General features: G+C 68.5%; 361 protein-coding genes, 5 tRNA genes, 1 other RNA gene, 2 pseudogenes and 1 riboswitch (1 of these 370 only partly in view). Of the genes and pseudogenes, 130 read left to right on the forward strand and 239 right to left on the reverse strand.

The annotated features are described in order from the left end of the window. The 18 genes from lgt to nadA all read right to left on the reverse strand — a co-directional run. A protein-coding gene (gene lgt, locus ACWDTI_RS05610) for a prolipoprotein diacylglyceryl transferase (RefSeq protein WP_449737406.1) crosses the window boundary here: on the reverse strand, positions 1-1521 show its 5' portion. Its footprint begins 207 nt before the window's first position; 1521 of the gene's 1728 nt are visible here — the first part of the coding sequence; it begins with the start codon at positions 1519-1521; its stop codon lies beyond the left edge, outside the window. 28 nt (positions 1522-1549) lie between these two features. After that, complete coding sequence (gene trpA / locus ACWDTI_RS05615) at positions 1550-2380, reverse strand: tryptophan synthase subunit alpha (protein ID WP_449737060.1); 831 nt, start codon at positions 2378-2380, stop codon at positions 1550-1552. Further along, positions 2377-3630, reverse strand: coding sequence for a tryptophan synthase subunit beta (gene trpB, locus ACWDTI_RS05620; protein WP_449737407.1), 1254 nt, complete (start codon positions 3628-3630; stop codon positions 2377-2379). Before trpB ends, trpA begins: the two co-directional genes overlap by 4 nt. 91 nt (positions 3631-3721) lie before the next feature. Continuing rightward, a complete protein-coding gene (gene trpC, locus ACWDTI_RS05625) occupies positions 3722-4540 on the reverse strand; it encodes an indole-3-glycerol phosphate synthase TrpC (protein ID WP_449737061.1) in 819 nt (272 codons plus the stop codon). 82 nt (positions 4541-4622) lie between these two features. Continuing rightward, complete coding sequence (locus ACWDTI_RS05630) at positions 4623-5405, reverse strand: TIGR02234 family membrane protein (RefSeq protein ID WP_449737062.1); 783 nt, start codon at positions 5403-5405, stop codon at positions 4623-4625. Next, positions 5402-6937 carry an anthranilate synthase component I gene (locus ACWDTI_RS05635; RefSeq protein ID WP_449737063.1) on the reverse strand — a complete coding sequence of 512 codons (1536 nt, stop codon included), beginning with the start codon at positions 6935-6937 and terminating at the stop codon, positions 5402-5404. The genes ACWDTI_RS05630 and ACWDTI_RS05635 overlap by 4 nt, the downstream gene beginning before the upstream one ends. Further along, complete coding sequence (locus ACWDTI_RS05640; RefSeq protein ID WP_005196179.1) at positions 6934-7113, reverse strand: tautomerase family protein; 180 nt, start codon at positions 7111-7113, stop codon at positions 6934-6936. The genes ACWDTI_RS05635 and ACWDTI_RS05640 overlap by 4 nt, the downstream gene beginning before the upstream one ends. Before the next feature lie 55 nt (positions 7114-7168). Continuing rightward, complete coding sequence (hisI, locus tag ACWDTI_RS05645; RefSeq protein WP_449737064.1) at positions 7169-7522, reverse strand: phosphoribosyl-AMP cyclohydrolase; 354 nt, start codon at positions 7520-7522, stop codon at positions 7169-7171. A gap of 2 nt (positions 7523-7524) precedes the next feature. Then, positions 7525-8325: an imidazole glycerol phosphate synthase subunit HisF gene (hisF, locus tag ACWDTI_RS05650; RefSeq protein WP_449737065.1), complete on the reverse strand. Its 801-nt coding sequence runs from the start codon at positions 8323-8325 to the stop codon at positions 7525-7527. Continuing rightward, complete coding sequence (locus ACWDTI_RS05655) at positions 8322-9170, reverse strand: inositol monophosphatase family protein (protein ID WP_449737066.1); 849 nt, start codon at positions 9168-9170, stop codon at positions 8322-8324. The genes hisF and ACWDTI_RS05655 overlap by 4 nt, the downstream gene beginning before the upstream one ends. Positions 9171-9181: 11 nt before the next feature. Continuing rightward, entirely contained in the window at positions 9182-9925 is a 744-nt protein-coding gene (priA, locus tag ACWDTI_RS05660; protein WP_449737067.1) for a bifunctional 1-(5-phosphoribosyl)-5-((5-phosphoribosylamino)methylideneamino)imidazole-4-carboxamide isomerase/phosphoribosylanthranilate isomerase PriA, read from the reverse strand. Then, on the reverse strand, positions 9918-10214 hold the full coding sequence (locus tag ACWDTI_RS05665) for a hypothetical protein (protein WP_449737068.1): 297 nt from the start codon (positions 10212-10214) through the stop codon (positions 9918-9920). The genes priA and ACWDTI_RS05665 overlap by 8 nt, the downstream gene beginning before the upstream one ends. Then, positions 10211-10849 (reverse strand): imidazole glycerol phosphate synthase subunit HisH, encoded by a 639-nt coding sequence (gene hisH / locus ACWDTI_RS05670; RefSeq protein ID WP_449737069.1) that lies wholly within the window; start codon positions 10847-10849, stop codon positions 10211-10213. Before hisH ends, ACWDTI_RS05665 begins: the two co-directional genes overlap by 4 nt. Positions 10850-10985: 136 nt before the next feature. Next, positions 10986-11612 (reverse strand): imidazoleglycerol-phosphate dehydratase HisB, encoded by a 627-nt coding sequence (hisB, locus tag ACWDTI_RS05675; RefSeq protein WP_449737070.1) that lies wholly within the window; start codon positions 11610-11612, stop codon positions 10986-10988. A 4-nt stretch (positions 11613-11616) separates the two neighbouring features. Next, positions 11617-12753 (reverse strand): histidinol-phosphate transaminase, encoded by a 1137-nt coding sequence (locus ACWDTI_RS05680; RefSeq protein WP_449737071.1) that lies wholly within the window; start codon positions 12751-12753, stop codon positions 11617-11619. Next, entirely contained in the window at positions 12750-14078 is a 1329-nt protein-coding gene (gene hisD / locus ACWDTI_RS05685; protein ID WP_449737072.1) for a histidinol dehydrogenase, read from the reverse strand. The genes ACWDTI_RS05680 and hisD overlap by 4 nt, the downstream gene beginning before the upstream one ends. Before the next feature lie 195 nt (positions 14079-14273). After that, complete coding sequence (gene nadC, locus ACWDTI_RS05690) at positions 14274-15176, reverse strand: carboxylating nicotinate-nucleotide diphosphorylase (RefSeq protein ID WP_449737408.1); 903 nt, start codon at positions 15174-15176, stop codon at positions 14274-14276. Between the two features lie 4 nt (positions 15177-15180). Then, the gene (gene nadA / locus ACWDTI_RS05695) at positions 15181-16239 is read right to left on the reverse strand and encodes a quinolinate synthase NadA (protein ID WP_449737073.1); all 1059 of its coding nucleotides are present in this window, start codon (positions 16237-16239) and stop codon (positions 15181-15183) included. 235 nt (positions 16240-16474) lie between these two features. Between nadA and ACWDTI_RS05700 the strand changes: the two genes are divergently transcribed. From ACWDTI_RS05700 to ACWDTI_RS05715, 4 genes are all read left to right on the forward strand, one after another. After that, positions 16475-17017, forward strand: coding sequence for a LuxR C-terminal-related transcriptional regulator (locus tag ACWDTI_RS05700; RefSeq protein WP_449737074.1), 543 nt, complete (start codon positions 16475-16477; stop codon positions 17015-17017). Between the two features lie 34 nt (positions 17018-17051). After that, the gene (locus ACWDTI_RS05705; RefSeq protein ID WP_449737075.1) at positions 17052-18446 is read left to right on the forward strand and encodes a pyridoxal phosphate-dependent decarboxylase family protein; all 1395 of its coding nucleotides are present in this window, start codon (positions 17052-17054) and stop codon (positions 18444-18446) included. A gap of 83 nt (positions 18447-18529) precedes the next feature. Then, entirely contained in the window at positions 18530-20191 is a 1662-nt protein-coding gene (locus tag ACWDTI_RS05710) for a DUF222 domain-containing protein (protein ID WP_449737076.1), read from the forward strand. A gap of 29 nt (positions 20192-20220) precedes the next feature. Continuing rightward, positions 20221-20946, forward strand: coding sequence for an NUDIX hydrolase (locus ACWDTI_RS05715; RefSeq protein WP_449737077.1), 726 nt, complete (start codon positions 20221-20223; stop codon positions 20944-20946). Between the two features lie 19 nt (positions 20947-20965). Here the strand turns inward: ACWDTI_RS05715 and map are convergent, their stop codons facing one another. Genes map through ACWDTI_RS05750 form a run of 7 tightly spaced genes read right to left on the reverse strand, consistent with a single transcriptional unit; the run spans position 20966 to position 26798 of the window. After that, positions 20966-21730, reverse strand: a complete 765-nt coding sequence (gene map, locus ACWDTI_RS05720) for a type I methionyl aminopeptidase (protein WP_449737078.1) — start codon at positions 21728-21730, stop codon at positions 20966-20968. A 13-nt stretch (positions 21731-21743) separates the two neighbouring features. Further along, positions 21744-22313: a DUF2567 domain-containing protein gene (locus tag ACWDTI_RS05725; RefSeq protein WP_449737079.1), complete on the reverse strand. Its 570-nt coding sequence runs from the start codon at positions 22311-22313 to the stop codon at positions 21744-21746. After that, a complete protein-coding gene (bsaP, locus tag ACWDTI_RS05730; protein WP_449737080.1) occupies positions 22310-22564 on the reverse strand; it encodes a biotin synthase auxiliary protein BsaP in 255 nt (84 codons plus the stop codon). The genes ACWDTI_RS05725 and bsaP overlap by 4 nt, the downstream gene beginning before the upstream one ends. Before the next feature lie 25 nt (positions 22565-22589). Then, on the reverse strand, positions 22590-23603 hold the full coding sequence (bioB, locus tag ACWDTI_RS05735; RefSeq protein ID WP_449737081.1) for a biotin synthase BioB: 1014 nt from the start codon (positions 23601-23603) through the stop codon (positions 22590-22592). Further along, positions 23600-24331: a dethiobiotin synthase gene (gene bioD / locus ACWDTI_RS05740; protein WP_449737082.1), complete on the reverse strand. Its 732-nt coding sequence runs from the start codon at positions 24329-24331 to the stop codon at positions 23600-23602. The genes bioB and bioD overlap by 4 nt, the downstream gene beginning before the upstream one ends. Beyond that, complete coding sequence (locus ACWDTI_RS05745; RefSeq protein WP_449737083.1) at positions 24328-25500, reverse strand: 8-amino-7-oxononanoate synthase; 1173 nt, start codon at positions 25498-25500, stop codon at positions 24328-24330. Before ACWDTI_RS05745 ends, bioD begins: the two co-directional genes overlap by 4 nt. Next, a complete protein-coding gene (locus tag ACWDTI_RS05750) occupies positions 25497-26798 on the reverse strand; it encodes an adenosylmethionine--8-amino-7-oxononanoate transaminase (protein ID WP_449737084.1) in 1302 nt (433 codons plus the stop codon). The genes ACWDTI_RS05745 and ACWDTI_RS05750 overlap by 4 nt, the downstream gene beginning before the upstream one ends. Before the next feature lie 122 nt (positions 26799-26920). Between ACWDTI_RS05750 and ACWDTI_RS05755 the strand changes: the two genes are divergently transcribed. From ACWDTI_RS05755 to treY, 4 genes are all read left to right on the forward strand, one after another. Next, positions 26921-27499 (forward strand): TetR/AcrR family transcriptional regulator, encoded by a 579-nt coding sequence (locus ACWDTI_RS05755; RefSeq protein WP_449737085.1) that lies wholly within the window; start codon positions 26921-26923, stop codon positions 27497-27499. Positions 27500-27636: 137 nt separating this feature from the next. After that, entirely contained in the window at positions 27637-29835 is a 2199-nt protein-coding gene (locus tag ACWDTI_RS05760; protein ID WP_449737086.1) for an acyltransferase family protein, read from the forward strand. Positions 29836-30030: 195 nt separating this feature from the next. Next, positions 30031-32517: a glycogen debranching protein GlgX gene (gene glgX / locus ACWDTI_RS05765; RefSeq protein WP_449737409.1), complete on the forward strand. Its 2487-nt coding sequence runs from the start codon at positions 30031-30033 to the stop codon at positions 32515-32517. A gap of 16 nt (positions 32518-32533) precedes the next feature. Beyond that, a complete protein-coding gene (gene treY, locus ACWDTI_RS05770) occupies positions 32534-34846 on the forward strand; it encodes a malto-oligosyltrehalose synthase (RefSeq protein WP_449737087.1) in 2313 nt (770 codons plus the stop codon). 55 nt (positions 34847-34901) lie between these two features. Here the strand turns inward: treY and ACWDTI_RS05775 are convergent, their stop codons facing one another. From ACWDTI_RS05775 to ACWDTI_RS05815, 9 genes are read right to left on the reverse strand one after another with little or no spacing between them, the layout of a single operon-like run. Next, positions 34902-35795 (reverse strand): hypothetical protein, encoded by an 894-nt coding sequence (locus ACWDTI_RS05775; protein ID WP_449737088.1) that lies wholly within the window; start codon positions 35793-35795, stop codon positions 34902-34904. A gap of 39 nt (positions 35796-35834) precedes the next feature. Further along, positions 35835-37007, reverse strand: a complete 1173-nt coding sequence (locus tag ACWDTI_RS05780) for an MlaD family protein (protein WP_449737089.1) — start codon at positions 37005-37007, stop codon at positions 35835-35837. Further along, positions 37004-38107: an MlaD family protein gene (locus ACWDTI_RS05785; protein ID WP_449737090.1), complete on the reverse strand. Its 1104-nt coding sequence runs from the start codon at positions 38105-38107 to the stop codon at positions 37004-37006. The genes ACWDTI_RS05780 and ACWDTI_RS05785 overlap by 4 nt, the downstream gene beginning before the upstream one ends. Continuing rightward, entirely contained in the window at positions 38104-39228 is a 1125-nt protein-coding gene (locus ACWDTI_RS05790) for an MlaD family protein (RefSeq protein ID WP_449737091.1), read from the reverse strand. Before ACWDTI_RS05790 ends, ACWDTI_RS05785 begins: the two co-directional genes overlap by 4 nt. Then, entirely contained in the window at positions 39222-40211 is a 990-nt protein-coding gene (locus ACWDTI_RS05795) for an MCE family protein (protein ID WP_449737092.1), read from the reverse strand. Before ACWDTI_RS05795 ends, ACWDTI_RS05790 begins: the two co-directional genes overlap by 7 nt. Next, complete coding sequence (locus ACWDTI_RS05800; protein ID WP_449737093.1) at positions 40208-41242, reverse strand: MCE family protein; 1035 nt, start codon at positions 41240-41242, stop codon at positions 40208-40210. The genes ACWDTI_RS05795 and ACWDTI_RS05800 overlap by 4 nt, the downstream gene beginning before the upstream one ends. Next, on the reverse strand, positions 41239-42549 hold the full coding sequence (locus ACWDTI_RS05805) for an MlaD family protein (protein ID WP_449737094.1): 1311 nt from the start codon (positions 42547-42549) through the stop codon (positions 41239-41241). Before ACWDTI_RS05805 ends, ACWDTI_RS05800 begins: the two co-directional genes overlap by 4 nt. Positions 42550-42559: 10 nt before the next feature. Further along, positions 42560-43426: an MlaE family ABC transporter permease gene (locus ACWDTI_RS05810; protein WP_449737095.1), complete on the reverse strand. Its 867-nt coding sequence runs from the start codon at positions 43424-43426 to the stop codon at positions 42560-42562. A 1-nt stretch (position 43427) separates the two neighbouring features. Beyond that, positions 43428-44279 carry an MlaE family ABC transporter permease gene (locus ACWDTI_RS05815; RefSeq protein ID WP_449737096.1) on the reverse strand — a complete coding sequence of 284 codons (852 nt, stop codon included), beginning with the start codon at positions 44277-44279 and terminating at the stop codon, positions 43428-43430. Between the two features lie 215 nt (positions 44280-44494). Here ACWDTI_RS05815 and treZ point away from each other — a divergent pair, with 215 nt between their 5' ends. Then, positions 44495-46360: a malto-oligosyltrehalose trehalohydrolase gene (gene treZ, locus ACWDTI_RS05820; protein ID WP_449737097.1), complete on the forward strand. Its 1866-nt coding sequence runs from the start codon at positions 44495-44497 to the stop codon at positions 46358-46360. Between the two features lie 116 nt (positions 46361-46476). Here treZ and ilvA read toward each other — a convergent pair whose 3' ends face one another. Further along, a complete protein-coding gene (ilvA, locus tag ACWDTI_RS05825) occupies positions 46477-47862 on the reverse strand; it encodes a threonine ammonia-lyase IlvA (protein ID WP_449737098.1) in 1386 nt (461 codons plus the stop codon). A gap of 143 nt (positions 47863-48005) precedes the next feature. On the opposite strand from ilvA, the gene ACWDTI_RS05830 reads away from it, so the two are divergent. Further along, positions 48006-49007 carry an SMP-30/gluconolactonase/LRE family protein gene (locus ACWDTI_RS05830; RefSeq protein WP_449737099.1) on the forward strand — a complete coding sequence of 334 codons (1002 nt, stop codon included), beginning with the start codon at positions 48006-48008 and terminating at the stop codon, positions 49005-49007. Here the strand turns inward: ACWDTI_RS05830 and ACWDTI_RS05835 are convergent. The 5 genes from ACWDTI_RS05835 to lspA all read right to left on the reverse strand — a co-directional run bounded on the left by ACWDTI_RS05835 (position 49004) and on the right by lspA (position 56145). After that, positions 49004-49273, reverse strand: coding sequence for a hypothetical protein (locus ACWDTI_RS05835; RefSeq protein WP_449737100.1), 270 nt, complete (start codon positions 49271-49273; stop codon positions 49004-49006). The two genes, ACWDTI_RS05830 and ACWDTI_RS05835, sit on opposite strands and share 4 nt — an antisense overlap. Before the next feature lie 387 nt (positions 49274-49660). Next, positions 49661-53212 carry a DNA polymerase III subunit alpha gene (dnaE, locus tag ACWDTI_RS05840; RefSeq protein WP_449737101.1) on the reverse strand — a complete coding sequence of 1184 codons (3552 nt, stop codon included), beginning with the start codon at positions 53210-53212 and terminating at the stop codon, positions 49661-49663. A 189-nt stretch (positions 53213-53401) separates the two neighbouring features. Further along, complete coding sequence (locus ACWDTI_RS05845; RefSeq protein ID WP_449737102.1) at positions 53402-54622, reverse strand: protein kinase domain-containing protein; 1221 nt, start codon at positions 54620-54622, stop codon at positions 53402-53404. 19 nt (positions 54623-54641) lie between these two features. Continuing rightward, the gene (locus ACWDTI_RS05850; RefSeq protein ID WP_449737103.1) at positions 54642-55568 is read right to left on the reverse strand and encodes an RluA family pseudouridine synthase; all 927 of its coding nucleotides are present in this window, start codon (positions 55566-55568) and stop codon (positions 54642-54644) included. Then, positions 55561-56145 (reverse strand): signal peptidase II, encoded by a 585-nt coding sequence (gene lspA, locus ACWDTI_RS05855; RefSeq protein ID WP_449737104.1) that lies wholly within the window; start codon positions 56143-56145, stop codon positions 55561-55563. The genes ACWDTI_RS05850 and lspA overlap by 8 nt, the downstream gene beginning before the upstream one ends. A 54-nt stretch (positions 56146-56199) precedes the next feature. Here lspA and ACWDTI_RS05860 point away from each other — a divergent pair, with 54 nt between their 5' ends. Further along, a complete protein-coding gene (locus tag ACWDTI_RS05860) occupies positions 56200-57126 on the forward strand; it encodes a hypothetical protein (RefSeq protein WP_449737105.1) in 927 nt (308 codons plus the stop codon). Between the two features lie 14 nt (positions 57127-57140). Here ACWDTI_RS05860 and ACWDTI_RS05865 read toward each other — a convergent pair whose 3' ends face one another. Further along, the gene (locus ACWDTI_RS05865; protein ID WP_449737106.1) at positions 57141-57683 is read right to left on the reverse strand and encodes a hypothetical protein; all 543 of its coding nucleotides are present in this window, start codon (positions 57681-57683) and stop codon (positions 57141-57143) included. A gap of 214 nt (positions 57684-57897) precedes the next feature. On the opposite strand from ACWDTI_RS05865, the gene ACWDTI_RS05870 reads away from it, so the two are divergent. Next, a complete protein-coding gene (locus ACWDTI_RS05870; protein WP_449737107.1) occupies positions 57898-58833 on the forward strand; it encodes an asparaginase in 936 nt (311 codons plus the stop codon). A gap of 8 nt (positions 58834-58841) precedes the next feature. Here the strand turns inward: ACWDTI_RS05870 and ACWDTI_RS05875 are convergent, their stop codons facing one another. Together ACWDTI_RS05875 and ACWDTI_RS05880 are read right to left on the reverse strand one after the other, a co-directional pair. Then, positions 58842-60224: a DNA polymerase IV gene (locus tag ACWDTI_RS05875; protein ID WP_449737410.1), complete on the reverse strand. Its 1383-nt coding sequence runs from the start codon at positions 60222-60224 to the stop codon at positions 58842-58844. A 105-nt stretch (positions 60225-60329) separates the two neighbouring features. Further along, a complete protein-coding gene (locus ACWDTI_RS05880; protein WP_449737108.1) occupies positions 60330-60782 on the reverse strand; it encodes a nitroreductase/quinone reductase family protein in 453 nt (150 codons plus the stop codon). Between the two features lie 123 nt (positions 60783-60905). Between ACWDTI_RS05880 and ACWDTI_RS05885 the strand changes: the two genes are divergently transcribed. Next, positions 60906-61601, forward strand: coding sequence for a TetR/AcrR family transcriptional regulator (locus ACWDTI_RS05885; RefSeq protein ID WP_449737109.1), 696 nt, complete (start codon positions 60906-60908; stop codon positions 61599-61601). Positions 61602-61604: 3 nt separating this feature from the next. On the opposite strand, the gene ACWDTI_RS05890 is transcribed toward ACWDTI_RS05885, so the two are convergent. The 4 genes from ACWDTI_RS05890 to ACWDTI_RS05905 are packed head-to-tail and all read right to left on the reverse strand — an operon-like array spanning position 61605 to position 66866. Then, positions 61605-62285 carry an esterase/lipase family protein gene (locus tag ACWDTI_RS05890; RefSeq protein WP_449737110.1) on the reverse strand — a complete coding sequence of 227 codons (681 nt, stop codon included), beginning with the start codon at positions 62283-62285 and terminating at the stop codon, positions 61605-61607. Next, positions 62282-63868 (reverse strand): wax ester/triacylglycerol synthase family O-acyltransferase, encoded by a 1587-nt coding sequence (locus ACWDTI_RS05895; protein WP_449737111.1) that lies wholly within the window; start codon positions 63866-63868, stop codon positions 62282-62284. The genes ACWDTI_RS05890 and ACWDTI_RS05895 overlap by 4 nt, the downstream gene beginning before the upstream one ends. 42 nt (positions 63869-63910) lie before the next feature. Then, positions 63911-65434 (reverse strand): acyl-CoA synthetase, encoded by a 1524-nt coding sequence (locus tag ACWDTI_RS05900; protein ID WP_449737112.1) that lies wholly within the window; start codon positions 65432-65434, stop codon positions 63911-63913. 46 nt (positions 65435-65480) lie between these two features. Then, positions 65481-66866, reverse strand: a complete 1386-nt coding sequence (locus ACWDTI_RS05905; RefSeq protein WP_449737113.1) for an MFS transporter — start codon at positions 66864-66866, stop codon at positions 65481-65483. Between the two features lie 232 nt (positions 66867-67098). On the opposite strand from ACWDTI_RS05905, the gene ACWDTI_RS05910 reads away from it, so the two are divergent. Further along, a complete protein-coding gene (locus tag ACWDTI_RS05910; RefSeq protein ID WP_449737114.1) occupies positions 67099-67689 on the forward strand; it encodes a MarR family winged helix-turn-helix transcriptional regulator in 591 nt (196 codons plus the stop codon). 122 nt (positions 67690-67811) lie between these two features. Further along, on the forward strand, positions 67812-67967 hold the full coding sequence (locus ACWDTI_RS05915; protein ID WP_449737411.1) for a DUF6131 family protein: 156 nt from the start codon (positions 67812-67814) through the stop codon (positions 67965-67967). Positions 67968-67997: 30 nt separating this feature from the next. Here ACWDTI_RS05915 and ACWDTI_RS05920 read toward each other — a convergent pair whose 3' ends face one another. The 27 genes from ACWDTI_RS05920 to ACWDTI_RS06050 form a co-directional block, all read right to left on the reverse strand. Continuing rightward, entirely contained in the window at positions 67998-68909 is a 912-nt protein-coding gene (locus tag ACWDTI_RS05920; protein WP_449737115.1) for an RNA polymerase sigma-70 factor, read from the reverse strand. Next, positions 68906-70081 (reverse strand): NAD(P)/FAD-dependent oxidoreductase, encoded by a 1176-nt coding sequence (locus ACWDTI_RS05925; RefSeq protein ID WP_449737116.1) that lies wholly within the window; start codon positions 70079-70081, stop codon positions 68906-68908. Before ACWDTI_RS05925 ends, ACWDTI_RS05920 begins: the two co-directional genes overlap by 4 nt. 94 nt (positions 70082-70175) lie before the next feature. Further along, on the reverse strand, positions 70176-73442 hold the full coding sequence (ileS, locus tag ACWDTI_RS05930; RefSeq protein ID WP_449737117.1) for an isoleucine--tRNA ligase: 3267 nt from the start codon (positions 73440-73442) through the stop codon (positions 70176-70178). Between the two features lie 326 nt (positions 73443-73768). Further along, positions 73769-74410 (reverse strand): hypothetical protein, encoded by a 642-nt coding sequence (locus ACWDTI_RS05935; RefSeq protein ID WP_449737118.1) that lies wholly within the window; start codon positions 74408-74410, stop codon positions 73769-73771. A gap of 24 nt (positions 74411-74434) precedes the next feature. After that, on the reverse strand, positions 74435-75265 hold the full coding sequence (wag31, locus tag ACWDTI_RS05940) for a DivIVA-like cell division protein Wag31 (RefSeq protein WP_449737119.1): 831 nt from the start codon (positions 75263-75265) through the stop codon (positions 74435-74437). Between the two features lie 272 nt (positions 75266-75537). After that, entirely contained in the window at positions 75538-75858 is a 321-nt protein-coding gene (locus ACWDTI_RS05945; RefSeq protein WP_449737120.1) for a YggT family protein, read from the reverse strand. A 45-nt stretch (positions 75859-75903) separates the two neighbouring features. Further along, positions 75904-76602, reverse strand: a complete 699-nt coding sequence (locus tag ACWDTI_RS05950; protein WP_449737121.1) for a cell division protein SepF — start codon at positions 76600-76602, stop codon at positions 75904-75906. 96 nt (positions 76603-76698) lie between these two features. After that, on the reverse strand, positions 76699-77442 hold the full coding sequence (locus ACWDTI_RS05955; RefSeq protein ID WP_449737122.1) for a YggS family pyridoxal phosphate-dependent enzyme: 744 nt from the start codon (positions 77440-77442) through the stop codon (positions 76699-76701). Then, entirely contained in the window at positions 77435-78157 is a 723-nt protein-coding gene (pgeF, locus tag ACWDTI_RS05960; RefSeq protein ID WP_449737123.1) for a peptidoglycan editing factor PgeF, read from the reverse strand. The genes ACWDTI_RS05955 and pgeF overlap by 8 nt, the downstream gene beginning before the upstream one ends. Before the next feature lie 8 nt (positions 78158-78165). Beyond that, the gene (ftsZ, locus tag ACWDTI_RS05965) at positions 78166-79341 is read right to left on the reverse strand and encodes a cell division protein FtsZ (protein WP_449737124.1); all 1176 of its coding nucleotides are present in this window, start codon (positions 79339-79341) and stop codon (positions 78166-78168) included. Between the two features lie 183 nt (positions 79342-79524). Then, positions 79525-80229: a cell division protein FtsQ/DivIB gene (locus tag ACWDTI_RS05970; RefSeq protein ID WP_449737125.1), complete on the reverse strand. Its 705-nt coding sequence runs from the start codon at positions 80227-80229 to the stop codon at positions 79525-79527. Continuing rightward, positions 80226-81815: a UDP-N-acetylmuramate--L-alanine ligase gene (gene murC, locus ACWDTI_RS05975; RefSeq protein ID WP_449737126.1), complete on the reverse strand. Its 1590-nt coding sequence runs from the start codon at positions 81813-81815 to the stop codon at positions 80226-80228. The genes ACWDTI_RS05970 and murC overlap by 4 nt, the downstream gene beginning before the upstream one ends. 37 nt (positions 81816-81852) lie before the next feature. Next, on the reverse strand, positions 81853-83082 hold the full coding sequence (gene murG, locus ACWDTI_RS05980; protein ID WP_449737127.1) for an undecaprenyldiphospho-muramoylpentapeptide beta-N-acetylglucosaminyltransferase: 1230 nt from the start codon (positions 83080-83082) through the stop codon (positions 81853-81855). A gap of 48 nt (positions 83083-83130) precedes the next feature. Next, on the reverse strand, positions 83131-84750 hold the full coding sequence (gene ftsW, locus ACWDTI_RS05985; RefSeq protein WP_449737128.1) for a putative lipid II flippase FtsW: 1620 nt from the start codon (positions 84748-84750) through the stop codon (positions 83131-83133). Next, a complete protein-coding gene (gene murD / locus ACWDTI_RS05990) occupies positions 84747-86312 on the reverse strand; it encodes a UDP-N-acetylmuramoyl-L-alanine--D-glutamate ligase (protein WP_449737129.1) in 1566 nt (521 codons plus the stop codon). Before murD ends, ftsW begins: the two co-directional genes overlap by 4 nt. Positions 86313-86322: 10 nt before the next feature. Then, positions 86323-87417, reverse strand: a complete 1095-nt coding sequence (gene mraY / locus ACWDTI_RS05995) for a phospho-N-acetylmuramoyl-pentapeptide-transferase (protein WP_449737130.1) — start codon at positions 87415-87417, stop codon at positions 86323-86325. Between the two features lie 67 nt (positions 87418-87484). Next, positions 87485-87949, reverse strand: coding sequence for a UDP-N-acetylmuramoyl-tripeptide--D-alanyl-D-alanine ligase (locus ACWDTI_RS06000; RefSeq protein ID WP_449737131.1), 465 nt, complete (start codon positions 87947-87949; stop codon positions 87485-87487). Then, positions 87946-89574 (reverse strand): UDP-N-acetylmuramoyl-L-alanyl-D-glutamate--2,6-diaminopimelate ligase, encoded by a 1629-nt coding sequence (locus ACWDTI_RS06005; RefSeq protein ID WP_449737132.1) that lies wholly within the window; start codon positions 89572-89574, stop codon positions 87946-87948. Before ACWDTI_RS06005 ends, ACWDTI_RS06000 begins: the two co-directional genes overlap by 4 nt. A gap of 106 nt (positions 89575-89680) precedes the next feature. Next, positions 89681-91600 (reverse strand): peptidoglycan D,D-transpeptidase FtsI family protein, encoded by a 1920-nt coding sequence (locus ACWDTI_RS06010; RefSeq protein ID WP_449737133.1) that lies wholly within the window; start codon positions 91598-91600, stop codon positions 89681-89683. 21 nt (positions 91601-91621) lie between these two features. Beyond that, positions 91622-92464: a hypothetical protein gene (locus ACWDTI_RS06015; RefSeq protein ID WP_449737134.1), complete on the reverse strand. Its 843-nt coding sequence runs from the start codon at positions 92462-92464 to the stop codon at positions 91622-91624. Further along, a complete protein-coding gene (rsmH, locus tag ACWDTI_RS06020; protein WP_449737412.1) occupies positions 92461-93402 on the reverse strand; it encodes a 16S rRNA (cytosine(1402)-N(4))-methyltransferase RsmH in 942 nt (313 codons plus the stop codon). Before rsmH ends, ACWDTI_RS06015 begins: the two co-directional genes overlap by 4 nt. Positions 93403-93616: 214 nt before the next feature. Further along, positions 93617-94057 carry a division/cell wall cluster transcriptional repressor MraZ gene (gene mraZ, locus ACWDTI_RS06025; RefSeq protein ID WP_449737135.1) on the reverse strand — a complete coding sequence of 147 codons (441 nt, stop codon included), beginning with the start codon at positions 94055-94057 and terminating at the stop codon, positions 93617-93619. A 406-nt stretch (positions 94058-94463) separates the two neighbouring features. Then, positions 94464-94868 carry a DUF3040 domain-containing protein gene (locus tag ACWDTI_RS06030; RefSeq protein ID WP_449737136.1) on the reverse strand — a complete coding sequence of 135 codons (405 nt, stop codon included), beginning with the start codon at positions 94866-94868 and terminating at the stop codon, positions 94464-94466. 197 nt (positions 94869-95065) lie between these two features. After that, the gene (locus ACWDTI_RS06035) at positions 95066-95539 is read right to left on the reverse strand and encodes an SAV_6107 family HEPN domain-containing protein (protein WP_449737137.1); all 474 of its coding nucleotides are present in this window, start codon (positions 95537-95539) and stop codon (positions 95066-95068) included. Between the two features lie 123 nt (positions 95540-95662). Next, positions 95663-97222: an HD domain-containing phosphohydrolase gene (locus tag ACWDTI_RS06040; protein ID WP_449737138.1), complete on the reverse strand. Its 1560-nt coding sequence runs from the start codon at positions 97220-97222 to the stop codon at positions 95663-95665. 70 nt (positions 97223-97292) lie between these two features. Next, positions 97293-97652 carry a DsrE family protein gene (locus ACWDTI_RS06045; protein WP_449737139.1) on the reverse strand — a complete coding sequence of 120 codons (360 nt, stop codon included), beginning with the start codon at positions 97650-97652 and terminating at the stop codon, positions 97293-97295. Then, a complete protein-coding gene (locus ACWDTI_RS06050) occupies positions 97649-97927 on the reverse strand; it encodes a DUF4242 domain-containing protein (RefSeq protein ID WP_449737140.1) in 279 nt (92 codons plus the stop codon). Before ACWDTI_RS06050 ends, ACWDTI_RS06045 begins: the two co-directional genes overlap by 4 nt. Positions 97928-98230: 303 nt before the next feature. Here ACWDTI_RS06050 and ACWDTI_RS06055 point away from each other — a divergent pair, with 303 nt between their 5' ends. From ACWDTI_RS06055 to ACWDTI_RS06065, 3 genes are read left to right on the forward strand one after another with little or no spacing between them, the layout of a single operon-like run. Next, a complete protein-coding gene (locus ACWDTI_RS06055) occupies positions 98231-98887 on the forward strand; it encodes a GNAT family N-acetyltransferase (protein WP_449737141.1) in 657 nt (218 codons plus the stop codon). Positions 98888-98894: 7 nt separating this feature from the next. After that, positions 98895-100490 carry a phytoene desaturase family protein gene (locus ACWDTI_RS06060; RefSeq protein ID WP_449737142.1) on the forward strand — a complete coding sequence of 532 codons (1596 nt, stop codon included), beginning with the start codon at positions 98895-98897 and terminating at the stop codon, positions 100488-100490. Positions 100491-100530: 40 nt separating this feature from the next. After that, positions 100531-101457 carry an LppM family (lipo)protein gene (locus tag ACWDTI_RS06065; protein ID WP_449737143.1) on the forward strand — a complete coding sequence of 309 codons (927 nt, stop codon included), beginning with the start codon at positions 100531-100533 and terminating at the stop codon, positions 101455-101457. Between the two features lie 35 nt (positions 101458-101492). Here the strand turns inward: ACWDTI_RS06065 and metF are convergent, their stop codons facing one another. Continuing rightward, a complete protein-coding gene (metF, locus tag ACWDTI_RS06070) occupies positions 101493-102452 on the reverse strand; it encodes a methylenetetrahydrofolate reductase [NAD(P)H] (protein ID WP_449737144.1) in 960 nt (319 codons plus the stop codon). A 75-nt stretch (positions 102453-102527) separates the two neighbouring features. Here metF and ACWDTI_RS06075 point away from each other — a divergent pair, with 75 nt between their 5' ends. After that, complete coding sequence (locus ACWDTI_RS06075) at positions 102528-103673, forward strand: polyprenyl synthetase family protein (RefSeq protein WP_449737145.1); 1146 nt, start codon at positions 102528-102530, stop codon at positions 103671-103673. Further along, positions 103670-105199 carry a polyprenol phosphomannose-dependent alpha 1,6 mannosyltransferase MptB gene (gene mptB, locus ACWDTI_RS06080; protein WP_449737146.1) on the forward strand — a complete coding sequence of 510 codons (1530 nt, stop codon included), beginning with the start codon at positions 103670-103672 and terminating at the stop codon, positions 105197-105199. The genes ACWDTI_RS06075 and mptB overlap by 4 nt, the downstream gene beginning before the upstream one ends. A 34-nt stretch (positions 105200-105233) precedes the next feature. Here mptB and ACWDTI_RS06085 read toward each other — a convergent pair whose 3' ends face one another. Next, positions 105234-105599 carry an Rv2175c family DNA-binding protein gene (locus ACWDTI_RS06085; protein ID WP_449737147.1) on the reverse strand — a complete coding sequence of 122 codons (366 nt, stop codon included), beginning with the start codon at positions 105597-105599 and terminating at the stop codon, positions 105234-105236. A gap of 62 nt (positions 105600-105661) precedes the next feature. Between ACWDTI_RS06085 and ACWDTI_RS06090 the strand changes: the two genes are divergently transcribed. Next, positions 105662-106861: a protein kinase domain-containing protein gene (locus ACWDTI_RS06090; protein ID WP_449737148.1), complete on the forward strand. Its 1200-nt coding sequence runs from the start codon at positions 105662-105664 to the stop codon at positions 106859-106861. An 81-nt stretch (positions 106862-106942) separates the two neighbouring features. On the opposite strand, the gene ACWDTI_RS06095 is transcribed toward ACWDTI_RS06090, so the two are convergent. Both ACWDTI_RS06095 and ACWDTI_RS06100 read right to left on the reverse strand, forming a co-directional pair. Beyond that, positions 106943-108343: a class II 3-deoxy-7-phosphoheptulonate synthase gene (locus ACWDTI_RS06095; protein ID WP_449737413.1), complete on the reverse strand. Its 1401-nt coding sequence runs from the start codon at positions 108341-108343 to the stop codon at positions 106943-106945. 32 nt (positions 108344-108375) lie between these two features. Further along, the gene (locus ACWDTI_RS06100) at positions 108376-108879 is read right to left on the reverse strand and encodes a polyadenylate-specific 3'-exoribonuclease AS (protein ID WP_449737149.1); all 504 of its coding nucleotides are present in this window, start codon (positions 108877-108879) and stop codon (positions 108376-108378) included. A gap of 45 nt (positions 108880-108924) precedes the next feature. On the opposite strand from ACWDTI_RS06100, the gene ACWDTI_RS06105 reads away from it, so the two are divergent. Next, the gene (locus ACWDTI_RS06105; RefSeq protein ID WP_449737150.1) at positions 108925-110286 is read left to right on the forward strand and encodes a glycosyltransferase 87 family protein; all 1362 of its coding nucleotides are present in this window, start codon (positions 108925-108927) and stop codon (positions 110284-110286) included. Here ACWDTI_RS06105 and ACWDTI_RS06110 read toward each other — a convergent pair. The 6 genes from ACWDTI_RS06110 to ACWDTI_RS06135 all read right to left on the reverse strand — a co-directional run bounded on the left by ACWDTI_RS06110 (position 110217) and on the right by ACWDTI_RS06135 (position 114559). Continuing rightward, positions 110217-110930 (reverse strand): lysophospholipid acyltransferase family protein, encoded by a 714-nt coding sequence (locus ACWDTI_RS06110; RefSeq protein ID WP_449737151.1) that lies wholly within the window; start codon positions 110928-110930, stop codon positions 110217-110219. The genes ACWDTI_RS06105 and ACWDTI_RS06110 overlap by 70 nt on opposite strands. Positions 110931-111013: 83 nt before the next feature. Next, entirely contained in the window at positions 111014-111985 is a 972-nt protein-coding gene (locus ACWDTI_RS06115) for an ROK family protein (RefSeq protein WP_449737152.1), read from the reverse strand. 11 nt (positions 111986-111996) lie between these two features. Continuing rightward, positions 111997-112332: a hypothetical protein gene (locus ACWDTI_RS06120; protein WP_449737153.1), complete on the reverse strand. Its 336-nt coding sequence runs from the start codon at positions 112330-112332 to the stop codon at positions 111997-111999. 81 nt (positions 112333-112413) lie between these two features. Next, positions 112414-113640 carry an ArsA-related P-loop ATPase gene (locus ACWDTI_RS06125; RefSeq protein WP_449737414.1) on the reverse strand — a complete coding sequence of 409 codons (1227 nt, stop codon included), beginning with the start codon at positions 113638-113640 and terminating at the stop codon, positions 112414-112416. 20 nt (positions 113641-113660) lie between these two features. Continuing rightward, positions 113661-114098 (reverse strand): SRPBCC family protein, encoded by a 438-nt coding sequence (locus ACWDTI_RS06130; protein WP_449737154.1) that lies wholly within the window; start codon positions 114096-114098, stop codon positions 113661-113663. Then, on the reverse strand, positions 114098-114559 hold the full coding sequence (locus tag ACWDTI_RS06135) for a hypothetical protein (RefSeq protein ID WP_449737155.1): 462 nt from the start codon (positions 114557-114559) through the stop codon (positions 114098-114100). The genes ACWDTI_RS06130 and ACWDTI_RS06135 overlap by 1 nt, the downstream gene beginning before the upstream one ends. A 102-nt stretch (positions 114560-114661) precedes the next feature. On the opposite strand from ACWDTI_RS06135, the gene ACWDTI_RS06140 reads away from it, so the two are divergent. Continuing rightward, positions 114662-116461, forward strand: coding sequence for an AMP-dependent synthetase/ligase (locus ACWDTI_RS06140; RefSeq protein ID WP_449737156.1), 1800 nt, complete (start codon positions 114662-114664; stop codon positions 116459-116461). Between the two features lie 19 nt (positions 116462-116480). Here the strand turns inward: ACWDTI_RS06140 and ACWDTI_RS06145 are convergent, their stop codons facing one another. The 5 genes from ACWDTI_RS06145 to ACWDTI_RS06165 form a co-directional block, all read right to left on the reverse strand. Further along, on the reverse strand, positions 116481-117599 hold the full coding sequence (locus ACWDTI_RS06145) for a glycosyltransferase family 4 protein (protein WP_449737157.1): 1119 nt from the start codon (positions 117597-117599) through the stop codon (positions 116481-116483). Continuing rightward, positions 117599-119020, reverse strand: a complete 1422-nt coding sequence (locus ACWDTI_RS06150) for a hypothetical protein (protein WP_449737158.1) — start codon at positions 119018-119020, stop codon at positions 117599-117601. The genes ACWDTI_RS06145 and ACWDTI_RS06150 overlap by 1 nt, the downstream gene beginning before the upstream one ends. 1 nt (position 119021) lies before the next feature. Beyond that, positions 119022-120026, reverse strand: a complete 1005-nt coding sequence (locus tag ACWDTI_RS06155) for a C40 family peptidase (RefSeq protein ID WP_449737415.1) — start codon at positions 120024-120026, stop codon at positions 119022-119024. 180 nt (positions 120027-120206) lie between these two features. Continuing rightward, positions 120207-120914 (reverse strand): C40 family peptidase, encoded by a 708-nt coding sequence (locus ACWDTI_RS06160; RefSeq protein WP_449737159.1) that lies wholly within the window; start codon positions 120912-120914, stop codon positions 120207-120209. A gap of 14 nt (positions 120915-120928) precedes the next feature. Further along, positions 120929-121109, reverse strand: a riboswitch (cyclic di-AMP (ydaO/yuaA leader). A gap of 109 nt (positions 121110-121218) precedes the next feature. Beyond that, entirely contained in the window at positions 121219-121449 is a 231-nt protein-coding gene (locus ACWDTI_RS06165) for a hypothetical protein (RefSeq protein WP_449737160.1), read from the reverse strand. 252 nt (positions 121450-121701) lie between these two features. Here ACWDTI_RS06165 and ACWDTI_RS06170 point away from each other — a divergent pair, with 252 nt between their 5' ends. Both ACWDTI_RS06170 and ACWDTI_RS06175 read left to right on the forward strand, forming a co-directional pair. Beyond that, positions 121702-123453 (forward strand): DEDD exonuclease domain-containing protein, encoded by a 1752-nt coding sequence (locus ACWDTI_RS06170; RefSeq protein WP_449737161.1) that lies wholly within the window; start codon positions 121702-121704, stop codon positions 123451-123453. A 93-nt stretch (positions 123454-123546) separates the two neighbouring features. After that, positions 123547-123822 carry an Lrp/AsnC family transcriptional regulator gene (locus ACWDTI_RS06175; RefSeq protein ID WP_449737162.1) on the forward strand — a complete coding sequence of 92 codons (276 nt, stop codon included), beginning with the start codon at positions 123547-123549 and terminating at the stop codon, positions 123820-123822. A 46-nt stretch (positions 123823-123868) separates the two neighbouring features. Here ACWDTI_RS06175 and trpD read toward each other — a convergent pair whose 3' ends face one another. Further along, on the reverse strand, positions 123869-124951 hold the full coding sequence (gene trpD, locus ACWDTI_RS06180) for an anthranilate phosphoribosyltransferase (RefSeq protein ID WP_449737163.1): 1083 nt from the start codon (positions 124949-124951) through the stop codon (positions 123869-123871). Positions 124952-124989: 38 nt separating this feature from the next. Beyond that, a complete protein-coding gene (locus tag ACWDTI_RS06185; protein ID WP_449737164.1) occupies positions 124990-125505 on the reverse strand; it encodes a hypothetical protein in 516 nt (171 codons plus the stop codon). Positions 125506-125643: 138 nt separating this feature from the next. On the opposite strand from ACWDTI_RS06185, the gene ctaE reads away from it, so the two are divergent. From ctaE to ACWDTI_RS06210, 5 genes are all read left to right on the forward strand, one after another. After that, positions 125644-126255 carry an aa3-type cytochrome oxidase subunit III gene (gene ctaE / locus ACWDTI_RS06190; protein WP_449737165.1) on the forward strand — a complete coding sequence of 204 codons (612 nt, stop codon included), beginning with the start codon at positions 125644-125646 and terminating at the stop codon, positions 126253-126255. Between the two features lie 64 nt (positions 126256-126319). Further along, entirely contained in the window at positions 126320-127225 is a 906-nt protein-coding gene (gene qcrC / locus ACWDTI_RS06195) for a cytochrome bc1 complex diheme cytochrome c subunit (RefSeq protein WP_449737166.1), read from the forward strand. Next, entirely contained in the window at positions 127222-128382 is a 1161-nt protein-coding gene (gene qcrA, locus ACWDTI_RS06200; protein WP_449737167.1) for a cytochrome bc1 complex Rieske iron-sulfur subunit, read from the forward strand. Before qcrC ends, qcrA begins: the two co-directional genes overlap by 4 nt. Further along, entirely contained in the window at positions 128379-129998 is a 1620-nt protein-coding gene (gene qcrB, locus ACWDTI_RS06205; RefSeq protein ID WP_449737168.1) for a cytochrome bc1 complex cytochrome b subunit, read from the forward strand. Before qcrA ends, qcrB begins: the two co-directional genes overlap by 4 nt. A 99-nt stretch (positions 129999-130097) precedes the next feature. Further along, a complete protein-coding gene (locus ACWDTI_RS06210) occupies positions 130098-131639 on the forward strand; it encodes a bifunctional phosphatase PAP2/diacylglycerol kinase family protein (RefSeq protein WP_449737169.1) in 1542 nt (513 codons plus the stop codon). A gap of 70 nt (positions 131640-131709) precedes the next feature. Here the strand turns inward: ACWDTI_RS06210 and ACWDTI_RS06215 are convergent, their stop codons facing one another. Further along, a complete protein-coding gene (locus ACWDTI_RS06215; protein ID WP_449737170.1) occupies positions 131710-132126 on the reverse strand; it encodes a cytochrome c oxidase subunit 4 in 417 nt (138 codons plus the stop codon). After that, entirely contained in the window at positions 132123-133205 is a 1083-nt protein-coding gene (ctaC, locus tag ACWDTI_RS06220) for an aa3-type cytochrome oxidase subunit II (protein WP_449737416.1), read from the reverse strand. Before ctaC ends, ACWDTI_RS06215 begins: the two co-directional genes overlap by 4 nt. Positions 133206-133580: 375 nt before the next feature. Here ctaC and asnB point away from each other — a divergent pair, with 375 nt between their 5' ends. Further along, positions 133581-135506, forward strand: a complete 1926-nt coding sequence (asnB, locus tag ACWDTI_RS06225) for an asparagine synthase (glutamine-hydrolyzing) (protein ID WP_449737171.1) — start codon at positions 133581-133583, stop codon at positions 135504-135506. Between the two features lie 49 nt (positions 135507-135555). Here the strand turns inward: asnB and ACWDTI_RS06230 are convergent, their stop codons facing one another. The 4 genes from ACWDTI_RS06230 to ACWDTI_RS06245 all read right to left on the reverse strand — a co-directional run bounded on the left by ACWDTI_RS06230 (position 135556) and on the right by ACWDTI_RS06245 (position 139096). Further along, complete coding sequence (locus tag ACWDTI_RS06230; protein ID WP_449737172.1) at positions 135556-136527, reverse strand: carbohydrate kinase family protein; 972 nt, start codon at positions 136525-136527, stop codon at positions 135556-135558. 135 nt (positions 136528-136662) lie between these two features. Next, the gene (locus tag ACWDTI_RS06235) at positions 136663-137022 is read right to left on the reverse strand and encodes a HesB/IscA family protein (protein WP_449737173.1); all 360 of its coding nucleotides are present in this window, start codon (positions 137020-137022) and stop codon (positions 136663-136665) included. Between the two features lie 9 nt (positions 137023-137031). After that, the gene (rarD, locus tag ACWDTI_RS06240; protein WP_449737174.1) at positions 137032-138015 is read right to left on the reverse strand and encodes an EamA family transporter RarD; all 984 of its coding nucleotides are present in this window, start codon (positions 138013-138015) and stop codon (positions 137032-137034) included. 25 nt (positions 138016-138040) lie between these two features. Further along, entirely contained in the window at positions 138041-139096 is a 1056-nt protein-coding gene (locus ACWDTI_RS06245; protein ID WP_449737175.1) for a glycerate kinase family protein, read from the reverse strand. Between the two features lie 60 nt (positions 139097-139156). Here ACWDTI_RS06245 and ACWDTI_RS06250 point away from each other — a divergent pair, with 60 nt between their 5' ends. From ACWDTI_RS06250 to ACWDTI_RS06260, 3 genes are read left to right on the forward strand one after another with little or no spacing between them, the layout of a single operon-like run. After that, entirely contained in the window at positions 139157-139849 is a 693-nt protein-coding gene (locus ACWDTI_RS06250; RefSeq protein ID WP_449737176.1) for a DUF3043 domain-containing protein, read from the forward strand. Between the two features lie 5 nt (positions 139850-139854). After that, complete coding sequence (gene cobT / locus ACWDTI_RS06255; protein WP_449737177.1) at positions 139855-141765, forward strand: nicotinate-nucleotide--dimethylbenzimidazole phosphoribosyltransferase; 1911 nt, start codon at positions 139855-139857, stop codon at positions 141763-141765. Positions 141766-141777: 12 nt separating this feature from the next. Then, positions 141778-142557 (forward strand): adenosylcobinamide-GDP ribazoletransferase, encoded by a 780-nt coding sequence (locus ACWDTI_RS06260; RefSeq protein WP_449737178.1) that lies wholly within the window; start codon positions 141778-141780, stop codon positions 142555-142557. Between the two features lie 84 nt (positions 142558-142641). On the opposite strand, the gene ACWDTI_RS06265 is transcribed toward ACWDTI_RS06260, so the two are convergent. Then, complete coding sequence (locus ACWDTI_RS06265) at positions 142642-143748, reverse strand: branched-chain amino acid aminotransferase (RefSeq protein ID WP_449737179.1); 1107 nt, start codon at positions 143746-143748, stop codon at positions 142642-142644. A 52-nt stretch (positions 143749-143800) separates the two neighbouring features. Then, on the reverse strand, positions 143801-144910 hold the full coding sequence (gene gcvT, locus ACWDTI_RS06270) for a glycine cleavage system aminomethyltransferase GcvT (protein WP_449737180.1): 1110 nt from the start codon (positions 144908-144910) through the stop codon (positions 143801-143803). Between the two features lie 43 nt (positions 144911-144953). Between gcvT and ACWDTI_RS06275 the strand changes: the two genes are divergently transcribed. The 5 genes from ACWDTI_RS06275 to lipA all read left to right on the forward strand — a co-directional run bounded on the left by ACWDTI_RS06275 (position 144954) and on the right by lipA (position 151143). Then, positions 144954-146501: a leucyl aminopeptidase gene (locus ACWDTI_RS06275; protein WP_449737181.1), complete on the forward strand. Its 1548-nt coding sequence runs from the start codon at positions 144954-144956 to the stop codon at positions 146499-146501. Positions 146502-146767: 266 nt separating this feature from the next. Further along, positions 146768-148519, forward strand: a complete 1752-nt coding sequence (sucB, locus tag ACWDTI_RS06280; RefSeq protein WP_449737182.1) for a 2-oxoglutarate dehydrogenase, E2 component, dihydrolipoamide succinyltransferase — start codon at positions 146768-146770, stop codon at positions 148517-148519. A 5-nt stretch (positions 148520-148524) separates the two neighbouring features. After that, positions 148525-149409 (forward strand): TIGR01777 family oxidoreductase, encoded by an 885-nt coding sequence (locus ACWDTI_RS06285; protein ID WP_449737183.1) that lies wholly within the window; start codon positions 148525-148527, stop codon positions 149407-149409. Next, a complete protein-coding gene (gene lipB, locus ACWDTI_RS06290) occupies positions 149402-150106 on the forward strand; it encodes a lipoyl(octanoyl) transferase LipB (RefSeq protein ID WP_449737184.1) in 705 nt (234 codons plus the stop codon). The genes ACWDTI_RS06285 and lipB overlap by 8 nt, the downstream gene beginning before the upstream one ends. Next, a complete protein-coding gene (gene lipA, locus ACWDTI_RS06295) occupies positions 150103-151143 on the forward strand; it encodes a lipoyl synthase (protein ID WP_449737185.1) in 1041 nt (346 codons plus the stop codon). Before lipB ends, lipA begins: the two co-directional genes overlap by 4 nt. 25 nt (positions 151144-151168) lie before the next feature. Here the strand turns inward: lipA and ACWDTI_RS06300 are convergent, their stop codons facing one another. After that, a complete protein-coding gene (locus ACWDTI_RS06300; RefSeq protein WP_449737186.1) occupies positions 151169-151765 on the reverse strand; it encodes a universal stress protein in 597 nt (198 codons plus the stop codon). A 170-nt stretch (positions 151766-151935) separates the two neighbouring features. On the opposite strand from ACWDTI_RS06300, the gene ACWDTI_RS06305 reads away from it, so the two are divergent. The 3 genes from ACWDTI_RS06305 to ACWDTI_RS06315 are packed head-to-tail and all read left to right on the forward strand — an operon-like array spanning position 151936 to position 154593. Beyond that, positions 151936-153099, forward strand: a complete 1164-nt coding sequence (locus ACWDTI_RS06305; RefSeq protein ID WP_449737187.1) for a sensor histidine kinase — start codon at positions 151936-151938, stop codon at positions 153097-153099. A gap of 10 nt (positions 153100-153109) precedes the next feature. Continuing rightward, positions 153110-153805, forward strand: coding sequence for a response regulator transcription factor (locus ACWDTI_RS06310; RefSeq protein WP_449737188.1), 696 nt, complete (start codon positions 153110-153112; stop codon positions 153803-153805). A 38-nt stretch (positions 153806-153843) separates the two neighbouring features. After that, complete coding sequence (locus tag ACWDTI_RS06315) at positions 153844-154593, forward strand: DUF4191 domain-containing protein (RefSeq protein ID WP_449737189.1); 750 nt, start codon at positions 153844-153846, stop codon at positions 154591-154593. Between the two features lie 44 nt (positions 154594-154637). Here ACWDTI_RS06315 and ACWDTI_RS06320 read toward each other — a convergent pair whose 3' ends face one another. Genes ACWDTI_RS06320 through ACWDTI_RS06340 form a run of 5 tightly spaced genes read right to left on the reverse strand, consistent with a single transcriptional unit; the run spans position 154638 to position 159650 of the window. After that, positions 154638-155384, reverse strand: coding sequence for a FadR/GntR family transcriptional regulator (locus ACWDTI_RS06320; protein ID WP_449737190.1), 747 nt, complete (start codon positions 155382-155384; stop codon positions 154638-154640). Between the two features lie 4 nt (positions 155385-155388). Then, positions 155389-156174 (reverse strand): 3-oxoacyl-ACP reductase, encoded by a 786-nt coding sequence (locus ACWDTI_RS06325; protein ID WP_449737191.1) that lies wholly within the window; start codon positions 156172-156174, stop codon positions 155389-155391. Further along, on the reverse strand, positions 156171-157544 hold the full coding sequence (locus ACWDTI_RS06330; protein WP_449737192.1) for an aldehyde dehydrogenase family protein: 1374 nt from the start codon (positions 157542-157544) through the stop codon (positions 156171-156173). Before ACWDTI_RS06330 ends, ACWDTI_RS06325 begins: the two co-directional genes overlap by 4 nt. Next, complete coding sequence (locus ACWDTI_RS06335) at positions 157541-158314, reverse strand: gamma-glutamyl-gamma-aminobutyrate hydrolase family protein (protein ID WP_449737193.1); 774 nt, start codon at positions 158312-158314, stop codon at positions 157541-157543. Before ACWDTI_RS06335 ends, ACWDTI_RS06330 begins: the two co-directional genes overlap by 4 nt. Next, a complete protein-coding gene (locus tag ACWDTI_RS06340; protein WP_449737194.1) occupies positions 158301-159650 on the reverse strand; it encodes a glutamine synthetase family protein in 1350 nt (449 codons plus the stop codon). The genes ACWDTI_RS06335 and ACWDTI_RS06340 overlap by 14 nt, the downstream gene beginning before the upstream one ends. A gap of 113 nt (positions 159651-159763) precedes the next feature. On the opposite strand from ACWDTI_RS06340, the gene ACWDTI_RS06345 reads away from it, so the two are divergent. Further along, positions 159764-161305, forward strand: a complete 1542-nt coding sequence (locus tag ACWDTI_RS06345; RefSeq protein ID WP_449737195.1) for an amino acid permease — start codon at positions 159764-159766, stop codon at positions 161303-161305. 10 nt (positions 161306-161315) lie between these two features. Here the strand turns inward: ACWDTI_RS06345 and ACWDTI_RS06350 are convergent, their stop codons facing one another. Then, positions 161316-161813: an RDD family protein gene (locus tag ACWDTI_RS06350; RefSeq protein WP_449737417.1), complete on the reverse strand. Its 498-nt coding sequence runs from the start codon at positions 161811-161813 to the stop codon at positions 161316-161318. A 288-nt stretch (positions 161814-162101) separates the two neighbouring features. Between ACWDTI_RS06350 and glnA (ACWDTI_RS06355) the strand changes: the two genes are divergently transcribed. From glnA (ACWDTI_RS06355) to ACWDTI_RS06365, 3 genes and pseudogenes are all read left to right on the forward strand, one after another. After that, positions 162102-163535: a type I glutamate--ammonia ligase gene (gene glnA, locus ACWDTI_RS06355; RefSeq protein WP_449737196.1), complete on the forward strand. Its 1434-nt coding sequence runs from the start codon at positions 162102-162104 to the stop codon at positions 163533-163535. A 160-nt stretch (positions 163536-163695) separates the two neighbouring features. Then, positions 163696-163881, forward strand: coding sequence for a hypothetical protein (locus tag ACWDTI_RS06360; RefSeq protein ID WP_449737197.1), 186 nt, complete (start codon positions 163696-163698; stop codon positions 163879-163881). A gap of 60 nt (positions 163882-163941) precedes the next feature. After that, positions 163942-164154, forward strand: a pseudogene (locus ACWDTI_RS06365) (hypothetical protein); the annotation flags it as partial. Here ACWDTI_RS06365 and ACWDTI_RS06370 read toward each other — a convergent pair. Then, positions 164050-165714: an MFS transporter gene (locus ACWDTI_RS06370; protein WP_449737198.1), complete on the reverse strand. Its 1665-nt coding sequence runs from the start codon at positions 165712-165714 to the stop codon at positions 164050-164052. The pseudogene ACWDTI_RS06365 and the gene ACWDTI_RS06370 overlap by 105 nt on opposite strands. Positions 165715-165811: 97 nt before the next feature. Between ACWDTI_RS06370 and ACWDTI_RS06375 the strand changes: the two genes are divergently transcribed. After that, the gene (locus ACWDTI_RS06375) at positions 165812-166594 is read left to right on the forward strand and encodes a TetR/AcrR family transcriptional regulator (RefSeq protein WP_449737199.1); all 783 of its coding nucleotides are present in this window, start codon (positions 165812-165814) and stop codon (positions 166592-166594) included. A 45-nt stretch (positions 166595-166639) separates the two neighbouring features. Next, on the forward strand, positions 166640-167050 hold the full coding sequence (locus ACWDTI_RS06380; protein WP_449737200.1) for a hypothetical protein: 411 nt from the start codon (positions 166640-166642) through the stop codon (positions 167048-167050). Positions 167051-167114: 64 nt separating this feature from the next. On the opposite strand, the gene ACWDTI_RS06385 is transcribed toward ACWDTI_RS06380, so the two are convergent. The 4 genes from ACWDTI_RS06385 to ACWDTI_RS06400 form a co-directional block, all read right to left on the reverse strand. Then, positions 167115-167753, reverse strand: coding sequence for a biliverdin-producing heme oxygenase (locus ACWDTI_RS06385; RefSeq protein WP_449737201.1), 639 nt, complete (start codon positions 167751-167753; stop codon positions 167115-167117). 7 nt (positions 167754-167760) lie between these two features. Further along, positions 167761-170775, reverse strand: a complete 3015-nt coding sequence (locus ACWDTI_RS06390) for a bifunctional [glutamine synthetase] adenylyltransferase/[glutamine synthetase]-adenylyl-L-tyrosine phosphorylase (RefSeq protein ID WP_449737202.1) — start codon at positions 170773-170775, stop codon at positions 167761-167763. 30 nt (positions 170776-170805) lie between these two features. Then, on the reverse strand, positions 170806-172146 hold the full coding sequence (gene glnA, locus ACWDTI_RS06395; RefSeq protein ID WP_449737203.1) for a type I glutamate--ammonia ligase: 1341 nt from the start codon (positions 172144-172146) through the stop codon (positions 170806-170808). An 85-nt stretch (positions 172147-172231) separates the two neighbouring features. Further along, positions 172232-173761 (reverse strand): alpha/beta hydrolase, encoded by a 1530-nt coding sequence (locus tag ACWDTI_RS06400; RefSeq protein ID WP_449737204.1) that lies wholly within the window; start codon positions 173759-173761, stop codon positions 172232-172234. A 159-nt stretch (positions 173762-173920) separates the two neighbouring features. On the opposite strand from ACWDTI_RS06400, the gene panB reads away from it, so the two are divergent. From panB to ACWDTI_RS06415, 3 genes are all read left to right on the forward strand, one after another. Beyond that, positions 173921-174772 carry a 3-methyl-2-oxobutanoate hydroxymethyltransferase gene (gene panB / locus ACWDTI_RS06405; RefSeq protein WP_449737205.1) on the forward strand — a complete coding sequence of 284 codons (852 nt, stop codon included), beginning with the start codon at positions 173921-173923 and terminating at the stop codon, positions 174770-174772. 72 nt (positions 174773-174844) lie between these two features. Further along, complete coding sequence (pip, locus tag ACWDTI_RS06410) at positions 174845-175807, forward strand: prolyl aminopeptidase (RefSeq protein WP_449737206.1); 963 nt, start codon at positions 174845-174847, stop codon at positions 175805-175807. 34 nt (positions 175808-175841) lie between these two features. Next, positions 175842-177338 carry a CYTH and CHAD domain-containing protein gene (locus ACWDTI_RS06415; RefSeq protein WP_449737207.1) on the forward strand — a complete coding sequence of 499 codons (1497 nt, stop codon included), beginning with the start codon at positions 175842-175844 and terminating at the stop codon, positions 177336-177338. 17 nt (positions 177339-177355) lie between these two features. On the opposite strand, the gene ACWDTI_RS06420 is transcribed toward ACWDTI_RS06415, so the two are convergent. From ACWDTI_RS06420 to cobC, 6 genes are all read right to left on the reverse strand, one after another. Continuing rightward, entirely contained in the window at positions 177356-178831 is a 1476-nt protein-coding gene (locus ACWDTI_RS06420; RefSeq protein ID WP_449737208.1) for an RNB domain-containing ribonuclease, read from the reverse strand. A gap of 37 nt (positions 178832-178868) precedes the next feature. Continuing rightward, positions 178869-179304, reverse strand: an RNA gene (gene rnpB / locus ACWDTI_RS06425) — RNase P RNA component class A. Between the two features lie 9 nt (positions 179305-179313). Then, positions 179314-179967, reverse strand: coding sequence for a histidine phosphatase family protein (locus ACWDTI_RS06430; RefSeq protein ID WP_449737209.1), 654 nt, complete (start codon positions 179965-179967; stop codon positions 179314-179316). A gap of 3 nt (positions 179968-179970) precedes the next feature. Then, positions 179971-180708, reverse strand: a complete 738-nt coding sequence (locus ACWDTI_RS06435) for a zinc ribbon domain-containing protein (protein ID WP_449737210.1) — start codon at positions 180706-180708, stop codon at positions 179971-179973. 49 nt (positions 180709-180757) lie between these two features. Further along, positions 180758-181876 (reverse strand): Nif3-like dinuclear metal center hexameric protein, encoded by a 1119-nt coding sequence (locus tag ACWDTI_RS06440; RefSeq protein WP_449737211.1) that lies wholly within the window; start codon positions 181874-181876, stop codon positions 180758-180760. Next, complete coding sequence (gene cobC, locus ACWDTI_RS06445) at positions 181873-182928, reverse strand: Rv2231c family pyridoxal phosphate-dependent protein CobC (protein ID WP_449737212.1); 1056 nt, start codon at positions 182926-182928, stop codon at positions 181873-181875. Before cobC ends, ACWDTI_RS06440 begins: the two co-directional genes overlap by 4 nt. 30 nt (positions 182929-182958) lie before the next feature. On the opposite strand from cobC, the gene ACWDTI_RS06450 reads away from it, so the two are divergent. After that, entirely contained in the window at positions 182959-183675 is a 717-nt protein-coding gene (locus tag ACWDTI_RS06450) for an HAD hydrolase-like protein (RefSeq protein ID WP_449737213.1), read from the forward strand. Continuing rightward, a complete protein-coding gene (locus tag ACWDTI_RS06455) occupies positions 183668-184147 on the forward strand; it encodes a low molecular weight protein-tyrosine-phosphatase (RefSeq protein ID WP_449737214.1) in 480 nt (159 codons plus the stop codon). The genes ACWDTI_RS06450 and ACWDTI_RS06455 overlap by 8 nt, the downstream gene beginning before the upstream one ends. A gap of 3 nt (positions 184148-184150) precedes the next feature. Here the strand turns inward: ACWDTI_RS06455 and ACWDTI_RS06460 are convergent, their stop codons facing one another. Continuing rightward, complete coding sequence (locus ACWDTI_RS06460) at positions 184151-185152, reverse strand: zinc-binding metallopeptidase family protein (protein ID WP_449737215.1); 1002 nt, start codon at positions 185150-185152, stop codon at positions 184151-184153. Between the two features lie 59 nt (positions 185153-185211). Between ACWDTI_RS06460 and ACWDTI_RS06465 the strand changes: the two genes are divergently transcribed. Further along, complete coding sequence (locus tag ACWDTI_RS06465; RefSeq protein ID WP_449737216.1) at positions 185212-186153, forward strand: SURF1 family cytochrome oxidase biogenesis protein; 942 nt, start codon at positions 185212-185214, stop codon at positions 186151-186153. Here ACWDTI_RS06465 and ACWDTI_RS06470 read toward each other — a convergent pair. After that, positions 186131-187156: a cobalamin biosynthesis protein gene (locus tag ACWDTI_RS06470; RefSeq protein WP_449737217.1), complete on the reverse strand. Its 1026-nt coding sequence runs from the start codon at positions 187154-187156 to the stop codon at positions 186131-186133. The genes ACWDTI_RS06465 and ACWDTI_RS06470 overlap by 23 nt on opposite strands. A 25-nt stretch (positions 187157-187181) precedes the next feature. Between ACWDTI_RS06470 and ACWDTI_RS06475 the strand changes: the two genes are divergently transcribed. Beyond that, positions 187182-187985, forward strand: a complete 804-nt coding sequence (locus ACWDTI_RS06475; RefSeq protein ID WP_449737218.1) for a spermidine synthase — start codon at positions 187182-187184, stop codon at positions 187983-187985. A 78-nt stretch (positions 187986-188063) separates the two neighbouring features. On the opposite strand, the gene ACWDTI_RS06480 is transcribed toward ACWDTI_RS06475, so the two are convergent. The 3 genes from ACWDTI_RS06480 to ACWDTI_RS06490 form a co-directional block, all read right to left on the reverse strand. Beyond that, complete coding sequence (locus ACWDTI_RS06480; protein ID WP_449737219.1) at positions 188064-189647, reverse strand: DUF222 domain-containing protein; 1584 nt, start codon at positions 189645-189647, stop codon at positions 188064-188066. A 207-nt stretch (positions 189648-189854) separates the two neighbouring features. Further along, positions 189855-190679 (reverse strand): maleylpyruvate isomerase family mycothiol-dependent enzyme, encoded by an 825-nt coding sequence (locus ACWDTI_RS06485; protein WP_449737220.1) that lies wholly within the window; start codon positions 190677-190679, stop codon positions 189855-189857. Continuing rightward, positions 190676-192025, reverse strand: coding sequence for a family 1 glycosylhydrolase (locus tag ACWDTI_RS06490; protein WP_449737221.1), 1350 nt, complete (start codon positions 192023-192025; stop codon positions 190676-190678). Before ACWDTI_RS06490 ends, ACWDTI_RS06485 begins: the two co-directional genes overlap by 4 nt. Before the next feature lie 222 nt (positions 192026-192247). Here ACWDTI_RS06490 and ACWDTI_RS06495 point away from each other — a divergent pair, with 222 nt between their 5' ends. The 6 genes from ACWDTI_RS06495 to ACWDTI_RS06520 all read left to right on the forward strand — a co-directional run bounded on the left by ACWDTI_RS06495 (position 192248) and on the right by ACWDTI_RS06520 (position 197616). Continuing rightward, complete coding sequence (locus ACWDTI_RS06495) at positions 192248-193258, forward strand: alpha/beta hydrolase family esterase (RefSeq protein ID WP_449737222.1); 1011 nt, start codon at positions 192248-192250, stop codon at positions 193256-193258. Further along, a complete protein-coding gene (locus ACWDTI_RS06500; RefSeq protein WP_449737223.1) occupies positions 193259-194773 on the forward strand; it encodes a serine/threonine-protein kinase in 1515 nt (504 codons plus the stop codon). An 85-nt stretch (positions 194774-194858) separates the two neighbouring features. After that, positions 194859-195674 carry an aldo/keto reductase gene (locus ACWDTI_RS06505; protein WP_449737224.1) on the forward strand — a complete coding sequence of 272 codons (816 nt, stop codon included), beginning with the start codon at positions 194859-194861 and terminating at the stop codon, positions 195672-195674. A gap of 47 nt (positions 195675-195721) precedes the next feature. After that, the gene (locus ACWDTI_RS06510; RefSeq protein WP_449737225.1) at positions 195722-196699 is read left to right on the forward strand and encodes a helix-turn-helix transcriptional regulator; all 978 of its coding nucleotides are present in this window, start codon (positions 195722-195724) and stop codon (positions 196697-196699) included. Continuing rightward, entirely contained in the window at positions 196699-197505 is an 807-nt protein-coding gene (locus tag ACWDTI_RS06515; protein WP_449737418.1) for a putative protein N(5)-glutamine methyltransferase, read from the forward strand. The genes ACWDTI_RS06510 and ACWDTI_RS06515 overlap by 1 nt, the downstream gene beginning before the upstream one ends. 39 nt (positions 197506-197544) lie before the next feature. After that, positions 197545-197616: transfer RNA gene (locus ACWDTI_RS06520), tRNA-Val, on the forward strand. A gap of 37 nt (positions 197617-197653) precedes the next feature. Here ACWDTI_RS06520 and ACWDTI_RS06525 read toward each other — a convergent pair. After that, positions 197654-198394 carry a winged helix-turn-helix transcriptional regulator gene (locus tag ACWDTI_RS06525; RefSeq protein ID WP_449737226.1) on the reverse strand — a complete coding sequence of 247 codons (741 nt, stop codon included), beginning with the start codon at positions 198392-198394 and terminating at the stop codon, positions 197654-197656. A 100-nt stretch (positions 198395-198494) separates the two neighbouring features. On the opposite strand from ACWDTI_RS06525, the gene ACWDTI_RS06530 reads away from it, so the two are divergent. Next, entirely contained in the window at positions 198495-199277 is a 783-nt protein-coding gene (locus tag ACWDTI_RS06530) for an alpha/beta fold hydrolase (RefSeq protein WP_449737227.1), read from the forward strand. Positions 199278-199293: 16 nt separating this feature from the next. On the opposite strand, the gene ACWDTI_RS06535 is transcribed toward ACWDTI_RS06530, so the two are convergent. The 3 genes from ACWDTI_RS06535 to ACWDTI_RS06545 all read right to left on the reverse strand — a co-directional run bounded on the left by ACWDTI_RS06535 (position 199294) and on the right by ACWDTI_RS06545 (position 200903). Continuing rightward, positions 199294-199758, reverse strand: coding sequence for a redoxin domain-containing protein (locus ACWDTI_RS06535; RefSeq protein WP_449737228.1), 465 nt, complete (start codon positions 199756-199758; stop codon positions 199294-199296). Then, positions 199755-200186, reverse strand: a complete 432-nt coding sequence (locus ACWDTI_RS06540) for a DUF3052 domain-containing protein (protein ID WP_449737229.1) — start codon at positions 200184-200186, stop codon at positions 199755-199757. The genes ACWDTI_RS06535 and ACWDTI_RS06540 overlap by 4 nt, the downstream gene beginning before the upstream one ends. Positions 200187-200306: 120 nt before the next feature. Further along, positions 200307-200903, reverse strand: a complete 597-nt coding sequence (locus ACWDTI_RS06545) for a hypothetical protein (protein WP_449737230.1) — start codon at positions 200901-200903, stop codon at positions 200307-200309. Positions 200904-201125: 222 nt separating this feature from the next. Here ACWDTI_RS06545 and aceE point away from each other — a divergent pair, with 222 nt between their 5' ends. The 6 genes from aceE (at position 201126) to ACWDTI_RS06575 (ending at position 209620) form a co-directional block, all read left to right on the forward strand. Then, entirely contained in the window at positions 201126-203933 is a 2808-nt protein-coding gene (gene aceE, locus ACWDTI_RS06550; RefSeq protein ID WP_449737231.1) for a pyruvate dehydrogenase (acetyl-transferring), homodimeric type, read from the forward strand. A gap of 120 nt (positions 203934-204053) precedes the next feature. Further along, on the forward strand, positions 204054-205325 hold the full coding sequence (locus ACWDTI_RS06555) for a PucR family transcriptional regulator (protein WP_449737232.1): 1272 nt from the start codon (positions 204054-204056) through the stop codon (positions 205323-205325). 195 nt (positions 205326-205520) lie between these two features. Continuing rightward, positions 205521-206429, forward strand: a complete 909-nt coding sequence (locus tag ACWDTI_RS06560) for an ACP S-malonyltransferase (RefSeq protein ID WP_449737419.1) — start codon at positions 205521-205523, stop codon at positions 206427-206429. A gap of 133 nt (positions 206430-206562) precedes the next feature. After that, entirely contained in the window at positions 206563-206865 is a 303-nt protein-coding gene (gene acpM / locus ACWDTI_RS06565; protein WP_449737233.1) for a meromycolate extension acyl carrier protein AcpM, read from the forward strand. Then, positions 206865-208136 carry a KasA/KasB family beta-ketoacyl-ACP synthase gene (locus ACWDTI_RS06570; protein ID WP_449737234.1) on the forward strand — a complete coding sequence of 424 codons (1272 nt, stop codon included), beginning with the start codon at positions 206865-206867 and terminating at the stop codon, positions 208134-208136. Before acpM ends, ACWDTI_RS06570 begins: the two co-directional genes overlap by 1 nt. Positions 208137-208168: 32 nt before the next feature. Continuing rightward, positions 208169-209620, forward strand: coding sequence for an acyl-CoA carboxylase subunit beta (locus ACWDTI_RS06575; RefSeq protein ID WP_449737235.1), 1452 nt, complete (start codon positions 208169-208171; stop codon positions 209618-209620). A gap of 399 nt (positions 209621-210019) precedes the next feature. On the opposite strand, the gene ACWDTI_RS06580 is transcribed toward ACWDTI_RS06575, so the two are convergent. From ACWDTI_RS06580 to ACWDTI_RS06600, 5 genes are all read right to left on the reverse strand, one after another. After that, positions 210020-210538 (reverse strand): DUF3145 domain-containing protein, encoded by a 519-nt coding sequence (locus tag ACWDTI_RS06580; protein WP_449737236.1) that lies wholly within the window; start codon positions 210536-210538, stop codon positions 210020-210022. Between the two features lie 125 nt (positions 210539-210663). Continuing rightward, entirely contained in the window at positions 210664-211479 is an 816-nt protein-coding gene (locus ACWDTI_RS06585) for a serine hydrolase domain-containing protein (RefSeq protein ID WP_449737237.1), read from the reverse strand. Positions 211480-211515: 36 nt separating this feature from the next. Then, a complete protein-coding gene (locus tag ACWDTI_RS06590) occupies positions 211516-212646 on the reverse strand; it encodes an NDMA-dependent alcohol dehydrogenase (protein ID WP_449737238.1) in 1131 nt (376 codons plus the stop codon). A gap of 132 nt (positions 212647-212778) precedes the next feature. Next, positions 212779-214383, reverse strand: a complete 1605-nt coding sequence (fadD5, locus tag ACWDTI_RS06595) for a fatty-acid--CoA ligase FadD5 (RefSeq protein WP_449737239.1) — start codon at positions 214381-214383, stop codon at positions 212779-212781. Positions 214384-214423: 40 nt separating this feature from the next. Next, positions 214424-215233, reverse strand: a complete 810-nt coding sequence (locus ACWDTI_RS06600) for an enoyl-CoA hydratase-related protein (RefSeq protein WP_449737240.1) — start codon at positions 215231-215233, stop codon at positions 214424-214426. A 194-nt stretch (positions 215234-215427) separates the two neighbouring features. On the opposite strand from ACWDTI_RS06600, the gene ACWDTI_RS06605 reads away from it, so the two are divergent. Continuing rightward, complete coding sequence (locus ACWDTI_RS06605) at positions 215428-216657, forward strand: TetR/AcrR family transcriptional regulator (protein ID WP_449737241.1); 1230 nt, start codon at positions 215428-215430, stop codon at positions 216655-216657. Here ACWDTI_RS06605 and ACWDTI_RS06610 read toward each other — a convergent pair. Beyond that, the gene (locus tag ACWDTI_RS06610; protein ID WP_449737242.1) at positions 216631-217329 is read right to left on the reverse strand and encodes a hypothetical protein; all 699 of its coding nucleotides are present in this window, start codon (positions 217327-217329) and stop codon (positions 216631-216633) included. The genes ACWDTI_RS06605 and ACWDTI_RS06610 overlap by 27 nt on opposite strands. A gap of 63 nt (positions 217330-217392) precedes the next feature. On the opposite strand from ACWDTI_RS06610, the gene ACWDTI_RS06615 reads away from it, so the two are divergent. Next, the gene (locus ACWDTI_RS06615) at positions 217393-218106 is read left to right on the forward strand and encodes a GntR family transcriptional regulator (RefSeq protein ID WP_449737243.1); all 714 of its coding nucleotides are present in this window, start codon (positions 217393-217395) and stop codon (positions 218104-218106) included. Between the two features lie 118 nt (positions 218107-218224). Here ACWDTI_RS06615 and ACWDTI_RS06620 read toward each other — a convergent pair whose 3' ends face one another. After that, a complete protein-coding gene (locus ACWDTI_RS06620; protein ID WP_449737244.1) occupies positions 218225-218521 on the reverse strand; it encodes a hypothetical protein in 297 nt (98 codons plus the stop codon). Between ACWDTI_RS06620 and ACWDTI_RS06625 the strand changes: the two genes are divergently transcribed. Next, a complete protein-coding gene (locus tag ACWDTI_RS06625; RefSeq protein ID WP_449737245.1) occupies positions 218511-218684 on the forward strand; it encodes a hypothetical protein in 174 nt (57 codons plus the stop codon). The two genes, ACWDTI_RS06620 and ACWDTI_RS06625, sit on opposite strands and share 11 nt — an antisense overlap. Positions 218685-218847: 163 nt before the next feature. Here ACWDTI_RS06625 and ACWDTI_RS06630 read toward each other — a convergent pair. From ACWDTI_RS06630 to ACWDTI_RS06650, 5 genes are all read right to left on the reverse strand, one after another. Next, a tRNA-Asn gene (locus ACWDTI_RS06630) sits at positions 218848-218923 on the reverse strand. Between the two features lie 71 nt (positions 218924-218994). Beyond that, positions 218995-220587, reverse strand: a complete 1593-nt coding sequence (locus ACWDTI_RS06635; protein WP_449737246.1) for a regulator — start codon at positions 220585-220587, stop codon at positions 218995-218997. Between the two features lie 35 nt (positions 220588-220622). After that, entirely contained in the window at positions 220623-221327 is a 705-nt protein-coding gene (locus tag ACWDTI_RS06640) for a cysteine hydrolase family protein (RefSeq protein ID WP_449737247.1), read from the reverse strand. After that, positions 221324-222751 (reverse strand): allophanate hydrolase, encoded by a 1428-nt coding sequence (locus ACWDTI_RS06645; protein ID WP_449737248.1) that lies wholly within the window; start codon positions 222749-222751, stop codon positions 221324-221326. The genes ACWDTI_RS06640 and ACWDTI_RS06645 overlap by 4 nt, the downstream gene beginning before the upstream one ends. A gap of 115 nt (positions 222752-222866) precedes the next feature. Beyond that, a complete protein-coding gene (locus tag ACWDTI_RS06650; RefSeq protein ID WP_449737249.1) occupies positions 222867-223550 on the reverse strand; it encodes a GntR family transcriptional regulator in 684 nt (227 codons plus the stop codon). A gap of 129 nt (positions 223551-223679) precedes the next feature. Here ACWDTI_RS06650 and ACWDTI_RS06655 point away from each other — a divergent pair. From ACWDTI_RS06655 to ppsA, 3 genes are all read left to right on the forward strand, one after another. Then, positions 223680-223756, forward strand: a tRNA-Ile gene (locus ACWDTI_RS06655). Positions 223757-223916: 160 nt separating this feature from the next. Beyond that, positions 223917-224084: a hypothetical protein gene (locus ACWDTI_RS06660; RefSeq protein WP_449737250.1), complete on the forward strand. Its 168-nt coding sequence runs from the start codon at positions 223917-223919 to the stop codon at positions 224082-224084. A gap of 158 nt (positions 224085-224242) precedes the next feature. Continuing rightward, a complete protein-coding gene (ppsA, locus tag ACWDTI_RS06665) occupies positions 224243-226510 on the forward strand; it encodes a phosphoenolpyruvate synthase (protein WP_449737251.1) in 2268 nt (755 codons plus the stop codon). 21 nt (positions 226511-226531) lie between these two features. On the opposite strand, the gene dnaG is transcribed toward ppsA, so the two are convergent. The 9 genes from dnaG to ACWDTI_RS06710 all read right to left on the reverse strand — a co-directional run bounded on the left by dnaG (position 226532) and on the right by ACWDTI_RS06710 (position 238651). Next, positions 226532-228442: a DNA primase gene (gene dnaG / locus ACWDTI_RS06670; protein ID WP_449737252.1), complete on the reverse strand. Its 1911-nt coding sequence runs from the start codon at positions 228440-228442 to the stop codon at positions 226532-226534. 40 nt (positions 228443-228482) lie between these two features. Beyond that, positions 228483-229778: a deoxyguanosinetriphosphate triphosphohydrolase gene (locus tag ACWDTI_RS06675; protein ID WP_449737253.1), complete on the reverse strand. Its 1296-nt coding sequence runs from the start codon at positions 229776-229778 to the stop codon at positions 228483-228485. After that, positions 229771-230247 carry a cold-shock protein gene (locus ACWDTI_RS06680; RefSeq protein ID WP_449737254.1) on the reverse strand — a complete coding sequence of 159 codons (477 nt, stop codon included), beginning with the start codon at positions 230245-230247 and terminating at the stop codon, positions 229771-229773. Before ACWDTI_RS06680 ends, ACWDTI_RS06675 begins: the two co-directional genes overlap by 8 nt. A 198-nt stretch (positions 230248-230445) precedes the next feature. Continuing rightward, positions 230446-231834, reverse strand: a complete 1389-nt coding sequence (locus tag ACWDTI_RS06685) for a glycine--tRNA ligase (RefSeq protein WP_449737255.1) — start codon at positions 231832-231834, stop codon at positions 230446-230448. Between the two features lie 87 nt (positions 231835-231921). After that, positions 231922-233406, reverse strand: coding sequence for an aldehyde dehydrogenase family protein (locus ACWDTI_RS06690; RefSeq protein ID WP_449737256.1), 1485 nt, complete (start codon positions 233404-233406; stop codon positions 231922-231924). A 13-nt stretch (positions 233407-233419) separates the two neighbouring features. After that, on the reverse strand, positions 233420-234442 hold the full coding sequence (locus ACWDTI_RS06695; RefSeq protein WP_449737257.1) for an alcohol dehydrogenase catalytic domain-containing protein: 1023 nt from the start codon (positions 234440-234442) through the stop codon (positions 233420-233422). Next, a complete protein-coding gene (locus ACWDTI_RS06700; RefSeq protein WP_449737258.1) occupies positions 234439-236385 on the reverse strand; it encodes a hydantoinase B/oxoprolinase family protein in 1947 nt (648 codons plus the stop codon). The genes ACWDTI_RS06695 and ACWDTI_RS06700 overlap by 4 nt, the downstream gene beginning before the upstream one ends. Then, on the reverse strand, positions 236382-238427 hold the full coding sequence (locus ACWDTI_RS06705; RefSeq protein ID WP_449737259.1) for a hydantoinase/oxoprolinase family protein: 2046 nt from the start codon (positions 238425-238427) through the stop codon (positions 236382-236384). Before ACWDTI_RS06705 ends, ACWDTI_RS06700 begins: the two co-directional genes overlap by 4 nt. A 20-nt stretch (positions 238428-238447) precedes the next feature. Further along, positions 238448-238651: a hypothetical protein gene (locus ACWDTI_RS06710; RefSeq protein WP_449737260.1), complete on the reverse strand. Its 204-nt coding sequence runs from the start codon at positions 238649-238651 to the stop codon at positions 238448-238450. A 165-nt stretch (positions 238652-238816) separates the two neighbouring features. Between ACWDTI_RS06710 and ACWDTI_RS06715 the strand changes: the two genes are divergently transcribed. Genes ACWDTI_RS06715 through ACWDTI_RS06730 form a run of 4 tightly spaced genes read left to right on the forward strand, consistent with a single transcriptional unit; the run spans position 238817 to position 242023 of the window. Further along, positions 238817-239815 (forward strand): AraC-like ligand-binding domain-containing protein, encoded by a 999-nt coding sequence (locus ACWDTI_RS06715; protein ID WP_449737261.1) that lies wholly within the window; start codon positions 238817-238819, stop codon positions 239813-239815. Further along, positions 239812-241266, forward strand: coding sequence for a M28 family peptidase (locus ACWDTI_RS06720; protein WP_449737262.1), 1455 nt, complete (start codon positions 239812-239814; stop codon positions 241264-241266). Before ACWDTI_RS06715 ends, ACWDTI_RS06720 begins: the two co-directional genes overlap by 4 nt. Beyond that, a complete protein-coding gene (locus tag ACWDTI_RS06725; RefSeq protein WP_449737263.1) occupies positions 241263-241604 on the forward strand; it encodes an ArsR/SmtB family transcription factor in 342 nt (113 codons plus the stop codon). Before ACWDTI_RS06720 ends, ACWDTI_RS06725 begins: the two co-directional genes overlap by 4 nt. Continuing rightward, entirely contained in the window at positions 241601-242023 is a 423-nt protein-coding gene (locus ACWDTI_RS06730; RefSeq protein WP_449737264.1) for a Fur family transcriptional regulator, read from the forward strand. The genes ACWDTI_RS06725 and ACWDTI_RS06730 overlap by 4 nt, the downstream gene beginning before the upstream one ends. Here ACWDTI_RS06730 and ACWDTI_RS06735 read toward each other — a convergent pair. The 5 genes from ACWDTI_RS06735 to ACWDTI_RS06755 all read right to left on the reverse strand — a co-directional run bounded on the left by ACWDTI_RS06735 (position 242006) and on the right by ACWDTI_RS06755 (position 245553). Continuing rightward, on the reverse strand, positions 242006-242419 hold the full coding sequence (locus ACWDTI_RS06735; protein WP_449737265.1) for a hypothetical protein: 414 nt from the start codon (positions 242417-242419) through the stop codon (positions 242006-242008). The genes ACWDTI_RS06730 and ACWDTI_RS06735 overlap by 18 nt on opposite strands. Then, complete coding sequence (locus ACWDTI_RS06740) at positions 242416-243228, reverse strand: isoprenyl transferase (RefSeq protein WP_449737266.1); 813 nt, start codon at positions 243226-243228, stop codon at positions 242416-242418. The genes ACWDTI_RS06735 and ACWDTI_RS06740 overlap by 4 nt, the downstream gene beginning before the upstream one ends. Before the next feature lie 13 nt (positions 243229-243241). Continuing rightward, the gene (gene recO, locus ACWDTI_RS06745) at positions 243242-244000 is read right to left on the reverse strand and encodes a DNA repair protein RecO (protein ID WP_449737267.1); all 759 of its coding nucleotides are present in this window, start codon (positions 243998-244000) and stop codon (positions 243242-243244) included. 94 nt (positions 244001-244094) lie between these two features. After that, the gene (locus ACWDTI_RS06750; protein ID WP_449737268.1) at positions 244095-244766 is read right to left on the reverse strand and encodes a hypothetical protein; all 672 of its coding nucleotides are present in this window, start codon (positions 244764-244766) and stop codon (positions 244095-244097) included. Positions 244767-244806: 40 nt separating this feature from the next. After that, positions 244807-245553 carry an SDR family NAD(P)-dependent oxidoreductase gene (locus tag ACWDTI_RS06755; RefSeq protein ID WP_449737269.1) on the reverse strand — a complete coding sequence of 249 codons (747 nt, stop codon included), beginning with the start codon at positions 245551-245553 and terminating at the stop codon, positions 244807-244809. Positions 245554-245764: 211 nt separating this feature from the next. Between ACWDTI_RS06755 and ACWDTI_RS06760 the strand changes: the two genes are divergently transcribed. Further along, entirely contained in the window at positions 245765-246703 is a 939-nt protein-coding gene (locus ACWDTI_RS06760; RefSeq protein ID WP_449737270.1) for a LysR family transcriptional regulator, read from the forward strand. Here ACWDTI_RS06760 and ACWDTI_RS06765 read toward each other — a convergent pair. The 10 genes from ACWDTI_RS06765 to hrcA all read right to left on the reverse strand — a co-directional run bounded on the left by ACWDTI_RS06765 (position 246652) and on the right by hrcA (position 256986). Next, the gene (locus tag ACWDTI_RS06765; protein ID WP_449737271.1) at positions 246652-248058 is read right to left on the reverse strand and encodes a DUF3533 domain-containing protein; all 1407 of its coding nucleotides are present in this window, start codon (positions 248056-248058) and stop codon (positions 246652-246654) included. The two genes, ACWDTI_RS06760 and ACWDTI_RS06765, sit on opposite strands and share 52 nt — an antisense overlap. Next, positions 248058-248960 carry a GTPase Era gene (gene era / locus ACWDTI_RS06770; protein WP_449737272.1) on the reverse strand — a complete coding sequence of 301 codons (903 nt, stop codon included), beginning with the start codon at positions 248958-248960 and terminating at the stop codon, positions 248058-248060. The genes ACWDTI_RS06765 and era overlap by 1 nt, the downstream gene beginning before the upstream one ends. Further along, positions 248957-249301, reverse strand: a complete 345-nt coding sequence (locus ACWDTI_RS06775) for a cytidine deaminase (protein WP_449737273.1) — start codon at positions 249299-249301, stop codon at positions 248957-248959. Before ACWDTI_RS06775 ends, era begins: the two co-directional genes overlap by 4 nt. Next, entirely contained in the window at positions 249298-250671 is a 1374-nt protein-coding gene (locus tag ACWDTI_RS06780; RefSeq protein WP_449737274.1) for a hemolysin family protein, read from the reverse strand. Before ACWDTI_RS06780 ends, ACWDTI_RS06775 begins: the two co-directional genes overlap by 4 nt. Beyond that, positions 250668-251237: an rRNA maturation RNase YbeY gene (ybeY, locus tag ACWDTI_RS06785; protein ID WP_449737275.1), complete on the reverse strand. Its 570-nt coding sequence runs from the start codon at positions 251235-251237 to the stop codon at positions 250668-250670. The genes ACWDTI_RS06780 and ybeY overlap by 4 nt, the downstream gene beginning before the upstream one ends. Continuing rightward, positions 251234-253075, reverse strand: coding sequence for a PhoH family protein (locus ACWDTI_RS06790; RefSeq protein WP_449737276.1), 1842 nt, complete (start codon positions 253073-253075; stop codon positions 251234-251236). The genes ybeY and ACWDTI_RS06790 overlap by 4 nt, the downstream gene beginning before the upstream one ends. Before the next feature lie 74 nt (positions 253076-253149). Next, positions 253150-253938, reverse strand: coding sequence for an alpha/beta hydrolase family protein (locus tag ACWDTI_RS06795; RefSeq protein WP_449737277.1), 789 nt, complete (start codon positions 253936-253938; stop codon positions 253150-253152). Between the two features lie 4 nt (positions 253939-253942). Then, the gene (locus tag ACWDTI_RS06800) at positions 253943-254692 is read right to left on the reverse strand and encodes a 16S rRNA (uracil(1498)-N(3))-methyltransferase (RefSeq protein WP_449737278.1); all 750 of its coding nucleotides are present in this window, start codon (positions 254690-254692) and stop codon (positions 253943-253945) included. 15 nt (positions 254693-254707) lie between these two features. Further along, complete coding sequence (gene dnaJ / locus ACWDTI_RS06805) at positions 254708-255868, reverse strand: molecular chaperone DnaJ (protein ID WP_449737279.1); 1161 nt, start codon at positions 255866-255868, stop codon at positions 254708-254710. 83 nt (positions 255869-255951) lie between these two features. Next, positions 255952-256986, reverse strand: a complete 1035-nt coding sequence (gene hrcA, locus ACWDTI_RS06810; RefSeq protein WP_449737280.1) for a heat-inducible transcriptional repressor HrcA — start codon at positions 256984-256986, stop codon at positions 255952-255954. Between the two features lie 106 nt (positions 256987-257092). Here hrcA and ACWDTI_RS06815 point away from each other — a divergent pair, with 106 nt between their 5' ends. Next, a complete protein-coding gene (locus ACWDTI_RS06815) occupies positions 257093-257560 on the forward strand; it encodes a type II toxin-antitoxin system VapB family antitoxin (protein WP_449737281.1) in 468 nt (155 codons plus the stop codon). A 26-nt stretch (positions 257561-257586) separates the two neighbouring features. Here ACWDTI_RS06815 and ACWDTI_RS06820 read toward each other — a convergent pair whose 3' ends face one another. Both ACWDTI_RS06820 and hemW read right to left on the reverse strand, forming a co-directional pair. Beyond that, a complete protein-coding gene (locus ACWDTI_RS06820) occupies positions 257587-258363 on the reverse strand; it encodes an SDR family oxidoreductase (protein WP_449737282.1) in 777 nt (258 codons plus the stop codon). 203 nt (positions 258364-258566) lie between these two features. Further along, complete coding sequence (gene hemW / locus ACWDTI_RS06825; protein ID WP_449737283.1) at positions 258567-259781, reverse strand: radical SAM family heme chaperone HemW; 1215 nt, start codon at positions 259779-259781, stop codon at positions 258567-258569. 369 nt (positions 259782-260150) lie between these two features. On the opposite strand from hemW, the gene ACWDTI_RS06830 reads away from it, so the two are divergent. The 8 genes from ACWDTI_RS06830 (at position 260151) to ACWDTI_RS06865 (ending at position 270661) form a co-directional block, all read left to right on the forward strand. Beyond that, on the forward strand, positions 260151-261902 hold the full coding sequence (locus tag ACWDTI_RS06830) for a nitrite/sulfite reductase (protein WP_449737284.1): 1752 nt from the start codon (positions 260151-260153) through the stop codon (positions 261900-261902). Further along, positions 261899-262657: a phosphoadenylyl-sulfate reductase gene (locus ACWDTI_RS06835; RefSeq protein ID WP_449737285.1), complete on the forward strand. Its 759-nt coding sequence runs from the start codon at positions 261899-261901 to the stop codon at positions 262655-262657. Before ACWDTI_RS06830 ends, ACWDTI_RS06835 begins: the two co-directional genes overlap by 4 nt. After that, complete coding sequence (cysD, locus tag ACWDTI_RS06840) at positions 262636-263586, forward strand: sulfate adenylyltransferase subunit CysD (RefSeq protein ID WP_449737286.1); 951 nt, start codon at positions 262636-262638, stop codon at positions 263584-263586. Before ACWDTI_RS06835 ends, cysD begins: the two co-directional genes overlap by 22 nt. Then, positions 263586-264881 carry a sulfate adenylyltransferase subunit 1 gene (locus ACWDTI_RS06845; protein ID WP_449737287.1) on the forward strand — a complete coding sequence of 432 codons (1296 nt, stop codon included), beginning with the start codon at positions 263586-263588 and terminating at the stop codon, positions 264879-264881. The genes cysD and ACWDTI_RS06845 overlap by 1 nt, the downstream gene beginning before the upstream one ends. Further along, the gene (locus ACWDTI_RS06850) at positions 264878-265600 is read left to right on the forward strand and encodes a sirohydrochlorin chelatase (RefSeq protein WP_449737288.1); all 723 of its coding nucleotides are present in this window, start codon (positions 264878-264880) and stop codon (positions 265598-265600) included. Before ACWDTI_RS06845 ends, ACWDTI_RS06850 begins: the two co-directional genes overlap by 4 nt. A gap of 1861 nt (positions 265601-267461) precedes the next feature. Next, positions 267462-267878 carry a hypothetical protein gene (locus ACWDTI_RS06855; protein WP_449737289.1) on the forward strand — a complete coding sequence of 139 codons (417 nt, stop codon included), beginning with the start codon at positions 267462-267464 and terminating at the stop codon, positions 267876-267878. Between the two features lie 100 nt (positions 267879-267978). Beyond that, positions 267979-268488 (forward strand): class F sortase, encoded by a 510-nt coding sequence (locus ACWDTI_RS06860; RefSeq protein WP_449737290.1) that lies wholly within the window; start codon positions 267979-267981, stop codon positions 268486-268488. A gap of 550 nt (positions 268489-269038) precedes the next feature. After that, positions 269039-270661: a DUF222 domain-containing protein gene (locus ACWDTI_RS06865; RefSeq protein ID WP_449737291.1), complete on the forward strand. Its 1623-nt coding sequence runs from the start codon at positions 269039-269041 to the stop codon at positions 270659-270661. Between the two features lie 261 nt (positions 270662-270922). On the opposite strand, the gene ACWDTI_RS06870 is transcribed toward ACWDTI_RS06865, so the two are convergent. The 5 genes from ACWDTI_RS06870 to ACWDTI_RS06890 form a co-directional block, all read right to left on the reverse strand. Next, a complete protein-coding gene (locus ACWDTI_RS06870; protein ID WP_449737292.1) occupies positions 270923-271918 on the reverse strand; it encodes a sulfate/molybdate ABC transporter ATP-binding protein in 996 nt (331 codons plus the stop codon). 1 nt (position 271919) lies between these two features. After that, positions 271920-272849 carry a sulfate ABC transporter permease subunit CysW gene (gene cysW, locus ACWDTI_RS06875; RefSeq protein WP_449737293.1) on the reverse strand — a complete coding sequence of 310 codons (930 nt, stop codon included), beginning with the start codon at positions 272847-272849 and terminating at the stop codon, positions 271920-271922. Then, complete coding sequence (gene cysT, locus ACWDTI_RS06880) at positions 272846-273697, reverse strand: sulfate ABC transporter permease subunit CysT (protein ID WP_449737294.1); 852 nt, start codon at positions 273695-273697, stop codon at positions 272846-272848. The genes cysW and cysT overlap by 4 nt, the downstream gene beginning before the upstream one ends. Next, positions 273694-274749 (reverse strand): sulfate ABC transporter substrate-binding protein, encoded by a 1056-nt coding sequence (locus ACWDTI_RS06885; protein WP_449737420.1) that lies wholly within the window; start codon positions 274747-274749, stop codon positions 273694-273696. The genes cysT and ACWDTI_RS06885 overlap by 4 nt, the downstream gene beginning before the upstream one ends. A gap of 277 nt (positions 274750-275026) precedes the next feature. Beyond that, complete coding sequence (locus tag ACWDTI_RS06890) at positions 275027-275227, reverse strand: hypothetical protein (protein WP_449737295.1); 201 nt, start codon at positions 275225-275227, stop codon at positions 275027-275029. A 132-nt stretch (positions 275228-275359) separates the two neighbouring features. Between ACWDTI_RS06890 and ACWDTI_RS06895 the strand changes: the two genes are divergently transcribed. Next, positions 275360-277348, forward strand: a complete 1989-nt coding sequence (locus ACWDTI_RS06895; protein WP_449737296.1) for a glycoside hydrolase family 15 protein — start codon at positions 275360-275362, stop codon at positions 277346-277348. A gap of 22 nt (positions 277349-277370) precedes the next feature. Here the strand turns inward: ACWDTI_RS06895 and ACWDTI_RS06900 are convergent, their stop codons facing one another. From ACWDTI_RS06900 to lepA, 3 genes are read right to left on the reverse strand one after another with little or no spacing between them, the layout of a single operon-like run. Continuing rightward, positions 277371-278279, reverse strand: coding sequence for a cation diffusion facilitator family transporter (locus ACWDTI_RS06900; RefSeq protein ID WP_449737297.1), 909 nt, complete (start codon positions 278277-278279; stop codon positions 277371-277373). Between the two features lie 7 nt (positions 278280-278286). Beyond that, the gene (locus ACWDTI_RS06905) at positions 278287-280326 is read right to left on the reverse strand and encodes a M3 family metallopeptidase (RefSeq protein ID WP_449737298.1); all 2040 of its coding nucleotides are present in this window, start codon (positions 280324-280326) and stop codon (positions 278287-278289) included. Between the two features lies 1 nt (position 280327). Then, on the reverse strand, positions 280328-282214 hold the full coding sequence (gene lepA, locus ACWDTI_RS06910; RefSeq protein ID WP_449737421.1) for a translation elongation factor 4: 1887 nt from the start codon (positions 282212-282214) through the stop codon (positions 280328-280330). Between the two features lie 70 nt (positions 282215-282284). Here lepA and ACWDTI_RS06915 point away from each other — a divergent pair, with 70 nt between their 5' ends. Beyond that, positions 282285-282935: an alpha/beta hydrolase family protein gene (locus ACWDTI_RS06915; protein WP_449737299.1), complete on the forward strand. Its 651-nt coding sequence runs from the start codon at positions 282285-282287 to the stop codon at positions 282933-282935. Next, complete coding sequence (locus ACWDTI_RS06920) at positions 282932-283357, forward strand: type II toxin-antitoxin system PemK/MazF family toxin (RefSeq protein WP_449737300.1); 426 nt, start codon at positions 282932-282934, stop codon at positions 283355-283357. Before ACWDTI_RS06915 ends, ACWDTI_RS06920 begins: the two co-directional genes overlap by 4 nt. A 310-nt stretch (positions 283358-283667) precedes the next feature. Here ACWDTI_RS06920 and ACWDTI_RS06925 read toward each other — a convergent pair whose 3' ends face one another. Genes ACWDTI_RS06925 through ACWDTI_RS06940 form a run of 4 tightly spaced genes read right to left on the reverse strand, consistent with a single transcriptional unit; the run spans position 283668 to position 288505 of the window. After that, a complete protein-coding gene (locus tag ACWDTI_RS06925) occupies positions 283668-284516 on the reverse strand; it encodes a transglutaminase family protein (RefSeq protein ID WP_449737301.1) in 849 nt (282 codons plus the stop codon). Beyond that, entirely contained in the window at positions 284513-285496 is a 984-nt protein-coding gene (locus ACWDTI_RS06930; protein ID WP_449737302.1) for an alpha-E domain-containing protein, read from the reverse strand. The genes ACWDTI_RS06925 and ACWDTI_RS06930 overlap by 4 nt, the downstream gene beginning before the upstream one ends. Then, positions 285493-287316 (reverse strand): circularly permuted type 2 ATP-grasp protein, encoded by a 1824-nt coding sequence (locus ACWDTI_RS06935; RefSeq protein WP_449737303.1) that lies wholly within the window; start codon positions 287314-287316, stop codon positions 285493-285495. Before ACWDTI_RS06935 ends, ACWDTI_RS06930 begins: the two co-directional genes overlap by 4 nt. A 55-nt stretch (positions 287317-287371) precedes the next feature. Then, positions 287372-288505, reverse strand: coding sequence for a sulfotransferase family protein (locus ACWDTI_RS06940; RefSeq protein ID WP_449737304.1), 1134 nt, complete (start codon positions 288503-288505; stop codon positions 287372-287374). A 184-nt stretch (positions 288506-288689) separates the two neighbouring features. Between ACWDTI_RS06940 and rpsT the strand changes: the two genes are divergently transcribed. Continuing rightward, positions 288690-288950, forward strand: a complete 261-nt coding sequence (rpsT, locus tag ACWDTI_RS06945) for a 30S ribosomal protein S20 (RefSeq protein WP_449737305.1) — start codon at positions 288690-288692, stop codon at positions 288948-288950. Between the two features lie 84 nt (positions 288951-289034). Here rpsT and holA read toward each other — a convergent pair whose 3' ends face one another. The 13 genes from holA to ACWDTI_RS07010 form a co-directional block, all read right to left on the reverse strand. Beyond that, positions 289035-290009, reverse strand: a complete 975-nt coding sequence (holA, locus tag ACWDTI_RS06950) for a DNA polymerase III subunit delta (protein WP_449737306.1) — start codon at positions 290007-290009, stop codon at positions 289035-289037. Beyond that, positions 289963-291498, reverse strand: a complete 1536-nt coding sequence (locus tag ACWDTI_RS06955) for a ComEC/Rec2 family competence protein (protein WP_449737307.1) — start codon at positions 291496-291498, stop codon at positions 289963-289965. Before ACWDTI_RS06955 ends, holA begins: the two co-directional genes overlap by 47 nt. Then, positions 291495-292505, reverse strand: a complete 1011-nt coding sequence (locus tag ACWDTI_RS06960) for a helix-hairpin-helix domain-containing protein (RefSeq protein ID WP_449737308.1) — start codon at positions 292503-292505, stop codon at positions 291495-291497. Before ACWDTI_RS06960 ends, ACWDTI_RS06955 begins: the two co-directional genes overlap by 4 nt. A gap of 119 nt (positions 292506-292624) precedes the next feature. Continuing rightward, entirely contained in the window at positions 292625-293476 is an 852-nt protein-coding gene (locus tag ACWDTI_RS06965; protein WP_449737309.1) for a DegV family protein, read from the reverse strand. Between the two features lie 4 nt (positions 293477-293480). After that, complete coding sequence (gene octT, locus ACWDTI_RS06970) at positions 293481-294203, reverse strand: diglucosylglycerate octanoyltransferase (RefSeq protein WP_449737310.1); 723 nt, start codon at positions 294201-294203, stop codon at positions 293481-293483. A gap of 10 nt (positions 294204-294213) precedes the next feature. Next, positions 294214-294927, reverse strand: coding sequence for a histidine phosphatase family protein (locus ACWDTI_RS06975; protein ID WP_449737311.1), 714 nt, complete (start codon positions 294925-294927; stop codon positions 294214-294216). Continuing rightward, on the reverse strand, positions 294924-295286 hold the full coding sequence (gene rsfS / locus ACWDTI_RS06980; protein WP_449737312.1) for a ribosome silencing factor: 363 nt from the start codon (positions 295284-295286) through the stop codon (positions 294924-294926). The genes ACWDTI_RS06975 and rsfS overlap by 4 nt, the downstream gene beginning before the upstream one ends. A 23-nt stretch (positions 295287-295309) precedes the next feature. Then, positions 295310-296029, reverse strand: a complete 720-nt coding sequence (nadD, locus tag ACWDTI_RS06985; protein ID WP_449737313.1) for a nicotinate-nucleotide adenylyltransferase — start codon at positions 296027-296029, stop codon at positions 295310-295312. Positions 296030-296059: 30 nt separating this feature from the next. Further along, the gene (locus ACWDTI_RS06990; RefSeq protein ID WP_449737314.1) at positions 296060-297505 is read right to left on the reverse strand and encodes a vWA domain-containing protein; all 1446 of its coding nucleotides are present in this window, start codon (positions 297503-297505) and stop codon (positions 296060-296062) included. Between the two features lies 1 nt (position 297506). Beyond that, positions 297507-298430 (reverse strand): AAA family ATPase, encoded by a 924-nt coding sequence (locus ACWDTI_RS06995; RefSeq protein ID WP_449737315.1) that lies wholly within the window; start codon positions 298428-298430, stop codon positions 297507-297509. After that, complete coding sequence (locus tag ACWDTI_RS07000; protein WP_449737316.1) at positions 298430-299719, reverse strand: glutamate-5-semialdehyde dehydrogenase; 1290 nt, start codon at positions 299717-299719, stop codon at positions 298430-298432. The genes ACWDTI_RS06995 and ACWDTI_RS07000 overlap by 1 nt, the downstream gene beginning before the upstream one ends. Positions 299720-299836: 117 nt before the next feature. Further along, positions 299837-300901 carry a heme-binding protein gene (locus ACWDTI_RS07005; protein ID WP_449737317.1) on the reverse strand — a complete coding sequence of 355 codons (1065 nt, stop codon included), beginning with the start codon at positions 300899-300901 and terminating at the stop codon, positions 299837-299839. A 145-nt stretch (positions 300902-301046) separates the two neighbouring features. Next, on the reverse strand, positions 301047-301787 hold the full coding sequence (locus ACWDTI_RS07010) for an HNH endonuclease family protein (protein ID WP_449737318.1): 741 nt from the start codon (positions 301785-301787) through the stop codon (positions 301047-301049). A gap of 116 nt (positions 301788-301903) precedes the next feature. Here ACWDTI_RS07010 and ACWDTI_RS07015 point away from each other — a divergent pair, with 116 nt between their 5' ends. Further along, positions 301904-302302: a VOC family protein gene (locus ACWDTI_RS07015; protein WP_449737319.1), complete on the forward strand. Its 399-nt coding sequence runs from the start codon at positions 301904-301906 to the stop codon at positions 302300-302302. Positions 302303-302314: 12 nt separating this feature from the next. On the opposite strand, the gene recG is transcribed toward ACWDTI_RS07015, so the two are convergent. Beyond that, positions 302315-304555 carry an ATP-dependent DNA helicase RecG gene (gene recG / locus ACWDTI_RS07020; protein WP_449737320.1) on the reverse strand — a complete coding sequence of 747 codons (2241 nt, stop codon included), beginning with the start codon at positions 304553-304555 and terminating at the stop codon, positions 302315-302317. Next, positions 304555-306186: a DAK2 domain-containing protein gene (locus tag ACWDTI_RS07025; protein WP_449737422.1), complete on the reverse strand. Its 1632-nt coding sequence runs from the start codon at positions 306184-306186 to the stop codon at positions 304555-304557. Before ACWDTI_RS07025 ends, recG begins: the two co-directional genes overlap by 1 nt. Positions 306187-306437: 251 nt before the next feature. On the opposite strand from ACWDTI_RS07025, the gene rpmB reads away from it, so the two are divergent. The 3 genes from rpmB to ACWDTI_RS07040 all read left to right on the forward strand — a co-directional run bounded on the left by rpmB (position 306438) and on the right by ACWDTI_RS07040 (position 308596). Further along, positions 306438-306629 (forward strand): 50S ribosomal protein L28, encoded by a 192-nt coding sequence (rpmB, locus tag ACWDTI_RS07030; protein ID WP_408946550.1) that lies wholly within the window; start codon positions 306438-306440, stop codon positions 306627-306629. Positions 306630-306733: 104 nt separating this feature from the next. Beyond that, positions 306734-307549 (forward strand): enoyl-CoA hydratase/isomerase family protein, encoded by an 816-nt coding sequence (locus ACWDTI_RS07035; RefSeq protein ID WP_449737321.1) that lies wholly within the window; start codon positions 306734-306736, stop codon positions 307547-307549. Between the two features lie 123 nt (positions 307550-307672). Further along, positions 307673-308596: a type IV toxin-antitoxin system AbiEi family antitoxin domain-containing protein gene (locus ACWDTI_RS07040; RefSeq protein WP_449737322.1), complete on the forward strand. Its 924-nt coding sequence runs from the start codon at positions 307673-307675 to the stop codon at positions 308594-308596. A gap of 77 nt (positions 308597-308673) precedes the next feature. On the opposite strand, the gene ACWDTI_RS07045 is transcribed toward ACWDTI_RS07040, so the two are convergent. Continuing rightward, on the reverse strand, positions 308674-309357 hold the full coding sequence (locus ACWDTI_RS07045; protein ID WP_449737323.1) for a uracil-DNA glycosylase: 684 nt from the start codon (positions 309355-309357) through the stop codon (positions 308674-308676). Between the two features lie 124 nt (positions 309358-309481). Then, positions 309482-310510, reverse strand: a complete 1029-nt coding sequence (gene thiL, locus ACWDTI_RS07050) for a thiamine-phosphate kinase (protein ID WP_449737324.1) — start codon at positions 310508-310510, stop codon at positions 309482-309484. A gap of 142 nt (positions 310511-310652) precedes the next feature. Here thiL and ACWDTI_RS07055 point away from each other — a divergent pair, with 142 nt between their 5' ends. Both ACWDTI_RS07055 and ACWDTI_RS07060 read left to right on the forward strand, forming a co-directional pair. After that, positions 310653-310898: an Lrp/AsnC ligand binding domain-containing protein gene (locus ACWDTI_RS07055; RefSeq protein ID WP_449737325.1), complete on the forward strand. Its 246-nt coding sequence runs from the start codon at positions 310653-310655 to the stop codon at positions 310896-310898. Between the two features lie 13 nt (positions 310899-310911). Beyond that, the gene (locus ACWDTI_RS07060) at positions 310912-311532 is read left to right on the forward strand and encodes a DUF3515 domain-containing protein (RefSeq protein WP_449737326.1); all 621 of its coding nucleotides are present in this window, start codon (positions 310912-310914) and stop codon (positions 311530-311532) included. 16 nt (positions 311533-311548) lie between these two features. Here the strand turns inward: ACWDTI_RS07060 and ACWDTI_RS07065 are convergent, their stop codons facing one another. Further along, positions 311549-312550, reverse strand: a complete 1002-nt coding sequence (locus ACWDTI_RS07065; protein WP_449737327.1) for an NAD(P)H-dependent glycerol-3-phosphate dehydrogenase — start codon at positions 312548-312550, stop codon at positions 311549-311551. Between the two features lie 135 nt (positions 312551-312685). Between ACWDTI_RS07065 and cofC the strand changes: the two genes are divergently transcribed. From cofC to ACWDTI_RS07080, 3 genes are all read left to right on the forward strand, one after another. Next, on the forward strand, positions 312686-313435 hold the full coding sequence (gene cofC / locus ACWDTI_RS07070) for a 2-phospho-L-lactate guanylyltransferase (RefSeq protein ID WP_449737328.1): 750 nt from the start codon (positions 312686-312688) through the stop codon (positions 313433-313435). A gap of 77 nt (positions 313436-313512) precedes the next feature. Beyond that, entirely contained in the window at positions 313513-315687 is a 2175-nt protein-coding gene (locus ACWDTI_RS07075; protein ID WP_449737329.1) for an RNA degradosome polyphosphate kinase, read from the forward strand. Then, positions 315687-316610 (forward strand): NUDIX hydrolase, encoded by a 924-nt coding sequence (locus ACWDTI_RS07080; protein WP_449737330.1) that lies wholly within the window; start codon positions 315687-315689, stop codon positions 316608-316610. Before ACWDTI_RS07075 ends, ACWDTI_RS07080 begins: the two co-directional genes overlap by 1 nt. A gap of 78 nt (positions 316611-316688) precedes the next feature. On the opposite strand, the gene ACWDTI_RS07085 is transcribed toward ACWDTI_RS07080, so the two are convergent. From ACWDTI_RS07085 to leuC, 3 genes are all read right to left on the reverse strand, one after another. After that, positions 316689-317246, reverse strand: a complete 558-nt coding sequence (locus tag ACWDTI_RS07085) for an HU family DNA-binding protein (protein ID WP_449737331.1) — start codon at positions 317244-317246, stop codon at positions 316689-316691. Between the two features lie 175 nt (positions 317247-317421). Beyond that, on the reverse strand, positions 317422-318015 hold the full coding sequence (gene leuD / locus ACWDTI_RS07090; RefSeq protein ID WP_449737332.1) for a 3-isopropylmalate dehydratase small subunit: 594 nt from the start codon (positions 318013-318015) through the stop codon (positions 317422-317424). 44 nt (positions 318016-318059) lie between these two features. Then, positions 318060-319496 (reverse strand): 3-isopropylmalate dehydratase large subunit, encoded by a 1437-nt coding sequence (gene leuC, locus ACWDTI_RS07095; RefSeq protein ID WP_449737333.1) that lies wholly within the window; start codon positions 319494-319496, stop codon positions 318060-318062. Positions 319497-319589: 93 nt separating this feature from the next. Here leuC and ACWDTI_RS07100 point away from each other — a divergent pair, with 93 nt between their 5' ends. Both ACWDTI_RS07100 and ACWDTI_RS07105 read left to right on the forward strand, forming a co-directional pair. Beyond that, complete coding sequence (locus ACWDTI_RS07100; protein WP_449737334.1) at positions 319590-320324, forward strand: IclR family transcriptional regulator; 735 nt, start codon at positions 319590-319592, stop codon at positions 320322-320324. A 23-nt stretch (positions 320325-320347) separates the two neighbouring features. Continuing rightward, positions 320348-320845, forward strand: coding sequence for a PPOX class F420-dependent oxidoreductase (locus ACWDTI_RS07105; RefSeq protein ID WP_449737335.1), 498 nt, complete (start codon positions 320348-320350; stop codon positions 320843-320845). Positions 320846-320901: 56 nt separating this feature from the next. Here the strand turns inward: ACWDTI_RS07105 and ACWDTI_RS07110 are convergent. From ACWDTI_RS07110 to ACWDTI_RS07130, 5 genes are all read right to left on the reverse strand, one after another. Next, positions 320902-320974: transfer RNA gene (locus tag ACWDTI_RS07110), tRNA-Glu, on the reverse strand. A 68-nt stretch (positions 320975-321042) separates the two neighbouring features. Then, positions 321043-321114 (reverse strand) — tRNA-Gln (locus ACWDTI_RS07115). A 99-nt stretch (positions 321115-321213) separates the two neighbouring features. After that, positions 321214-322689 carry a glutamate--tRNA ligase gene (gltX, locus tag ACWDTI_RS07120; protein ID WP_449737336.1) on the reverse strand — a complete coding sequence of 492 codons (1476 nt, stop codon included), beginning with the start codon at positions 322687-322689 and terminating at the stop codon, positions 321214-321216. 47 nt (positions 322690-322736) lie between these two features. Continuing rightward, positions 322737-323558, reverse strand: coding sequence for an alpha/beta fold hydrolase (locus tag ACWDTI_RS07125; protein WP_449737337.1), 822 nt, complete (start codon positions 323556-323558; stop codon positions 322737-322739). Then, the gene (locus ACWDTI_RS07130; protein WP_449737338.1) at positions 323555-324361 is read right to left on the reverse strand and encodes a fumarylacetoacetate hydrolase family protein; all 807 of its coding nucleotides are present in this window, start codon (positions 324359-324361) and stop codon (positions 323555-323557) included. The genes ACWDTI_RS07125 and ACWDTI_RS07130 overlap by 4 nt, the downstream gene beginning before the upstream one ends. 115 nt (positions 324362-324476) lie before the next feature. Here ACWDTI_RS07130 and ACWDTI_RS07135 point away from each other — a divergent pair, with 115 nt between their 5' ends. Next, complete coding sequence (locus tag ACWDTI_RS07135; RefSeq protein ID WP_449737339.1) at positions 324477-325706, forward strand: MFS transporter; 1230 nt, start codon at positions 324477-324479, stop codon at positions 325704-325706. Here ACWDTI_RS07135 and ACWDTI_RS07140 read toward each other — a convergent pair. The 3 genes from ACWDTI_RS07140 to serA all read right to left on the reverse strand — a co-directional run bounded on the left by ACWDTI_RS07140 (position 325654) and on the right by serA (position 328988). After that, a complete protein-coding gene (locus ACWDTI_RS07140) occupies positions 325654-326286 on the reverse strand; it encodes a hypothetical protein (RefSeq protein WP_449737340.1) in 633 nt (210 codons plus the stop codon). The two genes, ACWDTI_RS07135 and ACWDTI_RS07140, sit on opposite strands and share 53 nt — an antisense overlap. Positions 326287-326385: 99 nt before the next feature. Further along, positions 326386-327396 (reverse strand): 3-isopropylmalate dehydrogenase, encoded by a 1011-nt coding sequence (locus ACWDTI_RS07145; protein ID WP_449737341.1) that lies wholly within the window; start codon positions 327394-327396, stop codon positions 326386-326388. Continuing rightward, the gene (gene serA, locus ACWDTI_RS07150; RefSeq protein WP_449737342.1) at positions 327393-328988 is read right to left on the reverse strand and encodes a phosphoglycerate dehydrogenase; all 1596 of its coding nucleotides are present in this window, start codon (positions 328986-328988) and stop codon (positions 327393-327395) included. The genes ACWDTI_RS07145 and serA overlap by 4 nt, the downstream gene beginning before the upstream one ends. A 307-nt stretch (positions 328989-329295) precedes the next feature. Here serA and ACWDTI_RS07155 point away from each other — a divergent pair, with 307 nt between their 5' ends. Then, the gene (locus ACWDTI_RS07155) at positions 329296-329961 is read left to right on the forward strand and encodes a serine protease (RefSeq protein ID WP_449737343.1); all 666 of its coding nucleotides are present in this window, start codon (positions 329296-329298) and stop codon (positions 329959-329961) included. Positions 329962-330032: 71 nt separating this feature from the next. Here the strand turns inward: ACWDTI_RS07155 and ilvC are convergent, their stop codons facing one another. Genes ilvC through ACWDTI_RS07170 form a run of 3 tightly spaced genes read right to left on the reverse strand, consistent with a single transcriptional unit; the run spans position 330033 to position 333548 of the window. Further along, positions 330033-331046: a ketol-acid reductoisomerase gene (ilvC, locus tag ACWDTI_RS07160; RefSeq protein ID WP_449737344.1), complete on the reverse strand. Its 1014-nt coding sequence runs from the start codon at positions 331044-331046 to the stop codon at positions 330033-330035. A gap of 43 nt (positions 331047-331089) precedes the next feature. Beyond that, positions 331090-331590: an acetolactate synthase small subunit gene (gene ilvN, locus ACWDTI_RS07165; RefSeq protein ID WP_449737345.1), complete on the reverse strand. Its 501-nt coding sequence runs from the start codon at positions 331588-331590 to the stop codon at positions 331090-331092. After that, positions 331587-333548 carry an acetolactate synthase large subunit gene (locus tag ACWDTI_RS07170; RefSeq protein ID WP_449737346.1) on the reverse strand — a complete coding sequence of 654 codons (1962 nt, stop codon included), beginning with the start codon at positions 333546-333548 and terminating at the stop codon, positions 331587-331589. Before ACWDTI_RS07170 ends, ilvN begins: the two co-directional genes overlap by 4 nt. Positions 333549-333838: 290 nt before the next feature. Between ACWDTI_RS07170 and ACWDTI_RS07175 the strand changes: the two genes are divergently transcribed. Both ACWDTI_RS07175 and ilvD read left to right on the forward strand, forming a co-directional pair. Next, positions 333839-334279: a PH domain-containing protein gene (locus tag ACWDTI_RS07175; RefSeq protein WP_449737347.1), complete on the forward strand. Its 441-nt coding sequence runs from the start codon at positions 333839-333841 to the stop codon at positions 334277-334279. A gap of 104 nt (positions 334280-334383) precedes the next feature. Continuing rightward, positions 334384-336228, forward strand: a complete 1845-nt coding sequence (gene ilvD, locus ACWDTI_RS07180; RefSeq protein ID WP_449737348.1) for a dihydroxy-acid dehydratase — start codon at positions 334384-334386, stop codon at positions 336226-336228. 122 nt (positions 336229-336350) lie between these two features. On the opposite strand, the gene ACWDTI_RS07185 is transcribed toward ilvD, so the two are convergent. Then, positions 336351-337652: a DoxX family protein gene (locus ACWDTI_RS07185; protein WP_449737349.1), complete on the reverse strand. Its 1302-nt coding sequence runs from the start codon at positions 337650-337652 to the stop codon at positions 336351-336353. 82 nt (positions 337653-337734) lie between these two features. Here ACWDTI_RS07185 and ACWDTI_RS07190 point away from each other — a divergent pair, with 82 nt between their 5' ends. Next, complete coding sequence (locus ACWDTI_RS07190) at positions 337735-338886, forward strand: PQQ-dependent sugar dehydrogenase (RefSeq protein WP_449737350.1); 1152 nt, start codon at positions 337735-337737, stop codon at positions 338884-338886. A 271-nt stretch (positions 338887-339157) separates the two neighbouring features. Here the strand turns inward: ACWDTI_RS07190 and gatB are convergent, their stop codons facing one another. Next, positions 339158-340663: an Asp-tRNA(Asn)/Glu-tRNA(Gln) amidotransferase subunit GatB gene (gene gatB, locus ACWDTI_RS07195; RefSeq protein WP_449737351.1), complete on the reverse strand. Its 1506-nt coding sequence runs from the start codon at positions 340661-340663 to the stop codon at positions 339158-339160. Positions 340664-340775: 112 nt separating this feature from the next. Here gatB and ACWDTI_RS07200 point away from each other — a divergent pair, with 112 nt between their 5' ends. Further along, positions 340776-341033 carry a PspC domain-containing protein gene (locus tag ACWDTI_RS07200; RefSeq protein ID WP_449737352.1) on the forward strand — a complete coding sequence of 86 codons (258 nt, stop codon included), beginning with the start codon at positions 340776-340778 and terminating at the stop codon, positions 341031-341033. Positions 341034-341050: 17 nt separating this feature from the next. Here ACWDTI_RS07200 and ACWDTI_RS07205 read toward each other — a convergent pair whose 3' ends face one another. The 3 genes from ACWDTI_RS07205 to ACWDTI_RS07215 form a co-directional block, all read right to left on the reverse strand. Further along, a complete protein-coding gene (locus ACWDTI_RS07205) occupies positions 341051-342085 on the reverse strand; it encodes a 6-phosphofructokinase (protein WP_449737353.1) in 1035 nt (344 codons plus the stop codon). Between the two features lie 109 nt (positions 342086-342194). Further along, complete coding sequence (locus ACWDTI_RS07210) at positions 342195-342857, reverse strand: response regulator (protein WP_449737354.1); 663 nt, start codon at positions 342855-342857, stop codon at positions 342195-342197. 10 nt (positions 342858-342867) lie between these two features. Beyond that, entirely contained in the window at positions 342868-344133 is a 1266-nt protein-coding gene (locus tag ACWDTI_RS07215; protein ID WP_449737355.1) for a sensor histidine kinase, read from the reverse strand. Between the two features lie 179 nt (positions 344134-344312). Here ACWDTI_RS07215 and ACWDTI_RS07220 point away from each other — a divergent pair, with 179 nt between their 5' ends. Continuing rightward, positions 344313-344945: a hypothetical protein gene (locus tag ACWDTI_RS07220; protein WP_449737356.1), complete on the forward strand. Its 633-nt coding sequence runs from the start codon at positions 344313-344315 to the stop codon at positions 344943-344945. Then, positions 344942-346165 carry an alpha/beta-hydrolase family protein gene (locus ACWDTI_RS07225; protein ID WP_449737357.1) on the forward strand — a complete coding sequence of 408 codons (1224 nt, stop codon included), beginning with the start codon at positions 344942-344944 and terminating at the stop codon, positions 346163-346165. Before ACWDTI_RS07220 ends, ACWDTI_RS07225 begins: the two co-directional genes overlap by 4 nt. Here the strand turns inward: ACWDTI_RS07225 and gatA are convergent. Then, the gene (gatA, locus tag ACWDTI_RS07230; RefSeq protein WP_449737358.1) at positions 346135-347625 is read right to left on the reverse strand and encodes an Asp-tRNA(Asn)/Glu-tRNA(Gln) amidotransferase subunit GatA; all 1491 of its coding nucleotides are present in this window, start codon (positions 347623-347625) and stop codon (positions 346135-346137) included. The genes ACWDTI_RS07225 and gatA overlap by 31 nt on opposite strands. After that, positions 347622-347936: an Asp-tRNA(Asn)/Glu-tRNA(Gln) amidotransferase subunit GatC gene (gene gatC / locus ACWDTI_RS07235; RefSeq protein WP_449737359.1), complete on the reverse strand. Its 315-nt coding sequence runs from the start codon at positions 347934-347936 to the stop codon at positions 347622-347624. Before gatC ends, gatA begins: the two co-directional genes overlap by 4 nt. Before the next feature lie 109 nt (positions 347937-348045). Between gatC and ACWDTI_RS07240 the strand changes: the two genes are divergently transcribed. Next, positions 348046-348378, forward strand: coding sequence for a YbjQ family protein (locus tag ACWDTI_RS07240; RefSeq protein ID WP_449737360.1), 333 nt, complete (start codon positions 348046-348048; stop codon positions 348376-348378). Between the two features lie 4 nt (positions 348379-348382). Here ACWDTI_RS07240 and ACWDTI_RS07245 read toward each other — a convergent pair whose 3' ends face one another. Beyond that, a complete protein-coding gene (locus ACWDTI_RS07245) occupies positions 348383-348964 on the reverse strand; it encodes an antibiotic biosynthesis monooxygenase (RefSeq protein ID WP_449737361.1) in 582 nt (193 codons plus the stop codon). A gap of 109 nt (positions 348965-349073) precedes the next feature. On the opposite strand from ACWDTI_RS07245, the gene ACWDTI_RS07250 reads away from it, so the two are divergent. Beyond that, positions 349074-349742 carry an amino acid-binding protein gene (locus ACWDTI_RS07250; protein ID WP_449737423.1) on the forward strand — a complete coding sequence of 223 codons (669 nt, stop codon included), beginning with the start codon at positions 349074-349076 and terminating at the stop codon, positions 349740-349742. Between the two features lie 381 nt (positions 349743-350123). Here ACWDTI_RS07250 and ligA read toward each other — a convergent pair whose 3' ends face one another. Further along, the gene (gene ligA, locus ACWDTI_RS07255; RefSeq protein ID WP_449737362.1) at positions 350124-352214 is read right to left on the reverse strand and encodes an NAD-dependent DNA ligase LigA; all 2091 of its coding nucleotides are present in this window, start codon (positions 352212-352214) and stop codon (positions 350124-350126) included. A 92-nt stretch (positions 352215-352306) separates the two neighbouring features. On the opposite strand from ligA, the gene ACWDTI_RS07260 reads away from it, so the two are divergent. Both ACWDTI_RS07260 and ACWDTI_RS07265 read left to right on the forward strand, forming a co-directional pair. Next, on the forward strand, positions 352307-352558 hold the full coding sequence (locus ACWDTI_RS07260) for a hypothetical protein (RefSeq protein ID WP_449737363.1): 252 nt from the start codon (positions 352307-352309) through the stop codon (positions 352556-352558). A gap of 2 nt (positions 352559-352560) precedes the next feature. Continuing rightward, the gene (locus ACWDTI_RS07265) at positions 352561-352950 is read left to right on the forward strand and encodes an MmcQ/YjbR family DNA-binding protein (RefSeq protein ID WP_449737364.1); all 390 of its coding nucleotides are present in this window, start codon (positions 352561-352563) and stop codon (positions 352948-352950) included. Between the two features lie 98 nt (positions 352951-353048). On the opposite strand, the gene ACWDTI_RS07270 is transcribed toward ACWDTI_RS07265, so the two are convergent. The 8 genes from ACWDTI_RS07270 to ACWDTI_RS07305 all read right to left on the reverse strand — a co-directional run bounded on the left by ACWDTI_RS07270 (position 353049) and on the right by ACWDTI_RS07305 (position 360838). Continuing rightward, positions 353049-354056: a vitamin-B12 independent methionine synthase gene (locus ACWDTI_RS07270; RefSeq protein ID WP_449737365.1), complete on the reverse strand. Its 1008-nt coding sequence runs from the start codon at positions 354054-354056 to the stop codon at positions 353049-353051. After that, positions 354053-355201: a tRNA 2-thiouridine(34) synthase MnmA gene (gene mnmA / locus ACWDTI_RS07275; protein WP_449737366.1), complete on the reverse strand. Its 1149-nt coding sequence runs from the start codon at positions 355199-355201 to the stop codon at positions 354053-354055. Before mnmA ends, ACWDTI_RS07270 begins: the two co-directional genes overlap by 4 nt. A 3-nt stretch (positions 355202-355204) precedes the next feature. Next, entirely contained in the window at positions 355205-356407 is a 1203-nt protein-coding gene (locus ACWDTI_RS07280; protein WP_449737424.1) for a cysteine desulfurase family protein, read from the reverse strand. Between the two features lie 65 nt (positions 356408-356472). Beyond that, entirely contained in the window at positions 356473-356952 is a 480-nt protein-coding gene (locus ACWDTI_RS07285) for a DUF4334 domain-containing protein (protein ID WP_449737367.1), read from the reverse strand. A 224-nt stretch (positions 356953-357176) separates the two neighbouring features. Continuing rightward, positions 357177-358055, reverse strand: coding sequence for a lysophospholipid acyltransferase family protein (locus ACWDTI_RS07290; protein ID WP_449737368.1), 879 nt, complete (start codon positions 358053-358055; stop codon positions 357177-357179). Position 358056: 1 nt separating this feature from the next. After that, entirely contained in the window at positions 358057-358860 is an 804-nt protein-coding gene (locus ACWDTI_RS07295) for a GNAT family N-acetyltransferase (RefSeq protein ID WP_449737369.1), read from the reverse strand. 178 nt (positions 358861-359038) lie between these two features. Beyond that, on the reverse strand, positions 359039-359995 hold the full coding sequence (locus tag ACWDTI_RS07300) for an electron transfer flavoprotein subunit alpha/FixB family protein (protein ID WP_449737370.1): 957 nt from the start codon (positions 359993-359995) through the stop codon (positions 359039-359041). A 57-nt stretch (positions 359996-360052) separates the two neighbouring features. Then, on the reverse strand, positions 360053-360838 hold the full coding sequence (locus tag ACWDTI_RS07305; protein ID WP_449737371.1) for an electron transfer flavoprotein subunit beta/FixA family protein: 786 nt from the start codon (positions 360836-360838) through the stop codon (positions 360053-360055). A gap of 416 nt (positions 360839-361254) precedes the next feature. Here ACWDTI_RS07305 and ACWDTI_RS07310 point away from each other — a divergent pair, with 416 nt between their 5' ends. The 3 genes from ACWDTI_RS07310 to ACWDTI_RS07320 are packed head-to-tail and all read left to right on the forward strand — an operon-like array spanning position 361255 to position 364872. Continuing rightward, positions 361255-362022 (forward strand): class I SAM-dependent methyltransferase, encoded by a 768-nt coding sequence (locus tag ACWDTI_RS07310; RefSeq protein ID WP_449737372.1) that lies wholly within the window; start codon positions 361255-361257, stop codon positions 362020-362022. A gap of 17 nt (positions 362023-362039) precedes the next feature. Continuing rightward, on the forward strand, positions 362040-363572 hold the full coding sequence (locus tag ACWDTI_RS07315) for a 1,4-alpha-glucan branching protein domain-containing protein (RefSeq protein ID WP_449737373.1): 1533 nt from the start codon (positions 362040-362042) through the stop codon (positions 363570-363572). Between the two features lie 22 nt (positions 363573-363594). Beyond that, on the forward strand, positions 363595-364872 hold the full coding sequence (locus ACWDTI_RS07320) for a glycosyltransferase family 4 protein (RefSeq protein WP_449737374.1): 1278 nt from the start codon (positions 363595-363597) through the stop codon (positions 364870-364872). Between the two features lie 83 nt (positions 364873-364955). Here ACWDTI_RS07320 and ACWDTI_RS07325 read toward each other — a convergent pair whose 3' ends face one another. After that, entirely contained in the window at positions 364956-365708 is a 753-nt protein-coding gene (locus ACWDTI_RS07325) for an acyltransferase (protein ID WP_449737375.1), read from the reverse strand. 100 nt (positions 365709-365808) lie between these two features. Between ACWDTI_RS07325 and ACWDTI_RS07330 the strand changes: the two genes are divergently transcribed. Continuing rightward, on the forward strand, positions 365809-367140 hold the full coding sequence (locus ACWDTI_RS07330; RefSeq protein ID WP_449737376.1) for an outer membrane protein assembly factor BamB family protein: 1332 nt from the start codon (positions 365809-365811) through the stop codon (positions 367138-367140). An 18-nt stretch (positions 367141-367158) separates the two neighbouring features. Here ACWDTI_RS07330 and ACWDTI_RS07335 read toward each other — a convergent pair whose 3' ends face one another. Further along, positions 367159-368076, reverse strand: coding sequence for an EamA family transporter (locus tag ACWDTI_RS07335; protein ID WP_449737377.1), 918 nt, complete (start codon positions 368074-368076; stop codon positions 367159-367161). Positions 368077-368159: 83 nt separating this feature from the next. Here ACWDTI_RS07335 and ACWDTI_RS07340 point away from each other — a divergent pair, with 83 nt between their 5' ends. Then, a complete protein-coding gene (locus ACWDTI_RS07340; RefSeq protein WP_449737378.1) occupies positions 368160-369068 on the forward strand; it encodes a LysR family transcriptional regulator in 909 nt (302 codons plus the stop codon). Positions 369069-369171: 103 nt separating this feature from the next. Here ACWDTI_RS07340 and ACWDTI_RS07345 read toward each other — a convergent pair whose 3' ends face one another. After that, positions 369172-370173, reverse strand: coding sequence for a GlxA family transcriptional regulator (locus tag ACWDTI_RS07345; protein WP_449737379.1), 1002 nt, complete (start codon positions 370171-370173; stop codon positions 369172-369174). A 54-nt stretch (positions 370174-370227) separates the two neighbouring features. Between ACWDTI_RS07345 and ACWDTI_RS07350 the strand changes: the two genes are divergently transcribed. Then, positions 370228-371553, forward strand: coding sequence for an MFS transporter (locus ACWDTI_RS07350; protein ID WP_449737380.1), 1326 nt, complete (start codon positions 370228-370230; stop codon positions 371551-371553). On the opposite strand, the gene ACWDTI_RS07355 is transcribed toward ACWDTI_RS07350, so the two are convergent. The 3 genes from ACWDTI_RS07355 to ACWDTI_RS07365 are packed head-to-tail and all read right to left on the reverse strand — an operon-like array spanning position 371473 to position 374515. Next, on the reverse strand, positions 371473-372684 hold the full coding sequence (locus ACWDTI_RS07355; protein ID WP_449737381.1) for a THUMP-like domain-containing protein: 1212 nt from the start codon (positions 372682-372684) through the stop codon (positions 371473-371475). The two genes, ACWDTI_RS07350 and ACWDTI_RS07355, sit on opposite strands and share 81 nt — an antisense overlap. Before the next feature lie 28 nt (positions 372685-372712). Continuing rightward, complete coding sequence (locus tag ACWDTI_RS07360) at positions 372713-373678, reverse strand: methyltransferase domain-containing protein (protein WP_449737382.1); 966 nt, start codon at positions 373676-373678, stop codon at positions 372713-372715. Between the two features lie 48 nt (positions 373679-373726). After that, complete coding sequence (locus ACWDTI_RS07365; RefSeq protein WP_449737383.1) at positions 373727-374515, reverse strand: enoyl-CoA hydratase/isomerase family protein; 789 nt, start codon at positions 374513-374515, stop codon at positions 373727-373729. Positions 374516-374572: 57 nt separating this feature from the next. On the opposite strand from ACWDTI_RS07365, the gene ligD reads away from it, so the two are divergent. After that, positions 374573-375556 (forward strand): non-homologous end-joining DNA ligase, encoded by a 984-nt coding sequence (ligD, locus tag ACWDTI_RS07370; RefSeq protein WP_449737384.1) that lies wholly within the window; start codon positions 374573-374575, stop codon positions 375554-375556. Here ligD and ACWDTI_RS07375 read toward each other — a convergent pair. Continuing rightward, positions 375537-375974 (reverse strand): MarR family winged helix-turn-helix transcriptional regulator, encoded by a 438-nt coding sequence (locus ACWDTI_RS07375; RefSeq protein ID WP_449737385.1) that lies wholly within the window; start codon positions 375972-375974, stop codon positions 375537-375539. The genes ligD and ACWDTI_RS07375 overlap by 20 nt on opposite strands. A 79-nt stretch (positions 375975-376053) precedes the next feature. Between ACWDTI_RS07375 and ACWDTI_RS07380 the strand changes: the two genes are divergently transcribed. Further along, positions 376054-376686, forward strand: coding sequence for a maleylpyruvate isomerase family mycothiol-dependent enzyme (locus ACWDTI_RS07380; protein ID WP_449737386.1), 633 nt, complete (start codon positions 376054-376056; stop codon positions 376684-376686). Here the strand turns inward: ACWDTI_RS07380 and ACWDTI_RS07385 are convergent. After that, the gene (locus ACWDTI_RS07385) at positions 376676-377500 is read right to left on the reverse strand and encodes an NUDIX hydrolase (protein WP_449737387.1); all 825 of its coding nucleotides are present in this window, start codon (positions 377498-377500) and stop codon (positions 376676-376678) included. The two genes, ACWDTI_RS07380 and ACWDTI_RS07385, sit on opposite strands and share 11 nt — an antisense overlap. 42 nt (positions 377501-377542) lie before the next feature. After that, complete coding sequence (locus ACWDTI_RS07390) at positions 377543-378409, reverse strand: ABC transporter ATP-binding protein (RefSeq protein WP_449737388.1); 867 nt, start codon at positions 378407-378409, stop codon at positions 377543-377545. A 100-nt stretch (positions 378410-378509) separates the two neighbouring features. Between ACWDTI_RS07390 and ACWDTI_RS07395 the strand changes: the two genes are divergently transcribed. After that, on the forward strand, positions 378510-379505 hold the full coding sequence (locus ACWDTI_RS07395) for an LLM class flavin-dependent oxidoreductase (RefSeq protein ID WP_449737389.1): 996 nt from the start codon (positions 378510-378512) through the stop codon (positions 379503-379505). 20 nt (positions 379506-379525) lie between these two features. Here ACWDTI_RS07395 and ACWDTI_RS07400 read toward each other — a convergent pair whose 3' ends face one another. From ACWDTI_RS07400 to ctaD, 5 genes are all read right to left on the reverse strand, one after another. Then, positions 379526-380011: a cupin domain-containing protein gene (locus ACWDTI_RS07400; RefSeq protein ID WP_449737390.1), complete on the reverse strand. Its 486-nt coding sequence runs from the start codon at positions 380009-380011 to the stop codon at positions 379526-379528. A gap of 3 nt (positions 380012-380014) precedes the next feature. After that, positions 380015-380776, reverse strand: a complete 762-nt coding sequence (locus ACWDTI_RS07405; protein WP_449737391.1) for a peptidyl-tRNA hydrolase — start codon at positions 380774-380776, stop codon at positions 380015-380017. A 7-nt stretch (positions 380777-380783) separates the two neighbouring features. Continuing rightward, the gene (locus ACWDTI_RS07410; protein WP_449737392.1) at positions 380784-381167 is read right to left on the reverse strand and encodes a VOC family protein; all 384 of its coding nucleotides are present in this window, start codon (positions 381165-381167) and stop codon (positions 380784-380786) included. An 82-nt stretch (positions 381168-381249) separates the two neighbouring features. Continuing rightward, positions 381250-382479, reverse strand: coding sequence for a phosphoserine phosphatase SerB (gene serB / locus ACWDTI_RS07415; protein WP_449737393.1), 1230 nt, complete (start codon positions 382477-382479; stop codon positions 381250-381252). A gap of 18 nt (positions 382480-382497) precedes the next feature. Further along, positions 382498-384279 (reverse strand): aa3-type cytochrome oxidase subunit I, encoded by a 1782-nt coding sequence (ctaD, locus tag ACWDTI_RS07420; protein ID WP_449737394.1) that lies wholly within the window; start codon positions 384277-384279, stop codon positions 382498-382500. Between the two features lie 349 nt (positions 384280-384628). On the opposite strand from ctaD, the gene ACWDTI_RS07425 reads away from it, so the two are divergent. From ACWDTI_RS07425 to ACWDTI_RS07450, 6 genes and pseudogenes are all read left to right on the forward strand, one after another. Then, positions 384629-385597, forward strand: a complete 969-nt coding sequence (locus ACWDTI_RS07425) for an ABC transporter substrate-binding protein (protein WP_449737425.1) — start codon at positions 384629-384631, stop codon at positions 385595-385597. Positions 385598-385765: 168 nt separating this feature from the next. Then, entirely contained in the window at positions 385766-386254 is a 489-nt protein-coding gene (locus tag ACWDTI_RS07430) for a beta-class carbonic anhydrase (protein WP_449737395.1), read from the forward strand. 36 nt (positions 386255-386290) lie between these two features. Further along, entirely contained in the window at positions 386291-386683 is a 393-nt protein-coding gene (locus tag ACWDTI_RS07435) for a PPOX class F420-dependent oxidoreductase (protein ID WP_449737396.1), read from the forward strand. After that, on the forward strand, positions 386670-389528 hold the full coding sequence (locus ACWDTI_RS07440; protein WP_449737397.1) for a DEAD/DEAH box helicase: 2859 nt from the start codon (positions 386670-386672) through the stop codon (positions 389526-389528). The genes ACWDTI_RS07435 and ACWDTI_RS07440 overlap by 14 nt, the downstream gene beginning before the upstream one ends. Beyond that, positions 389525-390301: an SWIM zinc finger family protein gene (locus ACWDTI_RS07445; RefSeq protein WP_449737398.1), complete on the forward strand. Its 777-nt coding sequence runs from the start codon at positions 389525-389527 to the stop codon at positions 390299-390301. The genes ACWDTI_RS07440 and ACWDTI_RS07445 overlap by 4 nt, the downstream gene beginning before the upstream one ends. Positions 390302-390456: 155 nt before the next feature. Beyond that, a pseudogene (locus tag ACWDTI_RS07450) lies at positions 390457-390764 on the forward strand (hypothetical protein); the annotation flags it as partial.

A 390764-nucleotide genomic window follows, 5' to 3' on the forward strand; every position in this document is an offset into this window, starting at 1 on the left:
GGCGAGGCCTTCGGAGACCTCATCGGGATCGTCTGCGGTGGTGTCGGGGGTGCCGGTGTCGGCGACCTCGGTGTCGGCAACCTCGGTGTCGGCAACCTCGGTGTCGGCAACCTCAGTGTCGGCAACCTCAGTGTCGGCAACCTCAGTGTCGGCAACCTCAGTGTCGGCAACCTCAGTGTCGGCAACCTCAGCGTCAGCGACCTCAGCGTCAGCGACCTCAGCGTCAGCGACCTCAGCGTCAGCGACCTCAGCGTCAGCGACCTCAGCGTCAGCGACCTCAGCGTCGGCGACCTCAGCGTCGGCGACCTCAGCGTCGGCGGCCGCAGTCTCCCCGACCTCGGTCTCCCCGACCCCGTCCCCGGCCGCTACCGTGGCGGCTTCGACATGGTGGCCCTGCAGATCGACGAGTTCGCTCTCGTCGTCGGCCTCCTCGTCGTGAACCTCGTCGCCGTAGTCTCCGTCGTCGTACTCGTCGTCGGGCTCGGCGTCGTCGTTGAGGTAGAAACCCTCGACGTCCTCGTCGCCGTATTCCTCGTCGTATTCCTCGTCACCGTAGGGATCGACGTAGCCGACGACGCCCGCCTCGGCGAGTTCCTCGGCCCTGGCCGGGTGGTACATCGTGAGGCCTTGTTCACGCCCCTTGGGTGCGACGACGAAGTACACCGCGGCGCAGGCGAACACGATGATCGCGGTGAACACGTTGATCCGGACGCCGAAGATGTGGGTTGCCGGATCCGAACGCATGAGCTCGACACCGAACCGCCCGACGCAGTAGCCCGCGACATACAGCGCGAACAGCCGCCCGTGACCGATGCGGAAGTAGCGGTCGACGACGACCAGCAGTACGACGACGAACAGGTTCCACAGCAGTTCGTAGAGGAACGTCGGGTGCACGATGGTCACGACGTGCCCGTTGGAGACCCCGGCGATCAGCCCGGGGTCGGCGTTCCCGGCGGCGTCGACACGCTCGTAGATCTTGAGTCCCCACGGAAGGTCCGTCGGACGCCCGTACAGCTCCTGGTTGAAGTAGTTGCCGAGGCGCCCGATGGCCTGGGCCAGCAGGATCGGTGGTGCGAGGGCATCACCGAACGGCGGCAGCTTGATGCCGTGCCGGCGGCAGCCGATCCATGCGCCGAGCGCACCGAGCAGTACCGCACCCCAGATTCCGAGACCACCGTCCCAGATCTTGACGGCGTCGATCGGGGTCTTGGGGCCGTCGCCGAAGTAGGTGCGCCAGTCGGTGGCGAGGTGATACAGCCGGCCGCCGATCAGACCGAACGGGACCGCCCAGATGGCGACGTCGAGAACCTCGCCGTCCTGACCGCCACGCGCCTTCCACCGGCGGTTGCCCCACCAGACGGCGACGATGATGCCGACGATGATGCACAGCGCATACGCCCGCAGAGGGAGCGGCCCGATGTACCAGACACCCTGCGGAGGGCTGGGGATGTAGGCCAGGATCGTCGAGCTCAGCGAGGTCGATCCATCGAGCGTTGTCGGCCCGGCAAGCGATGTCGGCAGCGTCACCGTGCCACCCTAGCCGACGGGGTCACGGCCGCCGGTCGGCCGCCCGCACGCCCTCGGCGAGTTCACCGACCAGTGCCGCCAACTCGTCGGTACCGGCCTTCGCGGCACTCACCAGCGCGGATCCGACGATGACGCCGTCGGCGTAGGCCGCGATCTCCGCCGCCTGCGCGCCGCTGCGCACCCCGAGGCCGACGCCGATCGGGATGTCGGAGTGGGCGCGCACCCTGGCACACAGCTCGGGTGCGGCGTTCGACACGGCGTCCCGGGCGCCGGTGACACCCATCGTCGACGCCGCGTAGATGAAGCCGCGGGAGGCGTCGACGGTCATGGCGAGTCGCTCATTGGTCGACGACGGCGCGACCAGGTAGATGCGGTCGAGGCCGTACTCGTCGGAGGCCGCATGCCACTGCGCGCCCTCCTCGGGAATGAGGTTTGGGGTGATGATCCCGGCGCCGCCGGCGTTCGCAAGGTCGCGCGCGAAGTTCTCGACACCGTAGGCCAGCACGTTGTTCCAGTAGGCCATCACGACGGCCTGACCGCCGGCGGCGGTGATCGCCTCGACGGCGACGAACGTGTCGCGCACCCGGAAACCCGCGGCGAGGGCGGTGTCGGCGGCCTCCTGGATGGTGGGTCCGTCCATCACCGGGTCGGAGTAGGGCACGCCGACCTCGATGATGTCGCAACCGGCGTCGACCATGGTGCGGAAGTGTTCCACCGACCCGTCGACGGTCGGATAGCCGGCGGGCAGATAGCCGATGAGTGCGCTGCGGCCCTCCGCGCGGCAGGCGGCGAAGGTGGGACCGAGCTTCGACGGTGCGGTGTGGGCGATCGTCGTCGTGGTCGCCTCGCTCATGCCTTCTCCCCTGCGTCGTCCTGCGACCGCGGTTTCTCGAACAGGCCGAACCACTTGGCGGCGGTGTCGACGTCCTTGTCGCCACGGCCCGACAGGTTGACGATGATGACGGCCCCGGCGCCCAACTCCTGGCCGAGTTTCATCGCACCGGCGACGGCGTGCGCCGACTCGATCGCCGGGATGATGCCCTCGCGGCGGCTCAGCAGCGCGAGCGCGTCCATCGCCTCGGTGTCGGTGATCGGCCGATACTGCGCGCGCCCGGTGTCCTTGAGGTAGGCGTGCTCGGGCCCGACGCCGGGATAGTCGAGTCCGGCGGAGATGGAATGCGACTCGATGGTCTGTCCGTCGGAGTCCTGCAGCAGATACGAGTAGGCACCTTGGAACGCGCCGGGTGTGCCGCCGGTGAAAGTGGCTGCGTGACGGCCCGTTTCGACGCCGTCACCGGCCGCCTCGTAGCCGACGAGCTTGACACCGTCGTCGTCGATGAACGGGTGGAAGATGCCGATGGCGTTGGAGCCGCCGCCGACGCACGCGGTGACCGCGTCGGGCAGCCGGCCGATCCGGTCGAGGATCTGCGCACGGGTCTCGAGTCCGACGACGCGCTGGAAGTCGCGCACCATGGCCGGGAAGGGATGCGGGCCGGCGGCGGTGCCGAAGCAGTAATAGGTGTTGTGCGCGTTGGTGACCCAGTCGCGCATCGCCTCGTTGATGGCGTCCTTGAGGGTCGCCGACCCGTTGTCGACGGCGATCACCTCCGCACCCAGCAGTCGCATGCGTGCGACGTTGAGGGCCTGGCGGTCGGTGTCGACGCGGCCCATGTAGATCACGCATTCCTGACCGAGCAGCGCGCATGCGGTGGCGGTGGCGACACCGTGTTGTCCCGCACCGGTTTCTGCGATCACCCGGGTCTTGCCCATGCGCTGGGCCAGCAACGCCTGACCGAGCACGTTGTTGATCTTGTGCGACCCGGTGTGGTTGAGGTCCTCGCGCTTGAGGAAAAGCCGTGCGCCACCGGCATATTCACTCATCCGAGTGGCCTCGTAGAGCGGTGAGGGCCGACCGGTGTATTCGCGTTGCAGCCGGTCGAGTTCGGCCAGATAGTCGTCGTCGCGCCGGAGTTTGAGGTAGGTGGCGGTCACCTCGTCGATGACCGCCATCAGCGCCTCGGGCACATGCCGGCCGCCGTAGACCCCGAAGTGGCCTCCCTCGTCGGGTTCGATCGAGGTGCGGGTGGTGAGGCCGACACTCATCGGCGGAATGACGGTGTCGGGACGATCGGTGTTCGCGGTCACGGCCTTCTCATCAGTCATCGGCGGTTGCGCGCACGGCCCAGAAGTGCCGTCAGCGAACCGGTTTCGGGCAGGAGGGGTGGGTACCCGCGGTCACCAGCTCGGACACGGCCGCACGCGGGTCACCGCTGGTGACCAGGCCCTCCCCGACCAGCACGGCATCGGCCCCGGCACCCGCGTACGCGAGCAGATCCGCCGTACCGCGGACGCCGGACTCGGCGATCCGGATCACCTTGGTGGGCAGTCCGGGAGCGATGCGGGAGAAGCAGCTGCGGTCGACCTCGAGGGTCTTCAGGTTCCTCGCGTTCACGCCCACCACCGACGCGCCGGCCTCGAGTGCGCGGTCGGCCTCTTCCTCGGTGTGCACCTCGACGAGCGCGGTCATGCCGAGGCTCTCGGTGCGGTCGAGGAGGGAGGCGAGGACGTTCTGTTCGAGTGCCGCGACGATCAGCAGGATGACGTCGGCACCGTGTGCCCGCGCCTCGTGGATCTGATACGGACCGACGATGAAGTCCTTGCGCAGCACCGGAATGCTGACGGCGGCGCGCACCGCGTCGAGGTCGGCCAGCGAGCCGCGGAAGCGTCGCTGCTCGGTGAGGACACTGATGATGCGTGCGCCACCGGCCTCATACGCGCTCGCCAGATAGGCGGGGTCGGGGATGTTGGCGAGGTCGCCCTTGGAGGGGCTCGCACGCTTCACTTCGGCGATGACGCCGATGCCCGGCAGGCGCAGGGCAGCCATCGCGTCCTTGGGCTCGGGGGCCTTCGCGGACGCCGCCTTGACCGCCGCGTAGTCGACCACGGCTTCGCGCGCGGCGACGTCGGCCTTCACTCCTTCGATGATGGAATCGAGGACAGTCGGCGTACTCACGACCCGTGAGCCCCCTTTCCAGTGTTACGTGTGTTCCCAGGGTAGACCGGCGTGTGAACCGGCCCGACGCCGGGTTGGCCGCTCAACGATCGTCGTCGCCGGGTTCGGTCGGGTCGATCCCGGTGTCGAGCGCATCCCACATCATGCGTTCGTTGGCCGGTGTCCCGGTGTTACCGTTGCCGGCCTTTTCGGCCTCCGCGGCGTCGGTCCCGCCGGCCGCTTCGGCGCGCTTGCGCTGCTCGTGCTCGGCGAAGATCTGCCGTTCGAGTTCGTCGCGCCGGGCGGCCGGGGTCGTGTACTTCGACGACATGCCCGCCCCGCCGGCGACCCGCATCAGGAGCACTGCGGCCGTGACGGCACACACCGATCCGACGAGCACCACGAGCGCCGCCCACGGGTTGGTGGTGATCAGCAGAACCTGGAAGCGTCCCGGCAGGTCGGCCGCGCGCGCCGCGTAGTCCGAGTTCGCGCCGCTGGTCAGCAACGAGATCGCGGGCACCGCCGCCAACACGCCGCCTACCGCGACGAGCACCGCGACGATGCGTAAACCCCAGCCCCGCAACGAGAACGCCGCGAGGATGGCCGCCAGCAGGACCAGCGCCAGCGGTGTCAGCCAGGGACTCCAATCCGAACCGTGGACCGTGAAGTCGCGGGGCGGCGCGAGGCCGTCGGCGGCCAGGACGGTGCACCACACCAGCCGCGATGCCGACCAGAACGCGAGCGCCGCGACGGCGAGCAGCACCGCGGCGAGGACCTTGCGACGCCGCAGGAACGACTTGGTGGCGGTTTCGGGATCGACGGCGGACAGTCGCGACCCCGACGGGGTCGGTTCGGCGGGTTGTGGGCTCGGTTCGGGCTCGGTCACGCGGACCCGCCCGCTTCCGGGACCTCGGCACCCACCCGGCGCATGGTGCCGGCCGCGGCGACCGCGTTCAGTACCGCGCTCGCCTTGTTGCGGGCCTCGTTGTACTCGTATTCGGGTTCGCTGTCGGCGACGACCCCGCCACCGGCCTGGACGTATGCCTTGCCGTCTTTCATGAGGGTGGTGCGGATGGCGATCGCGGTGTCGGCGTCGCCGGCGAAATCGAGGTAGCCGACGATGCCGCCGTACGTGCCGCGCCGGGTGAGTTCGTGCTCGTCGATGAGTTCCATCGCCCGCACCTTGGGGGCGCCGGTCAGGGTGCCGGCCGGGAAGCACGCGGTCACCGCGTCCAGCGCGTGCCGGTCGTCGCGCAGCGTGCCGGACACCGTCGAGACCAGGTGCATGACATGGCTGTAGCGCTCGACGTGCCGATAGTCGCTCACCTTGACCGTGCCCGGTTTGCAGACGCGGCCCAGATCGTTGCGGCCGAGGTCGACGAGCATCAGGTGTTCGGCGTTTTCCTTCTCGTCCTCCACCAGGTCCTTGCCGAGCAGGAGGTCCTCCTCCTCGGTCTTGCCACGCCAGCGGGTGCCCGCGATCGGGTGGGTGGTGGCGATCCGATCGGTGACGGTGACCAGCGCCTCCGGACTCGAGCCGACGATCGTGAAGCCATCCCCGCCAGCTGCTCCCGGCATACGCAGCAGGTACATGTACGGACTCGGATTCGACGCCCGCAGAACCCGGTAGACGTCGATCGGGTCGGCGTCGGTGACCATCTCGAACCGTTGCGACGGCACCACCTGGAAGGCCTCGCCGGCCTCGATGTCGGCGACCAGGGCGGTGACGATCTCGCCGTACTCGGCGAGTGTGCGCTGCGCGCCGAACTCGGGGGCGGGGTGATCGAAGGTCGACACCGTCGACGTCGCCGGCGCGGCCAGCGCCGCGGTCATCCGGTCCAGGCGGGCGACGGCGTCGGCGTAGGCCTGCTCGGCCCGCTCCGACGATCCGTCCCAGTTGACCGCGTTGGCGATCAGCGTGATCGTGCCCTCGTGGTGATCGACGGCGGCCAGATCGGTGGCCAGCAGCATCATCATGTCCGGCAGTCCGAGGTCGTCGACGGTGGTGTCGGGGAGACGTTCCAGGCGCCGCACCATGTCGTAGGCGAAGAAGCCGACGAAGCCGCCGGTGAGCGGCGGCATGTCCGGGAAGGGGTCGGTCGCGAGCAGGCGCAGTGACTCGGCGAGCGCGTCCAGGGGATCACCGCCCTGCGGTGCACCGTTGGGGACCTCGCCCCACCAGCGGGCCTCACCGTCGACGACGGTCAGCGCCGATGGCGAATTGGCACCGATGAACGACCACCGCGACCACGACCGGCCGTTCTCCGCCGACTCGAGCAGGAAGGTGCCCTCCCGGTCACCCGCGAGCTTGCGATACGCCGAGAGCGGGGTCTCGGAGTCGGCCAGCACCTTTCGGGTCACCGGCACCACGCGGTGGTCGGCGGCGAGGTCGAGGAACTCGGCCAGTGTCGTCGTCATCCGAGGGGCTCGCCGCCGACGCCCCACTGGGTCCGCGGCACCTCGGTGATGGTGACCCACACCGAGTCCGGATTCTTGCCGGTGGCCTTGGCATAGGCCTCGGTGACCGCGGCGATGGTCTCCCGCTTGACGCGGTCGGAGAGACCGGGAGTCTGGGAGATCTGGATCAGTGGCATCGACCTGGCCCGCCTTTCTGGTGTGATGCGTTCATTCTCCCCCATCGCGCTGCGTTCATCCTCCCCCTCCGGCCAGGGGCAGCGACGGCGTGTCGAAACAGCTGTGGTTGCCGGTGTGGCAGGCCGCGCCGACCTGGTCGACGACGAGCAGCACCGTGTCGCCGTCGCAGTCGAGGCGGACGTCGTGCACGTACTGGGTGTGGCCGCTGGTGTCGCCCTTCACCCAGTACTCCTGCCGCGACCGCGACCAGTAGGTGGCACGCCGGGTGTCCAGGGTGCGTTCAAGCGCGGTGTCGTCCATCCACGCGACCATCAGCACGGTTCCGGTGCCGCGTTCCTGTGCGACCGCGGTGAACAGGCCGTCGTCGTTGCGTTTGAGTCGCGCCGCGATGTCGGGATCGAGCGCCATCGTCAGATCCTCGCTTCGGTGTCGCGTTCGGTGCGCACGATGATCCCGTCGGCGGCCATCGCCGCCTTGACGTCGGGGATGGTCAGTTCACCGAAGTGGAAGACGGTCGCGGCGAGCACCGCGTCGGCGCCGGCGGCCACCGCGGGTGCGAAGTCCTCGATCTTCCCCGCGCCGCCGCTGGCGATCACCGGCACGTGCACCTCCGCACGGACCGCGGCCAGCATCCGCAGATCGAATCCCTGCTTGGTGCCGTCGGCGTCCATCGAGTTCAGCAGGATCTCCCCGACACCGAGATCCTGCCCGCGCCTTGCCCATTCGACGGCGTCGATGCCGGTTCCCCGGCGTCCGCCGTGGGTGGTGACCTCCCAGCCGGACGGCGTCGGCGCCGAGCCCTCGGGCACGGTCCGGGCGTCGACGGACAGCACGATGCACTGCGAGCCGAACCGGCGACTCATCTCGTCGAGGACCTCGGGCCTCGCGATGGCCGCGGTGTTGACGCTGACCTTGTCGGCACCGGCGCGCAGCATGGTGTCGACGTCGTCGACGGTGCGGATGCCGCCGCCGACGGTGAGTGGGATGAAGATCTGGTCGGCGGTGCGCTTGACCACGTCGATCATCGTCGACCGGCCGGAGCTCGACGCGGTGACGTCGAGGAAGGTCAGCTCGTCGGCCCCCTCGGCGTCGTAGCGGGCGGCGAGTTCCACGGGATCGCCGGCGTCGCGCAGGTTCTGGAAGTTGACGCCCTTGACCACCCGTCCGTCGTCCACATCCAGGCAGGGGATGACGCGTACCGCGACCGTCATGGGTTTCCTCCCGATTCTTCTGGGCGCGTGGCGAACTCGCCGGCCGACGACTCCGCGATGATCGCCATCAGCTCGTCGTGCAGGCCCGGTGCGGCGGCGACCACCGAGGTCGACGATGTCGTCCACGGGGTGCCGCCGAGGTCGGTGACCACTCCCCCGGCCGCTCGCACGAGCGCGGCGCCGCCGGCGTTGTCCCACGCATGGCGGCCGAAGATCACTGCGCCACCGAAGATTCCGGAGGCGGTGTAGGCGAGGTCGACGCCGGTGCTGCCGGTCATGCGCATCCGTGCCACCTTCGCGCTGAGCGCCCGGATGACGTCGGCCCGGACACTGCCCGGGTACCGGCCGCCGTGTGACGCGTTGAAGGGACCGTAGGCGACGACCGAGGTCGCGAGACGTCTGGTGCGGAGATTGTCGACCGGGTTGCCGTCGACGAGCAGCGGGCCGTCCACGTGGGCGGCGTACCGGCGGTTCTGCAGCGGCAGCCAGGTCAGGCCGAGTGTCGGTGCGCCGTCGACGAGCAGGCCGAGGAGGATGCCGGTGAGCGGCATCCCGGTCGAGTAGTTGTAGGTGCCGTCGATCGGGTCGAGTACCCAGACAACTCCCTGGCCCACCGGCGGGCCGCCGAACTCTTCGCCGTGCACCGGGATCTGGGTGCGCTCGGCGAGTTCGGCGGCGATGCGCCGCTCGAGGTCGAGGTCGACCTGGGTGGCGAAGTCGGTGGCGCTCTTGACCACGGCGCTGGGTGCGCCGACGCCGGCGATGAACTCGTCGACGCTCGCGTCGAGGACCTCACCCGCGGTGTGCAGCAACCGGGGGAAGTCCAGCGTCGAGGTGATCGTCATCGGGTCCCTGATCAGTTGCCCGACACCGCGGCGAGGGCTTGCGGCAGCGTGAATCGTCCGGCGTAGAGCGCCTTTCCGACGATCGCGCCCTCCACGCCACGGTCGGTGAGTCCCGAGATGGCGACGAGGTCGTCGAGGGCCGACACCCCGCCGGAGGCGACGATCGGTGCCGAGGTGGCGGCGGCGACCTCGGCCAGCAACTCGAGGTTCGGGCCTGCCAGGGTGCCGTCCTTGGAGACGTCGGTGACGACGTAGCGGGCGCAGCCGTCGCGGTCGAGGCGTTCGAGCACCTCCCACAGGTCGCCGCCGTCGGTCACCCAGCCACGTCCGCGCAGCCGGTAGGACTCGCCCTCGCGGATGACGTCGAGGCCGACGGCGATCTTGTCGCCGTGGCGGTCGATGGCGCGGGCACACCACTCCGGGTTCTCCAGCGCCGCGGTGCCGAGGTTGACGCGGGTGCAGCCGGTGCCGAGCGCGGCGTCGAGCGAATCGTCGTCGCGGATCCCGCCGGACAGTTCGACTTTCACGTCGAGTTCGCCGACGACCGCGGCGAGGAGTTCCCGGTTGTTGCCGCGACCGAAGGCGGCGTCGAGGTCGACGAGGTGAATCCACTCCGCGCCGTCGGTCTGCCAGGCGAGCGCCGCCTCACGCGGTGAGCCGTACGAGGTTTCGCTGCCCGCGGCACCTTGCACGAGGCGCACGGCCTGCCCGTCGGCGACGTCGACGGCGGGAAGGAGTTCAAGGGTGTTACCCATCGGTGGGAGTGTTCCTGTCTGTCGTGGTGGGTTCGGCGCCGGCTTGTTCGGCGAGGATCTCCTGTTCGGCGGCGGCGATCATCCGTCGGGAGACGGCGCCGATGACCCCGATCATCACGAGCACCGCGATGAGTGCGGCGACGAGACCGGCGATCGGGCTCCAGCGCGCGCACAGCAGGATGATGGGCACCGATACGAGCAGGACGAGCGTGCCCGCGCCGAGGGAGAACGTGACGAGTCTGGCGAAGGAGAATCGGGGTGCCGACATCCGGCCCTTGTCGATGCTCATGACAGCGCCTCCACCCAGTTGCGCAGCAGGTGGGCGCCGGCGTCGCCGGACTTCTCCGGATGGAACTGCGTCGCCGAGAGCGCCCCGTTCTCCACGGCCGCCAGGAACTTGCCGCCGTGTTCGGCCCAGGTGAGGGCCGGGGCCCGCAGCGCGGTGCCCTCGTGGTCCATGTCCCAGCTCTGCGCGGCGTAGGAGTGCACGAAGTAGAAGCGCGTGTCGGCGTCGAGTCCGCGGAAGAGCACCGAATTCGCTGCCGCCTCAACGGTATTCCAGCCCATGTGGGGCAGCACCCGGGCCGGCAGTTGGGTGACCGATCCAGGCCACTCGCCACAGCCGTCGGCCTGGACCCCGAACTCGACGCCGCGCTCGAACAGGATCTGCATGCCGACGCAGATGCCGAGCACGGGTCGTCCACCGGCCAGTCGCTTGCCGATGATCCGTTCGCCCTTGACCGCCCGCAGTCCTTCCATGCAGGCGGCGAATGCACCGACTCCGGGGACGACGAGGCCGTCGCAATTGACGGCGAGGTCGGGGTCGTGGGTGACGGTCACCTCGGCGCCGGCCCGTTCGAGTGCCCGCTGCGCGGACCGCAGGTTGCCGGAGCCGTAGTCGAGGACGGTGACTGCCGGTTTCATCGCGCGCATCCATTCAAGCCACGCGAGGTGGTCTCGATACGCTCGCTCGTTCCTCGCGGGCTACTCGACCAGCGAAGGGAGCCCGACCGACGAACGGAGCTCGACCGACGAACGGAGCTCGACCGACGAAGCGGAGTCACAGCGCGCCCTTGGTGGACGGCACGCCACTGACCCGTGGGTCGTCCTCGGTCGCGGCGCGCAGGGCACGGGCGACCGCCTTGAACTCGGCCTCGGTGATGTGGTGCTGGTCCCGCCCGTAGAGCACGCGCACGTGCAGCGCGATGCGCGCGTTCATGGCGAGCGCCTCGAAGACATGCCGGTTGATGACCGTGGAGTACGGGACACCGGGGTAGCCGCCGATGACCGCGGTGAGCAGGTGCTCGGGTTCACCGGTGTGGACGCAGTACGGCCGGCCGGACACGTCGACGGCGGCGTGCGCGAGGGTCTCGTCCATCGGGATGAAGCAGTCGCCGAACCGGCGGATGCCCTTCTTGTCCCCGAGCGCCTGGCCGAGGGCCTGACCGAGGACGATGGCGGTGTCCTCGATGGTGTGGTGTCCCTCGACCTCGACGTCACCTTTGGCGTGCACGGTCAGGTCGAAGCTGCCGTGCTGGCCGAAGGCGGTGAGCATGTGATCGAAGAACGCGATGCCGGTCGAGATGTCGGTGACGCCGGTGCCGTCGAGGTTGAGTTCGACGGTGATCGACGATTCGCGGGTGGTCCGCTCCACGCGGGCGATGCGCGGCTGACGTGCGGTGGTCACGTGGTCACTTCTCCAGATCTGTGGTGGCGAGCTGTCGGCTCACGTCGAGGAAGGCGTCGTTCTCGGCGGCCAGGCCGATGGTGACCCGCAGGTGGCCGGCGATGCCGACGTCGCGGATCAGCACACCGTGGTCGAGGTAGCGCTGCCAGGACGCCGGGGCGTTGGTGAAGTTGCCGAACAGCAGGAAGTTGGCGTCGGAGTCGACGACGTGGAAGCCCAGCGCGGTCAGTTCGGCGGCCACGCGCGTGCGTTCGGCGATGATCTTGGCGACGCCGGCGAGGGTGTCGTCGCTGTGCCGCAGCGCGGCGCGTGCGGCGGCCTGGGTGAGCACCGAGAGGTGATACGGCAGACGCACCAGCAGCAGCGCCTCGATGATCGCGGGTGCGGCCGCCAGGTAACCGAGCCGCCCGCCGGCGAAGGCGAAGGCCTTGCTCATGGTGCGGCTCACGACGACCTTCGCCGGGTATGCGTCGATCAGTTCGGTCGCGCTCTGGCGTGCGGAGAACTCGGCGTAGGCCTCGTCGACGATCACGATGCCCGGTGCCGCCTCGATGATGCGGCGCAGGTCGTCGAGCTCGATCGATCCGCCGGTGGGATTGTTCGGCGACGTGATGAACACGACGTCGGGCCGGCGATTGGTGACCTCGGCGATGACGTAGTCGATGTCGAGGGAGAAGTCCGAGGCCCGCGGCGCCTGCAGCCAGGTGGTGTCGGTGCCGTCGGAGATGATCGGGTGCATCGAGTACGACGGCACGAAGCCGATCGCCGAGCGGCCGGGTCCGCCGAAGGCCTGCAGCAGTTGCTGGAGGATCTCGTTGGACCCGTTGGCGGCCCATACGTTGTCCACGCTCAGTGCGACTCCGGTGTCGCGCGAGAGGTATTGGGCGAGATCGGTGCGCAGGGCGACGGCGTCGCGGTCCGGGTAGCGGTGCAACGTGGCTGCGGCGGCGCGGACCGAGTCGGCGACGTCGTCGATCAGCGCGGTCGACGGAGGGTGGGGGTTCTCGTTGGTGTTGAGGACCACCGGAACCTCGAGTTGCGGTGCGCCGTAGGCACTCTTGCCGCGCAGGTTGTCGCGCAGGGGTAGCTCGTCGATGGTCGTCCGTGCGCCGGGGACCGCCACCTTGTCGGGTGCGCTCACCGCTGCCCGCCTCCGACGAAGCGCTGCTTGATCGCGTCGCCGTGGCCGGGCAGGTCCTCGGCGTCGGCGAGCGTGACGACCTTGTCGGCGACCTCACGCAACGCGGCCTCGTCGTAGTCGATGAGGTGGACGCCCTTGAGGAAGGTCTGCACCGAGAGGCCCGACGCGAAGCGGGCCGAACCCGACGTCGGGAGCACGTGGTTGGAGCCGGCGCAGTAATCACCAAGGGACACAGGCGCGTACGGGCCCACGAAGATCGCGCCGGCGTTGTGCACCCGATCGGCGACCGCGGCGGCATCGCGGGTCTGGATCTCGAGGTGCTCGGCGGCGTAGGCGTCGACCACGGCGAGGCCCGCTTCGAGATCGTCGACGAGGACGATGCCGGACTGTTTGCCACTCAGCGCGGTGGTGACCCGTTCGCGGTGCTTGGTGGCGGCGACCTGGACGTCGAGCGCGATGTCGACGGCGTCGGCGAGTTCGGCGCTGTCGGTGACGAGGACCGACGCGGCGAGGACGTCGTGTTCGGCCTGGCTGATGAGGTCGGAGGCGAGGATGCCGGGGTCGGCGGAGTCGTCGGCGAGGATCGCGATCTCCGTGGGTCCGGCCTCGGAGTCGATGCCGACCACGCTGCGGCAGAGTCGCTTGGCGGCGGTGACGTAGATGTTGCCGGGGCCGGTGACGAGGTCGACGGGGTCGAGGACGCCGTTGTCGGTATCCACACCGCCGTAGGCGAGCAGCGCGACACCCTGCGCGCCACCGACCGCCCACACCTCGTCGACACCGAGCAGTGAGCAGGCGGCGAGGATGGTCGGATGCGGCCAGCCGCCGAAGTCCTTCTGCGGCGGGGACGCGACGACGAGCGATCCGACGCCGGCCTCCTGGGCCGGCACGACGTTCATGATGACGCTCGACGGGTACACGGCGTTGCCGCCCGGCACGTAGAGGCCGACGCGGCGGACCGGGATCCACTTCTCGCTGACGACACCGCCGTCGACGACCTGGGTGCGGCTGGTCTCGCGGCGCTGGTCGGCGTGGACCTTGCGGGCGCGGGTGATGGATTCTCTGAGTGCCTCGGCCACGGCCGGGTCGAGTTTCGCGGCGGCGTCGGCGATCACCTGGGCGGGGACACGGACGCTCGTCGGCTGCACGCCGTCGAACTTCTCGCCGTACTCCAGGGCGGCCTCGGCTCCCCGATGCGCGACGTGGTCGACCAGCGGTGCGACCGTGTCGAGCACGGCGTTGACGTCGGTGCCACCACGGGGCAGCGCACGACGCAACTCGGAGAGCGTCGGAGTGCTACCACGCAGGTCGGTTCGGGCGAGCATGAGTGTCTCCTGGTCGGGGCTGGGTGTCCCATTCAGGATAGGTGGCGGCGCCAGTGGGTTTCGAATCCGGCTCGGGTGAGTGGTGTGCAGCGCGATTCTTCCCCCGAATTTGCGAAGACTCCCCGAAAGTATTCGGAGAGTCTTCACAAACCGGGCGGAGGAACCGCGAGCGTACGCACTCGGCTCGTCGTCTCCTTACGGCGCGGGGATATCCAACCCGAGATCGAGCACCGTCACGCTGTGCGTGAGCGCGCCGACGGCCAAGTAGTCGACGCCGGTGCGCGCGTAGTCGTGCGCCTGCTCCAGGCTCAGTCCTCCCGAGGACTCCAGCTTGGTGCCGGGGGAGCGGGAATTGCGGCGCTGCACCGCGATCTGGGTCTCCCACGGCTCGAAGTTGTCGAGCAGCACGAGTTGCGGCTCGAGCGCGAGCACTTCGTCGAGCTGGGCGAGCGAGTCGACCTCCACCTCGACGGGCAGGTCCGGGGCGGCCTGACGCACGGCTTCCAGCGCGGCGCTGACCGACCCGGCCGCGGCGACATGGTTGTCCTTGATCAGCGCGGCGTCGCCGAGACCCATCCGATGGTTGACCCCGCCACCGGCGCGCACCGCGTACTTCTGCAGATAACGCATGCCGGGCAACGTCTTTCGCGAGTCGCGGATCTTCGCGCCGGTGCCGTCGACGGCATCGACCCAGCGGGCGGTCGCGGTGGCGATCCCGGACAGGTGGCACAAGAGATTCAGGGCGGTGCGCTCGGCGGTGAGCAGCTTGGCGGTGGGTGCGTGGACGGCGAGCACCACGTCGCCGGGCGCGACGCGGGTGCCGTCGTCGATCACCGTGGCGACCTCGTAGGCACCGCGCCCGATCACCTCGTCGAACACCGCCAGCGCCACCGGCACACCGGCGATGACGCCGTGGGCACGGCTGACGATCGCGGCGTCGACGGTGGCGTCGGCGGGCACGGTGGCCGCGGTGGTGACGTCGGGGCCGTAGCGCAGGTCCTCGTCGAGGGCAGTGCGGATCAGCGCCCGGACCTCATCGGTGACGACGAGGTCCAACTGCCCGCCGGCGGTCGACTGGCCGACGAACCCAGCCGTCACCCCGTCACTCACCAGAACCCGGGTTGCCGATGGCGATCATCCGCTCGACGCTCTTGCGGGCGCGCTCGGCGACGTCGTCGGCGACGAACACCTCGTCGCGACCCTCGCGCAGCGACCGCAGCAGCGCGGCCGGGGTGATCATCTTCATGTAGGGGCACGACGCGCGGTCGTTGACGGCCTGGAAGTCCACGCCGGGCGCGGCCTTGCGCAGCTGGTGCAGCATGCCGATCTCGGTGGCGACGAGCACCTGCTTGGCTCCGGTCGTGCGGGCGGCGTCGAGCATGCCGCCGGTGGAGAGGATCTTGACGCGGTCGTCGGGCACCGCGCCCTCTCCCGCGAGATACAGCGCCGACGTGGCGCACCCGCACTCGGGGTGGATGAACAGGTCGGCGTCCGGGTGGGCCTGCGCCTGGGCGGTGAGCTCGTCACCGTTGATGCCGGCGTGCACGTGGCACTCGCCGGCCCAGATGTGGATGTTGTCGCGGCCGGTCTCGCGCTTCACATGGGCGCCGAGGAACTGGTCCGGGAGGAACAGCACCTCGCGGTCGGGATCGATGGAGGCGACCACCTCGACGGCGTTCGACGACGTGCAGCAGATGTCGGTGAGGCCCTTGACCTCGGCGGTCGTGTTCACGTAGGAGACGACGACGGCGTCGGGGAACTCGGCCTTCCACTCCCGCAGTTCGTCGGCGGTGATGGAGTCGGCCAGCGAGCAGCCGGCGCGGGCATCCGGGATCAGCACCCGCTTCTGCGGGCTGAGGATCTTGGCGGTCTCGGCCATGAAGTGCACGCCGCAGAAGATGATCTCGTCGGCGTCGACCTCGGCCGCGATCCGCGACAGGGCCAGCGAGTCACCGACATGGTCGGCGACGTCCTGGATGGCCGGAAGTTGATAGTTGTGCGCGAGCAGGGTCGCGTTGCGGGCGCGCGCGAGTCGGCGCACCTCGTCGGCCCATTCCTGGGTGGGTTCCACACCGGTGTAGCCGCCGGGGCCGTCGGTCCAGACCGCGTCGACGAGACCCGGGGCGGCGCTGACGGCCGGACGATCGCTGGTGATGCTCATCTGCCACTCCTGTACGCATGTTGCTCGCGGCGCGGGGCTGTGCCGGCGAGGCAGGTTTTCGACTCATGATCGAAAACGCTGTCCATCGTAACACCGCTCACACTTGCGTCATTCCCACGACCGATTCGAGTAGTCGACTACGCGTTCGCTCGGCCGCCCGGATTCCTAGCGTCAGAGGTGTCCCGATCGACCAGCGCCCCGCCGCGGGCCACCGACGCAGATTTGAGAGCCGACCATGACCGTCTCCCCGTCCGACATGCAGTTTCCGTCCGCCGCGTCCGCCCACGCGGTTCCCGCCACTTATCGGGCCGCGATGCCCGCAGACCACGCGCAGGCGTCGGCGGCGACCGCGCGACGCGATGCCGCACTGGCTCAGCTGGCGCGCCGGCGTATGCCTCTGCCCCCGACCGATGCGACCCCGACGGTCATCCACCTGGTGCAGCCGAACGAGAACCACTGGCCGGCACCGCATCGTCGCGTCACTTCGCCGGCCCCTCTCGCCGCGGTCACCCCGATCGGGCCCGCAGCCGGGTCTCCGGCCGCGCCCCTCATTCGCCCGGATCTCACCCAGCGCGAGATCGAGGTGCTGCGGACGTGGCTGCTCCTCGACTCGAAGGTCCTGGTGACTCAGGAGCTCCACATCGCGATGGGCACGGTGAACACGCACCTGACCCGGATCCGCGCGAAGTACACCGCGGTCGGACGCCGGGCGAGGACCAAGGCGTCGCTGGCCGCGCGCGCCCTTCAGGACGGATTCCTGTCGATCGACGAACTGTGAGCACCGACGGCCGAACACGTCCGACAATGAGGATGTGACACGCCCCGACGACGATGTGGATGCCGAGCTCGATCTGCTTGCCGACGCCGACCGGCGGGCACGCGAGTGGACTGCCGGCATCGGGGGTCCCGCACGGGCGGTGTTCCCGTCCGCCGATGCGCTGGCAGTACTGCGCGGCGTCGACGAGCCGCTGATCGCCGACGGACATCCGCCCGCGGACACGCTCGCGATGCTCGACGAGGTGATCGGTTCGGGCGTCGTCGCGTCGAACGACCCGCGCTACTTCGGGTTCGTCGTCGGATCGACGCTGCCGGTCGCAGCGGCCGCCGAACGCCTGGTGCTGGCGTGGGATCAGTGCGCGCCGGCGTTCGACAACTCACCGGCCGCCCATGTCGTCGAGAAGCAGGCGGGCCGCTGGGCTCTGCAGGTGCTCGATCTCCCCCGGTCGTCCGCCGTCGGATTCACCACCAGCTCGGGGAGCGGCGCGGTGGTCGCCCTGACCGCGGCGCGGCGCGAACTGCTCGCCCGGCAGGGCTGGGATGTGGACCTGCGCGGGTTGGTCGGTGCGCCGCGGGTACGGGTGGTGATGTCGGAGCTGGCGCACGTCGCGATCGTGCGGGCCGTGCGGATTCTCGGGTTCGGCCTCGACACCGTCGAGCTGGTGCCGGTCGACGAGTACGGTCGCGTGCGCGCGGAATCGGTTCCGCTCCTGGATGACCGCACGATCCTCATCCTGCAGGCCGGCGAGGTGAACACCGGGGAGTTCGACCCGTTTGCCGACATCCTCCCCGCCGCACGGAGAGCCGGCGCCTGGGTTCATGTCGACGGCGCATTCGGCCTGTGGGCTCGCGCCTCCCGCACACATCGACATCTCACCGACGGGGTCGAGGCAGCCGACAGCTGGACCACCGATGGGCACAAGTGGCTCAACACCCCGTACGACGCTGCCATGCTGATCGTGCGTGACGGACAGGCACTTTCGTCGACGATGAACTCGGATACGGCATACCTGTCCGGTGATGCCGACGCCCAGAAGAATCTGACCCTCGAGCTGTCGCGCCGCCCCCGGGGTATCAGTGTGTGGGCGGCGTTGCGGACGCTGGGGCCCTCCGGCGTGGAGGACCTCGTGGACCGGTGTGTGGCGCTCGCCGGGTACGCGGCGGAAGGGTTACGGGACAACGGGTTCACCGTGCTCAATCGTGTCGTTCTGAATCAGGTGCTGGTGCGGGCGTCCACTCCCGAGCAGACCGTCGCCGTCCGGAAGCGCGCTCTCGAGAGCGGGCAGACCTGGTTCGGGCCGTCGATGTGGGACGGTGAGCCGGCATTTCGGATCTCGGTGTCGTCGTGGCGGACTCGGGCCGAGCACATCGACGCGTTGGTGGAGTTGTTGAAGCATGCCCGCGACGACGCGAAGTGGACCGATGCCTGAGGCACGCGGACTTCGGCCCACCGGTCGCGAAGTCGGAGCAGTAGGCGCCCGATCCTGTCGGTGGTCGAAGGTATGTTCGATTCATGCCAGAGAGATCCAGCACACTCCTCGACCAACTCCGCGACGACGAGAAACACACCGCCGTCGAATTGGTCGAGATCATCCACCACTGCGTGGCGGTGTCGGCGTCAGCGGACTATCGAATGCTGCAGGCCGCCAGTCTGATTCACGACGAGCGCGAGGAGGACTATGTCGCGGCGATCGCGGCCGATGCCGGCACCGCTGAGTCCGATCCGGCGCCCCTTCGCGAAACCGCGCTGCGCGGCCGGGCCTGTGACGATCCCCGCGGCAGGTACGGACCCAACGGCCTCGAAGCGGCGATCGCGGAAATCGGTGCGGCGCTGACCGTTCCGCCGGCCCGGGCCCGCGAACTGGTGATCTCCGGCGGGGTCATGCGCAACCAGCTGCCACAGGTCGGCGGAATGCTGGCGCGTGGCCGGATCGACCTGGCACGGTTCCTGATGATCGTGAAGCGGACGGAGCTCGTCGATCCGGAACAGATGCCACTGCTCGACCTGCTCCTCGCGGATGAGATCGAGGAGCGTGAGCCGATGTCGATGCAGCGGTTCAAGACGATGGTCGACAAGGCCATCGCCGGGGTGGACTCAGACGCCACGCGCAAGCGGCGCGAGATCGTCGACAAGGACCGCGCGATCACCATTCGCTCCGATCGGCACACTCCCGGGCAGTCCAGGATGTCGGCGACCCTGCCGGCCGAGCAGGCAGCGGCGGTCAACGCACGACTCGACGCGATGGCCGTCGACGTGCACCCCGGTGACGGGCGAACCAAAGAGCAACGCCGTCTGGACGCGATGGTCGCACTGGCCGAGGGGCGGCAGGCGCTCAGTTGTGGGTGCGCGGAGTGCCGTCGAGTGGACGAGGACAACGCCCACGAGGACCACACAGACGAGGACCATGCAAACGGGGACCACGCTGACGAGGTGGAGGTGCCGCGCGAGACGACCAGCGCTGACGGCGAGGCCGAGCCAACCGCCGATGCTCCCGCTGCCGAGCCTGTCGACGCCGACCCGGCCCCGGCCCCCGCCCCGGCGACCGAGTCACGCCCACGCCCGACGTTCCACATCGTGGTCAACCTCTCGACCCTGCTCGGCCTCGACGACGATCCCGCCTACCTCGACGGGCAGGGCGTCATCGACGCCGACACCGCACGCACCCTGATGGCCGAGGCCCGACGCTCCTACGTCCACACCGATCACGCCGGCTCCGCCCGCTCAGCGGTGAACCACACCCCCAGCCGAAAGCTCGCCGAGTTGATCCGCTGTGGCGAGCTGTGCTGCAGCTTCCCCGGATGCACCAGCCCGGCGTGGCGCGCCGACCTCGATCACACCGTGCCGCACGGCAAACGGGGTGGGCGAACCACGAGACGAAACATCAAGCCGCTGTGTAGATTTCATCACCGTATCAAGACCTTCGCCACCGGGTGGCGGGACTACCAGGACGAACTCGGCACGGTGTTCTTCCAATCCCCGACCGGCCACATGTACCTCGGCAACGCCTACACCGGCCGCGACCTGTTCACCAGCCTGCGACCACCACCCGCAGACCCCGACAGCCTCTCCCGAGCCCGCATCGACGACATCCGAGCACGCCGGGCCGCAACGGCGAAGCGAGCGGACCAGCGCCGCGAAGCGGAATGGAACGCGCAGAACCCGCCACCGTTCTGATACTGCCGACCACCCATAGAATCAACGCCATGTCCACGCCCCCGCCTGCCGGCTCCGATGCATCGGCACCCGACGGGGCGCGCTCCGACGTGCGCGTCGAAGTCCTGACCGCGGTCTTCCAGGTCCGCGAGCCCGAAGCCGACGCCACGCCCGCGCTCTGCGTGCTCCTGGACGGCGGCGACGACCGGTGGCGGCTGCCCGGTGGCGCCGTCGCACCCGACGAGACCCTCGAGGCGAGCGGCCGGCGGCTGTTGGCCGACAAGCTCGACGTCGACAAGCTGGCACACCTCGAACAGCTGTCGGTGTTCTCCGCGCCCGATCGGGTGCCCGACATCCGGACCATCGCGTCGACCTATCTCGGCCTGGTGCGCAGCGACGCGACCCAAGCGTTGCCCGACACTGCGGCGTGGCATCCGGTCGATGCCCTGCCGCAGCTCGCGTTCGACCACGGCGACATCGTCGCCAAGGCGCGTCGCCGGCTCGCGGCGAAACTCTCGTACACCAACATCGCGTTCGCGTTGGCGCCCGCCCGCTTCCCGATGTCGGCGCTGTCGGAAATCTATTGCGCCGCTTTGGGATACCCGGTGGATACGACCAATCTCCTGCGCATTCTGAGCCGTCGCGCGGTGGTCGTGGCGACCGGTACCGTCGGCAAGACCGGCAAGTCCGGTGGCCGTCCTCCCGCCTTGTACGCGTTCGCCGAGTCCGAGCTCCGGGTCACCGACGAGTTCGCGACGCTGCGGCCGCCGATGTGATCGGGCAGGGTGCCGCCGTTCACGGCAGCGTGAGTACCTCGGCCGCATCGTCGGTGATGGCGATCGTGTGTTCGCTGTGCGCGGTGCGTGAACCGTCGGCCGACCGGATCGTCCAGCCGTCGGGGTCGTAGACGATGCGGGCGGTGTGCATCGCCAGCCACGGTTCGAGGGCGAGGGTGAGGCCGGGCCGCAACCGCATGCCGTGACCGGCGCGCCCCGAGTTCGGCACATGCGGATCCTCGTGCATCGTGCGGCCGAGTCCGTGACCGCCGAAGTCGGTGTTGACGCGGTAGCCATCGGACACACAGACCGCGCCGATGGCCGCGGAGATGTCGCCGAGACGGTTGCCGGGCCGGGCGGCGTCGATCCCCGCCGCCAGCGCTCGCCGCGTCGTCTCCACCAGCAGCTGGTCCTCGAATCGCGGGGTGCCGGCGATCACCGTGCGCGCCGAGTCGGCCACCCAGCCGTCGATCGACACGGCGATGTCCATACTCAGCACGTCACCGTCGGCCAGCACGTGGTCGTGCGGAAGTCCATGCAGGACAGCATCGTTGACCGACAGACAGATGACGTTACGGAACGGACCCCGGCCAAACGACGGCGCGTAGTCCCAGTAACACGACTGCGCGCCGCGCGCCTCGATCAGTTCTCGCGCCCGCAGTTCCAGGTCGAGCAGATTCACTCCCGGCCGCGCACGTTCGGTCAGGTCGTCGAGGAGTTCGGCGATGAATCGCCCGGTGACCCGCATCTTGGCGACCTCGTCACGCGACTTCAGTTCGATCATGCCCGCGCCCCGCTCAGGCCGCCGGCAACAATGCCGGGTCCGGTGTCGCGGACAGGTCACCCACCCCGAGGTCGGCGTGCCGGGAAGACAGCGCACAGGTCAGGTAGACCAGCGACAACACCAGCGGAGCGCAGATGAACAACACGATCTCGCTGCCGAATCCGCTGACCGATCCATCGAGCCACAGATCCGGCACCAGCCGGAAACCGCTGCCGACGGGCATCGAGTGCGGATCACCGAAGCGCCACTGCGCCACCTGCGTCCCGACGAGCATGGCGAGGATCGACCCGACGAAGGCCGCGACCGCGATCGCGAGAAAACCCCACGGCCCGCGCCATTCCCGGCCCCGGACCCATCCGACGAGGGCCGCGAGGACCCCGAACGCGAACATGATGACCGCGAACACGGCGACGCCGGCGAACTCCTCGGGGAACTGCGCGGCGGGGATGATCGCCTCGTCGACCCCCACCACCCGGCCGCTCATCGCGGGCGTGACGAACGCCCAGATCACGCCGGAGATGATGCCGAGCAGCAACACCGCCACCACGACCTCGGCGAGACGACCTGTGGTCGGAGCCCTCACCGCTCGCCCAGCTCGGTCGAGTCGACCGTGCCGTGTCGGGAGCAGCGGGCGCTCCAGCCGTCGGGACGCACCTGAACCACCATCCGGCGCCCGCACTGGCCGCAGAACCGGGGCGGTTCGAGACCCATCCGTGCGGCGGTCGGGACCGCGTCGGCGGCCTGCAACTCGAGTTCGACCCCGGTGTACACGCCGTAGCGACACGGCTGGGTCAGCGGGCCGGGGATCTCGGTCCCGCGATCTGACGTGGTCATCGACACCATCACCATCGCAGCGTAACTAGATGCTGTCGTTGAGTGCCTTGATGGGCATCGACAGATCCGCGAGCAGGTCGAGATCGTCCTCCGCCGGACGCCCGAGCGTGGTCAGGTAGTTGCCGACGATGACGGCGTTGATGCCGCCGAGGATGCCCTGCTTGGCGCCGAGGTCGCCGAGGGTGATCTCGCGTCCGCCGGCGAACCGCAGGATGGTGCGCGGCAGGGCGAGCCGGAACGCGGCGACGGACTTCAGCGCCTCCGACGCCGGCAGCACGTCGAGGTCGCCGAACGGGGTGCCCGGGCGGGGGTTGAGGAAGTTCAGCGGCACCTCGTCGGGCTCGAGCGTGGCCAGCTCGGCAGCGAATTCGGCTCGCTGCTCGAGGGTTTCGCCCATGCCGAGGATGCCGCCACAGCAGACCTCCATGCCCGCCTCGCGCACCATGCGCAGGGTGTCCCAGCGCTCCTCCCAGGTGTGGGTGGTCACGACGTTCGGGAAGTGGCTGCGCGCCGTCTCCAGGTTGTGGTTGTAGCGATGCACGCCCATGTCGCGGAGCGCATCGACCTGCTCCTGGGTCAGCATGCCGAGGCTGCAGGCGATCTGGATGTCGACCTCGTTGCGGATGGCCTCGATGCCGGCGGCGACCTGGCTCAGCAGCCGCTTGTCGGGACCGCGGACGGCCGCGACGATGCAGAACTCGGTGGCGCCGGTCTTGGCGGTCTGCTTGGCGGCTTCCACCAGCGACGGGATGTCGATCCACGCGCTGCGCACCGGGGAGGCGAAAAGGCCGGACTGCGAACAGAAGTGGCAGTCCTCCGGGCACCCGCCGGTCTTCAGCGAGATGATGCCCTCGACCTCGACCTCCGGACCGCACCAGCGCATGCGGACGTCGTGTGCCACCTGCAGGAGTTCGGTGAGACGGTCGTCGGGCAGGCGGAGCACCTCGAGGACCTGCTCGCGGTCGAGTGGTTCACCGCGTTCGAGCACCTGGGTGCGGGCGATGTCGAGGATGTCGGTGGTGACGGGGGCCTGGGTCACGAGGGCGCTCCTTCTGTGGGCTGACTGGTGGTGGGTGAAACGAGGGTTTCTCTGAGCCAGGTGGGGTCGAACCACCCGGGCGCGGCGCGGCGGAAGTCGGCGGGGTCGAGCGCGCCCGCACCGGCGGGGACGACGCCGACGATCGGGACGCCGGTGACCCGCGGCAGGTCGGTGCGGTTGCAGGTCATCGCGAGATCCGGTTCCTCCGGCCAGGATCCGATGATCAGCCCGGCCGGGTGCAGACCCCGCGCCCGGATGGCGTCGACGGTCAGTTCCGCGTGGTTGAGCGCTCCGAGGCCGGCGGGCACCACCACGACGACATCCGAGCCGACCTTCGAGGCCACGTCGAGCAGGGTGAGGTCATCGGCGAGACGGACCAGCACTCCCCCGGCGCCCTCGACCAGCACGACGTCGTGCGTGGCGGCCAGGCCGAGCACCGTGTCCACCGCGACACTGAGGTCCAGTTGCGCCATACCGGCGCGCCGGGCGGCGGTGTCGGGCGCGAGAGGTTCGGGGTAGCGCACGCATTCGGCAGTGGTCACCGGGCCGGCCAGTGCGTCGACCACGGCGAGATCGCCCGGTTCGCCGGGGCCGACTCCCGTCTGTGCCTGTTTGCACACGGCCACCGAGAGTTCCGCATCCGCGGCCGCGGCCACGAGGGCGGCGGTGACGATCGTCTTGCCGACATCGGTGGACGTGCCGGTGACGGACAACACGCGGGCGCTCATCGCAACCCGACCTGGGACAGCGCGTCGCCGACCACACCGGCCACGTGATCGAGGGTCCCGGTGTCCAGGTCGGCGCGCACCGTCAGTCGCAGCCGCGACGTACCGGCCGGCACCGACGGCGGCCGGAAGCACCCGACGAGGACACCGCGGTCCCGGCACGCGGCCGCGGCGGCCACGGCGGGTTGCGGCTCGCCGACCACGAGGGAGATCACCGCGGCCGCCGGGTCAGCCGCCCCGCACGCCGCGGCGAGATGAGATGCATTGGTGCGCAGTCGATCCGGCATCGACGGGTCGTCGCGCAGCAGGCCCAGCGCGGCCCGCGCGGCGCCGACGGCGGCCGGGTTGAGTCCGGTGTCGAAGATGAAGGTGCGCGCACGGTCGATCAGATGCGAGCGCAGGAGGTCCGAACCCAGCACGACACCGCCTTGCGCGCCGAGCGATTTGGACATGACCGTGGTCACCGCGAGATCCGGCGCACCGGACAGGCCGAGTTCGGCGACCAGTCCGCGCCCGCCTGGTCCGCGCACACCCAGCGCGTGCGCCTCGTCGACGAGCATCGCCGCACCGTGCTCGGTTGCCGCCGCATACAGCTCCGCGATCGGGGCGGGTTCACCGTCGATGCTGTAGACCGAGTCGGTGACGACGAGCGCCCGATCTTCGGTGCGCTCGGCGAGCGCCGCCCGCACGGCCGCATGGTCACCACGCTCGACGACCACCACCCGCGCCCGCGACAATCGGCAACCGTCGATCAGCGAGGCATGCGTGCCGGTGTCGCTGACGATCAGGTCGCCGCGTCCGACGAGTGCGGTGATCGCGCCGACGTTGGCGAGATATCCGGACGAGAACGCCAGTGCCGCCGGGAAACCCAGGAACTCGGCGATCTCGTTCTCGAAGTCGATGTGCAGCGCCGTGGTCCCCACCACCAGGCGCGACGCCGTCGACCCGGCACCCCAGGCGTCGAGGGCGGCGTGCGCCCCGGCGATCACCGCGGGATGGGTCGAGAGTCCGAGGTAGTCGTTGGACGCCAGGTTGATCATCGTCGAATCCGATTGCCGGACAACCGGGTCTCGATGGAGTCCGGCCTCGGCGCGCAGCACGGCGTCGTCGGCGAGCCAGGACAGCGCCTCGTCGACGCCCACGTCGGATGCGTCGGGGTGAACAAGGGTCATGGGGTGACTCCCGCCATCAGGTCGGCGGACAGGCAGGCGTCGACCGCCGCCCGCACACCACCGACAATTGTCGCGATGTCGTCGTCGGTACACACCAGCGGCGGCATCACATAGATGAGGTCCCGGAACGGGCGCAGCCACACACCGGCGGCGACCGCGGCCTCGGTGGCAACGGCCACGTCGACCGGGCGGTCGAGTTGCACCACGCCGATCGCGCCGCGGACCCGCACGTCGGCCACCCCCGGCAGATCGGCCATGTCGGACAGGCCCGAACGCAACTGCTGCTCGATGGCCGGCACCCGCTCGCGCCACGGCGATGCCAGGAGGAGTTCGGTGGAGGCGACGGCGACCGCGCACGCGAGCGGATTGGCCATGAACGTCGGACCGTGCGCCAGTCCCCCGGCCTCGCCGCGGCTGATCACCTGGGCGATCTCATCGGTGCACAGGGTCGCGGCGAGCGTCAGGTAGCCGCCGGTCAGCGCCTTGCCGATACACATGATGTCCGGGGAGACGCCGACGTGGTCGGCCGCGAACAGCTCGCCGGTGCGGCCGAAGCCGGTGGCGATCTCGTCGAAGATCAGCAGCACGCCGTCGTCGTCGCAGATGCGGCGCAGCTCGGTGAGGTACCGCGGGTCGTGGAATGCCATCCCGCCCGCACCCTGGACGACGGGTTCGACGATGACCGCGGCAAGACGATCCCGGTGCTCGCGAACCTCCGCCTCCACCGTCGCCACGTAGTCGTCGCGGAATTCGGCCGGCGGAGCGGGCACGAACACCTGCTCGGTGAGCACGTCGGTCCACATCGAGTGCATGCCGCCGTCGGGATCGCACACGCTCATCGGCGTGAAGGTGTCGCCGTGATAGCCACCGCGCCAGGTCAGCAGGCGGGTCCGCTCCGGCTCGCCGCGACTGCGCCAGTACTGCAGCGCCATCTTCACCGCGACCTCCACCGACACCGACCCGGAGTCGCAGAAGAACACGGTGCGCAACGGCTCCGGGGTGATCTCGACGAGCAGTTCCGCCAGCCGGGCGGCCGGTTCGTGGGTCAGCCCGCCGAACATCACGTGCGACATGGCGCCCGCCTGCTCGGTGAGCGCGGCGTCGAGCACCGGGTGCCGATAGCCGTGGATGGCGGCCCACCAGGAACTCATGCCGTCGACCACCCGACGTCCGTCGGCGAGTTCGAGGCGCACCCCCTGCGCGCCGCGCACCACGAGCGGGCTCATGGTGGCGGGAAACGCGCCGTACGGATGCCAGATGTGCTCGGCATCGATCCGGCGGATGGTGTCCTCGTCCACGATGGGGCTGTCCTTCGAGAGTCGGGAGCGGGTGTCACGTCCTGAACACTGTACAGGCCAATCCTGGACGGTGTACAGGACCGTGACGTGTGCCACTCGGGGTGGCTGTCTACCCTGACCTCGTGAGCAACAGCCGAGCCGACGTGCTGGCCGCGGCCCGCGACATCCTCACCGAGCACAGCCTCGCGGATCTGTCGATGCGGCGCCTGGCCGCCGATCTCGGCGTGCGCCCGAATGCCCTGTACTGGCATTTCCCGAACAAACAGACCCTGCTGGCCGCACTGTCGGACGACATCCTCGGCGAGATCACGGCCGCACCCGAATCCCTGCGCTGGGACGCACAACTGGCCTTCCTGGCCACCGGCATGCGCGCGGCGTTGCTCGGCGTGCCCGACAGCGCGGAGGTCGTGTCGTCGAGCTGGGCCAGCGGGCTGTCGGCGAAGACCATCGCCGACGACCTGGCGGCCACCGCCCGGCGTGGTGGCCTGTCCGACCGGGACGCGCGCGCGGTCGCCACCGCGATCTGTCAGCTCGTCGTCGGCCTCACCATCGAGGAGCAGACACGGGCGCAGATGGAACGGCTGTCGGTCACCGGTCCGTCGGATCGGGATTTCACCGGAGAGTTCACCGACGGGCTCTCGGTCATCCTCGACGGGGCCCGTATGCGGGCACTCGCGAGCGCGGAAAGTAAAGAAAAGTAAAGGTCAGGGGCGGTGTGTCGCCCCCGCCGGAATCGTCGTTTCACAGGTTCGGCCTGTAGATTGCTTCCCGAACGACGACGTCCCAGGACGAGTTCCGCAGACCGAATCTCCGCAGACAGGAAGACACCACCGAACCCGTGGCAGCACCCACCACCCAGACCGCACCCGCCGCGTCGTCGGCCTCGTCGAGCACCGTCCCGGCGTACCGCACCGACCTCGACGGACTGCGGGGCATCGCGATCACGCTGGTCGCCTGCTTCCACATCTGGTTCGGCCGGGTCTCGGGTGGCGTCGACGTCTTCCTCGCGCTGTCCGGCTACTTCTTCATCGGTTCGCTGCTGCGGCACGCGACGCACAGTCAGACGCCGCACGTGCTGTTCGGTGACGCCGTCAACCCGTGGCCGCGGCTGAAGCGATTGCTGCGCCGACTCCTGCCGGCCCTGTTCACGGTGCTGCTCGCGGTTGCGGTGCTGACCGTGATCGTGATGCCGCAGACCCGCTGGGCGAACATCGGCAAGGACCTGCAGGCGAGCGCCCTCTACTACCAGAACTGGCATCTGGCCTTCAATTCCCAGGACTACCTGGCGGCGAGTTCGGCGAACTCGCCGCTGCAGCACATCTGGTCGATGTCGGTGCAGGGCCAGTTCTTCCTGGGTCTGCTGCTGCTCGCGATGTTCGGCACGGGCCTCATCAAACTCCTCGCCCGCTTCGTCCCGGCCGTCGCCGAACCACGCACGGTGCGGGTGCTCGTCGCGACGGTGGTGCTGGGCCTGGCCGCGATGTCGTTCTATTGGGCGCACATGCGGATGGCGGTCAACCAGGAGTTCAACTACTACGACACCTTCTCGCGGCTGTGGGAGCCGCTGGCCGGTGGTCTGCTCGCCATCTGGATGCCGCGCTGGCGCGTACCCCACTGGATTCGCAACAGCCTCGCCGTGATCGCACTCGGCCTGATCATCACCTGCGGGTGGTGGATCAACGGTGTGGAGTCATACCCGGGGCCCAAGGCACTCGTCCCGGTCGGGTCCACCCTGATCATCATCTGGGCGGGTGCCACCGCGCTGCAACATCGGCCCCGGCACGGCACCAACGAATCCCAGGGGCTGCCCGCGGTCAACCGAATGCTCGCGTCGACGGCACCGGTGTGGCTCGGCACGATCGCCTACTCGCTCTACCTGTGGCACTGGCCGCTGCTGATCTTCTACCTGACGTGGCGCGACAAGAACCATGCCTCGATCCTCGAAGGGTGCGGGCTGATCGCGCTGTCGCTGGCGCTGGCGTGGCTGACGAAGCGCTACATCGAGGACCCGCTGCGCGGCGGCCGGGCGACGCTGCCGCACGGCACGCGCGACGGACGCGCGCGCTGGCTCGGCTATGCGTCCGTGGTGACGTCGATCCTCGTGGTCGGGACACTGATCACGGGTGTCGGCATCAAGATGTGGGACCGCCACGTCAGCAACATCGTGGTCGACACCAAGAACCTCGACCCGCGGCTCTACCCCGGCGCACGCGCACTGCTCAACGGCTACCCGGTCCCCGCTCTCGACCCGCAGCCGTCCCCCCTCGAGGTGGTCAAGGACTTCCCGGAGACCTCCACCGACGGCTATATGAGCAGCTTCGAGGACCCCGAGATCCACGTCGGCGTCTACGGCGACAAGAACGCCACCAAGACGATCGCGTTGATCGGCGGGTCGCACGCCGAGTTCTGGGTCACCGCCCTCAACATCCTCGGCCTGCGCAACCACTTCAAGGTGACCACCTATCTCAAGATGGGTTGTCCGATGTCCACCGAGCTGGTGCCCAAGCAGCAGGGCGTGCCCTACCCGCAATGCCACGACTGGGTGATGCGCGTGATGCAGAAGGTCATCGCCGACAAGCCGGACGCGGTGTTCACCAACTCCACCCGGCCTCGCGACTACGAGCCCGGCGACTGGATGCCACCGACCTACTCGCCGATCTTCGACGAGTTCCTGGAGGCCGGCATCCCCGTCCTCGGCATGCGCGACACCCCGTGGCCGCACAACCGGCAGGGCCTGATCGACACCCCGGCGTGTCTGGCCGACGGCGGGTCCGCCGACGACTGCGGATCGCCGCGCGCCCTGGTGCTCTCCCCGACCGACCCGACCGCCGATTACGCCAAGGGCAAGCCCGACTTCCATCCGCTGGACATGTCGGCCGGTATCTGCACCGAGACCGTGTGCCCGGGCATCGTCGGCAACATCATCGTCTACAAGGACCTGCACCACCTCAGCGCCACCTATGTACGCAGTCTGACCGACGAATTAGGACGACAGCTGGCACTGGCACTGCCGTGGACCGGGCCACCGGCCGGGTGAGCGTGCCCACGTCGTCACAGAAGGCCTCTTCGAGATGTACCCGGCCTGGTTCGCGGCTACTGTCGTGACATGGATTCGACGAACGCCGAGATGACCGAGTCACCGGCTGCCGATTCCGGAACCAAACCCGGAACCAAACCCGCCGCCAAGCGGGCGGTGGCCCCCGTCGATCCGGCGCCGATCGAGCTCACATCGATGCCCGAGCCCTCGCCGTTCATCGTGTGGCCGGGCACGCCGTTCCCGCTGGGCGCAACGTATGACGGTGTGGGGACCAACTTTTCGTTGTTCTCCGAGGTCGCCACCGCAGTCGATCTCTGCCTGATCGACGGCGCGGGAACCGAGCGCCGGATTCGGCTCGACGAGGTCGACGGCTACTGCTGGCATTGCTATCTGCCCAACGTGGGTCCGGGCCAGTTCTACGGCTTCCGGGTGCACGGCCCGTTCGACCCGTCGCGCGGCCTGCGCTGCGACCCCAGCAAGCTGCTGCTCGACCCGTACGGCAAGGCGTTCCACGGGGATTTCGACGGCGATGCGTCGTTGTTCTCGTATCCGCTGGCCACGCCCGACGACGACGGCGACGAGTCCGAGGCACCCGAAGAGACCGTGGCGGTGGAGGAGGCCGCGGCGCAGGAGGAGACCGCGGCAGCGGAGACCGCCGAGGCGGCCGAGGCCGCCGGCACCGAAGTGGTGGACACACCGGCCAAGCGGCAGTCGCCGAGAACCAGCACGACCAAGCCCGCCTCGGCCGAGCCGAAGGTCGGACTGACGACGACGGCCACCCCGCCGGCCGACGCCCTGCCCACCGATGCCACCGCTTCGGACGCGATGGACCCCGCCGTCGACTCGGTGGCCACCCCGGCCGCCCCCGAGGCCAAGACACACATCGAGCCCGGCACCGAGCTGCGACGGGTCAACGTCCCCAACGACGGTATGCCACAACTGGATTCGCTCGGCCACACGATGCTGTCGGTGGTCATCAATCCCTACTTCGACTGGCAGAACGATCGCTCCCCGAATCGCCCCTACCACCAGACGGTCATCTACGAAGCCCACGTCAAGGGCATGACGAAGACGCATCCCGATGTGCCAGAACACCTTCGGGGCACCTATGCCGGATTGTGCCACCCGGTCATCATCGAGCATCTGAAGTCGTTGGGCGTCACCGCGATCGAACTGATGCCGGTCCATCAGTTCATGCAGGATTTCGTGCTGCGCGACAAAGGCCTGCGAAACTACTGGGGCTACAACACATTCGGCTTCCTCGCCCCCCACCTCGAGTATGCGTCCAAGCCGGATCAGCCGGCCAGCGCGGTCACCGAGTTCAAGGCGATGGTGCGGGCATTCCACCGCGAGGGCATCGAGGTCATCCTCGACGTGGTGTACAACCACACCGCGGAAGGCAACCATCTCGGTCCCACAGTGTGTTTCCGCGGCATAGACAACGCCGCCTACTATCGGCTGGTCGACGGCAACCCCGAGATGTACATGGACTACACGGGAACCGGCAACAGCCTCAACGGGCGCCACCCGCACACACTGCAGCTGATCATGGATTCGCTGCGCTACTGGGTCCTCGAGATGCATGTCGACGGCTTCCGCTTCGACCTCGCCTCGACACTGGCCCGCGAACTGCACGACGTGGACCGCCTGTCCGCGTTCTTCGATCTGGTGCAACAGGATCCGGTCGTGAGCCAGGTCAAGCTCATCGCCGAACCATGGGACGTCGGCGAGGGCGGCTACCAGGTCGGCAACTTCCCGCCGCTGTGGACCGAGTGGAACGGCAAGTACCGCGACACGGTCCGCGACTACTGGCGCGGTGAGCCGTCGACCCTCGGCGAGTTCGCATCTCGGCTGACCGGGTCGTCGGATCTGTACGAGGCGACCGGGCGCCGACCCCTCGCCAGCATCAACTTCGTGATCGCCCATGACGGCTTCACGTTGCGGGACCTGGTGTCCTACAACGAGAAACACAACATGGCCAACGGCGAGGACAATCGGGACGGCGAAAGTCACAACCGGTCCTGGAACTGCGGCGTGGAAGGCCCGACGGACGATCCGGAGGTCCTGGAACTCCGTGCCCGCCAACAGCGCAACGTCCTCGCGACACTGTTCCTGTCGCAGGGCACGCCGATGCTGGCGCACGGCGACGAGATGGGCCGCACCCAGCAGGGCAACAACAACGTCTACTGCCAGGACTCCGAACTCGCGTGGATGGACTGGTCGCTGGCGCGCAAGAACGCGGACCTGATGGAGTTCACCCGCAAGGTGATCGCCCTGCGCACCCGCCATCCGGTGTTCCGGCGCCGACGGTTCTTCGCCGGCAAGCCGATTCGGTGGGGCGACCAGGCGCTCGACATCGTGTGGCTGACCCCGTCCGGCGAGGAGATGACGGCCGCCGACTGGGACAGCGGCTTCGGCAAGAGCCTCGCGGTGTTCCTCAACGGCGACGGCATCGGCGAGAAGGACGAGCGCGGCGAAAAGGTCGTCGACGCAAGCTTCTACATCTGCTTCAACGCCTGGCACGAAGGTCTCGACTTCACCCTGCCGACCGTCGTCGCCTGGTCCTGGGTGGGCGTGCTCGACACCTCTCACCCGACCGGTGAGACCGCGGTCACCGCATCGCGTGGGGAATCGGTGACGGTGGGTCCGCGGTCGATGCTGGTGTTGCGCAAGACCGGATGATCGGGGATCCACTGTCGTGACCGGGCGCCCAGAACTCTTGGCCACCTACCGAATTCAACTCACCGAGGATTTCGGATTCGCCGACGCCGAGCGCATTCTGCCGGAACTCGCCGACCTCGGCATCAGTCACCTGTATCTCTCCCCGATCGGCGCCGCCGTCGCCGGTTCCACCCACGGCTACGACTGGGTGCCGCCGCCACGGGTCTCCGACGTGCTCGGCGGACTCGACGGACTGCGGTCGCTGCGGCGGGCCGCCACCCGGCTCGGCCTGGGCCTGATCATCGACATCGTGCCCAACCACACCGGTGTCGCCGACGCACGACAGAACCCGTGGTTCGCCGACCTCCTGCGCTATGGCAGCGGCTCGGAATACGCGACGTGGTTCGACGTCGACTTCGCCACCGACAACGGTGCCGACGGCAAGATCGCCCTGCCCGTGCTCGCCGAGGACGGCGACCTGTCCCCGCTGGTCGTCGAGGACGGGCACCTGCGCTACTACGATCACGTGTTCCCCACGGCGCCGGGATCGTCGTCGAACGGCACGCCGGTCGAGGTGCACGCGCGTCAGCATTACCGGCTCGTCCCGTGGAACAGCGGGCTGATCGGATATCGGCGGTTCTTCACCGTCAACGAACTCGCCGGGCTGCGGCAGGAGGACGACGACGTCTACCACGCCACCCACGAATGGTTACGAGACCTCATGGCGGAGAACCTGATCGACGGTGTCCGCGTCGATCACCCGGACGGCCTGGCCGACCCGATGACCTACCTGCGGCGCCTGCGCACCGATCTCGGTGAAGACCGGCTGCTCTTCATCGAGAAGATCGTCGCGCCCGACGAAGATCTCGATCCGTCGCTGCCGGTGCAGGGCACCACCGGGTACGAGCAGCTCCGCATCATCGACGCGGTGTTCGCGGCGCCGTCGGGCGTGATCGAGCTCGGAGAGACCTACGAGCGGATCACCGGGAAGGACGGCGACGCCGACTGGCTGCACGGGGCCGAACGCGAGCGCAAACTCACCACCCTGCGCGAGTCGTTCCCGACCGAGCACCGACGGCTGATCCGGGCGATCACCCACTCGGATCCGTCGGCCGACGAGGGTCGACTCGCGACGGCCACCGCGGAACTGATCGCCGATCTCGGCGTCTACCGCGCAGATTACCCGTCGCTGCGAAACCGGTTGGTGGACAAGGCACTCGAGATCGCCGACCGCAAGCCTCGACTCACCCCGGCGTTGTCGCTGATCGTGCGTGCCACCGCGACCCCCGGCGCCGCGTCGTCGCGGCTGGCCCAGACCTGCGGTGCGGTCACCGCCAAGAGCGTCGAGGACAGCCTCTTCTACCGGACCGCCCGCCTGGTCAGCGCGCAGGAGGTGGGCGGCGACCCGGCCAACCCCTCGATCTCACGGCGCGTCTTCCACGAGGCCAACATCCGGCGGGCACGCGACTGGCCGCGCGCGATGACCGCGGCCTCGACCCACGACACCAAACGCGGCGAGGACGTCCGCACCCGAATCCTGTTGCTGACCCAGGTCCCCGAACGATGGTCGATGCTGGTTCGGCGCATCTGGTCGAGCTGCCCGCCGCCCGACGACGAGACCGGATACTTCCTGTTGCAGAACATCTTCGGTGCGTGGCCGGTCGACGGCAACGTCGACGACGTCTTCCGCCGACGCATCAAGGACTATGCCCGCAAAGCGGCGCGGGAGTCGGGACTGCGCACCACCTGGACCGCCGTCGACGAGGAGTTCGAGGACGCGCTCGACGCCTGGCTCGACGCGATCACCGACGGCGCGGCGGCGGACGCGCTCGGCGGACTGGTCGCCGAGGTGGGCGATTCGTGGCATGCAGAGGTGTTGGCGCACAAGGCGATAGGACTCCTCGGCCCCGGGTTCGCGGATATCTACCAGGGCACGCAGTGGTGGGACGACTCGCTGGTCGACCCCGACAACCGGCGGCCCGTCGACTACGCACAGCCCGCCGACCATCCCAAGCGGACGCTGATCCGTGCCGCCCTCGCCGCCCGGGCCACACACGCCGCGGCGTTCGGGGCGGGCGGTACCTACGTGCCGTTACCGGTCGACGGCCAATCCGCCGATCATGTCATCGCCTTCAGCCGGGGCACCGCCGACGAGGGCGCGAAAGTGATTGTCGTGACGGCACGTTTCACCCACAGCCTGAGTGCGGCCGGCCAGGCTCACACCACGGTGCGTCTTCCCGACCCGGGGCCATGGCGTGACGTGCAGACCGGAGCGGTGCACGACGGAACGCCGACGATGGCGGCGCTGCGCGCCCAGGGGCCGGTGGCCATCCTGACCAGAGCCGACTGAGGCGGCGAGCGCCGACCGGGGCAGCAAGCGCCGGCCGAAGCCGGATGCGAGCCGGTCAGCCCCCGGGGGCGGGCGACGGTGCCGGCGCGGGCGTCTGCTGCTGTTGTTGCTGCGCTTGCTGTTTCGCGTCACTGGCCGACTGACCGACATCGGCCTGCGCGCCGTCCACCGAGGACACGAGCCACTTGCCGTCGACCTTGCGCAGGTCGAGCCAGAGCAGCGTCATCTGCTGTCCGCCGCTCGGCGAGAGTTTGCTGCTCCCGGTCACGCTCACCAGCACGTTGGTGCGCGCACTGTCGGTGTCGAAGTGCTCCACGCCCACCGACTTCACCGTCGGTGTGGCCTTCACGTCGAGATCCTGCAAGGCCTTGGTGCTGTCGGTCTGTTCCTTGGCGAGACGATCGTGGAACTCGCCGGTGGTCAGTGGCCCGAGCACCTCCTTCATGTCGCCGACCTGGTCGGTGTTGAAGGAGGACACCATCTTCAGCGCGAAGTTCGCCGACGCGGCCTTGCTGTCGTCGAACGCCGCGAGCTTCTCCCGCTGCTGGTGGTAGCCCCAGCCGAGGAGGCACACGCCCACGACGGCGGCGACCGCGATCAACGCCACCAGGACGCGCACGAGCCCGCGGGAGGTGACCGTCACCGAGAGCTGGCGGCCGGCCGGCTTGGCGGATGCGGGTGCGGATGCGACCGGTCCGGCCGAGGTCTCGTCACCGGCGGCGTCAGCGGTGTCGCCGTCACCCGTGTCGCTCGCCGTCGCGGCCGAGCGGCTCGCGGTGCGAGCGGACTTCGTCCGCGGCCGGGTCACCTTCTCGGTCGCTGCCGGTTCGGTGGTCGCGTCGCCGGTGTTCGCGTCGCCGGTGTTCGCGTCGCCGGTGGCCGGGCTGTCCACGGTGTCCGCGGTGTCCGGGATGTCCACGGTGTCGTTCGTCTTGTCCTGCTCGGTCATGCCAACTCTCACGTCAGTTCTCTCCGTCGGATCACGAGCTCACTTGTCCAACGGGACGGTGCGCGCATTCGGGTCGTAGCCGGGCGGCGGCCCGGCGGTGTCGTCACCGGGCGGGCGCGGCGCATTCGCCGACCCACGCACCTGCTGGTGCGGATCCTCGGTGACACAGTACAGATTCGTGGGTATCGACAGCTCCAGGATCTTCGTCGGCCGCGTCGGCGTGACCGGATAGTTGCAGCTGGGGCGGGGGTAGACCGAGCCGAACGCCCACCACGCCCCGTCGTGGAACATGGCCAGGCTCTTCACGCTCGCGTCTCGCATCGACGGCAACAGCACGGCGAGGGCGGGTGCCCGCAACGAACCCTGCTGGGCGATGTCGACGAGCTGTTTCAACACGTCGGTGAGCGGGTCGGTCATCTGGTTCAGCGAACCGGTCAGGCTGGTGAACTCGGCCGGTCCCCGACCGAGCAACGTCCGCAGCTCCTTGTCCGACGCGACCGCCTGATTGATGATGGTGCTGCCCGCGGACACGGCGGTCTGCAGGTCCGGCTGGATGTTCGCGGTCGTCTTGAGGATCGTGCCCGAATCCGAGATCAGCTTCGTGGTCTGCGGCAGAACCCGATAGAGGTCGGCGAAGATGGTGCCACCCGAGATGAACAGCGCCCGCAGATCGTTCTGCGGTGTGTCGGTGTTGATCGCTATGTTGAGGCTGTCGATCGACGACCGCAACTTCACCGGATCGATCTGGTCGATGACGTTCAGCGACGCCTCGAGCATGCTCGGGAACGGAGCGGTGACCTTGGTCTGGTTGATCTGGATCTCGTCACCGTCGGTGAAATACGGACCGTCGGCGGTGGTCGGCTCGAAGTCGACGTACTGCTCGCCGGCCCCGGACAACCCGAGCGCCGCGACGAGAGCGTTGCGGTTGATCTTCACGTTCTCGTCGATCTGCACGGTCACGTCCACCGAGGTGGGCTGCACCTGAATGGTGTCGACCTCACCGACCCGGGCGCCCCGCAACGTGACCCCGCTGGTGTCCTGCAGACCGCCGGACACCGGGAAGTGGATCTTCAGGCTGTAGGTCCCGGTGAACGGCGTCCAGCGCAGCGCGCCGAACGAGAGGTAGGCCAGCCCGACGAGCATCACCAGGACGAGACCGATGTTGCCGAGCACGACCGAGTGCTTGTGCAGCCAACTCCCGATGCGACTCATCCGCAGCACCCCTTTGTTCCGGTGAGCCGGGCCAACAGCCGGGTCAGCGTCTGCTGCAACGCCTTCGAGCCTTCGTCGATGTCCTGCAGCTCGGGCGCCCGGGTGCCGGAATCGAAGCCGACTCCCGGGTTGAGGTAGTAGACCTTGGCGGACAGCGCGGCGGCGCTGCCCGACGTCGCCTTGACCCACTTCGGGGTCAGCATCGCGAGGTTGTCCGACAACGGTCCGAAGGTCCCCGCGGCCTGACGCAACGCGCTCAGGAGGGTCGCGAGATGCTGGACGAGCGCAACGAGGTTGTCCTGGTCGGAGTTGAGGAAATCGTTCGTCGCCGCGGTGACCGTGTGCGCCTTGTCGAGCGTGGTGAGCACCGACGAGATCTGCGAGTTGACGGCGTTGACCGCCGGCGCCAGCTTGTTGATCGACGCCATGATCTGCGCGCGACCGGCCGCCAGCTGTGCGGTGAGGATCTGCGTGCTGCGCATCGACTCGTCGACCTCGGCCGAGTTCTGATTGAACTTGGTGATCGCCGTCGTCAGCTGCTCGATCGAGCCGGACAACTCGTCCGGGTTGGCCGACACGGCGCGACTGAGCTCGGTGAGGATCACCTGCAGCGAACTCAGCGAACCGCTGTCGACCACCCCGGCGGTGCTGACGAGGATGTCCTCGACCGTGGCCGCCGCCGACGTGGGACCGGTGAGAGTGTCACCGTCGGACATGTAGCCGGTGGGTTGCCCCGGCGGCGGCAGCAACGCGACGAACACGTCGCCGAGCGGAGTGGCCTGACGCAGTTCCGCTCCGGTCCCGATCGGCAGTTTCACCTCGGTGGTCACCTGCATGGTGACCACCGCGGTGTAGTTCTCGGCGACGATCTCGCGGACCTGCCCAACGTCGGTGCCGTTGAGTTTGACCTTCGCGCGGGTCGGCAGGTTCAGGGCGTTGTCGAACTCGGCGGTGACGTGGATCGATTCGCCGAGTCCGCCCGGCGCCGGCAACGGGATCTGTTCGACGGTGACGCCCGGTATCAGGCCGCAGCCCGACACGGCCAGCACGGCGGTGATCATGACCGCCAGCAGAGTGCGGCGCGGGCTCCGGCGGGTCATTTGGTCAGCTCCAACAGTCCGGAGAAGACACCCAGATCGGGTCCGAAGTCCTTCAACTGCCCGGTTCGGCAGCCGTCTTTCTGCAGGTTGATCGCCTGACAGAAGGCCGACAGCGCCTCGGTGTCGATCAGCGACTTGTCCAGCAGCACCTGGGCGCGCCACGCACCCTGCTCGGCCGACACCGAATTGGCCAGGTTCTGGAACAGCAGCGGTCCCAGGTCGATCGTCTCGACCACCTGACGCGAGTAGTCGGACAGGTTGGCGGCCAGCGCGGCCAGCCGTCCCGTCGACGCACTGATCGTGCCCGCGTTGTTCTTGAGGAACGCCGTGGTGTTCAGCAACGCGATGTTGAGGTCGGTCAGCACCGATTGCAGACCGGGGGCCTGCACAGCCAGCATCTGCGCGACGTCGGTGATCGACCGGGAGAACGCGGTCATCTTCGGATAGTTCGCCACCAGCGTCGACGTCAGCCCCTGCACCGTCTTGATGATCTCGACGAGCGCATCACTGTTGCCCGACGCCACCGACGCCGCCTGCCCCAGCTGATCGATCGCCAGGCGCATCCGCTCCCCGTTGCCCGACGTGATGCCCGAGGTGATGTCGATCATGTCGGCGATCGGCCCCTCCCCCGGCTGGTCACCCTTGAGCGCGTTGACGAGCCGGTCGATGGAGTCGAAGAGGTCGCCGATCGCGACAGGGCTCTTGGCGTCCTTGATGACCGAGCCGTCGGTCAGTTTCTCGCCGCCCGAGTAGGTGGGCGAGAGTTCGATGTGCCGGGTGGTGACGATCGAGGTGTTGACGATCGCCGCGGTGGCGCTCGCCGGGACCGGGACGTCCTTGTCGATGGTGAAGGTGACCTTGACCCGGCTGCCCTCCTGCTGGACCGAGGTCACCTGACCGACCGGCATGCCGAGCACGGCCACGTCATTGCTCTTGTAGAGCCCGGCGACGTTGTCGAAGTAGGCGGTGACCTCGATGGACCGGCCCAGGGCGTGGGTCCAGCCGGCGGGCACGAGCGCGCAGCCCGACAGGCCTGCGACGACGAACAGCGCGATCGCCACCAGCGTGATCGGGCGGCGCCAGCGGACGCCGGGCCGGCTCGATACCCGTGCGGTCAGCATCCGTCCACCACCCTGGCCAGGCAGAGCCAGTTGTCGGGGAAGATGCCCCACGGCAGATAACCGTTCGCATACGGCCCGTCGCCGATGACGTTGTTGGTCAACCGGGCGGTCACCGGCAGAACCTCCAGCAGCTTGCGCAGATTCTCGCGGTTCTTCTCGAGACCCTGCGTCATGGTGTTCAGGTTGGCCATGATCGGCGCGAACTGATCACCGTTCTCGCGGGCCACGGCCCGGGCCTGTTCGGTGAGTTCGGCGATCCCGTCGAGCATGCGGGTCACCAGGGCCTCGCGGGTGGCGATCTTCTGCGCCAACTGCTGCCCCTGGCCGACGATGATCGACAGTTGTGTCTGGCTGTCGTTCACGATCGCGGTGACCGACTTCGTGTCGGCCACAAGTTGATTGATCTGATCGCGGCGGTTGGTGATGATGCGTGACATCGCGGTGAGCGAGTCCAGCGTCGGCTTGGTCACCGCGGGCGCCCCGGCCAACTGCTGGTTGAGCGTGCGGATGCTGTTGGCGAAGTCCTCGTCGTTGACGCCGGCGATGATCGGCGTGCCCGCCTCGATCGTCTTCTGCAGGTCATAGGGCACGTTCGTCTGCGCGATCTCCCCGTCCGGGGCCGGCGACGACGAATCCCCCAGCGACACATCCACATATCGCTGGCCGAGCAGAGTGGACATCTTGATCTCCGCGGACCCGTTCGCCGTGACGTCGACGTCCTCGTCGACCTTCATGGTGACCCTGACGTGATCGCCGTCGAGTTCGGTCTTGCTGACCTCCCCCTTGTCGATCCCGGCCACGCGCACCTTGTCACCGGGACGGATGCCACCGGCCTGCGCGAAGTTGGCGTGGAGTGTCTTCTGGCCGAGATGGGCCTCGGCGATCGCGGTGATGCCGAGGATCAGCAGCACGATCACCACGGACCCGATGACCCCGTACCAGAATCGTTGATTGTCGTCGAAGTGCCTGCGCCAGCGCCTCATTGGCACACCACCGAATGTTTGGTCCCGCCGATCTTGTTGATGATGCCGGGCGGGAAGAGCACGTCACCGATCGCGATGTCGAGGTCGCAGGCGTAGATGTTCAGGTAGGCCCCCTGACCCAGGACCATCGGGAAATGCCCGAGGAACACCGGCAGATTCGTCGCGAGCGTGTCGAGTTTGGCGCCGTTGGTGATCAGCGTGTTGGTGGCGACCCGCGCATCGGTGGCCGCCGAGGCGAGGTCACCGCGGGTCTGTGCCAGCACATCACCCAATCCGCTTGCGGTGCGACCGATGTCACTGACCGCCTGGCCGAACGCCGCCGAGTTCTCGTTGAGATTCCGGATCAGGGTGCCGATGCTGTCGACGACGGTGCTCACCTGGGTGCCCTGCATCGCCAGGTCACGCATCACGCTGCTGAGGTTGTCGATGATCGCGCCGATCACCTGGTCGCGGTCGGACATGTCGTTGGCGAGCTGGCCGACCTGCTGCACGGTGTAACTCAGCGAGACCGAATTGCCCTGGAACGCCTGGATCAGGCCTTCGGACAGCGCGTTGACCTGTTCGGGCTGCAGGGTCTCGAACACCGGCTGGAAGCCGGCGAGCAGCTTGGTGACGTCGAACGAGTCCTCCGACGGCTCCGTCAGGGTCGACCCACCCGGCAGGGGTGTGCTCGGCGCGCCCTTGACGAGGCTCAGCGCCAGATACCGCTGACCGATCAGGTTCTGATAACGGATGGCGGCCTTGGTGTTGCTGAACACCTGCTGGCCGTCCTGGACGTCGAAGGTCACCTTCGCCCGGCCGCCGTCGAGCGCGATGTCGCCGACACGTCCGACACGGACCCCGGCCATGCGGACGTCGTCGCCGGACGACAGCCCGGAGGCATCGTGGAAATAGGTGGTGAACGAATGCGTGTTCCCCGGCAGCGAACGGTCGAGCGTCGACCAGATCACGTAGGTCAGCATCATTGCGACCACCGCAAAGATCGAGAACCCGATCAGCGGCTTGCGGATACTCGCCTGCCCGCGACTCATCGCCCTCCTCCCCGGACCTCGGACGACGCGACGAGCGGCCCGAGCATGAGTGTGTCGGCGGCGGTGGGTGCGCGGTGCAGCGCCGCCCCGAGGGTCTGGTTGTCCGACGACGTGGTCACCGCACCGGCGGTCGGGAACTTCAGACCGCGGCGCATGCCGTCGGACGGATAGATCATCAGCGGACCCGACATCGTCGGCCCGGTCCCGGTGCCGGGCCCCACACAGCCCGGCCCCCGTAGCTGGCCGTAGGGACCACCGTCGTACACCGGGCAGTTCTGCCGCGTGTAGCGCAGGAACGCCCCGAAGCTGACACCGATGTTGAGTTGCGGGTGACCGTTGACGCCGGTGAACACGGTGAGCACCTTCGCGGCGAGCGCGTTGAGCGCCGACAGCGCCTGCGGGAGGGCCTCGGGTTCGAGCACCGCGGCACCCAGCATCCGGTTGAGATCGCGGACCAGGCGCTTGCCGGCATCCCCGTTGGAGGCGAACAGCGTCTGCGTCTGGTCCAGCAGACCCTGCCCGGCCGACAGCAGCGCAGTCAGGTCCTGCTGCTTCTCGGCGATGGTCATCGCCGGGATCACGCTGCGGCCCAGCGCGTCGAGCAGTTGCGGGGTGGACTGGGACAGTCCCTGGACCGCATTGTTGAAGTTATCGAAACCGCCCGGTGCTCCCGGCGGGAACTGCTCGTTGATGGTCCGCCAGTAGCTGTTGAGGACCGGTACGAACGTGCCGAACACGGTGCCACCACCCTTGAGCGCGTCGGCGAGCGTGCCGAGTACCGCGGCCAGATCCTCCGGCGGTACCGCCGTCAGTAGTTCGTGGAGTTCGTTCTGCGCGTCCTGCAGCCGGATGGTCGGCAGCGTCTGGTCGGCCGGGATGGTCGCGCCGGAGTCCAGGTGCTCCTGGGCGGGCTGCTCGGGCCGGACGAGTTCGACGGAGTTCACGCCGAACAGGTTCGACGGCACCGTGCGCGCGGTGACGTTGGCCGGGATGCCGGTGGCCTGGTCGGGCGAGACATCGATGTGGACGTCTTTGAGCCGTTGGTTGTCGGTGCCCATCTGATCGGACAGGTCGATGGACTTCACCGTCCCTACGATCAGCCCGTTGTACCGGACGTCGGCATTGTTGATCAGCCCGTCGCCGACGTCGTTGAGTTGCGCGGTCACCGGGACCGTCTTGGTGAACACACCCTGATATCGGAGGAACAGCACCACGAACAGGATCGCCAGCGCGATCAGGAAGGCCAGCCCGCGCAGCACGTACTGCAGCATCGAGGGGTTTCGGCCGTCGGTCTCGATCAATGGCATGTCGTCACCCCTAACCCGAGATCTTGATGCCGGGAGCGGTGCCCCAGAACACCAGCGTCATGATCAGGTTGGCGAACACGATGACGATGATCGCCATGCGGATGGCGTGTCCGGCGGCCACGCCGACACCCTCCGGGCCGCCCGAGGCGAAGAACCCGTAGTAGCACTGGATGAACGTCGTCAACAGGACGAACACGATCACCTTGATGAACGAGAAGACCATGTCCGACGACACCAGGAACTGGTTGAAGTAGTACAGGTACGTGCCGGCACCCTGACCGCTCTGCAGCACGAACATCACCTGGCAGGCGAGATAGTTGGCGGCGAGCGAGACGGCATACAGCGGAACGATCGCCAGCACGGCGGCCGACATCCGGGTGGTGACGAGGTACGGCAGCGGATGGATCGCGATGGATTCGAGGGCGTCGATCTCCTCACTGATCCGCATCGACCCGAGCTGGGCGGTGAAGCGGCAGCCGGACTGGGCGGTGAACGCGGTGGCCGCCAGCAGGGGCGCCAGCTCGCGGGTCGTCGCGAATGCCGAGACGCCGCCGGTCACCGGCGCCATCCCGAGCAGGTTCAGCGCCGTGTAGCTCTCGATGCCGACGGTCGCACCGCCCATGACGCCGAGGATGACCATGACGCCGACGGTGCCGCCGCCGACCACCAGCGCGCCGTTACCCCACGCGACGTCGGAGAGCAGGCGCCACACCTCTTTGCGGTAATGGGTGAACGCGATCGGCACCGCACCGATGGACCGCACCAGGAAGGTGATGAGATGGCCCATCCCCATGAGCAGGGCGCGCGGTCCGCGGTAGAGCCCCTTGGCCGCCTCGACCGGCCGCAGGAGGGGCGGTACGTACCGTGATGCCGCCATGTCAGACCACCTTCGCCGGGACGAGGATCGCGAACAGCTGGGTCAGCACCACGTTCACGGTGAACAGCAGCAACACGGAGTTGACCACCGCGGCGTTCACCGAGTTGGCGACGCCGGCCGGACCGCCCTTCGTGGTCAGTCCGCGGTCGCAGGCGACGACGGCGACGATCGCGCCGAAGATGACGGCCTTGGCGATCGCGAACGCGAGGTCCGACGTCGACGCGAACGACGCGAACGTGCCGGTGTAGCTGCCCGGTGTACCGCCCTGGAAGTAGACGTTGAAGACGTATCCGGTGATGAACCCGACGAAGCAGACGAAGCCGCAGAGCAGGAAGCTGACCACCATGGTGGCGAGCAGTCGGGGCGAGATGAGCCGCTGGATGGGATTGACACCCATCACCTTCATCGCGTCGATCTCGTCGCGGATGGTCCGCGACCCGAGGTCGGCGGCGATGGCCGAACCCACGGCACCCGCCAGGAGCAGCGAGGTCACCAGCGGTGCACCCTGTCGGATCACGCCGAGGCCGGTGGCCGCACCGGAGAACGAGGTCGCGCCGATCTGTCCGGCGATGTTGGACACCTGGATCGAGACGAGCACACCGATCGGGATGGCGACGAGAAGCGTCGGAAACACCGAGGTACTCGCCATGAACGCGCATTGGCGGACGAACTCGCCGAACGGAAAGCGCCGTTTGACGATGTCGACGACGAGGACCTTGAACACCTCGACGAACATGCCCATCTGCCGTCCGAACGTGTCGAACGACGCCATGATGTGCTCACGGAACCACGCGCGTGCCCACTCCAAGGCACCACGCCCTCCCCCCTCGGAGGTAACCGCGTCAGTACTCAATCCCCTACCCTCGCGTCTCCACCGCCATAATCCCCGGGTAGTTCATATCACATATATGTGACCTGAACGACCACCCCTTTACGGCGATTAACCGTCGATCCATCTCCCCGGGCCGACCAGGCCTGGTAATGTCCCTCCCTTTCGACCGGAATTGTGCCGTGCATCACACTACCGGCGATCTGCAATTCCCCCCGGGACGACATACCTTGTGGTGGATGACAGATCAGTCACGGGTTCGGACCACCATAACTGGGACGAGTGACCAAGGTGGCCGGAACCCCATCAGTGGGGTCCGTGTGTCGCCGTTCACCGCGCCGGTGACGCTCACCGACGTCCGTCTCTGGGCGCCCCGCGCCACCGCCGTCACCCTGCACGCCGGGTCCCCGGACAGCGGCGACACCACGATCCCGATGTCGGCCGATCCCGCCGCACCCGGGTGGTGGCAGGTCCCGGCGGGCACGGTCGACGGGCTCGCCGGCGATGTGCGGTACGCGTTCGCGGTCGACGGTCAGGATCCGGTGCCCGACCCGCGGGCCACCCGGCTGCCCGACGGCGTGCACCGTCCGTCCGCGCTGTTCCGGGTCGACGAGGCCGGCTGGACCGACGGCGACTGGCCGGGTATCGACGTCCGCGGTGCGCTGCTCTACGAACTGCACATCGGCACGTTCACGCCCCAGGGCACGTTCGACGCCGCGATCGGCCGCCTCGACCATCTCGTCGATCTCGGCGTCGAGGTCGTCGAGGTCATGCCGATCAACGCGTTCAACGGCGAACACGGCTGGGGCTACGACGGGGTCGGCTGGTACGCGGTGCACGAGCCCTACGGTGGACCGGACGGCTTCGCGCGGTTCGTCGACGCGTGCCACCGCCGAGGCCTGGGCGTCGTGCTCGACGTCGTCTACAACCACCTCGGTCCGTCGGGCAACTACCTCGACCGGTTCGGCCCCTATCTCACCGAGGGCACCAACAGCTGGGGGTCGTCGCTGAACCTGTCGGAGGCCGATTCCGACGAGGTGCGCGCGTACATCATCGGCAATGCCCTGCGCTGGATGGACGAGTTCCATGTCGACGGTCTGCGGCTCGACGCCGTGCACGCCCTGATCGACGACCGCGCGGTCCATCTGCTGGAAGAACTGCAGGTGGCCACCGACGCACTGGCTCACGAAGTGGGGCGGCCACTGTCGCTGATCGCGGAGAGCGATCTCAACAACCCACGGCTGATCATGTCGCGGCATCTCGGCGGCTTCGGGCTGGCCGCCCAGTGGGACGACGACATCCATCACGCCATCCACACGGCGGTGTCCGGCGAACGCCAGGGCTACTACGCCGACTTCGGCAGTCTCGAGTCACTGGCAAAGGTGATGCGCGGCGGCTACTTCCACGACGGCACCTACTCGTCCTTCCGCCGGCAGCATCACGGCCGGCCGATTCCGACCGACGTCGTGCCGGCGACCGCCCTGATGGCCTACACCTGCGACCACGACCAGGTCGGCAACCGCGCCATCGGCGACCGTCCGAGCTTCTACCTCGACGGCGGGCAGCTGGCGATCAAGGCGGCACTCGTCCTGCTCTCACCGTTCACCCCGATGCTGTTCATGGGCGAGGAATGGTCGGCCGCAACACCTTTCGCGTTCTTCACCTCCCACCCCGAACCGGAACTCGGCGAGGCGGTACGCACCGGGCGACGCAGCGAGTTCGCCGAGCACGGCTGGGACGCCGCGGAGGTGCCCGACCCCCAGGACCCGGCGACGTTTCTGGCCTCCAAGCTCGACTGGACCGAACTCGACGCTCCGGGGCATCGCCAGATGCTGGAGTTCTACCGGGCCCTGATCTCGTTGCGCGCGAGCGAGGAAGCGTTCCGACGCACCGAGTTCGACTCGGGCACATACGAGTTCGACGAAGATGCCGGCTGGTTCACCATGCAGCGCGGCGACTGGGTGGTGGTGTGTGTACCGAGCCCCGACCAGACGGTGGTGCCGGTGTCGATCGAACCGGAATTGTCCTGGGCGGCCGTGGTTCTCGACGAGGATGGCGTGCGGAGTCCGGGTCACAACGTGATCGTCGCGCGGCGCCGGGAGTGATCAGCGGGGAGACTGTTCGCAGCAACTCCCCCCGCAGTAACGGATCCCCCCCCCGCTGGTCGAGTAAGCCCGGCGACGAAGGAGCCGAGCGCATCGAGACCGCCGGCGCGCCGAGCTCAGGTCAGGTAGTCGTACGCGGGCGTCCCCGGCTCCAACCGTTCGCAGTGCAGCCGCGAGTGCGCCATCCGATCCATCAGTCCGGCAAGGCCTTCCGGAGAACCGAGCTCGACGCCGACGAGCGCCGCCCCGGTCTCCCGGTTGTTGCGCTTGACGTACTCGAACAGCGTGATGTCGTCGTCGGGGCCGAGGACCTCGTCGAGGAAGCGGCGCAGCGCGCCCGGCTCCTGGGGAAAGTCCACCAGGAAGTAGTGCTTGAGACCGCGATGCACCAGCGAGCGTTCGATGATCTCGCCGTAGCGGGAGACGTCGTTGTTGCCGCCCGACACCAGACAGACGACGACGCAGTCCTCCGGCACGTCGAGTGCCAGCAGCCCGGTGACCGCGAGGGCACCGGCGGGCTCGGCGATGATGCCCTCGTTCTGATAGAGCTCCAGCATCGACGAGCAGATCGCGCCCTCGTCGACGTGGGTGATGTGTGCGGTGCCGGGTTTCGGGACGTACCGCGCACCGCTCGGCGTCACCGGGACCACCGGGTTCGCCACCACGGCGCCCAGGATCGGGTGGTCGGTGATCGTCGCGTCGAGTTCGGCCAGCACGCCGTGACCGAGTGAGCCGATGCGCTTGACCGCGGCGCCGTCGACGAACGGATCGATGGTCTCCAGGGTGATCGGTCCGCCCGCCGCCAGCGCGGCGGTCAACGACACCGCGCCGGTGGGTTCGACGCCGACGATGGCGACGTCGTCGCTGCGACCGCGCAGGTAGGTGGCGATGCCGGCGAGGCATCCCCCGCCACCGACCGGGGTCACCACCACGTCCGGTACGCGGCCGAGCTGGTCGACGATCTCGTATGCGATGGTGCCCTGACCGGCGGCCGTGCGCGGATCGTCGAAGGCATGGATCCAGGTCGCGCCGGTCCGCATGACATCGGCTTGCGCCGCCGCGGCAGCCGCGTCGTAGGTCTCGCCCACCGCGATCAGTTCAACGAAATCGCCTCCGTGCCAACGGATTCGGTCACGCTTCTGCTTCGGGGTGGTGGTCGGGACGTAGATCCGGCCGTGCGTGGCCATCGCCCGGCAGGCGTAGGCGACACCCTGCGCATGGTTTCCGGCGCTGGCCGCGACGACGCCGCGGCCCAACTCGTCGGCCGACAGCTGCGCCATCACGTTGTAGGCACCGCGAATCTTGTACGAGCGCACCGTCTGCAGGTCCTCGCGCTTGAGATAGACCTGCGCACCGACAGCGGCCGAGAGGCGCGGCGCCGGCTCGAGCGGGGTGCGGGCCACCGCGTCGGCAATGCGCGGGACCGAAGCCTCGATGGCGTCGACGGTCAATGCGTTGCCGTGCTGGTGCACCGGTGCCTGCTGCGTACTCACGACGTCCATGGTCTCACTGTCCGGTTCGCGCGGTCGACTCGGCACCGGCGCCCGGCGTAGGCTCGGCAGCAGGTCAGGGAACTCCAGCCGTCCGCCTCGGGTTCAAGAGGCGCGACCCTCGCCGGACGGCTGCCGACGCTTGGGAGGCCGTCATGTTCCGACGCACCATCTCCGCTCGCAATCCGAATCCTCGTCGATCCGTTTCCCGGCGCCGCCGCGCCGGCGCGCTGGCGGCGACCACCGTCGCCGCGGCCGGACTCCTCACCGCACTGACCTCCGGCCCGGCCGGGGCCGCGCCGCTGTGCCCCGGCGGTGGGCAACCGGCACGACTCGTGGGCTCGGTACCGGGCGCCGCGCTCGAAGGGCTGACCGTCGACGCGCGCGGGCGGCTGTACACCACCGACTTGTTCAGTGGCCGGGTCTTCCGGCTGGCCGCGCCGGGGGCGCCCGCGGTCCCGATCGCGACGGTGCCGGGCGCCGGCGGCGGACTCGCGTGGGCCCGCGACTCAGCGCTGCTCGTCGGCTACGGTTTCGCCCCGACGGTCGTCGTCGGGGATGTGGCACGGCAGTACTCGATCGGCCGGCTCGATGTGAACAGTCTCGCCTTCCGGCCGTGGGTGAGTGGGCTGTCGGCGTCGAACGGTTTGGATACCGCGGCGAACGGAATCGTCTACGCCACCAACGATTTCGCCACGAACATCGGCCGGGTGTACCCGAACGGCGTCGTGCAGGCCGACTGGGGTGCGGTGCCGAGCGCCAACGGCGCGGTCCTCGGAAGAGGCGATCGATGGTTGTACGTGTCGCGCACCTTCACCAATCCGGGTGTGAGTCGCGTGCTGACCTCGAACCCCCGGATCGTGCAGAGTCTGCTGAACCTCGGCGGGAACATCACCGCGACACCCGACGGCCTGACCCTCGACAAGCAGGAACGTCCGGTCGTGCCGTTCAACGCTGCCGGACAGATCGTGCGGATCACCTCACCGGGCAACTACTGCGTCCTCGCATCGGGACTGCCGCAGTCCAGCGTGCTAAGTTACGGGCGCGGGACCGCAGGCTTCTCGGCGGGCCACCTGTACCGGGCGGGATTCGACGGCCGGATCTACGAGATCCCGGGCGGATTCGACGCCGGGTCGACGGCCGCGATTCCGGGCTAGTGACGGGCGGAGGTGCGACGGGCGGCGAAGAAGGCGCGCTCGCCCCACCAAGTGACGACCATGGTGATCGCCGACGCCCACATGGCGACCTGACCGGACTCGGTGACCAGCAGCACGAGGACGGCCATCACGACGGCGGCGGCCAGCGCGTGGGCCTTGTGGACCGGCCACTGCGTGCCCGCCACGTTCACCGTCGGGATGTCGGCCGCCGAGGACCCGCGCGCAGTGTTCGACTCGATCAGGGCGGGCACGATGGCTGCGGTCACTGTCGACTCCTGGGCTGAGACGGTGGTGCCCGGCAGACGTTTCGTCTGCCGTGATCCTCAGTGTAGCGCGAACTGAACGAAAATGTTCGGGTCACCGAAAACTATCGTTCGTGTGTGAGGATCTTCACCTCCGGGGGTCTCGATACGCCGACTCGCTTCGCTCGCGCGGCTACTCGACCAGCGAAGCAGGTCAGCCGGTGAGGCAGGTGAGACCGAGCAGCGCCTTCAGGTCAGCCGGTCAGGCAGTGGGCCCGAGCAGTGCCTTCAGGTCAGCCGGTCAGGCAGTGGGCCCGAGCAGTGCCTTCAGGTCAGCCGGTCAGGCAGTGGGCCCGAGCAGTGCCTTCAGGTCAACCGGTCAGGCAGGTAAGACCGAGCAGCGCCTTCAGGTCAGCCGGTCAGGCAGGTGGGCCCGAGCAGTGCCTTCAGGTCACCCATCAGCGCCGAACTCGGCGTGACGCGCAACGATTCGGTGAGCCGCAGTTGGGTCTGCCGCTGCTCACTCACCAGCGTGACGTGGACGTCCGCGGTGCCCGGATGGCGGGTCAGCACCTGTTTGAGCGCCTGCACCCGATCGGGCGTACACGACCGCGCGGTCAGGGTCAGCGCCACCGGTTTGGCGGTGCCGACCGCGGCGAGATCGGGTACCGCGAGATCGTTGGCGGAGATCATGGTGCTGTCGTCGCGGGCATTGACCCGTGCTTTGACCAGCACGATGTTGTCGGCGACGATGTCGAGCCCGTACACCTGGTAGGCCCGCGGGAAGAAGTAGACCTCCACCCCACCGACCATGTCCTCGAGGGTGACCACCGCGTACGGTTCACCCTTCTTGTTCACCCGACGATTGACCGACGAGATGATGCCGCCGATGGTGATCTGGGCGCCATCGGGCACCGTGCCCTCGAGCAGCTGGGTGATCGACGTGTCGGTCTGCGCCGAGATCGCATGGGCGACGCCCGCCAGCGGATGGTCGGAGACGTAGAGCCCCAACATCTCTCGTTCGAGTGCGAGTTTGTGTTTGGAGTCCCACTCCTCATCGGGCACCTTGACCGCGAACACCTCGGCCATGCTGTCGTCTGCCCCACCGGCATCGCCGAACAGGTCGAACTGGCCGATCGCCTCGGCCTTCTTGGTGCCGATGACCGATTCGACGGCGTCACCGTGTACCAGGAACAGCCCCTTGCGCGGATGACTCAACGAGTCGAACGCCCCGGCCTTGATCAGCGATTCGGTGACCTTCTTGTTGCAGGCGGTCACGTCGATCTTGCCGAGATAGTCGGAGAAGCTGGTGTACTTCCCCTTCTCGTCGCGGGCCGCGAGAATCGACGACACGACGCCGGTGCCGACGTTGCGGATCGCGGCCAGACCGAAGCGGATGTCGGCGCCGACGGCGGCGAAGTTGCGCTGCGATTCGTTGACGTCCGGCGGGAGCACCGTGATGCCGAGCTTGCGGCAGTCGGCGAGGTAGATCGCGGCCTTGTCCTTGTCGTCGCCGACCGAGGTGAGCAGGCCGGCCATGTACTCGGCCGGATAGTTCGCCTTGAGGTAGGCGGTCCAGAACGAGACGAGTCCGTAGCCGGCGGCATGCGACTTGTTGAACGCGTAGCCGGCGAACGGCAGCACGGTGTCCCACAGCGCGGTGATCGCCGCCTGCGAGAACCCGTTGGTGCGCATGCCCTCGGCGAAACCGTCGTAGGCCTCGTCGAGGATCTCCTTCTTCTTCTTGCCCATCGCGCGTCGGAGCAGGTCGGCCTGTCCGAGCGAATAGCCCGCCACCTTCTGCGCGATCTGCATGATCTGCTCTTGGTAGACGATCAGGCCATAGGTCTCGGCGAGGATTTCCTTGAGCGGTTCCTCGAGTTCGGGATGGATCGGCTTGATCTGCTGCAAGCCGTTCTTGCGCTTGGCGTAGTCGGTGTGCGCGTTGACGCCCATCGGACCCGGCCGGTAGAGCGCGAGCACCGCGACGATGTCCTCGAAACCGGTGGGCTGCATCAGCTTCAACAGATCGCGCATGGCTCCGCCGTCGAGCTGGAACACACCGAGCGTGTCGCCGCGGGCGAGCAGCTCGTAGGTCTTGGTGTCCTCGAGCGGCAAGGTGTCGAGGTCGATGTCGACGCCGCGGTTGGCCTTGATGTTCTCGAGCGCGTCACCGATGACGGTGAGGTTGCGCAGCCCGAGGAAGTCCATCTTGAGCAGGCCGATGGCCTCGCACGACGGGTAGTCCCAGCCGGTGATGATCGCGCCGTCCTGGGCACGTTTCCACACCGGGATCGCGTCGGTCAGCGGCTCCGACGACATGATCACCGCGCAGGCGTGCACACCCGCGTTGCGGATCAGCCCCTCGAGTCCGAGGGCGGTGTCGTAGATCTTCTTGACGTCCGGGTCGGTCTCGATGAGCGTGCGGACCTCGGAGGCCTCGGCGTAGCGCTCGTGCTCGGTGTCGGTGATGCCCCAGACCGGGATGTCCTTGGCCATGATCGGCGGCGGCAGCGCCTTGGTGATGCGGTCGGCGATGGCGAAACCGGGCTGGCCGAACTGGACGCGCGCGGAGTCCTTGATGGCGGCCTTGGTCTTGATGGTGCCGAAGGTGATGACCTGGGCGACCTTCTCGCTGCCCCACCGCTCGGTGGCGTAGCGGACCATCTCGCCGCGCCGGCGGTCGTCGAAGTCGATGTCGATATCGGGCATCGACACGCGCTCGGGATTGAGGAATCGCTCGAAGAGCAGTCCGTGCGGGATCGGGTCGATGTTGGTGATGCCCAACGCCCACGCGACCAGCGAACCGGCGGCCGACCCGCGACCGGGGCCGACGCGGATGCCGACCTCGAGGGCGTGCCGGATCAGGTCGCCGACCACGAGGAAGTAGGCCGGGAAGCCCATCTGGATGATGACGTCGAGTTCGTAGTTGGCGCGGTTGGCGTAGTCGTCGGGCACCGGGCCGTCCGGGAAGCGCCGCGTGAGCCCCGCGGCGACCTCCTTGCGCAGCCACGTCTGCTGCGACTCGCCCTCGGGGACGGGGAAGACCGGCATCCGGTCGCGGTGCGCGAACACATCGGCGTAGGACTCGACCCGTTCCCCGATCTCCAGGGTGTTGTCGCAGGCCCCGGGCACCACCGAATCCCATTGCGCGCGCATCTCTTGCGCCGACTTGAGGTAGTAGCCGTCGCCGTCGAACTTGAAGCGGGTGGGATCGGACAGCGTCTTGCCGGTCTGCACGCACAGCAGGGCCTCGTGGCTGGCGGCGTGATCCTTGGTGACGTAATGGCAATCGTTGGTGACGATCGGTTTGATGCCGAGCGTGCGGCCGATGTCGAGCAGGCCGTCGCGCACCCGGCGTTCGATCTCCAGGCCGTGCTCCATGAGCTCGAGGTAGAAGTTCTCGGGGCCGAAGATCTCCTGCCACTTGGCGGCGGCCTCGAGCGCCTCGCGCTCATGGCCGAGGCGCAGTCGGGTCTGCACCTCGCCGGACGGACATCCGGTGGTCGCGATGATGCCTTCCGCGTATTCGGCGATGAGGTCGGCGTCCATCCGGGCCCACTTGCCGAGCTGTCCCTCGATCGAGGCGAGCGACGAGAGCTTGAAGAGATTGCGCAGGCCGGTCGCGTTGGCGGCGACCATCGTCATGTGGGTGTAGGCGCCGCTGCCCGAGACGTCGTCGTCCTTCTGGTCGCGGGTACCCCACTGCACGCGTTTGGTGTCGAACCGCGAGGCCGGCGCGATGTAGGCCTCGATGCCGATGATCGGCTTGATGTCGTGTTTGACCGCCGCGTTGTAGAACTCGCTGGCGCCGAACATGTTTCCGTGGTCGGTCATGCCGATCGCGGTCATCTCGAGGCGTTTGGCCTCGGCGAACAGCGGCGACACCTTCGCGGCACCGTCGAGCATCGAGTACTCGGTGTGGTTGTGCAGGTGAACGAACGAGTTCGAAGACGAGGACATCGGCAGGCTCTGGTCACTTTCGGTATCGGCGGTGGACCCGGGTGGACCAACTGTATGTCGGCGCACCGACAGGCTCTGGCACCCACACGCCGCGTGTGACAGATGAGGCGTACGCACCCGGCGTGTCCCGGGGGGTGTCCCGCGTGTCGTCGTCCGTCGGCCGTCGGCGACCCGCGTCGACCCGCGGACTCAGCTCAGGTTGGACACGATCAGCACCAGGATGATGACGGCGACGACGACGAGCGCCATCAGCGCGGCGATCGGTCCGGCATAGGACGTGCCGCCCTCGGACGGCTGGGGTCGGTTCGTCTGGGGTCGGTTCGGCTGGGGTCGGTTCGGCTGCGATCGGTTCGTCTGCGGTCCGGACCCGTGCGGACCGGTCGTCTGAGAACCGGACCCGGGGCCCGGGGCGGGGCCGCGATGCGTTGCGGGCAGGGGTCGGGCCATGGGGTGGTGGACGGGTTGCGCCGGGTGACGCGCTCCCCCGGCCGGCACGACGTGCGGCCCCGACCGCCCGCCCGGCACGCCACCACCCGGCGAGCCGGTGCGGACGGCCATGGTGAGGGCGTCGGCGAACTCCCGACAGGAGCCGAACCGGTCGGCCGGCGACTTGGCCATGGCCTTGTCGATGACGGCGTCGACGGCCGGCGACAGCCCGGCCACCAGGGTGGAAACCCGCGGCGGTGGCTGGGTCAGGTGGGCGCGGATGATCGCCGACGCCGATCGCCCGCCGAACGGCACCTGTCCGGTCAGCAGGTGAAAGGCCGTCGCGGCCAGGGAGTACTGGTCGGTGCGACCGTCGAGCGCCGCACCGTCGAGCTGTTCGGGCGACGCGTAGTTCAGGGTCGCGAGGACGGTTCCGGCGATCGTCAGGTTGTCGACCTCGTCGGCGGGTTTGGCGACGCCGAAGTCGGTGAGCAGCACCCGTTGCTCGTCGAAGGTCGCGTCGTCGTCGATCCGGGACAGCAGGATGTTGGCCGGTTTGATGTCCCGGTGCAGCAGGCCTCGACGGTTGGCGTGGTCGACGCCTTTGGCTGTCTCGGAGATGATCCGCGCGACCCGTGAGGGGTCCATGCCGCGGCCCGTCGCGGCGATCTCGGCCGCACAGTCGCTACCGGGCACGTACTGCATCGCGATCCAGAGCAGTCCGTCGGCATCGTCGGCGGATTCGGCCCGGCCGCGGTTGTAGATGTGGACGATGTTCGGGTGGTCGAGGGTGGCCGCCACCTCGGCCTCGCGGAGGAACCGGCGACGGAACTGTTCGTCGCCGGAGGACGACGATGTCAGCACCTTGAGTGCGTCCGCGCGCGGGAGTTCCGGATGCCGGGCCAGATACACCTCGCCCATGCCCCCGGTGCCCAGCAGTCGCTCGATGCGGTACCCGGCGACGAACGAACCCGGTTTGAGCACTGTGCACCTCCCTTACGCGTCAGACGTCGCGCAAAATGTCCAGGGCGCGTTGCAGATCGGCGGGATAGTCGCTGGTGAAGGTGACCTGCCGGCCGTCGGCGGGGTGGGCGAAGGACAGCGATCGGGCGTGCAGCCATTGCCGGTCGAGGTGCAGGCGATCGGCGAGGACCGGGTCCGCCCCATAGGTGAGATCGCCGCAGCACGGGTGGTGCAGGGCGGCGAAGTGCACGCGGATCTGGTGGGTGCGGCCGGTTTCCAGGTGGATGTCGAGCAGCGATGCGGACGCGAACATCTCGAGGGTGTCGTAGTGGGTGACGCTCGGTTTGCCCTTGGCGGTCACCGCGAAGCGCCAGTCGCTGCCGGGATGCCGGCCGATGGGCGCGTCGATGGTGCCGGACGGCGGGTCGAGATGCCCCTGCACCAGCGCGTGGTACACCTTGTCGACCTCGCGATCGCGGAATGCCCGTTTGAGCAGGGAGTAGGCGTTCTCCGAGACCGCGACCACCATGACGCCGGAGGTGCCGACGTCCAGTCGCGAGACGATGCCCTGGCGCTCGGATGCGCCGGAGGTGGAGATGCGGTAGCCGGCGGCGGCGAGCGCGCCCACCACGGTCGGACCCGTCCAGCCCTGCGACGGATGTGCGGCCACGCCGATCGGCTTGTCGACGACGATGATGTCGGAGTCGTGATAGATGATCTCGAGTCCCTCGACCGGGGTCGGCTCCACCGTCAGCGGTTCGTCGGGTTCGGGCAGTGTCACGTCGAGCCAGGCGCCCGCGGTCAGTTTGTGCGACTTGCCCACCGCGACACCGTCGACGGTGACGTCGCCGTCCTCGGCGAGCGCGGCGGCCACCGTGCGGGACAGGCCGAGGATGCGGGCGACACCGGCGTCGAGCCGCATGCCGGCGACACCGTCGGGCACCGGCATGGCCCGCGACTCACGCATCCGTGTCCTCCGCCCCGGCCGGCGTCTCGGTGTCCGCGGCACCGGACCGCCGTGCGGCCCACCCGGTTCGCGAGCCGTCGTACTCGAAGCCCAGCAGCGACAGGGTGACCAGCAGCACCGCACCGCACACCACCGCCGAGTCGGCGACGTTGAACACCGGCCACCAGCCGACGGAGACGAAGTCGACGACGTGGCCACGCAGCGGTCCGGGGGCGCGGAAGAGTCGATCGATCAGGTTGCCGCAGGCGCCACCGAGGACCAGTCCGAGCCCGACGATCCACCACATGGACTTCAGCCGGCTGCTGTAGCGGAAGATGCCGATCACCACGATCAGTGCGATCACGGTCAGCACCCACGTGTAGCCGGATGCCATGGAGAACGCCGCGCCGCTGTTGCGGATCAGCCGCAGGGTGACCGCATCGCCGATGATGTGTACGGGCTCGGCGGGGTCGAGGTAGGCGACAGCGAGCGTCTTGGTCAACACGTCGAGGCCGACGACGCAGGCCGCGATGATCGGCAGCACCCAGACGACTCGCCGGCCGCGCGGGGGCGCCTCGGTCGCCCTATGGCCGGTCATGACTCCATCATCCACCCCATCATCATCCATGAGCGCTGCAATACGCTGGCTGCCGTGTACCCCCGCGCACTGTCCCTCGCCGCGGCGACGGCCCTGCTGATCGGTCTCGCCGGGTGCGGTTCGGAGACCACCGACACCGGTTCGGCGTCCTCGTCGGCCGTGCCCACCGGCTGCACCGACGACACGACCTCGGGTGTCGAAGGGGAGAATCTGCTGCCCATCCCGCCCGCGAAGGTCACCGTGCTCGACGCCGGTCAGGGTGCGCGACGGGTGGCCGCCGCCGCGCCGAACCGGACGTCGCCGCAGTCGGTCACCCTCGTCACCACGTCGTCGGTGGCGTCGTCGACCCAGCGGGACACCCAGACCGTCGAGATGCCGATGCGCGCGCTGTTCTCCTGTACCGACTCCACCGACCTGGAGATGACGCTCGGCGCCGTCACCTCACCCGACCCGGTCCTCGCCGAACAACTCCGGCCGGAGGCCGGATCGCGTGCCGGCCTGGCCATCGGGCCCGGCGCGATGCCCATCTCGCTGCGGCTGCAGCCCGCCGAGCAGGCGGGCCCGGAGGCCCGATCGGCGGTCGAACAGTCGCTGGTCCAGGCGTTGCAGTTGTCGGTGCCGCTGCCGACCGAGCCGATCGCACCCGGTGCACGGTGGCGGGTGGAACGGACGCTCAACGCGGCCGCCACCGTCACCCAGCACATCGACGCGACCCTGCGGTCGTGGACCGGTGACCGGCTGATCATCGACGTCACCGTCGACCAGACTCCCGTGAACTCGGTGTTCGCCATCCCGGGATCGGCCGACCGGCTCACCATCAGCCGCTACTCGGACACGGGCACCGGCCAGGTCACCGCCGATCTGGGGCGGGGACTGCCGGTCGCCGGGACGATCACCATGTCGGGGGCCCGAGAACTCGTCGGCGCCGACCCGGCGCGGCCATTGCTACAGCAGACCGGGTTGTCGGTGCAGTGGCGCTGACCGGGGGCGTTCGGTCAGCCGGCAGCCTTCGTCGTCGTTGAGGTCGACGCGCACATCGGGGTGGTCACGTTGTTCGCGGTGATCAGCGGGCAGACGGTGTCCTTGGCCAGCTTCCAGCGTCCGGCGCTGTAGACGATGCCGGCGTCGAGCTTGGTCGGCGGGTTGTCACCGATCTTGACCTGGACCTTGACCGTGGCCTTGTTGGGGCCGGCCGGGATGACGGGCGGGTAGATCTGGTAGGTGACGTCAGGATTGTCCTTCTTCGCCTGTACCAGCTTGTCGAAGACGTCGGGATCGGCCTCGGAACCCTCGACCAGCTCGGTCTTCTGCGAGTTCGGAACGTTGGCGTCCAGCGCCTGGTTCAGCATCTGGTTGAGTGTCGCCACCGATGGCCGCGTGTTGGGATCGGTCACATCGCCGGACGCCCCGGACGCCGCCGACGTGGTCGCGGACACCGTCGGCACCGACGGCACGTCGCTGTCGTCACTTCCGCAGGCCGCCACCGATGTAATCGACGCCGCGATCAGCGCGGCGGTCACGATCTTCGGAAACTTCACCGATCTCCCTCACTGTTGTTCATCCGGCGACCGACAGCGTCGGTCGCCCGGGCTTGTCGCCGGCCGATCCCACGGGGTCTGTCCCCACCTGGTCGCCAGAGCTCACACCACTATGCCAAATGCATCCGACGGTCCCAACACAGCGCGCCGGGGTCGTCGGATGCCGGTGTCGCAACGGTTGACGCCTGCAGCGGGTTCCCCAACGCTGGACGGCATGGCGCCCACCCGCATCGTCCTGATCACCACCGGCGGCACCGTCGCGTCCCGCTCGTCCGCCGACGGCGCGGTGCCCGTCCTGTCCGCCGACGACCTGCTGCCCAGCTCGGCGGCGGAGACCGAGATCCGCACGGTCGACCTGATGTCGGTGGACAGCTCGGCGCTGACACCGGCCCAGCAATTCGACATCGTGACGGCGATCACCGACGCCCTCACCGATCCGCGGATCGACGGCGTGGTGGTCACCCACGGCACCGACACGATGGAGGAGACGTCGTACCTGGCCGACCTCGCGATCACCGGCGACCGGCCGGTCGTGTTCACCGGCGCACAGTATCCGTCGGACTCACCGCGGTCGGACGGGCCCGACAACATCGCCGCCGCGGTGCGGGCCGTCACCGACCCGGCGAACCGCGGCCGGGGTGTGCTGGTGGCGCTCGGCGGACGGATCCGGTCGGCGCGGGGCGTCTTCAAGGTGTCCACGACCGACCTCGTCGCCTTCGACGCGGTGCACGACGCCCTGCCGCGCCGCTCGGTGCCCGGCAGGTTCGGCCCCGGGCACCCCGCCCGCGTCGACCTGATCAGCCTGTATCCGGGGGTGTCACCGGGGATCATCGCGGCCGCCGTCGATCAGCGCGCCGCGGGCATCGTGCTGGCCGGCACCGGATCGGGCAACACCCACCCCGACATCGCCGCCGAGGTGCTCGCCGCGACCCGCGCCGGCGTCATCGTGGTGGCCACCACCCGCGTGCCCTACGGCGAGGTGATCCCCACCTACGGGGGCGGCGGCGGAGCCGTCGACCTCGAACGCGCCGGGGCGATCGTCTCCCGGTGGTTGCGCGGGCCGCAGGCCCGGATCGCGGTGATCGCGCTGCTCTCCGCCGGGGCCGACGTCGCGCAGATCCGGGCGTTCTTCGCCGCCACCGGCCCCTGAGCGCCGGTTCAGAGCGGGTCCGGTCGCGGCCAGGCGAGGCTGTCTATGGGGTCGGCGCGCCGCAGATCCGGATCGTCGACGTCGAACGTGACGGCACGGCCCGGTCCGGTGGCGCGGGTCTCGAACCGCACCGTCACCACTCCGTGTCCACTCCCCTGCACCCAGCCGTGTCCGTGGTCCGGATGGGCGACGTCGGTACCCGTCGGCCAGACGGGGGTGTCGTCGCCGGCCGTCGGCGGTTCCGCCGTCGGCTCGAGGTGGTCGTCGGCCGCTCCGGCGGCGACGAAGGCCGCCTCGACGTCGTCGGGCTGCGCTTCGTCGGCAGGCGGACCGAGCGCGTCGTCGAGCTCACCGAAGAGTGAGAACTGTTGCACCGCAGTCAAACCCGAGTATCCGACGCCGACGAGCCGGATCGGCCCGATGCTGCGCGGATCGAGTGCGAGGCGTTGTGCGGCGGCGGTCAGCGTGGACAGTTCGGTGGTGGCGGCCGGCAGCGTGAACGATCGGGTCAGCACCGACATGTCGGATCGTCTGAGCTTGAGGACGACGGTGCGCGCACCGCGGCCGTCACCGAGCAGGCGGCGGTGTGCACCGTCGGCGGCCGCGTCGATCGCGGGCCGCAGTTCGGCGAGGTCGACGAGGTCGCGCGGGAAGGTCGATTCGGCGCTGATCTGTTTGGCCGAGGCGCGCTCCGCGACGGGCCGGTCGTCGATCCCCTTCGCCAGGCGGTGCAGCGCCGGGCCGAGGGTGACACCGAGCACCGAGGCGACCTCGACATCGGACATGGCGGCGAAGTCGCCGATGGTGTCGATGCCGAGACGGGCGAGCTTGTCACCGGACACCGGGCCGATGCCCCACAGTTTGCGGACCGGCAGGCCGTGCAGGAACGACAACTCGTGACTCGGCGGAATCGCCATCACCCCATCGGGTTTCGCGAGTCCGGAGGCGATCTTGGCGATCTGCTTGCCGCTGCCCAGCCCGACCGACGCGGCGATCCCCACGGTACTGCGGATCTGCGCGCGCAGCCGTTCGGCGAAGGCGGTGACCTCGTCGACGGTGGCGCCGGCCAGCTCCGCCGGTTCACCGAAGGCCTCGTCGAAGGACAGCATCTCGATGACCGGGACGGCGTCCCGGACCAGCGCGAAGATGCGTGCGCTGACGGTGCGGTAGACGGTCCCGCGGGGCGGCAGCACCACGACCCCGGGTCCGACCAGGCGTCGGGCCTGATGCATCGGCATCGCCGAACGGGCACCGTACACACGTGCGGCGTAGCTGGCGCCCGCGACCACCCCGCGCCCGCCGGCGCCGCCGACGAGGACCGGGCGCCCGGCCAGGGTGGGCCTCGTCAACTGTTCGACGGAGGCGAAGAAGGCGTCCATGTCGAGGTGCATGACCCATCGGCCGCTGCGTTCGTCGCCCGACCACGGCGTGCCGTCGCGGGGATTCCCGGCCGGGGTTCCGAGATCGGATGACACATCTGGGAGCCTACTGTCGATTCACGACACCACTTCGAACACCGGCAGCGAGGCGGCGTGCGCGGCCAGTGCCGCGTCGTCGGCGTCGGTGGCCAGGCCCTCGGGCAGGAAGCGCCCGACCTCCCATCCCCACTTCTTCAGGTAGGTCCGCAGGATCGGAACCCGCTGGTCTGCAGGAACTTCCACCAATCGCACCGAGCGGTTGCGACGGCCGCGCCGCAGTTCACCGCGCCCGGCGACGCGCGCGTTGCGCACCCACTGCGTGTTCCCACGGGGCGCGACGAGGTATTCGCGGCCGTCGAGGGTCAGCGGATTGACCGGGGTCCGCTGGGGGCTGCCGGACGTCCGGCCGACGACGGTGAGGGTCTGTGCGCCGGCGAGGTTGACCCCGTGATCGGCGAGCCAGCGGACGGCGGAGTTGAAGAAGCGGTCGGAGCGATTGGTGGCCGGGCGGTGATGCGTGGCGGCGGTCATGGCGGGCCTTTCGGAGCGGTTCGATGTCGGGAGCTTTCGAGAGCGCTGCTCTCGTTATTGAGTGTGCGCCCTCGATCCGAATAAATCAAGAGCACTGCTCTCGATTTGTGTCAGGATGGGCTCATGACACCGAAGGGCACACGGGCGGAGAACCGCGCCGCGATGGAATCCGAGATCCGGCGACTCGGGCGGCAGCACCTGAGCACGCATGGGGCGGCCGGGTTGTCGCTGCGGGCCATCGCCCGGGATCTGGGCGTCGTGTCGTCGGCGGTCTACCGCTATGTGCCGAGCCGCGACGATCTGCTCACCGCGCTGCTCGTCGAGGGCTATACGGACCTGGCCGACGCGGTCGACGCCGCGGTGGCGAAAGCCCCGGCCACAGACCACCGCGCGCGACTGCTGGCCGCGGCCGAGGCGATGCGGGCGTGGGCCGTGGCCGATCCCGCACGGTGGGCGCTGCTCTACGGCAGTCCGGTGCCCGGCTACTCCGCGCCACCGGAGGTGACGGTGGCACCGGGCACCCGGGTCGTCGGCACGCTGATCGGCGAGCTGACCGCCGCACACGGCGCGGGGACGCTGCAGACCGTGTCGAAAGCCTTGCCGGCCACCGTGATCGGTGATCTCGACACGATCCGGACGGAGTTCGGGAGCGACCTGCCCGACGGTATGATGCTGGCGGGAACCACGATGTGGGCCACCATGATCGGCGCCACCAGCCTCGAGGTGTTCGGTCAGTACGGCCCGGACACCTTCACCGATCCGGCCGCCCTCTATCACGCGCAGATCGACGCGATGTTGGGCCTGGTGTTCGCGGACTGAGTCTCAGACGAGCGAGTGCCGCCAGGTGAACGGCCGCCGGTCCTCGACGGGCTGCGCGAGCCGGTCGGCGACCACCCACCAGGCCGCCGCATTGGACGCCATGCCCAGGTGCGACGACAGGATCTCGACGCTGTCGGCCCCCGACCCGGCCGGCGGCAGACAGTCGGTGGGCGGGAAGATGTGGTCGAACCGGGACCAGACCGCGGTCGCCGGCACCGGCAACGTCTCTCGCGCCTGCTGGTGGTCGTCGGAGTACCAGCGGGAAGTCAGCGGAGTGCCGAGGGTGATCACCTGTCGCACGAGGTCCGGCCGGTCGAACGCCACCTCGCGCACCGCGCACCCGCCGACGCTCCACGCGACCACGCTGACCGGGCCTCGATGTTCGGCGGCCAGTTCGTCCAGCCGCGAGATGAGCCGTGGCCGAACCCAATTCGGTCCGCCCTTCATCGCCCACCGCTGCGGGCCGTAGACCGGATAGCCGAGTGCGCGCAGGTAGGTCCGCAGGGCCAGTGCCCACGTCGGGCCGCCGCCGAGGCCGGGCACGACCAGCACCGGGTGCCGTGGTCCGCGGCGCGGCAACGTCACCAGCGCCGGCAGACTCGCGGTGACCAGCCCGATCTCGGCCATCGCGCGTGGCGGCTCGACGAGCCCCCACGTCGCGCGGCGCAGCCAGCGGTCACTCACCGCGCCACCGAAACCTTCTCGGCAGCAGATGCTTTCGTACCCTCGGTGCTCGGTGTCGGCGTGAGTTCGACGACGGCGCCGGCCTCCTGCGCATCGACGGCGGCTTCGAGTTCTTCCAGCGCGTCGTTCATGTAGCCCACCAGCGGCCACAGGTCCCCGACGAGTTCCGGTGCGCCGATGAAGCCGAAGCAGATCTTGTCGACGTAGCTCTGCAGGGTGATGTTCAGTCCGCCACCGATCGACAGGAACGACGCGGGCCAGTAGCCGAGCACCTTGACGCCGTTCATCGTCGCGGGCTTCGAGGGCCCCCGCACGTTGGACACGACGATGTTCCAGGGTGCGCGGGAGTACTTCTCCGGCAAGCGGATCCACAGCTTCGTCATCCAGGAGAACAAGTCCTTGGGCAGGAAGTTGCTGGCCTCGCGGATCAGGTGGGTGGGCAGGCCGTCGAACGAGTTCTTCGCCTTGGTCAGATCCGTGGTCACCACCCGGACCCGTTCGATCGGGTCTTCGATCTGGGTCGGGAAGTCGCTGAACATCATGTGCACGTGATTGGCCCAGGGCACCTCGATGTTCTCGTGCCGCAACGACACCGGCACGCAGACGCACAACGGCTCGTCCGGTGTCCCACCGTGCTCCTCCAGGTAGCGGCGGACGGCACCGGCGCAGAGGGCGACGACGGTGTTGTTGAGCGTGGCGTCCATCCGCTTGCCGACCTTCTTGACGCGGGCCAACTCCATCTCGGAGAACACGAAGTGCCGGGAACTCGAAGCGCGGGAATTGAATTCGGTGCGCGGCGGGAACCAGGTCTGCAGGTACGGCTGGATCTCATCGGCGCCGCGACGACGCCGGAAGAAGTTGACCGCCCCGGCGCCGACGCGTCCGGGCGCTCCCGGCAGCACCTTGGTGACCAGGCCGGGCACGGTGGTCAGGCCGTCCTCCGGGTAACGCTGGACCACCCACTTGCCGAACCGGTAGGTCAGCCGGGTCATGGTCAGCGGCCGCTTGAGGGTGCCGGCCACCGCACGCACCGCCATCTCGGCGTCCCCGAAGAACGGTTCGGGCAGCGGGGCCTTGCCGGTGGTGTCGGCCTCCATGGGTTCGGTCGGCTCGTCGGAGAACAGGTCCCAGATACGTGGCATCGTGGAGCCGTCGACCATGCCGTGGTGGATCCGCAGCAGCATCGCGATGCTGCCGTCGGCCAGGCCCTTGATGATCCACAGATCCCAGAGCGGACGGTCGTCGCGCAGCGGGTATCCCATGATGCGCGAGACCTCCTCGGCCAAGGCCTGCTCGTCGCCGGGTGCGGGGAGTTCGATGGTCCGCAGGTGATCATCGAGGTCGATGCGGCCGGGGTCGGCGAGGTAGCCGTAGTCCAGACCGAGCGGCACGTTGCGGACCACCTTGGTCATCGGCGGGATGAACGGCAGACGTTCGGCGAGGCGCTTACGCATGAACGCTTCGTCGGGGCCCGTTTGGCCGTCGGCGAGGGGTTCGAAGCGGACCAGGCCGCCGAGGACGGCGTTGGTGGTCTGGCTGTCGAGGGAGAAGAACATCTGGTCGAGACCGGTGAGTTGTTGCATCGTATTTCCTTGTTGCTGATCAGGGTTGAGGAGGATCTGGGATTACTTGGTGAGGATCGATTCGATGAGCCGGAACTTCTGCACCTTCCCGGCTCCGTTACGGGGCAGTTCGTCGGACAGGATCAGGCGGGTGGGCAGCTTGTAGCGGGCCAGCGACTCGGCGCAGTGGTCGCGCAGTTGCTCGAGGGTGAGGTCGGTGTCGGGGCGCAGGACGACGACCGCGGTGACCGCCTCGCCCCATTTCTCGTCGGGCACCCCGATAACGGCGACATCGGCGACCGCCGGATGGGTGAAGACGGCGTTCTCCACCTCGGCCGGGGACACGTTCTCGCCGCCGGTGATGACCATGTCCTTGACGCGGTCGACGATGACGTAGAAGCCCTCGGCGTCGCGGACCCCGACGTCGCCGGTGTGGAACCAGCCGTCGACGTCGTGCGCTGCGGCGGTGGCGTCGGGACGGTTCCAGTAGCCCGGCGAGATGTTGGGGCCGCGCAGGCAGACCTCTCCGCGCACACCGGATTCGGTGATCACGGTGCCGTCGTCGGTGCGCAGTTGCGCCTCGACGAACAGAGCCGGCCGGCCAGCCGAACCGATGCGGGACAGCGCGTGTTCGGCGGTGAGGAAGATCCCCGACGGGGCGGTCTCGGTGAGTCCGTAACCCTGCAGCACGCCGATGCCGCGGTCGGCGAAGCGGTGCAGCAGTGCCTCGGGCACGGGCGCCCCGCCGCAGATGACGACGCGCAGCGACGAGAGGTCACGCACCGCGAAATCCCCTCGCTCGCAGAGCGAGTTGAGCATTGCGGGCACCACGAACATCGTGCTGATGGCCGAGCGTTCGATCTCGTCGAGCACCGCCGCCGGGTCGAACGATCGGTGGATGCGCACCTCCCCGCCCTTGAGCAGGGTGGTGAAGACGGTGACGTTGAGGCCGGCGATGTGGAACATCGGCGCGACGACGAGCGTCACGTCGTCTTCCCGGACGTCGTAGAGATGTTCGAGATTGATGTTGTTCCAGAACAGGTTTCCGTTGGTGAGGATGACGCCCTTGGGGTGCCCGGTGGTGCCGGAGGTGTACATCAGGATGGCCGGGTCGTCCTCCTCGGCGATGCGTGCCGGGGCCGGATCGGCCCGCAGCAACTCGCCCATCGGCGTCCAACCGGTGGCGGCGGTGGCCGCGACGCCGACCCGGACGGCCGGAGTGGCGGGTACGTCGTCGAGGACCTGTTGGTGCGCGACGTCGGCGACGATCGCCGCGGGCTCGGAGTCGGCGAGGATGAAGTCGATCTCCGGTGCGGCGAGCCGGAAGTTGAGCGGCAGGAAGATGGCGCCCAGCCTGTTGGCGGCGAGGAAGGTCTCGATCAACGCCGGTTGATTGACGCCGAGAAAGGCCACCCTGTCCCCCGCCCCGACGCCGGCCGCGGCGAGGCCACCGGCCAGATGCTCGACGCGGTCGAGCAGCGCGGCGTAGGTGAGCGTGACACCTTCGAAGGTGAGGGCATGGCGGTGCGGTGACCGGACGGCACGCGCGGCGAACCAGGCGTTGACACTGACGTCGGGGCGGGACATGGTGGGCTCCTTGTCTTTTCGATCAGTTTGTTTTGCGGCAGGGACGTCAGGCGGACTCGACGCGGGGCTTGGCGGTGTCGGCGTCGAGTTCCAGACCGACCCGACTCTCGAGTTCCATGGCGTCGAGGGAGTTGTCACCGCGATAGGTGCGATGCAGGGCGATCACGGCGACGCCGGCGACGGCGAGCACGACCGCGTAGACGATGTAGACATCGGGCGGGGTCAGGCCGTGGGAGAGCATGAACGCGGCGATGTTCGGTGCCAGGAAGGCGATCACGCGGCCGAAGCCCATCATCAGACCGACCGCCGAGGCACGGATGGCCGTCGGGTAGACCGGCGGGCTGATCGCGTAGTAGGCGGCCACGCCGCCGTTGGCGGCGAGGCCGACGAGCACGGCGAGCACCAGGACCAGTCCGGTGTGATGGAAGCTGGTGCCGAACAGGAAGAACGCGGCGGTGCCGATGAACATCACCAGGGCGGTGACGATGCGCGGATGCAGTCGCAGGGAGAACACGGCGAACAGCAGCGCGCCGGCCACGCCACCCGCCGCCACCAGGGCCTGCGCGGTGATGCCGATGGTGTCATCACCGGTGGATGCGGCGACCAGCTTGGCGGTGAAGCTGTTGGCGAAGTAGAACGCGGCGATCAGCAGGGCGTACGAGATGAACAGCAGCAGCGTGCGCTTGAGCATGACACCGCGCCACATGTCCTTGCCGATGGACGGCTTGATGATGTGCGAGGTGGGTTCGGGCAGTTCATGTCCGCTCCCGAGGCCGAGCCGGGCACCGATGCGGTTGTAGGTCGCGGTGGCGTTGCGGGGCCGCTTCTCGACGAGGTAGCTCACCGATTCGGGCAGGGTGAAGTAGGCGACGACGGCGAGCAGCGCGGTGACTGTCGCGGAGAACAGGAACGGTCCGTGCCAGCCGAAGTGGTGGATCAGCCAGATCGAGAGGAATCCGCCCATGGCCGCGCCGAGCGGGAAGCCGATGCCGTAGATGCCCATCACGGTGCCGCGCTTGGCATCCGACGCGTATTCGGAGACCAGCACGTTGATGCTCGGCACGATGCCGCCGAGGAACATGCCGGCCAGGAACCGGAACAGCAGGAAGAGGGTGAAGGTCGGCGCGAGTCCGGAGGCCACCATGCCGACCACGATCAGCACCAGTGACACCAGGATGTGTCGCCGGCGGCCGAAGCGGTCGCCCATCGGGCCGAAGAGCACCGCGCCGATGCCCATGCCGAGGGTGCCGATGGAGGCGACCAATCCCGCCTGCGACAGGGAGAGTCCCCACTCCTTGGTGAGCGCGGGGAGGGTGAACGAGGTGACGAGGATCTCGTAACCGTCGATGACGGTCAGCATGATGCAGATCCCCACCACCGACCATTGGAACCTCGTCATGGGGTTCTGGCGGATGGCGTCCCGGAGTTCCATGAGTTTGCCCTGCTTTCTTGTTCGTCGCACCGACGTGCGGACTTCAGATCCGTGATGTCACCGCTTCCTTCGAGCGGCTATGAGTTGCAACACTAGATTGTCCAATCTTTGACAGTCAATAATTTGACAAGTTCTGTGGAGCAGGTCACCATGGATGAGTGCAGATGACGCATCGGCGGATCTTCGTCTGGGAGAATCCCCGTCGAGAGGAACCCGGAGAAGGAGGAACGCCATGACGCAGGACTCGACGGCCGACGGGCCCCGATCGGGACGCGCCACCTTCACCGACGAGATACGTCGTCGTACCAAGGCCCGCTTTCCGGACCAGGGCTACGAGGCGACCACCGCCGGCATCGCACTGACCCGCGCCGCGCAGGCCCACGCGGTGGTCTCGGAGAAGTACATCCACGGACGCGACCGCCGGACGTGGCTCTCGTTCCGGGTGCTCTACGTGATCTGGCTGTTCGCACCGATCAGTGCCCGTGACCTGGTCAACCTCCTGCAGGTGAGCCGGCAGACCATCTCCAACACCCTGAAGTCGCTGGAGTCCGACGGACTGATCAGTCGCACGGCGAGCACCTACGACGCACGCCTGATCACCCTGGAGCTGACCGAAGCCGGGTCACGGAGTCTGGAGGGCTCGCTGATGCGGCAGTTCCAGCTCGACGAACGCGGGTTCGGCGTGCTCAGCGAACAGGAACGCGGCCAGCTCGTCGACATGCTCGATCGCGTCCGGGCGGAGATGGCGCGGATCTACAACGACGGCTTCGAACCGGGCGACGGCGCAGCGTCCGCCGACACCAGCGATCGCGACAGCGCGTAGCCGCGCAGCCGTCGTCCTCCGATCCACCCGCGCCGACGTCGGTGAGGCGCATACTGGGTGGAGTGCTTGCAGCAGCGTCGAGCGCCGTCTTTTTCGATCAACGACGTCTCGAGAGGCATTCCGTGATCATCCTCGGCATCATTCTGCTGGTTCTCGGCTTCATCTTCAGCATTCCGATCCTCTGGACGCTGGGCATCATCGTGCTGGTCATCGGTGCGATCCTGGCGATTCTGGGCGCATCCGGGCGGGCCATCGGCGGCCGACAGCACTATTACTGACGACCCAGCCGCGGTTTCAGCAGCCACCGTTTACGGCGTGGTGCGGAGTCGCGCGATCGATCGTTGTCGCTCGAGACCGCCGAGCTTGTCCGGGTTGCGAGTGGCGTAGATGTGCCGGATGACGCCGTCCACGACGTGCAGGACGAACACGCCCTGGAGCTGTCCGTCGAAGTGAATGATCATGCCCGGCAGGCTGTTGACGATGGCCGGCTCGACGTGCAGGTCGTCTGTTCGCGTGCCCAGTCGCGAGAATCCGGCCATCAGCTTCGCGACGAGTTCGGCACCGTGGATCGGGCGGCGCACGGCGCTGGCCTTGCCGTCGCTGTCGGCGATGAACACGACGTCCGGTGCCAGTAATGCCATGAGCTGCTCGAGATCACCCGAAGCCGCCGCAGCCAGGAAGGCCGTGGTGACCTCGGCCGTGCGTGCCTCGTCGACCGGTTCGAAACGCTGCCGCCTCGCGTGCACATGATTCCGGGCCCGGCTGGCCGTCTGACGGACTGCGGCACTTGATTTCCCGACGATGTCGGCGATCTCGTCATGGCTGAACCCGAACACCTCGCGCAGCACGAAAACGGCGCGTTCGTCCGGCGTGAGACTCTCCAGTACGACAAGCATTGCGGTGGAGACCGATTCGGCCAGCAGCACATCGTCGGCGGCGTCGCGTTCGTCGAGCAGGATGGGTTCGGGCAGCCACGGACCGACGTACTGCTCGCGGCGTCGTGACGCGGCCCGCAGGCTGTTGAGTGCTTGGCGGGTCACCACTTTCGCGAGATACGACTTGGTGTCGCCGACGCCGCCGAGATCCACGTCGGCCCACCGGAGATAGCTCTCCTGAAGCACGTCGTCGGCGTCGGTCGCCGAGCCGAGGATCTCGTAGGCGATGGTGAACAGGAGTGGCCGCAACTCCGTGAAACGCCGGGCGTGATCGTCGCCGGTCATCGGGTCGCCTCGACGGCGGCCCGATCGATCGCGCGCTCGTGTCCGCGGAACGACGGCGTCACACCGGGCCGGCGCGCCTCCATCCGCAATCCCCAGATCACGCTGCGGCACACCAGTTCCTTAATCATGGCGCCGGTACGACCGGTGATGACCGTGCGGGCCGGCTCGTCGTCGCGATGGGTCAGCTGGACCGTCGCACCGTGCCGCCCCAGCGAGGTGCACTGGCCGAGGAAGGCGACACTGACCGGGCGCGGTTCGATGCCGTTCATCGCGGCCAGCACGGTGTCGGCGGCGTGGGGCCCGAGTTGGTTGGCCGCCTGGCAGCTCATCCGGAACGGCGTGCCCGACGGCGCGACCGCATCGCCGGCGCCGACGATGCGCGAATCGTCGACGCTGGTGAGCGTCTCGTCGGTGACGAGCCGGCCGAGCGGATCCGTGGTCAGGCCACTGTCCGCGGCGAGGTCGGGAACGCCGAACCCGGCGGCGACGATCGTCGTCGCGCTCGGCAGAGCACGGGAGGTGCCGTCGGTTCCCATGAGGGTGACACTATCGGGTCCGATCGCCGTGACGCGCCGATGTTCGACGACCTCGACGCCGAGTTGTTCGAGCCGTTCGCGCGCGGCGCGGCGGGCGCGGGCGCCGAAGGACGCCGCGAGGGTGCCGGAGCAGACGAGCCGTACCGCACGGCCGGTCTCGGCGAGTTCGGCAGCGGTCTCCATGCCGGTGAGCCCACCGCCGATCACCATGGTTTCCGCGTCGTCGGGGATCCGCGCGAGGTGCTGCCGAAGTCGTTGTGCGGCTTCCCATTCGCCGAAGACGAAGCCGTGTTCGGCGGCGCCGGGGATCGGTACGCGCGCGGTCGCCGTGGAGCCGACGGCGTAGACGAGGTGGTCGTAGCGGAGCCGGTCGCCGGACGCCATCTCCACCCGGCCCGCCGTGGTGTCGATCAGCGTCGCGGTGTCGACCACCAGACGGACATCGTCGGCGAGGACGTCGCGGTAGTCGTGATCGGCCTGTCCGGTGCCGGCGGCCCACTGGTGCAACCGAATCCGATGCACGAACTGCGGACGCGGGTTGACCAGGGTCACCGTCGCATCGGCCGCCGAGAGCCGGTTGGCGGCCATCGTTCCGGCGTACCCGCCGCCCAGCACGACGATCTGTGGCGTGTTCATGGTTGCTCCTTTCGAAGGGGACAACCATCAGACACCGGGCGGGCGGGAAGTGTGACAGCCGCGGTTTCGACAAGCTCTACCAGCGACGATCAGCTCAACCAGCGGCCGCGGCCTTGGTGATGTCGGCGCTCACGCCGTCACCGAGCGCGATCGCACCCGCCGCCGTCCCGGTCTCGACCTCGAAGCGCACCGCGAGGACTTCCCCGGCGATCATCTCGGCGTGGCGGGTGGCCCAGTCGAGTCGTTCGTCGGGCACCACGAAGCGCACCTCGATGCGGTCGGAGACGTCGAGGCCGAGATTGCGTCGCGCGTCCTGCAGTTCGCGGACGCGGTCCTTGGCCCAGCCCTCGGCTTCCAGTTCGGGGGTGACGTGTGTGTCGAGCACCACGAGGCCACCGCCGCCGGGCAGTTCGGCTGTCGACTCGGGCTGTACCGCAACCAGTTTGCGCGTGTACTCGCCGTCGTGCAGTTCGATGCCGTCGGCGACGACGACCTCATTGCCGTCGGCGCCGGTCTGCACCGCCCAATTGCCGGCCTTGACCGCCTTGATCGCCTTCTGCACGTCCTTGCCGAGCCGCGGGCCGGCCGCGCGGGCGTTGACCGCGATCTCGTACCGGCCGTAGGTGTCGGCGTCGGTGGCCAGGGTCACCGACTTGACGTTCATCTCGTCGGCGATCAGATCCGTATACGGCGCAAGACGTTCCGCATCGGGCGAGGCAACGGTCAACTCCTGCAACGGCAGTCGCACGCGCAGCTTGTTGGCCTTGCGGACACTCGACGCCACCGAACACACCTGCTGCACCGAGTCCATCGCGGCCACGAGGTCGTCGTCGGCGGGCAGTTCGTCCGCGCTCGGCCAGTCGGTCAGGTGCACCGACCGCTCCCCCGTCAGCCCGCGCCAGATGGCCTCGGTGGCCAGCGGGAGCAGCGGTGCGGCCAGCCGGCTCGCGACCTCGAGCACCGTGTACAGCGTGTCGAAGGCATCCGGGTCGGTGTCCTGGCCGGCCCAGAACCTCGAACGTGACCGGCGCACATACCAATTCGTCAACGACTCGACGAACTCGCGGAACGCATCACATGCGCCGGCGATGTCGTAGACGTCGAGCGCCTCGGTCATCACCGCACGCGTGGCGGCCAGCTTGGCCAGGATGTAGCGGTCGAGCACGTGCGTCGAGTCGGTCCGCCACGTCGCCGGGCGCTCCGCGTAGAGCTGCAGGAAGCTGTAGGCGTTCCACAGCGGCAGCAACGCCTGACGCACGCCTTCGCGGATGCCGCGTTCGGTCACCACCAGGTTGCCGCCCCGCAACACCGGCGACGCCATCAGGAACCAGCGCATCGCGTCCGAGCCGTCACGGTCGAAGACCTCGTTGACGTCCGGGTAGTTGCGCTTGGACTTCGACATCTTCTGCCCGTCGTCGCCGAGCACGATGCCGTGCGCGATGACACTCTTGAAGGCCGGACGATCGAACAGTGCGGTGGCAAGGACGTGCAGGTTGTAGAACCAGCCGCGGGTCTGCCCGTTGTACTCGACGATGAAATCGCCCGGATTGTGCGGCAACACACCGTCTCCACCGTCGAACCAGTCGGCGTTCTCGAACGGATAGTGCACCTGCGCATACGGCATCGACCCGGATTCGAACCAGCAGTCGAGCACCTCGGGCACCCGCCGCATGACCGAATTCCCGGTCGGGTCATCAGGGTTCGGCCGGGTCAGCTCGTCGATGTAAGGCCGGTGCAGATTGTCCGGCCGCACCCCGAAGTCGCGCTCGAGCTCGTCGAGCGAGCCGTACACGTCGACACGCGGATACTCCGGGTCGTCGGAGATCCACACCGGGATCGGCGCGCCCCAGAAGCGATTTCGGCTGATGTTCCAGTCGCGCGCTCCCTCGAGCCACTTGCCGAACTGTCCGTCGCGGATGTGTTCGGGGGCCCAGGTGATCTGCTTGTTGAGCTCGAGCATCCGTTCCTTGATCGGGTCCACCGCGACGAACCATGACGGAACGGCCATGTAGATCAACGGCTTTCCGGACCGCCACGAGTGCGGGTAGGAGTGCTCGATGGTCTCGTGCCGCAGGATGCGCCCGGTACGATTCGACCCGCTCGCGGCGTCGGATGCCTTGAGGTCCTTGATGATCACCGGGTTGGCGTCGAAGACGTTGAGTCCCTCGTACGGCGGGACCTGGGCGGTGAACCGGCCACCCGGATCAAGCGGCTGCACCACCTCGATGCCGTTGGCCGTCGCGAGGTCCATGTCCTCCTCACCGAAAGCCGGTGCCAGGTGGACGATTCCGGTGCCGTCCTCGGTGGTGACGTAGTCGCCGAGCAGCACACGATGGGCGTTGGGGTGACCGGCGAAGAAGTCGAACGGCGGTGTGTAGGACAGGCCGGCCAGGTCCGCACCTCGGTAGGTGTCGAGCACCTCGGTCTCGCCGAGTTCCTTCGCGTAGCCCCCGACCAGGGCGGCGGCGAGCAGATACTCCTGCCCGTCGGCGGCTTTCACGTGCACGTACTCGACGTCGGGATGCACCGCGATCGCGAGGTTCGACGGCAGCGTCCACGGTGTGGTGGTCCAGATCAGCGCGTTGACGCCGTTCAGTTCGGTGTGCGGGCCGTCGGTGACGACCAGCGGCATCGTGACCGTGACCGCGGGGTCCTGCCGCATGCGGTAGGCGTCGTCGAGCTTGGATTCCTGGTTGGACAGTGGTGTCTGCTCGTACCAGCTGTAGGGCAGCACGCGGTAGCCCTGATAGATCAGGCCCTTGTCGTGCAGCCGTTTGAACGCCCACATCACCGACTCCATGAAGTCGAGGTCGAGCGTCTTGTAGTCGTTGTCGAAGTCCACCCAGCGGGCCTGCCGGGTGACGTAGTCGCGCCACTCGCCGGTGTAGCGCAGGACCGAGTCGCGGCAGTAGTCGTTGAACTTGGCCAGGCCCATCGTCTCGATCTCGGCCTTGTCGGTGATCCCGAGCTGGCGTTCGGCCTCGAGTTCTGCGGGCAGGCCGTGGGTGTCCCACCCGAACCGGCGGTCGACCTTCTTGCCGCGCATGGTCTGGTACCGCGGTACCACATCTTTCACGTAGCCCGTGAGCAGGTGACCGTAGTGCGGCAGGCCGTTGGCGAAGGGCGGGCCGTCGTAGAAGACGAACTCCTCGGCCTGTGCCCGGTTCTCGATGGAGGCGGCGAAGGTGTCGTCGCCGTCCCAGTAGGACAGCACATTCAGCTCGACGTCGGGGAACGACGGTGCCCCGCTCCCGGATCCGTTCGTCAGGTCGACGATCGGGTACACCCGCGCGTCCGCACCGACCTGGGTGTCATCCCGGTCGCCGGTTGTCTCGTCATTGGTGTCGACCGTGTCGGTCATCGTGTCCGTCTCCTCGTGCCCTGACATGTCTGTGCCGGCACGGGGACGCTCACCGTGTGGTCTCGACGACCACCTCGATCCGCGCGGTACCACCCCGCTTGCGCCGGTGACCGGCGCCTCTCGTCGGTTCGCGGCCGTGACCGCGCACCCACGGCTGTGACGGGCCGCTCCCGCCCGGTTCTACTGAGGGCATCGGTGCTCGCGCACACCGCCCCGTTCTTCCGGGTGCTCCCCGGTGATGGCCGGATCAACGCAGCATCGAGTGTAGCCGCGCACGGGTGATCGGGACCAATCGATTTCTCCGGCGACCCGGGATCGGGCCGCACTCAGTCGACGGGCGGACGCCAGTTCGGGTCGAGCGGATCGAACCTCTGGGTCGACGAACGGTCGTCGGATGCCTCGCCCGGAGAGCTGTCGCCGTGGCTGGTCTGGTCGGTGGCGTCGGGCTCCGCTGATTCCGCATGCTCCGGCGGGGTGCCCTCGGGGGCCTCGACGTCGGCACCGACCGATCGCAGATAGTCGTCGAGGGTGCCGTCCGCGGCGCGGAACTCTCCGGTCGTCGTCGCCGGCGTCAGGGGGGTGTCGTCGGCGCCGGCATCGGGAACGTCGGCGTCCGCGGTCTGCACCGGCTCGGACGGAGCGTCGGCGGCCTCGGGTTCGGGCGCCTCGTGCCGACCGTGGCGGGCTCCCAGCGCTGCCGCGGCGCCCGCGGCACCCGTCGTCGCGGTCTGCCCGGGGGCCGACGCGTCGCCGGTCGCCGGGTTCGACGACGAACCCGTGCCGACGAAGTCGGCGAGTGTGCGCTCCTTACGGCGCCGACCGCCGCGGAGAATGTCGGCGATCAGGAACGCCAGACCGATCAGGCACACCACGATGCAGGCGATGGCCAGCCAGAGGGTGCCGGTGATCAGGCCGAGCACCAGGAGCACGAACCCGACGAGTGTTGCCGCCAGGGCGAGCGTCAGCACGAGTAGTCCTCGCTGTTCGCCCGACTAGCTGGGCGAGTAGCTGGTGTAACCGCCGTTGCCGGGGTCCGACGAGAACGACTCCGCACGACCGTTCTCGACCGGGGCCGCACTGCCACGCTGCTGCAACTCCTCGAGCTGGGACTCCAGGTAAGTCTTCAGGCGGGTCCGGTACTCGCGTTCGAAGGTCTTGAGCTGTTCGATGCGGCCCTCGAGCACGGTCCGCTGCTGGTTGATGGTGCCCATGATCTCGCTGTGCTTGCGCTCGGCGTCGCTCTGCAGTGCGTCGGCCCGCTCCTGGGCCTGCCGCACCTGGGCCTCCGACCGGGTCTGGGAATCGGCGAGGATCGCCTCGGACCGCTGTCGCGAATCGGTGAGCAGGGCATCCGACTTGGACTGCGCTTCCGACACCATCGCGTCCGCACGGGTCCGGGCGTCCGAGACGAGCGACTCGGCTTCCTGGCGCGAGGTCTCGATCAACCGGTCGGCGGTGTCCTGGGCCAGTGCCAACACTCGTGCCGCGCGGGTGCTGGCGGCATCCTCGTCGACGGGTCCGAGGGCGGCTGCCGCCGCGGGCGCGGCGGCGGGTGCCTCGGCGACCGGCGCGGTGGCGAAGACCTGCGTGCGCTCATCGGCGTCTGACGTGTCCTCGGCGGACGAACCCGACTTCGCCTCGCCCAGCTCGCCCTCGAGTTCGGAGACCCGCTGCTTGAGATCATCGTTCTCTTCGATGAGCCGGGCCAGTTCGGCCTCCACGAAATCGAGGAACTGGTCGACCTCGTCCTCGTTGTAGCCGCGTTTACCGATAGGCGGTTTGCTGAACGCGACGTTGTGCACATCAGCTGGTGTCAGCCGCATGTCGGTTCCCCTCATGTAGTCGATCGAGCTCGATGATGTTCGGTTGGCGTCGATTGCAGTCCGCACAGTACAGGCTGCAAGCTGTCACTGTTTATTCATACCAGCCCAACTGGTAACTGGCGTCAAATCCTGTCACATGAGAACCGTTCGACACGCCGTGCCGTTGCGGTCCTGAGATGTAACAGTCACCCGATCATGACACTTCACCTTATCGGTCCGCGCATGGGGTTCGGTGATGTCGGTTCGGTGATGTCGGACGACGGACGCCGTTGTCAGGCGAGCCCGACGAACGCCGCGGCCGAGCTTCGGCTCAGTGAACTGGTGATCTGCATCGCGATCAGCACGACGATCATCACGATCATCAAGGAGAGATCGAGGCGCACGGGACCCAACGGAATCGGGGGCAGTATGCGCCGCAGCGCGCGGATCGGTGGGTCGGTGGCGGTGAACACGACCTCGATGATCACCACGGCCACGCCGGTGGGACGCCATTCACGGGCGAAGCTGCGCACCAGCTCGACGACGAGCCGGGCGAGCAACAGCAGCCAGTAGATGAACAGCAGGTAATAGAGAACCTGGAACACGATTGTCACGTGTCAAGAGTGCCTGAGACGTGCGACAGTCCGCGAACCGCCGGGTCAGCTGTGGTTGTAGAAGCCGGTCTCGGCGATCTTGCGGCGATCCTCGGGCGAGACGTCGACATCGGCCGGGGACAGCAGGAACACCTTGGTGGCCACCTTGTCGAAAGAACCACGCAGCGCGAAAGCCAGCCCGGCGGCGAAGTCGACGAGACGCTTGGCGTCGTCGTTGCTCATGTCGACGAGGTCCATGATGACCGGGTTGCCGTCCCGGAATCGTTCACCGATCGTGCGGGCCTCGCCGTAGTCGGAGGGTCGCAGCGTGGTGATCTTGTGCAGCGGACTGTCGGCGAACACGGTTTCCAGCTCCCTCTGGTCGGCGGCCGGCACCGCGCGCACCACGCCGGTCGGCCGCATCGCGGCACCGCGCTGCAGCGGCTCGAGGCGCTGCACCGGACGTCCCGGCTCGCCCGTGTGCCGACCACCGGCGTAGGCGTATTCCGGCATCGGCTCGTAGCCGACGGCCTCGTAGGGGTGCGCGGGGTAGGTGGCGGGCGCCTCGAACTCGCCGGGGTAGCGGCGATCGTCGACGTAGGCGTAGTCGGCGTCGCGCGGCCCTTCCCGGTAGGAGCCCTCGCCGTAGTAGTCGTCCCGGTAGCCACGAGCACCACGGGCGCCCGGCTCCTCGAGGTAGTCGTCTTCGTACTCACTCGGAGGCACCATGCCGAAATATGCCTTGAACTTCTGCATCGTGGTCATAGCTGGCCTCTCTGTCGTCCAACGCTGCCGGGGAGCAAACAGTGGTGGTGCTTGTGGTTATTCGTGTTTTCGTTGGTTCTGATGTGACCAATGTGATTACTGAGAGATTAACGGTCGGGGGCCCATGATCGCGGTACCGACACGCACGCATGTCGAACCGTGTGCGACAGCGAATTCCAGGTCGTCGGACATGCCGGCCGACAACTCCCGCGCTCCCGGGTGGTCCGTGAGGAATCGCTCCCGCACCTGCGCGGTGCGCACCATCCACCGCTCGGCGGACCCGTCGAGCGGCGCGATGACCATCAGGCCACGCAGGTGGAGTCCCGGCGACTGCGCCACGTGCTCGGCCAGCGCGCCCAGGTCCGTCTCCTCGACCCCTCCGCGTGTCGGGTCACCGTCGAGACTGACCTGCAGGAGCACTCCGACGTCGTCGGTGCGGGCACCGTCGTCGCGGGCGGCCACGGCCCCGCGCGACAACGCGTCGACCACCTTGTCGCGATCCACCGAGTGCACGGTACGTGCCCATGTCGCAACGGTTTTCGCCTTCTTGGACTGCACCGAGCCGATCATGTCGAAGACCGCGCCGGACTCGGCGACGATGCCGTCGGCGGCGAGTTCCGCGATCTTGCGACTCGCCTCGGGTTCGCGGGATTCACCGAACGCCCGCTCCCCCAGCCCGATCAGCCGCGCGACGTCGGCCGCCGGGAAGAACTTGGTGACGACGAGGAGTTCGACCTCGCCCGGGGTCCGCCCGGCTGCGGCCACGGCGTCGTCGAGACGATGACGTACCGCCGAAAGTGCTTGCGCGAGTTCGCGAGTCCGCGCGTCTAGATCAGCCATCACCATCCCCGGCGGAATCGATCCAGATCAGCGATGCCAGCCGGCCGGTCGGTGCGCCGCGGCGATGACTGAACAGGTCGGGGTCGTCGACGGTGCAGCGCGGGTCGACGGCGACCGCCGCCACCCCGGCGGCGAGCAACTGCCGCTCTAGGCCCTTACGCAGATCGAGACCCGTTGTGCCCTTGGCCGTCACGCACGCGCTGCCGGGCAGATGCTCCTCGACGTCGCGCTGCATGTGCGGCGGCACCTCGTAGTTCGCCCCGCTCGCGGCCGGCCCGAGCAGCGCCCCGATCCGCTCCGGGCGCGCCCCGAGCTCGATCATCGCGCGCAGGGTGGCGGGGACGATGCCGATCCGGGCGCCGACGCGGCCCGCGTGCACGCCCGCGACGATCCCGGCCTCGTCGTCGCTGAGCAGGACGGGGACGCAGTCGGCGGACAGCACCGCGAGCGCGAGGTCCCCCACCGTGGTGACCAGCGCATCGGTGGCCGGTACGGGCTCGGTGACGGGTTCGGTGACGACGGTGACGTTGCGGCTGTGGATCTGTTCCATCCACACGACCCGCCCGGGCGGCAGGCCGATCTGCTCGGCGAGCCGGGCACGGTTGTCGGCGACGGCCTTCGGATCATCGCCGACGTGGTCGCCGAGGTTGAACGAGTCGTACGGGGGCCGCGAGACGCCGCCGGATCGACTGGTGACGACACGGCGGACCCGCATGGCCGGGCTCAGCGCTTCATGAACGACGGCACGTCGACGTCGTCGTCGTCGAGGGTGACGTTGTTGCGGCGCGGCGCCTCCTGCTGGCGGTCGGCGAACGGATCGCCGGCACCCTCGGGCATCTTGCCGAACAACGGATCGTTCTTGGGTGCGGCCGCGGGTGCGGCACCGGCCTGTCCGGCGCTCACCGACGCCGACTTCTGCGCCACGGTGGGCACCTCGACGCGCTTGCGCGGTGCGCCGCCGTCGAATCCGGCGGCGATGACGGTCACGCGGACCTCGTCGCCGAGGTTGTCGTCGATCACGGTGCCGAAGATGATGTTGGCGTCCTCGTGGGCCGCCTCCTGCACCTGGGTCGCCGCGTTGTGGATCTCGAACAGACCGAGGTCGCTGCCACCGGCGATCGAGATCAGCACGCCCCGTGCGCCTTCCATCGACGCCTCGAGCAGGGGCGAGTTGATGGCGGACTCCGCGGCCTTCTTCGCGCGGTCCTCCCCGCGCGACGAACCGATGCCCATCAACGCCGAGCCGGCGTCACTCATCACACCCTTGACGTCGGCGAAGTCGACGTTGATCAGGCCCGGGGTGGTGATCAGGTCGGTGATGCCCTGGACACCGTTGAGGAGCACCTCGTCGGCGCTGCGGAACGCGTCCATGAGGCTGACCTGGGCGTCGCCGAGCTGCAGCAGCCGGTCGTTGGGGATGACGATCAGCGTGTCGCAGGACTCGCGCAACGCGGTGATGCCCTGCTCGGCCTGGTTGCCGCGGCGCTTGCCCTCGAAGGAGAACGGGCGGGTCACGACACCCACCGTCAGCGCGCCGAGCTTACGGGCGATGGATGCGACGACCGGAGCACCGCCGGTGCCGGTGCCGCCGCCCTCGCCCGCGGTGACGAAGACCATGTCCGCGCCCTTGAGGAGTTCCTCGATCTCGTCGCGGGCGTCCTCGGCGGCACGACGGCCGACCTCGGGGTCGGCGCCGGCACCGAGGCCGCGGGTCGAGTCGCGGCCGACGTCGAGTTTGACGTCGGCGTCGGACATCAGCAGCGCCTGCGCGTCGGTGTTGATCGCAATGAACTCAACACCTTTCAGACCCTGCTCGATCATCCGGTTGACGGCGTTGACGCCGCCGCCGCCGATGCCGACGACCTTGATCACGGCCAGGTAGTTGTGCGGTGGCGTCATGTCCCCGCCTTCCTCGTTTCGATGGAAAACCCTAAACCTAAACCATAGATTTAGAGTTATGTCAAGTAGATGGATGCTGGGGAGAACGCTAGGCATCGACTGCCCGCCGTGCCAGCAACTGCGCGGCGTGTCGCGAAGTTTGGCGGCGACTTTCTGCCGCGCCGGGCGAATTCCGCGCGCCGACTACCGATATGCAGGGAATTCGGGGCTCGACACGTTGTACATGCTGGCGTCGCGGGACAGCAGCGCGTTCAGAGTGCGGGCTTTTTCGGCCCCGCGGGCGCTGTCGCCCCACACAACTGTCTTGTTGCCCTTGAGGGTGAACTCGATGTCGACCGGCGATGAGGCCGTCACCTTCACGAGTTGCCGCGTGATCTCCGGCGGCAGTTCGGCCACCGCCCTGACGGTCGCCGTGGTGGTCGGATCCCCGGGCCCGGGATTGGGCGTGGAGAACTCGGGCAGCGCCGCCATCTCCTTGGGCAGGTGTCCGGCGTCGAACGTCAGGTAGGCGACCCCGGTGCGATCGAGGATGTGCACCTTGGCGCCGTCGGTGATCTTCACGACCGGGGTGCGCTCGACGACCGTGATGGTCAGCGCCGACGGATAGCTGCGCTGCACGCGAACCGATTCGACCGACGGGATGGCCGCCACCCGCTGCGCGACCGCCCGGGTGTCGACCTGCAACAGCGGCGTGCCCGTCGGCACCGCGGCGGCGGCGACGACGTCGTCGCGCGACATCGCGCGGGTCGCGTTGACGTCGGTGGACCGCACCGACATCAGCGGACTGAGGTAGGCGACGAGAACGAGACCGACGACGACGGCGATCACGGCGAGGGTGCCGAGCAGCAGTTTGCGGCCGCTGCGGCGGCGTGCGGCGCGGGCGTTCACGACGGACGCCCCGACGCGTCCGAGGTCTCGGGCGCCGACCGCCGCGCCAATGCGGCGAGGATCTCGGGCCCCTGCATGGTGATGTCACCGGCCCCGAGGGTGAGCACGAGATCTCCGGGTCGCGCGAGGCCGGCCACCGTCGCGGCCAGCGCGGACAGGTCGGGCTGGAAGGTCACCGGAACGGTCACCCGGTCGGCGATGGTCGCCCCGCTGACACCCGGGACCGGTTGCTCACGCGCCCCGTACACGTCGGCGAGCACCACCTGGTCGGCGAGGTCGAGGGCCGCGGCGAACTCGTCGGCGAAATCCTGGGTGCGCGAATACAGGTGGGGCTGGAACACCGCCACCACCCGACCGGGACCGGACGTCGGCGACCCGGGCACGACGCTCTCCGGGGCGGTGCTCTCGGGGCTCGCGCTCTCGGGGACCGCACTCTCGACGGCCAGGCGCGCGGCGGTGAGCACGGCCCGCACCTCGGTCGGGTGATGCGCGTAGTCGTCGTAGACGTCCACGCCGTCGGCGTGGCCCCGGAACTCGAACCGGCGGTGCACACCGCCGAACGCCGCGACCCCGGCGAGGACTCCTGGCAGCGGGCCACCCGCCCGGACGCAGGCGATGGCTGCCCCGATCGCGTTGAGCGCCATGTGCTTTCCCGGCAGGGTGAGCGTCAGAGGGTATTCGGCCGCCGGATCGGAGATCGGCGCGGCGAACCGCACCCGCGCGGTTCCGCCGGCACCGCGCGCCGCCCACGACACCAGGGTGGCGACGTGGTTGACGTCCGGCGCGAGATGCGCGAAACGGCCTTCGCCGTATCCGAGGACCTCGATCCCGCGCTCGGCCAGCCGCGGCCGACACCGCCCGGCCAGGGCGGCCGAGCCCTCGTCGTCGAGACAGACGATCAGTGAGCCGCCGGCCGCGATCCGGTCGGCGAAGTCGTCGAACACCGCGACGTAAGCCTCGCGGGTGCCGAAGAAGTCGAGGTGGTCGACCTCGACGTTGGTGACGACGACGACATCGGGGGTGTACTCGAGCAGCGAACCGTCGCTCTCGTCGGCCTCGGCGACGAAGACCTCGCCGCTGCCGTGATGCGCGTTGGTACCCGACTCGTTGAGTTCGCCGCCGACGGCGAACGACGGGTCCATGCCGCAGTGCTGCAGCGCGACCACGGCGATGGAGGTGGTCGAGGTCTTGCCGTGGGTGCCGGCCACCAGCACGGTGCGGTAGCCGGTCATGAGGTCGGCCAGCACGTGCGGCCGGAGCAGGATCGGGATGCCGCGGGAACGTGCGGCGACGAGTTCCGGGTTGGTCTTGGGGATCGCGGCGTGCGTGGTGACCACCACCGACGGCCCGCCGGGAATCTGGTCGAGCGCCGACGGGTCGTGACCGACCTGGATCCGGGCCCCCCGGGTGCGCAGGGCGAGGATGCCGCGACTGTTCTTGGCGTCGGACCCCGACACCTGACCGCCACGAGCGAGCAGGATGCGGGCCAGTCCACTCATGCCCGCACCGCCGATGCCCACCATGTGGACCCGGCGAAGCTGTTCGGGCAGCTCGCCGATGTGCCGCGCGTTCGATCCGCCGTTCATCGCCTCACCTCCCGATCTCTGCGTGCGGTGTCAATTGTCACTGCTGCGCCTGTGATCGTGGTGAACGAAACGCTGCGCGAAGCCGACGACGATAGGTTCCCGCCCGGTGTTGTGCCGCGAGATCGAGGGCCAGACGGGCGACGGTGGCCGCCGCGTCCCGGTGGCCAGAGCCGATGGCGGCCGTCGACATCGCGGCGAGCCGGTCGCGGTCGCCGAGCAGTGCGGGGATCTCGCGCCCCACCCATTCCGGCGTGAGATCGGCGTCGTCGACGAGGATCCCGCCGCCGGCCTCGACGACCGGCAGCGCGTTGAGCCGCTGCTCGCCGTTGCCGTGCGGCAGCGGGACGTACACCGCCGGCAGACCCGTGGCCGAGATCTCCGCGACGGTCATCGCACCCGCCCGGCACACCACCAGGTCGGCGGCGGCGTAGGCCAGATCCATGCGTTTGAGATAGCCGACACCGCGATAGGGCGGCGCCCCGGCAGGCGACACCGGGTCGATGCTGTTCTTCGGTCCATACGCGTGCAAGACGCCGATCCCGGCCGCGCCGAGGGCACCGGCCGCGCCCGCGACGGCCTCGTTGAGGCGTTGGGCGCCTTGGGATCCGCCGAACACGAGCAGTGTCGGCGCATCCTCGTCGAGTCCGAAATAGTGGCGGGCCTGGGCTCGCAGCGCCGTGCGGTCGAGCTCGGCGATCACGCCGCGGACGGGGATCCCGACGACGTCCGCGTCGAGTCCGGACCCGGGTACGGCCGCCATGACCCGGTCGGCGAACCGGGCGCCGACCTTGTTGGCGATGCCGGCGCTCGCGTTGGCCTCGTGGATCACGATCGGCACGCGCTTGCGGCCACGCAGGTGGGTTTGCGCCGCGAGGTAGGCGGGTACCGCGACGTAGCCACCGAACCCGATCACCACGTCGGCGCCGACCGCGGAGAGCACCGACCGCGCGGAAGAGACCGCGCCGGCCAGCCGCGCCGGGGTCTTGAGCAGATCCAGGCTCAGCTTCCGGGGCAGCGGTACCGGCGGGATCAGCTCGAGGGAGTAGCCGCGCTCGGGAACCAGGGTCATCTCGAGGCCCCGGGTGGTGCCCAGTGCGGTCACCCGGGCCTCGGGGTCGAGCAGGGTCACCGCGTCCGCCACGGCCAGCGCGGGTTCGATGTGTCCGGCGGTCCCGCCTCCGGCGACCACCACCGACAACGGTCGGTCCGATCCGGACCGACCTCGCTCGTCACTCACCGCTGCCCTACTCCGTTTCCCGATTCGCATCGCCCGACTCGACCGGGCGCGCATCCGTGCACCCGAATCGATCGGCGGTCACCGCCTGGTCCACTCCGGACGCTGCGGGGGCCGCCAGCCGGTCGCCGGGCGCGCGACGCCGCCCGATGGCCGGGCGGCCGATCCGGAGTACCCCGTACGGTAGTCGACCCGGACCGGTGCGGGGCGCGCCGCCCGGCCCGCCGCCGCCGATCGGGACGACGATCGCGATTCCGGGCCCGGTCGGGCCGCCCGCGATGGTGGCACGGGTGGGGTGCCCGAGCGTCCGAACCGGAACCATCGGGGCCGCGCGGCTGCCCGATCGGGTTGCCGCTTGTCGAGGCGGTCCCGCACCGCATCGGCACGTGGCGGCCGATACGGCACCGGAGCCGGTATCCGCAGGAGCCGGCCGATACGACCGCGGTCGCCGCCGGCCAGGGCGGCCACCGCCTCGGGCTCGTGCCGTGCGGCGTTGGCCAGCAGGCCGAGCATGGCGAGGACGGTCAGCGTCGAGGTGCCACCGGCGGACAGCAACGGCAGCTGGATACCGGTGACGGGCAGCAGCCCGATGACGTAGCCGATGTTGATGAAGGCCTGGGCGGTGATCAGCACGGTGATGGTGGCGGTCATCAGCCGCAGGAACGGATCGGTCGAGCGGACCGCGATCCGGAACCCGATGAAGGCGAGGAAGGCGAACAACAGCACCACCAGCAGACCACCGACGAGCCCGAGTTCCTCGCCGATGATGGCGAAGATGAAGTCGTTGTGCGCATTCGGCAGGTAATTCCATTTGGCCCGGGACTGACCCAGGCCGACGCCGAACACGCCGCCGTTGGCCAGCGCGTAGGTGGCCTGCCGGGCCTGATAGCCGGCGCCCTGCGGGTCGTCGATGTTGCCGAGGAAGCTCATCACGCGCTGCGACCGGTAGCCCTCGGCCAGCGACAGGACGACCGCGATCGCGGCGCCGCCGATCGCGAACCCCAGGAACACCTTCACCGGCAGACCCGCGAACCACAGCAGCGCGCCGACGATGATCGCGATGGTGATCGTCGTCGACAGGTTCGGTTCCAGGATGATGAGCACGCAGATCAGCAGCGCGACCGGCAGCAGCGGGATCAGCAGTTCCTTGAGCGATGCGTGTTCGCGGCGCCGCGACGCCAGCAGGTGGGCACCCCAGACGCAGAGCGCGACCTTGACCAGCTCCGACGGCTGTACCGACAGACCGCCGATGACGAACCAGCGCCGCGCGCCCTGACTCAGGGTGCCGATGCCGGGGATGAGCACCAGCGCCAGCAGGACGGTGGTGATCACCATCAACGGCGCCGCCACCCGCCGGATCACCCGCACCGGGACGCGCAGGGTCACGTAGAAGACGAACAGGCCGAGCAGCGCGAAGATCACCTGGGTGGCGAACAGTCCGTACGCCGAGCCGTCCTTGCTGTAGCCCTCCACCGACGAGGCGGAGAGCACCATGATCAGACCGAACACGGTGAGCAGCACCGCGATGGTCAACACCAGGTGATACGACGCGAGCGGCCGGGCCAGCAGGCTGCGGACCGCCTCCGCGACGGCCGACGGCCACGCACCGAGCGCGCGCCTGTCTCCCGAATCATTTTGGGCAGCAGAATGTTTCGTCGACGACGCTCGGGTTCGGCGACGTTCGGTGACGTTCGCGCTCATCGCGGTGACCGGGTGTCGACCGCTCCGGGCAGGGCACGGGCGGCCGCGGCGAACGCGTCGCCGCGGCGGCCGTAGCCCGCGAACATGTCCAGCGACGCCGCCGCGGGCGCCAGCAGCACGGCGTCCGGACGGTCGGTCGCGGTGCGGGCGAGGTGTGCGGCGATCGCGACCGCCCGATTCATCACGGCCACCGCCGCGTCGTCGGAACTCCCCGTCGGTTCGCCGGACGCATCCGCCGGCTCGACGGGTGGATCCGGGATCGTGCTCGCGCCCTCAACAGTCACGCGCCCATCGTCCCCTGTGAATACTGTGACGCTTGGGACTTCTGGGGCGTGTCGCGCGATCGCGTCGACGATCTGCTGCCGGTCGGCGCCGATCGCGACGACTCCGGCGAGCCGATCACCGATCGCCCCGAACAATCCGTCCACCTCGGCACCCTTGAGCAGCCCACCGGCGATCAGGACCACGCGGCGGTGACCGAGGATCGCGGCCTGGGCGGCATGCGGGTTGGTGGCCTTGGAGTCGTCGACGTAGGCGACGCCGTCCGCCTCCGCGACGACGTCTCCCCGGTGGGCGCCCGGCGAGAAGGCCCGCAACGCGGTGGCCGTGTCGTCGGGCGAGATCCCGATCGCCAGCGCGAGGGCGGATGCGGCCAGGGCGTCGGCGAGGCCGGACGGTCCGGGCGGGCTGATCGCGTCGGCCTCGACGATGACGCGCGGTGCGTCGTCGGGTCCGAACGCGCGGTCGGCGAGCTGGCCGTTTACGACGCCGAGCTGACCGGCGGCGGGTGTGCCGAGGGTGAAACCGACCCGCCGGCCGGTCACCGGCAGGTGGGCGGCGACCGGGTCGTCGAGCCCCACCACACCGATCGGGCCGCTCAGCGCCCGGGTCTTGGCCTGCGCGTATGCGTCGAACGAGCCGTGCCAGTCCAGATGATCCTCGGCGACGTTGAGCACCACGCCGGCGTCGGGTACGACCGACGGCGCCCAGTGCAGCTGGAACGACGACAGTTCCGCACAGAGCACCTCGACGCGGGGCTCGGACCGCATGGCGTCGAGGACGGGCAGGCCGATGTTGCCGCAGGCGGCCCCGGCGCGGCCGGCCGTCGCGACGATGTCGGCCAGCATCGACGTGGTGGTGGTCTTGCCATTGGTGCCGGTGACCACCAGCCAGGTGCGGGGCGCGCCGAGCAGACCTGCCGCGTCGACCCGCCACGCGAGTTCGACCTCGCCCCAGACCGGCAGACCCGCGCCGGCCGCCATCACCATCAGCGGGTGACCGGGCGAGAATCCGGGCGAGGTGATGACCAGGTCGGTGCCCGCGAGCCAGGCGTCGTCGTCGAGCAGCGAGGACATGGCCACCAGGGTGGCGCCGAGGCCGGCGAGGTCGTCGTCGCCCCCATTGCCCCCGTCGCCTCCGTCGGGTCCGAAGCGGGTGTCGGCGACGGTGACCCGGGCGCCGATGTCGACGAGGTACCGGGCCGCCGAGCGGCCGGCGGTACCGGCACCGGCGATCACGATCGACGCCTCGGCCAGGCGGGCTGCGTCGACCTCGGGCGGCATGGTGGCGTCCTCAGGCACTGACGGCCAGGAACTCGCTGTAGAACAGGGACAGGCCGAGCGCGCAGGCGATCGCGGTGAGCAGCCAGAACCGGATGATCACCGTCGTCTCGGCCCACCCGCCCAGTTCGAAGTGGTGATGGAAGGGCGCCATCCGGAACACACGGCGCCCGGTGGTGCGGAAGAAGGCGATCTGGATGACCACGGAGATGATCTCGGCGACGAACAGGGCACCGAGGACAACGGCGAGCAGTTCGGTGCGGGTGCAGATGGAGATGCCGGCGAGCATGCCGCCGAGCGCCAGCGACCCGGTGTCACCCATGAAGATCTTGGCCGGCGCGGCGTTCCACCACAGGAAACCCAGGCAGGCGCCGCCGCCGGCGACCGCGATGAGCGCGATGTCCAGCGGGTCGCGCACCACGTAGCAGCCGGGGGTGATGTCCGCGGTCGCCTTGGGGCCGCCGGTACACGCGTTGCGGTACTGCCAGAAGGTGACCAGAACGTAGGAGCCCAGGACCATCGCCATCGACCCGGCGGCCAGGCCGTCGAGTCCGTCGGTGAAGTTGACGGCGTTCGACCAGGCCGCGACGATCAGCCAGCAGAAGATGACGAACACCGCGGGCCACATCGAGATGGCGTCGATGTCGCGCACGTACGACAGGTGTGCGCTGGCCGGGGTGTAGCCGGCGTCGTTGCGGAACTGCAGCACCAGCACGCCGAACAGGATCGCGGCGACGAACTGCCCGACCGATTTGGCGGTCTTGTTCAGCCCCAGGTTGCGGTGCTTGCGGATCTTGATCATGTCGTCGAGGAAGCCGACGGCACCGAGCGCGGTGGCCAGACCGAGGATCAGCAGACCCGACGCGGTGACCCCGGTACCGCCGATGAAGACGCCGACGATGTGTGTGCCGACGTAGCCGGCCCACAACGCGGCCAGGATCGCCACCCCGCCCATCGACGGCGTGCCGCGTTTGGTCTGGTGACTCTCCGGCCCCTCGACGCGGATCTCCTGACCGAAGCCCTGCCGGGAGAACAGCCGGATGAGGATCGGGGTCAGCAGGATCGACACCGCGAGCGCGATGCCGCCCGCGATCAGGATCTGGGTCACCGGCTCAGACCCCTCGTGCTCATCCGCGTGCTCATCCTTGTCCTCGTCATCCCCACTCGTCTCGTCGTCACCGGTCGCCGCCCCACACATCGGCCAGTGCGGCCAGCGCCGGATCACTCCCCGCGATCAGCACCACGTCGGTCGCCGCCGGAGACCAGTCGGGCGTCGACGTCAGCAGCTCGCGCGCGTCGGCGACGGTCGCGACCATGCGCACCTCGTCTCCCCAGGAGCCTTCCATAACGGCGCCCTGATGCAATGCACGCACCGCACGCGAGTCGCCCACACACAGCGTCTTGTCGACGGCCAGGCGCACCGCCTGCCGACCGAGCCGATCGTGTTCGACGACTCGCTCGTTCTCCGGCGGATCCCCCTCGACGACCAGCTCCCCCAGGATCGCCCACGTGCGCACCACAGCGTCCGGGGCCTGCGCACGGACGGCCGAACCCCGCTCGGCCAGGGTGCGCAACAGGGCGCGGACCTCGTCGACACCGGCCGGCGCGGACACGGCGATCAGGTCGGCCACCGGGCTCATCCGGAGGCCTTCGGGCTGCTCGACGCGCCGATCAGTTCGTCGAGGATCTCCCCGGCGACCACCCGATCGTCGAACGGATGTTTCACGCCGTCGATCTCCTGTCCGGTCTCGTGCCCCTTGCCCGCGATCAGGACCACGTCTGTCGGCTGCGCCCAGGTGATCGCCGCCCGGATGGCGTCGGCGCGATCGCCGATCTCGCGCAGGTCGACCGTGGTGTCGTCGGCGCCGCGGGCCCCGGCGAGCAGTTCGGCCCGGATCGCGGCGGGTTCCTCGCTGCGCGGGTTGTCGTCGGTGATGATCGCGAGGTCGGCGCCGCGGGCCGCGATCTCACCCATGATGGGTCGTTTGCCGGTGTCCCGGTCGCCGCCGGCCCCCACCACCACCGCGAGACGCCCCCGGGTCTGGTCGCGCAGGGTCGCGATCACCGCGTCGAGGGCGGCCGGCTTGTGGGCGTAGTCGACGACGACGAGGAAGTCCTGTCCACGGTCGATGCGTTCGAGCCTGCCGGGGACCGCGACGTGTGCGATCGCCTCGGCGGCGGTGGTCGTCGGTACCCCGGCCGCGGTCGCGATCGCGACGGCGAGCGCGGCGTTGGCCACGTTGTAGCGGCCCGGGAGCGGGACGGTCAGGTCGACGGTACCGCCGGCCGGGGTGGTGCAGGTCGCGTGCTGGACGCCGCCGGCGTCCACCGTCGACGGCCCGGCGTGCCAGTGCGCCGGCACCGGCCCGGTGGACACGGTGACCGGATGCGACTTCGGGTCGGCCCGGGCCACGTCGACCATGCGTCGCCCCCATTCGCCGTCGACGCAGATCACCGGGCGCACCGCGTGCGTCGACGACGCCGGCGCGAACAGCCGGGCCTTCGCGTCGAAGTAGGCGCGCATCGTGTGGTGGAAGTCCAGATGGTCCTGCGAGAGGTTGGTGAACGCGCCGATCGCGAAGTGTGCGCCGTCCACGCGTCCGAGCGCGAGCGCGTGACTCGACACCTCCATCACGACGGCGTCCACCCCGCGTTCGAGCATCGCGGCGAGCATCGCCTGCAGCGTCGGCGCCTCAGGGGTGGTCAGGGTGCTGGGCTGGGCGACTCCGTCGATGCGGGTCTGCACGGTGCCGATCAGACCGACTGAATGCCCGGCGGCCATCAGCGCCGCCTCGACCATGTACGACGTGGTGGTCTTCCCCGACGTCCCGGTGATGCCGATCAGCTTGAGACGTTGCGACGGATAGCCGTAGATCCGGGCGCTGACCGGCCCGAGCACCGCCCGCGGGTCGGGATGCACGAGCACCGCGCACGACACGTCGGGGCCGAGGACACCCGCGAGTTCGGCGCGGCCCTGCGCGTCGGTGAGGATCGCGGTGGCGCCCGCGGCGACCGCCTCGTCGGCGAATCGGGCGCCGTGGGTCCGGCCGCCCGGCAGCGCCGCGAACAGGTCGCCCGGTGCCACCTCTTGCGCACGCAACGTCACCCCGGTGACCTCGGTGCCGGCATCGACGGACCCGACGAGATCCATCCGCGCCCCGGTGGCCGCCGACAACACCGACACGGTGGTGGGGGCGACCTCGGCCGGCCGGAGTGGGCCCGCCTTCGGTCCGGCCTTTGCCCGATTGCGGCGAGTGGACGCCATCGTTGTCTCTCCCGCCTGTCTGAACATCCGCATCCGGCCGCCGCACGGGCGGCCGGAGAACGCACTCACGATACCGTCAGTGCGATCGGGAGCCGGGGACGTGTCGTCAGTGCGCCTCGAGGATCAGGCGCGGCGCCGGTCGCGCGGACAGCGGCACCCGGTCCCGCTGCAGCATCCAGGAGGCGATCGTGCCGAACATCGGCGATGCCGACTGGCCGCCGCTGCCGTCCGAGCTGCGCTTCGGATTGTCGAGCATGATGCCGATGACGTACCGCGGATTGTCCGCCGGCGCGATGCCGGCGAAGGTGATGTTGTAACTGTCGTTGGAGTAGCAGCCGCAGTTCGGATTGACTTGCTGGGCGGTGCCGGTCTTGCCCGACGTCTGGTAGCCGGCCACCGCGCCCTTGTAACCGGTGCCCTGCTGATATCCCATCGGATCGGACTGCATGATCGCCCGGAACATGTTGCGCACGATCACCGCGGTCTGCGGGCGGACCACCCGCACACCCTGCGGACGTGGGTCGGCCTCGGGCTGGCCTCCGTCGCGTTGTTCGGACAGGAGGATGCGCGGCGGGATCCGCAGACCGTCGTTCGCGATGGCCTGGTACATGCCGGTCATCTGCAGCAGGGTCATCGAAAGTCCCTGCCCGATGGGCAGGTTCGCGAACGAGCCGCCCGACCACTGACTCAGGGCGGGGACCTCGCCGGCGGATTCGGCCGGCAGCCCGACACCCGTGCGCTGCCCCAGGCCGAACCGATTGACCATGTCGGCGAACCGCTTCTCCCCGACCTTCTGGGCGAGCATCAGCGTGCCCACGTTCGACGACTTCCCGAAGATCCCGGTGGTGGTGTACGGCTCCATGCCGTGCGACCACGCGTCGTTCACGGTGACGCCGGCCATGTGGATGTTGCCGGGGACGCGATGAACCTCGGTCGGGGTGGTGACGCCGTATTCGATGGCCGCCGACGCGGTGATGATCTTGTTCACCGACCCCGGCTCGAACGGTGAGGTGACCGCACGGTTGCCGAGGTCCGCTTTCTTCTGCTCGCTCAACGGTTCCGACGCGTTGAAGGTGTTGTCGTTGGCCATCGCGAGCACCTCGCCGGTGTGCGCGTCGAGCACCACCGCCGACGCGTTACGGGCGCCGGAGGCCGCCTTGGCGGCCGACACCTGGCTCTGCACGAACCACTGGACGTCGGAGTCGATCGTCAGCCGCACCGCCGCACCGTTGATGGCCGGATGCACGTTCCGGGTACTGCCCGGGATGGTCGCGCCGTCCGAACCACGGTCGTAGGTCTTGGAACCGTTGGTGCCGGCCAGTGTCGAGTCCAGTGACGCCTCGAGGCCGATGAGGCCGTTGCCGTCGTAGTTGACGTCGCCGATCATGTTGGCGCCCAGCGATCCGCCGGGATAGAGCCGGATGCTCTGCGGATCGGCGCCGACCTCCGGATAGTCCGAGATGATCTTGTTCGCGGTCTCCGGGCTGACCGATCGGGCCAGATAGACGAAGGTGTCGTCACTGCGGAGTTTCGTCAGCAGGTCCTGTTCGCTGATCGAGCCGCCGAGCGCCGAGGACACCCCCTTGGCGATCTCGCCGAGTCGCTTGTCGACGTCGGGCAGCGTCGCGTCCTTGCGATGCGCGTCCTCGATGGATTTGCGAACGGCCTTGGGCAGGAAGGTCAATGCCCGCGCCTCGTCGGTGTAGGCGAGCGGGCGTCCGTTGCGGTCGAGGATGGCTCCCCGCTTGGCCGTGAGGACCTGCGTGTACTCCCGCTGCTGGGCGGCCTCGGCGGAGATCGACGACGCCTCGATGGTGTGCACGATGATCATCCGGACGGCGACGGCCACCACGGCGAGGATCACGATGACGCCCGCCACGCGACTGCGGCCCAGAAAGCCCTGCGGACCCCGCGGCCCGCCCGTCCCGCCGGTTCGCGACGACGAGGAACCCCCTGCAGGAGTGCGACCATCTCGGCCGCGCCCGGACGGACCCGCGTCGAGGCGCTGGAAGACGGCACGTGTCATGGTTGCCAATTGTCCACGGGATTACCGGGATTGCGTCGGAGGTGCGCCCGGCGCGTTGGGGGTTGTCGGCAAGACGTTCGGGGCCGGCGCGGTCACGCCCGGCGCCGGGGCGGCGGCCTCGGGTCCCACATTCGGCGCGGGGCTGGTGGTCGTCGGTCCCGCATTCGGTGCGGGCGCGGTGCTCGGTGCCGGACTTGTCGAATTCGGTTGCGCGGTGCCCGAATCCGTCGAGCCTCCGGGCAGACCCTCGGAGTCGTCGACCTTCTTGGGATCGATGGTCGAGACCGGGTCCGGGCCGATCGGCGGGTTGATCGTCCGCATGCCCTTGCCCTGCGCGGGCTGCGGATCGCCGACCAGTCGCGGCTTCCCGTCGGCACCGACGATCATCCGTGGCGGATTCGACGCCGGGATCATACCCAACTTCGTTGCCTTGTCGGACAATTCGGGCGCGGAATCCCCGGATTCGTAGTCCCGCTTGAGGGAATCGCGTTTGTCGACCAGCGCCTGGTTCTGCTGACGTTCCACACCGAGCCGGTAGGAATCCTGCGCGGCCTTGGTCGACAGCCACAGACTGGTGCCCAGACCGACCACGAGCAGGGCGATCACCGGGATCACGAACGGGACCCGGGCAACCCGGTCACGCAGCGAGACCGCAGATTTCGGCGACGACGGGACCACCCGTCCGGCCGGCCGCGCATCGCCGTCCTTTTCGATCCGCTTGCGGCGCCGGTCGATCGCCCGTTGCGCGGACTTCGACCGGCCGGCCCGCTCCCCCGCGACGCCGACGCGTCCGCGCCGCGGTCGCTCACCGTCGAGGTCCGTGCCCTCCCGCTCGGAGACGTCGAGGTCGTCCAGTACGGTCATGATCGATCCTTTTCGTCGACGCGTTCGATCACTCGTACCCGTACCGGGGCCGAGCGCGGGTTGGCTTCGAGTTCACGCTCGTCCGGGCGTGCCGCGCCCCGGGTGACCAACCGGAAGTCCGGCGCCGAGCCGGGCAGCTCCACGGGAAGTCCGGCCGGCGACGTCGAGGTGACACGAGAGGCGAACTCGCGCTTGACGATTCGGTCCTCCAACGATTGATAGCTCATCACCGCCACGCGACCGCCGACCCGTGTGGCGGCCAGCGCGGCCGGGATGGCGCGGCGCAGTGCGTCGAGTTCGTGGTTGACCTCGATCCGCAGGGCCTGGAACGTCCGCTTCGCCGGATGCCCGCCCGTGCGCCGGGTCGCGGCCGGGATGGTCGAGTACAGCAGTTCGACGAGTCGTCCACTGGTGGTGAAGGGTTCGCGCTCACGCTCGCGGATGACCGCCGACGCGATCTTCCCGGCGAATCGCTCCTCGCCGTACTCGGACAGGATGCGGGCCAGCTCGCCGTGCGGGTAGGTGTTCAGAACGTCTGCGGCGGTGAGGGTGTCGTCGTTGTTCATGCGCATGTCCAGCGGCGCGTCGACGGCGTAGGCGAATCCGCGGTCCGGCTGATCGAGTTGCATCGAGGAGACGCCCAGGTCGAACAGCGCGGCGTCGATCCGGTCGATGCCGGCATCGGCGAGCACGTCGCCGATCTCGTCGAATCGCGCCTGGTGGAAGGTAATCCGGTCGCCGTAGGCGGCGAGCCGGTCGGCGGCGATGGCCAACGCGTTGCGATCGCGGTCGATGCCGACGACCCGCACCGACGGGTGGGTGCGCAGTATCAGTTCGGTGTGCCCGCCGGCACCGAGGGTGGCGTCGACGAAAACGGGTTCGGTGCTGCCCGCACCCGTGAGGGCGGGATCGAGGAGTTCGACGATGGTCTCGGCCATCACCGGGACGTGGCCGTGCTCGCCGGAGCGCCGGCCCGGCCCGTCATCCGATGTGCTCACCGACCCCCTCCTCCGTGTGGCGAAAACGGTGATGGGTCGGGGTCTCGGCCCGATCACGCACCTGGCGTTGGGGAAGTACGCCAGGGTCGTCCCGGGCCGAGGCCTCGACCCACCCGATCCTCTATTCACCTGTGTGGCCACGCTCATCGGCTCGCTAGAGCACCGTGTCCAGCGACGCCGAACCCGCGGTGGAGAAACTCTCCTCGTGCTCCTCGGAGTAGGCACGCCAGGCCGCCGCGTCCCAGATCTCGAGGCGGTCGAACGCACCGATCACCACGCACTCCTTGGCCAGGCCCGCGTAGGTCCGGTGGTCGGCCGACAGGGTGACTCGTCCCTGCCCGTCCGGGCGCTGTTCGTCGGTGTTCGCGAAGAGCACCCGCTGAAAGGCCCGCGCCTCGGGATCGTTCCGCGATGCCGCCATGGTCCGTTCGGCGATCGCATCGAACTCCTCGGCTCGATACACCGACAGGCTGCGGTCCTGGCCTCGTGTGACCATGACACCTCCTGCCAACGCGTCGCGGAACTTGGCGGGCAACGTCAGTCGCCCCTTGTCGTCCAGCTTGGGCGTGTAGGTGCCGACGAACCGAGCGGACACGTCAGCACCTCCTGCCCCACCGGGTTCGGCGGTCCGGTTCCGCCTCATCCAGTGATGCCCACAGTACCCCACTTTCCACCACTTTCCACCCCATTGACCCCCATGGGGCGCCATGCGTGAATATATGCGCAGTTCAGAGGGCAGAAAAGGAGTGGGGAGAAGTTCGGAGACGCGCGTGTCCGAGGTCGCCGAGCATGAGGCAGAAGGGATTGAATCAGCACAAAGAGGCTGGTGGGAGTGACCATTCACCCTCGGTGGGGCGAAGTGGGGGGAAGTCGTGGGGCATGGTGGGGAGCCGGCGGGCTCCGGTGAACCCGATCCGGCGCAGACGACAGCAGGCCGCACACCATCGGTGTGCGGCCTGCTGTCAGGTCATGGGCCGGGCGTCACCCGGCGAGCACGTCGCTCAGTCCTGCTCGAAGCGCCGGTTGAATCGTTCCTCCATGCGTTCGGAGAACTTGCGCTTGGGACCGCCGGCGCGTGGAGCCTTGCCGCCGCGGCCCGGCCCCTGGTTGGACGATCCGGAGATCTTGCCACCCGGACCCCACAGGGCGAACAGCCCCGCAGCGAACATCACCAGGAATCCGATGAGGCTGATGATCGGGAATCCGCCGATCTTGACGTCGACGATGAGTCCCCCGACGAGCAGCACCAGTCCGAGGACAAAGATGACAGCGGCTTGCAGCCGACGACGGCCGCTCGACCTTCCGAGGCGCCGACGCTTGACGCTCGACGCGAACTTCGGGTCTTCGGCATACAGAGCGTTCTCGATCTGCTCGAGCATCCGCTGCTCGTGCTCCGAAAGAGGCACCGACCCTCCTAACCTCAACTCCATCGGCCCCCGACCACGTGCTCATTCCGATCACGATCACGTGCGTTGTCGATGCCGTTCAGCCGCCGACTACGGCCTGGTAAATCCATGATACGAGCTGATTCATCCGGCTACCACCATTACCCCAGGTTGGGTCGGAAATCTCAGCGGCCTCACGGCTGCACCACGACGCGACATCACGCCGTCCGGTCGTCGGAGACCATCTGATCGGGCAACTTGCCCTGCTCGTAGGCGATGAGCAGCTCCTCGACGGCGTCGAGCAACTCGATCACGTGCCGGCGCATCGTGATCCCGATGTCGGCCCCGACAGAGCGCCGCAGCCCCGACTCGATGTCCGAGCGGGTCGACGAGTGCGCCGCGAAGAATCCGACGGCGTCGGCCAGCTCGGGTGCCACCGCGGTCAACCGGTTCCAGGCGTTGCGCGATCCACGCCGGCGGGCCGGCCGGTTCGACGGTTCGTACACCTCGATCGCCGCGCCGGCGGCGCGCAGGGCGGTCAGATAGTACTGCCGGAACCGTTCGGCGGAGTCCTCGATCCCGTCGGCATTGTCGAACAGGAGCTCGGCCCGCTCGAGCAGGTCCCGACTGCGACGGACCACCACGGGGTCGACGATGTCGGCCGTGTGTGTCGTCCGGACCGGCCTGACCATTGTCGGTCACCTCCTCGCAGAAGCGCAGTGCGTACTTCTGCTTTGTACAACCCGGGTACGACAGGAATCCTTTCCGGCCGATGCGGGCACCGGTGACCCAGGTGGCCCCGCTGGTCGGACCACTCAGACGTCGGGCCCGGCGAGACCGCACTGCAACGCGTAGAGGCTCGCGCCGACACGGTTGGAGGCACCGATCTTCGCGTAGGTCCGCTCGACGTGGTTGCGGACGGTTTTCTCACTGAGGACGAGGTGCGTCGCGATCTCCCGGTTGGACATCCCGCGCGCCACCATGCCCAGGATCTCGGCCTCCCGCGGGGTCAGTGCGTCCGTCCGCCGGATCCGGGATCGCGGGTGCCCGACCGCGGCGAGGACGGCGTCGACGCACGTGCCGTCCAGTTCCCCGGCGGCGGCCCGGCGGCGCAGCCGCTCCGCCGCGTCGTGCGGTGTCAGCCGGTCACGGTACGGGCGCGGTTCGAGTGCGGCCTGATAGGCCACCGCAGCCGCGAGCAGCCGCTCGGGCCGACCCAACATGGCCCCACCGAGGCCGAGCGGATAACCGGTCCCGTCGACATGTTCGTGGTGGGCGCGCGCGACCACCGCCAGCCGGGCCAGACCCGGGACGCTGGTCAGGACGCGGTCGGTGAGGTACGGATGCATCCGTACCCGCTCCCATTCGGCCGGCGTCAGCGGGCCCGCCTTGGACCAGATCGCGTTGCTGACGCCCAATCGTCCGACGTCATGGACATAACCCGCACGCCGAACCAGGTCGACCTCGGGTTCCGGCAACCCCACGAGCGGGCCGGCGGCCGCGGCGAGTGCGCCGACCGCACGCGAATGACCGAGGGTGAAAGGGCATTTCAGGTCCGTGAAATCACCGATGGCCATCAGCAGGGCGTCGAAGGCGTCCCCGTCGAGTCGCGTCTCTGCGTCCGGTGCGACGTCGAGCGCCGCGGCGAGCGGATCGTCGTCGGCCCCGAACACGTCGTCCGGGCCGTCGACGAACGCAGCGATGAACGCGTCGACGACGACGGGATCGAACTGTCCGCCACGACGGCTGCGTGCCATGGCGATCGCCCCGTCGGTCCCGTACAGGCGCTGGTGTACCTCGGCGGTGTCGGCGAGTTGCGCCACCCGTATCTCGATCGGGATGTCGGTACCCGACACGCCGTCGGGCAGACCGCTGCCGTCGTAACGCTCGAAGGTGAACCCGATCACCCGTGCGACGTCGTCGCCGAGTCCGAGATGCTCGGCGAGCGCGGCCGCCGACATGCAGTGCGAATGCACTATCGTGCCGAGTTGCCCTCGTGCGTCCCGCATGAGCGTGGCCATCGTCTTGATCCGTGTGCCGACGGGTTCGCCGTACGCCACATGGCCCAGGAGGAACCGCATGTACGGGAGGCCGGACCAGTCGACGAGGTATGACTCGCGGCGCACCGCGATGTCGTCGCCGAACCACCGGGCGTACTCCTGCGAGTCCGCATGGCAGCCGATCCACATCACCAGGGTCGAGTAGAAGATGGTGGCGCGCTGGGCGCGACTGAGCCCCAAGCGATCCGACAATCGGCATGCGATGATCGCGGACCGGAGCATGTGCTCGGCCGGCAGGCCGAGGCCGAGGTCGATGGCGACCGACAGTCCGGCGAGGATCTCGACGCGACGCGGTGGCCGCTCGGGTGGCGCCATACAAGGATTGTCGCCCTTGCGCCGAGACTTCGGGCCCGGCCGGTGTTTTCGCCGACGGGCGCAGGTCGCGTCAGAAGCTGAAGGTGGTCGCCCCGTCTCCGATCCACTCCCAGAGCTGGACCGTGCCGGCCACCCGCGCGTTGGGCACGAACGTGTCGGGGTCGAGTTTCTTGGAGTTGACACAGACCGAGCAGGCGATGAACTCCCCGCCGGCGGCCGCATAGCGGTTCATCAACTCTTCGATCGGGGGGCATCCGTCACACGCGGTGCCGGTCGCGACACCCGTGACCGCCAGGCGCACCGCCTCCTTGGTGAGGAAGATCAGCGTGGACCGACCGCCTTCGGCGGCGGCGATCGCCGTCAGCAGCGCCACCATCACCTTCTCGGGGTCCTCGAGACCGGTCACCAGGGTGATCGCGGCCCGGCTCATCGTGCGTTCTCCGTCGTCGGATCGATGACCGCGTGGATCTGCTGCACCGAGTCGATCGGGAATCCGCCGCAGCGCGCATGCTCACGGATGAGTTCCTCGTTCTCGGCCCGATAGATGCACGTGATCCGGTTGTCGGTCACGTAACTGTGCACCCATTGGATGTCGGGCCCCAGGTCGCGGAGCACTTTGTTCGACGCACCGGACAGTTCGGCGAGTGCGGCAGAGTCCATCTGACCGGCGCCGGGAACCGTCCGGTCGATGAGATAGGTGTGCATGGCAGGTTCTCCATTCACTCGAGGTCGACGACCCGATGTCGCCGTCCTCTCGAACCTAAGCCGATCTGAGCGCCCGGACATGAGGCATTGACCCCAATTTCCGAAGGGGCCACCGAGAACGAGACCGGGGTGGGACAGACGTCTTCCCCCGTCAGCCCCACCCCGGTATCGGTTGTCGGCGGGTGGGCAGAACAGCTTGCGGAGGCTGATCAATCGAACACCCGTTCGACCTATTCAATATAGCTGGTAGGTCGCCGACCTTCAAGACCTACCGACCCGGCGAGACGAGAGGACTGACGTTCGGTGACGATCCGCCTCGTTGAGCTGACCGGGCAGGATTCGCGCATCTGGCTCGACCCCGCGCTCGACATCTATGTCACCGCAATGAACTATCCCCGGGGTACCGAGTCGCATCGGGCACCGCTGTGGCGCGACCACATCTCGCGACCGGGATGGCGTGGCGTCGGGGCGGTCGCGACGATGTCGCCCACCGAGATCCACCGCCCCGGTGCTGCCCGGCGACGCCTTGTCCGCCCGGTGGCGGCCACCGACAACGAGGTGCTCGTCGGCATCGCCTACGGCTACCGGGGCGCCCGCGATCAGTGGTGGAATCAGCAGCTCCGGATCGGCCTGCGCCAATCGGGGCGGTCTGACGCCGATGTCGACGCGATCACCCGGGACTACTTCGAACTCACCGAACTCCACGTCCACCCGTCAGCGCAGGGACACGGTATCGGCCAGTGGCTGCTGGGCACCCTGCTCACCGGCCGGCCGGAGAGCGCGGTGCTGCTCTCCACCCCGGAGATCCCGGCCGAGGACAACCGGGCGTGGTCGCTCTACCGTCGCCTCGGCTTCGCCGACGTGTTGCGCCACTTCACGTTCACCGGCGATCCGCGGCCGTTCGCGTTCCTCGGACGACGACTCCCGCTGACCGTAGCCGAGCACGCGGAGTATCGGTGACGTCACGGTGACCACCCATCGCCCGATCGACGCCGTGATCGTCGGTGCCGGTCACAACGGACTGATCGCGGCCGCCTACCTGGCGCAGGCCGGCCGGTCGGTGCGGGTGATCGACCGCGACGAGGTGCCCGGAGGGGCGGTGTCCACCGTCGAGCGGTTCCCCGGATACCGGGTCGACCGCGGATCGTCGGCGCACCTGATGATCCGGCACTCCCCGATCCTCGACGAGCTCTCCCTCGCCGACCACGGCCTGCGCTACCTCGACTGCGACCCCTGGGCGTTCAGTCCGGCCACCGAGACGACCGCGCCGATCGTCTTCCGCACCGATCTCGACGCCACGTGCGCGTCCATCGAGCGGGCGGTGGGCCCTGCCGACGCGGACGCCTACCGGCGCTTCGTCGACGTGTGGCGCCCGCGGGCACGGGCGATGATGCGGTCGTTCTACGGATCGGCCGGAGCCGGCCGGGTGGCGAGCTCCTTCGGCCGGCTGACCGGCACCGCGACCACCGCCCGCACCGGGGTGATCGGGCGGCGGACGGGCACGATGCTCTCGCTCACCCAGGAACTGATGGCATCGGGCGACGCCCTGCTCGATCGCTGGTTCGACGCCGAACCGCTCAAGGCCGCGCTGGCCTGGTTCGGCGCGCAGTCCGGGCCGCCCATGACTGCGCCGGGAACCGCACCGATGATCGGCTTCGCCGCCCTGCAGCACGACCTGCCGCCCGGCCGGGCCGTCGGCGGCAGCGGCGCGCTCACCGAGGCACTGCTGCGGCGGCTGAACGCCGACGGTGGCGACGTCGTGCTGGGTGCGGCGGCCACGGCCATCGGGCGCTGCGGCGATCACTGGCGTGTCGAGACCGCGGCCGGCGAACACTGCGCCAGGACGGTCGTCGCGGCCTGCCACGTGCTGACCACGCTCGACCTGCTGGAGTCCGGCGGATTCGACACCGCGACCCTGCGGCGGTGGCGCCGCGAGATCACCGTCGGCGACGGCATCGGGATGGCCGTGCGGCTCGGCACCGACGCGCTGCCCGCGTACCCGGATCTGCCGTCGGATCTGCCCGCGCACGGTGTGCACTCGGCGCTCGGTCTGCTCGTCACCGATCGTGCCCAGCTGCGCCGGGCGCATGCGGCCGCGGCCGTCGGCGAACTGCCACGGCGTCCCGCCTGTCTCGCGATGAGCTTCTCCGCGATCGACCCGTCGCTGGCCCCCGCCGGCAAGCATCTGGTGACCGTCTGGGCGCAGTGGCATCCGTACCGCCTGGCCGACGGCATCACCTGGTCGACCGTCGCGTCGTCGGCGGCCGACGCGATCATCGCCGAGGTCGACCGGTACGCACCGGGCTTCGGCGCCCACATCGAACACCGTCATGTCCAGACCCCGGCCGATCTGGAATCCGAGATCGGCCTGGTGGGCGGCAACATCATGCACGTGGAGATGACCATCGACCAGATGTTCTTCTGGCGCCCGTCACCCGACCTCTCCGGCCACCGGGTGCCGGGAGCCGACGGAGTACTGCTGGCCGGCGCCTCCACGCACCCCGGCGGCGGCGTGACCGGCGCGAGCGGCCGGATCGCCGCGCACCTGGCGCTGCGCCGATAACCGGTGCGTCGGGCACCCGCGGTAGGCGCGGTCTGGCACCATGAGCAGCGTGCGTTCGTCATTTCGCTGGTCCACGTTTCTGATGCTGCTGTGCCTGGTGGGCTCGGTGCCGTTGCTCTCGGGGTGTCTCCAGCGATCGACGAACGTCGGCGACCGCTACTCCGGCACGGTCATCGTCGCCACCTCCCCCGACAATCCGCGGGGTGCACCGAAACTCGACATCCCGCAGTCGATGGCATCGCGGATCACGCTGCGCGACTACTCATCGGCGCCGGCGAGCGCCTCTCCCGGCGCCGGTGGCGCGGCCCCGAGCGCGGCGCCCGGGGCGGGCGCCCAGGCCGCGCCGGCGCGGGTCGGCACCGAGGCGTCGTTCAGCGAACTGACCGCCGGCCAGTTCGGCCAGCTCGGCGACATCGTCGCCAGCTCGTTCGGCGACTCGGCGATGAGCATGGATCTGACCTCCACCCGCAGCGGCGACGTCGTCCGGTTCCGCGGGAGTGCCGACCTGACCGACCTCAACCCGACGCGCGACCTCGTCGAGCTGACCGTGACCTTCGACGGCCCGATCACCGCGCAGAACGGCAATCAGATCGGCGATCGCACGGTGACCTGGACACCCGAGTCCGGGAAGACCGCGATGTTCAGCGCGGATGCGACCTATCCGGACCCGGCCACCGCAGCGGTCAGCAGCTGGTCGTGGTTCCTGGCACTGGTGTGCCTGATCACCGTGGCCATCGTGGCCCGCCTGGCGTATGTCAAACGGGACCGCAGCCCGCGCCCCGGCCGACCGCGCTACCCCGCGAAATCGGACTCCGAAGAGGGCACGGACGCCGAGGGCAGCTCGACTTCTGGCGAGCGCGCCGATACCCCGACTGACACGGCGACGGGGGCTGCAGGGACGGACACTGCGGCGACAGACACTTCGGCGACGGACACCGCGACTGCGGCCGGCACCGGTAAGAGCTGAGTCAGGACGGGCGCCGGGTCACGACCAGCGCAGCGTCAGGACGCGGCCCGGGTGACGGGCAGCGCCGACGACGTGTCGACGCCGAGCCGTTCGAGCACCTCACTGGTCGCCTTGGCGAAGTTGAGGCTGCAGAAATGCAGGCACGGCGCACCCTCGGCGATGAGCCGCTCGGCGGTCTCGGTGGCGAAGTCGATGCCCTCGGCACGCACCGCCTCGCGGTTCTCGTCGGGCCCGTCGCCCGCCGCCCGCGCGAACCGCTCCTGGACGTCGTCGGGGATCACCGATCCGGAGAGCTCCGCCATGCGGCGCACCGTGGCCAGCGACGTGATGGGCATGATGCCCGGGATGATCGGTTTGGCACCCTGCTCCGGATCGGCGGCGACGAGCCGGTCGCGCAGTCGCAGGTAGTGCTCGACGTCGAAGAACATCTGCGTGATCGAGTACTCGGCGCCGGCGCGGAGCTTGTTCACCAGGGCACGGGTGTCGTGCTCGAGGTCGGGCGCACGATGGTGGCCCTCGGGGAAGGACGCGACGCCCACGTGGAAGTCACCGAGTTCCTCGATGAGCCGCACGAGGTCCTCCGCGTATTCCACGCCGTCGGGATGGCGTACCCAGTCGCCGAGCGGGTCGCCGGGCGGGTCCCCGCGCAGCGCGAGGATGTTGGTGATGCCCTGATCGGCGTAGGCGCCGACGAGTGCACGCAGTTCGTCGACGCTGTGGTTGACCGCGGTCAGGTGGGCCACCGGCAGCAGAGTGGTCTGGGCGGCGAGTTCGCCCGTGATGCGGACCGTCCGGTCGCGGGTGGAGCCGCCCGCGCCGTAGGTCATCGAGACGAACGCGGGTCCGAGTCGCTCGAACGTCCGGACCGCGCGCCACAGGCGCGCCTCGGCCTCGGCATCCTTGGGCGGGAAGAACTCGACGGAGAACGGGATCGGGCCGCGATGCGGCGCGGCGAGCCGTTCGACGATCGAGGGGGCCACGGATGTTGAGGTCACCGCAACAGTGTACGGACCGCAGGTGGGGGCATCGCGACGACCGGTACCCGGATCGGTTGCCCTAGCCTGAGAGATGTGACCTCCGGCCCACGCGTCCCGACCTCGCTCGACCAGGTGCCCGTAGCCGTCGAAGCGGTCCTCGACGGCTTCTTCGATGCGGCGGTACCCGCCGCCGCGGCCATCGATCCCCGGGTGGGGCAGGCCGGGCAGGTGGTGCGCGACTTCGTGATGCAGGGCGGCAAACGGGTGCGGCCGGTGTTCGCCGTCGCGGGCTGGCTTGCCGGGTCGTCGGCGCACGATCGCGCGCCGTCCGACGATCCCCGGTCGCCCCAACCCTCGGATGCGTTGCGGGTCGCCGCGTCGCTGGAGCTGATCCAGGCGTGCGCGCTGATCCACGACGACATCATCGACCGGTCGGACACCCGGCGCGGACATCCGACCGTACACCGCGTGTTCGAGTCCGCACACCGCGACGACGGGTGGGCGGGCGACCCGCTCCACCACGGTGTCTCGGCCGCGATCCTGATGGGCGATCTCGCGCTGGCGTGGGCCGACGACCTGGTGCACGGCCATCACCCTGGCGAGGACGTGGCACGGCCGGCCCCGCGGCCGTTGCCCGCGGCGGTCGGCCGGGTCTGGTCGTCGATGCGCACGGAGGTGCTCGGCGGCCAGTACCTCGACATCGTCAACGAGGCCGGCGGCGACGAGTCGGTGTCCTCCGCGTATCGGGTGATGGAGTTCAAGACGGCGGCCTACACCGTGGCCCGCCCCCTCGAACTCGGTGCCACGCTGGCCGGTGCCCCGATGCCGCTGATCGATGCGCTGCGGTCGGTCGGCCACGATCTCGGGATCGCGTTCCAGCTGCGCGACGACCTGCTCGGGGTGTTCGGCGATCCGGTCCGCACCGGCAAACCGTCCGGCGACGACCTCGTCGCGGGCAAGCGGACCGCGCTGCTCGCGATCGGACTCGCGCGGGCCGCCGACCGCGATGCCGGGCTGGCCGCCGAACTGCGCGACCTCGTCGGCCGTGATCTGACCGACGACGAGGTATGGCGCGCGCGGGCGATCCTGACCGACGTGGGTGCGGTCGACGAGATCGAACGGGAGATCTCCGGACTGCTCGACGCGGCACTGGGCACTCTCGATTCGGCACCGATCGCCGAACCGGTCCGCTCCGAGCTCACCGCGTTCGCCCGCCGCATCGCCCACCGCGCGACATGACCATCCGCGACGACACGGTCTCGACCGAACCACCCGGCCGGGTGACGCTGCGTCGCGAACCGGGATTCGCCGACCTGGTCCTCGGTTTCGTCGGAGCACTCCTGGTCTGCCTCGGCAGTTTCGGGGTCGGCGACATCGCCCGCAACAACACGCTCGCACAGGATCTCGGGCTGGACGCGATCACCTACGGACACGGAAAGACGTTGTTCGGCACCATCTTCTGGATCGGTGTGGCGACCATGGTGATCGCCTGGGTGCGGACCGGACGGCGGCTGCTGTCCGGCGGGCCGGTGCCGTCGGTGCGGGCGATGCGGTCGGCGGTGATCGCGTGGGCGACGCCACTGGCGATCGGGGTGCCGGTCTACAGTCGCGACGTCTACGCCTATCTCGGTCAGGGCGCGGTATTCGGTGCCGGCTATAACCCCTACGCCGACGGGCCCGCGCACCTGCCCGGACCGCTGGTGGACAGCATGGCGCAGGTGTGGGCGGCCACCACCGCGCCCTACGGCCCGCTGTTCGTCGGATTGACGCGGGTCGTCACGGCGATCACCGGGGAACATCCGATTGCCGGCGTCTATGTGATGCGGCTGGTCCTGTTGCCGGGACTTGTGCTGGCGCTCTGGGCGATTCCCCGACTCGCCGGCCATTTCGGTGCATCCGGGCAGGACGGGTTGTGGCTGGCCCTGTGCAATCCGATGGTGCTCATCCACCTGGTCGCGGGCAGCCACGTCGAACTCCTGATGATGGGCGTGGCGGTCACCGGGGTCACCCTCGCGGTGATCGGGCGGCATGTGCCGGGCCTGCTGATGCTCGGCCTGGCGGTGTCCATCAAGATCACCGCGGGCATCGCGATCCCGTTCGTCGTGTGGATCTGGTTGTCACACATCCGCTCTCGCCGTCCGGTCACACCGCGCGACGTGCTCGGCGTATTCGCCGCGGTGGTGGTGGTTCCGCTCGCGGTGTTCGCGGCCTGCACCGCCGTCGTCGGTCTCGGCCTGGGCTGGCTGACCGGACTCGGCTGGGCCGACCGGATCATCAACTGGTTCACACTGCCCACGCTCGCCGGCCACCTGGTCACCATCGCCGCCGCCCCGTTCACCGCCGTGAATCTCCAAGCAGTGCTGCCGGTCACGCGCGCGATCGGTTCGGTGGCCCTCGCCGTCGTGCTGGTGGCGCTGTGGTGGCGGTGTCGTCGCGACGAGCGTTCCGCGATGGCCGGTCTGGGGTTGGCCATGGTGGCCGTCCTGTTGCTCGAACCGTCCACGCTCCCTTGGTATTACACGTGGGCGCTGTACTTCGCGGCAGCGTTCACCCTGCCCGGGCGCGTGCGCGCGATCGTCGTCGGGGTGTCGGTGTTCATGCTGATCGTGTTCCAGCCCGACGATTCGATCCTGTTCTACAAGCTGCCGGAGACGGCATTGGCGGCGGCGCTGTCGGTGCTCGCCGCGGTCTCGCTGCTCCGGGAGGACCCGCTCCGGCTGCGGCGCCTCACCGACTGGTTCGCCGGCACCGGGTCCCGCGTCTGACCACCCTGCCGGACAACAGGATTCAGAGTGCGATTCAGAATGCCTGCGCCTGCGCGCGGCGGATGACCTCCCGGGCCGAATGGGTGTGCAGTGCCGCGGCGGGATGCATCCCGAGATCGTCCTGGGTGGTGAACAGCCACGTCAGCACCTCGTCGCGGCTGTAGCCGCCGTCGAGCAGCACGTCGACGAGGCCGGTGAAGTGCTTGGTGATCCCGAGATCGTCGAAGAACACCGCCGGGATCGCCGGCGCGCCGTCGCGGGACACCGCGAGCAGCTGGTGATCGCGGATCAACGTGCGGACGCGATTGGTGGACACCCGCAGGCGGGCAGCGGCCTCGTCGACGGTCAAGGTCTCGGTATCGGACGGGAGTGTGTCTTGCGACAGCGGAACGGAACCCACGTGCCAGAGCGTACCGGCTCGCCCTCGCAGATTCCGGCGGAACTGCCGGTAGATTCAGGCACGTGACGCCTCCCGCCGACACCCTGTTGGGTTCGACCATCGAGGGACGCTATCGGATCGATGCGCCGATCGCGCGCGGTGGCATGTCGGCGGTCTACCTGGGGGTGGACCTGCGGCTGGGACGATCGGTCGCGGTGAAGGTGATGGACCCGCGCTACAGCGCGGACCCGCTGTTCCTGCGGCGCTTCGAGTTCGAGGCCCGTGCGGTGGCCGGGCTCAAACACCCCGGCCTCGTCGCCGTGTACGACCAGGGCATCGACAACGAGATCGCGTTCCTTGTGATGGAACTCGTCGAGGGCGGCAGTCTGCGGGAGTTGTTGCGTGAACGCGGTCCGATGCCGCCGCACGCGGTGGTGGCGGTGGCCGATCCGGTCCTCGGCGGGCTGGGGACCGCGCACGCGGCGGGCCTGGTGCATCGCGACGTGAAACCGGAGAACGTGCTGATCTCCGACGCCGGCGAGGTGAAGGTGGCCGATTTCGGGCTGGTGCGCGCGGTCGCCGAGGCAGGGGTCACGTCGGCCAGCGTCATCCTCGGGACCGCCGCCTACCTGTCACCCGAACAGGTCGAGTCCGGCGACGCCGATGCCCGCAGCGACGTGTACTCGACGGGTGTCATGCTGTTCGAATTGCTCACCGGCCGAACACCTTTCCGTGGCGACACCCCTCTGGCGCTGGCGTATCAGCGGCTCGGCTACGACGTCCCCGCCCCGGGTGACGTGGTCGCCGGTGTCCCCGAGGAATTCGACGAGATCGTCCTGCGGGCGACCGAGCGGCGCCCGGCGGATCGCTACGCCGACGGTTTCGCCATGCGCGAGGCGGTGCTGGCCGCGGCCGACGACCTCGACCTCCCACCGTTCACCGTGCCCGCGCCGCGGCGCTCGGCCGAGCGCGAGACCGTGGCCCGATACCGCGCGGCCGGCGCCGCGCCACCACCGCCGTCCGGCCGGCACACACGCGTCCAGTCGCGTCCCGAGGTCGCCGAGATGCCTGCACCCGCCGCCGCTGCGAGGTCGCGGACACCGGACGCTCCCCCGCCCGCGGTCGCGCGGCCGGCCCGCGCCGACGTCGCACCACGCCGGCCGCCGGTCGAACCCGACGAGGGCGGCGCGATGCGGGTGCTCGTGTGGCTCACCGTGGTTCTGCTGATCGCCGCCGCCGCCGGGGCCATCGCGTGGTGGGCCGGCGCGACGTACCTGAGTTGATCCCGGCCCGCCGGAGAACCGCATGGTGGGCCGGCGCGACCTACTTGAGTTGATCCCGGCCCCGGGCCGCGCTGCGCCGCGCTATCCGCGCAGCATCTCGGCCACGAGGAAGGCGAGTTCCAGCGACTGCTGGGTGTTCAGCCGTGGGTCACACGCGGTCTCGTAGCGGCCGGCCAGGTCGAGGTCGGAGATGTCCTGTGCGCCACCGAGACATTCGGTGACGTCCTCGCCGGTCAGTTCGATGTGCACGCCACCCGGATGGGTGCCGAGCGCGTGGTGCACCTCGAAGAACCCCTGCACCTCGTCGACGATGCGGTCGAAGTGACGCGTCTTGTAGCCGGTGGACGCCTCATGGGTGTTGCCGTGCATCGGATCGGACTGCCAGATGACCTTGTGCCCGGTCGCCTCGACTGCCGCCACGATCGGCGGCAACACGTCGCGGACCTTGTTGTTGCCCATCCGCGCCACCAGGGTCAGGCGCCCGGGCTTGTTGTGCGGGTCGAGCCGCTCGACGTATTCGACGGCCTGCTCGGGGGTCGTCGTGGGGCCGATCTTGACGCCGATCGGGTTGTCGATGAGCTCGGCGAACGCGATGTGCGCGCCGTCGAGCTGGCGGGTGCGCTCACCGATCCAGAGGAAGTGCGCGGACAGGTCGTAGAGCACCTTCTCACCGCTCTCGGCGCCGGCCGGCTTGTCGGCCAGCCGCAGCATCGCCCGTTCGTAGTCGATGACCAGCGCCTCGTGGGAGGCGAAGATGGCGGCGGATTCCAGGTTGGTGTCGGTGACGCCGCAGGCGTCCATGAACCGCAGTCCGCGGTCGATCTCCGAGGCCAGCGCCTCGTACCGCGCACCGGCCGGCGAGGTCCGCACGAACTCGCGGTTCCACAGGTGCACGCGCCGCAGGTCGGCCTCCGAGCCGGTCAGCGCGCGTACCAGATTCATCGCCGCCGCCGCGTTGGCGTACGCGCGGACCAGGCGCGACGGATCGTGCGTACGCACGGCCTCGTCGGCGGGGAAACCGTTGACCATGTCGCCGCGGTACGACAGCAGTCCGAGTGCGTCGGTGTCCGACGACCGCGGTTTGGCGTACTGACCGGCGATACGCGCCAGCTTCACCACCGGCAGGCTCGCGCCGTAGGTGAGCACCACGGCCATCTGCAGCAGGGTGCGGATGTTGCCCTTGATGTGCGGTTCGGTGTTGTCGGCGAACGTCTCGGCGCAGTCGCCGCCCTGCAACAGGAACGCGCGCCCCTCGGCGACCTCGGCGAGCTGCGCGGACAGGCTCTCGACCTCGGCGGGCATGCAGATCGGCGGGACACTCTCGAGGACGGTGCGCATCTTGCGGGCCTCGTCGGCCGGCCACGACGGCTGCTGGAGCGCGGGCCGCGAGATCGCGTCGTCGAACCGTGCCTGCAGGTCTCCGGGGAGCGGCGGGAGCTCGGGGAGTTCGTCGATCGGAACGTCTACGGTCCAGTTGGTCACCACGGATACAGGGTAGTTCAGCCGCGGTCCGATCAGGCCCGCCGGGCCGGGGTGCCACCCCGCGCGGACTCGATGGTCCGCCACCGCACCAGATTGTGTCGTGCGTCGGTCAGCGCGTCGTGCGCGTCGCGCGGCGACGGCGGCAGCGACGGCCGCCCGGCCGCCTCCCAGTGCTGGCGCAGTTCGCGGGTGAACCGCGGTAGCGCCCGGGGCAGCGCGGTCATCGAACCCCAGAGTTGGCAGAGCGCGACGTGGTCGTATGCGCCCACCCACGCCCACAGTTCGACGTCGTCGTCGGTCTCGGTGAGGAAGTCGTAGAGGTCCTCACGGATGCGCCGGCGGCTGCGCCAGGCCGACGACGACGGCGAGGGCAACTTGGGCAGGACGTTGGCGCGGACCCAGTCACCGGCCCGCCCGGGATCGAACTCCGTGGACACCGCGTAGAATTCACGACCGTCCTCGGCGACGACACCGATCGAGATCAGATCGATGGTGGCGCCGTCCTCGATAAACTCCGAGTCATAGAAGAACCGCATACCCACAGTATTCACACCCGAGGGAACGACAGAATCGCCGAGAGCATGACCTACCTGACCGCCGCCGATGCGTGGCTGCACCGATGGACGCCGTCGCGTCGGGTGCGTGCGGCCATCGGCGTGGGCTTCGCCGTCTCGGCCACCCTGCAGATCGTCGGCATCCCGTTCACCTCCAGTTTCGGCACCCGCACCCGCATTGACCTGGATGTCTACCGGCTCGGCGCCCAGATCTGGCAACACGGCCAGAGCCTCTACGCGGACGGCTCGATGCCGTTCACCAGCGACGGGATCTGGCTGCCGTTCACCTATCCCCCGTTCGCCGCGCTCGGGTTCGTCCCGCTCGGCGCGCTCGGTCTCGACGTGGCGGGGTGGCTGATGTCACTGCTCACGGTGGCGCTGACGGTGATCATCGTGCACATCGTGGCGGGCATGCTCTCGCTGGGGACACGCGACAACCGCTGGTGGCTGGCGATGGCCGTCGCGGCCGGAGCGGTGTGGCTCAACCCGATGTGGATGACGCTCGGGTTCGGCCAGATCAACATCGTGCTGATGGCGATGATCGTCGTCGACATCTTCGTCCTCGGCCGCGCGCGGGCCACCGGCCCGTTCCGCGGTGCACTGACCGGCCTGGCGGCGGCGGTGAAGCTGACGCCGATGATGTTCGTCGCGGTGTTCCTCGCCGCACGGCAGTGGCGCGCGGCGCTGACCGCGGTGCTCACCTTCCTCGGCGCCGGTGTCCTCGCCTGGATCTGGCTGCCCGCCGATTCCGTGGGCTACTGGACCCACACCCTGCTGAACACCACCCGCATCGGTGACCCGGCCGGCCGCATCAACCAGAACCTGAACGCGATGTGGATCCGCCTGGTCCCCGGCGACCAGTCGGCCCAGCAGATGCTGTGGGTGGCGAGTTCGATCGTGGTGAGCGTGCTGGCGGTCGCCGCGATCCGGGCGTGCCGGCCGGTGCGGTCGTTCGCCGCGATCACCGATCCGGCCGGCGACGCGTCGGCGCGGGTGTCGGCGGTGCTGGTGACGTGTGTGGTCGCCGTGTGGGGACTACTGGTGTCGCCGACCTCGTGGGCGCATCACTGGGTGTGGTCGATTCCGCTGATGATGACCGCGGCCGTGATCGCGGCGCGCAGCACCGATCGCACCGCCCGCGCCACCTATGCGGTGCTCGCCGCGACCGGGCTGGTCATCTTCGCGCTCGGACCCTTCCAGTTCTTGTCCCCGGCGGTGCGGCACTGGTCGGTGCTCGATCACCTCATCGGCAACTCGTATTCGCTGTGGGGGCTCGCCGTCCTCGTGGCGGTGTGGCGGTTGCCGCCGCGGATCTCCGGTCAGGCGGCCGACGCGGGCGCGTCCGGGGCGGGCGTGTCGGCCTTGCGCTCCTTGAGCGACGCGGCATAGATGTCGACGTACTGCTGACCGGACAGCTGCATCAGCTCGTACATGATCTCGTCGGTCACCGCGCGTTCGATGAACCGGTTGCCCTGCATGCCCTCGTAGCGCGCGAAGTTCAGCGGCTTGCCGACCCGGACGACGATCCGCGCGGGCCGCGGGATGACCGATCCGGGCGGATTCAGCTTGTCGGTGTTGATCATCGCGACCGGGATCACCGGAACCCCGGTGTCCAGCGCGACCCGCGCCAGTCCCGTCTTGCCCTTGTAGAGACGGCCGTCGGGCGAGCGGGTGCCCTCGGGGTACATGCCCATCAGCTTGCCGGCCTCGAGTTGCCGGCGGGCCGCCGTCAGCGCGCCCGCGGCGGCCTCGGCACCCGACCGGTCGATCGGGATCTGTCCGACGGAGGTGAAGAACCACTTCTTGAAACCGCCCTTGATCCCGGGCTCGGTGAAGTACTCACTCTTGGCCAGGAAGTAGATGCGGCGGGGCACCATCAGCGGGAGGTAGAAACTGTCCATCACGGCCAGGTGGTTACTGGCGAGGATGGCCGGCCCCTGCGTCGGAATGTTCTCCAGCCCTTCGATCTTCGGCCGTCCGAGGACCCGCAACAGGGGACCCAACAGCACGTGCTTGAACGACCAGTACCACATTCCACGTCTCCGATTTCTCGCCTCGCCGCTTGTCGTCCACCAGACCATACCCAACGGGAACGATACTCTCGGGTCAGGTTGAGTCAGACCACATTGCGCAGTGCGGCCGCGATACCTTGCCGCGCAACCTCTGCCGCTCCGACCACGCCAGCACTCTCGCCGAGCTGGGTGCCCCGGATGCGGGCGAGCTGGCGGTGTCCGGCGCCGGTGACAAGGCGCGCGTAGTGTTCCCGCGCCTCGTCGAGGAACAGTCCCGACGACGCACCGACGCCGCCGGCGAGCACGATGAGGTCGGGATCGAAGATGTCGGCGATCATCGCCAGGCCCTGGCCGAGCGAGGCGGCGAACTGGGCATAGGCGGCGATCGCGACGGCGTCGCCGTCGGCCGCCGCCCGCGCCACCCGGCGTCCGGTCAGTGACCCGGGGTCGGCGGCGACATCGGCGGCGAGCTGACTGCGGCCCCAGTCGCCGTCGGCCAGCAGCTCGACCACGGTGTCCACCAAAGCCGTTCCGCTGCAATACCTTTCCCAGCAACCGAGTTTGCCGCAGGAGCACGGCCGGCCGCCGGGAACGATGGTCAGGTGGCCGAGTTCGGGGGCCACCCCGTAACTGCCGCGATAGATCTCGCCGTCGAGGAGCAGTCCCGCCCCGATGCCGGTGCCGATCGCGAGCACGAGCGAGTTCTTGCCACGCGCGGCCGCACCGAACCGCCACTCGGCCACCGCGGCGGCGTTGGCGTCGTGTTCGAGGAACACCGGCATGCCGATCCGCGCGGTCATGTCGTCGGCCACCCGCGCCTCCCGCCACGGCAGGTGCGGGGCGAACCGGATGACCTGACGGTCCGGGGTGAGGAAGCCGGCGATCGCCAGGCCGACCGCCTTTGCGGCCCAGCGCGACGTCAGTTCGGCGACCAGTCGATCGAGGCAGTGTTCCAGAGCGCTCGCGGTCGGCGGGGTGGCCGCGCGCAGGGTGTCGAGCATCGCGCCGTGCGGATCGACCACCGACGCGCGCACGCTGGTGCCGCCGATGTCGATGCCGATCGTCAAGTCGCCCATGGGGACACGTCCTAACCCCTCCCGTCGGGACCGAGTATCCGCACGGCGATGGCCTGGTAGTGCGGGACGGCGTCCGCGCCGGTTGCGGGGGTCGAGCGGAGCGCGGTGGCGACCGCCTCCAGAATCGCGATCAACGCGGCGATCAGCCGGGCCAGCACATCGCCGAGTTCGGCGAGCAGCGAGGCGATCTCACCGGTCATGTCGGTGATCGACGACGCGCCCGCCGCCGTTGCGCCGGCACCACGGGGACCGGGTGCGAACATCGTGGCGAGCTGATCTATCTGCGCGGCGACGCCGAGCAGCAGATCCCGCACCGGGTCGCCGGCAGTCCTGTCGTCCGAGGTCATTTGGGGAGTTCTCCTGTCCAGCTCCGGCAGTAGTCTACGCGACCCCCCGAGAGGCTTCGGTCAGCGTTTGGGCCACAAGCGTCAGCGTTTGGGCCACAGCGCCGGGTCGGGCTCGAACCGGATCGAGAGCTCGGTGCCGTCCCAGGCGGCGTCGGTGACGATGCAGCGGCGCAGCACCGACGGTAGCCGCACCGGATGCCGGAAGCCGCCGACGGTGACCAGCAGATCGTCGCCGGACCGGCCCAGTCGCAGGCTGTCCGGTTCGGGCAGACGCTGTCGCCAGGTCAGCTCGTATTCGGGATCGGCACCGGTGGCCCCTTCGGACCCCGTGATCTCGGTCACCCGGGCCGCTCCCGACCCCCAGAGATGGCCGTTGGGGGTGGGCAGCGCCACCGCCAGTTTGCGGAGGCGGGCCGCCCGGTCGATCGGAGCGGGGACCAGCGGCAGTTCGGTGACCGCCACGTCGTTGTCGTCGGCATCCACCATCGCACGCACCGCCGACGCCCGCATCCCGGTCGCCTCGCAGGATCCGGTGACGGTGCCGTGGTTGACCATCACCGAGCGCAACGCCAGCCCCATCACGTCGACCGTGGCCAGCAGGTGCGGGAGCACGCGGGCCCCTCGATCGTCCCCGGCGACGACGAGATGTACTGCGGCACAATGCGGATCGGTGACGAGCTCGGTGATGTCGAGGCAGTCGCGGTCGATCGCGTCGACCGCCGCGGTCAGCTGGGCGAGCACCGGCCGCTCGGCGGCCATGGCCAGGCGCCGGTGCCTGGGCCACAAGCGGTTCAGCGTCTGGCTGAGGACCGACGACGCGCGCAGGAACTCGAACGGGTCCCCGATTCCCGATCCGTCGACGACGATCCGGTGCCACCGGCCGCTGACCGCCTCGTCGCGAATCCGCCGCAGGGTCAGGAAGTCCTCGACGCCCGGCAGGGTGGCGAGTTCGCCCGCGTCGATCTCGGCCAGTGCCCCCACACCGGGCAACGAGATCTTGGATCGCCCGATCGTCTCCGACAGCACCGCGGTGAACTGCGACCAGGTGCCCTCGAGCAGGGCGAGCCGGTCCAGGGACAGCAGATGCAGCCGGCTCGACACCACGACGGGTTCGTTGGGCGTGCGGAAGACACCGAGCAGCCGGGCCGTCGGCGACCAGCGATCGGCGGTGATCAGGAGCGTGTCGTGCGCGGGCGCCCCGATCGGCGACACGGTCGCACCGGCGTCACCGCGACGGGGCGCCGTCTTGCCCAGCGCCGCGGCGGCCGCGGTCATCGAGACGCCGGCGCCACCCGGGCCGATCACCAGATGGATGGGGGTGAGATCGATCAGTCTTCGACCCTCTTCTTCAGGTCGTTGAGCGCGCTCTCGGTGATGGCCTTCTCGGCACGGCGTTTCAACTGGGCGATCATCGGCACCAGCAGGTCGACCATCAACTCGTAGGTGACCTTGGTCGACCCCGGAACCTGCTGTGTGAGAACGTATTTCCCACGCTGATCACGTTGCAGGTCACTGCTCACCAGGCGCCAGGACACCGAGGTCCCGTCGGCACCCCACTCGTAGGACAACACGTAGGTGTCCTGCAGGACACCGGCGTCGAGGACGAACTTGACCACCGATGCGCGCCCGTCGGCGGCGATCTCGGTGACCGTGACGTCGCGGGCCGCCGACACCCAGTCGGGATAGTGTTCGAAGTCGGCGATCACCGCCATGACGTCCTCGGCGTCCGCGTTGACGACGATCGACCGTTCGGTGAAGTCGGCCATCACACCACCGCCTTGTCGGTGGCGGCGTCGCCGGACTCGTCGACCTCGTCGTCGGCGATCGCGGGTCCGCCGACGATACGCCCGGCCTCAAGGCGGTCCTTCACCTCGAACGACATCATCTTGCCCGCCACGCGGCGCTCACGGTTCCCCTCGGCGAGCCACTCCGATCGGTCGCGGTCGCAGGTCGGTGGCTGCGTGGCCGGCTCCGCATGCAGAAAGTAATGCAGCACAAAGCCGTCGAGCACCGGCTCGCACCAGATCTCCATCGTCCCGGTCACCGCTCCCCCGACGCTCCACCGCACTCCCTGCGCTCCCCGGTCCTGCGACACCGACAGTTCGAGGTCCGGCCACCAGCGACGCCAGTTCGCCCGGTCGCCGACCACCGCAGCCACCAGCGACGGTGCGGCGGCGACAAATGTCTCATCGGCCACCTGAATACTCGTCACGACCACTAGCTTCACACATTGCGGCCCACCGCGGACAGCAGACCTGGCAGACGCGACATCGGGGGTTGTCGGATGCCTACTACGATCGCAGGTGACCGCACGGCGAAAGGGCACTCGATGAGTGAGTTCAGCGCGCAGGCGCACTTCTCCATCCCGGAGAACGCGAACTGCACGGACATCATCTTCGGACTCGCCGAGAAGAACCCGGACAAGACCGTGGTGCGACGTAAGCAGGGTTCCGAATGGGTGCCCATGCGTGCCGCCGATTTCGCCGATCAGGTGCTTCGGCTCGCCAAGGGATTCATCGCCGAAGGGGTGCAGCCCGGCGACCGGGTGGCGATCCTGTCGAGCACCCGTCTCGAGTGGAGCCTCGTCGACTTCGCGGTGTGGTCGGCCGGCGGTGTGCCGGTGCCGATCTACGATTCGTCGTCCGGCCCGCAGATCGAATGGATCATGAAGGACTCCGCGGCGACGATGATCGTGGTCGAGGACGACGCCCACCGCGCCACCTTCGAGACCGTCGAGGGGCTGTCGGTGAAGGTCTTCCAGATCGACCCGGCCGCGGGTGGACAGGGCGCACTGGCCGAACTCGAGGCGGCGGGTGCCGGCATCGACGACGACGAGGTGGCCAAACGCCGCGCGGGACTGCGCGCCACGGACCCCGCCACCCTGATCTACACCTCCGGGACCACCGGACGTCCCAAGGGCGTCGATCTCACCCACGCCAACATGCTCTCCGAGATCCAGGGTGTGCTGGCCACCAGCATGACCACCATGCTCGGCCCGGACAAGCGGCTGCTGATGTTCCTGCCGCTGGCACACGTCCTGGCCCGCGCGATCACCCTCGTCGCCATCGAATCCGACGTCGAGGTCGGCTTCTACGGAGACACCAAGAACCTCGTGCCCGAGTTCGCCCGGTTCCGGCCGTCGTTGATCCTGTCGGTGCCGCGCGTGTTCGAGAAGGTGTACAACACGGCCCGCCAGAGCGCGCACGACAGCGGCCGGGGCAGGATCTTCGACCTCGCCGCGGACACCGCGGTCGCGTACTCGCAGGCCAGCGAGCGGGGATCGGTCGGACCGCTGCTGAAGGTCAAGCATGCGATCTTCGATCGCCTGGTCTACGGGAAGCTGCGCGCGGCACTCGGCGGAGAGTGCGAATGCGCCGTCTCGGGTGGTGCACCGCTCGGCGCGCGTCTCGGACACTTCTTCCGGGGCATCGGCATCCCGGTGTTCGAAGGCTACGGGCTGACCGAGACGACGGCCGCCTTCGCGGTCAACACGCCCGGCGAGGTGAAGGTCGGCACTGTCGGAAAACCGTTGCCCGGCAACAGTGTTCGCGTCGCCGACGGCGGCGAGCTGATGCTGAAGGGCGGCGTGGTGTTCGCCGGGTACTGGAAGAACCCCGACGCCACCGAGGCGGCCCTGGAGGACGGCTGGTTCCACACCGGCGACCTCGGCACCGTCGACGACGACGGCTTCATCACCATCACCGGCCGCAAGAAGGAGCTGATCGTCACCGCGGGCGGCAAGAACGTGTCGCCGGCCGGCCTCGAGGACGTCATCCGCGCCAACGCGCTCGTCTCGCAGGCACTCGTGATCGGCGACGCCAAGCCGTTCATCGCGGCACTGGTGACCATCGATCCCGAATCCTTCCCGGCGTGGAAGCAGCGCAACAACAAGCCCGAGTCCGCGTCGGTGGCCGACCTCGCCACCGATCCCGATCTCGTCGCGGAGATCCAGGCCGCGGTCGACGAGGCGAACAAGACCGTGTCACACGCCGAGGCGATCAAGAAGTTCCGTATCCTGCCCGACGATTTCACCGAGGAGAGCGGCGAGATGACGCCCACCCTCAAGGTGAAGCGCAACGTCGTCGTCGACAACCACTCGGACGCGATCGAGGCGATCTACCAGAGGTGACCAGAGGACAGCTGTTGTCTCACAACAGCTGTCGCAGTCGCGCGGCCGCGTGCCGCCACTGCAGGTGACCGACGGCATACTCGCGGCCGTTGCGGCCGAGCTGCGCTGCGGCCGCCCGGTCGGACAGCATCGCGGTGATCGCCAGCGCCACGGCGTCGACATCGGTGCCGTCCACGACGGTGCCGGTGACCCCCTCCTGCACGGTTTCCGGCGCGCCGCCCGACGCCCCGGCTACCACCGGGACGCCGCAGGACGACGCCTCGACGTAGACGATGCCGAATCCCTCGACGTCGAGGCCGCGGCCGCGGGTACGCGCCGGCATGGCGAAGACGTCGGCCGCATTGTGGTAGGCGGGCAGCTCGTCGCCGGGCACCGAACCGGTGAAGATCACGTGGTCGGACATGCCTGCCTCGCGAGCGATCTCGTGCAGCTTCTCCGAGTACGGTCCCCCGCCGACGATCAGCAGCGCCACGTCGCCGATCTCCCGCCGGATCAACGGCAGCGCCCGGATCAGCACGTCCTGTCCCTTGCGCGGGACCAGGCGGGACAGACACAGCACCGTCGGCCGGTCACCGAGGTGGTGGCGTTCCCGGATTCGTTGTCGTGCTTCCGGATCCGGCCGGAACCGGTCGGTGTCGACACCGGGAGGCAGGTATTCGAGCGCGGCCTGCGCACCGAACGCGGAGGCGAACCGGCCGCGGGTGTAGCGGCTGACATAGGTGACGACGTCGACGTGCCTGCCGATGTAGCCGAGTACCTGCCGGGCGACGGGCAGCATCGACCAGCCCACCTCGTGCCCGTGCGTACTCGCGATGACGCGGGTGGCGCCCGCGGCGCGCATGGCGGGGGCGAGGACCGCCAGCGGCGCCGCGGCCCCGAACCACACCGTCGAGATGTCATGGGTGGCGACGATGTCCGCGGCGCGGCGCGCGACGAAGGGGGTGGGCAGCATCAGCGTCGTCGGATGCCGGACGACGGTGTACGGGACGGCCGCGTCGAACTCCTCGCAGCCGCGCCAGCGTGGCGCGTACACCACGACGTCGTCGGGCGGCAGCAGGTCGACGAGGTTGTGCAGGTACGACTGGATGCCGCCGGGCCGAGGCGGAAAGTCGTTGGTGAGCAACAGTGTCCGGTTCATCACCGCACCTGCTTGGTCAGCCAGCTCCGCCAGTCGGCGACCAGCTGCGCCGACGACACCCCGAGCGCCTGCTGGATCCCGACGTCTCGGCGTTTCGGGTCGTCGGTGCCAGCCACCGCGACGTAGAGCTTGCGCAACCCGGCGTCGCCGTAGCGCTCGGCGACGTAGGCGGCCACCGACCATGCCGCCTGGTAGGCGACGAGTGCGTCGTCGGAATCGACGGCGAGGTCACGATCGGCGGGCAGCGCCACCGGGAGTCGGCCGGCACGCACGTCGTCGGCCAGATTCGGAGCGGCGTCGTCGAATCGGGTGTAGGTGCCCTTACGTCCGACGTATTCGGCCACCCCCTCGGTGATCCACAGCGGCGCCGACGGTGACGTCTGCGCGCGGGCGGCGACATGGGTGAGCTCGTGGCGCAGCACGACCGCCAGCGCCGGTGCCGGCAGATCGCCGGCGCTCGGCGTCAGCACGATGCGCTGGCCGGTCGCGGTGTGGGTGTCGGAGTCGATGCGGGCAAACACCGTGGCGGCCGCCGCACCGGTGACGTCGGTCGCGGAACTGTCGGCCAGCGCACGGAATTCGGCCGGGCGCGCCGTCGCGACGACCACCGCGCGGCGCGGCCAGTCGTCACCCCAGAATGCCGACACGTGCTCGACCGCGTCGGGCAGCAGTCCCCGCAGATCCTCGACGGTGTCCGCGGTACCCGGATACGAGGCGATCACCGACTCGCCGCCGGCGGTCCGGACGTCGTCGGCTGCCAGGCCGTCGAGGTCGACCAGGGTGGCGGGCGCGGGCGCACCGCCGATCGCCGCCGAGTCACCGACGACCTTCCAGTCATCGCCGTAGCGGGCCATCACGAACTGCGTGGGCACCACCACCTCGGGTTCGTCGATGCCCGGCAACGCCGAACCCCCGAGGGCGTAGTGGAGTTCGACCGGGGCGACCCACGAATCGGAGCTGCCCGCGGCGTCGAGCGTGCGCTGCAGCTCACCCGGGACCAGTGTCTCGGCTTCCTCGGTGGGCGCGAGCTGGTAGCGGAACATCTTGAGCTGCAACCGTTCTCCGCGCGGCTGCGCGGCCGGCGGCGGATCGCTGATCACCCCTTGCCGGGACAGATTGGCGGCGGCGGTGTCGATCCGTGCCCGGAAGGCGGGCGTCGCCGCCGGATCGACGAGCTGATCGATGCGGGCCGTGTCACCGGCCACGATCGCCGCGCCGAGCCCGTCGAGGGTGGTCTGCACGCCGTCGGCCCGTTGCTGCTCGTAGACGTTGGCCGCGGTCGTCGTGCTGGTCGCCGTCGTCGACGGACTCGACGACGGCGGGCCGGATTCGGAACGCGCACAGCCCACCGCGGAGATCGTCACGACGAGAACCGTACCGAGCGTGGCCGACAGCGCCCGCATGGCGCCTGGTACCGGCACCTCAGTATCGGCGTGCCGAATTGAACGGTCCGGCCTGATCGATCGGCACGACCTTCACCGGCACGCCGAACGTCGACGCGTGGATCACGTAGCCGTCGCCGACGTACATGCCGACGTGATGTGCGTCCGAGTAGTAGATGATCAGGTCTCCCGGCCGCAGATCGTTCCGCGACACCGGCGTGCCGGCGCCGTTCTGCGCCTCACTGGATCGTGGCAGGGTTCGGCCCGCCTGCCGATACGCCCACACCATCAGGCCCGAGCAGTCGAACGAACTCGGACCGGTGGCGCCCCACACGTACGGGTCACCGATGCGGCTCAGCGCCGCCTGGACGGCGACGAGTTCGGGTGCGGTGCCCTTGGGCACGATGCGCGGGTCGAAGTCGAACGTGGGTCCGGCGAGCGCGGCGAGCTGCCGGCCGGTCATCGATCCGTAGATCGCACGGATGCGGATCGCCTGCAGCTGCAGATCGGCCTGCTTGGCCTGGAGATCGCCGCGGATCCGTTCGGCCGCGGCCACCGCGGTCGTCGCCGCGTCGGCGGTCTGGTCGGCGGCGGCCTTGGCGCTCAGCGTCTGTTTGCGGGCGGCCTTGAGGTCTTTCAGGTCGGCGGCGGCCTGTCGGGAGACCAGTTCGAGACCGGACATCTGATCGAGCAGCGATTGCGGTGAGTCGCTGGTCAGCACGGCGTAGAGCCGGTTGACGCGCGCACCCTTGTAGCTCGCACGCACCACCGAGTCGACCCGGCCCTGATAGAGATCGAGTCGCTTCTGGGTGGCACCCAGTGTGGCGTCGGCGGCCGCCGACGCCTTCCGGGCACTCGCCACGATGCCACGCTGCTTGTCGTATTCGATCTGCGCGTTGTGCATCGCCTCGGCGGACTTCTCGGCCTCGACGTTCAGCTTCTTGTAGTCGACGAGCAACTGATCGGCGCTGCGCACGGGCGCTGCGGCCGCCTCACCCGCGGTCGCGGCCGGCCCGAACTGTCCGACGGCGATGACGGCGGCCATCCCCACGGCGGCGATCACCGGCCGAGCCGATCTCTGACGCCCGGACATCCATCCGGTACCCACGGACTTCACTTCTCCTCCACCGCTTTCCGTCCTCCGATGACACCCGGAGGGCCGTTTGGGCGGCTCACGCCCGTCGCGTGACCCGCCCAAACCCAACGCTCACCGGTCGGTCCGCGCTCAGTAGCGCCGCACCGCGGTCACGGACCAGTTCTTGACGTAGTCCTTCTTGACCGGCACACCGTAGGTGGAGGCGTGGACGAACATGCCGTTGCCGATGTACATGCCGGCGTGGCCGCCGCCGTTGAAGATCAACACGTCGCCCGGCTTGGCGTCGGCGAGCGAGACACCGCGACCGCCGCCCCACTGACCGTAGCTGTCGCGCGGGATGGTCTTGCCGGCCTGCTTGTACGAGTAGTAGACGAGGCCCGAGCAGTCGAAGGCGCTCGGACCGGCCGAGCCGTAGGAGTACGGCGAACCGATCTTGCTCTCCGCCACCGAAACAGCCTTCTGCGCAACGGTTCGACCGCCGAAGAGACCCCCGCCGGCGCCGCCACCGTTGGGCTGCAGCTCACGCGGGATCTGGTTCTGGTTGAGTCCCGGCACGGTGAAGGACCCGAGGTTCGGGATCTGCACGGTCGCACCCGGCGCCTTGGCCACCGGGGTGGGCTTCGCGACGGGAACCTTGGACTTCTGCAACTGCTGGGGGATCTGCTTGGTGTTCACCCCGGGCAGATCGAACGTGCCGATGTTCGGGACGTGGATCGGCGCGGCGAGCGCAGGTCCGGCGACCGCGGCGAGCGATCCGACGGTGATCGAACCGGCTACGACTGCGCGCTTGGCCACCTTGCCGCCGCGACTGGGCTGTTCCAAACGATGTTTGGCCACGAAGCGAATTCTCCTTGGTCTCCCTCGACCGCCTACCGGGTTAGCTGTCGGGTTCGGGCCGGAAGAATGGCCCTACACGCGTGCTTCGGCGCCGTGCGAAACGGCTCCGGGCATGCGCGACTCACCCCAATCGGATCGTTCCGAAAAAGATGGTTCCCCGGTTCGCCCTCACGGGCGATTGAGCGGTGACCTATCCAGACCACTCCGGTTGGAGCGGGACGCTCTGCAAAGGTCTCGGAAAGGTTACGAAACGAGATGCGGGTCTGTCCACCGACCCGCAAACCGCGGACAAGCGACCCACTTCTCAGCCCGCCCTGAGGATCCTGAGTGACACCCCGCGTTCATCCTTCTGACGTGTGGTTTTCCCGTTTCTTGCAGATAGTGCAGCGGAATTGGAGACCATTGCAGCAGAAGCGAATACCTCGATCGCGAGGTCGATCTCGGCGTCCGGATCCGGGCCTCCGAAGGTGGGCTCTCCGGCGCCCTCGACGCCCGGGTTTTCGCAGTTCGGGGCGTCGAAAAGGGTCTGCATCATGCATCCGTCGCACGCGACCGGACGGGCCGGACAGGTCTGGCAATCGATATACATCTGTGATCTCCATCTCAATTCGTGCGGTTGGGTATGTCGGCGGGGTCGAAACGGACCTTCGACCCTTGGTTTGTCATCTGCCCCGCACCCTAGGTGCACCCACCGACAAGTTCGGATGCCACAGTTTTCCCGGGCGTCACACCAGTAACGGACCGCGCCTCCCCGATCCTGTCGGGGCTTCGAACTAGTGTTCGCGACGTGCCCAGCAGTGTGCGTGCTCCCGACGGACAACTCACCTTCGCCGACCTCGACGACGGCGACGACTACTCGGATCGCTCACTGTTCGACACCACCCTCGTCGTCGTCGACCTCGAGACCACCGGCGGCAGCCCCACCGACGACCGCATCACCGAGATCGGGGCGGTCAAGATCCGCGGCGGTGAGGTGATCGGCGAGTTCGCCACCCTGGTCGATCCCGGATGCCGCATCCCCCCACAGATCGTGACGCTCACCGGGATCACCGAGGCGATGGTCACCGACGCCCCACGCATCGGCGAGGTACTGCCGTCGTTCGTCGAGTTCGCGCGCGGTGCCATCCTGGTGGCCCACAACGCCCGGTTCGACATGGGCTTCCTGCGGCACAACGCGGCGCGGCTGGACATCGACTGGCCGTTCGCGGCCGGCCTGTGCACGGTGACGATGGCACGGCGCATCCTGACCCGCGACGAGGCGCCGTCGGTGCGCCTGTCCGCGCTCGCCGACCTGTTCCGGGTGTCGGTGAAGCCCACCCACCGCGCGCTCGACGACGCACGCGCGACCGTGGAGGTCTTCCACCACCTGCTCGAGCGCGTCGGCAATCAGGGCGTCGGCACCTACCGGGAACTGACCGCGTACCTGCCGGCCACGGCCGATCCACGGCTGCGGGCCAAACGATCCATGGCAGCGCACCTGCCGGCGCGCCCGGGGGTCTATCTGTTCCGCGGCCCGTCGGCCGAGGTGCTCTACGTCGGGACCGCGGTCGACCTGCGTCGTCGGGTGATGTCGTATTTCACCGGCAACGATCCGCGACGCCGGATGGCCGAGATGGTCATGCTCGCGACGCGCGTCGAGCACGTCGAGTGTGCGCACGCACTCGAGGCGGGGGTCCGGGAGTTGCGACTGCTGGCCGCCCACGCCCCCGCCTACAACCGCCGGTCCACCCAGCCGCACCGGGGCTGGTGGGTCACGCTGTCGGCCGAACGGTTCGGCAGGCTGAAGGTCACCCGCCGCCCCGGCGAGGTGTCGGTCGGCCCGGTGGGTAACCGGACGACGGCCGCCGCGATCGCCGACCTCATCACCTCGGCGGCCGGATTACGCAGTTGCACAACGCGTCTGGGCAAGGCCACACATCACTGGTGTCGTTCGGAGTCGGTCGGGGGGCCGCGCATCGGCGGCTGCCAGGCGGCCTCCGACCGGCCACTGACCCTCTCCGACTATCTGCCGCGGATCGACGCGGCCCAGTCGCTGCTGAGCGGTTCCTCCGATGCGCTGCTCGACGTGATGACCGCCCGCCTCACCCGGCTCGCCGAGGCGCAGATGTTCGAAAGCGCTGCGCGACAACGGGATCGGCTCTCGGCGACCATCGACACGCTGGCCCGCTGCCAGCGCCTCGGGGCGTTGTGCGCGATCGCCGAACTCGTGGTCGCACACCCCGATCAGCGCGGCGGCTGGGAGCTCGCCGTGATCCGGCACGGCCGGCTGGCGAGCGCCGGGGTCGCCCGGCGGGGGGTGGCGCCGATGCCGGTGGTGGACATGCTCGTCGCCGCCGGCGAGACGGTCGTGCCGGGGAGCGGGCCGCTGTGCGGGGCCCCGGTCGAGGAGGTGGGACTGATCTACCGGTGGATCGGCGAGCCGGGAACCCGGATCGTCTCCGCGACCGAGGGGTTCGCACTGCCGGCCGCATGCGCCGAGCGTCGGCTGGTGTGGTCGGCGGCCGCGCACGCGGCCCGCGAACCGAGACGCGCCGGATGACCGGCGGCCCCGCGAGCGGGAGGAAGAGGGCCGCATGCGCGGCGGCCGCGAACGACGACGAGCGGGATGCGGCACCGGATAGGGTGATCAATCATGATCACCGCCATCGTCCTGATCCACGCCGACGTCCACCAGATCCCGGAGACCGCGCAGGCCGTCGCCGACATCCCGGGCGTCTCGGAGGTCTATTCGTGCGCGGGCGATGTCGATCTGATCGCGAAGATCAAGGTGCGCGACCACGAGCAGATCGCGGACGTGGTCACCGGCAAGATCAACCGTCTCCCCGGCGTCCTGCACAGCGCCACCCACATCGCATTCCGCAGCTATTCGCGCTCGGATACCGAAGGCGGCTTCTCGATCGGCGAGTGACCCCCGTTCCCAACCCTCGGACCCCCGGGACCCTGGCGCCGTCCGGCTACCCGGCGAGTTCGTTGCTGAGCGTCGCCCAACGATCGAGCAAGCGGGCGGCCGACCCGTCGTCGACGACGGCGGCCGCGCGGTCCAGGGCGTCCCGCATGGCCGCCGCGAGCCCGTCCGAGGTCATCGGTTCGGTCTGCTCGAAGGCCACGATCGCACCCGCGGCGTTGAGCAGCACGGCGTCGCGCACGGGGCCGGTGGCACCGCCGAACAGATCCCGGGCGATGGCCGCGTTGACCGTCGCGTCGCCCCCCTGCAGCTCGGCCAGCTCGACGCGCGCGATGCCCAGCACGGTCGGGTCGAGGGTCAATTGATTCACCTGCCCGTCGATCACCTGCCACACGGTGGAGGTCGTCGTGGTGGTGAGTTCGTCGAGCCCGTCGTCGCCGCGCACGACCAATACCGCGCTGCCGCGGTCGGCGAACGCCTGCGCCAGCACCGGCGCGAGGTCGGCGAACGCACAGCCGATGAGCCCGCGCGCGGGGCGCGCCGGGTTGGTCAGCGGCCCGAGCACGTTGAACACCGTCGGGATGCCGATCTGGCTGCGCGGCGGCCCGGTGAAACGGAACGCGGGGTGGAAGACCGGCGCGAAACAGAACCCGATGCCGAGTTCGTCGACGCACCGGGCGACGGCCGGCGCGCCCAGGGTGATGTTGACGCCGAGCGCTTCGAGCACGTCGGCGCCACCGCTCTTCGACGACGCGGCCCGGTTGCCGTGCTTGACCACCGGCACCCCGGCGGCGGCGATGACGATCGAGGTCATCGTCGAGATGTTCACGGTGTGCGACCGGTCACCGCCGGTGCCGACGACGTCGACGCACGGACGGGACACCTCGACGGGTGTGGCGTGCTCGAGCATGGCCGCCGCCAGGCCACGCAACTCGGCCGGGGCGGCACCCTTCATCTTGACGCCGACGCCGAACGCGGCGATCTGGGCACCGGTGGCGGCGTCGCTCATGATCTCGTTCATCGCCCATGCGGCCTCGTCGGCGGACAGGTCGATGCGATCGGTCACCCGACCGAGGATCTGTTGCCAGGTGTGGGTGGGCGACGAGGTCGCCGAAGGATCAGCGGTGCTCACCGCACAAACAGTAGTGCGCGACCACGGCGGCTCGGCCGTCAGCCCGGTGGACGCTGCAGGATCTGCCACCCGATCACCGATCCGCCGTGGCGCGACCCGAGGCTGGCCATCCGCGACCGTTCCTGCGAGAGGTGGACGGCATCGAGCAGCTGCACCCGGGCGAGCACGACGACGACGTCGGACCCGGATGCGCCGGAGACGCCGGATGCGCCGAACGCAACGGATTCTCCGGATGCGCCGGTGTCCGGGAAGGGATGAGCCGGCGTGTCCACTCTCCGGTACTCGTCGAGCCCGGCCGTCGCCACCGCGTCGGCCACCCGATCGGCGGGCAGCCGCAGCGCGTGACGCAACACGACCTGATCCTCCGGTCGCCACGCCGACGCGGCGAGCACCGTCGAACTCGCGGCGGCGTCGTCGACGGATTCGGCGACGACGATCAGACCGGTGTCGGCGACGTCGATCCCACCGTCACCCGGGCCACCGCCCAGCCGCTCCCGCAGGCGCGCCCATCGCCCCGGTGCCACCGGGCGCCCGTTGATGTCCCGTTGCTCCACGAGAGACAAGGTAATCACGCATCCGGGACACGCCGGAACACCCTGAAGTACCGTCCGGACCTGGGGAGGGAGAAATAGTTCCGGCAATTTCGCGACCCAAGTGGTCAGCGCTTACTACGAACCGTCATACTTCACTTTGTGACTAGCGCGGTAGGTACCTCAGGAACAGCCATCACCTCGCGCGTGCACTCGCTGAACCGTCCCAACATGGTCAGCGTCGGCACCATCGTGTGGCTGTCGAGTGAGCTCATGTTCTTCGCTGGACTCTTCGCGATGTACTTCGTCGCGCGGGCCAACTCGGCGATCGGATGGCCACCGGAGCCCACCGAGCTGAACCTGGCGCTTGCGATCCCGGTGACCACGGTCCTGATCCTGTCGTCGGTGACCTGTCAGATGGGTGTGTTCGCGGCCGAGCGCGGCGACGTCTTCGGTCTGCGCCGCTGGTACGTCCTCACGTTCCTGATGGGCTCGTTCTTCGTCGCCGGTCAGGGCTATGAGTACTACCACCTCGTCCAAGAGGGCACCACGATCAGCTCGTCGGCCTACGGTTCGGCCTTCTACATGGCCACCGGTTTCCACGGCCTGCACGTGATCGGCGGTCTGGTGGCGTTCATCTTCCTGCTGATCCGCACCAAACTCTCCAAGTTCACCCCGGCGCAGGCCACCGCGGCGATCGTCGTGTCCTATTACTGGCACTTCGTCGACATCGTCTGGATTGGCCTCTTCGTCACCATCTACTTCATCAGGTAGTCACCGCGGGATGACCCGCCTGTACAACAGCACACCAGTCCGTCCGCTTAGTAGAGAGTCACAGATGAGTTCATCTCCACCGCGATCGTCGGATAGCGACGACGGCGTCGACGCCGGCCAGACCCGCGCACGTAAGGCGAAATCCCGCCGCAAGCTGCGCCGCCGCGCCGGCGGCATGCTTCTGCTGTTCGTCGGCCTGCTAACCGCCGGGGTGCTCGCCTCGATCCTGACCCCCAAGCCTCAGGTCGCGGTCGCCGACGAGTCGAACGCCGCGCTCATCGCCGACGGCAAGAAGCTCTACGAGACCTCCTGCATCACCTGCCACGGTGCGAATCTGCAGGGTGTGCAGGACCGCGGACCGTCGCTGCTCGGTGTCGGTGACGCGGCCGTGTACTTCCAGGTCTCCACCGGCCGGATGCCCGCCGCCCGCGGCGAGGCCCAGGCCCAGCGGAAGCCCCCGAAGTTCACCCAGGCGCAGATCGACCAGCTCGGCGCCTACGTGCAGTCCCAGGGCGGCGGACCGCAGGTCATCTACGAACGTAACCCCGATGGTTCGGTGAAGATGGAGGACGGCCTGCCGGTGCTGGCGCAGGAGTCCCTGCGCGGTGACAACATCGGCCGCGGCAGCGAGCTGTTCCGCCTCAACTGCGCCTCCTGCCACAACTTCACCGGTCGTGGCGGCGCGCTCTCGTCGGGCAAGTTCGCCCCGACGCTGAGCCACGTCGAGGAGCAGCAGATCTACACCGCGATGCTCACCGGGCCGCAGAACATGCCGAAGTTCTCCAACCGTCAGCTCTCGCTGGACGAGAAGAAGGACATCATCGGCTTCATCAAGTACGTCACCGAATCCAAGCCGCAGGGCGGACTCGGGATCGGCGGCTTCGGCCCGGTCAGCGAGGGCATGGTGATGTGGGTAATCGGAGTCGTGGCGATCGTCGCCGCTGCGATGTGGATGGGATCACGGACATGAGTGCAACCGGCGGTAATGACGGTCCGTCGCAGGACGAACTCGATCAGATGAGCAAGGACGAGCTGGTCAAGCTCGGCACCAACCTCGATGGCGTGGAGATCATCCATCGCGCCGAGCGGTTCCCGGAGCCGGGTTCCGGCGTCGAGAAACGTGCCGAACGCCAGGTCGCGATCTGGTTCACGATCGCGGGCATCTCCGCGCTCGCCTGCTTCGTCATCTTCATCTGGAATCACTGGGAGTTCGCGCTCCCCGATTCGGCCGACTACTGGCGCTACACCCTGAACACCCCGCTGCTGGGTATCACCTTCGGTCTGTCGGTGCTGTCCATCGGCATCGGCATGGTGTTGTTCACCAAGAAGTTCATCCCGTCGGAGATCTCCGTACAGGACCGCCACGACGGCGGGTCGTCGGAGGTGGACAAGAAGACGATCGCGGCCGAACTCGACGACTCGCTGACCACCTCGACGCTGCCGCGCCGCAAGATGATCATCGGGTCCGCGGCCTTCGGTCTGGGCGCGTTCGCGTTCACCGGGCTGATCGCGGGCGTCGGCGGGTTCATCAAGAACCCGTGGGCCCAGCGGGAGAAGTCGGCGCTCTGGCACACCGGATGGTCACCCATCTACAACCCGCCCAGCGACCCGAACGAGACCATCTTCCTGCGCCGCGACACCGGCAACCCCTACCAGGTCGCCCTGGTGCGGCCGGAGGATCTCGACGCCGGCGCCATGGAGACGGTGTTCCCGTGGCGCGAATCCGACGGCTACGGCGAGACCGAGGAGTCGCGGCACAAGCTCATCGAGGGCCTGCGCTACGTCAGCAATCCGGTGATGCTGATCCGTCTGCGTCCCGAGGACGCCGCCCGCGCCATCAAGCGCAAGGGTCAGGAGAGCTTCAACTACGGCGACTACTTCGCCTACACCAAGGTCTGCAGCCACCTCGGATGCCCGACCTCGCTGTACGAGCAGCGGACCAACCGCATCCTGTGCCCGTGCCACCAGTCGCAGTTCGATGCGCTCGAATACGCCAAACCGCTGTTCGGTCCGGCCGCGCGCGCACTGGCACAGCTGCCGATCACGGTGAACAATCAGGGGTACATGGTCGCCGCAGGCGACTACATCGAGCCCGTCGGACCGGCATTCTGGGAGCGTAGATCATGACCATGGCCGACCGTCTTGCCAAGCAGGGCGAGGAGATCGACTCTCGCTACCACCTGTCACCGGGCATCCGGCGCCAGATCAACAAGGTGTTCCCCACCCACTGGTCGTTCCTGCTGGGTGAGATCGCGCTGTACAGCTTCATCATCCTGCTGATCTCCGGTGTCTACCTGACCCTCTTCTTCGATCCGTCGATGCAGGAGGTCGTCTACAACGGCGCCTACCAGCCGCTCAACGGCGTGATGATGACCCGTGCCTACGAGACCACCCTGAACATCTCGTTCGAGGTGCGCGGCGGCCTGTTCGTACGCCAGGTCCACCACTGGGCGGCACTGTTGTTCGCCGCGTCGATCATCGTCCACATGATGCGCATCTTCTTCACCGGTGCGTTCCGCCGTCCGCGCGAGGCCAACTGGATCATCGGCTGCCTGCTGCTGATCCTGGCGATGTTCGAGGGCTTCTTCGGCTACTCGCTCCCCGACGACCTGCTGTCGGGCACCGGCGTCCGCGCCGCGATGAGCGGCATCGTGCTCGGCATCCCGCTGATCGGCACCTGGTTGCACTGGGCGCTGTTCGGGGGTCAGTTCCCCGGCGACATCATCATCCCGCGCATGTACGTGCTGCACATCCTGCTGTTCCCGGGCATCATCCTGGCGCTGATCGGCGCGCACCTCGCGCTGGTCTGGTATCAGAAGCACACCCAGTTCCCCGGCCCGGGCCGCACCGAGAAGAACGTCGTCGGCGTCCGCATCCTCCCGGTGTTCGCCGTCAAGTCCGGCGCGTTCTTCGCCGTCACGACCGGTGTGGTGGCGATGATGGCCGGCATCTTCCAGATCAACCCGGTGTGGGTGCTCGGACCGTACAACCCGGCGCACGTGTCGGCCGGTTCGCAGCCCGACATCTACATGATGTGGACCGACGGCCTGGCCCGTCTGATGCCGCCCTGGGAGCTCTACCTCGGCCGGTACACGATTCCCGCGATCTTCTGGGTCGTCGTGATCATCACGATCATGTTCGCCCTGATGTTCTCCTACCCGTGGATCGAGAAACGCCTGACCGGCGACGACGCACACCACAACCTGCTGCAGCGTCCGCGCGACACCCCGGTGCGCACCGCGATCGGCGCCATGGCGTTGTCGTTCTACATCATCCTGACGCTGTCGTGCATGAACGACATCATCGCCTACCGGTTCCACATATCGCTGAACGCGACGACGTGGATGGGCCGCATCGGTTTGATCGTGGTGCCGCCGCTGGCCTACTTCATCGCCTACCGCTGGGCGCTGGCACTGCAGCGCAGTGACCGGCAGGTCCTTGCGCACGGCATCGAGACGGGCATCATCAAGCGGCTGCCGCAGGGCGAGTACATCGAGGTGCACCAGCCGCTCGGCCCGGTCGACGACCACGGCCACCCGATCCCTCTCCCCTACGAGGGTGCGGCCCTGCCGAAGCGGATGAACAAGCTCGGCTCGTCCGGCGCACCGGGCACCGGTTCGATCCTGCTCGCGGACCCGACGGAAGAACAGGTCCGCAACGTCGAGGTCGAGCACGAGAACGAGCGCGCCGAGAAGCGGGCCCTGCGCGAGCTGCAGGCCAAGGGCGGGAATCCGTTCGACTGAGCTCGCCCCGGATCATCGACATCAATCGCCTGCCGTCCGCACCGACGGCAGGCGATTGTCGTCTGACAACCAGTCCACCGCCATCGGACAAGGACGTTCATGAGCAGCAATCGTCGTCGAATCCGCGCCCGGCGCTCCCTGGGCCGGGCCCGATCCACCTGGGAGTCCGCCGGCGTACGCGAGATCACCCGCGGCCTCGGCACGCTGGATGCCGAGATCTTCGACACCATCGCCCGTTCGCCGAGCCCGGGGATCGACGCGACGATGCCCGCGCTGACCCGCGCGGCCGATCACTCGAAACTGTGGATGGCCATCGCCGGTGGACTGGCGCTCAGCGGACAACCGCAGTTGCAGCGGGGTGCGGCACGCGGTCTCGCGACGCTGGCCGTCACCAGCCTGGTCACCAACCAGATCGCCAAGCGGGTGCGCAACCGACCACGTCCGGCCGCCGGAGTGGTGCCGTTCGAGCGGCGTTCCGGACGGCTGCCCACCTCCAATTCCCTGCCGTCGGGCCATTCGGCCAGCGCGGCGGCGTTCGCCCTCGGTGTCGGGCTCGAACACGCGCCGACCGGCCTCCTTCTCGGTGGTCTCGCCGGGCTGGTCGGGCTGTCGCGGGTGGCGACCGGCGCCCACTACCCCGGTGACGTGATCGCCGGGTTCGGCATCGGCGCGACCATCGCGGTGGCCGGTGCCCGGTTGGTGCCCCCGATCCGCACGCATTCCATCGCCGTCGCTGCACCGGCGGTCGTCCCGGCCGAGCCGCGACCGACCGGTGCCGGTGTGGTCATCGTGGTGAATCCGGAGTCCGGCGGGGGCACCGGCAAACGGGTGATCGACGAGATCCGCCGGGAGCTGCCCGACGCCGAGCTCGTCGAGACCGGGCCGGACGACGACATCGAGGAGTTGCTGGCCTGGGCCGCCGCGCGGGCCGAGGTGCTCGGTGTCGGGGGCGGTGACGGCACCGTGGCCACCGCGGCTCGCATCGCCCTCGATCACGATCTGCCGTTGGCGGTGTTCGCCGCCGGCACCTACAACCACTTCGCCCGCGACCTGGGCGTGCCCGACGTCGCGGCCACCGCGTCCGCCGTTCGCGACGCACAGGTCACCCGTGTCGACGTCGTCCGGGTGACCGGCGAACGCAAGATCATCCTCAACACCGCCAGCATCGGCGCCTACCCGGACTTCGTGCGGAGGCGCAGCCGGTTGGAGCACCGGCTGTGGCGACCGTTCGCCACGGCGACCGCGCTGATCCGGACGTTCCGGCGCACCACACCCGTGCGCATCGAGGTCAACGGGGATGTGCTCGAGACATCGTTGTTCCTGATCGGCAACTCGCTGTATCAGCCGGCCGGGTTCGCGCCGTCGCGCCGACTGCGGATCGACGACGGGCTCCTCGACGTCCGCATCCTGGAACGGGGACACCGGTTCGCCGGACTGCGGCTCGCCGGCGCACTGCTCGCCGGCCGTCTCGAGCGATCACCGCTCTACCACGAACTCCACGTCCCCGAGTTCTCTTTCACAGCGGTCGACGAGCCGGTCGTCGTGGCCCACGACGGCGAACTCGGTGAGGCCTATCGTGACGTGACGTTCCGGACCGACTACCGGGTGCTTCGCGTCTACCGGCCGCGGCCGTCGTCGTAACCGGTAAGCATCACGACGACGGCCACACCCGGGGACCGGATGTGGCCGTCGTTTCCAGAGATGTTGTCGATCAGTGCTTTTCGGGGCCCACGTGGTATTCGAAGACCATACCGGCGGCGGTACCGACGATGACCAGCGCGGAGAAGATGGCGAACCAGAAGTTGCCGGTGGCGAAGCCGACGGCGAACATGGCCGCACCGGCGGCGGTCAGGATCGGCCACCACGAGTGCGGGCTGAAGAACCCGAGCTCGCCGGCGCCGTCCTCGATCTCGGCGTCCTCATAGTCCTCCGGGCGGATCTCGACGCGGCGCGCGACGAACCTGAAGTAGGTGCCGGCGATGAGGGTCAGGCCGCCAGAGAAGAACAGCGCGGTGACGCCGGCCCATTCGACGCCCTTGCTCGAGAACACCGTGAACAGGGTGTAGACGATGGCCGCGAGGAAGAAGAACGCGGTCAGCAGTTCGAAGATCCGGGCTTCGATTTTCATCCGTTGGCTCCCACCGTGCAGCCCTGCAGGGACGTGTTGTAGGTGTCGCCGAGATCCGTCGGCGTGTCACCGTTGGTCTTGCGGCGCGTGTCGAACGGAACCGTCGTCACCGAATGCGGCACCTCGCAGATCGCCTGCAGTGCTTCGGCGTTGGTGGCGTTCGGGTTGCGCTCGCGGTAGCGGATGTAGGAGTCGAACTTGTCCGCGCTGACGGCCCTGACCTCGAAGTTCATCATCGAGTGGTAGGTGCCGCACATCTCCGCGCACCGGCCGACGAACGCTCCGGGACGGTCGATGCTGGAGATCTGGAAGACGTTGTCGGTGTGGTTCTGCTTCGGGAACGGCATCACGTCGCGCTTGAACAGGAACTCCGGCACCCAGAAGGAGTGCACGACGTCGGCCGATGCGATCTCGAACTGGACGCGCTTGCCGATCGGCAGCACCAGGATCGGGATCTCGGTCGAGGTACCGACCGTCTCGATCTTGTTGAAGGTCAGGTAGTCGCGGACATCGTCGTCACGGCCGCCGGCCGGGCCGGGCTTGGCGATCTCCTCGCCCGCGTGCTCGATACGCTCGCTGACCTGCAGGTCGAAGGGACTGCCCATCCGCTGGAAACCGTCGTACTTGGCACCGTCTGCGAACTCGACGGTCTTGTAGCCGAACTTCCAGTTCCACTGGAACGCGGTCACGTCGACGACGACCTTCGGGTCGTCGGTCTTCTTCTCCACGTCGTTCTGCACGATGACGGTGAAGTAGAAGAGGACGGCGATGATGACGAACGGGATCGCGGTGTAGGCGAGCTCGAGGGGCACGTTGTATGCGGTCTGCCGCGGGAACTCGTCGTCGGCCGTGCGCTTCTTGGTCGCCCGGTGGAAGGTGATGGCCCAGAAGATCAGCGCCCACACCAGAATGCCCATGATCAGCGCCGCGATGACCGACCAGGTCCACAGGTCGCCCATCTTCTTGGCCTCGGGCGTGACGCCTGCCGGCCAGCCGAATCGCATCGCCTGACGTGCGTCGCAACCCGACATGAGCAGCGCACCGATACCGAGTGCGACGACTATGCCGACCTGCTTGATCGCTCGCGATGCGGATCGGGGCCCTCGCGCCCGCGGCCGTCCACCGTGTGCCAATTTCACGCCTTCCCGCTCGCTCGATGCGGCACGCCGTGCCGACCGAGTTGCCATGCCACATGACCCGCACAGTGCTTTCTTTGCCGGGCACCGGACATTTCTCACCCTGCGCCAAGGCAATTCTTGCACCTAGTACTACGCAGCGTAGACCAACACGGCGAAGCTTTCGTGATTGGGGTTTGACTCGCCCTGTCGGGCCTGCCCACGCTCGGTCGTCGCCGCTCGTCTGAGGCATACTCGACCCGTCGGAAGCGCAGTGGCACGCTCGGTGCGCTCCCGGCGGCAAACGCGTGTATTCGTCGAGAGTGAGGGCTGCTCAACGTGTGTGGACTGCTGGGTCTGTTGACGTCGGATGGTTCGGCGGCCACCGCCGTCGACCTGGTGTCGGGTGCCTCGCACTGCATGCGTCACCGCGGCCCCGACGAGCCCGGCACATGGCACGACGGCGATCTGGTCCTGGGCTTCAACCGCCTGTCGATCATCGACATCGAGCATTCGCATCAGCCGCTGCGCTGGGGTCCGCCCGAGACCCCCGACCGTTACGCGCTGGTGTTCAACGGCGAGATCTACAACTACCTCGAGATCCGCGATCAGTTGCGCCGCGAGGCCGACGCACAGTTCCACACCGAGGGCGACGGCGAGGCGATCGTCGCGGCCTTTCACCACTGGGGACCGGATGCGGTCCGACGACTTCGCGGCATGTTCGCGTTCGCGATCTGGGACACCGAGCAGCGCAGCCTGTTCATCGCCCGGGACCCGTTCGGCATCAAGCCGTTGTTCATCGCGACCGGTCCCGGCGGAACCGCGTTCGGCAGCGAGAAGAAGAGCCTGCTGGAGCTGATCGGCCGCCTCGGACTCGACGACGCACTCGACCCGCGGGCCATCGAGCACTACACGGTGCTGCAGTACGTGCCGGAACCCGAAACGCTGCACGCGGCGATCCGCCGGCTCGAATCCGGCTGCCACGCGACCATCCGGCCGGGTGCCGACCCGGTTGTCGAGCGCTACTTCGTCCCCCGTTTCGGTGTGCGGCCGGTGACCGAGGCGACCCGGCAGCGGCGTTACGACGAGATCGCCGCGGTGCTGAGCGACTCGGTGGCCAAGCACATGCGCGCCGACGTGACCGTCGGATCGTTCCTGTCCGGCGGCATCGACTCCACGGCGATCGCCGCGCTGGCCATCCGCCACAACCCCGACCTGATCACGTTCACCACCGGGTTCGAGCGTGACGGGTATTCGGAGATCGACGTCGCGGTGGAATCGGCGGAGGCGATCGGCGCCCGCCACATCGTCAAGGTCGTCAAACCCGACGAGTTCATCGCCGCGATCCCGGAGATCGTCTGGTACCTCGACGACCCGGTCGCCGACCCGGCGCTCGTTCCGTTGTATTTCGTCGCCAAGGAAGCCCGCAAACACGTCAAGGTGGTGCTGTCGGGTGAGGGTGCCGACGAGTTGTTCGGCGGCTACACCATCTACAAGGAACCCCTATCCCTGCGCGGCTTCGATCACCTGCCCGCGACGCTGCGACGCCTCGCCGGACGGGCGTCGGACCGCATCCCCGAGGGCACGCGTGGCAAGAGCCTGCTGCATCGCGGATCGCTGACCCTCGAGGAACGCTATTACGGCAACGCCCGCAGCTTCGACGACGCACGACTGCGTGCGGTGTTGCGCGACTACCGGCCCGAGTGGACCCACACCGACGTGACCGCCCCGATCTACGCGATGTCCGAGGGCCTGGACCCGGTCGCCCGCATGCAGCACATCGACCTGTTCACCTGGCTGCGCGGCGACATCCTGGTCAAGGCCGACAAGATGACGATGGCCAACTCACTCGAACTGCGCGTGCCGTTCCTCGATCCCGAGGTGTTCGCGATCGCCGAAACCCTCCCCTACGACGAGAAGATCGCCCACAACACCACCAAGTACGCCCTACGTAAGGCACTCGAGCAGATCGTTCCGGCGCATGTGCTGCATCGGAAGAAACTGGGATTCCCGGTCCCCATCCGTCACTGGCTGGCCGGCCCCGAGATGTACGACTGGGCGCACCAGACCATCGAGGCGTCGCAGACCGATCACATCTTCGACAAGGCCGCGATCGTCACGATGCTCACCGAACACCGGGACGGCGTCGTCGACAACAGCCGACGCCTCTGGACCCTGCTGATGTTCATGGTGTGGCACGGGATCTTCGTCGAGAAGTCGATCGTCCCCGACATCACCGACCACCACTACCCGGTCCGGCTGTAATCCGAACGCCACCACCCCGGTTGTCGAGGTGGTGGCGTTCGGGAGCAGCCTAAAGGGCGGCCGCGATGTCGGCGGCGGCCGCGTCGCCGTACGCGTCCGCGATGCGCTTGAGGGCCAGGTCGCGGTCCCACACCCAGTCCTGGGTGGAGACGGTTTCGAGGACGAGCACGGCGACCATCGATCCGACCTGGGCGGCACGCTCGAAACCGAGGCCGTTGCCCAGCGCGGTGAGGAAGCCGGCCCGGAAGCCGTCGCCGACGCCGGTCGGGTCGACCTTCTCGGTCTCCGGGACCACCGCGACGCGGGTCGTGGTGCCGTCCTTCTCGACGATCTCCACCCCGTCCTTGCCGAGCGTGGTGATGCGGACCCCGACCAGCTCGGCGATCTGCGCCTCGCTCAGCCCGGTCTTCTGGCGCAGCAGACCCCACTCGTATTCGTTGGTGAACAGGTAGGTGGCGCCGTCGATCAGGGCGCGGGCCTGCTCGCCGTCGAGCCGCGCGAGTTGCTGCGACGGGTCGGCCGCGAACGGGATGCCCAGGTCCCGGCATTCGGCGGTGTGGCGGAGCATGGCGTCGGGGTCGTCGGCACCGATCAGCACGAGTTCCGGCGTGCCGGTCTGCTCGATGACCTTCCCGAGCGCGATCTCCCGCGCCTCGCTCATCGCTCCCGCGTAGAAGGTCGCCAGCTGGGCCATCGTCTGGTCGGTGGTGCACATGAAGCGTGCGGTGTGGTGGGTCTCGGAGATCCGCACCGCACGACAGTCGACGCCGTGTGCCTCGAGCCACTGCCGGTAGTCGTGAAAATCGGCGCCTGCCGCGCCTACCAGCACCGGGCTGCCACCCAGCTCACCCATCGCATAGCAGATGTTGCCGCCCACGCCGCCGCGCCGCACCACCAGATCCTCGACGAGGAAGCTCAGGGAGATGTGTTCGAGGTGATCACCGAGAAGCTGCTCGGAGAACTTCCCCGGGAAGGTCATCAGATGGTCGGTTGCGATGGAGCCACAGACAATGATCGCCACGAGCGAACGCCCCCTTCGTACTCGGCTGGTCGGACAGCTGTTCACGGTACCCAGCCCGTCAGACGCCGCTGACCGCACCCCCGGATGTCGGGAGTGCGGTCAGCGGACGAACAAAAGGTGAATGCGCGGAGGGTGTCAGTTGAACGAGTCGCCGCAGGCGCAGCTGCCGGTCGCGTTCGGGTTGTCGATGGTGAAACCCTGCTTCTCGATGGTGTCGACAAAGTCGATGGTCGCGCCCTGGACGTAGGGCGCACTCATCCGGTCCACCGCGAGGTTCACGCCGCCGAAATCGGCGATGACGTCGCCGTCAAGACTGCGATCGTCAAAAAAGAGCTGGTAGCGCAATCCCGCGCATCCGCCGGGCTGGACGGCGATACGCAACGAGAGATCGTCGCGGCCCTCCTGGTCGAGCAGCGCCTTGGCCTTGGCCGCGGCGGCGTCGGTCAGAATGACACCGGTCTCGGTGGCAGCTCCGGATTCGTTCTGAACGGTCATCGATGCTCCTCAAGTATCTCGACTCGCCGGCCGTCGCGCAGGATCCTCCCCGCGATCAGGCCACGTGCTGTCCTCAACGGTACCCCGTCGCAGTCTATTCCTGCCGAGCAGCGAATCGGCTGTGAGCACTGCCAGGGCCAGCCACACCACCGCGAAGCCGATCCACCGCTCGATCGGCATCGGCTCGCCGAGCACCCACACACCGATCACCAGCTGCATGATCGGCGTGATGAACTGCGCGATGCCGAGCACGGTCAGCGGCACCCGGCGCGCGCCGGCGGCGAACAGCATCAGTGGTGCGGCGGTGATCACCCCGGCCAGCGACAACAGCACCGCGTGACCGGCACCCGCGCTGCCCATCGTCAGGCCCGACGTCATGCCGACGACGACCAGCAGCCCGATCGCGATCGGCGCGAGCCACAACGACTCCAGGGTCAGTCCGCTCAGCACGTCCACCGACGGTCCGATGTGCTTCTTGACCAGGCCGTAGAAGCCGAAGGAGAACGCCACACCGAGCGCCAGCCAGGGAAACGCGCCGTAGGCGACGATGATGATCAGCGCGGCGAGTGCGGCGAGTCCCACCGCCAGCCACTGCAGCCGGCTGAGGTGCTCGCGCAGCACGGTGACGCCGAGCAGCACGGTGACGATCGGGTTGATGAAGTATCCGAGACTCATCTCGATGACATGCCCGGTCAGGGTCGCGATCAGGAAGATCTGCCAGTTCAGATAGATCAGGACACCCGCGACGCCGGTCCACAGCACCAGACGCCGCTGCCGGGTGACCGCGCGCAACCGCGGCCAGCCACCGACGATCGGGATGGCGATCAGGTAGAAGACCAGCGACAGCAGCACCCGCCACGCGACGACCTCCCACGGGCCGGTGGGTTCCAGCAGCACGAAATACAGCGGCAGGAATCCCCACAGGACGTAGGCGCCGACGGCGTAGGCGGCGCCGATGAGACGTTGCGACGCCTCACCGGAACGATCGGTCACGGACGTGCGATCACCTCGCGATCCGTCACCACCGGGCCGCCACCTGTTCGGCGAGTCGGGTCAGCTGGTTGTCGGCGTCGTTCATCGCCACCTCGACGGAGCCGGCGATGTCGACGATCGCGTGCGCCGAGGCGATACCGGCCTCGGTGATCTCGTCGGGGCTCAGCGCCACCTGCCCGGCGAACACGACGGTCGGGATGCCCGCCTGCTGCGCGGTCGCGTTCAGCGCGGAGACCACCTTGCCGCGCAGCGTCTGCGAGTCGAACTTGCCCTCGCCGGTGATCACCAGGTCCGATGCGGCCAGCGCGGCGTCGCGGTCGGTGGCGTCGGCCACCACGGTCGCGCCGGAGACCCGGCGCCCGCCCAGCGCGAGCAACGCCGCACCCAGGCCGCCGGCCGCACCCGCGCCCGGCTCGCCGGAGATGTCGCGACCGGCCAGCCGCCCCAGCACCCTCGACCACTGCGTCATGCGTTCCTCGAGCCGGCCCAGTGCGTCCGCGTCGGCACCCTTCTGCGGTCCGAACACTGCCACCGCACCCAGCGGCCCGAGCAGCGGATTCTCCACGTCGGAGGCCGCGACGATGTCGATCCCCGACAGTAGGCGGGCCGCGGCGTCGGGTCCGCCGAGCGCGTCGATCATGCCGCGGCCACCGTCGCTGGTCGCCGAGCCGCCGAGCCCGACCACGATGGATCCGACCCCGGCGTCGAGCGCCGCGGCGATGACCTCGCCGACACCGGTGGTGTCCGCGGAGAGCGCGGTGCGGGGCGTCGGGCGACCGCCGAGCTGATGCAGGCCGCACGCCTGGGCGCATTCGACGTAGCCGACCGGCGAGGATCCGCGGTCGTCGAACAGCCATGCCGCGTCGACCGCGGCGCCGAGCGGGCCGGCCACCCTGACCGTACGGATCTCACCGAAACGGGAGGCCAGGACGTCGACGAAGCCCGGCCCACCATCCGATTGGGGTGCGGGCACCAGCTCGTCGTCGGGTCGGGCGGCCGACCATCCCCGAGCGATGGCCGCGGTCGCGGCGACGGCAGAGAGTGTGTCCCCGAAGGAATCCGGCGCGATCAGTACCCGCATGCGCCGAAGTATAGGGAGGTCTGCGAACCACGGCAGTACGGATCGCCTACGCTCGAATACGTGAAGTTGCCATGGAAGTCCAACGACGATTCGGCCGCGGCTGCCGCTGATGTGCCGGTCGCGGATGCGGTTGCGGACGAGGCGGCGACCGGCACCGACACCGCTACCAAAGGCAGCGCCCAGACCCCGGGCAAAGGCCGGCCCACTCCGAGCCGGCGTGAGGCGCAGGGCCGGCGACGCGGTCCCGTGTCGCCGCCGCCGACGACCCGCTCGGAGGCCCGCGCCCGCAAGAAGGAGATCAAGAGCAGCCTGTCCAAAGAGGACAAGCGCAAGCTCTCCGACGAGCGGCGCGCGTTGCGCATGGAGCAGCGCGAGAAGATGATGGCCGGCGACGAGAAGTACCTGCCGGCCCGCGACAAGGGCAGGGTCAAGCGTTTCACCCGCGACCTCGTCGATTCGCGGCGCAACTTCGCCGGGCTCTTCATGCCGTTCGCCATCGCACTGATCGTGGTCATGTTCGTCCCGGCCATCGCCGTCTACGCCAACTTCGTGCTGCTCGCGTTCGTCATCCTGATGGCGATCGACGCGGTCATCCTGGGCCGGCTGGTCAATCGGCGCGTCCGTGAGCGCTATCCCGACGTCGAGCCGACGGAGACCGGGTTCCGCCTCGGCTGGTACGCCTTCACCCGCGCGATGCAGCTGCGCCGGATGCGCGCTCCCAAGCCGGTGGTGTCGCCGGGCGACGAGGTCTGAGCACGGTGGTGTCTCGGGGGACACGCACTCTCGTCCTGGGCGGAGTGCGGTCGGGTAAGTCGTCGTTCGGCGAGGAACTGCTCACCGGTCATCCGCGGGTGCGCTACGTCGCGACCGGGCCGACAACCTCTTCGGATGCCGAATGGGTGGCTCGGGTCGCCGCCCACCGGGCGCGGCGGGGTGACCGGTACACCACCGTCGAATCCACCGACCTCGCCGCCACCCTGCGCGCGGAGACGGTTCCGACGCTGGTCGACGACCTCGGCAACTGGCTCGCCGCACACCTCGACGCCACCGCCGGCTGGACCGCCGAGGATCTCGACCTGTCGGCCGCTCACGCCGAAATCTGCTCGGCCATCAGTGATTTCGACGACGACCTGGTGATCATCAGCCCCGAGGTGGGCCTCTCGGTGGTGCCGCCGACCCCGGCGGGACGCCGCTTCCAGGACGAGCTCGGCGCCCTGAACGCGGCGGTCGCCGCGGTCTGCGACCGCGTGGTGCTGGTCGTGGCCGGCCGGGTGCTCGAATTGACCACGCCCCTGGCCGAACCCCTGACGCCGACCGCCACCGAGATCCCGACGGCCGCAACCACTCCTGTGCCCGCGGCAACCACTCCCGCGGCCACGGACACCGCTCCTCCGGTCACGGCAACGACTCCTCCGGTCACGGCAACCGCTCCTCAGCCCACGGCTACCGCTGCCGCCGTCACGGCAACCACTCTCCCCGCGGCAGCTTCCGACACCCCGCGTGCGGCCACTTCCGACACCCCGCCCGCGACAACTTCCGACACCCCGCCCACGGCAACCGAGCCACCCACACCGGCAGCCGATCTCGACGCCACCGACGCCGAGGTGTTCGACCCCGTCCCGGGCCCCGACTTCACCGCCGAGGCCGCCGCACGTGAGCGGCACGCGACCCTGACCAAACCGCCCGGCTCCCTCGGTCGCCTGGAGGAGATCGGCATCTGGCTGTCCGCATGCCAGGGCACATGTCCCCCACGACAATTCACGCAGCCGACGGTCGCGGTGTTCGCCGGCGACCACGGGGTGGCCCAGGGCGGCGTGTCGGCGTTCCCCCCGGAGGTCACCGCTCAGATGGTCGCGAACATCGCGGCCGGCGGTGCCGCGGTGAACGTACTGGCCCGCCGTGCCGGCGCGACCGTGCGGGTCTATGACATGTCCGTCGACGCCGACACCGCGCCCGAGGTGTCGCGATACAAGGTGCGCCGCAGCAGCGGCGACCTGCGGCACACCGATGCGCTGACCATCGCCGAGGCCCGGCAGGCACTGGCCGCAGGCCGGGCGATCGCCGACGGTCTCGTCGACAGCGGCGCGGACCTGCTGATCGCCGGCGAGATGGGCATCGGCAACACCACCCCGGCCACCGTGCTGATCGGCACCGTCACCCGGCGCGAACCCGTGGAGATCGTCGGACGCGGGACGGGGATCGACGACGCCGGCTGGATCCGCAAGACCGCCGCCATCCGCGACGGTATGCGCCGTGCCCGACGGCACCGCCACGATCCGCTGTCGCTGCTGGCCACCGTGGCCGGCGCGGACCTCACCGCCATGGCGGGTTTCCTCGCGCAGGCGGCGATCCGCCGGACGCCGGTGATCCTCGACGGGGTCGTCGTCACCGCGTCCGCACTGGTCGCCGACGAACTCGCACCGGGCGCCTCGCGCTGGTGGATCGCCGGCCACCGTTCGGCCGAGCCCGCCCACACCATCGCCCTCGAACATCTCGACCTGACGCCGCTGCTGGAGATGTCGATGCGGCTGGGTGAGGGCAGCGGCGCGCTCACCGCACTCCCGGTGGTCGCGTCGTCGATCGACATCCTCACCTCGATGGCCACGTTCGCCGAGGCCGGGGTCAGCGACCGCGACGACGCCGCGGCGCCCGTCTCGACCGGCGCCTGACACCCGGCGACGATGCCGCATCCGATCCGGGCCGTCCACGTGGCGGTGAGTTGGCTGACGGTGCTACCGGTCCCCCAACCGCGGGTCACGATGGACCGCAGCACCGGCGGAGCCGCCGTCAGCGCCACTCCGGTGGTCGGCGGTCTGATCGGATTGCTCTGCACTGCAATAGCTTTCGGACTCGACCAGACCGACCTGCCGAGCACGATGATCGGCGTCCTCGTGGTGGTCCTCCTGGCGCTGGTCACCCGCGGTATGCACCTCGACGGTCTCGCCGACACCGCCGACGGTCTCGGCTGTTACGGCCCGCCGGAGCGGGTGGCCGAGGTGATGCGCAGTGGCACCGTGGGACCGTTCGGAGTCGCCACGCTCGTCGCCGTGATGCTCGTGGAGGTCGTCGGGTTCGGCGCTCTCACCGATCGCCATGACTGGGCCGCGATCGCACTCGCCGTGATCGTCGGTCGGGTCGCCGCGGTGATCGGCGCCCGGCGCGGCCTGCCGCCGGCGCATCCGGACGGTTTCGGCGCACTGGTCGCGGGCACCCAGCGCATCGGCGTGGTCATCTGGCCGACGATCGCCATGGTGCTCGCGGCGTGCGTCGGAGGGTTGCGGGGCAACACCTTTGACGCGGCGTCGGCGGCGCAGTACGTCGTCGCCGTGGGCGTGGCGCTGGCGTTCGCGTGGCTGTTCACCTGCCACTGCGCGAGGCGGCTCGGCGGCATGTCGGGCGATGTTCTCGGCGCCGTGATCGAACTGGCGACGGCCATCACCCTCGTCGGTCTGCTGTTCTGACCCAAGAGCGCTCACAGCGCGATCACGCGTCAATAATTGACGCGTGATCACGCAGCGTGCGCGGTTGTGCGGGGCACCGGCGCGTCAGCGGCGGTAGAGCTCGGTCATCCAGCCGTGCGTGTCGGCGAAGGTGCCGCGCTGGATGCCGGTGAGCGTGTCGCGCAGCGCCTGGGTGACCTCGCCGGTGGTGCCGTCGCCGATCAGATAGTCCTCGTTGTCGCCCTTGACCCGGCCGACCGGGGTGATGACGGCGGCGGTGCCGCAGGCGAAGACCTCGCTGATGTCGCCCGACGCGACACCCTTGCGCAGTTCCTCGGTGCTGATGCGACGTTCCTCGACGGTGAAGCCGGCGTCGGTTGCCAACTGCAGCAACGATTCCCGGGTGATACCGGGCAGCAGCGAGCCGGACAGTTCCGGGGTGACCAGCCGCGCATCGGAGCCGGAGCCGAACACGAAGAACATGTTCATGCCGCCCATCTCCTCGATGTAGCGGCGTTCGATGGCGTCGAGCCAGACGACCTGATCGCAGCCGTTGGCGACCGCCTGCTGCTGCGCGAGGAACGCGGCGGCGTAGTTGCCGCCACACTTGGCGAAGCCGGTACCGCCGGGTGCGGCACGCACGTATTCGGTGGACAGCCACACGCTGACCGGCTTGATGCCGCCGGAGAAGTAGGCGCCGGCCGGCGAGGCGATCAGCGCGTAGATGTAGGAGTTCGACGGTGCGTTGACGCCGAGACCGGCCTGCGAGGCGAACATGAACGGCCGCAGGTAGAGGGCCTCTTCACCGCCGGCGGCCGGCACCCACTCGTTGTCGGCGTCGAGCAGCACGCGCAACGACTCGATGAAGACGTCGACGGGCAGCGGTGGCATCGCGAGGCGTTCCGCGGAACGCTGCAGGCGCAGCGCATTGGACTCGGGGCGGAACGCCGCGATCGATCCGTCGGGCTGCCGGTAGGCCTTGAGCCCCTCGAAGACCTCCTGGCCGTAGTGCAGCACCATCGCCGAGGGGTCGAGCGCGATCGGGCCGTACGGACGGACGTTCGCGTTGTGCCAGCCGCGGTCTACGTCGTAGTCGATCATCACCATGTTGTCGGTGAAGTACTTGCCGAATCCGGGGGCCGCGAGGATCTCGGCCCGACGGCTCTCGGACACCGGGTGGGGATGCTCGGTACGCGTGAACTGCAAGGTCATTGGCCAATCGTACCGCCGGGCGGCAAATGATTTCCGACCGGTCGATCGTGTGTCAGACGTGCGACTCGACGAACGGCAGCGCCACGATCTCGCAGGCCAGGTCACGCCCGCGCACGTCGACGATCACCTCGCCGCCCACCGCGGGGTCCGCGTCGGTGTCCAGCAACGCGAGCGCGATCCCCTGTTTGAGGGTCGGCGAGAACGTGCCCGAGGTGCACCGCCCGATCGGTGCGCCACCGGGGGAGGCGAGCACCGCACAGTCGGCGCGGGGCACTCCCCGACCGGTCGCCTTCAGACCGAACAGTCGCCTCGCCGGCCCGGCCGCCTTCTCCGCGATCAGCGCGTCGCGGCCGAAGAACTCCGGCTTCTTCCATCCGACGGCCCATCCGACGCGCGCCTGCACCGGGGTGATGTCGGTGCTCAGCTCATGACCGTGCAGTGCGTAACCCATCTCGGTGCGCAGCGTGTCGCGGGCGCCCAGGCCGGCCGGCTGTCCCCCGTGGTCGCTCACGGCGGCCAGCAGTGCGTCGAACACCGGCCCAGCATCGTCCCAGCGCGGCAGGATCTCGTAGCCCCGTTCCCCGGTGTAACCCGTGCGGCACACCCGCACCGGCCTGGGCCCGTCGGCGGTGGCCAGATCCGCGTCGGCGAACGCCATATACTCCATGTCGGTGGGTAAACCCAAGCCGGACAACACTTCCGGCGCGCGCGGCCCCTGCACGGCGAACACCCCGAACTCGCGATGCGCGTCGGTGACGGTCACGCCGTCCGGCGCGACGGCCGACAGCTGCGCGACGACGGTGGCCGTGTTGGCCGCGTTGGGCACCAGGAACACCTCGTCGTCGCTCACCAGGTAGGCGATCAGGTCGTCGACCACGCCTCCGGAGTCGTTGCAACACAACGTGTACTGCGCCTTGCCCGGCGCGATCTTGCCCAGGTCGTTGGTCAGGGTGCGGTTGACGAACGCCGCGGCACCCGGCCCGGCGACCAGCGCCTTGCCGAGGTGACTGACGTCGAAGATCCCGACCGCCTCACGGACCGCGGTGTGTTCGGCGACGGTGCCGGCGTAGGACACCGGCATGTTCCAGCCGCCGAACTCGGCGAAGGTGGCGCCGAGGGCGACGTGTCGATCGGCGATGGGTCCGGCGAGCAGTTCGGTCATGGGTGGAGGTTACCGAAGGCGCCGGGTGACTAGAGTTGTGCCCGTGACCAAGAACGAGAACGTCGACCGCGTGCGCGGCCCGGAACTGCAGCTGGCAAGCACCCTCGACAAGGGCGACAAGGCACTGGTGATCGGCCTCATCGCGCCGGACAAGAACGGCGACGGGAAGAACGGCGATCCCGACGCCGACCCGACCCTCTCGATCATCGACGGCATCCTCGACGACGCGCAGGCCGAGGCCGTCGCCGCCGCGGTGCATGCCCTCGGCGCGTCGGGATCGCACGGTGAGGTCACCCGGATCCCGGCCCCCGCCGGCCTCGGCGTCGACGTGGTCATCACGGTCGGCCTCGGCGGCGCCGACGATCTCGACGACGCCGACAAACTCCGGCAGGCCGCCGGCATCGTCGCCCGCGAACTCGACGGCGTCGCCCAGGCGGCGACCACCCTGTCCGCGGTGAACCTCGGCGCGGTCGCGGAGGGATTCTTCCTGGGCGCGTACCGATTCGATGCCTTCCGCTCCGACAAGACCGCCCCGAAGAAGTCGCCGCCGGCCCGCATCACGCTGCTCGTCGAGGACAAGGGCCGCGACGCCAAGGCCGAACTCACCCGTGCCGTCGCCGTCGCGGACGCGGTGGCGATCGCCCGCGACTTCGTCAACACCCCGCCGAGTCACCTGTACCCGGAGGAGTTCGCCGAACGCGCCCGCTATCTGGGCAGCACGGCCGGCCTCGCGGTGGAGGTGCTCGACGACAAGGCGCTGGAGAAGGGCGGCTACGGCGGCATCATCGGCGTCGGCAAGGGATCGTCGCGGCTGCCGCGGCTGGTCCGGCTGACCCACACCGGCAAGAAGGGCGCGAAGAAGGTTGCCCTCGTCGGCAAGGGCATCACCTTCGACACCGGCGGCATCTCCATCAAACCGGCCGCCAACATGGACCACATGACCTCGGACATGGGCGGCGCGGCTGCGGTCATCGCGGCCGTCATCCTGGCCGCCCGGCTCGACGTCGACGTCACCGTCGTCGCCACCGTGCCGATGGCCGAGAACATGCCGTCGGGTACCGCGCAGCGCCCGGGCGACGTGCTCACCCAGTACGGCGGGACCACCGTCGAGGTTCTCAACACCGACGCCGAGGGCCGGCTCATCCTGGCTGACGCGATCGTGCGGGCCGCCGAGGACGAGCCCGACTACCTCATCGACACCGCGACCCTGACCGGCGCGCAGATGGTCGCGCTCGGCTCCCGCACGCCGGGCGTCGTGGGCACCGCGGAGTTCCGCGACCGGGTGGCGGCTCTGTCGCAGGAGGTCGGCGAGAACGCCTGGGCGATGCCATTGCCCGCCGAGCTGCGCGCGGATCTCAAGTCCCGCGTCGCCGATCTGGCCAACGTCACCAACCATCGCAACGGCGGCATGCTCTCGGCCGGCCTGTTCCTCAAGGAGTTCGTCCCCGAGGGTGTCGGGTGGGCGCACATCGACATCGCCGGACCCGCCTTCAACACCGGCGGTCCGTGGGGCTACACGCCGAAGGGCGGCACGGGCGTTCCGGTCCGCACCATCGCGCGCGTGCTCGAGGACATCGCCGAGAACGGCTGAATCGGACCGGCCGTGAACGGCCGGATCCGAGGCGAGAACGGCTGCATCGGACGGGCCGTGAACGCCCGGATCCGAGGCGCCGTGAACGGCCGGATCCGACACCTCCGGATCGAGTTCGACACACGCCACGTCGGAGGTGACATGCCCGGGTAGGGTTACCGAAGGACGGTCGGCTCACCCGCCGCACGCCGTTCGTGCACCCGAGGCGCACACACCGAAGGCGCACAGCCCCCGTGACCACACGTCGAGTTCAGGAGTCAACAACAATGGCCTTCTCCGTCCAGATGCCCGCCTTGGGTGAAAGCGTCACCGAAGGAACAGTCACCCGGTGGCTGAAGGAGGAGGGCGACACCGTCGAGGCCGACGAGCCGTTGCTGGAGGTGTCGACCGACAAGGTCGACACCGAGATCCCCGCTCCCACTTCGGGTGTGCTGACGAAGATCATCGCCGCCGAGGACGACGTGGTCGAGGTCGGCGGCGAGCTGGCCCTCATCGGCGAGGAAGGCGAAGCGGCCCCGGCCGACTCCTCCGGTGACGACGAACCGGCCGAAGCGCAGGCCGAGGAGGAGCCTGCCGAGGCGCCCTCGACCGACACCGACGAGCCCGCGAAGAAGCCGGCGGCGGCGGCGACCTCCGGCGGCGGTTCCGCGCAGGGCACCGACGTCGTGATGCCCGAGCTGGGCGAGTCCGTCACCGAGGGCACCGTGACCAACTGGCTCAAGCAGGTCGGCGACGAGGTCGCCGCCGACGAGCCGCTGCTCGAGGTCTCCACCGACAAGGTCGACACCGAGATCCCGTCCCCGGTCGCCGGCACCCTGCTGGAGATCGTCGCGCAGGAGGACGACGTCGTCGAGGTCGGCGGCAAGCTCGCCGTGATCGGCGACGCGTCGGCGGCCAAGTCCGCACCGGAACCCGAACCGGAGCCAGAGCCGGAGCCCGAGCCCGAGCCCGAACCGGAGCCCGCTGCCGAGGCAGCGCCCGAGCCGGAACCGGAGCCGTCGAAGCCCGCACCCAAGCCCGCGGCCGCCGCGGCCAAGTCCGAGCCGCCGACCCAGGAGTCCACGCCGTATGTGACCCCGCTGGTCCGGAAGTTGGCCTCGGAGAACAACATCGATCTGAACTCCGTGAAGGGCACCGGCGTCGGCGGCCGTATCCGCAAGCAGGACGTGCTCGCGGCCGCGGAAGCCGCCAAGGCCCCCGCCGCCGCCGCGCCCGCCGCTGCGGCGCCGGCCGCCGCCGCCCCGGCCGCCGCGTCGTCCGCGCCCGAGGTGAAGCCGGAACTGGCCGAGCTGCGCGGCACCACGCAGAAGATCAACCGCATCCGGCAGATCACCGCGAAGAAGACCCGCGAGTCGCTGCAGACCAGCGCTCAGCTCACCCAGGTCTTCGAGGTCGACATGACCAAGATCGTCAATCTGCGCAAGGCCGCCAAAGAGCAGTTCAAGGCATCCGAGGGCGTCAACCTGACCTTCCTGCCGTTCATCGCGAAGGCCGTCGTCGAGGCACTCAAGCTGCACCCGAACGTCAATGCGTCGATCGACGAGGACAAGAAGGAGATCACCTACTACGACAAGGTGCATCTCGGATTCGCGGTGGACACCGAGCAGGGTCTGCTGTCGCCGGTGATCCACAACGCCGACGACCTGTCCATCGCCGGCCTGGCGCGCTCGATCGCCGACATCGCGGCCCGCGCCCGCAAGGGAGTCGGCGGCCTCAAGCCCGACGAGTTGGCCGGTGGCACGTTCACCATCACCAACATCGGCAGCCAGGGCGCGCTGTTCGACACCCCGATCCTGGTGCCGCCGCAGGCGGCGATGCTGGGCACCGGGGCCATCGTCAAGCGTCCGGTGGTCATCACCGGTGCCGACGGTTCGGAGTCGATCGCCGTCCGGTCGATGTCGTACCTGCCGCTGACCTACGATCACCGGTTGATCGACGGCGCCGACGCCGGCCGCTTCCTGACCACCATCAAGAAGCGTCTCGAGGCCGGAGAGTTCACGGCCGACCTCGGACTCTAGACCTCATGCGGGTTGTCGTAGCCGGCTCGCAGGGACTGATCGGTTCGGCCCTGGTCCCCGCCTTGCGCGGGGCCGGGCACGACGTCGTCCGCCTGGTCCGGCGCGAAGCGCTGTCCGACGACGAGTTCAGTTGGGACCCGGAGACTTTCGGAGTTCCCGACGAGGCTCTCGAGGGTGCCGACGCGGTCGTCGCGCTCGGCGGGGTCGGCGTCGGCAACCAGCGCTGGACCGGGCGGTTCAAGCAGGAACTCCGGGACTCCCGGATCACGCCGACGGTGGTGCTGGCCGAGGGCGTCGCGCGGGCGGGTGTGCCGATCTTCCTGTCCGCGAGCGCGACCGGCTTCTACGGCGACACCGGAACGCACGCCGCGACCGAATCCGATTCGGCCGGTGCGGGGTTCCTCGCCGGCCTGGTCACCGACTGGGAGCGGGCGGCCACCGAGAACGCCGGCGGGAAGACGCGGGTCGCGCTGTTGCGCACCGCTCCGGTGCTGTCCCGCAAGGGCGGACTGCTGGCCAAGCTGCGTCCGGTCTTCTGGCTCGGCGCCGGTGGCTCGATCGGCAACGGTAAGCAGTTCTTCTCCTGGATCACCCTGCCCGACGAGGTCCGGGCCATCGCGTATCTGCTGGAGTCGGACATCGACGGCCCGGTGAATCTGTCGTCGCCGGGCGCGTTGCCGTTCGGCGAGTTCGCGAGCGCGCTCGGCCGGTCCATGCACCGGCCGACCATCCTGTCGGTGCCCGGGGTGGTGGCCAAGACGCTCGGCGGTGAGATGGCCGAGGAAATGATTCTGTTCAGTCAGCGCGTTGCACCCTCTGTGCTCACCGAACACGGTTTCACCTTCGACCATCAGTCGATCAACGATGCTCTGGATTACATCAATGCGTGAGATTTCCATTCGGGCGTCGCAGGCGCCCATCGAGGTGCGCCGACTCGGCGTCGTCGACTACGTCCCCACCTATGAGCTGCAGCACCGGCTGGCCACCGACCGCGCCGACGGCGTGCTCGATCACGACGTGCTGCTCCTGCTCGAACACCCGTCGACCTACACCGCGGGCAAACGCACCGAGGACGGCGACCGGCCGACCGACGGTTCCCTGGTGATCGACGTGGACCGCGGCGGCCGGATCACCTGGCACGGCCCCGGCCAGCTGGTCGGCTATCCGATCGTCAAGCTCGCCGAGCCGCTCGACGTCGTCGAGTACGTGCGGCGGCTGGAAGAGGCGCTGATCGCGGTGTGCGCCGGCGTCGGCGTGACCACCGGTCGCGTCGACGGGCGCTCCGGCGTGTGGATCACCGGGGAAGCCCGGGAGCGCAAGCTAGGCCAGATCGGCATCCGGGTGGCGCGCGGCGTCGCGCTGCACGGGTTCGCCCTCAACATCGACCCGGACATGTCGGCCTTCGACGCGATCGTCCCGTGCGGGATCGCCGACGCCGGGGTGACGTCGCTGAGCCGCGAGACCGGCCGGCCGATCACCGTCGACGAACTCCTCGACCCGGTCGCCGCCGCCGTGTCGTCGGCCCTCGATACCCCTCATCGCGCGTCCGAGGCGCGCGCCACCGCGAGCGTAGGATCCGAACAGTGACAGCCTCCCCCTCCAGCGACCACTCCACCCCCACCGCCCAGGACGGCCGCAAGCTGCTGCGCCTCGAGGTGCGCAACGCGCAGACCCCGATCGAACGCAAGCCCGGCTGGATCAAGACGCGGGCGACGATGGGTCCGGAGTACACCGAGCTCAAGGGGCTGGTGAAGCGCGAGGGCCTGCACACGGTCTGCGAGGAGGCCGGCTGCCCCAACATCTACGAATGCTGGGAGGACCGGGAGGCCACCTTCCTCATTGGCGGCGAGCAGTGCACCCGGCGCTGCGACTTCTGCCAGATCGACACCGGCAAGCCCGCCGAGCTCGACCGCGACGAACCCCGCCGCGTCGCCGAGAGCGTGCAGGCGATGGGCCTGCGGTACTCGACGATCACCGGCGTCGCCCGCGACGACCTGCCCGACGAGGGCGCCTGGCTCTACGCCGAGACCGTCCGCGCGATCCACCGCCTCAACCCGGGCACCGGCGTGGAGAACCTGATCCCCGACTTCCACGCCAAGCCGGACCTGTTGGCCGAGGTGTTCGACGCTCGCCCCGAGGTTCTCGCGCACAACCTGGAGACCGTGCCGCGGATCTTCAAGCGCATCCGCCCGGCGTTCCGCTACGAGCGGTCCCTCGACGTCATCACGCAGGCCCGCGACTTCGGCCTGGTCACCAAGTCGAATCTGATCCTGGGCATGGGTGAGACCCCGCAGGAGGTCCAGTCGGCGATCGTGGATCTGCACGAGGCGGGCTGCGACATCCTCACCATCACCCAGTACCTGCGGCCCTCGCCGCGGCACCATCCGGTGGAACGCTGGGTCAAGCCCGAGGAGTTCGTCGATCACTCCGACTTCGCGGAAGAACTCGGCTTCGCCGGTGTGATGGCCGGTCCGCTGGTCCGGTCGTCCTATCGGGCCGGGCGGCTCTACGCGCAGGCCATGGCCCGCCACGGCCGCGAACTCTCGCCGGCGATGGCTCATCTCGCCGAGGAGGGCTCGGCCAGCCAGGAGGCGTCGAGCCTGCTGGCACGGCTCGCCAAGTAGCCTCCGTTCGCCCGGGCCGATCACCTCAGTTCGGCTGCGGGAGACGCCACATCGCCGGATCCCAGGCCGCACGACGATCCGCCGGTTCCGGCCGGCGCAGCGACGGGCGGGTGGACGCCGCATGCAGATGGGTCGTTCCGTCGGTGACGACAAGGTCGACGTCCGCCGACAGCCTGCGGTGCAGGGTTCTCGCGAGGCCGCCCGGTCGCCGGCCGCTCATCCCGAGCACGACGACCGACGCACCGACCTCTGCCGCCACGCCCGCCAGCACCGCCGAGGGACTTCCGGTCCCCCTGCGCACGTCGACCGACGCGGCACCCGCGGCGTGGGCCGCCTCCCGCCCACACCGCAACAACTCGTCGATGCCCGCCGACGCGGTCAACAGATACGCCTCGGACTTCAGGGCGTCGTGCAGTGGGGTTGCCGGCCCGTCGCTGCGCCGTCGCACCGCACAGACCAGAACGATGTCGTCGGCCGGCGACGCCGTCGTCAGCGCCGCCCGCAGCGCACGGCGTGACGCGTCGCTGCCGCTGTAGCCGATCACCAGCCGCCGGCCGGTGCGCCCGCTCACCGCGGCACCCTCTTCCCAGTGGACCCGACAGGGCCCGATGTCGATGGTCACGATGCCTCCTTCCCATGTCGAAAGATGTTCGGATCATTCACCTTTGACGGTAGGGACACGGCCACACCGAATCCGCATGCCAGGGAAGGGTGCGTCCTCCACCCGTGGGTGGAGGACGATGTCAACCACGGGGCGGATGAACCGGGGCGAAACGGCCATATAGTGGTCACGTGGCGGGTATTGCGGCAACCGTGCGGCACCGGATCATGCTGGCCGGTGGCGACTATCCACCCCTGTATCCGGCCATCGTGATGTCCAGCTGTTTCGGTGTCACGATCGCCGCTGTCGTACAACGCTTTCCGTTCGCCAACCCGTGGTGGGTGGCGGCCGGCCTCGTGTTCGCCCTGACCTCGTTGGCGCTCGATCTGATCCGCCCCGGAGCGGTGGTGTGCGGAGCACCGATGATCGTCGGCACCGCGTGCTTCCTGATGACACCGGTCGGCACCGACGTCGCCCCGTTGTCGCTGGCACTGGTCACCGCGATCGGGGCTGCCATGCATTCACTGCGTACGGGACTGATCATCGCGGCGGTGTCGGCGACGGTGATCGTGGTGTTCGGGCTCGTCGGCAATCTGGCGTCGCCGGCCGCGTACCTGCTCGGTGTCGCCTGCGGATGGCTCGTCGGGTACATGGTGCTGATCCAGAAGCGGTTGGCCGACAACCAGGCCCGGGTGCTGCGGGCCCGCGCCGACCGTGCGGCCAGCGACGAACGACGACGCATCGCGCGGGAGATCCACGACGTGATCGCCCATTCGTTGTCCATCACGATGCTCAACATCACCGCCGCCCGGCATGCGCTCGCCCACGGTGACGATCTCCCCGAGGCCCTCGACGCACTGTCCGACGCGGAACGCCAGGGGCGGCAGGCGATGGCCGAGATCCGTCACATCGTCCATGTCCTCGGCGCCGACGACGACACGCACGCCCCGACGCCCGGAGCCGACGACCTGTCACCGCTCGTCGGCGACTACCGCCGCGCGGGCATCGACATCGACTACCGGATGACCGGACCCGTCGATCGGCTCCCCACCCCGGTCGGCGCGGCGCTGTATCGGATCGTCCAGGAGTCGCTGTCCAATGTCGCCAAACACTCTGCTGCGCAACGTGCCTCGGTGAGAATCGACGTGCACGACGACGAGGTGACGGTGCGGGTGGACAATCCGTACACGGCGATCGACGCGGCACCGTCGGCGGATGCCAGCGGGATCCGCGGCATGACACACCGCGCTCGCACCCTCGGCGGGCGCCTCGAGGTCATTGCCCACGGCGGTGTCTGGTCGGTGCGCGCAGTCCTGCCGACCCGGGTCGTCGCCGATCAGGAACTGACCTCGTGACGGCCCCGTCATGAGCACGGCCGGCCACGACGAGGCGTCGGCGTCGCCGATCCGCGTGCTGCTCGTCGACGACCAGGAACTGATCCGCACCGGGCTGCGCCGCATCCTGCGCCCCCGGGACGGCTTCGAGATCGTCGGCGAGTGCGCCGACGGCTCCGAGGTGCTCGCCGCGATCGCGACGAGCACACCCGACATCGTGGTGATGGATCTGCGGATGCGCAATGTCGACGGCATCACCGCCACCGCCATGGTGCGCACGCTGCGCACGCCTCCGCCGGTGCTCGCGCTGACGACCTTCGACGACGACAAGCTGCTCTCCGGCGTCCTGCGCGCCGGTGCGGCCGGGTTCATCCTGAAGGACTCGTCGGCGGAGTCGCTGATCTGGGCGGTACGTGCGGTGGTCCGCGACGGCGCCTTCCTCGATCCCGCGGTCACCGGCCGGGTACTGCAGGGATTCCGCGATCCGGCCGCCGGCCGGGCGCGCGCGGCCTCGGCGGAGCTCACCGACCGCGAGGCCGACGTCCTGCGGCTGATGGCTCGCGGCAGCTCCAACGCCGAGATCGGCGCAGACCTGCAGATCTCCCAGGTGACCGTCAAGAGCCACATCAATCACATCTTCACCAAACTCGATCTCCGCGACCGGGCGGCGGCGATCGTGTACGCCTTCGACCACGGCCTGGTGCTGCCCGAGTACGACCGGGACTGATCGTCCGCGGCACGAACCGGGCGCCGTAGACTGATCGCATGGCAAAGGCGCAGTCATCGGTAAGCAAAGAGGCGAAGGCCGAAGCGAAGAAGGCACGGAGGGCCGCCTCGAAAGAGCGGCGCCAACAGCTGTGGCAGGCCTTCCAGATGCAGCGGAAGGAAGACAGCCGCCTCATCCCGTACATGGTGGGCGTCCTCCTGCTCGTCGTCGCCGTGTTCGTCGTCATCGGTCTGCTCATCGGGCACGTCTGGTTCCTGCTGCCGATCGGCATCGTGCTCGGTCTCCTCGCGGCCTTCGTGCTGTTCGGCCGGCGGGTGCAGCGATCGGTGTACACCAAGGCGGAGGGCCAGCCCGGCGCCGCGGGCTGGGCGCTGAGCAACATGCGCGGACAGTGGCGGGTCAAGCAGGCGGTCACCGGCAACTCGCATCTCGACGCGGTGCACCGGGTGATCGGCAAGCCAGGCGTGATCCTGGTCGCCGAGGGCTCCCCCACACGCGTGAAATCCCTTCTGTCACAAGAGAAGAAGAAGGCCGCCCGGATCGTCGGCGACACCCCCATCTACGAGATCATCGTCGGCAACGACGACGGCCAGGTGCCGCTGAGCAAGCTGGAACGCCACATCAACAAGCTGCCGTCGAACATCGACGCCAAGCGCATCGACACCCTCGACGGACGCCTGGCCGCGATCGGCGGCCGCCAGCCCGGTCCGGGCATGCCGAAGGGACCGATCCCCGGCAACGCGAAGGTCCGCGGCATGCAGCGCACCGCCAAGCGCAAGGGCGCCTGACTCAGCACCTGCGCCCAGCCGCCGGCGCCCGGCCGCAGCGTCGCTCAGTCCAGGAATCCGTGGAGGAGCGTCGCGGTCCCTTCGACGTGCGTGCGCATCGCGTCGGCGGCACCGTCGGCGTTGCCCGCCAGGATCGCGATGACGATGGCCTCGTGTTGTTCCTCGGAGTGCGCCAGGTTGGGTTCGAGGAGCGGAATCCGATCCAGCAGCCGATTGATCCGCATCCGGTTGTCGGCCACCAGCGTGACCAGCGAGGGCGCCCCGGCGGCCTCGGCGATCGCCAGGTGCAGCCGGGAATCCAGGCGCCGGTAGTCGTCGCCACCCACCCCGCGGGTGTCGGTCAGCCGACTCCACAACAGCTCGCGCTCGGCGGCGCTGAACGTCCGCCCCGCGGCCATCCGCGCCGCCCCCACCTCGAGGATCTCCCGCACGCGCAGGGCGTCGTCGACCTCGGCCGGGGTGATCGGCTCGGCGTGTGAGCCCACTGCGAGTCCGGCCGCGGATCCTGCCGACGGCAGCTCCTCGGCGAGGAATGTGCCGCCGTAGCGGCCGCGGCGTGACACCAGCAGACCGGCGTCGGCGAGTGCCCGGATGGCCTCGCGGACGGTGTCCCGGCTGACGCCGAGACGGACCGCGAGATCGCGCTCGGGCGGGATCGCCTCCCCGGGCGCGCACACGCCCAGCCGGATGATCTGCAGCAGCCGTCCGACGGTTTCCTCGAACGCGTTGGCCGGGCGGACCGGTGCGAGCAGGGTGTCGGAGAGGTCGGCGATGCGCGGGGCGGTCGTCATGGCACTACAGCGGCGTCACATACGCGGAGCTGATCCCGCCGTCGACCAGGAACGTCGACGCGGTGATGAAGGAGGCGTCGTCGCTGGCGAGGAAGGCCACGGCGGCGGCGAGTTCCTCGGGCTCGGCGAAGCGGCCCACCGGGACGTGCACCAGCCGGCGCGCGGCGCGTTCGGGGTCCTTGGCGAAGAGTTCGGTCAGCAACGGCGTGTTCACCGGCCCCGGGCACAGGGCGTTGACCCGGATGCCCTGCCGCGCGTACTGCACCCCGAGCTCCCGCGACATGGCCAGCACGCCGCCCTTCGAGGCGGTGTAGGAGATCTGCGAGGTGGCCGAACCCATCACCGCGACGAACGACGCGGTGTTGATGATCGATCCGCGGCCCCGTTCGGTCATGTGCCGGAGCGCGGCGCGGCACGAGAAGTACACCGAGGTGAGGTTCACCGTCTGCACCCGATCCCAGGCGTCGAGATCGGTGGTCTCGATCAGGTCGTCCTCCGGCGGGGAGATGCCGGCGTTGTTGAAGGCGATGTCGACGGCGCCGAAGCGGTCGGCGGCGGTGTCGAAGAGGTCGTCGACCTGTTCACGGTCGGCGACATCGACCGCGACGAAGAGTCCGCCGACCTCGTCGGCCGCCCGCTTACCCGCATCCGGGTCGAGGTCGCCGATCACCACGGTCGCCCCCTCGGCCCGCATGCGTCGCGCCGAGGCGAGTCCGATACCGCTGCCACCCCCGGTGATCACGGCCACCCGGCCGGCCAGGCGCTGGGTGAGATCGACTGTGCTGCTCATGATGTCCCTTCGGGGTCGACGGCGAGGAAGACGTTCTTGGTCTCGGTGAAACCCCACGGCGCATCGGGGCCGAGTTCGCGGCCGAGCCCGGACTGTTTGAACCCGCCGAACGGGGTGGTGTAGCGGACCGACGAATGCGAGTTGACCGACAGGTTCCCGGCGGCGACGGCCCGCGACACCCGCAGTGCCCGCGACAGGTCGGTGGTCCAGATCGATCCCGACAGGCCGTAGTCGGTGGCGTTGGCCAGCCCGATCGCGTCGGCCTCGTCGTCGAACGGCAGAACCGTGACGACCGGCCCGAAGATCTCCTCGGTCACCGACCGATCGGTGCGCGGTGGGGTGAGAACCGTCGGGGGGAACCAGAAGCCGGGCCCGTCGGGGGCACTGCCGCGGAACGCGACGGGCGCGTCGTCTCCGACATACGAGGCGACCTTGTCCCAGTGCGCCCGCGACACGAGCGGACCCATCTCGGTCTGTTCGTCGGCCGGATCACCCACCCGCACCCCGGCCACGGCCGGCTCCAGCAGCTCCATGAACCGGTCGTAGACACTGCGCTGCACCAGGATTCGGCTGCGCGCACAGCAATCCTGACCGGCGTTGTCGAACACCCCGTACGGCGCGGTGGCCGCCGCACGCTCCAGATCCGAGTCCGCGAACACGATGTTGGCGCTCTTGCCGCCGAGTTCGAGGGTCACCCGCTTCACCGAATCGGCCGCGCGGGCCATCACGTGCTTTCCGGTGCGCGTCGACCCGGTGAACACGATCTTGCCGATCCCCGGATGGCCGAGCATCGCCTCCCCGACGACGTCGCCGCGACCGGGCAGCACGGCCAGCAGACCGTCGGGCAGTCCGGCCTCGACCGCGAGTTCGGCCAGCCGCAACGACGTCAGCGGCGTCGGCTCGGCGGGCTTGAGCACCACCGCGTTTCCCGCGGCGAGCGCCGGCGCGAACCCCCAGGAGGCGATCGTCATCGGGAAGTTCCACGGGGTGATCACCCCGATCACCCCGATCGGTTCGCAGAACGTGATGTCGATGCCGCCGGCCACCGGGATCTGCTTACCGGACAAGCGCTCCGGGGTGGCCGCGTAGAAGGTCAGCACGTCGCGGACGTGCTCGGCCTCCCAGCGCGCCTGCCCGACGGGATGACCCGAATTGGCGACCTCGAGGGCGGCCAGCTCGTCACGATGCCGTTCGACGACGGCGGCGAACGCCCGCAGTCCGGCGGCCCGCCCGGCGGGCGGCAATGCGGCCCACACCCGTTGCGCGGACGCGGCTTTCGCGACGGCATCGGCGACGGCGTCGGCGTCGAGCAGCTCGACGGTGTCGATGGTCTGCTCGGTGGCGGGGTTGATCAGGTCGACGCTCGTCATGAGAAATAGCCCTTCGTGGCCCCCACCATCCGCACCCGCGCGGCGTCGACCACCGCCTCGAACAGCCGCAGGTCGTCGAGGCGTTCCTCCGGATGCCATTGCACGCCCACGACAAACGGCTCCCCCGGCACCTCGACCGCCTCGACGAGTCCCTCCTCGTCGCGGGCGCTGACGACCAGGGGCTCGGCCACCCGGTCGATGGCCTGGTGGTGATAGCACTCCGCGTGCAGGTGGTCGCCGACCAGTGCGGCGAGACGGGTGCCCGGCGTGACCGTGATGTCGGTGGTGGAGAACACCGCGTTGCCTGCCCGATGCCGCGAGTGGCCGAGCACGTCGGGCAGATGCTGGTGCAGCGTCCCGCCGAGCGCGACGTTGAGCACCTGGATGCCCCGGCAGATGCCGAGCACCGGGAGACCGCGGTCCAGCGCGGCCTCGAGTAGCGCGAACTCCCAGGCGTCGCGCACCGTGTCGGGGGTATCGGTCTGCGGATGCCGGTCCTGGTGGTAGGCAGCCGGATTCACGTCCATCCCGCCGGTCAGCACGAGGCCGTCGAGTCCGTCGACCACCCGGGCGGCCACCGCCGGATCCACCGGCTGCGGCGGGAGCAGCACCGCGATGCCGTCGGCGCGGGCGACTCCGTCGAAGTAGACGTGCGGCAGGAAACTGGCATGGACGTCCCACACCCCGGTCTGCGCCTGCTGGAGGTACGTGGTCAGCCCGATCACCGGCCGGTCCGTGCGGACATCGGCGTCACGCTCACAGTCGCTCAAAGCCCCGCACCCTCTCCCAATCGGTCACCGCCGCACCGTAGGCGGCCAGTTCGATCCGGGCGTTGTTGAGGTAGTGCTCGACGACGTCGTCGCCGAACGCGCTGCGCGCCAACGCGGAACCGGCGAACAGGTCGGCCGCCTGCGCGAGCGAGGTCGGCAGCCGTTCCGCATCGCCGAGATACGCGTTGCCGGAGGCCTTGGGCGGCAACGCCGATTCCCGGTCGATGCCGTCGAGTCCGGCCGCGATCAGGGCGGCGACGGCGAGGTATTGGTTGACATCGCCACCCGGGGCACGACATTCGACTCGCATCCCGGGCCCGTGCCCGACGACCCGCAGCGCACACGTGCGGTTGTCCATGCCCCAGGCGACCGCCGTGGGCGCGAAGCTGCCATCGACGAAACGCTTGTAGGAGTTGATGTTCGGCGCGAAGAACAGTGTCAGTTCGCGAAGCGAGGCGAGGATGCCGGCGACGAAGTGACCGAACATGGCCGACATGCCGTCGGGTGCGTCATGATCGGCGAACACCGGGGTGCCGCCCTCGCCCCGCAGCGAGATGTGGATGTGGCAGCTGTTGCCTTCTCGCTCATCGAATTTCGCCATGAAGGTGAGGCTCTTGCCGTGCTGGTCGGCGATCTCCTTGGCGCCGTTGCGATAGATGGTGTGGTTGTCGCAGGTGACCAGCGCCTCGTCGTAACGGAAGGCGATCTCCTGCTGGCCGAGGTTGCATTCCCCCTTCACCCCTTCGCAGTACATCCCGGCACCGTCCATGGCGAGCCGGATGTCGCGCAGCAGCGGTTCCATCCGGGTCGAGGCGAGCATCGCGTAGTCGACGTTGTAGTCGGTCGCCGGGGTGAGATCGTGGTATCGGCGGGTCCATGCTTCGCGAAAGGTGTTGTCGAACACCATGAATTCGAGTTCCGTTCCCACATAGGGAACGAGGCCCCGCTCGGCGAGCCGATCGATCTGCCGGCGCAGGATGCTGCGCGGGGCCGCCGCGACCGGGGTTCCGTCGGTCGCCGAGAGATCCGCGATGACGAGCGCGGTCCCGGGCAGCCAGGGCACCCGGCGCAGGGTCGTGAGATCCGGTGTCATCACCATGTCGCCGTAGCCGGTGTCCCAGCTCGACATCGCGTAGCCGTCGACGGTGTTCATCTCGACGTCGACGGCGAGCAGGTAGTTGCAGCATTCCGAGCCATGTGCGGCGACGTCGTCGAGGAACAGCCGGGCCGACACCCGTTTGCCGGTCAGTCGCCCCTGCATGTCGCAGAACGCCACGATCACCGTGTCGATGTCGCCGGCGGCGACGAGCCCCTTGAGGTCGGTCAGCGTCAGCATGACGACAAGTCAACCATTGGACGTTCGACTCACTCGTGGCGACCGGTCGATTTAACCGAATTGTTTCGTTTTAAAGGTAGTTAGACCGACCTTTGAACTCCTACTCTTACGCAATGACCGACACTCCGCGATCCGCCATGAAATCGTCCGGCGCGACCTACACGCACGCCGAGGACGGCTACTTCGAGAAACGCCAGCTCAAACGCAGCGCCGGATTCTGGGGCATCTGGGGCATCGGCATCGCCGCGGTCATCTCGGGCGACTTCTCCGGCTGGAACTACGGCATCGGGCAGGCCGGCTGGGCCGGGCTGGGCATCGCCGCGCTGATCATCATCGTCATGTACTTCGGCATGCTGTTCTCCATCGGCGAGATGTCGGCGGCGATGCCGCACACCGGCGGCGCGTACTCGTTCGCCCGTGCGGCGATGGGGCCGTGGGGCGGGTTCGTCACCGGCTTCGCCGAGACCATCGAGTATGTGTTCACCACCGGCGTGGTGGTCTATTTCTCCGCGTCGTACGCCAACGCGATCACCGACGACCTGTTCGGGCTGAACATGCCCGCCTGGGTGTGGTGGCTGATCCTCTACGCCGTCTTCATCGGCCTCAATTCGTGGGGCGCGGAGGCGTCGTTCAAGTTCGCCATCATCGTGGCCATCGTGTCCATCGCGATCCTGGTGCTGTTCGGCATCCTCGCCATCGCCAACGGGGCCGTCGACTTCGGCAAGCTGCTCGACATCGATCCCGACCCGGCGAAATCCGGCTCGAGCGACGTCCTGCCGTTCGGCTGGCTCGGGATCCTCTACGCCCTGCCGTTCGCGATGTGGTTCTTCCTGGGGATCGAGGAACTGCCGCTGGCCGCCGAGGAGGCCCACGAGCCCACCAAGGACATCCCGCGGGCGGGTATCTGGGGCATGGTCTCGCTGGTCGGCTGCGCCGCGATCGTCTTCTTCCTCAACCCGGCCGTCACCGGCTCGCAGTCACTGGGCTCGTCGGACGAACCGCTGCTCGACGGGTTCCGCGCATTCCTCCCCCCGGGGTGGGCGTCGGTGCTCTCGGCGTTCGCGCTGATCGGTCTGCTCGCCAGCCTGCAGGGCATCATGTACGCCTACGGCCGGAACCTGTATTCGCTGAGCCGGGCGGGCTACTACCCGAAGGTGTTGTCGCTGACCGGTTCCCGCCAGACCCCGTTCGTCGCGCTGCTCGCCGGCGCGGTGATCGGTTTCGTCGCACTGCTGATCATCGAGTACTGGCTGACCGGCGCCGGCGCGATCGTGCTGAACATCGCGGTGTGGGGTGCAGTGCTCGCCTACATGCTGCAGATGGTGTCGTTCGTGATCCTGCGCCGCAAGTTCCCCAACGCCCGGCGGCCCTACATCAGCCCGACCGGTGTCGGCGGCGCGGCCGTGGCCTTCGTCATCGCGGCCATCACCTTTGTCGGTGTGCTGATCAACCCCGACTACCGGTCCGCGGTCATCGCGATCGTCGTGCTCTATGTGATCGGATTGTTGATCTTCGGGTTCTACGGACGCCACCGGCTCGTGTTGTCACCGGAGGAGGAGTACGCGGTCAGCGGCGGTCTGCACGGCTACGACCCGGAGACCGAGGGGCTCGGCGGCACCATCGAGGACGAGATCCTGAAGGGCCACACCGAGTGAGGCTTGCCGATCAGCGCGACCGCACGATGGCGGTGCCGGTCGCGCGATCGTGCAGGGCACGTCCGTTGTAGTCGTTCATCAGCGCGGGCACGATGAACACGATGAGCAGTTGCCGGGCGAACGCCCGCACCGGCCCGACCGCGGCGAACGGCACCTTGCCGGTCACCTCCGCGGTCACACGGTCGGGACCGTAATCCACCCGCGCGGTGCGCAGGCCGAGGGCGAACTGGCCCGGGGTGAAGCCGAAGAAGGTCACCGATGCCAGACCGATGACGAACCAGACGGCGAGCACCCAGGTACCGAGCGAGGGCGATCCGAAGCGGACGAACAGCAGGGTGACGCCGCCGGCGAGCAACCAGTCGACGAGCAGCGCGGCCACCCGCGGCCACCCGCCGGCCAGCGAACCGGGCCCCGATTCGGACAGGCCGAGGTCCTCGCCCCGGTAGGCGTTGTCGGTGTCGACACCCATCTGCGGTCCGGACAGCCACGATCCGGCCGCGCGTGCCATCGAAGAATCCCGGTTCGGTCGAGCCATATGGCCATGGTAGTGCCCGACGAGGTGGAGGCTTTTCACCCATGCGCGTGGTGCGGTAACCGAGGACATGGCATCGTTGCTGATCGGGTGACGAGTGTCCCGGGCTTCGGCCGCGTGTAACACAGGAGAAACACCGACTTGACGCACGGGCAACGTCGCATCCATACGGTTCTCGCTGAGATCCGCTGCTGAATCTCGGTGGCGGATTCGAGGCGCGCCAGAGTATCTGGCACCCCGATCAAGTGAAGGAGTCACCGGACGGTGTACAGCAGTAACGAAGAACTACTCGAGGGCATCAAGAAGGAGGGTGTCGAGTACGTCGACATCCGTTTCTGCGACCTGCCCGGCGTGATGCAGCACTTCTCGATCCCGGCCACGGCATTCGACGAGTCCGTCTTCGAGGACGGCCTGGCGTTCGACGGTTCGTCGGTGCGCGGCTTCCAGTCGATCGACGAGTCGGACATGATGCTGCTGCCCGACCCGGCGACGGCGCGCATCGATCCGTTCCGCAAGGCCAAGACGATGAACGTCAGCTTCTTCGTCCACGACCCGTTCACCCGCGAGGCCTACAGCCGCGACCCGCGCAACGTCGCCCGCAAGGCCGAGGACTACCTGGCCTCCACCGGAATCGCCGACACCTGCTTCTTCGGCGCCGAAGCCGAGTTCTACATCTTCGACTCGGTCTCCTTCGGCTCGGAGATGAACGGCACGTTCTACGAGATCGAGTCGGAGTCGGGCTGGTGGAACACCGCCTCCCCGACCGACCCGGACGGCAGCCCCAACCTGGGCTACAAGGTGCGCCCGAAGGGCGGCTACTTCCCCGTCGCGCCGTACGACCACTACGTGGACCTGCGCGACGAGATGTCGACCAACCTGGTCAACGCCGGCTTCGAGCTCGAGCGCGGCCACCACGAGGTCGGCACCGGCGGCCAAGCCGAGATCAACTACAAGTTCAACACCCTGCTGCACGCGGCCGACGATGTGCTGCTGTTCAAGTACATCATCAAGAACACCGCGTTCCAGAACGGCAAGACGGTCACCTTCATGCCGAAGCCGCTGTTCGGCGACAACGGCTCGGGCATGCACGCGCACCAGTCGCTGTGGAAGGACGGCAAGCCGCTGTTCCACGACGAGGCCGGCTACGCGGGCCTCTCGGATCTCGCGCGCTACTACATCGGCGGCATCCTGCACCACGCGCCGTCGCTGCTCGCGTTCACCAATCCGACGGTGAACTCCTACAAGCGTCTGGTCCCGGGCTACGAGGCCCCGATCAACCTGGTCTACAGCCAGCGCAACCGCAGTGCGTGCGTGCGTATCCCGATCACCGGCAACAACCCGAAGGCCAAGCGCCTCGAGTTCCGTTGCCCGGACAGCTCGGGCAACCCGTACCTGGCGTTCGCGGCGATGATGATGGCCGGACTCGACGGCATCAAGAACAAGATCGAGCCGCACGAGCCCGTCGACAAGGATCTCTACGAGCTCCCGCCGGAGGAGGCCAAGGGCATCCCGCAGGCACCGACCTCGCTGTCCGCGGTCATCGACAAGCTCGAGGAGGACCACGAATACCTCACCGCCGGTGGCGTGTTCACCGAGGACCTCATCGAGACCTGGATCGCGCTGAAGCGCGAAAACGAGATCGAGCCGGTGCAGATCCGTCCGCACCCGTACGAGTTCGCTCTCTACTACGACGTGTGATCCGACACGTGAACGAATATCGTTGACGCCGAAGGGCGGTCGAGAACACCGGTTCCCGACCGCCCTTCTGCTCTTGTTCACGTGATTGACATCACCAAAAGGGCTTTGTACCCTGCCGTTTCACATCCGTTGCCCTTAACTTTGAGGAATGAGAACCATAGTGGGTACCAGACATGTCGAAGACCTTGCCCCCGGCGATCGCATCAGCGTCGACGGCCTTCGGGCCGTTGTCCGTAAGGCCGTTCCCGCCGAGGGTGGCGAGTTCGTGATCCAGCTCGTCAACAGCAGCGACGAGAGCCGCACCGAGCTGCGTCTGGCCGGAAGCGCCAAGGTCGAGATTCTCTAGACACCCAAATCTGGCACGCCCGTTATCAAACGGGGCTAGCCTGCGGTCAGGAGGTGTGTCATGAGCATTGGAAGTCTGATCGCTGCACTGTTGTTGGGACTGGTCGCGGGCGCCATCGGGCGCGCCTTGGTCCCCAACGACGCGTTCCGCGCCATGAGCGGATGGAAGTCATGGGCGGCGTCCACGGTTCTGGGACTGTTGGGCGCCCTTCTCGGGTACTGGATCTTCACCGGTCTCCTCGGGATCGGCGACGCCGACAAGTTCGACTGGGGCGGCATCATCGGAGCCATCATCGGTGCGGTGATCGTGGTCGCGATCGGTTCGGCGATCATCAAGCGCACCGGCGCGCGCAGCGTCTGAGCGGCCGGCCGGCCCCACGAGAGCCCAGCCGGCCAGCACGGCCGAGGCCACCAAAATCGCTGTGCCGCACCATGCGGCGGCGGTGAGTCCGTCGACGAACGCGCCGCGCGCGGCGTCGAGGACCGCGTGTGACCGTGCCGCGCCCAGTCGGGGTACCGCGGCGACCGCCGCAGCCAGACTGCGCAGGTCCTCCCCGCCCGCCAGGTCCGCCGGGAACCGTGCCGCGAACACCGCGTTGACCACGCTGCCCAGCACGGCGATGCCCAGCGCACCGCCCAGTTCGCTGGAGGTCTCCAGCAGACCCGACGTCGCGCCGGCCCGATCGGCCGGAGCCACCCCGACGACGTAGTCGGCGATCATCGACGTCGTCGCCACGATCCCGCACGCGAGCAGGGCGGCGCCGACCAGCACGCTCGCCAGCGAATGCACCGTGGTGAATGCGCCGAGTACCGCGAATCCGCTTGCCCCGGTGAGTAGTCCGCAGATGATCACCGGCGGCCGACCGACGCGCGCGGCGACCGACGCGGACAGTGGCGCCACCGCGGCAACCGCGACCGTCGGCGCCAGACTCCACACGGCGGCGCGCAACGGCGAGAAGCCGAGCACCGACTGCAGATACTGCGTCATCAGAACGGCGTTGCCGAGCAGGGCGAACATACAGATGAGATTCGTCCACACCGAGACGGCGAACCGCCGTTCCCCCAACAGCCGCAGGTCCAGCAACGGGTCGGCGAGCCGTCGCTGCCGCACCACGAAAACCCCTCCGGCACAACATCCGAGGAATGCCAACCCCAGCCGGGACAGCGACCAGCAGTCGGCCGCGACGTCCTTGACGGCGGCGACGATCGGCAGCACCGCCGCCAACACCAGTGCGGCACTGAGCACATCGACTCGACGCCCGGCAACCCCCGTGTCGCCCGGCAGAACCAGAGGCGCCACGATCACCAGCGCCACCATCACCGGGACGTTGATCAGGAACACCGATCCCCACCAGAAGTGTTCGAGCAGCAGGCCGCTGATGATCGGTCCCACGGCCACGCCACCCGCGAGCACGGCGTTCCAGATCGCAACGGCCTTGGTGCGCAATTCCTCGTCGTCGAAGATGTGCCGGATCAACGCGAGCGTCGAGGGCATCAGTGTGGCGCCCGCGACCGCGAGCAGAGCGCGCGCCCCGATCAGCATGGTCGCCGAGGTGGCGAACGCGGCCAGCAGCGACGCCGCACTGAACCCGGCCGCGCCGATCAGCAGCAGACGACGATGCCCGATGCGGTCGGCGACCGACCCCATGGTCAACAGCAAGCCGGCCAGCACGAAACCGTAGATGTCGAAGATCCACAACTGTTGCGTCGGCGTCGGGGCGAGGTCGGCGGCGATGTAGGGGACGGCGAAGAACAGGACGGAGACGTCCATCGAGACGATCAGCACGGGCAGGCACAGAACCAGGAGTCCGAGCCATCCAGAGGTGGGTTTCATCGGTCACCCTCATTTGCGTATGAAATAGACTGTTTATTGTGCACACAGATAGTAGATCTCAACGGTGTACACCACAAGCAGTTAGTACGATCTGGTCATGACCACGTCGGACGCCGCTGCCGGATCGCCGAAGATCCCGCGTTACATCGCACTGCTGTGGGGCCGCACGGACCCGTCGCCCCGTCGCGGTCCGCGGCCCACCCTGTCCATCCACGACATCGGCGACGCGGCCGTGGCCATCGCCGACGACGCGGGCTTCGACGCGGTGTCGATGAAGGCCGTCGCATCGCGCCTCGGACTGACGACGATGTCGCTCTATCGCTATGTCGAGAGCAGGGACGACATGCTCGAGGTCATGGTCGACGCCGCCTATGGTCCGGCCGACCGCGGACTGACCGCGTCGGGCGGCTGGCGCGACCGGATCACCGCATGGGCGCTCGCGGTGGTCGACGGTCTGCGCGAGCGTCCGTGGCTGGCGACGGTGCCGTTGCGTCGGCCGCCGGTCGGACCCAATGTGCTCGGCTGGACCGACTGCGGGGTGCAATCCTTTGCCGACACGCACCTGACCGGCCAGGAGAAGCTGAGTGCGTTGCTCCTCGTCGACGGATTCGTCCGGCACCACGTCCGGCAGTCCGGCCAGATGGGGCTGCTCGAGTCGCACGCCGGCGCCGACGACAGGCCGCCCTACGAGACCCTGGTGGCCGAACTCGCAGACGCGTCACGCTTTCCGAGCCTCGCCGAGGCGGTCGCGTCCGCGCAGTGGGACCCCGACGACGACTTCTTCATGACTGAGCTGTCGTTCGGGCTCTCGGTGATCCTCGACGGCCTGCACATGCTGATCGAGTCCCGCGGTCCGGGAGATCTCACGAGCAATGGGTGACCGTGTTGCCCCCGAATCGTGACCGGCTGAGCTTACGATGAGCACATGATCCGGATACTGATCCGCACGTTGGTCTTTCTGCTCTCGGCAGCCATCGGGATTCTCGTGGCGACGGCACTGCTGGACAAGATGACCGTCCACTGGGCCGGGTTCATCCTCGCGGTGATCGTGTTCGCCGCTGCGCAGCTGATCCTGGGGCCCTTCATCACCAAGTTCGTGCACCGCAACGCCGAGGCGTTCCTCGGGGGTGTCGGGCTGGTGACCACGTTCGTCGCGCTGCTGCTCGCCACGCTCCTGGGCAGCGACGGCATCTCGATCAGCGGTGCCGGAACCTGGGTCGCCGCAACGGTCATCGTGTGGGTGGTGACCGCCGCGGCCACGCTGATCGTGCCGTGGCTGCTCGTCAAGGCGGGCGTTCAGCACGCCCGTGAAGAGCGCGCGGAGAACGCGCAGTAGCGCGCCCAGTCCCTGGTCGGGTCAACGCGGCGACGAGGGAGCCGAGCGCATCTCGGGGCCGAGATCAGCGAAGCGACGACAATTCGGCGAACAACCGCTCGTTGTGGCCGAACGCCGCAACCGCCTCGTCGACCAAAGCATCGCCCTGCGCGTCGTCGAGCGCCAGCCCGTCGAGCGTGTCGCGGTAGGCGTCCTTATAGCGCTTGAGCTTTGCGATGTCGAACACGTAGAAGCTCAGTGCGTCGTCGGCGAGTCCGTAGTGCAGCTTCATCCGGCTGCGGATCACCTGTCCCCCACTGAGATCACCCAGATAGCGCGTGTAATGATGCGCGACGAACCGCGCCGGGTCGGTGCGGGTGGCCTCGATCGCGGCGACATAGCCGACCACCGCGGGCATCGGTTCGACGGTGTTCGGGTCGATGCCCAGCACGGCGAGATCCGACGCGAGATACGGGAGCCGACGCAACCGTTCGTCGACCACCGGGCCGGCCACCGGGTCACCGGACAGCTCGTCGCCGACGGATTCGAGTGCGCGATAGACGAAGTAGAGCTGCGACGCCATCACGGCGTACGCGGTGGCGTCGAGCCGGCCCGACATCAGGTCGTCGACGAAGGTCGCGTTCTCGGCCCGGTCGTGTGCGACGGCGGTCGCGCTGCGCAGACTCTCCGAGAGGGCGGGCCGCGACACGGGATCGGTGGTCATCGCCGGCTCACGCTCCGAACACCTTGCGCACCACCGTTTTCGCCCGGCGGGTCACCCGCAGGTAGTTCTCCAGGAACTCGGCGGCCTCGTCCTCGGGCCATCCCGCGGCGTACGCGACGGCACGCAATTGCTTTCCGGGACCCGGCAATTGGTCGACCGGCTTGCCGCGCACCAGCACCAGCGCGTTACGCGCCCTGGTGGCGGTGAGCCATGCCTCCTTCAGCAGCGACACATCGTTCTCGCTCAGGAGTTCGGCGGCGCCGATCGCGTCGAGAGACTGCAGCGTCGACGTGTTGTGCAGCGACGGATGACGATGCGCGAACCGCAGCTGCATCAGCTGCACCGTCCACTCGACGTCGGCCAGACCGCCACGGCCGAGCTTGGTGTGCGTGGCCGGGTCAGCGCCGCGCGGCAGACGTTCGGAGTCCACGCGGGCCTTGATGCGCCGGATCTCCTTGACGGCATCGGCGGACACCCCGCCCTGCGGGTAGCGGATGCGATCGGCCATGTGCAGGAAGTCGATTCCGAGATCCTCGTCGCCGGCCACCTGATGCGCCCGCAGCAGCGCCTGGATCTCCCAGGGCTGTGCCCACTGGTCGTAGTAGGCGGCGTAGGCGGCCAGCGTGCGGACCACCGGACCGTTGCGTCCCTCCGGCCGCAGCCCGGTGTCGACCTCGAGCGGCGGATCCTCGCTGGGCGAGCCGAGCATCGAGCGCACCTGCTCCGCGATGGTCTGCGCCCAGCGCACGGCCACGGTCTCGTCGGCGCCGTGTTCGGGCTGGCAGACGAACAGCACGTCGGCGTCCGAGCCGTAGCCGAGTTCGCCGCCGCCGAGTCGACCCATGCCGATCACCGCGATGCGTGCGGGTGCCCGTTCGCCGCGCTCGGACTCGGATTCGGCGATGACACGCTGCAACGCGGCGTTGAGCACCGACGCCCACACGCTCGACAGTGCCCGGCACACCGTCGGCACATCCATCATGCCGAGGATGTCGGCCGAGGCGATGCGCGCGAGTTCGAACCTGCGATGCGAACGTGCCGCGGCCACTGCGCGTTTCAGGTCCGGCTGTCGGATGGTCGACGCGATCAGCCCCTTGGCGACATCCTCGGGCTGGGACTCGCACAGCTTCGGCCCGTCGGGTCCGTCGGAGTAGAGGTGGATGACCTCCGGCGACCGCATCAGCAGGTTCGCGATGTACTCCGACGTGCCGAGCACGTGCATCAGGCGTTCGGCGACGACGCCGTCGTCGCGCAGCAACCGGATGAACCACTCCTCGCTGTCCATCACGTCGCACAGCCGCCGGTAGTTGAGCAGGCCGGCGTCCGGATCGGGGGTGTTGCCGATCCATTCGAGCAGCGACGGCAGGATCAGCAGCTGAATCTGGCCGCGCCGCAACGGCGCCGACGCTAGCGCGCGGATATGGCTCAGCGCCCGATCGGGTTTCGCGTAGCCCAGTGCCGACAGGCGCCGTTCGGCGGACTTGTCGGACAGGGTCAGCTCGGAGCGCTCGAACCGGATCGCGGCATTGAGCAGCGGCCGGTAGAAGAGCTTCTCGTGCAGCCGGCGGATACGGGCGCGCTGCCTCTTGAGCTCCTCGCGCAGCGTGCCGGTGGCGTCGAGGTCACCCTCGGAACGGATGTGCGCCGCCCGCGCGAGCCAGCGCATGGTGTTCTCGTCGTCGAAGGCCGGCAGCAGGTGGGTGCGCGAAAGGCGTTGCAGCTGCAGGCGATGTTCGAGCAGCCGGAGGAATTGATAGGACGCGGTGAGATTGGCGCCGTCGTCACGACCGACGTAGCCGCCGGCCGTCAGCGCGCTCAGCGCGTCGACGGTCGCCTTCACGCGCAGGTCCTCGTCGACGCGTCCGTGCACCATCTGCAGCAGCTGCACGGCGAACTCGACATCGCGCAGGCTGCCGCTGCCGAGTTTGAGGTTGCGGTCCCGCAGTTCGTCGGGCACCAGCGATTCCACCCGGCGTCGCATCGCCTGCACCTCCGGAACGAAGTCGTCCCGTTCGGCGGCGGTCCACACCATCGGACTGACGGCGTCGATGTAGGCGTCGGCGAGTTCCATGTCCCCGGTCATCTGCCGCGCCTTGAGCAGTGCCTGGAACTCCCACGTCTTGGCCCACCGGTTGTAGTAGGCGATGTGCGAGTCCAGCGTGCGGGTCAGCGCACCCGCCTTCCCCTCCGGCCGCAACGCGGCGTCGACCTCGAAGAACGCCAGTGATCCGACGCGCATCATCTCCCCCGCGATGCGCGCGGACATGCCGTCGGCGGGTTCGCTGACGAACACCACGTCGACGTCGCTGACGTAGTTGAGTTCGCGCGCACCGCATTTGCCCATCGCGATGACCGCGATCCGCGTCGGGATGGGCTTGTCGCCGCACACCTCGCGGAAGGCCACGGCCAGCGCCGCGGTGAGTGCCGCGTCGGCCGCGTCGGCCAGGAATCGGCCGACCTGCGGCAGGTAGAGCACGGGCTGGTCCTCGACGGTGGCGGCCAGGTCGTGAGCGGCCAATTGCAGCAGCAGGTTCCGGTAGGCGAGCCGCAGGGCGACGACGGCCTTCGGGCCGGAGAAACCGGCCCGGTAGATCTTGTTGCCCTTCTCCGATTCGCCGGGTTCGGGCACCGCGTCGACCGCCGCGAGCATCCGCTCGTAGATCTCCTCGACGGTGGGCACCTCGTCCGCGGTGAGCATCCGCCAGCTCGACGGTTCACCGACGAGATGATCCCCGAGGGCATCCGAGCCGCCGAGCGCCCCGAACAGCCGGCCACGGAAACCCTTGTCGGTGCGGATCAACCGGTCGATCTCGCCCCAGTCACCGGGTTCGACGACCGATTCGAGCCGGACGAGTGCGCGCAGCGCGAGGTCGGCGTCGGGCGCACGGGACAACGCCCACAGGACGTCGACGGAGTCTTCGTCGGCCCAGCCCAGGTCCGCGAGCTGGCCCGGCGCGGTCTTCTCGAGCAGCCCCAGCCGCCCGGCGCTCGGTACGCGCCCGCGTCCACGAAGTGATGTCACTCCCCAAAAGTAGCGGGTCGGCCACCGCCTCTAGAGCGGCAGGTAGTTCTTCAACTCGAACGGCGTGACGAGGCTACGGTAGTCGGCCCACTCGGCCCACTTGTTGCGCAGGAAATAGTCGAAGACGTGCTCACCGAGGGCCTCGGCGACCAGTTCGGAGCGCTCCATCTCGACCAGCGCATCGGCCAGACTGCCCGGGAGTTCGCGGTATCCCATGGCGCGCCGCTCGGCCGGGGTCAGCGCCCACACATCGTCCTCAGCCTCGTCGGGCAACTCGTACCCGTCCTTGATCCCCCTGAGGCCCGCGGCGAGCAGGACCGCGAACGTCAGGTACGGATTGCACGCCGAGTCGGGGCTGCGGACCTCGACGCGACGCGACGACGACTTGTTCGGCGTGTAGAGCGGCAGCCGGATCAGTGCCGAGCGGTTCGCGCTGCCCCAGGTGGCCGCCGTCGGCGCCTCACCGCCGTGGATGAGCCGCTTGTAGGAGTTCACCCACTGATTGGTGACGGCACTGATCTCGCTGGCATGGTGCAGGATTCCGGCGATGAACTTCTTTCCGGTGTCCGACAGCTGGATCGGGTCGTCGGGGTTGTGGAAGGCGTTCGCGTCGCCCTCGAACAGGCTCATGTGGGTGTGCATCGCCGAGCCGGGATGCTGGCTGAACGGTTTGGGCATGAAGGTCGCGTTGACGCCCTCGCCGATCGCGACCTCCTTGATGATGTAGCGGAAGGTCATCACGTTGTCGGCCATCGACAGCGCGTCGGCGTAGCGCAGGTCGATCTCCTGCTGCCCGGGTGCGCCCTCATGGTGCGAGAACTCGACCGAGATCCCCGTCGACTCGAGCGCCTCGATGGCGTGCCGGCGGAAGTTCGGTGCGGCATCGTGCACCGCCTGGTCGAAGTAGCCGCCCTCGTCGGCGGGTACCGGGACGCTGCCGTCGAGCGGGGCCTCCTTCAGCAGGAAGAACTCGATCTCGGGGTGGACGTAGCAGCTGAAGCCCTGGTCGGCGGCCTTGTTCAGCTGGCGCCGCAGCACGTGACGCGAGTCCGCCCAGCTCGGGGTGCCGTCGGGCATGGCGATGTCGCAGAACATGCGCGCCGAATGGTGGCGGCCACTCGAGGTGGTCCACGGCAGGATCTGGAAGGTCGACGGGTCGGGCTTGGCCACCGTGTCGGCCTCGGAGACGCGGGAGAAGCCCTCGATGGCCGATCCGTCGAATCCGATACCCTCGGCGAACGCGCCCTCGAGCTCCGCCGGTGCGATCGCCACGGACTTGAGATAGCCGAGAACGTCGGTGAACCACAGCCTCACGAATCGGATGTCGCGCTCTTCAAGGGTCCGGAGCACGAATTCCTTTTGGCGATCCATGCCACCGGACGATAGGAGGGAGCTGTTAAATCCGTGTTACATCCGGAAGTCGAATCCGTCTTCCTGCGGTTTCCCGCAGCGAATCTCAGCATGTGAGAACCCGGCGCGGTGCTGTGGGATGGCGCAGGAACCCGTCGACCGCGCGGTCGACGCATGCGTCGCCCCTGAACACCGCGGTGTGGGAGTTCGCGGGCACCGTGACGAGCGCGGCACGCAAGCGCGATGCCATCCGCACACCCGTCGCATACGGGGTCGCCGGGTCGCCGCGGGTGGAGACGACGAGGGTCGGCGGCACCACCGGCGCCGACGACCCCGCCCCGTCGGGATCGGGTGCGGCGGGCGTCCAGAACTCGCAGACGCCGAGCGGTGCGCGTCCGGTCCCCCGGCCGTCGTCGCGAAACTGCGCGACCCGGCGAGCGGCCGTGTCGAACATGTCGTAGCGGCGACGGTCCGGGGTCCGGGCGTCATCGGCGCAACCGATCGCCAGCAACGCGTCCTGGCTCCCGTCGTAGTGGCCGGCGACGTCGCGGCCCTCCAGCGAGTCGGCCAGCCGCAGCAGCGCCTCGCCCCGCCCGCGCGAGAGATCGGCCAGCGCACCGCGCAACTGTGGCCACCGCGACTGTTCGTAGAGCGCGAAGACCGTCCCCGTCTCGGCGTCGGACGCGGTGAGCGATCGCGCGCCCACCGCCACCGGCCGCCGCAGCAACGGGTCCACGAGCGATCGGTAGCGGCGCACCGCGTCGGCGCCGCGGTCACCCAGCGGGCAGTCACCGCGAGCGGCGCAATCGGTGGCGAACGCGTCGAACGCGTGCCCGAAGCCGGCGAGTTGCGCGAGCGAGGCATCGACCGGACTCTCGGCGGGATCGACCACACCGTCGAGGATCAGGGCCTGCACGTGGCGGCCGAACCGACGCGCGTACTCGATGCCCACGCGGCTGCCGTACGAGTAGCCCAGAAAGCCGATGGTGTTCTCGCCCAACGCAACCCGAACACGGTCGATATCGCCGACGACGTAGTCGGTACCGGCCCGCGCCAGAAACGCGGCACCGACGCGGGCCCGGCAGCGGGCGGCGAGGTCACGGTAGAACTCCTCGACGAGGGCGATGCCGGCCAGCGTCCGGTCGCCGAGATCCATCCCGCGTTCGGCATCGCGTTCGCCGTCGGTGCGGCACCGCAGCGACGGCCGCGACGCGCCGACCCCACGCCAGTCGACGCCGACGAGGTCGTAGGACGCGGCGATCGGTTCGGCGGCGAGCGAGGCCGCCGCAGCGGCGAGATGGGCGACGCCGGACCCGCCCGGACCGCCCGGGTCCACCAGCAGCGTCCCGGACCTCCGCCCGGCCGCCACCAGGCGTGCGATCACCACCGACACCGTTCCGAGACGCGGCCGGGTCGCATCCATCGGCACGGCGAGCCGCCCGCACGACAGACGGGCAGCGACATCGGCCGGGATCGCCGACGCATCGACGCCGTCGTCGGTTCCGCACGGATGCCAGTCGATCGCGTCGTCGCCGGCGCCGCCGAACGGTCCGCGACACCCGCTCAGCACGGCGGCCACCACGACGAACACGGCGAGCAGCGCACCGCACCGCCGTCGCAAACGCGTGCCCGCCATGGCGCGATCCTACGTTCCACCGACGCCGTACCGAGCCGCCCATTGTGAGGAAAGCCACAGGTCAATGCGTCGATTCGGTCATCGGGCGGTGCGACAATGGACAGGTCCCAACCACCCGGGTACCTGCTGAGCAGGACTCGAGGCAGAAAAGAGACAACGATGTCCGAATCCTCGGTGTATGGCGGGTCCGTTCCGGCCGCCGATTCCGCCCCTCGCCGCCGCGCCACCCGCGTGCAGCACCTCGCGCAGATGAAGGCCGAGGGCGAGAAGTGGGCGATGCTCACCTGCTACGACTACTCCACCGCCCGGATCTTCGACGCCGCCGAGATCCCGGTGCTACTCGTCGGAGACTCCGCGGCCAACGTCGTACTCGGCTACGACACCACCATCCCGGTCACCGTCGACGAGCTGATCCCGCTGATCCGTGCCGTGGTCCGAGGCGCCCCGCACGCGCTGGTCGTCGCCGACCTGCCCTTCGGCAGCTACGAGGCCGGCCCCCAGCAGGCTCTCGAATCCGCGATCAAGGTGTTCAAGGAGACCGGCGCGCACGCCATCAAGATCGAAGGCGGCGAACGGGTCGCCGACCAGATCGCAGCGCTCACCGCCGCGGGCATCCCGGTGATGGCGCACATCGGCTTCACCCCGCAGAGCGTCAACGGCCTCGGCGGCTACCGCGTGCAGGGGCGCGGTGACGGCGCCGACCAGCTCATCGCCGACGCGATCGCCGTCCAGGAGGCCGGTGCGTTCGCCGTCGTGATGGAGATGGTCCCCGCCGACATCGCCGGTCAGATCACCCGCAAGCTCACCATCCCGACCGTCGGTATCGGCGCCGGGAACGAGACCGACGCTCAGGTGCTCGTCTGGCAGGACATGGCCGGGTTCACCCACGGCAAGACCGCCAAGTTCGTCAAGCGTTTCGCCGACGTCGGCAGCGACTTGCGTTCGGCGGCAACCCAATACGCCGACGAGGTACGCCGCGGCGTGTTCCCTGCACCCGAACACAGCTACTGAGTCCCACCCGGCGGCCACCCGAGCCGCCAGGCGGGGGTGTGTCGAAGCCCGCTGCCGCATAGGCTCGGGGCCATGCGCGATTTCTACCCGGCCATCGAACCGTACGACCAGGGACATCTCGACGTCGGCGACGGCCAGCAGGTCTATTGGGAGACCTCCGGGAACCCGACCGGCAAGCCCGCGGTCTTCGTGCACGGCGGGCCCGGCGGCGGCACGTCGCCCGACCAGCGCAGGTTCTTCGATCCCGACCGCTACCGCATCGTGCTGTTCGACCAGCGGGGCTGCGGCCGGTCGCGGCCGCACATCGCCGACGGCGCCGACCTGTCGGTCAACACCACCGATCGCCTCATCGCGGACATGGAGAAACTCCGCGAGCATCTCGGTATCGACCGCTGGCAGGTGTTCGGCGGCTCGTGGGGCTCCACCCTGGGCCTCGCCTATGCGCAGACACACCCCGAGCGGGTCACCGAACTGGTGTTGCGGGGCATATTCCTGTTGCGGCGCAGCGAGATCGACTGGTACTACAACGGCGGCGCCGCCCATATCTACCCCGACCTGTGGGAGGACTATCTGGCGCCCATCCCGGCCGACGAACGCGACGGCGATCTCGTCGCCGCCTATCACCGGCTCCTCACCTCCGCCGATCCGGCGATCGCCCAGACCGCGGCGTCGGCGTGGACCGGCTGGGAACAGAAGACCAGCTACCTGATGCCCAAGCCACCGGAGCACTCCGACGAGGGACCCCGCTTCGACCTCGCGTTCGCCTCGATCGAGAACCACTACTTCGTCCATCACGGATTCCTCGACGACGGCCAGCTGCTGGCCGACATCGACCGGATCGCCCACATCCCCGGGGTCATTGTGCAGGGTCGCTACGACGTCGTCTGCCCGATGCGCAGCGCGTGGGATCTGCACCGCGCCTGGCCGGGCGCCGAGCTGCACATCGTCGACGACGCAGGTCACGCCTCGTTCGAGCCCGGGATCAAACATCAGCTGATCTGCGCCACCGACAACTTCGCAAATCGGACCGCATAGACTCGGAACCCCGAGGTCGAGTACAGGAGGATTGGTGGCCGCATCCGAGCAGGTCGAGGTGGAGTTGAAGTTCGACGTGGACGCGGGTCACACAGCCCCCGACCTGCGCGCACTACCCGGTGTCGTCGGCGCGATGGAACCCGAGACCTTCCAGCTCGACGCCACCTACTTCGACACCGAGAACCTCGACCTGGCCGGCAACAAGATCACCATGCGGCGCCGCACCGGCGGACACGACGCGGGCTGGCACCTCAAGCGGCCCACCGGCACCGTCGGCGCCCGCCGCGAACTGCAGGTGGGTTTCGACGACGCGCCGGCCGACGGCGACGTGCCCACCGACCTGATCACTCCGGTGATCGCGCTGACCCGCACCCGCAAACTGATCCCCGTCGCGGCGCTGTCGACCACGCGCACCATCACCCGGCTGCTCGGGGTCGACGGTGCGCCGGTCGCCGAGTTCGCCGAGGACCTCGTCACCGCCCAATCCCTGCTTCCCGGTGGGCATTTCCAGGAATGGGCGGAGTGGGAGTTCGAGCTGATCGGCTCCGGCGCACACCCCAAGCTGCTCAAGGCGGCCGAGAAGCTGCTGCGCAGCGGCGGGGGCCGGGCACCGTCGTCGGCGTCGAAGCTGGCCCGCGCGATCGGCGCCACGCCCTCGGTGCGCGAACCGCAGCTGGGCAAGTATCCGACGGCGCTCGAGCTGGTGATCACCGACATCGCGATCCACCGCAACACGCTGATCGCCCACGATCCCCTGGTCCGCATCGACGCCGAGGACGCCGTGCACCAGATGCGGGTCGCCTGCCGCCGACTGCGCAGCGTGTTCTCCGGCTTCCCGACCGTTCTGGACGAGGCCCGCACCAGCCACCTGAGCAACGAATTGAAGCTTCTCGCACGGATTCTCGGCGATGCCCGGGACTCCGAGGTGCAGCTCGAGATCGACGAGTCCATCCTGCGCGGCGAGAACGCGTCACCGGGCCTGATCGCCGCGCTCGCCGGCACCGAGTCCGCCGTGCACGACCGGGCCATCAAGGCCGCCCACGCCGCGATGAACTCCGATAGGTACTTCGCCCTGCTCGACGCGATCGACGAGCTCATCGCCTCTCCCCTGCCCGGCCCCGACGCGGAGATGCCCGCGGTGGATGCGGTCGACAAGGCCATCACCAAGAGCCGCAAGCACATTCGGACCGCGCAGAAGAAGCTGGCCGCGCTGCCCGAGGGGTCGCCGGAGTGGACCGTGCAGATGCACACCATCCGCAAACGCGCCAAGCGCCTGCGCTACAGCACCGATGCGGCAGAACCGTTGAACAAGAAGCGGTATCGCGCCGTGGCGAAGGTCGCCAAGGACATCCAGTCCACGCTCGGCGACGTGAACGACATCCACATCAACCGGGACCGCCTCGCCGAGGTGGCCGCGTCCGGTGAGGTCACGGGGATGGACATGTTCGTGCTCGGCCGGATCGACGCCCGAGCCCAGGCCGACGCCCAACGCGCTATCGCCGCCTACCGCGCCGCCGCCAAGAACCTCTAACTATCTCGCTGATCGGGTCACGCCGGCGAAAACCGCACCGCCCGCGTCACCGGGTCGGCCTCGGCCAGCACCACGCGCAGCCGCGCGCCCTGCTCCGGCGTCCCGTCACACGATGCGATCACCGCGAGTTCGCCGAGGAAGATCTGCGCCGCACGGTGTTCGGTCGCCTGATGCAGGACGACGGCGTCGAACCGGTCACCGACCCGGCCCGCGAGCAACACCGCCTCGGCCAGGTCGATGCTCGCCCGGTCGGCCGACGCCGCCAGCGAGTCGGCCGACCGGAGCAGCTTCGGCATCGTCGGCAGTGCGCGGGTCACCCAGTCGGGCAACGAGTTTCCGGATGTGGCCGCCAGACACACCTCGGTCGCGAAACGATCGCCGAGGCGCCGCAGCGGCGCGGTCACGTGCGCGTACACGCCGCCGATCGCGGCGTGCCGCATCTTCGTCGGCGCGGGCGGCGGGGCGGGTGGGGGCGGCGGGGCCGGCGGGGCGGGCGCGGCCGATGGGTCCGCCGGGGCCGATGGATCGCCGACCCCGAAGGCGAGGTAATCGGCGCCACGCATGAGTGTCGCACCCAGCGACATCAGCGCCAGGGTGCTCGGGTGATCCGGCGGCAGGCTCGCCAGGAACTGCCCGACGGTGACCCCGTCGGGCCAGGCCACCCCGAGCGTGTGTGCGGCGGTCCGCAGGCCCGCCACCGACGCGGGGTCCGCGGGCGGCAGCGTCCGCAGCAGCCCGACTCCCGCCGCGGCCATGATCGCTCCCGCAGCCATCCCGGTGAGCAGCGACAGCTGCGAGTTCCACATGTCGGCCGGGGTGTGCGGCGCGAGCGCGAGATGCCAGCCGCCGTCGCCGCGGACGACCTCCTGATCCGGCAGGTCGAGTTCGACGGCGCCACGGCCGAGCGCTACCCGACGCCGCAACTCACCGAACGCCGGCAGCGCGGTGATCGACGGATGCAACCGTCCGGCGGCCGCGTCGTCGGACACGCCGGCGTAGCTGAGCTTGGCGACCGAGCGGACCGTCGACCGCCGCACCGCGACATCCCCCGTCGAGCCGTCGGGGTGGACGCGGATGGTCCACAACACGCACGGCCGCGTCTGATCGGGCAGCAACGACCCGGCACCCTCCGACAACGACCGCGGATGCAGTGGCACCGAGCGGTCCGGGAAGTAGATCGTGGTGCCCCGGCGCCGACTCTCGGAATCCAGCGCACCCTCCGGCGGCACAAGGGCGGCGACGTCGGCGATCGCGTAGTGCACCAGGAAGCCGTCGTCGTCGGCGGCCAGGTACACCGCCTGGTCGAGATCCATCGACGACGGCGGGTCGATCGTCACCACCGGCAGGTCGGTCCGGTCCTCCCGCTCGTCCGCATACCGGTCGACGGGGTGATCGGCCTCGTCCTGGGCCGCCGCCCCGTAATCCTCGCTGATCCCGAGTTGGGTGCGGATGGCGTCGAAGTCGATATCGGGTGCCGACAGAATCCGTTGCACCCCACCGACCCTATCGAGACCGGGGCCGGCCGATGGGCGAACGAGTCGGCGTGTAAGCCGGATCCTGTCCCGGCGTCGCGGTGAACCGCGACGCCGGTGGCGACCATCCATCTGGGTAGCCCGTCGCCGGGTACCTCGAGCGGCCCACCCGCGGGCTCGGGCGAGCAGCCCTCGAACACCCGCGCACGTGCACTCCCGGATCGCTCCGGGTGCACGCTTCGGCCTTGCTCCGGGTGGGGTTTACCAAGCCGGCGCGGTCACCCGCGTCGCTGGTGCGCTCTTACCGCACCGTTTCACCCTTACCGCCCCGACGCAGGTCGTGGCGGCGGTCTGTTCTCTGTGGCACTGTCCCGCGGGTCACCCCGGGTTGCCGTTGACAACCACCCTGCTCTTCGGAGTCCGGACTTTCCTCGGCGATCGGCGTGCCCGGTGACCCGGACCGTTCCGCGCGCCGCGGCCGCCCGGCCGACTCGTTCGCCCGTTCAGGATAGATGACCGGTGTCGTTGACCAGCCGGACCACCGACCCGCCGTCGGGGTAGAACTCGGCGATCGATATCGACGCCAGGTCCAGATGCAGCCGGAAGAGGAGTTCCGGGCCGCTGCGCAGGGCGTCGCGCAGTAGCGTCTTGATCGGCGTCACATGTGACACCACCAGGACGGTCTGTCCCGGATAGCGTTGCAGTAGTTGGTCTTTCGCCTCGAGTACGCGGTCGGCGACCTGCGCGAAGCTCTCCCCGCCGGGTGTGGGGACCTCGATGTCGCCGAGCCACCGGCGATGCAGGTCCGGGTCACGCCGCGCGGCTTCGGTGAACGTGAGGCCCTCCCAGTCGCCGAAGTCGGCCTCGATGAACCCGTCGTCGATCTCGACCTCGATGCCCAGCCGGTCGGCGACGGCTTCGGCGGTGGCCGTGGCCCGCTGCAGCGGGGACGAGACGACGGCGCCGATGCCGGTGTCCGCGCCGAGCCGTTCGGCGGCGCCCTTGGCCTGCTGCAGGCCGAGATCGGTGAGCGCGGGATTGCCCCGCCCGGAGTAGCGGCGCTCGACCGACAAGGGCGTCTGCCCGTGGCGCAGCAGCACCAGCCGGGTCGGCGCCAAGCGCTGTCCCTGCCAGGTCGGCGCAGCCGTCGACGTCACCGGTTACAGCCCCGACTCGGCGGTGCGCACCAGGATCGCGCCGCACTCCTCGCACCGCACCACGACGTCGGCCGGTTGCGCGGCGATCGACGCCAGCGTGCCGCGGTCGAGTTCCATCCGGCACGCCCCGCACCGCCGGGCGCGCAGCAGGCCGGCGCCGACACGCCCGCCGACGCGCTGTTTGTCGTACACCGCAAGCAGTTCCGGCGTGATCTCACCGGCCAGGGTGTCCCGTCGGGCGGCCACGACGGCCCGGTCGGCGGTGATGGTGTCGGCGGCCGCGGTGCGTCGTTCGCGGGTGGCGGCCAACTCGGAGCTGAGGTGTTCGATGGTGGCGGCGGCCCGCTGCTGTTCGGCGCCGACGGCCTCCTGCTGCTCCATGATGGCGAGCAGATCGTCCTCGAGCACACCGCGCCGCCGGGCGAGTCCGGTCAGCTCGTGCTGCAGCTCGGACAGTGCCTTGGCGGCCAGCCCACCGGCGGTCAGCAGCGCCGAGTCCTTGGCCTCGCGCGCGGCCATGCCGGTGACCTCGCCGTCGATGCGGCGGTATTCGCGGGTCAGATCTTCCGCGGAGATCTCGGCGCGGACCAGGTCGTCGCGGGCGGTGTCGATCTTGCGTTCCAGCTCGCCGATCTCGGCGTCCTCCGCCAGGTTCTTCCCGCGATGGTCGAGCCGGACGAGTTCGGCGTCGGCGTCGGCCACGTCCAGCAGGACCCGCTGCATCCCGGGATCCACGTTCACTCTCGCCACCTCCGCGTCACACTGTGTTGTTTTTCGGGTTGTTCTCGCGTCAACCGTACGCGACGACCCGGAACGGATCGGTCGGTGTCGAGTACACCGTCGCCGACACCCCCGCCGATTCCGTCAACAGCGCCGCGGCCTGCGCGCACCACGGGAATTCGGTGGCCCAGTGGCCCGCGTCGACCAGCACCGGAGAGCCGCGGCGACGGGCCTCGTCGACGGGGTGATGCCGCAGATCCCCGGTGAGATAGAGGTCGGCGCCGGCCGCGGCGACCGCGTCGAGCAGCGAGTCGCCGGCCCCGCCGCAGACGGCGACGGTCTCCACGAGCTGATCCGGGTCGCCGGCGGCGCGCACGCCCCACGGGCTGCGCAACTGCTGTGCGGCATGTTCGGTGAACTCCGCGACGGTGATCGGCCGCGCCAGCCGGCCGATCCGGCCGAGGCCGAGATCGCTGTCGAGGTCGGCGAGTTCGAGGATGTCGAAGGCCGGCTCCTCGTACGGGTGCGAATCGCGCAGGGCGGCCAGCACCGTGCGGCGCAACGGACGGGCGGCGACCATCTCGACGCGGTCCTCGTCGACCCGGGCGAGTTCGCCGATGGTCCCGATGGCCGGGTTGGCGTCGGCCTGGGCGAGGAACTGCCCCGTACCCACCACCGACCAGCAGCAGTCGCGGTACTCGCCGATCGCGCCGGCGCCGGCCGCGAACATCGCCTCGCTGACCTGTTCGGCGTTGCCCTCGGGCACCATCACCACCCATTTGTCCATCGGCGCAACCGGTTTCGGCTCGATGGGGACGGTGTCGAGTACCCCGAGGGCATCGGCGAGTGCGTCGGAGACACCAGGGCGGGCGCTGTCGGCGTTGGTGTGCGCGGTGAACAGCGCGACGCCCGACCGGATGAGGCGATGGATGATGCGGCCCTTCGCGGTGTCGGCGGCCACCGAGCCGACGCCGCGCAGCAGGAGCGGGTGGTGGGCGAGGATCAGGCCCGCACCGGACTCCACCGCGGCATCGACGACCTCGTCGGTCACGTCGACGCACACCAGCACCGACGACACCGGGTCCGCCGGATCGCCGCACACCAGGCCCACCGAGTCCCAGGGCTCGGCCAGGCGTGGCGGATAGGCGTCGTCGAGCATCTGTATCAGCTCCGACAGCCGGACCGTCATATCCCGATCTCCTCTCGTGCCGCGACGATGGCATCGACCAGCGTCTGTGTGGTGTGCGGATCCCGCACCGCGATCCGCAGGTGGCGGTCGTCGAGGCCGACGAAGTTCGCGGCACTGCGGACCGCGAACCCCTTGTCGCGCAACAGCCGCTTGATCTCGAGGGCCTGCGGCACGGCGATCAGCACGTACGACGACTGCGGCGCCGCACACACCTCGATGCCCGCGGCGTGCAACTGCGCGACCAGCCGGGCGCGGTCGGCCGCGACGATGCCGGCCTGCTCATGCGCGTACCGCTGCCCGGCCGGCCCGGCGCATTCGGCCAGCGCGGTCAGCGCCAGCGTGCCCAGCGCCCACGGCCGCCGGCCCCGGGTCAGTCGCCCGATGAGGTCCGGATGCGCCAGCAGATAACCGGCGCGCAATCCGGCAAGCCCGAATGTCTTTGTCACGCTGCGGATCACGATGATGTCGTCGTCGGCGGAGGATGCCAGCGAGGCCGGTTCGGATCGGCCGCTCACCGGGTCGACGGTGATGTCGGCGAAGGCCTCGTCGACCACCACGATGCGTCCCGGGCGGCGCAGCCGGCGGATCCGTTCGGTCGGGTGCAGTACCGACGTCGGGTTGGTGGGATTGCCGACGACCACCAGGTCGGCATCGTCGGGCACCAGCCGCGGCTCCAGTCGCCACGGCGGCGGCAGGACGACGTCGGTGATCGGGATGCCGGCGGCGCGCAGGGCGAGTTCGGGTTCGGTGAACGACGGCTGGACGAGCGCGGCCCGTGCCGGTCCCAGTCGGGGCAGGAGTTCGAATCCCTCGGCGGCGCCGGCGAGCAGCAACACCTCGTCGGTGCGGCGGTCGTGTGCGTCGGCGATGGCCGCCACGGCCCGCGCCTCGTCGCGCACCGACGGATAGGCGGCGAGATCGTCGAGCCGGGCGGCGAGCGCCGCACGCAAGAACTCCGGCGGCCCGCCGCGGACGTTCACCGCGAAGTCGACGAGCCCCGGTTCGGCGTCGATGTCGCCGTGCCGGTCCCGCTCGTGCAGCCCCGATGTCATAGATCATCAGATTACGTGCACGATAGAACCGTGACCGAAACGACCGATATCCCGGACGACGCCACCACCCATCCCGATCCGACCGACCCGTCGACCCGGTTGCTCGTGGATCTCGACGGAACCATCACCGACAGTTTCGCGGGGATCGCCAACAGCTTCCGGCACGCGCTGGCCGCCGTCGGCGCCCCCGAGCCCGACCCCGATGTGGTGGCGGGGATCGCCGGCCCGCCGATGATCGACACGTTGATCGGGCTGGGCCTCGACCGCCCCACCGCCGACGCGGCGATGCGCGCCTATCGGGAGCGCTACACCGAGGTCGGATGGCTGGAGAACTCGGTGTTCGACGGCATGGGTGAGCTGCTTGCCGATCTGACCGCCGCGGGCCGCACCCTGGCCGTCGCGACGTCGAAGAACCAGACCACCGCCCGGATCATCCTCGAACACTTCGGGCTGGCCCAGAACTTCGCGGTCATCGCGGGCGCCAGCGACGACAGCTCGCGGCGCGCCAAATCGGACGTGATCGCGCACGCGCTCGACGGGCTCGGCGTGACCGCCGACACCGATGGCCGTGTGACCTCGGCGCCGGTGGTGATGATCGGCGACCGATCTCACGATGTCGAGGGAGCCGCCCGATTCGGCATACCAGCGATCCTGGTCAGATGGGGTTACGCTCTGCATGGGGAGGACGAGGCGGCGTCGTGGACCGTCGACTCGGTTGCGGATCTGCGCGAGGTTTTGGGTGTCTGATCAACTACACGTGTGCTTCGTGTGCACCGGCAACATCTGCCGGTCGCCCATGGCACAGAACATTTTCCGGGCCGCCGTCGACGACGCCGGCCTGAGCGAGCGGGTCCGGGTGACGAGCGCCGCGACGGGCGGCTGGCATGTCGGCGAGCCCGCCGACAATCGTGCCCGCACCGAGCTGCTGGCCCACGGCTATTCGGACAACCACGTCGCCGCCCAGCTCTCCCCCGAGCATTTCGACGCCGACCTGCTGGTGGCGATGGACACCGGGCACGTGCGTGAGCTCGACCGCAAGCGCCTCGGCGACCGGGTCCGTCTGCTGCGCAGCTTCGACCCGGACGCCGGTCCCGACGACCTCGACCTCAACGACCCGTATTACGGCACCGGCGACGACTTCGCGCTCACCCGCCGGCAGATCGAGGCGGCCGTCCCCGGTCTGCTGGCGTGGGTGCGCGAAGCGCTCGGCGAGGGCTGACGGTCAGGACGGCGCGACGAGGTTGTGCACGTAGCGCATCTTCTCCAGCACATGGTCGGGCAGCACGAACGGGTACAGGTCCGGATGCCCCATCGACCGGTTGATCTGGTTCAGCGACCACGAGAGCGGCAACCACCACTCGACGATGCGACCGAACCCGACATCGCCCGGCAGTTCACTGTCGAGGGTTGATCCGGCGGGGGCCATCGCGAACGCGGCCGCGGTGTCCAGCGTGTCCCGGATGTGCAGATAGTGCGCGAAGGTCTCGGCGAAGTCCTCGGCGGGATGCATCGTCGCGTATGAGGAGACGTAATTCTGGTCCCATCCCACGGGCGCACCCTCCGAGTAGTGCCGATCGAGGGCGGCTTGATAGTCGTCGTCGGGATTGCCGAACAACTCCTCGAACCCCGGGCGGGCGGCCTCGTCGACGATCGCCATCTGGTAGAAGTGCCCGACCTCGTGACGGAAGTGTCCGAGCAGCGTCCGGTACGGCTCGTCGAGTTCGACGCGCATCTGTTCACGATGGACGTCGTCGCCCTCGGCGAGGTCGAGGGTGATGACCCCGTCGGCGTGCCCGGTGATGACCTGTTCGTGCGCACTCGACAACAGGTCGAACGCGAGACCGGTGGCCGGGTTCTCCTCGCGGCCGATGATGGGCAGACCGAGTTCGGCGAGTTCGAGGACCAGCCGGCGTTTGGCGGTCTCGGCACGGCCGAACTCGGGGAGCGCGGTGGCGTCGTCGTCCGCCGGGCGGGTCCGGGTCAGTCGGCACGACTCGCACAGCGTCGACACCCCGGTCCACGCGACCAGCCAATTACACTGGGCCACTTGGTTGTTCGCACACCGTTCGGTCAGCTGGCCGTCCACCTCGGCTCGACCCTCGTCGTCGAGGACGTAGATCGTTCGGGTGGGCAGCCAGAAGCCGAGGGCGCTCTTGCAATGCAGGCACAGGCTGTTTTCGAAGGACAGGCGTTGACCGCATTTGCGGCAGAGGAAATCTCGCATTGACCCCACGGTACCTGGCCTGGCGGAGGGACAGCGGTCCGGCTGGGTACCGTTGAAGGGTGCATGTGGTGCGAACGTTCCTGCGCCCCGGGTGGATCGTCCTGGGCGTGGTCGTCGTCGCATTCGCCGCGATGTGCTTCTACGTTCTGGCGCCGTGGCAGTTGGGCAAGAACTCGGCGACCGAGGAACGCAACCAGCTGATCAAGACCGCGATGAACACCGGCGCGGCACCGATCGCCGCGATCGCGCCCACCGGCGCCGCGTTCGACCCCTCCACGGAGTGGCGGGAGGTCACGCTGGCCGGCCACTATCTGCCGGACAAGCAGGTCCTGGTGCGTCTGCGGTCGGTCGACGAGCAACCCGCGATCGAGGTGCTGACCCCGTTCGTCGTCGACGGGACAGCCCGGACCGTGCTCGTCGACCGTGGATACGTGCGGCCGGAACAGGGGGCGATCCCCGACGTGCCTTCGGCACCGGCCGAGGACACGACCATCTCGGCGCGCATCCGCAAGAGCGAGGGCACCACCCCCGGCCGGGGCGCCCACTCGGAGGCCGGCGCCCTCGCCGTGTACACGATCGATCCCGCGGAGGCGGGCCGTGCGGTGGGTGTCGCCCTGGACCCGTTCTACCTGCAGCTCTCCCCCGGACAGCCGGGCTCGCTCGGCGAGATCCCACTCCCTCAACTGGAATCCGGCCCCTACCTGTCCTACGGCCTGCAGTGGCTGGCGTTCGGCATCATGGCCCCGCTCGGCGCGGCGTACTTCATCTACTCGGAGATCAAACAGCGACGCAACGCCAAGCGGCAGTCGGACGGCGATGGGTCGTCCCCCGACGACGAGAACGCGCCGCCGGAGAAACGGCGCGACCGCGTCCGGGCAGACCTGCGTGACGCCGGGGCGGCGTCGGGGTCACGGCAACGCGGTCAGATCGGCCACGCGCCCGACGTGGCGGGCACCTCGGACGACGTCCGCGCGAAGCTCACCGAGCGCTACGGCGGCTGAGGCGCCGGTATGCGGTTGGGCGCCTCGGTTCGGTTCGGCGCCGCGGTTCGGTTCGGCGTACGCCGCCGAGCATCATGGCGATACCGGCTGCGGTGAGGGCGGCAGCCATCTGCACCCGGCCAGACAACGTCGCGGCGGCACGCAGATCGGCGGCCGTCGGCGCGGGTCCGCTCCCGAGGCGTGGCCGCTCCTCGACGCCGTGCGGGTATTCGGTGCGCCCACCCAGGGTCACGCCGAGCGCCCCGGCGAAACTCGCCTCGACGACCCCGGCGTTCGGGCTCGGGTGACGGTGCGCGTCGCGTCGCCACGCGGCCGCCGCCCGCTTCGGCGCTCGAGCGAGAGCGGCGACGAGCACCCCGGTGAACCGCGCAGGTGCGAGGTTCACCGCGTCGTCGAGGCGGGCCGATGCCCATCCGAAACGGGTGTATCGGGTGTTGCGGTAGCCGACCATGGCGTCCAGCGTGTTCACGGTGCGGTACGCCAGCAGACCTGCCGGCCCCGCGGCGGCGCCCCACAGCAGCGGCGCCACCGTGGCGTCCGAGGTGTTCTCCGCGACTGACTCGAGGGCGGCACGCGCGATGCCCGGACCGTCGAGGGCCTCGGGATCGCGGCCGCACAGGCTCGGGACGAGGCGGCGGGCCGCCTCGAGGTCACCCGCGTCGAGGTCGTCGGCGACCGCGGATCCGACGCGGGTCAGCGTCGTCCCGCCGAGGACCGACCACGTGGTCGCCGCGGTCAGCGTCGCGAGCATCGGTGCGCTCACCGTGCGCTGTGCGAGCAGGCCCGCGCCGGCCGCGGCACCGACGCACGCCGTGGTGAACAGTGCTCCCGCGCTTCGGGAATCGCGGTAGGTCAGCCGCTCGACGACGCCGATGGTGCGACCGAGGCCGGCCACCGGGTGCCATCGGGCCGGGTCGCCGAGGAGAAGGTCGGCGGCATAGCCGGTCAGCAGGCCGGCGGCGACCGCGGCGTGCCGAGGCGCGGGTCGACAGGAACGGGGCACGAGGCGATCGTAGACTCGTGCGCTGATGGCCAGAACCCGCCCCGAGCCCGTCCCGGGCACCTACCGCATCGACACCGGTATCGCCGAACTCGCCCGCGACCCCGTGGCGGGCGGATGGTTGCTGACCATCAACGGCGCGCAGAGCTCCTACCTCCACACCGATCCCGGGTTGCTCGATTTCGAGTACATGCGACAGATGGCGGCCGTGATGGCGGATCGGTTCGACCGTGCCGAACCGCTGCGCGTACTCCACCTCGGCGCGGCGGCGTGCGCGCTCCCCCGATACCTCGCGGCGACCTATCCGAACGCGCGGCAGGTGGCCGTCGAGATCGACGGTGAGCTCGCCCGCCTGGCCCGCGAGTGGTTCGATCTGCCACGGGCGCCACGGCTACGTATCCGGGTCGGCGACGCACGGGAGGTGGTGAGCTCGCTGACCGAGCACACGCGTGACGTCGTCATCCGGGATGCGTTTGTCGGGGCTCGCACGCCGAAGCATCTGACCACCGCGGGCTTCGTCCGCCGGGTGCGGCAGGTGCTGGCGCCGGGCGGGCTGTACCTGGCCAACTGCGGTGACAACCGGAACCTGACCGTTGCCCGAGCCGAAGTCGCCACGGCCGCTTCGGTTTTCGAGAATGTGGCGGTGATCGCCGATGCGGCGATGCTCAAAGGCCGCAGGACCGGGAACCTGGTTCTCGCCGCCAGCGATCGCCCTGTCGAGGACACCCCCGAACTGGTGCGCACATTGCTGAGCGACCCGCAGCCCGCGCAGATGCTGGCCGGACGCCGAGCCCGCGAGTTCGGTTCCGGCGCGGTCGTCGACGACCAGTAGAGCAGTAGATACAGAGGCAAGGCAGGACGACTGCCCCGATGTCCCTGGTGGGACTCGGGGTGTCGTCGCTGTGCGTGGTCAGCCGGCGGGTTGCAGGGTGGTCGGGTCGAGTCGGGTGACCGACCATCCGGTGGCGATCAGGCGGGGCACGCGGCGGCGTTCCGGTGGTGGCCGGGTGTCGTGGGTGCCGTGCGGGGTCGGACCGCGTGGGGTGGCGGTCATCCGTTCTCCGCGCCGGTAGGCGGCGATCATCTCCCCGATCTGGCGGGTGCGGTTGATGAGCGGCGGGTTCGGCGGGCCGGTCCCGTCGCCGTTGAGGGTCCAGGCCACCCCGCCGGCATCGGGACCGTCGGCCACCAGGTGGGTACTGAACTGCCCGGGCCTGTCCCCGACCATCCGGTTGTGTCTCGGACACGCCGGGGCCAGATCGATGACATCGGTCAGACCACCGTCGCGCCACTCCCGGTGGGCATGGTGGGCTTCGGTGTGGGTGAACGGCTGATCACAATCCGGGGCGCTGCACCCGTCGCCGTGGGCGGCGAACAGTGCGAACCGTTGGGATTGATTGGCCAACCGCTTGGCCCGTCCCAGATACAGGATCTGAGCGCTGTGACCCTCGAACACCGCCAGATGCTGTTGTGCCCGGGCGGCCATGTCGATGACATCGCGGATCGGTACCACCGCCCCGGTGGCGGTCTCGGCGACCCCGGCCCGCTCCCGCAGGTCGGCCTCGCTGATCTTGACGATCAGATGCGGCGGCAACCCGCGATGCGAGGCACCCAACAACCCGCCGTCGAGCACCGCTTTCAGCAGCGCGGAGAACGCGTCGTGTTTGCGTTGCGAGTCCGAGCGGCGATCCCTCGAGGCGGCCTCGGCCAGCGCCCGATCGTCGATGTCGTCGGCACTGCCGCCCGGGGACTGGGTGTCGTCGGGGTTGTTCATCCCGGGTGCGGCCCAGGCGGCCAGTACGACGTCGAGCATCGCCCGGGTCATCGGGTCCAGGGTCGCGGTCAGCTTGCTCATCAACCGGGCATCTTGTTTCCCGACGGTCAGGCCGCGCTGGAATGCGCGATCCCGCTCGTCGGTGACCTGCCCGTCGGGATCGAGGTGATCGAGGATGCGGGCACCCGCCTTGGCCAGGGCCGCGGGTTCCAGACCGCGGGCGAAATCGGCCATCATCGCCTCGGCGGTCGTCTTCTCCTGCGCCGACACCGCCGACGGGATGCGGTCGAGGGTGTCGAGCACGGTGTGGATGTGCTCCGGGCCGACCGCCCCCTCCGCCGCGGCCGCCGCGAGGTTCGGGCACTGGGGGTCGAGCAGATCACCGTGCAGCGAATGCCAGCGCATCAACGCCACCATGTGCCGCAGCCGCCGCTTCGGGTCGGTGATCCGCAATTCGCTGGTCAGATAGTTCGACAGCGACCGCTTCCCCAAGGATTTGTGGGCGTCACGGTCGGACACATCAGCGATGCGCCGCAACCCCATCGCGTACATGCGGCGCGCGACATGCTCATGACGGGCCGCCGCATCGAGCACCTCCGCATCGGTGGCCGGGGTGGTATCCAGAGCGGCGATCCGATCGAGCGCCGCCTCGAGATCCCGATAGGCGGCAACCACCTCTGCCTCCGGAACCTCGCCTCCGGAAATCTCCCCCTCGAACATGTGTTCGAGTATAGGCGCGCCAGCCCTCCCGACGCAAGGTCTCCGCTACCTCGACCTCCGGCGCGGCCACCCGGTCGAATCGCATCGCCGATCCGGGGCAATCGGGATCCGTTCGCGTCGCCGGTCGTCCGTTCGGAGGACAGCTTCTTCTCTCAACTGAATGACGCGTTTGTCAGCACCCAACAATTCCTCGCACACGAATTCCAATCAGATGACGTACGCGAGGTTGTCGACGATCGCCGACCCGATCGCCTGGTCCCCGTCGATCCGTACCCGCCCGGGGTTCGCGGTCCGACGTCCGCCGACCAGACGCGCCAGATCGACGGCGTCGAGCGAAAGTGCGACGTCGGCGCTCTCGTCGCCGTCGGGGAAGCCATCCACGGCCGCGGCCCGATCGGCCACCACGATGCGGATGTCGCGGGGCGCGGGTCCGCCGATCCGCAGCAGCACCGACGTGCCGCTCGGCGTGCGGGCGCGTTTGCCGATGACGAACGGCATCGACGCCGCTATCTCGGCGAGCGCCCAGTCGGTCGGCGCGACCCCTCTCGGCGACGACCCGTCGGTGCTGTCCCGGATGTCGATCTCGTGCATCCAGCAGTCGAAGATGCGGATGCGCATGAACCTGCCGTAGGTGTCGGGTCCGGCCGGTGTCATGGCGTCGGCATCGAACTCCGCCTGCTTCATCGCGCGAAGGGAATCTGTGCGCACACCGATGATTTCGCGATAGGCGGCCATCACGTCGGCCCGCGGCCGGCCGCGGAAATGATCGAGCCACCGTTCGTTGAGCTCGCCGATCGGGTTCCGGACGTGATCGAGGGCCGCGACGTCACGTCGCGCCTCGACATCACGGCCGGCGAGGAGGCTCTCGGTGCCGATGATGTGGGCCAGCACATCGGCGTTGCTCCACCCCGGCAGCACCGACGGGCCCGCCCACTGCTCGTCGGTCAGGGAGTCCGCGAGGGAGTCGAGCGCAGCCCACTCGTCGGTGAGGGCGTCGACGATCGGCGTGACGGGCAGGGACGTGTGGCTCATCGGACGGGCTCCAGACAACTCGTGGGTGCCGCGACGAGGGAACAGACCTCGGGCGGACGGGTGGGTCGGTAGGTGGGCGGGACGCCGTTGCCGGCGGTGATGCCACGATAGGCCGCGACGGCGTCGGTCGGTCGCCGCGTCAACGTGCGATCGGATTTGACGTCGACCGTGTAGAGCCCGAATCGTGGTGTGTAGCTTCCCCATTCGTAGTTGTCGGTGAGACTCCAGTAGTTGTAGCCGATCACGTCGACGCCGTCGCCGCGCGCACGTTGCATCCAGTAGACGAGGTCGCGCAGGTGATCGCCGCGGCGGTATCCATCCGTCCGGGGCGCACCGTTCTCGGTGGGCATCCCCGATTCGACGACGTAAACCGGCTTACCCGGATAGCGGCGTGCGTACAGGCGCAACGCGTAATACAGCCCGTCCGCCGAGACCGGGGCCAGCCAGGGCCGGCCGGTGATCGCGTGCCAGGCATTCAGGTTGCCGGGCGAGATCGAGTAGTAGTAATCGAAGCCGACGAAGTCGAGTGTGCCGGCGATCCGGTCGAGGAACTGCGAGTCGAGTACGGGTTCGACGGTCGGCACGTACGCCACATTGGACGACACCATGGCCCTCGGGTCGAGACCGTGGATGTGGTGGTAGATCGCGCGGTGCACACTCACCAGCCGATCCAGCATCACGGGCAGCGCGCCCGGCGGCAGTGCGCCCATCCGGATCTCCTGCACCGCGTAGAACATCGGTTCGTTGACGGTGATCCACAGCGGGTGGTACCGCGTGTAGCGGTCGACGACGCGACGGGCGTTGCGAAGCCACAGACGCGGCGTCGCCGGATCGGCCCAGCCGCCGCGGGAGGCGACCCAGCCCGGGTACACCCAGTGATCGAGGGTGATCATCGGCCGCATGCCGGCGGCGGTGATCGCCGCGATCACCGCGTCGTAGTAGGCCAGTTCGGTCCGGTCGACCACGCCGTCGCGGGGCTCGATCCGCGCCCATTCGATGCCGACCCGGTAGACCTTCATGCCCAGGCGCGCCGCCAGCGCGATGTCGTCGCGGAAGCGATGCCGGAAGTCGACCGAGGTGCCCACCTTGTCGTCGGTCCGGCCCGCTGCGACGTAGCGCGACCAGTTGCTGTCGGGTGAGAAGCCCTCGCTCTGGAAGCCCGAGGACGAGACGCCCCACAGAAATCCGGCCGGCAACGCGGCCGGTGTCCGGGGGTCGCGGTGTGGGGCGGGGGCTGCCGCGACCTGAGGCGTCGCGAGCACCCCGAGCGCGATCACCACAATCACCGCGACGACGACCTGCGCGACCACCGAGCGGACTCCCCCGCCGGCTGAACCGGCCGCCACCGAACCACCACCCCCACCAACCGAACCAGCCGCCACCGAACCACCACCCCCGCCAACCGAGCCAGCCGCGAAGGAGGCGTCTCCCCCGCCGGTTGAGCAGGCCGCGACGAAGGAGCGGCCGTGTCGAAACCCCTCGCGCGCGCTGATGAATACCGCTGGCACATCACCGAGAATCCCAGATCGGCGCCCTCGCCGACGCGACTTTGGCACTACGCTGAGCCGGTGACCCACCGGCGCGATGATCACCGACGCCGACGGAACACGCTCGGATACCTGTGGGTTGCGTTGCTGTCGATCGTCGCTCTGTGGTTGTCGCCGATGTCGGTGGTCCGGGCTCACGCCACCCCGGCGTGCGGCACCAGTTCGCTGGATGGGACGGGTCTGCTCGGGTCGTCGGGATCGGCCGACCCGTTCGGTTCGACGGGGTCGTCGGGGTCCGGCGGCGCGTCCGGCCGCAGCATGGTCCGTTCGGTCGACGTGCACGGCCTCCAGCGGACATACCGGATACATCTGCCCGCAGGGTACAGCGGGACCGCCCGGGTTCCGCTGATCCTCGCGTTCCACGGACACGACGAGGCCGCCGCGACGTTCGAGCGGTACACCGGCCTGTCCGATCTTCCGGCGATCGTGGTCTATCCGAACGGGTTACGAGGAACCGACGGCAAGACGTCGTGGCAGGGTGCGCCGTACTCCTCGCCGCGTGCCGACGACCTGGCGTTCACCCGGGCGGTCCTGACCAGCGTCGCCGCGCGCGAGTGCGTCGATCCGAACCGGGTGTCCGTGGTCGGCCGATCCAACGGGGGTGGCTTCGTGGGCATGCTCGCCTGCCGGATGCCGTGGCCGTTCGCCGCGTTCGCCACGGTCAGCGCCGCGTACTACTCGCCATATGCAACGAAATGTGCCGCACCACAGCCTATCTCGCTCATCGACTTTCACGGGACCGCCGACCGCGTCATCCACTACCGGGGCGGTGTCCGTTTCGGCGCGCGCTATCTGCCCGTCGACGCGTGGTTGAACCGGTGGATCACCCGGGCCGGCTGTGTTCCGACCCCGATCGCGATACCGGCCAATCTCACGGCCACGCGTCTCGACTGGCCGCTGTGCGCGGCGACCGGCCGCGAGGTGGTGCACTATCGCATCGACGGCGGCACCCACCAGTGGCCCGAGGCCGTCGGCCTTCCGGTCGCACAGGTGATCTGGCGGTTCTTCTGGCTGCATCCGAGGGGGATCTGAGTGCCCGGTGCCGACGACCGCAGCGGAACCAGGGTCGGCGACTACGACCTGATCGAGTTGATCGGTCGTGGCGGCATGGGACAGGTGTACCGCGCCAAGGACACCCGACGTGACCGGATCGTCGCACTGAAGCTGCTGAACCCCGGGCTGGCCGGGGACTCCGGCTTCCGGAGCCGGTTCATGCGTGAGTCCCAGACCGCCGCCCGCCTGACCGACCCGCACGTCATTCCCATCCATGATTGGGGCGAAGTCGACGGACTGCTGTTCATCGACATGCGCCTCGTCGAAGGCCGGAATCTCCGCGAACTGATCGATCGGGACGGACCCCTTACCCAAGGGCGTGCACTGAACATCCTCCAACAAGTCGGCGATGCTCTGGACTCAGCCCATGCCCACGGGCTGGTCCACCGGGATGTGAAGCCGGACAACATCATCGTGGACCGCAATGATTTCGCGTATCTCGTCGACTTCGGTCTGGCCCAGGGCGTCACCGATCCACGGCTGACGACGGCCGGAGCGGCCATCGGGTCCATGGCGTATATGGCCCCGGAGCGATTCGGCCCGAACCCGGAAGGTCCGGCCTCCGACATCTACAGTCTCACCTGCGTTCTGTACGAAATGCTGTCCGGTCGTCAGCCGTTCCATGCCACGTCGGTGGAGCAGTTGATCGCCGCGCAACTCCATGCGCCCGCCCCCACGCTCCCCTCACCGCTCGACCGCGTCATCCACCGTGGCCTGTCCAAGGACCCGACCCTCCGATACCGCAGCGCCCGGGATCTGATCACCGACGCTCAGTCGGTGGCCGCGGGTCGCCCGGCGCCGACAGTTCGCACTCCCGACGAGCAATGGGCGACCACGCAGATCGCGGTGCCGCGAACCGGTACGTCGGTCGACGAAGCCCACCAGATCGTCCGCGGGCCGCGCTCGGGCATCTCATTGCCGGTCGTCGTCGTACTCGTCGCGCTGGCGGTCGCCCTGGCGGGGGTCGGATGGTGGTTGATCGGCCGGCCGTCCACGTCGGAGACCGATTCATCGGCTCGGCAGGTGGCCACCGACACGACGAGGGAGCAGGCGGTCATCAGCACGGCCACCCAGACGGTGACCTCGACGGTCCCACCGGGGACAACCGGGACCGCAGGCACCACCACCGAGGCGCCCACGGTCACCGCACCGGCACGCGGGTCGGGTGATCTGGGGCTGTCGACCCCGATATCGCGTCCCGCCTGCGACGGCACGGGAATCGTCGTGGTCGGCAATGCGACGTCGCCCGCCACGTACGCGACCGAGATCGCCGCCCTGCTCGCGCGGTATCCGGGATCGTCATACCTGCGGACCGATCAGAGTTGTCCGTCGCTGCGTCAGAGCCTCGACGGTTATCCGATCTACGCGGTCTACCTCGTGGCCGGGCAGTCCGAAGCGGACGTCTGCGCGCTCCGCGCCCGAGTCGGCGGCGACGCCTACGGAAAGTGGCTGGATACGACCTCATCGCCCACGCATCAGATCTCCTGTGGATGAGCGATGACTAGCCTGAACTCATGAGCCCGACCTCCCCACCATCGAGCTCAACTCCGGCGCACTGATCCCCCAGTTGGGATTGGGTGTGTGGCAAGCCGACGACGCGGACACCGAACGCGCGGTGCGCTACGCGGTCGGCACCGCCGGATACCGGCACGTCGACACCGCCGCCGCATACGGCAACGAGGCGGCGGTGGGGAAAGGCATCGCGGAGTCCGGCGTCGACCGGTCCGAGGTCTACGTCACGACCAAACTGTGGAACGCCGACCACGGCCACGACCGGACGCTCGCGGCGATCGACGCCAGTCTCGGGCGCCTCGGCCTCGATCACGTCGACCTGTATCTGATTCACTGGCCGCTGCAGAACCGGGACCGGATGATCGACACGTGGCGGGCGCTCATCGAGATCCGCGATGCCGGCAAGGCCACCTCGATCGGGGTGTCCAACTTCGAACCGCATCACCTGACCGCCCTCATCGATGCCACCGGGCAGGCCCCGGCGGTCAACCAGGTGGAGCTGCATCCGCGGCTGCCCCAGCACGAGTTGCGAGCGTTCTGCGCCAACCGGGGTATCGCGGTGCAGGCGTGGAGCCCGCTTGGCGGCAGTGGACAGGGCTGGGGCCGGCACTCACAGCCGAACACCCTGCTCAGCGAGCCCACCCTGACGGCCATCGCCGACAAGCACGGCGTGTCGACGGCGCAGGTGATGATCCGCTGGCACCTGCAGAACGGCGTCATCGTCATCCCCAAATCCGTCCACGAGGAGCGGATCGCGCAGAACATCGACGTGCTCGACATCGAACTCGACGCCGACGATCTGACCGCGATCGACGGGCTCGACAGTGGCTCGCGGGTCGGCGCGCACCCCGACGAACTCAACCTCGGAGCGCCGAAGGACTGACCGATTGCGGACACCAATGGTCCGCAACACCCGGCATGATGAGAGCCATGCTGGAAACCTCGGCCCGACTCCTGGCGATGCTGACGCTGCTGCAGACGCGCCGGGAGTGGTCGGGCGCCGAATTGGCTGAACGACTCGACATCACCACCCGCACGGTGCGCCGCGACATCGACAAGCTGCGAGAACTGGGCTATCCGGTCGGGGCCACCGTCGGTGTGGGTGGCGGCTACCGGCTCGGGGCCGGCGCCGAGATGCCACCGTTGCTGCTCGACGACCAGGAGGTCCTGGCCGTCGCGCTGGGCCTCAACGAGATCACCACCGGATCGGTCGCCGGGATGGCCGAGGCGTCGGCGGGCGCGCTGACCAAACTCCGGCAGGTCATGCCGTCACGACTGCGGCATCGTCTCGACGCCCTGAGCATGGACGCGGTACCGCGCGACCACCGCACCTCGGTGTCGGGCGAGGTGCTCACCGAGATCGCGACGGCATGCCATCGCACCGAACGGCTTCGGTTCGACTACACGAAGAACGACGGCGATCGGGGCCGACGCGAAGTGGAACCGTACCGACTCGTGCGCAGCGGACTGCGGTGGTATCTGATCGGGTGGGACCTGGCGCGAGAGGATTGGCGATCGTTCCGCGTCGACCGCATGGAACCCAAGACCCCGACAGGTCCGCGTTTCACCCCGCGGGAGCTGCCCGAGGGCGGCGCCACCGGTCTGCTGACCCGCAGCCTCGGCGCGGTCTACCGGCAGGCGTCGGCCCGGGTCCGCATTCACGCGTCGCTCGAGCAGGTGGCCGGCATGGTCGACGACGCGTGGGGCACCGTCGAGGCCGGCGACGACCGGGCGTGTGACGTGACGTTGTACAGCACCTCCCTGGTGGGGATCGCGCGGTGGCTGCGTGCGTTCGACGCCGACTTCACGGTCCTCGAGCCCCCGGCCCTGATCGACGAATGCCGAGCCGCCGCACGACATCACGACGAGCTGGCCGCGCGGTATCGGCGTGCCGCGGGCACGCCGTGATCGCAACACCGGACCTGCTGTCGCGCACGGCAACCCGCCTGCGGTCCGCGGGCTGCGTGTTCGCTGAGGACGAGGCGGACCTGCTGGTCACACAGGCCGGGGACGAGGCCGAACTCGACCTGCTGGTGAGCCGCCGACTCGACGGCACTCCCCTCGAGGTGATCGTCGGCTGGACGTCCTTCGCGGGTCTGCGGGTTGAGGTGGCGGCGGGCGTGTTCATCCCGCGGCAGCGCACGCAGTTCCTCGTCGAGGTGGCCGCCGGCCTCGTCGGCCCGGGCGCGACCGTCGTCGACATGTGTTGCGGCAGTGGGGCCATCGGGCTCGCGATCGCGCATGCGGTGCCCGGCATCGATTTGCACGCCTGCGACGTCGACCCGACCGCCGTGCGTTGTGCCGCGCGCAATCTCGTCGACGTGGGCGGGCACGTCTACTGCGGTGACCTGTTTTCGCCACTGCCCGACCGTCTCCGCGGCGCCACCGATCTGGTCGTCGCCAACGCCCCCTATGTGCCCACCGACGAGATCGCATTCATGCCGCCCGAGGCGCGCGACCACGAACCGCGCCACACCCTCGATGGCGGCCCGGAGGGCATCGACATCCACCGCCGCATCGCCGACGAGGTGACCGACTGGTTGCGACCGGGCGGACATGTACTCATCGAGACGGGCCGAGGGCAGGCGCCGCTGACGGAGGCCGCGCTGGCGCACTCGGGTGCGACCGCCACGACGGTGACGTCCGACGAGTTGTTCGCGACGGTCGTCGTGGGCCGGTTTGGGGTCGAGCGGCCCGACCCGCTAGATTCGTGACTTGGCGCTCACCGATCCCGTGGGTCGACGATCGCCCCGGCGCGTATAGCTCAGCGGTAGAGCTCTGGTCTTACACACCAGCGGTCAGGGGTTCGAATCCCTTTGCGCGCACCGCGCATGATCCCAGGTCAGAGCGGTGGTTGGTGATTCAGACGCGAGGCTGGAACGGGTTCTCCATGGCAACCACCTGCCCCCGGGCACGCATCTCGCGATTCGCCTTGACGTAGTTCATCCCCTGCGCCGCGCCCCAGGTGAACAGGTCGGGATAGCGCCGCACCATGGCCGGTATCCCGTCGACGGTGACACCGCATTCGTCGCGCGCCTGGTCGTAGCTGATAAGCCCCCACCACAGCTTGTACATCGTCGTCACGTCGGCAGTCACCAGCAGGTCGATCTCGTACCCGGGATCGGTCAGACACAGACTCACGTCTGCGCTGGTCATCACCAGCCAGAACGTCCCACGCCGGCGCCGCGTGTGCAGGTCGTACTGCACGACCGTCCGTTCCTTGGGCAGGCGATCGCGGCGCACGTCGCCGCGCAGCCACCACATCAGCAGCACCGGGTCGAGCTCGTCCGGTTTGGGTTCGGTGAACGCCCACGCTTCGCCCCACACCGTCAACGCGCCGATCACGCCCTGCAACTCGACACCTGCCTGGGTGAGGACGTATTCGGTGGCGGTCCCGCCGCCGCGCTTGTCGATCACCTGGGCATGCTGCAACCGTCGGAGCCGTTGGGCCAGCAACGGCCGCGAGATGCCGGGCAGTCCCCGTTCCAGTTCGTTGAAATGCGTTGCCCCACCAAGCATCTCGCGCAGGATCAGCAAGGTCCAGCGATCTCCCAGGATCTCCAGCGAGCGGGCAACCGGGCAGAACTGGCCGTATTTCGACATGCGCCACGCCTCCAAACCACTGGTTCAGTTCCTGAACTAGTGGCAGTTCACATCCTAGCGTAACTGTTGAACCGGGGCCGAGATATGAAGGAGCGCAATCATGGCATGGTTCGAACACGGGACGTCGCGCATCTACTACGAAGAGAGCCCGGGCGACGAGACGGTTCTCTTGCTCGGCGGCTTCGGCGATCGCATCGAGGGGCACCTTCCGCTGCGGAACGCGCTGACGGAGAACGGATTCCGGGTGATCGCCGCGGACCTGCCCGGATCCGGCCGCTCCCAGCCGATCCCGCGCCGGTATCCGACCGGCTTCTACGAGGACGACGCGGAAGCCTTCACGGCACTGCTGCGCCACCTGGACGCCGCGCCCGCGCATCTGCTCGGCTGGAGCACCGGCGGCGAGATCGCGCTGGTGATGGCCACCAGCACACCCGCCATCGCCCGGTCGGTGTTGACCTGGGGTGCGGCCGGCGTACTCAACGACCCGGACGGACAGGTGGTCGCCACCATGAACCAGTTGATCGACAACCCGATCCCGCCGCTGAAGGACTACAGCGACTACATGATCGCCACCTACGGCGCGGACACCGCCCGCACGATGGTGCAAGGTCAGGGCACGGCGATCACCGAGATCCTGCGCACGCGCAGCGGCGACCTGAGCTTGTCGAGGGCCGACCGGATCGAGTGCCCGGTACTGCTGATCGCGGGCGAGTACGACTTCTTCGCACCGCTCCCGCACCTCGAACGGTTCGCTGCCCGCAATCCGAATGTCACGACGTTGCAGGTCGCCGACGCCGGGCACGACATTCACATGTCACGCCCGGAGTGGTTCGTGCAGACCGTGACGGATTGGCTGAATCGGCAGCGGAGAGTGGGGTCCTAGACTCAGCCCACCGTCGCTACTCCGCGGCCGCCAACGCCTTCGCCCACAGGGCGGCATCGCGCGCCTCCCCGGGTCCGACCTCGTCGGCGAACAGGATCGTGCCGTCGCGGTCGATCAGGAAGGTGCCACGGTTGGCGTAGCCGGCTTCCTCGTTGAACACCCCGAAGGCCTGCGCGACCGTGCCGTGTGGCCAGAAGTCCGCCAGCAGCGGGAACAGGAAACCCTGCGCCGACGCCCACACCTTGTGCGGCGGCGGCGCGGCCACCGAGATCGTCACGGTGTGCAGGTCGTCGTTGTCGAACCGGTCCAGGTGGTCGCGGATGTAACCCAACTCCCCCTGGCACGTTCCGGTGAACGCCATCGGGAAGAAGACCACCAGCACCTTGCCGGTCTCGCGCAGGCGGCTCAACGACACACGCTGATTGTTCTGGTCACGCAGTTCGAAGTCCGGAGCCCGGTCGCCAGCCTCGAGCGCGGTCATGCGCGCTTGCGGGATTTCGGCTGGACGAGCCGCGAACCCGACCACTCGCCGAGGCTGACGACGTTGGTCTGTGTCAGACCGGCGGTCGGGGCGGATTCGGCGATCTCGCTCGGATCGACGTGACCGTCCTGGCCGGTCTTGGGCGACAGCACCCACACGTAGCCGTCGTCGGCGAGTGGGGTGATCGCATCCATCAGCGCGTCGACCAGGTCACCGTCACCGTCGCGCCACCAGAGGACCACGACGTCGATGACGTCGTCGGCGTCCTCGTCGAGCATCTCCTCGCCGATGGCGTCCTCGATCTCGACCCGCAAGTCGTCGTCGGTGTCCTCGTCCCAACCCAGTTCCTGCACCACCATGCCCGAGGTGAATCCGAGCTTGTGGGCGGTACTGCCCCCAGCGCCGCTGGACCCTGTGGCGGCAACCACCGCGTGCGACCTCCTCCAAAGCGAATTCGACTGTCAGCTTAGGGAACAGCCTAGATGCTGAGGGCGCAACCCGAACAGAGGGCGGCACGATCAATCTCCGCGGCGCGTCGGCCAGGGGATTTACCCGGGCGGTGACGGCACGGGCGCCGACGGCGCGGGCGTCGCGGCCGTGGCGGGCGGCAGCGGAAGGTATGTCGCGCACCGGGTCAACAGGATCTGCTTGTCCTGTGTCCACCGGTCGGCGATTGAATTGAGTCCGCTGAGTTGACGTTTCGCGATCGCGTCGCCGAGGGCGCCGGTGCTGGCCAGGAAGGCGTTGGCCGGATCGCCGACGTCGGCGGGGGTGGACTCGGTGAGCTTGGCGCGAATCTGATCGGCCCCCGCGATGAGCCCCGCCCGCGCCTTGTCGTCGAGGTCGCCGACCGCGTCATAACTGTCGGTCGCGTTGAGGCGGACGACGAGATCGTTGTAGCCGCGCACCATCGACCCGGCCGACGACATGACCGTCTGGCACAACTCGACGGCGCCACGGGTGCGTTCGGTCGAGGCCCGCGACGCCGACATGTCCGACCGGTATGAGGACACCTCCGCCGACGGGGCCTGCGCCGTGCCGTCGACGGTCGACGCGCATCCGGTCGCCGCACACGCCACGACGGCGCATACCACGACGGCGCAGCAGACTGCCGGCCTCGGTCGCATACCCGGCCGCGTGCCCATGGTCCCTCCTGACCCCTGAGTAACAACCACCGAAACGCTACCGCAGGTCGGAGCGGGTGGTTACGTGGTCGTGGGCATCCTCACCCAACCGGTGCCATCGACGCCGACATGCGGCACGATAAGGGTGGGATCGTCGCGCTCCGACATCACGGGAACGCGACCCCGCGTCATCGAACGCCGGACACCACCGTGCCCCGGCCGACCGAGGGAGTAGGCATCACAGTGACCGACCAGGCAGAGCGCACGACGACCGGTGGCAACGGCACCGGCCCAGCCACCCGCAACGAAGACCCGGGACGCGTCCGGGTCATCCGAGAGGGCGTTGCGTCTCACCTGCCCGACATCGATCCGGATGAGACCGCCGAATGGCTGGACTCGTTCGACGGACTCATCGAGAACGCGGGGCCCGCGCGGGCCCGCTACCTCATGCTGCGGATGCTCGAACGCGCCAGTGAGCAGCACGTATCGCTGCCGTCGCTGACCTCGACCGACTACGTGAACACGATCCCGACGGATCTGGAACCGTGGTTCCCCGGCGACGAGACCGTGGAGCGTCGCTTCCGACGCATCGTGCGCTGGAACGCGGCGATCATGGTGCACCGCGCGCAGCGGCCCGGGGTCGGCGTGGGCGGACACATCTCCACGTACGCCTCGTCGGCGACGCTCTACGAGGTGGGCTTCAACCACTTCTTCCGCGGACTCGACCACTCGGGCGGCGGCGATCAGATCTTCATCCAGGGCCACGCATCGCCCGGCATCTACGCCCGCGCGTTCCTCGAGGGCCGCATCGACGAGACACGGATGGACGGTTTCCGGCAGGAACACAGCCATGCCGGCGAGGGTGGCGGTCTGCCGTCGTACCCGCATCCGCGTCTCATGCCGGACTTCTGGCAGTTCCCCACCGTCTCGATGGGCCTGGGCCCGATGAACGCCATCTACCAGGCCCGGTTCAACCACTACCTGCATGACCGGGGCATCAAGGACACCTCCGATCAGCACGTGTGGGCGTTCCTCGGCGACGGCGAGATGGACGAGACCGAGTCGCGCGGATTCGCCAGTTTTGCCGCGACCGAGGGCCTCGACAACCTCACCTTCGTGATCAACTGCAACCTGCAGCGCCTCGACGGCCCGGTCCGCGGCAACGGCAAGATCATCCAGGAACTCGAGTCGTTCTTCCGCGGCGCCGGGTGGAACGTGATCAAGGTGATCTGGGGCCGCGAGTGGGACAAGCTGTTCTACGCCGACCGCGACGGCGCGCTGGTGAACCTGATGAACGTCACGCCCGACGGTGACTTCCAGGGCTACCGCGCCAACGACGGCGCCTTCATCCGCGAGCACTTCTTCAACCGCGACCCGCGGACGAAGGAACTCGTCAAGGACATGACCGACGCCCAGATCTGGGAGATGAAGCGCGGCGGTCACGACTACCGCAAGGTGTACGCCGCCTACGCGGCCGCGATGGCCCACAAGGGGCAACCGACCGTGATCCTCGCGCACACCATCAAGGGCTATCTGCTCGGGACGCACTTCGAGGGCCGCAACGCGACCCACCAGATGAAGAAGCTGACGCTCGACGACCTCAAGGCGTTCCGGGACAACAACCGGATCCCGATCACCGACAAGCAGCTCGATGAGAACCCGTACCTGCCGCCGTACTACAACCCCGGGGCCGACGACGAGGTCATCGAGTACATGATGGATCGTCGCAAGGCGCTCGGCGGCTCGTTGCCGGCACGCCGCGCGAAGTCCAAGGTCCTCAAGCCGGATGTGAGCCAGGCGCTCAAGACCTCGGGCAAGGGATCGGGCAAGCAGCAGGTGGCGACCACCATGGCGCTGGTCCGCATCTTCAAGGATCTCCTTCGCGACAAGGAGATCGGCAAGCGCATCGTGCCGATCATCCCCGACGAGGCCCGCACCTTCGGTATGGACTCGTGGTTCCCCACGCTGAAGATCTACAACCGCAACGGCCAGCTCTACACCTCTGTCGACGCCGAGCTGATGCTGGCCTACAAGGAGAGCACCGAGGGTCAGATCCTGCACGAGGGCATCAACGAGGCCGGCTCGGCCGCGTCGTTCGCCGCGGTGGGCAGCTCGTACTCCACGCACGACGAGCCGATGATCCCCGTCTACATCTTCTATTCGATGTTCGGCTTCCAGCGGACCGGCGACAGCTTCTGGGCCGCCGCCGATCAGATGGCCCGCGGCTTCGTCATCGGCGCGACGGCCGGTCGCACCACGCTGACCGGCGAGGGACTGCAGCATGCCGACGGGCATTCGCCGCTGCTCGCCGCCACCAATCCGGCCGTGGTGGCCTACGACCCGGCCTTCGCCTACGAACTCGGCCACATCATCGCGAGCGGTCTCGAGCGCATGTACGGCGACGACCCGGAGAACGTCTTCTACTACGTCACCGTCTACAACGAGCCGATCAGTCAGCCCGCACAGCCGGAGAACCTCGACGTCGCCGGCGTCATCAAGGGCATCTACCTGCACCAGCAGGCACCCGAGGGCAAGGCGAATCCCGCCAGCATACTGGTGTCGGGTGTGACGATGCCCGACGCACTGCGGGCGGCCGAGTTGCTCGCCGACGAGTGGGACGTCGGCGCCAACGTCTACTCGGTGACCTCGTGGAGCGAACTCGCCCGCGACGGCGTCGAGGCCGACAAGCTCGCCCTGCGCGAGCCGACGAGCGGTCATCCGCGGCCCTACCTGACCGATGTGCTCTCCGAGGTGGCCGGGCCGTTCGTCGCCGTGAGCGACTACATGCGCGGCGTGCAGGAACAGATCCGGGCGTATGTCCCGGGTACGTATCTGACCCTGGGCACCGACGGGTTCGGCTTCTCGGACACCCGACCGGCAGCCCGCCGGGTCTTCAACGTCGACGCCGAGTCCATCGTCGTCGGGGTGCTCGTCGCGCTCGCCCGCGACGGCAACATCCCGATGACCGTGGCGCAGGAAGCCGCCGACAAGTATCAGATCACCGACGTCGCGGCGGCACCCGAGCAGACGAGCGATCCCGGCGTCGCCTGACGGCGCTCGCACCTGGGCGTGCCGGCACGGAGCGCGAACTCCGTGCCGGCGCGTCGCGGGGCCCAACCAGTGGTGACGGAGCCGGAACCAGGGGTGCGGGCTCGGCGGTAGGTTGAACACATGAGCGATGCCCGGGTGAACCAGGAGCCGCCGCACGCCGACGTGTTCGGCGAGCGCGGTGCGCATGTCCCGGCGCCGGCGACCGTGCACGACGCCCTGCCCGACACCCTTCTGCGGCGGGTGAAGCAGTACAGCGGCCGGCTGGCGACCGAAGCCGTCCACTCGATGCAGGACCAGTTGCCCTATTTCGGCGACCTGGACGCCGCGCAGCGCGCCAGCGTGCAGCTGGTCGTGCAGACCGCGGTGGTCAACTTCGTCGAGTGGATCCAGGATCCCGAGGGCAACGTCAAGTTCACCGTGCAGGCCTTCCAGGTGGTGCCGCAGGACCTCGCCCGACGGATCACCCTGCTGCAGACCGTCGAGATGGTCCGCGTGGCGATGGAGTTCTTCGAGAAGTGGCTGCCGCTGCTCGCCCGCAACGACGCACAGCTGCGTGCGCTGACCGAATCGGTGCTGCGGTACGGGCGCGAGATCGGTTTCGCGGCGGCCTCGATCTACGCGTCGGCGGCCGAATCGCGTGGCGCGTGGGACTCACGGCTGGAGGCGCTGGTCGTGGACGCGGTGGTCCGCGGCGACACCGGTCCCCAGCTCCTCTCCCGTGCCGCCGCGCTGAACTGGGATTCCGACGCCCCGGCGACGGTGATCGTCGGCGCCCCGCCGCCCGAACAGAACGTGTCGGTGCCGCTGGCCATCCACAACACGGCCAAGCAGTACGACCGCTCGGCACTGTCGGTGGTGCAGGGCAGCTTCCTGGTCGCCATCGTCAGCGGCCCGATCCGGCCGAGCGAGCGGTTCGTCTCCGACCTGTTGAAGCTGTTCGCCGACAGCCCGGTGGTGATCGGACCGACCATGCCCAACCTGGGCAGCGCCCACACGAGCGCGACCGAGGCCATGTCCGCGATCGCCGCCGTCGTCGGCTGGCCGAACGCCCCCCGTCCGGTCCACAGCGTCGAATTGTTGCCGGAACGAGCACTCAACGGTGACCCCACGGCTGTGACAGCACTCACAGACACACTGATGCGTCCACTGGTGAAGGGCGGCCCCACCCTCAACTCGACGCTCGAGGCCTACCTCGATTCCGGCGGCTCTGTCGAGAGCTGCGCGCGCGTACTGTTCATCCATCCAAATACCGTCCGGTACAGGTTGAAAAAAATTGCGGAAATCACAGGACGTGATCCAACTAACCCTCGAGACGCCTATGTCCTCCGGGTGGCCGCGACGGTGGGTCGACTGACACACTTGCAAAACGAAACGCGAACACCAACCACATAGGACTCACCAGTAACATCACAAAAAGTCCATTTAAGCTGATCAGCCCGATTTGGACACGGTTTGGTAACGCATCTCAGAGTGATGACGATGTGGGCACCTGTTAGATCAAGTTTGTGGGAACCCCACAAATCCTTGCGATAAGGTTCATGCTCACCAACACCCACAAAAGCGGAGCGGACGGTGTTCTCTAGTCACGTGCTGTCGATCCTCGCGCCCGGACAGGGCTCTCAGACTCCAGGGATGCTGACCCCATGGTTGGACCTTCCCGGTGCCCGCGACCAACTCGCGACATGGTCAAAGCTGACCCGACTGGATCTCGAACGACTCGGGACCACCGCCACCGCCGACGAGATCACCGACACCGCGGTCACCCAACCGCTTGTCGTCGTCTCGGCGCTGCTGGCGTTCGATGAACTCACCAAGCGGACTCACCTGCCCGCGGACGCGGTGGTTGCCGGCCATTCGGTCGGCGAGCTCGCCGCGGCGGCGATCACCGGTGTGATCACCGGCGACGAAGCGGTCGGCCTGGCCGCCATCCGGGGCGCCGAGATGGCCAAGGCCTGCGCCCTCGAGCCGACCACGATGGCCGCGATCCTCGGCGGCGACGAGGACGAGGTGCTCGCCCGGCTCGACGAACTCGGTCTCGACCCGGCCAACCGCAACGCGGTCGGCCAGATCGTCGCGGCCGGTGCGGTCGACGCCATCGACGAGCTGATCGCCAATCCCCCCGCCAAGGCCCGCATCCGCAAGCTCGCGGTGGCCGGCGCCTTCCACACCCGCTACATGGCGCCTGCCCAGGACGCCGTCGCGGCGGCCGCGGCCCGGATCACCCCCGCGGATCCCGATCGGACGTTGCTGTCGAACTCCGACGGTCAACCTGTAACGAACGGCGCCGATGCGCTGACAAAACTAGTGGGACAGGTCTGCAAGCCCGTCCGTTGGGACCTCTGCTCGGCGTATCTGCGCGAGCACGCCACCACTGCCGTCGTCGAACTGCCGCCCGCCGGCACGCTCGTCGGCATTGCCAAACGAGAGTTGAAGGGCACGCCGTCCCTGGCCTGCAAGACCCCCGACGATCTCGACACCATCACCGAACTTGGATAGCGGTCGCGGCCGTTAGGTCGTGACCCCCGGAAAACCCGCCGAACCCGGGTTGTCCAAGCATCCGTGGACCCGTCGCGTCCGCGCGTGCTCCGGAGTACTCACAGCGAATCAAAGAAGGAAGAGGAACCACACAGTGGCTGCCACCCAGGAACAACTCATCGCCGGTATCGCCGAGATCATCGAGGAAGTCACCGGCATCGAGCCGTCCGAGGTGACCATGGACAAGTCCTTCGTCGACGACCTCGACATCGACTCGCTGTCGATGGTGGAGATCGCCGTCCAGACCGAGGACAAGTACGGCGTGAAGATCCCGGACGAGGATCTCGCCGGCCTGCGTACCGTCGGTGACGCCGTCGCCTACATCCAGAAGCTGGAGGCCGAGAACCCCGAGGCCGCCGCCGCCATCCAGGCGCAGATCGAGGCAGAACAGAACTGATGAGCTCGCCCTCCCTCCGCGAATACTCCACGCTGGGCGGGAACTTCCCGAGCGTGGTGGTCACCTCCATGGTGGCCACCACCTCGCTGGGCGAAGACCTCGACAGCACGTGGAAGAAGTTGATTGCGGGCGAGTCCGGCATTCGGTTGCTGACCGACGACTTCGTCACGCAGTACGGCGAACTCCCGTGCCGTGTCGGCGGCCGGATGCTCAAGGACCCGGCCGACGAGGTCACCCGCATCGAGGCACGCCGGATGGCGTACGTCGAGCGGGTCGCGCACGTGATGAGCAAGCGACTCTGGGCACACGCCGGTGAGCCCGAGGTCGACCCGGACCGCCTCGCCGTGGTGCTGGGCACCGGCCAGGGCGGCGGCGACGCGATGGTCGCCAACGTCAAGGCGATCGAGGAGTCCGGCAACTACCGCAAGGTCTCCCCGCTGGCCGTGTCGATGGCCATGCCCAACGGACCGGCCGCGATGGTCGGACTCAACATCGGCGCCCGCGCCGGTGTCATCACCCCGGTCTCCGCCTGTTCGTCGGGCGCCGAGGCCATCGCGCACGCATGGCGGCACATCGTCATGGGTGACGCCGACATGGTCGTCGCCGGTGGCGTCGAAGGGCACATCGATGCGATTCCGATCGCCGCGTTCTCGATGATGCGCGCGATGAGCACCCGCAACGACGATCCGGCCGGCGCATCGCGTCCGTTCGACAAGGACCGCGACGGCTTCGTGTTCGGCGAGGCCGCGGCGATGCTGATCCTCGAACGCGAAGAACACGCCAAGGCGCGCGGCGCGCACATCCACGCCCGTGTCCTGGGAGCCGGTATCACCTCCGACGGCTTCCACCTGGTCGCCCCGGACCCCAGCGGTCAGGGCAACGCGCGGGCGATGACCCGGGCCATCCAGACCGCCGGCCTGACCAAGGCCGACATCACCCATATCAATGCCCACGCCACGGCGACACCGATCGGTGACACCGCCGAGGCCGTCGGCATCAATATGGCGGTCGGCCAGCATGCCGCGGTCTATGCACCCAAGTCCGCACTCGGACACTCCATCGGCGCAGTCGGGGCGCTGGAGTCGGTGCTGACCATCAAGAGTGTCGAAGAGGGAGTCATCCCGCCGACGCTCAACCTGGACAACCAGGACCCCGAATGCGACGTCGACGTCGTCCATGGTGAAGCCCGCTACGGGCAGATCGATTACGCGTTGAACAACTCGTTCGGATTCGGTGGGCACAACGTTGCGCTCGCCTTCGGTCGCTACTGACCAACTTCACCCCGACACCAAGGAGAGTTGCGATGACCACATTGGCCCCCATCACCGGCCGTGAGGAAGCGGCAGATCCGCGCGATCCGCTGCTCCGGTTGACCAACTTCTTCGACGAGGGGACGATGTCGCTCCTGCACACCCGCGACAAATCGGGTGTGCAGGCGGCCATCGGCTTGGTCAACGGCGTCCGCACCGTCGCCTACTGCACCGACGGCTCCGTGATGGGCGGCGCCATGGGTGTGGTCGGGTGCGCTCACATCGTCAGCGCCATCGACACCGCGATCACCGAACAGGCGCCGGTCATCGGCATCTGGCACTCCGGTGGCGCCCGGCTCGCCGAAGGTGTCGAGGCACTGCACGCGGTCGGACAGGTCTTCGAGGCGATGGTCCGCGCGTCGGGGTACGTCCCCCAGATCTCGGTCGTCGTCGGCTTCGCCGCCGGCGGCGCCGCGTACGGGCCGGCGCTCACCGACGTGGTCATCATGGCGCCCGCCGGCCGGGTGTTCGTCACCGGCCCCGACGTCGTCAAGAGCGTCACCGGCGAATCCGTCGACATGGAGACGCTCGGCGGTCCACTCGCCCACGGCAAGAAGTCCGGCGTGTGCCACATCATCGCCGACTCCGAACCCGACGCCTACTGGCGTGCCCGTCGGCTCGTGTCGACCTTCAGCAAGCAGGGACACTTCAATCGGGAGCAGGCCGAGGCCGGTGACACCGACCTCAAAGCCCTACTGCCCGAGTCGAATCGCCGCGCCTACGACGTCCACCCGATCGTCACCTCACTCCTCGACACCCAGCTCGCCGCCGACGGTGAGACCGAGGTCACGACATTCGAAGAGCTCCAGGCGAAGTGGGCACCGAACATCGTCGTCGGCTTCGGCCGGCTGGCCGGTCGCAGCGTCGGCATCATCGCCAACAACCCCCTGCGCATGGGCGGTTGCCTCAACTCCGAGAGCGCCGAGAAGGCCGCTCGCTTCGTCCGGCTCTGCGACGCCTTCGGCGTCCCGCTGATCGTCATCACCGACGTGCCCGGCTACCTGCCCGGCGTCGGCCAGGAGTGGAACGGTGTGGTGCGCCGCGGCGCGAAACTGCTGCACGCCTTCGCCGAATGCACCGTCCCCCGCGTCACCCTGGTGACCCGCAAGATCTACGGCGGCGCCTACATCGCGATGAACGCCCGATCGCTGGGCGCGACCGCGGTGTTCGCATGGCCCGGCTCCGAGGTCGCCGTGATGGGCGCCAAGGCCGCCGTCGGCATCCTGCACAAGAAGGCCCTCGCGGCCGCCCCCGAGGACGAGCGCGAAGCCCTGCACGACCGTCTGGCCGCCGAGCACGAGTCCATCGCCGGCGGTGTGGGCCGTGCCATGTCGATCGGTGTGGTCGACGAGGTCATCGACCCCGCCAAGACCCGCAGCCGCATCGCCGAAGCATTGGCCGCGGCCCCGGCACGACGCGGACGGCACAAGAACATACCTCTGTAGTTTGGCGGCGACTCCGTCGCCGCGTGTTGACCGGCCTCAGTCCCTGGTCTTCCCGTAACTTGGCGGCGACTCCGTCGCCGCGTGTTGACCGGCCTCAGTCCCCGGCCTTCCCTCCTCGTCGCAGGGTCGCTACGCTCCCGTGCTCCTCGTCAGTCCAGACCGGGGCCGGCCGATCAACGCTCACCCTCCCATCCGTCGACTGCGCCACCCTCCCCAGTTCCCTGAGGTTCGAGGCGCCAGCCGAGCCACGAATGGCCGCCCTCGACACGCATCTGTTTCCTCGGCGCTGCTCAGGACCCGCCACGGAGGGTCTCCACACCAACACATGATTCGACCCCGGTGGGCACCCACCGGGGTCGAATCATCTCTCGGCGCTTGCGGATTCGCCGAAGGCTCTCACTATCCCACGCGCTGCTGCAACCACGTCACCTCGGCGCCGGCCCCACCCATCCGGTACGACTCGAGGGCGTCGTCCCACGCGGTGCCCAGCGCGGCCTCGAGTTCGCCGGCAAGCCCTACGCTGTCGGGCATCGCGTCGATCATGGCGCGCAGCTGCATCTCGCCGATGATCACGTCACCGTTGGCGCTCGTCGACCCACGCCACAGGCCGAGCCCGGGCACGTAGCTGAAGCGCTCACCGTCGACGCCCTCACTGGCGTTCTCGGTGACCTCGAAGCGCAGCACGGACCATTCGCGCAGCGCGGTCACCAATCGCGCCCCGGTGCCGACGGGCCCCGCCCAATCGACGGTGGCGCGCTGCATCCCGGGGTCGGCTTCCTGCGCGGACCACTTCAGGTTGGCGCGCGCATTCAGGGTCGACGACAGAGCCCACTCGACATGCGGGCACAGCGCCACCGGCGCCGAGTGGATGTACACCACTCCTGTTGTCATGTCCGCAAACTGGTTCAGATTGCGCACCTTGCTCACCTCCGGTTTCGACGAGGAACGTCTTCCCCAACTCCCTCATCAGCACCGGATATCACATTGTTGTGATTAATTGTGCCCCATGGGACACGTGTTGCGCCAGTTTCTGGTGATGTTTCTCAGGATTGCGCGGCCGCGGCCACCACGGTGTCGTTGAACTCGCTCCACAGGGGCTTCGCCCAGGCACCGAACGGCCGGTCGGTGAGCACCACGCATGCGGCGCTCAGCTCCGGATCCACCCACAGGAACGTCCCCGACTGGCCGAAGTGCCCGAAGGTGCCGGGCGAGTTACGGGACCCGGTCCAGTGCGGCTGCTTGTGCGACCGGATCTCGAATCCCAGTCCCCAGTCGTTGGGGCGGTGTTTGCCGTAGCCCGGGACGAAGCCGTCGAGCCCGGGGTAGGCGACGCTGCGCGCCCGATCGGCGAGCTCCTCGGACACCAGCGCCGGGGCGAGCAGGTCGGCGGCGAAGCGGCTCAGATCGGCGACGCTGGACCGGGCGCCATGTCCTGCCGGACCGGCGAGTTCGGTGGCGTCGAGACCGAGAGGTTCGCACACCGCCTCGTGCAGGTACTGCGCGAAACCGATCCCACTGGCCGCCTCGACCGTCTCGGCGAGCACCTCGAAGCCGGCACTGGAATAGATCCGTTGGGTCGCCACCGGCGCGGCGACCTCCCGGCTGTCGAAGGCCAGTCCGGACGCATGCGCCAACAGGTGGGCCACGGTGGCACCGGGGGGTCCGGCGGCGTCGTCGAGCTCGATCGCCCCTTCCTCGACGGCGACCAGCACGGCTTGGGCGACAAGCAGTTTCGTCACCGAGGCCAGTTCGTACACACGGGCGGGGTCGCCGAACTCCTCGACGACCCCGCCCGTGGTGATGAGTGCGGCCGAGACGTGCTCGACCGGCCAGTCCGCTAGTGCGTCAAGTGTGGACACACCGCGCTACGCTACCCGCTGCCCGGTATCGCAGAGTCAGTGATCCGCGTCGGTGTAGCGGATGACGCCGCGGATGTTCTTGCCGTCCAGCATGTCCTGGTATCCCTCGTTGATCTGGTCGAGGCGGTACTGCCGGGTGATCATGTCCTCGATGTTCAGCTTGCCCATCCGGTACATCGACAACAGGTTGGGGATGTCGAGCTTCGGGTTGCCGCCACCGAACAGCGAGCCCTGCAGGTTCTTCTGCATCAGGGTGAGCATGGCGAGGTTCAGGGTGACCTGGTTCTCCATCATGTTGCCCATGCCGGTCAGCACGCAGGTGCCGGCCTTGGCGGTGATGCCCATCCAGGTGTCGACGTCGGACCCGTGCACCTCGCCGACGGTGACGATCACCTTGTGGCACATGTGTCCATGCGTGACCTCGGCGATCGACATCGCCGCCTCCTCGACGGACGCGAACGTGTGGGTGGCGCCGAACTTCATGGCCTGCTCACGTTTCCACTCGACCGGGTCGATCGCGAAGATGTTGCGGGCGCCGGCGATGACCGCACCCTGCAGGGCCGCGGTACCGACGCCGCCGACACCGACGATCGCGACGTCCTCGCCGGGGCGGACGCTGCCGCTCTGCGTCGACGATCCGTAGCCGGTCGGGATTCCGCATCCGCACAGCGCCGCGACCTCGAACGGGATGTCCTTGTCGATCTTCACCACGGACGCCTCGTGCACCACCATGTACGGCGAGAACGTGCCGAGCAGCGTCATCGGATAGACCGGTTCGCCGGCCGCCGTATGGATGCGGAACGTGTTGTCGGACACCGCCTCGCCCTGCAGCAGCATGGCACCGAAGTCACAGAGGTTCGACTGACCCGCCTTGCACGACGGACACTTCCCGCACGACGGGATGAACGACAGCACGACGTGGTCGCCCACCTCGAAATCGGTGACCCCCTCCCCGACCTGTTCCACGACACCGGCGCCCTCGTGCCCGCCGAGGATCGGGAACCCGGCCATCGGGATGCCGCCGGTCATCAGGTGATGATCCGAGTGGCACATGCCCGCGGCTTCCATCCGGATCTTGACCTCGCTGCGCTTGGGATCGCCGATCTCGATCTCCTCGATCGCCCACGGCTTGTTGAGCTCCCGCAGCAGCGCACCCTTGGTCTTCATCTGGCAATCCTCCACGTGTAGACAAGCGTCCCCCGAGGCGTTCGACCCCTGAACCGACGCAACGACAATCTGACTGAGACCCTAGTCACTTTCGGCGAAAAATGGAACGTGTTCTAGTCCCGGGTTTCACGCTCAGTTCGCGAGGCCGGCGTCCTTGCTGCCGTATTCGTTGCGCAGCGACGGCTTGACGACCTTGCCGCCGGCGTTCCGGGGCAGTTCGGCGACGATGACCAGGTCCTTCGGGTGCTTGAAGCGCGCCAGGTTCTCGTTGAGGAAGGGCTCCATCTCCGCGAGGGTGAGGTCGTCGACACCGGCCGCGAGCACGACCACCGCCACCGGCACCTCCCCCCACTTCTCGTGTGCGCGACCGATGATCGCCGCCTCGGCGATCTTGGGATGGCCGAACAGCACGTTCTCCACCTCGGCGCAGTAGATGTTCTCGCCGCCGGAGATGATCATGTCCTTGGCCCGGTCGACGACGTAGAGGAAGCCCTCCTCGTCCTCGCGGACCAGGTCGCCGGAGTGGAACCATCCGCCGTGGAAGGCGTCCGCGGTGCCCTGCGGGTTCTGCCAGTACCCGGCCATCATGTTCGGGCCGCGGTAGACGATCTCGCCGACCTCGCCGGGCGTGACGTCGTTCATCTCGGGGTCGACGATGCGGGCGGTGACGGCCGGCACCACCTTGCCGATCGAGCCGATCTTGCGCAGCGCGTCGCGGCCCTCGAGGACGCACGTGATCGGCGACATCTCCGTCTGCCCGAAGACCGCGACGTTGATCGCGTCCGGGAAGGTCTCGTTCATCGCGCGCAGCACGGTGTCCGACGCCGGCGCCGCACCCCAGCTGATCACCCGCAGCTTCAGATCACGCGGCTTGGCCTGCTGGGCGGCACACACGGCCTGCCACTGCGCGGGCACGAGGAAGATCGACGTGGTGCCCTCCCGTTCCAGGGTGTCGAGCATGTCGTCCGGGTCGAAGGCGCCGAGCGGATGGATGACCGAGAGCGCACCCATGTAGAACAGCGGGGTCATCGCGCCGAGGCCGGCGATGTGGAACATGGGCGCCACGCAGGCGCCGATGTCGTCGGAGCTGGTCTGCAGCGCCTGCAGGCAGGTGACCGCCTGGGCCTGCAGGTTCTGGTGGGTCAGCATGGCGCCCTTGGGTTTTCCGGTGGTTCCCGAGGTGTACATGATGAGCGACACGGTGTCTTCGGGGACGTCGATCTCGGGCAGGTCCGACGCGTCCTCGGCGACGAGGGCTTCGTAGTCCAGGTGTGCGTCGTTGCCGGTCTCCCCCACGACGATGGTGGATTCGATGGCTCCGGTGGCCGCACCGACCGCGTCGGCGAGCGGGGCGAGCAGCGCCTCGGTGACGATGACCTTCGCACCGCTGTCGCTGACCAGGAAGGCGACCTCGGCCGGGCTCATCCGGATGTTGACCGGCACCGGGATGGCCCCGATCAGGTTGGCGCCCAACACCGCCTCCACGTACTCAGTGCGGTTGAGCAACAGCATCAGGATGCGGTCACCGAACTTGACGCCGCGCCGGTGCAGGGCGGCCGCGAACGCGTGCGTCCGCTGGTCGAGTTCGCTCCACGTGGTCACGTTGCCGAGGAACTTCAGCGCCGGACGATCCGGGGTCATGAAGGCGTGCCGCCGCACCTGATTGTTCCAGTGGTTGCGGCGGGACCTCAGCGGCTCGGTGGTCAGGTCACTGTTGGTGTCGATGGTCGCGGTCATGGGGTATCTCCTCACGAATGATGGTGCAGAAAAAGAGGTTTCAGCGCTTGACGCCGAGGAAGGCGGCGATCGCGGCCTGGAATTCGGGCGATTGCAGGAGTTCGGTCTGACCGGCGAGCTCCCGATCGAGCGCGGGCTCGAGACCGCCCATCGTATGGGCGTCGAGGGCGGCCTTCGTCAGCCGCAGCGCCCGCGGCGACGTGGCGGCCAGTTTGGCCACCGCCGCGTCGACGGTGGTGTCGAGAGCAGCGCGGTCGGCGACCACCTTGGTGACCAGGCCGGCGTCGAAAGCCTCTGTGGCCGGCAGTTTTTCACCGAGCAGCGCCATCGCGTTGGCCCGCACCCGACCGATCGAGGTGGCCACCGACATGGTGGCACCGCCGTCGGGCATCAGGCCGATGTTGACGAACGAGAGCAGGAAGTACGACCGTTCGGTGGCGTAGACGAGATCGGCCGCGAGCGCGAGCGACGCGCCGACGCCGGCCGCGGCGCCGTCCACCGAGGCGATGACCGGGACCCGGACCGCTCGCACGGCCCGCGCCAGTTCCGAACCGCCCGAGATGAACCCGCGGGCCTGCTCGGGGTCCAGTCGGCCGTCGGCGTTCCCACTGGCTGCCGACATGAATCCGCCGATGTCGGCGCCCGAACTGAAGCTGCCGCCGGCCCCGTCGATGACCACCACGCGGACATCGTCGGAGTTCGCCCAGTCCCGCAGGGCGGTGACCAGACCCGTGCTGACGACGTCGTTCAGCGCGTTCTTCCGCTGCGGACGGTTGATCTCGATCCGGGCCACCCCTCGGTCATCGACACTGACCCGAATCTCGTCTCCACCATCCACCTCATGACTCACTGCCGGCTCACCTCTCACCCTCGACACCGGCCCTCTGTGGGTCGGCGACTACCTCACACTACTATCACACTGCGAGCAAGATCACGAGAATCCCAGTTAACTTAACTTGTCCAGTTACCGCTCTGACGTGGCCTTATCTGTCAGCAAGGGGAAATGTCTGTGGTGAAGTCGATCTCCGGTTACGCTGTCGGGTCATGAGTGCCCGTCCGTCTCCGTCGGCGCCGAGTCCGGTCGGCACGCCCGCACGCCGCCGCCCAGCCGACCGGCGTCTGGTGATCCTCCGGACCGCGGCGAAGGCCTTCAGCGAGCACGGGTATCACGCGGTGCGACTCGACGACATCGCCGACACCGCGGGGCTCTCCGCCCCGGCGCTCTACCGCCACTTTCCCAACAAGTACGCCCTGTTCGCCGAGACCGCCCGCATGCTCGCCGACGCGCTGGCCGACGCGACGGCCGCGGTGCCGGCGACACCCGATGCCCCCGAGACCGAGTTGCGGAACCTGCTGCGTGCACTCACCGTGACATCGATCGCCAACCGGCGCACCGGCGGCCTCTACCACTGGGAACTCGGCTATCTGACCGGCGACGACGCCGACCACGTCCGGTCGATCGTGGTGGCCCAGCACCGTCGGATTCGCTCCGCGCTGCTAGCCCTGCGCACCGATCTCGACCTCGAGACCGCCGACGTGCTCACCGCCGCGATGACCAGCGTGGTGGCCAGTCCCGCCACCCATCGTGCCGGCCTGCCGGCCAGACAGATCGAGGAGTTGATCACCACCGCTGCCATGTCGCTGGCCGATCTACGGCCGCCCGCCGGGGTCGACGCAGTGCCGCCACCCGCCACGGGCGGTCTGGCACCGACGTCGAAACGCGAACTGCTGCTGACGGAATCGATCCGGCTGTTCGCGGCGCGCGGCTATCACGACGTCACCATCGAGGACATCGCGCAGGCCGCCAACCTGCCCGCGTCCGGCGTCTACCGTCACTTCGACTCGAAGTCGGCCATCTTGCTCGCCGCGTTCTGGCGCGCGTCGGACCGGGTGTCGGCGATGATCGCCGATGCGTTGTCGTCGTCGACCACGCCGCGCGAGGTGATCGTCGAACTCATGACCCGATACTCCGACATCGCGGTGCGCAACACCGCGATGCTGAGTGTCTACGTCACCGAGATCGGCAATGTCGCCGCGCCGCAGCGCGCGGAACTCCGGGCGCGCCAGCGCATGAACGTCGACGAATGGGCCGCCTGGGTGGAACAGGAACGCCCCGAGCTGAGCGTGGCGCAGGCACGCTTTCTCGTGCACGCGGCGCTCAACCTGACCATCGATCTGACCCGTCTGCGCGGCCGGCCCACCGCGCCGCTGATCTCCGCGATCGGGATTCGCGTGCTGCTCGGGCCGTCAGACGGTGTCGATGTCGGAGAGTAGCCAGCGACCGTTCTCCCGCTGCAACGTGACCTTCACCCGCGATTGGTACGGAATGCCTTCCGGTACCTGCGCATTCACGTCCGGTGAGGTGACGGTCTGGTCCAGCGCGACCAGAACGGTGGCGCTTGAATCCGAGATCGATTGCAGCCCTGCCTCTTTCGCCACCGCCTTGGATGTCCCCCGCGCCGCGGCGTTACCACGCCGGGCATCGGCCGACGACGTGATGTACTCCTTGGCGAACGCCGGGGTCGAGACCTCACGGATCCTCCGGTCCAGGTCGGCGTAGTTCGCCGGGTCGTAGGTGGTCAGCTCGGCGGCGTAGCGGCGGGCGGTGTCCATCGCGTCCCGGCGGGTCGCCTCGGAGACGCCGGCCGCGTCGGCGCGGTGCGACGCCTGTACATAGGCATGTGCCAGATACGCCGTCGACACCGCGAGGCCGGCCACGAGAACCGATAGGATCACCAGCGCCACGGTCATCGGACGGATCGATGATCGCCGACGCCGGTCGGTCGGTACCCGTCCCGGGGTGCGAGCCGCCTTGCGTTCGGCCTCCTCGCGGTGCCGCTCCCGGTTCGCCCGGTTGGTGGCGAGGAAGTCGTCACCGTCGAGCGGCGTGGGACTGTCCGAGGCGGACTCGGGCGCCGTGTCCGGCGAACGCGAAGTCTTGGGCATGACGACCAATGTAGCGAGTGCGGCGTGTCCCGGATCACGCCGCCTATCACATATATTTGACGAATGACATCGAGCAAGTCGTCGACGCAGCGGGCCGGGGCACCGCGCCTACGCCGCCGCCCGCAATTGTCGGAGGAGGTGGCCACCCATCTCCGCGAGCAGATCATGACGGCGGCGATCCGCCCCGGGGACTTCGTCCGGATGGACGAGACCGCCGAACTGCTCGGCGTCAGCGTCACGCCGGTACGGGAGGCGCTCCTGACGCTGCGCGGCGAGGGGATGGTCAATCTCGCCCCGCACCGTGGGTATGTGGTCGCCGAGCTGAGCCGCACCGACGTCGACGATCTCTTCTGGCTCCAGGGCGAGATCGCCGTCAAGATGGCGTTGCGCACCGCCGATGCGATCACTCCCGAGCAGATCGACGACCTCGAATGGCACATCGGCCAACTGCGTGACGCGCTGGCATCCGGTGACGGTCAGCGGGTTGCGGTGGCCGAGTTCGAGTTCCACCGGGCGCACAATCGGATCGCGTACAGCGGCAAACTGGCGTGGTTCCTGTTGAGCGCCACGCGGTACACGCCGTCGCGGCTGTATGCCAACGACCCGGACTGGGGTGTGGTGGCACTGGATTCGCATACGAAGTTGCTCGAGGCGTACCGATCGGGAGATCGCGAGCAGGTGATCGAGCAGACGCGCCGTCAGTTCACCGACGGCGCCGCTCGGCTGACCCGCCATCTGGAGAAGTCGGGTATCTGGGACGACGAACCCGCCGACTGACTCGCCCGGCGGGCACGATCCGCCCACGCGTCCGGTAGGGTGTCGGAGTAGCGCCGCCCAGGGCGGGGCTGGTCACCCCCGACGACCAGCTCCGCCCTGGGCGGCGCTGATTTGTCGGTCACGTGGTCGGGACATCGGCCGGCGGTGTGGTCGTGGCCGTGTCCCCGTGGAGCATCGCGCGGCATTCTTCGGCGCTGTGTATCCGGATGCAGTCACTCCACGCCTGTTGCTCGTCGGTCCAGGGGTGCCGGGCGTGCTGGCCCTTGTCGGCCACCCACACGTAGTTGTCGCAGATGATCGGGGTACCGCCGGCGTCGGTGGTTCGTCGGCCGATGTCCGCACCGATACACGGGTCCCCGATCGACGGACCGGCCGCGGCCGGTGTCGGCTCGATGATCAGCGTCGTGGTCGTCACCGACGGCGTGGTCGACGATGGCACCGTCGACGGGGTTGACGCGACCGACGACGAACTCACCGACGAGGTGTCGGTGGTGGCCGACTCCGACGCCGCGCAGGCCGTGAGGCCCAGTGCGCATACTCCGGCGGCGAACGCCGCGATGACGTATCTCAATGGCTGACGAGTCCTTCGATCGGCTCTCGTGAACCGTCTGTGCCGCAGGCACTTCACGAGGTGTGGTGCGATTCTATGGTGCGGATCGTCGTGTGGCCGGGCGAGGTTCGGGCCGCGATCGGGTAAGACAAAAACACCCGCCACCGTTGGTACGGATGGCGGGTGTCTGGTGGCTCCCCCGACTGGACTCGAACCAGTAACCGTTCGATTAACAGTCGAATGCTCTGCCAATTGAGCTACGGGGGAATGCTCTCGAACCGAGTGATGACTCTAGCGCATGGACACGGCCGAGAACAAAACGCCTGCACGCAGCCGATTCAGTGTCCGGCGACGATGTCGGCCTCGTCGACGGTGACCGGGGTGCGCGCGCCGGGCAGGAACCAGTACGCCAGGCACACGATGCCGAAGAACACATAGCCGAGCGCCACCTGGGGGTTGGCCGCCCAGGATACTTCGGGCGCGTGGATCAGTCCGATGAACGAGAGCGCCGCACCGACGGCGCAGGCGATCGCGGCGAACTGGAACTTCTTCTCCAGGATGAAGGTCACGATGGTGCCCAGGACCAGGCCGACCAAGACCGCGCCCTGCCCTAGCGTCACGAGTCCGTCGTACACCACACCCGCACTGTTGAGTGCATCGTTGCCGACCTTTCCGGCCGTGGTGCCGGCCGCGCTGAGCGCGTTGTCGATCAGGCCGCTCGCCCATTGCGCGAGGTTCGGGATGATCGCCGCGACGACCGCCACCGCATGCAGTCGCGGTACGGCCTGGAACGCCTGCGCCCCGATCAGCAAGCCGATGTAGAGCAGGATCGGCACGATCGCCGGGACTGGGAGCAGCGCGTCGAGCACACCGAACAGCCCGGCGAAGCACAGGATGCCGACGAACACACCGCTGGCCAGTGAGTAGCTCGATCGTCCGCCGGCGTCCTTCCAGCCCGGGTGACCGATGTAGACCGCGGGCGGGAACGGCGAGCCGAAGGCCGCACCGATGCACGCGCCGGCGCCGTCGGCGAGCAGGACGCTCCGGAGGTTGTAGTTGTCACCGGCGGCTGCGGCGCTCTCCACGTTGCTCATCGCCTCGGTGAAGTTGTAGACGCCCAGTGGAATGGCGGTGCCCAGCAGCGGCGCGAGATGTCCCAGACCGGAGAAGAGCAGGTCGATGCGCTGGTCGGGGATGCCGACCGCGATGTCGGAGATGGCCGAGGTCAGATCGGGCACCGACATGAACCCGCCGATCCAGCCGATCGCCGTGCCCACCAGCAGCGCGGCCAAACCCACCGGGATGTTGCCGGGCAGCCGGACATCGGTGAAGAAGCCGATCAGGATGATCGCGAGGACCGGCAGACCGATCCAGGCCGCATCCCACATCTGCGCGGCGGGCCGCATCGAGATGAAGGTGAGCGAGATGCCGGCCAGGGTGCCGAGCATCGCGGCGCGTGGGGTCAACCGGCGGACGTACGGTCCGACGAAGGCGCCGATCATGACGATCACACCGATCATGAACGCCCACGCGAGTCCGGCCTCCCAGGCCTGCACCGCGTCGTTCGTCGACAGGTAAACCGGCAGCATCACGACGAACACGACGATGAACATGTGCGGCACGCTCGGCCCGTACGGCAGCGCGGTGACGTCGGTCCGGTTCTCCCGCTTGGCCAGTCGCCGGGCCAGGAACGTGTAGTAGACGTTGCCCAGCACCAGCGCGACACCGAGCGCGGGCAGCACGGTCCCCAGGACGTCGCCGGCCGGGATCTTGACGACGCCGATCATGAGGCCGGTCAACGTGAGCACGTTGACCAGGATGTTGAAACCAAGCCCGAAGAAGGCGTTGGTGTCGCCGCGGGTCCACCACGGCACGGCGACCGCCGATGAGGGCGGTTCGATGGGTGGCGCGGATTCTTCGGTGGTGCTCATGCCGGACTGGCTCCTCTGTGATCGTGGGACCGAACTCAGGACGCGACCGACGGCGACGCTGCCGAGGACGTGGTGACGGCGGCGATGAGGTCGTCGCTGTCGGCGGTCCACCCGAAGATGCCGCCTTGCGCGGCGATCATCTCCAGACCGACCCGTTGGAACTCCGGAAAGTACGACCCGACGCAGTCGGCGACGACCACGCACTCGTAGCCGCGGTCGTTGGCCTCCCGGGTGGTCGTGTGCACGCACACCTCGGTGGTCACACCGGTGACCAGGAGCTGGGTGATGCCGTTGTCCGCCAATGCCTTCCCCAGGCCGGTCGCATAGAAGGCGCCCTTGCCGGGCTTGTCGATGACCAGTTCGCCGGGGATCGGGGCGAGTTCGTCGACGATGTCGTGCCCGTACTCGCCGCGGATCAGGATGCGGCCGAAGGCGCCCGGATCGCCGATCCGTTTGGACGGCGCACCCCGATTGAGCTTCGCGGGCGGGCAGTCGGACAGATCGGGCAGGTGCCCCTCCCGGGTGTGGATCACCATCATGCCGGCGCCGCGGGCGGCATCGAGCAGCGCCGCGAGCGGCGCCACCACCTTCTGCAACTGCGACACGTCGTTGCCGAGGGTCTCGCCGAATCCCCCCGGCAGCAGGAAATCTCGCTGCATGTCGATGATGATCAGGGCGGTGTGGTCGAGGTCAAGCGCGATGGGCTCGGGCGCGGCAGGGACGGTCACGAGATCGGTCACGGGATGAGCCTTTCGGAGTCGAGGACTGACGGGGCCGCCGCGACGTCGCGGGGTTCGTCGAGAAGCGCCGCGGCGACCTGCAATACGGTCTGATCGGACAGCGCGTTGCCCAGCAGCATCGCGCTGTGCGGGCGTCCGTCGGCGGTGTGACCCTGCGGCACCGCGACGCCGAGCAGGTCGAGCAGATTGCCGAAATGCGTGTAGTGGCCGAGCATCGTGTTGGCCCCGATGGGGTTGTCGAGGACCTCGCCGACGGTGAACGTCCGTCCGATCGTCGGCACGACGAGCACATCGGTGGTGCGCCAGATCCGACCCACCTCGGCGCGCAACTCCCGCAGCCTCTGCAGCGCCGCGAAAGCATCCACCGCGGAGTACTTTTCGCCGCTGCGCAAGATGTCGCGAACGACGGGATGGATGGCATCTGGATGCTCGGCGAGAAAATCGCCGAACACCACGAGGCGTTCGGCCACCCACGGCCCGGCGTAGAGCAACTCACCGGCGGCGAGGAAGGGCGCCAGCGACACCTCGACGATCTCGATGTCGATCGGGAAGACGTTCTGCGACAATTTCTTTCGGAACGCCAGATGTGCCGACCGCATGGCGTCGTCGCCGAAGAACTCGAGCTCGTCGACCGGCGGCAGCCCCACCGTGACCGGCTCGTCGACATAGGGTTGTCCGGCGTCGCGCGACCACGGATCGCCGTCGTCACGGCCGGCCATCACCGCCATCACCCGGTCGACGTCGTCGACACAACCCGCCATCATCGTGATGCAGTCGAGCGACTTGCACGCGGGTACCAGTCCGACGGTGCTGATCAGTCCGCGGGACGGCTTGTAGCCCACGACCCCGTTGAGTGCGGCGGGTACGCGACCGGAGCCGGCGGTGTCGGTGGCGACGGCGAAGGGAACCTGGCCGAGGGCGACCGCCAGCGCCGACCCCGAACTCGATCCGCCGGAGATCATGTCGCCGCCGTACACGCTGCGCGGAACGGTGTACGGCGTGCGGGTGCCGTTGAGGCCGGTGGCGAACTGGTCGAGGTTGGTCTTGCCGACGTAGAGGGCGCCGGCGTCGAGGAGTCGCTGCACCGCGGGCGCCGTCCGGTCGGGAACGTAGGCGTAGTCGGGACACGAGAGCGTGGTGGGCACCCCCGCGACGTCGATGCTGTCCTTCACCCCGAACGGCACACCGCAGAGGGGCAGCGCCCGCGCACCCGGCCTGTCCTCGAGTTCGGCTGCGGCGGAGAGCAATTCATCGCGCGGCACGGTGGACAACCAGGTCCCGTCGTCGCCGCGTGCCTCGATGGCATCGGCGACCGCCCGCGCGGTTCGGGTGGGCGAACCGCTCCCACTCACGTGACTCTCCAGGATTTCGGCCACGGACGGGCCCAGGGAAGGTCCGACATTCGGCCGGAGAGCTTTGTCCATACCGTCGATTGTCGACAGAATTGTGGCGTCTGCGGATCGATTGTGTGTCGGTTGTGTTAGGCATGTCTCTCGATTCCAGTGCAAGACCCGCAAAAGAAATTGGGAGACATGCCCTCTAGCGGGCTTCGGCCGCGCCCGACAGGTCGAGGTACTGCAGGTGGCCGTGATCGTGCATCGCGGCGATCACCGCGACCGGGTCGTTGGCCTCGAGCGCGTCCAGGATGGCCACATGGCGCTGCACACCGTCTTCGGGGCCGTGGTGATCCCGCGACTCCGCCCTCAGGTTGACCGCCATCGGCAGCTGGAGTTTCAGCAGGATCGGTTCGAGGGTGATGTCGAGTTGCCGGTTGCCGGCCAGCCCCACCACCGCGGCATGGAATCGACGATGAGCGTCGTCCTTCGCCAGATCGTCGGACGCCCGCTTCATGTCCTCGACCGCCGCCCGGACCGGTGCCAGCGCAACGTCCGGATCGGCCAACGGCAACGCCGATTCCACCGCGAAACGCTCCAGCACCTCGCGAAGCCCGAACAACTGCACGATGTCCTGAGGTGACCACTCGGTCACGCGCGTCCCCTTGCGGGGCTGGTGCTCGACGAGCCCCTGCTGCGCGAGCAACCGCAGCGCCTCGCGCACCGGCGCACGACTGATGCCCAGGTCGGCGCACAGATTCTCTTCGACGATCTTCTCCCCCGGATGCAGGCCACCGGAGAGGATGGCGTCCCGGATGCGGCGACCGGCGACGTCCACCAGGCTCTCCGGGAGCGCGCTGTCCCCATTCGCCCCGTCGGCCCCGGTCATGCGCTCCTCGCCTCGTCGTCGGATGTCTGGCTCACCTGCAGTGTAGGGCGTGCGGCGACGCGGCGGCCCGATCGGCGGAGTCTCGGGCCCGTTGCGGTAATGTGCAGCGGCGGACCTGTGTGTCCCACCGGGGCGGTAGCTCAGTCGGTTAGAGCCGCGGACTCATAATCCGTAGGTCGCGGGTTCGAGCCCCGCCCGCCCCACCACGAACCTCGCCAATCAGTCGCCGTCGTCATTCACTATGACGACAATCACGTCATTCGCAGTGCGTAAAACTGCCCGTCCACTGCCCGAACGGACAGGTGAGGCCCCATACTTTTGTGCAACAGCCAGCGTCGTCTGTCCCGAGTGATCAGGAGGGCGATCATGAGCACGAAATACATCTGGGGCCAGCCGCAACCTTCGCCTGACCGTTGCGTGGGTGCGCACACCTACGCCGGCGGATGCAAGTACAACTCCACCGACCCCCATCGGCCGCTCTACCCGGAGGAGCTCCGGCCCGGCGCTCGTCGCGGCACGGCCGAAGCCGCCTGATCCCCACCTGACGTCAGAGGCTTCCGGAACGCCCCTTCGGTGTCCACTTCGTCTCGCACCCGACATGCCGGGTGAGACGAAAGTCCTTTGTCTGCGCAAAAAACGCCGATAGCTCGTCGTCGAGGCGCAGGATGGAGGGAGAGACGCAGGAGGTTGCGATGCCGGAATCCATGCCCACCACCCATGTCCGTGATTTCACCGAGCTGAGTCTGGCCGACGCCGAGGAGGCGGGCGGTAAGGGAGCGAATCTCGGGGAACTCGTCAGCGCCGGGCTCCCCGTCCCGCCGGGATTCGTGCTCCTGCGCGACTGTTACCGCACGTCGATGGCGGCCGCCGGGGTCGCCGACGACCTGGCGTCGCTCCACCGTGACGCCCTGGCGTCCGCCTCTGATCCGGCCGAACTGGACCGGCTGTGCGGCGAGATGCAACAGCTCGTCGCCAAAGCCGGTGTCGCCGAACAGGTCCGGGACGAGATCTGCGATGCCTACCGCCAACTGGGGTCCGATGTCCCGGTGGCGGTGCGGTCGTCGGCGACCGGTGAGGACGGACGTGACGCATCCTTCGCCGGGATGAACCGGACACTGACCGACATCGTCGGTGCCGACGCGCTCGTCGACGCCGTCAGCAAATGCTGGATGAGCCTCTTCGGCCCGCGGGTGGTCGCCTATCGCGCCGGGCGCGGCTTCACCGCCGAGCCGGCGATGGCCGTCGTCGTGCAGCGGATGGTCGAATCGCGGCGCGCAGGTGTGGCTTTCACCGCCGACCCGAGCACGGGCGCGCTCGACCGGATCGCCATCGAGGGCGCACTCGGGCTCGGCGAGGTGGTCGTGTCGGGGCTCGTGCAGCCCGACACCTACATCGTCGACAAGAAGACCCTCGGCGTTCTGGAAACCCATCTGGGACATCAGGATTTCCGTATCGTTCGCGGCCCCGACGGCGCCGACGTCACCGAGCAACTCTCCCCCGACCTCGCCGACGCACGCGTGCTCGACGACGACGCGCTGCGCCGGGTCGCGGAACTGGCCACCGCCGTCGAGAAGCACTACAAGAGCCCGCAGGACCTGGAGTGGGCGATCGATCCCGGCGGTGACACCTGGCTCGTACAGGCCCGGCCGATCACCACGCTGACCCCCACCGCACCCGGCACCATTCTGGCCCGCGGATTGTCGGCGGCCCCGGGCACCGCGTCGGGCGCCGTGCGCATCCTGCACTCGCCGAACGAGGGCGCCGCGCTGCTCGACGGCGAGATCCTCGTCGCGCCGATGACCAACCCGGACTGGCTGCCCACGCTGCGGCGCTCCGCCGCGATCGTCACCGACGCGGGCGGTATGACGTGCCACGCGGCGATCGTCGCCCGCGAACTCGGCATCCCGTGCATCGTCGGCGCACGCAGCGCGACCAAGGATCTGACACCGGCAGACGTGGTCACTGTCGACGGCACCCACGGTCAGGTCCGTGAGGGCAAGGAGACGATACCGTCGGTGACCGTCACCGAACCGGCCCCGGCCGCGCCGAGTCCCGCGGCGATCACCGCCACCAAGATCTACGTCAACCTCGCGATGCCGGAGGCCGCCGAACGGGTGGCCGCCACCGATGTCGACGGCGTCGGGCTGCTGCGCGCCGAGTTCATCCTGTCCGAAGCCCTCGACGGGCGTCATCCGCGTGACCTGATCGCCCATGACGAGAGCGAGGAACTGGTCGACCGTCTGGCCGGTTCGGTCGGGAAGATCGCCGCCGCGTTCGCTCCGCGTCCGGTCATCTATCGCGCAACCGACTTCCGCAGCAACGAGTTTCGCAATCTCAAGGGCGGTGAGGCCTTCGAGCCGATCGAGCACAACCCGATGATCGGGTACCGCGGCTGCTTCCGCTACATCAAGGAGCCCGACCTGTTCGCGCTGGAGATGCGCGCGCTGGCGCGCGTCCGGGAGGACAGCCCGAATCTCGGTCTGATGATCCCGTTCGTGCGGACCAAGTGGGAGCTCGAGGAATGCCTGTCGCTCGTCGACGCCAGCCCGCTCGGACGGCAACGCGGACTGCGCCGGTGGGTGATGGCCGAGGTTCCCTCCGTGGTGCATTGGCTGCCCGAGTACGTCGGGATGGGCATCGACGGTGTGTCGATCGGCAGCAACGACCTCACGCAGCTGATGCTCGGTGTCGACCGCGATTCGGAGATCTGCGCGGAACTCTTCGACGAGTCCGACGCCGCGGTGCTCGACGCCATCGGCCAGATCATCTCCACCGGCCGGCGCCTCGGTATCACCACATCGTTGTGCGGACAGGCTCCGTCGACGAAGCCGGCGTTCGCCGAACACCTTGTGGCCGCAGGCATCACATCGATCTCGGTCCTCCCGGACGCCGTCACTCGCACGCGCCGCATCGTCGCGGCCGCCGAGCAACGGCTCCTGCTCGAGCAGGCGCGAGCCTGACTCCCCCGCCGGCGCCACCTCTCAGGCGCCGGGCTCCACCGCCTGCTCGAGCAGACTACGACGGTACGCCTCCAACGCGACGAGATCCCCGAACACCGCGTTGTAGGCGTCCGGATCGTCGCCGGGCGCCATGCGCCGCAGACGCGACTTGATGTCGGCGATCTGGGAACCCACCCAGACCTCCTGCAGGCGGGCCAGGACGCTGATGATGTAGCGCGGGATGTTGTCCTCGGTGACCGGCATCGACTCGACGGCGAGTTCGGTGACCAGCGGTCCGACCACCGGATCGTCGACGGCGTTGTGGACCGCGTCGACCCACTGCGCGCCGCCCATCCCGGTGGCGGTGCCGCCGATCGTGGTCATCGCGGTGCGGATGGCGGCGTAGGCGGGTTCGGTGAAACATTGCACCGGAAGCGAATCGAACACCGTGCCGGCGATCGCCGGATATTGCAGCGCCGCCTTGAGCGCCTCGCGTTGCGGCCACAGTCGCGGGTCCGACGCGATCGGGCGTGCGGTGGGCGGCGCCGAGCGCGCCTCGGGACGTTGCCGGCGCGCCGGGCCGCGCCCGTTGGTCGCCGCCGCCGACCCGGTGGCCCGGGCGTACCGCGCCCCCTCTTCACGGACGCGGCTGAGCACCTGGCCGACCTCTTCCCAGCCGACCCACCCGGCCAGCTGCCGCGCGTATTCGTCGCGCAGCGCGATGTCCTTGATCCGGGCGACCACCGGAACCGCCTCGCGCAGCGCATGGACGCGCCCCTCGGCGGTGTCGAGATCGTGTGCGGCGAGCAGTGTCTTGATCGCGAACTCGAACATCGGGACGCGGCGCGCGATCAGGTCACGCACGGCCGCGTCGCCGTGCCGTTGCCGCAGTTCGCACGGGTCCATCCCCTCGGGCGCGATCGCCACGAAGGTCTGTCCGGCGATGGCTTGCTCACCTTCGAAAGCCTTGAGCGCGGCCGCTTTTCCGGCCTCGTCACCGTCGAAGGTGTAGATCACCTCGCCGCGGAAATACGAGTCGTCCATCATCAGCCGCCGGATCAGGGCGAGATGCTCCTCGCCGAACGCGGTGCCGCACGATGCGACGGCGGTGGTCACCCCCGCCAGATGCATGGCCATGACATCGGTGTAGCCCTCGACGACCACCACCTGATGTCCTTTGGCGATGTTGCGCTTCGCGTGGTCGAGTCCGAACAACACCTGAGACTTCTTGTACAGCATGGTTTCCGGCGTGTTCATGTACTTGCCGAGGTTGTCGTCGTCGAAGAGTTTGCGGGCGCCGAAACCGATGATGTCGCCGCCGAGGTTGCGGATCGGCCACAGCAACCGGCGGTGGAACCGGTCGATCGGCCCCTTGCGACCCTGCTTGGACAGTCCGGCGGCCTCGAGCTCGCTGAACTCGAATCCCGCCGACAGCAGCGTCTTGGTCATCGTGTCCCATCCGGCCGGCGCGTATCCGCAACCGAACTGGGTGGCCGCCGCCGCGTCGAAGTCACGCTCGGTCAGATAGTCACGGGCCGGCTGCGCCTCCGGTGTCTGCAGCTGCGCCACGTAGAACTTGTGCGCGGCGGCGTTGGCCGCCACCAGCCGGGCCCGGGTGCCGCGGTCGCGGGTGATCGCCGGGCCGCCACCCTCGTAGTTGATGCGGTAGCCGATCCGGTCGGCGAGCTGCTCGACGGCCTCGACGAAACTGATGTGTTCCTGCTTCTGCAGGAACGTGTAGACGTCGCCGCCCTCTCCGCAGCCGAAACAGTGGAAATGGCCGTGATTGGGGCGGACGTGGAACGACGGGGTCTTCTCGTCGTGGAAGGGACACAGTCCCTTCAGGCTGTCGGCGCCGGCCCGGCGCAACGCCACGTAGTCGCCGACGATGTCCTCGATATGTGTCTGCTCACGGATTTCCGTGATGTCACGATCGGGGATTCGGCCTGGCACGCGGACCAGTGTAGTGACTGTCCCGACGCCGTCGAATCGGCTATCCCAGGTGCGCCTGGGCGCCGGAGTTCTGGCGGTCCGACCGCTCCAGCCGGCCCTCGGTCATCGACGCGATCTGATCGACGACGACCCGCAGGCGCGCGGCGTCGTCACCGGCCTCCTGCCACATCGGGACGAAGATCGGGTCCAGCCCGCCGGGCGCGGCGGCCGTCAGCCACACCGCGACCCGATGAATCCGTTCGCGCTGCCGCTGCTGATTGGCCTTGTGCCGAACGTTGGAGAAGATGAACCGCAGGGCGAGGGTCTTGAGGATGGCGACCTCGGCGGCAACCAGCGGCGAGACCGTCAGATCGGCGTCGTAGCGCGAGATCGACCGGTTGCCCACCACCTCGCGGGTGCCGGTGATGGCCGCCGACGCGAACCGCCCGATGAGTTCGCTGGTGAGGCGCTTGAGCTTCACCGACGCGTCCAGGCTCCCGTCGAACACCCCGACGTCGCGGACAATCTCCATGCGCGACAACCGATCTGCCGCCTCGATGAGCGGTTCGGGTTCCAGTTCCGGGAACTCGCGGACACCGATCTCGGCGAGCGCCCGCTGGTCGGTCGGGTCGCCGAGGGTGCGCAGGTCGATGCGGTTGGCGATCACCCCGTCCTCGAGATCGTGCACCGAGTAGGCGACGTCGTCGGACCAGTCCATCACCTGCGCCTCGATGCACTGCCGATCGCCGGGTGCGTCGCGCCGCACCCAGTCGAGCGCGGCGAGATCGTCGTCGTAGGCGCCGAATTTCACCTTCGGTGGCCGCCGGGTCCACGGATACTTGAGCGTGGCGTCCAGCGATGCACGGGTCAGGTTGAGGCCGGCGGTGCGTCCCTGCGCGTCGAGCAGCTTGGGTTCGAGCCGGGTCAGGATGCGCAGGTTCTGGGCGTTGCCCTCGAACCCGCCGATGTCGGCGGCCACCTCGTCGAGCGCCCGCTCTCCGTTGTGCCCGTACGGCGGATGCCCGATGTCGTGGGCCAGACCGGCGAGCTCGACGAGGTCGGGTTCGCAGCCCAGACCGATGGCGATGCCCCGGCCGATCTGGCCCACCTCCAGCGAATGGGTCAGACGCGTGCGTGGGGTGTCGCCTTCCCTCGGGCCGACGACCTGCGTCTTGTCGGCCAGGCGCCGCAACGCCGCCGAATGCAGCACGCGCGCACGGTCGCGCGCGTACTCACTGCGGTGGTCGGTGCGGGTACCGGGCAGGCTGGCGACCTTGGGCGCCTCCGGCACGATCCGCTCGACGGCCTCGTCGCCGTAGTCCGCCGTCGGCGGGATGGCGGTGGTGGTGCTAGTCAATCCATCCCCGGGACGAAGCCAGATCGAGGAACCGCTGCCGGATCGCCACGATCTGACCGGCCGTCAGATCGTCGGAGGCGTCGAGCAGCAGTTCGGTGATCTCCTCGGACAGCGGTCCGCCACCGCGGGGGCGACGGGGGCGGTCACGACGGTCACCGCGATCGCCACGGTCGGGCCGGTCGCCGCGGTCGTGGGAACGCCCGCCGTGGCCGTGGTCCTCGCGACGATGCGCGCGTGCCGCGGCGGCGTCCTCGGCCGGCGCCTCCTCGGTCACCGCGACGTTGACCGCCTTGGCTCCCCGGTCGGTCTCCTCGATGTCGAAGGAGACCTTCGCGCCGGGCTTGAGCGAGTTCTCGTCGATGTCGATGTCGTTGATGTGCAGGAAGACGTCCGCACCCCCGGATTCCGGCGCCAGGAACCCGAAACCCCGGTTCGCGTCGTAATGGACGACCTTGCCACTGACGGTCATGCTGCACTCACTCTCCTCGTCGCGCGCCGAACGGACCCCGTGCCCGCCGGGACGCGACAACTCCACACTCAACTATGACAGATATCCGCAGGTCGTACCGTATGTCGGGCGACCCTCCGAGCAGCCCCCGAGCGGGCCGACGCCACCCCACCGCTCCCTGAGGAGCCCGCGAGCGAAGCGAGCGAGCGTCTCGAAGGGTCAGGCGCCCAGCAGCTTCCCGCCGAGATACTCGACGACCTTGTCCAAGGCGACGCGTTCCTGGCTCATGGTGTCGCGCTCGCGCACGGTGACGGCCTGGTCGTCGAGGGTGTCGAAGTCGATGGTCACACAGAACGGGGTGCCGATCTCGTCCTGGCGGCGGTAGCGCTTGCCGATGCCCTGCGCGTCGTCGAACTCGACGTTCCAGTGCTTGCGCAGCTCGTCGGCAAGCCCCTTCGCCTTCGGCGACAGCTTCTCGTTGCGGGAGAGCGGCAGCACCGCCACCTTGACCGGCGCCAGGCGTCGATCGAGTTTGAGCACCGTGCGGGTGTCGGTGCCGCCCTTGGCATTCGGCACTTCCTCCTCGGTGTAGGAGTCGCACAGGAAGGCCATCAGCGACCGGGTCAGGCCGGCCGCCGGTTCGATGACGTATGGGGTGTAGCGCTCGCCGGTGGCCTGGTCGAAGAACGACAGGTCCTCGCCGGAGTGCTTGGAGTGCGTCGACAGATCGAAGTCGGTGCGGTTGGCCACGCCCTCGAGCTCACCCCACGGGTTGCCGGAGAAGCCGAACTTGTACTCGACGTCGACGGTCCGCTTGGAGTAGTGCGAGAGCTTGTCCTTGGGATGCTCGAACAGGCGCAGGTTCTCCGGATCGATGCCGAGGTCGGTGTACCAGTTGAATCGCTCGTCGATCCAGTACTGGTGCCATTCCTCGTCCTCCCCCGGCTTGACGAAGAACTCCATCTCCATCTGCTCGAACTCGCGGGTCCGGAAGATGAAGTTGCCCGGCGTGATCTCGTTGCGGAAGCTCTTGCCGATCTGGGCGATGCCGAACGGCGGCTTCTTGCGCGCGGTGGTCATCACGTTCTTGAAGTTGATGAAGATGCCCTGCGCGGTCTCCGGACGGAGGTAGTGCAGACCCTCTTCGTCGTCGACCGGACCGAGGAAGGTTTTCATCAGACCGGAGAACGCCTTCGGCTCGGTCCAGCTGCCGGGCTGACCGGTGTCCGGATCGTTGATGTCGGCGAGGCCGTTGGCCGGCGGGTGCCCGTGCTTGAGCTCGTAGGCCTCGATGAGGTGATCGGCCCGGTAGCGCTTGTGGGTGTGCAGCGACTCGACGAGCGGGTCGGTGAACACCTCGACGTGCCCGGACGCCTCCCACACCTGCCGCGGCAGGATGACCGAGGAGTCGAGGCCGACGACGTCGTCGCGGCTGGTGACCATCGAACGCCACCACTGGCGCTTGATGTTCTCCTTGATCTCGACGCCGAGCGGCCCGTAGTCCCAGGCCGATTTGGTTCCGCCGTAGATCTCACCGCACTGGTAGACCAGACCTCGACGCTTGGCGAGGTTGACGACGGCTTCGACGCGGTTGGACTGGGCGGCCACGGTTAACTGATCTCCAGACTGGGACGACGGTATTGACAACCCCTATAGGGTAGCCGCCGCTCTGCCCGGTCAAAGAATCCGACCTGCTCAGTTGAGGTTCATATACACCGCCTTGGGATACAGGTAGCTCTCGACATGCTCGCGGGCGCCCTTCCAGCCGTAGCCGCTGCGCTTCGTCCCGCCGAACCCGATCGCCGGGTCGAGGACGCCGTAGCAGTTGACCCAGATGGTGCCGGCATTGATGGCCTGGCTCACGGTGTGCGCGGTTCCCAGATTCTCCGTCCACAGCCCTCCGGCCAGCCCGTACTGGGTCGCGTTGGCCAGGGTGATCGCGTCCTCGGTGGTGTCGAACGGGATGACCGTGGCGACCGGCCCGAAGATCTCCTCCCGGGCGATCGTCATGTCGTTGTGCGCCCCGGCGAAGACGGTCGGCTCGATATAGAAGCCGTCAGCCCGCTCACCCCCGAGCCGCTTGCCGCCGGCCACGAGCTGCGCCTCGCTGACGCCGACGTCGATGTAGTACCGGACCCGGTCGAGCTGCCGCGCCGAGATGAGCGGGCCGATCTGGGTGTCCGGGTCGAGTCCGTCGCCGACCCGCAGGGACTTGGTGAACTCAGCGAGCCGCGCCACGAACTCGTCGTGGATCTTCCGCTGCACGAAGATGCGGGTGCCCGCGACACAGACCTGCCCGCTGTTGGTGAACACACCCATGCCCGCGCCGGGGACCGCCTTGTCGAGGTCGGCGTCGGCGAAGACTATGTCCGGCGACTTGCCGCCGAGTTCCATCTGCAGCCGTTTCAGGTTGCCCGCCGACGCCCGGACAATGGTCTGCGCGGTGCCGACCGAGCCGGTGAACGCGATCCGGTCGACGTCGTGGTGTTCGGCCAGTGCGGCACCCGCGTCGCGCCCGTAGCCGGTGACGACGTTGATGACGCCGTCGGGCACGCCGGCCTCGGTCATCAGTTCGGCCACCCGCAGCACCGAGAGTGATGCGTCCTCGGCCGGTTTGAGCACCGCCGTGCAGCCGGTGGCCAGGGCCGGTCCGAAGATCCACCACAGCCCGATCAGCGGGCCGTTCCACGGGATGATGCCGCCGACAACACCGACCGGCTGCTGGTACTTGAGCGTCAGGAAGTTACCCGGCAGCGAGTTCTGTTGCGGTGCAGCAGCTCCCGCCGACCCCGTCTGGGTGGCGAAGAACTGCAGCACCTGCGACGTCCACTCCCGCAGGCCCGTGGTGCGGGCGAGTGGGGCACCCATGTCCAAGGTCTCGATCATTGCCAGCTCGTCGAAGTTGTCGAGGATCCCGTCGTGGACCTTGAGGATCAGCTTGCGCCGCTCGTGCGGGGTCCAGCGGCTCCACTCCCCCTCGAACGCGGCGCGTGCTGCCACCACGGCCCGGTCGATGTCGGTGGCGTCGCCGGCCGCGATGGTGCCGAGTGAACCGCCGGTCGCCGGGTTGATCACGTCGATGGTCGCACCGGAGGCGGCGGGCACCCAGCGCCCGCCGATCAGGTTGTGCTTGTCGCCGCCGATGAACGCCGGAATCTGTTGTGCTGTGGTCAGTGTCATTGCTCTGCTCCCGTCATTCCGCACTGAATTCGAAGACGCCCTTGCCGGCATCCTGCTTGTCGAACCAGGTGTAGGCCTCGTCGGCCTGATCGATGGTCCACCGGTGGCTGTACAGGTCGTCGACCGGGAGGTCATGCGCGACAACGAAATCGGCTGCTCGCGCCTGCTCGATCGAGGACATGGTCCACGAGGTCATGATGGTCCATTGCTTCTTGTAGATCGTCTGCGTCGAGAACTCCACGTTGCCGGGCAGACCGGTGAACGAGACCCGACCAAAGGTGCCGAGCACGCTGAACGCATCGGCACTGGCCCGACCCGAGGTCTCCATCACCACGTCGGCCATGCGGCCCCGGGTGTGTTCGGCCACGATGTCGGTCAGGGATTCGGTCCGCGAGTTGACCACGACGTCGGCGCCGAACCGCTGAGCCTGCTGCAGCCGATAGGGATCGATATCGACGCCGATGACGGTGGCGCCCATCGACGCGGCGAACATGGTCGCCGAAAGACCCACCGGCCCTTGCCCGATCACCACGGTCACGGTGTCCTCCACACCGCCGAGGCGTTTGATGGCGCCCCATGCGGTTCCGGTACCGCAGCCGAGGGCGGCACCGGCCTGGAACGACAACCCGTCCGGCATCGGCAGCAGCGTGGTGGCAGGCACCACCACGTAAGGGGCGTGCCCGCCGTTGGCGTGGATGGCCAGCGTGGTGCCGGGCTTGGTCTCGCACATCTGCGGCCACCCGGCGCGGCACCGTCGGCAGAAACCACAGCCCCAGTAGTGGTGGATCATCACGCGATCCCCGACCGTCGCCTGGGCCGGTGAGACACCCGGTCCGACCGCGGCGACCACGCCGCACGGCTCGTGTCCCTGGATCACCGATCGGTCGAAGTCGAAGTTGCCGTGATAGAAGTGCAGGTCACTGCCGCACATGCCGGATGCGCGACTGGCCACCACCACCTCTCCGGGGCCGGGTTCGGGGTCCGGGAAATCCTGCAACAGAGTTGTCCCGTCACCCGGGAACACAATGCCTTTCACCTGTTCACTCCTCGCAGTCGCGCGGTCGCCTCGTGGTCGATCCGCAGTTCTTCGGGTTTGCGGTGCGGGTCGCCGACGACGACCACGCCGTAGTCACGCCGGGCGCCCTCGATGCTGACGTATTCGTTACGCACGTCGCGCAGCACGGCTTCGGGGTCGCGGGTGAGCGGATCCCCCCATCCCCCACCGCCGTTGGTGAGACACCGCAGGATCGTGTCGGGTCCGGTGCGCCACACCCGCCGGCTCGCGAAATAGTGGTAGGTGCCGTTCTCCGGATCGAGGTGCTTGCCCTCCGGGTCGAGCACACCGGCGACGGGGGTGCTGTCGCGGTAGGCCTCGGGCCCGGTACCACGCATCGCCACTGCGTCATCGTGCTCGAACAACCACATCCCGCCGTTCGGTCCCGGCCGGCCGCCGTTGGCTCCGACGCCACTGGGTTCCTTGGTGCGGAACGGGGACAGATATTGCTCGGCCGCGGTCAGCCACAACGCATCCTTGAGGTTGGCCGCGCCACCGCGGAATCGGCCCGCACCACCGGTGTCGATGGCGTGCTCCTTCCGCAGGATCACCACCGGCGAGTCGTGCTCGATGGTCTCGGTCGCCGGGTCGAGGTTGTTCAGGGTGAACAGCACCGTGTAGCTGTCGCCGTCGCCGTGCCGGGTCGCGCCCCACGGTCCGTGCTCACCGCCGCACTGAGTCGCGCTGGTCCATGGGATACCTCCGTCGGTGACTCCGGAAGCGTTGTGCGTGTTGGTTGATCCGTAGTCCCCGGCGACACCTCGTTCACCGAGAACGGGATTGAGCGCGTCGAAGATCGCCGACACCACGGCACCCGACGATTCCCAGAACATCATGATTCCGCCGTCGGGTGGAAGCGACGAGATGATGGAGCCGGGCGCGGTGGCCAGGTCGATGTTGCGCCACGTGCCCGAGGTGAAGGGGATCTGCGGATCCAGCAGCATCGTCAGGGCCACCCCCACCGATGTCTTGGTGTCCAGCACACCGCAGTTGATGCAGGTGCGGGCCTGCGCCGACGTCCCCGACAGGTCGACCTCGATGTCGCGACCGCGTTTGCGCACGGTCACCCGAACCCGGTACTCGACGGTGTCGTCGAGGCCGTCGGCGTCGATGAGCGCCGAACCCGGGTAGTCGCCGTCGGGAATGACCGCGATCGCATCGCTCATCCGTTCCGCGGAGCTGTCGCAGGCGTAGGTCAGCGTGCCGAGGAAGGCGTCGAGGCCGTAGCGTTCGATGTTGCCGAGCACCAACTTCTCCCCGAGCCGCAGCTGCGAAAGGATGCTCTTGAAGTCGGGCAACAACATTCCGCCCCAGCGGGTGTTGTCGAAGATGAGGCTGAAGGTCGAGCGCACCGGCTCGTCGCCCGACCACAGCAGCATCGGGGGCAACACCAGACCGTTCTCGTACACGTTGGCCTTGGTGGCGGAGAAGCCGCCGGGCACGGTGCCGCCCATGTCGAGCTGGTGGGCACACATCGTGACGAACGAAACCAGTTGTCCGCCATGGAACACCGGGCGGATGAACGCGACGTCATTGACGTGGCGGCCACCGCGGTACGGGTCGTTGCAGATCAGCACGTCGCCGGGGCGCAGATTGTCCGGCCCGTATTCGACGACCGTGTTGCGGACCGCGTCGCCCATGGTGCCGAGGAAGACCATGAGGCTGTTGCTGACCACGGCCATCGGGTAGTCCTGCTCGGGTGGGCCGCTGATGGTGCAGGCGAAGTCGTACCAGTCGCGGATGATCGGCGAGAATGCTTCCCGCATGAAGCCTGTGGACATGTGTTCGACGACGTAGTCGAGGCGGTTGAGCAACACCGACGCGGTGAATCGGTCGCTGTGGTAACGGTTTTCGAAGTCCTTGTCGGAGAGGTCGCGGATGCGGCCGTCGAGGTCGACCTCGGGCGGGGTGAGGGTGCTGGTCACGATGCGTCCTTCCGGATGACGATCTCGCCGTGGGTGCCGACGACGGCGCTCTGGCCGGCGCCGATGTGAGTGGTGGACAGACCTTCATTGACGATGGCCGGGCCGGAAATACGATCTCCGGCAAGCAGTTCCGAACGGTCGTAGACGTGGGCGGTCTGTGCGCCGTCGTGGCCGTCGGACAGGTCGCCGAGGTAGCGCAGGATTCGCGTACCGACCGGTTCCAGCGGCTGATCCCCGCGCGTCGGCAACTGCGGATACTCCACTTTGTCGGTCGTGAGCACCGCACGCACCCGGAAGGTGACGCCCTCGACGGGAATCATCTCGAATCGGTTGCCCGAGCGGGCTTCGTAGGTGTCGTGGAACGCCGCCACCATGGCGGCGACCGCGTCGGCGTCGAGAGTGCCGTCGGGTACCGGCACGAACGGTGTCTCCCAGCTCTGGCCGACCAGGTGGGCGTCCATGCTGCGGGTGATGGTGACCCCATCGGTATCGCCGATCTGCTGGCGCAACTCGTCTTCCATCTCGCGGAAGGTCTGATCGATGGCGTCGGCGTTGTCGCCGACCAACATCAGGTAGGCACTGCGGTTGACCGAGAACACCTGATCTGCGGAGAGCAGTCCGAGTGCGGAGAACAGGCCGGGGCTTGGCGGCACGATGACCTCCTTGCAGCGCACCGCGTCGAGCACGGCCGGCAGCAGCATCGGTCCGGCGGCGCCGAAGGCCACCAGGCTGTAGTCGCGGGGGTCGACACCGTTCTTGATGGCGACGTTGAACACGCCCTCGGCCATGTTGTGCACGGCCATCTCGTAGGCGTAGCGAATGCGTTCGGCGAGCGTGAAGTCGCAGTCCAGCGACTCGAAGGCGCGCCGGGACTTGTCACGGTCGATGGCGATCTCGCCGCCGGCGAATCCGTCGGGGTCGAGGATGCCGATCATCAGGGCGGTGTCGGTGGTGGTCGGTTGGGTACCGCCGCGGCCGAAACAGGCCGGGCCCGGTTCGGCGCGGGCGCTGTCCGGCCCGACCTGGATCTCGCCGTGCGCGCCGACGTGCACGATGCTGCCACCGCCCGCGCCGATGCTGCTGATGTCGTTGGCCAGCGCGTTGACCACCAGATCGTGTTCGAGCTCGAACGAGGTGTTCACGAACGGCTCACCGTCGGTCACCACACTGATGTCGCAGGAGGTGCCGCCCACGTCGGCGCACAGCAGATTCTGCTCGCCGATGATGCCGCCGAAGTGTGCACAGGCCACGGTGCCGGCCGCGGGTCCGGAGAAGACGATCCGGAACGGACGGGCCATGGCATGGTCGGCGGGGACCAGGGTGGCGGCACAGTCGGCGAAGTTCAGCTGTCCGTCGAATCCGAGATCGGCCAGTCCCGACGCCAGCCGGTCGGTGTAGTCGGCGTAGATGATCTTCATCAGCGAGTCGACGACGGTGGTCGAGGCGCGGGCATACTCCTTCGCCAGCGGTGAGACCTCACTGGAGATCGACACCGGGATGTCGCCGATGATCTCGTGCACCAACTCGCGTAACCGCAGCTCATGAGCCGGGTTCACGTACGCGTTGATCAGGCAGATCGCGACGCCCACCACATGGCAGTCGCGCAGCACCTCGATCTCGGCGCGGGCCTGAGCCTCGTCGAGCTCGAACAATGCGGTGCCGTCGGCGAGTATCCGTTCGGCGATGCCGCGCCGGAGATAGCGGTCGACGAGGGGTTGGGCGGCGTCGCCGAAACTGCGACGCCACCCGGGATCGAGGATCGCCTCTGCCGGACGCCACACGCGCCCCATGTCGAGGATGTCGCGGTGTCCCTCGGTGGCCAGGAATCCGACCTTGGGCAGTTTGCGCGTGATGATCGCGTTGAGGCCGTGGGTGCTGGCGTGGTTGAAGACCGCCGAGCTCTCGACACCGAGACGACGGGCGCCTGCGAGGACCGGCGCCGCGACGTCGCCGTATTCGGTGGAGACCTTGGTGGTCAGGATCTTTCCGTCACGCCATCCGACAACGTCGGTGAACGTTCCGCCTACATCGACAGCAATCATGGTGTTCCTTCCGGGGGGGTTCAGACGAGATCGACGAGCAGGGTGATGGGGCCCAGACGGTTGGCCGGGCCGCGGTCGACCGAGTGCAGGCACGCCTGGCATTTGGTGACATGCACCCAGCCGGCCTCGCCCACTACGTCGTAGCTCGCGAGACTCGTTGCGCCGCAACGTGGGCAGGAGCCGTCGACGGGTGTCCTGTCGACAACGGGTTCGGTGGCGGTCATCGGTTCCTCCTGGCTTGGCAGTTCGCATCTGGTCCGGGGAACGCTAAGAGCAGGTGACCTGCGACACAATCCACTTTGCGAACCGCTGGCCAATGAGCGAAAGATAATACATAATGCGAAATGCGATAGCCGTGCTGCGACGGGTGTCAACGAGCGGAGTGTGCAATGCCAGAGACGTCGGCGGCAGCCGTCCATCAGACCTTCACGACGTCGGATCCGGCACTGGCACACGAGCATGTCGAGAAGACGTTTGCGAGCCACGAGATGCGGTTGGCCGGCAACGATCAGGTCCGCTTCCGCCTGGACACGGCGATCACGAAGTCGGTGACCGTCGGCCGCATGTCCTACGGGACACACGCACGAATCGTCGGGCCGCCGATGCTCGATTGCTATCACGTCAATCTGCTCGTTTCGGGCCGCTGCACGGTGGAACACGACGGTCACCGTGCGAGCTTCTCGGCGACGGACGGTCAGTCTGGTGTGGTGTTCGGTCCCCAGGCGCCGGTGTTCATCGACTGGAGCGCGGATTCTGCGCAGTACCACCTGAAACTGCCGAAGACCTCGTTCGAGGAACACGCCGCCCGACTCGCCGGCCACAAGTCGCCGAGCGCCATCGACTTCGACCTGACCTTTTCGCTGCGCTCTCCGGCCGGCAAGGCACTGTGTTCGGCGGTCGCGTTCTACTACTCACAATTGGCTGCCGACGGCGGCCTGTCCGCCATGCCGGTGGTTCAGCGCGAACTGGAGTCGGCGCTGATGACACAGCTGCTGGTCGTCGCGCGCAGCAATCTGACGCCCGACCTGATGCGTGAAGGGCCACGCCGCCCGGACCGTGCCATCCGCGACGCCATCGACCACATCGAGAAGAATCCCCACGACGACCTGTCGGTGAGTGCACTCGCCGAGCTCGCCGGTTTGTCCGCGCGTCGCCTCCAGATGGGGTTTCAGCAGTCCACCGGGATGACCCCGACCGAGTTCGTCCGGGCCACCCGGCTCGATGCCGCGCGCCGAGACCTGTTGTCACAGAACGACGATTCTGTCAGCGACATCGCTCACCGGTGGCACTTCACGCATCTGGGACGGTTCGCACAGCAATACTGTCGGCGGTTCGGCGAGAAACCATCGGAAACGCTGCGGCAGATACGGATACCCTCGGTGCGGTGAGGTGTTCGGCGGGTCTGCGCGGCGGCGTCGCGCGGTGGGCCGTCGTGCTCGTGGCCGCGCTGCTGCTCGGCGGTTGCGCATCGACGTCGTCTCGGCACTCGACGGCGCCTCGGCACTCGGCAGAGTCACCCTCGTCGATGACGAGCCCCACCCCGATCACCCCCGACGGTCTGGCGGATGACATCCGGGTGTCCAACGTGATGAAACACCTCAGGACCCTGCAGACCATCGCCGATCGACACGACGGCAACCGCGCGAGCGGCACCTCGGGCTTTGACGCATCGGCCGACTACATCGCGGGCCAATTGCGCGTAGCCGGATTCGATGTCTGGACACCGTCTTTCACGTATCCGAGGTTCGAGGCCGGCCCGGTGACGCTGACCGCCGACACCCAGGCGATCACGGCGTCGATCGCCGAGTACTCCGCCGGCACGGGCGATCGACCGGTCACCGGACCTCCGGTCGATGCGAATCTCGGATGCACCGCCGCCGACTATCCGCCGGCCACGCGGGGCGCGGTCGCCGTGGTCACCCGCGGCTCGTGCCAGTTCGTGGTCAAGGCGCGCACCGCCGCGGAGGCCGGAGCGCGGGCCGTGGTCATCGTCAACACCGAGAACCGCCCCCTCGACGGCGCCACCCTGGGCCTCGACAGCGGCGTATCCATCCCGGTCGTCGGGGTGGCCGCCGGCGACGGAGACCGGCTGCGGACCGCACGGGTGATCGGCCTCGCGGTCACCGCCGGAACACGCGAGATCGCATCCCACAGCGTGATCGCGCAAACCCACACCGGCGACCCGGCGCACGTTCTGGTGACCGGCGCGCACCTCGACAGCGTCGAGGCCGGCCCCGGCATCAACGACAACGGAACCGGTTGCGCCGCCGTCCTGGAGACGGCACTGCGCCTGGGTGGGGCACCCCAGACCCGGCGGGCCATCCGCTTCGCGTTCTGGGGCGCGGAGGAGGACGGCCTCGTCGGGTCGTCGAAGTACGTCGCGTCACTCGACAAGAGCGCGCGCAACGCGATCGACCTCTACCTGAACTTCGACATGCTCGGCTCCCCCAACGGCGGCTACTTCGTCTACGACGGCGACGATTCCGACCGGGTGGGCGCCGGGCCGGGACCGACGGGCTCGGCCGCGATCGAGCAGACATTCGTTCGCTACCTCGGCAGCCGCCACATCACCGCGCAGGGCTCCGACTTCGACGGCCGATCCGATTACGGACCGTTCATCGCGGCCGGTATCCCGGCCGGCGGCATCGACTCCGGTGCCGAAGAACCGAAGACCGATGACCAGGTCGAGCTGTGGGGTGGGCAGGCGGGCGCGCCGTTCGATCCCAACTACCACCTGGCCGGCGACACGGTCGCCAACGTGAACACCGCAATCCTCGCGGTCGACGCCTCCGCGGTCGCCTACGGGGTCGCCACGTACGCCTCGAGCGGCCTCGATTGAAAACCGTTTCCGATAGACTCGACGACGTGAACCACGACGCCCGTGCCCGAGAGGCGGCCAGCGAGCTGCTGCGTGCACTCGCGTCGCCCACCCGGATCGCCATCGTCCTCTCGCTGCGCGAGAGCGCCCAGTGCGTCCACGAACTCGTCGGTGCGCTGGAGTTGAGCCAACCGCTGGTCAGCCAGCACCTGCGCGTCCTGAAGGACGCCGGCGTGGTCCGCGGTGAGCGCAACGGCCGGGAGATCGTCTACGAACTCGTCGACGACCATCTGGCCCACATCGTCGCCGACGCCGTCGAGCATGCGATGGAATCCGACACCCGGGCGGTGGCCGAATGAGCACCTCGGTGCGCCGGCCGGTCACGGGCGTGCGCTCGACCCGGCAGCGGGCGGCCATCGCCGACGCCCTGGCCGCCGGCGAGGATTTCGTGTCCGCACAGGAACTGCACGATCAGCTCAAGGCGCGAGGCGAGTCGATCGGCCTGACCACGGTCTACCGCAACCTGCAGGCGTTGAGCCAGGCCGGCGAGATCGACGTGTTGTGGGACGGATCCGGCGAAACCCGTTATCGCCATTGTTCATCGGTGCATCACCATCATCTGGTGTGTCGGCGATGCGGCACCACGGTCGAGGTGCAGGCCGAGCCGGTCGAACATTGGGCGGCGAAAGTCGCTGCCGAGCACGGGTTTTCCGACATCCATCACACCGTCGAGGTGTTCGGGCTGTGCGCGGACTGCCGGTCAGGCGCCGGTCAGTAGCGTGGCCACGTCGGCACCGGCCGACAACACGAGGTGCAGGATCGTCAGCAACCCCACGTCGTCGAGCGTTCCGGCCGGAAACGTGTAGTATTGCAACACATCTGTAGTCACCCCGGCCGGGTCGGAGCGACGCAGCGTGCCGAAACTCAGCTCCGCGTCGGCGGATTCGACGTCGTCACGCAGGGCGTCCGTGTTCGGTAGATTCACCGCGACCAACTGTGTGATGGCCAGGACATCGAGTCCGGGTGCGAGGCTCACTGCGCGCACCGACGCGCGGGTCGGTCCGATCTGCACAACCACCGAGTCGGAGTCGGATTCACCGACCTCGCCGATCTCACGAACCAGTTCAGCGGCCCGCTCCAACAAGGTCTCCGACGGCGACGGAAGGTCGGTCACGTCGGCTGCACCCCACCGAATCTGCGGTCCCGCGAAGCGTATTCGACGCACGCCGCCCAGAGGTCGCGTCGATCGAAGTCCGGAAAGAGCTTCTCCTGGTAGACCATCTCCGCGTAGGCGGACTGCCAGAGCAGGAAGTTGGAGATGCGCTGTTCCCCCGACGGCCGCAGGAACAGGTCGACGTCGGGCATGTCCGGCTCGTCGAGGTACCGGGCGAAGGTGGACTCGGTGATCCGCTCCGGATCGATCTCCCCGGCGGCCGCGCGTCGCGCGATTTCCTTTGCGGCATCGGCGATCTCGGCTCGGCCACCATAGTTCACGCACATCGTCAGCGTCATCACGGTGTTATTCCTCGTGAGTTCCTCGGCGACCTCGAGTTCGCGGATGACGCTGCGCCACAACCGTGGTCGACGGCCGGCCCAGCGCACGCGCACCCCCATCTCGTGCATCTCGTCGCGACGACGGCGGATGACGTCGCGGTTGAAGCCCATCAGGAAGCGCACCTCCTCCGGGCTGCGCGACCAGTTCTCGGTGGAGAACGCATACGCCGAGAGCCAGCCGACGCCGAGTTCGATGCAGCCGCAGACGGTGTCCATCAGCACGGCCTCGCCACGTTTGTGCCCCTCGGTGCGCGGCAGGCCACGCTCCTGCGCCCATCGGCCGTTACCGTCCATCACGAGCGCAACGTGTTTGGGGACGAACTCGGCCGGGAGGTTCGGCGGCTGAGCTCCACTGGGGTGCGGGTCGGGCGGGCGGACGGTGACCGACGGCGTCGACTCCGGTCGCTTCGACGATCGTCGTAGCGCCATCAGCCGTCTCCTCTCACGCGGTGTCCACCAGACTATGAGGTGCTTCACGCTCGATGAGCGGCAGGGTTCGCAACTGCCGCTCCAGATGCCACTGCAGATGGGCGGCGGTGAGTCCACTGCATTGCCGCTGCATCGACGTGCTGATCCCGACGGTGTGTTCCCACTCCCCGCGGAACAACGCGTCCATCAGATCGAGGACGCCGGGCGACGGTGTCGCCGATCCGGGCGGGCGGCAGTGGATACACACGGCTCCCCCGGCGGCCACGTGAAAGGCGCGATGCGGTCCGGGTGTGGCGCACCGGGCGCACGCATCGAGGACCGGCATCCACCCCGCGCAGTGCATCGCCCGCAGGAGGTAGGCGTCGAGGATGAGTTGGTTGGGCCGGCGGCCGGCGGCCAGGGCGTCGAGCGCCCCGACGGTCAGCCGGTGCAACTGGGCGGCCGGGGCACGCTCCTCACCGGCGAGGCGTTCGGCGGTCTCGAGCACCGCGCAGGCGGTGGTGTAGCGGCCGTAGTCGGCGACGATGGCATCGGCGAACGCGTGCAGCGTGTGTACCTGGGTGACCACGTCGAGGTTGCGGCCGGGATAGAGGTGTACGTCGATGTGGGCGAACGGTTCCAGCCGGGCACCGAACTTCGATCGGGTCCGGCGCACGCCCTTGGCCACCGCTCGCACCAGACCGTGATCCTGGGTGAGCAACGTGATGATGCGGTCGGCTTCGCCCAGCTTGTGCTGGCGAAGCACCACGGCCTCATCCCGGTAGAACCTCACCCGGCCATTCTTCCACCTGCCCACGACAGTGGTCGCCCACGACATGCCCGTTCCCGGGCGCGTCGTGGGCGACCTGCGACGGCGAACTCCTCTACTACCCTTCCAGCGAGTACTTCTCGATCAGCGGCGCCAGCAGCTCGGCCGCCCGCGCGCCGGTGATGACGTCACCGGGGCCGACCTTGGTGACGACCTTGGAGTCGCTGTCCTCGTAGACATGTTCACCGATCATGCGCATGTTCTCGTCATACGGCCAGACAAAGGCGAGCGTGCGGCGTACGAGGTAGTAGGCGTCCGGGTCGAAACCGCTGGCCGAAGCCGGCGAGTCGTCGGCACCCATCGAACCGAATACGTTGTCCCCCAGCATCTTTCCGGGAACGAACTGGTTGAACTCGGCCTCTCCGGCGAACCCCCAGTCGGCGACCGCCATCTTCTGCCGGCCGGTCCACATCACCAGCATGTCCATGTCGGCCAAGGTGGCGTAGAACTGGTGCACCTGATCGAGACCGTCGAGGATCACGCCCTGGCCGCCCTCGAAGATCCGATAGTGCGGATGTCGGACGGTCATGTCCTCGGCGAGCAGTTCGGTGTACCGGCCGGAGACCTCGAGGAGGCCGTGTCGTCGATAGTTCACGATGATCCGCCGGTGCACGGGATTGTCGAGGTTCTCGATGAGAGCGTCGATGTCGTCCATCATGTGGACGAGTTCTTCCTCGTACGACGTACGCGGAGTGGCTGTCGAATCGGTCGTGGCCTGGATGGTGGTCATGATTTCTTCCTTAGGACGAAAAATGGGATCAGATCGGTGGTCAGAGGTATTTGCTGAGGTCGGGGTAGCCGCCGATCTCATAGCCGCCGTCGACGACGAGGCTCGCGCCGGTGATGTAGCTGGCTCCCGAACTCGCCAGAAACACTGCGGGAATCGCCAATTCCGAAGGCTCCGCGGGCCGTTTGATGACCGCGTTGGCCCGGAACTCGTCCATGATGCCCTCGCTGTCCATGATGAATCCCGCCATCGGCGTGTTCACCAGCCCGGGGAGGATCGTGTTGACCCGGATGCCGTGCCGCTCGAGTTCGAGCGCGGCGTTGCGGCCGAACATCTCGACACCCGCCTTGCCGGCGGCGTAGGCACTGCCGGCGTAGAGCGGCATATGCGCGTTGACCGAGGCGATGTTGACGATCGCGCCACCACCGGTGCGAGCCATGCTGCGTGCACCGTACTTGGTGCAGAGGAAGACACCCCGGAGCACGACATCGAGCGTGAAATCCCAATCGTCCTCAGACAGGTCGAGGATCGGGGCGGGGCGGATGGCGCCCGCGACGTTGAAGACGGCGTCCAGACCGCCGAGTTGTTCGTCGGCGACGCCCACGGCGGCGACCACGTCATCGACGTCGGCGACATTTCCTACCTGAGGGATGAACGCTGGACCGAACTCGTCGGCGGCGTCCTTGAGCTTCGTCGAATCGAGATCGACGGCCAGCACCTTGCCGCCGTGGGCGATCACCTCCGCGGCCACGGCCTTGCCGATCCCGGACGCGGCGCCCGTGACCAGCACCCGGGCTGGGTAGCTAACGCTTTGTGACATAACGCTATTCACTCCTTGATGACTTTCGGGGGATGTTCAGCTGGGCTGTTCGGGCGGCCGACCGGACATGTTCACTGTGCCGCCGGCACGGTGTGACGTCCATTACATGGATGCCGCGGCCTGTTAAGCTTTTGCTTAATCCCGGTGATTGTGGATCGCGGGTCAGCACTCGGAGCGCGTCGTGATCGATCTCAATCTGCGGCAGACGTCGTACTTGTTGGCCGTGCTCGACGAAGGCCATTTCGGCCGGGCCGCCGCAAAGCTCTTCATCAGTCCCCCGGCGCTCACCCAGCAGGTCCGCAAGCTCGAGCGCTCGGTGGGAGCCGAACTCCTCGACCGCACTGCGCACCCGGTCCGGGCAACCCCCGCCGGAGAGCGCTTCGCCGCCGAAGCACGGATCGCGCTTGCTGCCGCCGAGCGAGCGGTGCGGGCCGTCCAGCAGGGACCGGACCGAATCCGGATGGGTTTCATGACCGCCGCGATCGGCACCGACAGCCGGGCACTACTCGACCGGATGCGCGCCGAACGTCCCGACATCTCTGTCGAACTCATGGAGCTGCCCTGGGCGACCATCACCGCGGCGGTACGCAGCGGGCGGGTGGACGCCGCCCTGATGCGCCCGCCGGTCGCCGATTCGAGCGGACTCCGCTTCGACGTGGTGTGCACGGAGCCGCGGGTCGTCGCGGTCGCCTCCGATCATCGCCTAGCCGGCCGGGTGTCGGTGATGGTCGCCGACCTCGACGGCGAGGTCCACGTGGACGATGACGACGCCGACCGCGAGTGGGTGCGATGGTGGGCGTGCGATCCGCGACCGTCCGGTGTGCCGGTGGTCTACGGGCCGTCGGTCCACACCATGGACGAACTACTCGAACGGTGGCATCGGGGGCGGCGATCGCGATCACCAGCGCACAGGTGCCGGTCACACATCGACATCCGCGGGTCGTGTTCATCCCGGTCGGCGACGCCGAACCGTCATCGCTGTGCCTGTGCACCAGGGAGGACGATGACGCACCCCCGGTGGTCAACGCGCGAAACGTCGTGCGCGCCTTCACACCGACGTAGGTTTGTTCACTCCGCCAGCTTCGCCAGCCGCGGCGGCAGGGTCATGCCGCCGGGGTAGCGTCGCCAGCGCTTGTGGTCGTAGTACTTCGTGCCGATCAGGCCGAGCAGCACCCCGACCACCAACCCGATGAAACACTGGATGACCGACCGTCCCAGCCCGGCGTCGAAGTCGGCGTCGAAATAGAGAATCGCACGCACGCCGAGGTACACCAGGTGCATCGGTTCCACCGCCGCGATCCACGTGAACAGCGCCGGACTCGCCTGCAGCGGGACGGTGCCACCCGACGACGGGAGGCCGAGGATGACGAAGAACACCAGGTTGAGGATGAGTCCCGGATTGCCGAACACCGCCATCATCGATGCCGCGGAGATGCCGACGGCCGCGATCACCAGCACACCGAACATCCACAGCGCGAAGGCATTGGGCAGCGCGGTGCCGACCGCCGTGCACACGCCGACGAACAACGCCGACTGCAGGACGGCGACGAGCACCATGATGGTCCACTTGGCGGCCAGGGTTCCCCAGCGGCTGATCGCCAGCCGGGTGCGGAACTGATAGAACGGCCCGTACTCGATCGGTGTCTGCCCGAGCAGGGCATCGACGACGATGCTGACCATCATGGCCCCGGTGAAGCCGGCGAGGATCAGCAGCAGGGTGTAGTAGAACGCGGAGAGCCCGTTGCCCGAACCGTCCGGCAGTGGCACCGGCTCGACGATCTTGACGTCGACCGGATTGGCCAGTGCCAGTTGCGCCGCCCCGGAGAAGCCGATGTTCGCCTTCGCGAGGGTGGTGCGCACCGTGTTGGTCAGCTGCTCACCCACCTGGGCGTTGACCTCGGTCGACATCCGCTCGGCGAACGTGGTGGTGACCGCGGACGCGAAGGTGCCCGAGCCCCGGTTGATGTAGACGTCGATCGCCATCGGGTCGGGTTTGGCCTGTAGCACCGCGGAGCGGCCGAGCGCGACCGCCCGGTTGGTGAAGTTAGCCCCGATCACGACGACGCCATAGACCTTGGCGGCGTTCAGTTCGTTGAGTGCGGTCGTCCGGTCGGCCTCGTGGATGGTGATGCCGCTCTTCGCGGCGGTGCCGATCACCCCGTCGGCGACCTGGGCACCGAAGTTCTGCTTCGACGTGGTGCCGTCGGGGTTGTCGACGTCGCCGCCCTGGTCCTCGTTGACCAGCGCGATCGGGAAGTTGTGCAGATTGCCCTGCGGATCGGCGACGGCGCCCATGTAGAGCGCGGCCATGAACGACATGACCACCAGGACGAGCAGGAGCGGCAGTATCCAGAACCGCGGCGAACCGATGACGTCGCCGATCGCGGCACGGGCCGCCTCGTCGTGCTCGATCGCCTCATGGTCGCCGAGGTCGGCTCCCGACCCTTCGCCCGCCGCGGATTCGTGGCGACCCATCAGAAACCCAACCGGCCCAGTTGTTTCGGATCGCGTTGCCAGTCCTTGGCGACCTTGACGTGCAGGTCGAGGTAGACCCGGGTGCCCAGCAGCTTCTCGATCTGCTGCCGTGCGACGGTGCCGACCTCTTTCAGCCGCGCCCCCCGATGGCCGATCACGATGCCCTTCTGGCTGTCGCGTTCGACGTAGAGCAGCGCATGCACGTCGATGATGCCGCTGTCGTCCTCGCGCGGGATGATCTCCTCGATCACCACGGCCAGCGAGTGCGGCAACTCGTCACGCACACCCTCGAGCGCAGCCTCCCGGATGAACTCGGCCATGAGCACCTCTTCGGGCTCGTCGGTCAGTTCACCGTCCGGGTAGAAGGCCGGGCCCGGTTCCATCAGCGACACCAACACATCGGTCAGCACGTCGAGTTGCTTGCCGGATTTCGCCGAGCAGGGCACCACTTCCGACGACGGGCCGAGCAGTTCGGAGAGTGCGAGGAGTTGGGCGGCCACCTTGTCGGGGGTGACGCGGTCGATCTTGGTGACCACGCCGAGCACGGTGGTGTTCGGGGCCATCTCGCGCACCTGGGTGACGATCCACCGGTCTCCCGGCCCGATCGGTTCGTCGGCCGGGATGCACACACAGATCACGTCGACCTCGGAGTAGGTGTCCCGCACCAGGTCGTTGAGGCGTTGGCCGAGAAGGGTTCGCGGACGATGCAGGCCCGGGGTGTCGACGAGGATCAGCTGTGCGTCGTCGCGGTTGACGATGCCGCGGATCGTGTGGCGGGTGGTCTGCGGCCGGTTCGAGGTGATCGCGATCTTCTCCCCCACCAGGGCGTTGGTGAGCGTGGATTTACCCGTGTTCGGCCGGCCGACGAAACACACGAAGCCGGAACGGAATTCGTCGGTCATCGGCCGTCCCGCCGGCCGAGGACCCGACCCCGCAGGTCGGTGAGCACCGCGTACGCACCGGCGGTGATCTCGGCGAGGGTCGCCAGTCCGGGATCGTCGTCGTCGCCGTTGACCAGTACCGCCGCCTCGAAGGCGGTTGCGCCGCTCGAGAGTGCGCTCGCGACGGCGACCTGCAGTCCGGTGAGTGTCAGCGTGGTGGTGGTGACCGGCGCACCCGCGTAGGTGCGGCCGTCCCCGTCGCGCACCGCGGCCGCCGATGACGTCTCGGCGCGGGCGAGCGCGCCGCGGGCCAACACCACCAGTTTCTGGTCCTCGTCGGACAATTCAGCAGGTTCGGTCACGATACGGAGTATTCCGTATCGTCACCCGACCGTGGCGGTCGGACGCGGTGTGAGTCGGCGTCGCGGTCGCCACCCTTCTCGTCGTCGGTCTCGTCGTCATCGAGTTTGGTCACCAGCACGGTGGTGATGCGCTGCCGCCCTTGGCGGTTGGGGCCGCCCTCGGCGACCAGCCGCAGCCCGACGGTCTCGACGACCGCACCCGGCAGCGGCACGCGGCCGAGGACCAGGCCCAGCAGGCCGCCGACGGTGTCGACCTCGTCGTCGTCGATGTCGAGGCCGAACAGCTCGCCGAGGTCCTCCACGGGCAGTCGTGCCGACACCCGGTACTGCGCGCCGTCGGCCTCGGTGCCGTCGAGTTCCTCGATGGGGGCGACCTCGTTGCTGTCGTATTCGTCGGTGATCTCGCCCACGATCTCCTCGAGCACGTCCTCGATGGTGACCAGCCCGGCGATGCCGCCGTACTCGTCGACGAGCATCGCCATGTGATTGCGCGTGCGTTGCATGTCGGCGAGCACCCGGTCGAGCGGTTTGGAGTCGGGGATGAACTGCGCCTCCCGCATCCGGTCGTGCACCGGTGCGCTGAGGTCGTGCCCACTCGACACGAGGTCCTTCAGGTACACGACGCCGACGATGTCGTCGGGGTTCTCCCCGATCACCGGGATACGTGAATGTCCGGACCGCACGGCGAGATTCACCGCCTGCCCGCACGTCTTGTCCTGCTCGATCCAGATCATGTCGGTGCGCGGCACCATGACCTCGCGGGCGTTGGTGTCGCCGAGGTCGAACACCGACTGGATCATCCGCCGTTCGTCGGCGGCCACCACCCCGCTGGCCTCGGCGAGGTCGACGACCTCACGCAACTCCACCTCGGTGGCGAACGGACCGTTGCGATAGCCCTTGCCCGGGGTCAGCGCGTTACCGATGAGGATCAGCAGACGGGTGAGTGGCTTGAGGAGGATACCCATGCCCTGCAACAGGATCGCCGATCCGAGAGCGAGACTGTACGCGTTCTGCCGGCCCAGGGTGCGGGGGCCGACACCCACCGCGACGTAGGACACCACAGCCATCACGACGATCGTGGTGAACAGCCCCCAGCCGACGCCCAGGGTGTCGACGGCGACGTAGCCGACCATCGCGACCGCCGCGGTTTCGCAGACCACCCGCAGCAGCACCGCGAGACCGACGTAGGTGGCGCGGCCCTGCAGGATGGTCGCCAGGCGCGCGGCACCACCGCGATCCTCCTTGACCATGTCCTCGACGCGCGCGATCGAGACGGTGGTCAGGGCGGCGTCGATGGCGGCGAAGAGCCCGCCGATCAGGATGAGTATCAGTGCGGCCACGACGAACCAGATGTCGTCGGCCACCGTCATTGCTCCTCGGTCGCCGCGTCCGAGGGTGGCCGATCCGTCTCGGCGAACCCGATGTTGGTGAGCAGTCGGGTGTCCCGGTCGGTCTGCCGTTGGGTTTGCGCGCGACGATGCCGGTCGGCGTAGAAGTCCTCGAGGATTCGGTTCTGCAGACCGAACATCTCCTTCTCCTCCTCGGGCTCGGCGTGGTCGTAGCCGAGGAGGTGCAGCACTCCGTGCACGGTCAGCATCGACATCTCGTGCTCGAAGGATCGTCGTGCTTCTTTCGCTTGTTGCGCAGCGAATTTCGGACACAGCACGATGTCACCGAGAATGGCCGGTCCGGGTTCGGCGGCGTCGGGGCGGCCGCCGGGCACCAGTTCGTCCATCGGGAAGCTCATCACGTCGGTCGGGCCGGGGAGGTCCATCCACTGCACGTGCAGGTCGGCCATCGTCTCCTCGTCGACGCAGACCACCGAGAGTTCGGCGGCGGGGTGCACGTCCATCTCCGCGATGGCGAATCGCGCTGCGGCGATGATGAGTTCGGCCGGTACCTCGACGCCGGATTCGTTGGCCAGTTCGATGCTCACGAGCGGCGCCCGTGCGATCCGGCGCGACGCGACGCGCGGTTGCCGCGGAGATCGTTCTCCTCGGCCCGCCCGTAGGCGTCGACGATGTCGGCGACCAGTCGGTGCCGCACGACGTCGGCGCTCGTCAGCCGCGAGAAGTGGATGTCGTCGATGCCCTCGAGAATCCGTGTCGCCGCGTTCAGTCCGCTCTGCGCGCCGCCCGGCAGATCCACCTGCGTGGTGTCGCCGGTGACGACGACCTTCGACCCGAACCCGAGCCGGGTGAGGAACATCTTCATCTGTTCGCTCGTGGTGTTCTGCGCCTCGTCGAGGATGATGAAGGCGTCGTTGAGGGTGTTGTGGGTCAACAGGAAATCCTCGGTGACATAGAGCGAGTCCTCGGCGGCAACCCGGATGCACACAGCCTCTTCGGTGCCTTCCGGTTCGATGCTCTCGATGTAGCGCTTGGGCTGCTTGTGCCCGTCGGCCGCGTACCTCTCGTTCTTCCGGGTCAAGCGGAATGGGGCGATGCCCGCGGGTAGCGCGATGTCGAGGGTGCCGGCCGCCTCGTGGGCGGTTCCCCCCAGAGACCGAACCAGGAACGCCATGTCACGGAGACGTCGGCCGTCCGTCCGCACGTGGACGATGCGGGTCGCACCCACATCTCCCCCGGCATCGAGCAATCCCTGCAATACCGCAAGCCGAACGTCGGCGGAGTTCAGCAGGTAGTCGTCCGGAATGGCTTCTGTTGCCCGACCGCTGAGTTCTTGTCCCAACACATAGGGATCGATCGGCACCGAGCGCGCCGCGAACCGCACCGGCGACGACACCATCGGCAGTTCGTAGCGGTAGTGGTGCGCCGCCCTGAGGTTTCCGATCATCTCCTTGGCCTCGAGCACCCGCGGACCATTGCCACGACGACGATCCGCGCGTGTGTACACCGACCACAGATGGTCCATCGAGCACAGCGTCGACGCCCCGTCCTGTGCGGTCACCCGAACGATCTCCTTGAACCCCTGTGGATACACGCCGAGCACCTCGGTGGGTTCACCATCCGACCCGATCAAGTGATCGCCGACCGTGAGTTCACCGATCGGACGGAAGCCCTGCGGTGTCAACACCTTCGTCGACAGCGGCTGTGCCCGGCCCCGCATATAGGCCAACGGCGCCACCTCGATGACCCCCGCCGCCATGAGCTTCGGGATCGCCTCGGGGTCCATCATGTCGTGCAGTGCGTCGTACAGCGGCCGCAGATAGGGGTCGATCTTCTCGCTCAGGGTGCCGGGCAGGAAGCCCAGGCGCTCACCGGCTTCCACCGCGGGGCGGGTGAGGATGATGCGGTTGACCGATTTGGACTGCAGCGCCTGCACGGCCTTGGCCATCGCGAGATAGGTCTTGCCGGTGCCGGCGGGACCGAGGCCGAACACGATGGTGTTCTTGTCGATGGCGTCGACGTAGCGCTTCTGGTTCAGCGTCTTGGGCCGGATCGTCTTGCCGCGCCGCGACAGGATGTCGAGCGAGAGCACGTCGGCGGGTGATTCGGTGCCGCCTTCGGACAGCATGGACACGCTGTGGCGCACCAGGTCCGGGGTGAGCGGGGTGCCGCGGCCGACGAGTTCGACGAGTTCGGCGATGACGCGTTCGGAGGCGGCGACGTCGGCCGGCTCACCGGAGAGGGTGACCTGGTTGCCCCGCACATGGATGTCGGCGGGCAGAAGCTGTTCGAGGGTGCGCAGATTCACGTCGCTGGCGCCGAGGAGCCCGAACACCACTCCGGGAGAGACTTCCACAGTGGACGTGACAGATCGGCCCGTTGGAGTTCCGTTCGTCGGCGCGCTCACGGGATTGTCGTCACTCACGTATGAAATCACTCCTCAGGGGTCGTGGGCCGGTCAAGCTCCGGATGCAGCCAGTCTAACGCGCTCGTCCGACGTCAGACACCGAGTAATCGGACGGTCCGGCGTGCACAGGCGCTGCGCGGGTCGACGAACGCGTCGTGGCCCTCACCGGGTACGACGATCAGCTCCGCGGACTGGCCCTGGGCGCTCACCCGCTCGACATAGCGGCGGCTGGACTCGACGGGAATCGCGGTGTCGTTCTCGGCGTGCAGGGCGATGACGTGCGCGTCGAACGGTTCCTGCCGGATCGGTGAGGCCTCGGAATAGCGATGCGGAATCTCGTCGACGGGGCGGCCGAGCAGATTCCGGATCGACGGACGGTCGGCGCCGGCCTCGAGATCCAGGGCCGCGGACTGGGCGATGACGGTGCGGATCGTGCAGGTGCCGGTGCGGGCCCCCAGTTGCGCCACCGACCAGACCGCGAGCTGTCCGCCGGCGGAATGTCCGACGACGGCGACCGAGTTGCGGTCGAGCCGCGCGGCGATATCGGTGGGCAGTGCGTCGACGACCGGGCCGTCGAGCGCCCGCAGCGCGGCCACGACGTCGCGTCCGGTGCCCGGCCACCCACCGCCGGGTTCGCCGACGCGCCGGTACTCGACGTTCCACACCACCGCACCGCGCTCGGTGAGCTGACGTGCGATCGCCGTCTGGATGGTGAGCGCGAACTCAGTGGTCCAGTAGCCGCCGTGGATGAGCACGACGAGCGGGATCGCGCCGTCCGGCCCCAGCCCGTCGGTCGGATGGTAGATGTGGCCGAATTGTGATGGCTCACTTCCGTATTCGACCTTGATGCGATGTGCCGGGCAGCGCTTCACAATGTGCACCGTTTCATCGGGTCCACCTTCCGGTGAGCACACCCAGTGCGCCGAGGGCGACGGCCGCGGCCGCCGACGTGCGGAGCACCTCGGGACCCAGGATCACCGACGTCGCACCGAGCGCGGTCAGGTCGGCGATCTCGGTGTCGTCGAGGCCCCCTTCGGGCCCGATCACCAACACGATCTCGGGTACGTCGTCGAGCGGTAGGTCGCGGATCGGCGTCGCGCCGTGCTCGTGCAGGACGGCGACGACACCGCCGGCCCCGATCACGTCGGCGCAGCGCGCCCGGACGTCGGTGGTGGTGGCCAGGGGTGCGATCTCCGGGATCCAGGCACGGCGGCTCTGTTTTGCCGCCGCCGCCGCGGCCGCCGTCCACTTGGCGAGCCCCTTCTCCGACTTGCCGGTCCACCGGGCGACGCAGCGCGCGGCCTGCCAGGGGACGATGCGGTCGGCGCCGGCCTCGGTGGCGAGGTCGACGGCGAGTTCGGATCGCTCGGCCTTGGGCAACGCCTGCACGACGGTGACCAGGGGTCGCGGCGGCCCGGTGAAGCTGACGGTGTGGGCCTGGGCGATCAGCGTGTCCTTCCCGCGGATCGCGCCGACCTCGCAGAGGGCCGTGGCGCCTCGACCGTCACCGAGGATGACGGGCTCCCCCACGGCCAACCGGGTGACGGTGACCGCGTGCCGTCCCTCGGGACCCCAGAGCGTGACGTCCGAGCCGGCCGGCGGTACCTCGTCGACCCAGAACAGCGGTGGGCTCACCGGATTCGGACCCGTTCAGCGTCCGGCGAAGGCGTTGCGCAGCCGGGAGAACAAGCCGGCCGACCCGCCCGACGATGCCGAGCTGACCACCTCGACCTGCTCGGGCGAGGCGTCGCGCAGCCGCTTGAGCGCATCGGTCTGGGCGTGGTCGAGCTTGGTGGGCACGACGACGTCGAGATGGGCGTGCAGGGTGCCGCGCACCCCGGTGTTCAGGTGCGGCATGCCCTGACCGCGGACCTTGACCACCTGACCGGGCTGGGTGCCGGCACCGATGGTGACGTGGGCGGTGCCGTCGAGGATCGTCGGGACGTCGATGTCGGCGCCGAGCGCGGCGTCGGCGATCGGCACCCGGATGGTGCAGTGCAAGTCGTCCTTGTCGCGGACGAACACGTCGTGTGGACGTTCGTGGACCTCGACGTACAGGTCGCCCGCGGGGCCTCCGCCGGGACCGACCTCGCCCTGTGCCGCCAGCCGCACCCGCATGCCGGTCTCGACGCCGGCCGGGATCTTCACGGTCATGGTGCGCCGCGACCGGACACGGCCGTCGCCGCCGCACTTGTGGCACGGATCGGGGATGATCTCGCCGACCCCGTGGCAGGTCGGGCATTCCCGAACGGTCATCACCTGACCGAGGAAGGACCGCTGCACGGCCTGGATCTCGCCGGCACCCTTGCACGTGTCGCACGAGACGGGTTTGGTGTCACCGTTGGTGCCGGAGCCCTTGCACAGGTCGCACAGGATGGCGGTGTCGACCGTGATCTCCTTGTTGACGCCGGCGGCGCACTCCTCGAGATCGAGTTCGACACCGACGAGCGCGGGCTCACCCGGCTGTACGCGGCTGCGCGGTCCGCGACCGGAACCGAAACCGCCACCCCCGAAGCTGCTGCCGGAACCGAAGAACGCCTCGAACACATCACCGAGACCGCCGCTGCCGAAACCGCCGGAGAAGCCGCCTGCCCCGGGGCCGGCGAGCGGGTCGCCGCCGGCGTCGACGATACGTCGCTTCTCCGGGTCGCTCAGTACCTCGTATGCGGTACTGACCTCTTTGAACTGTTCTTCCTGACCCGGATTGACGTCGGGATGCAGTTCCCGCGCCTTCTTGCGGTAGGCGCGTTTGATCTCCTGGTCGCTGGCGCCCTGCGCCACACCCAAGATGCCGTAATAGTCACGTGCCACGGTTCTGATCGGTCCTTATCTACAACTTGGTTTCGCACGGCCCGGCGGTCCGGTCTGCGCAGCGGTCCCGGTCTGCGCAGCGGTCACCGCTCCGACAGGACCTCGCCGACATACTTCGCAACGGCTGCCACCGACGCGATTGTTCCCGGATAGTCCATGCGTGTGGGGCCGACCACGCCGACACTGCCGAACACCGTGCCCGATGCACCGTACCCTGTCGAGACCACCGACGTGCCACGGAGGTTCTCCGTCTGCGTCTCTTCCCCGATCCGGACGGTCACCCGCCCCATCCGCTGTGTGGTGGTCAGCAGCTTGAGCACCACCACCTGCTCTTCGAGTGCGTCGAGCACCGAGTCCATCCCGCCGACGACCGGTGTGAAGTCGGCCGCCGACCGCGCGAGGTTCGACGTCCCGCCGAGCACGAGACGGTCGTCGCCACCCTCCACGAGGGTCTCCACCAGGACTGTTGCCACCGCGATGACCGCGTCACGGATGTCGGCCGGGGCGTCGGTCGCGAGTTCGGCTACCGACGCGGACGCCGCTTCGAGACGCTTGCCGTGCAGGGCGGCGGAGAACATGTCGCGCAACCGGATGAAATCGTCCTCGCTGAGTTCGTCGGCGAGGACGACGTTGCGCTGCTCGACGCGACCGTTGTCGGTGATGACGACGAGCAGCAGCCGGGTCGGCGACAGCGACACGACCTCGAGATGGCGAACCGTGGCCGTCGAGAGCACCGGATACTGGATGACCGCCACCTGACGGGTGAGCTGCGCCAGCAGCTTCACCGACCGGCGCAGGACGTCGTCGAGATCGACACCGGAGTCGAGTACCGAGAGGATCGCGCGGCGTTCGGCCGCCGACAGCGGTTTGATCTCGCTGATCCGGTCGACGAACATGCGGTAACCCTTGTCGGTGGGCACCCGTCCGGAGCTGGTGTGTGGCTGCGCGATGTAGCCCTCGGCTTCCAGGACCGCCATGTCGTTGCGGACGGTCGCACTGGACACGCCCAGCTGGTGCCGCTCCACCAGCGCCTTGGACCCGATGGGTTCCTGCGTCGAGACGTAGTCGGTCACGATCGCGCGCAGGATGTCGAATCGTCGATCGTCCGTGCTGGACACCGAGCACCTCCTGAGTTCGTCGGTACTGACCGAGGCCATATCTCTAGAGTGGTTGTCACCATCTTACGAACCCGTACACGAACCATGGTGGATCAGGAAGCGCCGGATGATCTTCAAGGGGGTTCGGGAGGGCAAGCCCTATCCCGACCATGGCCTGTCGGCCCGCGCATGGGCGAAGATCCCGCCGCGCCAGTTCCGGCTCGACGAACTGACCACCGTGACCAAGGTGCTGGCCCTCGACAAGCTGCTGAGCGAGGACTCCACGTTCTACGGCGACCTGTTCTCGCACGTCGTGCGGTGGCGTGGCGACCTCTATCTGGAGGACGGCCTGCACCGGGCGGTGCGTTCGGCGCTGCGCAACCGGCATGTCATCCACGCCCGCATGCTCGATCTCGACGCACTCGACCTCGACCCGGCGGCCGGCGCGGCCGATTCCGTGGAAGATCTGCTCGACACCACTCAGTTGCCGGCACCGGGCCGGGACGCGACCACCACGTCCGGCACCGGCGGTGCGCACCGTCGCGGCTCACGCAGCACCGGCTGGACGATGCCACCGACCACCCGCCAATGGTGACCCGCAACTGAACCGGGCGCGATCCGTCAGCCGAGGGGCGCGGTGCGGAACGGGCGCGCGTCGCCGTGCCGCTGACCACCGTCGATGACGACGGTTTCGCCGGTCATCCACGACGACGCCTCCGAGGCGAGGAAGACGATGGCGTCGGCGACGTCGTCGGGCTCGCCGATGCGGCCGAGGGCGGTGGCTCCGGCGACCGCGTCCTCGTGTTCCTTCCAGAGCGCCTCGGCGAGTTTGGTGCGAACCACGCCGGGCGCCACCGCGTTCACCCGCACCGTCGGCGAGAGTTCGAGCGCCAGTTGGGTGGTCAGGTAGATCAGCGCGGCCTTGGACGTGTTGTAGAGACCGATGTGCTGTTCGTGGGACATCCCGCCGATCGAGGCGGTGTTGATGATCGTGCCGCCGTGCTCGCTCATCCAGGCCTTGGCGGCCAGCCCCGACCACATCAGGGGCGCCCACAGGTTCACGTCCATGACCTTGGCGAACTGCGCGTGGGTCTGTTCGATCACCGGACCGAACGCCGGATTGGTGCCCGCGTTGTTGACCAGGATGTCCAGACTCCCGAAACGCTCGATGGTCTGCTCGACGGCGGAGCGCGCGGCGTCCTCCTCGGCCGCGTGTGCCGCGATGCCGATCGCGCCGTGGCCGATCTGCTCCGCGGCGGCGTCGGCCGCCTCCTGCTTGCGGGACGTGACCACCACGCTGGCACCCGCGTCGGCGAGGGCCTGCGCGGAGGCGAGTCCGATGCCACGCGACGCTCCCGTCACGATGGCGGTCTTGCCAGTCAGGTCGAGCGCTGTCATGTCGGTGCCACTCCTTCGGGACGGTACTGAGGTCTCCGACCTGTATAGTTGAATCCGACTTCAAGTTCAAGAGGCGGCGGGTATTCGGCGGGTTCCGTGCCATCCACACACGGTTTGCCCCATGTGCACATGAGATCCCGTGTGTAGGCAAGGTGTTTGGTGTGTTTTCTCACCGGCACCCGACAGCGCCGGTTGGTCGCGAGTCAGGATGCGGTGAGGATGTCGCGGACGACCCCGTCGGCGAGGAGTCGTCCGGCGTCGGTGAGCACGTAGACGTCACCGTCGAGTCGCAACAGTCCACGCTCGACAAGACCTGCCGCACACGCATTCTCGACGACGTCCAGCGTGTCGACGGCAAGCCCGGTCCGGCAGCGGGCGGTCAGCATGACCGCCTCCACGTGCCGATCCTCGGCCGAGAGCATCTCCTGCCCGGCGATCGGAAGATGTTGTGCGGCAAGCGCATCTGCGTAGCGGGCCGGATGCTTGATGTTCCACCACCGCACGCCGCCGACATGGGAATGTGCGCCCGGGCCGATACCCCACCAGTCGTGGCTGTACCAGTAGGCGAGGTTGTGCCGGCAGCGGGCCGCATCGGTGCGCGCCCAGTTCGACACCTCGTACCAGTCGAATCCGTCGCCCGACAGCCGCTCGTCGAGGATGCGGTAGCGGTCGGCCAGGACGTCGTCGTCGGGCGCCGGGAGTTCGCCCCGTCGGATCCGGCGGGCCAGGGCGGTACCGTCCTCGACGATCAGCGCGTACGCCGAGACGTGGTCCACCGGGGTGGACAGGACGGCGTCGAGGCTCGTGTGCAGATCGTCGTCGGACTCGCCGGGCGTGCCGTAGATCAGGTCGAGGTTGATGTGACCGAAGCCCGCCGCGGCCGCCTCTCGTGCGGCGGCGACCGCCCGGCCCGGTGTGTGGGTGCGATCCAGCGTGGCCAGCACGTGCGGCGCGGCCGACTGCATGCCGAGCGAGATCCGGGTGAACCCCGCCTCGAGCAGTCCCGCGAAGAACTCGGGTGACGTCGATTCCGGGTTGGACTCAGTGGTCACCTCGGCGTCGTCGGCGAGCTCGAAGTGGTCACGGACCGTGTCGAGCAGACGGGTCAGCCCGGTGGCGCCGAGCAGCGACGGGGTGCCGCCGCCGACGAAGATCGTGGAGACCTCTCGGGTGGGCGCCAGTAGCCGCGCGGCGGTGTCGAGTTCGTGTGCCACAGCCGACTGCCACGACTCCGGCGACGACGACGAGCCCAGCTCACCGGCCGTGTAGGTGTTGAAATCGCAGTATCCGCACCGGGTCGCGCAGAACGGTACGTGCAGATACAGCCCGAACGGCGTCGCCGGGTCGACGGCGGCGCACGCGGCCTTGACGGCTTCTTCGTCGGGAACGTCCACGGTGGACACGGGCTGGGCGGGCACGCCCTCCATGATGCGCGCGGACGGGAATACGGCCACCTCCACCTGCCTTGAACCCAACATCGGGCCGCCCCGAAGAACCATCGAAGGGGCTTTGCCTCATCGTGAAGAAAAATAATCGCAAGTAGACGCGGCAAGGGTGGACATGGCACTATGTACGGCGTGACTTCCCCGGGTGTGTGGCTGGCCGCGCGTCGCCACATTGATCTCAAGCGCGTCTGCAGCGCGAACTGTCGTCTCTAGACGACGTGTTCGCCGTCTTGTCGACGGTTTGGCCCTGAGGAGTTCCCGCTGCCGCGGGTATGCCGGCACGTTTCCAGCCCACGTTCCATGTGATCGCTGACGCGTGCCCGCGTCGGCCCAGGAGACTTCATGACGTCCACCACCGACGAACTTTCCGTGACCAGCGACGACGTCTCGACGGCACCTGCCGCCGAGCCCAAGCGCGAGCGTCCGGCCCGTAAGCCCCGCCCGACCAAACGCCGCGCGGAGGGACAGTGGAAGCTCGGCTACCGCGAGCCGCTGAACCCGAACGAGCAGGTCAAGAAGGACGACAACCCGCTCAACGTCCGGGCCCGCATCGAGAACATCTACAGCAAGCAGGGCTTCGACTCGATCGACAAGCAGGATCTGCGCGGCCGCATGCGCTGGTGGGGTCTCTACACCCAGCGCAAGGAGGGCTACGACGGCACCTGGACCGGTGACGAGAACATCGACATCCTCGAGGACAGCCACTTCATGATGCGAATCCGCTGCGACGCGGGTGCGCTCAACGTCGAACAGCTGCGCACGCTGGGCCAGATCTCCACCGAGTTCGCCCGCGACACCGCCGACCTGTCCGACCGTGAGAACGTCCAGTACCACTGGATTCGCATCGAGGACGTCCCGACGATCTGGGAGCGCATCGAGGGAGTCGGTCTCAAGACCACCGAGGCGTGCGGCGACTGCCCGCGCATCATCCTCGGCTCGCCGCTCGCCGGCGAGGCCGTCGACGAGGTCCTCGACCCAACCCCGGCCATCGACGAGATCGTGCGCCGCTACATCGGCGATCCGCAGTACTCGAACCTGCCGCGCAAGTTCAAGACCGCCATCTCCGGCCTGCAGGACGTGTCGCACGAGACCAACGACGTCGCCTTCATCGGCGTCAACCATCCCGAGCACGGGCCGGGCCTCGACCTCTGGGTCGGCGGCGGCCTGTCCACCAATCCGATGCTCGCGCAGCGCGTCGGCGCGTGGATTCCGCTCGACGAGGTGCCCGATGTGTGGGAGGGCGTGGTCGCCATCTTCCGCGACTACGGCTACCGCCGACTGCGCGCCAAGGCCCGCCTGAAGTTCCTCATCAAGGACTGGGGCATCGAGAAGTTTCGTCAGGTCCTCGAGGATGAGTATCTGGGCCGCAAGCTGATCGACGGGCCGGCGCCCGAACCGCTGACCCAGCCGCGCGATCACGTCGGCGTGCAGAAGCTCAAGAACGGACTGAACTCGGTCGGCTTCGCCGCCATCGCCGGTCGCGTCACCGGCACCAAGCTGACCGCCGTCGCCGAGGCCGCCGAGCGGGTCGGGTCCGACCGCATCCGCTTCACGCCCTACCAGAAGCTGGTCGTGCTCGACGTGCCCGACGACAAGGTCGAGCAGCTCATCGCCGAACTCGCCCCGCTCGGGCTGCAGGCCCGGGCCTCGAACTGGCGACGAAACCTGATGGCCTGCAGCGGTATCGAGTTCTGCAAGCTGTCCTTCGTGGAGACCCGCAAACGGTCGCAGGTGCTCGTGCCGGAACTCGAGGAGCGCCTGGCCGACATCAACGCGCAACTCGACGTCCCGGTCACGGTGAACATCAACGGCTGCCCCAATTCGTGCGCGCGGTCGCAGATCGCCGACATCGGTTTCAAGGGCCAGCTCGTCGAAGACGGCGAGGGCGGTCAGACCGAGGGCTTCCAGGTGCACCTGGGCGGCAGCCTCGGGCAGGACGCCGGTTTCGGCCGCAAGCTGCGTCAGCACAAGGTCAACTCCACCGAACTCGGCGACTACATCGAGCGGGTGGTGCGCAACTACGTGGACCAGAAACATGACGGAGAACGGTTCGCGCAGTGGGCCGTTCGCGCCGACGAGGAGGCACTGCGATGAGCACGCCCACCCAATCCGCCGCGGGCACCGAGCGCCGTTTCAGCCCCGACGAACTCCGCGCGATCGCCGAACGCGGTGCCCGTGACCTCGGCGCGGACGCGAGCCCCGAGGAGCTCCTGCGCTGGACCGCGGAGACCTTCGGCGACAACTTCGTCGTCGCGTCGAACATGCAGGACGCGGCGCTGGTCGATCTCGCGGTCAAGCATGTCGACCGCGAACTGCTCGGCGGGGCACCGGTCAAGGTGCTGTTCCTCGACACCGGCTACCACTTCGCCGAGACCATCGGCACGCGGGACGCCGTCGAGCAGGTCTACGGCGTCGAGATGGTCAACCTGACGCCCGAGCACACCGTCGCCGAGCAGGACGAACTGTTGGGCCGCAACCTGTTTGCCCGCGATCCAGGCGAATGCTGCCGGCTGCGCAAGGTCGTCCCGCTCAAGACCGGCCTGTCCGGCTACGACGCCTGGGTCACCGGTATCCGTCGCGTCGAGGCGCCCACCCGGGCGAACGCGCCGCTGATCTCGTTCGACGAGGGCTTCGGACTGGTCAAGATCAATCCGATCGCGCCGTGGTCGGACGACACCATGCAGGACTACATCGACACCAACGGGGTGCTCGTCAATCCGCTCGTCGACGAAGGCTATCCGTCGATCGGCTGCGCCCCGTGCACCGCCAAACCCGAACCCGGATCCGATCCGCGCAGCGGCCGCTGGGCCGGCCGCGCCAAGACAGAATGTGGGCTGCACGCATCATGACCATCACCGAGACCACCATTGACACAGCGGCCGCCGACGACTTCAGCACCCTCGACGCGCTCGAGTCCGAAGCGATCCACATCTTCCGCGAGGTTGCCGGCGAGTTCGAGCGCCCGGTGATCCTGTTCTCCGGCGGCAAGGACTCCACCGTCCTGCTACATCTGGCCCTCAAGGCATTCTGGCCTGCGCCGCTGCCCTTCTCGCTGCTGCACGTCGACACCGGACACAACCTGCCCGAGGTCCTCGAGTTCCGCGATCAGGTCGTCGAACGTTACGGACTTCGCCTGCACGTCGCCAAGGTCGAGGACTACCTCGCCGACGGTCGCCTGACCGAGCGTCCCGACGGCGTGCGTAACCCGCTGCAGACCATCCCGCTGCTCGACGCGATCACCGAGAACCGCTTCGACGCGGTGTTCGGCGGCGGTCGCCGCGATGAGGAACGGTCACGTGCCAAGGAACGGATCTTCTCGCTGCGCAACGCTTTCGGACAGTGGGATCCGAAGCGTCAGCGTCCCGAGCTGTGGAACCTGTACAACGGCAAGCATTCTCCGGGCGAGCACGTGCGTGTCTTCCCGCTGTCCAACTTCACCGAACTCGACGTGTGGCGCTACATCGCCCGCGAGCAGGTGCTGCTGCCGTCGATCTACTATGCCCACGAGCGTGACGTCTATCAGCGTGACGGCATGTGGATGACCGCCGGCGTGTGGGGCGGACCTCGTGAGAACGAAGAGGTGCAACGACTCTCGGTGCGCTACCGCACCGTCGGCGACGGGTCCTCGACCGGTGCCGTGCTGTCAGACGCCGCCACCAACGAGGCCGTACTGGCCGAGGTCGCCGCATCGCGGCTGACCGAACGCGGCGCCACCCGCGGCGACGACCGCGTCTCCGAGGCCGCCATGGAAGACCGCAAACGCGAAGGATACTTCTGATGACCCACTCCCCCGACCTCCTCCGCATCGCCACCGCGGGCAGCGTCGACGACGGCAAGTCCACCCTCGTCGGCCGTCTGCTCTACGACACGAAATCCGTTCTCGCCGACCAGATCGACGCGGTCACCCGTGCGTCGGTGGATCGCGGTCTCGAGGGCCCCGACCTGTCGCTGCTCGTCGACGGCCTGCGCGCCGAGCGTGAGCAGGGCATCACGATCGACGTGGCCTATCGCTACTTCGCCACGCCTGCACGGTCATTCGTGCTCGCCGACACTCCCGGCCATGTCCAGTACACCCGCAACACGGTGTCCGGCGCGTCGACCGCGCAGCTGGTGATGCTGCTCGTCGATGCCCGCAACGGTGTCGTCGCGCAGACCCGCCGGCATGCCGCGGTGATGGCGCTGCTCGGCGTGCCTCAGCTGGTGTTGGCGGTCAACAAGATCGACCTCGTCGACGATCCGGCGACCGTCTTTGCGGAGATCTCCGCGGAGTTCGCCGAACTGACCCACACGCTCGGCTGGTCGGCCGATCAGGTGCAGGCCATCCCGGTGTCGGCGCTGCACGGCGACAACGTGGCGTCCCGCTCGGCCAACACCCCCTACTACGACGGCCCCACGTTGATCGAGCACCTCGAGACCGTGCCGAATGTGACCGACCGCAAGCATGTGGGACTCCGTTTCCCGGTGCAGTACGTGATCCGGCCGCGCACAGCGGAATTCCCCGACTACCGCGGCTACGCGGGCCAGATCGCCGCCGGCCGTGTGTCCGTCGGCGACGAGGTCGTCGTGCTGCCGTCGGGCAACCGGACGACCGTGACCAAGATCGACACCGCCGACGGCGATCTCGCCACCGCGCACACCGGTCGCAGCGTCACGATCCTGCTCGCCGACGACGTCGACATCTCCCGCGGTGACCTCATCGCGAGCGCCGAGGATGCACCGGAACCGTTGCAGCAGTTCACCGCAACCGTGTGCTGGCTGGCCGAGAAGCCGCTGCGCCCCGGCGCCCGGCTCCTCCTCAAGCACGGCACCAAGACCACGCAGGCCATCGTCGGCGGGCTCGACGTCCTCTTCGACGAGCAGAACCTGACCCTGATCGACGCGCCGGAAACCGTGGAGCTCAACCAGATCGGCCGGATCGCGCTGCAGACGGCCGAGCCTATCGCCGCCGACGACTACCAGGTCAACCGCGAGTCGGGCAGCTTCCTGCTGATCGATCCGCAGGGCGGTAACACGCTGGCCGCCGGCCTGGTCGGCGACGCACTCTCGCCGCTGCATCTCAAAGAGTTGGTGTGAGTCCGACGCTCCTGCTCGTCGCACACGGGAGTCGTGATCCGCGGTTCGGTGACACCGCGCGGCGAGTGCGTCGTGCGGTGTCACAGCGACTGCCGGACGTCGACGTCTCGCTGAGCTACCTCGATCTCGACGAACCGTCGGTCGGCGAAGCGCTGGCGGGCATGCCGGGGGAAGCGGTGGTCGTACCACTGCTCCTCGCACCCGGCTACCACAGCGAGATCGACCTGCCGGCGATCATCGCCGCGCACGCCCGTAACCCTGTACGGCGCACCGAGGTGGTCGGTTCCACCAATCTGACTGCCGCGCTGGCCGATCGACTCCTTGAAGCCGGGCTCGTCGACGGCGACGGCATCGTGGTGACCGCCGTCGGTTCCACCAATACCGCTGCCGATCTCGTTGTCCGGCGTCGTGCGATCGAATTGTCGACGATGCTCCACAAGCCCGTGGAGGTCGTCTACGCGACTCGACTCGGTACCGGAAACATCGCGCTACGTACCGCGATTCGACGACTGCGCAACGCCGGTACCACGCGTGTCGTGGTGAGCCCCTACTTCCTGTCGGCGGGATTGCTCACCGAACGCGTCGAAGACGCCCTCGACGATCTGGCGCCAGGTTCGCTGGTCGCCGGTCCCATCGGTACGCACTCGGTGCTGATCGACTCCATTGTGGCCTCGTACATGAGCGTCGCGAATCGGGCGGAAGGACTGCCGGTTCACTGATCTGCCGGTTCACTGATCTGCTGTCGACAACGCAGGTCCAAACCGGGATGGACGCGCTCACTCCGACATTCGGACTTTGCGGGTGCTAGTCTCACCGTTCAGAGGCCATGGAATGCTGGTTTGCAACGCCGACCAGCGCTTTGTGGCTCTGTCGGGGGGGGTGCCGCGCTGCGGTAGCAACTAGCGGGGGGTTGCAATGGATTCGAGGTCGGTGCGCCGTGCGCGCTTGGCACTGGTGTGGGCGGCCACCGGAGTGGTTCTGGCTGCTCCCGCTGCGACCGCGCACGCAACGCCCGGAGCCGAGGGCGGTGCAGGCGGCCATGCGGGAAGTTCCGTGTCGGGCGGTGCCTCGAGTCACAGTTCTGGCACTGGCGGGTTGTCATCCGGAGTGACGTCGCCACCGAGCGGTGCAGACTCCGCCGCGCCGAGGGGCGCTGGTGGCAGCGCGTCATCACGTCACGGTCAGTCGTCGACGGGCCATCCAAACCCACAGCCGTCTGCTGAAACCCCTGGTGACGGAACCGTTTCGGGCACTCCACCATCGAACGCTCCCGGCTCTGCCGCCCAGGATCAGGGCATGCATCCGGCGAGGCCCGGACACGACGCGGGTTCCGGCAACTCGTCCCCGAGCGGCAGCGACACCACCGACGCCGTCACCAAACCGACCGACAGCGCCGGCGACCGAACCGAGTCTCGATGTGGATGCACCGAAACGGCGCCGGTCGACAAGCACCCGTATGAACCCGATACCGCCAATTCGCACATGAACCCCGTCGGCGTGAAACCCTCTGATGAGAAGCATGTTTCATCTCCGACACCGGACGGCATGGCGAGCGGGCGCACCCCCACGGCGTCGAGTGCACACGACACCTCTGATCACGACGAAGGTACGTCAACCTCGGGAGGATCATCGAACTCGGCAGGCGCGCCTAGCTCGGACATCGGTGGGACATCCGACGGACGTCCGCCGTCGCACGATGGCGCCGGCGACGTTGTGCGGCGTGATGTCCGCTTCGGCGGCGACACCACCGGCGAATCATGGAACGGCCTGCCGCACAGCAGCACACCGGTCGGTAGCGAGCACTCCAAGCGCGCCCACCCGGCTGGGGATGGCGACAAAAGGCGCGGCGATGCTGCCGGAGGTCCGACACTCCCGGTGGTCCCGACTGGCGGATCCGGCGGCAGCGGTGGTTCAGGGGGACCTGCGGGCGGCACCGGGGGACCTTGCGGCGGCGCCGGCGGATCGGGCGGCCCCGCCGGGTCCGGCTCGGGCGGTTCGGGGTCCGGCTCAGGCGGCTCAGGCGGTTCAGGGTCCGGCTCAGGCGGTTCGGGGTCGGGTGGACCGGGGTCGGGTGGACCGGGCTCGGGCGGCCCAGCTGGCGGTCCCGACGAAAGCTGCGCCGGGGACGGAGAAAGGGACGCGAACGAGAGTGACGCCGATCGCCCTGGCGGTGGGCACGCCGCCCACAGCGACCACACGGCGCCGAAAGGCCATGGCAATGCACATGATCACGGCGGATCGAAGGTTCACGGCGGGCCGCAAGACCACGGCAGTCCCGCGGGCGGCAGTCGCCCGCACAGCCCATCGGGCTCCGGCAGCGACGTCGATTGCGGGCCGGCCGATTCGGGACCAGGCGGACAGGCCGGAAGCCCGGGCGAGCATCCCACCCGCGGCACGGGTCACCACGAAACCTCACACGGCAGCAGAGACCACGATGGCCCCCGTGGCGACAAAGGCGACCAAGGCGGCCCGCGTGGCGACATAGACCACCATGCTGACGGAGGCAACTCCGGTGACAAGGACTGTGGCCTAGGCGATCTCACTGGCGACGAGGAGACCGACACGGACACACCCGTAGACGTGCCCGGCGACACTCCGGCCCCACCCGGCGTCTCCATCGATACCGGTAGTCCGGGAGGCGTTGCGCCGACAATCGAGTTCCCCCCGCTGCGGTCGGATGTCCCGTTGGTGTGGACGCTACCCGGCATCTCCGGCGACCACGGTGCACAGCCGATGTCGGGCGGCGACTCATCGACGTCGCCGAGCGGTAGCGTCGGGCTTCCGAGTGGCGGCGTATCTCCCAACGGCACAACGCCTCCCGTGTTCGGCGGCGCGACCTCCGACACGTCGTCAAGCGGACCACTGACGTTCGAGACCGGCGTCGTCGAACACGAGGACAATCCGACACCGGGTGCCGGCACCCCCGCCGTCGGAATCGGCGGCGCGGTTCTGGTGGGTGCGGCGATCCTGCGTCGCAGGCGTCGTGGCACCCGTTAGGCCATCGACACTCGCCCGGGCGGTATTGGCAACTGTGGCCGTGATTGCAGTTGCCGGGTGCACTGCCACGGATGATGTCAATGCTCGAACGCCGGCGGCGGTGTCGAATCCACACGCGGAGTTGATGCAGGCCACCGCGAACTCGCACGATCCGGTGCCTGCGGGCGCTCCGACGAGACTCGCCATCCCGTCCATCGGCGTCGACCGCATTGTCCGGACACTGCCGGAGAGTTCCTGCCCCGTCGTCAATCCGCCGACACTGCTCGATCCTTACTGGCTCGAATGTCGCGCGGCACCCGGAACTGATTCTCGCGGAACGACTTTTCTCGCGGGACACTCGGTGGTCAACGGTGTCGGGGTCTTCGACAACCTCGGTGACGCGACAGTCGGCGACCGGATCGACCTATGGAACGCCAACGGCAAGTTGACGTATCAGGTGTCATCGGTCCATTCCTTTGGCCGTCACGGCGAGGTCCAGCGCGCAGCGGTCATGCGTCAGAACGTTCCTGGCCGACTACTCATCGTGACATGTCGACTGATGCCAGACGGCGGTCTGACCGACGACAATCTGGTCGTCGAAGCGGAGCTTGTTGCGTCGTCCCGCCGCTGACGGCCTGAGCTTGTTCAGCGGCGTGCGTGGAGCCCACTTCCTCTGGGTGACAGTTGATCTCGATGCGTTCGTCGCAAGCTCCTCACTTACTCGATCGGCGAGGAGCTCTCCCCGACGGTCGAGTAGCGACGACCGAGCGCAGCGAGGCCGACGCGTATCGAGACCCCACACGCCGGCCCCGCGCACCCGCCCCCGCACGCCGGCCCCGCTGGTCGAGTAGCGACGACCGAGCGCAGCAAGGCCGACGCGTATCGAGACCCCCACACGCCTTCACCCCGCCCGCCTGCCCCGCCGGTCGAGTAGCGACGTCCGAGCGCAGCGAGGCCGACGCGTATCGAGACCTCGCGCGCCGGCCCCGCGCACCCGCCCCCGCACGCCCGCCCCGCCGGTCGAGTAGCGACGACCGAGCGCAGCGAGGCCGACGCGTATCGAGACCCCTGCCTCACGCGAAGCAACTTGTCATACCCCTGTTATAGGTTGTTGTCAGCAGGAAAAAGAGAACGAGGGGCCGCACCACCGCGCTGTCGGGTGGTGCACGAGTCAGAGATGAATGTGGTTGTCCTGCTGTCATGCCCGCATCTCTGAAAGGCCTGTCGTGTCCGCGTCTGCCGGTTCACCCACCACACCGTCGGTGTGGCATGAGCTGCCGGACACCTTTGCCGGGGACATCGCACTCGACACCGTCGACCAAGCACCGACCAACACCCTGCTCACCGGCATGCGCGAACTGCACCGCGGCCAGTCCCATCTCGCCTACCGCGAATACCGCTACGCCGCGACCCTCTACGACCGGTATGTCGCCGCCCGCGAAGACACCGACGGGTTCGTCGTGGACGGGTTCGCCGACGCCGCCACTCGCATCGCCCACGTACTCACCATCACCCGGTATCTGGCCGAGCGGTTGCTCACCGACGCGATCGCCCTGCGCGACCGGTTGCCCGAGGTGTTCGAGTGCCTCGGGGACGGGGTGATCAGCCCCGCCCAGGCCCGCCAGATCATTCTCGACACCGACCTGATCGACGGCCAGTCCTACAGCCCGCAGGTTGACGCCGAGATCGCCCAACGACTGCGCGCAGGCACCTATTCGACGCAACGGTTGCGGGACATGGTCGACCGGATCATCTTCCGCCACGATCCCGACGCGGTGCGGGAGCGTCGCAAGGACGCCCTGGACAAGCGTGGGGTGTGGGTGGACAACCGTGGCGACGGCACCGCCGAACTTGCCGCGGTGATGTCGGCGGAGAACGCCCGGATCGCGTTTGCGAACATCGAGGCGGTCGCCGGCCGGGTGTGCGAACACGACGGACGCACCAAGAACCAGCGACTCTCCGATGCCGAGTTCGCGTTGCTCTCGGGCACCGACTTCAGTTGTGAATGCGGCCGCGACGACTGCCCGGTCACCGCACCCACCCTCGACCTCACCGACAGTCCCGCGGCGTCAACGGCGCTGGTGCCGGTCGCGCCGCGGGTCGTCATCCACGTCGTGTGTGACGAAGCCACCATGGCCGGTCGGGCGAACAACCCGGGCTTCATGGACGGACACGGCGTCATCGACGACGCCCACGTCCGTGAATTGGCGGCCCGTCCGGACGCGCGGATCTCGTATCTGGTGCCGCCGGGCACCCCGATGGACCCCGACGGGTCCTTCACCCTGCCCGGGTCGATCCCCTCGGACCCCTACCGGCCCAGCACCGCACTGGATGAGTTCATCCGCATCCGGCACGGCTACTGCACCGAACCCGGCTGCGGGACAAGTGCGTGGCAGTGCGATGGCGATCACGTCGCCGAATACGACCACCACGATCCATCCGCCGGTGGGCAGACCACCTCGGAGAACATGAACCCGAAATGCCGGCCCTGGCATTTGCTGAAAACGTTCGGCCAGTGGCTCGATGACATGTCGCGCGACGATGACGGCCGCCTGTGCACCGAGACCGTCACCCCCGAGGGGCTGGTGATCCCGGGCGAGGCCGAAACGATGGAAGACCTCTTCCCCGGCCTGCGTCGTATCCGGTTCACCGCCCGACCCCAAGCCCCACCCCACGATGCGCCGCCACCGATAGCACGGCCGACCCGCACCCGGACTCGGACGGCGAACAAACACGCCCGCAGGCGGGCAGAGAGGAACCGCAACCACAAACGCCACCACGACGGACCGCCACCACCGTTCTGAGTGCGACGGCTCAGCGAGGCGCCGCATCACGTCACGTCACTTGAGGGAAAGCGCCGGCCACTTCCGCTGGTCGAGTAAGCGACCGAGCGCGTCGCGACTACTTTCCTTGTCCGACAGGTGATCTCGATGCGGCGCCTCGCTTCGCTCGGAGCCTTACTCGATCAGCGGGGGGTGACTCATCGAATCAACGGGTGACACCTCGGATCAGTGGGGGAGCCTCCCCGGCTCCCCACGGGCCACCGATCACCCAAGGCTGCGCCCTCACACCGCCGACAGCGCCGCCACCTTGGTCGCGCGAGCGTAGATCTCTTCGCCCACTTGCAGATTCAGGGCGTTGGCGTCGCCGCGGGTGATCTGTGCCAGGAACTCGTCACCGGTGGCAGCCGCGATCAGCTCGACTCGTGTCTCGAACCCGAGGTGCACCACGCGCTGGACGGTGGCCTTGATGACGCCGGTATCGAGGCTGGGATCGGCCGCGGGCAGCGCGAGCTCCGGACGACGACCGATGCGAATGTCGTGCGGGCGCACCAGTTCTCCGTTGAGCCGGACGGTCGAACCGAGGAACGATGCGACGAATTCGTTGATCGGCCGGTCGTACAGATCTTCGGGCGAACCGATCTGCTCGATACGCCCCTTGTTCAGCACCGCGATGCTGTCGCTGACGTCGAGCGCCTCTTGCTGGTCGTGGGTGACCAGCACAGTGGTGACCTGCATGTCGTCGTGCAAGCGGCGCAGCCACTTTCGCAGGTCTTCACGAACCTTGGCGTCCAGCGCCCCGAACGGTTCGTCGAGCAGCAGCACCTTCGGGTCCACCGCGAGGGCCCGCGCCAGCGCCATCCGCTGACGCTGACCACCCGACAGCTGTGCCGGATAGCGCTTCTGGAACACGGTCAGTCCGACGATCTCGAGCAGCTCGTCGACCTTGGCGTCGATCGCCTGCTTGGACCGCTTGCGGATCTTGAGGCCGAACGCGATGTTCTCGCGCACCGTCATGTGCTTGAACGCGGCGTAGTGCTGGAACACGAAGCCGATGTCGCGTTTCTGCGGTGCGGCGTTGGAGACGTCGGAACCGCTGATGACGACGGTGCCCGAGTCGAGGCTGTCGAGACCGGCGATCGCACGGAGCAGCGTGGACTTGCCGGAGCCGGACGGACCGAGCAGCGACGTCAGCGACCCCTCGGGGATATCGATCGACACGTCGTCGAGGGCGGCGAAATCGCCATAGCGTTTGTTGGCACCGATGACCGAGATGGACATGTCAGACGCCTTCCTTCTGATGCACGGGCTGGGATTGGATGGTGGCGGGTCCGAACGGGACCAGCATCGGCTCGTCGTCGGCGACCTCTTCGGTACTCGACGCGAAGGTGCCGCTCGCGTTCGCGACGCGGTTGCGGACGCGGCGCTCGATGAGGCTCATTGCGACGATCACCACGATCGCCACCATCATGAGCAGCGTGGCGGCGGCGTACGCGCCGTACTCGTTGTAGTCGTCGGTGTAGCGCGAGTTCACCAAGAGGGTGAGGGTCTGCGAGATGCCGGGGAAGTTCGACGACACCATGGTCACCGCGCCGTATTCACCGAGCGCGCGCGCGATGGTCAGCACGATGCCGTAGGTCAGGCCCCAGCGGATCGCGGGAAGCGTGATGCGCCAGAAGGTCTGCATGCCGTTGGCCCCGAGGGTTGCGGCGGCCTGCTCCTGTTCGGTGCCGATCTCGCGGAGCACCGGCTCGACCTCGCGCACCACGAACGGCAGCGTGACGAACAACGTGGCGAGCACCAATCCGGGGAACCCGAAGATGACGCGGAACCCGAGGCTCTCGATACCGCCGAACCAGCCGCCGTAGCCCCACAGCAGGATCAGCGCGACACCGGCGACGACCGGGGACACCGCGAAGGGGAGGTCGACGACGGCCTGCAACACCGCCTTTCCGGGGAAGCGGCCACGCACCAGCGCGAGCGCGGTGACGATGCCGAAGATGACGTTCAGCGGCACCACGATCGCCACGATCAGCAGACTCAGCTGCAGCGCGGAGATCGCCGCGGGTGTGGTGATCCAGTCCCAGAACTGTCCGATGCCGTGCTCGAACGACCGCCAGAAGATCAACCCGACCGGCACGACGAGCAGCACGAACAGGTAGATCAGCGCGACTGCGCGCAACCCGTAGCGGGTGAACGGTGAGATCTTCACTGGTCGGCCTCCTCTCGGATGCGCTGGCGTCGGCTGACCAGACGGAGCGCCAGCAGGACGACAAAAGCGATGAGCAGCAACATGACCGACACGGCCGCCGCGGCGACGGGCTCGTCGATCTCGATCTGCTGCTGGATGTACTGCGACGCCACCTGGGTCTTGCCCGGGATGTTGCCGCCGATGAGGACGACCGACCCGAACTCGCCGATCGCACGCGTGAACGCCAGGCCGGCACCGGTCAGGATCGCGGGCAGCAGGGCGGGCAACACGATCTTCGTGAAGGTGGTCCAGTTGCTCGCACCGAGCACGACGGCGGCCTCTTCCACGTCTCGGTCGAGTTCCAGCAGGACCGGCTGCACCTGGCGCACGACGAACGGGAGCGTGACGAAGGTGAGCGCGATGATCAGCGCCGGCTTGGTGGCGTTGAGCTGGATATCGATCGGGCTGTTCGGACCGTAGAGTGACAGCAGCACCAGGCTCGCGACGATCGTCGGCAGCGCGAACGGCAGGTCGATGATGGCGTTGACGAATCCCTTGCCCCAGAAGTCGTCGCGGACCAGCACCCAGGCGATGATCGTGCCGAACACCAGGTTGATCAGCGCGACGACGACGGAGACCAGGACCGTGATACCGAGTGCGTCGAGGGCGTTGGGATCGGTGACCGCATCCCAGAAGCCGCTCCACCCGTCGGTGAACGCCTGCACCGTGATGGCCGCCAGCGGCAGCAGCACGATGACCGACAGCCACAGCGTCGCCACACCGATACCGAGCGGACTCACACCGCTGAATGTCTTTCCGCGCCCGAGGAATCCGGCGGGCGCGGACGATTCCGCGACCTGCGTGCTCATTGCGCGCCTCCCGAGTTGTAGATCTTGGTGATGGCGCCCTTGGTGCCGAACAACGCGTTGTCGACGGCCTTCCAGCCGGTCATGTCCTTGCCGTCGTTCTTCGCCGCGGTGCCCTTACCGAGCACGGCACCCAGTTCTTTGATGGTCCAGAGCTTCTCGATGTCGCCGGGGAACAGCGCTGTGGTCGATGCGACCACCGATGGCACCACCGGCCGGAAACCCTCCTGCGCCCAGAGTTTCTGCGCCTCGTCGGTGAACAGGAAGTCGACGAAGGCCTTCGCGGCCGCCTTGTCGCCGGATGTGTTCACCACGGCCACCGGGTTCTCGATCTTGAACGTCTGCGGCGGAATGAGATACTCGGTCTGGCTCTTCGCGCTCGCGGTCGCGTTGGCCCGTTCGAGCATGATCGCCTCGTTCTCGTAGGTGATCAGCACGTCGCCCTGCCCTTGTTCGAAGGCCGTGGTTGCCTCGCGACCCGACTTCGGGATCACCGTGACGTGGTCGCGGATCAGTTCGCTGACGTAGTCGAGGCCCGCCTGATTGTCGACACCGCCGTTGCTCTTGGCCGCGTACGGGGCGAGCAGGTTCCACTTCGCCGAGCCGGAGCTGCCCGGGTTGGGCGTGACCACCTGGACGCCGGGCTTGAGCAGATCGTCCCAGTCGTGGATGTCCTTCGGATTGCCCTTGCGGACGACGAGAGCGACGACCGAGCCGAACGGGATGCTGTTGTTCGGGGCCTGTTTCTTCCAGTCCTCGTCGACGACACCTTCCTTGACCAGGCGCGTGACGTCGGGTTCGACGGAGAAGTTGACGACGTCGGCCGGCACGTGCCGCGCCACCTTGCGTGACTGGTCGCCCGAGGCGCCGTAGGACTGGGAGAACCCGATGTCCTGGCCTTGCGGGGTGGCCCGGAATGCCGGGATGATGACGTCGAAACCCGGCTTCGGCGTCGCGTATGCGACCAGATTGAGGTGCCGGCTACCGCTGGAGATGTCCTCACCACCCGGCTCGTCGGTGGAGCCGCCTCCACATGCACTGACGGTGGTGACCATCAGTACGGCGACCACAGCCGCCAGCACGACCCGCCACCACCGGTTCCCCGCGGTTCTCGCCACGCTCGCTCTCCTCGATGCTCATCGACGCCGGGAGCTCATCCAAGGGTGACCCGGCCCGATGACGTTAGCAATGCCCCCGGGGCCGAAATGCCAGCTCGAATGTCCGATTAGAACGACTGCGAAGTGCTGTGCTAGCGGGTGAGCAACCAGCCGAGAACCACCAGGACGATCAGCGCGACGAGGGCCCAGGTGACCGCGGACCGGAACACCGTCTTCACAGCCCGGACCCGTCGTCGTCGGCGAATCGCCGCCGGTCGATGAGGTCGGACACCCTGTCGACCAGCACATTGAGTGCCATCGCGGCCAGCACGGACAACGGGATCACCACGATGAGGGTCACCAGCAGCTGCGGAACGAAGGACAGCCCGGTCAGCCATTCCTCGACGCCGTCCCACCAATTGCTCAGCGCGGTCACCACTCACCTCATCCCCATCACCCCGCCCAGCACGTCGTCTGGCGCAGGTTACGTTCAGCCTGAATTAAACGTCCACCGGCCCGACTGTCCCGTCGAGTGGCGGCATCCCTGACCACTGGCAATGATATAGCGATGACCGCAACGGAAGACGCCGCCGTCACTGAGCTGCACACCGCGCCGATGCCTGCGGACCCGGAGGCGATCGCCTTCTCGCCGGCCACCCCGAGCCACAACACGTTCCCGCCCATCGGCGACTACGCGTTCCTGTCCGACACCGAGGTCAACTGCCTCATCGCCCGCAACGGGTCCGTCGAATGGATGTGCGTGCCCCGCCCGGACAGTCCCAGCGTGTTCGGCGCCGTCCTCGACCGCGCGGCCGGGCACTTCCGATTGGGGCCCTACGGCGTGAACGTTCCCGTCGACCGCCGCTACCTGCCGGGCAGTCTCATGGTGGAGACGACGTGGCAGACCGAGACCGGATGGATCGTCGTCCGCGATGCGCTGGTGATGGGCCCCTGGCACGATCACGACCGGCGTTCGACGACGCATCGCCGCACCCCGACCGACTGGGATGCCGAGCACATCCTGCTGCGGACGGTGCGGTGCGTGTCGGGAACGGTGGAACTCTCGATGAGTTGCGAGCCGGCCTTCGACTATCACCGGGCGAAGACGGTGTGGGAGTACTCCGGTCCGGCGTACGGCGAGGCCATCGCGACCGCGGCCGACACCACCACCCCGTCGCCGACGCTGAAGCTGACCACCGATCTGCGGCTCGGTCTCGAGGGTCGCGAAGCCCGGGCGCGGACGCGTCTCGTCGAAGGTGATTCACGGTTCGTCGCGCTGTCGTGGTCGTCGCAGCCTGCCCCGCAGACCTACGAGGAGGCCGCGCACAAGATGTGGTCGACGTCGGAATGCTGGCGCCAGTGGATCAACATCGGCACCTTTCCCGACCATCCGTGGCGCAGCCACCTGCAGCGCTCGGCGCTCACACTCAAGGGCCTGACCTACTCACCGACCGGCGCGCTGCTGGCGGCAGCGACCACCTCGCTGCCGGAAACACCCGGCGGCGAACGCAATTGGGATTATCGCTATGCCTGGGTGCGGGATTCGACGTTCGCCCTGTGGGGTCTGTACACGTTGGGCCTCGACCGCGAGGCGAACGACTTCTTCTCCTTCATCGCCGACGTCTCCGGGGTCACCGGTTCCGAACATCATCCGCTGCAGGTGATGTACGGCGTCGGCGGCGAACGGACGCTCGAGGAGGAAGAACTCAACCACCTGTCGGGCTACGGCGGCGCGCGCCCGGTACGCATCGGAAACGGCGCGTACAACCAAGCGCAGCACGACATCTGGGGCACCATGCTCGACTCGGTCTACCTCAACACCAAGTCGAGCGAATCGGTGCCGGAAACGCTCTGGCCGGTCCTCAAGGCCCAGGTCGAGGAGGCCGTCAAGAACTGGCGCAAGCCCGATCGCGGCATCTGGGAGGTGCGCGGCGAACCGAAGCACTTCACGTCGTCGAAGGTGATGTGTTGGGTTGCGCTGGACCGGGGTTCACGCCTGGCGGCGCTGCACGGCGAGAAGTCGTACGCGAAGAAGTGGAGCGAGATCGCCGACGAGATCCGGGAGGACATCCTAGAGCACGGCGTCAACGTGAAGGGCGTGTTCACCCAGCGCTACGGCGACGACGCCCTCGATGCGTCGGCGCTGCTGATCCCGCTACTGCGGTTCCTGCCGTCGGACGACGAACGGGTCCGCAACACCGTGCTGGCCATCGCCGATGAGCTCACCGAGAACGGTCTGGTGCTGCGCTACCGCGTCGAAGAGACCGACGACGGCCTCACCGGCGAGGAGGGCACCTTCACCATCTGCTCCTTCTGGCTGGTGTCGGCGCTGGTCGAGATCGGTGAGCTCGATCGGGCGAAGACGTTGTGCGAGCGCCTGTTGTCCTACTCGAGTCCGCTCAAGCTGTACGCCGAGGAGATCGACGCCGCCACCGGCCAGCATCTCGGGAACTTCCCGCAGGCGTTCACCCACCTGGCGCTGATCAACGCCGTCATGCACGTGATCCGGGCCGAGGAGGCGGCCAGCCACGGGCAGTTCCAGCCGGCCAATCACTGAGCTCGCGGCCCCCGTCGAGCGCTCAGTCCAGCCGCCACGATTCGTAGGCGCGTGGATCGTCGACGGGCTCGATATGCGTGTTGATGTTCAAGTGCGCCAACGACGCATGCAACTCGCCCTCGACGCGCTCGGTGACGTCGTGGGCACGCTGGACCGACCAGTCGCCGGGCACCAGCATGTGCATCTGGAGGAACCGTTCGTGCCCGGCCTCGCGGGTGCGGACGTCGTGGAATTCGATGCCCTCGGTGCGGTATCGGTTCAGCACGTCGTCGATACGTGTCCGGTCGTGGACGGGAAGCGCGGCGTCCATCAGCCCCTCACTCGACCGCCAGACGAGTCGACCGCCGACCCAGAGGATGTTGATCGCCACCGCGATCGCGATGAGCGCGTCGAGCGGCAACCATCCGGTGAGAGCGACGAGGAGCACGCCGACCACCACGCCGGCGGTCGTCCAGACATCGGTCATCAGGTGTTTGCCGTCGGCCTCCAACGTCATCGAACGGTGTTGGCGCCCTACGCGAATGAGGATCAGGCCGACTGCACCGTTGATCACCGACGCGATCACCGAGATGGCCAGACCCAGTCCGACCGACTCGAGTTCCCGCGGGTGCAGGAGGCGTTCGACCGCCGCGAAGATGATCAAACCCGCAGCGACGACGATCATCACGCCCTCGAAGACCGCCGAGAAATACTCGGCCTTCGTGTGCCCGAAGTTGTGGTCGACGTCGGCTGGTCGCGCTGCCACCCGTAGCGCGACAAACGCGCCCACGGCGGCAACGACATTCACCAGCGACTCGGCGGCATCCGACAGCAGGCCGACCGACCCCGACACCCGCCACGCGACGATCTTCAGCGTGATCACCACGATCGAGGTGGCTATGCTCAGCAGCGCGAAGCGGGTCAGGTCGGCGCGCGTCGCCGTGGTGGTCACGGTGTGCTCACCCCTGCGCGGACTGCTCGACGAGACCACGGCGCGTCAACAGCGGCCCGATCTCCGCCTTCCGGCCGATCAGCTTCTCGTGCGCGACAAGCGGATCCACGCTGTCCCCGCGGGACAACGTCGCGTCGGCGAACCGCCGCCCCGAGTCGCGCTCCAGCCCGCCCTCGGCGAGGAACCACTGCTCGGTCTCGGCGTCGAGGACCTCCGACCAGATGTAGGAGTAGTAGCCGGCCGAGTACCCGCCACCGAAGATGTGGTTGAAATAGGCGCTGCGGTAGCGCGGCGGGATGAGATCGCCGACGAAGCCGGCATCCCGTAGCGCGGCGCGCTCGAATTCCTCGACGTCTGTCGGGATCTCGTCGGTGCCGAGCCGATGCCAGGCCAGGTCGAGCACGGCGGCGGCGAGGTATTCGACGGTGCCGTGGGCGGTTTCGGTGTTCGCCGACGCACGGGCCGCCTCGGCCAGCTCGGCGGGAATGGGTTCACCCGTCTCGTGGTGACGGGCGTAGTGCTCCAGCACATCCGGGTGCAGGGCCCACATCTCGTTGACCTGCGACGGGAATTCGACGAAGTCCCGTGGCACCGACGTACCCGACTGCGACGGATAGTCGACCGCCGACAGCAGCCCGTGCAGGGCATGCCCGAACTCATGGAACAGCGTGGTCAGCTGATCCATCGAGAGCAGGCAGGCTTCGCCGTCGTCGGGCTTGGTGAGGTTCAGCACGTTGACGACGATCGGCTGGGTACGCAGCACCGACGACTGGTCGACGATGTTGTTCATCCACGCGCCACCGCGTTTGGACGGCCGCGCATAGAAGTCGCCGAGGAACAGCCCGATGCTGCTGCCGTTGTCGCCGAACACTTCCCAAATGCGCACATCCGGGTGGTACCCGGCCAGATTCGGGCGCGGCACGAACCGCAGCCCGTACAGCTTGCCCGCCGCATAGAACACGCCGTCACGCAGCACCGTGTCCAATTCGCAGTATGCGGCGAAATCATCCAGCGGCACCGCCGAGGTGGCACGTTTCTCCCTCGCCAGCCAGTACGTGTAGTCGGCGGGGCCGATCTCCTCGTCGGTCAGCGAGGTGAGGCGGGTGAGTTCCCGCCCACCCGCACGCAGTGCCGAGGCGGTCAGTTCGCCGAGCAGTTCGACGACGGCCTCCGGCGTCGGGGCGGTCTCTTCGGCGATCACGTACTCGGCGTGGTTGGGGTAACCGAGCAACTCGGCCCGTCGGGCCCGTAGCCCCACGATCTCGAGAATGTTTGCGCGGGTGTCGGATTCGTTGCCCCGCGCACACCGGTGTACCGACGCGTCGAAGACGCGTTGCCGCACTGCCCGTGTGGTCAATGACGCCACCGACGACTGACTTGTCGGCAACTCCAGGGTGATCAGGAACCCACTGTCGTGACCCGCGTCGGCGGCGGCCCGACGCGCCGCGGCGATCTGCCCGGCCGCGAGACCGTCGAGGTCGGCGACGTCCTCGACGAAGACCGCCGACGCATTCGTGTCGTCGAGGATGAGCTGCGAGAAGGTCGTGGTGAGGTAGGCCAGCCGCGACGAGATCTGGCGCATCTCGTCCTGCTCGGCGTCGTCGAGTCCCGCTCCGGCTCGCACGGATTCGCGATACCGCTTGGCCAGCAACCGTTCCTGCGCCTCGGTCAGGCCCAGGTCGGCGCGGCGCTGGTAGAGGTCGGCGATCCGGGCGAACAGTCGTTTGTCCATGGCGATGGTGTTCGCGTGGTCGGTCAGCAGGGTGGACAACTTCTGCGAGATCTCGTTGCGTTGCGGATTGGTGTCCGGGCCAACCAGATTGAAGAAGATGCCACTTGCGCGGGCCAGGTCGCGTCCCGAGAGTTCTAGTGCCTCAACGGTGTTCGCGAAGGTCGGGGCGGTGGCGTCGGTGGCGATCCGTTCCACCTCGGTGAGGTGCGACGTCATCGCCTCGTCGAAGGCGGGCAGGAAGTCGTCGTCGGAGATCGACGCGAAGTCCGGCAGCCCGTGGCGCAGGGGGCTCTCCGCGAGGACGGGATTGACCATGTCACTTGCCTTTCGGCTTGTCGCCTGCCGCGTCGGTGGAGAGCGCGGCGACGAACGCCTCCTGCGGCACGTCGACCCGGCCGATGGTCTTCATCCGCTTCTTGCCCTCCTTCTGCTTCTCCAGCAGTTTGCGCTTACGGCTGATGTCGCCGCCGTAGCACTTGGCGAGGACGTCCTTGCGGATGGCCCGGATGTTCTCGCGCGCAATGATCTTGGAGCCCACAGCGGCCTGCACCGGGACCTCGAACTGCTGACGCGGAATGAGCTCCTTGAGCTTGGTGGCCATCTTGTTGCCGTAGGCGTAGGCGGCGTCCTTGTGCACGATGGCGCTGAAGGCGTCGACGGCCTCGCCCTGCAGCAGGATGTCGACCTTGACCAGCTCCGCCTCCTGCTCGCCGGACTCCTCGTAGTCGAGGGACGCGTACCCGCGGGTGCGGGACTTCAGCGAATCGAAGAAGTCGAAGATGATCTCGGCCATCGGCATCGTGTAGCGCAACTCCACCCGCGTCTCCGACAGGTAGTCCATGCCGCCGAGATCGCCGCGCCGCGACTGACACAGCTCCATGATCGAACCGATGAACTCGCTGGGCGAGATGATGGTCGTCTTGACGATCGGTTCGTAAATGGTGCGGGTCTTGCCCTCCGGCCAGTCCGACGGGTTGGTGACCACGTGTTCGGAGCCGTCGTCCAGGATCACCCGGTAGACCACGTTCGGGGCCGTCGAGATCAGGTCCAGCCCGAACTCGCGCTCGAGACGCTCGCGCGTGATCTCCATGTGCAGCAGTCCGAGGAAACCGCAGCGGAACCCGAAGCCGAGCGCCACCGACGTCTCCGGCTCGTAGGTCAGCGCCGCGTCGTTGAGTTGCAGTTTGTCGAGGGCGTCGCGGAGATCCGGGTAGTCGGAGCCGTCGAGCGGATAGAGACCGGAGTAGACCATCGGATGCGGTTCGCGATAGCCCGTCAGCGGTTGGGTGGCGCCGTTGCGCGCGGTGGTGACGGTGTCACCGACCTTGGACTGCCGGACGTCCTTGACGCCGGTGATGAGGTAGCCGACCTCACCGACGCCGAGCCCCTTGGACGGTTTCGGCTCGGGCGACACGATGCCCACCTCGAGCAGCTCGTGGGTGGTCCCGGTGGACATCATCGCGATCTTCTCGCGGGGCATGATCTTGCCGTCAACCACGCGGACGTAGGTGACGACGCCGCGGTACGTGTCGTAGACGGAGTCGAAGATCATCGCGCGGGCCGGTGCGTCGGCGTCGCCGGTCGGTGCCGGGATCTGCCGGACCACCTCGTCGAGCAGGGCGCCCACACCCTCGCCGGTCTTGCCGGAGACACGCAGCACCTCGCTCGGGTCGCAGCCGACGATGTGGGCGAGCTCGGCGGCGTAGCGGTCGGGGTCCGCGGCGGGCAGGTCGATCTTGTTCAGCACCGGGATGATGGTGAGGTCGTTCTCCATCGCCAGGTACAGGTTGGCCAGCGTCTGGGCCTCGATGCCCTGCGCCGCGTCGACCAGCAGCACGGCACCCTCACAGGCCTCGAGTGCCCGCGAGACCTCGTAGGTGAAGTCGACGTGGCCGGGCGTGTCGATGAGGTGCATCACGTAGTCGGTGGTCTGTCCGCCCTCGGTGACCTGCCACGGCAGCCGGACGTTCTGCGCTTTGATGGTGATGCCGCGCTCACGTTCGATGTCCATCCGGTCGAGGTACTGCGCGCGCATCGCGCGTTCCTCGACCACGCCGGTGAGCTGCAGCATCCGGTCGGCCAGGGTGGATTTCCCGTGGTCGATGTGCGCGATGATGCAGAAGTTCCGGATCCGCTCGGGATCGGTGAAGGTGGTGTCGGCGAAGCTCGGAATCGAACTGCTCCTTCGAGAGACGTGCGGCAGGTGTGTTCAGACCAGTTTCTCATGGCCGACCACCTCGGGAGACGGCGACGTTCGCGGCTACCGTTGGGTCATGTCCTCGACCACCTACACCGCCGACGGCGTCGTCGCCGACGTCGAGCGGCCGAACAGTGCGCCCCGCGGTGTCGTGGTGCTCGCCCACGGAGCCGGCGGCAACCGGAGCGCGGTGATCCTGCGGGCCGTCGCCGCCGAACTGTGCGCCCGCGGGCTGGTGGTGGCACGGATCGATCTCCCCTATCGCCAGCGCCGGCCGAAGGGTCCGCCGAGCCCGTCGACGGCCGAGGCCGACCGCGACGGAATCCGGGCGGCGTGCGCGGTGTTCCACGGCGAGGCCGACGGCCCGCTGATCATCGGCGGCCACTCCTACGGCGGCCGGCAGGCGTCGATGGCGGTCGCCGAAGATCACGGTCTGGCCGACGGTTTGCTGTTGACGTCGTATCCGCTGCACCCGCCGGGCAAACCTGATCGACTGCGCACCGAGCATCTGCCGTCGATCATCGTGCCGACGGTGGTCGTCCACGGCAGCACCGATCCGTTCGCGACGACCGCCGAACTCGTCGACGCGGTCGCGCTGATCGATGCGCCCACGTGCATCGTCGAGATCGAGAAGGTCGGCCACGATCTGCGTCCGGACCGCAAACCGACGGCGACCCTCGCCGCCGACGCCGTCGAGGAAATGTTCTTCTCCGGGCCCGCGGCATGACCGCGCATCCGTTGCCCACCCACGCCCCCACCACGCGATTCGCCCGCGAGATCGCGTACGCGCCGAACCTCGATGGTGCCGCCGATCCCGGCGAGGTCGTCTGGACGTGGGTGCGATACGAAGAGGACCCCACGCAGGGCAAGGACCGGCCGGTCCTGGTGGTGGGGCGCGAGACCGATGCGTCGGGCAGATCCCACCTGCTCGGACTCATGTTGTCCAGCAAGGACTATCACCGCGACGACCCCGACTGGTTCCCTCTCGGCGAGGGCGCCTGGGATACGGAGCACCGCAACAGCTACGTGCGGCTCGACCGGGTGCTGCTGGTTCTCGAGGACGGTATCCGCCGCGAGGGCGCGATCCTGGATCGGGCTCGATTCGCTGCTGTGGCACAGCAATTGCGGACGCGGTTCGGCTGGCGGTGATCTCGATGCGGCGCCTCGCTTCGCTCGGAGCCTTACTCGATCAGCGAATGGATGCGGCGCCTCGCAAGCTCGGCCTTACTCGATCAGCGAACGGATGCGGCGCCGCGCTTCGCTCGGAGACCAGCCGAAGAGTCCCTCCCCCGCTGATCGAGTAAGCGAGCGAGCTTGCGAGCCCGCGCATCGAGATCCCGGTCGCGGTGATCATGGATGCGGCGCCTCGCTTCGCTCGGAGCGCTATCCGAAGAGTCCCTCCCCCGCTGATCGAGTAAGCGAGCGAGCTTGCGAGCCCGCGCATCGAGATCTCGGTCGCTCACGCCAGGCGGGTGATCTCCACGACGACGTCGAGGTCGGTGGCGCCACCGCCGGTGTAGATGCCCTTGAGCGGCGAGACGTCGGAGTAGTCGCGACCGACCCCCACCGAGACATGCTGCTCGGTGATTCCGGTGTCGTTGGTCGGGTCGTAACCCCACCAGCCGCCGGTCCACGCCTCGATCCACGCGTGGGACTGGCCCTCGACGGTCTTGTCGATCGCGGCATTCGGCTTGGGGTGCAGGTACCCGGACACATATCGCGCGGGAATTCCCAAGGACCGCAACATGAGTAGCGACAGGTGCGCGTAATCCTGGCAGACGCCCTTACGCTCGTTCCAGGCATCAACCGCGGTGGTGTGCACCCCGGTGGTGCCGGGCACGTAGTTCATTTCTGCGTGAACGAACCGGCAGATGGCCTCGACGGCCCCTTCCGGGGTCAGACCCTTCGCCAAACGTTTTGCGGTACTGGCCAGTTGGCGATTCTTCGGGACATACCCGGTGTTGGACAACATCTCGTCGTAACGGTCCTCGACGGACTCGTTGCGCAGTCCGTCCCAGTCGACCTGATCGGCGGGTGACGGACGCTCACCCTGCTCGGTCTCCACCACCGACATGCCGGACACCTCGAGTTCCTCATGCGGCGCATGAAGATCGAACGCGGTGACCGCGGTACCCCAGTAGTCGGTGTAACGATACGAGCGGGTGGCGGGCACCGTCTCGACGCGGTTCACGATCACGTTCTGCCGGTTGTCGCTGCGCGGCGTCAGGCGCGCCTCGTTGTACGACGATGTGACCGGGCTCTTGTAGGCGAACCCGGTGGAATGGACGACGCGGACACGCCAGCTCACAGCTCACTCTCCTCGATGATGTGTTCCTCGCTGTCGCTCACCCGGGCATCGGCCCACGAAACATACGGCGACACATGGAAATACTGAGCCGTGAGGGCTTCGTTCACCGCACGGCAGGTGTCCTGCAGGTCGAGCAGCCGGTCTTCGAGCCCGTCGAGCAACTTACTCGGCTCGAGGAACTCCAGCGAGCTGCGTGCCCGACCGAGCAGCAGGAGCGCCTCGGCGGACAGACCCACACGGGTCGGGCCGTTCTCCAGTTCCGCCAGATTGAGTTCGGCCTGCCGCAAGGCGTGGAAGACCGATCGCGGGAACAGGCGGTCGAGCAGCATGAACTCGACGATGTTCTCCGCGTCGAGCATGCCGCGGTAGGTGCGCAGGAAGGTGTCCTGCGCGCCCGCGGACACCAGCACGCTCACCCAGTTGGGCGAACTCGAGCGTTCTCCGGCGCGCGCCAACAACATTCGGATGGTCATGTCGACGCGTTCGATCGATCGGCCGACCACAAGGTAGCGATAGGCGTCGTCGTGGCTCAGGGTGGCGTCGGCCAGGCCGGCGAACATCGCGGCCCGGTTCTTCACGTATGAGAGGAACTCGTGGGGGCCGAGACGTCGTGCGCGGCGTTCGGCGTCGGACAGTCCGTTGTAGGTGGTGTTGACGCATTCCCACATCTCGCTGGACGTCACCTCGCGGGCACCGCGGGCGTTCTCCCGTGCCGACCGGATCAGGTCGACGATGGAACCCACCGAATCCTTGTCGTAGGCAACACGTTCGGTCAACGACCACACGTCGAGTTCGTCGTCGGAGGAGGGCACCTCGAGTCCGAGGACCTGGATGACCAGCCTCGCCTGCGCATCGACGTCGACGGTTGCGTCCTCGAGGATCTGCTGGATGGCGACGTCGAGGATGCGCGCCATGTCGTCGGCGCGCTCGACATACCGGCCGATCCAGTAGAGCGATTCGGCGTTGCGGGCGAGCATCATTGCGAGCCACCCCCCTGCTGCTGGTGCTGTGAGCCGGTATGTTGTTGCTGCCGTGCGCCCGTTTGCTGTTGCTGCGAACGCGTTTGCTGTTGCTGCTGCTGTTGCTGGGTCTGGGTGCGGAGTGGATCGGGGGCGCTCTCGGCCGGTCGCGCGGCCGCGACCCCGGACGCCGAAACGATCTTCTCCCCGGCCAATTCGCGGTCCGCCTCGGAGCCGCGCGAGGCCAGCACCCAGGTGTCCTTGGAACCTCCGCCCTGGCTGGAGTTGACCACCAGCGATCCTTCGGGCAGCGCCACGCGCGTCAGGCCGCCGGGCAGCACCCAGACCGACTCGCCGTCGTTGACCGCGAACGGCCGCAGGTCGACGTGCCGGGGCCGGACCTCGTCACCGATCTTGGTCGGCACCGTCGAGAGCTGGACCACGGGCTGCGCGATCCACCCGCGGGGGTCGTTGCGCACCTTGCGCGCCAACGTGTCGAGCTCCGCCCTGGTGGCGTCCGGCCCGAACACGATGCCGTAACCACCCGATCCCTCAACGGGTTTGACGACGAGTTCGTCGATGCGGTCGAGGACCTCGTCGCATTCGTCGGGCAACCAGCAGCGCAGCGTGTCCACGTTCTGCAGCGTCGGTTTCTCGCCGAGGTAGTACTGGATGATCTCCGGGACGTAGGTGTAGATCAGTTTGTCGTCGCCGACACCGTTACCGACCGCGCTGGAGATCACCACGTTGCCGGCCCGGGCGGCGTTGACCAGACCGGCCACGCCGAGCATCGAATCCGGGCGGAACTGCATCGGGTCGAGGAAGTCGTCGTCGATGCGGCGGTAGATGACGTCGACGCGCTGCTCACCCTCGGTGGTACGCATGTAGACGACGTTGTCGCGGCAGAAGAGGTCGCGCCCCTCGACCAGCTCGACACCCATGAGCCGCGCGAGCAGCGAGTGCTCGAAGTACGCGGAGTTGGCGACGCCGGGAGTGAGGACGACGATGTTGGGATCGGCCTCGTTGAACGCCGCCGACGCGCGCAACGCCCGCAACAGATGACTCGGATAGTCGGCGACCGCGCGAACGCGGTGGGAGGAGAACAGGTCCGGGAACACGCGGGCCATCGTGCGCCGATTCTCCATCACGTAGGAGATGCCCGACGGCGACCGCAGATTGTCTTCGAGGACCCGGAAGTCGCCCTGTTCGTCACGGATGAGGTCGATCCCGGCGACGTGGATACGCACACCGTTGGGCGGCCGGATACCCGCGGCCTGACGATGGAAATGCTCACACGAGAGCACGAGTCGCTTCGGCAGCACCCGGTCACGCAGGATCTCGGCCTCGCCGTAGATGTCGTCGAGGAACAGTTCGAGGGCCTGCACCCGCTGGGTGATACCGGCCTCGAGCTTGCTCCATTCGGCGGCCGAGATCACTCGCGGCACAACATCGAGCGGGAACGGACGCTCCTTGCCGGAGAGGGAGAAGGTGACGCCCTGGTCGATGAACGCACGACCGAGTGCGTCCACGCGCACGTCGAGATCGCCACGGTCATAGGCCGACATCGCCTTGAAGATGTTGCGATAGGGCGTGCGGGTGTCGCCGTCGTCGTCGAACATCTCGTCGAAGGCGTGCCCGTAGGGGCCCTTCGAATAGCCGGCAAAGATGGTGTCGTCGAGTGTCTTCGGTTCGCGGACAACGGTCTTGGCCTTCTTCGCCGGTGCCGCGGCATCCCGCCCGCGTGCTCGGACGCTCGCCGCGGGCTTACTACTCTTCGCCGCGTTCGCCTTGGCGGCGGCGGCTTTCTTGGTGGACGCTGACGTGGTCGACGCGGGACTCATAACTTGACATGGTGCCGCAAAAACCTGGATTCGGCACAACAGTGGGGCCCGCGCGTCACACGGACCGCCGCAGCCCGAGCAGTCGGCGGCGGCCTCGTCGCACGACGTTCATCGCCCGGGTCTGCCACCTCGGGCCGACCTTGGGCAGCGGCGCCACCTTGACCATTTCGGCGAGCGTGTCGAGCGCGACGTCGAGCACGGCCGTATCCGACGGGGGCTGGGCATCGTCGGCGGCCCGACGCTCGACGACGAGGTCGTCAAGGGTTCCCGACACCTGATAACCGGCGGCACGGACCGACCCGACCATCGACTCGGACTTGTCGGCCACCCACTCGCGCTGGCTGGTGGACAGTCCCTGGGGCGCACCCGACGGCGCCTCGAACAGGATCTCGCCGATGACCTGACCCTTGATCACCCGCTCGTAGCGTCGCCACTCCACGTCGTCGGGCTGGAGCCGGACGTTGAGTTGCCGGAGGAACTCGGCCTGCGGCGCCGACAGCGACGAGTTCAGGCTCGGTACCGGGACCGTGAGCGTGGCGGGATCGACGTCGAGCGCGCCGAGGAACCGCTCCCACAGTCCGTCGCCGGCCGCATGCCCCTTGCGCGGCACGGTCACCACGTGGACGCGATCGGGGCCGACCGCATCGGCCCACTGCCCCAGGATGCGCAGGTAATCCTGGAACTCCCAGAACGGCTCCTCCACCTCCGGGGTGGTCACCGAGGTGTCGGGCGGGTCGGCGTAGGCGCGGACGTTGGTGACGAACTCCTCGAAGGTCGCCCGACGCTGGTTCTTGACGTTCTCCTGCCACACCGAAGGCATTTGTCGTGCGAGGTCGCGGACCGTGGCGATCACATGGACCTCGTCGGCGAACGACAGGTCGGACATCAGCGTCGCGATGTGGTCGGGCGTGGCGGTGCTGTACAGCTCGTGGGACAGCAGCGACGCCTGCGGCCAGGCGCGGATCTGGCCGAGCAACGTCGGCCAGGTCCGCGCATATGCCGGGTCGACCCAGTCCAGATACCGGTCGGGCTGCAGATGAACCGCGGCGTGGAAATGGTCGGAGATCACATTGCCGGGATAGAGCAGCCCCGACGAGCGAAGTGCCAGGTCACGGTTGCGCCAGAGCCGATCCTGCAGGTGCGTGGTCCCGGTCTTGGGGAGTCCGATGTGCACGAAGACGACAGACATGATGGTCTGGAGCTTAACGGCCCGGCGTCGATTTGGGTCCCATGGTGCCCGCTGGTAAAGTGGATCGCTGTTGCATGGTCGGCGCGATCACCCGATCCACGGCCTGCGCGGGACTTCGGCACGATGCACTCGGCGCTGCGAGACCCAGGGACAACCAACCAGAACCGACAAGAGGTATACACGCGTGGCAAACATCAAGTCGCAGGTCAAGCGCATCCGGACCAACGAGGACGCTCGTCGTCGCAACCAGTCCGTGAGGTCGGCGCTGCGTACCGCGATCCGCAACTTCCGTGAAGCTGTCGACGCCGGCGACAAGGACAAGGCCGCCGAGCTCGCCCAGTTCGCGGGCCGCAAGCTCGACAAGGCCGCCAGCAAGGGCGTCATCCACGCCAACCAGGCCGCCAACAAGAAGTCGGCCATGGACCTCGCGGTCAACAAGCTCTGACCTGACTGATCTGCCTTCGCGCTGAGTTACAGCGTTCACGGCTCACCCCGGTGACATCCACGCAGTCACCGGGGTGAGCTGCGTTCACGTGCGAGCGCGGGACGGCCGCAGATCGGCGACCGCGGCTACCGCGTGCTCCAGGCTGTAATCCGCGTCGGCCGCCTGCCCCTTCACATCGCCGTTGAGTTTCGCGACGACGATCATCGCCTGCGCGATCGACGTCGAATCCCAGGCGCGGGCCTGCCCCTGCACCTTCTTCACGCGACCCGGCGACATCCCCACCTCGGACGCCACACGGTACTGATCGGCCGATCCCATCGCCCGCACCCGCGCGATGGCGTGGACGGCTTCGGCGAGCGCATCGGCCAGCAGCACCCGAGGCACACCGTGATGCTCGGCCCACGCCAGGGACTCGAGTGCGCCCGCCCGGTCACCGGTGACCGCCTTGTCGGCGACCTCGAATCCGGTGATCTCCGGACGGCCCTGGTAGTAGAGCCCCACGGCTTCGGCCGTGACCTTGCCGCCGGTGTCGGCGACCAACTGGCTGCACGCCGCCGCCAGCTCACGCAGCTCGGCGCCGACACCTTCGGTGACCTGTTCGACGACATCATTTCCGACCTTGACCCCCAGGGCCCGGAACTCCCGTCGGACGAAATCCATCCGCTCGTTGGGCCACCTGGGCGCCACACAGCTGTGTTCGACCGCGCCGGCCTTCTGCAGAGCCGAGACCAGAGACTTGGCGCGCCCACCGCCGGTGTGCACCACCATCAAGATGATGCCCTCGGGCAGTTCCCCGGCGGTCGCGGCGATGAGCGCGGCAGGCTCCTTACCCGCGTCGGCAGCCGACTCGACGACGATGACGCGGTCTTCGGCGAACAACGACGGACTCAGCAGCTCGGCCAACTCGGGGCCGGTGACGTCGCCGGCGCGCACCCGCGTCACCGGGACATCGGCGCCCGTCGACGCCGACTGGTCCGCCACGACGCGCGAGATCACCCGGCCCGTCAGGAAATCATCGTCGCCGATCAGCAGGTGCAGACGTTCGGTCACGGCGACCATGCTGCCAGACCAGTACGACAACGCCGAGGGTGCACGCCCCCACCACCGCGACACCCAGCGGGCCGTCGGGCACCGGGACCGATGCCCATGACGCCCCGCCGAATATCCGCGCGCACTGCAGCATCCACCACATCTCCGGGCCGAGCGCGCGCAACCCTAGGACGGCGACAGACGCGCCGAGGCCGTCGGGTCCCCCGATCGAGGCGATCACCGCGGCCGCGGTGCCGACGATCCCGACAACACCCACCACCGGGACCACCAGGATGTTGGCGGCCAGAGCGACCACGGAGAACCGCCCGGACAGCATCGCGATCACCGGCGCCGTCACCATCTGAGCGGCCAGCGCCATCGCCACCAGCTCCGCCAGACCACGAGGTATCCGCTTGCCGCGCAACCAGTCCCGCAAACCCGCCGACCACAGGACCAGCCCGGCGGTGGCCAGCACCGACAGCGCGAAGCCCGGCGCGACCGCCAGGTCGGGCCACCACAGCAGCCCGACGATGGTCGCCGCCCCGAGTGCGGGCATCGCCACCGACCGTCGGGAGGTCACGAGTGCGAGCAGCGCGATCATGCCCATCATCGCCGCACGCAACACACTCGGCGAGGGCCGCACCAGGACGACGAAGGCCACCAGGGTGAGCACGCCCACGATCGCCGTGATCCGTGGCGACGCCCCGGCCATCCGCACCGCCATCACCACCGCACCGACGACGAGGGTGAAGTTCGCACCGGATACCGCGGTCAGATGGGAGAGCCCAGCGGCGCGGAAGTCGTCGCGCACCTCGCGGTCGAGAGCACTGACGTCACCGAGTACCAGCCCCGGCAGCAGGCCCGCGCCCTCCGGCCCGAGGGCGCGCGCCGCCACCTCGCGCAACCGATCCCGGACCGCGCCGGCGAGACGCTGCTGCGGCGGTGGCCGGCCCAGCAGTCGCGGTGCGCCCGCCGCGGTCAGCCGGGCCACCAGCAGCTCCCCGGCGCGGGGCGGACGGACCCGAACGAGAGCGGAAACCCGTTGCCCGGGAAGGAGGTTCGACCATCCGGCACCCGGGCCCGCGAGCATCGCCGCCGCGGGCGGCGATGCCTGTCCGGCCACCGCGGTGACCTCGACCCGCACCCGCACCCGACCGCTCGCCGCCGGCTCCATCAGCACCGGGTCGTCGCGCACGACCAGCACCACGCGCGCCTTCTGATCGATGTGGGACAACGGGTGCCGGGCACGCGCCTCCAGCCGCAGGTACAGCCCGAGCGCGGTGATCGCGGCCATCGCCGCCACCACCACGACGATCCCCGCCGCCGACCATGCGACCACGCCGCGGCGCAGCAACCCCAGCACCACGATCGCCGTCACCGCCGACACCACCGCCGTGCCGGCGGTGGCGGCAGGGACGAGCACGCCGGCCACCGTGACCGCCCATACGGCCGCGGCAGGTGCTGCGAGCCGATAGTCACCCGCCGGGACGACTGCCCCGAGCGCCGACCGCGAGGTCACACGGTGACCAGGTCACGCAGCTTCGCCAGCCGCGCCGGACCGATGCCGTCGACCTCGCCGAGTTGATCGACGGACGTGAAGCGACCGTGCCGATCTCGCCACGCGAGGATCGCCTTGGCGGTCACCGGCCCCACTCCGGGCAGCGCATCGAGTTGCGCCTCGGTGGCCGTGTTCAGATCGACCTTCCCGCCGGGCGCGGACGTCGCGGCGGCCCGCGGTCCGGCGCCGGCACTCGGGATGGTCGACGGAGACCGGCCACCGTCCGCCTCCCCGCCGGCGGCGACCACCGCGCTGCGCAGCGTCATCCGCCCCGGGCCGTGCGCATACCCGACGAGGATCTGATCACCGTCGTTGACGCGTTGAGCCATGTTGAGCGACAACAGATCTGCTCCCTCGCGAGCGCCGCCGGCCCGGGCGATCGCGTCGGCCACCCGGGCGGCCGGCGGCAGCCGGACCAGCCCGGGCCGGCGCACCAGACCGACGACGCTGACGACCAGCTCGGCCGACGGCGACGTGCTCGCCGCGGCGCCGGCCGCCCCACGCTCGGGCGGCGCGCCGGTCGTCGGCGCGATGGGGCCGGCACTCGCCGGAAAGGCCACGGCCGGCACGGGTTCCGAGGGTGACCGCAGGACCGAGTACCCGGCCACCGCACACGCCACGACCCCGATCAGGATGAGGGCGATCGCCGCCGGCGGGGCCACCGCCACCCGGCGACGTCCGTGATCGTCGTCGGCATCGTCGAGAAGCTCGCCGAAGCGGTCCCCGATCGTCGTCGACGAGCCCGAATGCTCCTCCGGTGCAAGCGAATCCAGCCAGGTCGGCACGGCGGCGACACCCCACCCACCGTCGGCCCGGTCGGCGCCGGCGGTGTCGCCGACCGCGGATCGATCGCCCGGCGGCTCCTCGCCCGGCGACTCCCCGGCCGGTGAACCGTCGGCCGACGGGTCGTCGGGCAGGTTGCCGAGCCTGTCGAGTGCACTTCGGGGGTGGCGCGCGGAAGAACCCATGCGCCGAGGCTAGGTAGCGCGACGGTCAACTGGCCGCCACAACCCGGGTGCGGGTCCGACATCTGTGGATGAACGCCGGATGTGGATGAAGGGCGGATGTGGATGAAGGGCGGCGGCGCTCAGTCCGTTTCGAACGGCTCGAGATGGGTCGCGATCGCCACGCCGATCGCGCCGGCACCGACGTGACAGCCGAGCACGGGTCCGAGGTCGACGGTGATCTCGGAGGTCACCTCCGTCAGCCGGCCCCGCAGCTGCTCGGCGACCTCGCCCGCGAGTTCGGGTGACTGGCTGTGTTGCACACCGAGGGTGACCGGCCGGCCGTCGGCCGATTCGACCGCGGCGTCGACCATCTTGTCGAGGGCCTTGGAAAAGGTGCGGTGTCGCTCGCGCAGTGTCAGCGCACCGTCGACCATGTGCAGGATCGGCTTGATCGCCAGCGCCGACCCGAGCATCTTGCCGGCCGCGCTGATGCGTCCGCTGGCCCGCAGGTTGTCGAGCAGGTGCACGCAGATCAGCGAGTCGACGGTGGAGGCCTGGCGAATCGCCGATTCGTAGACGCGGTCGCGGTCGGCACCCTCGGCGGCCGCCTGCGCCGCTCCGATCGCGGTGAAACCGACGGCCAGTCCGACCGATCGGGAATCCACGATGCGGACATGGCCGGGAAACCTCTCGGCGGCCAGCCTCGCCGCTCCCCACGTCCCCGACAACCGTCGCGACATGAACACCCCGACCACCCCGGCGCCGTCACTCGCCGCGATCGCCTGCTCGAAGGCCTCGGCCATCTCGTGCGGATTGGCACCCGATGTGGAGACCCCGGGTGTGGAGATGATGTCCGCGGGGATGTCGTCGACGCCCTCGAGATAGTCCTTGTCGTCCAACCTCAGATGCAGCGGAACCAGCCGGATGCCGAAGCGGTCGGCCAGCGACGCGGGCAGCCGGGACGACGAATCGGTGACGACGACGACAGGCACTCGTCTACGTTAGCGGGTCGGCCGACATGGCATCGGTCACGCCGGCGGCGACCAGATCCGCGATACGGCGATGACAGTCGAAACCCCAATGGATACCGTCCGGATTCATCTCGCCGGGCGTCATGTGGAATGCATCACGGGTGACCGGATAGAAGTCGACGACACCCAATTCGTGACCGCGAGCCCAGTCCGCCATCGCCGCCGTGGTGGGGATGCGACCGGAGTGCACGTAGCCGTAATACGGACTGCGATGCGTCGGCGGCAGGCACACGACGACCGGCAACTCCGGGCGCAACTGCGCGAGAGCGGATCGCACCTTCTCCAGATATTCGACGGTCAGTTTCGGCGGCAGGGCCATCGGCCAGCCGGCCTTCGACGCACGGGGCTGCACCCACTGGTATCCGTTCCGGATCACCTGCCGGAGACGGCCGGGGCGCACATACCGGATCTGTTCCCGCAGCGCCGTCGGCAGCGGCGACGGCAGGCTGTCCATCCCGCCGAACGCGAGGACCACCACGTCGGCGGTGGGTACCGCGGCCCAGATGTTCGGGTCCTGCGTCAACGCCCACCAGATGTCGCGGGACGTCCACCCGATCCGGCCGAACAGTTCGACCTCGATCCCGCATCGCTCGCCGACGATGTTCGGCCAGATGCGCGGATCGTCGGCCGCCAGCCCGCCGGTCGGACCGTAGTACGCGAGTGAATCCGACAGGACGACGATCGTCATCGGACGGCACTCATTGAACGCCGGCGTCGGCGCTCTCGGCCGACGCGTTCCACACGTCGAGCCGCCACCGCGGGGCGCCACCGGGCAGGCTGTGCCCCGACAACTGCACCCAACTGGTGTTCGCGAGTCCGCCGAACACCGGCCACGAGGTCTCCGGCAGCCCGAGCAGTGCCGCGGTCATCGCGGCGATGACGCCACCATGGGCGACCAGCACCACGGGGGCCTCCGGACGCTCACCGGTCCCCCAGTCGTCGCGGCCGGCGACGAGCTCGTCGACGACCGGGACCGAGCGATGGGCGACGTCGATGCGGCTCTCACCGTTCGGCGGTGCCCAACTCGCGTCGTCCCGCCAGATCCGGCGGGCACCGGGCATGGCCGTGTCGACCTCGGTGTGCGTCATGCCCTGCCAGTCGCCGAGATGGGTCTCGCGCAGCCGGACGTCGGTGCCCACAGTCAGTCCGGTGAGTTGGGCCAGCGCCTCGGCGGTGTCGCGGGCGCGCCGCAGATCCGACGAGGCGATCAGCATCGGCCCCCGGTCGGCGAGCGCGGCCGCCGCGGCCTTCGCCTGACGCCGACCGACCTCCGAGAGGTCGGTGTCGAGCTGTCCCTGCATCCGGCTGGCGGCGTTGTACTCGGTTTGCCCGTGGCGCAACAGGATCAGCCGCCGCACCACCGGGGTGAGTCGCTCGACGGAGGTGTCGTGGCTGTCGGGCCCGTAGTTCACGAGACACCCTCGATCGCGATGACCGGGCAGTCCTTCCACAGCCGCTCGAGAGCGTAGAAGTTGCGCTCGTCGCTGTGCTGGATGTGCACGACGATGTCGGCGTAGTCGATCAACGCCCACCGTCCCTCACGGGTGCCTTCCCGTCGCACCGGCTTGTAGCCCGCCTCCCGCAGCTTGTCCTCGACCTCGTCGACGATCGCGGTGACCTGCCGCTCGTTGTCGGCGGACGCGATGACGAAGATGTCGGTGATGACGAGCTGCTCGGAGACGTCGATGACCGTCACGTCGTGCGCGAGCTTGTCGGCGGCGGCGCGCGCGGCGATGGTCGCCATCTCCAGTGCTTCGGCTGAGGCGGTCACACTGTTCCTTCCGTTGGGTGATGTCAGGGGGCCGAGACGCCGGGCGAGGACGCGCGGGACGCTCGGTAGAGCTTGCGTTTGTTGATGTACTGGACCACCCCGTCGGGCACGAGGTACCAGACCGGGCGCCCGCGGGCGGCCCGGTCCCGGCAGTCCGTCGACGAGATGGCCAGGGCCGGTATCTCGAGCAGTTGCAGCGTGTCCTCGGGGAGTTCCTTGAGGTGCTGCGCGAGGTGTGTGGCGTCGAGCTTGTAGCCGGGCCGGCTGACGCCGATGAAGAACGCCAGCTCGAACAGTCCCTCCCAGTCCTGCCAGGACAGGATGGAGTCCAGCGCGTCGGCGCCGGTGATGAAGTAGAGCTCGGCGTCGGGATGGATGGTGCGCAGATCGCGCAGCGTGTCGACGGTGTAGGTGTAACCCTCGCGTTCGATGTCGACGCGGCTGACGGAGAACCGCGGGTTCGACGCGGTGGCGATGACCGTCATCAGGTACCGGTCCTCGGCCGGGCTGACCGACGCCCGCGCCTCCGATGTGCCGTCGGATGTGGGCTTTGTGTCGTCCTCGTCGGTCGTCTTCTGCCACGGTCGCCCGGTGGGGACGAAGATGACCTCGTCGAGGGAGAAGCGGTGGGCCACCTCGCTGGCGGCGACGAGGTGCCCGTTGTGGATCGGGTCGAAGGTGCCGCCCATGACGCCGATACGACGCGCGCGGGGGCGCGGCGGCGACGGGCGGTCGGTGGCCATGAGGAGTGAGTTTACTTCAGTGCACCGGCCTCACACCGGCAGCAGGTCGGCGATGGCGCGGCCGAGCTGGGTGGCGTTACGGCATTCGAACATCTCGATGATCTCGTCGTACTCCTGCGCCGCGGAATCGCCGGTTCCCCAGTTGCGGCGTGCCTCGGGGTTGAGCCAGTAGGCATGCCGTGCGCGGTCGACGAGTTCGCGGAGTGAGTCGAGCCGGGGGTCGTGGTAGTTGTTGCGGGCGTCGCCGAGGATCAGCAGCGCCCCGCGGTGGGTCAGCGTGTCGCCGTAGTTCTCGACGAATCCCTTCAGCATGTTGCCGTAGTCGGAATGCCCGTCGCGAGTGACGATGCGTGCCTCCGAGATCATCCGATGCATACTGGTGCCGAAGTCCTCGTCGTCGGCACCGCGTTCGAAGTAGTCGGTGACCTCGTCCACCGTATCCACGAACGCATAGACCCGCACCTTCGAAAACTGTTGCCGCAGAGCATAAACCAGCCGCAGCGTGAACTGCGAGAACCCGGCGACCGATCCCGAGACGTCGCACAGGACGGTGAGCTCGGGTCGCCCCGGACGCGGTTTGCGGTGGCTCAGTTCGATCGGCACGCCGCCGGTGGACATCGACTTGCGGAGCGTCTGTCGCACATCGACGGCGCCGCGGTGGGCACGCCGGCGGCGGATCTCGAGTTTCGCGGCCAGCAGCCGTGCCAGCGGTTCGATGGTGCGGCGGATCTCGGCCAGTTCCGCGGCACCGGCCGAGAGGAAGTTGATGTTCTCCGGCAGCGTCGGGACGGCATAGTCGGCGACACGCTGCCGACCGTTGCGGCCGGCCATCCGGCGCTGGGTCTCGGCTTCGACCTTCGCCCGGAAGTCGGCGGTCTTGGCGCGCGCCGCACGACGGTAGAGCGGCTCGGTGCCGGGCCGGTCGCCGAGCGAGCCGTCGTCGTCACCGGCACCGGCGCCGGACATGGCGGCGGCGATCTTGGCGATCAGCGTCTGCGGGTTCACCGCCGAGAGCGCCTGGTAGGCGGAGAACGCCTGTCCGCGGGTGGAGCCGTACTGGCCCAGCTGGTCGACGATCAACGCGACCATCGCATCGAGCCGGCCGTCGGTGGCGGCTTCGTCGTCGGCGAGCATCTGCGCGATCATGTCCCGGACGGCCTCGGTGTCCACCTCGCCGTCTTCCGTACGCGGGAGGTCGGTGACCGTCGTGCGCGCACCCGTGCCGAGCGGGAACCACAGGTCGAAGACGGTGTCGAAGACCCGCCGGTGCATCTGATCGCTGATCAGCGTGGCGGCCAGCCCCTCCCGCAGGGACCGCCGGTCGAGGAGATCGAGAACGGCCATGGCCCGCGCGGCGTCGATCAGCCCGGACGGGCCGACGACGATGCCGCGGTGACGGAGTTCGTCGACGAACCCGGTGAGGTGATCGACGATCGGCACGTCGCCGGCCGCGCGACGATCCGCGTCCGTCGTCATCTCAGCCCAGCTTGAGTTCTTTGAGTGCCGTCTTCAGGTCGGGACGGTGTTTGAGGACGACACCGAGCGTCCGGGCGATCAGTCCGTCGTCGAGTTTGCCGGCGCCCGCGCCGGAGGCCTCGTCGCCGGCGCCGAGGGCGAGCAGCGTGTTACCCCAGTCGATGGTCTCGGCCACCGACGGCTTCTTGCGGATGTCGAGGGTGCGCAGCACGCCGACCACCCGCACCAGTTCGGCGGCCAGCGCATCCGAGAGCCGGGGAACCCTCGACGCGAGGATCTCCCGTTCCCGGGCCGCCTCCGGGAAGTCGATATAGAGGTACAGGCAACGACGCTTGAGTGCCTCGGACAGGTCCCGCGTGGCGTTGGACGTGAGGATCACGATGGGACGGCGGGTGGCGGCGACCGTGCCCATCTCCGGGATGGTGACCGCGAAGTCGCTGAGCACCTCGAGCAGCAGACCTTCCATGTCGACGTCGGCCTTGTCGACCTCGTCGATCAGCAGCACCGTCGGCTCGGACCGCGAGATCGCCCTGAGCAGCGGCCGCGGCAGCAGGAACTCGTCGGAGAAGATGTCACTCTTGGCCTCGTCCCACGAGCGGGTGCCGGTGGCCTGGATCGCGAGGATCTGCTTGGCGTGGTTCCACTCGTAGAGTGCGCGGGCCTCGTCGATGCCCTCATAGCACTGCAGCCGGACCAGCTCGGCTCCGATGGCCTGCGAAATCGCCCGCGACAGTTCGGTTTTCCCGACACCGGCCGGTCCTTCGACCAGCAGCGGCTTCCCGAGCCGGTCGGCGAGGAAGGTCGAGGTGGCGGTCGCCTCGTCGGCGAGGTAACCGGTCGACGCCAGGCGGGCGAGGACGTCGGGGACGTCGGCGAAGGACGGGACGGTGGTGGCGGTCGAGGGGGTGATCGTCGGCTCCGTCATCACGCGGGCCTGATGTGGCCGTCGCCCCAGACGATCCACTTGGTCGAGGTCAGTTCCGGCAGCCCCATCGGTCCGCGGGCGTGCAGTTTCTGTGTCGAGATCCCGATCTCCGCGCCGAAGCCGAACTGTTCGCCGTCGGTGAAGGCGGTCGACGCGTTGACCATCACGGCGGCGGCGTCGACGCGGCTGGTGAACTCGCGGGCGGCGGAAAGGTCGGTGGTGACGATCGCCTCGGTGTGCCCGGTCCCGTAGGTGTCGATGTGGGCGACGGCGGCGTCGAGGTCGTCGACGACCTTCATCGCGATGTCCAGCGACAGGTACTCGTCGGACCAGTCGGCCTCGGTGGCCGGTTCCATGTCGGGTTCGTCGCCGTGGATGACCACACCCTGAGCCCGCAGGGCCTGCGAGATCTTGGGCACCGCGTCGGCGGCGACCGCCTTGTCGATCAGCACCGTCTCGGCGGTGTTGCAGACGCTGGGGCGGCGGGTCTTGGAGTTCATGACGATGCGCGTGGCGATGTCGAGGTCGGCGAGCGCGTGCACGTAGACGTGACAGTTGCCGGTGCCCGTCTCGATGGTCGGCACGGTCGCGTTCGCGACGACCGCGTTGATCAGGCCGGCGCCGCCGCGGGGGATGACGACGTCGACGAGGCCGCGGGCCCGGATGAGCGCGGTGACGCTCGACCGGTCCTCGCTCGGCAGCAGCGCCACCATGTCCGGATTGATCCCCTTGTCCTGCAACACCTCTCGCAGGACACGCACGAGCTCCTCATTCGAGTTGGCCGCCGACGACGAACCCCGCAGCAGCACGGCGTTGCCGGCCTTGAAGGCGATGCCGAACGCGTCGACGGTGACGTTGGGCCGGGCCTCGTACACCATGCCGACCACACCGAGCGGTACCCGCACCTGACGCAGTTCCAGCCCGTTGGGCAGCGTCTTGCCGGACACCACCTCGCCGATCGGATCGGGCAGCCCGGCCACCTGCCGCAGGCCGTCGGCGATCCCGATGACCCGTTCGGGGGTCAGGCGCAGCCGGTCGACGAGGCTCGCCTCGGTGCCGTCGTTCTCCGCGCGGGTGACGTCCGCCGCGTTGGCCGCGAGGATCGCCTCGGTGCCGGCCTCGAGCGCGTCGGCGGCGGCGAGCAGGACCGCGTTCTTGTCGGCGGTGGTCAGCCGCGCCAATGAGCGGGACGCGATCCGTGCGGCCTTCGCCAGACCGGTGACGACGCGTTCGACGTCGGCGGCGCCGGAGCCCGAGCTCACATCCGGGTCGGCGGTGGGTGCACTCATCAATCCTCGCTTCGCCTGCGGAAATATGTCGTTCTCCAGATTACGCACAGCAGAGGTTGCACCCGGACGCGGCGTACGTGGCCGGTGCAACCCCTACCTGCGGTGGCGCTGAGACGGTCAGTTGTCGCAGACCGCATCCATCCCGAACTCGATGGCGCCGTACTCCGAGTCGGTCGTGTCGCTCACCTTCTCCATGGTGTTGAAGCTGATGTGGGGCCACTTGATGAGCCCGGGCTGCCCGTCGCGCCGATTGAAGAACTCGAGCATGACGATCTGCAGATACTGCAGGCGCACCTTGATCGTGCCGCCCTCGTCGACCTTCTGAATCCAGAACGTCGAGCGCATCTCGGTGGCATTGGCCTGTGACACCACGAACGGAATGTTGTGGATGCCACCGGACGCGACGGTGGTGTCGAGGGTGATGGTGGTGGTCTCGACGATGTTGACGCCGTCGTTGGCGTTGCGCAGCAGGGCTGCCGGGTCCGTCGGGTCCAGGAGACCCTGGAATTTGTTGGCGCCGGTGAAGTGCTTGTACGGAGCCAGATACGGCGAATTGATGTCCTGCCCCACCCCGATCGGCAAGGCGCTGACCGGAACGATGGTCGGCGCGCCCGGGTCGGTCCGGGCCGAGCCCAGGGCCAGCACCGCATCTCCGTGGGGAATCGTGGCCAGGCGGCCGATGGTGGGGCCACCATCGGTCTGGTTCTGCATGAACAGGAACAGTCCCGGCTCGTGGTGGATGGCGGCGCCCGCGCTTCCGGCGACGGTGCTCTCCGGCGAATCGGCGGACGCGATCTGCTTGATCGACTGCTCGTAGTCGAGGGTGCCCACCTCCTGGTCGGTCTGCACCGTCGTCCCGTTGAGCGAGATCCCACGGTTGGGCACGTTCTTGTCGACCAGGCTGAACTTGAGGACCTCGTTGTACTGATTGAGCAGCAGGCGGTAATTGAGCGCGCGCCCGGTGACCGGGTCGGGCTCGGTCCGGAACGGCAATGCGATGAGGTTCCATCCCCGGCCGGTGAGGTTCGGTTCGTTCTTCCAGGTGCCGGGGAGTTCGGCCAGGAAGCCGAGGTCCTCGTCACCGGCGGTCGCGAGGCCGATGCTGCGGGCGTCGGGGTCGGCGACAGATGTCACGGTCGGTACGTCGGTCACGGGGGCGGGTGGTTCTTCGATGATCGTCATTTCTGACCTTTCGGGTGCTGGGTGAGGACGGTCAGCATCGAGATTCGGCGCACGCGGATCGTCCGACACGCGTAGACAACTACTCGAATCCGACGTCGGGCCACGGTCGGTCCTTCGTCCGACCGCCACCCCGGGATCGGTTCGGTCATCGAGACCGACAGTGCCCCAAGGATTTCGCCAGCACTTGTCGCGATGCGGCGTCGATCGGCAGTCGATAGGCGACCGCGACCGTGACGAACTGGATCGCGTACACACAGTGGAATCGCTTGTCCGGCGGCATCCATCGGGCCGGTTCGGCGTCGCTCTTGGCCTGGTTGGAGGTGCCATCGACGGCGACCAGGTTCGCCGGGTCGTTCGCGAACTCGGTCCGCGTCGGTCCCGGCCATGCCCAGGCACCCATGTCCCATGCGTAGGCGAGCGGCACGATGTGGTCGATCTGCACCGCACCGGGCGCCCGGTCGCGGCGGAACGCCACGAAGCCGCCGGTATACGGACTGCGGAACTCGCCGGCCAGAACCGCTCCCGGGCAGCTCGCGACCTTCCCGAGCCGGGTGTCGGTGAGATCGCGGGACAGGATGTCGTTGCGGGTGTCGCAGCCGTTGCCGCCGCCGGCCACCGACACCTCGTCGGTCCACGGTGCGCCGAATGCGTCCCGCCGATAGTCGTCGCGCGCAAGCCGTTGTGCGGCAACGATAATCGCCTGCAGCATCGACGACGCGGACTCCGCGCGGGCACGCAGCATCGGGTCGGTGGCCGGCGCCGCGGACAGGGTCAGCACGGCCGCCAGCACCGCACTGCCGACACAGGCGATCAGCACCGTCCACCAGCGCAGCGGCCAGCGCACGGCGGCTCGTCGGTCGCGGATACGCGCCGTGACCACACCCATCACCCCTGTTGGACGCACACCGCCAGCGCGCGGTTCCATCGAGGACGGTCGTCGTCCGCAATCGGCCATAGCGTGGCTCCCGACCACAGCACACGACCCGACAGCCTGGAGAAACGATGAATCTCGCGTCCGTCCGCATCATCACTGCGTCCATCGAGCAGATGGTGTCCTTCTACGAACAGGTGACCTCGATCCCGGCCCGCTGGGCGACACCTGATTTCGCGGAAATCGTCACTCCGGCAGGAACGCTCGCGATCGCGAGCGAACGCACCAAGGCGTTGTTCACGGCAGATTTCCTGGAAGGCGCCGCGAACCGCACGGTCATCGTGGAGTTCCTGGTCGACGATGTCGACGCGGAGTTCGCCCGCCTCGCCGCACACATCCCGGAGACGGTTCAGGAACCCACCACGATGCCGTGGGGCAATCGGTCGCTGCTGTTCCGGGACCCCGACGGCAACCTGGTCAACCTGTTCACGCCGGTGAACGAGGAAGCCGCCGCGCGACTCGCCCGATGACCGGCACCGCGGCTACGACTTGTCGAGGTACTCCACCCTGTTGGGGGCCAGGATCGCGTCGACGAGGTCGGCGAGCGGCCGATGATCGGCCAGTTCGAGGTCGGCCCCGACGACCTCCTCGGCGAGGTCGCGCGCATCGGCGATGACCTCGGTGTCGGCGAGCAACGAGAGGAACCGCAGCGACGAGGTGCCACCCGACTGCATGGAACCGAGGATGTCACCTTCGCGCCGCTGCTCGAGATCGACTCGGGCGAGGACGAATCCGTCGTTGGACTTCTCCACCGCCCGCAGTCGAGCCATCGCCTGCGAGACCGGCGCCGACCCGGTCATCAGCAGGCAGAGTCCGGCGTGCGCGCCGCGGCCGACGCGGCCCCGCAACTGATGGAGTTGGCTGACGCCGAATCGCTCGGCGTCGACGATGACCATCATCGTCGCGTTGGGCACGTCGACACCGACCTCGATGACGGTGGTCGACACGAGAAGGTCGATCTCGCCCCGCCCGAAGGCGTCCATCACGGCGTTCTTGTCGTCGGCCGGCATCCGGCCGTGCAGCATCTCGATCCGGCGCCCGCCCAGCGGCCCGGCGAGCAGGGCCTCGTACTGTTCGATCACCGAGGTGGTCTTCAGCGCCGGGTCGGCGGAGCTCTTCGCCTTCTTGTCCTCGTCGTCCCCGATCCGGGAACACACCACATACACCTGGCGGCCCGCGGCGATCTCCTCCTCGGCCCGCACCCACACGCGATCCACCCAGTCCGGCTTGCCCATCGGCACCACCGAGGTGCTGATCGGTTGCCGGCCGCGCGGCAATTCGGTCAGGACCGAGGTGTCGAGGTCGCCGAAGACGGTCATGGCCACCGTCCGGGGGATCGGGGTCGCGGTCATCACCAGGCAGTGCGGCATCAGTCCGTCACGACCTCTGCCGCGCAGCACATCTCGCTGTTCGACCCCGAACCGGTGCTGTTCGTCGACGACCACCATCCCGAGATCGAAGAAGCTGACGTTCTCCTCGAGGAGCGCGTGCGTGCCGATGACGATGCCCGCGATGCCGGAGACGACGTCGAGCAACGTCTGCCGGCGACCGGCGGTCTTCATCGACCCGGTCAACAGCACCACCTTGGTCGCGCCCTCGGCCGCGGTCAGTTCGCCCGCCTCGGCGAGATCACCCAGCATGCTGCGCATCGTTCGATAGTGCTGTGCGGCAAGCACTTCGGTGGGCGCCAGGATCGCGCACTGGTGCCCGTTGTCGACCACCCGCAGCATCGCGAGCAGCGAGACGAGCGTCTTACCCGAGCCGACCTCCCCCTCCAAGAGGCGGCTCATGGGGCTTGCGGCGCCGAGGTCGTCGGCGATCTCGGTGACCACGTCGGTCTGACCGTCGGTGAGGGTGAACGGCAGGCGGGCGAGCAGCCGGTCCTCGAGTCCGCCCTCGACGTGCGGGCACGGCGGGGCGTGTTCGGCCCGCCCGGCGATGCGGCGGCCGGCGAGAACCGTCTGAATCGCCAGTGCCTCATCGAATTTCAGCCTGGCCCGGGCGGTGTCGATGTCGTCGTCGGTGTCCGGCAGGTGGATGCGGTGCACGGCGTCGTCGGTGGTGATCAACCCGCGCTCGGCCCGTTGCTCCTCGGTCAGGGCGTCGGGCGGCCGCTCGCCGTCGTCGAGCGCGGTGAGCACCCGGCGGATCGCCGACCAGATGTGCCAGGTCTGGATCTCCTTGGATGCCGGGTAGATCGGCACGATGGCCCGGTCGAAGCCGGCCGGATCGATCTCGCCGTCCGCGGTCTGCGCCTCGAGTGCGTACATCTCGGAGAGCATCGCGGAACCGACGACGCGATCGACCTCCGGTTCGCCATCGGGGAGCACCGCCCACTCCGGGTGCGACAGCTGCACCTGCCCGCGGAAGGTCTTCACTTTTCCGGCCATCATCACCCGCGCGCCCGGCCGCAGCTTCTGCTGGATGAAGCGGGCGTTGAAGAAGTTCGCCTCGTAGCCGTGGGTGCCGTCGGTGACGGCCACCTTGAGGAACTGGCCGTGGCGCTTGCGCATCGAGATCATCTTCGCCGACGTGATGCGTCCCACGATGGTGACCCACTCGTCGTCGACGGGGAGTTCGTCGTTGGAGAGCTGACCGTGCCGGACATAGCGGCGCGGCGCGTACCGGATCAGTTCGCCGATCGTGCCGATGTCGAGGGACGCGAGCTTCTCGACGATTTTCGGGTCGAGGACGGTGTCGAGGCGATCGTTGAGGCCGACCACTACTCGAGACCGACCTGCAGGATCTGATCGGACTGGCCGGTCCGATAGATGGCGAGTTCCACGCCCTGGTAGCTCCGGCGCATCTGCACGGTGATCGCGTCGAGGACCTCGTCGTCGACGTCCGCGCCGGCCATCACGGTGACCATCTCCCCGCCGGTCGCGAGCATCAGATCAACCAGTGCGGTCGCCGCACCGGTCTGGTCGGCCGAGATCACCAACACGTCGGAACCGATGAGCCCCAACACATCTCCGATGTCACAGGTGCCGGCAAGCGTCATCATCCGGGTGTCGGCCCGCACCAGCGATCCCCATCGGGTGCCGGCCACGGCAGCCGCCATGGCGTAGGAGTCGGCGTCCGGCGAGTCGCTGGGGTCGTGGACCGCGAGGGCCGAAAGACACTGCACCATCGACGACGTCGGCAGATTGACCACGGTGCGCAACGGCGATCTGGCCTCGGCGGTGACCGCCACCAGATCCTGGGCGGGGAGTTTGCCGTTGGCCATCACGACGACGTGGGCGCTGTCGGTGTCGCGGATCGCGTCCAGCAATGTGTCCGGACTGAGACCGTCGTCGGCACGCACCACCCGCGCGCCCTCCTCGGCGAAGAGCTCGGCAGCTCCTTCACCGGTGACGACGGCCACCACCGCACGTTTGTGACGCGGCGGGGTTTCGACGGTGCCGATCTGCGCGCGGATGGCATCGAGCGCGAAACAACTGATCCGGATGTCGGACACGGCCCCGCGTACGACCCCGGCCTCGACCGCCGCGCCCGGCTCGCTCGTGTGTACGTGCACCGAGAACCGTTCGTGTTCCCCGCTGGAGTTGTCACCGACGATGACCACCGCGTCGCCGAGCGCGTTGAGTGTCTCGCGCAGCGACCCCACCTCCGCGGCCACGCCCTCGTACAGGTACATGACCTCGAAGTCCATGTCGCTGCCGCCGGAACACGGCTCGTTGTCCTGGTGGCCGGGTTCTCCGCCGCCGATGAGGATGCCCCGGTAGTGACGGCGACGGGTCGCCACGCCGGTGAGGACCTCGACCATCGCGTCGGCCATCACGAGAAATCCGCGACCGCCGGCATCGACCACCCCGGCGCTGGCGAGTTCGGGCATCTGTTCGGGTGTCCGCTCGAGCGCTTCGGCACATTCGTCGGCGATCGCCCGGGCCAGGTCGGCCGGGGACTCGTCGGCGTGGGCGGCGGCCGTCTCGGCCGCGGTGCGGATGACGGTGAGCACCGTGCCCTCCCGCGGTTCGCTCACCGCGCGGACCGCGGCCAGCGACGCCAGCCGCAGCCCCGCCGACATCAGCCGGTTGAAGGTCAGCACCGATTCGTCGGCCAACGCCTCGGCGGCGTCGGCCATGCCGACGAGTACCTGCGAGAGGATCACCCCGGAGTTGCCGCGGGCGGCGGCGACGGCGCCGTCGGCCATCGCTCGCGCGACCGATGCGATCCCCGCATCGGGGGGCTCGGCGGCCACCGTCTCGGCGGCCGCCCGCATGGTGGACAGCATGTTGCTGCCGGTGTCGGAATCCGGGATCGGGAACACGTTGAGATCGTTGATCTCGCCGCGCAGCCCCTCCAGATTGTCGGCCGCGGCCTGCGCCCAATCCCGCAGCAGCTGCGGATCCATCGCCCGGCGCACACCGCCGTCGAGAACCGGCTCCACACGCACCCCTTACCGTGAAGTGATTGTGTCCGAGGTTACTCGGGGGCGGTGACACACCGGCGACGGACCGATGCCGCCGGTGAGCGGATTTGGCCGGGTGGCCGGACGGAGGCTATCCTTGCAGGGTTGCCTGTCGGCCGTCCCCACTCGACGCATCGTCGGACGCGGACACCGCGGGCTCATAACCGGACCATTTTCTACCAAGGGAGTTCATGATGGCTGCCGTCTGCGATATCTGCGGCAAGGGACCGGGCTTCGGCAAGTCGGTGTCGCACTCGCACCGGCGCACGAACCGCCGGTGGAACCCGAACATCCAGTCGGTGCGCGTTGAGGTCGCACCGGGGAACCGCAAGCGTAAGAACGTGTGCACCTCCTGCCTGAAGGCGGGTAAGACCGCTCTCGTCTGATAGACGGCGGTCAGCGAACAGCAACAAACACAACCCGATCCCGAGCGAGCAGTCGGTCTGCCCCGGGGTCGGGTCTTTGTGTGTCTGCGGATAGAGTTCGCGCCATGACCTCTACTCAGACACCCGTCGAAGCCGTTCCCCTGGTCGGCGAGCAGGATTCGGTCCTCACGATCGCCGTGTCCACGGCCGCGGCCGGCACCTCGCTCAACGACGACGCACTCGCGCAGGGCACGGCCGCACTCCGCCAGATCGCACGCGGCGAGCGCGAGGTCGGCGCCATCCTGCTGGTGGGTGCGGGCGCCAATTTCTGTGCCGGCGGCAACGTCCGCGCCTTCGCCGCGGCCGACGACCGGCCCGACTACCTGCAGCACCTCGCCGACACCTTCCACCTCTTCCTGACCGCGCTGCACGAGGCCAACCGCCCGGTCGTCGCCGCGGTCAAGGGCTGGGCCGCCGGAGCCGGCATGAGCATCGTGTTGCACGCCGACGTCGCGATCGCCGGGACCTCGACCAAGCTACGACCGGCCTACCGCGGTATCGGCCTGTCCCCGGACGGCGGGATGACCTGGACCCTGCCCCGCGTCGTCGGCGCGGCACGCGCACGGCAGCTCATCCTGACCGATCAGATCATCGACGCCGAGCACGCGCTGGCCTGGGGAATCGTCTCCGAGATCGTCGACGACGCCGACGTCGACTCCACCGCGCGCGCCGCCGCCGAGACCATCGCCGCCGGCCCCTGGGGCGCGAACGCCGCCACCCGGGCCCTGTTGACCCGCTCGCCCTCGGTCACGCTGCCCGAACAACTCGCCGCCGAGGCGCAATCGATCGCGCGGCTGTCCGGGTCGCCCGAGGGCATCGAAGGTGTCGACGCATTCGTCGGCAAACGCACACCCGACTACCCGTCGGCGCGCCGGGGCTGAGTTCGCTCCCCCATCCACATACGAAATGCCCCATCCACACACGGGATCCCGTATGCAGATGGGCAATTTCGTGTGGGTTCGCGTGTCACGGAGCCGGATCGGCGCTTCCGGCGTCCAATGGACATGCACGAGTTCCCCACCGACGGTCACGGGATCATCTACCGACGTACCGCCATCGACCACGGCTACACCGACAAACAGCTGGCCAGAGCGGTCGACGAGGGTCTGCTGGAGCGGATCTGGCAGGGCGCGTTCGTCGTCACACCGGCGAAACCCCTCAAGCCGCACGAACTGCATCGCCTGACGGCGGTTGCGGTGGCCACGCTCGGCGACGGTTCGGTACTGAGTCACGAATCGGCGGGATTGGTGCACGGTCTGTCCCTCCTGCATCCGCGTCTCGGCCGGGTGCACATCGCCACCGGACTCGCGACGGGCGGGCGGATCGACACGAACAGGCATCTGCACTCGGGCACCCTGGACGCGGGTGACGTGACGACGGTGCTCGAGACCGTCTGCGTGACAACGCTGGAACGCACGGCCGCCGATATCGCGTGCAGCCAGAGCTTTTCGGCCGCGCTCGCCGTGCTCGATTCCGCGCTTCGGCTCGGCGCCGACCCCGACCTCATCGCGGCCTATCTCGAGCGGCACCGGCGTGGCGTCGCACAGGCCCGGCGGGCGCTGGCATTCGCGGACGCCGGCGCGGAGAACGCCGGCGAGTCGTGGGGACGTGCGCAGATCATTGCCGCCGGCCTGCCGGTTCCGCGTCTACAGCACAAGTTCTACGACCACGACGGCGGGTTCGTGGGTCGGTGCGACTACGACTGGGACGCCAAACTGGCGGCGGAGTTCGACGGCATGGTGAAGTACCAGCGCCATCTGCGTGAGGGTGAGACCCCGTTCGATGCGATGCGCCGGGAAAAGGCCCGCGAAGACGCGCTGCGCAGGCTCGGGATCATGGTGATCCGGTGGATCTGGGACGATCTGCGCAACAACCGCGTCGTACCGATGGTGCGGGAATGGCTCAACCGTCTCGGGCTGGTGGCGTGAAACACACGAAACACCCTTCCCACACACGGGATCCCGTATGCAGACGGGCCAAACCGTGTGTGGATGCGGCACCGCACTCAGCTCGGCAGTCGCCAATCCACCGGGTCCGCACCGAGCTCCTCGAGCGCCTCGTTGGCGCGGCTGAACGGGCGCGACCCGAAGAACCCGCGGCTCGCCGACAGCGGCGACGGATGCGGCGACACGATCACCGGTACATCGGGCATCCACTGCTGCAGATTGGCGGCGTCGCGACCCCACAGGATGGCGACGAGGGGCTCGCCCTCACGGGCGACCAGCGCCTTGATCGCGCATTCGGTGACCTGCTCCCAGCCCTTGCCCCGATGCGACGCGGACTCCCCCGGCGACACCGTGAGCACTCGATTCAGCAGCAGCACACCGGATTTCGCCCACGGCGTGAGGTCGCCGCTGGCCGGCATCGGGTAGCCGAGGTCGTCGCAGTACTCGCGGTAGATGTTGGCCAGCGACCGCGGGATCGGTGACACCTCGGGCGCCACCGAGAAACTCAGTCCGACGGCGTGGCCGGGCGTGGGGTAGGGGTCCTGACCGACGATGAGCACCCGGACGTCGTCGAACGGTTGGGTGAAGGCTCGCAGGACGTTGCGGCCGGCCGGCAGATAACCGCGCCCGGCGGCGTTCTCGGCGCGCAGGAACTGCCCCATCGACGCGACGACGTCCTCCACCGGCGCCAGGGCCGCAGCCCACCCGGGATCGAGCAACTCCGACATCGGACGCGCACTCATCGACACTCCCCCGCTCGATCCGGCCGCACGTGGACATTGACATCCGCCCCGGAGACCGCGGCACGATCCCCGAACGCGTAGATGGACATGGACAGAATCTAGTGGACCCTCCCGCGTCTGCGGCTCACGACCCGAACGACTGCCATCCGTGCAGGTCTCGGGCTCCGTCACCGTCAACGATCACGCCGGCACCCGACGTCACCGCGCCGATGCGGGTCCAACCGGCCGGGACGGACTCGGGCGCGAAGGCGGCGAGCAGTTCGTGGTCCTCGCCGCCGGCGACGATCCAGTCGCGGGGGTCGACACCGATCGCCGCGGCCGCCGCCGCGATCTCGGGGTCGGAGGGCACCAGGCCGCTCTCCACCGAAAGCAGGGTGCCCGACGCCGCGGACATCGTCACGAGTTCCTCGACCAACCCGTCGGAGATGTCGGTCATCGCGTGCGCCCCGGCCCGCGCGGCCACCGGCCCCTGCGCAAGATCGGGTGCCGGGAGACGGTAGGCGCCGACTAGGCGTGGAAACGCATCGAGAAGACCGGTGTCGCCACGCTTCTCCGCGTCCGCCAACAGCGCGAGTCCGGCGGCGCTGGATCCGAGCGCCGTCCCGGTGACGGCCAGGACGTCCCCCGGTCGTGCGCCGCTGACGACGATCGGCAGCGCACCGTCGAGCACTCCGACGGCCGTGACCGTCACCACCACCTGACCGGCGGCCACCAGATCTCCACCGAGCACACGCGCACCGAATCGGTGGGTGGCGTCCACGATGCCGGCATTCAGGTCGAGCACCGTGCCGACCGGGGTGTCGGCCGGACATGCGATCGAGACGACGATCCCGGTCGTGCGGCCACCCATCGCGGCGATGTCGGCGGCGCTGGCCACCACCGCCCGTGCTCCGACGGTGCGGGCGTCGGACCAGTCGAAGCGGAAGTGTCTGCCCTGTACGGCGGTGTCGGTGCTGATCACGGCGGGTCCGGCGGTGTCGATGACCGCCGCGTCGTCACCCGACCCGATGACGATGTCGTGGCCGGTTCCCGGTGGCGGGCGCAGATCCGACCCCGCCGCGGCGCGGGTCAGGGCGGCGATGAGGCGTCGCTCCCCGACCTCGCCGACCGTACGTGACCGATCAACCGGATCGCCGGCGGGTTCGACGGTCACGACGCCTCCTTGATCCGTTTGAGTCGCGCTTTCCCGGGTTTGTCGGCGACAATATGGCGACAGTGTATTGGCACGGGACATTTCGCCCCGACGAGATACCTGCTCCGGATGCCGTTCGGCGGTGCGGAGCACAAACGAGAGGATGGGCGTGGTTCAGGCATACATACTGATCCAGACCGAGGTCGGACGGGCAGCGTTGGCCGCCGCGACGATTGCGGAGATCTCCGGTGTCGCCTCGTCCGAAGAGGTCAGCGGACCCTACGACGTCATCGTCCGGGTGGATGCCGCCGATGCCACGCACCTCACCGATGATGTCGTGCCCCAGATCCAGAAGGTGGAGGGCATCACCCGCACCCTCACCTGCCCGGTGGTGCAGAACCCTCGTTGAGGGGTCGTAGGGTGTGGTCGTGACCGACGACGACACCACCCCGCCGGATGACGCAGCGCCAGGCGACGCACCGTCGGGCGACGTGGAATCGTCCGACGCGGCGCACACCGGCCGGCCGTCGCGCGATGCCGCCGAGCCGCGACTGAGTCCCGCCCTGATCGCCGTGCTGGTCGCCATCCCGGTCATGGTGATCGCCGGGTTCATCGCCTACGCCGCACTTCGCCCGGATCATCCCGGCACGCCCGTCGACTCGTACACGGTCAGCGAATCCGCGGCGGCCGACTGCACCGGCCTGCTCGCCGCCCTGCCGACGACGTTCGACGGTTTCGGCGGCAAGCAGGTGGACGGCACGACGGTCACCTGGCCGTCCGACGACGGCGGCGACCCGGTCACCCTGCGGTGCGGCGTCTCCCGCCCGTCGGAACTGTCCCCGACGAGCAACCTGCAGGTGATCAACCCGGTGCAGTGGTTCATCACCGACACCGTCGAGGGGTCCGGTCAGGCGTATGTGTGCGTCGACCACCGGCCGTATGTGGCGATGTGGATTCCGGTCAACGCCGGGAACGGGCCGATCACCGACGTGTCGGCGATCATCGAGAACACGCTGCCGCGGGCGCCACTCGATTTCGGCTGATCCGCGACGAGCGACCTCAGCTGTACTCGGGCTTGGTGCTGCGACCGAGCAACATGCTGACGGCGTCGGCGACGGACAGCCCGGAATGGCACACCTGATGGACCGCGTCGGTCAGCGGCATCTCGACGTCGTGCTTGTCGGCCAGCGCGCGCACCGACGTGCACGACTTCACGCCCTCGGCGACCTGCCCGTGGGCGGCCTCCTGGGCCTCCTCCATGGTGGCGCCCTCGCCGAGGCGGGCCCCGAACGTCCGGTTGCGTGACAGCGGTGACGAGCACGTCGCGACGAGGTCGCCGATGCCGGCGAGTCCGGCGAGGGTCTCGATCTGGGCGCCGAGTGTGACCCCGAGACGGATGGTCTCGGCCAGCCCGCGGGTGATGATCGTCGCGAGGGTGTTCTGTCCGAACCCGACGCCGCTGGCCATGCCGCACGCGAGCGCGATGACGTTCTTCACCGCACCGCCGATCTCACAGCCGATGACGTCGGTGTTGGTGTACGGCCGGAAGTAGCCGGTGGCGAACGCCTGCTGCAGTCTGCGCGCACGATCCTCGTCGGTGCAGGCGATCACCGTCGCGGCCGGCTGACCCTCGGCGATCTCCCGGGCCAGATTGGGTCCCGACAACGCCGCGATCCGGTCGGCCGGCGCCCCCGACTCCTCGGCGATGACCTCGGTCATCCGCATCAGCGTGCTCGTCTCGACGCCCTTGGCGAGCGACACATAGGTGACGTCGGGCACCACGTATGCCGCCCAGTCCTTCAGGTTGGGCCGCAACACCTGCGACGGGATGGCACACACGACGACGTCGGCCCCGGACAGCGCATCTGCGACCGAACTGGTGGCCACCAGTGCGTCGGGCAAGGTGATGCCGGGCAGGTAATCCGCGTTGACATGCTCGGCGTTGATGCGATCGGCCAGTGCGGGCTCGCGTGCCCAGATCCGTGTGTCGGTGCCAGCATCGACCAGTACTTTTCCGATCGCCGTTCCCCAGGATCCGGCACCCATCACCACTGCGCGCACGCCTACTCCTTTGCCGACACGGTTGTCTGCTCAGCCTAGTCCGTGCGAGCGTGCGACCTGACCGGTTCTCGGGCAACGGATGCGCGAGTGGGGCGGGGTTGGGTCCGTCGACGGCCGATGGGCATCATGGTCTGCATGACCGCGCCATCGGGTCCGGGACCGGACCACCACCACGCCGCTGGTGCCGTGGCCGCGGTGATGGCGGTCAAACGCCTCGATGCGGCCAAGTCCCGGCTCGCGTCGAGTCTCCCCGCCCCCGGCGGCCTGCACGGCGCACTCGTGCTCGCCATGCTGTCCGACACCATCGGCGCCGTGCGCCGGGCCGGGATCGATCGCCTCGTCGTGGTGTCGCCCGACGACGACGTGCTGGCCACCGCACACGCCGCCGGCGCCGTCGGACTGCGCGAAGACGACACCCAGCGTTCCGCCGACGCGACGCCGGGACGACTGAACCTGGCGCTGTCGGCCGCCGAGACGGCCGCGCGGCTCCGCTGGCACGATCTGTCGACCATCGTCTTCATCCAGGCCGACCTGCCCGCCGCCACGGCGGCCGGTCTCCGGGAGGTACTGACGGCGGCGGCCGGGCATCCACAGGCGATGGTGACCGATCGCGAGGCCACCGGCACCACGATCCTCATCCGCGCGTCGTCGATCGCCGGACCACCCCGTTTCGGACCGAATTCGGCTGCGGCACATCGTGCCGCCGGGGCGGTGGAACTCGACCCGGGACATCGGCGATGGCCTGACCTGCGAACCGACGTCGACACCGCCGCCGACCTGGAGGCCGCTCGCCTGATCGGGCTCGGCCCACGCACCGCCGCCGAACTGTCCGGCCGACCGGTTGCCGCGTCGGACACCTCGGCACCGGCGCGACGGTGCGGGTGAGCGGTCCGCCGGCCTGCCGCCCCCGACCATCGAGGCCAAACCCATCGGGCCCCGGACCGATGCGTCATGATTGAACGGTGAGCCCTGCCGACGACATCGCCACCCAACCGATCACCTCCATCCCCGGAGCACCGCCTGCGGCGACCCTGCTGCCCGACGAGTCCGAAGATCTACCGGAGGACCGGTATCTCAATCGCGAACTGAGTTGGCTCGACTTCAATTCACGTGTTCTCGCGCTGGCCGAGGACACGTCGATGCCGTTGCTGGAACGCGCGAAGTTCCTCGCGATCTTCGCCTCCAATCTCGACGAGTTCTTCATGGTGCGGGTCGCCGGCCTCAAACGCCGCGACGAGACGGGCCTGTCGGTGCGCTCGGCCGACGGACTCTCGCCGCGCGAACAACTGCTGCGGATCGCCGGTCGCACGCAGACCCTCGCCGACCGGCACGCCCGGGTGTTCTTGGACTCGGTGGCACCGGCATTGGCGGAGAACGACATTCACGTCGTGACATGGTCGGATCTCACCGACGAGCAGCAGGCGATGCTGGTGGAGCACTTCCACGAGGACGTGTTTCCGGTCCTCACCCCACTCGCCGTCGACCCGGCGCATCCGTTCCCGTACATCAGCGGCCTGTCGCTGAATCTGGCCGTCACGGTCAAGGACGGGCACGAGGGCGGAGAGCATTTCGCACGAGTCAAGGTGCCCGACAACGTGAGTCGGTTCGTCCGCGTCGACAAGCTGCTGCCCCGGCCGACCGGTGACTCCGACCGCCGCGCGGTGTTCCTGCCGCTGGAGAACCTCATCGCGGCGAACCTGACGCACCTGTTCCCCGGGATGGAAATCGTTGAGCACCATGCCTTCCGGATCACCCGCAACGCCGACTTCGAGGTGGAGGAGGATCGCGACGAGGATCTCCTGCAGGCCCTCGAACGTGAACTCGCGCGACGTCGATTCGGGTCGCCGGTCCGGCTCGAGGTCGCCGACGACATGAGTGAGCACATGCTCGAACTCCTGCTGCGCGAGCTCGATGTGAATCCGGCCGACGTTATCCAGGTGCCCGGGCTACTGGATCTGTCGTGCCTGTTCGAGGTCAACGGACTCGACCGCCCGCACCTCAAGGATCGTCCGTTCGTCCCGCTCACCCATCCGGCCTTCGGCGAACGCGAGACCGCCAAGAGCGTGTTCTCGACGTTGCGCGAAGGTGATGTGCTGGTTCATCATCCGTACGACTCCTTCTCCACCAGCGTGCAGCGGTTCATCGAGCAGGCCGCCGCCGACCCGCAGGTGCTCGCCATCAAGCAGACGCTGTACCGCACCTCCGGTGACTCCCCGATCGTCAACGCGCTCATCGACGCGGCGGCCGCGGGCAAGCAGGTTGTCGCGCTCGTCGAGATCAAGGCCCGCTTCGACGAACAGGCGAACATCAAGTGGGCGCGGCAACTCGAGCAGGCCGGCGTGCACGTCGTCTACGGCCTCGTCGGCCTCAAGACCCACTGCAAGACCTGTCTGGTGGTGCGGCGCGAGGGTTCCCAGATCCGCCGCTACTGCCACATCGGCACCGGCAACTACAACCCCAAGACCGCGCGGCTCTACGAGGACGTGGGTCTGTTCACCGCCGCGCCCGACATCGGCGCCGACCTCACCGACCTGTTCAACACCCTCACCGGGTATTCGCGGAAGAGGGAGTACCGCAACATCCTGGTGGCGCCGCACGGCATCCGCTCGGGGATCATCACCCGGATCCACGGCGAGATCGAACGATTCCGCGCCGGTGACGAGCGGGCACGGATCATACTGAAGGCCAACGCCCTCGTCGATGAGCAGGTCATCGACGCGCTGTATCGCGCGTCGCAGAACGGTGTTCCGGTGGAAGTCGTGGTGCGCGGCATCTGCGCGCTGCGACCCGGAATGCCCGGCGTCAGCGACAACATCGTGGTGCGGTCGATTCTCGGGCAGTTCCTGGAGCACTCGCGCATCCTGTATTTCGGTGCGCAGAACCAATATTGGATCGGCAGCGCGGACATGATGCACCGCAACCTCGACCGGCGCGTGGAGGTGATGGCACAGGTCCGCGACGAACGTCTCACCGCGGAACTGGCCGACATGTTCTCCTCGTCCCTCGACCCGCGCACGCGCTGCTGGGTGTTGCAGTCCGACGGCAGCTGGGTGGCGTCGCCGGCGGCGGGCCAGGAGGTCCGCGACCACCAGCGGCAGATGATGCGGCGTCATCGTCGCCATCCGGATGCGGGCTAGTGGCCAGGTCGACCAAGACGGTATGGGCCGCCGGTGGCGTGCTGTGGCGCAACGCACCGGACGGCGGCATCGAGATCTGCCTCATTCACCGTCCGGGACATGACGATTGGTCGTTGCCGAAGGGGAAGGCGGAGAGCGGTGAGACGCTGCTCGCCACCGCCGTCCGCGAGATCGAGGAGGAGACCGGCCAGCAGGTGAGGTTGGGGCGGCACCTCAAGGATGTCGCCTACGACCTGCCGAACAAGGACCGCAAGCGGGTTCGCTATTGGTCGGCACTCGCCCTCGGTGGGTCGTCGTTCGCGCCCAACGCGGAGGTCGACGAACTCCGGTGGGTCGACCTCGCCGACGCCCCGAAGCTGTTGAGCTACCGACTCGACCGCACGATCCTCACCGAGTTCACCCGGCTGCCGGCCGACACCCACAGCCTGCTGCTCGTCCGCCACGCCCGGGCCGGCAGGCGTTCGCGGTACAAGGGCGACGACCGACTACGACCGCTGGATCACCTCGGGCGCAAGCAGGCTCAGAAGCTGTCCGGGTTGTCGCAACTCTTCGGCACCGAACTCGTGCACGCGGCCGACCGGGTGCGGTGCGAGCAGACCGTCGCACCGCTGGCCGAGGCACTGGGTGTCCCGATCGAATCCGAGCCCACACTGTCGGAGGAGGCGTACCGCTCCGATCCGGAGAAGGCACACCGGCGGATTCTGGAGATCGCGGCGGACCGCTCCGCCGTGCACGCGGTCTGCAGTCAGGGCAAGGTGATCCCGCCGCTGATGCAGTGGTGGGCCGACCATGACGGCATCTCCTTGCCCAACAAGCGCAACCGCAAGGGCAGTGTGTGGGTGCTGAGCCTCGTCGACGGCCGGCTGGTGGCCGCCGATCACATCGACAGTCCGCTGGCGGAGACCGACCGCATCGAGCCGTAGTCGGTCAGGACACGAATCAGCCCCCGACGAGGGAAGAGCGTCGGGGGCTGATTCGGTGGTTGCGCGTCCGGCGAAAACTCAGCGACGAGTTGCCTTCTTGGCCGGAGCCTTCTTGGCGGGGGCCTTCTTGGCGGCGGTCTTCTTCGCCGGTGCCGCCTTCTTGGCCGGGGCCTTCTTGGCGACGGTCTTCTTCGCCGGTGCCGCCTTCTTGGCCGGAGCCTTCTTCGCGGCGGTCTTGGCCGGAGCCTTCTTCGCCGGAGCCTTCTTGGCCGCGGTCTTCTTGGCGGCAGCCTTCTTCGCCGGTGCCGCGGTGGCGCCGCTGCCCCGCTTGACGGCCGGACCGGAGGCGGCCAGCTTCTGCTTGCCGGCCACGACGGCCTTGAACTGTGCGCCCGGGCGGAAGGCGGGAACCGATGTCGCCTTCACCTTCACGGTCTCGCCGGTGCGCGGGTTGCGGGCGACGCGCGGTGCGCGACGGCGCTTCTCGAACACACCGAATCCGGTGATGGTCACGCTCTCGCCCTTGTTCACCGCCCGCACGATCGTGTCGACGATGTGCTCGACCGCAGCGGTCGCAGTCTTGCGATCCGCATCGAGCTTCGTGGTCAACTCATCGATGAGCTCTGCCTTATTCATGGAAACCTCCGCAAGCTGTCCTGGCCCATCGGTATGGCCAGCTAACTCCACACGGTAAACGCCGAAGTCGAAAACGTCCATCTTCCACGCCAATTAACCTGACATGTTGCGAAATCGAAAGCAGCGTACGCGGTTGGGGCAAGGCCTCCCGATGGGCCGGACAGTCCGGAGATCCTCAGTTGTCCAGCGTCACCGGCTTGTACGAAGGGCGCTGCGATTCGAACTCAGAAATCGCCTCTACCTGCCGCAATGTCAATCCGATGTCGTCGAGGCCCTCCATCAGCCGCCACCGCGTGTAGTCATCAATTGCCAACGGCACCACGAGGTCTGCAGCCGTCACGGTCCGATCCGCAAGGCTCACGGTCACTTCCAGCCCCGGCTGCTCCTCGAGGCGCTTCCACAACAGCTCGACGTCCGACTGGTCGACTTGCGCGGCCACCAGACCGGCCTTGCCGGCGTTGCCGCGGAAGATGTCGGCGAATCGGGAGGAGATGACGACCCGAAATCCGAAGTCCGACAGAGCCCACACCGCGTGCTCGCGGGATGAGCCGGTGCCGAAGTCGGGGCCGGCCACCAGAACCGAGCCGTGGTTCCACGGCTCGACGTTGAGGATGAAGTCGGGATCGGTGCGCCAGGCGGCGAACAGTCCGTCCTCAAATCCGGTGCGGGTCACCCGCTTCAGGTAGACGGCGGGGATGATCTGGTCGGTGTCGACGTTGCTGCGTCGCAGCGGGACGCCGATCCCGGTGTGGGAGATGAAGGGTTCCATGTCGTGGGTTTCCGATCGTGGTGGTGGTCGTGGGGGCTTGCGGATCAGTCCAGATCCGTGGGCGCCGACAGGGTGCCGCGGATCGCGGTGGCCGCCGCGACCGCCGGCGACACGAGGTGCGTGCGCCCGCCCTTGCCCTGCCGCCCTTCGAAGTTGCGGTTGGAGGTCGAGGCACACCGCTCGCCCGGCGAGAGCTGATCGGGGTTCATGCCCAGGCACATCGAGCATCCGGCCTGCCGCCAATCCGCACCCGCCGTGGTGAAGATCTCGCCCAGCCCCTCACGTTCGGCCTGTGCGCGCACACGCATGGAGCCGGGCACGATCAGCATGCGCATGCCGTCGGCGACCTTGCGGCCCTTGAGGATGTCGGCCACCACACGCAGATCCTCGATCCGGCCGTTGGTGCACGAACCGACGAACACGGTGTCGACCTTCACATCCCGCAACGCGGTGCCGGGGGCGAGATCCATGTACTCCAGCGCACGTGTCGCGGCGGCCTTCTCGTTCTCGTCGACGATGTCGGCCGGATCCGGGACTCGCGCGCCGAGCGGCGCACCCTGGCCCGGGTTGGTCCCCCACGTCACGAAGGGCGTCAGAGCGGACGCGTCGATGTGCACCTCGGCGTCGAATGTCGCACCCGGATCGGTGCGCAAACCGTCCCAATACTCCACGGCGGCATCCCAATCGGCGCCTGTCGGCGCGTGATCGCGATCGCGGAGGAAGTCGTAGGTGGTCTGGTCGGGCGCGATCATGCCGGCGCGGGCGCCGGCCTCGATCGACATGTTGCAGATGGTCATCCGCGATTCCATCGACAGCTTCTCGATCGCGGGGCCGCGGTACTCGAGGACATATCCCTGACCGCCGCCGGTGCCGATCTGCGCGATCACCGCGAGGATCAGGTCCTTGCTCGTGACCCCTGGCGGCAATTCGCCGTCGACGTTGATCGCCATGGTCTTGAACGGCCGCAGCGACAGGGTCTGGGTCGCGAGCACGTGCTCGACCTCCGACGTACCGATTCCCATTGCGAGCGCACCGAATGCGCCATGCGTCGAGGTGTGGCTGTCACCGCACACGACGGTGGTGCCGGGCTGGGTCAGACCGAGCTGAGGCCCGACGACGTGCACGATGCCCTGTTCGGCATCGCCCATCGGGTACAGGCGGATGCCGAACTCGGCGCAGTTGTGGCGCAGGGTCTCGACCTGGGTGCGCGAGACCTCGTCGGCGATCGGTTTGTCGATGTCGACGGTGGGGACGTTGTGGTCCTCGGTGGCGATGGTCAGGTCGGGGCGGCGGACCGGGCGGCCCGCAAGTCGCAGACCGTCGAAGGCCTGCGGGCTGGTGACCTCGTGCACGAGGTGGAGATCGATGTAGATGAGGTCGGGATTCTGGCTTCCGTCGGCATTCTTCTCACCGGGCACGACGACGTGGTCGTCCCACACCTTCTCGGCGAGAGTGCGCGGTGCGTTTGGGCTGGAACTCATGGCTGCACTCACATCTGTTCGGATCGTCACGGCACGCCCACACCGAACAGGCATCGACGTGCATCTCACTATTTGGAACGCTAGTATCGTCCTATGGGAAAGGATAGCGCATCGCCGCCCACGAGCGGAATCGGTGTTCTCGACAAATCCATCGTCGTCCTGCGCGCCATCGCCGAATCCCCGTGCAATCTCACCGAGTTGTGCGACCGGACCGGTCTCCCCCGGGCCACCGCGCACCGGCTGGCGGTCGGTCTCGAGACCCATCGGATGCTGGCCCGCAACACGGCCGGCCGGTGGTATCCCGGTCCGGCACTGGGTGAATTGGCCGCCTCGGCACACGATCCGGTCCGCGAGGCCGCGCTCATGGTGCTGCCCCGGCTGCGGGAGATCACCGGCGAATCGGTTCAGGTCTATCGGCGCGAGGGCGCCGAACGCGTCTGCATCGCGGCGATGGAACCGCCGACCGGACTGCGCGACACCGTGCCCGTGGGCACCCGCTTCCCAATGAGCGCCGGCTCGGCGGCCAAGGTTCTGCTCGCCTGGACCGACCCGGGTACGCAGCGAGCGCTGCTGCACGACAGTGTCTTCAGCGAACGCGCCCTGCACGAGATCCGCCGCCGCGGCTGGGCCCAGAGCGCCGGGGAGCGCGCGGCCGGCGTGGCGAGTGTCTCGGCACCGGTCCGCGACGGCACCGGCGACGTCGTCGCCGCGATCTCGGTGTCGGGTCCGATCGACCGGATGGGCCGACGGCCCGGCGCCCGCTGGGCCGCCGACCTCCTCGCCGCCGCCGACGCCATCCAGAAACGCCTCCACGCCGGACGCGGCTGACCCCGGTCCGATAGCGTCGGATCATGGGAGTCAACCAACGTAGCCAGATCGTCATGTCCGACGCGGAGATCACCGACTTCGTCGCACGCGGTCGCACCGCCACCCTCGCCACCACCGGACCCGACGGCGGCATCCATCTCGTGGCCATGTGGTACGGCGTCATCGACGGCGAGATCTGGTTCGAGACGAAGGCCAAGTCGCAGAAGGCGGTCAACCTCCGCCGCACCAACCGGTGCTCGGTGATGATCGAGGACGGCGACACCTACGACACGTTGCGCGGTGTGGCCTTCGAGGGGACCGCGGAGATACTCGACGACCCCGAGTCGTGCCTGAAGGTCGGGATCAGCGTGTGGGAGCGCTACACCGGCCCCTACACCGACGAGATGCGGCCGTTCGTGGACCAGATGATGCACAAGCGCGTGGCGGTGCGCCTCGTCCCGGACCGGGTCCGTTCGTGGGATCACCGCAAGCTCGGCCTCGACCCGATGCCGGTCTCCGGCAGCACGGCGCCGCAGAACTGACCGCACGAACGACGGCAGCGCCCTCTCCGATGATCGGAGAGGGCGCTGCCGTTCTGTAGCCCCGACGGGATTCGAACCCGCGCTACCGCCTTGAGAGGGCGGCGTCCTAGGCCGCTAGACGACGGGGCCAAGACTGTGCTCTTCAGTTATGAAGGCTCTTCAGTTGTGAACCTCCGGGATGGTGTCCCGGCTGCTCGCTGGGGTACCAGGACTCGAACCTAGAATGGCTGAACCAGAATCAGCTGTGTTGCCAATTACACCATACCCCAAGGGTTTGCCTTTTCCTGGGAGGAAAAGAACCGAGGAGAAGAGTACCAAAGGGGACCCCACTAACCACAAATCGTATGGTCAGCGGGGGTTTTTCCGCCCTATCCGGCGACCTGGCCGCGCGCGGCGGCCAGGCGCGAGAGACTCTTCTCCCGGCCGAGCAGCTCCATCGATTCGAACAGTGGCGGACTCACCTGCGAACCGGTGACCGCCACCCGCACCGGGCCGAACGCCTTGCGCGGTTTGAGCCCGAGATCGTCGACGAGGGCCTTCTTGAGTGCCTCCTCGATCTCCGGCCCGGTCCAGCCGACGTTCTGAACCGCGGCGATCGCCGCGTCCAGGACGGGACCCGCATCGGCGCCCAGGTTCTTGGCCGCCGAACGCTCGTCGATGGTGAACTCGTCGTCGGACACGTACAGGAACGACATCAGCGGCCAGGCATCCTCGAGCACCTGGATGCGTGTCTGGACGAGTTCGGCGAGCGCGGTGAACGTCGAGTCGTCGACGTCGGCGCCGGCCAGATCCCCCCGGTCGGTCAGGAAGCTCTTCAGACGCGCCGCGAAGTCGCCGAGCTCGAGCCGCCGGATGTGCTCGGCGTTGATCGCGTCGGCCTTCTTCTGGTCGAACCGGGCCGGATTCGAATTGACCTGCCGCACATCGAAGGCCGCGATCATCTCGTCGAGGCTGAACACATCCGTCTCGTGGGAGTATCCCCACCCGAGCAGCGCCAGATAGTTCAGCAGACCTTCGGGGATGAACCCGCGATCGCGGTGATGGAAGAGACTCGACTCCGGATCGCGCTTGGACAGCTTCTTGTTGCCCTCCCCCATCACGAACGGGAGGTGGCCGAACTCGGGGACCCGTTCGGCCACCCCGATGCGGATCAGCGCCTCGTACAAGGCGATCTGGCGCGGCGTCGACGAGAGCAGATCCTCGCCCCGCAGGACGTGGGTGATCTTCATCATCGCGTCGTCGACCGGATTGACCAGGGTGTAGAGCGGATCTCCGTTCGCGCGGGTCAACGCGAAGTCGGGCACCGTGCCCGCCTTGATCGTCGTGGTGCCGCGAACGAGGTCGTCCCAGCTGATGTCGTGGTCCGGCATACGAAGGCGCACAACGGGTTTGCGGCCTTCTGCGGCAAAATCCGCTCGCTGCTGGCCGGTGAGCTCGCGGTCGAAGTTGTCGTAGCCGAGCTTGGGATCACGACCGGCCGCGCGATGCCGGGCCTCGACCTCCTCGGGGGTGGAGTAGGCCTCGTAGGCCTCCCCCGCCGCGAGCAGTGCCGCGACGACTTCGAGGTGCGTACCTCGCCGCTCCGACTGCCGGTACGGACCGTAGGGTCCGCCGACCTCGGGGCCCTCATCCCAATCGAGTCCGAGCCACCGCAGCGAGGAGAGGATGGCGTCGTAGGACTCCTGGCTGTCGCGCGCGGCGTCGGTGTCCTCGATCCGGAAGACGAACGTGCCCTTGTCGTGTCGGGCCTGCACGAAGTTGAACAGTGCGGTCCGCACCATCCCGACGTGGGGAGTTCCGGTCGGAGATGGGCAGAATCGGACGCGGACGTCGGAGGCAGTCATGGAGGTCAGGGTATCGAACCGGCCGGGCGGCCCCGCCTCCTCCCGCCTCAGCGCAGGCCGGCGAGGAAGTCGATGATCAACCGGTTCACCTCGACGGGTTGCTCGAGATAGCCGAAGTGGCCGGCCTTGGCCACCTCCTCGTAGCGTCCTCCCGGGATCGCGTCGGCGACCTCCCGTGCGAGCCGCACCGGCAGGCGCCGGTCGTCGGCGAAGCCGATCACCATCGACGGGACCGAGATGCCTTGGTACGCGGCCAATCGATCGCCCTCGCCGACATGCAATTCCATCTGGGCGCGGACGCCCGCGGTGACCGTCTGCGGCGAGAACGAGATGATGTCGAGCCAGTCACGCGCTGCGCGGTCGTCACCGAGGGTGTGGGGCGAGAGGTTGAACTCGGCCGTCAGCGCGGCGTCGTATTCGGGCGGCAGGGTGATCTTGTTGTCGTACAACGCGCGTTCACCGGCCGACAGCGCCTCCTGCACGGGGGTGTTGCGACCGTAGGTGGCGATCATCACGGCCGCCGCCACGACGTCGGGCCGGGCCAGCGCGAGTTCCTGCGTGATGCGGGCACCGAGCGAGGTACCCACCACGAAGGCCCGGCCGCCGCCGAGATGCTCGATGAGTGCGGCGGTGTCGGCGATCATGTCGTCGATGGTGAAACCGCTGACGCACTCCGACGACGGCGCGATACCGCGGTTGTCGAAGGTCACCACCCGGTAGCCCGCCTTGGTCAGCGCGGGCTGCTGGTGGGCCTTCCACACACGGCCCGGGCTGCCGGTGCCCATGACCATGACGACGAGCGGGCCGGTGCCGTGTTCCTCGTAAGAGAGCTCGATCCCGTTGACCCGCGCGATCTTCGGGCGATTCACTGCTTGTCGACCACGGGGTTGGACAGCGTGCCGATCCCTTCGACGGTCACCGACACGCGCTGCCCGGCCACCATGGGACCGACACCGTCCGGTGTCCCGGTGAGGATGACGTCGCCGGGCAGCAGGGTCATCACCCGCGAGATCCACTCCACGATCGCACCCACGTCGTGCAGCATCAGCGACGTGCGCGACCGCTGCTTGACCTCGCCGTCGAGCTCGGTGACCAGTTCGGCGTCGGACGGGTCGAACTCCGTCTCGATCCACGGACCCAGCGGGCAGAACGAGTCGTACCCCTTGGCGCGAGTCCACTGACCGTCGGTCTTCTGCTGATCGCGGGCGGTGACGTCGTTGGCGACGGTGTACCCGAGGATCACATCGGACGCCTTCGCGGCGGCGACGTCCTTGCACGGCTGTCCGATCACCACGGCGAGCTCACCCTCGAAATCCACCCGGTTCGAACTCGGCGGCCGGACGATGGGCACCTCGGGGCCGACGATCGACGTGTTCGGCTTGATGAAGATCACGGGCGTCGACACCTGGCCCGCTCGCTCCGCTCCCGGCGCCGAAGACGCCGCGCCACCCATCTCGGCGATGTGGGCGGCGTAGTTCTTGCCGATGCAGACGACCTTCGAGGCAAGGATCGGCGCCAACAGCCGGACATCGGCGAGCGCCCACGAGCGGCCGGTGAATGTCGGTGTCCCGAAGGGATGTTCTGCGATCTCCCGTGCGCGGATGCCGTCTCCGGCGTCCTCGATGGAGACAAACGCGACACCGTCCGGGCTGGCAACTCGTCCTAAACGCATGGCACGACACTATCGCACCGGCGTAGTCCCAGCCCTCGGGACTCCGATTGGCGGTCACCGCCAGAAGTTCTAGAATATGGACAGATTTGTCCACTATATGAGACGAGGTGATCACATGGCCGGCTGGGGCAGCGCCGGACCGGACACCGCGCCCGCGGTCACGCTCTCCGCACGACGGCGCTGGGCGATGCTCGTGTGCGCCCTGGTCGCGGCGATGACGACCACCTGCGCGGTCAGCGGGTTCGCGTATCTCATCCCCGCCCTGCACACCGATCACGGCCTGTCGCTGCGCCAGGCCTCGGTGCTCGCCACGGTCCCCACGGTGGGCCTGATGCTGTTGATCATCCCGTGGGGTGCGCTGCTCGACCGATTCGGTGAGCGACGCATCCTGATCATCTCGCTGCTCATCACCTTCGCCGGCACCGCGGGCGCGGTGGTGAGCGCCGGCCTCGATGCCTCGTACTGGATGCTGGGAATCTGGCTGTTCGTCGGTGGGCTGGGTGCCGGCGCGGCCAACGGCGCGAGCGGACGGATCGTGGTCGGATGGTTCCCCGCCGATCAGCGCGGCACCGCGATGGGCATCCGGCAGATGGCCCAGCCGTTGGGTATTGCCGTGTGCGCGTTGACCATGCCCGCGATCGCCGACAAGGCCGGGGTCACCGCGGCACTGATCGTGCCGGCCGTGGTCACGCTCGTCGGACTGCTCGCCTGCCTCGTCGGCATCGTCGACCCGCCGCTGCACCGCAGCACCTCGACCACCCCTGCCGCGAGCGGAAATCCCTATCGCGCAAGCAGTTTCCTTGCCCGCGTGCACGGCGTGAGCGTGCTGCTGGTGATCCCGCAGTCCATGCTGTGGACCTTCGTGCCGACCTGGCTGATCGTCGCTCACCATTGGGCGCCGGCGGCCGCCGGACTGCTCGTCACCGTGACCCAGGTGATCGGTGCGATCGGCCGGATCGTGGCCGGGCGGGTCTCCGACGTGTGGGGGTCACGGATGCGGCCGATCCGCGTGATCGCCGTGGTGGCCTCGGTGGCGATGGCCGTACTGGCGTTGACGGATTGGCTGCACAGCCCGGTCGCCCCGATCGTGATGGGCGTGGCGGCGGTGGCCTCGGTTGCCGACAACGGGTTGGCGTTCACCGCGATCGCCGAGTATGCCGGGCCGTCGTGGAGTGGCCGCGGTCTCGCGATCCAGAACACCGCTCAGTATCTGGCGACCGCGGCGACCACCCCGGTACTCGGCGCGCTGATCGGTGCCGCCGGTTTCCCGCTCGCATTCGGACTCACCGCGCTCACCCCGCTGGTCGCCGTCGGTCTGGTCCCCCGTGACGCACAACGTGATTGACGAGTCCGGCGGCGGTCGCGGCGTCGTCGACGACGATGACGTCGCGCCTCCCGTCGACGCGTGACACGATCATCGCGGGTCCGGACCGGAGGACAAATCCCTTGGCACCCTTCAGCTTTCCGTGCACCGACACGCGATATCCGTAACCGCCGAAGTCGCCGATAGCACGGACGTCGGTGACGTCGGCGTGGTCAATGTCGTCGGCCCCGATGTGCATGCGCGACCACCCGAGGGCGCTGCGCAGCGTCACGCCGGAACGATCCACCGTGACCCGGATGCTGCCCATCACCACGAGGGGTATCACGACGATCGCCGCCACCAGCACGAGGATCCACGACCGCACGACGAGGGCCAATGAGATCAGCACCACCAGCACCACCCCGGTGATCGACCACACGGCCGCCGACGCGGAGACGGTCCGCGTCCACGAGAAATGTTCGGCGGCACCGATATCGGCCATCGGAAGGTTCTCCTCGACGATCGGCGGCGCCGGACTCGTCCAGTGCGGGACCGCGATGAGAGCGAGCACGACCAGTCGTCTCCGGTTGTCGTGGTCACGGTGTGCCGCGTGATTCCTCATCGTCCCCACCTCTCCGGCACCTCCGCCCACCGAGTGACACAACGACGGTACCTCCGGACCGACGAGGTCCGGAGGTACCGAAAGTGTTCGATCAGCCGGTCAGAGCAGTTCGCGGATGCGACGACCGATCTCGGAGGTGCTCAGCGGCTCGCCCTCGCGGTTGGCGAGGTCGGTGGTGACGGCCTTCTCCACCCGCTCGGCGGCATCGTTCTCGCCGAGGTGGGCCAACAGCAGCGCGCTCGAGAGGATCGCGGCGGTCGGGTCGGCCTTGCCCTGCCCGGCGATGTCGGGCGCGCTGCCGTGCACTGGTTCGAACATCGACGGGTTCACGCCGGTGGCGTCGATGTTGCCGGAGGCGGCCAGCCCGATGCCGCCGGTCACCGCGGCCGCGATGTCGGTGATGATGTCACCGAACAGATTGTCGGTGACGATCACATCGAAGCGGCCCGGATCGGTGACCATGTAGATGGTGGCCGCGTCGACGTGGCAGTAGTCGGTGGTGACATCCGGGTATTCCGCGCCGACCTCGTCGACGGTCCGGCTCCACATCGACCCGGCGAAGCCCAGCACGTTGGTCTTGTGCACGAGCGTCAGCTTCTTGCGGCGAGCGCGCGCCCGGTCGAAGGCGTTGCGGACCACGCGTTCGATACCGAAACGGGTGTTCACGCTGACCTCCGTGGCCACCTCATGCGGGGTGCCGACGCGGATCGCGCCACCGTTGCCGGTGTAGGGCCCCTCGGTGCCCTCGCGGACCACGACGAAATCGATGTCGGGGTCCCCGGCCAGCGGGGAGGCGACACCCGGATACCGCTTGGCCGGCCGCAGGTTCACATGATGGTCGAGCGCGAATCGCATGTTGAGCAGAAAGCCTCGTTCGAGCACTCCCGGCGGTACCGACGGGTCGCCGATGGCACCGAGCAGGATCGCGTCGTTCTCCCGCAGGGCATCGAGGTCGGCGGGGGTGAGGAGTTCGCCGTTGCGGTGATAGCGACGGGCACCGAGATCGAACTCGGTGGTCTCGACGCCGGGGACGACGGTCTCGAGCACCTCGAGCGCCTCGCCGATCACCTCGGGGCCGATGCCGTCGCCGGCGATGACGGCGAGTTTCATGCGAGGTCCACCTGTTCGATGAGGGTCGCTCCGACGGACTCGCCGATCGCGGCGAGGACGTCGTCGGGAATCTGTTGGCTGACCCGCAGGATGACGGTGGCGCCGGGACCCTCGACGTCCTGCGAGAGACCGGCGGCGAGGATGTCGATCTCGGCGTTGCCGAGCAGGGTGCCGATCTTGCCGAGCGAGCCGGGCTGATCGGCATAGCTGACGAGCAGGTTGTGACCTTCGGCGCGCAGATCGAAGTTGCGGCCGTTGATGTTGACGACCTTCTCGACCAGCCGCGGCTCGGTGAGCGTGCCGGCGACGTTGTGCACCGAACCGTCGGCGAAGACCGCCTTGACGTCGACGACGCTGCGATGGTTGGGGCTCTCCGATGCGGTCGTCACCTCACTGGTGACACCCCGGTCGGCGGCCACCGCCGGTGCGTTGACAAAGGTGACCGGGTCCTCGAGGACGGCGGAGAACAGGCCCCGCACCGCCGACAGTCCGAGGACCTCGACGTTGTAGGCGGCGAGCTCACCGCGCACGTCCACGACCAGCGACGTCGGCGGTTCGCTGCTGATCGCCGCCACCAGGACACCGAGTTTGCGAACCAGGTCGAGCCAGGGGGCGACCTCTTCGTCGACGGCGCCGCCGGTGACGTTCACCGCGTCGGGCACGAAGTGTCCGGCCAGCGCGAGCCGAACACTCTTGGCGACGTCGGTGCCGGCCCGGTCCTGCGCCTCGCTGGTCGAGGCGCCGAGGTGCGGGGTGACGACGACCTGCGGGAGGTCGAACAGCGGCGAGTCGGTGCACGGCTCGGTGGCGAAGACGTCGAGGCCGGCGGCACGGACGTGCCCGGAGGTGATCGCGTCGGCCAGCGCCTGCTCGTCGACGAGTCCGCCGCGGGCCGCGTTGACGATGACCACGCCCGGCTTCGTGCGGGCGAGCTGATCGGTCCCGATCAACCCGAGCGTCTCCGGGGTCTTGGGCAGGTGCACGGTGATGAAGTCGGCGCGCTCGAGCAGTTCGTCGAGCGTGACGAGTTCGATGCCGAGCTGCGCGGCACGCGCGGCCGACACGTAGGGGTCGTAGGCGATGACATGGGTCTCGAACGCGGCGAGACGGGCGGCGACGAGCTGCCCGATGCGGCCGAGGCCGACCACACCGACGGTCTTGTCGAAGATCTCGACACCGTTGAACGACGACCGCTTCCACGTGCGGTCACGCAGCGTCGCATCGGCGGCCGGGATCTGGCGCGACGCGGACATGAGCAGCGCGATGGCGTGCTCGGCGGCGGTGTGGATGTTGGAGGTGGGTGCGTTGACGACCATCACGCCACGCTCGGTGGCGGCCGGCACGTCGACGTTGTCGAGGCCGACGCCGGCCCGGGCGATGATCTTCAGCTTGGGCGCCGACTCGAGGACCTCGGCGTCGACGGTGGTCGCCGAGCGCACCAGGATGGCGTCCGCATCGGCGACGGCCTCGAGCAGCTTGGGCCGATCGGGACCGTCGACCCAGCGCACCTCGACGTCGCCTCCCAGCGCCTCGACTGTCGAGGGTGCCAGTTTGTCGGCGATCAGGACGACCGGACGGCCAGCTGAGGTCACAATCTTCTCCATTGTTTTCGGTCTGTTTTCGGTCGGTGATGACCGGGCGTGAACGCGATGACTTCCGCGAACAGCTTAGTGGTCGGCACCATGGCCGATGACATGCGGTAGGCCCACGCCCGAAATGACCGGGTAGATTGTGAGCGGCATTACGGATAGGTTGCAAACCAACCCCGGGACGATTCCGCGCAGAGCACGGTTGGGGAGTCGCCCGGTACCGTGACCCATGGCCCTGAGTGCACCCGCTCAGGGCCGTCGAGTACCCAGCGCCGGAAACCAAGGTGCGCAGCAGAAGAGCGGAGACTGGATGATGAGGAAGCTGACGGCACTGTTGGCTGTTTTGGCGGCAACCGTGCTGACCGGCTGGGGGGCAGCCACCGCCGACGCCGCGCCGGCAAAGGCGTACATCGGTGGCGGCTCGGGGATTCTGGTCCTCAAGGGTGGCAATTCCGCGGCGGCGTGCACCCTGACCACCATCGGCAATTCCGCCACGGGCAAGCTGATCGGCATCACCGCCGGCCACTGCGGCACACCCGGACAGAAGGTGTATTCGGAGACGCAGCAGAACCGCGGGCAGATCGGCACGATCACCTATTCCGCGAGCGATCTCGATGTGGCGATCATCGAGTTCAACCGCGCCAAGGTGGTGCCGCTGCGTCGGGTCGACGGCGTCACGATCAACCGCGTCGACACCCGCCCGATCGAGTTCCCGACGATCGCCTGCAAGGTCGGCCGCACCACCGGCAGCACCTGCGGTGTCGCATGGTTCTCCGACGGTGATGTCCACTTCAGCCAGATGTGCGTGATCGAGGGTGACTCCGGTAGCCCGGTGGTCGTCGGTGATCGCCTCGTCGGCATGGTGAACGCCTACTACTTCGTCGGCTGCATCGGACCGGAGACCGGCACCAACATCGGGCCGATCCTCAACCGCATCAAGTCCCTTCCGCAGTACGGCGGGTTCACCGTCATCTGACCCGGACCCCGATCAACGAACGGAGCCCCGCACCTCTCGGTGCGGGGCTCCGTTCGTTGATCCGTCGGTGATCAGGCGGTTTCGGTGATGGGCCGGTCCACCCAGCTCATCAGGTCGCGCAGCTTCTTGCCGGTGACCTCGATCGGGTGCTCGGCGTTCTTCTTACGCAGGTCCTCGAGTTCCTTGTTGCCGCCCTCGACGTTGGCGACGAGGCGCTTGACGAAGGTGCCGTCCTGGATGTCGCGGAGGATGGCGCGCATGCGCTCCTTGGTGTCGGCGTCGATGACGCGCGGGCCCGACAGGTAACCGCCGAACTCGGCGGTGTCGGACACCGAGTAGTTCATGCGGGCGATGCCGCCCTCGTAGATGAGGTCGACGATCAGCTTGAGCTCGTGGAGCACCTCGAAGTAGGCCATCTCGGGGGCATACCCGGCCTCGACCATGACCTCGAAACCGGTCTTGATCAGTTCCTCGGTGCCACCGCACAGCACGGCCTGCTCACCGAAGAGGTCGGTCTCGGTCTCTTCCTTGAAGGTGGTCTTGATGACACCGGCGCGGCCGCCACCGATCGCGCTGGCGTAGGCGAGCGTGAGGGCCTGGCCCTCACCCTTCGGGTCCTGGTCGACGGCGATCAGGCACGGCACACCCTTGCCGTCGACGAACTGACGACGCACCAGATGACCGGGCCCCTTCGGCGCGACCATGCCCACGGTGACGTTGGCCGGCGGCTTGATCAGATCGAAGTGGATGTTGAGGCCGTGGCCGAACAGCAGCGCGTCGCCGTCCTTCAGGTTCGGCTCGATGTCCTCGGTGAAGATCTTCGCCTGCGAGGTGTCCGGCGCCAGCAGCATGATCACGTCGGCCCACGCGGCGGCCTCGGCGTTGGTCATCACCTTCAGGCCCTGCTCGGTGGCCTTGTCGCGCGACTTGCTGCCCTCACGCAGACCGACGACGACGTCGACTCCCGAGTCGCGCAGCGACAGCGAATGCGCGTGTCCCTGACTGCCGTAGCCGATCACCGCGACCTTGCGCCCCTGGATGAGCGACAGATCGGCGTCGTCGTCGTAGTACAGTTCGATCGCCACAGTTGAATTCCCTTCGATTTCTTGTGTTCTTTTGTGTTGTACGTCAGCGGTTGGCCGACATGCTCTTGGGTCCCCGGCCCAATGTGACCGCACCCGATTGGGCGATCTCCCGGATGCCGTACGGATCGAGCATCCGCAGCAGCGCCTCGAGCTTCTCCCCCGTCCCGGTGGCCTCGATGGTCAGCGACTCGGGTGACGCGTCGATCACCTTGGCGCGGAATAGATTCACGACGTCGACAACCTCCGCCCTCGACGTGGCGTCGGAGCGGACCTTGATCATCATCAGTTCGCGGGTCACCGACTGTGCCGGGTCCTGCTCGACGATCTTGATGACGTTGATCAGCTTGTTCAGCTGCTTGGTCACCTGTTCGAGCGGGAAGTCGTCGACGCTGACCATGATGGTCATGCGTGACATGCCTTTCAGCTCGGTCGGCCCGACGGCGAGGGACTCGATGTTGAATCCGCGGCGGGAGAACAGCGTCGACACACGGGCCAGCACACCGGGCCGGTCCTCGACGAGGACGCTGAGCGTATGGGTGGTCACTTCCGGTCCCCTCCTTGCATTCCCGGCGCCGCGGCGTCGGGCTTTTCCATGGTCTCGTGGATGTCGACGGGATCCGACGCGGCCTCGTCGTCGTCGAACAGCGGGCGGATGTCGCGGGCGGCCATGATCTCGTCGTTGCCGGTGCCGGCTGCGACCATCGGCCACACCTGGGCGTCCTTGCCGACAATGAAGTCGATGACCACCGGCCGGTCGTTGATCTCGCGCGCCTTGGCGATGACCTCGTCGACGTCGGACTCACGCTCGACGCGGAATGCCGCACAGCCCAACGCTTCCGCGAGCTTCACGAAGTCCGGGATCATCCGCGTGTGCGTGGCGAGGTCGGTGCTGGAGTAGCGCTCCTCGTAGAAGAGGGTCTGCCACTGGCGCACCATGCCCAGGTTGCCGTTGTTGATCAGTGCGACCTTGATCGGGATGCCCTCGATCGCGCAGGTGGCCAACTCCTGGTTGGTCATCTGGAAACAGCCGTCGCCGTCGATCGCCCACACCTCTTTGCTGGGGTCGGCCATCTTGGCGCCCATCGCGGCGGGCACCGCATAGCCCATGGTGCCCAGGCCACCCGAGTTCAGCCATGTGCGCGGCTTCTCGTAGGAGATGAACTGGGCCGCCCACATCTGATGCTGGCCGACGCCGGCGCAGTACACCGCGTCGGGTCCGGCGATCTTCCCGATCTGGGAGATCACGAACTCCGGCGACATCGAACCGTCGGTCTGACGGTCGTAGCTCACCGGGTAGGTGCGACGGATGTTGTCGAGGTAGGCCCACCATGCGGTGAGGTCCGGTTTGGTCGACCGGGTGGCCCGCTCGTTGCGCAAGGTCTCGAGCAGGTCGACGATGACCGCCTGGCAGTCACCGACGATCGGCACGTCGGCGTGCCGGTTCTTGCCGATCTCGGCGGGGTCGATGTCGGCGTGGATGACCTTGGCGTTCGGCGCGAACGACGACAGCTGGCCGGTGACCCGGTCGTCGAAACGGGCGCCGAGCGTGATCAGCAGATCGCTGCGCTGCAGGGCCGCCACCGCGGCGACGGTGCCGTGCATGCCCGGCATGCCGAGGTGCTGGATGTGACTGTCCGGGAACGCACCGCGCGCCATCAGGGTGGTGACGACCGGGATGCCGGTCAGTTCGGCGAGTTCGAGCAGTTCCGGCGACGCGTTCGCCTTGATGACGCCGCCACCGACATAGAGCACCGGCGACTTGGCGGCCTCGATCAGCCGTGCGGCCTCGCGCACCTGCTTGCCGTGCGGCTTGGTGACCGGACGGTAGCCGGGCAGGTCGATCTGCGGCGGCCAGGAGAAGGTGGTCTGGCTCTGCAGGATGTCCTTCGGGATGTCGACGAGAACCGCTCCGGGACGGCCGCTTTCGGCGATGTGGAACGCCTCGGCGATGACCTGCGGGATGTCGGCGGCGTTGCTCACCAGGAAGTTGTGCTTGGTGACCGGCATCGTGATGCCGGAGATGTCGGCCTCCTGGAACGCGTCGGTGCCGATCAGCGCGCGGCCGACCTGACCGGTGATGGCGACCACCGGGACCGAGTCCATCTGCGCGTCGGCGAGCGGGGTGACCAGGTTGGTGGCGCCCGGACCCGACGTCGCCATCATCACACCGGCCCGGCCGGCGACCTGTGCGTAGCCGGTGGCGGCGTGGCCCGCGCCCTGCTCGTGGCGCACCAGGACGTGGCGCACCTTCTGCGAGTCGAGCAGCGGATCGTAGACCGGGAGGACCGCACCGCCGGGAATGCCGAAGACCACCTCGACGCCGAGCTCCTCGAGAGAACGGACGACGGACTGCGCGCCGCTGACCCGCTCGGGGGCGACGGTGTGCTGACCTACCGCGCGCAGGTTCCCGGCCGCCGGGGATTGGTGGCGCTGCTCGGCCGGGGCGGCATCGGTGGCGTGTGCCCCGCTCGGACTGGCGGCTCGTGCTGATGGTGCGCTCACTGCACGTCCTTATCTTCTCTGGATGTCTTCTGGCTGCGGACTATCGGGTTGTTGACAAGAAAAAACCCCCGACAGCTGGGCTGTTCGAGGGTGGCGCGTCGATGCTGGAGGTCTACGAAGTGACCGGTCAGGCGACGACGCGCCGGCCGATTACTACGAGGAGCTTGTGCTGCATCACGCCTTCACGGTAGGACCGGCGCACGTCAAGAGTCAAACCACCTTCTGTGACGTCCCACATGGTGGGATAACTCTGGTTAACCCGCGGGACATTCGGGTGTCACAATGGAGGGGTGTCCACACCCTCCCACCGATCCGCCGACTCCGCCACCGATGCGATCGAGCTGCCGCAGACCTTCCGCATCGCCAAGATCGCGTACTTCGCCGTGCCGATGATGTTCATCGTGGCCCTCGCGTTGGCCGGCGGGTCGCTGATCTGGCTCGGCTGGACGCTGATCCTCCCGGTGATCCTGGCGTGGTGGATCGTGCGGATCCGCACCATCGTGACCGAGGACGGCCTGCGGGCGGTGCACACCTTCTCGACACGAGAGATCGCCTGGAACGAGATCGACGGGGTGCAGTTCCCGCGCTGGGGTTCGGTGCGTGCGGTGTTGGTCAACGGCGCACGAGTACGCCTGCCCGCGATCACCTTTGCCGATCTGCCCCGTCTCTCGGCCGCCAGCCGGGGACGTATCCCGGATCCGTACGCCGCCGCGGCGGCCGACGAGGCGTGAGGAAGACCAGAACCGTTTTGTTGCCGCAGTTCGCCGCGGAGTAGCCTCGGGTCGATCACCCCGTCCGTCCAGCCCGGCGGACCACCCTGTATTGAGGAATTGCGATGCCAGCGTTGAGGTCCCGTACCACCACCGTCGGACGCGAAGCGGCCGGAGCCCGGTCCCTGTGGCGCGCCACCGGGATGACCGACGACGACTTCGGCAAACCGATCGTGGCGATCGCGAACTCGTACACGCAGTTCGTGCCCGGGCACGTGCACCTCAAGGACGTGGGCGAGATCGTCGCCGACGCCGTCCGCGCCGCCGGCGGTGTGCCGCGCGAGTTCCACACCATCGCCGTCGACGACGGCATCGCCATGGGGCACGGCGGCATGCTCTACTCGCTGCCCAGCCGCGAGATCATCGCCGACTCCGTCGAGTACATGGTCAACGCGCACACCGCCGACGCGCTGGTCTGTATCTCCAACTGCGACAAGATCACTCCCGGGATGCTCAACGCCGCGATGCGCCTGAACATCCCGACGGTGTTCGTCTCCGGCGGTCCGATGGAGGCCGGCAAGGCGGTCGTCGTCGACGGTGTGGCCCAGGCCCCCACCGACCTGATCACCGCGATCTCGGCGTCGGCCAGCAGCGAGGTCGACGAGGCCGGTCTGTCCGAGGTGGAGCGCTCGGCCTGCCCCACCTGCGGTTCCTGCTCGGGCATGTTCACCGCCAATTCGATGAACTGCCTCACCGAGGCCCTCGGTCTCGCCTTGCCGGGCAACGGGTCGACGCTGGCCACCCACGAGGCGCGCCGTGCCCTGTTCGAGCGTGCCGGTCGGGTCGTCGTCGAGGCAGCCCAGCGCTGGTACCGCGACGACGACTCCTCGGTGCTGCCGCGCAACATCGCCTCGCCCACCGCGTTCCGCAACGCGATGGCCCTCGATGTCGCGATGGGCGGATCGACCAACACCGTCCTGCACATCCTGGCCGCCGCGCAGGAGGGCGAGGTCGCCGACTTCGACCTGTCGGTGATCGACGAGATCAGCCGGAACGTGCCGTGTCTGTCGAAGGTCTCGCCGAACTCCGACTACCACATGGAGGACGTGCACCGCGCGGGTGGCATCCCCGCGATCCTGGGCGAGCTGCGCCGCGGCGGACTCATCGACGACACCGCGTCCACGGTCCACTCGGGCACCCTCGGGGAGTTCCTCGACGACTGGGACATCCGCAGCGGCACCGCGATCGACGAGGCCGTCGAGCTGTTCCATGCCGCACCCGGCGGGGTGCGCACCACCACCCCGTTCTCCACCGCCAACCGGTGGAGCTCACTGGACACCGACGCCGAGAACGGCTGCATCCGCGACATGGCACACGCCTACACCGTCGAGGGCGGCCTGTGCGTGCTCAAGGGCAACCTCGCCGACGACGGCGCCGTCCTCAAGACCGCCGGGATCAGCGAGGACCTCTGGCATTTCGAGGGCCCGGCTCGTGTCGTCGAGAGCCAGGAAGAGGCCGTCGAGGTCATCCTGTCCAAGAAGATCCAGGCCGGCGAGGTGCTCGTGGTCCGGTACGAGGGACCCTCCGGTGGGCCCGGAATGCAGGAGATGCTGCACCCGACCGCGTTCATGAAGGGCACCGGCATGGGCCGCAAATGTGGGTTGATCACCGACGGACGCTTCTCCGGCGGGTCGTCGGGACTCTCGGTCGGCCACATCTCTCCCGAAGCCGCCGCCGGCGGTGTCATCGGCCTCATCGAGGACGGCGACCCGATCCTCATCGACGTCAAGACGCGTCGCCTCGAGGTGCTCGTCGACGACGAGGTGCTCGCCGAACGCCGCGCCAAGATGGAGGCGTCGGAACGACCGTGGCAGCCGAAGGATCGGCAGCGCACCGTCACGACCGCGCTGCGTGCGTACGCGAAGCTCGCGACGTCCGCCGACAAGGGTGCGGTGCGCAAGGTCGACTGACCGCCTTCACCTACGCTCCCTGAGCAGCCCGCGACGAAGGAGCGGGCGTGTCGCAACCGTTCCCTGAGCAGCCCGCGACGAAGGAGCGGGCGTGTCGAAGGGCCGAGCCGCGACACCCGTACTCAGGTCGCGGGATTCCCGGGCGACTCGAATGGGTTGGCGCCGTTGAACATCACCCAGATGATCACCGCTGCCGCGATCCCGATGACGAGCAGCGCCAACGATCCCCACGACGGGCGGCGGGCCCACCCGCGCGGCGCGTCGAGCGAGATGCGGCCGGGTCCGGTGAGGATGATGACGGCGGCGCAGACCGCGAGGAGGAGTTCGTATTCGATGCCGGCGCCGTTGTGGTCGGCGGCGAAGAACCACACCCCACCGGCCAGCGTCGACTTGAACGCGGCGGCCACCAGCATGACGCCCAGGACGGCGGCGGCGGCGATCGGCGTGAACAGCCCGATGACGAGCATCAGGCCGCCGAGGGTCTCGGACAGCGCACCGACGATGGCCAGCGGTTTCACCACATCGGCGTGGAAACCGATCGCCGGATTGGGCGAGTTGGCGAGCATGTCCTCGTACCCGGACAGTCGGGGCCCGTTCCACCAACCGAACAGTTTCTGCGTGCCGTGCGCGAGGGCGATCACGCCGACGGCGACCCGCAGCAGGAGCAGGCCGAGGTCGAGGGTGCCGCGCCGAGCGTTGCGCCGCGCGTCGGCCAGCTCCTGTTCGACGGTGCTCGAGTGATCGAATTCGCCTGCCCCACCCGATGATTCCGCCGAGTCCAGCGCGACCGTGTGGTCGTCGTGCTGCGCGGGGAGCGGGTTGGTGGCGGGGGGCGGTGTCGGTGGCAACGGTGGTGTCGCCGCCGGGATGATCTCGGTGGGTTGGGCGCGGGACTCGTCGGTCCGGAAGGGCTCGGCCGGGCCGGCGTCGGCAGGCGGCACGGCTGCGGCTGCAGGTGCGGGGGGCGGTGCGGCTGCGGCAGGCCCGGGTGCGGCGGGGGGCCGGGGGGCCGCGGCGGGGCCTGCGGCGGGGGCTGGGGCGGCCACGGCGGGGGGCGCGGGCGGTTGCGGCGGCGTTTGCGGTGCCGGAGCCGGTGCGGGCTGGGGCGCCGGCCGCCTCGGCTGCGGCGGCGCCGATGCGGGCCGCTGCGCTGTCATCGGCGTCGTGTGGGCGTCCCCGGCGGCAAGATCCGCGGGATCGATGTCATCGATGTCCTCGACACGCGCCATCCCGGTCCCCGATCCCGACGGCTGATTCGACGACGATCGGCCGGCCGCGGCGTGCTGCTCGTAGAACTCGTCACGCTCGGAGGCCGAGATGAGTCGCCGACGCGCCGCCGGCCCCTGCGGGTTCACCGGTATCTGGCCCGTCGGCTCGTCGTACGGACTGGAGGCGCCCTCGGCGCTCGGGTCACGTTCGCTCACGTTTCCGACTGTAGGCCGTGGGAGCCCGAGGGCGGCCGAGCAGCGCGCGGTGAGTCGTGATCGATCGCCTACCCTGGGTGCCATGCGCACGGGGCGGACGACGACGACAACGCGCGGGCGTGTGCGCCTCGGCGCCGCTGTCGCGGCGATCACACTGACTCTCGCCGCGAGCGGATGCGCCGACTTCACCGCGCAGGACCAGGCGAAGGACGCCGGTTCGTTCAGCGCCAACAACGAATCGCTGGCACGCAAGCAGCAACCGCCCACCAGCACACCCACTCCCCCGGCCGGACCGCCGCCGTCGGGGCCGTGCGTGGATCCCGACCCCGCGGTGATCGCCACGTGCCTCGAATCCACCGCGGCCGTGGCGGCGGCCGACGACAAGGGCGACGTGACGGTGGTCGCCGAACGCACCACGGGCAAGCTCATCACGACGAAACGCTATGCGCCACATCGGGTTCTGGCGACATTTCCGGTCGACGCGTCCGGCGACGGCGGGTTGATCGCCTTCGCCTTCTCGCCGTCGTATGCGCAGGACCAACTGATCTATGCATTGATCACCACGGCGTCGGACAACCGGGTCGTGCGGATCGCGCCAGGCGATGTGCCCAAACCCATCCTGACCGGAATTCCCAAGGGAGCCAACGGCAACATGGGGTCGATGTTCTTCCGCTCGCCCGGCGAACTGGTGGTCGCCACCGGCAACGCCGGCGACCCGGCAGCGGCCGGCGACCCGTCGTCGCTGGCGGGCAAGATCCTTCTCGTCACGTCGTTGCGGTCGGGTGACAATCCACCGCCACGCATCCTCGCCTCGGGTCTGGGTTCGGACGTGTCGATGTGCCAGAACACCGACAGCGGCGCGCTCTACATCGCCGACCGGGCTCCGGCCGCCGATCGGGTGCAGATCCTCGAACCGAACGGACTGAAGGTGCTGTGGACGTGGCCGGACCGGCCGCAGATCGCCGGTTGCGCGGTCGCGTCGGGGAGCATCTTCGTCTCCACCACGCGCACCCAGCACATCGAGGCGATCAACGAGCCGACGCGACAGAAGCCGGCGATCACCCCGCCGGTCGTGCTGTTGGAGAAGCGTTACGGCGCGCTGGGCCGGATGACCGCACTGCCCAACGGGATTCTGCAGTTCACCACGGTCAACCGCATCTACGGCACGCCGGTGACAACCGACGACCGCGTCGTCAAATGGATTCCGCCGTCGTCGTCGGAGGACCGGACGTAACGCACGTCACGTCGAGTGGGCGCCCGCCCGCGTCGAGTGGGCGCCCGCCCGCGTCGAGTGGGCGCCCGCCCCCGTCGAGTGGGCGCCCGCCCCCGTCGAGTGGGCGCCCGCCCGCGTCGAGTGGGCGCCCGCCCGCGTCGAGTGGGCAATGCGCCCCAGCGTCACACGCCCAGTCGACGTGAAACGACGCCCAGTCAACATGAAACGACGCCCACTCGACGTGGGACGGCGCCCACTCGACGTGGGACGGCGCCCAGTCGACGACCGGGGGTCAGCTGCAGGCGGCGAGCACGAGTTCCTTGACGCGGGCCGGATCCGCTTGTCCGCGGGTCGCTTTCATGACGTCGCCGACGATCTTGCCGGCCGCGGCCACCTTGCCGCCGCGGATCTTCTCGGCGATGTCGGGGTTGGCGGCGAGCGCCTCGTCGACCGCCTTCTGCAGGGCGGAGTCGTCGCGGACGACCTCGAGACCGCGGTCGGCGACGATCTGTTCGGGTTCCCCCTCGCCGTCGAGCACGGCGGTCGCCACCTGCTGCGCGAGCTTCGTGGTGAGCTTGCCCTCGTCGACGAGGCCGATGATCGTCGCCACCTGCGCCGGCGAGATGGCCAACTCCGCGAGCTCCACCCCCCGCGTATTCGCTTGCTGCGCAAGGAACGACACCCACCAGCCGCGCGCGGCCTCGGAGCTCGCCCCGGCGTCGACGGTCTCGATGACCAGATCGAGCGCGCCGACGTTGACCAGGTCGCGCATCACCTCGTCGGACACCCCCCACTCCTGCTGGATGCGCGCGCGACGCACCCACGGCATTTCCGGCAAGGTGGTGCCGAGCTCGGCGATCCATGCCGGATCCGGTTGCACCGGAGGCAGATCCGGCTCGGGGAAGTACCGGTAGTCCTCGGCCGTCTCCTTGCGGCGGCCGGGCGACGTGGTGCCGTCGGCCTCGTGGAAGTGCCGTGTCTCCTGCACCACCTCGCCGCCGGCGAGCAGTATGGCGGCCTGACGACGCATCTCGTAGCGCACCGCGATCTCCACGCTCTTGAGCGAGTTGACGTTCTTGGTCTCCGTGCGGATGCCGAATTCGGTTGCGTCCTTGCGCATCAGCGACACGTTCGCGTCGCAGCGCAGCGAGCCCTGATCCATCCGGACGTCGGAGACGCCGAGTGCCTTGAGGAGGTCACGCAGAGCGGTCACGTAGGCGCGCGCCACCTCGGGCGCGCGTTCACCGGCGCCGACGATGGGCTTGGTGACGATCTCGATGAGCGGCACACCGGCGCGGTTGTAGTCGAGCAGGGAATGGTCGGCGCCGTGGATGCGGCCGGTGGCACCGCCGACATGCAGCGACTTCCCGGTGTCCTCCTCCATGTGGGCGCGTTCGATGTCGATGCGCCACGGCGTCCCGTCGGGGAGCACGACGTCGAGGTAACCGTCGACGGCGATCGGCTCGTCGTACTGCGAGATCTGATAGTTCTTCGGCTGGTCGGGGTAGAAATAGTTCTTGCGCGCGAACACACTCGACGGACGGATCGTGCAGTTGAGGGCGAGTCCGATGCGGATCGCCGACTCGATCGCCTTCGCGTTGACCACCGGGAGCGAGCCGGGCATGCCGAGACAGACCGGGCACACCTGCGTGTTCGGGTCGGCGCCGAAGGTGGTCGGGCACCCACAGAACATCTTGGTCTCGGTGCCGAGTTCGACGTGGACCTCGAGCCCCATCACCGGGTCGAATTCGGCGATCACCTGGTCGTAGTCGAGCAGCTCGGTGGTAGCGGCAGTCATGGATGCCATCTTATTGCGCTTGCGCGGAAAACCCGGGTCCGGGTCAGGGCAAACCCCGATGCCCTCGATCCGGTGCATCCGTAGCGTTGACGGTGAGCGAAAGGAAACCCACATGACCACCCCAGTGCCCGCCACCCAACGCCTGATGCGCGCCCGCGACGACCGCTGGATCGGCGGTGTCTGCGGCGGAATCGCCAAACGCTACGGCTGGGACCCCACCCTCATCCGCGTCCTGTTCGTCGCGTCGATCCTGCTCCCGGGCCCGCAGGTGCTGCTGTACCTCATCCTCTGGGTGATCATCCCGCGGGAGCCGGCGATCACCAACGTCGCGTACCCGACCTATCAGACGACCTACCCGCCGGCGAGCTGACGCCGGCGTCGGGCCGCTCAGCCGAAGATGACGCGGACTTCCTGGTACTGATCCGACGGCACCTGCTTCGGATTGGCCAGCGCCTCGTCGAAGGTGATCCGGACGATGTCGGTGCCGCGCAGTGCGACCATCTTGCCCCACGCCTTGTCGGCGACGAGGTCGCTGACCGCCATGCCGAAACGGGTGGCCAGAACCCGGTCGTAGGCGCTGGGCACACCGCCGCGCTGAATGTGGCCGAGCACCGTCGCCCGGGTCTCGATACCGGTCCGCTCCTCGATCAGCGGGGCGAGCACCTCGGCGATACCGCCGAGCCGGGGACGGTTGAAGCCGTCGAGACCCTTGACCGAGTACTCCTCCTTCATGTCGGGGAGCTTGAAGCCCTCGGCCACGACCACCATCGGCGAACGGCCGCGGCTCTTGACGCCGGTCACCCAGGCGCAGATCTGGTCGACGCTCTCCGGCTGCTCGGGGATGAGGATCGCGTGGGCGCCGCCGGCGATGCCGGAATGCAGCGCGATCCATCCGGCGTGGCGGCCCATCACCTCGAGCACCATGCATCGTTTGTGCGAGTTGCCGGTGGTGCGCAGCCGGTCGATGGCCTCGGTCGCGATCTCCACGGCGGTGTTGAAACCGAATGTGTAGTCGGTGGCGTCGATGTCGTTGTCGATCGTCTTGGGCACGCCGACGATGTTGATGCCGTCCTCGAACAGGCGCTTCGACGCCGACGCCGTGCCCTCGCCGCCGATCGCGATGACGCCGTCGATGCCGAGATTCTTGAGGACCTTCTTGATGTTCTCCGGACCGCCGTCGGGTTCCGAGTAGGGCCCAAATCGACTGGTGCCCAAGATGGTTCCACCTTGGTTCGACAGGCCGCGGACCACGGTGCGGTCGAGCTCGATGATGTCCCCGTAGACGAGCCCGTACCACCCGTCGCGGAAGCCGACGAACTCGTGCCCGTAGACGGTCCGGCCTTTCAGGACTGCTCCGCGGATCACCGCGTTCAGGCCTGGGCAGTCGCCGCCACTGGTGAGAATGCCGAACCTCTTGGCCATCTATCCCAACCTCTCTGCTGAACACCGCGTTCTCTTCAGATACTTCCGGCGTCACTCAATCTAGTGGGCGGTGGCGGCATTCGCCTGATGTCTGTGGAGAACCGCCCGGCTATTTCAGGCCGTTCTCGTAGGCGAACACCACCGCCTGGGCGCGATCGCGGAGACCGAGTTTGCCGAGCACGTTGCTGACGTGCGTCTTCACCGTCTGTTCAGCAACGAATAACGTCCCGGCAATCTCGGCATTCGACTTGCCGTCGGCGACGAGATCGAGGACTTCCCGTTCGCGTGGCGTCAACGCGTCCACGACCCGCCGACGGGGTGTGCGGGCCCGGCGGGCGGTCACCTCTTCGATGAGCCGGCGCGCGATCGAGGGGGCGAGCAGCGACTCCCCGGCCGCGACCACCCGCACCGCCCGGACGAGTTCGTCCGCCGGCGCGTCCTTGAGGAGAAACCCCGACGCGCCCAGGCGCAACGCCTCGTACACATAGTCGTCGATGTCGAAGGTGGTGAGCATGAGTACCCGGGTGCCGGTCTCGGCGGTACCGCCGCGCCCGGCGCGCAGGATCTCGGCGGCAGCGCTCAACCCGTCCTTGCGTGGCATCCGGACGTCCATCAGCACGACATCCGGGCGCACTCGGGCGCACAGCTCGACGGCGGCCACACCGTCGGCCGCGTCACCGAGGACGGAGATGTCGGGCTGCGCGGCCAGCAACGCGGAAAAACCCTGGCGCACCATCGCCTGGTCGTCGACGACGACAACGGATACCGGCACAGCGGCGAGCCTAGACCTGCACGGCGCGGGTGACGTCCCCGGCGGCGGTCCGCCCCGCGTGGGCGGGGATCTCGGCATGCACGCGGAATCCGCCCGACTCGGTCGGTCCGGCGCTGAGCACTCCGCCGAGCGCGGCGGCACGCTCGGTCATCCCGGGAATCCCCGTGCCGGCGCCCGCGATGTGCACCGGCTCACCGATCGGCGGGTCGTTGCAGACGTCGAGTTCGAGCACGTCACCGCCGCCGACGGTGCCGAGCCGGATCTCGATCGGTACTCCGGGCGCATACCGGGTCGCGTTGGCCAGGCTCTCCTGGATGATCCGATAGACCACCATCGCGGTGGCGTCACCGATCCGGTCGTGGTCGGTGGCGTCGGATACCGACACCGGTGCGCCGGTGAGCCGGGTCGCGGTGACCAGTGAGCCGACGTCAGCGAGGCCGGGTGCGGGTGCCGCGGGCGCGTCGCCATCGGTCCGCAGCACGCCGAGCAGCTGCCGCACCTCGTCGAGGGATTCCCGGGCCGCGACCGCGATCGCCTCGAATTCCGCGGCGGCGGAATCACTCACGTCATCGAGCCGATACCGGGCGGTCTGCGCCATCACCACCACCACCGACATCCGGTGCGCCACGATGTCGTGCAGATCCCGCGCGATCCGCGCGCGCTCCTCGAGCACGGACTTCTGGGCCTCGACGAGCTGGGTTTCCTCACTCTGGATCGCCAGGTCGCGCCGGGACGACACGACGGCCCGGATCAGCGCGACGACGATGACGGTGAAGGTTGCCGCGAACACCCATCCCCCGCGGGCACCGGACGGCGCCACCTGGAACAGCACCGCCGACGTGCACAACCAGATGACGGGGAGCCAGGACAGCGGGGCACGCAGATAGGCCGTCACGGTCAGCACCAGCAGCACGATCAGGTGGGTCACCTGGATGCCCCACCCCCAACCGTCGACCGTCGGCACCAGCAGCCCGATGAGCTGCGCGGAGACCACCGACACCGCCCACGCGCCGATCGGCGCGGCCCACGCGAATGCCAGCGGGAACGCCGCGAACGCCGCGACGACCGGCAGCACATAGGCGGGCAGATCATGGGTCAGCGGCAACGTGGGCCACGAGATCGCGAACATGACGCCCGCGGCGAACAGGAACAGCCAATTCACCCGCGACGAGAAGTAGTGACGCACCATCGGGTCACGCGCGGGCGGCAGACCACCGGCAGCGCGCGTCGCGGCGCCGACCGCGGTGGAAGTCGTTGCCCAGAACCGTCGAAACATTCTCATCACCTCACCTGTCCACGGTAGGTGGCGCTCGGGCCCCTGTCCTCATACTTTGGAGTGATATCGGTGCCCACTCTTCGGTACGAGGCGCGGCGCCGTGCTCGGCCAGACGACGATCCGAAACTCCCACCGCGGTCGGATGTCTAGTAGCACAGTCGATTTCTAGCGTCGATGGCATGACCCGACATTCACTGCGCACCACGGCTGTGCTGCTCGCGACGGGCATCGTCTCGGCGACAACGGTTTTCGCATCCGCTGCCGCCGCCGGCGCACCTGTTCGCGACAGCCCCGCGATCGCGGGCGAGCGTGCGCCGGCCGACCTCGACACTCCGGCGGGCCGGACCGTCGCCGCCCTGGTCTCCGGCCACCCCACCAGCGCACTCGACGTACTCCCACCCGGCTTCACCGCCCGCTTCGGCTACCGCCCACCGGTGCGCAACGGGTACCCGATCGATCCCCGCGGGTCCTGCTCGTCGCCGATCCCGCTACCCGGTCGTTTCGAGAACCTCTGTGCCACACATGACTTCGGGTACGACCTGCTGCGCTACGCCGGTGAGCACGGCCATCCGTTGCGTGGTTGGGCGCGACGCGACCTCGACCGGCAACTGGTGTCCCGGATGCGTGCGGCGTGCTCATCCCCGGTGTGCGACGCTGCCGCCATCATCGCGGACCGTGCACTTGATCTCAACACATGGCGCCAACACGACGGCCCGCCCGTCGACGGCGAGTCGCCCGGCCATCTCATCGCGACGACCGTCTCGCGGTGTGTCGAAGCCGCGGTGGACGGTCGACCGGGGCTCCGTCGATGAGCAGCCCGAATCCGGCGTCGAGCTCGGTAGACCGCTACGCGCGGCGCGGCAGATGGCCGCATCCGGCGGTCGACGCGATGGCCTTCGCGGGTGCGCTGATCGCGTTGTGGCCGTGCGGACTGCCGCGGCCGGCACCGGTCTCGGGCCTGCTGACCGCCGCGTGCGTCGGGCCGGCGACGGCCGCCGGTCTGGCGCTGACGCGTCGCCGTGCGGTCCGCCCTGCAGCGGAGGCGGTGTCGCTGGTGGCCGCGGCCGGCGGACTGATGTGCCTGGGGGTGATGAGTAGGTCATGGCAGGACGCGCTGCGTGCGGAGGTCGGCGCACCGCATGCGACCCTCGGGTGGTGGCTGGTGTCGGTGGTGCCGGCCATGGTGCTGTTCTGCGCGATCGTGTGGGTGCCGCGGGCGACCGCGCTCGCGGTGGCCGCGGTGGCCGCACTGCTCGCCGGGTATCTGCCGGCCGCGCGCGCCAACGGCCCATCCGTGCCGCACCCGGCGGTGGAACAGCTGCTGGTGCAGGGCGACGCCTCCGATCCGGCCTCGGGGGCGCGGGCGCTGGCATCCCGCTGGACGCACACCGGCGGACTGGATCGCCGGCACGTCGTGATCGCGGTGCCGACCGGATCGGGCTGGATCGACCGCACGGCGGTGACCGGGTTTGTCGACCGGTTCGACGGTGATGCGGTGGTGCTGTCGCTGCAGTACGCGCACGAGTCGTCGTGGCGGGCCTTTGTCGGCGACCGGTCCGCGGCGGGACGCAGTGCGACCGCGCTGCTGCGTGAGATCATCGCGCGTCGCGATCTGCGATCACCCGGGGATCGGCCGGCCATCCACCTCTACGGGCAGAGTCTGGGCGCGATCGGCGCCGACGAGGCGCGCGCGTGGGCTGCGGTGGCGCGGCCCGGTACGGTCACCGACACCATGCTGGCCGGCGTGCCCGCCGACACCGTCGGCACCATCGGCGACGTGGCGGGCGGGCGACGGACGGTGATCGCGAACGAGTCCGATCCGGTCGCCCGCTGGTCGATCGCGCTGCTGTGGCGGCCCGCGCGGTTGCCGTCGGGCACCGTTCTCACCGGCCGCGCGGTGCGACAACCGCCATGGCTACCCGTGATCGGATTCCTGCAGACCAGTGTGGATCTGCTGTCGTCGCTCGACGGGCCGGCGGGGGTCGGTCACCGGTACGCGAACTACCCGATCGGCCCGCGTGCCGCCTCGTAGGCCGCGCCGACCCGGTAGAGCCGGTCGTCGGCGAGTGCCGGCGCCATGATCTGCAGACCCACCGGCAGTCCGTCGTCGGCGGACAGCCCGGACGGCACCGACATGGCGCCCACCCCGGCCAGGTTGACCGGCAGGGTGCACAGGTCGAACAGGTACATGGCCAGCGGGTCGTCGACCTTCTCCCCGATCTTGAATGCGGTGGTCGGTGTGGTCGGCGAGACGAGGACGTCGACCTTCTCGAACGCGGCGGTGAAGTCGCGGCCGATGAGGGTGCGCACCTTCTGCGCCTGTCCGTAGTAGGCGTCGTAGTACCCCGCCGACAGCGCGTACGTGCCGATCATGATGCGGCGCTTGACCTCCGGTCCGAAGCCGGCTTCACGGGTCAGCGCCATGACCTCTTCGGCGCTGTGTGATCCGTCGTCGCCGACGCGCAGGCCATAGCGCATCGCGTCGAAGCGGGCGAGGTTGCTGGACACCTCCGACGGCAGGATCAGGTAGTAGGCGCCGAGCGCATAGGTGAAGTGCGGGCAGGACACCTCGACGACCTCGGCGCCGCGGTCGGTGAGCACCTGCAGGGCCGCCCGGAACGAGTCGAGCACCCCGCGCTGATATCCCTCGCCGCCCAATTCGGTGACGACGCCGATACGGACACCCGAAAGATCCTGTTCGACTCCGAATTTCGCGGCAGCCACCATGTCGGGCACCGGTGCGTCGACGGAGGTGGAGTCACGATGGTCATGCCCGGCGATCACCTGATGCAGCAGCGCGGTGTCCAGCACGGTGCGACCGCAGGGACCGCCCTGGTCCAGCGACGACGCACAGGCCACCAGGCCGTACCGCGACACCGTGCCGTAGGTGGGTTTGACGCCGACGGTCGCGGTGACCGCGGCCGGCTGCCGGATCGACCCGCCGGTGTCGGTACCGATGGCCAGCGGGGCCTCGTACGAGGCCAGGGCGGCCGCGCTACCGCCGCCGGAACCACCGGGAATTCTGGTGGTGTCCCACGGATTTCGCGTCACCTGATAGGCCGAGTTCTCGGTGGAGCTGCCCATCGCGAACTCGTCCATGTTGGTCTTGCCGAGGATCGGGATGCCGGCCGCGCGCAGACGTTCGGTGACCGCGGCGTCGTACGGCGGCACCCAGCCCTCGAGGATCTTCGACCCGCAGGTGGTGGGCGCGTCGACGGTGGTGAAGACGTCCTTGAGGGCGATCGGCACGCCTGCCAGCGCCGACGGCGCATCTCCGGCGGCGATCGCGTCGTCGGCCGCCTTCGCGGCCACCAGCGCCTCGGCGCCGCTCACGTGCAGGAACGCCCCGAGTTGATCGTCGACCTCGGCGATCCGATCCAGATGCGCCTGGGTGACCTCGACCGACGACAGTTCGCGGGCGGCGATCTTCTCGGCCAGTTCGGCGGCGGTGAGTCCGGTGATCTCCCCGGCGGCGCGGACGTCGGCGGTCACTGTTCCTCCCCCAGGATCTGCGGAACGGCGAAGCGGTCCTGTTCGACGGCGGGCGCCCCCGACAGCGCCTTTTCGGTGCTCAGCCCGGGTGTGACGGTGTCCGGCCGCAGCACATTCGCGAGTTCGGCGGGATGCGCGGTACCGGGGACATCGTCGGCGGCGACCTCGGAGACCTGCGCCACATGGGCGAGGATCGAGTCGAGTTGCTGCGCGTACTGGTCGAGTTCGTCGTCGGTCAGCGCGAGCCGGGACAACCTGGCGAGGTGCGCGACCTCCTCCCGAGAGATCGCCGAGGATGCTCCGTCCGACATCGCCGCGTCCTTTCTCACCGTGTCGTGGTGTGGTTGCCACCAGCCTATGGGAGCACCCCGACAGCGCTGCATCGGCGTCGGCCGCCGCCGCACACGTAGCGTTGACGGCATGATCATCGTCACCACGAACGACATCCCCGGATACCGCATCGCCCACACCTTCGGCGAGTGTTTCGGCCTGACCGTGCGCTCCCGCAACATCGGCTCCAACATCGGCGCGGGCTTCAAGGCGATGGCCGGCGGCGAACTCAAGGGCATCACCCAACTCCTCCACGACTGCCGGCAGGAGGCGCTACAGCGGCTGGCGGCCGAGGCCCAGCAGCGGGGGGCGAACGCCGTGGTGGCGTTCCGGTTCGAGACCACCGAGTTCGGGGGCAGCGGCATCGAGGTGTGCGCCTACGGCACCGCGGTCGGCGTCGAATCGCTGTCGCCCGGGCAATAGCGGGTCAGGTGAGCCAGCGCTTGAGCCGAGCGGTGATCCACGGCAGCACGAAGTAGACCATCAGCGGGGTGTTGATCAGCGTGGCGATGAGGGTCTTGAGCGCCAGCGGCAGGTCGCCGAGGTGCGCGATGACCGCGAAATTGATCAGCAGCGACATCGGGAAGAAGCCCAGCCAGATGGTGATCGCCTGCTTCCACCGCGCCGGCGGCGCACCGACCACCCGCACGGCCTCGGTCAGATGCTGCTGGGGTTCGAACCACCCCTCGATGCCGGAGAGCCGATGGGTGGCGTACTCCACCGCGACGCCCTCGCCGCGGGAGAGCCACGCCTTGCGCACCGGTGATCGCTGCCAGTCGTCCATCGTCTGGTCGTCGGCGAAGCGGTAGACGACGTAATACTCGTCACTGATCCGCGAATTGCGCAGCCAGCCGCCGCCGAGGAACCCGGGAAAGGTGCGCGCCAGGGCGATGCCGGCGTCGGTCCAGCCGACGAACTCGTGCTCGCGGCCGGGCGTGATCCGGCGGGCGACGGAGGCGGTGACCTGTGTCGATCCGCCCCGGTCCGCTTCGGTGTTCTCGGATTCCATGCGGTCCATCGTCGCGCGACCGCGAACGACGCGCAGGGATCCGGGCGGCATGTCACGTATCGGGGCCGCCGCGCGTCTCGTCACACGCCGGACACACCGCAATGCGACAATGGCGCCCGTGTCCTACCTGTTGCGGGTCTACCTCAATGATCGGCCGGGCAGCCTCGGATTGCTCGCCGTCCAACTCGGCTCGGTGGGTGCCGACATCCTCTCGCTGGAGGTCGTCGAACGTGGAGACGGGTATGCGGTCGACGATCTGGTCGTGGATGTGGCCCCCGGCGCCCTGCCCGACAGCCTCATCACCGCGGCCGAGAAGGTGAAAGGGGTGCGGGTCGACTCGATTCGGCCGTACACCGGTCTGCTCGACACCCATCGGGAACTCGAACTCGTCGATCAGGTCGCGACCGCGGAGCACGGCCGACTGCAGATTCTCGTCGACAACGCGCCACGAGTCCTGCGCGTGTCGTGGGCGACGATCGTCACCCACGCCAGTGGCGGTGTGCTGCAACTCTTCGGCAGTTCCGGCGCGCCGGAAACCCCGCTCGGTCGTGTCGACTGGTTGCCGATCGAGCGTGCGGCGCAATTGGATTCCGATGCCGCGTGGGTTCCGCGCGCCTGGCAGGACATGGACATGCGGATGGCCGCGGCGCCGTTGGGCAAGGGCGACAAGGCGATTCTCCTCGGTCGCATCGGCGGACCGGATTTCCGCCCGTCCGAGATCGCACGGCTGGGGTATCTCGCGGGGATCGTGTCGACGGTGCTGCGCGCGGAGGGGTGATGCGCGCGAATTGCTCCGACCACGGTCACGAGGTCGGGGATTCGTCGCGGATTCGGTGGTTCGCCGCCTAAACGCGCACTCTGCGCGATCACACGACAATTATCTCCTCGTGATCGCTCAGGGAGCGCGTTTAGGCGAGTACCCGGCACAGTCATTGCTTCTCGGCGCCCGCCGGCGACGAAAGCTGCTGCGCGCGGGACGCGGACGAGGTGCATGTTCAACCGGGAGCCGCGGACCCGACCCCGACGTCACTTTCGCGGCGACCGACCGGCGCGTCTCTTCCGGCACAACGCACGACTGGAATCACGGCATCGGTGAGATCGTCACCGCGCGGCTCACCGCGAGCGGGTGCCGCCCTCGTTCACCTTGCGGGCGACCCAGTCACGCGTCGGCCGGCCCCTCCCCCGTCTCCAGCAGCACCTTGAACGCATCCTCGTCGAGCACCGGCACACCGAGCTGTTCGGCCTTGGCGGCCTTGCTGCCCGGCGAGTCCCCGACGACGACGTAGTCGGTCTTCTTCGACACCGACCCTGACGCCTTTCCGCCACGCACCAGGATCGCCTCCTTGGCACCGTCGCGGGAGAAGTCCTGCAGCGAGCCGGTGACGACGATCGTCTTGCCCTCGAGGGTCCGCGCGATGGATTCGTCACGCTTGTCCGCCATGGAAACACCTGCGGCACGCCATTTCTCGACGATCTCACGGTGCCAATCGACGGTGAACCAGTCGTGGATGCTCTGGGCCAATGTCATACCCAGGCCCTCGACTCCGGCGAGGTCCTCCACACTCGCGTCCTCGATCGCCTGCAGCGACCCGAACTCGGTCGCCAGGGCCCGCGCCGCCGTCGGGCCGACATGCCGGATGGACAACGCCACCAACACCCGCCACAGCGCAACGTCCTTGGCGCCGTTCAGATTTGCCAGCAGCCGCTTGCCGTTGGCGGACAGCGCCCCGGCCTTCGTGGTGAACAGGTCGGTCTTGGCGAGATCGTCGGCCGTCAGCGAGAACAGGTCACCCTCGTTGTGGATCACGCCGGAGGTCAGCAGCGCCGTCGCGGCCTCGTAGCCGAGCGCCTCGATGTCGAAGGAGCCGCGACCCGCAAGGTGAAACAGCCGCTCGCGCAGCTGCGCCGGGCAGGATTCGGCGTTGGGACAACGGATGTCGACATCACTGTCCTTCTCCGGCCGCAACTGCGCCCCGCATTCCGGGCAATGTGTCGGCATCACGAATGCCCGCTCACTGCCATCCCGGACGTCGACGACCGGTCCGAGGACCTCCGGGATCACGTCGCCCGCCTTGCGGATGGTGACGGTGTCGCCGATCAGGACGCCCTTGCGTTTGACCTCGGACTCGTTGTGCAGCGTGGCGCGCGAAACCGTGGAGCCGGCGACGAGGACCGGTTCCATGAACGCGAACGGGGTGACGCGGCCGGTGCGGCCGACCCCGACCTTGATGTCGAGGAGCTTGGTGGTGGCCTCTTCGGGCGGATACTTGTAGGCGATCGCCCAGCGCGGGGCGCGCGAGGTGGAGCCGAGGCGGCGCTGCAACGAGACGTCGTCGACCTTGACCACGATGCCGTCGATCTCGTGTTCGACATCGTGCCGATGCTCGCCCCAATACGCGATCTTGTCCAGAATCTCCTCTGTACCAGAGGCTTTGGTGGTGTGGGAGGACACGGGCAGCCCCCACTCCCCGATCGCGAGGTAGGCGTCGTGCAGTGTCTCGGGTCGCCAGCCCTCGGTGTGGCCGATGCCGTGGCAGATCATCCGCAGCCGTCGCCGTGCGGTCACCTGAGGATTCTTCTGCCGCAGCGAACCGGCCGCCGAGTTGCGCGGATTGGCGAACGGCGCCTTGCCGTCGGCGACCAGCGACGCGTTGAGCGCCTCGAAGTCCTCCACCCGGAAGAACACCTCGCCCCGCACCTCGAGCACCTGCGGGACCGGGTAGGTGGCGGACCCGGTAAGGCGTTGCGGCACATCCTCGATGGTGCGCGCGTTCAGCGTGACCTCCTCGCCGGTGCGTCCATCGCCACGCGTGACCGCCCGCGTCAACGCACCGTCGATGTAGACCAGACTGAGCGCCACCCCGTCGATCTTCAACTCGCACAGGAACTCCACACCGGATCCGGTGTCACCCTCGACGCGGTCGACCCAGGCGCGCATCTCGTCGGAGTCGAACACATTGTCCAGCGACATCATGCGCTCGAGGTGATCGACAGCGGTGAACGCGGTGGAGAATCCGCCGCCCACGAGCTTCGTCGGGGAGTCCGGTGCCGCGAGTTCGGGGTGTGCGTCCTCGAGATCCTGCAGGCGGCGCAGCAGCGTGTCGAACTCGCCGTCGGTGATGATGGGGGCGTCTTTGACGTAGTAGCGGAACTGGTGGTCGCGGATCTCGTCGGCGAGCGACGCCCACTGCTCCCGCGGGTCGGCGCTGATGTCCTGCACTGCTGCGTCGGGATCTCCGTCTTTCACCACCCTGAAAGCCTAGCGAAGGGGTCCGACACCCAGGATTTCGCGCGACCCGGCCGCTACGGTGGTGCAGAGACGCCGGATCAGAAGGAGACGCCGTGAGCATGGCCGATCGGTACCTGCGCAACTTCGAGGTCGACACGCTGCGCGTCGGCGATCTCGTGGACGACGGCGGTCACGGCGCCGCCCGCTGCACCTCCACTTCGGCCGCCGAGGCCGGATGGTGGCTGTGTGACCGCGCGGATGGCCACACCGGCGAGCATGCCACCGTCTCTCACTCCGGCATGGTGCTGGCCACCTGGGCCGACGGCGACTTCGACGCGCTGCTGCAGCCCACGAAGGCTGACTGATCATGCCGCATCCCATCATGTTCGACGACGACGATCCCGTCCTGATCCGGGTCCGCGAGATCGCGCTCGCGTTGCCCGACGCCACCGAAGTGGTGGCCCACGGGCGCCCAACGTTCCGGTGCGGCAAGATGTTCGGCAATTACGGTGGCAGCGTGAAGGGCTCCAAGGTCCGCCACGACCAGTCACTGCTGTTCATTCCCGACGAGTCCGAACGCCAAGCGCTGCTTGGCGATTCGCGCTTCTATCTGCCCGCCTACCTCGGACCGTACGGCTGGCTCGGTCTCCTGCTCGACAACGCCACCGACTGGACCGAGGTCGGCGAACTCCTCGACGCGAGCTACCGGCAGGTGGCGCCGAAACGGTCGATCGCCAAGCTGCCCGCCATCGACTGACGCCGGACACGCCAGATCCACGGCCACCTGGATCGCGGTGATCTACAACGTCGGCGCGATCATCGGCGGACTGATCGCCGGCGCACTCTCGGAGCGGCTCAGAGCGCATCCGGGTCGGCGCCGAGCGACTCCCCGGCCTTCGCACAGATCCTCAGGGCCGACTTCGCCCATTCCGGCGTGGCACCCGCCAGCCCGCACGTCGGACTCACCACGACGTTCTGCGCCAACACTTTTCGATTCAGGCCGATCCGGTCGACGAGCCCGGCGACACCGGTCGCGACGGTCTCCGCCCGGACCGCACGCCCGCCCCGGACGCTCGGCACGACGCCGGCCACCAGCACGTCGCCGCGATCGACGAGCGCGCCGATACCGTCGAGGTCGGCCGAATCGGGTGAGGTGACGTCGAGCGACCACGCGACGCCGGGCAGGCGCTCGATGAGATCCCACCGCGGCGCGGCACAGCTGTGCACCACGACCGGCTGCGCGGCCAGTTCGATGATCTGCGTGAGGGATTCGGCGACGTCGGGCGCCGGTACCGCGCGGATGGTGTCGAATCGGGTGAGCGGGGTGACCGCGCCGTCGATGACCGATCCGATCATCGGTTCGTCGATCTGCACGACGACCTCGGCACCGAGCCGACGGTTCACCTCCGTGACGAGTTCCCGGACACCCTCGGCGGTGGAGGCGACCACGTCGCGCCAGGCGCCCTCGTCGCGTAACACCTTGTGTCCGTTGGGCAGTTCCACCGAGGCCGACAGGGTGAACGGTCCGCACACCTGAATCTTGAACGGCCGGCCACTGCCGATGAAACCGGCTGCGTCCCAGAGCTCTTCGACGCCGTCGAGGTCGGCGGCGAGAAAGTCGCGGGCCCGGCGGGCGAGCGCCGAACCACGTCCGGCGAGCCGATAGCCCGTGACCCCCGCGTCCATCGGCAGGTCGACGAGGATCGCGGCCATGCGGCCGATCAGGTCCGCGCCGGCGCCGCGCGCGGGCAACTCGACGAGGTGGGGAAAGTCGAGTTCGCCGTTGACGATCGCCGCGGCCTCGCGGGGATCGGTGCCGGGCATCGACCCGATGCCGGTACCGACGCCGGTCGGGATGCTCACGCGTCGGCGCCGGAGGAGACCGCCTGAACCGCGGCACCCGACGCCGGATCTGAGCTCGTCGCCGCGATGCGTCCGGAACCCAGCACCAGATCGCCGCGCTGCGCGTCGGGCAGGTAGAGCACCGCCGCCTGTCCGCGGGCCACGCCGGTGAGCGGTTCCCGCAGGGCGATCTCGATCATCGGCTCCCCGTCGGGACCGACGGTCGGGGTGGCGATCACCGGCGCCAGACCGCCGTGCGCGCGGACCTGCACCGTCGCCTCGACGGGCCCGTCGGGCACCTCACCCGACGTCCACACCGCACGGCGTGCCGTGATCGACCAGATGTTCAGGTGATCGGCGGACCCGACGGTGACTGTGCCGGAGTCGGGGTCGATGCCGGTGACGTAGCGGGGCTTGCCGTCGGCGGCGGGCGCGTCGATGCCGAGACCCTTGCGCTGGCCGATGGTGAAGCCGTGGACACCGTCGTGCGAGGCCAGCGCCTCACCGCTGTCGGCGTCGACGACCGCACCCGGGCGGATGCCGATGCGGGCGCCGAGGAAGGCGCGGGTGTCGCCGGTCGGGATGAAGCAGATGTCGTGCGAGTCGGGCTTGTCGGCGGTGATCAGGCCGCGTTCGGCCGCCTCGGCACGGATCTGGCTTTTCGGGGTGTCGCCGATCGGGAACATGGCCCGGGCGAGCTGATCGCGGGTCAGCACGGCCAACACGTAGGACTGGTCCTTGTCGTCGTCGACGGCTCGGCGGAGCTCACCGTCGGCGAGCTGCGCGTAGTGCCCGGTGGCCAGCGCGTCGAAGCCGAGCGCGACCGCCTTCTGTGCCAGGGCGGCGAACTTGATCTTCTCGTTGCAGGTCAGGCACGGATTCGGGGTCTCGCCGGCGGCGTAGGCCGCGACGAACTCGTCGATCACGTCGTCCTTGAAGCGGTCGGCGAAGTCCCACACGTAGAACGGGATGCCGAGGACGTCGGCCACCCGTCGGGCGTCGGAGGCGTCCTCCTTGGAGCAACAGCCCCGCGATCCGGTGCGCAGCGCGCCCGGCGCGGTGGAGAGCGCGAGGTGTACGCCGACGACGTCGTGTCCGGCAGCGACCGCTCGCGCGGCGGCGACCGACGAGTCGACCCCGCCACTCATGGCGACCAGTACCCGCATGTCCTAACGTCCCTTCCCGCTCGGCGACGACACCAGGCCGGCGGCGCGGGCGCGTTGCACGACCTCGCCGATGACCTCGGCAACGGCGTCGATGTCGGCGTCGGTCGTCGTCGGCGCCAGGGAGAACCGCAACGACCCGCGGGCGGTTGCGACGTCGAGGCCCATGGCCAGCAGGACGTGACTGGCCTGCGCGACGCCCGCGGTACAGGCCGAGCCGGTGGAGCACTCGACGCCGTTGGCGTCGAGCAGCATCAGCAGCGAATCGCCCTCGCAGCCGTCGAACGAGACGTGCGCGTTGCCGGGGAGTCGGGCCGCGCCGATCGGGCCGTTGACGTGTGTACCCGGGAGTGCCAGGAGCACGTCGAACAGCCGGTCGCGGCGCTGCCCGACGAGGTCGGTGTCAGCGGTCAGATGTGCGACGGCGTGGGCCAGGGCCGCGGCCATGCCCACCGCTCCGGGAACAGCCTGGGTGCCGGAGCGCACATCGCGCTCGTGACCGCCGCCGTGCAGCAGCGGAACGCAGTCGACGTCGCGACGCAGCAGCAGCGCGCCGATGCCCTGGGGACCGCCGAACTTGTGGGCGGCGAGGCTCAACGCGGACAGGCCGCTGGCGCCGAAGTCGACCGGAATGTGGCCGACCGCCTGCACGGCGTCGGAGTGCACCGGGACACCGAACTCGGCGCCGAGGGCGGCGACCTCGGCGATCGGCTCGATGGTGCCGACCTCGTTGTTGGCCCACATCACCGAGATCAGCGCCGTCTGCTCGGCGTGGTCGGCGAGTTCGGCGCGCAGGTCGGCGAGCGACACCATTCCGTCCGCATTGACCGGCAGCACGACGAGTTCCGCGTCGTCGGACTCGGCGAGCCAGGTCGCGGGGTCGAGCACCGCGTGATGTTCCACCGCGGAGACGATGACCCGCCGCCGATCCGGGTTCTGCTCGCGTCGTGCCCAGTAGATGCCCTTGACGGCGAGGTTGTCGGCCTCGGTGCCGCCGCTGGTGATGATGACCTCGGAGGGTCGGGCGCCGATCGAGCGGGCGATGGATTCGCGCGCTTCCTCGAGCCGGCGTCGCGCCCAGCGCCCCGAACCGTGCAGCGACGAGGCGTTACCGGGCTGGGCGTAGACAGCGGTCATCGCCTCGATGGCGTCGGGCAGCATCGCAGTCGACGCGGCGTGATCGAGGTAGACCGGGGCGCGAGAAGGCATGGACATGTCGTTGCCAAGGATAAACGCGGTTGCGTGGGCAACCAATTCCCGCGCGTCGCGGACGATCAGACCCGGTCGAGGTAGAAGTACAGATACCGACCGTCGACGACGCCCGCCTTGCCGTTCATGATGCCCATGACCGTGTTCTCGTCGACCCGCTTGAAGTGGTCGATGACGGCCTGCCCGTCGTAGACCATCGACGCGGTGACCTCGCCGCGGAACTCGATGGACCACAGGCTGGCCTCGCCCTTGCCGAGTTTGGTGTTGGAGAACAGGTTGCCGTCGGCGTCACGGCAGATCAGTGGCTGCACGTCGTTGCGCGAGGTGAAGGTCTTGCCGTACCAGCCGGACTTGTCGAGCAGGCCGTTGGCCGCGTGGCCGGTGACGAACTCGCCACCCTTCCAGGCGCCGAAGAGTTCAGTGGGCGTCAGGGTTGCCAGGCCGGCCCAGACCGCGTCGAGTTCGGCGTCGTCGACCAGTCCGCCATGCGCCCTGAGCTCGGCGAATCGCTGCTGGGCCTCGGTGCGGGTGAGTGCGGAAGTCATGAGGGCATCATACATATATGTGATATGTGGTGGCGTCGGGCTGGTTGAGCGAGTGGCTTCGACTCGCCCTCCGCTATCGCTCCGGGCGGCTCAGCCGGCGGAAGATCGCCGCTCGCCACGCCATGGCCGGGACTCGCCGCTCACCAAGGCCGGCGGGGACTCGGGGCTCGCCACGCCTTGGCGGGGACTCGCCGCTCACCAAGGCCGGCGGGGACTCGGCGCTCCTATGCCGCCAGCAGCTCTTCGCACCGCGCCGCGAGCGATCGGCGGTCGCCGGTGGGCAACTGCAGTTCGTGCACGCGGACGTGCACCGTGAGGCCGCGTGTGTGCAGGACGCGGCGCAGGGTGTCGGCGGGTGTGTCGTCGCCGATGAAGCTCGCGGCCGCGCTGTCGCCCGCGGCCGTGCGGAACCCGAGCCGGATCGGGATGACCGGCACGCCGGCGTCGATGGCGGCCTGGAAGAACGCCGGACGGAATCGGCCCTGCTCCCGTCCACACCAGGTGGTGCCCTCGGGGAAGACCGCCACCGAGCTGTCGCGGTGCAGGCGGGCGACCGCGTCGTCGATCACCGCCGGCAGGTCGCGCAGCGAGTCGCGTTTGATGGTGATCACCCCCAACCGCCGCGCGAGCCCCGAGATCACCGACATGTCCGCCACGTCGGACTTGGCGACGAAGTGCGCGGGACTGACCACGGCGAGCGCGAGGATGTCGAGGTAGGAGATGTGGTTGGCGACGACGAGCCCACGGGTGCTGGTCGCGTAGGGGCGCCGGTCGTCGATGTCGACCCGCACCCCGATCGCCGACAGCAGGCCGCGCGCGGCCATCCGGAGGTAACTGCGGCGCACGAGGCGAGGCGTCGGTGACACCAGCATCCCGAGTACGACGAGGACGACAACCGCGAGTGCGAGCCGCAGCAAGCGAAGCGCCACAAGCAGTTTCCCCACGGCGGCGTCGAGATCGGGCCTGCGGCAGTGCTCGCCACACGGACTGGTGGGATACCAGGCATGCCGGACGGGTACGGATGCAATCTGCGGTCGCGGCGCCGCAAGGACCTCGTCGTAGGGCCCGGCGAGTGCTTCCGATGTGGCCAGCAATGCGGTCATGTCACCCTCCGGGTGCGAGTCGTGTTGCGGCAGAACGTAATCGTTCGAGGTAGCGGGCGTTCCCGCGGGACCGGTCGATGATCGTGACGAAGTCGCCGACGTCGAAGATCTCGTCGATGGCGGGGTCACCACTCACCCGCGCACCGAGCCGCAGGTAAGCCCGCATCAGCGGCGGCACGGTCAGGACATCCGGCGGTGCGATGTCGTCGAGCTGCCGGCCGTCGATCACCGGCGGACGATGCGGGTATGCAATCCACGGTGCACAGTGCTTGTCGCGCAGGGCATCTCGCAATCCCCGCAGCGCCGAGCCACGCGGGCCGGGCCCGCCCAGCGGCACCGAGACGCAGCCCATCAGGTAGTGGTGATCATCCTCGTCGAGGTAGGTCAAGAGCGCAGCCCACATCAGGGCCGTGGTCGAACCCTGACGGTGGCCGGTGGCGACGCACACCCGGCCCATTTCGACTGTGGCGGGAAGTATTTCGTCGAGCCCGCGAATGTCGAACTCGGTGGCGGTGTACCAGCCACCGGCCGCCGAGGCGCGATCCGGCGGGAGCAGTCGGGCGCACCCGATCAGACCGTCGGTCCGGTGCCGCACGATCAGGTGGTCGCAGAACTCGTCGAAGCGGTCGGCGTCGCGCCCGGTGGCCGAGTCACCGATGATGTCGGAGAACCCGGGCTCGTCGGCGAACACCCGGTAGCGCAGCCGCTGCACGGCGTCGATGTCGGCAGGATCGTCGGTGATCTCGACGGTGAGCTCGCCGGTGTCGAGGATCGTCCGGGTGCGCGCCGGCATCGTGACTGTCATGTCCTGATGAAAGCCAGGCCGGACGACTCCACGGCGACGTCGATGTGGCGTGTCGGCGCCGCGTCGGTGAACACCCTCGATGCGGGATGAATGGACGCCGACACGCAGATGACCCCCCGGACACGAGGTCCGAGGGGTCATCGAGGATTTCAGCGCCGAGGCGGCGCCTGCGGGATGCTCAGCCCTTGCGCTTCTTGACCTCGTCGGTCAGCTGCGGTGCGACGTTGAACAGGTCGCCGACCACACCGAAGTCCGAGATCTCGAAGATCGGGGCCTCTTCGTCCTTGTTGACCGCGACGATGGTCTTGGAGGTCTGCATGCCAGCGCGGTGCTGGATGGCACCGGAGATGCCGAGCGCGACGTAGAGCTGCGGCGAGACGGTCTTGCCGGTCTGACCGACCTGGAACTGTCCCGGGTAGTAGCCGGAGTCGACCGCGGCACGCGAGGCGCCGACGGCGGCACCGAGCGAGTCGGCGAGATCCTCGACGACGGAGAACTTCTCCGCGCTGCCGACACCGCGGCCACCGGAGACCACGATGGTGGCCTCGGTGAGCTCGGGACGGTCGCCGCCGACGTTGGGCTCGACACTGGTGATCTTGACGCCGCCCTCCTGGGCCGGCACCTCGACGTCGACGCGCTCGCCGGCACCGGCGGCCGGTGCGGCCTCGACGCCACCGGGGCGGACCGAGATGATCGGCACGTCGCCCTTGGCCTGGGCCTCGACGGTGAACGCGCCACCGAAGATCGAGTGCACGCCCACGCCGCCTTCCTTGACGTCGATGACGTCGGCGAGCACGCCCGAGCCCAGGCGCACGGCCAGACGGCCGGCGATCTCCTTGCCATCGGCGGTCGCGGCGACGACGATGCCGGCCGGGCCGGCCTGCTCGGCGATCGACGAGAGCACGTCGACCTGCGGGGAGATCAGGTAGCTTGCGGCGTCGTCGGATTCGGCGACGTAGACCTTCTCGGCGCCGGCCTCCTTGAGACCGTCGATGATGCCGTCGGCGGTGCCGGGCTTGCCGACGACGACCGCCGACGGGGAGCCCAGGGCGCGGGCAGCGGTGATGAGCTCGCTGGTGACCTTCTTCAGGGCGCCTTCGGCGTCCTGCTCGACGAGCACGAGTACTTCAGCCATGGTGGTAATTCTCTCCTACAGAAAGGGTGTGGGGTTTCGCCAGAGGATGTCGGAAGGTCAGATGATCTTCTGCGACACGAGGTACTCGGCGACCTTGGTGCCACCGTCACCTTCGTCGGAGACGCGCTCACCGGCGGTCTTCGGCGGCTTCGGCGTGGACGAGAGCACCGTCGAACCGGCGTTGTCCAGGCCCACATCCGATGCCTCGACGTCGATCTCGGCCAGGGTGACGACCGAGACTTCCTTCTTCTTGGCGGCCATGATGCCCTTGAACGACGGGAACCGGGGCTCGTTGATCTTCTCGTTGACGCTCACGATGGCCGGCAGCTGCGCCTCGACGTGGTAGATGCCGTCGTCGGTCTCGCGCTCGCCCTTCAGCGTCTCGCCGTCGACCTCCAGCTTGCGCAGGTGGGTCAGGTGCGGGAGTTCGAGGTACTCGGCGATCATCGCGGGGATCGCGCCGACGCGACCGTCGGTGGCCTCGTTACCGGCGATGACCAGCTCGACACCTTCGACGGTGCCCAGTGCGCGGGCCAGCACGTAGGCGGTCTGGACGGCGTCCGACCCGTGCATCGACTCGTCCTTGATGTGGATGGCCTTGTCGGCACCCATCGACAGCGCCTTGCGGATGGCCTCCGTGGCACGCTCGGGACCGGCGGTGAGGATGGTCACCTCGCCACCGTTGGCCTCCTTGATCTGCAGGGCCTCTTCGACGGCACGCTCGTTGATCTCGTCGATGACCGCATCGGCGGCCTCACGATCCAGCGTGTAATCGCCATCGGTGAGCTTGCGCTCGGAGTACGTGTCCGGGACCTGCTTGATCAGAACGACAATGTTTGTCATGGGTCTGCGTCGACCTCCTGCGTTGGTTAGAGCACCTTACCGCCCAGTAAGTTGCTGTGGGTCTTCCCCACTTTAGCGCGGGGCCCAAGCCGCACAAAACACCGACTACCTCACACAACGCACCGGTCGGCGCACGACGACATCGGCGCACCGCCGCGCACTGGCGCGACGGGCCGTCGAGTGATACTCGCCCTCAATCGGCCGCGAGCACGTGGTTTGCCGAGCGCTCGCTCGCCTCGATCGGCCGAAAGACGCACCGGTAGGGTCCCGCGCCGACGCGCTCCGTGTGCTCCGACGACATCCCGGGACCGGCACGAAATGAGATCAACGCCACGCCGTCGCGCGGATCCGCGAGCGTGCTGCGGCGATCGAACGGGGAGAACCGACGCCGTGTGTGATGCCCTAGTCTCCTTGGGATGACCGACGCACACGAGACCCTCGCGCTGACCGGCGAGCGGACCGTCCCGGGGATTCGCGAGGAGAATTACTGGTTCCGGCGTCACGAGGTCGCGTATGCGTACGTGCTCGACCGATGCGCGGGCCGGGACGTGCTGGAGGCCGGTTCGGGCGAGGGCTACGGCGCGGCGATGCTGGCGTCGGTCGCATCGTCGGTGACCTGCGTGGACTACGACGAGTCCGCGGTCGAGCACACGCGCCGGCGCTATCCGGGACTGAACGTCCACCGGGGCAACCTGATCGACCTGCCCCTGCCGGATGCCTCGGTGGACGTGGTGGTGAACTTCCAGGTGATCGAGCATCTCTGGGATCAGGCGGCGTTCATCGCCGAGTGCCGCCGGGTGCTGCGGCCCGGTGGTGAGCTGCTGATCTCCACGCCGAACCGCATCACCTTCTCCCCCGGCCGCGACACCCCGCTCAATCCCTTCCACACCCGGGAACTGCATGCGGACGAACTGACCGAACTGCTGTCCGACGGAGGATTCGCGGTCTCGTCGATGCTCGGCACCTTCCACGGGCCGCGGTTGACCGAGCTCGACACGAGATGGGGCGGCTCGATCATCGACGCCCAGATCGATCGCGCACTCGCGGGCGAGCCGTGGCCCGCCGACCTCGCCGACGACGTCGCGGCGATCACCACCGACGACTTCGCCGTCCTCGATGCGCGTGGCGCGGGCGTGGACATCGACGCGAGCCTCGACCTGCTCGCCATAGCCGTCCGGCCCTGAACGAGCGGCATTCGTACGTGAGCGCCTCTGCATCGTCCGCGATACCCGGACAATTCAGCCTCGTCCTGCACTCCCACCTGCCCTGGCTCGCCAACCACGGACGCTGGCCGGTCGGTGAGGAGTGGCTCTATCAATCGTGGGCGGCGTCGTACCTGCCGGTGTTCGCCATGCTGCGGCGCCTTGCCGACGACGGTCTGCGCGACCAGTTCTCGCTGGGCATCACCCCGGTACTCGCCGCCCAGCTCGACGACCCACACTGCTGCGCATCGATGTTCGAGTGGCTCGCCGACTGGCAGCTGCGCGCGGTCGAGGCGGCGGTGGATGCCGACGCCGACCGACAGGAACTGGGCCGACGCGAGTACCGCGCGGCGGCGCAGGCCATCGCCGATTTCGAGCAGCACTGGTGCCACGGCGGCAGCCCGCAGATCCGCACCCTGGCCGCCTCCGGTGTCGTCGAGATCCTCGGTGGGCCGCTCGCCCATCCGTTCGCCCCGCTGCTGCATCCGCGGCTGCGGCGATTCTCGCTGACCGAGGGTCTCGCCGATGCGCATGCGCGCTGGGCCCACGACCCGGCCGGCATCTGGGCACCGGAGTGTGCGTTCGCCCCCGGGATGGAGGCCGAATACGCCGCAGCCGGTGTCGGCCATTTCATGGTCGACGGCCCGACGCTGCACGGTGACACCGCGCTGGGACGGCCCGTCGGCGACACCGACGTGGTGGCCTTCGGGCGCGACCTCGTCGTCTCCTACCGGGTGTGGTCACCGAAGTCGGGGTATCCGGGCCATGCCGCCTACCGCGATTTCCACACCTACGACCACATGACCGGCCTGAAACCGTCGCGGGTGACCGGCCGCGGTGTGCCGTCGGAGGAGAAGAAGCCCTACGATCCGGATCGCGCCGACGCGGTCATCGACCGCCACGTCGACGACTTCATCGGCGTGATCCGCCGTCGACTCGTCGACGAATCGGCGCGGCAAGGACGTCCGGCGCTGGTCGTGGCCGCGTTCGACACCGAGTTGTTCGGTCACTGGTGGCACGAGGGCCCGGTCTGGCTGGAACGGCTGCTGCGGCGGCTGCCCGAGGCGGGGGTGCGCGTGGGCACGCTCGCGTCGGCCAAGCGCGACGGGTTCGTCGGCGCACCGGTCGACCTGCCCGCCTCGTCGTGGGGATCCGGCAAGGACTGGCGGGTGTGGAACGGGCCGCAGGTGCAGCATCTGGTGCAACTCAACCGGGAGGTCACCGAGACCGCGCTCGACGCCGTCGACAAGTTGGTGCAGCCGGGTACCTGCCGCAACCGGATCGCCGACCAGATCGTGCGGGAGACGCTGCTCACCGTGGCATCGGACTGGCCGTTCATGGTGTCCAAGGACACCGCGGCCGCTTACGCTGTGGACAGGGCGCACAAACACGCGCATGCGACCCGGGAGATCTGCGACGTGGCACTCCGGGGGCGGAACGAGCAGGCGGCGACGCTGGCCGCCGATTGGTCGCGAGCGGATAATCTGTTCGGCGGCCTCGATGCACGACGACTGCGCGGCGGACGGAGATGACGACCGCGCTGGGGGTGGAGCGATGAAGATCCTGATGGTGTCCTGGGAGTACCCGCCGGTCGTCGTCGGCGGACTCGGCCGGCACGTCCACCACCTGGCGACCGAACTCGCCGCGGCCGGTCACGAGATCGTCGTCCTGACCCGACGGCCCACGGGTACCGACGCGCTGAGCCATCCGACCACCGACACCACGGTCGACGGTGTGCGAATCGTCGCGGTCGCCGAGGATCCGCCCGAGTTCTCCTTCACCCGCGACATGATGGCGTGGACGCTCGCAATGGGGCACGCCCTCATCCGGGGCGGGTTGAAAGCCCTTGCCGGGGAACGCTATTCGGACTCGTCCGCGAGCTGGGCGCCGGATGTGGTGCATGCCCACGACTGGCTGGTCGCGCATCCGGCGATCATGGCTGCCGAATACTTCGACGTACCACTGGTTTCCACCATCCACGCCACCGAGGCCGGCCGGCACAGCGGCTGGGTCAGCGGGCCGGTCAACCGGCAGGTGCACTCGGTCGAGTGGTGGCTGGCCCGCGAATCCGACTCGCTCATCACGTGTTCGGCGTCCATGCACGACGAGGTGAGCCGACTGTTCGGGCCCGAACTGGCCGACATCTCGGTGATCCACAACGGCATCGACGTCCGGACGTGGCCGTTCGCGGCGCGCCCGGCCACGGTCGGTCCGCCGGAACTGCTGTTCGCCGGGCGCCTCGAATACGAGAAGGGCGTGCAGGATCTGCTGGCCGCGCTCCCCCGCATCCGGCGCACCCACCCCGGCACCCGGCTGACCATCGCCGGCACCGGCACCCAGTACGAGTGGCTCACCGAGCAGGCGCGGGGATACCGGGTCACACGGGCCGTGCGGTTCGTCGGGGGCGTCGACCACGACGAACTGGTCGCGTTGATGCACCGCTGCTCGGCGATCGTGCTGCCGAGCCGGTACGAACCGTTCGGGATCGTCGCCCTGGAGGCCGCGGCGACCGGCGCTCCGCTCGTGGTGTCGACGGCGGGTGGGCTGGGTGAAGCCGTCAGCGACCCGACCACCGGCCTGACCTTCGCGCCCGGCGATGTCGCAGGCCTCGCGGGCGCGGTCCGGGCCACCCTGAGCGATCCGGATGCCGCGGCGACCCGCGCACGGGCCGCCCGCGAGCGCCTCACCGCCGAGTTCTCCTGGGGCGAGGTGGCCGAACGGACCGCCGGGGTCTACCTCGCCGCGAAACGCCGGGTGCGCCACGCCATCGGACGTCCGGACATCCCGGAACGCCCACTGCCCGAACGGGATCCGGGGGCATCGGGGGAATAGCAACCTCGAGCCGGCGATACTTCGGCCGCTCGACCCCGGCCGCACGAGCTACCCGTCGGCGTCGTCGGATCTGACCGAAACGGTCATGGTTTCCGTTGCGCCGCAGCGGCTTTCTTGCGTTCGATATCGGCCAGCGCGCGCTCGAGTTCGGCACGCTCGGCCGCGGTCGACGCCCAGGCGTCCTTCCGGTTCTTGACCACCCGCGCGGGTGCGCCGACGGCGATCGAGAAGTCCGGGATCTCCCCCTTGACGACGGCATGCGACCCGAGCACACAGCCGCGGCCGACGATCGTGTTGCGCAGCACCGACACCTTGGCCGCCACCCAGGTGTCGGGACCGATCCGCACCGGGCCCTTGACGATGCCCTGGTCCTTGATGGGCAGGGTGATGTCGTCCATCTTGTGGTCGAAATCGCAGATGTAGCACCAGTCGGCGATCAGCGTCGATCCGCCGATCTCCAGGTCGAGGTAGGAGTTGACGACGTTGTTGCAGCCGAACACGGTCTTGTCGCCGATCTTCAGGCTGCCCTCGTGGCAGCGGATGCAGTTGCCGTCACCGATGTGCACCCACCGGCCGATCTCCATCCGCGACATCTCCGGGGTCGCGTGGATCTCCACGTTGCGGCCGAGGAACACCATCCCGCGCAGCACGATGTGCGGGTTGGCCATCCGGAAGCGGGCGAGCCGGTAGTAGCGGACCAGGTACCAGGGGCTGTAGGCCCGGTTGCGCAGCACCCATCGCAACGAGTCGACGGTGAGGAACCGGACCTGCGCCGGGTCGCGCCGGCGGGCCGCCCGCCATCGTGACCGGTAGGAGGCATTCCACATCGTCGTCATGACGACAAACCCTAACCGAGCGGAATTCCGGACACGATAGGCTCGTCGCTGGCCCGTCGTCCGACACGGCCACCGCGTGCACGATCTGACAGGAGCCCAGATGCCCGAGGCAGCCGACCGGCGTCGAGCGATCCGTCGACTCCCTGCCGCGATCGTGCTCGCCGTCGTCGCCCTGGTCGTCGCCGCCTGCTCCGACGGCCACATCGATGTCCGCTCGGTGGCCAGCCCCGGCTGGTCGAGCTACGGCGGCAACGCCGGCAACTCCAACTATGCGTATCCGAGCGTGCCCGACGACCTGGAGCTGAGCTGGACCCGACCGACCGGCGGACCGATCACCGCGCCGATCACGCTGTCGAACCAGTCGAACGTCGGTGTCACGGCGACCACGAACAACGGCTGCAACCTCTTCGTCCTCGATCCGCGTACCGGTCGTAAGAACTTCTGCAAACGGATGCGGGAGGGAATCGGTGTCAGCGCGCTCCTCGTCGATCAGTACGACCAGCCGTACGTCGGCGAGCAGGCCAAGTTCCTGGCGTTCAACGCCGGCGGCGCGATCCGCTGGCAGATGCCGGTGATCGGGGTGCCGCTGTCGGCGAAGTTCGCCGCGCCGGGCGAGGTCCTGGTGGTGACCACCCAGGGCCAGATCCTGCTGATCAACACCCAGACCAACGAGTTCACCGCACCCGAGGTGCGCCTGCGCGCCGACGCCAACCCCGACGACGCGCTCGAAGGATTCGGTGACTGCGTGACCGATGGTCCGCGGTGCGCGGTTCCGGCGCCGGCGGCCGTCGACGCGGAACACGAACGGTTCTTCCTCAACTTCTGGCCCCAGGGCACGATCGCCTCGCAGGTCCGCGCGATGTCGTACGGCAAGGACGGCGGCGCGCGGGTGGTGCGCGAGATCTGGCACGCGGACATCCCCGGTGGCGTGGTCGGGCCGACGACCGTGTCCGCCGACGGAAACACCGTCTACGCGTTCGGCCGTCTCGGGCAGATCGTCGCGCTGGACGCCGCCACCGGGAAGACGAAGTGGAGCTACAACAACGGCGGCTACGGGTTCGCGACGATGTCGGTGTCACCCGACGGGCTGATCCTCCCGACCGGGGTGCTCGGCGCGCCGCTGACGCTGCTGCGCGACAAGGGTGATCACGCCGAATTGGTGTGGCAGCGCAGGGATCTCGCGACCGTCAGCCTGTCCACCCTGACCGCGCAGAACACCGCGTGGACCGTGGTGCGCGACGCGGGCAAGGACTCGCTGTCGCTGACCGAGGTGTCGACGTCGGACGGCAAGACGCTACGAACCCTGTCGCTGCCGGAGTCGGTGGGGTTCACCACCGGTGTCGCGGTGTCGCCCAGGGGCCAGATCGCGGTGGCGACCAACATCGGCAAGGTGTACTTCTTCGATTCCAAGAGCGAGATCGACGCCCGATAGTCGCCGAGGACGGATCGGCTACGGAGACCGCGTTCCGCTGAACGCTTCCTCGTCGATCGGGCGCTCCCCAGGCACCGATTCGACCACCGGAGTGCCGGTACGCGCCCCTTGTCTCGCCGCGCCGATGCCGGCGATCACCACCAGCGCACTGCCGGCGAGCGATGCCGGGCCGGGTATCTGGTGCAGGACGAGCGTGCCGATGACCATCGCGAAGCCGGGTTCCAGTGCCATCAGTGTGCCGAAGGCCGACGTGGTCAGCCGCCGCAGCGCCTGCATTTCCAGGGCGAACGGCACCACGGGAAGCAGGATCGCCATGCCCAGACCGATCAGCCACAGGTCCGGAGTCATCCGGCCGAGCGTGGCCGGGCCCGCGATGATCGTCGCGACGAGACCGGCGACCGGCATCGACACGGCCAGCCCGTGGAGTCCGACCACCTCGTCGCCGACACGCTGCGTCAGCAGGATGTAGCCGCCCCAACACGCCGCGGCGGCCAGCGCGAAGAGGACGCCGACCCCATCCACGGCGCCGGACCACGGCTGGGTCAGCAGGACGACCCCGATCGCGGCCAGCACCGGCCACACGATGCGCCTGCCGCCCCGCCCCGTCGCGACCGCAACGCCCAGAGGTCCGAGGAACTCGATCGCGCTGGCGGTGCCGAGCGGAATGCGCGCGACCGCACCCATGAACAACAGCACCGTGCCCGCGGTCACGATCCCCAGGACGACGGCCATGCCGAATGTCCGACGGGTGAACACGGTCGGCCGCGGGCGCACGACGACGAGCAGGATCACGCCGGCCCAGACCAACCGGAGCCAGCCGGCCCCCTCGGCCCCGACGCGATCGATCATCGTTACCGACACCGCCAGGCCGAGCTGGACGCACAGCATCGATGCGACGGCCATCGTCGTACCGGTGCGTGCCGAGTCGTACTGCATGCAGTCATTGAAGACCGGCCGAACCGTTCATGTCCACGTGATTTTCCTGGACATACCGTTCATGAAATATGGACAATCGGGGGATGGATCTCCGGCGCCTGGAACTGCTGCTGGCTCTGTCACGGCTGGGCTCGATGCGCGCGGTCGCCGACAGTTACCGTCTGACGACCTCGACCGTGTCGCAGCAGATCGCCGCGCTGACCCGGCAGGTCAAGACTCCACTCATCGAGCCGGCCGGGCGACGGGTTCGGCTGACCCCGGCCGGGCAGCGGCTGGCCGACCACGCCGTGACCATCCTCGCCGGGGTCGATGCCGCACTGCGTGACCTCGACCCGGATGCCGAACCGGCGGGGACCGTGCGGGTGGGTGGGTTCGCCACCGGCATCCGGGTGTCGCTGCTGCCCGTCCTGGCCGAACTGGCCGACGCGCATCCGGGTGTGCACACCGTCGTCAGCGAGTACGAACCCATCGAGGCGTTCCGGCTGCTGGTCGACGACGACCTCGATCTCGCGTTGTCCTACGACTACAACCTGGCACCGGCCACACCCGATCCCGTCCTGCACAGCACCGCGCTGTGGTCCACACCCTGGGGACTCGCCGTACCAGACGACGCATCGGACCGTGTCGACCTGTCCGATTACGCGGAGCGGTACTGGATTGTCAACTCCCGCAACAGTGCCGACGAGTCGGCGGTACGGACGCTGGCGGCGCTGTCCGGTTTCATGCCGAAGATCGCCCATCAGATCGACAGTCTGGAACTCGTCGAGGATCTCATCCTGGCCGGCTACGGCGTGGCCCTGCTGCCGCTGCACCGACCGGCACGCGAGGGTCTGAAGGTGCTGCCGCTGGGACAACCCGGGTTGCAGCTCACCGCCTACGCGGTCACCCGCAAAGGCCGGGAGGCGTGGCCACCCCTGCGACTTGTGTTGGAGCGCCTGACCTCTCCCGAGCATGTGTCACCGATCCTCGACGGCTGGCCGAGATTCCGGTGACATCGTCGGCGACGTCGGCCATTCGATCCCATCCCGCAACCACGTTCCCGGTGTGCACGATGGGAACGAGGTGGCAGCCTGGGCGTTTGCGCCCTCACCGCAGTCAGCCGGCAGCCCGGCTCCCCGCGAAGGTCTTCCGGTACGCCGAGGGCGACATCCCGAGTTCCCGGCGAAGATGGTGGCGCAGGTTGTCGGCCGAGCCGAGCCCCGCGCGTTCGGACACCGCGTCGACCGACAACGCCTGCGTCTCGAGCAGTTCCCGGGCGTAGGCGGTGCGCTGCCGCAGCACCCACGCCCCCGGCGACAGCCCGGTCTCCTCGCGGCACCGCCGGCTGAAGGTGCGCGCGCTCATCCCGGCGTGCGCGGCGAGTTGCGCGACCGAGAGCGGTTCGGTCAGATGTGCAGCCGCCCACGCCCGTGTCGCCGCGGTACTCCGCTCGTCGGTCTCGGGCACCTGCCGCTCGATGAACTGCGCCTGGCCACCTTCCCGCCACGGCGGCACGACGCAGTACCGCGCGACGGCGTTGGCCACCCTCGCGCCGTGGTCTCGCCGAATGATGTGCAGGCACAGGTCGATTCCGGCGGCCAGGCCCGCCGAACTGAGCACCTGACCCTCGTCGACGAAGAGCACCGACTCGTCGAGTCCGATGGTCGGAAAGAGTCGCCGGAACGCGCCGGCCTGGCGCCAGTGCGTCGTGGCACGGCGGCCGTCGAACAACCCCGCCGCCGCCACGACGAAGGCACCGGTACAGATGGAGACGACACGCGCGCCGGGCCGGATCGTCGACAGCGCCGCGGCCTGCGCCTCGGACAACACCCCCGTGCTGCGGGCGGGTTCGCTGCGAGTGCCGGGCACGATGACCGTGTCGGCGGTGGCGAGCACCTCGGGCCCCGACGCGGCGACCATCTGGTAGCCGGTCGTCGACTCGACCGGACCGGCGTCGAGCGAGCAGGTGATCACGTCGTAGAGGGGCTCACCGTCGGCGTCGACGGCCTGCCCGAACAGCAGCGACGGCATGGTCGCGTCGAAGCCGACGATCGGTGGCAACCACAGCACCACGACCCGATGGCGACGAGGATGCGGTGTGGCAGACTCTTCCGGCATAGTGGCAATCATGCCACTGGCGTCAACCGTCGGTGATCGGCGACGATGGTCGGCATGACGAGAACACCCGTGCTGGGGCGGGTCCATTGGGCATGGTGGGTGGCATCCGCGAGTTTCATCGCGATCATCGGCGCCGCCGGATTCCGCGCCGTACCGAGCGTGATGATGGACCCGCTGCACATGGAGTTCGGCTGGTCGCACGCGACAATCGGTGCCGCCATGTCGATCAACATGGTCCTCTTCGGTGCGACGGCACCGTTCGCCGCCGCCCTGATGGACCGTTTCGGCATCCGCCCCGTGCTGACCGGCGCCCTTCTGCTCATCGCCGCCGGCACCGGACTGTCGGTGTTCATGTCCGCGGGCTGGCAACTCCTGCTGCTGTGGGGCGTGCTGGTCGGCCTCGGGACCGGTTCCATCTCCATGGGTTTCGTCGCGACGGTGTCGACGCGCTGGTTCGTCGCGCGCCGTGGGCTGGTGACCGGCATTCTGACGGCGGCCGGCGCCACCGGGCAGCTGATCTTCCTGCCACTGATCGCGCACGTCACCGACTCCTACGGGTGGCGCACGGCTTCTCTGGTCGTCACGATCGCGGCGCTGGCGGTGATCCCGTTGGTGCTGTTGATGATCCGCGATCACCCGCGCGACGTCGGCACCGCCGCCTACGGCGCGGCCGCCGACGCGCCGGAGGAAGCGCTCCCCAACGGCAGCTTCGGTGCGGCCGCGCGGGGCCTGGTGCAGGGCGCGCGGGTGCCCGCCTTCTGGCTGCTCGCCGGAAGTTTCGCGATCTGCGGCATGACCACGAACGGACTCATCGGCACGCACTTCATCCCGGCCGCGCACGATCACGGCATGCCCACCACGGTGGCGGCCTCGTTGCTGGCGACGATCGGCATCTTCGACGTCGCCGGCACCGTGTTCTCCGGTTGGCTCACCGACCGCGTCGATGCCCGCATCCTGCTCGTCGTCTACTACCTGGGCCGCGGGGCGTCGCTGCTGGTGCTGCCGATGCTGCTGTCCCCCGACGCCGAACCGAGCACCTGGGTGTTCATCATCTTCTACGGCCTCGACTGGGTGGCCACCGTGCCGCCGACCATCGCCATCTGCCGCGAGTACTTCGGCGCGTCCACGCCGGTGGTGTTCGGCTGGGTGTTCGCGTCGCATCAGCTCGGCGCCGCGGTGGCGGCGTTCGGCGCCGGCTACATCCGCGACGTGCAGGGCAGCTACGACAACGCATTCCACATCGCCGCGGGGCTGTGTGTGATCGCCGCCGTGCTGTGCACCGCCATCCGACGACACCGCTCAGAACCGGCGCCCCTCCTCGCAGAGGATGCCGACGCCCTTGCGGCCGATGCGGGTGAGTACGAGGGCCAGCGGCGCTGAGCCCTTGAGCTTCAACCGTTTCCGCAGGCGATCGGGATCGACGTCGAGGCCACGAACGAGGATCTCGAGTCGGCCGCAGTCGCGGGCGGCCAGCGCTTTGCGCAGTTCCCGCTCACCGGTGCCGGTCACCTCGAGAACCCGGAATCCCCGTTCGCCCGGCGGCACGGTGGTTCCGGTCAGATAGGCGATCTGCGGGTCGATCTGCCACAGGCCGTGTCGGGCAGCGTAATTACGCACGAGGCCGGCACGCACGACGGCGCCGTCGGGATCGATGAGCCACTCCCCGATCTCGCCGGCCGCGACATCGTCGGCGTCGTGGTCGGTGACGTCGTAGGCCGACACCGAGCCGTCGGATGCGGTGCGCAACACGGTGGCCCGCCGCGTCGGTTCTCCGGTGCGTTCGGTCCACAGGCACGCCTCGCGCACCGCGCCGTCGAGGGAGACGATCTGCACCTGCCCGGAGAACCCGTATCGCTCGCGCAGCAGCCGATAGTCCAGTCCCGGTGCGCATTTGACCGCCATCGGGCGGCCCACATAGGTGGTGAGGAGGTCGAGGAGCGGCGGGGTCAGCTCGTCGATCCGGAACACGCGGCCCGCCCCGGTGCGGCGTGCCGGATCGGCGAGCACCACGTCCGCCGTCGACGTCGGGGTGAGCGCGTCGGCGACGAGCAGCGTGACGGGCCGTGATCCGACGGCGGTGTTGTGCGCCGCCATGGCCACCCGCACCCGATCCAGGTCGCTGCCGATGACCCCGGAAATATCCTGCCGTGCAGCGAGTTCCATGAGTTCCGCGCCGATCGAGCAGGTGACGTCGTGCACCACCGCCCCCGGGTGGCGGCCGGCGATCTCGGCGGCCCGGTGCGCGGCCACCGCGGTCGCCGTCGCCTGCTGCAACGCGTCGTCGGTGAAGAGCATGGCGTCCGCCGCACGCAGTTTCGCGCGCCCGCGCCGACGGCACAGCATCGTCTCGATGAGCGCCGCGTCGCGACCCGGGTACCGAGACCTCGTAGCGGCGATGTCGGACAGCATGCTTCGACTGTCAAGGCCGAGTGTCGCAACGGTTTCCAGCGCCGCGACACCATCCGCGGAGCGCAGGAACGCGACATCGTCGGGGGTGAAGGCGTATCCCATCGGCCGCGTCCTGAAGAGTTCGTCGCGGCTACGGCTTGATGCCCGTCACGATCGCGTTGTAGAAGAACTTGGGCGGCACCACTTTCCGCAGCACCTTCTCGTCCAGCCAGGTCAGCCGCTTCCAGCCGTTGAACGCGAACGTCGCCCACCCCCAGCCGAGCTTCCCCGGCGGGACAGCGGCCTCGAAGGTACGCACCGGCCAGCCCAGCATCGCGGCGGCGAGTTCCTCGGTGGCCGTTTTCACCTGCACGGCACCGGCATTGCGCGCCATGCGCTCGAGGTCGGCGGGGTCGAAGGTGTGGATGTCGACGACGGCTTCGAGCGCGGCGGCCCGCGAGGACTCGTCGAGTTCGGCCTGCGGACGACGCCAGGATTGCAGCGGACCGAACTTGGTGATGTTCGTGGTCGCCGACCAGGTCGCACGACTCAGCCAGCGGGCGTAGAAGTCACCGATGGTCGTCGGCTCGCCGGCGAACACGAACCGGCCACCGGGCTTGAGGACCCGCAACACCTCGCGCAGCGCCTGCTCGACGTCCGGAATATGGTGCAGCACAGCGTGTCCGACGACGAGGTCGAAGGTGTTGTCGTCGTACGGGATCTTCTCCGCGTCCGCCACGCGGCCATCGACGTCGAGTCCGAGGTGCTCGGCGTTGCGCAGCGCCACCTTGACCATGCCGGGCGAGAGGTCGGTGACCGACCCCTTCGTCGCCACGCCGGACTGCATCAGGTTGAGCAGGAAGAAGCCTGTGCCGCAACCGAGTTCCATGGCCCGCTCGTACGGCAGGGGCTGATCGGCGGCGACGGCGTCGAAACGTCCACGTGCGTAATCGATGCAGCGTTCGTCATACGAGATCGACCATTTGTCGTCGTAGGTCTCGGCCTCCCAGTCGTGGTAGAGCACCTGGGCGAGTTTGCTGTCGGTCAGGGCAGCCTGCACCTGCTCCTCGGTGGCGTGCGGATTCGGCTGCGGATCGGGGTTCACATCAGTGGTCATTGCTCGATCACTTCCTCGATGGGCGGTCGTATGCGGTGGCGACAGGGGTCACTTACCGACGAACTTCGCCTTGCCGGGTCCGTTCTCCACGAAGGACTCCATACCGATCTTGCGGTCCTCGGTCGCGAACAGCGCCGCGAAGACGTGCTCCTCGATCTTGAGACCGGTCGACAGATCCACCTCGATGCCCTCGTCGATGGCCTGCTTTCCCGCCGCCAGCGCGATCGACGCCGCGTTGGCGAACTGTCCCGCCCATCGCAGTGCGGCGTTGTAGACCTCGTCGGGCGCGACGACCTCGTCGACCAGTCCGATCGCGAGCGCTTCGGCGGCATCCACGAATCGGCCGGTGTAGAGCATGTCCTTGGCCTTGGCCGGGCCGACCAGCCGGGCGAGCCGCTGGGTGCCGCCCCCGCCGGGGATGACGCCGAGCAGGATCTCGGGAACACCGAGCTTGGCGTTGTCGCCGGCGATGCGCCGGTCGGCGCCCAGTGCCACCTCGAGTCCGCCACCGAGCGCGTATCCGGTGATGGCGGCGACGGTGGGCTTGGGGATCTGGGCGATCGACCCGAGTGCGGACTGCAGACGGCCGGCGACCTTGCTCATCTCGGCGTAGGTCATATCGTTCATCTCTTTGATGTCCGCGCCGGCGGCTAGGACCTTCGGTCCGCCGTAGACCACGACGGCCTTGATGTCGTCGCGCAGGGTGGCCTCGTCGGCGGCGGCCGCCAGCTCGGTCTGCACCTGCCGGTTGAGAGCGTTCATCGGCGGGCGGTTGAGCAGGATGGTGCCCACGCCGGGATGGTCTTCGGATGTCTCGAGAGTGACGAACTCAGGCATGTGCGAAGGCTACCGTTTGACCGGCCGTCGTGGTCGCGCAGGCCATACAGTGGGGCCATGGCCGCGGCGTCGAAACCAGCGGGCGAACCCGTCGAACTGCAGGTGGGCGCCCGGACCATCCGGCTGTCGAGCCCGGACCGCGTCTACTTCTCCGAACGCGGCGAGACCAAGCTCGACCTGGCCCGTTACTACGAGTCGGTCGGCGACGGGATCGTCCGCGCCCTGCGGGACCGTCCGTGCATGCTCCATAGGTTTCCGAAGGGTGTGAGCGGCCCGAAGGTGCATCAGAAGCGGTTGCCCGCGGGCGCCCCGGATTGGGTGGAGACCGTCGAGCTGTGGTTCCCGCGGTACGGCCGCACCGCCGACGAACTGTGCGTGACCGAACTCGGCAGTGTCATCTGGGCGGTACAGATGTCGACGGTGGAGTTCCACCCCTGGAACTCGCGTCGCGCTGATCCGGAATCGCCGGACGAGTGGCGCATCGACCTCGACCCGATGCCCGATTGCCCGTTCTCACGAATCCAGCGGGTCGCGCACGTCGTCGAGGAGGCCCTCGACGAACTCGGCATCCGCGGTTTTCCGAAGACATCCGGCGGGCGGGGGCTGCACATCTATGTGCGCATCACACCGGAGTGGGGATTCCCTCAGGTACGGCGGGCGGCGCTGGCGTTCGCCCGCGAGGTGGAGCGCCGCGCGCCCGACGACGTGACCACGACGTGGTGGCGCAAGGATCGCGACCCGGCGGCGGTGTTCGTCGATTACAACCAGAACACCCGCGATCACACGATGGCCGCGGCGTATTCGGTGCGGGGCAACCCACGGGCGACGGTGTCCGCACCGATCCGCTGGTCGGAGATCGACGACATCGAACCCGACGACTTCACCATCGCGACGATGCCCGCGCGGTTCACCGAGATCGGCGACCTGCACGCGACGATCGACGACGAGGCGTTCCGGCTCGACACCCTCCTGGAGTGGGCCGAGCGCGAGGACATCGGCGCCGATGACACCGACGCCGATGTCATCGATATGGATCGGTGATCTCCCGTAGGGCGATCAGCCCCGTGCGGAGCGCGTCGAACTGCTTGTCGCCCAGATACTCTCGCCATTCCGCCTCGACGAGTTCCACCTCCCGCGCCGCCGTCGCGCACAGTGCGATGGCGCGGTCGCTGAGTGTCACGAGTCGCGCGCGGCCGTCGGACGGGTCGGGTACCCGCCGCAGATAACCCATGGCTTCGAGCTGATCGACGAGTCCTCCGGCGGTCTGTTTGGTCACTCCGGCCTGTTCGGCCAGGTCGGTCAGGCGCATCGGCTCCGGGGCGAGGCGCTGCAGCAGCCGCGCCTGCGCGAGCGTGATGTCGCCGGCGCCGGCGTCGGCCATCCGCGCCATCACGCGCTGCTCGGTCGCGCGATGGGCGATGAACATCAGGACCCCGGTCGCCGGTTGGTCGTCGGCCATACCGTTGACTTTAGTACGTCTCCCTGACTAATATAGTCAGTTATCCTGACCAATTCGGTTCATCCACGGGAGGCCGGCGATGGATTCCGACACGATCTGGCGGCATATCGATGAACAGCGCCTGGACGTCGCCGATCTGATCGATTCGCTGACCGACGAGCAGCTGGCCACCGCATCGCTGTGCACCGGCTGGTCTGTCCGCGACGTCGCCGTACATCTGTCACAGGCCCAGCCGTCCCCTGTGCGCGTGATGATCGCGATGCTGCGCTCGGGTTTCCGATTCAACGCGATGATCCGCCGGCTGGCGGTCGACGACCCGATCCCGCAAGGCGAGGCGGCCGACAAGATCCGTGCGATGGTCGGATCGAGGCGTCACGCGATCGGCATCACCGAGATGGAGCCGCTTCTCGACGTGCTGGTCCACGGACAGGACATCGCGGTTCCGTTGGGCATCGAGCGCCCGATGCCGTGCGATGCCGCGGCTGCGGTCGCACAGCGGTTGTGGCCGATGCGGTTTCCGTTTCACCCTCGGCGCGACCACCCGGGTGTGCATTTCGTCGCCACCGACGTCGATCTGGAGTTCGGATCGGGCCGCACGGTCGAGGCGCCGGTGCGCGACATCGTGATGCTGTTCGCCGGGCGTGACTCGGCCGCAGGTGTCCTGACCGGCCTGGGCGCGTCCTCGGGCGGTGCGGGGAGCGTCAGCGGCTGAGGCCCGGCACCTCTCGATCGGCGGCGACGGCGAAATAGCGCTCCGACCCCTCGAACTTCAGGCCCGCCATCCCGGCACCGGGTGTCACCGACGGTTCGATCGGCTCGATGTCCGGCTCCGCGGCGAGTAGGTCGGCGACGTGCGCGAACTGCGCCAGATGCGTCAGTTGCGCCCAGGTCGGCGGCAGCAAGATGTGCTCGCCGGCGGCCCACGCATCCAGGGCCGCCTGTGGCCGGACCCATCGGGCCACCTCTGCCTCGGTGGTCTCGGCGTCGGCGGTCTGCCCCTCGGGCATCGCGGCGAGGAAGAAGCGGGTGTCATACCGGCGCTTCTCGATGATCGGGGTGATCCAGTGCGCGAGTGGCCGCAGCAGGTCGGCGCGCAGCGCCAGACCCTCGCTGCGCAGGAACTCGCCGAATGACAGCGACTTGTCGACGAGTTGCGCACGCTGCGCCGCATATGCCGCGGGGTCCGTCGCCGTGCCGTCGGGGCGGGTGGCCAGCAGCACCCCGCACTCCTCGAAGGTCTCCCGCACCGCCGCGCAGACCAGGGCCTGCGCCGTGCTCGGGGCGGTGTGGAACGTATCGGCCCACCAGTCCGCGTCCGGGCCGGTCCAGTCGATGTCGGCGTCGGCGTCACGCGGATCGACACCACCACCCGGAAACACCGTGACACCACCCGCGAACGCCATCTGCTGTACGCGGCGTTGCAGGAACACCTCGATGCCGTCGGCGGTGTCGCGCACCAGGACGACGGTGGCCGCGTCCCGCAGCGGCGCCGGCTGGGCGGGCGTGGGTTCATCCGGGGGCGTCATCAGACGACCATAACCCGCGGTGTCGAGCTCCCCGCTCGCGGTTCAGCCGGCCGCGCGCCGATGGCCACCCGGCCGCCGTCGGCGGCGCGCGAAATACCGCCCGCCGACCTTGCTCAGGGTGATCTGCTGACGGAAGGCATCCGACAGGTTCTTGCTGGTGAGGACATCGGCGAGCAGGCCCTGGGCGACCACGTGCGCCTCCGAGAGCAGCAGTGCGTGGGTGAAGCCGTCGGGGATCTCCTCGACGTGATGGGTGATCAGCACCGTCGCCGGGGCGTCGGGATCGAGGGCGAGCCGCGAGAGCCGATCGACGAGTTCCTCACGTCCGCCGAGGTCGAGCCCGGCGGCCGGTTCGTCGAGCAGGAGAAGTTCCGGGTCGGTCATCAGTGCGCGGGCGATGAGGACGCGTTTGCGTTCGCCCTCCGACAGGGTGCCGAACCGGCGGTCGACGAGGTGCTCGGCGCCCATCGATTCCAGGGACTCGATCGCCTGGGCGCGGTCCATGTCGTCGTAGTCCTCCCGCCATCGACCGATGACGGAGTAGCCGGCGGACATGACCAGATCGCCCACGATCTCGTCCTCGGGTACCCGTTCGGCGATCGACGCACTCGACACCCCGATCCGGGTGGACAGTTCACGCACCTCGACCTTGCCGAGTCGTTCGCCGAGCACGAACGCCACGCCCGAACTCGGGAAGAGTTGCGCCGCCGCCATCCGCATCAGCGACGTCTTGCCGGCGCCGTTGGGCCCGATCACCACCCACCGTTCGTCGAGTTCGACCTGCCACGAGATGGGGCCGACCAGGGTCTTGCCGCCACGAACCAGACTCACATCGCGGAAGTCGACGAGCAGGTCCGGATCCGCTTCGAGTTCGTCCACGCCGGCGGTCGATTCAGTCGTGTCGGTCACTCCCCTATCGTGCCCTACCGCCCCGTGGCTCGTGGGCAGCGGCACGACTCGTGGTCGCCGACAAGGGAATAGGTATCGCCGATGGGACCTTGAGACTGGCATGAGTGTTGATCTGTCGATCCTCGATCTCGCCCAGGTGGGTGCCGGTGAAACCGTTCGCGACAGCTTCGCGGCGAGTGTGACCATGGCGCAACGGGCCGAGACGTGGGGTTACAAGCGAATCTGGTATGCCGAGCATCACAACATGTCGGCCATCGCGTCGTCGTCGCCGGCCGTGCTCATCGCGCACGTCGCCGCGCACACCGAGTCGATCCGTCTCGGCGCGGGCGGGGTGATGCTGCCCAACCACGCACCGCTGACCATCGCCGAACAGTTCGGCACCCTCGAGTCCCTGCATCCGGGTCGCATCGACCTCGGACTCGGTCGCGCCCCCGGCAGCGACCAGCAGACGTTCACGGCGTTGCGTCGCACGGTCGCCGACGCCGACCGGTTCCCGTCCGATGTGCTCGAGTTGCAGGGGTATCTGCAGGGCCGGTCCCGGGTCGAGGGCGTCACGGCGACCCCGGGTGACGGGACGAATGTGCCGCTCTACATCCTCGGGTCGTCGTTGTTCGGTGCGCAGCTCGCGGCCGCGCTGGGGTTGCCGTATGCCTTCGCGTCCCATTTCGCGCCCGCCGCGCTGCTCGACGCGGTGGCGCTCTACCGTCGCGAGTTCCGGCCGTCGGAGCAGCTCGACGCGCCGTATGTGATCGCCGGTGTCGGCGCGATCATCGACGAGGACGAGTCCGTCGCCGCCGACCAGTTGCAACAGGCCAAGCGGGCGCGCGTGAACGCGCTGTTCGGTCGCGGACGGAATCGGCGGTTCACCGACGAGGAAGCCGACGCGATCCTGTCCATGCCCCAGGGCCGCCAGATCGATCAGATGATGCAGTACGCCGGCGTCGGCACTCCGGAACAGGTACGGGCGTACCTGGACTGGTTCGCCGGGCACGCGAACGCCGACGAGCTGATCGTCGCGTCGTTCGCGCCCGATCGCGCGGTGTGGCTCAACACCTTCGGCCACCTGGCGCCGGCGGCAGCGCGGGTGGGCGGCTGACACGTCGCATTTCGGTCCCGTCAGCGGGATTCGTCGGGCCGGGATTCGTCGGGCCGGGAGTCGTCGAGCCGGAAGTCGTCGAAGTCGAACCCCGGCACGACGACACAGCTGACGAGGGACGCCTCGTCGCCGAGCGGGCGGGCGCGTTGCCACGTGTTGGGCGGTACCACCGCCTGCGGTTGATGGCCTTGCGCCACATCGGGTCCGACGACGACCGGGGCGGTTGTGCCGGGTTGCGCTGTGGCACCACCGAGTTCGAGCAGGATCGGCGAACCACGATGGTAGAGCCAGATCTCCGCGCTCCGCACGACATGCCACTCGGAGCGTTCTCCCGGTCGGAGCAGGAAGTAGATCGCCGTTCCCGCCGACCGCTCCCCCGAATACCCTTCGGGTAAAACATCTTTCGGCACGGCTAGCGCGCTGCGCCAGGTCTCGGCGAACCAGCCGCCCTCCGGGTGGCGGGTCAGGCCGAGGTTCCGCGCCCACTCGGGCAGGGAGTCGTTCACGGGTCAGATCACCTCCGCGATCACGGTCACCGATCCGGGCGCGATCTCGGTGAACCCGGCGTCGCGCACCGCGATGGCACGTCCCGCCGCGTCCGCCTCGAGCAGGGCCGACCACGTCTCCGACGAGGCCGCGCGTACCGCAAGCGGACATCCCGCCTCCCGCCAGGTCCGCGCGTCGTCCGAGGACATCAGCTTGACCGCCAGCATCGCGCCGTGCCCGACCTGGGCGGCCATCTTGCCGACCGTCATGTCGAGCACCGGGTTGATCCACAGACACACACCCGCAGTCGGGGCGTCGGTCGCCACGGCACCCTCGATGTCGGTGCCGCCGATCTGCAGACGACCGATCCGACGGTCCACCTCCCCCACTTTCCCGGGCACGATGGCCCGTGCCTGCGCCGCGCCCTCCGTCGCCGTCAGTCCCCACACCTCCTGCGCCGCCGCCCACTGCGCACCACGCGCACGTCGCGCGATCTTCCGGATTCGTGCGTCACACCACACCGTCATCGGCGCCGCCCATGGGCCGTCGCCGCCGGAGCGGTCGTCGAGACACAGCAGTGCGACGGCCCGGCCCGCTGCGGTCAGCAGGTCGGTGCGGTCGGGAGGATCGGCCTTCTCGATCCGCACCACCATCTGCATGGCGAGAACCTCGGCCGGGTCGGGCGGATCCTCACCGCCACCGACGTAGCCGACGAGTCGGCGGTAGGCATCCCCGAAGGCGGCGTCGTCGGGACCGACATCCGGTGTCGGAGCGGCATCGGTCAATGCACCCTCAACCCCAATTCTCCTTCTTGGTCAGACAGAACGGATGTCCCGACGGGTCGAGCAGCACCCGCCAGGTCTCGCCGGGCTGATCCTCGGGCACCACGGCGCCCAAGTCGACGCAGCGCTCCTGCGCCGCCGCCAGGTCGTCCACCGCCAGATCGAAATGAAATTGCTTGGAGCCATTGGCATTCGGCCATGCGGGAGGCTGGTAGTCGGGCACCGACCCGAAGCCGATCGCCGCGCCTTCCGAGCCCTTGAGCATCGCGTATCCCTCACCCGAGGCGACGATCTCCCAGCCGAGCACCGACGACCAGAACTCCGCGGCGACGGCCGCATCCGCGCAGTCCAGCGACACCATGGCGAGCTCGGCGACATTTCCGTTGGCGTTCATGGAGTTCCTTCCGATCGATGACCTGACATGTCGATCATCGCGGTTGGTGGCGCCGCAGACTTGAACAAACACGACAGTCCGTTCAGGACAGCGGTACCCGACGCAGCACGCCGTCGGCGGCGTCGGCGGCCTCGATCTCGTCGCGGGTCACTCCGAGGATGAACAGCACCGCATCCAGGAACGGGTGACTCAGCGCCGTGTCCGCCACCTCGCGCAGTGCCGGCTTCGCGTTGAACGCGATCCCCAGTCCGGCCACGCTGAGCATGTCGATGTCGTTGGCGCCGTCGCCGACCGCGATCGTCTGCTCCATCGGCACCCCCACCTGATCGGCGAACGCGCGGAGCGCATGCGCCTTGCCGGGGCGGTCGACGATCTCGCCGACCACGCGGCCGGTGAGTTTCCCGTCGACGATCTCGAGGGTGTTGGCGCGCACGAAGTCGAGTTCGAGTTCGTGGGCGAGTCCGTCGATGACCTGCCGGAATCCGCCGGAGACCACGCCGCAGCGGAACCCGAGTCGATGCAGGGTGCGGATGGTGGTGCGGGCTCCCGGGGTCAGTTGCAGCGATTGGGCGACGTCGTCGATGACGCCGGCGTCGAGCCCGGCAAGGGCCGCGACCCGCTGGTGCAGCGATTCGGCGAAGTCCAGTTCGCCCCGCATGGCGGCCTCGGTGACCGCGGCGACCTCGGCCTCCCGGCCGGCGCGCGCGGCCAGCATCTCGATGACCTCGCCCTGGATGAGGGTCGAGTCGACGTCGAACACGATGAGTCGCTTGGCACGGCGCGCGAGCCCGCCGCGTTCCACCGCGATGTCGACGCCGTGGGCGGAGGCGACGATCGCCAGCGTCTTGCGGAGGGTGGCGTCGGCGGCCACGTCGTCGCGGTCGGTACTGACCGCCAGCTCGAGCCCGGTCAGCGGGTAGTCGGCAATGCCGCGGATCGAGTCGATGTTGCCGCCCTGCCCGGCCAACGCAGCAGCGATGGCCTGGAACGCCTTGGCCGTCACCGGACTGCCGAGCACGACGACGGCGTGGCTGGACGCTCGCCGGGTTCCCGTGTCGGCACCCACCTCGACATCGACGTCGATGCCGACCGAGTCCATCGCCTGCTCGACGATCTCCTGCAACTTCTCCGGATCACCGCTCACCGACACCAGCACCCCGAGGGTGAGGCGGCCGCGGATCACCACCTGCTCGACATCGAGCAGACTCACCCGCTGGCCGGCGAGCGCGCCCATGAGGGCCGAGGTGACACCGGGCTTGTCGGGCCCGGTGACGGTGATCAGAACTGACGTGTCATCCGATGGGTGTGCCACGGGTTGGCTGGGTGCAGGTCAGCGAGCGTCCGGATCCCCGGAGGCCTCGTGACTGCCCGTGGTGAGCGGACCGCGACGGGCATCCTCGACGGCTTCGCTCTCGTGCCCGTGGCCCGGGCCGACGTGCGCCTCCGCGTGGATGCGGTCGATCATGTGCGGATAGTGCAGCTCGAACGCCGGGCGCTCCGAGCGGATGCGCGGGAGCTCGGTGAAGTTGTGTCGCGGCGGCGGGCAGCTGGTCGCCCATTCGAGCGAGTTGCCGAAGCCCCACGGGTCGTCGACGGTCACGACCTCGCCGTAGCGGTAGCTGCGGAAGACGTTCCACAGGAACGGCAGGGTGGACAGGCCGAGGATGAACGCACCGACCGTCGAGATCTCGTTGAGGGTGGTGAATCCGTCCGACGGCAGGTAGTCGGCGTAGCGGCGCGGCATGCCCTCGTTGCCCAGCCAATGCTGCACCAGGAACGTGGTGTGGAAGCCGATGAAGGTCAGCCAGAAATGCCACTTACCCAGCCGCTCGTCGAGCATGCGCCCGGTCATCTTCGGGAACCAGAAGTAGATGCCCGCGTAGGTGGCGAACACGATCGTGCCGAAGAGCACGTAGTGGAAGTGCGCGACCACGAAATAGCTGTCGGACAGGTGGAAGTCCAGCGGCGGGCTGGCGAGCAGCACACCGGTCAGACCGCCGAAGAGGAAGGTGACGATGAAGCCGACCGAGAACAACATCGGCGACTCGAACGTCATGTTGCCTCTCCACATGGTGCCGATCCAGTTGAAGAATTTCACACCGGTCGGGACCGCGATGAGGAAGGTCATGAAGGAGAAGAACGGAAGCAACACGGCGCCGGTCACGTACATGTGGTGCGCCCACACCGCCACCGACAGCGCGGCGATCGCCATGGTCGCGTACACCAGACCCGAGTAGCCGAAGATCGGCTTGCGGCTGAAGACCGGGAAGACCTCCGAGACGATCCCGAAGAACGGGAGCGCGATGACGTACACCTCGGGGTGGCCGAAGAACCAGAACAGGTGCTGCCAGAGGATGACGCCGCCGTTGGCCGGGTCGTAGAGATGGGCGCCGAACTGCCGGTCGACCTCCAGGCCGAGCAGCGCGGCGGTCAGCAGCGGGAACACCAGCAGGATCAGCACGCTGGTGATCAGGATGTTCCAGGTGAAGATCGGCATCCGGAACATGGTCATGCCGGGCGCGCGCAGGCAGACGACGGTGGTGACCATGTTGACCGCACCGAGGATGGTGCCCAGACCACCGACACCGAGACCCATGATCCACAGGTCGGCGCCGACGCCGGGTGAATGGATCGCGTCGGTCAGCGGGGTGTAGGCGGTCCAGCCGAAGTCGGCGGCGCCGCCCGGGGTGATGAAGCCGGCCAGTGCGACGCAGGCACCGAAGACGAACAGCCAGAACCCGAAGGCGTTCAGCCGCGGGAACGCCACGTCGGGCGACCCGATCTGCAGCGGAAGCACGAAGTTGGCGAAGCCGATCACGATCGGCGTCGCGTACATCAGCAGCATCACCGTGCCGTGCATGGTGAACAGCTGGTTGAACTGCTCGGTGGACAGGAACTGCATGCCCGGATGGGCGAGCTCGCTTCGCATCAGCAGCGCCATCAGGCCGCCGATCAGGAAGAACGCGAAGCAAGCAGTGATGTACATCATGCCGATCAGCTTGTGATCGGTGGTGGTGATCAGCTTGTAGATGAATGAACCCTTGGGCTGATAGCGCTCCGGGAACGGACGCACTGGAGCCACTTGCGTGGTGGGCTGGTCAACCGCGGTCACAGATCCTCCTCGTTTGCGCGTCCACAGGGGGCGGCCAGCTGCCAGTCCCCGCGGTCGCCACATGAACTGAACGAGCGCTGATAACCGATCCTAAACCCTTATCCCGGCCTCAGCCGCGCGGGTCCTACGATCCGTCGTAATTGAATTGGCGGCAACGGCGTATCCGCAGGTCAGGTTGCGCGACGGGGGCGACGCGCGCAGCCGGAGAAGTGTCCTGGAGGCAGGTGCGGGAGACGTGCCGCCGGCATGGTCGGGACGCACCGCCTGCGGTGCTAGCGTGTTGCGCGTGCAGCACAGCGGCGAGATGTCCGTCCCGAAGCGTCCACGACGGATCCGCACGGCGATCCGGATGGGTGGCGCGATGCTGTGCGCGGCCGCGCTGACGACACTCGCCGGTTGCAGTCAGGACACACCGCTCACCACGCCGGACGGCAGCCCCATCTCGACGACCACCACCCGCGTGGCGGAGGTCAACATCGTCTCTCCGGACCGCGACTATGCAAAGACCTGCCTGGCCCCGACCGACGTGGACGCCGGCCAGACCGACGTCGATCACATCGTCGTGACCGACCCGGCTCTGCTCGACGCGATCTGCGCGCTCGGCATCGGCGGAAAGGTGTCGGCCGTGGCCGCCGCGCCCGGATCGGTGCCCGCCTACCTCGGTCCGCAGCTCACCGCGGTGCCCGCCATCGGGTCTGCGCCGACCCCCGAGGCGGTGCGCGCCGCGGACGCCGACATCGTGCTGACGACACCGAAGACCGCCGCCGCGGCGAAGGCCTTCGGCGACACATCCGTCGTGACCATCGCCGACGGCGACTGGCGAGCACAGTTCCAGGCCGTGGCCGACGCGTTGGGCCGCTCGTCGAGCGGGTCGCTGCTGCTCGACGAGTTCGACACCGAGGCCGCCAAGACCGGTCGCCGGATGGACGCCGCCCACAATCAGGTCTCGCTGGTCCGATTCACCGCCGACGGTGAAGAGGTCGCCGGCACCGAGAGCTTCGCCGGACAGATCCTGTCGGCCGTCGGCGTGCAGCGGCCCGCCGCGCAACGCACCCCGACCTCGTTCGCGCTGACCGACCAGAACTTCACCGACGCCGACGCCGACCTCATCTATGTGAGCTTCGTCGGCGACGACGGCGAGACCCACGGCAAAGAGGTCCTGATGAGCGACCGCTGGCTGGACATGGGGGCGCCGACCTGGAAGCGCGTCCTCGCCGTCGACGACGACGTCTGGTACGACTCGTCGGGGCTCGCCGCGGCGTGGCTGGTGCTCAACGACCTCAAGAAGTCACTCAACAGCGACTCGATGAGTTACTGAGCGCGAGGCAGTTCGTCACCGGATTCGAGCTCGATCACCGCCCGGTTTCCGCCGGGTTGGGCCACACGCCCGGCGCCGCGGAGCGCGGAGTTGTCGTCATCCGTGGACTTTCGATCCCTGCGGCGCCAAACCTTGTCACACGACAAACCCGGCGAGCAGAGTTGGCATATGACTGTCACCGACGAGTACCTCGAGAACAACGCCGCATATGCCAAGACCTTCACCGGACCGCTCCCCCTGCCCCCGAGCCGCCACGTCGCCGTGGTCGCGTGCATGGACGCCCGGTTGGACGTGTACCGCATCCTCGGCCTGGCCGACGGTGAGGCGCATGTCATCCGCAACGCCGGCGGCGTGGTCACCGACGACGAGATCCGCTCCCTCACGATCAGCCAGCGACTTCTGGGAACCACCGAGATCATCCTGATCCACCACACCGACTGCGGGATGCTCACCTTCACCGACGACGACTTCAAACGGGAGATCCAGAACGAGATCGGCCAGAAGCCCGAGTGGGCGGCCGAGTCCTTCAACGACATCGACGAGGATGTCCGACAGTCGCTGACCCGAATCCGCAACAGCCCGTTCGTCACCAAGACCAGTTCGCTGCGCGGCTTCGTCTTCGACGTCGCGACCGGGTTGCTGCGCGAGGTCGAGTGACGCGCCCTGTCGGAGGGCGCGGCTAGTCTTGTCGGCATGGCCAATTCGATCCCGCCGGGGTATGAAGATCTGTTGGAGCGCCCCGTCGTCGGCGTGCTCGCGACCGTCGGGCCCGACGGCGTCCCGAACGCGACGCCGATGTGGTTTCAGTGGGACGGTTCGCACCTGCGGTTCACCCACACCAAGGCACGCAAGAAGATCAAGAACCTCCAGCAGAACCCGAACTATTCGTTCGTGATCACCGACCCGGACGACCCGTACCGCTACCTCGAGGTGCGCGGCACGCTCGCGTCGGTGACCAACGATCCCACGGGGTCGTTCTACGTCGTTCTCGGCAAGCGGTACGGCAATGCTGATCAGGAACCACCCCCGGATGCCGCCGACCGTGTGATCCTGTCGCTGGGCGCCACCTACTTTGGCAAGAAGTAGTACGGCGACAACAGAACTGCACGCGCTGTGGCGGCCGGGTGTGGGCCTCGCGGTGTGGGGTTTCGGCGACGGCGACCTGCCCGATGCGGTGGCGGGCATACTCTCCCGCCGACGTGCGGGGCGGGATGTGCCGGTATTCGACGAGTCCGGCCGACGCCGTTTCGAACGCGCGGTTCCGTTGGGGGTCGCGTCGACGGTGGGTCTGCTCGACGCCGTTCGGAACGTGCCCGTCAGCGGCGAATTACGCTGGTACGTCTATCTGTTGGACGGCGTCCGGGCGTTCGTGTCCGCGGGCACGGTGGCGCCGGGACTGGTGGAGGTCGCGGGCGAGCCGACGATGCGGTGGTTGCCGGTGCCCACGGCCGCGTGGCGGGCCTGGCTCGACGTGGTGATCGGGTCGGCGCCGGATTTCCTGGTCGACAACGGCGGGGCCACCGCGCTGCAGGATCTCCTCGACGAACTCGTCGACCACGACTGTCGGGCCCGGCTGTCGCAGGCCGCCCCCGCGATCGAGACACCACTGATCGGGGCCTTGCTGCCGGGCACGGATGCCGCCGCACCGGTCGCGGTGGCACGAGTGCCCGCGGCGCAGGGAGCCTGGCGGGACTGGAACTCCAGTGCGCCACAGGATGCTTCGACGCTGCTGTTCCGGCTGTTCGAACCCGACAGCGAAGACGACCCCGACGCACCCACCCGCTGGCGGCTGCAGGTCTGCCGGCGCAGCGCCGACGGTCACGTCACGCCGGTCGTCCCGCATCGCCTCGACGCGCACGACCTCGACGACATCACCACCGGCCTGGCACGCGCGGTCCGCACGTTCCCCGAGTTGGCCGACGCCGATCCCGATCGACACACCCTCGACTTCCTGCTGAGCACCGAGACCGCCGAAGCACTCTTCGCGACGGGTGCCGCCGCCTTGGGAGACATCGGGATCCCGGTGCTGTTGCCACGCGCGATCGCCGATGTCCGGCCCACGCTCGGGCTGCGGGCGACCCCGGTCATCGGCAGTCCGCAGCGCTCGGCGGTGGTGCGGTGGGCGGCGATCCGCAGCTTTGAGTGGCGGCTCGCATTGCGCGCCGGAAGCGATGCGGCGATCACCCTATCGGACGCCGACATCACCGAATTGGCCAGGCAGAAAGGTGATCTCGTGCGGGTGCGCGGCGTCTGGATGCGCGCCGAGGGAGCAGCACTGACCCGCGCGGCCGCCTTCGTCACCGCGCAGCGCGCCGCCGCCGCGAGCGATCAGCCGGCCGACATGGGCGAACTGTTCGATCTCGTCGCCGGCAATGCCGCGGTGCCGGTGCCGATCTCGTCGGTGGAGGGCCTGTCCTGGCTCGACGACATCGCCGAGACGGGTGCGTTACGTCCCCCGAGCCTGCACAGTCCCGACACGCTGCATGCGACCCTGCGGCCGTATCAGCTCCGTGGACTCGAATGGCTGGTGCACCTGGCCGACATCGGTGTGGGCGGGGTGCTGGCCGACGACATGGGGCTGGGCAAGACGATTCAGGTGATCGCGCTGCTGTGTCACGAGGTGCGCGATGCCGACACCGCTCCGACGTTGATCGTCTGTCCGATGTCGGTGGTCGGGAACTGGCGTCGCGAACTCGAACGGTTCGCGCCGCATCTGCGGGTACTGGTGCATCACGGTCCGGACCGCACGTCCCGGCAACGGTTCACCGACGCGGCTCGCAACTCCGATGTGGTGCTCACCACCTTCGCGCTGGCCGCACGCGATCAAGAGCTCCTGGGCGAACAGACCTGGCACCGGCTGGTGGTCGACGAGGCGCAGCACGTCAAGAACGTGAACACCATTGCGGCGAAAGCACTTCGGACATTCCCCGCGCCGCATCGGATCGCTCTCACCGGGACCCCGGTGGAGAACCGGCTGGAAGATCTGCGGGCGGTCATCGACCTCGTCAACCCGGGCATGCTCGGGTCGGCGTCGACGTTCCGGGCCCGCTTCGCCGAGCCCATCGAACGCGACCGCGACCCGGCCACGCTGCATCGGCTCACCGCGCTGACCCGGCCGTTCATCCTGCGTCGGGAGAAGACCGATCCGACGGTGATCTCCGATCTGCCGGAGAAGACGGAACTCACGGTGCGCGCCAACCTGACCGTCGAGCAGGCGGCGCTGTATCAGGCAATCCTCGACGATCTGATGGAGGCGCTGAAGTCCAAGCAGCAGCGCACGTTACGTCGCCGCACGGTTCTCGCTGCGCTGACCCGGCTCAAGCAGGTGTGCAATCACCCCGCGCACTATCTGGCCGACGGCACCCCGATGCTCCGCGACGGCGAGCATCGGTCCGGCAAGGTGGAGCTGCTCGCCGACATCCTCGGCACCGTCGTCGACGACGGCGAACGCGCACTGGTGTTCACCCAGTTCGCGGAGTTCGGGCAGCTGCTCTCCGTGTGGATCGGAGAACAACTGCAGACACCGGTGCCACTCCTCTACGGCGGCGTCGGGCGTAGCGCCCGAGACGCGATGGTGGCCGAATTCCAGGACGACACCGGACCGCCGGTGCTGGTCGCGACGCTCAAGGCCGGCGGCACGGGCCTGAATCTGACCGCCGCCAATCATGTTGTGCACGTGGATCGGTGGTGGAATCCGGCCGTCGAGGACCAGGCGACCGACCGCGCCTATCGGATCGGACAGCAACGCGCGGTGCAGGTACGGAAGTTTGTCTGTGTCGGCACGCTGGAGGAACGGATCGACGAAATGATCGACACCAAACGCGAACTCGCGCAACTGTCGGTCGCCACCGGCGAAAGCTGGCTCTCGGACCTGGGCGACGACGAGTTGTTCGATCTGTTCCGGTTGCGCGACGAGGCGGTGAGCGAATGAGTCCGCGCCGCGATCCGGCGCGCTCCTACGGTCTCACACCGTGGGCCCGCGCCTGGCTCGACGTCATCGAGCATCGCGCCCCCGACATCGCGGCGGCCGCCCATGCCCGGCGGGTCACCAAGGCCCGCAGCTATTTCCGCGACCGACACGTCCACCGACTGACCATCTCGCCCGGGCGGGTCACCGCGTCGGTGCAGGGCAGTCAACTCGACCCGTTCGACGTCACCCTGACGATGCGCGCCGTCGATCCGCCGACCGTGGCGACGCTGCTGTGCGCCCGCGACGCCGGCGGCGACCTCGTCGCCATCACTCGCGGCGAGCAGCCGCGCGCGCTGGGTGAACTGGTGTTGCCGACCGAGAGCGCCGACATCGCCTCGCAGTGCACGTGCCCCGACGACACGCTGCGCTGCATCCACGTCCTCGCGGTCGCCTTCGAGGTGGCCGCGGAGATCGACCGAAATCCGACGACCTTGCTCACCGTGATGGGGACCGATCTCGCCGAACTCGTCGGCGAGGTTCATGCGGCGACCCGCAGCGGTGGCCAATCCGATTCTGCGACTGAGACTCTCGATGCACCCGGGGTGATCGTCGACTACTACGGGACGACGGCCACACTGCCACCGCTCCCCTCGCCACCGCGGATGAGCCCTCTCACCGACCTCGACGCCGGCAAGCTCCGCGCCGCTCTGCGCGCCTCCGGTGTGCCGCCCACCGATCTCGCGGAGGCCGTCGACGAACTCGGTGCGCTCTACGACGTGCTGTTGCCGGAGTGAGTGTTCCCTGTTCGCGGCGACGCCAGATTCTTGTCGTACCCTGGTTTATGGTGGTGTCAGCTTGATCGGGTGATTGATGATGATGCGGCTGAAGTGCTTGGGCACGTGATCTTTTCAGCGACGACGACGTGGGTTCCGATCGAGCTCTGATCCCCGTGGGTTCGCGTGAAGGGTTGTTCTCGGTGGCGGTGGAGTCGTTGGCTGACTGGTGGCGTGAGGCGTCACCATGGCCGGACCTGCCGCCGCGGTTCACCGGGTTCGTCGACGCCGAAGACCTCGATGCGGCCGAGGTCAATGATCTGGTCGGCGGGTTCGTCTCGACCACCCGGGGCCGCTCGTTTCTGGCGTGGCAGGACTACCAGTGCGCGGCCGAACTACACCACCGGCTCGTCGGTGCCGAACCGCGAGAGGACGACCTGTTCCAGGTCGACGGGGTCGCCGACTGCGCCGCCCGCATCGCCAT

The organism is Gordonia sp. NPDC003424, from assembly GCF_053588655.1.

What these genes read in the sequence shown, in the direction of transcription:
- ACWDTI_RS05805 (WP_449737094.1), bottom strand. Translation starts at nt 42,549, where the DNA reads ATGCCATTGATCGAGACCGACGGCCGAAACCCCTCGATGCTGCAGTAC.
- ACWDTI_RS06245 (WP_449737175.1), bottom strand. Translation starts at nt 139,096, where the DNA reads ATGCGGGTACTGATCGCGCCGGATTCCTTCGGGGACACACTCTCTGCC.
- ACWDTI_RS06175 (WP_449737162.1), top strand. Translation starts at nt 123,547, where the DNA reads ATGATCACCGCCATCGTCCTGATCCACGCCGACGTCCACCAGATCCCG.
- hisF (WP_449737065.1), bottom strand. Translation starts at nt 8,325, where the DNA reads ATGACGGTCGCGGTACGCGTCATCCCCTGCCTGGATGTGGACGACGGA.
- ACWDTI_RS06330 (WP_449737192.1), bottom strand. Translation starts at nt 157,544, where the DNA reads ATGACGAGCGTCGACCTGATCAACCCCGCCACCGAGCAGACCATCGAC.
- ACWDTI_RS06710 (WP_449737260.1), bottom strand. Translation starts at nt 238,651, where the DNA reads ATGACCGCCACCGAACCCGTTGTCGACAGGACACCCGTCGACGGCTCC.
- ACWDTI_RS06510 (WP_449737225.1), top strand. Translation starts at nt 195,722, where the DNA reads ATGCTGGAAACCTCGGCCCGACTCCTGGCGATGCTGACGCTGCTGCAG.
- ACWDTI_RS06645 (WP_449737248.1), bottom strand. Translation starts at nt 222,751, where the DNA reads ATGGACAAAGCTCTCCGGCCGAATGTCGGACCTTCCCTGGGCCCGTCC.
- ACWDTI_RS07205 (WP_449737353.1), bottom strand. Translation starts at nt 342,085, where the DNA reads ATGGCCAAGAGGTTCGGCATTCTCACCAGTGGCGGCGACTGCCCAGGC.
- ACWDTI_RS05785 (WP_449737090.1), bottom strand. Translation starts at nt 38,107, where the DNA reads ATGACCCGCCGGAGCCCGCGCCGCACTCTGCTGGCGGTCATGATCACC.
- ACWDTI_RS05850 (WP_449737103.1), bottom strand. Translation starts at nt 55,568, where the DNA reads ATGCGTGAGTCGCGGGCCATGCCGGTGCCCGACGGTGTCGCCGGCATG.
- ACWDTI_RS07365 (WP_449737383.1), bottom strand. Translation starts at nt 374,515, where the DNA reads ATGCCTGAGTTCGTCACTCTCGAGACATCCGAAGACCATCCCGGCGTG.
- ilvD (WP_449737348.1), top strand. Translation starts at nt 334,384, where the DNA reads ATGCCAGCGTTGAGGTCCCGTACCACCACCGTCGGACGCGAAGCGGCC.
- rpmB (WP_408946550.1), top strand. Translation starts at nt 306,438, where the DNA reads ATGGCTGCCGTCTGCGATATCTGCGGCAAGGGACCGGGCTTCGGCAAG.
- rsmH (WP_449737412.1), bottom strand. Translation starts at nt 93,402, where the DNA reads ATGGCCGAGACCATCGTCGAACTCCTCGATCCCGCCCTCACGGGTGCG.
- murD (WP_449737129.1), bottom strand. Translation starts at nt 86,312, where the DNA reads ATGCCGCCCGAGGTCGACGCAGCCCGCCTGGCCGAGGCGTCGATCGTG.
- pip (WP_449737206.1), top strand. Translation starts at nt 174,845, where the DNA reads ATGCGCGATTTCTACCCGGCCATCGAACCGTACGACCAGGGACATCTC.
- ACWDTI_RS06120 (WP_449737153.1), bottom strand. Translation starts at nt 112,332, where the DNA reads ATGACCTCGGACGACAGGACTGCCGGCGACCCGGTGCGGGATCTGCTG.
- ACWDTI_RS05655 (WP_449737066.1), bottom strand. Translation starts at nt 9,170, where the DNA reads ATGACGATCACCTCGACGCTGGACTTCCCCCGGTTGCTGCACACCGCG.
- ACWDTI_RS06995 (WP_449737315.1), bottom strand. Translation starts at nt 298,430, where the DNA reads ATGACGGAGCCGACGATCACCCCCTCGACCGCCACCACCGTCCCGTCC.
- panB (WP_449737205.1), top strand. Translation starts at nt 173,921, where the DNA reads ATGTCCGAATCCTCGGTGTATGGCGGGTCCGTTCCGGCCGCCGATTCC.
- ACWDTI_RS06960 (WP_449737308.1), bottom strand. Translation starts at nt 292,505, where the DNA reads ATGGGTTCTTCCGCGCGCCACCCCCGAAGTGCACTCGACAGGCTCGGC.
- ACWDTI_RS07055 (WP_449737325.1), top strand. Translation starts at nt 310,653, where the DNA reads ATGGGCGTGGTTCAGGCATACATACTGATCCAGACCGAGGTCGGACGG.
- ACWDTI_RS06530 (WP_449737227.1), top strand. Translation starts at nt 198,495, where the DNA reads ATGGCATGGTTCGAACACGGGACGTCGCGCATCTACTACGAAGAGAGC.
- ACWDTI_RS05640 (WP_005196179.1), bottom strand. Translation starts at nt 7,113, where the DNA reads ATGCCACTGATCCAGATCTCCCAGACTCCCGGTCTCTCCGACCGCGTC.
- ACWDTI_RS05910 (WP_449737114.1), top strand. Translation starts at nt 67,099, where the DNA reads ATGACGCAGGACTCGACGGCCGACGGGCCCCGATCGGGACGCGCCACC.
- ACWDTI_RS07040 (WP_449737322.1), top strand. Translation starts at nt 307,673, where the DNA reads ATGCACGAGTTCCCCACCGACGGTCACGGGATCATCTACCGACGTACC.
- ACWDTI_RS07085 (WP_449737331.1), bottom strand. Translation starts at nt 317,246, where the DNA reads ATGAATAAGGCAGAGCTCATCGATGAGTTGACCACGAAGCTCGATGCG.
- ACWDTI_RS06545 (WP_449737230.1), bottom strand. Translation starts at nt 200,903, where the DNA reads ATGGGCACGCGGCCGGGTATGCGACCGAGGCCGGCAGTCTGCTGCGCC.
- ACWDTI_RS06905 (WP_449737298.1), bottom strand. Translation starts at nt 280,326, where the DNA reads ATGGTCAATCCCGTCCTCGCGGAGAGCCCCCTGCGCCACGGGCTGCCG.
- ACWDTI_RS06480 (WP_449737219.1), bottom strand. Translation starts at nt 189,647, where the DNA reads ATGTTCGAGGGGGAGATTTCCGGAGGCGAGGTTCCGGAGGCAGAGGTG.
- era (WP_449737272.1), bottom strand. Translation starts at nt 248,960, where the DNA reads ATGACCGACGAATTCCGTTCCGGCTTCGTGTGTTTCGTCGGCCGGCCG.
- ACWDTI_RS06115 (WP_449737152.1), bottom strand. Translation starts at nt 111,985, where the DNA reads ATGGGCGACTTGACGATCGGCATCGACATCGGCGGCACCAGCGTGCGC.
- gatB (WP_449737351.1), bottom strand. Translation starts at nt 340,663, where the DNA reads ATGACTGCCGCTACCACCGAGCTGCTCGACTACGACCAGGTGATCGCC.
- ACWDTI_RS06100 (WP_449737149.1), bottom strand. Translation starts at nt 108,879, where the DNA reads ATGCGGTTCTTCTATGACTCGGAGTTTATCGAGGACGGCGCCACCATC.
- ACWDTI_RS07375 (WP_449737385.1), bottom strand. Translation starts at nt 375,974, where the DNA reads ATGGCCGACGACCAACCGGCGACCGGGGTCCTGATGTTCATCGCCCAT.
- ACWDTI_RS06820 (WP_449737282.1), bottom strand. Translation starts at nt 258,363, where the DNA reads ATGACAGCGCTCGACCTGACTGGCAAGACCGCCATCGTGACGGGAGCG.
- ppsA (WP_449737251.1), top strand. Translation starts at nt 224,243, where the DNA reads ATGCCGGAATCCATGCCCACCACCCATGTCCGTGATTTCACCGAGCTG.
- ACWDTI_RS07305 (WP_449737371.1), bottom strand. Translation starts at nt 360,838, where the DNA reads ATGACAAACATTGTCGTTCTGATCAAGCAGGTCCCGGACACGTACTCC.
- ACWDTI_RS06715 (WP_449737261.1), top strand. Translation starts at nt 238,817, where the DNA reads ATGCCAGAGACGTCGGCGGCAGCCGTCCATCAGACCTTCACGACGTCG.
- ACWDTI_RS06065 (WP_449737143.1), top strand. Translation starts at nt 100,531, where the DNA reads ATGAGCAGCGTGCGTTCGTCATTTCGCTGGTCCACGTTTCTGATGCTG.
- lspA (WP_449737104.1), bottom strand. Translation starts at nt 56,145, where the DNA reads ATGACCGGCCATAGGGCGACCGAGGCGCCCCCGCGCGGCCGGCGAGTC.
- ACWDTI_RS07220 (WP_449737356.1), top strand. Translation starts at nt 344,313, where the DNA reads ATGACCCGACATTCACTGCGCACCACGGCTGTGCTGCTCGCGACGGGC.
- ACWDTI_RS07025 (WP_449737422.1), bottom strand. Translation starts at nt 306,186, where the DNA reads ATGGATCCGCAGCTGCTGCGGGATTGGGCGCAGGCCGCGGCCGACAAT.
- ACWDTI_RS07290 (WP_449737368.1), bottom strand. Translation starts at nt 358,055, where the DNA reads ATGACCGCATTGCTGGCCACATCGGAAGCACTCGCCGGGCCCTACGAC.
- ACWDTI_RS06320 (WP_449737190.1), bottom strand. Translation starts at nt 155,384, where the DNA reads ATGACGACCGCCCCGCGCATCGCCGACCTCTCCGACACCCTGCTCGCA.
- ACWDTI_RS05800 (WP_449737093.1), bottom strand. Translation starts at nt 41,242, where the DNA reads ATGAGTCGCGGGCAGGCGAGTATCCGCAAGCCGCTGATCGGGTTCTCG.
- qcrA (WP_449737167.1), top strand. Translation starts at nt 127,222, where the DNA reads ATGAGTGCAACCGGCGGTAATGACGGTCCGTCGCAGGACGAACTCGAT.
- ACWDTI_RS06010 (WP_449737133.1), bottom strand. Translation starts at nt 91,600, where the DNA reads ATGACACGTGCCGTCTTCCAGCGCCTCGACGCGGGTCCGTCCGGGCGC.
- ACWDTI_RS07200 (WP_449737352.1), top strand. Translation starts at nt 340,776, where the DNA reads ATGACCACCCCAGTGCCCGCCACCCAACGCCTGATGCGCGCCCGCGAC.
- ACWDTI_RS06885 (WP_449737420.1), bottom strand. Translation starts at nt 274,749, where the DNA reads ATGGTCACCACCGTCAGTGCATGTGGAGGCGGCTCCACCGACGAGCCG.
- glnA (WP_449737203.1), bottom strand. Translation starts at nt 172,146, where the DNA reads ATGGATCGCCAAAAGGAATTCGTGCTCCGGACCCTTGAAGAGCGCGAC.
- ACWDTI_RS05710 (WP_449737076.1), top strand. Translation starts at nt 18,530, where the DNA reads ATGCCAGAGAGATCCAGCACACTCCTCGACCAACTCCGCGACGACGAG.
- ACWDTI_RS06210 (WP_449737169.1), top strand. Translation starts at nt 130,098, where the DNA reads ATGAGCAGCAATCGTCGTCGAATCCGCGCCCGGCGCTCCCTGGGCCGG.
- ACWDTI_RS06040 (WP_449737138.1), bottom strand. Translation starts at nt 97,222, where the DNA reads ATGGCGCCACCCGAGCGGCCACCGCGTCGCGTCGAGATCCTCGCCGGA.
- ACWDTI_RS06590 (WP_449737238.1), bottom strand. Translation starts at nt 212,646, where the DNA reads ATGAAGACCAAGGGTGCGCTGCTGCGGGAGCTCAACAAGCCGTGGGCG.
- ACWDTI_RS05635 (WP_449737063.1), bottom strand. Translation starts at nt 6,937, where the DNA reads ATGACGACGACACTGGCCGAGTTCCTCGACCTCGCCGCCGACCACCGC.
- ACWDTI_RS06140 (WP_449737156.1), top strand. Translation starts at nt 114,662, where the DNA reads ATGAGTGAGTTCAGCGCGCAGGCGCACTTCTCCATCCCGGAGAACGCG.
- murG (WP_449737127.1), bottom strand. Translation starts at nt 83,082, where the DNA reads ATGCGAATCGGGAAACGGAGTAGGGCAGCGGTGAGTGACGAGCGAGGT.
- ACWDTI_RS06235 (WP_449737173.1), bottom strand. Translation starts at nt 137,022, where the DNA reads ATGACCGTTCAGAACGAATCCGGAGCTGCCACCGAGACCGGTGTCATT.
- ACWDTI_RS06830 (WP_449737284.1), top strand. Translation starts at nt 260,151, where the DNA reads ATGACGTCCACCACCGACGAACTTTCCGTGACCAGCGACGACGTCTCG.
- ACWDTI_RS07385 (WP_449737387.1), bottom strand. Translation starts at nt 377,500, where the DNA reads ATGACGCCCCCGGATGAACCCACGCCCGCCCAGCCGGCGCCGCTGCGG.
- ACWDTI_RS06935 (WP_449737303.1), bottom strand. Translation starts at nt 287,316, where the DNA reads ATGAGTCCCGCGTCGACCACGTCAGCGTCCACCAAGAAAGCCGCCGCC.
- ACWDTI_RS06035 (WP_449737137.1), bottom strand. Translation starts at nt 95,539, where the DNA reads ATGGTCAGGCCGGTCCGGACGACACACACGGCCGACATCGTCGACCCC.
- ACWDTI_RS05925 (WP_449737116.1), bottom strand. Translation starts at nt 70,081, where the DNA reads ATGAACACGCCACAGATCGTCGTGCTGGGCGGCGGGTACGCCGGAACG.
- ACWDTI_RS06050 (WP_449737140.1), bottom strand. Translation starts at nt 97,927, where the DNA reads ATGCACACCTATCTCATCGACCGGACGGTTCCCGGCGCCGGTCAGATG.
- ACWDTI_RS06350 (WP_449737417.1), bottom strand. Translation starts at nt 161,813, where the DNA reads ATGGCACGCGCGGCCGGATCGTGGCTGTCCGGACCGCAGATGGGTGTC.
- ACWDTI_RS07445 (WP_449737398.1), top strand. Translation starts at nt 389,525, where the DNA reads ATGAGTCCGCGCCGCGATCCGGCGCGCTCCTACGGTCTCACACCGTGG.
- ACWDTI_RS07015 (WP_449737319.1), top strand. Translation starts at nt 301,904, where the DNA reads ATGAATCTCGCGTCCGTCCGCATCATCACTGCGTCCATCGAGCAGATG.
- ACWDTI_RS07245 (WP_449737361.1), bottom strand. Translation starts at nt 348,964, where the DNA reads ATGGAATCCGAGAACACCGAAGCGGACCGGGGCGGATCGACACAGGTC.
- ACWDTI_RS06440 (WP_449737211.1), bottom strand. Translation starts at nt 181,876, where the DNA reads ATGACGGTCCGGCTGTCGGAGCTGATACAGATGCTCGACGACGCCTAT.
- ACWDTI_RS06635 (WP_449737246.1), bottom strand. Translation starts at nt 220,587, where the DNA reads ATGAGCACCACCGAAGAATCCGCGCCACCCATCGAACCGCCCTCATCG.
- ACWDTI_RS06870 (WP_449737292.1), bottom strand. Translation starts at nt 271,918, where the DNA reads ATGTCCATCTCGGTCATCGGTGCCAACAAACGCTATGGCGATTTCGCC.
- ACWDTI_RS07135 (WP_449737339.1), top strand. Translation starts at nt 324,477, where the DNA reads ATGGCCGGCTGGGGCAGCGCCGGACCGGACACCGCGCCCGCGGTCACG.
- ACWDTI_RS07240 (WP_449737360.1), top strand. Translation starts at nt 348,046, where the DNA reads ATGATCATCGTCACCACGAACGACATCCCCGGATACCGCATCGCCCAC.
- trpB (WP_449737407.1), bottom strand. Translation starts at nt 3,630, where the DNA reads ATGAGTGTCGGCCTCACCACCCGCACCTCGATCGAACCCGACGAGGGA.
- ACWDTI_RS06690 (WP_449737256.1), bottom strand. Translation starts at nt 233,406, where the DNA reads ATGACACTGACCACAGCACAACAGATTCCGGCGTTCATCGGCGGCGAC.
- ACWDTI_RS06260 (WP_449737178.1), top strand. Translation starts at nt 141,778, where the DNA reads ATGCCGCATCCGATCCGGGCCGTCCACGTGGCGGTGAGTTGGCTGACG.
- ACWDTI_RS06165 (WP_449737160.1), bottom strand. Translation starts at nt 121,449, where the DNA reads ATGATGCAGACCCTTTTCGACGCCCCGAACTGCGAAAACCCGGGCGTC.
- ACWDTI_RS06325 (WP_449737191.1), bottom strand. Translation starts at nt 156,174, where the DNA reads ATGAGCAGCACAGTCGATCTCACCCAGCGCCTGGCCGGCCGGGTGGCC.
- gatC (WP_449737359.1), bottom strand. Translation starts at nt 347,936, where the DNA reads ATGTCGGACGGAGCATCCTCGGCGATCTCTCGGGAGGAGGTCGCGCAC.
- ACWDTI_RS05895 (WP_449737111.1), bottom strand. Translation starts at nt 63,868, where the DNA reads ATGCAACAACTCACCGGTCTCGACCAGATGTTCTTCTCCCTCGACAGC.
- ACWDTI_RS06145 (WP_449737157.1), bottom strand. Translation starts at nt 117,599, where the DNA reads ATGAACCGGACACTGTTGCTCACCAACGACTTTCCGCCTCGGCCCGGC.
- ACWDTI_RS06155 (WP_449737415.1), bottom strand. Translation starts at nt 120,026, where the DNA reads ATGGCCGCCGTCATCGCCGTCGGACAGTTCGGGCCGGCCGCGACCGCG.
- octT (WP_449737310.1), bottom strand. Translation starts at nt 294,203, where the DNA reads ATGACGATCGTCGTCCTGTCGGATTCACTCGCGTACTACGGTCCGACC.
- holA (WP_449737306.1), bottom strand. Translation starts at nt 290,009, where the DNA reads ATGGTCGCCGTGACCGAACGTCTGCACCTGCTGATCGGCGACGATGAT.
- ACWDTI_RS05900 (WP_449737112.1), bottom strand. Translation starts at nt 65,434, where the DNA reads ATGTCCCGCCCCGACGTCAGTGTCAACGCCTGGTTCGCCGCGCGTGCC.
- qcrB (WP_449737168.1), top strand. Translation starts at nt 128,379, where the DNA reads ATGACCATGGCCGACCGTCTTGCCAAGCAGGGCGAGGAGATCGACTCT.
- ACWDTI_RS07410 (WP_449737392.1), bottom strand. Translation starts at nt 381,167, where the DNA reads ATGAACGCCAACGGAAATGTCGCCGAGCTCGCCATGGTGTCGCTGGAC.
- ACWDTI_RS05775 (WP_449737088.1), bottom strand. Translation starts at nt 35,795, where the DNA reads ATGACCGAGCAGGACAAGACGAACGACACCGTGGACATCCCGGACACC.
- bsaP (WP_449737080.1), bottom strand. Translation starts at nt 22,564, where the DNA reads ATGACCACGTCAGATCGCGGGACCGAGATCCCCGGCCCGCTGACCCAG.
- ACWDTI_RS07010 (WP_449737318.1), bottom strand. Translation starts at nt 301,787, where the DNA reads ATGGGTGTGGTCACGGCGCGTATCCGCGACCGACGAGCCGCCGTGCGC.
- ACWDTI_RS06485 (WP_449737220.1), bottom strand. Translation starts at nt 190,679, where the DNA reads ATGAGCCACACGTCCCTGCCCGTCACGCCGATCGTCGACGCCCTCACC.
- ACWDTI_RS07215 (WP_449737355.1), bottom strand. Translation starts at nt 344,133, where the DNA reads ATGTTTCGACGGTTCTGGGCAACGACTTCCACCGCGGTCGGCGCCGCG.
- mnmA (WP_449737366.1), bottom strand. Translation starts at nt 355,201, where the DNA reads ATGCGGGTACTGGTCGCCATGAGTGGCGGGGTCGACTCGTCGGTCGCC.
- ligD (WP_449737384.1), top strand. Translation starts at nt 374,573, where the DNA reads ATGGCCGCGGCGTCGAAACCAGCGGGCGAACCCGTCGAACTGCAGGTG.
- ACWDTI_RS06780 (WP_449737274.1), bottom strand. Translation starts at nt 250,671, where the DNA reads ATGACGGTGGCCGACGACATCTGGTTCGTCGTGGCCGCACTGATACTC.
- ACWDTI_RS06660 (WP_449737250.1), top strand. Translation starts at nt 223,917, where the DNA reads ATGAGCACGAAATACATCTGGGGCCAGCCGCAACCTTCGCCTGACCGT.
- ACWDTI_RS06525 (WP_449737226.1), bottom strand. Translation starts at nt 198,394, where the DNA reads ATGTCGAAATACGGCCAGTTCTGCCCGGTTGCCCGCTCGCTGGAGATC.
- cobC (WP_449737212.1), bottom strand. Translation starts at nt 182,928, where the DNA reads ATGACATCGGGGCTGCACGAGCGGGACCGGCACGGCGACATCGACGCC.
- gltX (WP_449737336.1), bottom strand. Translation starts at nt 322,689, where the DNA reads ATGACTGCCTCCGACGTCCGCGTCCGATTCTGCCCATCTCCGACCGGA.
- ACWDTI_RS06130 (WP_449737154.1), bottom strand. Translation starts at nt 114,098, where the DNA reads ATGGCCGACTTCACCGAACGGTCGATCGTCGTCAACGCGGACGCCGAG.
- ACWDTI_RS07300 (WP_449737370.1), bottom strand. Translation starts at nt 359,995, where the DNA reads ATGGCTGAAGTACTCGTGCTCGTCGAGCAGGACGCCGAAGGCGCCCTG.
- ileS (WP_449737117.1), bottom strand. Translation starts at nt 73,442, where the DNA reads ATGACCGACACGGTCGACACCAATGACGAGACAACCGGCGACCGGGAT.
- ACWDTI_RS07380 (WP_449737386.1), top strand. Translation starts at nt 376,054, where the DNA reads ATGGATTCCGACACGATCTGGCGGCATATCGATGAACAGCGCCTGGAC.
- ACWDTI_RS05885 (WP_449737109.1), top strand. Translation starts at nt 60,906, where the DNA reads ATGACACCGAAGGGCACACGGGCGGAGAACCGCGCCGCGATGGAATCC.
- ACWDTI_RS07005 (WP_449737317.1), bottom strand. Translation starts at nt 300,901, where the DNA reads ATGACGATCATCGAAGAACCACCCGCCCCCGTGACCGACGTACCGACC.
- ACWDTI_RS05790 (WP_449737091.1), bottom strand. Translation starts at nt 39,228, where the DNA reads ATGCTGACCGCACGGGTATCGAGCCGGCCCGGCGTCCGCTGGCGCCGC.
- ACWDTI_RS07105 (WP_449737335.1), top strand. Translation starts at nt 320,348, where the DNA reads ATGGGAGTCAACCAACGTAGCCAGATCGTCATGTCCGACGCGGAGATC.
- ACWDTI_RS07000 (WP_449737316.1), bottom strand. Translation starts at nt 299,719, where the DNA reads ATGAGTGCACCCACCGCCGACCCGGATGTGAGCTCGGGCTCCGGCGCC.
- cofC (WP_449737328.1), top strand. Translation starts at nt 312,686, where the DNA reads ATGACCGCGCCATCGGGTCCGGGACCGGACCACCACCACGCCGCTGGT.
- ACWDTI_RS06005 (WP_449737132.1), bottom strand. Translation starts at nt 89,574, where the DNA reads ATGGCGTCCACTCGCCGCAATCGGGCAAAGGCCGGACCGAAGGCGGGC.
- ACWDTI_RS06940 (WP_449737304.1), bottom strand. Translation starts at nt 288,505, where the DNA reads ATGTCTGTCGTCTTCGTGCACATCGGACTCCCCAAGACCGGGACCACG.
- ACWDTI_RS06215 (WP_449737170.1), bottom strand. Translation starts at nt 132,126, where the DNA reads ATGAAAATCGAAGCCCGGATCTTCGAACTGCTGACCGCGTTCTTCTTC.
- ACWDTI_RS05950 (WP_449737121.1), bottom strand. Translation starts at nt 76,602, where the DNA reads ATGACCACGATGCAGAAGTTCAAGGCATATTTCGGCATGGTGCCTCCG.
- map (WP_449737078.1), bottom strand. Translation starts at nt 21,730, where the DNA reads ATGATCGAACTGAAGTCGCGTGACGAGGTCGCCAAGATGCGGGTCACC.
- ACWDTI_RS06765 (WP_449737271.1), bottom strand. Translation starts at nt 248,058, where the DNA reads ATGGGTCGCCACGAATCCGCGGCGGGCGAAGGGTCGGGAGCCGACCTC.
- ilvA (WP_449737098.1), bottom strand. Translation starts at nt 47,862, where the DNA reads ATGGACGTCGTGAGTACGCAGCAGGCACCGGTGCACCAGCACGGCAAC.
- ACWDTI_RS06555 (WP_449737232.1), top strand. Translation starts at nt 204,054, where the DNA reads ATGAGCGATGCCCGGGTGAACCAGGAGCCGCCGCACGCCGACGTGTTC.
- ACWDTI_RS07355 (WP_449737381.1), bottom strand. Translation starts at nt 372,684, where the DNA reads ATGGGATACGCCTTCACCCCCGACGATGTCGCGTTCCTGCGCTCCGCG.
- ACWDTI_RS05665 (WP_449737068.1), bottom strand. Translation starts at nt 10,214, where the DNA reads ATGAGCATCGACAAGGGCCGGATGTCGGCACCCCGATTCTCCTTCGCC.
- ACWDTI_RS06615 (WP_449737243.1), top strand. Translation starts at nt 217,393, where the DNA reads ATGACATCGAGCAAGTCGTCGACGCAGCGGGCCGGGGCACCGCGCCTA.
- ACWDTI_RS07425 (WP_449737425.1), top strand. Translation starts at nt 384,629, where the DNA reads ATGGGTGGCGCGATGCTGTGCGCGGCCGCGCTGACGACACTCGCCGGT.
- ACWDTI_RS07330 (WP_449737376.1), top strand. Translation starts at nt 365,809, where the DNA reads ATGCCCGAGGCAGCCGACCGGCGTCGAGCGATCCGTCGACTCCCTGCC.
- ACWDTI_RS06990 (WP_449737314.1), bottom strand. Translation starts at nt 297,505, where the DNA reads ATGACGACGGACGCGGATCGTCGCGCGGCCGGCGACGTGCCGATCGTC.
- ACWDTI_RS06310 (WP_449737188.1), top strand. Translation starts at nt 153,110, where the DNA reads ATGAGCACGGCCGGCCACGACGAGGCGTCGGCGTCGCCGATCCGCGTG.
- ACWDTI_RS06285 (WP_449737183.1), top strand. Translation starts at nt 148,525, where the DNA reads ATGCGGGTTGTCGTAGCCGGCTCGCAGGGACTGATCGGTTCGGCCCTG.
- mptB (WP_449737146.1), top strand. Translation starts at nt 103,670, where the DNA reads ATGACCATCCGCGACGACACGGTCTCGACCGAACCACCCGGCCGGGTG.
- ACWDTI_RS07145 (WP_449737341.1), bottom strand. Translation starts at nt 327,396, where the DNA reads ATGAAACTCGCCGTCATCGCCGGCGACGGCATCGGCCCCGAGGTGATC.
- leuC (WP_449737333.1), bottom strand. Translation starts at nt 319,496, where the DNA reads ATGAGTTCCAGCCCAAACGCACCGCGCACTCTCGCCGAGAAGGTGTGG.
- ACWDTI_RS07345 (WP_449737379.1), bottom strand. Translation starts at nt 370,173, where the DNA reads ATGCCGGAAGAGTCTGCCACACCGCATCCTCGTCGCCATCGGGTCGTG.
- ACWDTI_RS07325 (WP_449737375.1), bottom strand. Translation starts at nt 365,708, where the DNA reads ATGACGACGATGTGGAATGCCTCCTACCGGTCACGATGGCGGGCGGCC.
- priA (WP_449737067.1), bottom strand. Translation starts at nt 9,925, where the DNA reads ATGGGTAACACCCTTGAACTCCTTCCCGCCGTCGACGTCGCCGACGGG.
- ACWDTI_RS05830 (WP_449737099.1), top strand. Translation starts at nt 48,006, where the DNA reads ATGTTCCGACGCACCATCTCCGCTCGCAATCCGAATCCTCGTCGATCC.
- ACWDTI_RS05715 (WP_449737077.1), top strand. Translation starts at nt 20,221, where the DNA reads ATGTCCACGCCCCCGCCTGCCGGCTCCGATGCATCGGCACCCGACGGG.
- ACWDTI_RS06000 (WP_449737131.1), bottom strand. Translation starts at nt 87,949, where the DNA reads ATGAGCCCGGTGGCCGACCTGATCGCCGTGTCCGCGCCGGCCGGTGTC.
- ACWDTI_RS06535 (WP_449737228.1), bottom strand. Translation starts at nt 199,758, where the DNA reads ATGACCGCGCTCGAGGCTGGCGACCGGGCTCCGGACTTCGAACTGCGT.
- ACWDTI_RS07035 (WP_449737321.1), top strand. Translation starts at nt 306,734, where the DNA reads ATGACCTCTACTCAGACACCCGTCGAAGCCGTTCCCCTGGTCGGCGAG.
- wag31 (WP_449737119.1), bottom strand. Translation starts at nt 75,265, where the DNA reads ATGCGGCTGACACCAGCTGATGTGCACAACGTCGCGTTCAGCAAACCG.
- ACWDTI_RS05920 (WP_449737115.1), bottom strand. Translation starts at nt 68,909, where the DNA reads ATGACCGGCGACGATCACGCCCGGCGTTTCACGGAGTTGCGGCCACTC.
- ACWDTI_RS06575 (WP_449737235.1), top strand. Translation starts at nt 208,169, where the DNA reads ATGACCACATTGGCCCCCATCACCGGCCGTGAGGAAGCGGCAGATCCG.
- ACWDTI_RS06045 (WP_449737139.1), bottom strand. Translation starts at nt 97,652, where the DNA reads ATGAGCCGGGCCGCGATCACCCTGGTGACCGGTCTCGAGGACCCCGAG.
- ACWDTI_RS07310 (WP_449737372.1), top strand. Translation starts at nt 361,255, where the DNA reads ATGACCGACGCACACGAGACCCTCGCGCTGACCGGCGAGCGGACCGTC.
- ACWDTI_RS06015 (WP_449737134.1), bottom strand. Translation starts at nt 92,464, where the DNA reads ATGACCGTACTGGACGACCTCGACGTCTCCGAGCGGGAGGGCACGGAC.
- ACWDTI_RS07280 (WP_449737424.1), bottom strand. Translation starts at nt 356,407, where the DNA reads ATGCCTTCTCGCGCCCCGGTCTACCTCGATCACGCCGCGTCGACTGCG.
- ACWDTI_RS06385 (WP_449737201.1), bottom strand. Translation starts at nt 167,753, where the DNA reads ATGACCACCGATCCCGTGTCGCGGCCCGCCCTCTCGGAGAGTCTGCGC.
- bioD (WP_449737082.1), bottom strand. Translation starts at nt 24,331, where the DNA reads ATGAGCGCCCGCGTGTTGTCCGTCACCGGCACGTCCACCGATGTCGGC.
- ACWDTI_RS06610 (WP_449737242.1), bottom strand. Translation starts at nt 217,329, where the DNA reads ATGCCCAAGACTTCGCGTTCGCCGGACACGGCGCCCGAGTCCGCCTCG.
- ACWDTI_RS05700 (WP_449737074.1), top strand. Translation starts at nt 16,475, where the DNA reads ATGACCGTCTCCCCGTCCGACATGCAGTTTCCGTCCGCCGCGTCCGCC.
- cysT (WP_449737294.1), bottom strand. Translation starts at nt 273,697, where the DNA reads ATGAGCACGCAGGTCGCGGAATCGTCCGCGCCCGCCGGATTCCTCGGG.
- ACWDTI_RS06750 (WP_449737268.1), bottom strand. Translation starts at nt 244,766, where the DNA reads ATGACCACCATCCAGGCCACGACCGATTCGACAGCCACTCCGCGTACG.
- ftsZ (WP_449737124.1), bottom strand. Translation starts at nt 79,341, where the DNA reads ATGACGCCACCGCACAACTACCTGGCCGTGATCAAGGTCGTCGGCATC.
- ACWDTI_RS06915 (WP_449737299.1), top strand. Translation starts at nt 282,285, where the DNA reads ATGTCCTCGACCACCTACACCGCCGACGGCGTCGTCGCCGACGTCGAG.
- hisI (WP_449737064.1), bottom strand. Translation starts at nt 7,522, where the DNA reads ATGGCGCTCGATCCCGACATCGCGGCGCGACTCAAACGCAACGACGAC.
- leuD (WP_449737332.1), bottom strand. Translation starts at nt 318,015, where the DNA reads ATGGAACCCTTCATCTCCCACACCGGGATCGGCGTCCCGCTGCGACGC.
- ACWDTI_RS05880 (WP_449737108.1), bottom strand. Translation starts at nt 60,782, where the DNA reads ATGACCGCCGCCACGCATCACCGCCCGGCCACCAATCGCTCCGACCGC.
- pgeF (WP_449737123.1), bottom strand. Translation starts at nt 78,157, where the DNA reads ATGCGGGTCCGCCGTGTCGTCACCAGTCGATCCGGCGGCGTCTCGCGG.
- ACWDTI_RS06380 (WP_449737200.1), top strand. Translation starts at nt 166,640, where the DNA reads ATGATCCGGATACTGATCCGCACGTTGGTCTTTCTGCTCTCGGCAGCC.
- ACWDTI_RS05905 (WP_449737113.1), bottom strand. Translation starts at nt 66,866, where the DNA reads ATGGAACTCCGGGACGCCATCCGCCAGAACCCCATGACGAGGTTCCAA.
- ACWDTI_RS05795 (WP_449737092.1), bottom strand. Translation starts at nt 40,211, where the DNA reads ATGAGGCGCTGGCGCAGGCACTTCGACGACAATCAACGATTCTGGTAC.
- ACWDTI_RS06930 (WP_449737302.1), bottom strand. Translation starts at nt 285,496, where the DNA reads ATGATGCTCGCCCGCAACGCCGAATCGCTCTACTGGATCGGCCGGTAT.
- ACWDTI_RS07395 (WP_449737389.1), top strand. Translation starts at nt 378,510, where the DNA reads ATGAGTGTTGATCTGTCGATCCTCGATCTCGCCCAGGTGGGTGCCGGT.
- dnaE (WP_449737101.1), bottom strand. Translation starts at nt 53,212, where the DNA reads ATGTCCTCGTCTTCGAACTCGTTCGTTCACCTGCACAACCACACCGAG.
- ACWDTI_RS06375 (WP_449737199.1), top strand. Translation starts at nt 165,812, where the DNA reads ATGACCACGTCGGACGCCGCTGCCGGATCGCCGAAGATCCCGCGTTAC.
- ACWDTI_RS06475 (WP_449737218.1), top strand. Translation starts at nt 187,182, where the DNA reads ATGGCCAGAACCCGCCCCGAGCCCGTCCCGGGCACCTACCGCATCGAC.
- ACWDTI_RS06920 (WP_449737300.1), top strand. Translation starts at nt 282,932, where the DNA reads ATGACCGCGCATCCGTTGCCCACCCACGCCCCCACCACGCGATTCGCC.
- ACWDTI_RS07250 (WP_449737423.1), top strand. Translation starts at nt 349,074, where the DNA reads ATGGCGCCCGTGTCCTACCTGTTGCGGGTCTACCTCAATGATCGGCCG.
- ACWDTI_RS07340 (WP_449737378.1), top strand. Translation starts at nt 368,160, where the DNA reads ATGGATCTCCGGCGCCTGGAACTGCTGCTGGCTCTGTCACGGCTGGGC.
- ACWDTI_RS07435 (WP_449737396.1), top strand. Translation starts at nt 386,291, where the DNA reads ATGGCCAATTCGATCCCGCCGGGGTATGAAGATCTGTTGGAGCGCCCC.
- trpA (WP_449737060.1), bottom strand. Translation starts at nt 2,380, where the DNA reads ATGAGCGAGGCGACCACGACGACGATCGCCCACACCGCACCGTCGAAG.
- ACWDTI_RS05955 (WP_449737122.1), bottom strand. Translation starts at nt 77,442, where the DNA reads ATGGCTGATCTAGACGCGCGGACTCGCGAACTCGCGCAAGCACTTTCG.
- ACWDTI_RS07190 (WP_449737350.1), top strand. Translation starts at nt 337,735, where the DNA reads ATGCGCACGGGGCGGACGACGACGACAACGCGCGGGCGTGTGCGCCTC.
- lipB (WP_449737184.1), top strand. Translation starts at nt 149,402, where the DNA reads ATGCGTGAGATTTCCATTCGGGCGTCGCAGGCGCCCATCGAGGTGCGC.
- ACWDTI_RS06605 (WP_449737241.1), top strand. Translation starts at nt 215,428, where the DNA reads ATGAGTGCCCGTCCGTCTCCGTCGGCGCCGAGTCCGGTCGGCACGCCC.
- ACWDTI_RS07140 (WP_449737340.1), bottom strand. Translation starts at nt 326,286, where the DNA reads ATGAGGAATCACGCGGCACACCGTGACCACGACAACCGGAGACGACTG.
- hisH (WP_449737069.1), bottom strand. Translation starts at nt 10,849, where the DNA reads ATGAAACCGGCAGTCACCGTCCTCGACTACGGCTCCGGCAACCTGCGG.
- ACWDTI_RS07265 (WP_449737364.1), top strand. Translation starts at nt 352,561, where the DNA reads ATGCCGCATCCCATCATGTTCGACGACGACGATCCCGTCCTGATCCGG.
- ACWDTI_RS06340 (WP_449737194.1), bottom strand. Translation starts at nt 159,650, where the DNA reads ATGCTGACGCTGACCGACCTCAAGGGGCTCGTCGCCGCCGGCGACATC.
- glgX (WP_449737409.1), top strand. Translation starts at nt 30,031, where the DNA reads ATGCCCGAGCCCTCGCCGTTCATCGTGTGGCCGGGCACGCCGTTCCCG.
- sucB (WP_449737182.1), top strand. Translation starts at nt 146,768, where the DNA reads ATGGCCTTCTCCGTCCAGATGCCCGCCTTGGGTGAAAGCGTCACCGAA.
- nadA (WP_449737073.1), bottom strand. Translation starts at nt 16,239, where the DNA reads ATGAGCATCACCAGCGATCGTCCGGCCGTCAGCGCCGCCCCGGGTCTC.
- ACWDTI_RS06265 (WP_449737179.1), bottom strand. Translation starts at nt 143,748, where the DNA reads ATGACCTTGCAGTTCACGCGTACCGAGCATCCCCACCCGGTGTCCGAG.
- ACWDTI_RS06400 (WP_449737204.1), bottom strand. Translation starts at nt 173,761, where the DNA reads ATGGCGGGCACGCGTTTGCGACGGCGGTGCGGTGCGCTGCTCGCCGTG.
- cysD (WP_449737286.1), top strand. Translation starts at nt 262,636, where the DNA reads ATGTGGGCTGCACGCATCATGACCATCACCGAGACCACCATTGACACA.
- gcvT (WP_449737180.1), bottom strand. Translation starts at nt 144,910, where the DNA reads ATGACCGAACTGCTCGCCGGACCCATCGCCGATCGACACGTCGCCCTC.
- ACWDTI_RS06845 (WP_449737287.1), top strand. Translation starts at nt 263,586, where the DNA reads ATGACCCACTCCCCCGACCTCCTCCGCATCGCCACCGCGGGCAGCGTC.
- ACWDTI_RS07100 (WP_449737334.1), top strand. Translation starts at nt 319,590, where the DNA reads ATGGGAAAGGATAGCGCATCGCCGCCCACGAGCGGAATCGGTGTTCTC.
- hisD (WP_449737072.1), bottom strand. Translation starts at nt 14,078, where the DNA reads ATGCTCGCCCGAACCGACCTGCGTGGTAGCACTCCGACGCTCTCCGAG.
- ACWDTI_RS06570 (WP_449737234.1), top strand. Translation starts at nt 206,865, where the DNA reads ATGAGCTCGCCCTCCCTCCGCGAATACTCCACGCTGGGCGGGAACTTC.
- ACWDTI_RS07335 (WP_449737377.1), bottom strand. Translation starts at nt 368,076, where the DNA reads ATGCAGTACGACTCGGCACGCACCGGTACGACGATGGCCGTCGCATCG.
- fadD5 (WP_449737239.1), bottom strand. Translation starts at nt 214,383, where the DNA reads ATGACCGCGACCATCGACACCAACAGTGACCTGACCACCGAGCCGCTG.
- ACWDTI_RS06370 (WP_449737198.1), bottom strand. Translation starts at nt 165,714, where the DNA reads ATGAAACCCACCTCTGGATGGCTCGGACTCCTGGTTCTGTGCCTGCCC.
- qcrC (WP_449737166.1), top strand. Translation starts at nt 126,320, where the DNA reads ATGAGTTCATCTCCACCGCGATCGTCGGATAGCGACGACGGCGTCGAC.
- treZ (WP_449737097.1), top strand. Translation starts at nt 44,495, where the DNA reads ATGACAGATCAGTCACGGGTTCGGACCACCATAACTGGGACGAGTGAC.
- ACWDTI_RS06315 (WP_449737189.1), top strand. Translation starts at nt 153,844, where the DNA reads ATGGCAAAGGCGCAGTCATCGGTAAGCAAAGAGGCGAAGGCCGAAGCG.
- ACWDTI_RS06680 (WP_449737254.1), bottom strand. Translation starts at nt 230,247, where the DNA reads ATGACCGTCAGTGGCAAGGTCGTCCATTACGACGCGAACCGGGGTTTC.
- ACWDTI_RS06105 (WP_449737150.1), top strand. Translation starts at nt 108,925, where the DNA reads ATGACCTACCTGACCGCCGCCGATGCGTGGCTGCACCGATGGACGCCG.
- ACWDTI_RS06865 (WP_449737291.1), top strand. Translation starts at nt 269,039, where the DNA reads ATGTGGTTGTCCTGCTGTCATGCCCGCATCTCTGAAAGGCCTGTCGTG.
- ACWDTI_RS07295 (WP_449737369.1), bottom strand. Translation starts at nt 358,860, where the DNA reads ATGACAGTCACGATGCCGGCGCGCACCCGGACGATCCTCGACACCGGC.
- ACWDTI_RS07430 (WP_449737395.1), top strand. Translation starts at nt 385,766, where the DNA reads ATGACTGTCACCGACGAGTACCTCGAGAACAACGCCGCATATGCCAAG.
- ACWDTI_RS07320 (WP_449737374.1), top strand. Translation starts at nt 363,595, where the DNA reads ATGAAGATCCTGATGGTGTCCTGGGAGTACCCGCCGGTCGTCGTCGGC.
- ACWDTI_RS06835 (WP_449737285.1), top strand. Translation starts at nt 261,899, where the DNA reads ATGAGCACGCCCACCCAATCCGCCGCGGGCACCGAGCGCCGTTTCAGC.
- ACWDTI_RS07225 (WP_449737357.1), top strand. Translation starts at nt 344,942, where the DNA reads ATGAGCAGCCCGAATCCGGCGTCGAGCTCGGTAGACCGCTACGCGCGG.
- ACWDTI_RS07130 (WP_449737338.1), bottom strand. Translation starts at nt 324,361, where the DNA reads ATGCGTTTAGGACGAGTTGCCAGCCCGGACGGTGTCGCGTTTGTCTCC.
- ACWDTI_RS06650 (WP_449737249.1), bottom strand. Translation starts at nt 223,550, where the DNA reads ATGACCGGGGCCGACGGGGCGAATGGGGACAGCGCGCTCCCGGAGAGC.
- ACWDTI_RS07285 (WP_449737367.1), bottom strand. Translation starts at nt 356,952, where the DNA reads ATGACTTCCGCACTCACCCGCACCGAGGCCCAGCAGCGATTCGCCGAG.
- murC (WP_449737126.1), bottom strand. Translation starts at nt 81,815, where the DNA reads ATGAACGGCGGATCGAACGCGCGGCACATCGGCGAGCTGCCCGAACAG.
- ACWDTI_RS05810 (WP_449737095.1), bottom strand. Translation starts at nt 43,426, where the DNA reads ATGGCGGCATCACGGTACGTACCGCCCCTCCTGCGGCCGGTCGAGGCG.
- ACWDTI_RS07155 (WP_449737343.1), top strand. Translation starts at nt 329,296, where the DNA reads ATGATGAGGAAGCTGACGGCACTGTTGGCTGTTTTGGCGGCAACCGTG.
- ACWDTI_RS07350 (WP_449737380.1), top strand. Translation starts at nt 370,228, where the DNA reads ATGACGAGAACACCCGTGCTGGGGCGGGTCCATTGGGCATGGTGGGTG.
- ACWDTI_RS06345 (WP_449737195.1), top strand. Translation starts at nt 159,764, where the DNA reads ATGACCGACACTCCGCGATCCGCCATGAAATCGTCCGGCGCGACCTAC.
- ACWDTI_RS06895 (WP_449737296.1), top strand. Translation starts at nt 275,360, where the DNA reads ATGACCGCAACGGAAGACGCCGCCGTCACTGAGCTGCACACCGCGCCG.
- ACWDTI_RS06740 (WP_449737266.1), bottom strand. Translation starts at nt 243,228, where the DNA reads ATGGCGCTACGACGATCGTCGAAGCGACCGGAGTCGACGCCGTCGGTC.
- ftsW (WP_449737128.1), bottom strand. Translation starts at nt 84,750, where the DNA reads ATGAGCGCGAACGTCACCGAACGTCGCCGAACCCGAGCGTCGTCGACG.
- ACWDTI_RS07045 (WP_449737323.1), bottom strand. Translation starts at nt 309,357, where the DNA reads ATGAGTGCGCGTCCGATGTCGGAGTTGCTCGATCCCGGGTGGGCTGCG.
- nadD (WP_449737313.1), bottom strand. Translation starts at nt 296,029, where the DNA reads ATGGCCACCGACCGCCCGTCGCCGCCGCGCCCCCGCGCGCGTCGTATC.
- ACWDTI_RS06815 (WP_449737281.1), top strand. Translation starts at nt 257,093, where the DNA reads ATGATCTTCAAGGGGGTTCGGGAGGGCAAGCCCTATCCCGACCATGGC.
- ACWDTI_RS05745 (WP_449737083.1), bottom strand. Translation starts at nt 25,500, where the DNA reads ATGACCCTTGTTCACCCCGACGCATCCGACGTGGGCGTCGACGAGGCG.
- ACWDTI_RS05780 (WP_449737089.1), bottom strand. Translation starts at nt 37,007, where the DNA reads ATGAGTCGCATCGGGAGTTGGCTGCACAAGCACTCGGTCGTGCTCGGC.
- ACWDTI_RS06730 (WP_449737264.1), top strand. Translation starts at nt 241,601, where the DNA reads ATGAGCACCTCGGTGCGCCGGCCGGTCACGGGCGTGCGCTCGACCCGG.
- ACWDTI_RS06460 (WP_449737215.1), bottom strand. Translation starts at nt 185,152, where the DNA reads ATGCGAGATTTCCTCTGCCGCAAATGCGGTCAACGCCTGTCCTTCGAA.
- ACWDTI_RS06705 (WP_449737259.1), bottom strand. Translation starts at nt 238,427, where the DNA reads ATGATTGCTGTCGATGTAGGCGGAACGTTCACCGACGTTGTCGGATGG.
- ACWDTI_RS05875 (WP_449737410.1), bottom strand. Translation starts at nt 60,224, where the DNA reads ATGCACCTCGACATGGACGCCTTCTTCGCCTCCGTCGAACAGTTGACG.
- ACWDTI_RS05870 (WP_449737107.1), top strand. Translation starts at nt 57,898, where the DNA reads ATGGCGCCCACCCGCATCGTCCTGATCACCACCGGCGGCACCGTCGCG.
- ACWDTI_RS06110 (WP_449737151.1), bottom strand. Translation starts at nt 110,930, where the DNA reads ATGTGGTACTGGTCGTTCAAGCACGTGCTGTTGGGTCCCCTGTTGCGG.
- ACWDTI_RS07360 (WP_449737382.1), bottom strand. Translation starts at nt 373,678, where the DNA reads ATGACCACTGATGTGAACCCCGATCCGCAGCCGAATCCGCACGCCACC.